The sequence below is a fragment of the Paenibacillus sp. FSL H8-0283 genome, from assembly GCF_045040675.1.
In the GTDB taxonomy this organism is placed as follows: Bacteria; Bacillota; Bacilli; order Paenibacillales; family Paenibacillaceae; genus Paenibacillus; species Paenibacillus amylolyticus.
This window is the reverse complement of the sequence record NZ_CP150295.1, coordinates 2,188,126-2,649,498: the sequence shown is the minus strand read 5'-3', so window position 1 is coordinate 2,649,498 and position 461,373 is coordinate 2,188,126. Positions and strand designations below refer to the sequence as shown.

The following is a 461,373-nucleotide window of genomic DNA, read 5'->3' as shown; positions in this document are numbered from 1 at the left end:
CTGGCCTGATCAGCATAGCTATCACTCGCTTTCTCTCGTAACTGCCGCAACTTTACCATATTATATGTTCTTCTTTCTATAATTCCAAATTCATCCACTGAACTACCTCTTATAAAAGTAAAATCCGGCCCTACGGCCGGATCGTTACTCTCGTGCCTACAGATACCTTGGAAGACAGATCCAGTACATCCGAGTTGTACATGCGTATACAACCGTGGGAGACAGATTTGCCAATAGACCAAGGCTCATTGGTTCCGTGTATGCCATAATGGGGAGCAGACAGCCCCATCCACAACACGCCAAATGGCCCACCTGGATTCGATTGTTTGTTAATAATAGTGAACTCCCCATTTGGAGTCTGCGTGAGCATCTTGCCGGTGGCCACAGGATAGCCCTTAATCACCTGATTGCCGTCCAGAAGATATAACATGTGGTCAGACAGATCTACAATAATCCTGTAATCTGGCATAATGACATCCCTCCTGACCTATCTTATGCAAGATACCGGATGATGCCCGCCTGATTTCAGGCTTCCTCCCACTCTTTCACACTACGGGAGTGCTTGGGTTTGCGACTATTGGCCGGTTTACTGGAAGCGGTACGCCTTCTGGATGCCACTTCTTCCTTGCGCTGCTGATATTGCAATTCCTTCTGCATTTTCAGATAATTATTCAATCTTTTTTCATCCAATGAACCATCCTGTATGGCTTCTTTCACTGCACATCCAGCTTCCCGTGTATGACTGCAATCCAGAAATCGGCACGTGGCGGCAAGTTCTTCAATTTCTCCAAACGCATGCGACAGCCCATCATTGCCCTCATCCCAGAGATTAAGCTCGCGCATTCCTGGAGTATCGATCAATACGGCTCCCTGTGGAAGTACAAACATCTCCCGGTGTGTTGTCGTATGTCTCCCACGGCTGTCTCCCTCGCGGACGGATTGTGTAAGCTGCACATCCTCACCCATCATCCAGTTCACCAGCGTAGACTTGCCACTGCCAGAAGATCCTGTGAGCGCAACAGTCAGCCCTGGCTGCAAATATCGTTCCAGTAAGGATTTACCTTGACCCTCCACTGCAGATATCGCAAGCACTTCAACGCCTGGAGCAATTCCCTCTACACTTCGGATCTGTTCTTCCACATTGTTGCACAGATCACTTTTGCTCAAGACAATGACTGGCCTTACGCCACCATTCCAAGCCATCAGCACGTATCTTTCGAGCCTTCTAAGGTTGAAATCATGATTAAGTGCTGCCACGATCAACAGTGTATCTACGTTTGCGGCGATTAATTGTTCCTTGGTCACTGGACCTGCCGCCTGTCTCGATACCCTGCTCCGACGTGGCACCAGATTGTGAATAATTGCTTCTTCACCTGCCTGACCTGTAATGGCCACCCAATCTCCAACCGCTGGTGCCAAGCTGGTCTCCAGACTATCATGACGCATTCGGCCCGAAATTCTTCCCCAGCATTCGCCCTCTTCTGTAATCAAACGTTGCAGATGTCCATGGTCTGCGATAATTCTGGCTGGCTTTTTCTCCTGCTCTTCCATCCCTGTCTCTTGCCACAGTTCCTGCCACTTTGCAGACCAGCCGTACTTCTCAATATGGTTATCTAAAATAAAAATTCCTCCCAAAATAAGTTGTTTACTTCGTTCAAGCCGAGTGAACAATCATCTCCGGTTCAGATCAAAACAAAAAACCACGAGTAGAAATACCCCCGTGGCAATAAGTAGTTAGCCGAATCAAAGATCATCCCTTCTTGTAGATCTACCGGATAGAATACTTAACCCTCCGATATAAACAATTCAGGAACACCCTTTTATCGGCAAACAAAAAAGCCACGGGTGCGTCACCCGTGGCTTCATCTGAGCATGCGATACTTCACGTTACAATGGATACTGCTATCCAGCTAACGCAAAATTACATGCTTTGATCCGTTCCGGAGACGCTGTTCATATTCAAATTAACGTATACTGCATTTAAATTTGTCATAAACAATCGCCTCCCTTGTAGAATTATCCATTATGTTACACACTGAGCTTAACAGTTGTCAAGCCCAAACTTTTTTTTACCACCAGCTACTCTATTTAACCTGATCCCAGCGTGTCCACATTTCCTTCGGATTCAATTCATAGATATCCTCTTCCCGATACATGAACTGATGCATGATAAATTCCCGCCGAATCGTGGCAAAGTCTTCATGGTATTGCTTTATAAATGTATTGATTTCTTTTTCTGTATACTTCCGACCAAATTCAAGCTGCTCGACCAGATGACCAAGTACAATCAGTTTTTTCTTGTATTGAGCCGGAATCTGACGCAGTCGTCCATCTTTGGAGAAAAAATTTCTCATGACCGACGCTTTCAATGTTTCGTTCACATCACTCATATCCGTAACCTCCTCTCGATCAAAGATAAAATCAACCGAAGCCTGTGCATTCTCGCGGATAAACGAAGGATTGAGTGTGAAATACACTGTATTTTTCTCCCGTCGTTCCTTAATCAGCGCCGCCTCTCTCAGCTTGGATGCATGATGTGTCACGGTTGGCTGTGACAGATTCAGCCGCTCGGCAAGTGCCTGTCCGTGCAGTTCACCCTGTGCCAACAACAGCAGCATGCGAAGCCGGGTCGGGTCAGCCAACGCTTTATGATAAGCCACAATTTTCTCCAGCTGCATCATCGTTCATCTCGCTTTCAATTAGATATATATCTAATTCGATATTAGTCTTTTCTCCTCTACACGTCAACTCCTTTGGTTTCAAGTAAGCTTGTCTAATTAAACTCCACGCTTGAACTGGCATTGGCTCGTTATTTACGGTAGGATTATATTGCTTGAAATAAGGAGGATTAAGAACATGGAAGATGTCATTATTATCGGCGGAGGCCCATGCGGTCTGTCTGCTGCCATTGAATGTGAGCGGCTGGGACTGTCCGCTGTGATCGTTGAGAAATACAATATCGTTCAATCTATTTATCTGTATCCAACCCATATGCAGTTTTTCAGCACAGCCCCGCTGCTTGAGATCGGAAACGTTCCGTTCAGCACACCTAATGATAAACCGTTTCGTTATGAAGCACTTGCCTATTATCGCAGGGTAGCCGAACATTTTGGTCTGCGTGTTCATAACTATGAGGAAGCCCGTGAAATTAAACGCAAGGATGATGGTACGTTTGAGGTACATACGCTCAACCGCCGCGGGGAAGCCATCATACATGTTGGACGCAATGTAGTTGTAGCTACCGGTTATTTTGACCATCCTAACTATTTGGGCATCCCTGGAGAAGATAAAGATAAGGTAACCCACTACTTCCGGGAAGCCCACCCTTATACCCGTACACGTGTCGCCATTATTGGCGGAAGCAACTCAGCCGTGGATGCGGCCATGGAACTGGTTCGGGTCGGAGCACATATTGATATGGTTTATCGCGGTAGTGGTCTGTCCCAGCATATTAAACCATGGGTACGCCCGCTATTCGAGAGCATGGTGACAAAAGGTCATATCACACTCCACCTGGAATCACGCGTGAATGAAATACTCGATGATTCGATTCGTCTGATACACACGGATGGTTCCACTCGGGAACTGGATAATGACTTCGTACTGGCAATGACCGGTTTCCGTCCAGATCGTCAACTACTCACGTCGGTAGGTGTGGAGATGTCTGATGATATGGATAAACCTCTATATGATGCACAAACGATGGAAAGCAGCGTACCTGGTGTATATGTGGGCGGAGTCATCGCTTCGGGGCGTAATGCCAATGAAGTCTTTATTGAATCCGGACGCTGGCATGGACGTTACATTGCGGAACATATCGTTAGCAAACAACGTGGACAGACTGAAGGGAAATGAAAACAATGGATATGACTTCCCTGCTGTTGCTCGTATTTGCGGCTCTCGGGATTATCAGCAGCAACACACCTGTGACCGTAGCGATGGTATTTCTGTTGTTGCTACGAGTCCTGAACCTGAATCAGGCATTTCCATGGCTTGAAAAATACGGACTTACACTGGGCATTATCATTCTGACCATTGGCGTGATGGCACCTCTTGCCAGTGGCAAGATGAGTCTGCAGACGATCGGTGAGTCTTTCCTGCACTGGAAGTCACTGCTCGCTATTGGCGTAGGATTACTGGTGGCATATCTCGGAGGACGTGGCGCTACGTTGATGGGTACACAGCCAACTGTCGTTGCCGGGCTGTTAATCGGAACGGTACTTGGGGTTGCCCTGTTCAAGGGTGTACCTGTGGGTCCATTGATTGCGGCGGGAATTTTATCATTGCTGCTGGGCAAATCCTGATTCAAGTTGTGAAGGTTGTGACCTGACATGCTATGCAGATTGGCTGTATTTCCCACCGTTGTGTGATATACTTCTATTCATGCAAATTATGTACACGAGTCTACAGCAGAATAATCCATATTGTGGTTATGCTGTTGCATAAACGTATAGATTCACTTTGCAACTATTAATGGCGCAGGAGGATTAAGGAACCATGTCACGTCAGTTTATTACAGAAGCCGTGATGGTGGCCATTTACGGTCAATTGCTAGCGCCGCCCGCGCCTGTTGAATATATTGTTCCTTATACCACCATCCTTGAGCTATATGAATTCCAGACCAGTCCTGATCCCATGATGGATAACCCGGCAGATGATCAGCATGTGAAATCCAAAATCAATGAAATGATTTCTTATTTCGAGGAACCGCTGAATAAGAAAAAAATAGAGCGTGCGTTACTTGTTCCATGGGCCAAAAGCCCCTCCATTTTATTTGGTGACCAAGTATCCATTGCCATTATCAATGCAATAGATACGGCACAGTACGGGGAGTATTTCGATCCCATTGAGACCGAACTGCTGCTGACATCTCAGCGCCTGAGTATCCCGATTCTCACCGATCAGGTTGAACTGATTGCACGCATAATTGAGTCTGAATCACCTGTACAGGTATTTGATATTGATGATTTTGATTTTGCGATGGATGATGAACCACTGGATCAGGTGTAATTCATGCTCTGAGCACCAGAATCGGATTTTTAAAAAAATGACCTTGGCATCCACTTTATCGTGCATGCCAAGGTCATTTTTTTGCGGTCAACACTTATTTTATTCTGCAATATCCCGCGCTAACAGGATTCGGCTAATCTGATTCAGAGGTGGTAACGACTCCAGCGCAAAAAACTTCAGACCTGCATCACTATTTACACGCGACTCCACAAGGTCATCCTGAATGATCACTGTCCGAAACAGGGCAATGACATAATACTCTTCATCTCCGCTTGAATGCAGATGCCGAAGGTCAGGCCCCGAATAGAGACCTTCCAGTGTCATGGTATCAGCAGTCCAACCTGTCTCTTCCCATAACTCCCGATGTGCAGCATCTTCAATAGCCTCACCCGGGCGCATCTCACCTGCTGGCAACCGCCAGTGACCATGTTCAGCATGCTGAATCAGCAGTAATTCACCTTGTTCGTTCTCAGCCCGCACCGCCGCTTTTACAACAATATGAGAGCGTTTTGCGATATACTGGGCCAAATCTCGTGGTGGCAGATTCACTGCTTATCCCCTCCTCCTACTCGGAAGCCGGTGGCGACCTGTAATCCATCTATTGCTTAGACTTCCGTGTAACGATATTCGATATCCTGACCTTCATCAACGATATCCACATGCAGTTGGTGCCCTTTCAGATACCAATAATCGTGATCTTCCATAAAGAATTGAATCCCCGAAACTTCGGTTTGATCCGCAGGATGTCTTGGTTTCTCTACAGCAATACCTAGCGAAAATCCAGGGTGAAGACCTCCGCCAGAGCTATAACGTGCAAAAAATCGAATGCTGTCTCCCTCGTTCAAATTCAGCTCTTCCTTGTACCAGCGAGCAGCTTGATCGGATACATGTATGGTACTCATTTGGTGTCAGCTCCTTCTGTATATATATGTTCCATCATATCTCGACAGGGACTTGAATACAAACCCGAGTGACGACATAAAGACAAAATAAGTTGTGAAAAATGTTTGACAGATTGTAAAAGCCGGTGTTAAGATGCAAACATACGAGGTCTACATTGTATTTATTTCCAAAAAAAGAAAGGGTGATTACGGTGTTTAACAAATATATGATAGGTCAATTCAGTACACAACTAAATACCGGAGCACACCCGAAATCATTATTCCGTTCATAAGTCGGCATGACAGGCGATCTTTCATTAGAACCTCTGTGATGTATACTCACAATCGAACTTATATATGGTGACGGCTCTGTTCTCTGAGCCATGCTGCCGTATGATTATATGAAGACATACCGCCTGCGTGCGGTATGTCTTTTTTTGTGGGTACATTTCGGCATTCATGAACGGAATTTGCATTTCTCGGACATCGAAAGGAAGGGATAACACTTGTTCTCTGTACTTAAAAACCTGGCCTGGTTCTTCCGGCTGGAACGCAAACGATACCTAACCGGTGTCATTTTGCTTATTCTGGTGGGCATTGCCGAACTGCTGCCTCCTCGTCTTCTTGGTAATGCCATCGACGAGATTGTGCGCGGTTCCATTACCGGCACCTCACTTACGCGTTATATTTTGCTTATTCTAGGAACGGTCATCATTATCTATCTGGTTACATACGTTTGGATGCACAAACTGTTTGGTGGTGCCAATCTGGTGGAGCGGCTGCTTCGTTCACGCTTTATGGACCACTTGTTACGGATGACTCCTCCCTTTTTTGAGAAAAACAGAACAGGAGATCTGATGGCTCGGGCCACCAATGATCTTCGTTCCATTGCCACTACAGCAGGCTTCGGCATGCTGACCTTAACAGACTCTACAGCCTTTCTGGCCACCGTATTGTTCGCCATGGGTTTCCTGGTTAGTTGGAAACTGACCTTGGCGGCAATCCTGCCATTACCTTTTATCGCCATTGCCATGATGATCTATGGTAAAGCTGTACATCAACGTTACACCCTGGCACAGGATGCATTCGGAGATATGAACGACCAGGTGCTGGAATCCATCGCCGGGATTCGTGTCGTGCGTGCTTATGTGCAGGAACGTCTGGACGAGAAACGGTTCGCCGACGTGACCGAAGATGTGTATCGTAAAAATCTGGCTGTTGCCAGAATGGATGCCCTATTTGAACCCACCATCCGCCTCTTCGTTGGACTCAGTTATGTGATTGCACTTGCCTACGGCATATATCTTGTATTTCATAATGAAATTACCCTGGGGGATCTCGTATCGTTTAACATGTACCTGGGGATGATGATCTGGCCCATGTTTGCCATCGGCGAATTAATTAACCTGATGCAACGTGGTAGCGCTTCGCTTGATCGGGTCAACGAGACTTTATCAGTAGAACCTGCCGTACAAGATGTGGAGCAACCTGCTCACGTTACGAATCCGGAAGAAATTGCGATGCAGGATGTTACATTCCGTTACCCAAGTTCCACTGTCGACAATCTCAGTCATATCAGCTTTTCGCTACGACGGGGTCAAACATTGGGTGTTGTGGGTCGTACGGGTAGCGGTAAGTCTACTTTGCTCAAACAACTGCTTCATGAATACCCTGCCGGTTCGGGCACATTAAGCATCTCGGGTCATCCGATTCAGGATATCGCCAAAGATGACTTGCACAGCTGGATTGGGTACGTACCACAGGAACAAGTTCTGTTCTCCAAATCAGTTCGTCAAAACATTCAATTTGGTCAACCTGGGGCCAGTGATGAAGTCATCATGGAAGCCATTCGTACCGCCGCTTTTGACGGGGATCTGGGGACTTTGTCCGATGGACTGGATACACTCGTTGGTGAAAAAGGAATCTCTCTGTCCGGTGGACAGAAACAGCGGGTATCGCTGGCACGTGCCTTTATTGCTAATCCTGATATTCTGATCCTCGATGATGCCTTATCTGCTGTCGATGCACGTACTGAAGCCAAAATCATTGAAAATATACGCAACAAACGCTCGGGCAAAACCACGCTGATCTCGACTCATCGCCTGTCTGCTATTGAACATGCTGACCGAATCATCGTACTGGAGCACGGGAAAATTACGGAAGAAGGCACTCACCAGGAATTGTTAGCCATGAACGGCTGGTACCGTGAACAGTATGAACGGCAACAGGTCGAGTCCAATCTGTCCACGTAGGAGGTCAATTCATTGAAGTCTAATACAGGCAAAAGGCTGCTTGATTACGCCTTGAAAGCCAAAGGAACATTTATCGCTGCATTAATTATGCTTACCATTGGTGTTGCGGCCGAGCTTGCCGGGCCGTTCATCGCCAAATCCATGATCGATAATCACTTGCTCGCGATTGAGCAGCCTTTCTATGAGACAACAGCTTCTGATGAAGCCGCAGTCTACAACGGTAAGAATTACAAACGCGAAGGCTTGTTCGAACCGGATGAAAACAAAGGTTCCGAAGTGCGGGTATTACAAGCCGGCAGAAGTTTTTATTTTGTAAACGAACCGGTAAGCGCACCTGACGGGGACCGCACATATACGGATGGAACCCTCACGGTTACACGCGCAGGTGAGGTAACAGGCCAATATGCGGCAACACCCCTGTCCGCTGGTGAACTGTTTGCTTTTTACAAACCGGAGATGCCCAGCATCTATCAATTAATTGTGTATTACATGATCTTCCTCGTGATCTCGGTCATTATGGAGTTTGGTAAAACTTTCTGGCTGCAATCCTCGGCCAACAAGGTCATTCAAAGACTGCGTAACGATGTGTATGCCCATATTCAGCGACTGCCGGTGCACTTTTTTGATAACCTGCCCGCAGGTAAAGTTGTATCTCGGGTCACAAACGATACAGAAGCCGTAAAAGATCTGTTCGTTGCTGTTCTTTCGAACTTTTTCTCAGGAATCATCACGATTACAGGTGTGTATGTTGCACTCTTCCTGCTTGATGTTCGCCTGGGTCTAATCTCATTATTCGTTGTGCCGATGCTCATTACATGGATTGTGCTCTATCGCAAATTCGCTACTCGCTACAACACGATCATTCGATCCCGACTGAGTGAGATCAATGCAATCATTAACGAGTCCATTCAGGGGATGTCCATTATCCGCGTATTCCGCCATCAGAAACAAACCAAACAGGAATTCGAAGATCTGAATGATGACTATATGAAACACCAGAACAAAATGCTGAACCTGAATGCCTTCACCTCACACAACCTGGTTAACGTATTACGGAATATCGCCTTTGCGGTTGTCCTGTGGTACTTCGGTTCCAGTGTGCTGGATGGCACAAGTATTATCTCATTAGGTGTTCTGTATGCCTTCGTTGATGTCCTGGGCCGCTTGTTCCAGCCGATTACCGGCATGGTGAATCAACTCGCCAACCTGGACTCCTCCCTCGTATCCGCTGGTCGCGTCTTTGAGCTGATGGATGAAAAGGGAGAAGCTGTAACCGATGGCTCCATGCCAAGATACAAGGGGAATGTTGTTTTCGACGATGTATCCTTTGCCTATAAAAAAGATTACGTGCTTCACAATATCTCATTCAAAGCATCCCAAGGTCAGACGGTCGCTCTGGTCGGTCATACCGGTTCGGGTAAAAGCTCAATTATCAACCTGCTATTCCGGTTCTATGACCCGCAAAAAGGCAAGATCACGATTGACGGTCAGAATGTCAAAGATCTGCCTAAACAGTGGATTCGCGAACATATGGGGATTGTATTGCAGGACCCGTATCTGTTCACAGGCACCATTGCTTCCAACGTCAGTCTCGGCGATGAGAAGATCTCCCGTGAACGAATTGAACAGGCGCTGCGTGATGTAGGCGCTGAACGTATCCTGGCTCATTTGCCTCAAGGCTTTGACGAACCCGTCATCGAAAAAGGAAGCACATTGTCTGCTGGACAGCGTCAGTTGATCTCCTTTGCTCGTGCACTGGCGTTTGATCCGGCCATCCTCATTTTGGATGAAGCGACAGCCAATATCGATACGGAAACAGAAGCTTTGATTCAGAACGCACTCGAAGTCCTCAAAAAAGGACGTACCACCTTCATCATTGCTCACCGTCTGTCCACTATTCGTTCGGCAGATCAGATTCTGGTTTTGCATCGCGGGCGTATCGTTGAGCAAGGTGCACATGATGAACTGATGGAGCTTAAAGGCCGCTATTATAAAATGTATCAGCTCCAGCAAGGTGCGCAAGCAGCAGCGAGTGCAACCAGCGAGAATCCGTCGGGTGAGATCATTCCAACCTCAACCTCCTTTGCCGGAGGCAATGCATAACAGAGTAAAACAGATAGCTCTTTAAGTAACCAATCAAAATGATGTACTCGAGGGCAAAACAAAAACCGATCTACACAGCTACCTCAGGGTTTGCGGTGTAGATCGGTTTTTTTGTATTTTCATCTGAAGGCATGTTCGGTTACTGTTTATTTCGGCCAGACAAAAAAAACAATCCGCGTGCAACCTCATGGCTGCTGCGGATTGTCTATCCATCCTTTGATCGTATATCCCATGTACATCACGGTCTCTCTTGCGAGAAAAGGAAACTTGCTGCGCCAGGTTCGATAAGCCGTTGTTCGTGTCGGAGAAGGTACGGCATCCATACCCAGTCCGAGAGCCAGCTTCATGGCCCGTTTCATATGTAATGGATCACTCACAATCGTATAGGTTTGATAACCGGCCTGTTCACCAATTGGAATTGAATTGATCAGATTCTCCTCGGTAATTCTGGATTTGGTCTCGATGCGAATGTCCGCAGGATCTACTCCATGTGCAATGGCATACTTCTGACCCACTTCAGCTTCCGTATGTTCTCCATCATCACCTGATCCACCTGTGAAAAGCAGATTACGAACGGTACCCTGACGGTATAACTCAATCCCGTGTTCAATACGTTCGCGAAATACAGGTGAAGGGTTATCCCCCGCCACGGCTGCGCCCAGAATGATTGCTGCATCCGATATCCTGGATGAATCCTCATCCGTATATGTAGATATACGGATTGCGGTAACCACAGTCCACAGGATTCCAACCAACACTACAGCCAGAACCGTCTTTAATATCCAGCGTTTCGTTATCCGTTTGCTTGTCATTCATCCTCTTCCAAAGCCCTTGCTTGCATACTCTCGGTATGCATCCGCTCCAGCGTTTGCAGAGCTGCTGCGGATTCGGCATCCAGACCAAGCTCTGCGATCCAGGCACCCGTATATTGCTGAAGACGGATCTCCAACTCCTGTGCACGGTCTTTGAAATCCTCCAATTCCTTAATCATGCGTGATCGTCCTTCCGGACTGAATGTCTCGTGAATTCGTTCCTTGAAATAATGATGTACGATACGGTTACGTTGCTGCCATAACTCATTCAATTGAAGAGTCTCTTCCTCGGAGAATGTAAAATGATGGCGCACTTCGTGAATGAGCTGCCCCAGTGAACTGCTCATCTTTCGTTCGTACAGATCTTCCAGATCCTCTTCAGACACGGCTTCGCCCTGAGACATTTTCATTAATAAAATCAGATTGACCAGCTGCTGTTCAAGCGCCTGCCCGTAGTACACTGCCAATCCGTAATAGGCAAACAATTCCCTGGAGTGTTCGCTGTCCAGCATGTCACCATTCTGGATATCTGTATTTTGCATATGCGAGCGCCCCCTTCAACCGTACAATGTTAACCATTCCATGTCCCTCTATCCTAACCAAACCAAGAGCAACATTCAAGTTATCGGGAAGCGCGTCTTCTAACTCCGCAGATCTCTTCTTCCGGACAGCCACACATGGATGATTAGTAACCCTAATGCATAGAGCACAGTCCACAGCATAACCGAAACAAAAGAGTCCATCTTTGATTCATCAAATAACATCATCTCACGAACCAGATAAAAAGCTGGCGGAAGAATGCGGCCAAGCCATTCTAACGATTCAGGCAAACGTTCACTTAAGGAACCTTGGATAAACGATAGTAATAATACAATAATGAGAGCAGGCATACTTCGACTAAGCAAGGGAATGTACGATTTTTGAAAAAATACACTGATGCCCAATCCCAGCAACGATAACCCCAGATGTCCTAACCAAGTCATCATCCACTCCTCACCTGTAGGTTGTTTCTCGAACATTCCCGCGAACACGGGATACAGCACAGTGATTACGGTGAGCATGAATTGCATTATCCAGGCACAGATGAGTTGACTTGTTACAACCTTACGCCTGCTTCCTGTATGAAGGACAAGTAATTGACACTGCTTAGCAGGTTCGGTATTCATCACCATTACTCCGAGCCAAGCAGCTGCCAGAAATAACAGCATAGCCGTAACACTGTAACTGTCCGCAATAGGGTTGGGTTTGTAGGAATAGATCAGCAGCATGGCGATGATATAAAAGATAACCGGTGCAAAATATTTCTGTGAGCGAATGTGATGCCTTAACAAATATCGGGTCAGATAGATCATTTGACTTCTCCCCCCGCATCATCCATGGAAGAGCTTAAGTCCACAGATTCTGTGACACCTTCACGACTCGCATGTACAGCTGGATGTTGTCCTTCCAGCAGACTTTCCATATGTAATTGACTCTCTTCCTGTTGTACAGACACAACCGAACCTCCGGATGCCAGGATCATTCTGAGGACATCATCTGTTGATTGTTGAACTACTTTCCAATCCCACAACCAAGCATTGGAAATCTCCGAGCTTGTATTACAAACTAAAGACAGTACTCCCGGTTGTTGTATATCGGATAGATCGTTAGCCAGATCCTCTCCAGCTTCCATCAGACTTTGAATACGTACAACGGGTTCGCCAGCTTGAAGTATATCTTCACGACTCCAGTAGCGGAGCACGCCGCCTTTTTTCAACACAATCACCTGGTCTGCCAAACGTTCAATAAGCAACGGTTCATGACAAGCTGTAACGATGGATGTCCCTTCATCCTTCCATTGCCCCAACAAGGATACAATGCCCTCTTGAGCTGGAATATCCAAGCCTGACAACGGTTCATCCAGCAACAAAAGTCCACCCGGTCCAGGTAACAGGGCCTGAATCAAATTCACTTTTTGCAGTGTGCCCTTCGATAATAAGGGTAACTTCTGATCGATCGCGGTATCCAGATATAAAAGTTCACTAAGTTCTCTAATCCGCTCACGCAGTACTTCGGGGCGAATGCCCCGAATCCGACCCATGTCCCACAAATACTCTCCAGAGGTAAAGGGCAAACGTGGCAGGCCATCTACTGCATACCCATCAGAACCCTTCATTGTGCGCTGGATCGATCCTGTATCGGGTAACAAAATACCTGCCAACATACGTAGCAACGTACTTTTGCCAGAACCGTTTCTGCCAATAAGTACAGCACATTCTCCCTGCTTCACTTCCAGATTAATTTCATCAAGTACTTGAGCATTACCTAATCGCTTGCTCACTCGTTGAAGCAACATACCTCGACCTAATGAGTCTCGTAAATCTTGATCGGCTTTTTTGAAAAGTCCACGTGTACTCCTTATCACCTGGGATCACATCCGCTCTGGAGCTTGCACACCTAGCAAATGTAAACTGTACGCGAGGCGTTCGGCAGTCCGTTTGGCCAATGCCACTCTGAAGGATCTTACATCAGATGACGCATCCGCAATGCGTTCGGCGTGATAGAAACGGTTGAATGCTTGAGCGACATCTATAGTATATTTGGCAATGACCGAAGGCTCATTCCGATGAATCGCTTTTTCCAAATACTCGGGATAATCACCAAGCAGTTTCAGCAATGCCCATGAGGTATCTCCGATAGGGGATAGAGTGGTTACTGTGTTATTCTCACCTTCCGCAAGGTTGGGTTTAGTCAAAGGGTTTTCATTTTCCACGCGGATCGCCTCTTCTGCCTTGGCAAGCACACTTTGAATCCGGGCATGGGTATACTGCACATAAGGTCCGGTCTCTCCTTCAAAACTCACCGCATCCTCCAAGGAGAAGTCCACATCGTTTAACCGACTATTACGCAGATCACCGAAGACAATGGCACCTACACCAACAGCCTCAGCCACCTTCTGAGGGTTCTCCAGATTCGGGTTTTTCTCCTGAATAATCTGCAAAGCACGAGCGACTGCCTCATCCAACACTTCCTGCAAAAAGACGACTTTACCGCGGCGGGTAGACATTTTCCGTCCCTCAAAACGCATTAATCCAAACGGGATATGTTCACACTTCGCAGACCATTCATGACCCATCCGGGATAGGACCGCAAATACCTGCCGGAAATGTAACTTCTGCTCGCCTCCGACCACGTATAACAACCGATCTGCCTTCATCACCTCATGACGATAGACTGCCGTAGCTAAATCCCGAGTAGGATAAATTGTTGTTCCATCTTTTTTGATAATCAGGCACGGGGGCATGTTCTCATCTTCCAGACGTACCACGAGTGCTCCATCACTCTCTTCAAGTAAACCTTTTTCCTTCAGTTCTTCAACCACTGCACCCATCTTGTCATTGTAAAAGCTTTCTCCCAGCGTATGGTCGAACTGTACATTCAGACGTTCATACATCCGGTTGAATTCCTTCATGCTCACTTCCACAAAGAACGCCCATAACCGCTGTGCTTCATCATCCCCTTGCTCCAGCTTGCGGAACCAGTCGCGTGCCTCAATCTCAAGTGAAGGATCGTTCTCCGCCTCATCGTGGAAGCGCACATACAGTTCCAGTGACGTACGGATCGGGTCTGCCTGCAACGCTTCATCATTGCCCCACCGTTTGTACGCTGCGATCTGCTTGCCAAACTGGGTTCCCCAGTCTCCCAAGTGATTTACACTTACGGAGGTATAACCCGCTTCGTTATACAGCCGATACAGTGCTGCACCGATTACAGTAGAACGCAAATGTCCAATTCCGAAGGGTTTTGCGATGTTAGGGGAAGACATATCAATTACAACACGTGAACCTTGACCAAGCTGAAGCTTACCAAATGCCGCATTCCCCAGTTCTTTCAGCAGATTCGGCGCGAGCTTCTCCCGATTGAAACGGATATTTACATACGGCCCGGCGGGAGTCGCTTCAATTCCAGATGCCTGCAATCCCGTTGCGAGCTCGGTCGCAATGACTGCCGGTGCTTTTTTTAATGACTTCGCTAATACAAAACAAGGGAATGCTGCATCACCCATCTCCGCCTGTGGTGGGACTTCCAGTAATCTCAGAACCTCTTCTTCATTCAAACCCGTTAAAGGGGTAATATCGGCCGCAGCCTGCTTCATCAACATGTCAAACACTCCTTATTCATTCATTATTGGCTGAAATTAAACACAAAAAAGCTCTCGTCTCTAAATAAGAGACGAGAGCTGAATTAACAGTTCCCGCGGTACCACTCTAGGTGAACAGGCTACTCCTAATATGCATCAACATGCATACCAGTAAAACTGTTCCGCTCCATGCGTATAACGGTCGCAAGCCGGGTTACCCTCAGACAGATATGGTCTATCCCGATCGGGATACGTACATCTTTTCGGATAACCATCTCACGGGTGCGGTTCACTCAGGTCATGTCATACCGGCTTCCACCTCTCCCGGCTCGCTGTCATGTATGGATCTGGCTACTCTCCCGATCATTGATATTCTTCGTTTCAATTCATTGCCATCATTATACATACCATGATCAGACTTGGCAACCTGCATTAAAAATCCCCTACTGAAAGGCAACACATAGGCACATCGTCTCAGATGCTTGTGTTCACTGCCTTCCCTTAGGGGACAACGGTCATTATCGGTTTGGTTATATATTCCAGTGAAATAATATTTACGCTACTGCTGCCATCAACCGGCAAGCTTCTGCACATCTGCGGCAAGCCTCTGCACATGCTTGGCAGTGATCATGGTGGTGTTTGCCACACTCAGCGGCGCAAGCTTCACAAGCTTTCACACACAATTCGCATATTTCAGCAATGAAATCACTTCCACGTGTCATCGCTTGTGCAGCAAAACTGCAGATCTCCGCACATTCCCGATTCAAACGAATGCAATCACGCAACATCGCCAGATCATATTCTTTCAGACTCGATATGTAACATACGTTGCATGCATTCATGCACTCCAGGCAAGCATCGATACATTGTTGATATTGTTGTTGTGTCATTTAAAGTTACCTCCCAGGCAAAGTTTGCTATGCATCTTAATACCCAGTTCGGAGGAATATTGAATCATCTAACCTACTTTATCGCTTCCAATTCCAGTAATTGGTCACGAATGACAGTTTGGTCAAAATGTTCACCTATAAACACAGCAACATTAGGGACCTCTCCCTGAGGTGTGATCTTCATGTAATCCGATTCACGGTAGGCATACTGGAACCAGAAACGGCTCGCCGTGTCACTAAACGATAAGATGCCTTTTGCTCGATACACGTCCCGTGGCAAAGCAGATACAAATTGTTCAAACGCCTCACTGTTCACCGGATGACTGAAATAATGTGTATACACCATAACATGTTCGTGTGAGGCATGAGGAGCAGAATGCTCGTGTCCGTGGTCATGACTATAGCTATGAGATGCGTCAGTATTCGTAGCATCGCCTTGGACTGTATGATCTGTATGCTCATGTCCATGATTGCAGCCATGTGTACCACAGGTTTCCGTATGCACATGATGCTCTTGGTGAGCCGGCTTGCCTGCTTCAGAAGCTGAATCACGTACATGCACGTCTGCCCCGCTGCGAAGCAGCAGATCCATCTCCACCTCACATTTCACTGTAGGAATTACAGGTGCGAAGCCATTCCATTTTGCCAAAAGCTGCTCCAGATCCTTCAGTTCCTGTGCACTCACCCGATCCGTTTTATTCAAGAGAAGCACAGACGCACAACGAATCTGCTCCTGCATTAGCTTGAAGGTCTGCCCCTTCTGCTCCTGATACAGACCAGATAGATGTGCTGCATCCACAACGGTAATGAGACTTTTCAGTTCCAATCGCATGTAAAGTGAAGTCTCTGTTACTGCATCCAGAATCTCCATTGGATTCGCCGCACCGGTTGCTTCAATGATGATCACATCAGGTGATTCCTCCTGAACGAGATCGGCAAGTTGCAATCCCAAGTCACCACGTACGGTACAACAGATGCATCCACCTAACATCTCTGTCATCGGAACGGTGGAATCCACAATCTGACCATCAAGATTGACTTCGCCTAACTCATTCATAACCACTGCGGGGCGCAAACCCTGCTGTTGCCAATGTTCAATCAACTGAACAAGCAGTGTTGTTTTGCCACTCCCCAAAAAACCTGACAGTATATATACAGGTATGGATTGTTCTTTTATAATCGTTTCATTCATGCGTATACACCTCTCTGATTGTCCTTCTTGTAACCTAGTCTATCTATATCTAGCGAGTGTACACCATCCCGCATTCGTTGTGCAATAACGTTCAACTCTTCCCCAGTACATTGCCTGATTCTAACGGATGGTCTATGCTATGAGGACATGTTGATTGAAGGAGGAAGTTTCATGACTAATTCAGTGGAACAACATCGCCAGGAAGCCCCTGACACGGTATCGTGCATGATTGTTACAGTGTCTGACACACGTACTAAAGACACCGATACCAGTGGCCAGCTCATGCACCAGCTTATGAATGAAGCGGGTTATCAGATTGTTGAATACATCATCACACCAGATGAAACGGAGAACATTCGAAGCATCCTGCAAGATGCAGCTGTTCGTGATGATATTGAAGCCGTGCTGCTGAGCGGCGGTACAGGGATTGCACCCCGAGATACAACTTATGAAGCAGTATCCTCACTACTCGACAAGGAACTCCCGGGCTTTGGTGAGATCTTCCGTTTTCTCAGTTACACTGAAGATATCGGTTCCGCTGCCATCCTGAGCAGAGCCGTCGCTGGAACGATTGGACGCACAGCCGTATTCTCCATGCCGGGTTCCAAAGGAGCTGTCAAATTGGCCATGGAAAAACTCATTCTGCCCGAGTTGCGGCATGTCATGCGTGAAATATATAAACCCGTCTGAAAGATCAGACGGGTTTTTCGGGTTTATTTTCAGCTGTACGGTAAGGATTGAAAGTTTTCTGTGCTCCCATCTTCTCTTACCTTAGTTGCCCCAACACATGTTGGAACACCTGCATAACATCCTGTTCATACTTGTCCTTTTCCCCACCGGAAGCTGTATAAACGAGTGAGACGTACCCTTTGCTACGAATCGTTGTCCGGCCAAGCGCATTCTCCAAGACAGCCTCATCACGATTCTCACTATACATTTGTTTCATGCTGGCCGCCCGGGTTGTCGCATCACTGAAAATATGGACTTTCACGATGTGTCTGCCACTTCCATTCAACAAATACATATAAGAGATCCCGCCATGGTCGTCATCGGCAGACATGTTATTCATAAGTTGAATGCCTTTTGCTTCAAAACTCTTACTGATCTCACTCACCAATTCACCGTTTAATCCGTGTCCTTGACTCTGTGCCCGCACATTTCCTTCATCTGTCGCTTCGCGGGTGTAGACCTTCCGCTCCTGTTCAATGGATGATGCCGAACAAGCCACCAGGGACCAGACACTCGTGATCAACACGCCACTTACAAGTACCGACTTCATTGTTCTTCCAACCAGACTTCGGCCTTTTCTACCAAACCACATGCCAATCCTTCCTTTCCAGCCACGTGTACTGTGACCCAATCAGGTAGAATTAGCATGTCTAAGGACTTAGAATCTTATGCGGATGGCAGATCTGATATTGTATTGACCACCGTACGACCTACTGCACCACCTTGGAGTATCGTCTCTAGCGTATGAGACAATTGATCTAGAGAAATCTCCCGGATTCCCAGTTCCAGCGCGCGCTCCGGTTTCCATTCTCCGCCGAGCAGTTTCCACAATCGTTCCCGACGTTCCATCGGACAATATACAGAGTCTATACCAATAAGCTGGATGCCACGCAAAATAAACGGAAGTACCGTGGATTCAAAAGCAGTGCCTCCAGTTAACCCGGATACCGCTACCGCACCTCCGTATTGAATCTGTTTTAATCGCTCCGCAAGAGCCGGTCCTCCTGTTGGATCAACAACTCCCGCCCATAGCTGTTTCCCCATCGCTCCTTTAGCTGGAGTATCAGCTTCTTCACGAGTAATGACCTCTGAGGCTCCCAAGTTTCTAAGCAATGGCTCCTCCTGCTCCTTCTTGCCTGTGCTGGCTGTTACTTCAAAGCCAAGCTTCGCCAGAATCGCTACTGCCATACTGCCAACACCACCCGTTGCACCCGTAACCAGAACCTTGCCCATCTCCGGTGTCACTCCAGCCTGTAACAGCGCATCTACCGAAAGTGCAGCCGTAAATCCTGCGGTTCCAATTGCCATGGCCTCTTTCTCACTGAGACCTGGTGGCAGAGGTACCAGCCATTCACTGCGCAGACGCGCATACTCGCTGTACCCTCCGTAATGGGATACGCCAGGTTCAAATCCTGTACTGATCACCCGATCTCCTGGTGCAAAACGTCCACTGACCGACTCTTCTACCGTTCCGGCCAGATCAATTCCCGGTACCATCGGGTACTCACGAACGACACCGCCTTTGTCAAGGGTAGCGAGTCCGTCTTTATAATTGACACTGGAATACTGCACCTGTACCGTTACATCTCCATTTGGCAGATCTTCCTTCTTCAATTGCTCTATAGCAGCTTTCACTCCGCCCTGTTCTTCTTTACGGACAACATATGCGTTAAAATGGTTTTTCATCTATAGCCACTCCTCTTTTGGATTTTATATATTTTTCCATTAAGCACATGAATTGTTCGCATTCAGGCTTAACGGCTCCGTTTACCTATGGAATCCTTCAAATATTGATGATCAAACTCTGTCTCTCCTGAGCGTCAACAGATAGATTAGTGGACCCACAATAGGGATGATGCCTGCCGCGGTCCAAGCTGCTGAACGTCGACTCACTTTAGTATCCCTGTATATCGCAATCATGGAAAGTAAGGTCAGCAGTACAAAATCAATCGTCATGATATGTACAAAGGCAGATTGATTGAATGCTTCCATATATACAGCCGGATGACCTTGCGTCACGGCATAGAATGTTGCCCCCAGCGTTAACAGCAGAAGGACGACATGCGTCAGTTTGTGGGCTGCTACCCGTCCAATTCCCGACTCCCGCTGATGACCAAAATGTAAGTTTGCGTAACCCGAAGCTCTATTTGCGGATGATGACCATGCATAATAGGGAAGCAGGGCAAAAGCACCCAGTCCAAAAGAAAGTATGACAAAAGGCCAAGCCGGTACACGGCCACCTCGTTCTTTCACAGATGTTCTTAACAGCATACAGACATAAACTGCCGGGAAAATACCTAACCACGAAAATACCGTAAGTAACCAAGGCTCTTTGCTTTGCAGGGTGATCAGTTCTTTGAATATCGGATCACTTCCAGGTGACTGCCCTGGTGCCAACAACACTGCATAGGCAATAAAAGCGATCCAGACCAGTCCTAATATCCATCTCATGTCTGCACCTCCTCTTACTTTCATCCCCTACAGCTGCGGGATTGAAACAATGCGATGCAGAATTTGGCGTCTCGTGCGCTTTCCCAAGAAATAATTACTGCTTTTCCCCTACAACCTCTTGAATTGGGCATGACTATTTCCAGTATAGCCTGCTACCTTGGCAGTCTGTCCATGAGATTTCTTACATCACTGGTCCACCTCATCGGGATCATATAAGAATAACGTCTATCAACTATCGACGTACTTTCACAGAAGACAGAACGCGTATAGCGGAAATTTTGCTTGCAATCATCGAATCGTTCAACTCCGCTAAGAACGTATACATTCTATAGGCAGCAAAAAGGCATAAGCCAGTATACCTCACTGGTTATGCCTCTCTGTAATTCTTATGTGTGAATTATTCCTCTGTGGATTTCACATGTTCCGCAATGAGCTTCTGCTTCATATTCCATGCCGCAGGGCTGATGTTCACACGGTAGATCTCCGGGTTGAGCTTCCGTTGGTATTCAGGCCAGAAGAGGTTCATCTGTTCCCGGTGATACGCACGAATCTCATCCAGATTAGGCAGTTCATACACTTTACGTCCATTCACAAAGATTGGCTCCAGCATATTGACTGCTTCGTAGCGGGTAACCGTCTTTTTCAGGTAAGGGTGTAGCGGGTTGAACAGCTTGAGCGGTCCGCCCTGTAGCGGCTGCTCTTCCTCTGGATAGCAGATATAATCTGCAATCGCTTTGCCATGTTTCGGATCAATGATCCGGAACACTTCCTTTTTACCTGGAGTGGACACCTTTTCAGGATTGGCAGATATTTTGATCGTAGGCAACATGGCACCGTCCACTTCACGCTCCACCAATTTGTACACTCCACCCAAAGATGGCTGGTCAGAAGCGGTAATCAACTGTGTACCAACACCCCATGTATCAATCCGTGCTCCTTGAGCCTTCAGGTTGAAAATCGTATTTTCATCCAAATCATTGGATGCTACAATTTTCACATAATCCAGCCCAGCCTCATCCAACATCTGACGTGCCTGAATCGACAAGTACGCTAGGTCACCACTGTCGAGACGAATCGCATTCATCTTTTTGCCTTGGCTCTCCAACTTCTTGGCTGTTTTGATGGCGTGAGGTACTCCACTGTTCAATGTGTCAAAGGTATCAACCAACAGTGTAACCTGATCAGGCAACACTTTGGCATACACGTCAAAGGCCTCCTGTTCGCTCATAAAGCTCTGTACCCAGGAATGGGCATGTGTACCTGCTGTTGGGATCCCAAAGCGCTCTCCGGCCAGCATATTAGACGTTGCATCGAAGCCTGCTACATACGAGGCACGTGCGCCCCAGATGGCAGCATCCGCTTCCTGCGCACGCCGTGTGCCGAATTCGAGCAACGTATCCTGTTGTGCTACCTGTTTGATCCGCGAAGCCTTGGTTGCAATCAACGTCTGATAATTCATGAAGTTAAGTATCGCCGTCTCCACCAATTGAGTCTCCATAATGGAGCCTTCTACCCGAATGAGCGGTTCGTCAGGGAAAACAATTGCACCCTCCTTCATGGAATGAATCGTCCCCTGAAATGAAAACTGGAGCAACTCTTCCAGAAAGACCGGATCGTAATTTTCCTCTTGTTTGGATAAAAATTTGATGTCGTCCATCGTAAACCGAAGCTGGCTGATATAGTTCACAATACGTTCCAATCCGGCAAATACCGCATATCCGTTACCAAAAGGAAGTTTACGGAAATAGGCTTCAAATACCGCCTTCCGCTTGTGAGTACCATTCACCCAATGGGCGTACATCATATTGATCTGATATTTATCCGTATGTAAAGCCAGGCTAGTTGTCTGCATTTGTCTCATCCTCTCTGACTTCCGCTCGTGCCCCCAGATTTCATCTGTGAACACGGGTTAACATATGGAGACTCATTCTTCATGATTCTGTTCATCCGTATTAAACAAACAAGTCTCCCGTAAAAAACTCTATACACCATTCACCACATTCATCCGGTTCCTAACATGGAGTCAACCAAACATGACTATGGAGTAAATTAAGCCAAGACTGTCTCGCTCGCCTTAACCACCGAAGCACCAAGGCTGGAACGAAAATGTCCAAGTGCCCACTCATGCCCTGCCGGATTGAAGCTGGCAACGGCATCTTCGTATACCGTAATATGAAAACCTTTATTGTAAGCGTCCACTGCGGTATGCAATATGCAAATATCCGTGCATACCCCAATCAGTGCAATATCCGTAATACCACGTGCACGCAGTCTGAGTTCCAGATCGGTCCCACAGAATGCACTATATCTCGTCTTATCCATCCACTGTATATCTGTTTTCCGTTCTTCCATCACTTGGGCAAGACGACCATATAACTGTCTTCCCTCCGTATTTCTGATGTTATGAGGTGGGAAAAGTACAGTCTCCGGGTGATACGGATCATTCTCTTCGTGCAGATCCACAGCCATGATTACCTCATGTTTGTTCTTACAATAGGCCTCGGTTACAGCTGCAATCGTCTCTTCGATCTCTACTGCTGGCTGACCTACAGGCAAAGAACCTGTCACAAAATCCTTCGTAAAATCAATGACAATCAGTGCTTTCATCGTCAACACTCCCTTAGCCCAGAAATGGTTGATCCTGATTCAATCAGATTGACACATCTACACCTTATTACGTGTAGATGGACAGGCGTGGTACGAGTTCTGTAAAACGATATAACTGCGCCGGACGCTGCGAGTACTGGTTGGAACTCACCAGGTTCCCCTCTTCATCTCTTACTTCTTCCACAATGCCTTTACGGCTGCGGGTTGACGTAATCTTGCGAATGAAGTTTGGTTCTTCAAAATCCGGTACAACACTTTGAATAACCTGATATAATTCACTTAATGTAAAATCACGTGGCAGGAACTGACGAGCAATCGTCGTTTCCAGCATCTGCTGTTGAATACGTCGATAAGCATCTTCAATGATTGTTCTGTGATCAAAGGCCAGTTCCAGTTCTTGTAGCGCCTCCTGAATCGTGAACAACCCAACATCCTCAGCATCATCTGCCGCTTGGCGTTGATCCAGCATCCATTCTTCTACAAGCGCGAAAAATGCGTGTGAGATAATCCAGCCCCTCGGGTCACGACCCGGCTGACTGTATACATTCAAGTATTCCAGATGTCCACCGTCTACACCTGTCTCTTCCATCAACTCACGCTTAGCTGCACCGTAGATGGATTCATTCTCCTGACAAAATCCACCGGGTAATGCCCATCTACCTGCAAAAGGCCAGCCTTTGCGCTTGATCAGCATCACTTTCAGTTCCCGAATGGGAAGTGTCTTCGTCACCGTCTTGCGCTCCCGCTTGGTTAAGGTGAACATAACGATATCCGCAGGAACACCATCGGGGGTACGATATTTTTGGGAACTATAAGCACGTGCTGCTTGTTCGTCGCTCTCTGCATTGAAGTGTTCGTAGTTTTCGCTCATGGGCACCACCGACTATTTTCATTTTGATAATTTCATTATGACATAATAATATCTTTTGTCAACCGCAGGATTCATGCATTACGTTCTCGGGCGTGCTATGCGGAATGTCGCCGTAGCCATACATCCCAACGTGCCCGATGCATCACGAACCTCCGATTGAGTCGTAACACTGCGTCCTGCTTGATGCAGTACCGTAGCTGTCACCGTTAATTCCCCTTGTTTCATGGGTGCAAGAAAATGTACGTTCAGATTTGTTGTCACACAGCCGTCTACTTCCATTGCTGCTGTTGCAACCATACCCATCGCCTGGTCCATCAGTGAAGTCAATACACCCCCATGAATAATCCCCATGGAGTTGGTATGATGTTCGCCTGCTGTCAACGCAATCTGTACTTCTTTTCCGTCTCCTTTAATATAACGACAGCCGAGAAATCCCCAGAATCGTCCGTCTCCGTCTTCCACCATTTTGTCCAAAATACTCATTATTCATTTCTCCTTTATTCACTGTACGTATCAAGCTCTCTTGATGTCATGTGCCTTTATCATTAAAAATCAGCCGCGCCACACAAAATAACCCCACAGCGTGGAGCTTTGCTTGGAATTATATTCCGAGTACTTGGCGATAGCCACTCCACATTAACGGTTATGTAATGTCAAAAAAGGCGCGGACAGCGTCCGCACCCTTCCGTCATTTAACCGCAACTGGTCGGAGGTGAATCCGTTCCAGCCTCCACGTTTACTTTTTCAGAAACCGTATCCCGGATTACAGAGATCACTAGTTGAAGCAAGTAGTTGATGTCGCTCTGGCTCTGCTGGAATTCCGTAACCAATGGAATACTGTCCAGTTCGCTTTGCAGATCTTCAATTTCCTGTTCAATTTTGCTGACCATCTCCACATTTTTGAAGCTTTCAAAAGCAACAATCTCTTTTTGTTTTTTCTTGATCGTTGCAATCAACTGCTGGATGCGCTCATGATCCCGAATTTTGGTTTCAGCCTGTTGAAACTGTCTAACTTCCTCACTCGTTCCGAGCATATCAGCCAATTCTTTGGCTTTTCCCATAATGTCGTCGCGTATGACCAGATTGCGCGTATCGTAGGTTGGCATTCCATAATGGTTGTACTGCACTTCTTCCTGCGCCACTGAAATCGCTCCATTCTATGAGATGATATAAGATGAAAACTCAATGTTGCATTAAGCTCAGTCGACTGCTGAGTGACCGCTGCGGTGTCGGATCGTTCTTTTGATCGCTGTTGTCTCCGAATTTTTTCGATTAAGATTGTTCAAGGTTAAAATTCGGAGACAAAGGCGAACGCTTCGCTTCTACAGAATCGATTCCGTCACCTTCGCTACGCTCGGCGTAACCCCGCTAAGTGCAAAAAATCATTCATCTTATGTGTGTGTGTGTATTACTGATTGGCAGCTACCGGCTCGGAGAGCAGGTTGCCCCTAATATAAAAAGTCATCGGATCGGTGATTTCCACTTGTACGAAAGTACCGATCAAATCTTTAGGTCCTTCAAAATGCACCAGCTTGTTGCTGCGTGTACGTCCTGCCAGAACTTCGGAATTCCGTTTGCTCTCGCCTTCAACGAGCACTTCAACGATTTTGCCGCGTTGCTCTTCATTGCTTCGGTGGCTGTATTCGTTGATCGTTTCGTTCAAGCGCTTCAAACGTTCCTTCTTCACTTCCATCGGTACGTTGTCTTCCATCACTGCAGCCGGTGTACCTTCACGCGGGGAATAAATAAAGGTATAGGCAAAATCATACCCTACTTCACGGACAAGGGAAAGTGTATCTTCAAACTGTTCTTCCGTTTCCCCCGGAAAACCAACAATAATATCCGTTGTTAACACAACATCCGGGATGGCCTTTTTAATTTTGTCAGCCAGCTTCAGATAGTGTTCCCGGTTATACTTGCGGCTCATACGTTTGAGTACTTCTGAACTGCCAGATTGCACCGGAAGATGAATGTGCTCCACCAGATTTCCGCCCTTGGCCAGCACTTCAATCAAGTGGTCATCAAAGTCACGTGGGTGACTGGTTGTAAAACGTACTCTTGGAATATCAATTTGGCGAATGGCATCCATCAAGTCACCAAAACTGTAGTTCAGGTCGGTGAAGTCCTTGCCGTACGCATTCACATTTTGACCAAGCAGCGTGATCTCCTTAAAGCCTTGTCGTGCCAAATCACGTACTTCGGCAATGACATCTTCCGGACGACGACTGCGTTCTTTGCCCCGCGTAAACGGAACGATGCAATATGTACAGAATTTGTCGCAGCCATACATAATGTTCACCCAGCCGCGCATACCCTCACGTTTCTTCGGCAGGTTCTCAATGATGTCGCCTTCCTTGGACCATACCTCAACAACCATTTCTTTGCTGAACAACGCTTCCTGGATTAGATGTGGCAGTCGATGCACGTTATGTGTACCAAAGATCATATCCACAAAGCCATGCTTCTGCATGATTCGGTTGACGACGCCTTCTTCTTGGGACATACAACCGCATACGCCAAGTAACAATCCCGGACGTTCGAGTTTTAGCGTTTTGAGGTGACCAAGCTCACCAAATACTTTATCTTCCGCATTTTCTCGTATGGCACACGTATTGAGCAGAATAATATCAGCTTCTTTGCGATTCTCTGTAGCCTGATATCCCATAGACTCAAGGAGTCCTTTGATGGTCTCCGAGTCATGCTCGTTCATCTGACATCCATACGTATATACAATATAGTGTTTACCTTTCCCTATGTTTTTCAGTTCATCGGGAACGGCATTTTCGTAAAGCACCTGGACGTCTTCCTTGCCCCGCTGTTTCTCCTGACGATGATTGGGTTCCGATTTGATGTTAATCTCACGGCCCCGGATTCTTATCTTTTTGCTGAATTCATCTTGCGAAATTACTTTGGCATCGGAAAAATCAAAATATTGGGAGTAATCCTTTTTTGAGTCTTTAGCCATTTCCTTCGGTCACTCCTTACAGCCTCTATTAATAAAAAATCGTTCATTCATCCCTGTTCCACATGAATATCTTGCTTGGAACATTAAAAGAGCATTACAGCAAATTATAGCATGAATTGGGCTGTAGTTCCACATCCAAAGCGCATCTCCCTTCGTCTAATCCGAAACATGCCATGCTCAGAAGAACACTCAGAAAACACAAAAACCTGAGCCTTGCCATCAGGGCTGGAATTAACCGGCCCCTGTTGGCTGTGCTCAGGTTTAACTGTTATTCAGACCGCCATAATTGGGGGCTGAGGCTATTACATGTAATTAATCGATGATTTCAGCAGTGTCGCCATTACGAGCGCCAGCAGCGTTAGCTTCATCTGTATCAATATGCATGTCCAGTGCAAAAGAATCGGATACTCGAGCCAGTACATTTTCCAGTACCAGACCACGATCTCCACCCAGACGAACTTTCAACATTTGTTTGTCCTCGATACCCCATTTAGCAGCATCAGAAGTATGGAAGTGAATGTGACGAGCAGCAACGATAACACCTTTATCAATCGTAACTTCGCCAGCAGGACCTTTAATTGTGATTCCTGGTGTACCTTCAATGCTTCCAGATTCACGTACAGGTGCTTTAACACCAATCGCAAATGAATCTGTCATGGAGATCTCCAGTTGCGTTTCAGGGCGAACAGGTCCAAGGATACGCACTTTATCAAACTGTCCTTTCGAACCAATTACCGCTACAGTTTCGTTAGCAGCGTATTGGCCAGGCTGGGACAGAGGTTTAAATTCAGTCAGTTCATAACCTTTGCCAAACAAAATTTCAACGTGCTCTTGGGATACATGAATGTGACGGGCAGATACGCCCACAGGTACTGTTTTACTCATTGTAAATTCACTCCTTGTTTATCTATGGCCTGTACTCAGGCTCTTAACAATCCAATGGTATTATACCCCTTTTTGGAGTGAAATGAAAACGAACTGGTGAAAATTCATGAAATACACTTATTTCACCATCATTCCCCTCCTTTATTTGGAAAGCAAGTTTCAATTCAACACATTCAAAACACACACCAGTTCACTATTTCATGGAATTCCCCTTCATCTGCATCTTCGGATTGCTCTCTGGCAAGTGTTCCCCCAGATAACTCATCGCATTCCCCCACAACCAGCCGCGCACTAAATGTTCATCATAATGCTTGAGCAGGATTTCCGTCAGTCTCGGATAATGTCCTGAATGTTCAAGTCTCTGAATATACGTTGAAATTCCATCAAAATCAGACCCCATCATCAGATGATGCTGCCCGCCGAGAGAACAAATCTCCTCAATATGAGGCAGCAGATCTTTTATACGTACCTCACCCTCCTGCTTTACAAACCAGGGTACAAACGTCAGTCCGATCCGCCCTTCCCGGGCAATGATAGCCTGAATCTGATCATCTTTCAGATTACGCACATGGGGACATACGCTGTAGCTGTTGGAGTGGGAGGCGATAAAAGGACGTTTACTCAAGTCAGCCAGTTCCCAGAAACCTTTCTCTGTCAGATGTGACACGTCGAGCAGCATTCCGATTTCATTACACTGGCGCACCAGTTCCTTCCCCTTCTCGGTCAGACCTGCTCCACGCTTCTCCATTACTCCGTCAGCCGCCCAATTGGCATAATTCCACGTTAGTCCAATAATTCGAACGCCCATCTGATAACATAACTCCAGATAGAACAGGTTGCCCTCCAGGCCATCCACACCCTCCAGTGTGATTAATCCCCACGGCCCCCCTGTTTGCCCCACCTGAGCCACCTGTTCACGCCATAACAACGTCTGTGTGCCGCCAGGCCGCTCCTGACTTCTCTCCACACGTCTACGATAAATCTCCAACTGCCCCATCACATGTTCAAACTTGCCTCTGCCAAGCACTTCGGGTAAATAGATGGCGAACGCCTGCAATTCTACATTCCCCTCTTTCAAACGTTGCAAGTTCACATCCAGTTGTGGAGCATCTTGGAATGAAAGAGCAGGCTGCATCAAAATTTTGCTCAGTGCATCACAGTGAAAATCAGCTACACGCCAATCAGACATGGACATCTTAAACCCTCCTCCATATGTTATTGTAAAAAAACGCAAAAAAACCTGTCTACATCGTAAACAGGTTCAATGCATACTGCATGTATTATCTGGGCTCCACAATCAGCTTAATGGCCGTTCGGTCCTCGCCGTCGATCACAATGTCTGTAAAAGCTGGAATACAAATCAGGTCAACTCCGCTTGGTGCTACAAATCCCCGGGCTATCGCTACCGCTTTAATGGCTTGGTTCAGTGCTCCCGCTCCAATTGCCTGCAGTTCAGCATTTCCACGTTCACGAAGAACCCCTGCAAGAGCGCCGGCTACAGAATTAGGATTGGACTTTGCTGAAACTTTTAATACATCCATGGTAAGTACCTCCCTGGGAATGTTGAAAGTTTGTTTCCACTTACTAGATGTTATTCGCGGGAGGCAAAAAAATTCCTTCTTTTTAGACGGGTTTCCCTGCAAATTGGGACAATACCCCTATTCCATGCGCCACTCGTCCTCCGTCAGACGAATTTTTTCGATGCGTGTTGCCGCACCTGTGGCTTCATCAATTTCAACAAAAACACCGTGGAAGTGCCATTTGCCATCATCTACAACAAAACGTACAGGTAGCTGGGTGTAGAACTTACGCAGCACGGCCTCACGCTCCATACCCAATATGCCGTCACGAGGTCCTACCATGCCCGCATCCGTCAAGTAAGCTGTTCCTCCAGGCAAAATCCGATCATCATTACTCTGTACATGCGTATGTGTACCTACAACAAGAGACGCACGTCCATCCAGATGCCATCCCATGGCAATCTTTTCTGACGTCGCTTCAGCATGCATATCGACCAAAATACATTTATGGTCTTGGCGCAGCTCATCTACAATTTCATCAGCTACACGGAATGGACAATCCAGAGCAGGCAGGAACGTTCTTCCTTGAAGATTGACAATCGCTAGCTCTTTCCCTTCGCCTTTGACAACCGTGTACCCTCGTCCTGGTGTGCCTGGTGGAAAGTTCGCTGGACGAATCATGCGGGGCTCATCATCTATAAAATCAAAAATATCCTTATTGTCCCAAGTATGATTACCAAGTGTAATACCATGTACACCCCAGTTGAAAAACTCATTTGCGATTGCACCGGTAATGCCACGACCTGCTGCCGCATTTTCACCATTCACAATCACTACATGTGGCTTATACTTCGATTTCAAGTACGGTAAATTTTCCTTTAATGCCTTACGTCCCACGTTACCTACAATGTCACCAATAAACAAAACTTTCATTGATTACTGCCTCCTCAATTCCTGCAAAGTCCTCTTACTTCAAATGTTGAACCTTTGCAGGACTCTATCTCATGCTCCATGATGTGTAGTTGCCTTTAACAGGCTATCAACAGGAAAAGTGGCCCACTACTGCGGCCACTTTTCCGTAATGCTCTATTTTGCGTATTCAACCGCACGGGTTTCCCGGATGACGGTGACTTTGATGTGACCCGGATAGTCGAGTTCATTCTCAATCATCTTCGTGATGTCACGGGCTAAGCGGAAAGCTTCAGCATCATCGATCTTCTCAGGCTGTACCATAACGCGAACTTCGCGTCCGGCCTGAATGGCGTACGATTTCTCGACACCTTCGAAGGATTCTGAGATTTCTTCCAGCTTCTCCAGTCGTTTGATATACGTTTCCAGCGTTTCGCGGCGTGCGCCTGGTCTTGCTGCGGAGAGCGCATCTGCTGCGCCAACCAACATGGCAATGACCGAAGTCGCTTCGCAATCTCCGTGATGGGACGCGATACTGTTGATTACAACCGGATGTTCTTTGTATTTCTTCGCCAGTTCCACGCCAATTTCGACGTGTGATCCTTCCACTTCGTGATCCAGCGCTTTACCGATGTCATGCAATAGACCTGCACGTCTTGCCAGAGTTACGTCTTCTCCCAGTTCGCCAGCCATCAGTCCAGCCAGATAAGCGACTTCCATGGAATGTTTCAAGACGTTCTGACCGTAACTTGTACGGAACTTCAACCGGCCCAAAATTTTGATCAGATCCGGATGCAGACCATGCACGCCCACTTCAAAGGTAGCTTGCTCACCGTATTCACGGATGCGCTCATCCACTTCTTTACGGGATTTCTCAACCATCTCTTCAATCCGTGCCGGGTGAATACGTCCATCAGCCACCAGTTTCTCCAGGGCAGTACGGGCGATTTCACGGCGAATCGGGTCAAAGCCCGACAGAATAACAGCTTCTGGCGTATCATCGATAATGAGGTCAATCCCTGTAAGGGTTTCAAGCGCACGGATGTTACGTCCTTCACGACCGATAATCCGGCCTTTCATTTCTTCATTTGGCAGGGTAACAACAGATACCGTTGTTTCCGCTACGTGGTCAGCCGCACAGCGTTGGATGGCGAGTGTAATAATCTCGCGGGACTTTTTGTCCGCTTCTTCCTTCGCTTGTTGTTCAATGTCCTTGATCATTTGAGCCGTCTCATGACGAACTTCCTGTTCTACGTTGGACAGTATGATACTGCGTGCGTCTTCCATGGTGAGGTTGGATATACGTTCCAACTCTGTCACCTGGTTTTTGTAAATCATTTCGATCTGCTGCTGAGTCTCATCAATTCGTTTCTCTTTGTTAGCCACTTGCTCTTCTTTACGTTCGAGTGATTCCAATTTTTTATCCAGCGACTCTTCTTTTTGCAACAATCGTCTTTCTTGTCGTTGAATTTCATTCCGACGTTCACGAGTGTCTTTTTCAGCTTCAGCGCGAATGCGATGGATTTCATCCTTCGCTTCCAGCACCGTTTCTTTCTTCAGTGCTTCTGCCTCTTTCTTCGCGTTCTCCACGATTTGTACGGCAGCTTGTTCCGCACTAGAGATTTTAGCCTCTGCAAGAGATTTGCGAATAAAATATCCTACTCCGAACCCAATGAATAGCGCGGCTGCAACGAGAGCGATCGTGATTGCAATTTCCATACTGTTCACCTCCTCGTTGGTTCCTCCAAGGCATTCCTTGGGTCAATTTGCAGTTTTCAAACCTTACATATGTTTGGGAATAACGAATACTCACGGCGATCCCCCGCCGATTTTCATTTCACATGTACATGTTTCCACGTACTATTCACTGTTTCCAGCGAACCCATAATTAAGAATGGTATAAATCTTAAGAAACCGAAACCGCTTTTTTGGAAGGAAAAAGGGTTGTCCATTTCTTACAGACTCATGTCCATTTTAGTATTTGACGAAAGAAATTGTCAAGAGAATGCAGTATAGAGACTCTAGTCTGCTAATCCCATAACAACGCTTCGTCATCTTCAGGGTCCCCAGCCTCATCTTCTTCAATTAAACAATTCACGACCCGGCGCACCATATCCATTGAAAAACCACGTCTCATTAGGAAGGGAAGCGTTTTATTTTTCTTCTCTTTGACGTCCCCTTTGACCTGATTCCATTTTTTGCGTCCGGCACTCAAGGCAGTCTCAAATTCCGCATCTGTACTGATCCCTTCTAGTGCCTCAACAATGAGATCATTGGCAATGCCCTTTTGACGCAGCTCTTGCCTTATCCACAGTTTTCCCTTCCGCTTGCCCTCCATACGCTGTCTTGTCCATTCCTTCGCAAATAGATCGTCATCCACCAGGTTCTCCCGCTCAAGCCGATCCAGCGCCTCTTCAATCAAAGGTGCAGCAAACTCCTTCTGACGAAGTTTCTGACTTAATTCATGGCGCGTACGTGGCTTATGCTCCAAAAAACGCAGAGACTGTGCATACGTCCGCTGTCGCTCATCAGCTAGAATGATATCTTCCAGATCCTTCTTCATAAACGTATTACCTTGAGTCATCCTGTATTTAATCATCACATCTTCAAGAACCGTAATGGAGTGGATGCCAAAAGTGATTCGATAACGAGCTTGCCTGCTCTTCGTTCGTTCTACACGTGTAATAATAAGTTCTTCGTTGTCCGGAAATTGGGATAGGCCATCCTGTTCTGCTTCTTCATATAAATCCTCGTCATGTTGATCCATTCTGGTCTCCCCTTTCATAACATTTTCATTCTGACTACGCCAAGCACATCTTCACATAACACAAAGAACACCAATAATACAAAAGACCGGGAACTCTGCCCGGCCTTTACTCCATAGTTAGCGTGCTAACAGCCCCTGTCCATTGGGACAGGGGCTGTTAGACAGCACGAGTACTCCCACTACAATCCATTATCCAGATTGATCCAAGCTCAATCAGATAAGTTTACGGAGTCCAGTGGGGAACACCCTCAGGGTCCTCCCTACAAGGGAGGTTTTGAGAGATTACTCGTTGATTTCAAACAATTCTTGTTCTTCTGCTGCTTCTTTTTGTTGCTCTTCACTCGTTGGCGCAGGAACTGCAGTAACCAAGTTACTGGCTACACGAATTTTTTGTTCAATGATGTCAGCAATATCTTTATGCTCTTTCATGAACTGCTTTGCGTTCTCACGACCTTGTCCTAAACGCTCGCCTTCGTAGGAGTACCAAGCACCACTTTTATTAACGATGTCCAGCTCTGTACCAATGTCAATGATACTGCCTTCTCTCGAAATACCCTCGCCATACATGATATCCACTTCCGCTTGTTTAAACGGAGGTGCCACTTTGTTTTTCACAACTTTAATACGAGTACGGTTACCAATCATGTCATTGCCTGATTTGATACTCTCAATACGACGCACATCCAGACGTACTGTGGAATAAAACTTCAGAGCACGACCACCAGGTGTTGTTTCCGGGTTACCAAACATAACGCCGACTTTCTCACGAAGCTGGTTAATGAAGATTGCGATTGTTTTGGATTTGCTGATTGCACCAGACAGTTTACGCAGCGCCTGAGACATCAAACGCGCTTGCAAACCAACGTGTGAATCGCCCATTTCGCCTTCAATCTCTGCTTTTGGAACCAATGCGGCTACAGAGTCAATAACGACGATATCTACTGCACCACTGCGTACAAGAGCTTCTGCAATTTCCAACCCTTGCTCACCCGTATCTGGCTGAGACAGAAGCAATTCATCAATATTAACACCAAGTTTGCTTGCGTACTGTGGGTCAAGAGCATGCTCGGCATCGATAAATGCAGCTTGTCCACCCGCTCTTTGTACTTCAGCGATAGCATGCAATGCTACGGTTGTTTTACCAGAGGATTCAGGTCCATATATTTCAACAATACGGCCTTTAGGCAAGCCGCCTGTTCCTAATGCAATATCCAAAGCCAAGGAACCACTGGGAATAATTTCCACATTCATATGAGTGGACTCACCCAGTTTCATGATGGATCCTTTACCAAATTGCTTCTCTATTTGACGGAGCGCCATATCAAGCGCGGCACGACGGTCTGACAATAAGCTCACACCCTTTACTGTTTATAAGATAATGATACCTTGTTTTAACACGTTTGCCAAGCTTTTTTTCGAACATACATTCGTTTTTTTTGTAAAGGCCGAGGCGCCTCTTCCTCAAGGAAACTTTCCATTAAACAGAAAAAAGAACCGTAAACAAGGCTGTAAAGCCTAATTCTACGGTTCTTCCGTCTTCCTTAATTATACTTGCTTGGAACTGTAAATGCAATCGAAGCTATTAACTAATCAATCCATCGCCACAAGTTTTTGCCATAAGCGATAGAGAATTGCTTTGGCTGAACGAATGCGAACAGTCTCGCGATTACCATTAATACGTAGCTCATGGATTTCCGTCTCTTTTCCACGTTCTGCAAGAGCGATGAAGACAAGTCCGGGTGGTTTGCGTTCCGAATATCCCGGTCCAGCTACACCGGTAACAGCCAAGCCAAAATCAGCATCGCCAATCATGCGGATCTGCTCAGCAAGCACTTTTGCAACCTCAGGACTTACCGCCCCAGGTGCATCTTCACCCTCCAGATAATCATGAGGCACATTCAGCAGCTTTTCTTTAATTTCATTGGAGTAACAAACAATACCACCTTTGAGCATTGATGCACTTCCGGGTACAGAGGTCAGACTCTGCATGACAAGCCCTCCTGTACAGCTCTCAGCAGCGCTGAGCGTCAGCCCCATGTCAGACATCATAGTTACAATCGTGTACTCTATAGGCACATCCTCGTTCGCGTAGAGATGTTCTGTCAAACGTTCCCGAATCTGAACCTCCATCGCATCCAGCTTCAGCTTCGCCTCTCCCTCACTCGCAGCCTTTGTGGAGACACGTACCGTAACTTCGCCTTCGCTCGCGTAAGGAGCAATCGTAGGGTCTGTCTGCGCGTCAATCAGATCCAGAAGTCGATCTTCAAGAGCAGATTCACCAATACCTGCGAATTTGAGCATTCGGGAATAGATCGGCATCTCTTCTGTGAGTACATGCTGGAACAGCCAAGGTTTGACTTCCTGTTCAAACATTGGAATCAACTCTTTAGGTGGTCCAGGCATCACAACATAATATTTGTCATTGTCAGAAATCGCATTTCCTGCCGCAAGGCCCGTTTCATTGGCCAGAGGTGTTCCGCCATCAATAACGATCGCCTGACGTCGGTTATTCTCTGTCATATCCACATTACGATCTCTGAAAAAGCTCTCAATTTTGTCCATTGCCATTCGATCTGTATGCAGTTTCCGGTTAAGAACAGCTGCGAGCGCATCCTTGGTCAGATCATCTTGGGTAGGTCCGATGCCACCGGAAAATAAAATAACGTCTGCACGGCTCTGCGCAATGCGAATAGCTTCACTAAGTCGGTTCAGGTTATCCCCAACCACCGTTTGGAAATATACATCGATCCCCATCGCAGCCAATTCACGGGATAGGTATCTGGCATTGGTATTGACGATTTGTCCAAGCAGTAGCTCTGTGCCAACTGCAATGATTTCTGCCTTCATTGAGCATCCTCCTGTACACGTGGTGAGTGATCAAAGGGCAATAGGATAATTTCCTATTGCCCCTGACCCAATGCTTCCTTCATGATTACCCATTTAAGAACAAACCATTATGCTTTTGTTAAATGAAGCAAATTTTTGTTTTTGATAAAGTAATCAACACCCGACCAGATGGTAATAAGCGCTGCTGCCCAAACCGCGATAATATCGACGTGAATACCCGTGTATGAAAACGGGAAATTGTTCAACAGCAACAGCACAATCGCCACAATCTGCACTACAGTCTTCAGCTTGCCCCAAGCACTGGCGGCAACAACCGAACCATCCAGCAATGCAATTTGACGCAAGCCGGTAACTGCAAATTCACGACTAATAATGACAACTGCAATCCAGGAATCCAGCTTGCCCATCTCCACAAGCGAGATCAAAACTGCAGTAACCAGCAACTTGTCTGCGAGTGGATCGAGCAGCTTCCCCAGATTGGTAACCATGTTATTTTTCCGCGCAAGGTATCCGTCAATTCCATCTGTGCTTGCGGCGATGATAAAAATAACAGCAGCAATCAGTTGATTATACGGAAGCGACAAGCTTCCAAGTTGCAACGGCTCTGGATAAAATGGAAAATCCACGAGCAGGAACACCATCAAAAAAGGGATTAAGCAAATTCGTGCAAGCGTAATCCGGTTGGGTAAATTCACAAGACGCCCTCCCTCATATCCTCCATTACTCCAAACAATCATCATAATCCCGTTATCATCATCCGGAACATGAAATGTACAGTTTCAATGTCAATCCATATTAACATGATCCCACTATGTAGAAACGCAAAAAATAAAGTCAACCGCTCAAAAGCAAAACGCTTTAAACGTTCCGGTGACTTCCAGAAGATGTACTGCTTTTCACAAAGTCAGCAAACGATGAGGACTGGACTTGATGCTTGACTGCCAGCAATGCACACTTAGTATAATATACGCCCAATACCGTGTCAAAAAACACTTTTGCTACAAAAAGGCCTTATTACTTGAAATTTGTATATTGCAAATCCAGAGGCAGGTTAGCACCATTTAGCAACTGCATGACAGCTTGCAAATCATTTTTACTCTTACCAGTTACCCGAAGTTGATCTCCCTGAATCTGACTCTTCACCTTCATCTTGGAATCCCGAATCAGGATATTGATTTTCTTGGCGATGTCCTGATCAATCCCCTGTTTAAAATTTAAACGCTGGCGGACTGTACCAGAAGACGCTGGCTCTACCTTTGCGTAATCAATGTTTTTCAATGGTAGACCACGCTTCGCCATTTTGGATTGAAGCACGTCAATGACAGCCTTGAGTTTGGTCTCATCATCAGATACGATCGTTAACGCATCCTTATCCAGTTTCAGGCTGCTCTTGCTGCCCTTGAAGTCATAACGAGCGCCAATTTCTTTCTCGGTTTGTGTAACGGCATTTGTCAGTTCTTGCAAGTCCATTTTGGACACGATATCAAATGAATTTTCTGAGCTCAAACCAGTCACCCTTTCAGTTAATCGTATGTTCTGTAACATTATAGAGGATACCTTAAGCAAAAGTCTAATTTCAAGCTGTTTTACACAAAGAAAAAAGCATTTTTGGCTTCCACTTCTAGTGGCTGCCAAAAATGCTCGCTGGTCCAGCTTCCAACCTAATAGCGGCTACGGTTGGGCTGTCTGAACATATCGAGCACACCCAAAAGTACATGTGCAAGTCCAAAACCCAATATTCCGTAACCCCAAGCACTTGGAGTCAGGTAATAACCCAGGAGGCTGACAATGATCCCTAAACCTGTTACGATCCAGCTGACTGTCACAGCCATCCACCTCACTTCACCAAAAGTTAACTGCAAGTTAAGACACGATTATTGTCTCCTGCAGTTGACCCGGTTATTCGCTACCCGTGGTACCTCCTGTACCGTCCGTTGATCCATTTTCGACACCTGTGGAAGTAGTACTACTACTGTCTTCACCAAGCTTCAAACGGATCCGATTGGTCGCCTTGCCATCCGTTACAACTTGCCCGCCAACTTCAATCGTGGTCGCTGCAGCGTAACCGGACTTAATATACATGCCTGTACTATCTAACTCAAAGGTATAGCTGTCACCTTCGGCTGTGTTACCATACTCCAACTTCTCTCCACTGGAGTTTTCGCCTTTATACACTTCCAGCCAGCTATGACCTGTTGCTTTGATCGTAACCGTTACAGGTTGCCCTGCACTACCGTTAACTTTAAAGTTCGTAATATTCCCTGATTTCCCATCTTCTGCAACAGTCACATTAGACGGTGAATTGTCAGTTGGTTTTTCCTCAGTTTCATCCGTCTGTCCGTCCGTTTGGCCATCAGTTTGGCCATCAGTTTGACCGTCCGTCTGTCCTTCAGTGTCTGTACCGCCACCATTACCCCCAGCGTCGCCCTCACCAGTACCGTCAGTACCTGAATCTGTCGCAGGCGGATTAGATGCCTGTCCGTTGTCGGCAGGTGGATCCGGTTTATCCTCAGGCTGTTGTTGACTGTCTGTAATTTTGACCTGATCAAGACCCGGATTATCTGATTCATCACCATTGTTATACACCACGTATACATACAACAGTACTACGATCAAAACAGGGAATGTCCACATCAACGCGACAGACATCCATCGATTACTACGCTCAACCGGACGGCTGGAACGCTTCTGAATAACCGGTTCCATCGTTGCTTCCGTCTCTTCTGCGGGTACGTCTTTTTTGTGTCCCTCCAGCAGCTCATCAGGGTTCAGTCCCACGGTCTCCGCATAGGTTTTGATGAAAGCACGCACATAGAAGCTACCCGGCAGCACTTTGTAGTCTCCTGCTTCTATGGCCTCCAGATACCTCTTGCGAATTTTTGTCATTTCCTGTACATCGTCAAGACTCATCCCTTTTTGCAGCCGGGCCTCCCTTAACTGCTGACCCAGTTCAGACATGCCATCTCCTCCTTATGTTTATCTCTTGAGTTGTTGCTAATCTATTTCATGATTCCGTACGGTTCCTTACAATTCGTCGGTGTAGCTAGCCGTAAACGTATCATAAATAATTTCTTCATTCGGATTGTTGCGAAGTTCAATAATAATATCAAAATCATTAAAATCATATTCGGATTCCTGCACAAAAATATCCGGATGTTCAATAACTTTGGTGCTAGGCATGGACATAATATCCTGCAACAAATTGTAATGCCGCTCACTGGAACGAATCGTGCTTACAATTCCGTCAATGATGAAGACATTGTTCGGGTTCAATTCGTCTTCGGACATTTGACTCCTTATCGTCTGACGAAGAAGTGTGGAGGAAACAAACGTCCATCGCTTCATTGCACATACGCTGCCCGCAATAATAGACTCCGTTTTGCCAACACGAGGCATTCCGCGCAAACCGATGACCTGATTGCCTTCCCTCTTAAATACTTCACCCAAAAAGTCCACAAGTAACCCAAGTTCATCTCGTGTAAAACGAAATGTCTTGCGATCATCCGAGTCACGGTCAATGTATCTGCCATGACGCACGGCCAGAATATCCACCAATTTAGGTTGCCGCAAAGCCGATACGGTGATGCTGTTTACTTTGCCAAGCATTTCACCGAGCAAACGGATTTTTTCATCATCATCCGATTCAAGCAGCATGCCTCGAGTTTTGCCTTCAACACCGTTAATGGTCAATATATTCACTTCAAGCATCCCCAGCATAGAGGCAATATCGCCTAACAAACCGGGTCTGTTCTTATGTATTTTATATTCCATATACCATTGTTTAGATTCCATTTCAACACCCCGTAATGCATTATTCCACATTATTCGACAGCAACAGAACGTGTCCACTGGACAACAATCTGAGACATCTTCTACAAATGGGTCACGTTAATGATATATAAAATGAAAATGAATTACAAGAACAGCTCTGTAATCCGTTTGTAATCATTAGAGAAAAGCCCCCTTGCGGGAGCTCTTCATCTGTAATCTTATGCGTTTTGTTTGGCCAATTTGACCATCAGGCACGCAATCGTACGACGCTCATCTGCATCGCCGACATCCCATAACTCTTTCAATGCCCGGTTGGAATGGTTCGCCGGATCGACTTTCTCATCAAGGAAGTCGCCGATTTCATACGCAAGTTTGTTGATGGTTTCTTCACTCATCCCCATCTTCTCTGCTTGCAGTACGCGGTCACCCAGGAACTTCTTCCATGTGTCAAAACTGGAGAGCACTGTTTTTTCTGTTGACATGATAAATCCTCCTTAGATGACGCATGAGATTTAAAATCAACAGTTGTAATATGTGCTTTCGAGGCATTTTATATACGAGCATTTTGAAAATAATCCGGAAGACGACTGCTTCTCAGCAACCTTTACCTGTTTCGTTCACAGCCAGTCAAGTTTTCTTGCTTTTTTTACGTTAACCAACCGCCATTTGGACTGATAATCTGCCCATTGATATAACCCGATTCAGGGAGGGCCAGAAAATAAACCAGTGATGAGATTTCATCAGGTTGAGCAAGTCTTCCTGCCGGAATTTCCTCTTCCAGCATCTTCAGTTCACTCTGATCCAGATGGTTCAGCATGGATGTCTGAACGGCGCCAGGAGCAACGGCATTTACGGTTACTCCGGAAGGTGCGAGTTCTTTCGCAAGCGCTTTGGTGAATGCATTCACCCCACCCTTGGTTGTGGAATACAGCACCTCACAAGAAGCACCAGACAGTCCCCAGATCGACGATACATTAATGATTCGGCCATACCTTTGGGAGATCATGTGAGGCATCATTTCCTGTGTACACATAAACGTGCCTTTCAGGTTAATCGCCATCACTTCATCCCAGATCTCCTCTGTAACATCAGCCAACATTCCGTAGTGTGAGATTCCTGCATTGTTCACAAGAATATCAGGCATGAGATTATGCGACTCGAGCTTCTCACGCATGCGCTCAATCTGATCCCGGCTGCGAAGATCCGCAGACACGGTCATGATTTTTCCACTGCCCTGTTCCATGCACCGTCTAGCGGCTTCATTCGCTGCTTCATGCGATTTCATATAGTGTATAACAACATTCATTCCCACTCTGGCGAAGCGTTCTGCGATAGCCGCTCCAATACCACCACTTGCACCAGTTACCAGTACAGTCATTTCCCCGATTGCCTTCAATTGTCCTGTTCCCCTCTCCATATCAAGGACTCACGACTAGCGATACAGCCAGTTGATCCCAGCGAATATGCTCTCTCAGTCTGAGATTTACATCTTCCAGTGTAATCGATTCATAGAGCGGCAGCATATTGAAAAAATCACCGCCACGGAATTGCTGACGTGTAAATTCATGCGCAATGTTCTCCGGAGAATTGAGCATACGCAAATATCCGCCTATTTTCTTTTTGCGTGCACGTTCAAAATCCGTGGATTCGAACCCTTTTTCTACAATGGCATCCACTTCTTCACGTATACGCGCGAGCAGTTGATCCGGGTCTTTTGTATCACCACCAATGGCTGAAAACGCATATTGCGGCGAACTGTTATACTCATGTCCAAAGCTGTCCGAGATCAGATCTTCATCGTAGAGCTTCTGAAATAATCGTGTGCTTGAGCCAAACAAAAGATCCATCATAAGCTGCGTTGTCATATCTCGCCGTAACAATTGTTCCCCGGTAAGTCCAACGTCCGTCTCCTTGAATCCAAACAGACATTTGGGCAGTGAAACAGCCAGTTTCGCTTCCCGTCTGGCTTCTCCTACCTGCTCGGGCTCCGATTCGAAGAAACGTTGAATGCTCCCCTGTGGCTTATAATCCTTCTGCTCCTGGTTCGATCGAACCATATCAATGACTTCTTGTGGATCTACACCACCCACCACAAACAAGAGCATATTACTCGGGTGATAGAAGGTGTTATAACACTCATATAACATCTCTTTGGTAATCGTACGGATGGATTCCACCGTTCCTGCAATATCGATATGCACCGGATGTTTCTGATACATGGCTTCGATCAATCCAAAATAAACACGCCAATCCGGATTATCAGCATACATGTCAATTTCCTGTCCAATAATGCCTTTTTCCTTTTCCACATTTTGATCCGTGAAGTAAGGATTTTGCACAAAGTTGACTAATGTTTGTATATTTTCATTCACATATTCAGTCGCTGAAAACAAATAAACCGTCTGATCAAAGCTCGTAAACGCATTAGCTGAGGCACCGTGAGACGCAAATGTTGCAAAAATATCGCCTGTTGGTTCTTCAAACATTTTATGCTCCAGGAAATGAGCAATCCCATCCGGGACCTTCACTGCTTCCTGCCCTTCAACCTGAAAATGATTATCCACCGATCCATACTTGGTTGCAAACGTAGCATACGTTTTCTGGAATCCCGGTTTAGGCAAAATATAGACATGCAGTCCGTTATCCATTACTTCGTAATATAGTGTCTCCTGCAAATGCTCATACCGAATGCTCTCCACCGATTATTCCTCCTTCTCGTCCCGCAAGAAATAAATCGTATCCAGACGGAATTGTTCTGCCGCCTCACGTACATCTTCCTTGCTAATATGTTCTACCTGAGCCAACAGTTCTTCAGCGGTTCTTTCTTTGCCAGACAACTGTCGATTGAAGTCATAAGCGATCATCTCAAAAGCAGAATCCTGCATTTCCTTAAGCAGGTTACGGATCATTGCTTTGGTCTGGGACATTTCCAGATCACTGATTGTACCGCTTTTCATTTCTTCCAGCTGCTGCTTGATGATAGTAACGGCCTTCTCATAATTAGGGATTTCAATCCCGGATTGAATCGTTGCAATGCCCTTATGTCCGTCATAACGCGAAGACGCGTAATACGCCAGGCTTTCTTTTTCACGAACATTGACAAACAGTTTGGAATGAGGATAACCACCGAGAATCCCGTTGTACATTAGTGCTGCGGCATACTGAGGATCTCCATAAGTGATAGATGTACGGAGTCCCATATTGAGTTTTCCCTGACTCACATTCAGTCGCTCAACAACGGTCTCCACTTCCTTATCTCCTCGAACCGCTGCCTGTGTCTTGTAATCAGAGGAGGACGTTCGATCTACATTGAAATGACGCTGAACAAGGTTCTCGACCTCCTCCAGTGTCGTATCCCCTACCACGTACAGATCCATACTCGCCTGCTGCAGCCACTCCTGATAAGACGCAGTCAGTGTGTCGGGCTCAATCCCAGGCAGATCCTTTCGCTCACCCAATGGATGAAGACGGTATGGCTCGTTCTTGCACATTTCCTCGATACTGCGTTCAGCAGCATAGCGCATTTTATCATTCACGATGGACTCCAGCTTTTTACGAACAGTCTCTCGCTCTGCTTGTACATAAGACGTCCTGAAATGTCCATTCTCCTGTGCAGGTCGGGTAAGAACCTCTCCAAGGAAGGCAAATGAACGATCGAGTAGCTGCTCATCGCCTCCAACAAAGGAATCATTAATGGTATCCATTCGGAACTGTACAATCTGGTAATCCCCGCGTTTATAGACGTCAAAACCAAAACCTGCTCCATACAGATGCTCCAGTTGCTCACGAAATTGCGTTGTTTCCGGATAGGACTCCGTGCCGCGTCGCAGAACAAAAGGTGTCAGCGCTACTTTGGTTACTATATCTTCCCGTAAGGGAACTCCTGCATATAACGATATAGCAAACGTTTTGAAACGTTTAGTCGGAAGCACATGTATACGAAATTCTCTCTTGCTACCTCGTTCGAATCCTGATGTATTCAAATGTCAAAACCCCTTTACGGCGTCATTTATCATGCAATCGTATTAAGCTAAACGTAACAACCATTTTAACCCATTCAAAAGGCAAGAAGCAACCGAAGTCACGCCTTCTGGTTGCTTCCAACATCATCACATACAAAAGATATGCTGTCCGATTGTTTTCACTTGTGGGCGGGTCCAGATCCATTTGGATGTTGCTGTCTTCGGGTTAAAATAATAGAGACATCCACCGGACGGATCCCATCCATTCAGGGCCTGCTCAACTGCCTTTTTGGCTTGTGCGTTTGGTTCCAGATAGATCTGCCCGTCCGCTACAGCCGTAAATGCACCTGGTTGAAAGATCACGCCAGAAGGCGTATTTGGAAAGCTTGGTGATTTCACGCGATTCATAATTACTGCTGCTACTGCGACTTGACCTTCAAACGGTTCACCCCGGGCTTCACCATATACAGCGTTAGCCATAATCTTGAGTTCATTCTCTGAGAGACCAAGGGCATTGGCAGATCCCATATTGTCTTGCTCTTTATCTGCCGTATTGTTGCTACCTCCACCTCCACCTGAGGATTCCTTGTGTAGCGGCGGCTCTGTTGGCGACCATTTGGTTGACGCATTGTACAATTTCAGTTTGGTTTCAGCTCCAACGACACCATCGGCTTTCATACCAAATTCGGATTGAAACCATTTGACGGATTTCAGCGTGCTGTTGCCAAAATTGCTATCGATTTTACCATTGTAAAATCCCAAATACTTGAGCCGGCCTTGAAGCTCATACACATCCTGACCGTAACTTCCATATTTCACAGCGTTGTTGCTGAAAGTAGGCAAGGCTTTCTCTTCAACTTGTGGTGTGCTTTGATTCGAACTTTCGGTTGCTGCATTCTCAGGAAGCAAATAGCGGATTCCCAATGCGGACATCAGCAAAATAGCAGTGAAAAGCCATATGTTCATTTTTCGCATCGACTGTGCTCTACCTTTCTCTTGTGGGATTAACAGAATCGCTAAGGTTATTATGACAAGCCTGCTTGCTTCCTATGCACCAAATCATCCGATCATTGGACATCATGGTAAAACTTCAGTCAAATTGTATGAAAAAAGCCCCCAACCATTAAGGTTGAGGGCTCGAATCGCCTGAATATTCATGTGCATTACAAGCTACGAGCTTATTTTGTTTTGTTGGTACTCTTCAAGCGAGACCAACACTTCCCGTGGTTTGCTACCCTCGTAAGGACCAATCACGCCCCGGGATTCCATGGAGTCAATCAAACGTGCGGCACGGGTGTATCCTACTCGCATTCGACGTTGTAGCAGAGAAACAGACGCTTGCTTGGCCTCCAGAATAATCTGTACTGCCTTTTCGTATAACTCGTCCTGTACTTCATCTTCAGCCTGGATAGAGTCGTCCACCTCAGGTACAAGGGACTCATCATACTGTGCTTCACCTTGACCACGTACATAATTCACAATATTTTCCACTTCTTCATCACTCATAAAAGCACCTTGTACACGAACCGGTTTCGATGCGCCCATTGGCATGAATAACATGTCTCCGCGACCCAACAGTTTCTCGGCCCCACCCATATCCAGAATGGTTCGAGAATCCACCTGTGAGGATACACCGAAGGCGATACGAGAAGGTATGTTGGCTTTGATTACGCCAGTAATAACATCCACAGAAGGCCGCTGTGTAGCAATAATCAGATGGATACCAGCTGCACGAGCCATCTGGGCAAGCCGAGCAATCGCATCTTCAACATCTCCGGCTGCAACCATCATGAGATCTGCAAGCTCATCCACAATGACAACAATATAAGGCAGAACAGCCGCAGGATTATCTTTCATCAGATTATTGTAACCTTCAACGTTACGAGTGCCTGATTTGGAGAACAGTTCATATCGTTTCTCCATCTCAACCACAATCTTTTTGAGAGCAAGTGACGCTCTCTTAGGATCAGTTACTACCGGTGCCAGCAAATGGGGAATCCCGTTATATACGTTCAACTCAACCATCTTGGGATCGACCATCAGGAACTTCACTTCATCTGGCTTGGCTTTGTACAATATGCTGGTAATAATTCCGTTAATACACACCGACTTACCTGAACCTGTAGCTCCCGCAACGAGCAAATGGGGCATACGAGCCAAGTTACCAATAATCGTCTGTCCCGAGATATCTCGGCCAAATGCAATGGTCACTTTGGATTCTGCATCCTGGAACGTTGCTGTCTCCATTACTTCACGCATCGTTACAACCGATACTTCACCATTAGGTACTTCGATACCAATAGCAGACTTTCCGGGGATCGGTGCTTCCATCCGAATATCTTTTGCCGCCAGAGCCAACGCGATATCATCAGTTAGGCTGACAATTCTGCTGACCTTGACGCCAATGTCAGGTTGAATTTCATATCTTGTAACGGCAGGACCCCGAACCACTTCAAGTACTTTGGCACGAACACCGAAGCTTTCCAGTGTGGCTTCCAGCTTACGTGCTGTTTGCATATAATCCTTCTGGTCACCCGCCTTGCCCCCATTGTTTGGCTTGGCAAGTAGACGGAATGATGGCAGCTTGTACGGCTTAGGAGGTGGCGGTGGTGGTTTCACCGGTTGTGTGTCCTGCCCTTCAGGAGTTGGAGTATCTGTTCCCTGCATTGCATCATTAGATACTTCTTCTCCACTCTGAATCTCTTCCACAACATTCATCCCGTTTGTACCCGCATCGGATGCAGACCACTCTGTCTCTACCAGTTCATCCGTTATTTTAATGGTATGCTCGCCCTGTTGTACTACGTTTGGATCGGCCAGATTATCCGGGAAAGGATAAGCATCGTCCAGATCATCTTCAATGCTTGCCTCTTCTGTTCTGACATGCTCAAAAAAGTCTCGAATGATCGGCGCTGAGTTAGGTTTAGCCTGAACAGGAACACGTGATGAAGCTGATTTGTTAGTTACGTCTTCGGTTGCATCCTGCCACGCCTCTAGATTGTGATCTTGTTCGGCGCGGTACACAATCTGTTCTGTTTCTGCGAAATCGACCTCATCCATTTCACGTCCTGATGTCGCCTGTTCCCGTTTAGCTCCCCATTTTCCGAAAAGTTGGAAGAATATGGGCGAGTTTCGTTTTGGCAGATGCTGTTCCTCTAATTCATCCTCATACTCGTCTTCGTCATCTTCAACAGGAACAGGTACCACTTTACGAGCATTCGCCTTTTTCCTGTCATCAGCAACTGAAGCAGAGCGCGCAGCAGTTCTGGACTCCAACTTCTTGTACATTGTACTTCCGGCATCCCAGACCTTGGTTCTGAATATTCGAATCAGATCTACATAAGAGAGATTCGTAATCAGCATAAAACTGATGATAAACATGACAATCATGATGAGTCTCGCCCCAAGACTGCCGAACAGCCACAGGAAAAGAGCAAATTGCCCAGCTCCGAGATAACCACCGCTGATGTCCTTGTTAAGCATGGAGTCCCTCTCGCCTGGCGTAGCAGGGGTTAGCAACTCGGTTTGCATATCATTATGTACCTGTGTAATCACAGCTCCAGGCTCAAGCGCACCTACCGGAATGAGCTTCTGGTGCATTGCAGAGACGGTGCTCATCAGGGTTAAAGCAAAGACCAGCAATACCAGTCCTGTTTTGCGTGTGGTCCAGCCACTCGGCCATTTCCGGTGAATCATCACCATGAGACCATAATAAATACCAACAAGTGGAATCGCAAAATAAAACTTACCAAGCATCAGTCCGAACATCTTGGAAAGCGAACGTCCAACGGTGGCTTCACCCGATAATGCTATGACAGCAAGGGTAATAAGCACAATCCCGTAAATTTCATATTTTAAAACGCCGCTAAAACCAGCGCCCTTTTTTTTCCTCTTTTTTCTTCTGGCCAAAATCAGGTCACCCCCAGAAGAATATTATACCATACAAATATATTCCGTACATATGTTCTTTTTCTGCTCAATTTGTCTGAATTCGTCGCGTTATGCTGATCCCAAGTTACCTGAAATCGGAATGGTCGAACCAGGCATATTAGCAGGATTGAGATAGGCTTCAAGTGGACAATCCAGCAAACGTACGATAACGGCTTCATTGTCATTAACAGGTCTCACCTGCATCAATAAACCATTCATCTTGATCTCCCTCGTATCTTCGCCCTCTTTCCACATTCCCGACCAGAGTTGTTCAGGAGGCATCACGGTATATAGTGTCATTGGGTATAACCTCCCGCCTGCAGGGTCTGTCTCTTGTCTCCTATGAGCTGATTTAACTGAGTAATAGCCTGTCCAATCCCGCCCACTGCATCCATTAATCCATGTTTCACTGCATCTGCGCTTCCTACAGCTGTACCAATATCCCGATTCAACTCACCAGTCTTAAACATTAGTTCTTTGAACATCTCTTCAGAGATATTCGAATGAGAAGTCACGAACCGAACAACTCGTTCCTGCATTTTCTCCATATACTCAAACGTTTGAGGTACACCAATGACAAGGCCGTTCATCCGAATTGGATGGATCGTCATCGTTGCACTTCCGGCAATCAGGGAATATGTTGAAGCTACAGCAATCGGTACTCCAATGCTATGCCCGCCTCCAATGACCACAGTCACCGTAGGTTTGCTCAGAGAAGCAATCATCTCTGCAATGGCTAGACCCGCCTCTACATCTCCACCTACCGTGTTCAAAATGATCAGAATACCTTCAATACGCTGATTCTGTTCTGCGGCCACCAGCTGTGGAATGATATGTTCATACTTTGTTGTTTTATTTTGTGGTGGCAAAATCAAATGCCCTTCGACCTGTCCAATAATGGTCATACAGAAGATGTTCGATTCACCTGCAGGCGACTGTGTCTGCCCAAATTGCTGAATAGTCTCTGTCACGGGAGAGATGGCCTTTTCCTCCTGAATCGGAATTTCCGGCGCTTCAACTTCCGGTTGATTGGACCTTGATGCCTGCTTGCCATTCATACGTTCATTCATTTCAATAATCCCCTTCTCCAGAAACATTTAATGTATTTCCTTAGTATGGGGATTTTTCCAACCTCCTTATACCCGCTAGCATCAAATTGCTTCACGTATTGACTTATTGCAGATCTTCCTGAAAACGCAAAAAAAGCCCCTTCTCTACGAGGAACCGTCCAATATTACTCGTAGAGAAGGGGCGACTGTGTGCCTGAATATATGTTTTTGTTTAGCTTATTTTAAACTTCCATAATGATTGGCAAAATCATCGGTCTACGACGAGTTTGCTCATACAGGAAGCGTCCCAGTGCATCTTTAACATTTGTTTTGAGTGAAGCCCACTCGTTAACGTTCTCACTCATCAATTTCTGCAATGTGCTGCTAACGATCCGGTTGGCCTCATCCAATAGTCCTTCCGATTCACGTACATACACAAATCCGCGAGAGATGATGTCAGGACCGGAAACAATTTTTCCATCCTGTTTGCTCAGTGTTACCACAACAACAAGGATACCATCTTGTGACAACAATTTGCGGTCACGAAGTACAATGTTACCCACATCGCCTACACCCAAGCCATCGATCAACACATTACCTGCAGTAACTTTACCTGCTCTACGTGCTACTCCACCTTGAATTTCAATCACTTCACCGATATCCGTGATGAAAATGTTCTCAGGTTCTACCCCTACAGATTCAGCAAGAACCGCGTGGCGACGCTGCATACGGAATTCACCGTGAATTGGCAAGAAGAATTTCGGTTTCATCAGGTTGAGCATCAGTTTCAGCTCTTCCTGGCTACCGTGACCAGATACGTGGACGCCACTGTTAGCACCGCTGTAATGCACGTTAGCGCCCAGACGGAACAGTTCATCAATCGTACGGCCTACATATTTTTCATTACCTGGAACCGGTGTTGCTGCGATAATGACGGTGTCACCTGGCAGGATGTCCACTTTACGGTGTGTGGAACGAGCCATACGTGTCAGTGCTGACATTGGCTCTCCTTGACTTCCTGTGCAGAGAATCACGACACGATCAGCTGCCATCTTGCCTACTTCTTCAGGCTCAATGATCATGCCATCCGGAATCTCAAGATAACCCAGTTCTGAAGCAATACCAACCACGTTCACCATGCTGCGTCCGATAACTGCAACTTTACGTCCAGTCACTTCTGCTGCATTGATCACCTGTTGGATACGGTGTACGTTGGAAGCAAATGTCGCCACAACAACACGTTGACTTGCTTTACGGAAGATATCTTCCAGCACGATACCCACATTTTTCTCCGATGGTGTGAATCCAGGTTTCTCAGCGTTTGTACTATCGGACAACAGCGCTAACACGCCATTTGTTCCGATCTGTGCCATACGCTGAAGATCTGCATATTGACCATTGACTGGAGTATGGTCGAATTTGAAGTCACCTGTGTGAACAACTGCACCTTCCGGTGTTTCGACACATACACCAACAGAATCCGGAATACTATGGTTAGTAGCGAAGAACGATGCTTTCAGAACAGATCCAAGTTGGATCTCGGAATCAGCATCAATCAGAATACGTTTTGTATCACCCAGCAAATTCGCTTCTTTCAACTTGTTTTCTACAAGTCCAAGCGTAAGTCTTGTTCCGTATACAGGAACATTCAGATGTTTGAGAACATATGGCAGACCACCAATGTGATCCTCATGTCCGTGAGTAAGGATGATTCCTCTTACTTTGTCACGGTTCTCAGTCAGGTAAGAAATGTCAGGGATGACAATATCAATACCAAGCATATCTTCTTCCGGGAATTTAAGACCAGCATCTACGACTACAATGTCGTTGGCGTATTGGATGACGTACATGTTTTTACCAATCTCGCCTACGCCGCCCAAAGCAAAAATCATCAGTTTATCGTTATTATTTTTCTTAGACAAATGAATCTAAACCTCCTATGGTAGTTGGACGTCGTACCTTATTATTTATTGTAAGTTAAGAAAAGTAGTCCATACATCACATACCCACCTATCGGGATGAATGCAAAAGAACACCTTTATTCACGATATTTGGAAGAAGTTCTTCGAAGTTATTCCCTTTGACCAACAAGTTGGAATTGAAATTCCCTCTTAGCCGTTCCTTCCTTTTTCACCGCAAAGCTACACCACGAAGCGATGTCGCTTTCAATTTCAAAAAAATACCGCACCCAGTCACTTGACATCATTATACATGATTAAAAACAAAAAAAACAAGTCACTCTCTCGTTAACCTGTAGGTTTCCCCTTAGCAGTGGAAAAGAAACCTTACATTACTCGTAAAAAAAAGAACCGCAGCCTCTACGAAGAGGAGCGGTTCTTTTGCTGATCTGAAGGATATTCCCATGATTAATAAAATAGTCCATATACAACCAAAATGATTACAAATTAAGCAAACCTTTGATATAAACCTGCTCCTCTTCCGTTGGCGGAATAAGGGGCAACCGTACGGAACCAACGTCTAGACCACGCAATGTCAGCGCATATTTCACCGCTACGGGGTTTGGTAGAGGCTGTGGACACTCAAACAGGCCTTTGAACACCGGGAACAACTGCTGATGAATCTGAGCAGCCTGAAGAGGTGCTCCGCCATAGAAGGCGTCAATCATTTTCTTCATTTCTGCCCCTACGACATGACTGGCCACACTGACAATTCCATGTGCTCCAACTGCAATCGCTGGTAAGCCTGAAGCATCATCCCCGGAATAAACTCTGAAATTTTCTGGAGCACTTGCTGCAATCAGCGTAACCTGCTCCATAGACGCACATTCCTTCGTAGCGACGATGTTAGGAATCTGTGCAAGACGAAGCGTTGTCTCTGCTGACAGGCTGGTTACTGTACGCCCAGGCACGTTGTAGAGCATAATTGGCAGCTTGGTGGAGCCTGCAATCGCTTCAAAATGTTTGAACAAACCTTCTTGGCTAGGTTTGTTGTAATACGGAACAACCAACAAAACGCCATCCACTCCGGCACGTTCAGCTTCCTGTGTCAAATGGATGGAATGTGCAGTGTTATTGCTTCCTGTTCCGGCTATAATTTTGCACCGACCGGCCGCATGTTTCACTGCAAATTCGAATAATTGAACTTTCTCAGTATCACTAAGTGTTGGAGACTCCCCTGTTGTTCCAGAAACCACAAGCGTCTCCGACTTTTGATCTACAATCAGATAGTCGATTAGACGTGCCGTTTCCTCCCAATGAATCTCTCCTTGTTCATTGAACGGAGTGACCATTGCTGTAATCAATCTTCCAAAGTCCAATTCGATTCCTCCTTCAAAACAGGTTTGGCTCCTCTAACTTCAGTTATTTACAAATGAAGTTCGAATGAGGCGTGAAGTGCCCTCAGGGCCTGAACCATATCTTCTTTTTTTACGAGTACCCAGATCGTTGTATTCGAATCTGCCGATTGCAGGATCTGAATGTCTGCCAGTGTCAAGGACTCCACGATTCGAGCCATGATTCCAGGTACACCATTAATGCCTCCGCCAATGACGGACACTTTGGCACAACCGGACAGACTTTGTGGCTTGAGACCTATCTCCTGCAATACCTGTATGGCTTTCTCGGAATCACTGTCAAATACCGTATAGACAACTCCCGAGGGGGTAACATTAATAAAATCAACGCTGATTGAATTCTCAGCCATGGTTTTGAACACTTTTAGTTGCAATCGATCTGCACCACCAGGCACATCCACCGTAATTTGCGTTACATTGCTCACGTAGGCGATGCCTGTTACATAACGGTCAACAATGCCTGTCTGCACATCCTGGAATCCTTCCGGATGCGTAACCAGCGTTCCTTCCGTGTCTGCAAAAGTAGATCTTACCCGCACTGGAATCTGGGATTGCATCGCAATCTCAACTGCTCGTGGATGGATTACCTTGGCCCCGTGGTGGGCCATGTTACAGATCTCTGCATAACTCACAACAGTCAGTGGACGTGCATCCTCAACAATTCGCGGATCAGCGGTGAGTATCCCGTTCACATCTGTGTATATATCCACCATTTCAGCACGTAATGCTGCACCGAGAGCTGTAGCAGACGTATCGCTTCCCCCACGACCCAGTGTCGTGAAGTCTCCGTTCTCTGTTTGCCCCTGGAATCCGGTTACAACAACGACACGGCCAAGCTGAAGCTGCTCCAACACACGAACAGGACGGACATCCAATATCCGGGCATTCCCGAAATTGTCGTCCGTCACAAAACCTGCTTGTGCACCGGTCAGCACTGTAGTTGGAATGCCTTCATGTTCGAGTAAACTGCTCAACGTTGTCGCCGATATGATTTCACCACAGCACAGCAGTAAATCCTTTTCGCGTGCGGATAGTGCGTTTCCGTTCTGTGCAGCCCAGTCCAGCAACGTATCGGTCGCATATGGCTCGCCGCGGCGCCCCATCGCAGACACAACGATGACCAGACTCAATCCTGCTTCAAGTTCACGTTTAACATGACGGAGCACATGCTCTCTCGCCTGAACAGTGGAGAGAGACGTGCCTCCGAATTTCTGTACCATGATACGCATCTTTATTCCTCCATTTGTGTACGCAAGAAGACTGGACACGGGTCAAATCAACAAATGGATCACTCTAGGGAGCGTTCTGATGCGATAATTTCAGCATTTTATACGGCATTCCATGCCGCTCCTTATTTTTTGTAATTGTCTGGGACAATTGCAAATCAAAGGTCGCGGTTGTTATCGAGGTCATGATGCATACATTCACAATAGACCTCTCCCGCTTGCTTAACCTGTACTGCCCGCAAGCAGGAATGCCTTATAGACAGGAACGTGGACATAGTAGCTGTTCAATCCAGCATATTGTCCCCCATGATTTTCTTTGTCTCTCGAACCCTTCTTCATTTCTCCAAGCGCATAAACGTTGTCACCGAATCATTGTTCCATCAAGCCTGTGAAGAACGCTCCACAATCATCGGCTGCAACTGTTTGCCCTCAAGAGCACTCCAGCAAGCCTCTGGAATCAATTCCATTTTGGCGACTAACGAGTTTGGTTTTTTCACTGGATCGTCCTGCCCAAATGGCACAAAATACAAGTATTTAGCCACGAGCAATTTGGCGATATTCGCAGCATTCAAGCCCAGACCGTCATTCGTGGAAATCGCGAGCACAAGTGGACGCTGATTGCGCATCTGCGCTTTGGCTGCCATTAGCACTGGACTGTCGGTCATCGCATTAGCCAGCTTGCTTGTTGTATTCCCTGTGCATGGAGCAATAACCAGCACATCAAGCAGCTTGGAAGGCCCTAATGGCTCCGCTTCAACAATTGTAGAAATGATATCATTACCTGTTATATCTTTCAACTGTTTTTGCCAATTTTGCGCCGTACCGAAGCGTGTATCCGTCGTCAGAACCGAATTCGAAATAATTGGAATGACGTTGGCACCTTCAGCTACGAAGCGGCTAATTACCGGCATAACCTCTTCAAACGTACAATGAGAACCCGTAATTGCATAACCTACCGTTTTTCCCTGCCAGTTCATGATTTAACCTCCCGTGCGTTCTGTTCTTCCAAAAGCAAACGGATCAACGCGTCGGCAATAATGCCGCCAGCCGTTTTGGGAGCAACAATGCCGGGGAGGCCTGGCGCAAGTAGCGCTTTAATACCGCGTTTGTCGGCATACCTGAAATCACAGCCGCCAGGAGCGGATGCGAGGTCGATAATGACAGCCTTTTGCGGCATTCTGGACAGGATTTGTGCTGTGATTATCATAGTCGGTATCGTATTAAAAAGCAAGTCAACTTCCCCGGTCTGAGCGGCCAAATCCGTTGTTATGAAAGGCTTCCAGCCCATTATTGTAGCGCGGGCAACATCCTCTTCCCGCCTGATTCCCACCCGTACATTTGCTCCAAGTCCCTGCAGTGTTTTGGCCATTGTGAATCCTGTTCGACCAATGCCAAGCACAATGCATTCCGAACCATGGATTGTGAAGTCCGTCTCCCGAATAGCTATGGCGATGGCTCCCTCAGCTGTTGGAATAGAGTTATAAAGTGCAATATCATCACGATCAAGTACTTCAACAAGTCGCAGCCCATTTTCAAGACAAAGTTCGCGCAAGAATGGCTTTGCCATACCCGTGAACACAATACAATGCTCTGGTAATGCTGCAATATGTTCCTTTTTCAGATAGATCGGTGTGTCACTAAATGAAGTACTTACTTTTCCCTGCTCATCGCAACCGACAACTGGCAGTACGAGTACATCTGCGGAAGCAAACACTTCATCCTCCAGTTCCTGGTGCTCGATCCCTGGAATGGAACGCTCTATTTTATCGAAACCCACCACACTTACCGTTGCATCCAGCTCAGCGCACTTTTGAATGACTTCAAGCTGCCGCGCATCTCCGCCCAGGACTACAATCCGGACTCCGGTCAGCATCGGGACGTCACTCCTTTCACCACATGTATGCCTTATCGTATGCAGGGGCCCACAGGGGGGTGAAAACAATAATTGCATTCCACCGTCCGTTTCTCAAATGTAAAAAAGAGCCGCCCCTGTCAGGGACGACTCTAAAGAATAGGTATATTTACGCTGCTTATTTCCCAGTATGACCGAATCCACCTTCACCACGTACCGTTTCCGAAAGTTCATTCACTTCCGTCAATTCAACCGCAGGCACGGTCTGGAAGACGATCTGTGCGATGCGCTCTCCCCGTACAATCGTGAACGGTTCCTGACCCAGATTAATCAACAGAACTTTAACTTCTCCGCGATAATCCGCATCAATGGTCCCCGGTGTATTGAGGCAGGTAATACCATGTTTGAAAGCCAGTCCGCTCCGAGGACGGATCTGTGCTTCCAATCCAGCTGGCATTGCCATCGCAAGTCCGGTAGGAATCAGCGTACGCTGACCCGGCTGCAATACAACGTCTTCCTGAAGTGCAGCTACTACATCAAAGCCGGATGCCAGCTCCGACATTTTTTGAGGCAGTTTAATATCTTCATTGCCCGGCAGTTTCTGTATTTGAACGTAATGCAACAAAATCATCCCTTCTCAATCCAGCGATCGTCTTATCTGAAGCGCCAACCATAGCAAGTGCAAAAGGTTCAGCAAACATCAGATCTAGTACCGCGTTAATATCGTCCATGGTAACTTGCTCAATTTTGGCAATCATCTCATCCAGTGTATGGTGTCTGCCCAGCATGAGCTCGTTTTTACCCAGACGATTCATGCGACTGCCTGTGCTTTCCAAGCTTAGAATCAAGCTGCCTTTCAGCTGTTCTTTTCCTTTACGAAGTTCATCTTCGGACAAGCCGTTAACAGCCAGGTCGCGTAGAACCTCTTTGGTCAGATCTAGCACTTCTTTGGTCTGTTTCGGTGCTGTACCTGCGTATATCGTGAAAAGTCCGCTGTCCGCATGAGAGCTATGATAGGAATACACGGAGTACGCAAGCCCCCGTTTCTCACGAATTTCCTGGAACAGCCTGGAGCTCATGCCTCCACCAATGGCGTTATTCAGAACAACCATAGCGAATTGCAACGGATCTCCGATTTTACAGCCCGGGAACGAAATACAGATATGATTCTGTTCCGTTTTCTTTTTGTGAAAGAGCTGTCCGCTTTGGAAGGCTGGCATCGTGACTGCTTCCGATACTCCATTTACATCAAAAGCACCAAAATGCTTCTCCATCAGATCGATTACACTGTCATCAATATTACCCGCGATACTAATGACCGTGTTCTCAATCGTGTAGTGCTCCTTCATATATGCACGCAGATGGCTGGAATCCATCGCTTTGAGACGTTCTTCCGTACCCAGGATTGGGTATGCGAGTGGATGCTCACCATAGGCGGCCAAGGCCATCAGATCATGAACCATATCATCAGGCGTATCTTCATACATCGAGATTTCTTCCAGAATGACGTTTTTCTCCTTGATCAATTCACCATCATCCATTTTGGAGCGGAAAAACATATCAGACAATACATCAACCGCAATCGGCAAATGTTCATCCAACACTTTAGCATAATAACACGTATATTCTTTGGAAGTGAATGCATTCACGTTACCGCCAATCGCATCGAACTGCTCCGCAATCGCCTTGGCATCATAACGATCTGTTCCCTTGAATAACATGTGTTCAATAAAATGTGATACTCCGTTACTTGCAGGTTGCTCATTGCGCGAACCTGTCTTGACCCATATTCCGAAAGACACAGAACGGCAGGTCGGTATCTGTTCCATGACAACTCTGAGGCCATTGCCCAGCTGAATTTTTTTCATGGTTGGCCCTCCTACATCTCTATAATTGCCTTGATCTCAACCTTAAAATTGAAATCGACATTTGGTTCCAACTGTTTGATATTAACAAAAAAACAACGTTCACTCAACCGCAGACGTATTTACACGTTCCGAAGACAGCGTCTCACTTACTGTTCCGAGCACCAAACCTTTGGCCCGTATGGATTGAATCATGCCCTTTAAAGCTCCCGAAGAAGCAGCTGTAGGGTGCATTAGAATTAACGTTCCAGCCTCGGTATTTTTAGCAATTTTGGCAACAACGGCATCCGGGCTTGGCTTACGCCAATCCACAGTATCTACTGTCCATAACACGGTGTGCAGTCCCATGGATGAAGCAATGTCAACGGTCTTCTGATTAAAGTCACCGGATGGCGGAGCAAACCAACGATTCTCTACGCCCAGTGTTTTATGGAGCAGATCCTGGGTTTTGCTAATTTCCAGCTTGGCCCGTTCTGCGCTCAATCGACTCATATTAGGGTGAGAATATGCATGGTTGGACATCTCATGCCCACGCTTCTGAATTTCTTTGGCCAGTTCAACATTTTTGCTTAACCAACTTCCATCCAGAAAAAAAGTAGCCTTCACTTTCTCGGCATCGAGCGTATCCAGCATCGGTTTGATGTATTCGTTCCCCCAGGCCACATTAATCATAAAAGAAACCATCGGTTTGTTTGCATTCCCCCGATAGATCGGATGTGCACCCAAATCCTTAAGCTGGATCTCCGGCTCAATCTGACGGTAGACATACGCTATTTTGGTATTCAACGTTCCACTCAGCGCCTTACGGTATGTCGCTTCCACATCAATCTCCATGCCATTATAACCAGGAATCGCTTTCCATACCCGATCCACTCTGGCATTTACCGGAGCAATTTTCGTTTCAGCCGCTTTATCCCGAATCGCAGACAACAGCGCATCTTCTCCAGTTGCCTCCTTAAACATGTCAAAAGCATTTTGCGTACCTGGCCCATCACGGATCTCCGTAATGTATGTACGTACACTGCCAACTTGTCCGATCAATATGACCGCAGTCACACCCGCCAGAACAGCCGCCAGCTTTTTGGATTGGTTTCCCACAGCTCCATCCTCCCGCCGTCTTTGTCCCCATCATATGAGGACAAGGGCAAAAATATGAATGCTAAGCCATGGTTTCATCCTTGCTTTACGTATTTAAACGTTAAAAAAAGAGCCAGAAATTCACATTCTGTCTCTTCATTCAATCTATCCATTTATAACCTGTCGCTTCGGTATCCTAGGATTGAGCCGGAGCTTCAGCAGTCAAAACTGCTTTACGGGACAAGTTGATTCGACCTTGTGGGTCAATTTCCGTTACTTTTACCGTAATGGAATCACCGATAGCTACAACATCTTCCACTTTGGCAACACGTTCAGTTGACAGTTGCGAGATGTGTACCAGACCTTCTTTGTTCGGAAGTACTTCAACAAATGCACCGAATTTTTCTACGCGTTTTACTTTGCCGACATAAATCTCGCCGACCAATACTTCGCGTACAATACCTTCGATAATCGCTTTGGCTTTATCATTCATCTCCTGGTTGGAAGAAGCGATAAAGACACGTCCATCCTGTTCAATATCAATTTTAACACCGGTTTCTTCGATGATTTTATTGATAATTTTACCACCTGCACCAATAACATCACGGATTTTGTCCGGATTGATATGCATCGTTGTAATTTTAGGCGCATATTGTGATAACTGCTCACGTGGAGTTTTCAAAATTTCGTTCATTTTGCCCAAAATGTGCATACGGCCTTCTTTGGCTTGCGCCAATGCATCAGACAAAATTTGACGATTAATACCAGCAATTTTGATGTCCATTTGGATTGCAGTTACACCTTCAGGTGTTCCAGCTACTTTAAAGTCCATGTCACCGAGGTGATCTTCCATACCTTGAATATCACTCAGAATGGATACATGATCTCCATCTTTGATCAGACCCATAGCTACACCCGCAACTGGAGCTTTGATTGGTACACCTGCATCCATCATAGCTAAAGTGCTGGCACAGATACTTGCCTGAGATGATGAACCGTTGGATTCCAGAACTTCAGATACCAAACGAATCGTGTATGGGAAATCCGTTTCGGAAGGAATCACTTTGGAAAGCGCACGCTCACCCAGAGCACCATGTCCGATTTCACGACGGCCTGGAGCACGTAATGGACGAGCTTCACCTACGCTGAATGGTGGGAAGTTATAGTGATGCATGAATCGTTTCGTTTCTTCAAGACTGATTCCGTCCAAAATCTGAACATCACCCAGTGCACCCAGTGTACAAACGCTAAGTGCTTGCGTTTGACCGCGCGTAAACAGTCCTGTACCATGTGCACGTGGCAACAGAGATGTATCACATTCAATTGGGCGAATTTCAGCAAGTCCACGTCCATCCGGACGAACTTTATCATGCGTGATCAGACGACGCACTTCTTCTTTGACGATATCGTGCAGAACTTCCTTCACGTCTTTGAACAATTCCGGACTTTCAATATATTTCTCTTCAAAGTGAGCAACGGTTTCGTCATTCACTACATCGATTGCATCTTGACGAGCATGTTTCTCGGCGATTTTAACCGCTTCGACCAGACGAGCGCTGGCGAATTCACGCACACTGCTGTTAACTTCAGCATTAACGGTACGCAACTTAACAGCCATTTTTTCTTTTCCAGCAACTTGCACAAGTTGTTCGATTACAGCAATAATATTTTGGATCTCATCATGTCCAAACATAATTGCTTCGAGCATCACTTCTTCCGGCACTTCGTTTGCTTCGGCCTCAACCATCATGATGGCATCTTTGGTTCCTGCAACGACCAGTTCAATATCACTGACTTCAAGCTGTGCAATCGTTGGGTTAATGATGAACTCGCCATCAATACGTCCAACTTTCACGCCACCAATCGGTCCGCTGAATGGAACATCCGAAATGCTCAATGCTGCTGATGTACCAATCATTGCAGCGATTTGCGGTTCGCAATCCTGATCCACACTCATAACGATATTCAGAACTTGTACATCATTCCGGAAGCCTTCCGGGAACAAAGGACGAATTGGACGGTCTGTCAGACGGCTTGAAAGAATGGCTTTCTCACTCGGTCTGCCTTCACGTTTAATAAATCCTCCCGGGATTTTACCTACGGCGTACAATCTTTCTTCATAGTTCACCGTTAATGGGAAAAAGTCCAGATCTTTCGGCTCACTTGATGCTGTCACGGTACACAATACCACGGTATCCCCGTATGTTACCTTAACGGCAGCATTAGCCTGCTTGGCCAAACGCCCGGTCTCAAGCGTAAGCTTTCTTCCACCAAGCTGCATTTCAACACGCTGTTCCATGAAACCCCTCCTTTTATTCGTTCCTAATTCAATGGATTCTGCATATTCACAGTATTTCCTGCTTGTCCTGCATTCATTAGCTATGTATGGAACTTTCAACATGCTAACCTGCACAACAAAAGCTCCTCACGGAGCCCCATCTACAAATATATGGCAACATGTTCATCTACAAAACAACCCGGCTGTAAGTTCCGCTTGTCCTTTTAGACAAAAGAATGACGGATAACAGCCAGGTTGATTTTGAAAACATGTACGATAATTAACGACGCAATCCGAGTTTTTCGATCAGTGCGCTGTAACGTTTAACATCTTTGTTTTTCACGTAAGCCAAAAGCTTACGACGTTGACCTACCATTTTCAAAAGTCCACGACGTGAGTGGTGGTCTTTCTTATGCGTACGCAAGTGGTTTGTCAAACTTGTGATGTTTTCCGTAAGGATAGCAACTTGCACCTCTGGAGATCCTGTATCGGACTCGTGAGTTTTGTGCTCGTCGATCAGTTGTTGTTTACGTTCTTGAGTCAATGCCATCCTGTTCACCTCCTTCAATATAATCGCCATTAGCCTCGTCACCGCCGGTGAGAGCAAGCAACCAAGCCAAGGTTAATGTTGCCTCAATCGACAACGTAGTACAGTATATCATAATTGCCTAGTTAAAGTAAATGTAAACATGCATTTAATCCTGAACCTTTAAGATAACAGGCGGCCGGCAGTTAATGCATCTTCACGAATCTGGCTAATCAATGCCTCAATGGAGTCAAACTTTCGTTCTGCACGAATATAGTGAACGAGCTCAACCTTTAGTTCCTGGTCATACAAGTGTCCATCAAAATCAAGCAGGTGCACTTCAAACGTAGGTTTCATCCCACTTTCGTGAAACGTAGGTTTCACACCGAGATTCATTACGCCATGCAGTTCCTGTTCGCCATACTGCACACGAACAGCGTAAACACCCTTCGACGGGGTAACGTAATGATCCGTGAGTTCAAGGTTGGCTGTAGGAAATCCAATCGTTCGTCCACGCTTCTCCCCGTGAATGACGGTTCCTCTGATGCTGTAAGGTCGGCCAAGCCACTGACTGGCCTCATCCATCTCCCCACGCTTCAACAGGCCACGAATGAGAGAACTGCTCACTTTTTCACCATTCAACAAGAAAGGAGGAACGGTTTCCACCATCATCTCTCCTTCTCCCAAAGTACGAAGAAGTTGTTCATCCCCTGCACCCTTGTGACCAAAACGGAAGTCAAAACCCACCACCGCTGTTCGTGTCTGAAGAGGAATCAACAAGTCGTGTACGAATTGTTGCGGCGTCAACCGTGAGAAATCTTCATTGAACTCCACCACATAGAGTACATCAACGCCCATTCCTGCCAAGATCTCTTCTTTATCTCTCAAGGGAGTTAAATAACCCTCGTAATCCCCTTTGCGCATAACTTCCTTCGGATGTGGATGAAAGGTCATGACCGCTGCCTGCATGCCCGTTTCCCGCGCAATGCGGACAGCTGATAAAATGACACTTGCATGTCCGAGATGCAGTCCGTCGAATTGACCAATCGCAAGCACTTGGGGCAGTGTGCTCAGCTCAGTCGAATGTAACGTCTGCGGATAGGTTAGCATTACGGTTTTCACAATCATTCACCTGCATTTCACTAGATAGGCCAAGCTAGAGCATCACCACAACTCCAAGCCCGAAACCTCTTTATTCCGGCAAAAAGACTTTAACTGCCCTCACCGTTGGTTTTAGTTCATCCCGCTCAAATATCCCCAGAAACGTACCATCCTGAGCATACAACCGCAGCAAACCAGGTTGCTCCACAGGCGGTTCCAGAAGACGCGCAGACAGTTTCTGACCTTGCAGTGCTCCTTTGGTCAGTTCTTCTCCAACCTTATGGGCCGGAATTGAAGCAATAGCCTCGTCAACAGGAATCAGCGCCTCCGCCAAAGTCCCGTCAGCCATAAGTTGTTCCACTTCTTCAATACGAAGACAACGATCTGCAGAGATACCTGCCGATATCGTACGCTCCAGTTGAACCATGGTTGATGGATATCCGAGTTGCCGGCCAATGTCTACACACAATGTCCGAATATAAGTACCTTTTGAACATAAGGCCCTGAAGGATATATCGGTGGTCTCACCCTGAGTCTCAATCCCTGTAAGTTCGAGCTCATAGATTGTAACCTCACGGCTCTTACGCTCTACCGTCTTACCTTCACGAGCAAGCTCATAAAGACGTTTGCCGTCTACCTTTACCGCAGAATACATGGGTGGTACCTGTGAGATCGTGCCCAGAAACTGCTCAAGCACCTGTTGAACCTGTTCCTGTGTTACTTCCACAGTCGTTTCAGCCCGCTCGATGACTTCCCCTGTCATATCCTCTGTGTCGGTAGACAGTCCCAGTCTGAGCGTAGCCAGATATTCCTTCGGAAGCTCCTGCATGTACTCTACCACACGTGTCGCCCGTCCAAGACAGAGCGGCAGAACGCCTGTAACTTGTGGGTCAAGTGTGCCCGTATGCCCAATGCGCTTCATTTTGAGAATTAGACGCATTTTGGCTACAACATCATGAGAAGTAAAACCCGCCGGTTTATATACCGGAAGTACACCTTCAAATAGCTTTACCATTGTGAATTCACCTGCTTCAGTACTTTTGCGATAATATCATCAAGTCTGCCTTCCAGACGACATCCGGCTGCGAGCACATGCCCGCCTCCGCCAAAGGTCTGTGCTAGTGCAGCAACATCAATTTTACCAGCTGAACGCAAAGAAACCTTGACTGCATTCTCGTTGATGACTTTGAAAAAGATACCAACTTCCACGCCCTGAATGTTGCGCGGATAGTTCACTACCCCTTCAAGATCTTCATTAGCTGCTCCACAAGCCACCATATCATCTGGTGTAATAACAACCCAGGCTATCTTTCCATCATCTGTCATCTGCAGGCTTGATAGTGCCTGATTCAAAATCCGAACTTGCGGAAGAGTCACCTGCTCCAACAAGGCCTGGGCGAGATAGGGTCCATTCACGCCATGCTCAAGCAGTCTGGAGGCCGTTTTCATTACATTTGGGCTGGTGTTGGCATAGCGGAATCCACCTGTATCGGTAAGCAATCCTGTATAAACTGCCGTCGCAACATCTTGATCCCATGTTACTTGGAACAGGTTAAGAAAATCGAACAAGATTTCAGCCGTAGCAGCAGCATCTGACTTAATGATGTTGACTGTACCATAACCGTCATTTGTAGGGTGATGATCAATATTCAAGATAACAGCATCATCTTCGAAATAATGACGTGTCAAACCTACTCTGGCAAAGTCTGCACAATCCACACAGATAACAGCTTTATATTTTCGCTGCGGTGGTTGTTCGGTCATGTTCACAATGTTACCTGCTTCCCACAAAAATTGCATGCGCCCGGGGATTTCACCTTCATTAATCATCGTGAATGTCTTACCCAGACATGACAGCAGCCAGCCCACCGTTACCGTCGAGCTGACTGCGTCACCGTCCGGCTGTACATGCGACACGACCAGGTAATCATCATGCTCCAGCAGAAATTGCTTTCCGGCCTGGAGCGCCTGTTCATAAGTGTGCATTGCCGTCTCCTCTATTCTGTTACTGGGATTCGTTCTTGTCGGAACCAATATCGCCAAGCAGCTTCTCAATTCGGCTGCCATAAGCGATGGATTCGTCAATCTTAAATATCAACTCGGGAACATGCCGGAACCGGATACGTTTGCCCAGCTCCGAACGCAAAAATCCATTTGCTTTTGCCAGAGCTTTCAGCGTGTTATCTTTTTGTTCCTGTTCACCGAAGACACTCAGATAAACTTTGGCTTGCGACAAGTCTCCTGTCACTTCGACTCCCGTTACCGTAATAAAGCCGATACGTGGATCTTTCAGTTCAGACTGGATGAGCAGACTTATTTCTTTCTTGATCTGCTCGCCCACTCTACCTGTACGAATCTTAGCCATTGTTGTTCACCTCATGCTTCCTTGCTTATCGTTGTACTGTCTCCATAATGAAAGCTTCGATAACGTCGCCTTCTTTGAGATCATTATATTTATCAAGTGTGATACCGCACTCGTAACCTTGTGCTACTTCTTTGGCATCATCTTTATAACGTTTCAGGGAATCCAGCTTACCTTCGTAAAGGACAATGCCATCACGAATCAGGCGTGCTTCCGCAGAACGCGTAATTTTACCCGAGGTAACCATACAACCAGCGATGGTACCCACTTTACTGATGGAGAACGTGCTCCGAACTTCAGCATGACCGATAACTTTTTCTTTGTAGATCGGATCAAGCATACCTTTCATCGCTTGTTCAATTTCTTCAATAACACTGTAGATCACACGATGCAGACGAATGTCTACTTGCTCTTGATCTGCAGTTGATTTCGCCTGGTTATCAGGACGAACGTTGAAACCGATCACGATAGCATTGGATGCTGCAGCTAAAATGATGTCGGATTCTGTGATTGCACCAGCGCCGCTATGAATGATTTTCACGCGTACACCTTCAACTTCGATCTTCGCAAGGGAACCTTTCAATGCTTCAACCGAACCTTGTACATCACCTTTGATGATTACGTTCAGATCTTTGATCTCGCCATCTTTGATGTGCTGGAACAGATCGTCCAACGTCACACGAGTATGCGTACCCAGATCGGATTCACGTTGCGTGATAGAACGTTTGTCAGCGATGGAACGCGCTTTGCGCTCATCTTCAAACACCATGAATGGATCTCCCGCACCTGGAACTTCAGTCAGACCTGTGATTTCTACAGGTGTTGAAGGTCCAGCTTCTTTCAATTTGCGACCTTTGTCATTGACCATCGCACGAACACGACCGAAGCAGTTACCTGCTACGAAAGCATCGCCGACTTTCAATGTACCGTGCTGTACGAGGATACGTGCAACTGGGCCACGTCCTTTATCCAGCTCGGCTTCAATCACTGTACCACGGGCACGTTTGTCCGGGTTCGCTTTGTATTCGTTCACTTCTGCAACGAGCAGAATCATTTCAAGCAGACCTTCCAGACCCATTCTTTGTTTCGCTGACACGTTAACAAAGATGGTATCTCCGCCCCACTCTTCAGGAACGAGTTCATAGCTGGTTAGTTCTTGTTTCACTTTATCTGGATCAGCGCCCGGCTTGTCAATTTTGTTGACAGCCACGATGATTGGTAGCCCGGCAGCTTTGGCATGGTTAATCGCCTCAATGGTCTGTGGCATAACACCGTCATCCGCAGCTACGACAATAATCGTCATATCCGTAACTTGTGCGCCACGTGCACGCATCGCTGTAAACGCTTCGTGACCCGGAGTATCCAGGAACGTGATCTTTTTGTTGTTAATTTCAACTTGATATGCACCGATATGTTGCGTGATTCCGCCGGCTTCGCCATCGGATACATTCGTGGAACGAATCGCATCCAGCAAAGTAGTTTTACCATGGTCAACGTGACCCATGATCGTAACTACTGGTGGACGAGCCTGCAAGTCAGCAGCATCATCATTCTCTTCCAGTGTTTCGAAACGGTCATCTTCAAGCACAATCTTCACTTCAACCTCAACACCGAATTCACCTGAAAGCAGAAGGATCGTTTCGATATCAAGCTCTTGGTTGATTGTTGCCATAACACCCATAGCGATGAGCTTTTTGATAACTTCAGAAGCATCCTTATGGAGCAACTTCGCTGTTTCACCAACGGTCATATCACCACGAACGATGATTTTCTTAGGTGTGTTATCAATTTTCTCACGTTGTTGGTACTGTTGTTGATTTCTGTTGCGGTTGTTCTTGCCACCACGGTTACCACGGAAGTTGCCGCCACGGTTGTCATCATAACGACGTCCACCGCCACCGCTGTTCGAACGGTTACCACTATTGTTGTTGCTACCAGTAGTACCACCTGGGCCGCTTCTACGTTGGCCTTGTCCTTGGCTCTGACCTTGACCACCGCTACGGTTGCCAGCAGTACCTGTATTACCACCGCTGTTAGGGCCTGAAGTTCTTACTTGACCGCCACCGCTGTTATTCGGACGTTGACCCGTTCCTTGCGGACGGGATGCAGTACTGCTTTGTCCACCTTGAGCTGGTCTTGGACGGTTAGTTGATTGTCCTCCTTGGCTTGAGCCTTGGGAAGAGTTCGTTCTGTTGCGGCTATCTTGGCCGCTGGGTCTTTGGGTGCCATTGTTATTGTTGGAATTTGGTCTATTGTTCATACCTACCTGCTTTTCCTGTTGTATTTTTGTTTGTACGGGACTACCGGATGGGTTACTGCTCTTCGGCGTGTTCACTCCGCCGGCCGGCTTGTTGCTGTCCACTGGTTTGTCACTGCGCACTGCCGAAGTAACAACTGGTTTTGCATCGTTGCCTTGTTTCGAAGCAGCAGTGGATTTTATATCTTTAAAAAATTGTTCCACCTTACCGACTGAACCATTCTCCATGACACTCATATGATTGTTTACGGGAATTTCCAGCTTTTTAAGAATGGTTATAATTTCTTTACTACTCATATTAAGGGACTTCGCATATTCATAAACTCGCAATTTATCCTTGTTTTCCTGTTTACTCAATATACTCCACCTCCGACATTATACCGACTTGCTTGGAGATCATTTTTGCAAACCCTCGATCCGTTACTGCAAGAACAACACGCGTGTCTTTACCGATACTTGAACCCAGACTATCCCGGTCAAATCCGATCAACAGAGGAACCTTATAAGTTCCGCATTTATCGCGAAATTTCTTTTGTGTATTGGCTGAGGCGTCACCCGCAACAATAACCATTTTAGCTTCGGAAGAACGGATCGCTTTAAGTACAATTTCTTCACCTGTTACAAGTTTACCTGCACGCATAGAGAGTCCCAAATAAGACAGCGTTTTAATATTAGTCATGTTCACGCTCCTGTGCTGCTTTGAATTCATCCTCAACCGCGATGAAGTCAGCTGCTAATTGCTCGTAAATTTCAGGTGAGACTTTGCCTTTTAACGCCCGATCCAAAGCCCGGTTTTTGAGTGCGAGCTTAAAACAGGACTCTTTGCCGCATAAATAGGCACCACGTCCGGATTTTTTGCCAGTCAAATCGATCAGCACTTCATCCTCTGGCGTTTTAACAATGCGAATCAGCTGCTTTTTGGGCATCATTTCTTGGCATGCCACACATTTGCGCAGCGGCACTTTTTTTGGTTTCATACGTCAGCGCCCCCCGTACTTTACTTTAGTCGACGGAGACGGAATCCTGATGCATTTCAGAAGAAGAATCTTTTTCTCTGCCGAATTCCTGTTCCGCCTGGCTCTCGCTCTTAATGTCGATTTTCCAGCCGGTTAATTTGGCTGCCAATCTGGCATTTTGGCCTTTGATACCAATTGCGAGGGACAGTTGATAGTCCGGAACGATAACCCGAGCCATCTTTTCTTCCTCAAATACATGAACTTCCAATACTTTGGAAGGACTCAGTGCATTAGCAACATATTCGTCTACCTGATCGGAGAAACGAACGATGTCGATTTTTTCACCGCGCAGCTCACCCACAATGGTCTGCACGCGCATTCCCCTAGGACCTACACAAGATCCAACTGGATCAACTTCCTCGTTGCGGGAGTGAACGGCAATCTTGGAGCGGAACCCTGCTTCGCGAGCGACGGAGCGAATTTCAACTACACCGTCAAAGATCTCAGGCACTTCCAGTTCAAAGAGACGTTTCAAGAGGCCCGGATGGGTACGGGACAAAATGATTTGCGGCCCTTTTGTCGTATTCTCGACCTTGGTGATATACGCCTTAATACGGTCACCATGAACAAACTTCTCGTTCGGCATCAATTCGGTCAGCGGTAAAGCCGCTTCGATTTTGCCCAGATCGATGTAGATATTGCGCAAATCCTGACGCTGCACCACTCCCGTAACGATATCTTCTTCCTTATCTACGAAAGCGTTGTAGATCAGGCCGCGTTCGGCTTCACGAATCCGCTGGGTCACTACCTGTTTGGCAGTTTGTGCCGCGATACGTCCGAAATCACGCGGCGTAACTTCAATCTCCGCAATATCTTCCAACTGGAAGTGTGGGTTGATTTCTCGTGCAGCAGGCAATGAAATTTCGGTACGTGAATCCAGGACTTCTTCCACGATCAATTTACGGGCATACACCCGAATAACTCCCGTATTACGGTTCATGTCAACACGCACATTCTGGGCCGTGTTGAAATTCCGCTTGTAGCTGGAAATTAGTGCAGCCTCGATCGCTTCAAACAGCACATCCTTGCTGATCCCTTTTTCCCGTTCCAATTCATTCATTGCTTCAATAAAATCCATACTCATGAATGTTGATCCCCCTTTCAAACATGGCATCTCATACGTAAAACGGCGAAAGGCTCTGAACTCATGAGCACCTTGCCGTTATCGTGAGATGTGTCTTTTTCATTAATAAAGTGAACAAGGCACTTAAAACAAAATAGCTAGGCGCGCACTGGCAACCTTATCATAAGAAATGGCATGCTGTTTTTTACCTGCTTCAATCACGAGTTCCTCGTCATCAAAGGAAAGCAGCTTGCCTTCAAATTCCTTCAATCCGTTCACCGGCTCGTAGGTTGTAACAAAAACATTTTTGCCTACAGCTTTGGTAACGTCCTCAGGTTTTTTCAGTGGACGCTCCGCACCGGGAGAAGACACTTCAAGGAAATAGATGGTTGGAATCGGATCGTTCTCATCCAGCTTGGCGCTCAGCTTTTCGCTGATCAAGACACAATCGTCGATGTCGATGCCACCCTCTTTGTCGACATACACCCGTAAAAACCAGTTGCTGCCTTCTTTGACGTATTCGATGTCAACCAGCTCGAAGCCTTGTTCGTTCAAGTAGGGTTGGATCATTTCTTCCACGGTAGATTTAATGTTCGTTGTGCTCAAAACCAATAACCTCCAACTTAGGTTACACCAGCAAAAAAGCACTGGCAGATTATTCAATACCCAAGATTCTTGTATACCAAAGACTAAAGAGTGGGTTTCCCCACTCTTTAGAAATTCGTACTATCTCGTTCACTTCAAAAATTATAACATAGTCTGGTAATAGTGACAAGTAAGCGATGCTTCAGGCAATTTACTTACTAATGAAGGAAAAATTACGTTCCCCCAACAATCGCTATGGTTAGATCCAAATTCAATCCTAGAAAAGGGAAAGCTGATTGCTCTCTGGCAAGCCACGGAAACATCCCATATTCGACAGGAGTTCAACAATGGTCTTACTTGCTTTCGACTTCTGCTGGAAGTCTTCCACCGACAGGAATTCACCATGATCTCTTGCCGCAGCGATATTGCGAGCAGCATTATCCCCGATTCCTGCCAAAGCTGAAAATGGAGGGATTAGTGTTTTTCCGTCAACGATGAACTTTGTCGCTTCCGAACGGTATAAGTCAATGGATTTCAGCGAGAATCCGCGTGCTGCCATTTCCAGACCCATTTCCAGAACAGGTAACATGTTTTTCTCTTTTGGAGGTGCCTGGAAACCTAATTGCTCAATTTCCGTAATTTTGCGATAGATCGCGTCATATCCCTGACACATCAGTTCGATATCAATCTCATCCGCCCGAACGGTAAAGTAAGTTGCGTAATATTCAATCGGATGATACAGCTTGAAGAACGCCGTACGTACTGCCGAAATAACATAAGCGGCCGCGTGAGCCTTCGGGAACATGTACTGGATTTTGAGACACGAATCAATGTACCATTGAGGCACTTTACAATTCTTCATCTCGTCAATCCATTCCTGTGGTAGGCCCCGTCCCTTACGAACACTCTCGGTAATCTTAAATGCCAGACTTGCGTCCATTCCCGTTTTATAGATCAGAAATAACATGATATCATCCCGACAACCAATTACCGTCTTAATGTTACACGTTCCGTTCTTAATCAGATCCTGAGCGTTTCCAAGCCATACCCCTGTACCATGGGACAATCCGGAAATCTGCAGTAAATCGGCAAAAGACGTCGGCTGGGATTCAACAAGCATCTGACGTACAAACTTCGTTCCCATCTCTGGCACGCCAAACGTCGCGACTGGCGACCTAATCTGTTCCGGTGTAACACCCAGAGCGTCGGTTGAGTTAAACATGCTCATGACTTTGGGATCATTCATCGGAATGGTCGTTGGATCGACCCCTGTCAAATCCTGTAACATCCGCATCATAGTTGGATCATCGTGCCCCAGAATATCAAGTTTCAGCAAGTTTTCTTCAAAAGCATGATAATCAAAGTGTGTGGTTTTCCACTCCGCATTAACGTCGTCAGCCGGAAACTGAACAGGTGTAACATCTTCGACCTCGATATAATCAGGTACTACGACAATACCGCCGGGATGCTGTCCAGTACTCCGTTTCACCCCAGTACAGCCAGAGGCCAAACGATTCAATTCAGCTCCACGCCATTTCTTCTGATGATGTTCCTCGTACTTCTTGGCAAAACCAAATGCTGTTTTCTCAGCCACCGTACCGATGGTCCCCGCACGGAAAACACTCTTCTCACTAAATAGTACTTTCGTATAGTTATGAGCATGAGGCTGATAATCACCAGAGAAGTTCAAGTCAATATCGGGAACTTTATCTCCCTTAAATCCAAGGAAGGTCTCAAACGGAATATCCTGGCCTTCTCCTTTAAGTGTGCCACCACAATCCGGACACTCTTTCTCTGGAAGGTCAAATCCACTCCGAACACTGCCGTCCAGGAACCACTCGCTGTGTTTGCATTCTGAATTCACACAAATATAATGAGCAGGTAGTGGATTAACCTCGGATATACCCAAAAATGTAGCAACAACAGAGGAGCCTACCGATCCCCGCGAACCTACGAGATAACCATCCTGATTCGATTTTTTAACCAAGCGTTCCGAGATCAGATAGTTGGCAGAAAAACCGTATTTAATAATTGGAATGAGCTCTTTTTCTAGTCGTGCCACGATTACTTCTGGTAATTCCTCGCCATAGATGGACTTTGCAGTGTCATAACAGGTATTACGGATTTCTTCGTCCGCACCTTCCAGAATCGGAGTAAACAGTTTGTCCGGGAATAACTTAATTTCCTCAAAACGATCAGATAACTCCACCGTATTTGTAACAACGACTTCGTAAGCTTTATCTTGGCCCAGGAACTGGAACTCTTCCAGCATTTCCTCTGTCGTTCTGAAATGTGCATCCGGTTTACGTTGATCTTTGAGTGGACTAAAACCTGTAATTCCGTGAATGGTGATATCCCTATATAACTTGTCACGCGGTTCCAAATAGTGCACGTTACCTGTGGCTATAACTGGTTTATTAAATTTTGCGCCTATATCAATGACTTTACGGATCGCTGTTTTGATTTCTTCGGGTGTAGCCACCAACCCTTTATCCACCAAATGCATATACATGGTAAGTGGTTGAATCTCCAGTATGTCATAAAACTCAGCGATCTCTTCCGCTTCTTCGAGCGATTTGTTAAGCACCGCTTCGAAAAACTCCCCTTTTTCACAGCCCGATATAATAACAAGGCCTTCACGCAAATTAATCAGTTTCGATTTGGGAATGCACGGTACCCGCTTGAAATGTTCCGTATGAGAGAGAGATACCAGCTTGTATAGATTTTTCTTACCGACATCATTCAATGCATAGATTCCACAATGGAAAGGTCTTGTATTCGACAAGTCGACACCTACATAATCGTTCAAGCGATCAAGCCTCGTTAAACCTTTCATCTGAGCAGCATCATTTAATAATCCGATCAGTATACCCGCGAGTGCAATCGTATCATCAATGGCACGGTGATGACTTTCAAGTCCAACCTTATATTTATCTGCCATCGTATTCAGACGGTGGTTCTTATTTTTTGGAAATAACAATCGCGCCAGTTCCAACGTGTCAAGGACAGGGTTAGGAAGCTCTGGCATTCCAATTTGCTTCAGGGAAGCCTGGATAAAGCCCATATCAAAACGTGCATTATGCGCAACAAGCACACCATCACCAGCAAACTGCACAAACTCACGAATGACAGGCTCCAGCTCAGGTGCGTCTTTTACCATGTCATCATTAATATTGGTCAACTGCTGAATGTTGTAGGGAATGCGTTCATGCGGATTCACAAATGTTGCAAACCGGTCGATTTCTTTACCATCTTGCATCTTCACTGCTGCAATCTCAATGATTTTGTTCTGTGTTACCGACAAACCTGTGGTCTCGATATCAAATACGATGTATGTTGCTGTTTGGAGATCCAATGGCTGAGGAGCCATTACAACGGCAACAGAGTCATTCACGACATTGGCCTCGAGGCCGTAGATCATTTTAATCCCGTTTTTCTTAGCAGCCTTGGAAGCCTCGGGATATACCTGCACCCCACCATGATCAGTGACTGCAATCGCCTTATGTCCCCACTCTGCTGCCATTTTCACGTATTTGTCGATTGAAGTTACAGCATCCATCGTACTCATCGTAGAGTGCAAATGGAACTCCACCCGCTTCTCTGGTGCATTATCTTTACGAGACGGGGGTGCTTTAACTTCAATCAGGTCCGATGGAATCATGGCCAGTTCAGGAATTTGCATAAACCGGTCATACTCTACACGACCACGCACTTTCACCCATTTACCGTTAGCCAGCAAACTAAGAATTTTAACGTCCTCTTTTGTTTTGGCAAACATCTTCATTTGCATGGAGTCCGTGAAGTCGGTCAGGTAGAAGGTAAACAACGTATTTCCGTTTCGCAGTTCTTTACGATCCAGACCAAAGACCGAACCTTGAAGCGTGACCTTTTTCTCTTCATCCTGGATTTCCTGCATGGGTACTGCAGGTTCCTTGATGTCATAACCCATTTGTAATCGCAGATCACCCTGCTCCTCATCCACCGGGATTTCTGTGTCCACTTCACTCATCATCTTCTCGATGACCTCAAGTTCTTCTACACGTTTTTGGGCTTGGAACTGTTCCATGGCCTCTTTATTGCTTCCCACTTCACCCACTTGCATCTTGATGCGAAGAGGTAGATGAAAGTATTTTTCATAGAATTTCGTAATAGCCTGATCAATCTGTTTCTTACGAGCCAATTCCATCGACGTTGCATCACTCATTGTCAGTTGTAGGAGATCCTCTTCACATTCAAAGGTTGTCCGGTTCATCCAACCATTTACAGATGGAATCTCACGGGTAACCCACTCCAGAAAGAGATTCCAATATTCACTGACGATATCACCATTTTGTACTTGGTCCGTGTATTTGAAGCCAAATGAAATTTTGGCGATATGATTCATTTTCTCTTGGATATGCAGGCAAAATGTGCGATAGATTGGAGCGGGTACCAACGTATCCTTTGCAATCAGAATATTCCAATCCCGATTACTTCGATTGGTCTCTACTTGTTCAATCCATCCATCCAAAAAATAGGGCTCTAACAGACCAGCCGGAAGCTCTGCCTGTTTCATCAACAACTCAAACCGTTTTCTTTTCTCCTCGAATCCGCTCATCGTGTTCCTCCTTGTACCCCCTTAAAGCATGAAAAGCCCCTGCATTCAAAAATGTCACCGATCCGAACTCGCACCGACTCATTTTATCCGACAGAAGCTCTCCATTCATTACTCTTACAGTCCGTACGTGCCATTATATACATTGAACAAAAAGATATTTACACTTACCACTCCGATAACAGAACAACCTTCCGATCGCTGTTACCCCCAGATTTTTTGATTCCCATTTACAAAGGGGAAAATCCGGGGATAAAGGCGCAGTGTATGCTTCCGATGTAGCTTTCTTTCAGAAAGCTTTTAGCTCCGCTTCTTCAGGTTATTTCTGTTCTCTACGTTCTCATGTAAATGTTTAGTTCAATGTATATAGTCAAGTGATCCTGACTTAGTATGCTCTTGCAAACACAACCGTGTGTTCTGCCTGTTCACCACAAGCCAGGCACGTATGCTTTTCTTCCGCAGGCTGGAACGGAATGTTCCGGCTTGTTGCACCTGTGACTTCTCTTACTTTATCTTCGCAAGTTTCCGAACCGCACCATCCGGCCAGTGTAAACCCGCGTTTATTTTCCATCAGTTCTTTCATCTCATCGAGTGTATCCACGGAGTAGAAGTTATCCGACATAAATGTGCGAGCACGCTCTAACATATCTACCTGGATCTGTGTCAGCATAGCCTGGATCTCTTCTACCAAGTTTGCTTGTTCTACCACTTTCTTCTCACCTGTGATCCGTGATACGAGTACACAAACGCCATTTTCCATATCACGTGGACCAATCTCCAGACGAATCGGAACACCGCGCATCTCGTATTCATTGAATTTCCAACCTGGGCGAACATCGCTGCGATCATCCATTTTCACACGGACTCCAGCTTTTTTCAACTCAGTGAACAACTCATCTGCACGCCCAACAACAGCATCACGTGTTTTAGGAGGTCCAATTGGAATCATGACCACTTGAGTAGGTGCGACTTTAGGAGGAAGTACGAGACCACGGTCATCTCCATGAACCATAATTAATGCACCGATCAAACGTGTGCTTACTCCCCATGAAGTAGTGTAAGCCAGCTCCAGCACATTATTCCGGCTAAGATACTGGATTTCAAATGCTTTTGCAAAGTTCGTCCCCATGTAGTGAGATGTACCTGCTTGTACTGCACGTCCATCCTTCATCATGGCTTCGATCGAGTAGGTATCCACCGCACCCGCAAACTTCTCGGACTTGGTTTTCTGACCCACAATTACAGGAATAGCCAAGTATTCCTCAACCACTTCACGATAAATCTCCAGCATTTTCATCGTTTCTTCACGTGCTTCTTCTTCCGTCTCATGCGCTGTATGACCTTCCTGCCACAGGAACTCACTTGTGCGAAGGAAAGGCAACGTTCTTTTTTCCCAACGAACTACGTTAGCCCACTGGTTGATCAGTACCGGAAGATCACGATAAGACTGAATCCACTTGGAATACATGTGACCAATAATCGTTTCGGATGTAGGACGGATTGCCAGACGTTCTTCCAGCTTCTCTCCGCCAGCTTCCGTTACCCATGGTAATTCAGGGTTAAAACCTTCCACGTGCTCTTTTTCCTTTTGAAAGAAGCTCTCAGGAATGAACATCGGGAAGTATGCGTTGCGATGACCCGTTTCCCGGAAACGACGATCCAACTCATCCTTAATATGTTCCCAGATTTCAAATCCGTCTGGTTTGAACACAATACAACCGCGTACGGGTGCATAGTCCATGAGATCAGCTTTTTTGATAACATCAATGTACCAGCGTGAGAAATCCTCACCCTGTGGTGTGATTTCAGTCACGAACTGTTTATCATTTTCCTTTGACATAAGACTCCAGCGTCCTCCCATAACGACTATCTCTGAATGTACAGAGCGTAGTCCAACCGTAATTATCCGTTAATTAAACGTAATATATCATTGTAAGTTACTGCCAGCATCAACACAAACAACATCGCAAATCCGACGAAATGCACCATGCCTTCGCGATTGGGATCAACAGGTCTGCCGCGCAGCGCTTCAATTCCCAAAAATACCAGACGACTGCCGTCCAGTGCAGGTATTGGTAGCAGGTTGAAAATCCCAAGGTAAAGACTCAAAATCGCTGCCCATCTCGTTAACTGTTCAATCCCTTGTTTAGCAATTTGTCCTGTCACTTCAAATGTGCGAACTGGACCACCGATATCATCCATGTTGAACTGATTGATCAGATGTTTAAATCCTTCAAATATTATTTTGGTTGTATCAACCATGGCCACGCCTGAGACTTTAAATGTCTCTACAAATCCAACAGATCGGGTTGGTAACGTAGGTACGATTCCCACTTTACCGCCCTCTTGTCCTTCTACAGCACGTGGAGTAATCGTTATATTAAACGTATCCGAACCCCGGCGCAGCGTCCATTCCATCGGCTTGTCTTTGGAATCGGCAATCATCGACACCATTTTTTGTGAATCCGTACCAATTGCAGTACCATTGATTGTTTCGATAATATCGCCCTTTTGCAGGTTTGCCTGATCGGCTGCCCCACCTTCAACCACTTCACCAATTACAAGATTTTTTGGATTTTCCACTGGAACTCCTGCCATCTGCGCATATACAGCAAACAGCACAAAGGCCAAGATAAAGTTCATGAGTGGGCCCGCAAAAATAGCCAATGCACGCTGTCCAACAGTTTTGCTGCCGAATTGACGATCTTTCGGTGCAATCTGCGTTTGTTTACCACGACTTACCAACATTGCTTGAGGATGAATACGATACTCCTGAATCTCTCCATCTACATCGAGTTGAAGCTTCAGCGCTCTCTCCATATCAATGGAGATGACTTCACCACGTATTACATTTTTACGGTTATCCAGCTGGTCCAGATAGATCATCTTCACCTGGTCATCCGCTGATCTTACCGCAATGGTCTGTCCTTCCTGGATCTCTACCAGTTCCGGATCTTCCCCTGCCATCCGTGCATATCCACCAAAAGGCAACAAACGCAATGTAAACTGGGTTTCGTTTCTTTTATATGAGAACAATTTGGGACCAAAACCGATCGCAAACTCCCGTACAAGAATACCGGCGCGTTTGGCAAAATAATAATGCCCCCATTCATGAACCGTCACGATGACAAAGAACATGAGCACCGTTAGAAATACCACTTGTATGGTTTCCAATCCCTATCCATCCTCCTTCACGGCACATACCGCAGTCTGTCCCTCTAGATTATCATTATTCTCTGATGCCGCACAAGAGAATCACTTCTTCCAATTTGTTATGAAAAAAGAGATTACAGACTCGCCGCAAGCTTACGGCTCTCCTGATCACAACGCGCGATCTCCTGCAGATCAGGCTCGTCCACATTGTGGTGTGCTTCCAGCACAGAAGCAATAATATCTTCTATTTTAAGGAATGAAATCTCTTTACGCAAGAAACGGGCTACAGCAACCTCGTTGGCTGCATTAAACGCCGTTGTTGCGGTTCCTCCCATTTTACCACACTCATACGCCATTCTTAAACACGGGAACCGTTCCATATCCATATCACGGAAATGTAATTTCCCAGCTTGAGCAAGAGACAGACGCTGTGCCGGTGATGGCAAGCGGTCAGGGTAAGTCAGTGCATATTGAATTGGAACTCGCATATCCGGATTCCCCAGTTGTGCGATGATGCTTGTGTCATCAAATTCCACATATGAATGAATAACACTCTCTGGGTGAAGCAATACATTAATCTGATCATATCGAAGACCAAATAACCAATGTGCTTCAATGACCTCAAGACCCTTGTTAACCATCGTTGCCGAGTCTATCGTGATTTTGGAGCCCATTGACCAATTCGGATGTTTAAGCGCATCCTCTATAGTCACGTTCTTCAACTGTTCACGGGTAAGATCACGGAATGATCCACCTGAAGCGGTGAGCGTGATGCCTGTCAGGCGTTCTCTGTTTTCACCATTTAAACATTGGAATATCGCAGAGTGCTCACTATCAACGGGCAGTAAAGAGACTCCTTTGGCAGCCGCTCTTGTCGTAACAATATGCCCCGCTGTAACCAATGTCTCCTTGTTAGCCAGTCCGATCTGTTTGCCTGCGTCTATGGCAGCCAGCGTTGACTCCAATCCAACACTGCCCACCACCGCTGTAACAACCGTATGCGCATCGGTTCCTGCCGCAACTTCTACGAGTCCTTCGTTGCCATAAAATAGTTGCGTTCCTGCTGGCAAATGTGGAGCTACCTTCTCCGCCAGTTCTTTGGACCCCACTGATACTTTCTTCGGCCGGTAACGTTTGGTTTGTTCGATCAGCAGGTCTGTATTGCCTCCGGCAGCCAGTCCCTCCACTTGAAAGAGTTCTGGATGCATGTCAACTACATCCAGTGTCTGGGTTCCAATGGAACCGGTTGACCCAAGAATCGCAATTTTTTTCATGCTGCACCTCATCTTTAATTATCCAATGCCTACGGCGAACAATGCTGTTATCTCAGACTCATGTTCTTCTTTAGTAGGGCAGTAGCATTAGTATATGTACGAATGGAAAAACAACAATCCAGCTGTCGCACCGATCAAGAATGCCTCCATGCCCTGGGAGAAGACTGCCTGAATCCTTGATATTATATACACGTTTGTATGCAGACTGGATCAAGTCACCCATCTGACCTACAACTGCACAGGCAATTCCGATCACAATCGCTCTCTGCCAGGAAAGCAAACCATCTGATACTAATGCAAAAATAACAGAAGTAACAATTGCAATTACGATGCCACCCAGTGCGCCCTCTATAGTCTTGTTTGGACTGATGGAAGGCCACAGTTTGTTTTTACCAATGAGTTTCCCTACAAAATAAGCTCCTGCATCACTGGCCCATATGGAGCCCAGCAACAGGAACGTCCAGAACAACCCATGATGCAGATGTCTGGATTCTGCAATGTAATAGAAACCGATCCCTATATACAACACGCCGAGGAAAAGCATGGCCACTGTATTCACGGGAACCTTATTTTTGGTGACAACCGAAGCTGTCATCAGTACAAGCATTACTATCCAGATGACCTGAAATAAGGATAGCGGTCTTGCCTCCCAAAACATTTCCCAAGGAAACACAATGGCAAACACACCAGCATATCCAATCAGGGCCACACCTGAAAAAGGCATCACCCCGGTCATTTTAACAAATTCATAATAACCGATGAGAGCCATAAGCAATACCAAACCATGGTACCAGGGTCCGCCCAGCATGCAAAAACCTAAAAACAACACACCTGCTATGATTCCTGTCGTTAGTCGCTGTTTCAACGGCTTCATCCTCCATCTATTTCAAACCGCCGTAACGCCTTGTTCTGCGCTGATATTCGGCTACTGCTTCAAGCAAATGCTTTTTGCCAAATTCGGGCCAGTATATATCCGTAAACCATAATTCACTATATGCAAGCTGCCAAAGCATAAAGTTGCTTAATCTCAACTCTCCGCTCGTCCGGATCAGCAGATCCGGATCAGGCATGTCAACCGTCAGCATATGTCTATCAATGAGTTCAGGTGTTATGTCCTCTGCCGATAGTTCCCCCGATTTCACCTGCAGAGCGATCTGTTTAACACAGTCCGTCATTTCACGACGACTTCCATAGTTCATTGCAAAGTTCAAAACGAGACCTGTATTATGTTCCGTAAGACGAATGGCTTCCCGCAAGGCATTAATGGTATGAGAAGGTAAATGTTCCTCTTGACCCATCATGCGAATGCGCACATTTTTTTCTATAAGTTCATCCAGCTCTATGGCTAGAAATTCTTGCGGAAGTCGCATCAGAAAATCCACTTCTTCTTTTGGACGCGTCCAGTTTTCTGTCGAAAAAGCGTACATCGTCAGATATTTGATGCCCAGTTCATCCGCCGCGATGGTCGCACGTTTGACCGCCTTCATGCCATTTTGGTGCCCGGCTATACGCGGGAGTCCCAAACGTTTGGCCCATCGTCCATTGCCGTCCATGATGATGGCGACGTGCTGCGGGATATTGTCCTCGGATATAGTCAGCGTTTCCTGCTTGTCAGCCCCATTCCACCACGACCGAACCCGTTTGATCATTCCTGTTCCTCCAAAATCCCTGAAGTTTCTTTATCTGAAGCTTGGAAAAAGAGACAAAACCCCACCGTATTGGAGGGGCTGCGCTTGTCTTACACTTCCATGATTTCTTTTTCTTTGGCAGCGAGTACCTTATCGACTTCAGCAATAAACTTGTCGGTCGATTTTTGGATATCATCTTGATGTCTCCGGGATTCATCCTCAGAAATATCTGACTTTTCCAGTTTCTTGATGTCATCATTCGCATCACGGCGAATGTTACGAATCGCTACTTTACCTTCTTCACCGAACCTCTTCGTCAGCTTAACAAGTTCCGCTCTACGTTCTTCCGTCAATGCCGGAATAGACAAACGGATCATGCTACCATCATTGGCTGGAGTAAGACCCAGATCCGATTTCATGATGGCACGCTCAATGTCACCCATGGAGGATTTGTCCCAAGGCTGAATCATCAGTGTACGGGAATCCGGAGTACTGATATTAGCGAGTTGATTCAATGGCGTCATTGCCCCATAATACTCTACCTGAATTCGGTCCAGAAGAGCTGGAGTTGCGCGGCCTGCACGCAAAGTAGCCAGATCACGACGCAATGCTTGAATTGCTTTTTCCATACGCTCTTCGGCATGTTGTTTAACCGCTTGTGGCATTAATCTACACTCCCTTTAACGATTGTTCCGATACGTTCGCCCAGAACAACACGTTTGATGTTACCTTGTTCCGTAATGGCAAATACGATCAACGGAATGTTGTTGTCCTTACAAAGCGAGGATGCCGTCGAATCCATTACACCAAGGTCTTTGTTAAGAATATCCATGTAAGTCAACTGATCAAATTTCACAGCTGTACTGTCCTTAAACGGATCTGCTGAGTATACACCATCAACTTTATTTTTGGCCATCAAGATAACTTCTGCTTCAATCTCCGCTGCGCGCAGTGCTGCTGTTGTATCCGTGGAAAAGAACGGGTTACCTGTACCTGCTGCAAAAATAACGACCCGGCCTTTCTCCAGATGGCGAATAGCTCTACGACGAATATAAGGCTCTGCAATCTGTTGCATTGCAATAGATGTCTGTACACGCGTAGGCACTTCAATCTGTTCCAAAGCATCTTGCAGTGCCAGCGAGTTCATTACTGTCGCCAGCATACCCATATAATCGGCAGTTGCACGATCGATGCCGTTTTCGCTACCGGCAATTCCACGCCAGATGTTTCCGCCGCCACATACAATAGCAACCTGTACACCAAGTGCAACAACCTCTTTTACCTGTTGGGCAATCGACGAGATCGTATCTGCATCAATACCGTAGCCGTTTTGACCGGAAAGAGACTCTCCGCTGACCTTTAAGACAACACGTTTAAATACTGGCTGTTCCAATTATTCACCCTCCACTTTGAATCGAACACGCTTGGTGTTCAACCAACAAAACTTCTCGCGCATGGCCTCCTGCTTAAAAAGAAAGGAACACAGTTGTGTTCCGCTCTTTTAGGAAAAACGTTTAACCGGTAAGTCACTGTTTTCCTGAGATATAAGGGAGTTTACGCTTCGAAGTTTCATCATTCTTATATCTTCGAAAATCAATTCTGCTCGCCGGTCTATAGAAACCGTCTTATTTGTTTACTTGGGACATTACTTCTTCTACAAAGTTGTCTACTTTTTTCTCAAGACCTTCACCCAGTTCGTAACGAACGAAACGACGGATGGAGATGTTTTCACCAATTTGGCTGATTTTTTCGTTCAGCAATTGGGAAATCGTTTTGTCTGGATCTTTAACGAAAGTTTGTTCCATCAGGCAGTACTCTTCGTAGTATTTACCGATACGGCCTTCAACCATTTTTTCAATGATTTTCTCTGGTTTGCCTTCGTTAAGAGCTTGAGCTTTCAGGATTTCTTTTTCTTTTTCCAGCTCATCTGTAGGAACTTCTTCGCGTTTAACGAATTTAGGATTAGCTGCAGCGATTTGCATAGCTACATCTTTAACGAAATCCTTAAATTGATCCGTTTTACCAACGAAGTCAGTTTCACAGTTAACTTCAACCAAGACACCAATGCGTCCACCAGCGTGGATGTAAGATTCTACAACGCCTTCAGTTGCTGCACGGCCTGCTTTGCTTGCTGCTGCAGAAAGACCTTTCTCACGCAACAATTCAGCCGCTTTTGTTACATCACCGTTTGCTTCTTCCAGTGCTTTTTTGCAATCGAGCATACCAGCGCCCGTTCTTTCGCGAAGTTCTTTTACTGCACTCGCATTAACTGCCATTATAAATTCCCTCCAACATTAAGTATTGTACGTTCACTCTAAAAAAAGGGCAGTGAGAGGTTATCCACCTGCCAACCACCCTTTTAATTTAGTTTATAACATATGTTCGAATCTATTAAGCGGAAGTTTCTTCGCCTTGGTTAGCTTCGATTACAGCATCAGCCATTTTACCTGTCAGCAATTTAACAGCGCGGATCGCGTCGTCATTACCTGGGATAACATAATCGATCTCATCCGGATCGCAGTTAGTATCAACGATACCTACAATTGGGATACCCAATTTGCGAGCTTCCGCAACAGCGATACGCTCTTTGCGTGGATCGATGATGAACAGGGCGCTTGGCAGGCCTTTCATATTTTTAATACCGCCCAAGAATTTCTCCAGACGATCTTTTTCTTTGCGAAGCAAGATTACTTCTTTTTTAGGCAATACAGCGAATGTACCGTCTTCTTCCCAAGCTTCCAACTGTTTCAAACGATCAATACGTTTTTGAATAGTTTGGAAGTTAGTCAGGGTACCGCCGAGCCAGCGTTGGTTAATGTAGAATTGACCAGCACGTTCAGCTTCTTCTTTAACGGAATCTTGAGCTTGTTTCTTAGTGCCCACGAAAAGAATTTTACCATTCTCTCCTGCGATTCCTTTAACGAAATTGTAAGCCTCTTCGACTTTTTTCACCGTTTTTTGCAAATCGATGATGTAAATTCCGTTTCTTTCAGTGAAGATATAACGATCCATTTTTGGGTTCCAACGACGAGTTTGGTGACCGAAGTGTACCCCAGCTTCGAGAAGCTGCTTCATGGAGATTACTGCCATCTTCACACACCTCCTAATATGGTTTTTATTGTGTCCTCCGCCGGCATCATTTTTCGCCAAGACTCTCCATAAGGAAAGCACCCTCAACAAAATTAGCACATGCGTGTGTTTTAACACCGTTATCTAATATAGCATAACTGACTGTCCGATGCAACAGTCTTTGAAGCTAAAATCTACTTTTCGTTTTTTGCTAGTATCGAATCATTTTAAACTTGATATGTAACTCAGGCGCTAATTATTATCAAGCTTTGAAAATGTACCGTTTAATACGCAAAAACCGTCCTGTCCGAGCATGCTCAGTTTGACGGTTCTTTCGTGATTTTTGCGATAATGGATTTGAAACTTTCGCCTTTTTCAAGCGCATAGGTACCCACCTGGATTTTGGTATTGATTCGCTCAGCCTTGCCAGCCTTTATGAATGCTTGAGCATCATCTACGATTCCCGCAGTTTTTAGGTTTGCTGCAACGATCGCCAGACTATTGCCTGAACGTACTTTGAATGATACTGTTGCGCCTTTCGGATTGCTCGGCGTTACAGGTTCTGTTGTTTTCGGCTCAGTTATCTCTTTCTGCCCTTCAACTTCACTTGTAGCAGGCTCTTGTGGCTTCTCAGGCTCGGTAGGTGTTTCCGTAGAGGTTGCTGTCTCTGGCGGTGTTGCTGTACTCCCCTGCAACTCACTGCTCTCCTGCTTTTTCTTTGCCACCCACTCTGCTTCTGTGTATAGTTCCTCTTCAGAACCGACCAACTTCATATCCAAGGTTTTCGCGGCCGTTTCAAGCTGTTCTTTGGTCATATTGGCAGTCTGCTCGGGGTCCAGATTACTATCCGACAATGCATTTTGTCCAACTGTGGCCAGTTGAAGCAAAACCGCACCAATAATCATGCCGCTCCCCAGACCAATCCATAAGGATCGCTTGTCCATGACTTAGCTTTCCTCCCGTTCTGCAAGTTGCAGTATTAACTGTACCTCACCACGCTGAATGCCTGTCTGCTTGGATATGGCATCCATCGACTTACCTTCAGCATGTAGATTAAAGAGTTCCGCATATCGATCTTTAATCGACTCACGCCCAGGCAAAGATTCGACTTCACTGGTCTGTAGGTCTGCTTCTAACGCCTGCTGGGCCGCCTCTGCTTGTACACTTTTCACGAGCGCTTGTGCTTGCAAACCTTCGGAAGATTGTACGGATACATTACCGGAGTGTGAAACAGGTGATGCGACAGGTTCATTCTTTTTGCTTTGTTCCAGCTGATCCAACCGCTGCTGTAATTCCTGAAGTTGCATTTGCATACGTTGATCGGCTGCTGTCGCTTCTCCCTTCATTTCAGCCACACGTTGAATAAGAGCATCATTATCATTTTCGATCTCGGTCATGTAGTGTTCAAGCGTAGATTCCATCTCCTGCACCAGTTGATGCCCAGGCTCTTGCGCCTTGTTTTTCCGAGGCATAATACAAGCGTAGGCGATGGCGCAGGCCCCTAATATGACAATAATGATCCATGGTGACAAATTGGGTTCTCTCCTTCTGATTCAACCATCGGTGCGCAAGACTGCATGTCCATAACAACCATTTATTATAAAGACAGATCTATGTGTTTTCCCTTGTAAGGGTGCTCTGCAGGTTTGACAGTTTCTAGAGCCTGAGCCGTCTCCTGTCCATCGGAACCACTCTGCTGATCCCCATCATGGTTATGACCATCACGCACCGAAGTCTGTGAAGTTTCGTCCATTGCTTCACTTCGTTGCCTTGCTTCATTTGCTTCTTTCGACGTTTGCTCTGCCAAAAGATTCTGATCCGTAATCGGTCGCTGCTGGGCTTCACTTTGATAACGTCCCGCTTCACTTGTTCGTGGTACCGCAATCTGCAACTCCACTGCTTTGAAACTCATACGCTCACCTCACGGTTTCGAATGGATTTCTTCCTGTGCCTGAATGCTGTACTTAAACGTATGGAACCATCGTAATATCACCATCGTGATAATAAAATGAAATTCGACTCACTGGATCTTTAATAAATTTCGTGTATCTGCCGATAACTATTTTAGAGCCTCCATAAATCATCTTCAGAATATCAACACGAGCATTACTTGTATCTTCAAGTGCCTTTTCAATTTCAAAGATACGCATTTTCGTTTCTTCACTTATACGAAGAGCAGATTTCTGCGTAGCATTCAGCTTGATTCGCATCGACATCTTATCTGGAGTTAGTTGTCCAGCGGCAGCTAATTGATCCAGCAATGTCAAAGCTTTCTTCGTTTTGTCCAAGGAATCCATCTGCTCTCTGACTTCCTTGCGCAAATCATTGAGTTCGTTACGCAGCTTTGGTAGCACACCAACTTCAATGGAAGTGACCGTGGACATGCTGTTGCCCACAACACGCGCTGAGACGTTCTGACCAGCCTGGATCGAGCCACCAACAATAAGACCCTTGGTTCCCGCACAGATGACACCGTGGCCAGCACGAATATTAGAATGCATAATACTTTGGGAAACCAGAACATCTTCACCGGCATCTACGTTGCCTTCTTGAATGAAAGTACATTTAACATTATGGCCTGCTTGTACCAGTCCTTTGTTATAACCAATAATACCACCGGTAATTTCGATTGAGCCGCCTGCTTCCAGTTCAGCTCCTTCGACACCTCCGACGACACGAATGTCCCCTGCTGCTTTTACTTTAAATCCGGTAAGTACATTGCCTCGTATGACAACTGTGCCTACAAAGTCGATATTACCGTTATTGTAGTCAACGTCACCATTGACTTCATAAACCGGAAACACATTCAGTTTGTTACCGTCCGTTTTGGTAACCAGCCCATCCAGTGCAGCATACATCGCAGAACCATCCGGGTTAATCACAACGTTTTTCCCAACTTTAAACCGAGCTTCTTTTCCCGGACGATAAGGAATTTCCTCACCCGTTACTGCCCTGCCTGGTATGCCATCGCTAGGAGCGATCCGCTCTGCAATGATCTGACCACTACGGACATTGTTTAATCGGGTCACTTCTTTGTAATCGACAGTTCCATCTTCCGATTCCAGTGGTCGTCGTTCATTCGTATCGTCCATTCCAACCAGGACCTTGATGAAGCCATCTGTTCCTTGAATGGGAGCGACACCTTCTGCAATCTTATATTTATCTTTCAAATAGGTTTCAGGGTTGTTCACAAAAAGTAATAGTGCCTCTCGCGATACACCTTGTTTGATGCCCTTGTTTGCCACAAATTGTTCAAGTTCATCGATCGTGCAGGCAAAGCCTTCTTCCTCTTTGGAAAATTCAAGGTAGGCTGTGCATTTGTCGTCCGATAAAACAATGTTTAAACATTGTTCCAAAGCAGTCCGCTGTGTCACCGCAATTCTTCCCCCTTTTAGACTTTCCACTCCCCAAACTCCAGTGATATTACTTCTCTCTATTAATCTTTACGCATCAACAAATCTTTCTGTTTGTCCAACGTGCCGCGTAATCGTAATATTGCCTTGGAATGTAACTGGGATATACGAGACGGAGAAAGAGACATAACCTCAGCAATTTCACTAAGAGAAAGATCTTCGTAATACAAGAGTGAAACAACCGTTCTCTCTTTTACCGTCAACTTGTCAAGCCCTTGCACCAAAGCTTCCTTCAAATAAAACTCATTCACTTTATAATCCGGATTTTTGGCTTTCTCATCCACCATCAAAGACAGACGAGTCTCAGACTCTTCCTCACGAATTGGGTCCTCCAACGAGCAAAGTGACATGACTGCCACTTCCTGAAGCATATGTTGAAAGTCTTTAGTGGATACGTCCAAGTACTCGCTCATTTCCTCATCACTAACAGACCTGAGGTAACTTTGTTCCAGCTGTTGGTAGGCGTCTTCAATTCGCTTGGCCTTCTCACGCACAGAACGCGGAACCCAATCACCTTGACGCAGACCGTCAAGAATGGCTCCGCGGACCCTCCATGATGCATAAGTTTCAAATTGCAGACCACGTTCATAGTCGAACTTCTCCAATGCATCAATTAACCCCATAACGCCATTGCTCTCCAAGTCATCCTTGGGAACATTTTTGGGTAAACCAACAGCCAGTCGACCGGATACATAATTTACAATATGAAGATACTTTTCAATCAACGTTTTCTTGGCTTCAAGATCTCCATGTTCTTTCCACTTTTCCCACAGATCTGAATGGTTCAAATGTGAAGCTTTACGCTCGTTCAATTACTTTCACCCTCCTTGTTTGTCTGTCAGGTGACGAACGGCCTGCGCCAATTCCTCCGGATCCTTGGTCCGGACAAGTTTAGGCGGATCCAAAGGGGCGAATCCCGTTGGAGCTTTCGTCTCAGATGGCGGAAGATCGTCCCCAGATGAAGCGTTCTGTCCACTCTTGAGCAAATCATTCAGCTCTTGTCCATCGTCTTCGATTTTAATGTCCACCTGTGAACCTCTTTGATCTCGAGCACTTGGTGAATCATAACCATACCCATTTCCCTCGATCTGAGGGTTCAGCAGCAATCCCAATCCCCAGCGTAAACCATATGCAAGGACAAACCAGGCTACGAATCCGATCAATCCGCGAATTAAACTGGTCGTCAGCACATTGCTGCTGTATGCTACAAAAAAAGTAAGAATAAACCCAACGATGCCTGCTCCAAGATTAATGCGGTAGTTTCCTATCATAGTCTTATAGTTCCTTTACACCCATTTGTACGCTTCGAATAGTCAAAAGTCCAGTTTCACAATCCATCTCAATCGTTCGTCCATAATTCCCACCCGTATCTTCTGCTAGAAGAGGGATATTGAGTTTTTGAAGCCACTCTCGACAAGAATCTGCATTCCTTGGTCCAATACGCATTGTATCTCCAGCGCCAGCAAAGGCAAACATCTGAGAGCCTCCGGCCATTTTAGACACAATACGTGAGCGAGAAGCGCCTAGTTTAATCATCTTTTCCAAAAGCTCAGGCAACGCCGTGTCCGCATATTTCGCAGTGTTCAGTTTCCCTTCACGGGCGATCTCTGAAGTAGGAAGCATGACATGCGCCATTCCAGCCAGCTTCAAATGTGGGTCATACATTGTTAATCCCACACACGAACCCAAGCCAGTCGTACGGATTACACCAGGAAGATGAGCGATGTTTAAATCCGCCATACCGACTTTAACGACGCTTTTGTCCTCAATCATAGCTCAGTGGCACCCCTAGCGATTCAAATATCTTTGCAAAGGATGGTGGATCCGGAATGAGGAAAAACTGACCCTCAACTTGATCTTCACCTTCAAAGAAAGATGTGTCAATCAACAATGCAGCGTCACCCATCTCGCCAAATTGCAGCAAGCCATAACTTAGAATGGCACCTGCCATGTCGATGGCAAGTCCAGGGACAGTTGGATACATAGACAACTTCGTGAAATCTGCCAGAGAAGAAAGATAGGATCCAGCCAAAATATTTCCAATCTCGGAAAGCGCTGATTGTTCCATATCTGTAAAATCAAGTCCTTCTTTCAGATCAAACCCGGCAAGTCTATTTAACAACATTTTAGCAGCCTCTGGTGTCATCATAAAGAAAAGATTTCCCGGTGCCTCGCCTTCTACACGAAGAAACACGGTAACCACGATGCGTTCATCTCCGCCCACTTTTTCGGCAACTTCTTCAAAAGGGAGCATTTGTACTGTAGGTACACCCATGTCAATCGGTCTGTTGAGGAGTTGAGACAACGCCGTTGCGGCGTTGCCTGCTCCAATGTTACCGACCTCTTTGAGCACATCCATCTGGAATACCTCAAATCGGTTGAACATCTCCACGGTACTAGCCCTCAACACTTTCCAGCTGTACAATCTCGCTTTTATTTAATACTTCGTTTAGGTTGAGCATGATCAACAAGCGTGAATCTTCCAATTTAGCAACACCTCGCAGGTATCTCGCTTTGACGCCGCCAACCACTTCTGGTGGGCTATCGATCGCACTGCTCTTGATATCAATAACATCATTGGCAGAATCTACGATAAAGCCAACTTGCATGTCGTCTACACCTACGATAACAATACGAGTCTGATCCGTGTATTCCGTTTCCGGAAGGGAGAAACGACCGCGTAGATCAATGACCGGAATTACAACACCGCGTAGATTAATAACTCCTTTTACAAAGGAAAGTGTCTTGGGAACACGGGTAATTGGCATCATGCGCTCAATCGTCTGAACCTTGTCTACCTCAATACCATACTCTTCGGAACCCAATTTAAAGACGATGACTTTCAACTCTTCTTCCATGTAAAAAACCTCCCTATTAAATGTAAGACTTAGCTCTATGCTTATTTAATAAATGCATTAGGATCAAGAATCAGGGCTACTTGCCCATCTCCGAGAATGGTTGCTCCAGAGATTCCTTCAATAGCAGGAAGATAGGTTCCCATTGATTTGAGAACAATCTCACTTTGTCCAATAAATTCTTCAACAGCTACGGCTGCAAGACGGTCGCCTTTGCGAATCACGACAATTTCTGTTTCTTGCTCATCAGCGTCATTGAAATCCGGTACAGAGAATACTTCGCTCAAAGACAAGTACGGAATAAGTGACTCACGGAACGTGATCATTTTATTGCCGTGAATATTACGAACTTGCTCACGCTGTACAATGGCCGTCTCTACAATGGAAGACAACGGAACAGCATATTTCTCAGAACCAAGTCGTACAAGCATTGCAGCAATAATGGATAGTGTCAACGGAAGCTGAACAGAGAAGTTCGTGCCTTTGCCTGGAGTTGAATGAATCGTTACATTACCGCCAAGCGAAGTGATCTTCGATTTTACTACATCCAAGCCAACACCCCGGCCAGAGATATCCGAGATAATATCAGCAGTACTAAAACCAGGTGCGAACAACAGCTGATTCACTTCATCATCACTCATTTTGGCACCTTGTTCTTCGGTTACAACACCACGTTTGATCGCGGTTTTCAAAAGCTTGTCGCGATAGATACCTTTACCATCATCTTCAATTTCGATAAATACGTGATTTCCACTGTGGAAGGCACGCAGGTTTACTGTACCCATCTCTGGTTTACCTGCAGCTACACGCTCTGCAATGGATTCCACACCATGGTCAACCGCGTTACGCAGTAAATGCACAAGCGGATCACCAATCTCATCAATTACCGTACGATCCAGTTCCGTCTCAGCACCTGTAATCACCAGATCGATTTTTTTATCAAGTGTCTTAGCCAGATCACGGATCATGCGCGGGAATCGATTAAATACGGTATCTACCGGAACCATTCGCAATTTCAGTACAATATTTTGCAAATCTGTGCTAACTCGACTTAAATGAGCTACTGTATCGGATAAATCATTGTTGCCTGTTTCACTGGCCAGTTGCTCCAGACGTGAACGGTCAATCAACAATTCACTGAACAGGTTCATCAATACGTCGAGACGTTCAATATCCACACGAATGGTACGTGAAGGTGCAGCAGCTTGCTTCGGTGCAGCTGTTTTAGCTGGTGCCGTTGTGGTTTCTTCTTTGGGTACAGAATTCTTATCCGGCGAAGCAACCTCAGCTACAGCTGTTGGTGCGGGTGGCGCTTCAACTGTAGCTGCTACCTGATTGGCCATCTGCTGAAGAGTCTCCTGATCCAGTTGAATGAGCTTTGCACTTTCAATTTCAGAGATACTCATGATGCCTTCTTCCAGTTCGTGCGCTTCTTTAGTTGTTATGTAATACAACGAGAAACTGCGCTCAAACTTCTCCTGCTCAATATCCTGAACGGATGGGTAAGCCTTAACGACTTCACCTGAACGTTCCAGCATATCAAAGACCATATAAGCCCGTACACCTTTTAACTGGCTATGCTCGCTAACAAGCACATCCACGTAGAACACACGATGACCTTCGGCGATCGACTGATCCAGCACTGAATATTGGAATTCATCCAGCTCCACAGCCGAAGAGATTGAAGCGTTAGCCGGCTTGTTTGTTTCTGTAGCAGGTCCATTTCCGTTTGTCATTTCACCATTTTCAATGGCTTGAAGTGAAGCTACGATCGACGATACATCTGCTTTACCTTGTCCACCTTCGGTAATATCCTGAACCATAGTTTCCAAAGCGTCCAGACTCTTGAACATGGTATCAAAAATGTAATCCTGCATTTTCAACTTCTCATTACGAACCAGATCCAACACATTTTCCATTTTATGTGTCAGTGATGCCAAATCTTCAAAGCCCATAGTTGCTGCCATACCCTTCAAGGTATGAGCAGAGCGGAATATAACCTGAACTATGCCCAGGTCTTCCGGATTGCCTTCAAGTTGAAGCATGTTTTCGTTAAGCGATTGCAGATGATCATTAGACTCATCAATAAACATGGATAAATATTGGTTCATGTCCATTGTGAGGCACCTCCTCCGTGAGTTACACTCCGTTATTTCACTGCTTGAACAAGTTTAGAAGCAATCTCCTGCAATGGCAGAAGATGACGAACGCATTGCAGCTCTACAGCAGAACGCGGCATACCATATACAACACATGTTTCTTCATTCTCGGCAAAGGTTGATGTAACTCCGGCTTCGTATAATCTCTTCATCATACGTGCTCCATCACTTCCCATTCCCGTTAGCAAAACAAGATGCCTTTGTAAAGATGTAAACGGCAGAAGTGACTCAAACATCGTATCCACTGAAGGTCTATGGCCATTCACTGGTTGATCTTCAGTCAACTTCACGATAAACTTCCCGTCTGCTGTTTTGTTAACTTTCACATGGAATCCGCCGGGTGCTATATAGGCGGTTCCTTTTTTCAGAACCATGCCCTCTTCAGCTTCAACCACATGCAGTGGACTGAATGTATTCAATCGTTGAGCCAGAGAACGTGTGAAATTGGGCGGCATATGCTGCACAATAATGACCGGTGCAGGCAAATCAGCAGGCAACTGCTCGAGCAATGTCTTGAGAGCCCTCGGTCCACCCGTAGAACAACCTATTGCCACAAGTTTGTTGAATGGTCCTTCCAGTCCCCCTCCACCTTTGGGAACAGGATTAGGCTTGATTACATCCTTGGCTTTTGCAGAGGCAGAAGTTGCCGCTATTTGATCAGCTGCCACTCTAGCTGCATTAGGTAGTCGAACTTCCTTTGGAGTCTGTACTGGATTAGCTGACCTCACTGCTTTTTCTGCCTTCGTACCCAAATTACGCTCAGCCTTTGGCAAAGGCTCTGGTTTATTCTCTACGCGACCTGGTTTTGAAGGTGACAATGGTTCAATTGGTTTCTTTGCTTTGGCCTGAAAGGCTTCAGTCCGCTCTCGAAGAGAGCGTTGGATCGTCTCGACAGGTTCGATCGTTTTTTTCACAGGCTCCGCTCGATCCCTAGCCGGCAGTTCTTTCTGCACTGGCTGAGTTGGGGGAGCAACTGCTCCTCGCAACATGTCTCTATTTTTCATGGATAACTCACGATCAGCTTTTCTTTTAATCTCATTCATCGCAGCTCGCATGCGCTCAACCAAGGCTTTACCAACTTGAGCAATATCCTGGTCATGTGAAATAGATGGTTTGCGAATGAAGTCAAATGCCCCAGCTTCAAGCGCCATAATGGTTTCTTTCATGCCTTGTTCATTGATACCAGAGAGCATAATCACAGGAACGAAAGATTCCTTCATAATTGATTTTAATGCATCCAACCCATTCATTTCGGGCATCTCAACGTCCATTGTAATAATATCGGGTTTCAATTCTAGTGATTTTTGAATCGCTTCTCTACCGTTTGATGCCGTTGCTGTAACCTTGAATTCTGGATCCGCTTGGATCAAATCCGTAACAATCTTACGCATAAAAGCGGAATCATCGACAACCAATACTTGATACGCCGCCATGTTGTGTCACCCCTGTTTCCTTTATTCAGAAATCATGTTGTCCGTTTAAGCCACTTATTCATAAATCCCCTGATTCCTGTCAAGGTTCCGGATCCCGGAGTTGCAGGTACAGCCAGATAACGAAGAGCAAGTTTCTCTATATCTTTAGAGGCTTTGGCATTGGGATAAGCCAGACTATAGGGCATTTGCCTTTTAACCGCCTTGACTACCTGAGCGTCTTCTGAAATATACCCAAGCAGCGGAATATCCGTCTGCAAAAACCGCCTCGCCACTCCAGCTATTTTTTCTGCCACCCGTTCCGCTTCTCGTTCGTCTTCCACCCGGTTAACGATCATCCGAAAGGGCGTAGCATTTTCCTGGCCGTGCATAACTTTGACTAAAGCATAAGCATCGGTTATTGAAGTCGGTTCAGGTGTAGTTATAATCAGGCATTCATCAGCAGCACCGATGAACTTCATATTCTCTCTGGAGAGTCCTGCCCCAGTGTCAAAGATGACATAATCCATTTCCTGGGCAATATCCTCGACTTGACTAGCGAAAAACTCCAGATCACGATCAGACAATGAGAACAACTCTTTCATGCCCGATCCTCCAGCAATGTAAGGCAAGCCACTGGCACCCAGTTGTATGATTTCCCTTATGGATTTTTGTCGGTACAACAGGTGGTAAAGATTATAGGAAGAAGACGTACCCATAAGAACATCAATATTAGCCATTCCAATATCGGCATCAAATACAAGTACCTTTTGCCCCAAAGCCTGCAATGCCAAGGCAAAGTTCAGTGTGAAATTGGATTTGCCAACACCTCCCTTACCACTGGCCACAGTAATGATTTTCGAGGATCGAATATCTCGCTCAATGCCTTCCATTTCCAATGGCGCGGAGACCATACTTCGAAGTGCAGCTGCCTGATCCTTCATTGTGACCATTCTCCCAGCAACTGTTTGGACAACGAATCTGCATCTGGTTTCAACAAATCGTCCGGAACATTTTGTCCATTTGCCACATATGCGAGCTTGAGTGGAAAACGGTGTAACAAGTTAAATAGCGGACCGCAGCTCCCAGTCTCATCCATTTTGGTGAAAATCACCTTATCCAGTCCATATTTACTGAAATGTTCAGTGATCTGCACCATATCAGCACTTTTGGAAGTCATACTCATGACCAGAAAGGTTTCGCTATTCTCTACAGGAGCAAGCAAACTTTGCAGTTCTGAAACAAGTAATTCATTTCTGTAGTTTCTACCCGCTGTATCCATAAAGATCAAATCACAATTCTCTAATCGAGAAATGGCACGTTGTGTATCCCCGGGCGATTGTACAACCTCAAGTGGAACATTCAGTATAGATGCATACGTTCTAAGCTGTTCTACCGCCGAGATCCGATACGTATCTGATGTAATGAATCCCACTTTACGCTGTTTTTTGAACATTTGTTCAGCAGCCAATTTTGCAATTGTCGTAGTTTTCCCTACACCGGTTGGTCCAGCTACATAGACGATTCGCGTGGTAGGAAGAATGCCTTCTTCAATACGTTGCTCCAAAAAGTGCATAACCTCAAGCTTCACTATTTGCTCTACACCCTGTTCTTTTAATCCATCCTCAGACCGTTTTGCTTGAATTGAATCAAACCAGGATTCCCACACTTCAGGCCAAACATCTTGTTCTGTCAAACGTTCTCGGATCGTATGCAGTTCCTCTGGCACAGGGTCTGCAGAAGTACCTTGCTTTGAAAGCCTGGTCACCATCTGTTTAAGATCCTGCAATTCAGTCATCAACTTATCCTGCTGCAGGTCTGAACCTGTTGGCTTCGGACCAGTTGTTGAACCCGAAAAATCCGCCCCTTGCGGTCGCGGTTTATGATCCGTGCTCGAAGAACCTGAGCCGCTGTCTATGTTTGAACCGATATTACGCGATTCAAACACAGACGGTGCAGCCGCAGATTGGTCCTGTACACTTTGATCAGCTGTATTCGTTGCCACCGACTCATCAGAAGCCGCAACAAACGAACGAGCTGTTTGCCGATAAGCCTCAGGTACAAATGCACGAGGTACAGGTGTGAATTGATTTTGTACTGGCTTTGTTGTTTGCTTGTTTTCTTCCTTATCCACTGCAGCTACAACTTCGATCCGTTTTTTGCGAAACATTCCCATCACACCGCCCACCTTAATCTCTTTGGTGGACAGAATAACGGCATCACTTCCCAGGTCTTTGCGAATTTGAAGCATAGCTTCGGGCATGGTCTCAACAACGTATTGTTTTACTCTCATAAGTTCACCACCCCGATACTTTGAATTTCAACATTCGGCTCCAACTCGCTGTAGGAAAGCACAGGAATGTCCTGCATAGTACGTTCAATAACCTGACGCAGATACATCCGAATGGTTGGAGAAGTTAATACAACAGGTTGTTGACCTGATTGAATCAAACGGTTCACTTGTTCACTGAGCTTCTGATATACACTTTGTGTAGATACGGGGTCTAGCGCAAGATAACTGCCTTGATCCGATTGTTGCACACTTTCAGCAATTTTCTTCTCAAGACCAGGTCCAACCGTAATCACTCGAAGTGTCTCACCTTTCTGTGAGAACTGCTGAGTAATCTGACGTGAGAGGGATTGTCTGACGTATTCAGTCAGCACATCAGGATCTTTCGTATACGTACCATAGTCAGCCAGTGTCTCGAAGATGGTCACCATATCTCGAATAGATATTTTCTCACGCAATAACTTGGCAAGCACTTTCTGTACATCACCAATGGAAAGTAGAGAAGGGATCAGTTCATCCACAAGGGCAGAGTAGTTCTCTCTGAGATTATCCACAAGTGCTTTTGTCTCTTGTCTTCCAAGTAACTCATGCGCATGTTTCTTAATCAGTTCCGTCAGATGTGTAGCCACAACGGAAGGCGGGTCAACAACCGTATATCCTGCAAGTTCGGCTCTGTCTTTGGTCACTTCATCTATCCATAGTGCTGGAAGCCCAAAAGCAGGCTCCGTCGTTTCAATACCTGTCACAGACTCCTCATCATAGCCAGGACTCATGGCAAGGTAATGATTCAACAACAGTTCTCCGCCACCTACCACATTACCCTTGATTTTGATAACATACTCATTGGGTCTGAGCTGGATATTATCTCGAATCCGTATAACCGGAACGACCAACCCCAGTTCAAGAGCACACTGCCTCCGAATCATAATGATCCGATCCAATAAGTCCCCACCCTGCTGATTATCAGCAAGCGGGATTAAACCATAACCAAATTCAAACTCAATAGGGTCCACCTGAAGCAGGTTAATTACACTTTCAGGACTTCTAACCTCTTCAATCTGCTGTTCTTCTTCCAACTGTTCTTCCGCTACTTGTTTCAAATTCAGATTATTCTGCATACGCCACGCGGCATATGCCAACACACCTGCCAACGGAAGCGTAGTAATAACATGAATTGGTGTGAAGAAACCGAGCATGGCAATAACGAAAGCTACGATATAAATTAGTATTGGATATGTAAACAGTTGCCCCGTAATATCATCTGCCAGGTTTCCTTCTGAAGACGCTCTGGTGACGATAAGTCCTGCTGCTGTGGAAATAAGCAGAGCAGGGATTTGGCTTACCAATCCATCTCCGATAGTCAGTACAGAGTACGTTGACATTGCATCTGCAAAAGCCATCCCATGCACAGTCATACCGATTATAAATCCACCAATGAGATTGATCAGGAGGATGATAATACTTGCAATTGCGTCACCTTTTACGAATTTACTTGCTCCATCCATCGCTCCATAGAAATCGGCTTCACGTTCAATTTTGGAACGACGCTCACGAGCTTGTTGCTCGTTGATCAGACCCGCATTCAGATCCGCATCAATACTCATTTGTTTACCAGGCATCGCATCAAGGGTGAATCGGGCAGCAACTTCAGCTACGCGCTCAGACCCCTTTGTAATAACGATAAACTGAACGACAACGAGGATCAAAAACACGATAAATCCAATTGCAATCTGTCCTCCAGCAATCCAGCTACCAAAGGTAGCAACTACAGCTCCAGCATCCCCTTCACCAAGAATTAGCTTGGTAGTCGAAATGTTCAGAGCCAGTCGGAATAGTGTAGTGATCAACAGCAAAGCTGGAAAAATAGAAAACTGCAACGCTTCTTTGCTGTTCATTGCAACAAGGAGTATCATCAGTGCAATTGAAATATTGACGACCAGCAACAAGTCCAACAGCCAGGTTGGGATCGGAAGAATCATCATCAACACAATGCCAATGATACCCGCAAGGACAGCTATATCTTTAATCTTCAATGAATGTACGGCCTCCGATCCCCTTTTATTTCGTTCTGCCCTTTAGTTTATATACATAAGCCAGCACTTCAGCTACCGCTTGAAACAAATCGGCCGGTATAGCGTCACCAATCTCGGCTCTCTGGAACAATGCCCGTGCCAGCGGCTTGTTTTCCATCGTAATAACACCGTTTTCTTTGGCTATTTCCTTAATACGCAAGGCGACATAATCCTGACCTTTGGCAATAATCTGTGGTGCCTCCATCTCGGAACCTTCATACTTTAGCGCAACCGCAAAGTGGGTCGGGTTCGTGATGATTACATCCGCATTTGGCACTTCCTGCATCATACGCTGCATAGCCATACGACGCTGGCGTTCCCGGATTTTACCTTTGATCAGCGGATCACCTTCCATTTTCTTGTACTCGTCTTTGATGTCTTGCTTGGACATACGAATCTTCTTCTCATGGTCATACTTCTGATACATGTAATCAAATATCGCAAGTATCATTAATGCCACTGCAATCTTGATACCAAGACTTAAAGTGATCGACGCAGCGAAATGTAAAATAGCATCCAATGAAAAATGAGAAAGTGAAGCAATATCTGACTGGTAGCCTTTAATTGTACTGTAAACGAGATAACCGATAAGCGACATTTTCAAAATGGATTTAGCAAATTCCACTAATGAGCGGAGAGAGAATATATTTTTGAAACCTTTAATCGGGTCCAGTTTCTCAAGTTTTGGCTTCAAACCTTCCCCTACAAGAAGAAAACCAACTTGCATGTAGTTAACGATTAAAGCAACCAGTAACGCACCCAGCAAAACGGGAGCGATCAATAACAAAACTTCAATGCCATAGCGCATCATAAGCGCCATCACATTCTCTCCGGTGATATCCATACTCAATCGATTGATGAAGATATCTGTAAACAGACGAACTATACGTTCTTTATAGAAATTGCTGAATACCATCATGATCAAAAACACGATTAGGAGAATGGATGCGCCAGATAGTTCAGCGCTTTTTACAACCTGTCCTTTTTTTCGTGTATCCTGTCTCTTTTTCGGGGTAGCTTTCTCCGTCTTCTCCCCTGAAAACAACTGGAGGTCGAGTTGAAGTTTCATCCGTGTCTTTTCCTCCGTTTCACTCAGCCGGGCCTTTGTCCAATGGTTCCAAGCAATTTTTCCATCGATCTGAATATCGCTTCGAACAATTGACTAAATACAAAGGAGAAACTGGGAACCAGCAAAAGCAAAATAGCAAGACCAACGAGTAACTTAAGCGGCAACCCAACTGCAAATACATTAAATTGAGGAGCAGTTTTGGCCAAAAAACCCAATCCAACATCCGTCAAAAACAACGCAACTACAATCGGAGCCGACATCTGAAAAGCCAGCATAAATGATTGACCTAAGGTCTGAATCAAAAATTCAGCAATACTTCCATCTGCCAACCGTAGGAAAAACACATTAGATAATGGTACCCACCGGTAACTGTAAACTATCGCATCCAGCAAATAATGGTGACCATTCATTGTCAGAAACAGAAGCATAGCAAATGCATACTTCAAGTTACCCGTAAGTGGAGCTGAAGCACCTGTCATTGGATCGTATACATTGGCCATACCAAAACCGATCTGTAGATCGATAAAGGTCCCCGCAGTCTGAACAGCCGTCATCAACAGATAAGCCACAAAACCTAAAAGCAGGCCAATTAGAATCTCTCTGATGATCAATAAGACATAACTCAGGTCTGTGGGTACGGTCTGGTCTATTCCGTAAATCAGATAGACAGATAATGTGACAAATGCAGAGATACCTATTTTAACTGAAGCCGGCACATTTCGAGCCGAAAAAACTGGCGCAGTTACAAAAAATGATGTGATTCGACAAAACATAAGCAGAGCGACAGGGAAACTTTGCAACAATGTCTCCATCTGCTAAAGCCTACCCTATGTATCTGTATAGATTATCGAGAATGTTAAACGTGAAATCGACCAAGATATTTAAGATCCAAGGTCCAAACAAAAGTACTGACAGAAGTACGGCAACAATCTTGGGCACAAAAGCTAATGTTTGTTCCTGAATTTGAGTTGTCGCTTGAAAAATACTGATTGCAAGTCCTACAACCAGAGCTAGTATAAGCATAGGTGCGCTGGCCAGCAATGACGTGTATACCGCTTTCCCGGCCAGACCGATAATAAATTCCGAAGTCATGACCGTCCTCCTTTAACTTTCCGGATCAAGTATTAAAACTCAGTAACAGTGACTTGACAACCAGATACCACCCGTCCACAAGGACAAAGAGCAGTATTTTGAAAGGTAATGAGATCATGACCGGCGGAAGCATCATCATCCCCATTGCCATGAGTGTACTCGCGACAACAATGTCTATAACCAGAAACGGAATAAAAATCATAAACCCCATTTGGAATGCTGTCTTCAACTCACTGATTACATATGCCGGCACCATAACAGTAATTGGGATATCCTGATAGGTCTTTGGTTGTTCAGTCTGATTGTACTTCATAAACAGCAGAAGATCTTTTTCTCTGGTGTGACTAAACATAAATTTCTTCATGGGATCCGCTGCTTTTTCAAGTGCCTCGGTTTGCGTAAGCTCTCCCTGGAGATAGGGCTGAAGCGCTACCTGATTTATGGAAGACAACGTCGGCGACATAATGAAAAGTGTCAGAAATAGCGCCAAACCGACCAGCACCTGATTGGGTGGCATTTGTTGTGTACCCAAAGATGTACGTATAAAACCGAGCACAATTACAATCCGGGTAAAACTGGTCATCAGTACAAGCATTGCTGGAGCAATACTAAGCACTGTAATTAACAGAATGATGGACAGTGAACTCGTGCTTGGTGTCCCTCCATCACCGTTTCCAATCTGAATATCAATATTCGGAATGGGTTCGGCAAAGGCAACCGTTACAGATGCCAGACTGATAAGTCCTAATAAACAACACGCTAACCAAATCTTTTTCTTCATGAATCCCTCGACCGATCTGTAGTATTGTCTTTATCCAGGAGCTTTTCCATCTTCTCTTTACGGTTAGGCATCTGCCGAAGTTTGGATTCAAACATTTCGTGAAAAGAAGTTGTGTCCTCTAGTTCCATTTCCCGCGGCGGTTCTTCTTTACGGAAACGTTTTGTGAGCTTGGCAATGAGAGGTGAGAGATTTCCTTGTTGTGCAGCAGCATCTCGTTCGAAGGAATCAATGATTCTTTGGGCCTCTTCCAAATCCGAAACCTTATCTATCAACTGGATGTCTTCACCTACACCAAGCAGATATACACACCCACCAATTTCCATAATTTGCAACGACTTGTTTTGCCCCAGTCCAACTCCGCCCAGGGTACGAATTGTGCCGTGCCGGAACATTTGCTGATTCCTTTTGTTTAGAAAACGGATCAGATAAACAATAAGGGCCAGGATGACGGCCAGGACAACAATCACCCATACAAGCTGTAAATAATAATTACTTCCCACGCCAGCTCCTCCTGGAATATCACCCTGAGCCATCATCATGTCTCTTAAACGCCCAGTGTCTTGCTGATCGCTTCGATAACCCGGTCAGATTGGAACGGTTTAACGATAAAGTCTTTAGCACCTGCTTGAATAGCGTCGATTACCATCGCTTGTTGACCCATCGCGGAGCACATAATTACTTTAGCGTTAGCATCAATCTTCTTGATTTCTTTCAAAGCTGCAATGCCGTCCATCTCAGGCATCGTAATATCCATTGTGATTAGATCCGGACGAAGCTCTTTAAATTTCTCAATTGCTTGTGAGCCATCCTGTGCCTCACCAACAACCTCATATCCATTTTTGGACAAAATGTCCCGGATCATCATTCTCATAAATGCAGCGTCGTCTACGACTAAAATTCGGTTTGCCATCTTGATTTAAGTCCTCCCTAAATTGTGCTTATTGTAATTTCTGAATTCGGTCCCATTGGCTAACGATATCTATAACACGAACACCAAAGTTTTCGTCAATAACGACAACTTCTCCCTTGGCGATCAGTTTGTTATTCACCAAAATATCGACAGGTTCCCCGGCTAACTTATCCAGTTCGACAATCGAACCCTGTGACAGTTCCAAAATATCTTTAATTTGCTTCTGGGTCCTTCCTAATTCTACGGTGACCTTAAGGGGAATGTCCATCAATAAATTCAAATTGTTTTCGTCTACCTGACCATACGCCCCATTTTGCAAATTGGCGAATTGAACTGGTTGTACGTTAACATTCCTATTTGGCATTCCACCGTAATGTTGAGGTGCACCATAAGGTTGCTGCGGTGGCATGCCATACGGCTGCTGTGGCGGCATTCCTTGAGGCATACCCATCGGGGCCTGTCCATATCCGTTATAGTCCTGAGCAGGCTGTTGTGGAGCCTGTGGAGCCTGTTGGTGCTGAACGGGCGGTTGCTCCGCAACCGGTGGTGGCGTTGCTGGTACAGCTGCTGGCGCAGGTTCAGGTGTTGATGCCACTGGTGCGCTGGCTGTTGACTCCTGAGCGCCTCCAATCAGCATATCTACCATGTTTTTGGCAAAATGTACTGGAAGCAACTGCATCAGATTGGAATCGATCAGATCCCCGATTAACAAACGAAATGAAACTTGGATAAGGGTCTCATCTGCTGGAAGATTACTTACACCCTCTCCACTCTCCAGATTGAGAATATCAATTCCCGGAGGGGAAATATTCACAAAACGATTAAAAATGGTGGACATTGAGGTTGCAGAGGAACCCATCATCTGGTTCATCGCTTCCTGTACTGCACTAATATGGATTTCATTCAGTTCTTCATCGACCGGATTTCCTTCGCCACCCAACATCAAATCAGCGATGACTTGAGCATCTCTCTTCTTGATAACAAGTGAGTTAATACCTTCGAATCCATCCACGTAATTCACATGAACGGCAACATGTGGCTTAGGAAAAGCTTCTTCAAACTGCGTTCGACTAATGATAGAAACTTTAGGTGTTGTAATATCTACTTTGAGGCCTAATAGCGTGGACAAGGCTGTTGCCGCGCTACCAAATGTAATGTTACCAATCTCCCCCAAGGCATCCTGCTCCAGCTCGGTCAAAAAATCATCAACCGTCTTTTCAGCGGGTTCCGAGCTGTTTATCGATTCCGATTGCCTGAGCAAAGCATCGATTTCTTCTTGGGATAAATAATCCTTACTCGTCAAATTCTTCAACTCCTTCGGTGACAATCTTGTCTATTTGCACAGCCACACGGTCTTTGATTGTCCCCGGACTGCCCATGTATTTCAGTTTGTCACCCACTTTAATGGAAAGTCCCTCATCAACTGGTTTGTTCAACGTAATGACATCGCCAACGGACAGACCCAGAAATTCTGCAATTGAAATTCTCGATTCTCCCAATTCCGCAACGATTGGTAACTTGGCTTTGTTCACACGCTCTTTTAGAGCATCATACTCCTCCGGAGCTCTCGTTTTCTTCTCCGAAACAAACCACTGATGAGTTGACAACCGTGACATAATAGGTTCAAGAACGACATGCGGTATACATAGATTGATCATGCCTGTCGTGTCACCAATTTTGGTACTGAGCGAGATCAGAGCAATGGTCTCATTGGGAGATACAATCTGCATAAATTGCGGATTGGTCTCGAGCGCTTCCATCCTTGGGGAAATATCCAACACGGTCTTCCATGCTTCTTGCAAACTTTCAAATGCTCGGCTGAATATCCGCTCCATGATGGTCGTCTCAATCTCCGTCATCGATGCGATCTTGGTTGGAGCAGTTCCGGTTCCACCAAGCAGGCGATCCAACATCGCATATCCCACGTTCGGATGGACTTCCATCACCATTCGTCCCTGTAGTGGCTCCGCTTCAAAAATGTTCAATATCGTCATCTTAGGAATAGAACGGATAAACTCATCATAAGGCAACTGTTCGACCTGAACGACATTGATTTGAACGAACGTCCGCAGTTGGGCTGAAAAATAAGTGGTGAGAAAGCGTGCAAAGTTTTCGTGAATACGAGTCAAGCTTCTGATATGGTCTTTGGAGAAACGCACTGCCCGCTTAAAATCGTATGATCTAATTTTCTTCTGAGTATCTTCCTTCTTCAATTCTTCTGCGTCCATCTCACCAGAAGAAAGGGCTGCTAATAGGGCATCAATCTCATTCTGTGATAATACATCCACCATGTTCTCACCCCCTTACAGGTCTACAGCGTGTTCTGTTCATTTACATTGGCGCTATAACAATGTCTGAAAAACTAGTGCTTTTCAATTTCGGCTCAGGCAATGCCTCATTAATCAGACCTGTCAGTTTCTCATTGAATTGTTTCATACCCTTGGCCGAACTCAGTTCCTCAGCCTTGGTGTCTGCAAGTGCCTGAATAATAATAGGCTTCACCGTAATGCTTTTAATTTTCTCAAAATCTTCTTTGGCTGTTTTATCAGATAAAATGAAAGAAAAACTAACCATAATAATACGATCCGGATCGGCCATATTCGTTTTAATCTGTGCAAGCTCTGAGGATACCTCTACAATTTCATCCGCAGTCATTTTTTTTTCTTCAGCAGCTGCCGCCGTATGTGTGTCGTTCTTATTCCCGGTCTGTCCTTGCATAAATACAAACACAACCACCACAATGAGTGTTATTGCCAGCAACATTGTTGCAAGCCAGGGCATCATTTTTTTCATCAGGATTCCTCCGTTTGCTGCACTTTAATAGTGGCTGCCTGAACCCCGATTTCACGGTTGTAATCTTTAATTTTGGAAATAACTTCATCGGCTTTCTCAAGCACAATCAATCTCTTTCCAGTCACCAGAGTAACATACGTGTCAGGCGTCTCTTCCACAATCTCAACCATCAGCGCATTTAACCACATGGGAGAACCATTTAACCGCGTAACCGAAATCATGCTAAGCCCCCTCGATCAGAGTGGGAGGAGCAAGCTCCTCCACATTTTAAAAATCACTAATCAGCTATTAACGTTTCAGGTTAACAACTTCCTGAAGTATTTCATCCGACGTTGTAATGATCCGGGAGTTGGCCTGGAATCCACGCTGAGCTACGATCATCTCAGTAAACTCTCCAGTCAGATCCACGTTAGACATCTCGAGCTGTCCAGCAACGATTGCTCCTGTTCCGTCCTCAGCACTGTTCGCTGTTAATGGTTCCAACGCCCCATCCGGATTCGCGTTTGCTGTCATACGATACAAGTTGCCCCCAATTTTCTCAAGACCTTCTGGATTGACAACTTTACCTATTCCAAGCTGTGGACCCGCTTCGATGGTTCCGTCTGCCATGGTTTGGTTGATTGTTCCATCCTGACCTATCGTGAAGGAAACAACATCATCCGGTATCGTAATATTTCCACCACCGTTATCCAGAACAAACAATCCATCCGAAGTCAAAAGGTTACGTGCAGCATCCACATGGAAATCTCCTGCACGAGTCAGGTAAGGTACTTCCTGATCTTCACTCAAACGTACCAAGAAGAATCCATCTCCATTAATCCGAAGATCTGTTGGATTATTCGTTGTCATTGGGCTACCTGCCAGATGCAACGTATCAATTGAACCTACCGTTACACCAAGACCGATTTGTTTCGCATTGACACCACCACTTGCATCGCCAGGGGCAGTTACCCCTGCCGTAGTTTGGCTCATAATATCTTTGAACATAACCCGACTGCCTTTGAAGCCAACCGTGTTTACGTTCGCAATATTGTTACCAATTACGTCGAGTTTTGTTTGGAAACCCCGCATCCCGGAAACGCCTGAGTACATTGATTTTATCATTTTTAAAAATCCTCCCAGTCTTCATTTGGTTACCGCATCAGTCGGTCAGCGGCATTCCGGCTCCCGAGAAGGGCCAGCCGGTTAAGAAATGATTACAGCACTATCAATCTGAGTGAACACATTATCCTTCATGCTCTCACTATCCATAGCTGTAACCACAGTACGATTTTTGACATTGACGATAAAAGCCATATCCTGCATTAAAATCAATGACTCTTTGGCTCCTTTGGCAGCAGCTTTGTCCAAAGCAGAACCAATCTGTTCCATTTGCTCAGTCTTGAGTTCAATACCACGCTGTTCCAATCGTTTGGCAGCATGATTGCTCAATTTCAGAAGATTATCTTCCAGCACTTTTGCAAAAGGTTTTTCGGGTATAGCCGAAGCTTCTCCCGTTTTGGGTCTTTGAAGCATATTCGGTGTAATCGGGCCTGCGTATAATTGTCCAACCGTTATGCGATCACTCATATCGTTTTCCCGCTATCTTCCGTATCACCCGTTTCAGCGGATGATTCAACTTCTTGGCTCTCGTTCGTTTCAGGGGCTACATCCTGAACGTTCTGTACCGGAGTTTGACTCTCTTCTGCCTTTTTTGGATAATTCACCTGAATGATCTCATCCAGCTTAATCTCGTCGTTGCCTACTTTTGCGTATTGAACGCTATCTCTTACAATGATGGAATCTACAATACCCTGACGAAGAGTTCCGTTATCATCTTTATTAGAAGAAAGCCAACTTACCTCCATGCCAATCATGCCGGATACAGCACCAAGGGACTGGTTCAATGTTTTAAGTTGCGTAGAAATATTGACCAGTTGTTCCACTGAGCTGAACTGTGCCATTTGAGCGATAAATTCCTTATCCTCCATCGGCTGCATCGGGTCTTGATTTTGTAGCTGGGTAATCAGGATTTTTAGAAACTGATCTTTACCCAATTCTTTTGTTGCAGCACTTGTGGTTGCTTTATTAGCTGCCGAATAGTTCGGCCAGGTATTATTCGTTGAAACAATTTCATTAGCCATATGCTCACCTCATTTCTGTTTAAGCCTCAGCACTAAACGTATCTCTCTGTAATTCATTTCCTTCGACTTGCTCGCTACGCCAGTTACGCAATTCTTCTTGAATCCCTGCTGTAGCTATAGCATCATCCGATTGTTCCTCACGCTCACGCGAACGGCGTTGTTGTTGAGAGTTACTTCCCGGCTGACGGCCTCCGTCCTGATACATCTGTGATCCGATTGAACTGTTCTGGGTAACCTCAAGTCGTTCCACTTGAATTCCCTGGGCTTGAAGTGAAGAACGCAGTTGCGTCATTTGTTGTTCAAGCATGTCTTTAGCCATCGTATGTTCAGTCATAAACCGTGCAACCAGCTGCCCGTTCTGCAAGGTAATTTGAACATCCAACTTACCTAGATGCTCAGGCCGAAGTGAGATGGTCGCCTCGGAAAATCCTTTTTGCTGGACAATATCCAGCTTGTTAACAACAAACTGTGTCATTTCCTTGGCAAACTGTGATGTTTGCATTACAGGTTCAGCCGGTTTTCCTGCTGTAGTACCTGATGAACGCAAGGACAGCTCTCCTGCAGTAATGATGGTTGAGTGTTCCACTTCTCCACCTGCATTTGAAGTAGATGTTGTCTCAACCTCAGCTTTCACTTGGGTTCCAGAATTCGCCACTGCCGCAACAAGAACTTGTGGTACGACCAAATCCTGTTTGGATGTTTGAAGCCTAGTACTTGGAGCGACCTGTGCAGTCTGATCCTTAACTGCAGTCAATGTATCCAGTATGGATTTCAGTTCAGTCCATCCTTTGTTACTAGTGGTATCCACTCCAGCCTCTTGAAGCTGACTCTGCAGAGATTGTAACAAATGTTTGAATTCAGGAGCGTTCTTCGCAACGTTACTCTCAGGATCATTCATTCCAGCTACTAATTGTGTAAGCATATCTTGCAGAACAAAACGTACTGCTGCAGGATGCTGCGACAGTTCAATTGCGGGTACTGTTTTTACACTTTCCGCTCCGTTCGAAGACTCGTCGGAACCTTCTGCATTAGTACCTGAAGGATCACTTAATTGTGTATACATCTGTTGAATCAGAGTTTGCAAACCTGCAAGTAGAGCTGGGTCATTTTCCAAAGCTTCGTCAAGTGAATCCAAGTCCGTGAACAACGAATTCAGTATATCTGTGATTGATGCCGCTTCTCCTTCTTCACTTGTAGCAAAGGAAAACAACAACGGATTGGCAGTTAAACTTCCAGTAGCGCTTGAACTGTCACCTTCTGTGTTTCCTCCAGATAGCGATTGTGCAAGAGTTTGGAGAAATTCACCGCTAGCACCTACAGCTGAACCTTTCGATTGTGCTCCGGTTGTCTGACCTGTCCCCGTTGCTTTTGCAGATGCTGTGGATGCCATTTGATATACAATCGACATTTATTTTCACCTCCTCTCGGTTATACAGAGTAATCAGTTCTACTTGTTACCCATTAATCTGTTCAAAATTTTTGCAGTTTCAACCGAATCCTCTGAAGACATGTTCTCAAGCAATTGAGAGCGTGTTGCATCATCTACTGAATTCAGGATGGTCAATGTTTTGTCAGGACTTAACTTGTATGTTTCCAATAATAGCTTGGCACCACTTGAAGCAGACATCGAAGCAAATGTTTGACTAAGCTGGTTTTTATCCAGGTTTTTGCTTGTGGTTGTGGATGCAGTTGAAGTTGCTGTGGTTTCTTTCTTCAATCTGGATTGCAGCGCATCCAGCGCCAGATCCCCGGACGGTTTGGCATCCTTCATCATCATGGTGACATCGGCTGCCGTTTTCGGGTCCATCTTTTCAAGCACCTTGGTCCGAGCAGATGACTGCATGGCATTCAACAACAATACCATTTCCTCATTCGTCATATTTTGCAAAATCGGTGCAGCTTTGCTTGGGCTCATGTCCGCATACATTTTAGCCAAATCTTTGATTTGTTTCTGATAATCAGATTCCGTTTCGGGCGTTGCTGCTGTAGCCGTTTCAGCCGCTTTTTCCGCATCATCCAACTTCTTCTGAAGGTCCGTGGCCTTCTTTGCTTCAGTTGTTGTCGCTTCCTGTGCTGCCTTGAGCTCTGTTTCTTTGGCAGTTACTTGGGATTTCAGCTTTTCGATTGTGGCTTCAGCACTTTCAACCTGCTGCTCACTCTTCTCCAGCTTCTCCTTCTCCGGATCCAGTACAGGATCAGGTACCCATTCCTTAACTACCGGTATCTTGTTGGCAAATTCAAACAAATTATTACGAATATCTACATTAAATAGCGTAAGTAGTACACCTAGCAATACCACGGTGAATACAATCGGGATAGAAATCATGAGAAACTTTTCCCAACCGCCTCCCGACTCTTTTTCCATGTCGCTATCATCTTTAACAGCCATCGTTTATTCCTCCTTCACGAGACAACTTCGCGTCCGGCTCACATCAATTCGCGCGTCCGGCTTTGGCAGCGAAGCGTACAGTAGCCATCTCGTCCAGATCGTTCTGTTCCCGGAGGAGCATCTCCTGCTGAAATTTGATTTTTGCCTTGTCTCTCGCTCCAAGCCATACTTTTTCATCAACCATCTTACCGTTCAGAAACGTCTGATTCCGTTGCACATTGACCTGAGCATGTTTAACATCACTGTTTTTGCGTGAAATGCACTCGTCAAGGTGATGTACATAACGCTGCATCTCCTGCAGACTGTTTACAGACGCTGTATTTTTCGTAGCAGATTGGATAATGCCGATCAGATTACTTCTATCATTAAGAAGTTGTATCAGATGTTCTTCCTCCGTCTGAAGTTTACCGATCGCTGTGGATAACATCCACTCTGCCTGTGTTTTTTCATTACTCTTCAGGTCAACAACTTTCTGGAAATGATATCGAAATTTCATCGTTTACCCATTCATCTCCTTGCAAATTCAAGAATCAAACGTTCCTGTACTTCACTTAAAGTGACTTTCTCGTCGACTTTCTGCTTGGTAAAGTTCCATATACTATCAATCTGGTCTATCGATTCATCTATGGCTGCATTTGATCCCCGCTGGTAAGCTCCAATATTGATCAAATCTTCCGATTCTTTGTACACAGCCATCAAACGTTTCATATTATTAACGGCTTCCAACTGCTCTTCTGGAGCAATATCCTTCATAACACGGCTTATGCTGGCTAACACATCAATCGCTGGAAAATGACCTTTATTTGCAATGGATCGATTTAACACAATGTGTCCATCCAGAATACCCCTTACCGCATCCGCGATCGGTTCATTCATGTCATCCCCATCGACCAGAACGGTGTAAAAGGCTGTAATCGAACCAGTAGGTCCTGTACCCGCCCGTTCAAGCAGTTTGGGCAAACTTGCAAAAACCGATGGCGTATATCCTCTCATTGCCGGAGGTTCGCCTACAGCCAGACCCACTTCCCTTTGTGCCATCGCATATCGGGTTACCGAATCCATCATGAGCATCACGTTCATTCCACGATCTCGGAAATACTCTGCAATAGTGGTCGCAATAACTGCTCCCTTAATCCGAATCAGGGCAGGCTGATCTGATGTTGCAACAATGACTACGGAACGTTCCAGTCCTTCCGGACCCAGATCCCGTTCAATAAAGTCGCGTACCTCACGTCCACGCTCACCCACAAGCGCGATGACATTGACATCTGCTGCTGTATTACGAGCAATCATGCCCATCAATGTACTCTTACCAACACCAGAACCGGCAAAAATACCTACACGCTGTCCCTTACCTACGGTCAACAATCCGTCGATAGCTCTTACACCAACACCCATCGTTTCAAGTACACGTGGACGATCCATTGGATTAACCGGTGTATTGGAGGTAGAGTACATCGGCATTCTGGATGGAAGGAGGGAACCGTCCAGCGGTTGTCCAAGTCCGTCCAATACTTTACCGAGCAATTCGGAGCCTACCTGAACGCCGAGTGGTTTACCCGTACCTACTACATCGCAGCCAGGACCGATGGATTGAAGTTCACCCAGTGGCATAAGCAGCACTTTGTTATCTCGAAACCCAACAACTTCGGCCTGAAGAGGCTTGGCCGATTTCCCAGGATAGATATAACATACGTCACCGATACTTGCATCTGGCCCTTCTGACTCCACCATAAGACCAATGACCTGAGTAACTTTGCCGTTAATACGAACAGGATCGAATTGGCGCAAATGTTCCATATATCGCTGTGAACTAAGAACCTTCATGTTGATTTTTTCGCTCCTCATCCTCAAGTGCTATGCGGACCAGTTCTTTTTTAATCTCAGCAAGCTGTGTATCAATTCTCGCATCTACACTTCCGAACGAAGAACGAATGACACATCCCTTATCTTTGACCGTTGAATCAGGCAAAATCTGCAATTCTGCCTGAGAGTCAATAGACAGAGACAATTCTTCACGAGCTGCCTGTACAAATGTAAACTGATCAGGTGCCACACAGAGTGTGATCAAACCCTGTTCCCGTTTACGTGACAAACTCTGACGAATCAGTTCCAATGTATGATCGGGTTCAATGGTAAGTTGCTTATCAATGACTTTCTCAGCGATCCCGCAAGCGAGCTCCACGAGGAACGGTTCGGCTTCCTGAATGATCTGATCTTTAGCTACATAAGCTTCCTTGAGCACTTCCTGGGCTTCAATCATCATCTTTTCGATTTGCACCTGGAGATCCAGTTCAGCTTGTACTTTGCCTTCTTCAAAACCCTGTTGGAAACCTTGTGAACGAAGCGCTTCAGTCAGATGTTCATCCTGTTGTCGTTGTTCCTGCCACCAGCTGTCGATCTGTTCACGGGCCTCTTGAAGCATGCGCTCTGCCTCTTCTGAAGCTTCACGTACTTGCTTTTCTGCAAACTCCTTGGCATCTTCCAGCATTTCTGCGGTAAGACGTTGTGTTTCTTCGTCCACGCGTGCTTGAAGTGTCTCAACTTCAGAACCTTCAGCACTCACACCATTTAATTCCGTTTCAGACTCCTCAGCACCACCATAATGATGATGATTTTCAAGTTTTTTACGGTCATCAACCGGTACATACTGGAAAGATTTAATCAAATTAGACAATGATATCATCTCCTCCACCGCGTGCGATAATGATCTCACCGGCTTCTTCCAATCTGCGTATCGTTCCTACGATACGTGTCTGAGCTTCCTCAACATCACGCAATCGCACAGGTCCCATGAATTCCATCTCTTCTTTGAATGTCTCGGACATCCGTTTCGACATATTCCGGAACACGGCATCCCGAACTTCTTCGCTTGCCACTTTGAGTGCCAGCTGCAAATCTGCGTTGTCGATATCCCGAATAATGCGCTGAATCGAACGATCATCCACATTGACGATATCTTCGAATACAAACATGCGTTTTTTGATTTCCTCTGCAAGCTCTGGATCCTGAATTTCAAGCGAGTCCAAAATGGTACGTTCTGTACCCCGATCGACTCCGTTCAGAATCTGAACGATCGATTCGATACCACCTGCATTGGTGTAATCCTGCGTTACGGTAGAGGATAACTTCTGTTCCAGAACCCGCTCCACTTGAGAGATAACTTCTGGCGAAGTACTATCCATAACAGCCACCCGGCGAGCGACATCTGCCTGTTTCTCTTGTGGCAAGGATGATAGAATCGCTGCCGCCTGTTCGAATTGCAGGTAAGACAGAACCAGGGCAATCGTTTGCGGGCTTTCATTCTGAATAAAGTTCAAAATTTGATTCGGATCTGCTTTGCGCGCAAAGTCAAATGGTCTGACTTGCAGCGTAGCTGTCAAACGATTAATGACTTCAAGTGCTTTTGATGAACCCAGAGCTTTTTCCAGGATTTCTCTGGCGTAATTGATACCGCCCTGAGAGATATATTCCTGCGCCAGACAGATCTGGTGAAACTCGGCCATGATCATATCCTTTTCAGAAGAATCAACTTTGCGAACGTTGGCAATCTCCAACGTAAGTTGCTCAATCTCCTCATCACGCAGATGTTTGAATATCTGAGCCGATACTTCCGGACCTAATGTAATCAACAATATTGCTGCTTTTTGTTTGCCAGTCAAACCTTGACTGCTTGCCTTTGCCAATGCGCTCACCTCTATTCGTCAGCCAGCCATGTACGCAGCAGATTGACGAATTCGTCTGGCTTTTTCTTGGCCAAACTCTCCAATTGTTTGCGCACCTGACTTTCGTTCGTTACACTGTCCAGCGTAATGGACGGGAACTCTGTTGCTATTGGAAGAGGAATCTCTTCTTCTTCGACTTCGTTTTGTTTGCGGCGACGGCGTACTAACAAAATAACTACCGCTACGATCAATGCCGCTATGAGTGCGCCTCCACCCCACATCATCGTTGAGGAAAGTTGGAAACCTGTATTGTCTGCAGAGGCAGTCTGGAAGCCTTGTGACATGACTGAAACTTTCTTTGTCAGATCGGCGTCACTTATTACAGTGCCTGAGTCTGCCAGTGAAGCACGAACAATGTTAACCAAAATGTTCTCAATTGCGTCCTGAACCGGTCCCTGTAATTCTGTTTCTCCATTCGGTGGTTCAACCGCAACGTTAATGGTTAAGTCTTTTACAGTATACGGACTGGAAATGATATCCTTGGCAATTCGATTAACATCGTAGTTTATAGTGCTTGATGATTCTTCGGAGGTAGAGTTACCGGTTGCATCAGATGATGGGTAACCCGGAACTTCCTCTTGTCCTGTGCCAGCAACACCACCTGTTGGATTGCTTGCGCCAGTGTAGCTCTTTTGAATCTCCTGCACACTGATCTCGATGCCTTTCATATTATCTACATCAACAGGTGTGACCAGATTTTCCTTACGTGTTTCTTTGTCAAAATTAAGCTTGGAGGCTACCAAAACATTAACTTTGTCTTCGCCTACAATCTGGGAAAGGAATTGCTTTACGTTATTACGGACATCGTTTTCAAACTTTTTCTGTAGTGCCATGTTCTCTTGAACTTCGGAAGACAACCCGCCACTGCCACCTCGGGCAGTTGGAATCAATTCTGCTTCATCTGTGTTTGTAATTGTGATGTTCTCAACAGGCAGATTAGGAATTGCAGTCTTAACCAAGTTAAAGTAGCCATCTACCGCTGCCTGATTTGGGTGATAACCCGGTTTGAATTGGAGAGCTACCGATGCTGATGCTTTGTCTTGTTCTTCCAAACCAGCAAAGATGTTATCTTTCGGCATATTAACCAGTACTTTAGCATCCTGTATCCCTTGCATCCGCTGAAGTAACTGTTCAACTTCTCCGTTTATAGCGTTGTTGTACTTTACATCAAACTCTTTATCCGTCATCCCGATGGGGGATGATGACTCCTCGAATGACTTATACCCTAATGAACCATTCTGAATAATCCCTTGAGATCCAACATTCACCTTTGCAATTGCAACACTTGTACTCGGTACGGATATGGTCTTGCCATCTGAACTTAATTTGTATGGAATGCTAGATGAATCGAGATAACTGATCACGCCCGCTGAATCACTTGCATTCAAATCTGTAAAAGCAACTTCATATTCCGTTTTGGACAATTGCATCGTGAGTACAACTGCAGCCAAAATCAGAAACAGGAAGGTAGATATAAATAATACTTTTTGCTTTTTGCTAAAACTATTCCAATACTGGGATGCCTTATCCCTGTACTGGGCGATTCTCTCATTCACTCTGTCACCCCATCCGAAACTTTGCTTAGTCTGTCCTTACTCAACCCTAGCCGTTTCATAGGTTGACGATCAGGAGCAGCATCGCAGCTGCTTTGTTGTAATGATCAGCGCTATTATCGAAGCGCAAGTAGGTTATTTTATAACTGCGTTCGCATAACTTCTTGGTATGCTTCGACCACTTTGTTTCGGACTTGAGTTGTGAGTTGTAGACTTAACAAGGCCTGTTCTGAAGCAATCATCACTTGATCCACATTCGCTTTGCCGACCAAAAATTGATTCGACATTTCATGCGATTGAGCCTCCTGTGCTGCAACGGACCCTAATGCATTCTGTAAGTATGTACCGAAGCTCTGAATGGTTTCGGCTGGTGTAGAAGGCTTACTTTCGGTTGCACTCTTCATCTGTAGCGGTTGTATCCCCTGTGTGCTAAACATGTTGTTCTGAATCATTAATGTCCCTCCCCTTCATCCCTGGTTTGTATTTTTCTTATTTTCATTTTTAAGCAGATTATCTTCCAATCTCCAAAGCTTTGGAGATCATCGCTTTGGTTGAATTCAGTGCTGTTACGTTTGCTTCATATGAACGCGAAGCAGAGATCATGTCGACCATTTCTTTCGCAATATCCACATTAGGCATAAATACATATCCTTCTGCGTTTGCATCCGGATGAGAAGGGTCATACACAGGCTTCAGAGGTGACTGATCCTCGCGAATCTCCGTTACTCTTACGCCATCTCCTGAACCGCTACCTCTCATCTGATTTTGCAGCATCGTACCAAATGACGTTTTATTCGGCTCAAGCACAACCATTTTACGTTTGTAAGGGACCGCCTCACCATTGGATACGCTCGCGCGCGTAGTCTCTGCGTTGGCAATGTTGGAAGATATTACGTCCATCCGCAACCGTTGGGCTGTCAGAGCTGAGCTACTGATACTAAAACTATTACTAATGTTCAATTTAGGTTATCTCCCTTCCACGCCAACACGCATGATTTTAATTTGTTCGTTCACTTGCTGAATATAAGCGTTATAACGTAACTGATTCTCCGCCAGAAGACTCATTTCTCTGTCTATATCGACATTGTTTTCGTTGTTATTCATGGAGGTTGACTGGTCCATATTAACTACTGGCGTGGGTACGGAAGAGGAAGGACCTATGACAAAATGCCTTGCATCAGTTAATTTACCCTTAAGAACAGGCATATCTCCATTCATTTGCCCTTGCAACATTTCTTCAAAAGAAACGTCCGAGCGCTTGAAATACGGAGTATCGGCGTTCGCGATGTTGTCAGCAATTGTTCGTTGTCTGATATTGGACGCATCGAGTGCACCTTGCAATCTTTTAAAGCTGATATCGTTTAAAAGATTCACAATCTCCCTCCTCTCTTTAGAAGTTATGGAAAAAGATTGTATCTTTTCCCTTGAAAATTCTTATGTTTTTTTCGACAAAAACATTCGTCTTTACACGGTTTTCTAGGACTTAAGTAGAATTAACTCTGATGTTGTCGTATAACATAAGTTTCTTCGAGTTTGGGATTTATTACAATAAGAAAAAAGCCCTATCTTTTCTGAAAGACGGGGCTTTTTGTGTATTTTCTGCAAATTATGAATTTTTTCGTAAATGTTCGGGCCCAAAACAAAAGTATGTTAATACTCTCCCTTATTGTTCTTTAACATTCTTAAAATAAAAAAAAAATTTCGAGTCTCAACATGAGCTTATAACGCCCGTAATTATGTATATTTCCGAATATTTCATAGTTGATAATGTTAGAATTTTTTGCCGTTACACTAAGGGTTTAAGGACAATATGATAGGTATACATACAAAGCTGTATATTAATCAATTGACAAATTATCTTTCAAGAATAAAGAAAACTCGTCTTGCCCACACAACACTTTCTTAACAATTAAGTGGGGTCTATATATTTTAATTTTAAGAAAACAATTAGTGACTTCAAACTTTTCAATAATTCATCATTTTGCGCATTTACGCAACATTTACCAATCTGTCGACTAAACCGATGACCAGACTTGGAATAAGGAAAATTCTTTTAATGGGAATCATTGGGTATGGAATGGAAGAATAACTACCACTCCGATAGGTTTTAACTCCGGATACATGCGGCACAAGTCCTAGGTTTTGTCGATCCGTATAACAACCACACATCTTTTATCGGTTGTAACATCAAAATCCTTTAGATAGAAACAAAAATAAACGATATGCGCCAAGTAAGAGGGCCTTTGTGATTCATTAAAGGATTGCTTCCCTTTGTCGATCACACAAATGTTCTCTACTCTCTTGCATACCGTTCATTTATAGCATCATTTTAACAACTGCATTGCTAGCCGCATGTTACAGGATATACTGGCTCAAATCACGATCAAGCGCAATATCATTTAATTTCTCCCGAACATACTCCGGAGTGATCACCATACGTTCCAGTGTAAGCTCAGGTGCCTCAAAGGATAAATCCTCCAAAAGCTTTTCAAGAATCGTATGCAATCGACGAGCACCTATATTTTCTGTATTTTGATTGACGGATTCAGCCAATTTGGCAATCTCGCGAATGGCCTCATCCGAGAACTCAATCTCAATATTCTCTGTCCGCAACAGATCAACATACTGCTTGGTCAGTGCATTTTGGGGTTCAGTCAGAATGGAAACAAACTCCTCCAGTGTTAGACTGCTTAGTTCCACACGAATTGGGAAGCGTCCCTGAAGCTCAGGAATCAAATCAGAGGGTTTGGCGACATGGAATGCGCCAGCTGCCATAAACAGAATATAATCCGTTTTGACAGGACCATATTTCGTCATTACTGTAGAGCCCTCTACGATAGGCAGTATGTCACGTTGCACACCTTCACGGGATACATCAGGACCACTACCGCGCCCTTGACTGGCGACCTTGTCAATTTCATCTATGAAAATGATACCTGTCTGCTCTGCTCGACGAATGGATTCTTGTGTAACATCATCCATATCGATCAATTTGCCTGCTTCTTCCTGGGTCAACACTTTGCGCGCTTCTTTGATGGCGAGCTTGCGCTTTTTCGTACGACGAGGTAAGAGGCTACCAAACATCTCCTGCATATTCATGCCCATCTGATCATTACCTTGTCCAGCAAACATGTCCATCATGTTAGGCGCAGTGTCTTCGACATCAATCTCAATGATGTCATCCTCCAACTTGCCGGACAACAGATCAAACTTGATCTTACGGCGGCGTTCGGCAACCCCAGTATCCGGTTCTGGCTCATCCTGTTCCTGAACGTTGTTGCCATTATTACCAAAGATCATCTCAAAGGGATTACGCTGACTCTTGGACTTGGACTGTGAAGGAGCCAAAATATGTACAATTCGCTCATTGGCAGCTTCTTCAGCTTTGTCCTTCACTTTTTCAGTCCGCTCCAACTTCACCATCCGCAGTGATGTCTCAATCAGATCACGCACCATCGATTCAACGTCACGGCCAACGTAACCTACTTCAGTGAACTTGGTAGCTTCCACTTTCACAAATGGCGCACCTACCAGTTTAGCAAGGCGACGGGCGATTTCCGTTTTACCCACACCGGTAGGTCCAATCATCAAGATATTTTTAGGCACAATGTCGTCCTGAGTGTGCTCAGGCAAAAGGCTACGCCGATAACGATTACGAAGAGCTACCGCTACCGATTTTTTAGCTTTCTTTTGACCTACAATATACTTGTCAAGCTCTGCAACAATCTGTCTAGGTGTTAACGCTTGAGTATTCATATTGCTTCCCTCCTACCAGTATGTTGAATTTATTTTTCCTAACAAGGACAAAGAATCCCCTAGACGTCCTGGAGCAGATTACAGAATCATGCTCCACTACGGGAGATTTCTTTGGCTTATAACTCTTCTACAATAATATTATTATTGGTATATACACATAGCTCCGAGGCAATCTGAAGTGATTCACGCGCAATATCTTTGGCTTCCAGATTTACTGCATGACGTTTCAACGCACGCGCAGCAGATAAGGCGAAGTTTCCACCTGATCCGATAGCAATAACGTCATCATCTGGTTCAATTATCTCCCCGCCGCCTGAAATGAGCAGCATACCTGATTTGTCCATCACAATCAACAGCGCCTCAAGCTTACGCAAGATCCGATCCTGACGCCAATCCTTGGCAAGCTCTACAGCAGCACGTTGCAAGTTACCATGGTGCTCCTCGAGCTTACCTTCGAATTTCTCAAACAGGGTGATCGCATCCGCCACAGAACCAGCAAAGCCAGCAACAACCTGTCCGCGGTACAAACGTCTTACCTTCTTGGCTGTATTCTTCATCACAACACTTTGGCCCATGGTCACCTGACCATCTCCTGCGATTGCAGCCTTACCATTATGACGAACAGCACAGATCGTTGTAGCATGAAATGACATATCCATGATATCAGCATCCTCCCACGAATAATTTATACGCGTTCCGGAACAGTTAGACCTTCTGCCGCAGCAAAACTAGTAATGCCATCCAGTGCACGCTGTGCAAGAGCTTCATTTTTTTCCTTTTTGTTACGAATCTTTGTTTCAAGCTTCGGCAACAAACCAAAGTTTGCGTTCATTGGTTGGAAGTGCTTGAAGTCAGCAGTTGTAATATACTGAGCCATACTGCCAAGTGTTGTTTCTACCGGCAATACCACCAGTTCCTGCCCAAGTGCTGCTTTGGCTGCGTTCATGCCGGCAATAAGCCCTGATGCAGCAGATTCCACATATCCTTCTACACCCGTCATCTGACCTGCAAAGAACAGGTTTGGACGCTCTTTAAACTGATACGTCGGAAGAAGCAGTTTAGGAGAGTTAATAAATGTATTACGGTGCATTACGCCATAACGAACGAACTCTGCATTTTCAAGTCCAGGAATAAGGGAAAAGACACGTTTCTGTTCTCCCCATTTCAGATGCGTCTGGAAACCCACCAAGTTATACAGGGTTCCAGCTGCATTGTCCTGTCTAAGCTGAACAACCGCATGTGGCAACTCTCCTGTATGAGGGTTAACCAGACCTACCGGTTTCATTGGACCAAACAGAGCCGTCTGTTTTCCGCGTTTCATCATCACTTCGATTGGCATACAACCTTCAAAGTAGATTTCTTTCTCGAACTCTTTCAATTGAGCGACTTCAGCAGTAATGAGAGCTTCATAGAAGACATCAAACTCTTCTTCTGTCATCGGACAGTTCAGATATGCCGCTTCACCCTTATCATAACGGGAAGCCAGATACACTTTATTCATATCAATTGAATCTTTTTCGATGATCGGTGCAGCTGCATCATAGAAGTAGAAATACTCTTCCCCCATTAGTGCCTTGATTTGCTCAGACAATGCAGGTGAGGTCAGCGGCCCCGTTGCAACAACAACGATGCCCTCTTCCGGCAGAGAAGTTAATTCCTCATTCACCACTTCGATAAGCGGATGCTGGTGCAACGTGGATGTAATCTCACCTGAAAATCCATCCCGGTCCACAGCAAGCGCCCCACCTGCGGGAACTGCATGTTTGTCTGCTGCTGACAATACGAGAGAATTGAGCATTCTCATTTCTTCTTTTAACACACCCACTGCATTGGTCAATCCATTCGCACGCAGCGAGTTGCTACATACCAGTTCTGCAAATTTATCCGTATGATGGGCTGGTGTTTTCACAACAGGTCTCATCTCGTATAATTTTACGCGTACGCCGCGACTTGCAATCTGCCAGGCCGCTTCTGTTCCTGCCAGCCCGGCACCAATAACGGTTACTTGTTGTTCATTCGTCAAAATCATTTACCCCCATAAAGCAATTTCATATTTCACTATAATTGATTCACATATATACTAATCTGCTGATTCGTCATCCGGTTCATCCACCGGCTCCTGATGATCACATGAAGTACACTGCAATCGTGCTCCCTTTTTGTTCCGCTTTTCAATCATTAGCGATCCGCAACTTGGACATGGTTTGGCTGAAGGTCTGTCCCATGAGACAAAATCACATTCAGGATATTTGTCACAACCGTAGAAAATACGTCCTTTTTTGCTACGACGCTCAACAACATGACCTTCCTTACACTTCGGACAAGTCACGCCGATATCCTTGATAATCGGTTTGGTATTCCGGCAATCAGGGAAGCCCGAGCACGCAAGAAACTTGCCAAAACGTCCGAGTTTATAAACCAGCGGTTTGCCACACTTCTCACAGATCTCATCCGACACTTCGTCTTCAATCTCGATTTCTTTCATTTCTTCTTCCGCAAACTCAAGGCGTTTCTCAAAAGATTCATAGAATTCTGCGAGTACTTTGACCCAATCCTCCGAACCTTCCTCCACATGGTCAAGATCACCTTCCATGTTTGCGGTGAACTCTACATTCAGAATTTCCGGGAAAAACTCTTCCATCTGTTCGATGACCAGTTCACCCAGCTCGGTCGGCATGAATTTCTTTTCCTCAATTGCAACATATCCGCGCTTCTGAATGGTCTCCAGTGTTGGCGCATATGTACTCGGACGCCCTATACCCAATTCCTCAAGCGTCTTAACCAACCTTGCCTCCGTATATCGGGGTGGCGGTTGTGTAAAATGCTGTTTTGGCTCAATCTCCTGCTTCTCAAGTACATCTCCACTTTTCAACGGGGGCAGCAGACGGTCTTCATCGGTTGTACCATCGTCGTTTCCTTCAACATATACCTTCATGAAACCTTGGAATCGTACCTTCGAACCTGCTGCACGGAAAATGGTGTCCCCCGCAGCAATATCTACAGAGAGTGTATCCAGGATAGCCGAAGACATCTGGCTCGCAACAAAACGTTCCCATACCAGTTTGTACAACCGGAACTGATCGCGACTCATGAATGACTTGATTGAGTCAGGGTCACGCAGAATTGAAGTTGGACGAATCGCTTCATGCGCATCCTGAGCATTAGCTGCTTTTTTGGAATAGTTTCGTGGAGTCTCAGGTGCAAATGGCTCACCATACTTACCAACGATATATTCTTTGGCTTCTTCTTGTGCAGATGCCGCAATTCGTGTGGAGTCCGTACGCATATACGTGATGAGACCTACTGTGCCTTCTTTTCCAAGGTCTACACCTTCATATAGTTGTTGGGCGACCGACATCGTCTTGGAAGCTCTGAAATTCAATTTACGTGCCGCTTCCTGTTGCAGAGAACTCGTCGTAAACGGGGCGGAGGGGTTACGGCTCCGTTCTTTCTCTTTAACTTCCTTGATCGTAAAGTCTGCACCTTCGATCTGTTTCAGGATCGCTTGCACTTCCGCTTCACTGCCCAGCTCTGTTTTGGCCCCGTTCAGTTTATGAAACTTGGCTTCAAACGGATTGCCGTCTGCTGTCAGTTTGGCGGTAATGCTCCAGTATTCTTCCGGCTCAAAATCATCAATTTCATTTTCACGATCTAAAATGATTTTAACAGCCACGGACTGAACCCGGCCTGCAGACAAACCTTTTTTCACTTTCTTCCATAATAACGGACTAATTTTATATCCAACGAGTCGATCCAGAATACGTCTTGCCTGCTGCGCGTTAACCAAATCCATATTGATTTTCCGCGGCGTTTTGAACGCATCTTTGACCGCCTGTTTTGTAATTTCATTAAATACTACCCGGCAATCTGCCGTATCATCCAGTTCAAGAGCATGGGCCAAATGCCATGCGATAGCCTCACCTTCGCGATCCGGGTCAGCTGCGAGATACACTTTTTTCACTTTCTTCCGTGCATCCTTCAGTTCTTTCAAAATTGAACCTTTGCCGCGGATCGTAATATATTTCGGATTAAAATCATTCTCTACCTCAACGCCGATCTGACTCTTTGGCAAATCGCGAATATGCCCCATCGAAGCTTTTACGATGAACTTGCTGCCTAAATATTTGCCTATCGTCTTCGCCTTTGAGGGCGACTCCACGATTACGAGTGCATCCGCCATAGGTTCATCCTCCTCTCAGTCATGAAACTGTCATGAAACTGTTTCTGTAAGCTTATGCATAGTTAATAACTTCTGCTAATTATATATTTCCACGCACTACGTAGGTTGTAGCTTCGTCATACCCTCGCGTATTTAGTGCCTGGTAATTGGCTAATCTGCTTTTTTATGATTAAAGATAACAGAACTGAATGCAAATGTCCAAAATCCCAACCAAGCAGCTCAACCAGTTGATCCAATGATTGTTCTCCCTGTTCCAACAGATAAATCACACGTTGTTCATCTGGAGAGAGCTTAACCTCAGCGAATATCCCTCGCCCGGAAGGCTCGGTTGTTTCGGTCGAACGTCCTCTATTGTAAGGAAGTTGTTCTGCATTTGGCAAGCCCAATCGATACTCTTCCAATACATCTGCTGCACAAGTGACCAATTTGGCCCCTTGACGGATAAGATTGTGTGCTCCCCGACTTTTCGGCGATGTAATAGGTCCAGGGACTGCAAATACATCCCTGCCTGCTTCAAGCGCAGCATCTGCTGTAATGAGTGAACCACTGCGAATGTCAGCCTCAACAACCAATGTTCCCAGTGTCAGACCGGCAATGATTCGATTCCGTTCCGGAAATAATCCCTGGCGCGCTCTCGTACCTGGTGGATATTCCGACAAAAGCAGCCCCGTCTCCGCGATTCGTTCAGCGAGGCTTGTATTTTCGGGTGGGTATATATTATCAATCCCTGTTCCGAATACTGCAATCGTTTTTCCTTTGGCACGTAGTACTGCCTCATGACATACGCTATCAATACCACGGGCAAGCCCGCTTACAATCGTCAGTCCTGCATTGCATAATTGCTCTGCCAGCTTTTCTCCAACTTTGCGCCCATACACGGTTGGCATACGAGTTCCCACCATGGCAATAGACGAATTGTGTAGCAAACTAACATCCCCTCGAGCATACATTACCCAGGGAGGCTGAACGGTTTCCTTCATTAATATGGGATAATTCTGATCCAGATAAGTAATAACCTCTATCCCCTGATTGTAAACGTGTTCTCTTTTACTCTCAATCCAGTCGATAGTAAATTGGCTAGCCAAACGTGCAGCCTGATCTTTCCGCAAGCCTGCTGCGACCCAGTCGCTTTCCCCATAATTCAATAGTTCGGGTAATTCATGTTGTCCCAGAATCAGTTTCGAGATTGTTTTCTTGCCAATGCCCTCCATCTCATGTAACCCAAACAAGATCCATCTTTCTTTCATACCATAAACCTCCCAAAGCGGGAAGAGATCTTCCCTCATATTGTGTGTTAAGTGACCACGGAATGCAAGCGTTTACGCAGATGAGAGACAATTCCTCCTCCTTTTCCCGTAAAAAAAAACGCAAAAAAGCAACCCTTCGCCCTGTTCAAGGACAAAAGGTTGCTTACCTTTTCCGTAACCATAATAGTCGGTCTACCAGAAATAAATCATTTCCGAGCCGTTTCTTCTATTATAACGAAAAAGAATTAATGTGTCGTGCACAAATTCAAAATACCGCGTTCCTCAAGTACACTCACCAAAGTCGAACCCATCTCAGCAGGAGTTGGTGCTACTTTGATTCCACATGATTCCAGCTTCGCAATTTTCTCTTTGGCTGTACCTTTACCGCCAGAGATAATAGCGCCAGCATGGCCCATCCGTTTGCCTGGAGGCGCTGTTACGCCACCGATAAAGCCAACAACCGGTTTGGTCATGTTTTCACGTACCCAATCTGCAGCATCCTCTTCAGCTGTACCACCAATCTCACCAATCATGATGACCGCATGAGTCTGTGGATCTTCATTGAACCGTTTGAGAATATCAATGAACTCGGAGCCTTTTACAGGGTCTCCCCCGATTCCTACAGCAGAAGATTGTCCAATGCCACGTGTCGTCAGTTGATGAACGGCTTCATAGGTAAGTGTTCCACTACGGGAAACAACGCCTACGTGCCCTGCCATATGGATATAACCAGGCATGATACCGATTTTACATTCTCCTGGTGTAATGACACCTGGACAGTTTGGTCCGATCAGGACAGTATCTTTACCTTCCATAAAGCGGTCAACCTTGATCATGTCAAGAACCGGAATACCTTCTGTAATACAGATTACGAGGTCCAGCTCAGCATCAACAGCTTCCATAATGGAATCTGCTGCAAATGCAGGAGGAACGTAAATGACGCTCGCTGTTGCGCCTGTAGCTTCCTTCGCTTCCTGCACAGTGTTGAACACCGGCAGACTAGCTACTGTGCCGTCTTCCAACGTGATATCCACATTAGTTCCGCCTTTACCCGGTGTAACTCCGCCTACCATCTGGGTTCCGTAGTCCAATGCGCCCTTCGTGTGGAACATTCCCGTTGAACCCGTAATGCCTTGCGTAATGACTTTTGTATTTTTATCGATCAAAATACTCACGTTGCTTCACATCCTTACGGTTATTTTTCAATTCCCGGACAGCTCCGGTACTAAGGAATGAGCTTATTTTACGAGGGCAACAATTTTCTGTGCACCATCGGCCATGGAATCAGCAGGAACGATATTCAGGCCAGATTCACCCAGAATACGTTTGCCAAGCTCCACGTTAGTTCCTTCAAGACGAACAACCAGCGGTTTGGTCAGGCCAAGCTGCTTCGCGGCTTCAACAACACCATTGGCGATAACATCACAGCGCATGATGCCACCGAAGATGTTAACAAAGATCCCAGCTACTTTGGCATCGGACAAGATGATCTTAAATGCTTCAGTCACCTTCTCCGTTGTCGCACCGCCCCCAACGTCAAGGAAGTTGGCCGGGTCTCCACCGTAGTATTTGATAATGTCCATCGTTGCCATCGCAAGTCCCGCACCATTGACCATACAGCCGATGTTGCCATCAAGTGCTATGTAGCTGAGGTCGTATTTGGAAGCTTCGATTTCTTTTTCATCCTCTTCATCCAGGTCACGCAGTTCCAAAATGTCTTTGTGTCGGAACAGGGCGTTGGAGTCAAAGTTCAATTTCGCATCTAGCGCGATAACGTTTCCATCTCCGGTAACAACGAGAGGATTGATCTCGGCAATAGAGCAATCTTTTTCGACAAATGCAGTGTACAGCGCGAGCATGAACTTAACAGCTTTGTTCACCAGTTCATTCGGAATCTTAATGCTGTAAGCCAGTTTACGGGCCTGGAACACTTGCAATCCAATGGCAGGGTCAATGATTTCTTTGAAAATTTTCTCAGGTGTAGCTTCAGCTACTTCTTCAATCTCAGTACCGCCTTCTTCGGAAGCCATCATAACTACACGGCCTGTGGCACGGTCCACAACAACACCCACATAATACTCTTTGCGGATATCGCATCCTTCTTCAATCAGAAGACGTTTCACTTCTTTACCTTCTGGTCCAGTCTGGTGTGTTACCAATACTTTGCCCAGAATTTCAGAAGCATAGGCACGAACTTCATCCGTACTCTTTGCCACTTTTACGCCGCCGGCTTTACCCCGGCCACCTGCGTGAATCTGTGCTTTGACAACAGTCACTGGACTGCCCAATGCCTCAGCGGCCGCGACCGCTTCATCGACTGTATAAGCAACCTTTCCGTTTGGAACGGTAACTCCATACTGTTTCAGTACTTCTTTTCCTTGATATTCATGGATATTCATTCTCGAATCCTCCTATCAACATGACTGCAACAAGGCGGGTTGGTAGACTAACAAAAGACAAATGTTGACTATTTTCACTCAAGCCCAATTCATTGTAACACGTTTTTAAAACGCTTTCCTTAAAAAACTAATGGTTAATAGACAGTATTTTGATATGAGTATGATCCCATATTGTGAATGCTTGGGTATATATGGAAAAAACCTCAGCTAAAAACTGAGGTTTCCTTGATGTAAAACTACATTTTATTTTTTGGCTGCGTTGGTGTTGGTTTCGTGAACTTTCTCCAGCAATCCTTTGAACTGACCCAGCAATGTTTCAAACTCTGTACTGTTCAAACACGCATCTCCCTGAATGGATTCAGGTATGGATAATGCCTTGTTCCGCAACTCACGACCCGAGTCGGTTAGTGTAATTAATACTTTTCGTTCGTCCTGAGCCGAGCGTTCGCGATTAATAAGTCCTGCTGACTGCAAACGTTTGAGAAGTGGTGTCAACGTTCCCGAATCGAGATAGAGAGCCTCCCCGATCTCCTTAACCGTACATTCTTCACGTTCCCATAAAACCATCAACACCAAATACTGGGAATACGTTACGCCAAGTACCTCCAGATAAGGCTGGTACATCTTCGTAATCTCACGTGAACAAGCATATATGGCAAAGCATAATTGGTTATCCAGCTTCAAACTGTCAGTCTGCATATGTCTTTCTCACCTGCCTATTGTGCAATCTATTCCTAATAAGACGGGAACTATAGATCTATACTATCACAAAATAGAAAAAAAACAGAATAATTGAGCACAAATGATTTTACTATTCAATTTAATTATGATAAATTAGATTGTGTAAAACATAAATATAATTAGATAATCAGCAGTTCATCCCCATGGTTTAACAACAATAATAGATAAGTCCGACGAACAGATTCACGCTTTCTCAGGTCAAATTTAATTACCATAATGAAAGTTTATACGACCATTTTCGCCAAAGCAATTTAATGATTTCCTTCCAGAAATAAAATTCAGGGATCAGGAAAGATGACTACAGCAATGATAATGACAGGTTGACTCCATGATTCCTTTTATATAAAATGCTTAATAGAAGCTGAGGAAGCACCTTAATTCGTAGACTGGCCCGTATTATGCGGAGTCAAGAATCGAGTGAGGTGTTTCTTTGTTATGTACGGAAAATTACACAGTGCGTGTTTGTACGGAATCGATGGTGTTCTGATCGAGGTGGAAACCGATTTATCCAATGGTCTACCACAGACATCCATCATCGGTTTACCGGATTCAGCCATTCGTGAGGCCGTTGAACGTGTTCGTGCAGCGATTAAAAACTGCGGATATCAGTATCCTTTACAGCGAATCACAATCAATCTGGCCCCCGCTGATCTGCGCAAGGAAGGATCTTCCTTTGATCTAGCCATTGCTATTGGTTTACTTATGACAAGCGGCCAGCTTGTACTTCCTCCCCAGGAACGGACACTATTGGTTGGCGAACTGGCGTTGGACGGTTCGATCAGGTCCGTGCCGGGCATTTTATCCATGGTGGATCTGGCCAAACGGCAAGGCTTTACGTCCGTGCTCCTACCTTTGGATAACGTGGAGGAAGCGTCACTGATTCGAGGTATCCAGGTTTTTGGCATTCGTCATTTACAGGATATTGCTCCGGAAAACCCAGATCAACCCTCTAATTCAGTGGGAATACCAAATAATTCGAATGCAGGACCAGTCGTGTTGAAAAATTATGCACACCTCGCTGCTCCTATAACTGATAAGACTCATAAGATGGCGGATAGGAAGACGAGACAAACACCATTATTTGCAGACGACTATAGTGATGTTCTAGGGCAGCATCATGTAAAACGCGCGCTTATGATTGCTGCAGCCGGCATGCATAATATACTGCTCGTTGGACCCCCAGGCACGGGCAAAACGATGTTAATCAAACGTCTACCCTCCATCCTTCCTCCTTTGTCAGAAGATGAAGCGTTGGAAGTCACCAAAGTATTAAGTGCCGCAGGCAAGTTGAAAGAAGCGCCTCAAGGCCTGATTGCAGACAGACCTTTTCGCTCTCCTCACCACACGATATCCACCTCTGGTCTGATTGGAGGCGGTGGTATCCCAAAACCGGGTGAAGTGAGCCTTGCCCACCGGGGCATATTGTTTCTGGATGAATTACCTGAATTCCAGCGCCAAGTGCTGGAGGTATTAAGGCAACCGTTAGAGGATCGCACAGTGACAATTAGTCGGGCACGGGCTGCTTTCACCTTTCCGGCCCAGTTTATGCTTGCATGTTCCATGAATCCCTGTCCCTGCGGATATTTGTCCGCTCATTCGGAGGAGCAACGCTGCATATGTAGTCCAGCCCGTGTTGCCGCGTACCGAGCCAAAATTTCAGGACCACTGCTGGACCGCATTGATCTTCAGGTTGAGGTTCCTCCACCAGGCGAGTGGCGCAAGTCTGCTGCTTCCCCTTCCTCTGAAGAAATGCAGGCAAAAGTGATCCACGCTCATCAAATTCAGGCTACACGTTATGCCAAAAGTTCAGTCCGTTGGAATAGCCAGCTTTCGGGCACGCTTTTGCGACGAACGATCCATCTCCCCCAAGAGGCAGAGCAACTGTTAGAGCAAACGCTGCAAACGTTAAACCTGAGCATGCGTGCACATGATCGGATTATCAAGATGGCACAGACAATTGCCGATCTGGACCATGAAGGTGAAATTGTGACAGCTCATGTGGCTGAAGCCATCCAGTATCGTCAATTGGATCTTAATTTATTTTGAAGCTATTTTAGAAGCATATGGAGGAAAGAACAGGCCTATTTACCCAAAGGCAGTGAAATGGGCATGAAACTGCAGACATCAGAGGAAAATCGAGAAGGATTCCTTATGCAGATTCTACAATGCGGATACTCCAACATGACAAAAAAACGTACAAGCCCTTCTCTTCTGTGAAGAAAGGTACTTGTACGTCGATTTCCCTGTAAACGTATGGGGATCGTATATAGCTAAGGTCTGCAACAATTTATTATTCAAAAAGAGTGAGTTTGTCCTTAGCTGGTGTGCGTTCTTTGGCAGAAGGAATAACATCAGGGTAACCCATATAAATCATGCCTACAATCTTCTCTCCCGCCTCTATTCCAAGCGGTTTGCGGAATTTGGGAGCGTATAAAAATGGCTTGGTCACCCAGAACGTTCCAATGTCTTCACTCCAGGCTGCAAGCATAAAGTTTTGAACCAATGCACTGACCGCAGCGAAGTCTTCGTCCCAGATATTCTGTCTTGGATCTTCTTCCAGCACGACAAGCATAACGGATGGAACTTGCATAATATTGGGTGAGAATTTGTTGTCTTCTCCCATTTCTGCGTCAATAGCCTCAGCCAGTTTCTTCCGTCCATTCCCGGTAAATAACAAAAATCTCCAAGGTTCACGCAGTTTATGGTTAGGAGCCCAGACTGCCGTATCCAGCAATTCTATAATCTGCTGTGTAGGAACAGCTTCTTTTTTGAATTTTTTCACCGTACGACGGTTTTGAATCGCATTTCTGACTTCATTTGTTGTTTTCGTAGCTTTACTCATCGGCCGTACCTCCTGTTTATAAAATCATTTGCAACCGCAATAGTGATTCGCGGCCTTGTACATTCAATATAATTTCTTTATGACATAATAAAATACCAGTTTACCTTCTTGATTATACACCCATCTGATCACGAGATTCAAAGGGGAGGCAAAGGTCAGTACCGTTAGGGTCATTCCAACAGAAAAGACGACTCTGAATCTTGATTCACCACGAGGGATCATAAAGTCAGAACCGTCTTTTATTCTCATGTTATTTATTCACATATCATATCAACGAGTAATCAATCGTCGTAACTCTCCCCTTCAAACGTGCCATTCCCTTCAAATGTGCCATTAATAAAATCCATTTTGTTGTACTTCTCCTGGTTACCTGCAACATCTGTACTATAGTACTCTACCACCTTGACATCAGGGGCATAAAACTTGACGGGTCCTTCATAGTTCTTCCATTCTCCCCCGTTGATTCGATATTGCGTTGTTTTTACGCCCGAACCTTTGACTTCGTCTGTTGCCTGAAGTCTGAATGTAAATCCTTTGATGTATATTTTCCCGTTCACAGTATCTGTAATAGGAACTAATCTGTACTTGGTTACTGGAGGTGTAATATCTGCATCCTTCTTAAGTACGATATTAAACGTATTATGATCTCCTTTTACAAGAGTAACGCTCAGGCTCATTTTTAGATATCCTGCTGCTTCTCCCGTTATCGTTCTAACCCCTGTTGGTACGCGCTTTATTAAATAGTTGCCTTGAGCATCTGTTGTTGCCGAACCTCCAGCATTAACTTTAGCCCCACTTACTGGATTGCCCGACTCATCTACAACTTTTCCTCGCACGTGTGCCGCCTCTGCCAAAACAACATCCATTCTCAAGGTTCCTCCCTCCCGGACACCCAAGCGATCCTGTTCATATAACATATAATCATCGGCATCTACCCATATTGCAATGTTCGGATTATAGGCGTAATCAATTCCTGTAACCGCATATCGACCTTGCTGATCAGTTTTCACTATACGATCAAAGACACTTGTTACTTTTATACGAGCATCTGGAACAGGTCTGCCTGCCTGATCTTTGACTGTTCCTACAATCGTGGATGGCTCATAAATATGAAAATCAAGCTGTATTTGCTCTCCCCCGGACAATCCGTAGGAGCTATAGTGTCTGTACGTCACATAACCCTCTGCTTCAACTACAAAAGTAATGTCCGTATTGTCTTCAACGGACTCTATAATACGATACCGTCCATTCCCATCCGTCTTCACACTTTTCTCTGACGTATCTCCACGATAATTAAGCAAATACTTGACAGTAGCGTCCTTGACAGGTAATCCCTGACGATCAATAACTTTACCTGATACACTTGCCTGTGTAGACGGATCGGTTGCATAAGAAACTCCGGAATACATGATTCCAAACAAAATGAAACATAAAGATAGTGTACTTAGTCGAATGATCCATTTGATACTTGTCTGCATCTTCTCACTACACCTCACCATTTATTTTATTGATCAAACATTCCTCTTTAACCTCTTAAATTAACTGACCATAAGTTCAAGCTTCCAGAATTCTCCGTCCCAAACATATTGCCAAATCCCCTGTCCACCGTTCATGGTCTCGCTGATATCCAGCACTTCCATCCGAGGGCACTCCCATACTTGTTTTACTGTGTTGTTCGAAGTATTCTGAAGCTCTTTCATACATCCCACCAACCTCTCTTTAAATTTCAACTTTCTTAGTTTATTACAAGTGATACATTTTGTATCTATAAATTTCTGAAATACAATGATTTTATTATCAATGCTCTATCCTCTGTTTAGTGATTTCATAGTTAAATCAAAAAAAGCCGCAGCTCCTGTATAAAGAGGAACTACGGCTTTAGTATATTAACTAATTTTAAAACTAAAACGAATGCAAAGATAAGACATAATTAAACTTGTACTTCGAAATCACTGACCAACTCACATTAAAAAGATACATTTCGTATCACATAATACAACAATAACTTCGATTGTAATTCTTAAAAAGCATTAACAATATGATTCACAGAGACAATTTCTCCTGCTTGATCAAGCATTACGGCAATTACATCAAAACGGATCTGAAGTTCCGTCTCTCCCGTCATTTGCAAATATACGGATGCGGTTGAACGCACCTGCTCCATTTTACGCATATCAACCGATTCCTGAGGTGTACCGTACTGAGCAGCTCCACTTCTGCTTCTTACTTCTACAAAGACAAGCAAGCCCTCGTAGGAAGCAATGATGTCAATCTCACCGCTACGGCAACGCCAGTTCTGTCTAATGATTCGATAATCGTGCTCTCGCAACCATTGACAGGCAGCCTCTTCACCTAATCGGCCTTTCTGCTGTCGTGTGAGCTTTAATCCTGGCTCCTGACCCAATCTACGTTCTACCATGGCTCATTTTCCTCACGTCCTGAGGCCATTCGATCTGCACGGTAGACGTACGTTAGCACCTCTGCGACCAGTTGATACAGTTCTGCCGGAATCTGTTCATCCAGATCCAACTTGGAGAGCACCTCCACAAGTGCTGCATCCTCCTGAACAGCCACGCCGTTTTCTCTGGCTTTATCCAGAATGGCTTCTGCCACTTTGCCGCGCCCCTTGGCTACAACAACAGGTGCTTCGCTCTCTCCAGGGACATACTTTAGGGCAACCGCCTTTTTGGAAAGCAGGTCCGGTTGTGACGACTCGTCTTTCATACCTTCAAGTCCACCCCTTTGTATCGTTCAGGACTATAGTCCGAGGCCCGCGTTTTTCGTTCCGCGCCCGGCTCCTGGCCCGCAGGCCACGGTTCCGCCTTGAAGGTCAGCAGTTGATAGCCCAGCTTGTCCAATGCATGATGGATTACCTCTCGTCCGCTCTCCAGGAGCGCTCCCATTCCTTCGCGATCATTTAATACACGCAGACTGACAATGTTATTAACCACATGGACATCTACCAGAGTAGGCCCAAGACTTTTCATGTCCAGATCAAACCATAGACGGCAGTTGGACGCATCCAGCTCTCCACGAGATCCACGACGTGATTGAATCTGAACAGACGCCGTTTCTTCCCCGTCCGGTCCAGTGATCGGAATAAACCAGTGCATCTGTGCAAATGTAGCACTGCGATCTGTTGTCAGCAATAACTGCTGACCTGTCAGATACTGCACCGCCTGTCCGGCGGCATCCTTAAGCGCCGCCGGTGCACCTTCGCTGCTGGCAAGTTGCAGCAGCAAGCCCTTCAGCGTGTCCGCATTTGCCGGACTCGCCGCATCCCCCACGCGCGGCTGCGCTGCCGCGCCGTGAACGGCCTGCTGCTCGTGCTCCGCACCGAGCAGCTTCAGCACGCGCCCCACCCACGGGTCCCCCTCGTGGGTGACAGGCGCGGGTAGTGCCGCAGCTCCCGCAGGTGCTGCGGCACTACCGCCAGCCGGCGGCGCATCAGCGCCGGCTGGCAACGGCTGCGGCACGCCTCCGGCAGCCGCAGCCGCCTGGCCGCCCTGCGATGCAGGGGCGGCCTGTGCTGCCGCACCAGGCTGTGCCGGTGCGGCAGTGGACGCGCTGCGCAGGGCGTCCAGCAGCGCCAGCAGCTTGGGCGCCAGCTGCGCTGCCGTAGGCGCTGCTGGCGCCGCCTGGCCTGCTGCGGACGGCGTCCCCGCAGCAGCAGGCGTTTCAGCGCGGCCGTCAGTCCGCCCGGCCGCGCCTGTTTCAGGCTGGCCTGCACTTGCACGGCCAGCCACAGATTCAGTAGCCGCCCCAGATGTACCCGGACGGCTCCCAGCTTGGCCCGCGTCAGCCCCGCGCGGGCCCTCTGCGGGTATTCCGGTTCCAGACGGAATACCTGCGCCCCCTTTGCCAGCCGTTTCAACGTTGCTGGCAACTGCCTTGGCCCCGGCTTCAGCATTCCCTGTGCCTCCGCCGGTCTGCACATTTCCTTTCACCGCAGTACCTGCATCCTCTGCCCCGCCATCCGTCATGGATATAGCTCCTGCCAACGCCCCGTGTCCTTGTTGCGTTGACAAAGCAGGTGTTCCGGTTCCAGTCACCTGACGACCATTGCCTGATGCAGCCAATCCTTCTTCCGTCTGTGATGCATTCGATACAACAGGTACACCAACCATGACTGCTGGTTTCAACGTAGCAGATTGTTCGCCAGGCAATAGTGGTTTACCTGTTGTTTGAGTCAGCATCGTTTCCAACTGGTCAGCCAACCCGCTTAACAACTGGTGCAGAGGGGGGCCAAACACCGTCTGGTGTAATCCTTTTACTGTTTCCGCCGTAACCGGAAGACCACGCTGAAAAGCAATTCCCGTCGCCTGCACCCATTCTTCCACAGGTACCTGTGCAGGTTTAGCAGTCATCATATTCTGGACCATAGCCACATTATCCTTCGTTAGCGGCAATCCGCTACGCTGCATGGCAAGTAACAGTTCCCGGTTCCCTTTTGTATCCGGCAGTCCTACATCCTTAAGCAGGTTGTTCAGCGAAGCTTGTGGCAGCTCAGCAAGTGTACCCGTCATAGGTTTCATTACCGTTATGCCATTTTCACCTGGAGGTTGCACTTGAAGCAACGTGGTCTCACCCGGACGGAGTGGAGTCTCCAACTTGGCGCGCACTTGCACACCTTGAATCTGCAGAACTGCTTCTCCCCCATCATCGGATACACTAACGACGGAGCCACGAACCACCTGACCTTCCTTTAATTCAAGCGGTTTGGCATTGCCGGGCTTACTGTCTCCCATTAACCCCTTTATCATGGAACCGATATTCAAATCTCTCCCCCTCCTTTCTTCAAACCTGTGTTAAAACAAAGATTGCTGCTCTCCAAGCAGGTTGCCCAGAAAACTGCGCCGATGCATCGGGGTTGCCCCCAATGCCATAATTTGCTCCCGATGAACTTTTGTTGCATATCCTTTATGTATCGACAAACCATATTCCGGATATAACGTATCCCATTCTTCCTTACACAGCCGATCTCGCGTTACCTTGGCAATAATAGATGCCGCTGCGATCGATTGACTATTAGCATCCCCTTTAATAATGGACAGTTGAGGTACATTCACATCCACCTTCTCGGCATCCACCAGCATATAATCAGGAGTTTCTCCCAATGCTTCAACCGCACGTTTCATCGCAAGTCTCGCAGCCTGTTTGATGTTAAGCCGATCAATTGTCTCTGCATCCGCATACCCGATACCTACCGCCAGCGCTTTTTCCATAATGATGTCATATAATGCATCACGTTTTTTCTCCGTTAATTTCTTGGAGTCATTCACGCCTTCCAGGATGAGATCCTTCGGTAAAATAACCGCCGCTGCCACAACATCCCCAAACAAACAGCCCCGTCCCACCTCATCAATACCAGCAATACGTTCAAATCCACTGTCCCAATACTCCCGCTCATAGAGCAACAGATCTCGAGGTTCACTGACTTCTTTTTTCTTCTTTGGTCCAATCGGAGTATCCAGTAGATTCAACCCGATCTCTTCATTATTTTCAACCATAACGCTCATCTCCTCTACCCACGCTTTTTCAGCATACGTATCACTTACAACTTTTTATAATATAGACGTAGATCCTCTGTCTTTTGTTCTGTACAACCTGTCTCTCTCAGTAAAACTTTTCCTTGAGATTTATAATATAAAGATAGTGATGTCTTCATTTATCGGTATTTGATGGTTTAAATTGAATATATCAGACCTCGTCTAATTTAAATTGCACCACCATTTATCATAGCACGATTTTGATGCACCTGATATATAGGTCAGCCAATTCCATAAAGCGTACTGTTCTTCAATCCTCTTCCATTTTATCGTTTTCGACGTATGTTCCAGCTCTACTTCCGCGTTTGTATACACAAAAAACGACCGCTCCCGGTAATCCGGTAACGGCCGCTTCTTTCGGCACTTGTATATATGAAATGAACAAATGAAGATAATGATCTTCATCGTGTAGAGTCCATTTTTTAATAAGGAGCTTCCATAGAGAAACGTCCCATTTTACCCGCTCGCAGTTCACGCAGAAATGCTCGTGATGCCTTTTCCAGATCAATACGTCCACCGCTTACAATGCAACCACGTATACGGCCGACTTGTTCCATAATTGCAATAACACTATCTGAATCATCTGCATCCTTGGAGAAATCCTGAAGTCCGTATCTCTCTTCCAAAGCGTCCCAGTAATAACGCATCAGGTAACTGATTCCAAAAAAGGCGATATCCTCTGCATTCAAAATTTCCTCTTTGATCGCACCAGTTACGGCAAGACGATAACCTACATTTTGATCTTCGAACTTAGGCCAAAGAATACCTGGAGTATCCAATAACTCCATTTCTTTGCCTACCTTGATCCACTGTTGCCCCTTCGTCACACCAGGACGATCTCCTGTTAACGCAATACTCCGTCCAGCCAGTCGGTTAATCAGTGTTGATTTACCTACATTGGGAATCCCTACGATCAATCCGCGAACCGCACGAGGATTAATCCCTTTAGCAATTTGACGGTCAATTTTTTCTTTAAGAAGAAGCTTGGCCTGCACGGGAATATCTTTAACATTGGTTCCCGTCGAAGCATCTACAGGAAAAGCGGTAATTCCTTCTTTTTTGAAATATTCAATCCATTCTTGCGTCACTTTTGCATCTGCCAAATCGGATTTGTTCAACAAAATCATCCGGGGTTTATCCAGCAATATTTCGTCGATCATTGGATTACGGCTGGAGACAGGCAGACGGGCATCCAATAGTTCGATGACCACGTCGATGAGCTTTAACTTATCCTGAATCTGGCGTCTGGCTCGAGTCATATGACCTGGAAACCATTGTATCGTCAACTTGTCTTCACCTCATTATTTACTTCAAATTCAGTGGTTGATCCACTTAATCTCACCGATCGGCCAGAAAATCACATCTGCACGACCAATAATATCTTTTAAAGAAACATAACCGATCATACGGCTGTCTGTACTATTCGGACGGTTATCTCCCATGACAAACACATGACCTGCCGGCACTTTGCCATCAGGGAACTGTTCATTCGGGAAATCCTTCACGTTATAGGTTCCACCATTTGCTTCAGCTGCATCAATGGCTCCTTGAATATACGTTTCATCAACCTTTTTACCGTTAACCATCACAGTATCGTCTTGAACCTCAACGGTATCACCTTCTACAGCAATAACACGTTTAATGAAATCTCGACCTTCGGATGGTACGTGGAAGACGATAACTTCACCGCGCTTCGGTTCTCTGATATCATATAAGATTTCGTTGACGATCACACGTTCACCCGTTTCAAAGTTCGGCTGCATGGACGGACCGTCCACAACAAACGGTTTGAAGAGCAACCACCGAATCAGAATGACGAGAACTAATGCAATAACAATGGCTTTAAGCCATTCAACAATTTCATTTTTGGCTTTTTTGGATCGACTGTCTTTCTCTTCGGCAGGATTGCCCCGGTCATGTTGAACTTCTTGTTCCATTCAAGATCTTCCTCTCTTCACAGTACATGTTTATAGCAGTACACACATCCAGCATTCTGTATCGTTCCAATAACTCAATGGATGGATACAAAACATTCACATCAGTTATGTAATCTTACACCAAGCATTACAGTACATTTAATCCACAATTCAAATGTTATCAATAACTGATTTTACAAGCCTCCCGGACTATTCCCCGCATGTGTTGCCATACCATTTTACTCGGAAGTGTACCTCCGGTTCAACTTTTCCCGGACAAAAACGAAAAGGGCTTGTCTCCAAGCCCTTCCCGGTATCCGTTATATTAACGAATTTCTTTAATTCTCGCTGCTTTACCGCGTAGTTCACGAAGATAATAAAGCTTCGCACGACGAACTTTACCACGGCGAGCCACTTCGATTCTATCGATTTTAGGGGAATGAAGCGGGAAAGCTCTTTCCACACCTACACCGTAAGAAATTTTACGAACTGTAAAAGTCTCACTGATTCCACCACCACGGCGTTTAATCACAACACCTTCGAACAATTGGATACGCTCGCGAGTTCCCTCGATTACCTTAACGTGCACTTTCAAAGTGTCACCAGGACGAAAACTCGGAAGATCCTTGCGAAGTTGTTCTTGTGTAATCGCTTGAACGATATTCATCTATGACTCCCTCCTTCCATACAGGCGTTCATACTTCTTCCAGAGATCACCTTGTCTCCTTCATCATCCATAGAGGACCGCCGTATTCCACATAACAGACTTATTGTATCACGCAGCATATCAAAACACAAGAGAAATTAAACAAATGCCTATTGTTCAATCTGCCACTCTGAAACTCATCCATCACATGTTAACTTCATTCTAAAATACATTCTCCCGTATGGAAAGTGAATCAACGCTCTCATCTGCAAGTCAACCTAATACAGGAAAAAATACTGTAACTTCCAGTGTAGTAATATCGTCTATGATATAACTTATTGACCACTTTAAAAGGAGAATCCCAAGACTTATGAAATATTGGAAAAAGATCACACTTGCCCTACTCGCCATGCTCACATGCTCCATTACACTATATTCATATGCCGTAACTCACCCAACGAATGCACTGTCACACAAAGCCTGCACATCCTGGGACATAGTCAAACGCAAAGCATTCGAGCTGTCACACACTGACTTCTCTAGCCAATCTGCGCTGGATCGTTCTAACTTTAGGATTGAACAAGGTACCGCTACAGAAGTTCCTGTGCTGATGTATCATTACATAGAGCCCAAACTGAATAATCACGAGACAGATAATAAATCCATCATTAATCTGGAGGATTTTGAGCAAAATATGAAATACCTGCATGATGAAGGCTACCGCTCGATTACATTGAATCAGCTTGAACAATATGTTAGCGGGAAGATTTCCCTGCCACAGAAGTCCATTGTGATTACCTTTGATGACGGATACCAGAACAATTATACTTTAGCTTACCCTGTGCTTCAGAAATATAATTTTCATGCCTCGCTGTTTGTCATAGGCAGTAAAATTCAGGATCAACCTTCGGTATTTGAGCCCGCCATCAACAGTTTCATCTCCAAGCCAGAGATGCAGGCAGCAACCGACGTATTTGAGTACAACAGCCATACCTATAACCTGCATCATAAGGGATTTATGCGCTGTGGGACCAGCGTACCTGTCGGTCTGGACACCAGTCTTCTGGATGATGATATCCAGCAAATGAAGGAAATCGGAATAGACACACCTTATTTGGCCTATCCTTTTGGTTATACCAGCACACAGATGATCTACAAGTTACAACAACATGGATATCGCATGGCCTTTACCGTAAAGTCTGGATTTGTGCATCCAGGAGATCATCCCATGAGGCTGCCTCGCTTGACGGTCACGACAGGTACTGATTTGGCGACGTTGCTTCAACCCAAATCCAATCCGCAGAACGAATTACCTGCATCGGAGAATGATCAGTAAAATCTAGATTTTAACTTCACCGCCCGGATACAGAGTCGAGCTATACAGCCTTTTGAGCTGAGGCTTGGCTCTTTTTGCATCGGTAAGTGATAATGTCATCGGAGAGCTGGAATAAATCACTGCTTCCTCTGCGTCATAGATGATGATCTGCTCTTTCCCCGTCTGAACCAGGTCTGCATGTACCGCATATCCCTCTTTCGGGAATTCAGTAACCGTTTTCATATCTCCATCTACCAAAGAAGGCAACACATCTCCCCCTCGGCGATACGCCAAAATATAATCGAGTCCACCCTCATCCCAGTTACACACAGGCTCTATAATGGTTAACCAGCCCCGAGTTGTGCGGTTTTCTTTCCAAATTTCTTTACCAGCGCTATCCAGCATGAACATTCCATCCTTACCATGCTCATCCCCCCGGACAATCCGGTCCAGACCTGCAATCTGTAAACCTTCCATTCCAGTACAAAAATGGCCTAACGCAATATGCTGTGATTCAATTGAATCTTCATAACGCCATTTCTCATTTCCGTAGCGGTCCATCATGACCGTAACACTGCCACCAATGACAACCTCGACTTGCCCATCACCGTCAACGTCGCCAAACCATATACAGTCAGCATGATCATCGAGATTCTGACAAGACCATAATAATGTCCCATCATGATCCAGCATGTCATATCCGGCCATCACTTCATCTTTCCCATCTCCATCGATATCGTATACCCATGGAAAATGTCCTGGATTCCCTTCATGCTTCCATAACAAATTAAAATCATGGTCGAGTGCCCACAACGTCTTATAGCGGTCTTTCAGTATAATGTCCATTCTATGCTGGTTACCCGTCAGGTTGGCGAGAATAATGCAGTCATGTGCTTCATCACCTGGCAGATCACGTGTTTCTTTGATCTCTCCGGTCCGGCCATCCAACACGAGAAATTGTTTGTCCATCACACACAATACTTCATTATTTCCATCTCCATCCCAATCTGCGACCTGAGCGGGATAGTCTGAACCCGGACCCCCTGCATCGGGATCAGGAGTTCCGACCTGCCATAGTAATGTTCCTTCCAGATCAAACGCAGTCAAACAACATACCTGATGCGGGACATACCGATCGTCTATACCCCCATCTGCCTGTACCAGCAACATTTCAAGTCTGCCATCCCCGTTTAGATCTCCTAAAAGCATTTTGCAGCGTTCTCCGGCTTGGCTAATATTTAGTCTGGCGATTTCATAAGGCTGAATGCTCATCATCTTCCTCCTCAGCTTATCGTTGTTATTCAAATCCAGCTGAGTTCACCATAAAGAAAACCCCTATTTTTTACAACCCTATTATGTGGTCATGCAAAAATGTTCAAAGTTGCAAAAAAGTGCCTACGTAATAAACGATTTAAACGAATGATTTTAAGCCCACTCTAAAAACTCAAGACGATTGCCAAAAGGATCATTTATATAAAAACGTCTTACACCTTCATCTACTCTTGCTTCGTCATCGACAATATGAATTTGGTTATGAATGAGATGATCACGTAACTGATCCAAATGTTGTACATGAAATGCCGGATGAGCTTTTGTGGCGGGAATAAAATCTTTTTGTACCCCAATATGCACTTGGTGTCTGCCACACTCGAACCATACACCACCCCGTTTTCTCAGAATTTCAGGTTTGGGAATCTCCGTCCAGCCCAGAACTTTATTGAAAAAATGACGTGCCTCCTCTTCACAGCCTTCTGGTGCTGCGAGCTGAATATGATCAAGACCAATAATATTGTAATTCATTCTTACACCGCCTTTGGTTTCATTTAGTGAAACTTAGTTTTAAAATATACCTCCATTTTATAGAATTACCCAATGAATATCCAGCTTTCTTTACAAAACACATAAGAAAAGCCAACCTTTGGTATCAAGGTTGGCTTTTTCAAACTCTATAAAAAGATATATTTACGTGTTTATACGATACATATACTTATTCTGTGCTATGTTTACGGTTTGAGCGTATCTTTTTCAACCAAATACGTTCTTTATCCGTCAGATCAGCCGTTTCCAACATCTCCGGTCTGCGCTCCAGCGTACGAAGCAACGACTGTTCTCTGCGCCATGCCTCAATGTTCAGATGATGTCCCGACAACAGCATATCCGGTACTTTCATGCCCCTAAACTCGGGTGGACGTGTGTAGTGTGGATATTCGAGGAGTCCAGTACTGAATGAATCCGTCACAGCACTTGTCTCATTGCCAAGCACACCGGGAATAAGGCGTACGATGCTGTCGATCGCAACCATAGCAGGCAATTCCCCACCAGTGAGCACGTAATCACCAATGGATAGTTCATCCGTCACGAGAAATTCGCGAATTCGCTCATCGTAACCTTCATAATGTCCACATATAAAAATCAGATGATCTTCCTGTACAAGTTCTTCTGCTTTTTTCTGTGTAAACGTCTCACCTTGCGGACACATTAAAATGATACGTGGAGCTTTCATGGTTGCCGCGGCTTCTCCGCGTTGCTCCAGTACATCTTCAACAGCAGCAAAGATCGGATCTGGTTTCAGCACCATGCCTCCACCCCCACCGTAAGGAGCATCATCGACCGTATTGTGCTTATTGGTCGCATAATTACGGAAGTTGGTTGCACCGAGGGACACCAGCCCCTTCGTTTGGGCTTTACCCAGAATGCTTGCTCCGAATACGCCATCAAACATCTCCGGGAATAGTGTTAATACATCCACTTTCATGTTACAGCAGCCCTTCCATCAGGTGAATCTTCACTTGCTGCTGTTCGATGTCCACATCAAGTACTACATCATCAATAACGGGAATCAGCACTTCTTTACCTGCTGGCGTTTTGACAACCCATACATCATTGGCACCCGGAGTCAAAATTTCAGAAATGGTTCCAAGCGTTTCACCCTCTTCGGTGATAACCGAACACCCAACGATTTGATGGAAGTAGTATTCACCTTCCTCCAGCTCAGCGAGGTTCTCTTTTAACACTTTGGCCATACCGCCTTTAAACTTCTCTACTTCATTAATATTGCCATACTCTTTCAGACGAAGAATATACATATTTTTATGCAAACGTGCAGATTCCACGTTAACCATGACGGGATGATTATCTGGTGTAAAGAAAAACAACTCTGCATTTTTCGCGAAACGCACTTCTGGGAAATCGGTTATAGGCATGATTCTCACCTCACCGCGAATTCCATGCGTATTAACGATTTTACCTACATTCATAAACTCTGCCATACGTTCCTCCTACGAAATTAAATCAAACTAAACAGCTACTTCGACTCTCGTACGGTCGTTCCGGCGACGGTTCGTTCTTTCGATCGCTGTTACCCCCTCATTTTTCGAACTTACTTTAAAAGACGAAAATGAGGTGATAAAGGCGAACGCTGACGCTTCTCCAGAATCGATCCCGTCCCCTGCACTGCTCCGAAGTCACTCATACCCAAAATATTTTAATTCAATATCTAATTCAACATATTAAGTTCAGCATGCACGAAAAGGGGCTAGGACATGCATCCTAACCCCCTTTCGTATATCTTTAAGATATGATATCAACGGTAACCCGTTTATCCATCTTAACTGCTGCTGATGTGACGACCGTACGAAGTGATTTCGCGATTCGTCCTTGTTTACCAATTACCTTCCCGACATCGTCAGGATGAACGGTTAACTCATAAACGACAAGCCGGTCTTTCTCAACCGTCCGAACCGTCACATCTTCCGGATGATCGACTAAAGCCTTAGCAATTATGCTTACTAATTCTTCCATAGATGACCCTCCGAATCAGCACTTTATTTAGATAATTTAGACTCGTGGAACTTCTTCATCACGCCCGCTTTGCTAAGCAAGTTGCGGACAGTGTCAGATGCTTGTGCACCGTTTTGAAGCCATGCCAATGCTTTATCTTCATCGATCTTAACAACAGCCGGTTGTTCAACCGGGTTGTAGTAACCGATCTCCTCGATAAAACGACCGTCACGTGGGGAACGGGAATCCGATACCACTACGCGGTAGAAAGGAGCTTTGTGAGCACCCATACGTTTCAGACGAATACGAACTGCCATTTGAAAATTCACCTCCTTCAATGAAATCTGTATATGATCCAGCTTCGCTTAAATCAACGGAAAGGAAACTTCATTCCTTTACCCATACCTTTAAGCTGCTTCATCGCTTTATTTTTACCGCCGCCTTTAGGTCCCATCATATCCGAGAACTGTTTCATCATGCGGCGCATCTCATCAAATTGCTTGATCAGACGATTTACTTCAGCCAGAGATGTTCCGCTTCCGGTAGCAATACGCTTCCGGCGGCTATGGTTGATCATGTCCGGGTTACGTTTCTCTTCGGTCGTCATTGAGTAAACGATCGCTTCGATCCGGCCCATCTGTTTATCATCAACCTTCAGATCCTTGGCTTGTTTCATCTTGCCCATGCCGGGGATCATATCCATGATCTGATCGATTGGTCCCAGCTTTTTCACTTGATCCATCTGCTCCAGGAAATCTTCAAACGTGAATTCTGCATTACGCATCTTCCGTTCCATTTCCTTGGCTTTATCGGTATCAATGTTTAATTGTGCTTTCTCAATCAGAGATAACATATCACCCATACCGAGGATCCGTGAAGCCATACGTTCCGGGTGGAACGGCTCCAAAGCGTCAAGTTTCTCTCCAAGAGAAGCAAACTTGATTGGACAACCCGTAACTGCTTTGACGGAAAGCGCAGCACCACCACGAGTATCTCCATCCAGCTTTGTCAGGACAACCCCGGTCAGATTAAGCTGCTGGTTAAAGTGTTCTGCTACGTTAACCGCATCCTGACCTGTCATGCTGTCTACGACAAGCAGTACTTCATCCGGATTCACTACGCTGTGAATCTGGCGAAGTTCTTCCATCAGTTCTTCATCAACATGCAGACGTCCAGCTGTATCGATAATAACATAGTCATTACCGTTATCCTTCGCATGTTGAAGACCTTGACGTGCGATCTCAACAGGGCTTGTCTGATCTCCCAGTGTGAATACCGGCGCTTTGATCTGCTCGCCAAGTACTTGCAACTGTTTGATCGCTGCGGGACGATAAATATCTCCTGCAACAAGCAATGGTCTGCTGTTTTGCTTTTGCAGCATTTTAGCCAGTTTACCCGATGTGGTTGTTTTACCAGCACCCTGCAAACCAACCATCATCAGCACCGTAGGCGGTTTGTTCGCTTTAGCCAGTTTCGCTTGGCTTCCACCCATCAAATCCGTTAGTTCCTTGTTAACGATGTCGATGATGACCATTCCTGGCGTGAAGCTCTCCATCACTTCTTTGCCAACAGCCTTCTCTTTCACCTTGGCGATGAATTCCTTGACCACTTTGAAGTTTACATCCGCTTCGAGCAATGCCAGACGTACCTCGCGCATAGCCTCGGCTACATCTTCATCAGACACCTTGCCTTTGCCGCGCAGCTTGCTGAACACATTCTGTAATCGGGTCGTTAATCCTTCAAATGCCATGATCCCACCTCCTTAAGCTTTAATACTGTTTTCAAGACCGATCCGTTCCGCTCAGCCAATATTTCATTCACTAAGCTGAGCAACGATATCGTGTATTTGTTTGTTGTTATCAATGGAGACGCCTGCGCGTTCCAATGCATTTTGCAAATCTTCAAGATTGCGATTACGCCGTTCATGCTTTTCCAGCAAGCCCAGCTTGCTTTCGTAATTTTCCAGCACTTGTTCGGCACGCTTGATATGCTCGTATACCGCCTGGCGGCTGATCTCAAACTCGGCTGCAATTTCACCAAGTGAGAAATCGTCATGAAAGTAATACTTTAGAAAAGTCTGCTGTTTCTCGGTAAGTAACAATTCATAAAAAGCAAACAGCAAGTTAATCCGGTTTGTCTTCTCAAGCCGATTTTCTTGACTCACATCGGGGCACTCCCTTCGTCAAGGAAAAACACTTTACACTCTTGCAACGTTCCTAATAATACCTAAAACAAATCAGGTTGTCAAGCAAAAATACTTGTCACAATAAAAACAGCTCTGATGATACGTTATTTCGATGTTTAACGGGTGCTTTATCCCCTTCTTCACTACAAGCAAATTCTATCTGTGTCCCTGCGACCCACCTCTATGTAGAAGAAAAAACGAATGCGTCTCAGTCCGTGGAGATGCATCCGTCTATGGTGTTCTAACGAAGTGGTGTCAGGTACAGCAGTACCATAAAGAAATGAAGAATACTGCCTGCTAACACAAAGAGATGCCAAATCGCATGGTGGTACGGAAATCCACGCCATACATAAAAGAGCGTACCAAGTGTATACATCAGGCCTCCAGCAACCAGCAACACAATGCCGCCTGTAGGAATGGCCGCCATAAGAGGTTGCCAGGCAATAACGATCAGCCAGCCCATCGCAATATAGAAAATCGTGGACATGAATAGAAACTTTTTCGTAAAAAATGCCTTAAAGATCACACCGAATAATGCGATACCCCAGATTATACCAAACAGGGTCCATCCAAGTGTACCGCGAACAGCAATAAACAAAAGCGGAGTGTACGATCCCGCAATAAATAAATAAATGGAAGAATGGTCGAAAATCTCAAATAAATCTTTCACTTTTCCATCTTTCCATGCATGCACGAGTGTAGAACTTGTATAGAGCAACAGCATGGTGATTCCGTAGATCGTGAAACTGACCACATGCCAAGCCGTGCCTTTCATACTTGAAAATACAATCAATATCACCAGTGCAGCTACACTGAGTGCAGCGCCGATTCCATGTGTCACCGCATTGGCGACTTCTTCACGGCGAGAATAGGTATACGTATTGGCCATTTTCAACCGTCCTTTCTAACCCTTTGACATTACCTGCTTTATTCCTCCATTATACACGTATTGCCAGTGACATTACACGTGACACTTATCACGTATATCACTGGCAATACGGTTAACATTATTAATTCATCCTATTATTAATGATTCTAGGAATTAGCTTCCTCTTCTTCAGCACTTTCCGCTGGCTGTTCCTGGATCAATCCGGCGAACAAAGCATGCACAAATTGCTCCGAATCAAACGGCTGCAGATCATCAATTTTTTCACCAAGTCCTACGAGCTTCACAGGCAAGTCCAGCTCCTGACGGATCGCAACAACGATCCCCCCTTTGGCTGTTCCATCCAGTTTCGTCAGTACGAGGCCTGTTACACCGCTTTTCTCACCGAAAAGTTTAGCCTGGTTTAAAGCATTTTGACCTGTTGTTGCATCCAGTACCATCAGTACTTCATGCGGAGCATCCGGAATTTCACGTTGAATGACACGATAGATCTTGTTAAGCTCGTCCATCAGGTTAGATTTGTTTTGCAGACGACCTGCTGTATCACAGAGCAGAACATCCGCACCCCGTTGTTTCGCTGCCTGTACCGCATCATACATAACCGCTGCTGGATCAGAACCAGATTGCTGTTTGATCACATCGACACCGGCACGTTGCCCCCATACTTCCAGCTGTTCAATGGCTCCGGCACGGAACGTATCTCCAGCTGCCATGATGACTTTTTTACCTTGTTGTTTAAATCGATGTGCCAGCTTGCCAATCGTTGTTGTTTTACCAACACCGTTAACACCAACGAACAAAATGACGGTAATGCCATCCGGGTTCATTTTCAATTCGTTATTCTGTTCACCGCGAAGAAGACCCGTCAGTTTCTCGGACAATACAGGCTGTAGCTCAGCCGCATCCTCAATTTTGCGTTTTTTCACCTCAACGCGCAGGTCTTCGATCAGATTCATGACTGTATTCACACCAACGTCTGCTCCGATCAAAATCTCTTCCAGTTCTTCATAGAACTCTTCATCGATTTTTTTGCGGCGGATTACGAGATCCGATACTTTTTCCACTAACCCTTTACGTGTCTTTTCCAATCCATCCTTAAACTGTTTGGTGACCGACTCCGTTTTGCTTGCAATGCTGTCTCTAAGCTTTTTAAAAAAACTCATAAAGCCCCTCCATCGTGTACATAATCTAAGCGGTTTTGCAAAAATGCTCAATCTGAATGATTTTCAATGATTACAATGAGTTCGTTTGTCTCTCAGGTTTGGATCAGATCAGGCAATTACTGCTTCCTCATCTTCCAGTTTAACCGAAACAAGCTTGGATACTCCGCCCTCTTCCATTGTAACACCGTACAGCACATCTGCCTCTTCCATCGTACCTTTACGATGGGTAACAACGATAAACTGTGTCTGTTCGGAGAATTCACGCAAGTACTGGGCAAAACGTACCACGTTAGCTTCGTCCAGTGCTGCCTCTACTTCATCCAACACGCAGAATGGTACCGGTTTGACATGCAGAATAGCAAATAATAAAGCCATCGCCGTCAAAGCCCGCTCCCCACCGGATAACAGTTGCAGGTTTTGCAGTTTCTTGCCTGGTGGCTGAGCCACGATATCTATTCCCGTTTCAAGCAAGCGCTCCGGGTCCATCAGAACAAGGTCAGCACGTCCCCCGCCAAACAGCTTGCTAAACACGGTACCGAACTCACGGCGGATGGCATCAAACGTGATCTTGAATCGCTTCGCCATCTCGTCTTCCATTTCCCGAATAACCTGATACAACGTTGTTTTAGCTTCAACCAGGTCATTCTTCTGTTCACTCAGGAACTCGTATCGCTCATTGACTCGCTGGAACTCCTCAATCGCTCCCAGGTTCACATCACCCAGGGCGGATATACTGCGCTTCAGCTTCTGTACCTCTGCCTGTGTATGCTCCACGTCTTCCGGCACAGGATAACGCTCTTTGGCCAGTTCATAGCCCAGTTCGTATTCATCCGTCAGTTTTCGCAGTATATTTTCCAGCTCAACATCCAGCCGGTTCACGGAAATTTCCGTCTGTCGCATCTGCTCTTCCACAGCTTTTAACTGCGTGCGCTGTTCCTTCGTTTCGCTCTCGGCAAGCTCAAGCTTTTTCGACAACTCACTTCGGGCAGCACGTTTGAAGTCCAGCTCCTGGGAAGCTTCCGCTTTTTTCAGCTTATACTGGTTCAGATCTTCAATCTGTTTAACACTCTCGGTCTGTGTTTTCTTGAGATCTGCTTCCATCGAAGCCAGCAACGTGCGATTCTGACGAAGATCTTTCACCAGAGACTCTACTTCCCGTTCCAGACGTCGCAATTGTTCTCCATTGGAGAATCGCTCCTGATCAAGCTTGCCTTCGCGCACTTTCAATTCGGTGAGTTGGCTCTGCAATTCTTCCTTCGCGGATTCATTGGCTTTCCGAGCAAACTCGGCTGCATGAATGGCACGATGAGTCGCTTTTTCTTCCTCTTCAAGCTGCTCCAGCTTCTTCACAGCGACGATCCGAGCCGTATCCAGCTCTTTGATCTCTTCGGTAAAGCCACTCTTCTCCTGCCCGGCAACGGCAACCTGTTCAAGCACATGGCGAAGCTCATGCTCTACCTGTTTCATTTCCATCGAAGCCTGCTGTTCTGCATTTCGGGTATCATCACCGGACTGACGAAGTTCATCCAGTTTGTCCTGACACTGTTCCAGTTGGACTTTTACATCATCCACACTGCGATGCAGTTTCACGATTTGATTTTCCGTATCCAAAATATCCTGGTCGAGCTGGTCCAGCTGCCGTTTCCGGCTGAGCAGACTCACATTTTTCTTGTGCTGGCTACCACCTGTCATGGAACCACCCGCATTGACCACGTCACCTTCAAGCGTCACAACCCGGAAACGATACTGACAGCGAGCCGCAATTTTATTGGCGACCTCCAACGTTTCGGCAATAATAACATTACCGAGCAAGCTGCCAATGATTGAAGCATATTTGGATTCGAATTGTACAAGATCAGCACCGATCCCCACAAAACCCTCCATACCTTCAATCATAGAACGTTCAGCCGCTCCAATGGCACGAGGACGAATGACATCCAGAGGCAGGAACGTTGCACGCCCCAACTGGCGTTGCTTCAGAAAAGCAATTGCCTGTCTGGAAACTGATTCATTTTCCATGACCACATGCTGCAAGGATGCTCCCATTGCTGTTTCTACCGCAAGTTCGATCTTCTCGGGAACTTTTACGAGTTCAGCCACAGCTCCATGAACACCGCTCAGCGTACCTTTACGTGAAGCCTTGAGAACCTCCTTGACACCCAGCATGAATCCGTCAAAATCATCCTGCATCTCTTTCATCGTATCGCGGCGGGAAACTTGAGCTTCACGCTTCTGTTCCCATTTACGGACCGTACCCCGACTTTCTTCAAGCAGCTTCTGCAGCGACTGGAGTCGTTCACTTTCCGTAATGTATCCACCACGTAGATCGCTGATTTCTTTGCCCAAACGAACAACTTTTTTCTCAATGTCCGTTTTGCGACTCTCCAGTGTCTCTTTCTGCTCTTCCCATTTGCCTGATTCTTCAGCCGCGCGATTCATTCTGCGCTCCAGCGTTTCTTTCTGCTGATCCACATAACGAATTTCATTGCGTGTCTGAGCCATCTGATTCATCAGTTCCAGCAAATTGCCTTTGAGGCTTTCCTCTTGCTGCTGACTAATGCCACCTGTGACACCGATGAGTTTGGCTTCTTCTTGAGACAACTGATTTCTCACATCATTCAGTTCATGCTCAAGCTTGCCAAACTTCTCACGCAGTGCAAGCAGCTCGGTTTCCCGTTCGCGATGTCTCTCTTCACTGGCGGCAAGCGTTACTTTGAGCTGCTCCTGATTTGTTTGCAGATGGTGCGAGCGCTCCTTGAGCAATTCTCCAAGCCCTTCACTTTTCTCTGTCGCTTCACTGAATTGCAATAAAGCGGCTTGCAGTTGCTCTGTCTCTGTTTCCAGGATACGCAGCGCATTCCGATCATTTTCCAGCTTGGCATCATGCGTAGAGACAATCGCCGCCAGTCCAACCTCTTCCTGTTTTAGCGATTGCAGGCGCTCATTTGCCTTACTCCAGGAAGCATGAATCTGTTCGATCTGGTACACATACATGGAAATTTCCTGCGATTTGAGCTGAGAACGAAGTTCCTTATAGTGGATCGCTTTCTCCGATTGTTCCTTTAGCGGGCCAATCTGATCTTCCAGTTCAGTCACCAGATCATGAATACGCAGCAAATTTTGCTCTGTCTCATCCAGTTTGCGCGTCGCATCCCGCTTGCGGGATTTATATTTAACGATACCTGAAGCTTCTTCAAAGATACCTCTGCGATCCTCTGAACGGGTACTCAGAATCTCTTCGATTCGCCCCTGTCCAATAATCGAGTAGGCCTCCTTACCGATGCCGGTATCCATAAACAACTCCGTGATATCCTTCAAACGACAAGATTGTTTGTTAATAAAATATTCACTATCTCCGCTGCGATGTACACGACGAGTCACCGTCACCTCACCAAAATCCAATGCAAGTGCGTGATCCTCGTTATCAAGTGTAAGCGACACCTCACCGAAATTAACGGCTTTCCGTGCGTCACTACCTGCAAAGATGATATCTTCCATTTTGCCACCACGCAGCGACTTAGCACTTTGTTCCCCCAGAACCCAGCGAATTCCGTCCGATATATTACTCTTTCCACTTCCGTTCGGACCTACAACAGCCGTAATGCCACGAACGAACTCCATCTCCGTTTTGTCGGCGAATGACTTGAATCCACCCAATTCAATCCGTTTTAAAAACATAGGGTTTCTCGTCACCTCCTCTTGCAAATTTCAAGTATTGCATTCCAGCGCCTAAATAAATTGAACCAAAATAAAGTTCACTTATTTAGTTAACGATCAGGCTAACTCCCCCTGAACCTCTTTACAAAAAAAAGAGCAAAAAGCAGTCCGGCCGATTACTTCCGCCGGGGCGGACCCGCGGGCTGCTCTTTGCTCTTCGTTTGTCTATGCGCTATCGGTTAAGCTCCGGCTTCCGGAAGCTTCAGTCGATCAAGTGCTGCAGATGCAGCCTGTTGTTCCGCTTCCTTTTTGGAACGTCCTGTACCTCTGCCAAGCCTTTCTTGACCCATATGGACCTCCGAGACAAACTCACGTTCATGGGCAGGTCCCCGTTCCTCAACGATACGGTATTCCAAAGCTCCCATATTGTGATGCTGAGTAAGTTCCTGCAGTTCCGTTTTGTAATCACTCATTTGCAGCTTGCTGCCCAATACGATTAATGGGAAGACATGCTGATCAAGAAATGTCCGAACAGGCGCAAGCCCCTGATCCAGATACAATGCACCAATGAAAGATTCAAACACATCTGCCAGCAGAGCCGGCCGTGTCCGTCCTCCAGTTAGTTCCTCACCTTTACCAAGAAGTACATACTGCCCAAAACCCAACGCTTCAGCAAATTTGACGAGGGAAGGCTCACAGACAATGGATGCCCGCAGCTTAGTTAATTCACCTTCCGGACGGTTAGGATACAAATGATACAAGTACTCCGATACAGTCAGTTCCAGCACGGCATCGCCCAGAAACTCCAGACGCTCGTTGTCCTGATGCTGACTGAACCGGTGTTCGTTTACATAAGAAGCATGGGTAAACGCTTGTTTTAAAAGCTGCCTGTTGTCAAATTTGATTTGAAGTTTATGTTGTAACTGCTTCAGATCTTCACTCAAACGAACTAGCCCCTTATGCTTCAAATTTTTTGAGAATAATGGTGGCATTGTGACCGCCGAATCCAAATGAATTGGACATGGCAATATTAACTTTGGTTTGACGTGGAACATTTGGTACATAATCCAGATCACATTCCGGGTCCTGATTTTCCAGGTTAATCGTTGGAGCCAGTGTCTGATGTGTCAGTGACAATCCGCAGATAACCGCTTCTACACCACCAGCAGCGCCAAGCATGTGGCCCGTCATGGATTTAGTGGAACTCACAGCGAGCTTGTACGCATGATCACCAAACGCCTTTTTGATCGCAAGCGTTTCGGATCTGTCGCCTACAGGCGTCGAAGTTCCGTGTGCATTAATGTAGTCCACTTCTTCAGGCTCAATGCCCGCATTACGAAGTGCCATCTTCATGCAACGTGCTGCTCCGTCCGGATCTGGTTCTGTCATGTGATGTGCATCGCCTGTCAGACCGTAACCGATCACTTCACCATAAATGCGTGCACCACGTTTTTGAGCATGTTCCAGGGATTCCAGAATCATAACACCAGCGCCTTCGCCCATAACAAAACCATCACGTTCTGTATCAAAAGGACGGCTTGACTTCGCAGGATCATCATTACGTGTAGACATTGCGCGCATCGCACAGAACCCTGCAAGACCCGTTGGTCTGATTGTTGCTTCCGCACCACCACAGATCATGGCATCTGCATCACCATTGGCAATCAGCTTGAAAGAATCTCCGATGGAGTGTGTACCTGTTGCACAAGCGGTAACAACGTTAATGTTAGGACCTTTGGCACCAAGAGAAATGGACATTTGGCCTGAAGCCATGTTGGAGATCATCATGGGAATAAAGAATGGGCTTACCCGTTTTGGACCTTTTTGCAACAATGCATTATGTTGGTCCTCCCACGTACCCAATCCACCAATACCTGATCCGATGGATACACCGAAACGCTCTGCATCAATATTCTCGTTAATTTTCAGACCACTGTCTTCAACGGCTTTGAAGCCGGCTGCCACAGCGAACTGTACAAAACGATCCATTTTGCGAGCATCCTTGCGATCCATATATTCTTCCGGGTTGAAATCCTTGATCTCGGCTGCAATCTGTGTCGTGTATTCACTAACATCAAACGCCTCAATCTGAGAAATTCCGGACTTTCCTGCCATTAAACTGCCCCAGAACGTTTCCAAATCTTTTCCGAGCGATGTCATTACGCCCATTCCGGTAATTACTACTCTTTGTTTCAAACCGAGTCACCTCTATATCGACTGCATTACGCAAGTATTTTGTGGGAATATCCGCAAACAGACATCTACTCAACCAAGATAGGCTTGCTTGAGTAGAGCTGCTTGCGGAATGAGAAAAACCAATGAATGATGAGAAGTCCCGCCTGTTCGAAAACATGTGCGGGACTAAAAATGACTTTAGGTATGAGATTGTATGTAGTTTACAACTTCACCTACGGTCGTGATTTTTTCTGCATCTTCATCAGAGATTTCCAAATCAAATTCATCTTCCAATTCCATGACCAATTCCACTACATCCAAAGAATCAGCACCCAAATCTTCTTTGAAAGATGCTTCAAGTGTAACTTCAGCTTCGTCTGCTCCCAAGCGGTCGACGACGATGCGTTTTACACGCTCCAATACATCGGACATCCGGTTCACCTCCTTCTTTGGTATTATACGAGAATCGCAGGCAAAATGCCATAGAAGACATATGCGGCTCCCGGCCGGGGAACCCGGCCTTTTTCCGGCATTTCGGATCGTCCAGCGCCTGTTCCCCGACTATTGTTCAAGTCCGGGAAGAATTACATGTACATGCCACCATCCACATGCAGCGTCTGCCCTGTCATATAAGATGAAGCCTGTGAAGCCAGGAACGTGACTACACCGGCGATTTCATCCGGCTGACCCAAACGGGACAACGGAATACCACTTAGCATACCGTCCACCAGCTCCTGGGACAACTCTTTTGTCATATCTGTCTCAATGAAACCTGGTGCAACACAGTTAACTGTGATTCCACGAGAAGCCAGTTCACGAGCAGATGCCTTTGTCAGGCCAATGACTCCTGCCTTGGCAGCAACATAGTTCGCTTGTCCAGCATTACCGAGCACACCTACAACCGAGGAGATATTGATAATTCTTCCCGACCGTTGTTTCATCATTGGACGTGTAACCGCCTTAAGGCAGTTAAACACACCTTTGAGATTGGTTTCAATAACCTGATCGAATTCTTCCTCTTTCATACGCATGATCAGATTATCACGGGTAATTCCGGCATTGTTCACCAGAATATCAACGTTGCCCCATGCTTCGAGTGTGGCTTTGACCATTTGTTCAGCTTCATCCATCAGGCCAACATTGGCTTGGAGTGTAATTGCCTTGACTCCTTTGGCACGAATCGCTTCCGCCACTTCCTCAGCTGCCGCTTGGCTACCCGCATAATTCACGGCTACGTTCGCTCCAGCTTCTGCAAGTGCCAGTGCAATACTGCGCCCAATGCCCCGGGATGCCCCGGTAACGAGTGCATTTTTACCTTCTAATGGTTTAGACATAATCATTCCTCCTTTCCCCAAATCTAATCCCTGCTAATCACTTCAACGCAATTGCCGTTGCTTCGAGCGTTTCAAGACTGTTCACATTGTACAGTTTTACGGTTTTATCTGTTTTTTTAATCAAACCGGTCAATACACTGCCAGATCCAATCTCGATGAACGTATCCACGCCTTGCTCAATAAGCCATGTCACACTGTCTTCCCATAATACAGGAGAATAGACCTGAGCTGTCAACAAATCCTGAACCTGTCCATCCTCTGCAGGTCTTGCAGTCACATTAGCGACTACAGGGATCGCTGCCGGTGAGAACGTAACGGTTTTCAGTTTCTCTGCCAGCTTCTCAGCTGCACCCTTCATCAATGAAGAGTGGAACGGACCGCTTACTTCCAATGCAATGGCGCGTTTACCTCCTGCTTCTTTCACTCGTTCCGCAACAGCAGCTACGCCTTCCTTCACACCAGAAATGACGATTTGTCCCGGACAATTAATGTTGGCAAGTTCAACCGCATGACCACTTTCAGATACGTCACGGCAAAGCACCCCCAGCGCTTCCCGATCCGCACCCAACACAGCAGCCATCGCTCCTTGTCCACCCGGTACTGCCTGTTCCATATACTGACCACGTGCCCGCACAGTGCTCACTGCGTCAGCAAACGAAAGAACGCCCGCTGCCACCAGTGCACTGTATTCTCCCAGACTGTGTCCAGCCGTATAGTCAGGCTGAATTCCTTTTTCTTTGAAAGCTTCCAGCAAGGCAATACTTGCTGTCAACAGAGCCGGTTGTGTATTTGATGTCTGTTTCAACTCGGTCTCCGGTCCTTCAAATACAAGGTTGCTCAGAGAGAAACCCAATGTTTCATCTGCTGTGCGAAAAATTTCGGTTGCCGCAGGCACGGACTCATACGCGTCCTTGGCCATGCCTACAGCCTGTGATCCCTGTCCGGGAAATACAAATGCTATTTTACCCATCTCATTCATCTCCCAGATGTCTATTTTACCAAATGAGTACCGATGCACCCCATGTCAAACCGCCACCGAATCCAACCATCAGAACGGTATCTCCGGCTTTCATGCGACCTTCCTCTGCTGCTTCTACCAGAGCCAGCGGGATGGAAGCAGCAGATGTGTTTGCATACTTATCCACGTTGACTACAACCTTTTCTTCAGGAAGTTCAAGGCGTTGCATCGCAGATTGGATAATCCGAATATTCGCTTGGTGAGGAACAAACAGATCCACATCCGTACGCTCCATACCAGCTTTGCGTAATACCTCAATGGTAGCCGTCCCCATGACACGTACCGCAAACTTAAACACTTCACGACCGTTCATGTTGATGTAATGTTTTTTATTTTCAACGGTCTCTGCAGTAGCAGGCAGACGGGAACCGCCGCCTTCCATCTGAAGAAGACTACCGCCAGCACCTTCGGCACCGAGATCGAACGCTTTGAATCCGCGACCTTCCGGAACTTCACCAACGACTACCGCCCCTGCTCCATCACCAAAGAGGACACAAGTGTTACGGTCTGTATAATCCGTAATACGAGACAAGCAGTCCGCACCAATGACAAGTGCATTGTTGTACATACCGCTTTGGATGAAGCTCGTAGCACTAGCCAAACCGTATACAAATCCGGAACAAGCAGCCGACAGATCAAATGCCGCGGCACCTTTTGCACCCAATTTGTCCTGCAAGATGCAGGCTGTCGATGGGAACGAAGAATCCGGTGTAATGGTTGCAACAATGATCAGATCAAGATCACTGCCTGTCATCCCTGCAGATTCAAGGGCTTTAATCGCCGCTTCGTATGCCAGATCAGAAGTTGCCTGATCGGGTGCAGCGATGTGACGCTCTTTGATTCCTGTACGACTGACGATCCACTCGTCATTGGTATCGACCATTTTCTCCAGATCGCTATTTGTCAAAATTTTCTCAGGCACATATTTCCCTGTACCAATAATCCCTACTGGGCGCAAATTATTCATATCGTCACTCACTTCCCGCTAATTTCCTTAGATATGCTCTCTACCAGGTGATTCTGCACTGCAATCCGAGCTTGGCGCACAGCATTTTTGATGGCATTGCCATCAGCAGATCCATGACTTTTCACAACTAGTCTGCTCAAACCGAGGAGTGGCGCTCCGCCATGCTCCGTATAATCCAGCTTTCGTTTCAACCCACGCAGCTCAGGCATTAGTACAGCTGCAGCCAGTTTACTTTTGAGAGAAGATGAAAATTGTTCCTTAAGCAAGGCGAAAATGGCACCTGCTGTGCCTTCCAGCGACTTCAGCAGGATATTCCCTGCAAAACCGTCACATACAAGCACATCACAAGCACCAGTCAGTACATCACGTGCCTCAACATTACCGACAAAACGAATTGGGAGTTGTTCCAGTAAAGGGTATGCATGTTTGGTCAACTCATTTCCTTTGCCTGGCTCTGTTCCTACATTGAGCAAGCCCACTCGTGGGGACTCAATGCCCTGTACTTTTTGCCGATACAAACTGCCCATCAAGCCATATTGTGCAAGGTGCTCCGGTTTGGCATCCATATTCGCTCCTAGATCCAGCGCAAGCACACCTACATCATCAATCGTTGGAATCATAGGCGCAAGCGCCGGACGTTCAATGCCTTCCATGCGACCTACAACAAGCAAACCCGCTGTCATGAGCGCTCCAGTATTGCCCGCCGAGATCATCGCGTCCGCTTCGCCCTCTTTCAGCATGCGGCCTGCGACCACCATGGAGGCATCCTTCTTGCGACGCACTGCTTTGACGGGTTCATCATCCGAACCAATAACTTCGGAAGCATGCCGGACCGTAAGATTGGCAGGTCTCACACCTGACTGACTCAAAAGAGGTTCCAGCTTGGCTTCATCGCCGATCAGGACGATCTGTGTATCCGCCCATTCCGTGGCTGCGGCAATCGCACCTTGTACCGTTGATGCAGGTGCATTGTCGCCTCCCATGGCATCAATGACGATTTTCATTCCAAATGACCTCCTTCTCCGCTGTCTTCTCCACCTGAATGGTAGATTACAAAGTTGCCTTGAAACACCATTTCTTCACCTACATAAGTGAATACTTCCACTTTGGCTTTGCCCTTTTGACCCGGGATCGATCTCACATAAGCCTTTGCAATACATTTCTCTCCCAAATGAACCGAACGGACAAAGCGAATGTCTGCTGATGCAGTCAACGCGATCTCGTCATTAATAATCGCTACAGCCAAGGAGTTGGCCTGTGCAAAGACATAGTGTCCGCGTGCAATCCCTGTTCTGGAAAACACGTGTTCTTCCTTAATCTCAAACAGGGAAATCCCGCTCTTATCCAGTTGCAGATCCACAATATCACCGATAATCTCATGCAAGGGCAACGAGCGTACCTGATCATACGAGAGCTCTGCCATCAGTTTCATCCGCTCCCGAAGTTCGGGTATTCCAAGTTCCAGCCTGTCAAGACGAATCGTCTGAATACTCACCTTCAATTGGCGTGTAAGTTCCTGATCCGTCACAAACGGGTTCTCTTCTATCATTCTGGTTAACTGCTGTTGCCTCTGTCTCTTCGGTACACGTTCGATGCCTGACACCCCCCGCTGTATCGTTTACGGAACCGTCCCGTCCGGCCAGTTCAACCATTCTTTCGTGTTGCTTCTATAGTTGCATCCCTGGTCACCAGGGTCGTTCTCAAACGGATTATGGTTCATCTATATGTAACGTCAAATCTTAGAACCTGGTACTAAACTATAGTATATCTCATCCCGTGTCAAAAAGAAAGACTGGCCTAACAAAAACAATTCACCCTTCTGGTGCAAGGATTTCATGCTTGTTAGCTCACTCTACCTACACTCTCTAATCCAAAAAAAGTAGCACCTCATCGAAATGAAGTGCTACTTAATGTCCAACTATTATTGAGAGATGATCTCTCTTGCTTTGTACGTTCCGCACACTTTGCACACGTGGTGACTAAGTTTAAGTTCGCCACATTGTTCACATTTCACCATGCCCGGTACAGCCAATTTAAAGTGAGTGCGACGTTTGTCGCGACGCGTCTTGGACGTTCTCCGTTGAGGTACTGCCATTATTCCCACCTCCTTATCAAAATCAACCTTTGCAGGTAGTCTTAAAATGTTCGATTTTCAATCATGCTCATTTAAAAAAATCCTTGAGCCCTGCAAGCCGCGGATCAATAACCTCGTTATCACAACCGCAGTCACCTTCGTTCAGCTCATGGCCACACTTGGGGCATAACCCTTTGCATGTATCGCTACATAGCGGTATAAACGGAAGATCCAGCAGAAAAGCTTCCTCGGCATAACCCTTCAGATCAACGCTATCTCCATCCACATAGAGCGTATCATCGTCTTCGTGTAATCCCTCTGGCTGTTTTCCCTGCTTGAATTGCTCATGAAAATCAATATGAAAATGTTCATTGATTGGCTTAAGACAACGGGAGCACAACATGTCCACTCCTACAGTCAGCTTGCCATGAACATCCACAACGTCACCTTCTCTGAATTCTGCAGATAAGTCCGCAGTCAGCGGGGTAACGGCTGTGATATCTTGTCGGTTAGAAACCAGTTCCTTGATCTCCCACTGTTCGTTAAACTTCAGGGGACCATCACTGGTAGCCACTTTGCGAAATGGCATTAACATTTCCATCACTCCAAACGAAACCAATTTCATAATTCGTATCAAACGTATCACGACAGTTATACAGGTCAAGCCTGCTTTTGTAAAGCAATAAATCCTGACTGTATGTATTCTGACGAATCTTCGTTAAAAGTATTATGAAATTGACTTAACAAACAAAAATCATTATACCGATTTTTCAAGACGTTTGTCAACACTTTTAACTTTACACCCTATTTTAAAACCAATGGCCCAGAACCGTTTACTCCATCTGGTCTATTATAGACTCACTTTAAGATAAACTACAAGTCGTCATTTTAATTGTAGTTCCTTGCAAATAGCGGTCACATTTCGTTAACGTTTAGTGTGATCTATGTCACACAGACCCGCTTGCTCCCTATCTATACTTGCTATAAACCGAAGCATGATCAGCTCCATGACCGATTTATTATCCAACTATTTCATATTATATCGGGAGGGAAAATGTATGTTAAGCGAGCACACCATTAGAGTCATTAAATCTACAGTACCTGTACTTGAAGTCCACGGCGAAGCGATCACACGCCATTTCTATGAAACGATGTTCACAGCTCATCCGGAACTACTGAATATTTTCAATCACGCAAATCAGAAACAGGGACGACAGCAAGCCGCCCTCGCCAATATGGTATACACCGCTGCCCTGCATATCGATAATCTGTCCTCCATCCTGCCTGCCGTCCGGCAAGTTGCACATAAACATCGCAGCCTGGGTATCGTTCCCGAGCAATATGTGATTGTTGGCACCTATCTGCTTCAAGCCATCAAAGATGTACTTGGAGACGCGGCAACGGATGAAATTATCACGGCGTGGGGCGAAGCCTATAATGTCATTGCAGACGCCTTTATCGGGATTGAACAGGATATGTATACGGAAGCGGAAAACCAAACGGGTGGCTGGGAAGGGTTCCGTACCTTCAAGGTTGCCAAGAAAGTGCAGGAAAGTGAAATCATCACGTCCTTTTACCTCGTTCCAGACGATGGCCAGCCCATTGCTAGTTATGAACCGGGACAATACATCAGTATCAAAATCAAACCAGAGGCACAGTCATTTACCCAGATTCGTCAGTATAGCCTTTCAGATACCCCGGGTAAACCCCACTATCGCATTTCCGTTAAGCGTGAGCGAGGTGTATTAGAGCGTCCTGACGGAGTTATCTCAACGTATCTCCACGATCACATTGAAGAAGGTAGTCTGGTGGAGCTATCCGCTCCTGCTGGGGACTTCACGCTGATTGCAGACGATAAGCGGCCTGTTGTTCTCCTGAGTGGTGGTGTTGGCTTAACGCCCATGATCAGTATGTTAAATACGCTGGTTAACTTGAATGAAAATCGCAACATTACATTTTTGCACGCAAGTCCCAATGGTCAATCGCACGCGTTCCGTGATTATGTGGACAGTCTGGCAAAACGTAATCAGGGCGTTAAAGCTTATTATTGTTATACTCAACCTGAGGATGCTGATCGTGAAAATGAGTATTTTCATAAGGAAGGTTATATAGATGCGATCTGGCTTCGTCAAGTGATCGATGAACTGGATTCCACGTATTATCTGTGTGGACCGGTTTCGTTCATGCGGGCAGTGTATACGGAACTTCAGGCGCTTGGTGTTGCCGCGGACAACATTCATTATGAATTTTTTGGGCCGAAAGCAAGTTTATCTCCCGCGTCGGAAAGTGTCTAAGCGTGCTGAGATTGTGAGATGTGATTAGCCTAACTTCTTCCTACATGTATAAGTGTATAGGTAAGTGTACTACTACGATGATTTATTAAGATGAAGAAGCCGTTCTCCGATTATCGAAAATCTGTAATATACAATAGATTTGCAGGCACAGTCTGACATCTGCTGATGTTGGATTTGTGCCTTTTTCTTGTCTGAATTGGTGCATGATTTGATCTAATACATGACATCCCCTATGATGGAATGGATGTTATACATACTCGGTTATCCAATCGAAAGGAGTACGTCTAATCATGAAAGCCGTAGGCGTTATTGTTGAATATAACCCCTTGCACAATGGGCATGTCTATCATTTGCAGGAAGCTCGGCGGCTAAGCGGCGCAGACGCCGTTGTTGCGGTCATGAGCGGCCCTTTTCTCCAGCGTGGCGAACCCGCCATCGTGGGTAAAAGGGCACGCACCGAGATGGCGCTACACGCAGGCGCGGATCTCGTGCTTGAACTGCCGGTTGCGTACGCGGTCCAACCGGCAGAGTGGTTTGCCTTCGGTGCGGTCTCGCTGCTGCACCGCACCGGCGTTGTGGACTCGCTCTGCTTTGGCAGCGAGTCCGGCGACCTGGACAGCCTGCAGCGCATTGCGCGCGTGCTGGCTGTGGAGCCCGCAGGGATGCGCGAGGACATCGCGCGCCGCCTGCGGGAAGGCGCCAGCTACCCCGCCGCGTACGCAGGCGCGGCGGCAGCGCTGGCGCCTGGCGGCGTCGATGCTCACGACGCCGCTGCACTGCTGGAGCAGCCCAACAATTCGCTTGGGCTGCACTACCTGATCGCGCTGCAACGACTTGGCAGCGCGATCCAGCCCTATACGGCGGCGCGTACCGGTGCCGCGTATCATGAGGCGACGCCCGGGCCGGGGGCGATCGCCAGTGCAACAGCCGTCCGCCGCCTTCTGATGGCGGACGGCCCCAACGCCGCCGCGCCATACGTGCCGGCGGCAACCCTTGCCATTCTGCATCGCGAATGGCAGGAAGGGCGCGCTCCCATACACTGGGAGCGCTTTGCACAGCCGCTGTTGCACCTCGCGGCCACCCGCCGTGCCTCCGAGCTGGAACGCATCGCCGAAGTCACGGAAGGCCTGGAACACCGGCTGAGCCGTACACTCACTCAGCTCCCGGAGCCTTCAGTCGAAACACTCCTGAATGCAATGAAGACCAAACGATACACACGCACCAAGCTCCAGCGTATGCTCGCCCACTTGCTCCTGAATCACACCAAAGCCGAGTGTTCACCAGAGCAATTGGCTGCCGGACCCGGATATCTCCGAGTCCTCGGATTTAAGGCTCAAGGGCAGAGCCTGCTTAAACAAATGAAGAAAACCGCGTCACTGCCTGTTGTGCTGAAACCATCGACGTTCACACACAATCAGCTGGAACTGGATATACAAGCTCAGGTTGCGTATGGGCTCGCTTGCGAGCACAGGGACACACGTAGGATGTTCAGTGACTACTATGAGTCGCCTGTGAGACTGTAATCCGCTTTTGACCATAAGGCTTCATCTCTATGGAGCTTTTTATTCCATCATCAAACAGATCATTGACATCCACTGTTCCACACTCAACTATACAATTAAAAAATCCCCTTGTTGCGCGCCTCTCAGGCACCTCGCAACAAGGGGATTTTCTTATTCACTTCTCTTATTCTCTTAATTCTCGTTCTCTTAAATCTTTTGGGTATCTCTACCCCTTTGGGTCTAGTGAGTCTGTTGATCTTCTCAAATCTCTTGATCACATTTCATTCCACTGTAATCAATTATTCCGATTTCATCCGTTCTTTATCCATCCGGTTCAACTCAAATCGATCTCTTCCCGCCCGATTATAACCTATGATTTCACGGACAAGGTTTTCAAATAAGCCAGCGCATCATCCACCGTGCTCACAGGCACAAGTTTCATTTTGGTGCCGATCTGTTCAGCCTTGGCTGCTGCTTCCTTATAGTTATCCTTCGGTACAAAGAAGATCTCCGCTTCTTTTCGATCAGCGGCTACAATCTTGTGTACTACACCACCAATGGCACCCACCACACCCTCCTTGGTAATGGTACCTGTACCCGCAATTCGATGCCCCTTGGTCAGATCTCCAGGTGTTAACTGGTTATAGATCTCCAACGTAAACATCAAACCGGCAGACGGACCACCAACCTGAGTGTCGGTAAAGGAGATCTGTTTGTCCGGCTCTTCAGCTTTCACCTTCTGAACCGTACCAATCATTACTCCAAGTCCCGGGCGGTTTTCACCTGTTTTATTGTCTTTTACCTGAATCAGTTTCACGTCCCGGCTAATGGTCTCTCCTCCACGTTCCAGTTGCATTTCAACCGTATCTCCGACCTTTTTATCTTTTAACTGGGCAGAAAGCACCGTATTATCCGGCGTAGCTGTTCCGTTCACTCCCAGAATGATATCTCCCGGAGCAATGTCTCCTTCCGGTTTTGGATCTTCGGACAGTCCAAATACAAAGATATGTTCAGGTACAATAGAGTAAGTCACACCAGCCTGCTCATATGCAGCCTCCATTGCGGAGGATTGTGAGTCACTCATGAACCACACCTGTTCGGCAGAGTATTCCGCTTCGCTTTTGCCGCGCAGTCGGTCTTCCTTTTTATCCACTTGAGCATTTTTATTGAACAGAGAGGTTCCTAGCAAAAACACATTGGCATATGTTGCCGACACAGTTGTCATCATGAACACACCGCGTTCTTCCTGGTCTCCACCCTTAACGGTTACCATTGGTTTTACTTCATCTGCACTGCCAGGCATATATATGATATACGGCGTTGGCATGTACACGGCAACATAGACGACCAGAGCCACCACGATCACAAAGATCGAAGCTCTGAATCCGCCAGATTTCCGAATCCGATTCATCGCATGAGCCTCCGTTCTTTGTATCTCTATATAAGCTGAACTCTACACTAATCAGCAATCGTAATTCCATCTTGTTTAATCATTTTTTTCAAGTCTAACACTCTGGTCCTTGTGCATACAATGGTACAGGCCGGATAGGCCGCTGTATACAATAGCCTGTCCGGTCAAGGCCGAACCGCCCTTCGGGCGTCATTCGGCCGTCCATAACGATTCAGATGCCGAATCGGCGTTATCTGATATGAGGTGAAACGATGACATTACAGAGCGAGGTTAGAGATTCTGGCCCGTTACGAACGATAATTCTAAGTACCGGCGCTTTAATGTTGGTCATTGCAGTAGTTGCTTCCCCCAAAGAAGCGTTTGATGCCTCTATTCAAGGTCTGGATATATGGTGGAAAATCATCTTCCCTGCCATGCTCCCGTTCCTCATGTTATCCCAAATGCTCACTGCGTTTGGCTTCACCCACGCGATCGGCGCCTTGCTCGGACCGTTAATGCAACGCTGGTTTAGACTCCCAGGCAACGCAGGTCTGGCAATTGCCGTTGGCATGTGCGGCGGATTCCCCGCAGGAGCAGATGCGGTATCCCGTTTATTTCAGGATAGACAAATTACCGCCAAGCAGGCGGTTGTCCTTGCGGCGGCATCTCATTTTGCCAATCCAATGATGATCATACTGGTCGTTGGTGCTGCTTTTCTCCACCAGCCAGCGGCCGGATATTTTCTACTCGTGGTCCACTGGATCAGCGGCTGGATTGCTGCCATTCTTGCCACACGTCTCCTGCCAGCACCGGGTAAACAGAAAGACAGGGTTGGCTCGACAGCCTTACAAGCAGATAAGAACTCTCTTGATTCTCAGCCTGCAAGTCCTGCAAGTTCCACAAGTCGCTCATCTGCCCCCCACCATGCTACGAACAAACGACGCAGTATATGGTCTGATATGATGATTGCAGCCAGAGAAGCCCATAGTCGTGATGGAAGAGGATTTGGCAAACTGTTAGGTGACACTGTATCCCAAGCTGTGCAGACCTTAATGATGACTGGGGGATACATGATCGGTTTTGCCGTATTTATCCGGTTGGTCTCCCTTTATCTAACTCCTGGGTCCTCTGCTGCGCTGTGGCCAGCCTTCTTCGAGCTTCACCTCGGCACCTATCATTTGAGCCAGACTTCATTAACACCCATGCTGCTCATGTCTCTACTTGCAGCCGTTCTGGGATGGGGTGGTTTATGCTCCCATCTGCAAGTCTCTGCTGTCTTGAAAACAACTGGTCCGGGCAGCAAATCGATGTTGTACTTTGCCGGAGTTCGTCTGACTCATGGATTAATCGCCTTTTTCATCAGTCTGTTCCTATGGATGCCGTTCAGCCGTTATAGCACAGAAGTCTGGACCACATTACAGACGAATGCAGAGCAAGACCTCTCGACACCATTTGGTTGGCTACTCATACATAGTCCAGGTAACACATACACGATCAACACCATTTGGAGCATCTTCCCTGCTGCATGCATGGGACTTGCGTTACTTCTTGCAGTCATGATTAGTCTATCAGGTCTTACCTTCTGGTTTAACCGCCGGTTTTCTCGCTGATTTTCTGACGGAGCGCAGCTTCCACTTCAGGTGAGACAAGATCTGTAACATCTCCATGATAATGAGCGATTTCTTTGACGATGCTGGAACTTAAATAGGAATACTTCGGATTTGTCATCATAAATATGGTTTCCGCATCCGGGTTCAACTTGCTATTGGTCGACGCCAATTGCAACTCGTATTCAAAATCAGTTACCGAGCGTATACCACGAACGATGACCTGAGCTTCCTTTTGCCGGACGTAATTGGCTGTCAGATCGCGGAAACTGTCCACTTCGACATTCGGTAGATGGCGGGTTACTTCCGTAATCAGTTCCTTGCGTTCCTCCACCGTAAACAGCGGATTTTTGCTCATATTGTTCAACACAGCCACAATGACGCGATCAAATTGCTTCGACGCTCTGGCGATAATATCCAGATGCCCCATCGTTACGGGATCAAAACTTCCAGGATATACGGCGATCCGTTCCTGTCGATGTATCATTTCAGTCATGAGGAGCCTCCTCTTCCGGTGTAATGGATTCTCCATCTTCAACTGCTTCTGGCGCATAATAATAGATGGATACTGCCGTCTCCCCATACAAAGCCTTGCGCGTTTGTTCAAACGGGCCGAATTGCTCAGGGTAATCATGTTTGGATTCATATTCAAGCACGATGGTTGCTTCGGGTTCCAGAAGTTCCAGTTCGTGCATGGTTAACATCAACTCGTGCCCGTTCTTCATGCGATATGGCGGGTCGAGAAACACCAGATCAAATGTTGTGCCTCGTTTGGCGAGTGCCTTCAATGCCCGACCTGCATCATTACGATATACGGCCGCCTGGTCTTCCAGCTTGGTCGCCTTCAGATTCATGCGGATAACTTCAATACTTTTCGATTCCAAATCAACAAAAACAGCCTTGTCCATGCCGCGGCTCAGCGCCTCAATACCGAGACCTCCACTGCCTGCAAACAGATCCAATGCTGTGCCGCCCTCAAAATAAGGACCAACCATGCTAAATAACGCTTCCTTCACCTTGTCGGTGGTCGGCCGCGTACCCGTGCCAGGAACAGCCTTCAGCGGCCTGCCTTTTGCACTCCCAGATACCACTCTCACTTGACGAGTCACCTTTTCTCTATGTAAGTTTATTGATACGACTATCGTACCACACTCGGGTTCAGTTTGAAAAATGTGCGGTCTTCATTTCCCTTGGAAAATTGTTGACGAATTGTTGACGCATATGTATAAAAAGGAAACAATCGGGCGATTCTATAATTATCGACATCACAAGTGTCGTAGACAACCGCGGAGAAGACTTACGTTTCCCCATAAGCTCTTCGTCCGGTTTCTCCTCTCCCATGAAAAAGAAGCTCTCGAAAGAGGGCTTCTTTTTGTTGTTTATGTTTTAATTTATTTTGCTAGTTATATTTTTCTTCAAATTCACTTATTTCTGCTTCTTCTTCAGTCTGCAACCATCCGATCTCCCTCAGCCACATGCCCATATCTGCAATAAACTCATTCACTTTTAAATGTTCAATCTTGTATTTCTGGATCTTTTCACTTAAAAAAGCATAAAACTCATGGCTTAAGACATACCGTTGTTTGCTTTTGCTTAGTGTCTTATAACGATCCTCGCTGACCACCAGATCAAAATAGATGACATTCTCCTTCTTCACATGCCTGACCGTGGACCTTCTCTCGTATTCCTCAGGAAGGCACCTGAAGACAAAGAATAGTTCAATATCAACTACTTGATATTTGCTTTCTGCTTGATCAAAAACAGACTGCAACTCATCCGAAAGATTGGCAACCTGCGTTACACCTGAAGTATCCGTTGATTTTCCGAAGATCATTATTGAAATCCTCCCGTTCATTTTCACCATTCATAATCATACAACTAGAAAAGGTTGATTAGTGATGTAACCTCCGTCAACCTTTCCTATGTTCATCCTTCTTGTGCCTTACCCCAACGTAGCAAGAGCTTACGAGTTCAGCTCTCTATGTTTCCGATTGGAAAGTCGCAAATTGATCAATGGAATGATAAGTAAAACAACCGGCAAAAGAAGATTCATCGAACCATTCTTAATCATCATGAAGGTAATAAACAACACGGCGAGCCAAGTCATAATCTCCATCATTTCATATTTGGTTAACGTCAGCTTGAATGCTTTTCTCGAAATGAAACGAATCAAGAAATATGCGATCAAGCTATAGAACAGGATCATTCCCAAGATAGCAACTAAGATTATGAGGTACATATCCACCATAAAAATCTCACCCGACCCTTATATCATTTCCTTTATTTTACCATATAAGAGATAAGGTGTCATTCCAAATTCCAAACCAGCGCTTCGTCAAGACTGGCAAATTACGCTTACTTCTCTTCAACAACAATCGTTGCATTATAGATCACAACACGTTTCCCATTGAGATCAAATAATACTTTATTCCCGTATTCCGTATCTTCCACGTCAATTTTGCCATCATAGGTCTGAATCAATTCACCATTATTGCTGTACACTTTAACAACCCTCTCCAGGCCACCCGAGTTATTGGACCTCATTGTTTTGAGTGCACGTTCACCTGAAGCGGTATTGAAATACCATATGAAACATCCAACTATGATGCCCAAGAAGACCAACACCGTCACCCATATACCTGTCTTTGCTTTTTTACTCATCTTGAACCCCCCTCTTATGTTTCCTGTCTCGTACATTACGAGGTTGGAGAGAGAACGGTTTCATACCAAGCCTCCCAAGCTGTTCGTTGACATAACAAAACAGAGGCCTCCGATAGCGAAGACCTCTGTTCTTTATAGAATACATTCTTTATTCTGTATGATCCTTTTACTTACAGTGCTCGAATGACAAATTCAAATGTCAGTTCGCCGTCTGAAGGGATCAGGTATTCCGGATGAACCGGAGCACCCCAGCTGTCATCACCGCCAACACCCATTTGTTTACCTGCTACAGTCACGACCGTATAGTGTACAGGAGGCAATTCGTACGCATGTTGTGCGTTCTCCAGCTCAAATGCCGTATATGGTGAAACATTCAGCTCAACCGGGGTTCCGGATGCTTCAATTTTGAAGCCACGTCCCGCGTTGTCTGTCAATTTGGCCCAACGTACGCCCGTACGGTTGCCTGATTCCTGTGGTACCAGATATGGAGCCATGGTATCAGCTACCTTGCTGCCGTGGATACCGAGACGTGCGCCAAATGCGCGGTCTGCATAGTTTTCTTCGGGTCCCATCGCCAGCCATTCCACGTTTTCGAAGTCAGGTGATGTTCTGAAGGACAATGCATGAATTGGCAAGTTTGGCAATCCAGCTGTACCTTTGTACGCATTATGCACACGCACGCTTCCATCTGCATGAACGGTATATACCACTTTCACTTGTACATCCTCCGAAATGTTGAGCTTGTACGTGAACTCGATCCGGTATTGATCCGGTTTCTGTTCCGCTTTCCACTCTACAGAACGTGGCATCAGACTCGCTGCATACCAGGCGCCCAGTTCGAAGCCCATCGCCATACCTTTGTCATTATCCGTCATTGCACGCCAGAAGAGTGGTGCAGGTGGCACAGCAATCGTCTCACGACCGGACAATTTCAGGGAAACCAGTGTCCCAAACTGTTTGGAGAACAGCGCATGTGTCTTGCCGGCACGAACACCAATGTTAACGTCACCTTCGATAACGTGTACATCACTTACAAGGTTCAAGTCGACTTCAACTGCATCATTGACCTGATCCTGGGTGAAAATAAACTGTCCAAATGCCACTTCTTCGCCTTTGTCAGCCCACAGTGTAGCTTCTTTTAACACAAATGCAGTGTTCACAGCATACTCGCCGCCCGCCAGAGCTTCTGCACCCAGCGGAAGTTTCACTACCGTCTCGCTTTGGGCATCCACGTTCACTTCCAATGTTCCACGCAGCACTTCATGTCCCTCGCGCTCCAGGCTGTATACCAGTTCCAGCGCAGATGTATCTGCGAACAGATTATCGTTCACAATTTTAACACCTTCACGATCCGGGAACAGCTTGATGTTCTGGTAAAGGAATTTAACCTCCTGCATTTTCGCAGTTACTGTACGGTCAGCATGGACGATCCCGTTACCACAGAACGAATAGTCTGATGGACGATCACCAAAATCTCCGCCATAAGCGAGGAATTCTTTGCCGTAACGATCTTTTTTATAAATGGATTGGTCGATGTAATCCCAGATGAATCCACCTTGATACATCGGATATTTGTCTTCCAACTCTGTATATTTGTGCATACCGCCAATAGAGTTACCCATGGCATGCATGTACTCACAGCTAATATAAGGTTTCGTCGGGTTTGCATTCAGGAATTCCTCGATGTCCGCCGGTTTGGCATACATGCGAGTCTCCATATCACTTGTTTCATCGAAACGGCGATCATGGAATACACCTTCGTAATGTACCAGACGTGTTGGATCAGCTGATTTGAAGTATTGGGATACTTTGTAGATGACTTCACCACCGTGTGATTCATTACCACAAGACCAGATCAGAATGGACGGATGGTTTTTGTCACGCTCCACCATGGATACAGCGCGGTCCATAACGATATCATGCCATTCCGGTTTGTCACCTGGAATAACCCATGAAGGCTCAACAGCACCAAGTTTCTGCCAAGATCCGTGTGTCTCCAGGTTCATCTCGTCAATAACATACAATCCATATTCATCACACAGCTCATACCACAGACTTTGGTTTGGATAGTGTGACGTACGTACAGCATTCATATTATTCTGTTTGATCGTACGAACATCCCACAGCATATCTTCCTTCGTAACTGCACGTCCACGACGCGGGTTGAACTCATGACGATTCACACCTTTGAATACGATACGTTTACCGTTGATGTGCATCACTTTATCGATCATTTCAAATGTACGGAAACCAACGGCTTGAGGAACAACCTCAACCAGTGTACCCGCAGCATCATATACACGAATATAGAGACGGTACAAGTATGGAATCTCTGCGCTCCACAGATTCACTGTACCAATATCTTCCCGAAGACTTACTTGTCCATCGTTAACTTTGGATTCAAACGTTTTAACGGTATTACCTTCACGATCACGAAGTTCAGCCTCTACACGTGCTCCAGCAACCGCTTTTCCTTCCAGTTTCAAATCTAGTTGCAGTGTACCGTTCGTATAGGACTTGTCCAGATCAGTGCGCACATGAACATCACGTACGTGTGCAGTAGGGACCGTATACAGATACACGTCTCTGAAAATGCCGGAGAAACGCCAGAAATCCTGATCTTCCAGCCAGCTGCCTGTGCTGCGTTGATACACCTCAACTGCGAGTTTGTTCTCTCCATCCTGAAGGAATGGCGTCAGGTCAAAATCAGATGGCGTGAAGCTGTCTTCCCCGTATCCTACAAATTGTCCATTAAGCCATACATAGAATGCAGACTCTACACCTTGGAAAGAAATATATACCGGATTCGACTCCCAACCTGTCGGCAGGTGGAATGTGCGAATGTAACTTCCAACCGGATTTTTATCCTGCGGCAATGCCGGCGGACGAATTTCGTTCAGTCCATCCCAAGGATATTGTGTATTTACATATTGAATCTGTCCGTATCCTTGTAGTTGGATATGCCCCGGAACTTCAATATCATCCCAGCCTTCACTGGAAAAATCGGATGTATAGAAAAACTCAGAACGGCTGTCTGGACGAATTGCATAGTTGAATTTCCACGTACCATTCAGATCATAACGCATGGACATCGCGCCTGAACCTACAGCCTCGTCCATTGTTTGGTAGTAACGGTGATCGGAATAGGCATGAAGACGGTTCACCTCAAATACACTTACGTCCCCCAACCAGTTGATATCTGCCTTTGTTGCTTTCATCGGCTCTCTCTCCCTTTAAAACGTTATAGTTTGACTTATTCAAGGTTTACGCTGGATTTCCTTTTGCTTTACATAAACAAAAAAGACAGAGGTACGCCATAACAGCGCCCTCTCTTCTTTCTTGCATCCGTCATTTGCACGGATTATGCTGTTTTCATTACTTCACGGAACCTACCATACCTGCAACAAAATGTTTCTGCATGATGAAGAAAACGATTGCTGTAGGCAGTGTTGCAATCACGATTGCTGTCATGATTACTCCGTAATCCGGAGAATAACCAGCACCCAGATTTGAGATCAACAGTGGAATCGTTTGTTGGTCAGGTGTTTGCAATACAATGAGTGGCCACAGATAGTTGTTCCAGCTACTCATGAATGTAATGATTGCTGCCGCTGCATATGTTGTTTTCATGGTTGGCATATAGATCTTCAAGAAGATGCCGAGTTCACTCAAACCATCAATACGTCCAGCTTCTAGCAAGTCTTTCGGGAACATTTTGGTGTTCTGACGGAAGAAAAAGATCAGGAACGCTGTTGCGATGGTTGGCAGGATCACTGCTGCCATCGTGTTGATTCCGATAACCGGTGCAACTCCCGAGATTGTTGCGAACATACGATACAGTGGTACCATAATCGCTGCAAACGGGATCATCATCGATAACAACAGGATATTAAACACAATGTCACGAGACTTCGTCCGATATACCTCGAAACCATAACCTGCCATGGAACCAATAAACAGTGCCAAGAGAGTGGAGACTACAGAGATAATCGCCGAGTTTCCGAGAGCCTGTACCAGATTTGTCGAATCAATCAGTTTGTTGAAGTTATCAATGAAAGCTGAACCCGGTAACAATCTGCCTTTCGTTACATCGACAGATGCATTCGTTGAACTGACCAGCATCCAGAAGAAAGGGAAAATGGATACAAAGGCGACGATGGATAGGAACACATACGTGAAAATCCGTTTTGCTTTAGCTTTAGCCATTTTTATTATCACCTGCCACTTTAAACTGGATGATGGACAATACAATAATCAAGATTACGATGGAATACGACACTGTTGCTGCATAACCGAAGTCCGGTGAATATTTGAACGAAAGGTTGTAGATGTATTGTGAAATCGACATGGTCGCATTACCTGGACCACCTTTGGTAATATTCATGATCTCATCGAAGATTTGCAATGTACCAATCGTTGATGTGATGGACGTGAAAAGGATAATCGGTTTAAGCAAAGGTACAGTGATTTTGAAGAATTGTGTAAAAGCATTCGCTCCGTCAATTCTTGCAGCTTCATAGATCGATTGATCGATGTTTTGCAGGGATGACAGATAGAAAATCATGTTATATCCGGTCCAACGCCAAGTAACGGCGATTATGATCGTAATTTTAGCCCAGAACGGGTCTGTGATCCATTGAATTGGATCGCCAATAATGTGCAAGCCCATCAGGAATTGATTCACCATTCCATCTGGTGCGAACAAATATTTGAATACAACAGAGTACGCTACCAATGAAGTTACACAAGGCAAGAAAATCGCTGTACGGAAGAAGCTCCGGAAACGTAGTGTGCTGTCATTCAGCAATACGGAAATAAACAAACCAAGAATAATCATTACAGGCACTTGAATAATCAAGTAGATAAAAGTATTCGATAATGCTGTACGGAACGTTGTATCAACTAACAATCTTTTGTAGTTAGAAAGGCCCGAAAATTCAAGATTGGCTCCTACACCAGACTTGAACGATAAGAGCAGCGCTTGAATCATCGGGTAGAAGTAAAATGCAACAATCCCGACAACAGCCAGCAAAACAAAAGCCCATCCAGTCAAATTATTTTTCTTTTGGAGACTGTCTCCTGTATTCATGGCTTTCACAGTATGGCTCCTCTCTCTCCATGGAACATGGGTAGAACCCACGGAGCCTCTCGCCATATCCGGTTCGACTTGCGCCGGACGTGGGAGACGGCTCCGATGTTTCCTAGGGTTCTATAAGTTACCTTGGGTATCTTAGTTTAATTGTGCTTCAGCTTGTTTTTGTGCATCAGCCAGAACGTCATCGATTGATTTACCGTTCAGGAATGCTTGCATTTCTACAACGAGAATATCTTCAATGGCATATGTGTTGATACCATAGTTTACGCTTGGAATTTCTTTCGTCCAATTTGCAAAGTCTGTGAAGATTTTTTGTCCGCCGAAGTACTCGTCTGCTTTGGCATACGCGTCACCATCAACTGCTGGTTTGTACGTACCAATTGCGCCGATGTTGTTCAACAGATCTTGATACAATTGTTTGTCAGAACCAAATGTTTTTGCTACAAAATCAGCTGCTTGATCTGCACCAGGAACGTTGTTCATAACATACCAAGAGCTACCACCCAAGTTGGATGCGTGAACAGAGTTTGATTGACCAGCCATTTTCGGTATTGGAGCTACAGCCCATTTACCGGATTGGGAAGCTTCTTGACGTACAGATGGTGAGAACCAGTTACCTGTAGGAATTGTTGCTACGCTACCGTTATTGGCGTTGGCAACGAATTGACTCCAGTCAGAGTGCAATTTAACAATGTTCGCATCCATCATTGCTTTGTAAGTAATAAACGCTTCTTTCAGAGCAGCATTATTAGCAATGTCAGGTGTTTTACCATCTTCTGCGGAATACCATTTACCTGCAGTTTGGATCATCATACGAATCAAACCAAGGTCATTCGGGTCAAGAGAAAGAAGCTCTTTACCTGTTTTAGCTTTTACGTCTTTACCAATTTGGATGTAGTCATCCCAAGTGATGTCTTGCAGGTCAGCTGCTTTGTAGCCAGCTTGCTCCAGCAGATCTGTTCTGTAGTACAAACCAGCAACGCCGGAGTCAAATGGTACTCCGTATTGTTTGCCATCAAACGCTGTTGGTCCGAGTTTGTAATCTGCAAAATCGGAAGCCGTGATACTGGAAGACAGATCTTTGAACGCATCAGGATATGCATTCAGGAAGCTTTGTGAACGATAGTCTTCAATCAGAACTACGTTTGGAAGACCACTGGCAGTTCCGGAGTTAAGACCTGTGTTCAGTTTCTGAATGATATCAGCTTGAGCGTATTCAATGATGTTAATTTTCACATCAGGATTTGCTTTTTGATATGCTTCTTTTGCTGTTTCCATTGCAGCTACGTTAAAAGCTTTGTCCCAAGCCCAGACCGTGATTTCGTTTGTTTTTTCGTCACCACCACTAGCGGATTTACCTCCGCCACCGGACGAACATGCGGACAACAGCAGTACTGTAACGAGCATCAATACCCACATTTTTTTCAAAACATTCAACTCCCCTTCGACCTCTTTGTGTGTAATTTGTTTGCGTTTTCTGAAAGCGGTTGCTTTCGATGTATTCATCTTATCATTCCCATATCTCCATTCGTTAGTAATAATTTTGTACGGATTTGTCATCTTATTGCCACAATGAAAACCTTTACAGAAACCGTTTGCATTAAATTTGGTTTTTTGTAATTTCTTTTGATTTTGTAATTTCTTGATCTTGAAATAGTACAAAAATGATTTCACCCGCTTTACCTCTGGCACGTAAAAATCCCCCGACTCTGTAGAAAACAGAAGCGAGGGATCTCGATTTTAAGTGTATTTAATCGAATCGGGGTTCGATTCAACTCGTGATTAAAGGCAGTGTAACAGTGACTCTCGTTCCTTCCCCAACCGTACTCATAATGGTGACCCCATAAGGTGAACCATATAATAACTCAATACGGTCATGGACATTGCGAATACCGATCCCACTGAATAGTTGACGATTGTTCTTTGGATTGGGCAACGTTTCTCCCATGACAAGTCCTTCAATTCCATCCCCGTTGTCCATAATCTCACAGATGAGTGATTCTCCCGCTCTGGAAACCATGACATGAATCGTACCCGTTTCTTTCTTGATGAATCCATGGAAAAATGCATTCTCGATAAACGGCTGGATCACCAGTTTGGGTACATGATAGTGTGTACAATCCGGAGCCACGTAGAAAGCTGCTTTAATCCGGCCACCATATCTGACGTGATTAATGAAGACATAATTTTTCAAATTCTCGATTTCTTGTTCCACTGTAACAGTCTGACTCACATCACTGATCGTATTTTGCAGCAATCCAATTAATGCATTAATCGTCTCCGCAGCCCTGTCTTTGTTGCCTTGTTGCACCAGAACTTTGACAGATGCAAGTGTATTGTACAAGAAGTGAGGATTAATCTGACTCTGTAATGCCGCAAGCTCTGCATTCCGTTGTTCATGCTGTGTCTGTACTAACTGATCCACATAATCATGCAGTTCATCAAGCATGTAATTGTAAGCATGACCAAGCTGCCTGCTCTCGTAGCTTCCGCTCACCGGAATATAGTTGTCCAGATCACTTTTTGTAATGTTGGACATCTGCTTCACAAGTCTGCGCAGTGACTTGGTAATCTGGCTGGTGATGAGAAACACGAGGATGAGTGCCCCCACAACGATAGCAGCACAGATCAGGGCAACCGTCTTCATGTCGATAAGTTGACCCATCGCCAGATCCTTATCCACTACATTGACAATATAAAACCGATAGAACGGTAAATACTCGGATAACACAACGCTATCCTGATCCATCACACGAGCATTAATACTTCTCGGAGAGTTGTTGTTCATATCCCGGGCATACGATAGCAAATCCAGCTGAGTTGTTCCGATCCAGTCTTCACGATTCGATGATACAATCTCACCTTTTTCATTCATAATGACCACATCATTGCCACGACTTGTAAAACTGCTGTAAAATTGCCGGAATATGTCTTCTCTCATCGTGACATAAAGCGTACCGTATATCCGGCTGCGTGTTCGGTCCGTCAACGCTTTCGTCGCAGAGATCATCTGCTGACTCCCAAGCGTTGCCTCGTTTTGGTAAACATCAAAGATAAGACGACTCGGCGTCTCAGCGGCTTCCATCGTAATTGGCTCCTGCTTCAATTCATCCACGGACAACTGAAGGTGAGCACGATTCGTGGAATAGCTCCGTCCATTAATCCCGATAATTGTTATCCCGACTTCGTAGGATTCTGTGATGGATTGAATTCGATCCATCGTTTCCCTCATATTATAGAAGGATTTGGCCATCGTGAGGGAATCGGCATCTCCTTCGGACAGGAATCCTCGGATCGATCCACTCTGCGTCACATTATTCGATACGGCAGCAATGGCCTCATTAAAGGATTCAAAATTTGTTTTGATCTGATTAAGCACCTTGGAGTTGGTGATACTGAACGTCTCAGTAAACAGATTGGTTGACATGTGAATGGTCGTCCATAAGATGAGTACAGAAACGAGGACAATACTGACCACCATAACCAGAAACAACTTGGGAAACAATCCGAGACGAGATAATTGGTTCATCCATTTCTTCATGATCTTATCCTTCTGACTTTATGCCCAGAATTTGCGCCGGTATCGGCTTGGTGATAATCCGGTGAATTTTTTGAATACTTTGCAAAAGTAACTATGATCGGAATAGCCTACCATACTGCTAATCTCAGAGATCGTTACATCATCGGATCGGAGCAATTCCTCGGCTTTTTCAATCCGAATTTTATTTAAGTATTCATTAAATCCTTCTTTTTTGTGAGATGAGAAATAACTGGATAAATACGATGGATTAAAATGAAAATGCTTGGCTACTTCAGCAAGCCCGAGCGGCTGATCAAAGTGCTCATGCATGTAATCCAGCAGCATCTTCATGTTGGGATCACTTCGTTTTCCACCCGCACCAACGGTACACTCCTGAACTTCCGTCATGAATTGGTCAAGCACAGTCATGACTTCGTCCAGACTCGAAGCGCCGTCCACATTTTTAAAATACGTATATTTGCTCTCTTCCAGCCCGGCAGACTGAACATCCATATCCGCGAGGGTAATAGTCACGTTGAAGATCAAGTTACCGAGAAATGATTTGATCTCAAACACGTCGGCAATATAATCCCGTCCAAGTGTTTTTGCATGATCCTGTAAATACTCCCTTGCCGCTTCGACCCGGTTACGCTTCACATGCTGCAAAAACATATTCACATTAAACTGGTAACCTGCGGGATGCATTGGAGGCAGTTCACCATACACCAGGATTGGTCGATTCTTATAATAGAAGCGATATTCAATCAGCTTAATCAGGCGTTCCCGGTAAACAACACCCATCTGTTCAAATGAAGTAAAGCTTTCACTAAGCACCCAACCAGGACTGTCTTCTCCTGTTGCATTTTCACTGGCCAACTGTCTGATCCGTTCAAGCATCCATTCATCTCTCGCAGGATCGACATTAAGAAGCATCACAGGTAATGTACCCTCTGCGGGAACCATTGCACATTCTACTTCAGGCAGATCACAGCGGAGCTTGGACTCAATCTGCTCCTGATCCATCTTCAGTGGATTCCCTCCAGCACCCACGGGTTTATACACAAGCAAGCGAAAGGATTCATACGGAAAGGTATCTCGAATGATCGGCATTTCGCTATCTTCATCCAGTGTAAATCCGGACAGCATCTTCTCCATCAGTTGCCCAAGTCTCCAGCCATCGTGCGACGGCTCGAACTGTAGCTCCGGAATTTTACCCGCTGTTCGTTGAAGGACCTGCAATAATTCATTTGTATCCAGCTTGGGTTTCAGTATATAATCGGCTGCCCCGTGCTGAAGCGTTGAACGTACATACTCGAATTCACTGAAGCTGCTAAGTACAATAACTTCAATCTGCGGATTACTGGCTTTTAGTGTACGGACAAACGTTTCCCCATCCATGACAGGCATGACAATGTCGGTGATCACAATATCCGGTTTTAACAGGTTCACCTGCTGTAATCCTTCTTCACCGTTGGAAGCTTCACCCACAATGATAAATCCTTCCGCTTCCCAGTTCATATGGTGCTTTATGCCCTGTCTTACCAGAAACTCATCGTCAACAATCAGCACCTTGCACAACCGGTTCATGATCGCGACCCCCTTGTCTAATCTTTCCTCTATATCTGTACAGGCTATACCAACTATTATATATCGGTTATAAACACTTTCCAGTGTTAGCGGTTACATTAATTCTAAATTAATTGTACATCTTTTTATATCCTAAAACGATCCTTTAAGCAATGGTAACTATCTATAGTTTACACTATATTTCGACAAAATAAGAAGCCCCGACTCGCCATTTGATCATCTGGCGAATCAGGACCCCTATTTCAATCCTTTATTTCGTTAAATCACTCACTTATGGTTCAATTCCCCATTGGAGACTTCCCGCGATATAACCAGTGACTTTGGACCAGTCCGTATAGGAAGTCTGACTACCTGCAAAAGAATAATCATCCGTTTGCGTATAGTTGGTCCAATTGTTCTTGGAGATGCGCGTATGGATTTCTGTGCTTTGTCCTGCATTCAGAGTTCCAGCGGAAGCTGTGAATCCAATCTCAAGCACGTGGTCAGCACCTGTCCGAACTGGATTGAGTGCACTGAACGTGCCTGTTACATTCGCACTGCCAGCAGTCGCCCAGTCAGCGAAGAAGTTCTGAGGCTGTTCACCGTTTATCGTGTAATAGTATCTGATTTTCACATCAGACAGATTCAAGGCTGTAGTATCTGTGTTTGTCAGTTTGAATTTGGGACTAATCGAGCTGCCCGTCGCTGAAGTGTTACTGTTAAACATCTCAATGCGTATGGTTCCAACAGGTGCAGCTGTCGTGTCTTTAATGAGCAGATTCAAGGTCGCAGGAGCGCCTGCGCTGAATTGAAAGGTTAGCGTCGCTGCGCCATTTGGCAGTGAAGCCAGGTAGTTTTTACTTAATACGACCTCATTGCCTGTCAACGTGTAATCTGTACCTGAAACCAGCGTTGCATTCCCGTTGCGAATGGATGCTAGTGTATTCCCGTTAAGTGTTAACGTGACTGGAATATTAACCTGATTCCCTGCTTTGCGATCAAATTCGGCTGTAACCGGTGTAATCGCAGAGTTGGTCACTGGTGTACCCCCGCCGTCTCCTCCGCCATTGTTACCTCCAACACGGTCAGCATACAAAATTCCGCGGCCATTTGTTCCGAGATATACTCTTCCATACAGACGCGGATCACCCGTAATTGTGGTTACACGAGCATACTGATGCTGATCATCATTGATACGAACCCAATTGGCGCCACCGTCATCGGAGCGGAAGAATCCACGTGTTCCATCGATCTGCGCAACCGTGTATAACGCAACAACGCTCTGCCCCGGGGCGGCTTTACCAAATCCGATACTGTCTGCTTCCTCTACATTGGCAAGCTTTGTGAATGTCGCTCCTGAATCCGTGGAATGCCATAATCCGTAAGGACCTTCTTCCTCACTACCACCTGCAAACCAGAGTTCACCTTCAACACCTGGAACGGCATCCAGATCGGCATTTCCTTCCATCGGAAGTCCGGTCGCAGATGTTGCCGTGAAAGTAGCACCACCATTCACACTCACATAGATTTTACCCGCTGCAAATCCATAAAATTTGTTTGGATTGACACGATCCGAAATCACTTTTGCCTGTGCAGGTATGCCCGTACTTGCCGTCCATGAATTGCCGTCAGTCGAATAATGTACGCCTTTATCTGATGTGCTCCATACGAGTCGGTTACCATTCGCAGAGATGGCTACGGTCCCCCCTCCGGTTGTGCCGGCAGGTTCTGCATTGGCCTTATACCACGTAGTGCCTCCGTCACTGGACAAACCAATGGATTTTGCATTTGGATCAGCAGCATAATCTGCTTTACCTACGCGAACCATCGTATTTGGACTTAACTCTGCAAAATCCAGACTTTCTGTGGAAGGATAGTTCGGGCTCGTAAATATGGTAGCTGGAGCCTGGTCCAGATTGTTATGACGGAATCCGGAGACATCTCCCAATCCGCTTATCAAATGTGCACCACTTGGCGGGCTGACCAGATCCAGCACGGCAATCTCCTCAACCCCCTTCGCCATCACTGAAATATTGATTTTTTCATCATCATCCCAGTCTGTCAGGTTCTTCGTTCCATAGATCGTAGCACCCGTTCCATACATCATGCGATCCGAATCAAACGGATCAATCTCCAGATCACCGATCATCCAGCCCAGTTTTGGGGTTGTTTCGGGTGGGGCAGGATTGGTGCCAAATGTGAGCCATGGCGCTGCCGAAATATCCTGTGTATAACGTAACTTCCGATTCGGATATCCTTCAAATTCCCATATGCGTGTCCAAGTCGCTCCGCCATCTGTACTGCGGAACAAGGTGGCATCCGGCCACCAGGAATTTAATGTCGCAACCATCAATGTACCGGGATTCTGTGCATCAACAGCCAATCCGCCATATCCAAAATAATTATCCGTGCTGCTGCTTGGAACAGGGCTGATGTTGGTCCAGACACCTGTCGACGTATTCAGTTTCCACACGTCACCTTTTGCCCCATCATAGGGTCCAACACCATCGCTGTACGTAATATAGAGGCTTCCGTCTGAATCAAACACACCATGATGCGGAATATAACCTGTAGGTTGACCAGCAACAGCTGACCAGGTCAGGCCGCCATTTGTGCTGCGATATACGCTTTGAGCTTTATCTGCAACACCCACATAGATTGTCTGGGTTGCTTGCCCTGCCGAACCTGTTGTTTTGTCAAATGTAATCCATGCCAGACCTACGATGTCACTGGTATATTCATTCGAAGGGTCTTGCACATAATTTCCCGGATTCGGGAAGCTTGTGACTTCGTTCCAGGTCACACCGTAATCGGTACTTTTCCATAGCCCATGACCACTTCGTGCACCGAAATACAGAATACTGTTATCATTTGGGTCCACGGTCAGGCGTTCTCCCATTGAACGTCCTGGCATGTTGCCGCCCACTTTGAACGGAAGTGTTGTGGTTTGCCATGTATCTCCCCGGTCCGTAGAGCGCAAGATGGAGCCATTATTTTGGTCCCACGAATTCGTATACGTCCCAACTGCCATATACACCCGATCGGGATCAACCGAGTCCGTAGCCAGTGCGTCCACACCATTCTTGTTCCAGTCATCCCAGCCGACAAAATCCGTTAAGGGTATCCACCTCTCGTCTGCCCCATTCCAGCGATAGGCTCCCCCGATATCTGTACGGGCATAGATCAGATCCTTTTCCGACTCGTTGAAAATAATGCCCGGTACAAACCCGCCTCCTGCACCCGTCACCACATTTTTCCACTCATAGGCTTCACTTGGTGCCGCCGCTGTTGTTCCAGCAAGTCCTCCCAGTGAGGCGGTTACTACAGCAACCGTCAAGCTCATCATTCGCAATTTCCCCATAAACGTTCTCATATCAACTTATCCTCCTCTTCTACTTCGTTACTGCATTTCGGTCTATCCCCGCTGTCTCATCGTGCTGATGATGGCGTGCCAGACGAATCAATGCATCCCTTGATACAAGAAGCCTCACCCCCTTCCAGTCATATTGTTAAGCGCTTACATAATTGTTCTTGATTCGCGGTTATCTGGATAATACTTTCAATAAATAACATTCGCTGGCAATCTCCAAACCCCTCTGTCGAAATTCCGATTTTTGTAAAATATTTTCAGTGTTTAAACTGGTTTATACAACAAAAAAAGATGCTGTTAGAACAGCACCTTTCGACATTTTATATAAGAGTAAAAAATGGAATCGTTTCTTTCCTGGCAAACCAGGCAGAGGTTCACTAAGGTTCACTACATAATTGGCACCTGTTTATTGCTGGCTACCATAAGCGTGAGTCTCCTGCCCTTTAACGCCCGGTCTGATGACAAAAAGTGAGCCCGCATCCGGTGTCTCTTTTAGACGTTCTTCCTTAATCCCTATACGTGCTGTTGTAATGTATAACTCTTCGAGATCCGGTCCACCAAAACAGCAGGATGTTACCTGATCTGCCGGCACCTCGATCTGTTGCAACAATTCTGATGTATGCGGGTTCCAACGAGTGACTCTTCCACCGCCCCAGTGTGCAACCCACAGCATGCCCTCACCATCAACCGTCATCCCATCCGGAAAACCGAATTCCTCCGGTATGTGAATGATACTTGTACGATTTTGTATCGTACCTGCCGTCAGATCAAAATCAAACCGGTCAATAGAACGTGTCGGGGTATCAATGTAATACATGGTCTGCCGATCCGGACTCCAGCCCAGACCGTTGGATGTAGACACACCTTGTACCATTGTGCGAACGGGTTGCCCTTGCTCCAAACAATACAATGATCCGGCTTTGCTCTCATTATTCATGCTCATCGTGCCTGCCCAGAAGCGGCCCTTCGCATCACATTTTCCATCATTAAAACGATTGGTATCCTTACCTTGTTCAGGGTCCTCAATGGCTTGCAGCTCACCCGTAAGCAAGTGATACGTATGGAATCCACTGCGTAAAGCAACCACAACTTCATCACCACGATAGGGAACAACAGCCCCGACATGTTCACCGACATCATAAGTCTGATCCTGCCCTGTAGCTGGATCATACACATGCACCTTGAAGCTTTCAATATCTACCCACAACAATCGATTGTTCTCCGCATCCCAGCTTGGACCTTCCCCCAGTAATGCCGGGGTTTGTACTGCTACAGTTACGTCGCTCATGCCCTCACGTCCTTATTCAGATTTGACGCCGCCTGACCATTCGAATCCGATGGCATCCAAGAATGCTTTGGACAATACCATATGGCCCGTTGCATCCGGATGTACCCGGTCATAAGTCAGCACAGACGTATAGAAATGATCCCAAAATGGAGCAAATGCAGCCTGTGTATCCACATACACCGCATCATACTCACTCGCTACCCTGCGTACCGCTTCTCCGTAGATATCCATCGTTGCCCGCATCGGGTCTTCCGGATTGGCCTCAAGATAATAAGGTGTCATCAGTACCAGACCTTTCAGGTTGGGACGAACCGAAGCCACCAGTTCACGCAATGTGGATTCGTATTCTTCAAGAAACACATGTGAGTCTGTTGACAATGGGTTGTCGAACTGACGCCATACATCATTAATGCCGATCATGATCGTCAGCCAGTCCGGTTTAAGGTCAAGCACATCACGATCCCAACGCTGTTTCAGATCACGAATCGTATTTCCACCATTACCCACATTCTGGACACGCAACATCAATTCCGGATAGATGGACCGCAAGAGGGCATAGACTTGCGCTACGTAACCATGGCCCAGACCTGAACTGCCTTCGCCTACAGGATGTTCCCGACCACAATCTGTAATCGAATCCCCGATAAACAGAAGCTTGTCATTTTTTTGCAATTTCATCGTTATTTTCTCCTTCGCTCCAAGGCGCTAATATAAGAATAATTGATTAATCAGACCGTTAAGTTGTTATCCAATCAGTGATTACCAGCCTTGATTCTTGAGCCATGTGAGACACAGATCTGACCATACCCGAACCGCGTGGTTGTCCTCAGCCAATCCAAGTCCATGTGACCCTTTCTCAAAAACGTGCAAGTCATAGGGGATGCCATGCGCACCCAATGCAAGTGCGTAACGCAAGCTATTCTCTACAGGCACTGCCTGGTCATCGCTGGTATGCCAGATGAACGCTTCAGGAGCATCCGCTCTTACCTGCTTCTCCGCACTGAAAGCCTTGATCTGCTCGGCAGAGGCGTCCGACCCAAGCAAATTCTCACGGGAACCGGCATGTCCATAGGACTCCATCGTAATGACCGGATAACAGAGAATAACTCGGTCCGGACGTGAACTCTGGCGTTCGATGAGGTCCTCATGATCCGGTTGTCCCTCGTCATACAGCGTTCCCAGTGTTGCTGTGAGATGTCCGCCTGCGGAGAAACCAAGTACTGCAATCTTGGCAGGGTTGATGCCATACTGCTCAGCATGAGCACGAACATAACGTATGGCACGCTGACCATCTGTTATCGGTGCAGGATGCTGGTGAGGCGCCACCCGATAATTCAGGACAAATGCACTTATACCTGCACGTTTCAACAATTCCGCTATTGGAGCACCTTCATGATCAGCCAAAAATCCATAGCCGCCCCCTGGACATACAATGACAGCGCTCTCGGAACCGGGCTGAATAAATGGAATCAAATGTGGCATCTCGTCTTCATGACCCTGGGCTGCATAAGGTGCAGCATGATCCCATAAGGGTATAGTTGTTGTCATCTTCAATCATCCTCTCCAAGTAGAACGGATACATGGGTCCGTTTAAACGTTTTCGAATCTCAGGAATCGATACCATCATAACGGTAATGACCCTAACGCATCAATACCTTCCTGGCATCACTTTTTGATCATTTGGGTACATGTTAGTACAAATTACGGAACTGTTCAGGAGTCACCCCCTCAATCCTGCGAAAAGTTGCTACAAAATGGCTAGCATCTCGAAACCCTACCCTAATCGCAGTCTCCCTAATCGTCAGGGCGGTATCCCCTGTCATGATTTCCTTGGCTTTGCGAATGCGCAGCAAAATGAAATAACTGTAGGCTGTCATGCCAAAGGACTGCTTGAACAAGGTGTTCAGATGTCTGGATGAGATCCCCGTGACGTCAGCCATATGTTCGAGACCAATCTCAGGATTCGCATAATGCTGTTCCATGAATGCAATGAGCGGAGCGAGTCTCTCCACGGCATGAGAGATCGAAGAGCGATTGCCGGTCATGCCATGTTTTTTGAGCAAAATCAGAAATCGATATATATCCGCTGACGCCTCGAGTCCCGACAAATCCTGATCACTTCTGATCGAATCCAGCACTTCCTGGCCGTAATCATTGAACGAACTGCTCTGCTCCCACTGATGCAATGCTGCTTCACCCAGACTAAGTGACTCCAAGATTGCCGGACACTGGGAACCGCCAAATGTAATATAGAATGTCTCCCACTCTCCTTGGGCGCGCACATATTCATGCGGTTCATTTGGCGGCAGCAAAATACCTGATGCTTCCCCCAGTACGACCGTGGACCCGGCAAACTTGAATTCTCCGGCTCCCTTTACTGTCTGAAGCCAATGGTAACAGGGATACCCCACAGGTCTGGACACCTTCTCCTGATTGCCGTTATAACCTAGGCTCTCAATATAAAGGGGCAACGGCTGATCACGTGACGTCATGAAATATCGTTGATGTCGGGGGGAGATAAACATGGGATGCCTCCTTGGGTATAAGTTGAAGTAAACTTCCGTATTCTTATATGAGTCATTACTTTTATTATATTTTAAAAGTCATATGTATCATATAGTATAGGATTATTCTTATACAAGAGGTGAACACATTGATTAGTAACAAACTGCCCAAAATGTTCTACGGGGGCGATTATAACCCGGAACAGTGGGATCACGAAACCCACCTTGAAGACCTGCGCATGTTCCAATTGGCAGGCATTGATATTGCCACAATCAACGTATTTTCATGGGCACTGATTCAGCCTGATGAAGTTACTTACCGTTTTGAAGAACTCGACCAACTAATTAATCGTTTATATGAAAATGGTGTCTATATATGCCTTGCAACAAGCACTGCTGCCCATCCGGCTTGGATGGCAAAGAAATATCCAGACGTGCTTCGTGTTGATGCCGATGGACGCAAACGCAAATTCGGTGGGCGCCATAATTCCTGTCCCAACAGCCCGACCTATCGCAAATACGCTGAGAAGATTGCAGATAAACTGGCCGAACGATACCAGGATCACCCCGCGGTTCTCGTATGGCACATCTCCAACGAATATGGCGGTGAGTGCTACTGTGACAACTGTGAGAAAGCGTTCCGCGTGTATCTGAAAGAACGCTATCAGACTCTGGAACAGGTCAACAAAGCATGGAACACGAATTTCTGGGGGCATACCTTCTACGATTGGGACGAGATTGTATTACCGAGTAACCTGAGCGAACATTGGGGTAACAACAATTCAACGTTCCAGGGAATCTCGCTGGACTACTCCCGCTTCAACTCCGACAGCATGCTGGATTGTTATCTGTTGGAATACGATGCAATCAAAAAACATATTCCGGACTCCGTCGTTACTACCAATCTGATGGGATTTTTCAAGCAATTGGACTATTTCAAATGGGCAAAATATTTGGATATCGTCTCCTGGGACAGTTATCCTGGTCTCGCCACTCCTGTCAGCTTCACGGCAATGGCTCATGACCTTATGCGCGGATTGAAGGATGGTCAACCGTTCATGCTGATGGAGCAAACACCAAGTCAGCAGAACTGGCAGCCATACAACTCTCTGAAACGTCCAGGTGTCATGCGTCTGTGGAGTTATCAATCTGTTGCGCACGGAGCCGATACCATCATGTTCTTCCAGCTTCGTCGCTCCATCGGTGCCTGTGAGAAGTATCACGGTGCAGTTATTGAGCATGCTGGGCATGAGAATACACGTGTATTCCGCGAAGTCGCTGAGCTGGGCAAGGAATTGCAGATCCTTGGAGATACCACGCTGGATGCATCTGTTGAATCCAAAGTAGCCATTGTGTTCGACTGGGATAACTGGTGGGCCATCGAAAAATCAAGCGGACCTACGGTTGCCCTGAACTATGTGGATCAGATCCATAAATACTACGCAGCCTTCTTCCGCCGCAACATACAAGTAGATATCATCAGTGTGGATACGGATATGAGCAAATACGACATTGTCCTTGCCCCTGTTCTTTACATGGTTAAACCAGGGTTTGCCGCCAAACTGGAGAAGTATGTTGAAGCAGGTGGAACATTCCTGACGACCTTCTTCAGCGGCATTGTCAACGAGAACGATCTCGTGACCACAGGTGGATATCCGGGAGAACTTCGTAAACTGCTCGGAATCTGGGTGGAAGAGATTGATGCTCTGCTACCTGAGCAAAAGAACCGCATTGTCCTCAAAGAAACCTACGGTGATCTTCAAGGAGAGTATGGCTGCGGCATGCTGTGTGACCTGCTGCACAGTGAAGGAGCCGAAGTCATCGCGGAGTATGGAGACGACTTTTATAAAGGCATGCCTGTTGTGACACGTAATACCTTTGGCCAAGGTGAAGCCTGGTACGTTGCATCCGATCCGGATGAGCGCTTCCTGGACGGTTTGCTGGGACAGCTCGCAGCAGCCAAGAAAGTAAAGTCTTTGCTTGAGACACCAGAAGGTGTTGAAGTAAGCGCACGAACCAAAGACGGCAAACCCTACCTGTTTGTCATGAACCATAACGCAACCACACAATCCTATGATCTGGGAACAGCTAAGGCACATGATCTGCTCACCAATCGTGAGCTTTCGGGAAGTGTTGATATTGAAGCCCGTGGAGTGCAACTGCTCGAAATGAAATAAGCGATTTCGCTTAATTGAAATCATTCGGAATAATATAATGTGATAGAAATTCCCGCGATACAAAGTGTCACATATTCATTCCTTTTATACTTGTTATTGTCTTCAGCGAGGATATTGGTATAGATTTCAGACCTTTATCGTCTTCTGTAAGCCAAAAGCTGCTACTTCCCGTATCCGTCTACACCGGATACGGGTTTTTGGCATGATCTGTGGTCTTTTTGATAGAAGGAAATATCAGTATGCAAAGCGAATTGGACGAGAAACACATTTTAACAACGCCTGCCGGAACATGCTTGTGAATCCTGATGCTGATCCATTATAAAATAATGAACAGTTGAAAAATTGGTGACACTCATGATGTCACTTATTCGTTGTTACAATTGAAATATAACTACGACATCAACTTCCGGCGGCGCAGATCGAAACGGAGTGGCTGACATGAACAGAACAAATCGGCTTGCTGCCATTGTAATGGCATTACAGCATGGTCACGAAACGGCACACTCATTAGGTGAGAAATTTGAGGTTTCCCGTCGCACGATTCTTCGGGATATTCAATCCCTCTCCGAGATGAATGTGCCCATTATTGCCATTTCCGGTCCGGGAGGCGGTTTCAGTCTTATGGAGGGTTACGTATTACCCCCATTACAGCTGGACCCGGTAGAAGCAGCGACGCTCTTATTCGCTCTTGAAGGTCTAAGTCGCTACGCCGACACACCCTTTCATGAGAAACGCTGGACCCTGATGAACAAAGTTAAGGCTATCATTCCGGATGATATTATGTCGCGAATTGATCCCATGCTCAAACAACTGCATCATCATATTCCAGACCGCAATTACATTCTTCCTCATCTGGACGCACTGCTGGCATGTATACCCGAACACGGGTGGCTTAGTGTGCTGTATCGCTCCGCATCACGTCAGCGTTGGTTGCATATCTGTCCCACACGGGTATATGCTTCCTCTGGCTTCTGGTACTGTGAAGCATATTCCCTCGAACATGTTGAACAACGTCTGTTCCGGGTTGACCGAATTATCGAAGTCAAAGCGATCGAACCACAGGATGCACAGATGCTTAATGAACAGGCAGAGCAACAGCAGAGTAAGCCGATCCCTCCAGAACAGCCGCCAATCCTGGTTAAGGTACAACTGAGTTATCGGGGAATGATTGAAGCTGAACAGGACGAGCATATTGGTGAAAAGATGACTGAAATTGCCCCGGATCTCTGGGAATTATCATTCCTTTGTCCACCAGGGGAATGGGGCTGGGCCGTACGATTCTTTTACCGATTAGGAGGTGAAGCCGAAGTGATTGAACCTCTCCAACTTCGCAGTGAGATTCGTCAGCATGCCGAGGAAGTGAGCCGGAGATACCTTGCTTCAACCAAGTCGTAGCTTGACTACACACAAAAAGGAGCCTACTGATATCATGACATATGAAGCCGTTATAACGTACGAAGAAGCAGTACAGCGTATCCAGTCTATAGGGCTGCTGCCTCTGGCACCACTATTTGCCGATTATCCTTCTCTGTCATCGCTAACCCCCAAAGAACATTGGCACAAGGATGATGAATTCGATCCTTGGTTATGGCGTTCACGCCTGGCTGAAGAGGGCATTGCTGCATATGGAAAATTTGTCAAAAAGAAAGCGCTTCTTGTCTCATCTGAATACTTCCCTTGGGTACACCGACTGCTTGCCGATTCCAGAACTATCAAGGAACAGTATGAAGCGGGTCTACTCTCCCGTGAAGCGTTCAAACTCCATGCGTTAGTTGCAGAACAAGAAGGCATCGATGGACGTGCCTTGCGATCACAAGCCGGTTTCGGGGCAAAAGAGGACAAAAAAACATTTGACCGTGGACTTCTGGACCTTCAGGGCTGTGCAGCCATTGTGATCAGTGGCACCAAAGAAAAAGAAGGGCTCGCAGAAGGCAAAGTCGCCTGGAACAGCTCCGCATACGAGACTGCTGGTCACTGGATGGAACGTCACGGCATTAAGCCATATGAAGGCAGCATAGAAGAGGCACGTGAACTATTGATTGTGCAACTACAACAACATGCTTCACCTGCAGCATTATCAAGCATCTCCAAAGCGCTTGGCATCCGTGGAATCTAAATAAAGCCAATCCCGGTTGTAGTGCAAATTTCAACCGGAATTGGCTGTGGTTCACCATATAATGTAACCCAGACGATCAACAGCCCCCATCGACAATGGATTTAGAGAATTACGCCATCCTTGAATATGGCAATCTCCCGGAATCCATGCTGCTCACTGAGTGTGTGTGACCGTCCTGAAGCAATGTCAATCAGCTGGCTGAACAGCTGCACTTTCACCTCATCCATCGTCTGCCCCTCCAACAGCTGGCCTGCGTTGAAGTCAATCCAGTGTTTTTTGCGATTCGCCAGATCGGATTGGGTCGCAATCTTGACGGTAGGTACCGGACCTCCGAAGGGAGTCCCCCGCCCTGTTGTGAAGAGCACAATATGTGCACCCGCCGCAGACAGTGCCGTTACAGATACCAGGTCATTACCCGGTGCTTCTACAATGTTCAGACCGGTTTGAGTTACACGTTTGCCATAACGTAGAACGTCGACTACGGAAGAACGTCCTCCCTTTTGCGTACATCCAAGTGACTTTTCCTCTAGCGTTGTGATGCCACCAGCCTTATTCCCAGGTGAAGGATTCTCATAGATGTTCTGGCCATGGTTCACAAAATATTGCTTGAAGCCGTTCACGAGGTCCACCAAATCGTGAAACACCTGCTCATTGGCAGCCCGGTTCATTAAGATCGTCTCCGCACCAAACATCTCCGGAACTTCCGTCAGAATAGCCGTACCCCCGGCAGCAACCAGCATATCAGCAACTGCACCGACCAGTGGATTGGCTGTAATGCCGGATAAACCATCGGAACCGCCACACTTCAACCCAATTTTGAGTTTACTGAGCGGAAGCGGCTGCCGTTGTTCATGTTCAACGATCTCCACAAGTTCTTCCATCAGTCGAAGCCCTTCCTCAAGCTCGTCATCCGTTTCCTGTGCTTTGAGAAACCGTACTTTACCGCGGTATTCCGGAGCAATACACTCACGGAATTCATCGACCTGATTGTTCTCACAGCCCAGACCGATGACGAGCACGCCTCCTGCATTCGGATGCTCCACCAAGGAGGCCAGCAACTGTTGTGTATACTTCAGATCATCACCAAGCTGTGAACACCCGAATGGATGCGGAAAGTGAAATACACCATCGACCCGGCTTCCAAACTGGGACTGCCCCATACGTGCCAAAGCTTCACAAACTTTATTAATACATCCAACCGTATTCACAATCCAGATCTCATTACGAATACCTGCGTCACCATTGGGGCGCAAATATCCATCAAATGAGCGCAGATGTTCCGGAGGCATGTCCGTCTGAACCTGCGCGCCCGGCTGATACTCATATTCAAGCAATCCGTGCAGACCTGTCTTCAGGTTGTGACTATGAATCCAGCTTCCCTGCTCAATCTGCTCTTGGGCAATCCCGATGGAGAAACCATACTTCATCACATCATCACCCGGTGCCAGGGTATGCACAGCAATCTTATGCCCTTTGGGCACGTCATCCAGCAAGGTAAAAGAAACACCGTCTGGCAGGGTAATGCATTCTCCTTTCGCATAATCCCGAAGCGCTATAATGACATCATCCTGTGGTTGAATGGCAATCCAGTCATTGATTGTACTTGTTGTGTTCATTTCCCTTCACCTTCCAACAATCCGATTTCACGAACAAGTGCTGCACGCAGCCCTTCTCTTGCATCCAGATTTTCGCCCCAGATCAAGGTATCCGACAACACAGCCGCTACCCGGTCATCCAGTTGGTTCTGATTCCTGTTAAGCGTGTCATAACCGTCCCAGTGTGCAGCCAAAGCAGCTAGGACATCCGGGTCATCCCGCAGCAGAATGTCCTCTCCATTCAGTCTTTGTGCCTTGTAACCTTCTGGCGTATTTACCGGACGATAGAGACACAATAATCCAGCAAACCCTTGAATTAAACGTTCTGGCCAACTTCCCTGATTTTGCTCGTAAGACAATAGTGTTGGCAGCACACGCACCTTGAATTTTCCGATCGTATTCAAAGCAATATCTTGCAATTTGTGATCAATATATGGGTTAAGGAACCGTTCGAACACTTCTTCTGCATACTGGTCCAGCTGATGATCGGGCATATCCAGAGCAGGTACGATCTCCTGATGCACAGCTTCCCTGATCCATGTGCCAAAATGTGGATCTTCCATCGTTTCTCTCACATGTTGCTTGCCTTGCAGAATGCCTAGAGATGACATTAAGGTATGCGCCCCATTCAAAATACGAACTTTGCGTACCTGAAAAGGCTTCAGATCTTTCACCCAATGTACATTGAGACCTGCCTGCTTGAGAGGAAGTTTTTTGTCCAATGATTCATCACCCTGAATGGCCCAGAAATGATATGGCTCTGCCGTATTAATCAACTGGTCCTCATACCCCCAGCGATTCGTCAGGGAATCGGCTTCCTCCTGGGTCGGCGCACCTGTTACGATTCGATCTACCAGATTGTTCAGGAAGTGATTATGGTTCTCGATCCATGAACGGAAGCCATCCGAATACCCATAATCCTTACTATGACGGAGGACACAACTGCGCAGCACATCACCATTGCCTTCAAGCAGCTCGCATGGCAGATGAATCAAACCTCTGGATGGATCACCATCAAATTTCAAATATCGCTGATGCAGGAAAACCGTTAATTTCCCCGGAAATGATTGGACGGGTTCACCCTCGATATAGTCCGCATACGTATATTTCAATCCTGATTCGGTTGTATTGGAAATAACGAACTCAAGTGAAGGCAGTTCCGCCAAGTTCAGAAAGGCATCCCATTCCTCATACGGATTGATACACTGTGAGAAAATGGAGATCAACTCTGTCCGCTCAACCGGCTTTCCTTGAGACAGCCCACGCGTAATCATCGTATATAATCCATCCTGATCACGAATCTGCTCCAGCTTGGCTTTGCCTCCCGGTCGTGGTTGGGTAACAGCTACACTTCCATGGAATTTGCCTTGTCTGGCACTCTCATGAAGCATCCAGTCTGCAAATCCCCGCAAGAAATTACCTTCTCCAATCTGCAAAACCTTCACGGGACGCTCCATAATCTCCTTGCACTTGCGCTGACCATCGCTCCCCAGTAAATTCAGCTTCAACCTTGGCCGTTTCGTGCTTGCCGACATGGACACTCACCTCATCGATTATTTGTACTGTCGGAATGCAGCTCGAAGGCTCTGCACCCTTTTATTGTAAACGCTTTAAATTCATTGTATCATCAATAAAAGGAAATTAAATTGCTTATATTGCGGTAAATATACTCTCTCATGACCAGGTATAACATCTCGTTGAAGACGATCGTCTGGAAAGGAGTCTTTATGGAACGTTCACCTGTTCGTACGACTATTCAAGCAGAATCCGGTATTCCGTTCCGCCTGGTGTACAGCGATACCAAATCCCCTCAGAACGAATTGCCAGATCACCTTCACGACTGGCATGAAATTATCTATGTATATCGGGGTCAGGGAAGCATCTTTATTGATACGGGACTTGAGAATATGCAAGAAGGAGATCTGTTCATTATACCGGGCAGCACGGTTCACCGAGCCTTGCCGGATGCAGGCAATCCTGTCACATCTTCCGCATTGTTCTTCAGCCCGGGCTTGCTGGCATCGACCGCTGGAGGCGCTGCTTCTTCCTTGCTAAGCCTGTTTGAACGTTGTCGTAAACAACGCGTGTATAAGAGGCATCTGAACACAGAGGAGCAATCACAGGTGGCCGCCCTCATTGATAATATTCAGACCGAATTCCAGCTCGGTCATCATCTAAGCGCACATGCGGCCCTGTTAAGGCTGCAACTGTTGCTCATTTTTCTGGAACGTCTGGAAGCTGCGGGACCTGCGAATCCGGGTAAATCCGCTCCAGGTCCCTCATGGCTCTCTTCTACGATCTCTCATATTGACGATAACCTTCGGAATGGCCTGTCCCTCCCTGAACTGGCGCAGCACGCCTCTGTATCCCCTGCCCATTTCAGTCGTGCCTTCAAACGATACACGGGAATGACTCTAACGGATTACGCATTAGCACGAAGGGTCATTATGGCGAAAGAGCATCTGGTGCAAGGTGATGAGACGATGGCAGCCGTTGCCGATGCTTGCGGGTTCGACAGCCTGCCCCACTTTTACCGTCAATTCAAAAAATTAACCGGTACAACACCCGCAGCATACCGCAGAACCATGAACAGTTCTCGTTAAAATAGAACCAGACTGGAACATAGGTGCCTGGGCCTAATCATATATATCCACATATTCTTCCATATGGAAGATGTGGTATGATAATCTGGATTATTACTTGTTGGAAACATTGCATTCCGTTGTCAGAGGAGCTTAGCATTCCATGTTAAACGAATTGAATCGCAGGAATATTGGTATCTTCGCCCATGTGGATGCGGGGAAAACAACCACCACCGAGCATATGTTATTTGAGAGTGGTGTCGTCCGCAGTCCGGGACGTGTAGATGACGGAACAACAGCCACAGACTCCCTGGACATTGAGAAAGAACGTGGCATATCCGTTCAGGCAGCCATGACCTCTCTGATCTGGAAGAACACCATCATTGACCTCATTGATACGCCTGGTCACATTGATTTTAGCTCCGAAGTAGAGCGAACGCTACGGGTAATGGATGGAGCTATTCTCATTCTGTCGGCAGTAGAAGGCATTCAGTCCCAGAGTGAAGCCATCTGGCATGCCCTTCGTTCACTTCGCATCCCAACCATCATTTATATTAATAAAATGGATCGGATTGGTGCGTCTGCCCCAGCGGTAATGGAGCAGATTTGTTCCACCCTGTCCCCTTTCGCATGCGAAATCCAAACGTATCAGTTCCACGAAGATTCATTTCATGGCATCGACTCGCTATGGAACCCGAATCAAGATTCTCTGTCAGATGGCACACCTTCCATTCCAGGTCTGGTCGAGATACTTGCCGAGCTGGACGAAAAGGTCATGGAAGCCTACATCCAGGAGACTCCGTTATCACAAAGGGATCTGAATGAAGCATTCCTGCGGTATGTGCATCAGGGTGAGATGTTCCCTGTGTGTTATGGGGCTTCCGGCAAAGGAATTGGCGTCACGGCATTGCTGGACACGGTCCTTACATTTCTGCCTCCACCTGCACAACCAGTGGACTCTCCCGTATCCGGCGTTGTGTTCAAAATTGAACGTGACCGTACGATGGGCCGCACGGCATACGTCCGTATGTATGGTGGCAGCTTACACAATCGGGATACCATCCATAATTCGACGCGGGAGCTTGAAGAGAAAGTGACGCAGATTCGCCGTATGGATGGACGGAAATGGGCGGATACCGGTGCCGTTCACGCGGGGCAGATTGCTGCGCTGTATGGACTGAGTGACACACATGTGGGTGACATTATCGGCAATCCTGAAGGTGTACCTCCTCTGCCACAGATGGCTGTGCCTTTGCTGACCGTACAAGTACATGGCAAGGACCCGGCACGTTACCCCGATCTTGTCGCAGCATTGCAAGAGTTGACGGATGAAGACCCCTTACTCGACCTGCAATGGTTGCCGGAGGAACGAGAACTGCATCTCAAGGTCATGGGAACCATTCAGCTTGAGATTTTATCCAGCCTGTTGCTGAGTCGTTTCGGATTGGATGTCGTGTTTGATCCGCCATCCGTCATCTATAAGGAGACACCACGTACAGCCGGAGAAGGTTACATCGCTTATACGATGCCTAAGCCCTGCTGGGCCATCCTTCGCTTCAAGATTGAACCTTTGCCTCGCGGAAGCGGTCTGATCTATGCCTCAACCGTAAGGACAGAAGATCTGCTGTTACGTTATCAGAATGAAGTTGAACGACGAATTCCGGAAGCCTTGTCTCAAGGTATGCTCGGTTGGGAAGTAACCGATCTGCGCATCACGCTGGTGGAAGGGGAACATCATGTCTGGCATACACATCCGCTGGATTTTGTTGTAGCCACACCTATGGGAATCATGGATGGATTGTCGAGAACAGGTACCACGTTGCTGGAACCCCTTCTTCAGTTCCGGCTGACGGTCCCGGAGGAATACGGCGGTAAGGCCCTTAGTGATCTGGTACATATGCGGGCAACCTTCGAAGCCCCCGTCATTGGTAGCGGACGTTGTATCATTGAAGGAGTTATGCCTCTTGCCACCTCAATGGATTATCCGGTGAAACTGCGTTCCGAGACAAGCGGCCGCGGAGTGCTTACGACTTCGTTTGCCGGATACCAAGATTGTCCTGCGGGTGTGAATCATACTTGCAAACGCAGAGGAGTTAACCCGCTGGATCAGTCGAAATATATTTTAAGTGTACGAAACGCGATTACATCATAAATGGAGTTGAACCTGTGCTTATTAAATTTCTTATCTTTGGCCTTTTATGGCGGATTGTAGGTAATCCGTTCATTGCCGTCCTCATTTTACTCGTTATACTGTATTTCCTGGATCGTCGTTACGTTGGGGTGTTCCCAAGCTTCACGAAACCTCTCAAACGTATGCGTAACATCTCACGGCTTCGGCAACAGCTTGCCATGAGTCCTAATGAAGTTTCTTCCAAGCTGGAACTGGCTCGCCTGTTAATTGAGCGCAAGCGTTACAGTGAGGCACATGCGTTATTGCTTGAACTGGAGCGCCCATACGAACAATCGGCTGAGTACTGGGAGGCACTGGGGACAACTGAGCTTCATTTGGGCAACATCGAAAAAGGCGAACGTCATATTTTGCAAGCCCTCGAGATCAACCCCAGAGTCAAGTACGGACGCCCGTACCTAACCCTTGCCGGAGCTTTCAAAGATACGCATGAAGACAAAGCGCTGGATTATGTGCATCAGTTTCAGGAGATTCATTCCTCTTCCAGTGAAGCTTATTATCTGCTCGGCTCGGTTCACCGTTCCCTTGGGCGCAATGCTGATGCAAAACAGGCATACGAGCAATCTTTGAACGTTTATCGTTCGTTACCCAAATACAAAAAACGTCAGGAGCGCCGCTGGGCTGTCCGCAGTTGGTTCCGCAAACGTGGATTGTAATGTCATCCGCTATACACCGTAATCTTCATATATCACTTTTCTAACCAATAAAAGTGCACTGATCTCTGCCCTCGTAAGAGCAGAACCAGTGCACTTTATTCTTAACAACGATATTAATACACCAATATCTCACACAGTCGTTCTTCATGAAGACGCATCCAGTCAATCCGCTGTTTGAGCTTCACAATCTGCTCCACAGCCACTTCCGGCTCATCTGTACCCTCGAACATCCGACTGATGAAATGCATGACCACATCCAGACTACGCAGCAAAATCAATCGAGGTATGGCCAGCAACTCTTCCGGTTTCAGGCTGACCTGTTCCCGAAATCCCCTGATCAGTCCCTCCTGTGCCTGCCACATCCAATCTTCACTCTTGTCCATGGTAAGGAGGTCAGACATCGGAACAGCCAGCTCCATTACCCGCAAATCCCATGTCGCAAATTCAAAATCCAAAATGGCACAGATTTCACCATCCTGCTGATCTACCAATACATTCGAGGCATTCAAGTCCCCATGAACCAATTGATGCGGCAGATGTTCCATTCCCCGCAGGGCTTCAAACAGATCTGGCAGCGCATCTCTCAGTTGCTTCAACTCATTTGCACATGAGGCCAATTGCTCCGGCGGCGATGTGCATAGCTGTAATAATCGTTCTGGTGAACAGAGCGGATACGCATCCTGAATTCGATAGTATGGTGGATACACAGGTTCAAGTGGTATATCCAGCGTAGCCATAACAGAAGACAGGGCCCCCGCCGCTTTACCGAGCCCTATCAAATGATCTGGTGTGTGCCAGATGGGATTGACGCCTTCCCTATAATGAAACAGAGTCACTATTTTGGTAAGACCAGTGAGGGTATCTTTTACAGGAAGGAATGTACCTCCCTCACCAGATAACCGCCTTACAGGTGAAGGTGTATCAAGCTTAAAGTTCGAACGTTGAAGGGCTGCCAGCACCTCGTGTTCAAAGGTGATTTTCATCGGATCATTATGTGTTTCATATTGTCTCATGACGTAATTAGTCCCGTCTACATGGAGCATGTAAGTAGAATTATTCATCCCACCCTTTCCACGCTCGCCTTTCCAGTCCGATGTGAAACCATATAAGGCCAACACTTCGGATATACGCTGCTGCTCTGAAGGATGGAGGGAACCGGAATCGATGTTTTGCACCAAAAATTAACCCCTTTATCTCACAAAATGGAACTGTCTTTTATTTATCTTAAAGGAAGTCCATCGCTTGGTCTAGTTCTGTTCCAAAGTGATCAAGAGAACGGGTAATATCCCGTCCGATTAAGCTGCTCCGCAATGACACGATACCCTCTTGCATTAGGATGTACTCTATCCCAGAACAACAGTTCACGTTCACGACCTTCGAACCTGTCATAGACCTGAGCACACGCATAGTTGCCTGATCCGGCTCCATTCAAAAACGAATTATATTGGCGCACCCAGTATGCAGCTTCCGTCGCTTGTGGATATGGGTTGTACAATCCGATGGATCGGACCATATACTCATGGTTGCCCTTTAACTGCCGAATGTGCCGCATGATCTGAGATACATTACTGCGGGTTTCTCCGAGCACCTGTGTCATTTTGCTGGCATTTGGAATGCCATTACTTGCTTTAAACGTACGAATCAGATCATTCCCGCCAATGGATATGGTAATGATATCCGCTTCACGGAGCGATTGCCGCACTCGGGGATGCGAAGAGATCATCTGCAACATTTCCCCCGACGTCAGTCCATTCACGCCCATATTTTCCATGGATACAAACGTACGAACATTCATTTCTGCCATTCGCCGATATAAAGGAACAAAGCCGGTGCCCAGCAACGCTCCTGTACCTACCGTTAATGAATCTCCTATAGCCACATATCGATATACCATCCCGTCGCCCCTCTCTGCTGTGATTTCTCTGAACAATAATGAACTGCTCTATATCTTATGATGAGTGGCAAGACAAGGCGCGGGATGGTGTCCTTAGGCATGCACCTTTCTTTTGCACAAGATTGTAGTTTTCTTTTAGAAGTAAAAAAAGAAAAAAACCCTGCCGCATAACGCGGCAGAGCCTGATTCATTGCAATGCATTACATGCCTATGGTCCGATCCGAATCAACGGAATCTGATTGTTCCTTGTTCGGGAACGGCCACCAGTTGGCCCGGCCAAACATCTTCACCATCACTGGGACGAAGAATGGCAGGAACAGCAGAGAGTACAAGATCAGTCCGCTAAGGACTACTGTGGCAATCTGCATCATCGAGAGAACACCGGATGGATACATCGCAGCAAATGTACCGCTCAGAATGACTGCGGCAGATAGAATAACGGTGCCCATGTTCTTCATCGCGTACAACATCGCATCCTGTACTTTCATACCTTTGTTCTCATTGAAACGGTCCATCAGGAAGATGCTATAATCCACACCAAGTGCAATCAGCATAACAAATCCGAAGAACGGAGTAACCCAGCTAATGCCTGCGAATCCGAGGATATTAACAAAGATCACTTCGGTTAACGCCATCGATGTGAAATAAGCCAGTAATAAGGAAACAATCAGATACAATGGCATAATGACCGAGCGAAGCAGTACGACCAGAATAATAAATGTGCCTGCCAGCATCAGCATTACAGTACGTGTATAGTCGTTATTCGAGATCTCCTGCAAATCTGCAAACGTGCTGGTAACGCCACCTATGGCGATATCTGCTTTTTCAAGTGTACTGCCTTGTACCGCGCGATGTACTGCCGCCTCAATGTCAGGAACACGATCAATGGCTTCTGTTCCGTATGGATTTTCGGCGAAAATAACATCAATCGTCATCGTTTTCCGATCTTCAGACAGATACGTATCAAATACCTGTGTGAAGTCTTTGCTGTTCAGTGCTTCATCAGGAACGTACCAACCTGCAAGATCGGAATCTGGTGAATTTTGCAATTGCGTCAGGTAGTCCTGCGCTGAATCCAGTCCACCGGATACCTGTTTAATACCATCGACACTTTGATTCAGTCCATCTGTCAGTTGTGTCAGCTGACCACTCAGATCCGAGAAGCCTTGTTGGATTTTCTCCTGACCACCCTGAAGCTGGCCAAGTCCATCCTGAATGGAAGGAATTTCACTAATCACTTTACCCTGACCATCCGCAGCCTGTTTGAGACCGGATTGCAACTGACCGATTCCCGTTACAATCTGGCCCAGGCCATCGGCAAGCGCCTTTTGTCCGGCTGCTGCGGAGGCAAACCCTTCATTGGCCTGATTAATTCCAGCAGCGGCTTCCCCAAGTTTGGTCTTAATCTGACCCAAACCTTGAGCAAGCTGCGCTGTGCCAGAACCTGTTTCTCCAATCGTACCTTTGATACGCTGGTAATCAGCATCTTGCTGCAATTCAGGATAACGCTCTTCAAGTGCTGTGAAGGATTCGGACAGACTGGTTAGAGCTGTTGAAACCCCGTTCAGCTGTTGTTCCAGTTCGCGGGTCCCATCCCCCAGTGCAGCGACCCCTGCTCCCGCCTGACGATAGGCTTCAAGCAACTGATTGTTTGCCTGCGCAAGTTGATCTGCACTCGTTTTGGCTTGCTGAAGTCCGGCTTTCAGATCCCCTGCACCTGCGGAACCATCTCGAATACCTTTTTCAATCTGCCCAAGTCCCTGACTGAGTTGCGTGATACCCGATTGCAACTGGGAGGTTCCTTTGGTAAGTTCACCTGCTCCATCAGCAGCTTCTTTTAACTGTGGTTCATTTTTACTTAGCTGACTGCTGGCTTCACTCAGGCCATCACGGATTTTGTCCAGACCCGTCTTGCCTTCACCCAGTCCATCCGATAATGTTCCCACTTGCTGTGTAACTTCAAAATCTTTAATCTCATCACCCGTAGGTCGTGTCATACTACGGACACCAGAGACTCCGGCTACTTTCTCTACTTCCCGGCTAATTTTCTCGGCAACGGCCATATACTTTGCATTATCCATCTCTTCATCGTTCTGGATGACGATCTGACCCGGCAGTGATTCACCCGGACCGAAGCTGTCAGAGATAATGTTAAATGCTTTTACGGAATCATATTTCTCGCCAATCTCATCGAGACTGTTGAACGACAGTTTGCCATCGTAGGTTGCCAGAAGAGGCACACAGACAGTTGCAACGATGAGCAGCGCAGCCCATGGACGTTTAAGTGAAAAGCGACCAGCTGCACCATAGATCTTGCTCTCGGCATGTTCAAGTGAACCCTTCGACGGCCAGAATAACTTCTTGCCTAACACCGCCATGAAGAATGGTACGATGGTCACTAAGGCAAGCATCATCACTGCAATACCTACAGCTACGGCAACCGCAGAACGGTACAACATAAACTGGGCAAAGCCAATCGCAATGAATCCAACCAGCACAGCTAGTGCTGAGAAGAGTACCGTTTTACCGGCAGTACGATAGGTAGCAATGATGGCATCCCACGTATTCTCATGATGAGCCAGTTCTTCCTTGAACCGACTTATCAACAGGATGCAGTAATCCGTACCAATCCCAAACATGACGGCGACCATAAAGATCTGTGTAAATGTGGATATCGGGAAGTCCATCCCATCCACCAGGAACGCAACAATCTGTTGCGATACAATGTAACTGATCCCCACCGTCAGTAGCGGGACAAACGGAGCTACAAACGAACGGAAGACCAGGAACAGAATGAGTAAAATAAAGACAACGGTAATATATTCCGATTTCTTAAGCCCCTCTTGGGAACTTTCAATGGTGTCCTCATCAATCAGACCTTTACCGGTTATGTAGTGCTCCACATTGACGGACTTCAATGCTTCATTCAGGTCTTCCCGCATTTCCTTGACCGTACGATCTCCCTGATCAATGGATAGCGATGTTAGAATCGTTTTTCCGTCAGCTGAGATCATCTTCTCGGACAGTTCAGGCTGAGAGAAAGGTTCCAGAATGGACAGAATACCGAGCTTCTCCTTGTCGGCCTCCAATTGCTTAACGGCCTTCTCTGCCTCTTGTTTCCCCGTGGTGCCCAGCCCATCGGGATTATAGAATACAAGGGCGATCTGGCTCCCCTGTTGTTCTCCTTTTTGTGCTGCAGCTTCATTCAGAATCGCTGCTGCCTGGGTGGAAGAGTACCCTTCCGGAACCGAAAACTGTCCCTTTTCCCGAATCAGTTCACTCATGTTAGGGGCGGTAAACATCAACACGGCAGCTACAACAACCCATAGCCCCATTAACCACCATCTTGCTTTTAGTATCGTTCTCATTCGTTCTCCCGTCCTCCTTCATGCGATAGCAAAGCTGCAAGCTTCTCAAAAGATTCAATGAAAATCCGGACTTCTTCCGGTTTAAAATGAACCAGATACGGCTCCAGAATCTGCTGTATTTCCTGTTCTGTTTCCCTGTATACCTGTCGTCCGGTATCCGTCAGTGTCAGATATACAACGCGGCGGTCACGTTCATCCCCGGCCCGATGGACCAGATCGCGATCCACCAGCTTGTTGACCAAAGCGGTAATGCTACTCTTACCTATACACAGAAGCTCTGCAAGATCAGAGGGCGTGCAGAAAGGTTTCTCTTCAATCAGACGAAGTGCGCAGAACTGATCGGTCGTTATGGTCTGCCCCACTTGTTCACGTATCCGCGTATCAAACCGCTTATTGACCATAAAGGAAGCATCCAAATAGCGGTTCACCAAACTTTTTGCATCCGGTGTACTCATTCTTCATTCTCCTTTCCCAAATCTATATAGTTCACTTAACGAACTATTCTTCTGTGAAACTATTCTATAATGAAACAATCTTACAAAGCAATACTTTTTTCCTGCTTTTTAGACGAAAACGACAAAAAAACAGGACGTCCGACTCAGCTCATTGCCAAATCCAACATCCTGTACTGATGATAATCCATATATTTCTTAAAGTAATAAAAGGTCTCTGTGCTACTCTTCGTCCGTATCTTCCTCTTTTTCAAGCACACAACGGAATCGCTCCACACCTGGGTATAATTCACCCAGACTATATACCACAAACCCCGTATTCCGATAAAACTCGACGGCTTCCAGCTCGGTCTCCGCAATCAGTCTATCAGGGTTGTATGTTGCCAACAGTTGTGAGATCATACCACGTCCATAATTTTTAAAGCGGTTTTCAGGCAAAACCGAGATATGATGAATGGTAACCTCACTTGTTCCTGTCTTCTCATATCCAATCAGACCGATCAATTGTCCCTCATCTTCGTAACCGCCCATTTGCAATTCGTCTTTCTCTACATATTGTTGCAACGCACGGTTCAAGTGATCCGGATCAGGAAAAACCGAGTAGGACAATAGCTCCTGTACTTCCGGCTCCTGTATGCGTGATTTCAGATTAATTAACACCTTGATTCCTCCTATACCTTGCTTGTTTCCGTTATCGTATTGTAGTCGTTAGCCTCTAAAAGTTCAAGTCGTGTGCCGATTCAGCTCCGATAACGATCTCCCTTCAGACCACACATTAAGAGTGCCGGGTCCATTGTCAGGTCCCGGCAGAGAATTTATTGCTTTTGTACAGCAAAACGAAGCAGTTCACAACGGAATTGTGTCGGTTCATCATACTTTTCCTCTTCAATCGTCTGTGTAACATGCTCCTGAAGCAGAATATTCCAGCCTTTGTAGGCATCCTCCAGTATAGCAATCGCCTCGGCTGTGGGCAGGTTCAGCTCAATTAATGGTTCAATCTCCTTGCCTGTATTGATTTCTTTTTCCTCCACATTGGTGCTCATCGTAATACAATGAATGCCCCCTGTACGAGTTCCGGCCTGTAACCGGTCTATCGCTTCCATGAAGGCTTGCTTATTTGAGACATGTTCCAGACAAGAACATGCAGCAATAAAATCAAAATAGTTTGGCTCCACAGCATAATGTTCAACATCTGCTCTCACTGCCTGTACGATATGATCAACCTGATATTCTTTCGCATACTTGCGAAGTCCGTCTATGGCCTCATCCAGCAAATCCACACCGATGACTTCACTTTTCGTTTTTGCAAGGTGCTGTGCAATTGGTATCGTATGCCTTCCCACTCCGCATCCCAGATCGAGGACACGCAATTCCTCCTTGTGAGCAAGTAGACGTTCCAGCATATCCATCACCATAGGCATGGGCCTCGACATCCAGGTACCAGAGGCGAATAATTCATTATTCTGATAGAAATTGGAATGATAACCTGCCTCTGCTTTTCGCGCAGCCTCAAATTGTTCGTTTCCCATCAAGATACCCCCATCGTTTAGAAAATGATTTGCATCTTCTACTTAATACCAAATTGTCACAAAAAAATCAATTAAAAGCAGGTGACAGATTTTTCTTCATAAAGGATTCCAGCGCCGCCTCATATCCGGTGCGATCGACTTGAAACGCTGTGCCATGACCGGCACGGGGGACGGTCAGCAATTCCTTTTTGGTTGGGCAGGCTTCATACAACCTGTACACCATTTCCGTTGGTACAAACGTATCAGCCTCTCCGTGGATGAATAACACGGGAATGTTAACTTTGGCAAGCTGCTTGAGAGCCGAAGCCTCTCTAAAGGAATACCCTGCTTTCCACCGGGAGATCAGACTTGTGACAGGTATAAACGGAAATGCAGGAAGCTTGTATAATTGCTTTAACTGGAACGTCAGTTCTTCTTCCACGGATGTATACGCACAATCAGATACAATCGCTTTAACCTGAATCGGCAGAACTTCACCACCTGTCATCAGTACGGTTGCTCCTCCCATGGATATGCCGTGCAATATGATTTCCCCTTGTGTACCCACTTTTTCAAGCACCCAGTTGGTCCACTGGACATAATCCTTCCGATCTAACCAACCAAAACCAATGATATCACCTTCACTCTGTCCATGACCTCGATCATCTGGCATGAGTACGTTATAACCGTGCTTTTCCGCATAAAACCGGGCAAATCCAGCCATTTCTCTGCCTCTACCCGAATAACCATGTGCCAGAATAACCGTCTGATCCGACCCTTTATTGGAACCGAGCCATGTGCCATACAGTTTTAATCCATCATGTGATTGAAGAGATATCTCTTCTGTAGGCTGAGCATCCAGCCACTTCAGGTCAGAAGCACTGCTAATGATTTCATTGTCCGGTTCAGGCATCAGATTTGGATTATCTACCAAAAACGTTTTTGCTGTACGGCGAATGGCCGTTTTGAAAAAATAAAGCCCTCCTGCCCACAGAAGAGCAAGAACGATCAGTACCAGTGCTGCAAGTACGTAGAATAACATGAACGAGCCCTACCCTCTTTCCTCATTAAGATAAATTCAATCTTTACTTACTCGTTGCAGTGCTGCACATGCTGCTTGATAGGCGGGTAACAAAGCATCCAGCAAAGGTTCTGCTTTCCATGATTGACCTTCCTTCGCGAATTGTTCTATCTTGGCAAACAAAGTTGATAAATAACGAATCCCTAGGCTCAAACTCCCTGATTTCAGATCATGGGCTACCTCGGTTGCAGCAACATGGTCACCGGACACAATATGCCTGCGCAGCACCTCAATCTTGCCAGGTGTATCGGTACGATACATGTCCAACAACATACCAAGGAGTGTACGATCGCCATCGGTGTTTAATTCCGCGATCTCATGTACGATGCTCATATTTAGTACCTCGGTCGGTTCGGAGGATTGCTGCCACTTCTCGATCATCTTACTCAGAATTTCCAGCGTGAAGGGTTTGCCAATAAAGTCATTCATCCCGGCTTCCATACACTTGTCTTTCTCTCCCTGCATGACATTACCTGTCATTGCAATGATTGGTGTGGTATGGCGCATTTCATCCATTTCTATCGAGCGGATTTTGCGTGTTGCCTCCAAACCGTCCATCACTGGCATCATATAATCCATGAGAATCAAACTGTATTTTTTGCTGAGAAAAGCAGCTATTGCCTCTTCCCCATTCACTACAGCGTCCACTTGGGTTATTCCCAGTTTCTTGAGCTGCAACATAACAAGCTGTCGGTTGATGACATTATCATCGGCCAGCAATACAGATACAGAAGGAGCTTCATCATCCATATCCTGCCCCTGTTGCTCTTGAGCGGAAGCAACAGACTGGTTAGCGGACTGGTTACCGTCTTTCTTACCAAGTGTAAGTTCGAACCAGAATGTTGATCCTTCACCCTCCTGACTGTCTACTCCAATCCGACCTTCCATCAGTGTAACGAGCGACCTGCAGATCGATAATCCAAGGCCCGTTCCTCCATACTCACTTGAGCGTCCTCGTTCAGTCTGCATGTAGGGTTGAAATAACTGGTTCTGATCTTCTTCCGAGATACCAATCCCCGTGTCTTCGACTTCAAATCGGATCATTTGTGTAACTTCATCATCTTCCACAAGGGTGACTCGTATCCGCACCGTACCTTCTGATGTGAATTTGTTCGCATTCTGAATTAGATTGATCAGTATCTGTGTAATCCTCGTTGGATCCCCTTCAAGAAGAGTAGAGATTCTGGGGTCACAGTCTATCGATAACTGATTTCCGTTCTTTCTGACTTGGGGTTCGAGCAAACGAACAATATAGTTTATCGTCTCTTGCAGATCCACTTCTCCCAGTTCAAGTCGCATCTGACCCGCCTCAAGTTTGGACAGATCCAGAAGATCCTGAATCAGCTTAAGCAGCAGTTTGGCAGCATCCTGTATAACGGAAACGGAATTCTCCTGTTCTTCAGACAATGGAGACAGCTTCAGCATCTCAGCCATCCCCAATATGCCATTTAATGGCGTACGAAAATCATGACTGATGCCTGCAATAAATGCGATTTTTGAATCACCTGCATCTACTGCTTGCTGACGTGCAGCTTCAAGACTGTTATTGTTCTTAGCAAGCAAACGCTGGAGTGTCACCAGTTCATTATTCATATCCGAGAATTCCGAGAGTGTCCGTTCCTCTTGCTCTTTACTCCGGATCATCTGATCCGATAACTGCTCAATCGTTCTGCGTAGCCTCTGTATCTCTCCGCTCTCATTAGACATCACATCATCCCTCTCTTAATCCCTAACCATATCAAGCTGATTACATGTAGCTGGCTGAGCCAGTAATTGTTCTGCAACCGCTACCGCTTCATCGGCTCCTGGAGCATAACCGTCAGCTCCTATCGTTTTCCACAACTCCTGATCAATATTGAAGGGATATCCCCCAACCATAATCTTCACATGTGCCGTTGCCGGATGATGACGGATCAGATGAATCAACTCTTTGGCCAGATGAAGGTGATACGTCATCGTAACCGATATCGCAACAACATCGCCCTGATGCCGCTCTATAGCCTCTATTACACTTCCATTGGGAACATTGGCTCCCAGATAGTGCGTATCCCAACCTTCCATCTCGAACACATCTGTGAGCATACGCAGCCCGATCTCATGTTGTTCACTGCCTACACAGGTAGCCACTAGTTTTTTATCCTGACCCGTATGATTCAACCAGAGGGAATACAGACGTGACATAAATGACTGGGTCGCTGCCGTACAAAAGTGTTCTTGCCCCACACTAATACGATGGCATTGCCACAATCGTCCAATTTCATATTGGGTGGGCTGAAAGATATATCGATAAATATCACGAATCGTCACCCCAGCTTCTAACTGAGCTTCAATGATCTCAAAGGCTTCTTTCCGTTTATTCTCTAGCAAACACTGTAAGTAAGATTGCGCAGCATCTCCATATGGCATGGATTCGTTGATGTAACCCGCCTGTGACTCCAAGTGTGTTGTTCTATATATTCCCATCTCCAGATACTCGAGCAGAAGTGACTTTGACGGATGGTCAAATTCTTCTTCCAATGTCTCTTTGATCAGATTGAGATTAATCGCCAGGTCTTCTGGTGATACCTTATAACCCTCAAGTAGAACTTTCAGCCAGGCAATATAATGAGTAAACAGACCTGGACTCTGTACGAGCGCACTTTCTGCCAAATAGTTCAAGCTATACTCCGAATCCTGTTTGGTTCGCATTTTTCCATTCTCGCCAAATCGCTCAAGTAAATCGGGCTGTCTGAGATACTGTTTCTCCGTTATTTTATCAGCTAAGTTCGCAGATTCCTGGAGCAAACGTTCTCCTGCTTCTTGATGACTAATAGATGCACCCCTCCTCATACCCGCATCCTACTCAATCTTCATTCGTGACTAATCCAGAATGAGATTGATGTTAGCTGACTTGCAATCGGGATAGGTTCTTCTACTTGATCCAATCCATCCATTCCGCTCTTAAATCGTTATGTTCCATTATACATGAACTTTCGATAATCATGTTTTACACACGATGAATGTATAGAACAATCTTCCTATATTATGGAGGGCCTTGCAAGTCAGTCAGCCAGTATATACCTGTACTTTTCGAGATCCACAAAAAAACTGACCTGCGTTATGAACGCAAGTCAGTTTTCCCTTCTGCCGCCAGTCCCAGCTTCTTCAACATCTTAATCGCAGCTACTTTCTCGGAAGGGTCAAGTCCTTCCAAAGCATCAATGATGACCTGATGGTGTTGTGGAAATATCTGTGTGAACAGTTCTCTTCCTTCCTCGGTTAACTCAGCGTAAATGACACGCCGATCTTCCTTGGATGGTCGACGAAACAGCAGATTTTTATTTTGCAACTTATCTACAACATACGTAATATTACCACTGGACATTAACACCTTTTCACCAATCTTTTGCAATGCCTGTGGTCCCTTATGATATAACAAATCAAGCACACCAAATTCTGTCGTATTCAGTCCGTGACTCTGGATGTCCCGATTGGAACGTGAGGTCACAGAATTGTAGGCCCGAACAAGAACCACGAATAATTGTAAAGACAGTTCCCGGTTGTCCTCCGTGTTCAGCATTTCAATAATCCTCCATCAGTTGTTTACATTTCGGCTCGTATGAGGGGCCAGCTTCTGCTCCCACTCCTCACGGAGCATCCCCATACGAATTGAATCATAATATTGCCCGCGAACGATACGACACTTCCGCATTCGACCCTCCACCTGTAATCCGGCTTTCACAGCCGCACGCATCATACGTTCATTACCAGACCAAGTAGTCAATCCAACCCGAACCAAAGGCATCTGTTCGAACAAATGACTTGACCACATGACAAGTGAGCGTGTGCCAACCCCGCGTCCCCACTGGACAGATCTGTATATTACAATCCCCATTTCCAGCCACATGGATAACTCATCTTCTATGTAATAGCTGATTGTACCCACAATTTGTCTGTCGGATTCAATAATACGGATTGATACGGGTTTGGAATCGCCTGGACCTACTTCCATACGTTTGAGCATACCTTGTTCAAAACTTTCATAACTTTCGTGTTTAAGTGGGTAATAAGGTGCATCCCATTGCTTCCATTCAGGTACATCATCACTGTAGATCAATTCATAGAGTTCTTTCAGATCCTGTTTCTCCACACACCTGAGTACAAGTTCCCCATCAACGATTGGCAGTTCTTTCATACGATGAAAAGCACCCTCTTCCATATTAAGAACGATGAAGCTCTTCGATACTTCCGTCCGCATTGGCAAGAATGACTGTACTAGCCATATCCACAAATAGTCCGTTATCAACAACACCTGGTAACATGTTCAATTGAACATTAAGGTCCGCAGCGTGATCAATCGCCTCCAAGTGGCAATCTGCTATCAGGTTTCCGTTGTCTGTCAGATAACGTTGCTGTCCATCCATCCGCCACTGTGGTTGACACCCCAATTGTTCGAGCGCCTGGAAGGTCCACTCAGAAGCAAATGGAACCACCTCAACTGGAAGCGGGAATTTACCCAACTTTTGCACGGCTTTGCTGCCATCCGCTACAATAATCAATTTGTCACTATTGGCAGCCACGATTTTCTCACGCAAAAGAGCCCCGCCCCCCCCTTTAATCAGGTTAAATTCGGGATCTACTTCATCAGCGCCATCAATGGTCAGATCCAGACGTCCAATCTGGTCAAATGGGACGATGGGAATCCCCCATTCACGGGCAAGCTTGTCCGAAGCCTCTGAAGTGGCAACCGCTTGAATGTTCAATCCATCACGTACCCGCTCACCGATCCGGCAGATGGCATAATAAGCTGTTGAACCTGTTCCCAATCCAACCTTCATTCCATCTTCAACATATTCTGCCGCACGCTCTGCTGCTATCTGTTTAAGATTCATCTATAAACCCCCGCTGCTCATAATTTGAGAAATGCATATGTAGTTATTATAGATAAAACCGCTTCCGATGTATATCCGTGCCTTCTGTTGCATCTTTGCCATCATATTTTTGTTTTGTTGAAGGATGTATTTTTACCCACCATGTTATAGAATACAGAATGAAGCTAAAAAATGGGAAATTTTAAAATAAACAGTTCTAAATACCTATAAACCATCTGATATGTCCATAAATACGTAAAATATTAAAAAAAATTTAACGATACTATTCAATTTAACGACATTTTATACGACATATTAATTATAGATGTGTTTTAATAATTAGACACCTATGGTTCATACGGTACATAAGTCTCTACGAAAGCGACTGATAAACCAAGACCATGGTCGCATAAATTTCCTTTGGAGGGGATCACGGAATGATCTAGTTCACTGTACCAATGCAACCCTAAAGTTTCTTAATTTAAAGAAGATCAGGAGTGGAATTTAGTGAAATCATTAAGTTGGAAAAGCATGTCGTTTTTCTCCAAAAATTTGTTACTCTCATTTACCAATATCGTTATCATCGGGGTAGCACTTATCGCAAGCAGTTACTATTTTCAAAAAACAGTTCTTGTTGAACAGTTGCATGGACAGGTGGAACAAATTACCAAAAAATGGGCTGAAGATATCAATCCTGCCGAGGTACAAGCTGCTATTACGGAAGGTAGCTATGATGGAGCAACACAAACGAAATTACGAGCGTATTTCGATGAGATGCAACAATATTATCCTAACATTGCACAAGCCTACATCTTCGGTGTTGAGCTCGGTGGCGATAACAAGAGATTAACTTCCCTTGTAGCGATGCCAACCAACCTAAGAGAGGCTTTTCAAAGTGAGAACGTAAATATTGGTGACATGTATGAGCAGCCGGTCGTTGTAGCCAATGCACTGAAAGAAATGCTTAATACGGATCGCCCAACATTCACAACATTTTATTCCGATGATTTCGGAACATGGACAACCATTGCATATCCAATCAAAGACAGCAACGGAAAGATTTTCTCATATTTTGCCGTTGATGCAGATGCATCAGCCGTACCCGCGGGACTAAACTCCTTGCTCAAAAACGGAATTATCATCCTTGTGGCCTTCTTGCTATTATTCCTGATTATCCAATACCTTGTAGTTAAAAACACTCTTTCCCCTATCCGTCACTTGATCAAAGGAATTGATGACGTAAGTCGGGGTAATTTGAATGTCAACATTCCGACAGGCAAAGACGATCTGGGGCTCGTTAACGAGAAGTTCAACACCATGGTTCGCAAAATCAACGATACTATCGTTAAAGTGCAAATCACATCACAAGAAGTAAATCAGTCTGCCAAAGAGCTATATGAAGTTTCCGAGCGCAACAGTGAGAATGCAGATTCTATCAATAATAATGTGACTCAAATCACTTCCAACATTCGTTCACAGGAACAGGCAACCCGGGATAGTGCACGTGCCATGTCCGAGATGGCTACCGTAATCCAGACGATTGCCAGCAGCTCGGCAAGTGTAGCGGATGAAGCCTATGAGATGGAACGTCGTTCGCAACAAGGTAACAGCGTTGTACGTCAGGTATCTGAACAGATGAATCTGATTACGGAATCGGTTAAGAATACCGCTTCTGCCATTGAGGTTCTGGAGAGTCGTTCACAGGAAATCGGCGATATTCTCAATATCATCTCGGGTATCTCCAGCCAGACCAACTTGCTTGCTCTTAATGCTTCCATTGAAGCAGCTCGTGTTGGTGAAGAAGGAAGAGGATTTGCAGTTGTTGCAGGTGAAGTACGCAAACTTGCCGAGCAGTCTGAACAAGCAACCAGCCAGGTTGGCGTATTGATCCAAGAGATTCAAGCTGGAATTAAACAAGCTGTACGTGCAATGGAACAAGGTACGTCAGAAGTAGATACAGGACTCAGCGTAGCCGATCAAACAGGACAATTGTTCGAAGATATTTTGGAAGCAGCGAAAAAAGTATCTAATCAGATTCAGGAAGTATCAAGCGCGACGGAAGAAATCTCTGCGAGTACGGAGGAAATGACCGCTACAGCAGACGACTTGTCTTCAAGCGTAAGCAAGACAGCAAACAGCAGTGAACAAATTTCCTCATCTGTTGATGAGCAAAAAGCATCTTTGATTACACTGGTAGACTCCTCCACACGCCTTAACAGCATGTCTGAGGAACTCCAAGAATTGATCTCTCATTTCAATGTAAGCAAACAATAATTCAAATCCACAAACATTCGGTTTGAACCAAGGAGGAATAACTGAAGTGATTGAAAACCAACCATCTTCTTCCCATTCCATGGAATCTAGTTTGCCAGTTCTGCAGATTCCACTGGATTTTGGGCGACGTCAACAATCATTCTCTTATCAGTCTGCTCAAATCACATTACATGCTTCTCTGAGCCCTGAACTTAAACAGAAGTATGGAGAACAGATGGTGTACCCGGTACTCCTCTCAGCTTATGCAGCCTTGTTATTCCGATTGTCAGCTGAACAGGAACTTGCCATAGGTATACTTTCCCCGGATCAGGCAGCTTCTTATCTTTCATTACAGATTCAGGGGAAATTGACCTTCAGCCAACTATGTCATCAGGTTTCAGAGCAGCTCAAGATTGAATACACGTTGCAAAACGGTGGATACCCTGAATCGTTTTTTATGCTGAATAGTGTACAGTTGCCTCAAGCTCCTCAAATATTAAATTGGAACGTTCGAGATGATCAGAACATGCTCATCCTCGATCTGTTCTATGATAGTTCACTATTGAAAGAGTCTACCGTGCTGAGATATGCAGAATATTATCAGACTCTTCTACTCGCCCTTGTGCGTGACGGTGAGAAAGCAATCGGTACGGTAGATATTCTTTCCGCCTCAGATCGATTGCTTTACCGTGAAATGAATGATACTTCTGTTCTCGAACCAGAAAATCAAACGGTTCATGGCTGGTTCGAAGCAACGGCAGCGGCATATCCGGATTCACCGGCGATAACATCGCCATCCAAAAGTTATACGTACAGGGAATTGAATGAACGAGCTAATCAGGTTGCACGTGTTCTGTTATCCAATGGATTGCAGAAAGGTGAATTCGTCAGTATCTTTATGGATCGAAGTCTGGAGACGATCATCTCCCTGCTTGGTATTCTGAAGGCAGGTGGCGCGTATGTTCCGATCGACCCTGAGCATCCACAAGAACGTAACAGTTATATCGTGGAAGATACGGCATCCTCCTTCGTGCTGACAACGGAGGCTTCTTATGCCCAAGCTTCCAGCTTGTTCTCCAGTATAGCTACGGTCCGTCAGATTCTCGCTGTGGATGGTCGTTTGGCCGGATTTGCAGCAAGTAACCCCAATCTGGATATTCAGCCCGATGATCTTGCGTATATTATCTACACGTCAGGGTCGACCGGTAAACCCAAAGGTGCACTGATTGCCCACCGGGGTGTAATCAATCTTGGCAGTGTGGTTCAGCGTGATTGTGACATTCAACCAGGTGATGTATTAACTCAGTTTGCTACATACAGCTTTGATGCATCCGTGTGGGATACCATTGGCGCCTTGTTCTATGGAGCAGAATTATATCTGTTGTCTGCGGAAGAACGTGTATCCGTTGAAGAATTCGCAAGTGCAATTGAACGGACAGGAACAACCATCATTACGATACTGCCTACGATTTTCTTCAATCAGCTTGCTTCCTACTTATCCGATGAAGGTTTCCACAAGCTGGCCAAAGTCAGAATCATTACTGTAGCCGGAGAAGCGTTATATGGTGAACAGGTTCGTGCCTTCCAGCGCAAATTCGGAAACCAGATTGATATTGTTAATGTGTACGGACCTACCGAATGTACAGTAGCCACAACTACTCACCGCATCAGTGAGCAGGTTCCCGAACATGTGGTGAACATCCCTATCGGTAAACCGATTCATAACTACAAAGTATACATTGTGAATGAAGAACAACAGCTCTGTCCGGCAGGTGTACCTGGTGAGGTATATATTGCTACCCCTGCATTGGCCAAAGGTTATCTGAATCAGCCAGAACGTACAGCGCAAGCATTCATTGAGAACCCGTTTGCGATAGGTGAGAAAATCTACAAGTCTGGCGATATTGCCAAATTGCTGGATACCGGGTTGCTGGAATATGTTGGTCGCAGTGACTCTCAGCTAAAAATTCGTGGTCACCGGATTGAGATCGGGGAGATTGAAGATCACTTTGCACGGCTTGATCAGATCCAGAACGTTGCCGTCATTCCGAAGAAAGAATCCGATGGACAAAATATGCTGGTTGGTTACTTTACATCGAAAGATGGCAGTACTCTTTCTGTTTCGGACATCAAGGCAGAACTGACGGAGAAACTTCCTTCTTATTTTGTACCAAAGTGGATCTGTCAGCTGGATGAAATGCCGATTGCACCAACTGGAAAAATCAATCGCAAAGCGATGGTATCCCTGCCTCATGTGGAACGACATGAAGATCGCCCTGACCGGGTCATGCCTGAGACGGAGACGGAATCCATTATCCTGGACGCATGGAAAGAAATCCTTCAGCACGATGACTTCGGTGTCGAAGACAGCTTCTTCAATATCGGTGGGGATTCACTCCGGGTTATTCATGTACTGGTTATTCTGAAACCACATTATCCGCAACTGAACATTGCCGACTTCTTTGCCGAGAAAACAGTCCGTGCTCTCGCTCGTCGTGTGGAAGTATTGTCTCTCAGTGCAGCAGTAGTTACGGATTCAGTGGTAACCGATGGCATGATTACACAATTATCCGAACATCCTGTGGAGCTAACGCCCCAGTTGGGGTACCCGCTCATTCGTGAACCTGAGCATGTGTTGCTGACTGGAGCAACAGGTTATCTAGGCTCTCATGTGTTGCAACAGTTAATTCTGAATTCCAGTACACGGATCTACACCCTTGTTCGTCGACCATCCAATGGAATAACTGCAATGGAACGTTTGACTAACGTGTTGGAAGGTTATTTCGGCAAACAACTGACTGACCAACTCTCCAGTCGCGTGGAGATTATTGAAGGGGATCTCGAACAACCTCATCTCGGCCTGTCAGCTGAACAAAGGGCTTATGTTCAGGATCGAATTGACCGTGTCATCCACTGCGCTGCAGACGTACGTCATTTCGGCGATGCCGATCAGTTCGCCAAAACAAACGTGGAAGGAACGGTCGCATTGCTAGACTTGATTCGCAGCAAACCAGGTGCTTCCTTCCACCATGTATCCACAATGGGTATTCCGGAAGATCTGGCACTCAGCGGACAATGGGAATCTTCCCTGCAATATGATCGGTTCCCGGCTGACTTGCATGTGGACAACCTGTATTCGGACAGCAAGCTTGAAGCCGAGAAACTGCTCATGATTGCCGCCGAGCAAGGTGTGCCTGTCAGCATCTATCGTGCAGGTAATCTCACTTGTCACTCCGAAACTGGACGCTTCCAGTCCAATATTGATAGCAACGCCTTCTATCGTATGATCAAAGCAATGTTATTGCTCGGCAAGGCTCCTGCGGCTGACTGGATGGTTGATTTTACACCGATAAACTATGCAAGTGAAGCTATCGTTCATCTGGCCTTACGTCAGGATACCGCCGGTCGTGTATTCCACATCTGTAATCCGGAGCCCATCCGTTATGATGAGCTGATCCGTTCTGTGAATCGGGCTGGTTACGAAGTCGAAACGCTACCTTTCGCCGATTACACACGTTGGTTGTTCGATGCGAGCATCAGCAAAGAGCCGGAAGCTCTTCAGTTGGCTATTGCACAGCTTGAAGGCGACGGTGCGAAGGATTCAGCATATGTCTATGCTTGCCCTGTGACAACGGCTTATGTGGAACCTGCTGGCATCTCATGTGCAAAAACAGATGATCGCTTCATCTCCGTCATGTTAGACTACGCCGTTCAGATTGGATATTTCCCGTCTGCAATCCGGCGCCATAACGGCACTTCTACAGCAATGGAGTAAGTTCTTTATTTTCAACACTTCGTACATTAGCAATAATCATAAATAACAAAAATGAAAACAAAGAAGCCACCTTCTCGTCAGTAAATGACGATGAAAGTGGCTTCTTTGTTTTTGGCTTCATTCCGGATCATTTTTTAGACCCATCGGATAATTGCAATGATGGCAAGATGAGCTGGATAGAAATAACGCCAGACCCAACGTGGCCCCTTCATACGGAATCCCGCTTGATAATACTGAGCAATAGCAATGCCGGCGGTTGCGAGCACACTATACATTTGAACTGAGCTGTTATGCAGCAGAAGATACAGTGCATTTAACAAGACATGTGCCACGACAAGTACAGGACCCTGGAAATAACGGAATAACAGAACCAATAACAACCCGTACATCCCGTAATCCATTTGGCTAATTTCCATGAACCACCCTGCTCCAATTACAATCGGAATCCCTAGTAGTTTGGGTGGCAATTTATCGATAACGAATAATACCAACAGGGCTGACCACAATGTCCACACCACGTTCAGAGAATAATGATTAAACGCAGCCATGAACGGCACCTGTGATATGATCGCAATCCAGAACAGACGCCATATGTATTTTTGTACGTCTCGTGTATGTTTATAACCGACATACACTGCAAAAGCATAGATTGGAAAAGCGATACGACCTATGATCCTCAACTCTATAATATGTGGAAAAAAGACAGCCCCTATATGATCAATTAACATCGTGATCATGGCAATCCACTGCATCATGTTGCGACTCCCCTCCCTTGTTGCCGACGACACGAGTGTGCCATTCATTCATATAGTCCATCTTTTGGAGCAAACTCTTATACATTAAGTTCATAATACATGAATTTGGTATCCTGTGCATATCCTTCGGATTCATATAAAGCTTGCGCTTGTTTGTTACTTAACTCAGTTGAGAGTGATATACGAAGAACTCCTCGCTCAGATGCCAATTGCTTGGCTGCTTGCAAGAGCTTCCTGGCAATGCCTTGCTGACGATAATCCGGATGCACATATAGATCATTAAGCACCCAGACAGGCCCCATCGATACCGAACTGAAACTGGGATATAGCTGAACGAATCCAGTACAAATAAAGCTATTCGAGAGTGATCTACCGTTATTTTCATCTGTCCCATGATCACTTTCCGCATCTGTTTCTGCTACCAAAATCACCGATTCATGGCCTTCCATTCGTTCTCTAATATACTGACGTGCTGCCTCAATGTCAGCATTTTGGTTGTAGAACATCCTGTACTCATTGAACAAACGTCCCACTTCGTTACTATCAAGAAGACCCGCTTGTCTGATTCGGTGCTGCATTTCACTCACTCCTCTGGGATGGAGAGCATCGTCTCCTCCTTTGTATTTCTTTCAATTGTAAAACAGTCCTTTCCTTTTCCCCATTCATCATCTGCATCAAAGTTTGTAGTATCCAGGAACTTTTCCCTAAAGATACCGAACATTCATCGTTCGGAGTATATTTCAGTCGAAGCGTTGCACACTATAGTATCACTAATAACGGACAGGAAACCGAACCATTCATTGATTTAGGAGGAAGGGATCTATGAAAGAAAGCATTCTGATACAGGTGCAATCACGTCTAGTCGGCGTGGCAGATATGATCTATCAGCCCCTTCAGATCGGGCCGCTCCATTGCACTTTGCTCTATATTCAATCCATAGTTGATACACAGATCATGCGTGAAGCTATTGTTAAGCCCATGCTAGAGGAGGCTGCACGGAACGAGGTCGGTCCCGATTTCATAACGCAAGTTGTGAGTGGAACCTTTTTTTCTCTCCAAAACCAGCACAGGGATTCAGCGGAAACGTTGGTAGATGATATCGTAACCGGTAATGCAGCACTCTATATCGAAGGCATGTCCGGCATGATCATTTTTTCAATTCAAAATTATCAGAAACGCTCCGTACCTGAATCAACAAATGAAGTCGTCGTTGTTGGCCCCCAGGAAGCGTTTATCGAAGATATTAATGTAAATATGTCTCTACTGCGACACAAAATCAAACATCCTGATTTTAAAATGATCAAATTCACCATCGGCAAATATACCAAAACTGAAGTTTTTGTCATTTATATTCAAGGATTATGCAAACCTGAGATTTTGGAAAACGTATTAATCAGTCTGGGTGAGATTGATATGGACAGCAGTCTGGGTGTCAGCTATCTATCAGAATTTCTGGAAGATCATCCGCTCTCTCCTTTTCCACAGTATCAATATACCGAAAGACCCGATACCGTTGCAGCTGCTCTTGTAGAAGGAAGGATCGGGGTCATGCAGGATGGAACGCCCTTCTCACTGCTTATTCCAGTCACATTTTTCTCTTTGATGCAGTCGTCCGAGGACTATTATCAGCGGTTCCATTCGGCTTCATTTATACGGATTATCCGTTTGCTGTTTGCCGTCATTGCTTTCCTGCTGCCCTCCGTATATGTAGCAGTCACTACATTTCATCCCGAGATCATTCCAACCAATCTGCTCATAACAATTGCCTCCGCGAGAGAGAACATTCCTTTTCCGGCATTAATTGAAGCCTTCATCATGGAGATTACCTTTGAAGGATTACGTGAAGCTGGAATACGTATTCCCAAGCCGCTTGGACAGACGGTTTCTATTATTGGCGGTATTGTCATTGGACAAGCCGCTGTACAGGCAGGTATTGTCTCTGCTCCATTGGTTATTGTGGTGTCCATTACAGGCATTGCAGCCTTTATTATTCCGCATTTCGAGTTAGGTCTGGCCTTCCGACTGCTCCGCTTTCCTGTTCTGTTGATGGGTGGAACACTAGGCTTATTCGGTGTAGTCATTTCTATCTACCTGTTGTATTGGTATATGGTCAGCATGCGTTCATTTGGTGTTCCGTACATGCAGCCTTTTGCCCCGCTCGTCCTGCGTGATTTCAAAGATACGTTTATTCGGGTACCTTGGTTCATGATGAAAAAACGAACCAAAGCCTATGCGACCGATAATGAAAGGAGGCAGGACACACCATGATATTTCGAAGGCCTCCCCTTCCACTTATGGTCGTCATTATTAGTTGTCTGTTATGTACCGGATGCTGGTCGAAAGTCGAGATTAATGAGCGCACTTTTATTACGGCCATGTACGTTGACAAAGCGGATACCCCTGGAGAGATCGAGGTCACCCTTAGCATGCCGCTACCCAATCGTCTCTCTCCTGAAGGTGGTGGTACAGGCAAAGATCCTTATGCAGCAGTTTCAGCAACGGCACCGACAATTGCAGATGCGATAGAGCGTATACAGACAGACCTGACACGTAAAATATCCTGGGGACATACGCGAATGATTGTCTTTGGCCAAGCTTACGCACGTGAGGGGATTGAAGACACGATGGAATGGATTGCACGGCAACCCCTTTTCCACCTGAGCAGCTACGTAATGGTTGCGAATGGCAAAGCCAAGGACGTTTCTGATCTAACTCCAGTATTCGAAGAAACCCCAAGTGACGTTCTGCGGGAGTTCTCCACAGAGGAAAATCTGCTAAAAACCCAGGTGTTAAGCGTATTTACATCGGATAAAATGAATCAGGGATTTGCCTCATCGATGTTAGGCAGCAAAAAAACCAACATGGTCAGTGAAGAGGGAGAATCCAAAAAGTGGGTCAGTCAAATCGGTGGAACGATCTTCAGACAGATGCGAATGGTTGGGACTCTCTCGGCCGATGAAGCACGTGCTGTTGCCTGGGCAGGACAAAACCTCGATTCAATGATCATTTCCGTTAAAACCAAAAAACAAAAAGCAAGCATGAAGTTATACCGTATGCACTCGGATATACATGTAAAGCTCCAGAATGGTGAACCACATTTTGTTATCAACCTGACAGGAAAAGCTGAGTTGAATTCGGTCATTCCTGTTCTGAAAGCTGAAGATATCGTTGGTATTAAGGACATTGAACAAGCAGCCAATGAAAAAGTGAGTGCTCATCTTACTCAGGCCATCCAAACCGCGAAACACCGAGGCTCCGACATACTCATGCTTGGATATCGGCTCGAATGGAGATATCCAAAGGTATGGAAGAAGCTGCGGCCTACATGGATCAATTATGTAAAGAATGATCTTCGGTTTTCTGTCAACACAAATATCAACATTCAATTTGTTGGCTCGGAGTCAAGCTTCTAGCTTGCAAGGGAATGCTTTTTAAGGAGGTTACATACGTGTTAGCCGTTTTAGTATTTGCGGGACTGTATTTACTGGATTGGTCATCTGTAAAAACAAGCAAAAAAGCAATCAGACGTGCCTATTTCATACTGCTCGGCCTATTTCTCGTATGGAACACACTCGCTGTAAGCTGGTCAGCATGGCCTAATCCCAATGATGCAATCCAGTTGGTCTTTGGCTGGGCTGATCACATGATTAAGAAAGGAGATTAACCATGAACCATCTGACTGCGGGGCAGGCTTACCGCTTCATGTTTGTTTACCTGTATTCCGAACCCATTGCCTTTCTTCTGCAACGTTTATTCAAAATGAGTGGTTATCAGGGATGGTTATCCACGATCGGCGGATTTTTAATCAGTCTGATTTTTCTGTTCTTTACATACCGTTTGGGTTCCATTAACCCTGACAAACCCTGGATTTCCTATGGAGAAGATATCGTGGGCAAGGTTGTGCATCGCTTTTATATCGGGTTAATTGTAATGTTATGTATCTACTTGTTGTCCATTGATGTGGAGAATTTCATTATCTTCCTGCAATCGATGTATCTGCCACAGACTCCGATATGGTTAACATCCACCCTGACTTTGCTGTGCATCTGCCTGACTGCGCGTTCAGGATTGGTTACCATTGTATTTATGTCGGAAGGTATTTTTGTGGTACAGCTTCTCACTTCCGGCTTACTTATTCCGGCGGTTGGGGGTGGGGGCAATCCTGGCATACTGCTTGCGATGGCAACCCATCATGATCTGGGTGAGATCATGATGGGTTCTTTGTCCACCATGCCATGGTTCTCCGAATGGATGTTTTTCCTCTTCCTCGCACCGGTCGTTGCTTTCAGGCGTCCTATGCTGAAAAGCATGTTATTTGCCGGCATCACCGTTGTTATATTCATCGTTGTATTCTGGATATTCATCTTGATGAATTTTGGTCCGTATGTTGCCGCCGGGCTTCGCTATCCTTTACTTGAGATGGTGCGCTTTGCGCGATACGGAGATTTTCTGGATAATCTGGACCCTGTTCTGATCGCAATTTGGTCAACAACGATGTTCTCTCGCAGCTCATTTTTGTTGTATGTCGCTTCCGTCTGTCTCTCCAAACTCAGCGGGATCAGGCAGCAAAAATCTGTTGTGTATCTAATTGGGGGAACGGCTGCCGCCATTGTGCTTCAATATGCCAGAGATGCCGCTTCTTACGAGTTGGCTATCCGCTCTTACGCTGTACCTTTGTACACGGTACTTATCGAATCCATGCCCATTCTGTACGTTCTGGTATACTGGCTCCGCAATGGTAAAAATAAAAAGGCGACCAAAGCATCCACTGCTCCGTCGCCGTAATTATTCAGTTCGATTCAGCATTCTGCTGTTCCTGACCAGGATCAGCATCGGGGAAAATGACGCCTTTCTTCAAAATCAGATTGGCGTATTGCGCTCGCTCACCAGTTGCAACAATCACATAGGCATTCGAAGCGCGTTTATAAAAATCAAATCGTTCTTCATGATCAAAAGCATCCGTGATGCCTTCATATTCTTCAATCAACCGGCGGTAGTCTTCCCATATGATCGGGATCACCTGATCCCCTTTCACAACCTGCATGACAGCAGCGGGACGCTCAGCATAGGTATCCAGTGGATATAATTGCAGGATGGCATCCAACAGTTCAACAACTCCCAGTGCATCACAACGTACTAGTCGCTTGGCATGACTGGCTGCGGGGAAATTGCCATCCGCCAGAACCAACTCGTCTCCATGACCCATTTCGGACATGATTTTGAGTAACTCTGGAGGTATTATTGCGGGTATATTCTTTAGCATACACAGCTCTCCTTGTTCATCTCCAACATCAGTTAGAGCAAATTGGTTTTCTCCATTCTTCAAGCACGCTAGACATGGATTATATAAAAGCGGTTTCATTACTATTCTAACAGTATTTTTGGATCATTGCACAGCGCACATGTAAGTTCGATATGAGAATATTTCATTTTGACAAAAATACTTGTTTGACATATAGTTGTTGTAACAACTAATTAATTGGGACATTTTATTATGGAAGCGAGGTCTAGCAATCACATGGACTATACACTGGAACAATCTGTTGGATTCATGCTGGGTTTCACACATCGTAAAGCTGTAGCTTTACTTGCGACAAGATTCAAACCTTATGATATTACGACAGAGCAATTTTCTGTTCTCTTTAATGTTGACCGCGGTGAAGGTGTGAATCAGAAGGAGCTCGCTGCACGAGTCTTCAAAGACCAACCCACCACTGCGCGGATTATTGATCTGCTTGAGAAAAAAGGCTGGGTAGAACGCCGGACCAGCGAACAGGATCGCAGAGCCTATCTGTTATATCTCACCACGGAAGGCAAAGCGTTAATTGATATCCTCGTTCCGATTGAAAGAGAAATGAATAAAGAACTTGCTGAAGGTATATCCGAAGACCAGATGGAAGCATTTAAACATACTCTTTCCCTCATTAACCGCAACTTGTAATGAATCACAACTCAGGGGGAATACATCATCATGAAAGAACAATCTACACAACAAGTTAGACTATGGACTACCGATTTTATACTGCTGATGCTGTGCAACTTCTTGTTGTTCTTGCAACTGCACATGATTGTCTCTCCGCTTCCGTCCTACGTTCAGGATCGATTTCACGCGAATGCGTTTGAAGTAAGTTTATTTACCTGTCTGTTTGCACTCAGCGCCATTGCAGCCCGTCTCTATTCCGCGAAAGCACTGGAGAAGGGTCTTCGTAACGCCATGATCTATATAGGCCTGTCCGTAGCCCTGCTGGCAACGCTCGGCTATTATTTTGCTGCAGGAATAGCTGTGCTCTTGTTGCTCAGAATGTTGTTTGGTATCGGGTTTGGTATGAGCAGTACCGCTTTTCCAACGATGGCCTCGGACATTGTGCCCGTGAAACGAATGGGTGAAGGTATGGGTTACTTTGGTCTATCGACTAGCCTGGCTATGTCTATGGGTCCAATCATTGGGGTCACTCTGCTCCAGGGTGCAGGTTTTGTAACCCTGATGTTATGTACTGCGGGTGTTCTCGCTGTGATCTATCCACTGAGTTATTCGCTGACACGCAAAAAAGCAGTCAGAACCGATAACAGTACAACCATCATGCCACAAGCCACAACAAGTGCTTCAGGGTCCAACCCAAAACAGAAGACACCTTTCAACCGCAAGCTGATTCTTCCCAGTGTGCTGAATTGCCTATTATCCATCACCTATGGTGGGCTTGTCGGATTCATCGTTTTGTATGGTAAGGAAGCCAATCTGGCCAATCCTGCGCTGTTCTTTTTGTTCAATGCACTCGCCGTGTTATTGGTTAGACCATTTGCAGGACGGATCTATGACAATAAAGGTCCAAAAGCACTGCTCATTCCAGGGGCAATATTCGTTGCTGTCGGCCTCATTCTGCTCTCGTATGCAACCTCCATGTCCCTCCTGTTCATTGCTGCCTTTATCTACGGAATCGGTTATGGTTCCATGCAGTCGTCTCTGCAGACCTGGATGATTCAAGTTGTATCTCCTACTCAACGGGGTATGGCTAATGGCATGTTTTTGAACTCGCTGGATCTGGGTATTGCGACCGGTGCCCTTCTTCTTGGCGCCATTGCGGCCATAACCAGTTATACCGATATGTATCGATATTCCGTGATGTTTATGATTCTGTTCTTGCTTATATATCTGATTCAGGGAAAACGAAGCGGCAGCTTCTCCATTGAACCTCATGCGCTGCTCGCTCATACGCATATTACTGCAACGGAATCACCTCAAGATCAATCCAAGAATTCAGAATCTGGAGCCGGCAACACCGAAACTAGCCAGTCGAATAAGAGCAAACACGAATGATTGCTTAAAGTCATTCTGCTCATAGAAACGAGAAACGCGTTTACACCGAGAAAGCAAATCTATCCGCTTTCTTAGGCGTAAACGCGTTTTTTATTGGAACAGCTCTGAATGTTAAACTTAAGACAGCATGGATATGAACGTAGCATTCAGCACCGTCTATCTAAAATGGACTTTTCTTGCGACCTATGGGAGCATACCCTCTACTCGTCTCAATCACATCATTAAATGTTTCATCCTGTTTCTGCTTGCTTCCTGAAGTAGGTTGATCTCCCTTATCCGGTTTAACTGCAAATAAGGTTAGCAATCCGCCCACTGCGCCAGACGCAGCGAGCACACCAAAAAGCAGGAAATGATGAGAACCGATCAGCAAAGAAACGACAGGCGGACCGAGAGATACCCCAATGAATCGCATGCTGCTGAACAGAGCCGTGATTGTGCCCCGCTGTTTTTTATCCACGCCTTCTGTAATCAATGCATCCAGACATGGTAACGTTGCACCTATTCCGGCACTTCCCAATGTGAAAAGACCTACTACAACATAGATATTATCGAATAAACCTATAACGCCAAGGGATACCGTCAGAAGCGCAAGTCCTGTGAAGCCAAGCCATTTCATTCGCGTTTTGTTCTTTCCAATCCACTTCCCTGCCAGGAAAGAAGAAAGACATAACGCTGCCAGCGGAATCGCAAGGACAAGTCCTTTAAGTACACCTTTCAGGGCAAATTCGCTCTCCAGCGTCTCGGATAGATAATATAACACACCAAAGATGACAAACATGCAAATACCGCCGATTGCAAACAACGCATACAACCAGCGTCCCTTTTCTTTTAATACGTCACGAATGGAAGCCACAAATTCCGTAAAGGTGGGAGGCTTTTCTTTTTTCCTAGGAGTCTTCACCAGGAAAATAACAAGAACCAGCGAAAGCACACAAAGGATGGGAATAGCCATGAATGGCGCATACCAGAACCAGACTGCCAGCGCTGCACCCAGAATCGGACTTATGACTTTACCAAACGTATTCGAGGTCTCAATGATACCCAGACTTTTGCTTACTTCATTCTCATCATTAAACATGTCCCCAACCAACGGGATAACAATAGGAAATGCGCCCGCAGCACCTATTCCCTGCAATAACCTGCCACCCAGAATGGTCCAGTAGGCTATGTTTCCGTTCAGCATCCATGCTGCCACACCAGCGACAGCACCTCCGACGGCTGCAATAACGAGGCTGGGAATGATAACTGCTTTTCTGCCAAAACGATCCGACAAGTACCCTGCAAGAGGAATAAGCAGGATGGCAACTACAGCGTAGACTGTAATGAGCATACTGACCTTAAATGCAGATACCTTCAACTCACGTTCAATCTGTGGCAGGATCGGTATAAGCATGGAATTACCCAAGGTCATAATTAAAGGGATGGAAGCAAGTGCGACGAGGTCCCACTTTTTATCGTTCATACCACAACCACCTTTACAGATTCTACACACAACAGCATTATTGTGCTTGTTTCGGAGGTTGATTATTCAGGACACGCTACAACTACAACAATCTAAAGTGCCGTAACGCTGCTCCACCTTTGAAGACAATATATAGCTCATTCACCTTATGCGGCGCCTCGAGCAAACACTGAACTGTTGTCCACTTGATATCTTTCCCATTCACACTGCCTCCAGGTCCAGAAACTTCACACACACCGAGCAGTTCGCCCTCCAGTTCTTCGGAACGAATCTCCAGTCTGCCCTCTTCCCCAAAAGCTGCCACTCTGGCTTCAAATCCTTGTACTTCTTGAACAGCATTATGGTTGAAAACGATCCAAGACGACTGCTCCTCTCGATATAAAGGTTCCTCCGGAGTGATTGCCCGAACTGCCGAACGTCCTTCCAGACATTCATCCAGTAGAACACCTGCACAAGCATCGTAATTCTCGGCAAAGGTAAGCAAGTGCAGCGGGCGATCAGGAATCGTCTCACCTTCAATTTTAATATCAGCCGACTGACGTATATCTGCGGAAGAACGCCCTGCCAGGATGGCCCAGGTCGCTGTCTCCAGGCAGTATCGATCTCGGGTAACATCCCATAGCGCAAGCTTCTGAACAGGAACCTCGAAACTTATCGTAACACGCGTCCCTGCTTTGACATGAACACGACGGAAAGCAAGCAGTTGCTTCTGAGCACGTTTCACTCGGGAGGTATATGAAGATCCATAGATCTGAACAACTTCATCACTGTCACGTTCACCCTTATTGTGTACCTCCACTTCAATCTTCAATTGATCTGTGGTGGTGGATTCCTCCGGAGCACTTCGACTTACACGAATCGCTTCGTATTCGAATTCGGAATACGTCAGGCCATGACCAAATGCATATTGAACTGGTCCTTCATGATACATATAAGTCATGCCATTCTGAATGATGTCATAATCCATCATGTCAGGAAGCTGTGATTCGTCTTCATACCATGTCATATTCAATCTGCCTGCCGGGGCATAATAACCTAACAGCACATCTGCAAGCGCGTTCCCCAATTCCTGACCTGCATGTGTCATATAAACGATTGCGCGGGCAATACCTTTCAACTCCTGCAAGGCAAATGGATAACTGCCCATAATGACAACCACTGTATTGGGATTGGCTTCACACACGGCTTTGACAAGCTCGACCTGACTCGGCGGAAGCAGCAGACTTGGGCGGTCAATTTCTTCTTTGCCGTTGATATATGGGCTGTTGCCAACAACAACGACAGATGCCTGACTGCCACGTGCAGCTTCTACGGCTTGTTGTATTCCGCGTTTCACAATATCAATATTGAATGCAGAAGGTCTCTGTGTATTACCTGGTGATTGAATTGCGTGTCCAGAGGCACTCACATTACCCTGAGTTGTACCTGTAGCTGTAGTTTTTTCTCCTTGTGGCCGGAGTGGTGATACAGCAGACTGTCCCTGATATTCGCTCAGTCCAACAGGGATACCGTTCCACGTCCGCAAGGTGTTACTTCCATCCGTTAGAGGATCTATACGAACAACTTCCTTCACAAACCAGCCACCAATCTCCGGTGCGTTTGCCTGATATATGCCTTGCTCGGTTAAACTAACGTATCGATTATTGTTTACACTTCTCAGCGTATGACTTCCCCAACCCCAATCCTGATGTTCAAATTCGGCGGCTGTGTATGCACTGCCCTCCGGTACAGCGACGAGTGTACCTTGCGCACCAAGAGTTACAACTTGTCCGTTTGTTGTCTTCAGCTGAATACGGTCATTCCCATCCACATAGGTCACGTCTGCTTCAGGTAGGCGATTGCGCAATCCATTTAGGACGGATACACGATAAGGCAATGTGCCACTGTACCAATCGGTATAGACAACATCCGCAAGTGGCCCAATCACACTGATTTTCTGCAACACTTCTGGCTGCAACGGAAGCAATCCATCATTTTGGAGCAAAACAATCGATTCGGCAGCGGCACGATAACTAAGTTTGGCATGTTCCGGTGCACATAATACCGACTCGGGAATACACGCATATGGATTGAGCCCGGACTGATCGAGTTGTCCAAGTCGCATTCGCACACCAAAGATGTTCCGGATCGCTCTGTCCAAATCAACTATTTCCAACAGATTCCGGTCAAGAGCCTCCTCCAGAGCAGATACAACAAGATCAACTTCATCTGTAAGACAATCCACTCCTGCCTTCAACGCACCTGCTGCTGATTCGGCATGACTGGTGTGATAACCATGATAGTTCACCGTCTGTGACAGGTCTCCACCATCACATACAATGAAACCTGGCATCGTCCACTCACCCTTAACCACATCATTCACATATGGACTTTCAATGGCAGGTGTACCATTGATAGAATTGTAAGCTGTCATCATGGACAAGGCTCCACCATCCACAAATGGTGTCTCAAATGCTTTCAAATAATATTCCCGCAGATTGCGCGGATCGATGCTGGATGAACAATTCAGCCGATCTTTCTCATTATTATTGGCAAAAAAGTGTTTCAATGTCGCGACCATTTTCAGATAAAAAGGATCATTTCCCTGCATACCTTTGACGAGAGCCGCTGACATTTCTCCCGTGAGGACCGGGTCCTCGCCATATCCCTCTTCCGTTCTGCCCCAGCGTGGGTCACGTTCCAGATCAACCGTTGGTGCCCACAAAGTTAACCCGTGAACTTCAGGATCACGGTGATGATATGCCCTCGCTTCATCGCCAATGACTGAACCAATCTCCCGCATAAGTCTCGTATTCCAGGTACTTGATAGACCGAGCGGTTGTGGAAATACCGTTGCCTCCCCTTTCCATGCAACCCCGTGAGCAGCTTCGCCCCCAACGTTGTAGGCTGGAATGCCCAGTCTTGGTACAGCTGCTTCGCGTGTAGGAATTAGTCTGATCTTCTCCTCCGTTGTCAATCGTGCAATCAGGTCATCCAACCTTTCCCCAAGTGAAAGTGACGCATCCCACATCGGGTATTGATGATACTCCTTCATCCTTCATTCCCCCTGCGAATTAGTTAAGTCCAAGTTGCTTCCATTGCTCCAGTAAATCCAGCGTGCGCTGGCGATACTTCTGACCATCTTCAGGTTGATTGACCTGATGTTCATGAACGTAGGCATTAAAATACGAAGACAGTATTCGATAGGCAAGCCTGCGTGCCTGTCCTTCAGCGGATGAGTCCAATGGACGATCATATCCTTCATGAAAAGCCGCTGATTCTGACGACAATATGGCTTCAAACTCCCTGTCGGCAAACATGGAACGATCTCCGTCAATGATGGCCGCAATGTTCAGCTCACCGTTTTCCTGATGAACAAGTACATTTGCTTCCCACAGGTCATTATGAACGAGTACCGGACGGGTCACTTGATCAAATAAGTCTTTATTTTTGATGAAAATAGCAGCGATATCTTCTCCCACACCTGACATATAATCGACTTGTGCCGCTTTAAGTGCCGTTTCTTCTGCAAAAGAGTGCAACACCTCGGACCATTGATCCGAGCCTCTAATCGTCCCATCACCCTGCGGCCAGCCAAACGAAGCACCCTCGACCTGATGCATGATGGCGGTATAGGCGCCAAGCTGATGGTACAATCGCTCTTTGTTTATATCTGAAATCGATGCGTGATCCAGCTGCTTACTCGGGATAAACTCCATAAACATGTACGTTCTTGGAATGATCGATCCGCTGTCATCACAAGCGATAATGTTGGGAGCAGGAATGCCTGCCTTACGGTAATATTCATACACAATCGGTTCAGCCGCCATCATCGTACGTTCAAACGAAAATAGGGGATCACTCGCAGAACCAGCCGCCATCTCTCCCCGCTCTGGAGCCAATCGTAAAATCACATCCGTATAGGATGTATGTTCAAGGTGAATCCGATAGGTTGTATTAAAAAGTCCACCTTGCAGGAGACCAAACTCCTTCACTTTGGTATCGCTTCCAAAATGAATTTCTACCAGTTGATGTAGCATCTCTGCTGATATCGTGCAATGCAAACCGGAATTCATTGTACTCATTTCATTCAATCTCCTATCATCGTAGACAAACAGACGGCACCTTTCGGCACCGTCCTTTTCTTTTACTATATCATGTTACAGTTGGATTGTAAGCGCGCTTGCGCCTGTTGCTGCTGTAACGACAACACCATTTGCACCAGACACTTGGGAACCACCTTCAACGCTGGATACACTTTCAATACCGCGAAGTACGATGTTCCAAGGTTTACCTGCACCTTCAGCACGAACATCCAGCACTGATCCCTTACGTGTAACGTTAACTGTCAGCTCCTGTTCAGCCGCTTGGTTCACAACGACCGCTTGAGCCGTTTGACCATCAACCAGTTCGAACAAGTGCAAGGACACATCATTTGCAAAGTCGTAATCCGGTTTACTATCCACAGCACCGACAGCGATCAGACTGTTTGGCTTAATCATCATTGGCAGTGTTTTGAAGTCATGGTTTTCACTGATCCAGCGTCCACCTTGTACTTTCGCTCCTGTCAGATAGTTCGTCCAAGTTCCTTCAGGCAGGTAATAACGCACATCACCCTCCTTATTGAAGATTGGAGCCACCAGAATCGAGTCACCAAACATATATTGCGTATCCAGGCTGTATGTTGTTGGGTCCTCTGGGAAGTCCAGCAGCATAGCGCGCATCATCGGAATACCTTTTACCGTTGACTCTACCGCAGAATTGTACAGGTACGGCATCAGGCTGATTTTGAGTTTGGTAAAGTCACGAACAACGTCCACGGATTCCTCGTCAAACAGCCAAGGCACACGATAGGAAGTGCTTCCGTGCAGGCGACTGTGTGAAGATAACAGTCCGAATTGTACCCAACGTTTGTATACGTCAGGGCTCGCTGTGCTTTCAAAACCACTGATATCATGGCTCCAGAATCCGAAACCGGAAAGTCCGAGCGAGAGGCCACCACGAAGTGATTCAGCCATGGATTCATACGTGGAAGAGCAGTCACCGCCCCAGTGAACCGGGAACTGTTGACCACCTGCTGTTGCAGAGCGTGCAAACAGGGCAGCTTCGTTTTTGCCAATCTTCTCTTCGAGCAATTCAAATACAGCTTTGTTATAGAGCTGTGTATAATAGTTGTGCATTTTAACCGGATCAGAACCATCGAAGTACACAACATCTGTCGGAATTCTTTCGCCGAAGTCGGTCTTGAAGGAATCTACACCTTGATCCAGCAGGACTTCCAGCTTACTCTTATACCAGTTCACAGCATCCGGATTCGTGAAGTCAACCAGAGCCATACCTGCTTGCCACATATCCCATTGCCATACGCTACCATCGGCTGTTTTGACCAGGTAACCGTTCTCCATACCTTCATCGAACAAGTAGGATTTTTCTGCAATATATGGATTGATCCAAGCACAGATTTTAAGGCCCTTTTCTTTCAGTCGTGCAAGCATGCCTTCCGGATCCGGGAACATCGCTTCATCCCATACAAAATCAGACCATTGGTATTCCTTCATCCAGAAGCAGTCAAAATGGAATACAGACAGCGGAAGATCACGTTCAGCCATGCCATCTACGAAATGGTTAACCGTTTCTTCATCATAATCCGTTGTGAATGATGTTGTCAGCCACAGACCAAAAGTCCATGCCGGTGGAAGCGCTGGTTTACCTGTTAATTTCGTATAATTATCAAGTACATCCTTTGGATTGTCACCGCCGATAATGAAGTACTCCAACGTCTCGCCTTCTACGCTGAACTGAACTTTAGATACATTCTCGGATGCAATCTCATATGATACGCGTTCAGGATGGTTTACAAATACGCCATATCCTTTATTGGACAGGTAGAACGGAATGTTTTTATAGGACTGCTCACTGCTTGTACCGCCGTCCTCATTCCAGGTATCGACGATTTGACCATTCTTAACAAACGGCGTGAAGCGCTCACCGAGTCCGTAAACGTATTCACCAATACCGAGATCAAGTTGCTCGCGGAAGTATGCTTCCTTACTTGGACCTGTAATATAACCAGCTGCTCTTTGACCGCTACCTGTAATGCGTTTTCCTCCATATAGGAAGCTAACGTCCCAACCGTTTGTTTTGTCGATTTGAACTTCCAGGTTGCCACTTTTCAAAACAGCACCTTGTTCATTTTTTGAGATCTCAACGTTGGCTTCTTGTGTGTTAAGCTCAAATACAGGCCCTTTTTTCACGCCGCCCTTATGGTGATTCAAGGTTACACGAATAACGTTAGGCATTGGTGAGCTGTACGTTGCTTTCAGCAATGTACCGTTCAACGTGTCGCCTTTGCTGCGAATATATTTAGTTGCCGCATATACGGTCACAGAATTATCTTTTTGCACAATATCACGAATGTCAGTCGGGTTTTGAATCTGGTACCCTTCACGAGTCATCCAGAATCCATCAGTAAATTTCATGTTTTCTTTCCCCCTTTGGTTATATTATAATAATATTGATATTAATAACGAATTTCTTCTCTTATTTTGACCAAATATATCACGATTTTGATAATAAACATCCGATTCTTGAACATCATCACCAATCTATGGAAACGATTACATTAATAATGATACAAAAGGAGAATCTGATATGGAACGTGAACGATTACGGGAAGACCGGATTCACGGCAATGCCATGTATCCCGTCAGTGTGTACCCGGATATTCAACAACTGAACGGGGATAGCATTCTCGATTGCCACTGGCATGATGAGATGGAGTTCACCATGGTGACCCAGGGTTGCGCCGTCTTTCAGATTGATATGAACACCATTGAGGTTCAAGCTGGAGAAGCCATTTTCATCAATCGAGGTGAGATTCATGCGGGGTATCTGAAGGGCGATGTGCCCTGCGTATTCTCTTCCATTGTATTTAATCCCGAACTGCTTGGCAGCCGTACCTTCGATACGGTCCAAGAGAAATTCATCGGTCCACTGGTACGCAAAACGGTGATTCCCCCCAGTCATATCAAGGCAGATGAGGATTGGGGACAAGAAATTCTGGATCTCCTGAAACGTATATTTGCAGACCATGCTACCCGAACCGAAACGTGTGAAATGTCAACAAAAGCGTACCTGTACCTCATATTTGCCCGAATGTTCGAACATATGAGACCTGCTCCGCTCAAAGGCACTGTAGCTACAGGCAGTCATGACAAGGTAGAGCGCCTGAAATCCGTGCTCAGTTATATTCACAAACGGTATCCTGAACCATTAAAGCTGAAAGAACTGGCCGATGAGGCCAATATGAGTGAAGGACACTTCTGTCGTTTCTTCAAACAAATGGTGCAGAAAACACCTGTTGATTACATTAACTATTACCGTGTTCAGCAGGCCTGCGCTCAGCTTGAGAATACAGATCACAAAATTGTTGATATCGCCATGGATGTGGGTTTCGAGCATCTAAGCTACTTCATCACTACATTTAAAAAGCATAAAGCCACTACACCTTCACAGTATCGCAAAATGTTCTATGAGAACGTAGGAATGGAGTCTGCCCTGGTTCAGGTGTAAAAGGGTGTAAAAGAAGAAGGTGCTCACAGCATTCAGCTGCAAACACCTTCTTTATCTTCTTTATCAACTTTCCAGCCAATGAATAAGATAACGCTCTGATCTGAGCCACACTGGCTTAGTTAGAACTCATCTCACTCGCTGCTATCAGCCTTACGCTTTTAAGCTTAACATTGGCCTCACTTTTTCAGTGTCTTCCATGAAGTGTACTCATGTACGGAGAAACCGTTAAAGGACGCATGTACTGAAGCCATTTTTTCGACCAATTTTAATTGTGTTTCCATATAAGCAGATCCCTCTTCATAAAAAGTAATGAAGTCACCTTCCTTGCTTTGCTTTGTTTCCACGGCGATTGAGATCGTCTTGCCAAGCAGAGCTGCTTCTGCAAGTTCATCCTTCGCTACACTATAGATTGCAGCAGCTGTATCGCGGTAAGCCATAATGGTGATGGAATCAAACTTGCGAATCATCCAACTGCTTACGGCCATCGTGGAACCCGGAATCTTGTAGTTATCAAGCCAGAAAGGCAGATCAGCCGCTACTGGCATCTTCATCCGTGATGCTCGCTCAACAATGTACTCCACATTGCCTTGCCACTGCGTAATCACACTGGCTTGATTGATTTTCCATTGCGGGTGCACATGTGGCTCAATATCCAGATGAATACCAGCAAACTTTTCATTGGACAACGCCTGCGCCTGATATGCCTCGATCCAGTCCAGGAAAGATGCAATCTGCTCCCGGCTTTCCGTCAATCCCCACGCTGATCTTCCATCCATGACGTCAACCGCAATGTTCTTGGCTCTGGCCTGACGGATAAAACTTTTATAATCAGGAATTTTTACATCCCGGTTCATCTGCAGATAGATCGTATTGATCTTATTCGCTGTAGCGTAATTTAACACCTCTTGAGGATTGCTTCGAATCTGGGTTGTGTCCCACACCCACGTCGCTCTTACCGGCACATCAAGGTTACCATGAATCGTTTCATAACTATCCACAGAACCAATGGCAACGGCTTTCGAAGAACAGGCTGTACTCGCACACAAGATCAAACAACTCAGTAATAAGATAAAACGGTAACCCCTTTTGCTTTTCATATTTGTACACTCCCTCTGAAGTTATCAGCTCTGACGTGCAAATCTGGATGAAATTGTGTCGTTTCATATTCATTTAATGGATACTTATTAGGTACGACGAATTCGGATTGCTTTTATATGCAATATCATCTTTAAGACTTACGACGAAAGAATCATATAACTATATTTCGGGAATTCGTAGTTCTGTATGTATAGTTCAAAAGTCACAATTATTTATTATTTTCAAATTCAATCCTTATTCCAGCATGACTTCAGTCATTATTGCCATATGTACACCAAGCTCCAGAAGACCTAGAAAGCGTTTTCTCTCAAAACACACCAAAAAACCGCCCTAAGGCGGCTTTATATTGGAACCCTATTTAATGATGTCTAGTCGACATTCCCGTTCATTCATTACCCGATGGAGCTACAGGTGTATTATCAACCACTTCATCGAAAAGAGACACCAGTTCAATACCTTCTGCCGAGATCCGCACAAGCCCCTTGTCGGACAAACGTAATTCTGGAATCACAACCAGCGCGAGCAACGAAAGCGTCATGAACGCATTATTCAACGTACATCCTGCGGACTGTAAAGCTTCACTGATTGCTGCCGATTGGGCTGCAACGACTTCGAATGGCTCGGTTGACATCAAACCTGCAATCCGTAGCGGGAATTCGGTTACACCTGCTGCCGTTACCACGGCGACCCCGCCCTGCATACGAATGACGCGATTACCGGCTTCGGCCATTAGCGCATCATCATTACCGATAATCAACAGGTTGTGACTATCATGAGCAACTGTCATCGCAATCGCTGCAGGTGATGTGAAGCCGATGCCTCCAACAAGCGCTACCGCTCGATTCCCGGTTTGTTTGTGACGCTCCAATACCGCAATTTTGCATACTTCCCCTGAAGTTGAAACCACAACCTTGCCGTTCTCTACGGTAACAGGCAAGTGTTTCTCCTTTGTATCCACATGGTTCTCTGTCACATGAATGATTTTGGCACCAATCGTCCCCTCTGCAATCGGTGCAGCCAACTCCAGATCTTCCGGCTGAATATTAGCTTCTAACTTCACCGTGTTCAGTGCTTCTGTCGGATACGTGAAGCTGTCCCAGACCGCCGTCATTTTCCCATTCTCGGCTACAACTTGCCCGGCAGCAATCGTCATGCCCACACGTACATCCGCCAACCGGCCGTCCAGCAGAATAATATCGGCTATATTGCCCGGAATAATCGCACCAATGTCGCGCGCAACACCAAAGCGCTCAGCCGTGTTAATGGTTGCCATCTGGAAAGCCGTAACCGGCTTCACCCCTTGGGAGATTGCGAGACGAACAACAAAATCCATATGTCCTTCTTTGAGCAGCGATTCAGAGCTTCGGTCATCGGTCACCAGCATCATCCGGCGTGTATCCAGACCAAGCTCAGTGCAGGCTTTGATCGTCTCAGCCACATCATGCCATGCCGAACCTTGACGCATCTTCGCGTACATTCCGAGTCGCAGACGTTCAACCACATCTTCCTTGGTCACACATTCATGATCCCCTGTAACACCACTCGCTGCGTAGGCTGGCAGACGCCAGTCATCTGCAGCCCAGGTGAAATGACCGTCTGCCACTTTACCTGCCCGGAGCGTTGCCTGTATCTCACCAATCATCGTCTCATCCCCATAGACCACTCCAGGGAAGTTCATCACTTCACCAAGACCAATCATGTCCGGACCCCAGGAAAGAGCCTCAGCTACCTCTTCAGGCCCGATATAAGCACCTGTTGTCTCCAATCCTGGATGCGCGGAAGGCACACAGGAAGCCACCTGCATATAAGCTGCCATCGGTGTGGTCCGTGCTTCATCTAGCATTAGTCTCAGACCTTTCAGACCAAGCACGTTGGAGATCTCATGTGGGTCAAAGAAACCTCCGGTCGTGCCTGAAGGCAATACCGCTCTCGCAAACTCGGTTACTTTCATCTGTGTACTTTCGATATGGCAGTGTCCATCCAACAGACCAGGAGCGATATACTTACCGTTTGCTTCAATGATCCGGGTATGTTCTCCGATGGTGTGGCTTACATCTTTACCGACATAAGCGATTCGAGCTCCCTGTACAACTATGGACATCTCAGGCAAAATCTCACCCGATATCACGTTTACCAGCGTACCTCCCCGAATGACCAAAGTCGCTGGCAAATCTCCCCGTGCTGTAGCGACCAGATCCGGTACACAATCGGCCATAAGTGGCCGTTCAAAAGATGATTTGTTCATTTTGTTGCCTCCTTTAATAAACGATCCAAAAAAAATATATTGTTACGATTATATGAGTCCGGACTTCATGTGTAAAGAAAAATCACATCGATTGTGCTTAAATACAAATTATGCAGACGTATTTATCCACGGGACCCAATCCTTACGAATTCAAGTTAGGTATTTTTATCAATACGATCACCTATATGGCTGTAACCTCATCACGTATAATTCCCTCGCTAAGCTAGCTTCTTCCCGATATATGTATCATATACAGAAAAACTCCCGTTCCATTGAACGGAAGCCTTCTTCATGCATATGAAGTGTTATGTCAGTCCACTTGCGCAGCAGACACCTTGCCAAGATCATACTTTTCTTCCGACTGGGCGGTAATGAACGGACTAAGTGTGCCCACGCAGTAAACGTGCAGCAGATGCATCGCTCGTGTGCAAGCCGTATAGAACAACTTGCGTTCATGCTCCTGAGCATACTGCTCCGCAGAGCCGTCATAGATCAGGACTGCATCGAATTCCACACCTTTGGCCAGATACGCTGGGATGACATGAACACCCTGCTCAAAAGCCAGCGTCGTTTTTTTGATTAACTTCGGTGCTGTGGGCAGCGCCTTACTCAATGCAGCATGTATGTCTCTGCTCTCTTCGGCGGTTTTGCAGATAACTGCAACCGATTCGTACCCTTCCTTAATCAAGTACTTGAGGTCTGTCGTGATGACATTCATATGACGCTCTGAATCAGAAGAAACGATCACTTTAGGTTTCTCACCGCTGCGGTTAAATGGAATAATCTCTCCCCCCCCAGGCACCATGCCACGTGTAAACTCCACGATCTCCCGGGTAGATCGATAACTTCTGGTCAGCTCAATGACCTCTGTATTGTCTGGACCGTACAGGTTAGTCAAGGGTCCTGTTCCACTAAGTACTGAAGAGTGGGCATAGATTGCCTGATTAAAGTCACCAAGTGCTGTTATTTTCGCCCGTGGGAACAATCTCTTCATAAATGCCAACTGAAACGCAGAATAATCCTGGGCTTCATCAATAATGACATGTCGAATATTCGAGTTAATATGGAATCCAAGCATAAGCTCACGCAAGTACAAGTATGGCGTAATATCTTCATATGCCAACTCCTGAAGCTTCAATCTGCGTAAAGTCATCTTACAGATTTCATCCCATTGAGCAGGCAGCGCTTCATCACCCAGTAATCGTTCCATCTGAGCCTGATCGTTAAATAGATGTGCATATAATTGTCTTATATCAACGAATCGTAAGGACTTAATCCATTTTCGCAACGGTTTGAGTCGGTCACTGACCACCATACGTGCCAGAATCCCTCTTTCCTGCTCGAAGTCATTAAACGTATGGGTCTTTCCTTTTTGCTTGCGCTTCAACCGTTGATACGCACGTTGCAGATCCTCCGGCTCCATCAGATCAAGCTGCTGATCAACCCAAGGCGCATCCAGTTCACCTTTACCAAAGGCAGACAGTTCTTTCAGCATCCAGTCCCGTAACATCTCCAGTCGACTCACCAGCTTAACGGATGACTCGAAACTGTAGAATTTCTCAGCCATAGCCTCTGACGTGACAATCGCTCGGCCCTGGAAGCGAACCGGCTTGAATTTCATGCCACCTGACAACATACTTTCCTTATAACGTGTAATCACCTTGAGGAACGTTTCGGACGACTTGAAGCGAATGCTGGACATGCGAACATCGTAATCGGGATCTTCCGTCCCCGTAAGTACATATTCAAGCTGAATAAACGGATCTTCCAGTTGATATTCACGACCCAAACGGCGCTCCAGATACTCCTGGAAGGTCGTTTGCAACATGTTTTCCTCCCCAAGCTCAGGCAGTACCGTGGAGACATAACTGTTGAACATTGGATTTGGTGAAAAAAGAACCATCTGATCCGCTTGCAGATGCTCGCGGTATTTATAGAGAAGATATGCCACACGCTGGAGCGCCGCGGATGTTTTGCCACTGCCGGCTGCGCCTTGCACAATGAGCATACGTGTCCGGTCATTACGGATAATCCGGTTCTGCTCCTTCTGAATGGTCGCTACAATACTCTTCATCTGTGCATCCGAAGTTCGACTGAGCACGGCCTGCAACAACTCATCACCAATCGTGACCCCTGTGTCAAACATAAACCGGATACGACCATCCCGAATGACAAACTGTCGCTTCATCTCTATATCACCGCTGATCTCCCCACTGGGTGTATGATACGTGATTGGACCCGGTGCTCCGTCATAATACAGGTTGGAGATTGGCGCACGCCAGTCGTAGACCAGAAAAGATTCTTCCTTCTCATCCAGCAACGATGCAATGCCGAGATAAATGCGTTCTGCATTTGGATATCCATCTTCCTTAAAATCAATGCGTCCAAAATACGGTGAATGATGCAGTCGTTTCATTTTATTCAACGCAGCCGCTGTATTGAGATGGCTGCGCTCCCGATCGGACAATACCTGTGACTGCTGCCGCATGCTGGTTGAAGTCTCCCCGACATCATCCGCTTCGCTAAAGTTCATCGTGACTTCGTCCCAGAAGTCTTTTCTCATGCCAACCACTTCGTCACGGAAGGAACCAACTTCATCTTCCAGCGTTGAGATCTTGCGTTCAATCTGATCGGTCACGGTGTTGACCCGTTGTTGTTCCACATTCCATTGCTGATCTGTACTCATATGTTAATAGCCCCTCTTTCCCCGGATTGTGTCCTCAAAATCCCATTTGACAAGCCCGAAATGGCAATGGTATAATTATTAGAAAGTAAACATTTTAATTATATGTTAATTAGTTCTAATTTTCTGAAAACCATTTTTTATTGTACCAGTGACAACGTCCCGATGCAAGCGGAGGCGTTTTTTGTTGTTTTCTTCTTCATTATTACCCAATCACCAGGTCCTCAACTGACTTAGCTACCCCTGCCTACTTTCGTAATTCTTCAATCGTCTCTTTCCAGCGTGTAATTGCTCCAAGTTCATCTTTTAATTGAAAGGTTATTCCTGAAGTGATCTCCGCATATGGCGCGTGATCCACACGTACCTGGAGCACTTGTGCTTCAAAACGATCTCTCGGATGGATAGCCCCCTTCATCTCAGGCAGCCGTTCTACTTCTATACGGATATGCAACAATCGATGTCCTTGAACCGCAATCAAGGTAGCCTTGCCTGTTTTGCTCATGTTCATACTGGTCTGTGTACCTTGCCATAGAGCCAGTCTAAGCTGATGCGGATTTATCGCAATCACTTCCCCCATACTAATCATCGCCTGATGCGGCCACTGATCCTCAGATACAGTTAGCAGTTGCATGGCTTCATGCTGTTTATGCTCCAGATTTGTCCCACTCAACCATTCCATTAGTTCAGCGTCCAATTCCTCTATAATCATGTCTCTATCCCTCAGTTCGTTAATATTCATTCATGCGCTTCAGCCGTATGTATGACAAAACAACCCGGACACGATTGTCCGGGCTATGTTGTAACTACATTGTATATGATCGCCAAGCAGGTGCGCAATTCGCACTTAGAGGTTGTTCAAAAAGTCTAATTTTGATTACGAATCATGCCTAACGGCATCATCAGCATCGAATATGAAATTCAGCCGAAATGTCCGTTGCTCACGTAGTTTTCCTACGCTCCGCTACTCCATTTCTATCTTCATTCCATCTTCTTGGTACTGAAAACCAGACTTTTTGAACTTGAATTTAAGGCCACTTAAGCCAATTCAAAATTTTGTCCTGTGATTCTTTGTCTTCACTGGCGCTATGCACATGTTCGGCAAGTCGATTCAGACGTTCCAACTGATATCCATAATCATAAATGGCAGCAGCCACGATGGACAATCGTAACATCCCTTCCTTGTCGATATCAAACTGGGTGATCGCCTGCTCCATGAAACGGTCATTATCCAATACAAACTGTGCGGCCTCTTCCCCATTAGGCTTCAGCTTATCCTCGAACTTGAGCAGTGCATGCTCATGGAATTTGATAACCAGTTCAAGATGTGAGTCAAAAAACTGGTCCATGGCCGTTGTCCGCGGTGCCTGGAAATAGTGGCGTTCCACCGAATCCAGCACCTCGTACCCTTTTTGCAAACTCAGCAGCATTTGTTTGTAGACCACCATCTGACGAGTTTCGCTGAATTTCGAACGTTTCATCTTTTTCTGTTCCTCTTCGAACAAGTTATACTTGTCGGACAAAGACTTAATGGAACCGCCCAGGTTACTTTTCTCCTCCCGGAATACAACTTCCTTGATCTCATCCGAGATCGAAGTTCGCAGAAGCAATGACATACCGCTGAATACACTATGGATCTGCTTCACGAACTGAACCTTCGGTTTCGGAGGAAATACCGTAATGTTGATGAGAAACGCCGATACAATACCAACCAATGTCAACAGAAAACGATTGAGTGCAAAATGCCAATCACCCGAGGCTTCCATAATGGATACAACCGTGACCAGTGTCAGGCCAACCGTCTCACCCATATTCAATTTAAGACAGATCATGATGACAAGTACAATAATTAATCCAACGGCGATTGGCTCATTGGACAACACCATGCCCCCCACCAGGGCGACAATAGCTCCCAGCGTGGTCGTTTGCAATTGATCCAAGAAGTATTTCCAGGAACGATAGATGGAAGGCTGCATGGCGAATATAGCCGCGATTGCGGCAGGCACGGGAGATTGCGGGTTCAAGAACAGGCTGCTTAGGTACAAGGCAAGCGTGACCGCGATCCCCGTCTTAAGTACACGCGCACCAAACGACATGGTGATGACCCCTCCTCTTTACCGAACCTGAAATTTTACATTTGATAATCATGTTCATTATTACCCCATATTTCTTTTTTTGCCTGAATTCATTCAGGAGAACGATTTATTGTACCATGTAAGGTCTTCCGTTGCCATGTCATAAGTCAGAGGTATTGTGAAATTGATTCCTTTATGTATGTTAATACACATTATTAACCCAAAAAGAAGCAAATCTTCAAAATGGATTTTCACCACTTCAAAGATTCGCCTCTGTTACTTATGATACCTCTGTGGAATGCTCATGCTTATTATGCCTGCCTATCGGTCCGTGCCCTCCCATTCCCTTTTGAACTGGTCCACAAACTGCACCATATAATCATGACGCTGTTCCGCCAGCTCCTTGCCATAGGAGGTATTCATCAGATCCTTGAGCTTGAACAACTTCTCGTAAAAGTGATTTATCGTTGTGCTGCGCCCATTGCGATATTCCTCACGGGTCATCTGCTCCCGTGGGGGAAGGGACGGATCGTACATCTCGCGCCCTCTGGCGCCTGAAAAGGCAAAGGTTCGCGCGATCCCAATCGCACCCAATGCATCCAGTCGATCCGCATCCTGTACAACCTGTGCTTCAAGCGAGCTGACTGCAGGACGCTGTCCTCCCGCATATGAGATGGTGCTAATAATACCCACAACCTTATTACGTATATCCGGGTCAAGAGGCTGGGTATCCAGCCAGTCATTCAGTTTGGCCATCCCGGCTTCCAAGCTCTCATTCAGCTTCTCATCCGGTACATCATGTAATAATGCAGCCAGTTCGCAGACAAATGGATCTGCACCCATACGGTGAGCGAGTTCAACCGCAAGTGCGGTTACCCGTTCAATGTGCGGCCAGTCATGACCATCACTATGCTTGGATGAGTCCCCTTGAACAAAGGATCGGGCGGCGCGCAGAACAGCCTCTCCTGCCGTTATTCCATCTATATTATGCATGTGCCCTAATTCTTGCAGATTCCCACTAGGTTGAAGAGGGTTCTCTGACATCTTACGATTCCCCGCCTTCACGGGCCTGTTCACGAGGAATACGTCGAGCTACACCCGTCTTAACAGCTGCTTCAATTACGCGACTGCGCATCGATTTGACTACTTTATCATTGAACACACTCGGAATAATGTAATAACGTGTACGCTCTTCGTCCGTAATGGCCGAAGCAATCGCTTGAGCGGCTGCCAGCTTCATTTCTTCATTAATTTCGGTGGCTCGGCAATCCAGAACTGCTCTGAAGATGCCCGGGAAACATAACACATTGTTAATCTGATTCGGATAATCGGATCGTCCTGTTGCCATTACAGCCACAATGTCTTCCACCAAGGCAGGCATAATCTCAGGTACCGGGTTTGCCATTGCAAACACGATTGGATCTTCTGCCATGGTCTGTACATCTTCGCGAGTTAACAGATTCCCGCGGGATAGGCCAATGAACACATCGGCTCCACGAATGACATCACGCAGCGAACCAGTCTCCAGTTCGGGATTAGTACGAGCTGCATAATCACTCCAGACTTCATTCTCATAGGTTTGTGTCCGTACAATTGCACCCTCACGATCGACACCTATAAGCCGGCTGGCTCCCGCGGACAATAATATATTGCTGCACGCTACACCTGCTGCACCGATGCCACAGACCACAATCTTCACATCTTCAATGGACTTGCCCACCAGTTTGAGCGCATTGATCAGACCAGCATATAACACAACCGCTGTGCCATGCTGGTCATCATGAAATACAGGAATGTCCAATTCCTCATTCAGACGACGCTCAATTTCGAAACAACGCGGTGACGAGATATCCTCCAGATTAATGCCGCCAAAACCAGGTGATATCGCTTTCACAGTACGTATGATTTCCTCGGTATCCTGTGTGTCCAGGCAGATTGGGAAAGCATCCACACCTGCAAACTGTTTGAATAACATCGCTTTACCTTCCATGACAGGCATCGCTGCACGAGGCCCAATATTACCAAGCCCAAGCACTGCACTGCCATCAGATACGACGGCCACTGTATTCCGTTTAATTGTCAATGAGAAGGCTTTGCCGGGTTCTTCTGAAATGGCTGAACATACACGAGCAACATCCGGAGTGTACACACGTGACAGATCTTCCCGGTTTTGAATCGGGGTCTTTGGTGTTACTTCGATCTTACCGCCCAGATGAAGCAGGAACGTCCGATCCGATACGTTAATAATGGACACACCTTTAAGCTGGCGCACCCCTTCTATAATTTTACTGTTATCTTGTGCATCCGTAACTGCGACCGTCAAGTCGCGCACGCTTACATCCTGATTGGTGGAAATCACGTCGATGGCAATGATGTCTCCCCCAGCTTCCGAGATGGCCGAAGCCACTTCGCCAAACTTGATATCCTTAGTTGTCATTTCCAGTCGAATAATAATGCTGTTACCATCCAAATTTCTTTGATTCATTTCCATTCCTCCCAGACTGAAAGTCTTGAGTTACATGTTACGTGTTTGTCTTCGCTACGCGGACACGTTTATCCTTTATCTTGTCCAGAAAAAGTGGTTCAACAGCCAAATGCATAAATAAAAAAAGATGCCCTGAACACCAATGCAGGCGTTCAGGGCACTCTCTTCTAATTACTAACTTCATTTATTTAGTAACATATAGAATCTACATTATTTCCGGGCAGCCGGTCTGCGCAGAACACAAATGTCATATGGCTTCAAGCTGAGACTTGCTTCCACAGCATCACCACTGAGCAGATCAGTATAGGACTGTCCATCTAGTTCAATCAGCTTCTCATCTGGCGTGTAGTTCTGTACAAACACATAATCTGCTGTACCATCTGTACGTGTATGTGCCGTTGTTCCGGCAGGCAGCTCGGTTTCAAGTCCACGCTCAATGTTCAGGTCAGCGATAAGCTTCGCATAGAAATCATCATAGAATGGTGCTTTCAGACGTGTCGCTACGTAATATGCTTTTCCTGAACCCAACTGGTTAACCGTCAATGCCGGACGTCCGGCATAAAAGTCAGAACGGTACGTAGCCAAGGACTTCGCGCCTTCGAGATGAATCAGATCACACAGTTCAATTGCATCATACGCTGTATTGAGCTGAAGCTCATTGCCCTTCTCAGGGATAATTCCGTTCAGATCACGATCATGCAGTCCGTCAATTTCCTCGGACCAGATGCCAAGTGTCTTACGCAGCGGGCCTGGGAATCCACCCAGGAAACACAGATCGTTTTCGTTAACAATACCAGACCAGTAAGTTGCTACAAACGTACCACCTTGTTCTACAAACTTCTCAATACGTTCCCCGACACCTTCACGTACCAGATAGAGCATTGGAGCAATCAGCAACTTATACTTGGACAGATCTGCATCCATATCAATAACGTCTACAGCGACTCCCTTTTTCCAAAACGCTTCGTAATGCTCTTCCACCGTCTGCTCATACTTCACACCGATATTACGCGGACCCTGAGAATCATTAACGGCCCAGCGGTTTTCCCAATCAAATATGATTGCAACTTCTGCCGGAACCGCTGTTCCTACAATAGCTTCCATGCCTTCAAGAGCCGTTCCTACGTCGGTGACATCTTGGAACACTCGAGTGTGTTCCGTTCCTACGTGGTCTACCACCGCACCATGAAGTTTCTCACTGGACCCACGGCTCTTTCTCCATTGGAAGTACTGAACACTATCGGAACCATGTGCCACAGCCTGGAGAGAAGAGAGCAGATGCATGCCAGGTTTTTTCAGCTTGCTTACATCTTGCCAATTCGTCGAACTTGGAGTACTCTCCATCAGCAAGAACGGCTGACCGCCTTTGATGGAACGAACGATATCATGCATCATGGCGATACGGGATGCCTGTTTCGCGTCGTCATCTGCATCATGCCAAGTCGGATAACTGTCCCAAGAGAGGAAATCCAGAATATCAGCGAACTTCCAATAGTTCAGACCGCCATAGAATTCCATCAGGTTCGTTGTGACTGGCAGATCAGGATTCTGAGCTTTTAATGGTTTCGTTTCATGCACTATAAAATCAGCTGTCTGATCCGTAACGAAACGGCGCCAGTCCAGATTCATCGCGTGTACCTGTGTCTCACCGTGTGGAGCCGGAGATTCCACTTGACTCCAGTCTGTAACCGTATGGCTCCAGAATGTCGTCCACCAGGAATGATTCAGTTCATCGAGTGTTTTATACTTCTTCTGAACCCAACCACGGAATGCTTCCTGACAATAATCACAATGACAATCTCCGCCGAACTCGTTTGAGATATGCCAGCCGATTACAGCCGGATGATCCGAATAACGTTCTGCCAGTTTTGTGTTAATCGCAGTAACCTTCTCACGGTATACCGGGGAAGTATAACAATGGTTGTGACGGAAACCATGCAGATTGCGGACACGCTTCTCGGATACACGGAGCACTTCCGGGTACTTCGCGGACATCCAAGCAGGTCTAGCACCACTTGGTGTAGCGAGGAATGCATAGATACCGTTTGCTGCAAAACGATCCAACACCTGATCCAGCCATTCAAACGTGTATACACCCTCTTCCGGCTCAAGGGATACCCACGAGAAGATACCAATGGACATCACGTTACACTTGGCAAGCTTCATCAAGCGAATATCTTCTTCCAGAACTTCAGGATAGCGGAGCCATTGCTCCGGGTTATAGTCTGCGCCATGCAACATGTGCGGGGCTTTGGAACTTACAGGTGGAAATTTGTATGTCATAAGGACAACTCCCTTGCTTTAATTACTGTTTTTTTAGTTTATATATGATAACGATAACGATAACAACGACTTCACAGACGATACGTATTACGCTAGATTACACGTATGTCACGACATCTGATTCTTCAACAGCAGCAAGTGCTGTAAACGATTCCAACTTGCGACCTTTAAAATCAAACATGGTGAGGTTGCCCCAGTTATTCGGATGACCGACGGACCATTCTTCTTTACTTGGTATCCAGGCAGGTTCCCAATAATAGAATCCGTGCCCCAAACCACCAGGAACTTCGCGAATAATCTGCAATAGATCCTTCAGGTATTTGGTCTGTCCCTCTACACTTGCAGGGTATCCTGGTAACAACATATCTTCCTGATTCAATATCCATTCAATGCCTTCCGGCTGCTCCAGCGTCCATGGATAAGCGGTTTCAACTACATTGATCGGTTTGCCATAACGCTCAGCCAGATCATGAAGATTGTCACGTAATGCGTCGAGTGTGCCATGCCACCAAGGGTAATACGAGAGACCAATGACATCAAACTCCACACCCAGTGCTTCAAAGCGATCGTAAAACTTGCGGCTCTCGGCGTTATCTCCCCCACGATCAATATGTATCATAATCTGAATATCCGCGTCAACGGATTTGACCGCAGCAATTCCGTACTTCACAAGGCCTGCAAAGCGCTCCCACTGTTCATCCGTATCATGCTCTTCTCCACCAACACGTCCCTCATTCCATAACATGCCTGGTGTAATCTCGTTGCCCACCTGCACCATGTCCGGAAGCGCATCGTGTTCCTTCAACGTTCTCAGAACGTCAGCCGTATACATGCATACCGCACGTTGAAGCTCTTCATAGGACAGATTCTCCCATGCTTTCGGCTTCCATTGATTGGCTGGATCAGCCCAGCGATCAGAATAATGGAAATCAAGCAAAAATTTCAAGCCCTGTTCCTTGATCCGTTTGGCTATCTCCACCGTCCGTTCCAGATTGCAGAATCCACCAACAGGATCATTCCAGATTCGAAGTCGTATCGCGTTAGCGTCATTAATCTTCAGGATGGACAGCAAGTCTTGTTCCTTGCCATCCACATCACTATAACTCCCGCCATGCTGTTCGATTTCATCCATAAAGGACACATCCATTCCCAGAATGAATGTCTTTTCCGTCAAGTTGCTCACTGTATCAACCTCCATTAATTTGGGGTACAGGCTCAGCCTTTAACTGAGCCCAACGTCATACCTTTGACAAAGAAACGTTGCAGGAAAGGATACACAATCAAGATTGGTGCACTTCCGATGAAGATCTGAGCTGCCCTTACCGTAGTTTGAGAGAGGGCTTCCATTTCTTTTGGATTCATGCTCATGCTACTCATATCACGTCCAATAATGACCGTTTGCATAAATGTAGCAAGTGGGTAATCCTTGGCGTTATTCATGTAGAGCAATCCATCAAACCAGGAATTCCAGTGGAACACCATACTGAACAATGCAATTGTTGCAATGGACGGCATCGAAATGGGAAGGAAGATCCTGAACAATGTTCTGAAATGGTTAGCTCCATCCATGAGCGCCGCTTCCTCCAGCTCTTTTGGAATACCGCGGAAGAAGTTCAGCATCAGAATGACAAGGAATGTGTTAACTGCTCCTGGGAGCACCAGTACCCAGAAGGAATCCATCAACCCGATCTTCTGGATAACCATGTAGAACGGCACCAGTCCCCCGTTGAAAATCATACTGAATACAAAAATCCAGGAGTAGATCGTTCTGCCTTTGAATTCACTATTCTCTTTGGACAACGGATACGCCGCCAGGAACGTAATCAGCAAGGTAATAGCTGTACCGATCACTGTACGTAGAAGTGAAATCCAGAGCGAGTTCAAGAAAATTGGATTGTTCATCGTTTTTTTGTAAGCCTCAAGTGAAAATCCTACGGGCCAGAGATTGACCAGATTGGCGTCGGCAGCTGCCTTTGTACTAAAGGATACAGCCAGTACATGAACCATCGGTATGATACACATAATGGCGATCAAAATCAGAAAGCAGGTATTGACTATATTAAACACGCGATAAGGCAATGATTTATGATACATCGTGGTCCCTTCTTTCTCTGTTCATTCGTTTAGAATATGCGATATCCAGCGTATTTTTTGGCTAAGCTGTACGATACAAGAATCAAGATCATACTAATAACCGATTTAAATAATCCGATCGCGGTTGCAAAGCCCATCTCACCATTCTGCATTGCGGAACGGTATACGAATGTATCAATGATGTCACCCGTTTGATATACGAGCGGGTTATACAAGTTGAATATCTGGTCAAATCCGGCATTCAGTACGTTACCAAGCGCCAGTGTCCCTACAACCATCAGCATCGGCACAAGCGAAGGGATTGTAATGTGCAGTGTCTGTTTCCAGCGTCCTGCTCCGTCAATTTCAGCTGCTTCGTACAATGCTGGATTAATTCCGGCAAGGGCAGCCAGAAAGACAATCATGTTATAGCCAAATTCTTTCCACACATCTGTCAGAATGACCGTAGATCGGAACCAACTGTTGTCTCCCAGGAAGAAATATGGCCCGAGTCCAAAGGTTCCCAGAACCCGGTTAACCAAGCCGCCTGTTGACAACAGATCTATCAAAATCCCGCCCAGAATGACCCAGGACAAGAAGTGAGGTAAATATACGAGTGTTTGAATTGTTCGCTGTATAGCCATCTTGCGAACCTCATTCAAAAGAATGGCAAAAACAAATGGAACAAATAAATTGAAAATCAGTTTAAGTACAGCAATAATCAATGTGTTCCAGATGACCTGTAAGCTGTCTTCACGTTCAAACAAATATCTAAAGTTGTCCAGTCCAACCCATTCAGAACCGCTAATCCCAAGCCATGGCTTGTAGTTCTGGAATGCCATAACGATCCCGCCCATAGGCACATAACTGAAGATGATCAGAAAGATAATGGCTGGCAACAGCATAACGTGGAATGGCCAAGTGCGTTTCAAAGTTCTCATGATTGCTCCCCCTGTATTTCTTCCTACTCAAGTACTCCCTGAGTGGCTTATAATGCGATTATATCAACCTTTTACGGGGTCCAAACAGCACATAAAAGCAATATAAATGGCACAAATTCAACCACTTTGCCTCAGCTTGAATAAACAAAAAAAAGCGCACAGACGAGTACCGTCTGTGCGCAGTTAAAAACTATTTTTTCACACCGTCATACCATTCGTTGACCTCTTGAGTGATCTGGTCACCGCCACCGGATTTCCACGTTTGTACAAAAGTATCAAACGCATCCGCTGGATTTTTGCCATAGATAATTTCGTTAAATGCTTGATTCTCGATTTTGTTCAGATAGTCCAGCTTCGATTTCATCGTCTGCGTTGTTGGACCTGTGAACATGTTTTTGAAGGAAATTTCTTCTTGGCTCAGCAATACTTTCGCAGCAGCAGGGGTTTCCTTACCATAGTTCACGGCAACATCTTTTTCGAGCTTGGTTTCAGGCTCTTTGCCATCTGCCAGATTCATCAGAGCTTTCATCTGAGCGTCCGGAATACGAGCGCCATCACGCACGAGCAAATAACGCACAACGTTTACATACCCGCCATCAATTTCTTCAATCGGCATTTGTTTACCATTACCATCCAATTGATAGTCATAGCCTGCAAATAGACCGTTATCATATTCACTTCCTGGTTGCGGATCTGCGTAATTATCATAAAGATAGTTTTGGTAAGTAAAGAATGCTTCCGGATTTTTCATATCTTTCTTGATCAATGTTACACCATTAACAAAATGTGTACCATGACGCATCGCTTTGCCTTCAGGGCCAGTTGGAATTTCAATCGGTTTCCAAACCGCACCTGGGACATTTTTTACCGTATCCTTCAGCGGCCATCCACTCATCCAGTATGGACCCGGGATAATGCCGGCTGTGCCTGCAACTGCTGGCTCTGCCGTTTTGTTTTCATCCCACAACGCTGCTTCCTGCGGGATATAACCTTTTGTGAGCCATTCGCTCAATTTGGTCAAACCTGGCTTCATACCTGGATTGATAGAACCATACTCCAGCTTGCCATCCGCAGCCAGATTCCATTGTTGAGGTAAGGTGCCATATGCACCAAAGATCCAGGATACATCTCCCATCCATGTATTCATGGATGTTTTGAAGCCAACGCTGAGCGGAGTGACTTTATCTGGAGCCAAGCCGTCAGGGTTATTATTCTTAAATGCTTCCATCACTGCTTCCAGTTCGTCGATGGTTTTTGGTGCCTTCATGTTCAGCTTGTCCAGCCAGTCCTGACGAATCCAGAGAAGGTAGTCATTGTTGTAGGCATAGTCCAGAACAGGGACACCCATTCTTTTGCCATCACGACTGTACGGGTTCCATACATTAGGGTCCTGCTCCATTGCTTTTTTCCATGTGTCGGAAGCGTATTTGTCGAACAGTGGTCCCACTTCCTGATACATACCGGAGTCAATTAAATCTTGAGCAACTAAATTATCCGGCTGCCCTATTGTCACAATATCCGGCATTTCTTGGCCGGAGGACATAGCGAGACGAAGCTTGGTCGCAAATGCACTGTTCGTATCTGTCACGGACCACAAGGATTTGATTTCAATTCCGAATTTGTCCTTGGCCCACTTGGTTGCCACGTTATTTTCCATGGATTCGCCATTTTTAAATTTCAGCTCAGGATCGATTCCCCATGCTGTAGTAATGGTAACTGCCGGATCATACTTTTCTTTGTATTCGTTTTGGGTTCCAGATGTACTTGGTGTTGCACTATCTCCGCCCCCACTGCCTCCTGAACATCCTGCAAGAACGACAGTTAGACTCAGCGTTGTAGCGAGAAGCGTCAAGAATCTCTTTTTCGTTGATTGCGCTCTCATGTTGTTCCCCCTTAAATCATTTTGGTTACCCTTTCATTATAGGCTGACCAGGCCTTTGAGCCTATGATACGAAATCAAGATTTCTGCACCTTTGCCAACCTATATTCTGGAATGTTGTTGAAATTATGCCTGATCCCGAAATTCATTTGGTGTCATACCATAATGTTTTTTGAACATTTTGCTGAAATATTGCGGATTTTGATAGCCAAGTTCACTCGTAATCTCGTATATTTTTTTGTTGCTATTCTTAAGCAGATATAGAGCACGTTCCATGCGCATACGAATCATGTAGTCCCCAAGACCTTCCCCAGTCTCTGCCTTGTAAATTTTCGATAGATATACGGGGTGTAAATATACCTTGTCCGCAATCATCTTCACTGACAGATCCTGTCCTGTATCTCTTGTCACCAGCTCCTGAACCTGCTTGATCACATGTCTGCGGCTCTGCACACCTTCCTGATCGGACAACTCTTCCTGAAGCTTCGCCAGCATCTCGGTAGCCCAACGCCGCAGCTTCTCGGGGGATTGAATCAACTGATGAGCAAGGAGCAGATCGAATCCCGCATGATCAATCTCATGCACCAGATGCCCCTGTTTATGGGCGATATACATAAATGCATTAGTTACCGACAGATACATCTCATACACATGTTCTCTGGACAATCGTACCTGTTCTGCCGCGTCAAAGACCGTGTTCAGCTTACGGGCTGCCGCTTCCCATTGCTTGGTCTCAAGCAATTGCGGAAGTACAGGCGGTTTGTACAGCTCTTCGATCGCCTGCGTTGCATCATTCTCCGGTCTTTTGCTGAGTGCCTGATCCATGTCCATATATATAATCTTGTGTTCTTCTGGTCCTGAAAGGACAAGCGAACCCAGACTTTTCCGATAAGCTGCTGTTAACTCATTAAAGGGAAATGACGGTGTAACTACCATGGACAGATCTCCCTGTAAATATCGAATGACATGCTCACGGAAAGTTTCAGCTGAGATTCTCAACGTCTCCAAGTCCATCTGCGGAGCTTCGATCTGATCTTGATTCTGCAAGAACATAACCAGACACTCATGGGGTCCCCGACCAAACCACACGTTAAATTGCTCTCCAAGTACTTCCTCTGCAATATTACCTACCGCAAAATCCATCAGATCCAGAGACTGCTGGTCCATCGATGAGAAGCGTCCTGTAAGGCGAATCAGCATCATTACAGCCGATTGTTCCGGATCGATATGAATCTCATATTGTTGCAGTTGTTCCCGAAGTGCCCGCGCCGTGATCTCACGCCCCAGCAACAGATCATGCATAAGATTTTCCCGTAAAATCTTATAGTCAGACTTCCGACTGTATAAAAGCCGGTGATATTTATCGAATTCATCCCACTCATCGCGAAGAGACGTGATAGCTGCTGACACCGATCCCATAAACTCATCATCGTTTACGGGCTTCAGGATATAATCCGTTGCCTGCAATTGAATGGCTTTTTTAGCATAATCAAAATCACTGTGACCCGTTAGTAAAATACAGCGGATATGAGACCAGCGCTTGCTTACCTCTGCAATGAGATCCAGTCCTGACATGCCAGGCATGCGAATATCGGTAACTACGATGTCTACTGCATTTTCCTCCATAATCTCCAACGCTTCCTTACCAGATGCGGCACGCAGCACGGTCGTTACTCCAAGCTCTCCCCAGGGGATCGTAAGTTCCAGACTTTCTGTTACGTATGTCTCATCATCTACCAGTAATATATCAATCAAGTGATTCACTCCCTATTTCGTTCATTCTGCAAATGGATTCCATCGTTCATCTTGCGCTACACATCCCAAGTGCTTATCCTTCATTCTCCAGAAGAAACTCCTGTTCGGCAGGCCATGACAGCGTAACGCGTAATCCACCAAGTTCCGATTCCGTTACATCCAGTCCTGCCTGCTCCCCATATCGAAGCTGGAGTCTCTGATTCACATTCCACAGGCCGCAGCCCATCTCCTGATCCATCGTTCCCCTGAGCTTATTCAGAAGCGCCTCACGTGCCTCCTGCGTCATGCCTTGCCCATCATCTTCAACCACAAGAACCATGACACTGCCCTGTTTTTCCCCGGATACTCTTATTTCTCCTGCCTCCGCGTCCGCTTCGATACCGTGAATCACCGCATTCTCCACTAGTGGTTGCACGATGAGTGGCGGTACCTCCTGTCTTAACATCTCATCAGACAGATCAATCTTGTAATGAATGCGGTCCATACGCATCCGTTGGATCTCCAGATAACAGCTGACAAATTCAATTTCTTCTGTCAACGGTACCACGTCCCGCTCCTGTCTTGTCGTATACCGATAATATCGCGATAGATTATGTGACATCGCTACAACAGCGTCCATACGCTTGAGTTTCGCCATACTTGTAATGAAGGAGAAACAATTATAGAAAAAGTGCGGGTTAATCTGCGATTGCAGCTGCTTCAACCGAGCTTCACGTACATGAATCTGTTCCAGGTAAACGTGTTCAAATAACTGCTGGATCTGCTCCACCATCAAGTTGAAACGTTCGGACAGGAAACTGAATTCATTGCGGCCCTTTGGCTTAATCCTCACGGAATAATCCTCCTGCTTCAACCGCTGGAACCCGCGAATGAGTTGTTTCACTGGTACCTGCACCTGAACATAGAACAAATACGCCACACCAAAACTCATTAACAACAAACAAATCATGGAAGAATAGAACAGCATATTGGATTGATGAATGGGCTTCAGAATATCTGATAGCGGCATATAGTCCACCAAATACCAGCCTGTTGTGCTGGATTTCACCGTGTTGATCATGTAAGGCTCGTTCCCGATCACCACTGTACGATTATCAACGTCCTGAAGTTTATGGATGGACAGTTCTTCTATCAACTGATTCGTTAATGAACGATCTGAAGTCCGGTTATAGATAACCCCCGATTCTTCACGGAAATAGAAGGGGTCATGCCTGCCATCGTCCTTGAATTTGTCCAGCATATCCCGAATGTTATCACTATCAAACTCCAGTTTAATAATCGTTTCCGCATTATTAGCCGGGTCTTTAATACCGTATGGAGATACCGTAATCCAGCTAAACATGAACCGATCATCTTCCCCATCCTGAATTTTGCGTACATCCCAGCCGGAAATGATATTTTCCCTTAGCGCTTCTTTATCGTAAGAACGTGCGTCCCTTTCGGAAACCACCCTGCCCAGCGAAGGAGAATACAGATATAATTTCGTGGCCCAATTGGATGAGCTTTCCTGAATACTCAGCTTATTCTGAATACGTTTGACCAGGTTGATCGCATCCAGATCAAAGTAGTTACTGTCCGCATAGATTCGCCGGAAGCTGCCAATATCAGGATCATGTATGAGCAGATTAGGCCATGAGGATAACAGTTCGATGTGTGTGTTCACTTGATTTTGGAAAAATTCAAGCTGGTTACTATTCGATCGATTCAACTCATCTCTGAGAACAGCTGTTGTTTTGTGATTGGAGTACCAGTACAAAAGCACTACAGGAATCAGCATAATCAAAATAAGAATGACCATTTTGGAAAACAGGTTTGTCCGATATGACATTTTTTCATCTCACCTTGTCTTAATTTGTCGTGACATTAATTGTAATGATGTAAGCGCTAAAGACAAACTATTTTTTTGAGACAAACCGATTCATTATCTAGCGTAAGCGTTACCAATTCAAGGTGAAAGGAGATAAAACCAATATTTCTGCACTAAATGCAACTTCCACGCACAAAAAGAGCCAGCGATTAGCCAGCTCTCTATCTAATTTCAGTATATATCTTTAATCGTTCTATTCAACTCAAACCTTATTCCACTTCTGTTTATGTAATTATTCTTTTTTTCTATAAAAATATCAACTATGGAATATCATAATCAAATACCGTATTCGCTCCATCCACGCCTACATCCAGCACAATATCCATAAGTTTCCCATTGACGAACAGAGGGGATTCCGCTTTCCCGTAAAACTCCAACTTACCTGTAAACGTTCCATGGCGTTCAATCTCAACATGTACGGGCCTTAATTGGACAGACTGCAAGGCTTCCAATAGTGGATCGTCCTTAAACTTATAACTGCGTGCGAGATCAGGCAATAACACGGCGGATACGGAATCTCTGCCGTAATTTTTGAGTGTCAGGTCACAGGTTGCTCGGGTCTCACCCGTTTTCAGCACGTTAAAGGTACAAGAACTTGCATTCTGTACATAGGATACCGCATTAATGCCTGAAGCTCCCCACTTGGCTACATACATGAATTTATCCGTCATGTACGAATAACTGAGAACGATAGCGATAACTACGATCCATAACCCTTTTGCAAGACCGGGAAATGATTTCCCAATCTCTTTGCGAGTAAGGTAGAATCCACACGCGAATATCCCCAATCCGAGGAAAAGTGTGATATGAACTCCACTCAAGTAAGATGTAGTATACGGTGATATACCTATTGCTGACAGCATGGTATCTCCAACAGAAAAACCAAGATGATGGTTAAATGTAAAGATGATAGCAAATAGCAATAAAGCCCCTGAGAACACAAGTCTGGTTCTCGACACACGAACACCCCCTAATCAACCACCTTATTATATCATATTTTTCCTATTTATGATTAACAATCCAAATCAAAAAAACAACAATAAAAAGAACGTCTTCGGTTGTTCACCGAAAACGTCCTCCATTTTCACCGCTGACAAGAGCTTGTAATAACACAGGTCTCTCTGTCATGGCTGACGATCATTTATTGCTTAGCCAAAAATGCATCGAGTTGTTCCTGTTTGGCTGCAATAATTTTATCAATTCCCGCTGCTTTCAATTTCTCCAGATATTTCGGAATCATCTCATTTGGATCAACTGCGCCCGATGTCATACCCGGCTTGAACTGTTTGTTCACGTTGTTGACCGCAGCAATTTCATTTTTGACAGATTGGCTGTTGAACGTAAAGCCCAGTGCTGGCGACTTCACACCTTTGGCGTTAAACTCTTTGAACTTCTCCCATTTCTGTGGATCTTCATTATCCCAGAGGAAGTTCAGGAATTGGTTACCCAGTTGCCATTGTGCACCTGGATTGTAGGTACGACTGTTGGCATCTACACCATCAGGGAGAGCAATGATATTATCCTGTCCGTCTTTTTTCACATAATGTGTACCTTCAATTCCGAAGTTTAACAAGTTGTTAATTTCCTTGTCGGAATGCAGCAGGTTAATGACCTGCATCGCTTTCTCCGGTTGCTCGGAAGAACGGGAGATTGCAAGCATCGCTCCAGACGCATCACCCGTCGTGATTGTTGGCTGTGTCATCTCAATCTGAGTCAGTGGGAAACCCACATACCCTTCTTCTTCTTTATCCTTGCCTGGCTTCATGCCATCCGTCCAGAGAAACGCTTTTCCAGCCTTCGCCTGGTCTTTCGGGAACACATTAGACGTAGCAGCATCACTGTTGATATATCCCGCTTGATACCACTTGCGAGCAAGTTCAGCCGCTTCTTTGAATTCTGGGGTCTCCACTTCATTCAGCACCGTTGTTCCGCCTGCTGTTTTGGAGATAACTCCAGGTACGGAAGCATCACCGAGATAATCCCAATCCAGATTCTCTAACAGCCCGTTACCATTGGTATTGGACATATAGAATGGTGTGATGGCTGGCTCGTTTTCCTTGATTGTTTTGAGAAGTGGCTCCAGATCAGCCCAAGTTTTTACAGCTGTCAGGTCCAGTTTATACTTGTCAGCCAGATCTTTACGTACCAACACACCACGTGTCGCAGCGAGTTCCTTATTCGTAGGAACGCCGTAATTCACGCCGTCCACCTGGGAACCTTCCAGAAAGGCAGGGTCCAGGTTTTTCTTAATATCCTGACCATGTGCATCAAGCAGATCATTCAAGGGCAAGAATGCGCCTTTAGCTACATTCACCGTGTAGTTCTGCCAAGCCGCTGTGAAGATAATGTCTGATTTTTCACCTGAGGAAATCATGAGATTCAGCTTGTTATCCCACTGTCCCCAGTCAATTGCATTGATCTTAAGCGTGGCTCCGATCTTTGGTTCCATCTTTTTGTTAATCTCGGCTTCCACCAGAGCGACATCCTTCTGTGGTGTCCCTGGGTAGAACAGTGTCACTTCATAGGGTTTGCCCCCACCTTCACTTGCTCCTCCGCCTTCTGCGCCAGGTGTTGTTGTTCCACCCTTGTCTGATGAGCAAGCAACCAGCACCAGGCTCAGCGCCATAACCGTTGCCATCATGCGTGACCATACCTTTAATGATCTAACCAATTGAACCCCTCCTGTCATGTGTTGAACCATACAACCGAATTCCCCAATTCACAATTAAACCGATAACTACTTCTGTATATGCCCTTTCAGTCCATCTTCATTTACCTTGCCCACTCCGCTAACCGGTTCAGAGTTATCCCTTCACAGCGCCAACCGTAAGACCTTTGATGAAATAACGCTGGAAGAACGGATATGCCAGTACAATTGGACCAATACCGACTACAGCCATCGCCATTTGCAGAGTTTTGTTAGGCAGATTCAGTAATCCACCCTGCGACGAAATCTGTGAAGAGACGTTGGAGTTGGTTGTTAAATATTGAATATCGAGCAGCGTCCGGTACATAAGGTACTGAAGGCTGATCGTCCGGTTATCTGATATAAAAATCATACTAAGGTACCAGTCATTCCAGTAATTCAATGTACTGAACAACGCGACGGTTGCCATTACGGGGAGAGAGAGCGGAAGCACGATACGTGCAAACGTTCTCAATTCTCCCGCACCATCAATCCGAGCCGATTCCAGAATAGACACCGGAATGGAGTTCGCGAAGAATGTACGCATGACCAGTACAAAGAATGGGGATAGCAGTAGCGGCATAATGAGTGCCAGTAGGGAGTTTTTCAGATCCAATACGTTGACATAGACCAGGTACCAAGGTACCAGCCCCCCATTGAACAACATTGTGAAGAAGATGAAAAAGGCGAACCAGCCCCGGTAAGGCAGATCTCTCCGTGAGAGCGGATACGCATACAATGCGGTCAGTGCAACACTTGTAATGGTACCTACAACGGTAACGATAAAGGATATACCATACGAGTGAATGATCTGATCCATATCTCTGAACAGAAACTCATAAGCCGTCAGGCTGAATTTCTCTGGAATAAGCTTATATCCATTGGCAATTACTGTTGTCTCGTCCGAAAATGAGATGGCGAAGACAAGCAGGATCGGCACGATACAGGCAATGGCATAGAATAGAAACATCGCATGAATAACGGATGCGGAACGCTTCGATACGGCTAGTGGATCACGTGATTTCACAGCTGACTTGCCTCCTCTCAAAATAATGCATTATCTTTATCTATTCGCCTTACGATGGTATTGGATACAAGAACCAGCACAAATCCAACGATTGCTTGGTATAGACCGGCTGCTGATGACATCCCGATATCTCCACCGATAAGGAACGTACGATATACGTAGGTATCCAGTACATTCGTTACAGGGAACAGCGCCCCCGATTCCAATGGAACCTGGTAGAACAGACTGAAGTCTGCATAGAATATACGGCCAATTTGCAATAAAGTCATAATGACGATTAATGGGATGAGAAACGGAATGGTAATGAAACGGATCTGATGCCATTTGGTTGCGCCATCGAGCACAGCTGCTTCATAATATTCTTCATCGATACCCACGACAGCTGCCAGATAAATGACGGCATAATATCCAATATTTTTCCATGTGTTCACCAGTGGCAAAATATACGGCCAATACTTCGGCTCTGAATACCAGTCGATCGGCTGACCGCCGAACATCTGCAGAACCGTTGAGTTCATGAAGCCTGAATCCTTGCCCAGGAAAGCCAGTACCAGATAACTGACCACAATCATGGACAAGAAATACGGTAATAACATAAGTGATTGATATAACTTGGACATTGCCTTGTTCTTCACTTCATTGAGCAGAATAGCAAGCCCGACACCTACTAAGAGATTTAGTGCAATAAACACCGTGTTATACGCGAGTGTATTTCGGGTAATTTCCCATGCATCACTGGTTGAGAACAAATATTTAAAATTGTCCCATCCACTCCATGGGCTACCCCAAATACCATCAGCATAGTTTACATTTTTGAATGCGATCAGAACGCCGAACATCGGCATATAGTTGTTCACCAGTAGAAACAGGACACCTGGCAAGAACATGAGATACAGCACCTTGAATTTGCCAAGATTGTGCCACACAGACTTGCGCTTTCGGACTGTTTCTCCCGGTATTTCCGATATCCGTACTCCCTTACCCGCCTGGGGTTGTGTCTTCATAACTTGTTCTCCCTCACTCCTCTTGAATTCTTCCTCAGGATGAAGCTCCGTTGCGGCTCCTGTGGTTCAAGTATACGGCGGGGCGAGTAAGACCTCTATCTGCTGTGGTGACCTGTTGACTTATCAAATTATGACTTTAGATCCAAAAAAAACAAAAGACGCAGCATGCTGCGCCCTGAACTATACGGTACGTGACTGTTTTCGAAACTCCTGTGGCGTTATACCCGTGCACTTTTTGAACATTTTGGTGAAATGCGAGTAATTGTAGTACCCCACCTTGCCAGCGATATCCGTCACTTTGACGGTGGACTGGGACAACAATGTCTTCGCTTTGGCTACTCTGCCCTGCAGAATAAACTCAGATAGGGACATCCCCTTCTCTTTCCGAAACAGACGTGATAGATAAGCGGGATTGAATCCGGCAAAAGCTGCAAGTTCCTCTCGCATAAGTTCTTCACCAATATGAGTTTCAATATAAACGCACAACTGATCCACAATGGTCATAGGGCTATGATCGTCCGGGTACAACACCGGGATAACACGATCAATCAGATCAGCCGTCCACTGCTTCAACTGCGGCAACGACCTTGTCACCATACTCTCCTCCGGCTCCCGTTCACCCGGATACAGACTGCGTATTGACACGTTTTTCTGATGAAGCAGCGGATAGACCACATGCAGCATGGCATGATAGTAGAGATGCAGCATTTCAGGAGATAAACCCTCTTGGGCAGCAAGCAACTCAAAAATCTCATCCACACGTTCTCGCAAATCCCCTACTTTACCTGTCTCAAAAAGAATAGATAATTCCGAAAACCATGGAATAGGCAAAAAGCGATCTTCCTGATCTCTTCCCCGCTCATCATAGACAAAAACTTCTTCAAGCTCCTTAATATTGCGCCGCTCCATATCCATCAGTTCATTTAACATGCCTTGCAGCTCAGTCACAGCAACCGGGGCACCAACATAACAGGACAACCGACAGTAGAAATACGTACCACATTCCTGAATATACCCCTGACAACGTTGTGCCACTTCGCTCGCACTCGGAATGATGCCATCTTGCTCATAAGCAAGCACAATATTTAATCCACTTTGATCCTGAAACACCTCACCGGGCTTGTCGTCAAGCAGCATCTCTTTGGCTGCATTACGAAGGGCATATTCTAATACCTCTTCGTCACGCAAATCAAAATCACGCACCCATTCCTCTACCGATATTACAATGGGTAACACACGAGCCTGCGGATCAATCTCGGCACCATACAGTTCTGCGAGCTCTTGCAACCGTTGTTCGGTTAACGTGATACGCTGAGAGATGGCATCTTTCCAAAAGCGTTCCGTCAGTAGCGGTTTATGGGTTTTCCAGCGTTTGTATACGGTCTCATAAACTTCGTTGGTACGGGTACGCTGCTCTCCATCCTTGATCTTCTCCACCGCCTGGGTGACTACCTTAATCAATTGATCCGCTGGAGCCGGCTTCAACACATAATCAAAGCTGTTTAGCTTAATGGCTGTCTGTGCATAATCGAATAAAGCATGCCCTGTCAGGAAAATGGTCAGTATGCGTGGATCATGTTTTAACACCCAACTTTGCAGGTCAAGCCCTGTTTCACCAGGCATCTCGATATCACAGATCATGATATCAATAGCATTAGCCTTTAAAATCTTTCTTGCCTCTTCGGCATCACCAGCACTGTATACCTGGTCAATGCCTGCTGCTTGCCAATCGACTCCTTCCACCATTGCTTGTAATGCATACACTTCATCATCCACGATCAACAGGTTCCGCATAGGCTCCCCCTTCTTCCTCTTCGGTCTGAGCGGGTAAATCAATGATGACTTTGGCGCCATGATCCACCTCATTGCCAAACTGCAAACTGGCTTGATCACCATACTTCACTAAAAGCCGATGGGCCACGTTCCATATACCGATATGCTGTCCACTCGGATCTTCAGCGTATTGTCCATGTTGCAGACGCCCCAACAATTCCTCTTCAAATCCAACACCATTGTCCACAATCATCAGTTGAAGCACCGTCCCATCGACCTGACCGGACGACTTCTCACCGAGGCGCGCCACGATCCGAATGACAAATGCTTGTGTCCGGCGCTGAAATCCATGAATAATGGCATTCTCCACAAAAGGCTGAATGGTTAATGGCGGAATCACATAATGTCCCAGATTCGGTTCGATATCCAGTTCAAAATCGAATCTGCTTGGAAACCTCAGCTTTTGAATTTCTAAGTAATGACGAATGTGCTCCAGCTCTTCATCCAGACGAATAACACGTTTGCCTGCACGCAGACTGAATCGAAAATAATCGGCCAGATGACCAGCCATCTGCTGCACCAACTCATGCTTTTGCAAGGAAGCCAGACTATGAATAATATTGAGTGAATTCAGGTAAAAGTGAGGATTGATCTGCATCTGCAGTTGTTTGAACTCTGCCTCCCGCGTCCGCAACTGTTCCTCATACACATCAATCTTCAGATGCCGGATCTCACTGGTCATTTGATTGAAACTTCGTGTCATAAATTCAAGCTCCGAAGAAGATGGCGGGTCCAGCTTCACATCGAGATCTCCACGGCTCACCCTTCTCATGCCTCGGATTAACGCATTCATCGGGCGGAATAACAGATGCCGCAAAAAGATCAGTGCAGTAACCAGAATTACTGCCGCGCCAATGGGAAGCAGACGAATGATCTGCTGGAAAAACGGGAGGTTACGCATCATGTCTTCCTCAGGAAGCAGCACGATATAATTCATCTCGGACATGGCCGAGGCAGTACCCAACATCAAATATTGACGTGCTTCTCCCTTGTTCACAACTTCAGAGATCACCTGATACGGATTCTTCAGGCCGGGAAGATGCGCTGCAGCCAGCTGAATCTGTGCAGTATTTAATGTGGAATCCGATAGTGCCCCACCGTCTGTTCCAACAATGACTGCGCCTCCCCGATCTCCGGATTCAGTGAATTGTTGTGTATGATTCAGTGCATTCATATCAACAAGTGCACCTGCATAGAACTGCTGGTTGATTCGCACCGTTTTCACCAGCGCATTCCACGTCCCGCCACGCACGATGCTCCATTCCGGCTTCTGGATATCCCCTTCCAATTGCTGCATCTGGACTGGCATACTCTCCTGCACAACCGACTTTTTGACATCATAATTGCCTGAAGTCGCGAGCAGCAAATCATCATTCACGGCATCATATAGAAAAAAAGAATCGATTAGATTATAAAAACCGATATCTGTCATGAATTTGTTCATAATCCGTTGCTTTGCAATGATATAATCGCCGCTGCCGTATTTCAGAAAAAACAGAGAGATAATATCCGGGTCCCGCTCGCCCAGACTATACAAATACCGATTCGTCTCCTGTAACACACGTTCATTCTGCTCCACACTCTTGGCGAGATGATTCATATTGGTGAGGGATACTTTGTCACGTACAACTTTCATGGCGTAGACATTGTTGTAATAAAGCAGCATGAATAATGGCAGCATGATCAATGTAAGACCCACTATAAATTTAAAACGAAGTGAACGGATCAAATTCATGGATTATGGATTCCCGCCCTTTTAGAGGTAGTTCAAAAAGTCCGCTGTACTGAAAACCAGACTTTTTGAACGCACACTTTATTTCAACATAGTTTTTCTATTTTCTTCCTTATGATGGCATGTTTATTGTAATCACCCCTGCTTGCCATTGTCTATGGGGTCCCGTGACCTTCACATATCAATTCTGGTGACTTCCATCCGCTCCAATTTCAAAAGTAACAAGCTTCATGTAGTAATAAATTCTCCAGTTGTAAAAAAAATCCTTCATTATTACTCAGAAGCTTCTCCCTAAAAATAAATGCTGCGGCAAGCCCCGGACTCCACGAACGCCCGATCTTGACATGCATACGATATATCACTCCTCGGGTTAGTCACCAGGATGTAGGGAGGCCTGTTCGATGAATATTCAACTCACTGCGTTACACTATGTCTATCTGGCATTTATCGTCTTGATTATTGCGGTAATGATCCGGCGCAGGGACACCACGATCATCTGTGTTGCGGGTATTATGACCATTGGACTTCTGGCAACCGAAACCTTAAGCGGGTCAGTTGCTGGGATCTTCAGCAGTTTTATCTATGCAACAAAAGAATTGCTGAGTACGATCTTTATCATCTCGATTATTGTGGCAATGAGCCGTGTTCTGATCAGAACAGGTATTAATGAGGTCATGGTAACACCCGTCACAAGGTTTATCCGTTCTCCTCAGGTCGCGTATTGGGGTATCGGATTGATCATGATGGTAGTATCACTATTTTTCTGGCCATCCCCAGCAGTAGCTTTGGTCGGTGCTGTACTGCTTCCAGTAGCCGTGCGTGTAGGCCTTCCTCCGATTGGAGCTGCTATTGCGATGAACCTGTTTGGACATGGGATTGCACTGTCGGGAGATTACATTATTCAGGGGGCTCCCAAACTTACAGCTGATGCGGCGGGTCTACCAGTCACTTCCGTCATGACGGCCAGCATTCCTTTGGTCATTGTCATGGGCACCGTATCTACACTTACAGCCTTCTGGATGCTGCGCAAAGAGATGAAATCAGGTTCACCTGTTCATTCCCCAAACGTTACATCAGGTACCGTGAGCACGGAACCTTCTTCTTCATCAGAGGCTGTGTCCACCTCCCTACCCACTGATCAGCCTGTTGAACGTCAAGCCATGTCACTCCGTTTGCAAAAAGCATTCGCTCTGCTTATCCCTCTGTTATTCGCAGTTGATGTGATTCTGATGTTTGTATTGAAATTGCAAGGCGGCGACGCAACAGCTCTGATTGGCGGAACCGCTGTGGTTATACTGATCGCCGTTACCCTTGCCGCACACCGATATGCGGGACCAGAGGAAACGACCAATTATTTAATAGAAGGATTTCAGTTTGGTTTCAAGGTGTTTGGACCGGTTATTCCCATAGCCGCATTTTTTTATCTGGGAGATGCTGCGATTACGGAGTTGTTCATCAACCCTCTTCCTGAAGGTTCACACGGGATTGTGAATGATCTAGGGGTCGCACTTGCTGGACTGGTACCATTAAATGATACGGTGGGCGCCATTACAATGACGGTAACCGGAGCAGTGACCGGAATGGATGGTTCGGGGTTCTCGGGGATATCCCTGGTTGGCTCGATTGCGTCCATGTTTGCAGGTTCGGCAGATTCCGCACCTGTGCTGACAGCATTAGGTCAGGTTGCAGCCATATGGGTAGGTGGTGGAACCTTGATTCCATGGGCATTGATTCCTGCTGCTGCAATCTGCGGAGTCAATCCTTTTGAACTGGCAAGACGCAACCTGAAGCCTGTACTGCTGGGACTCACGGTAACAACAATTGTAGCCATCTTTCTGATCTGACCAAAGGTTATTTACACTGACACTACGATGACAGAAGCACCTTCCAATCGCTGTTATTCCCAGATTTTTTTGATCCCCTTTCTCAAGGGGAAATCCGGTAATAAAGGCGACCGCTTCGCTTTTTCAGGTTTTTTCTGTCCTCTCCGTTATCGTGTAAATGATTAGTTCATCTCAAATAGACATTTTAAAAAGACGTGCGCGAACGCGCCCAGTTCCAGAGATCTTCACGTTTCATCTCTGCCAGATGCAGCATGTCCACATATGGATCTCCCTGTAGTCCAAGTACAGAAGCAAATGCAGGCTCCGTCTTCCACCCTGCCTGTTTCAATCTGCGGATCTCACGGTGTCCCGCGTCTCCCCACAGTTGCAACAATCTCCACTCTACGATCATATGTAAGTATGCATTCTGCCTGTAAACTGGCACGGATTGGGCAAAAATCTCCACAGGCCAATGTCCCACTTGCAAATTACAAGTCACATAAGGACGTTGGTCTGGAAGATCCCCACCACGTACACATTCATACTCAGCAACGGCTCCAATTCGATTGTGTATCTCGGCTTCAAACAAGTCCAGATCCTCTGCATAACACAGCAGATCCAAATCACTGCCCGGAATATCAATATCAATTGGTACCGTTCCTGCTGGATAGGGGTGATAGTCAGCTAATATATCGAGCAATCCACTGCTCTGTAACATATGATATGCGTCCTGCTGACGTGCATTACCTGAAGCCAGATGTGCCATTACTTCTGCGGTAGTACTCATCTCCCCGCCTTGGACCACAGTTAGTTCGAGCCTCCTGTAATGACCTGTTTCACACGTCCTACTTGACCACTCGTCAGTCGTACTTTGATTCCGTGTGGATGCGTAGGTGATTTGGTTAACAGATCCTTCACAATGCCACGTGTCAGCTTACCTGTAGCTTGATCCTGCTTCAGCACAATGTCCACTTCCAGACCTGGCTTAATATTTACGCGTTGTTGTCCATTCATTATGTTCACTCTCCTCTATGTCGTAATTCATATCTTGTATACTAGCTAACCCTTAAATACAAAGCTCCATCTATTGTAGACGTTTTGGTTTCAAAACAAAAGGGACACGGCAATAACCTCCTACGCCTGATTCCATGGTTGATATGAAGACCAAGATAAAGAAACCGCAGGTCTCTTCAACTGAGACCTACGGTTTCTAATTGGATTACCATGTTCAGGGCTGCACATGCTTCAACGAAGAAGAAGGTGAAGTCCCATCCTTCGCGGCTTCGCGTGCCTTTACAGCAAGTAGCTCAGACACCGTAACGAATTGGTACCCCTGCTGCTGCAGTTTCGGCAGAATCGTTTTGAGTGCTGCTACCGTATGCGACTTGCCTTCCACCTTATCGTGAAAAAGTACAATATCCCCATTACGTGCGTTCTTCAACACTTTGTTAACGATAGCCGATACACCTGGAGAAGCCCAGTCCCGTGTATCCTGATGCCAAGACCAGAGTACAATGGTATACCCTTTTTGTTTGGCAGCCTGGATGACCATGTCATTGTAATAGCCGCCCGGTGGTCTGAACAACAGGGGACGCTCCGCGCCAGCTTTAATGATGGAACTTTCCGCTTCGTTCATATCCTTCATGTACTTGTCCGCACTAGTTGATCGAACTGCATACGTGTGCGCATACGTATGGTTGGCGATTTCATGCCCTTCGAGCTGTTCCTGCTTAATCAGTTTAGGAAATTTATCTGCCCATTTGCCAAGTACAAAAAAAGTTCCTTTAGCATGATACTGCTGTAACAAAGCCAGGATCTGCGGAGTCTGAATCGGATCTGGTCCATCATCAAAGGTAAGGGCGATGAGTTTATCCTGTGTGGGAACTTCCCACACAATCTCTCCTCGTTCCTCATAATACTGACGGTTCTTCTGTACAGGCTTTGCATAGGCAGAACTGCTACCCAGCAAAATAATTAGCGTGAACATTCCGATGACTCGGGCTGCCTTCAGGTTCATATGGTGTCCTCACTTTGTCTTCATACGTAAACTCCCTGTTAGCATTTCCCGATTCACCCGAACTCATTAACGAAAGATCTGATCCACGACTGCAATTTCCTCAGCAGTTAATTCCACATTTAATGTTTGCAGATTGTTAATGACCTGCTCAGGTCGCTTGGCACCCGGAATCAATGCATCAATAGAAGGCTGAGTTAGGTACCAGGCCAGAACCAGATGCGCAACCTCAACATCTTTGGATTGTGCTATGCTGCGCAGTTGCTCAACTTTATCGAGATTTTCAATGAAAGCTTCACCTGTAAACAGCGGGTTCTTTGCCCGTCCATCCTGAAAGGTTGTATCACGATTATATTTCCCGCCCAGCAGTCCCGCTGCCAGAGGGAAGTAAGGAACAAAAGAAATGTTATGCTCAGCCGTATACGGCAACAGCTCTTTCTCCGCATCTCTTTTGAACAGATTATATTCAGATTGCAGTACATCTACATGCCCGTCCTTGTTGGCTTCACGCAACTGATCAATGGAGAAATTAGATACGCCAATGGCACGAATTTTGCCAGCGTCTTTTAATTGTTTTAACGTATCTACCGCTTCATCCTTAGGCGTATGTTCATCCGGAAAGTGGATGTAGAACAGATCAATGTAATCGGTTTGCAGACGTTTCAACGCCTCATCCACGGCTGTTTTCAGAAAAGCAGATGAGTTATCTATGACAATCTTGCCATCCACAAATTTATGAGCTGCCTTGGTTGCAATGATGGTATTCTGCCGCTGACCAGTTTCCTTCAGTACTTCACCAATCAGTCGTTCGGAATGCTCCGGTCCATAGATGTATGCCGTATCCAGAAAGTTAATACCTTGTTTCAAAGCTGTACGAACCACTTCCTTACCCGTCTCATCCTTCAGCATGTCCGGATAGATATTATGTCCGCCTACTGCATTCGCACCCAGTCCAATGGGATTCACGATCAGATCCGTCTTGCCCAATCGAATTTGTTGTTCTGCCATGTCTCATCTCTCCTTCACTGATCGATATAAGTACATTTCTGTAATGATGCGTCTTTCTTGTCCCATATTATATCAAACCATTTAGCATATTTAAAATATCGGATTTATCGGATTAGGTGTTTTTCAGCGCAGTTGCTTCCACGTCGTTAATAAACCGGCGCAGTTTCGCAGCCACATCACGGGTGATTTCGCCGTTTTCATACAGTTGTTGCACTGTATTGCGCTGTTCCTGAATCGCCACCATCTGCAACTCCAATTTCTCCTGATTAAACGGATCTTCCGTTTTACCCTGGTTCCAGGTGCGCAATTTGGCAATTACACGCTCATACTTGGCAATGACCGACAGTGCGACGACTCGATTCCCATCATTCATATGGGCACGAATAGCCTTAATTGCCGCTTCAGAGGTGCGCAACTTTACCTGACGGAACAGTTCTGCATTTTCAAGCATAAATGGTTGATTCGGCTTCTGGGACCGGTTCGTGAACAGATGTCCTAACACACGACCGATCTCGCTGATCGAGGTCATGAACTGAGTGTTTGCACGATTCGCCAGCATCATTTCCTTGCGATCCAGCCAGCTGTCACATTTGAAGGCCGCATCAGAAGCAATTGCATTTTCGTCTAACATTACTTCAACTTCTTTACGCTCCGCCCGGGTGGCAATCAGGTTAATCGCCGTTTCTTGTTTCTGAATATCTTTGCGTTTATCGGCGGTAAGCTGACCTGCGGCCTGTCTGATGTACTTGGACAAGTCGGAGACAACCGCGAGTGCCGCAGCTTTGTTCTCATCGTTCATTTCGGATTTGACAGCTCGTATTGCCGCATTCAGCATAATGTCATGTGCTTTTCGTTCTGACTTCTGCGGTGTTTCTTCTGTAGATTTCCCATCGTCCTTGGCCAGAACTGGAAGAAACACGCTCGCCGCAATCAGGGAGAAGAGGATAACTCCTGCCGCGAGGAAAATAATCAGATCCCGTTCAGGGAAAGGTGATCCATCCTGAAGCACATAAGGAATGGAGAACGCACCCGCCAATGTTACAGCCCCACGCACTCCAGAGAGGGAAATGATCGTAATATCCTTGAATCTGGGCCTGCCAATAGAGGATTTGGTACGCAGCAATTCATTCCCTTGCCAGAACAGATAGATCCAGAGAAAACGCAGAACCAGCAGTAGCACCGAGATCAAGCCCACATATCCCAACACCTGCAGATTATTAAACGAAACATTTTCAAAGATGGTACTCAACACATCCGGTACCTGTACACCCAATATAACAAACACCAGACCATTTAGTATAAATAAAATGACTGACCATGTGCTCGCAGATACCACCTGCATTTTCAACTGAACCGATTCAGCGCGGTCACGCTCTATGGCGTGGATAATACCGCCTGCCACTACCGCAAGAATACCTGATACCCCAATTTCTTCACTTACCAGATAGATGATAAATGGCGTCAGGATTTGCAGCAGCATGTGAATGGTCACATCTTCCATGCCCAATCTACGGATCCATACCCCTAGCCTGATTAACAGAAAAGATAACAATGCCCCGACAAGAAGTCCGCCAATCGCAATCAGAATAAAACTGAAGGTTGCATTCGCCAGGGAAAATACACCTGTAACTGTGGCTGCAATTGCGAATTTGAAGGCCACGAGGCCAGATGCATCATTCATTAATGCTTCACCTTCAAGAAGCCTATGTATGCCTTTAGGCAGATGTACCCGGCCCGCCATGGCGCCAACGGCCACAGCATCTGTCGGGGACAGTATGGCTGCAAGAGCAAAAGCAGCAGGTAACGGAATCGAAGGAATCAGCCAGTGAATGGCATATCCCGCCACGACTACTGTCACGAATACAAGCCCTAATGCAAGTAGAAGTATCGGTGCACGCAGATTCCATAATTCATTCCTTGGTGTTCGCTTACCATCGTTGTATAACAAAGGTGCGATGAACAGTACAAAGAACAATTCCGGATTCAACGGCAGGTGAACACCTGCGGGAAGCAAAGCTATAGCTACACCAAGCACGATTTGAATGAGCGGAATGGGAATAAAGGGTACAAACCGGTTTAAAATATTGGATAAACCAATCAGTACCAGTAACACAAGTACGGCAATAAATATTTCCATGATGACAATCCCTTTCCGCTATAGAAGTGGTGAAACCTTTGTTGTATAGGTTTATTTTAACATAATCCAGACTTTATTATAAAAATGTTGTCATATTCATATACCCAATCAACTCGCCTCAGACTAGTCTGAATGAAAGATTTCTGATGGATTCTGTATATAAGATGTTACAATATGCTCAGGACAATACCCGTTTGGAAAGGAACTTGCATCTATGGCATTTGGAATTAAACGACAAGAGCTTGCTGCGTGGAAGGAACAAGTGGCTCGGGGTGAAATTGCGTACCTCACTCATTTCTGGATTGACAACCGATTCCCCGGTATCACCAGTGTCACCAAAGTTGGCTGTGCAGATCTGGAACGTCTCGAACGTTGGTGCAACGATCATGGGTTGGACCCGCGATACATTCATCGGCGGCAACCCTTTCCCCACTTTGACCTGATGGGCAGCAAACAAAAAGAAATTTTGATCCAAGAAGGCATGACAGATCATGTGGTTCGCTTTCATTTGTAAACCAACTCAAAAACGCCAGTCTTCAAGGTTCATCCCCCCGCAATTAGGGACGAACTCATGAGGACTGACGTCTTAAAGGAATCAAGTCATATTATGGACTACCGGTGGATCTGCTCAAACGACTTCATGTTCTCCAGCAGTTTCAGTTCAATTTTCTTCAGCATGCCAAACATCTGCTGTTGCTCCTCTTCGGAAAGTGCTTGCAACAATTCCCACGTCATTCGGCCGCGATTCGCATTAAGTGTCTTGGCAAGCTGCGCGCCTTCATCCGTTAAGGACAGCCACACAATTCTCCGGTCTTCTTCACTGCGCACCCGCTGGATCAACCCTTCCGTCTCCAGTTGATTCAGTACAATGGTGGTTGCGCCGGAAGACAAACTGAGTTGTCTAGCCACATCAACCGCCATGCAGCGTTTTTCACGTAAAATCATGCCCAATATATGACTTTTTGTCGGATTCAGTTTACAGTTGGTTTCGGTCTTCTGTTGCTGATCCAATACTTTATTTTTATATCTGAAGAAGGCCTCCAACAATTGATCTACGTTTGCCAATTGAGAGTTTCGCTCCGTATCCGGGCTCATAAACGTTCCTCCGCCTTTCATCATAACCTACCTTATATTGTAACATATTTACACTATGATGTTTGTGAAAAATGCGCTTGTATCCGACACCTTATCGTTGACTGCAAGACTCTTGTTTTATTTTGGGTTTCGCCTATTGCATTATGGCAACGGGTTTGTTTATAATAACCTATATCTTTAAAGTTACTTTTAGTTACTTAATGATTTTAATAAATCTGTTGTTATAAAGTAAATAAAGCGTCACCATTATAATGCAAGGGACTTATGCACATGAATCAGAATACACAATCACAACTCAAAACGGATGTTTGCATCGTGGGCGCTGGACCTGGCGGTGCTTTGCTTTCTTATTTACTGAATCAAAAAGGAATCTCCACGATGCTCATTGAGCGGCAGCCCCACCTGCACAAGTCGTTTCGCGGGGAGTTGCTTAATGTGGACGGCGAAGCCATTTTAAATAAACATGGCCTCTATTCCCTCATTCAGCAACGCGGAGCGCTGCTCTTGGAACAGATTCAGTATTGGGAAAATGGGCAGATTATTCATACGGTATCACCAGGCAATGGAGAATCTCATGTTGGTATTCATGTACCCCAAGATCATCTCCTGGAAGCCATCGTGTCGCATGCTCAGCAGCACAATTCAAACGAACAAGTACTATTCAATACGATTATGACCGGTTTGTTACGAGACAAGAACGGCCAGGTCGTGGGTATTAACATTCGGCAGAAGGGTGTTCCTGCCTCCATTGAAGCATCTGTAATTGTTGGTGCTGATGGCAGATACTCTGCTGTACGCAAACATTCCGGTATGACCCCGGAGATTCGTAAGCATGGGTATGATCTGCTCTGGGCACGCATTCCGGCACCCGTAGGTTGGGAACCCGCTGTTCGAATGGCCAGCATGGATGGTCAACAGCTCGCACTGTTCTCACAGTTCGGCGGTTATGTTCAGATTGGATGGAACATTCCCGAAGGAGCTTACTCCAAGCTGCGAGAGCAGCCGATTGCTCCTTTTGTAGATAAACTTGTATCTGCTTTTCCTTGCCTGTCTGATTCAGTAGCTGCCAACATTCAGAGCTGGAGTGATTTTGTTCTGTTATCTGTTGAAAGCAGCTATTGCCAGTCGTGGGCACAGGACAATGTTGTACTCATCGGTGATGCCGCTCATACCATGACACCAACCGGTGCGTTTGGACTTAATGCCGCGCTCGAAGATGCGGATGTGCTCTCCGAATTACTTGTCCAAATGGCTGCAGATCAATTCAGTTCCACTGCACAACTTCAGGAACTTCAGACGATTCGCGGTGCAAAGGTACAGCAGCAACTGGCACGACAAGTGGAGATGGAATCCTCTTTCCAACAGCGGTATGAATCCTTTCTCTAAACCCAGTTAATACAGATAAAATGCCTATATGCCCAAACAGCCGATCACTTCCTCATAGAGAAGAATCGGCTGTTTGGTTTGTTGGTTTATCTTTTTTATGTAATTCCGTATCCTTCTTCATTTTCGTTTGCGTGGAGCAAACGTGTCTTCTCTGGGTGCTCCTTCTTGTACAGTATCAACGTCCTTCGGATAGGATGAGATGTTATCTTTTTCATATACTGCTTTCTCCAGATTGCTTAAGCGGCGCAATACTTGTTTGCTTTTACGAACGATATATACGATACCAATAATCAGCAGGATCAACATCAGAATGAATATAACCATCTCCGGGTAAAAGACAAATGACATGAATCCACCTCCTTTGAAAACGATTTCTCTATATCATTCTAACCTTAATGATTCAAGATGTGAACCCGATTGGAAGTTTCGCTTGTGGAATAAGGACTAAATTACCTGACACAACGACATGAACTCACCCTGCTGCAAAAGTAAAAAAGGTGGCATCCCTGATCAGGATTACCACCTTGAACCTCGAATAAGATTCGAAGTCTGTGATTATTATTTTATCCTTCTCTGCCGTTCATGGCACTAACTCGAAGTTCTGTCAGTGGCAGAGACGTTTGCTCTGGGTGAAGTAGTCTCACTGTTCGGCTCTCACCGGGGAGCAGATCGAAATAATTGTCACTGAATCGGACACGCCCAAGGGGAAGCTCCAACTTCACCAATCGTGCAATCCCACCACTGGCCGTAACCGTAACAGACTGCTCCTCCTCGTTCACATGTACGCTCAATTGCGACTCTGGTAACGTCACATCCTTAGGATCGCGCAAGAAGTAACGATTACTCGGTGCCGCAAATCCTTCGGATATCAACTCAACCATTACTTCCTCCGCGCGTCTACCCTGTAACACCTCTACTTCAGTTAATTCAACAATACACCGTGAGGATTGGGATGTTACTTCAACAGCATGTGAGCTGGAGTAGATCTTCTCTCCATCCAATGCATAGACATTGAGTCGAAGCTCCCCTTTCAAGACGTCACGTGTATCGTTCACAACCCACAACGCAAGCGGCTCACCCGGCTCATGCTCCAGTGACAACAGGACAGGATGAAAGAATATTTTCCCATAATAAAAGGATGCCTTCGGCAGCAGTTCATAATCAATCATGGACCAGCTTGTTCCTGGCCAACTATCGTTCAATTGCCATACAAGCGCTCCGCTGTTGCGGTGATTGATGCGCCGGAAATGTTCAATTCCATATCGTAGCCCTTCTGCTTGAGTAAGCATGGAGTAGTTCATATACTCTTCTATATCTTGCGGAATCCCTGTGTAACCCTCCATCAACAAAATACCTTTCTGGTGGTTGGTATCTTTGTTACGATAGGCCATCTCCGGACTGCCCCAGTAAAACTGACCTGCGGGCATATTTTTCTCCAGTGTGTAACGATTGGCCGAGGCGTGCATACCAAATTCACTACTGAACAATGCATGGTCGTTTTTGTAATTTTTGAACGTTACACCTTCAATACTGTAGTCCAGCAGTGGTGGCTCTCCATGCTTCCTTGGATAGACCGAACCATGCCATACCTGCCAGTTGTGGCGATCCCCCACATCCGGGTCATTCGCATCCTGACCGTTACTGTCCCCGAACGGCGAAGAAGGCCAGTACGGACGAGACAGATCCAATCGCTCCAGCACTTCAGGGATCAGCTCATGATAGATAAGTTCACCGTAGAACGGGCTGGTAATATCTCCACTTGCAGACTTCATATCATAGAGCCAGTCAATCTCGTTATTACCACACCAGAGGGCAAGCGAGGCACGGTTACGCAGGCGCAGGACATTGTTTTCTACCTCTTGCCGTACATTATCCATGAAATCACGATTGAAATCCGGGAATAATGCGTTTGCAAATGCAAAATCCTGCCACACCAACACTCCTTGCCGATCACACTCATCGTAGAAGACATCCTTCTCATATATACCACCAGCCCAGACACGCAACATGTTCATATGCCCTTCCACCGACAGCTCGACAAGCTCACGATATCGAGAGTTCGGGATGGCGCCAATCAGATGATCAGCCGGAATCCAGTTGGCACCCTTGGCATATACTTTGACTCCGTTCAGAATAAAAGTAAATGCATCTTCACCCCGTTCATTGTGAAGAGCCAGCTCAATCGTTCGTAACCCATAAGGCTCGCTATAACGATCCACCTCAACGCCATCGGCGAATAATGTAACCTCCAGCGTATACAGATACGGCTCACCCAGATCATGAGTCCACCATAACTGAGGTGACGTAACGTTTAATGTGGTATCTGCTATACCACCCTCTACGGGTAGTTCAGTGACACCTGCCACCTCGTGTCCACTGCGATCCAACAGACGAACATTACAGGTCACAACCACAGCCTGCTCACGTTTCTGTCTGCTACGGTAAGACAAGACCGACTTCACATCCGCCGTGACATGTAAGACTGCCAACTCTGAACTGACTGATTCCGTACGAGCATACACATTTTCCAGCTTGGCGATTGTTCGTTTTTCCAGCCTTACTGTACCCCAGATCCCCACCGTAACCATGCGTGGACCCCAGTCCCAGCCAAAGTTCATCGCTGCTTTGCGCAACCATGGCCGTTCCTTCGTATACGAGGACCAGTCAAAGGTTTCTTTGTCCCGGTGATGCAGGTGAAGCGGATCAAACTTGACAGCAATCGCATTCCAACCGCTACGTACCAGAGATGTTACATCAAATGCATGTGACATAAGCATATTGGCCGTTTTCCCGACTTCATGGCCGTTGACATATATCGTTGCAAACGTATCCAATCCTTCGAACACTAATTCAAAGTGCTCCTCCGTCTCTGCATCTCTTACCAGATTGAAGGTTGTGCGGTACCACCATTCCTTTTGTTCAATCCAGCGACTTTTGGCATCATTATGTCCGTAATAGGGCGGATCAATGATACTGCGCTCAACCAATGCAGCATGTACATCGCCAGGCACTTCAGCCCCGATCCAGAAACGGTCATCCAGTGCAGCAGCTGCCACATCCATTGCCCGCTTCTCTCCAACTTCAAAATGCTGTATCTTCCATTGTCCCGATAAATCCTGACTTGAACTATAGGTCTTCATCAGTATGCCCTCACTCTCCAATAACCCTGAGTAATACCATATCGAAAACGTTTGCAGAAAGGCAAGACATGTTTCCTAATCTGCTCATTTCTAACTTCCCGAAGGCTTGAACGACAAAGCCTCTTCGCGATATTCACTCGGGGTCTTGCCGGTATGTTTTTTGAACAGTCTGCTAAAATATTTCACGTCCTCGTAGCCGCTGATTGCAGCGACTTCACTGACCTTCGCTGGAGACACCGCGAGCATATCCATCGCTCTTCGTATACGCATATCGGTGACAAAATCTACGAAGGTCACACCCATTTCTTTTTTAAACAGTTCACTGAGGTGACCCGGATGCAAATGAACATGTCCAGCTACCTGCTGCAGATTAATATCCTGTGCCAATGATGATTCAATATAACCGATAGCCTTCTGCACATGGGCAGCCTGTCCCTGACCCATTCGGCTATGATAGACATGCATCAGACCATACAGATGATGGAACAGCATATCCCCGAGCTCCGCAGCTTCGGCATCCGGTTCCGGCAACCAGGGCTCGAGCCTTGCGGGTTCTTCACGGCCTGTGGCTCGCATTGTGCGAGTCAGCCAGCGATGACCTGCAATGACAGCCGAGTGCAAACAAGCATTGAACGATTCTGGTGTGACCTCCGGTTCTGTAATCAGATTAGCCACAAGTTCCCGCGTCCATGTCGTTAACGTGACTGAATCATTATCCAGCAATATTGTACCAAGTCTGGTCTCCTCTTCGTGCGTAAGTACAGTTTTACCACCTTGGCGATCCTGAACGTGCTCATAATGCCATACTTTATAATCCATCAAACCCCGATATCGGAAGGCAACTGAAGCAGTTCTATAGCTTTCGTGCAGATCTGCATATCCACGCATAGGCAGACCTACCGCTGCGCGGAGGGTGCACTTCAGTAATTGCTCCACCCGACGTAGTGCACTCTCCAGCCTGAACGTAGTTTCATGTTCCACAGGCGGCCATGAAACTACACAGATAATTTGCTGTTTCTCTACATGAGCAATGGCACCAGGTAACATATCCTCCAGGGTATTCTGCACCGCAAATCGTAATAGCGCATCCGAGGATTGATCCCAACCCTCTGCTCGAAGAATAATGACTTGTCTGAGAATCTGTTCATCATCAAGGCCAACAACCCCTGCCTCTTTTCCAGCATCAGATCGCAAGAATGAAGGAAAATGGCCCGAAGCGGTGTCACCATCAATGATCCATCCAGCAAATAACCGCTCTCGATTCTCCCGCATAAGCTGGCCCTCTCTGGACTTCTCTGCCCAACGTTCCGTGATTCGCTGTTTGGCCTGTAATACGGTTTTGATGATCTCTTCCGGTTTGCTTGTTTTGAGCAGATAATCTGTAACGCCTTGGCGAATGGCCTGTTGGGCATAAGAAAAGTCATCGTATCCAGACAAAATAATGACCTCCAGCTCAGGTAACAATCGTAGTCCCTCTTCTGCCAGTTCCAGCCCCGATCTGCCTGTCATCCGAATATCCGTCATCAGGATATTCGGACGTTCCTCAGCCATGCGTGTTAACGCCTCCTCTGCCGAGGCAGCAGGTTGAAGAAGCTCAATTCCGAGTTCATGCCACGCGATAACGCTGGCAAGCCCTGTACGGATAATGACTTCGTCATCAACAATTAATAGTCTCATGGCGAACCCTCCAAGATTGGAATGGAAAACGAAATCCGGGTACCTCCCCCAACCCTGCTGTCTACTTCAAGCTGTGCATCCGCTCCATAATGGAGCAGCAGTCTCTCATTTACATTGCAGAGCCCATAACCGCCTTGGTTTAGCTGTTTTTCCGGCTGTTTTCCCTTCCATTCCCTAATACTTATCCTTAATTGTTCCAGTCTGTCCGGCTCCATGCCAACACCATCATCCAGCACCAGCACATTCATCTGTTCATTATCCGGGTCCTTACGAATCATTATGGTGATGGTACCCACGCCTGCTTTGGGCTGAATGCCATGAATCATGGCGTTCTCAACAAGCGGTTGTAGCAATAACTTCAGCATCATTCGCTTCTCAAGCGCTGGATCTACGATATAATGCAACACAAATTGATCAGGGAAACGAATCGACTGCACACGCACATAATGGCGAATATGAGCAATCTCCTGTTCCACAGGGCAGTAATCCTGACCATTATTCAAGCTGATACGCAGAAAATCACTCAGGCCCTCAACCATATCCGCAATTCTCTTCTCTTCAGACATTAAGGCAATCCAGTGAATGGAAGAGAGCGTGTTATATAGGAAGTGCGGATTAATCTGCGCCTGAAGCACCCGAAGATCCGCTTCTTTTTTGCGAGCTTCACCTCGAATAACCTCTTCCTTTAATAACTGAATATGTGCACCGAGCAGATTGTAACTCTCCCCAAGCCTGCCAATCTCGTCATCACTTTCAGATCGAAACAGAGGAAGCGGGCGTTCCGGATCAATTCGGGACAGATGCCGGGTAAGCACACGAAGCGGCCTCGTCACACGCCGCACCGTAAACCAGACCAAGCCAGCACTGATCACAGCAGACATGGCAACGGCGCAGCCGGTTAGAATAAGAATGTACCGATTCTCGGACTTGTACTGGTCGTATGGGACTGTTCCAACCAACGTCCACCCCGTCAATTCTTCCGGATAATAGAGCAACGTCCGTTTATCGTCACCACTGCCATACGTGGTGGTTCCGTTACCGCCATCCTGAATTAACGTCGAAATCCCTGGTTCGACACCTTCCAGCTTAAGTCCAAGCCGAGATTTGTCCATCGAAGACAGAATCTCTCCAGAACTGCCGATGAGCTCCAGTCTGCCTTGCCCTCTGCCTAATCCCAGAGCCGCCCATCCCTTGGATATGGCCTTCTCATCCAGACTAATGGCTAACCAGCCGATGGGTCGATAATCATGGATACTACGGATTGGCCGAACCAATGTGATCACATTTTGAATACCCGCGTAATTCTGCACCGGGTATACCCCCGTCCATTTTTTCACTGCTTCACCGCTCGGCACTGGTGGATAAGATAAGCTTGAATTATTGGATTCATACCAGGTAGCCGTAGACAATGTGGCATCGAATCGGCTTGGATATATGGCGATGTTCGCAATATATTTCTTGGAAGCAGCCAGATTGGTCATCCTGCCCAGGATATCCACCCGGTCCAGCTCATGATCTTCATTGTGGCTAAGATACTGCTGGATGTCCCGTTCTCCAATCAGAAAAATCGATAGGTTCTCGGCATCTTGTAACATATAACGAAGATTCGCTTCCACCTGTTTCAGCGTATCCATGCCGGACAGCTTTGTTTTTTGCTCTGTAATGCGGGAAGAGATCAGAAAGGCGAACAGACCCAACGCCAGCAATGGCACAATCATTGAAGCCGTCACGACGACCGATAGCTTCCTTTGTAACGAAGATGTGAGCCAGCGTGCCAAACGTTTCTCCTCCTCTGGATGCGCTTTCGCTTATCCTTTGACAGCTCCTGCTGTCATGCCTTTCATAACTTGTTCCTGGAATATGAGATACAAGATAATGGTTGGAATGACCGATAGTGTCATGGCAGCAAGCGTTAATCCGTAATCGGTTTGATACCCATCCGCAAAGTTCGCAATGGACAGCGGTAACGTTTTCAATCCGGTTTTGTTGATGAATACAAGCGCAAATGAAAAGTCATTCCACGCATGCAGGAAACTCAGGATCGTAACCGTTGACAACGCAGGTACAGACATGGGTAACATGATCCGGGTAAACAGCCCCCAAAGTCCTGTTCCATCAATGAAAGCTGCCTCTTCAATATCACGTGGAACACTTGTCAGATAAGCCGTAAGCACAAAAATGGCCGTAGGCAATGCAAAAGCCGTATAAGGTAATATTAAGGCCCAGTACGTATTTAGCAAGGACATCTGTTTCATTAGAATAAATAAGGGGACAAGCGTACTATGGATCGGAATGAGCATACCAACAACAAAGAAGGTCATGATTAACCCTTTCCAGCGAAACTGGAAACGAGCCAGGATGAATGAAGCCAGCGCTGCAATAAACAGCGTCAGAATAAGTGACCCCACCGATACGATTAGTGAATTGCCAAAAGCGGTCCCTAGCCTGGAGCTTTCCCATGCATTGCTGAAATTGGCAACATTCCAGTTTTCCGGAAGACCAAAGGGCCTGCTATAGAAATCTTCATTTGTTTTGAATGCACTAATCACGAGCCAGTAGAAAGGATACAATGTTAAAATACCATAGACCGTTAGCAGCGTCCAAACAATTCCGCTACGTAGACGGCGAATCGGATGGCCCGAGCTGCTTCGAGGTGATGGCATGGATACAGGTGTCACGCGCATGATAACTCCTCCTCTCTATTGATTCTCTTTTCGTTTGCGACTAGTTAGCCACTGGCTTGTTCCGATCAGCAGCAGGGAGATCAGTACGATGGTTGTGGAGATCGCACTACCAAAACCATATCGGTATGTTGTAAAGGTTGAATTGTACATATACGTTGCAAGCAGTTCCGTCGCATGTGCCGGACCACCCTTGGTCATGATGTAGACCAGATCGAATGATTTCAGACTACCCGAAATACATAGAATGATCGCTACCTGAACCGTACCCCAGATTATGGGCAAAGAGACCGATACCAGTTTCCGAATTCCTGAAGCACCGTCTATTTTGGCAGCATCATGAATCTCGCCGGGAATATTCTGCAACGCCGAGATGAAGATAATCAGATACAACCCGACAAAGCTCCAGAGCAGCGGCGGTACCAATGAGAAAATGGCAATCTTGTCATCGGAAAGCCATTGCAGCTTCCAACTTTCCAGCCCCAGTGCGTCCAGCAGAAAGTTCAATATCCCGATCTGCGGATGATAGATATACTGCCAGATCATACCGATAACGACAGTGGATAACACCATCGGCAGAAATACGGCTGAGCGCAGAAACCGCTGTAACGGATTACTTTTGTGTAAGATGACCGCCAACATCAGCGCTAATGGAATTTGTCCAAATACCGATGCCAACACAAAAATAACGTTATTTTTCAGTGCTCGCCAGAACACAGGATCATGCCAGATCTCAATGTAATTATCCACACCAATATATTTGGATGCGCCAATGCCGGACCAGTTGAAGAAACCGTAGTATGCCGACCACACGACCGGTACAAATACAAACAATGCATAAATGATGACTGCCGGGGCCAGCCCCAGCATAATAAAACGCCGACTGCGCAGTGCGTTCATCTGTTCACTTCCCTTCCATAAATGCCTTTACCAACTTGTAACTGACTGTCCCATTCATACTTAAAACCCCTCCCCTGCCGGGAAGGGGTTTTAACGAATGGTTACTGACTAACTGCATTGGCTTGAGCCGCCTGAATTTTGGCTGCAATGTCTTCGGCCTTGCCGCCCATAAGCAACTCTTGCAATGCATTATTAATAACCTCAACCGTTGCCGATCCCAGCTTGGAATCGTATACTGGCGTGATCTTCACTTCCTGCATCAGATCATATAATTCTACGAACAATGGATGTGCTTTGGTTTTGTCCAGATCAATCTTGTAACTCACCAATGTGCTGCTATCCAATGTGGCCTTCTGACCATCAGGTCCTGCCAGCGCATAGAACAGCTCCATCGCTGCCTCTTTTTGTGCACCGCTCAGCTTTTTACTTACACCCAACCCGGTTCCTACTACACCGGATGTTGTTCTTGGTTCACCCTGACCTCCGTCCACTGGAGGAAGAATCGTAATATGTGTGTTGTTCAACACCTCTTCAGGTGCATTGTTCACCAGATTTGCCAAGGCCCATCCGCCGTTCATGACCATCGCTGCCTTACCTTGGAAATAAAGCTGCATCATCTGTGTCTCATCGATACTGTTGAATCCATCTTGGAATGCTTTGGTGTTGCCAAGCTCCTGCATCTTGTTCAAGGCTTCAATAAATTGTGGATCGGTAAAGCTTGCACCCTCTTGTGCTGCCGCTTTCAAGAACCAGTCTGTGCCGGTAATTCGATCAGCCAGTGTACTGAATATCGTTGATTGAGCTACCCAGTTGGCTTTGTTGCCAAGTGCCATGGGAATGACTTTATTTTGATTAAAAGTAGCAATCGCTTGTTCCAGTTCCGCCCAGGTCTCAGGCACTTTTACGTTGTACTGTTTGAAAAGAGCTTCATTGTAATAAATGAAGGAACTTGGCGCCAGATTCATCGGCACGGAGTAGATATTCCCGTCTACGGTGTATCCGTCCAGTGCATTCGGGATAAAGTTATCTTTCCACTCCGGCTTTGCGTCCAGCTCTGCATTAATGGGCTGTAACAGATCCCCTTTGACAAATTCCTTCGTCATGGCATCCGGCCACATCACGAACAGGTCTGGCATCTCGTTGGCAGCGGCCACCGTACGAAGCCGGGTTTTGAGACCATCTGTTGGCAGGCCTTCATCCACAACTTCAATATCTGGATGCGCCGCGCGGAAATCTTCAATTATTTTGCGCATCGCAACCGCCTTTGCATCCTGTCCGGTCCAGTTGTGCCAGAGTGTGACGGTTACTTTGTCATTGCCGCTGCCTCCTTCTGAAGTGTCCCCGCCAGCACAGCCAGCCAGAATAATGGAGAACAATGTTATTGCCAGGAAACCCGAAAGCCATTTTTTCAACATCTCTATAATCCCCCTCGGCGATTTGAATACACTTATTGTAAATGTTAACGCTATCATACCGTAAGGTGACGATCCACGGATGCAGGGGTGAAAAATATCGGTTCCCATGTTTGGAATTTACTTTGCTGACTTATTTGTTCATAACATATAAAAAGAGCCCTCACAATGAGAGCTCTTTCTTGTTGCAGCCGTCGGTAGCTTCACCCCAGGCTATATATAATGAATAAGTGCTAAATCGTATTAAATATGGATTGCGTATTATTGGATACTGTTCTTCACCAGTTCTGCAAAAGCTTCGGACCCTTGCGTAGTGAGATGTACGCCATCTTTTTCAAAATATTCGTCATGTCCCTCACTTGCACTGTTCCAGTCAATCAACGAGACATTACTGTATTTGGATGCTGCCTCATTCAACGCCCTGTTTACCGTTCGTTCCCATGGACGAGGTACGCGCACAGTAACCAGATATACCCGATCCTCATCCTTCAGATAATCAAGCACAGCATTCAAGTTTTTGGAGTTAAAGGAACCATTCGTCCCGAGCTCCAGCACCACTTTGCTGCCCATTTGGTTGTTTTGCTTCAGACCTTCCAATACATCGCCTGCCTGCCACATCTGACGACCGACATGTCCGTCCACATACACTCCCGATATACTTTGCTCCAGATACGGTTTTGCATCCAAAATCACCGAATCTCCAATGACGGTATAATGAACCTTGCCATCCTGAACAGGAGGAGCCGTTTCTTCATTGTCCTGAGATGAATCAGGTGCATCATCCGTATGATCCGTATTATCGGATTGATTCGATCCGGCGTCATCCGGTGTATCATTCTCGTTCGTCACGGAGTCATCAGCCGGCTTATCTTCAGACTGACCGTCCTTGCCAGCATTCACTGAATTGTCTTGGTCGTCAGGTTTTGAGTCTGGAGCAGGCTCTCCTGTTGGCTTCTCATTTTTCCCCGGATCATCTTTCGTTCCTGCTTCCGGTTTATGGGTATGAGCATCGTTCTTTTGGCCAGAGCCTGACGTTCCTGTAATAGCTGGCAACACATCCTGTCCCTGTTCCTCCGCTACGGAATTCTCTCCATTCAATGTGTTGGACATCGATACCGAATGGTAATCGGAGTTCGCTGCATGGGAGACCATTATCTGAGATACCGTATAGGACAACAGCAGAATCGTCATCAACAGACCTGCCCGCTTCCACCATACGTTACGTATACCGATTGATGAACGCCCTCTTCCCCATAATCGGGACCAAGAATCACGGAATCCATTGTACCGAATCGGATTTTCAATATATTTAAGGGACAATGAGGCCAGTACAACCGTTACAGCAACCTGTAAAATGATGCGTACAGGATGTGCTCCTCCCGTATCCACCGCGGGATTGGTTAAAATAATGACAGGATAATGCCACAGATATAATCCGTAGGATCGCTCTCCGATCCAGCGTAATGGCTTCGCGCCAATGATACGTGCCAGGAAAGACGATGGGTGAGCCAACACCGCTACCAGCAACGTTGTTGCGATAGCCTGAAGCACCATGCCCCCTTGATACAGAAACGGATCGTATTCACTGCTGTTCAGCATCATGTAGATTAACAAAGCGAGCGCAGCAAGTCCCGACACATCGAGCACAAGCCGGTTCATGCCAGACAGAGAGTTCGATAGCTTGCGACTAGGCCACACCACGGCAAGAGCAGCACCAGCAAGCAGTGCAAATGCCCGCGTGTCTGTTCCATAATATACACGGCTCGGGTCCAAATCCGGATTATACATGATGGCCATTGCGCCAGCAGATAATTCAGCTGCGACGACAATGAAAACGACCAGCCATCCCTTTCTTTTGAACACTACGATTGCTGCGATCAGTAGAAGAGGCCATATAAGATAAAATTGCTCTTCCACAGCCAGTGACCAGAAATGTCCAAACGGTGATGGAGGGCCAAAACTTTCGAAATAGGAAACGTTGTGAAAGATATACCACCAATTGCTTATGTATAATACACCCGAAACGATATCACCACGAAGTGCAGCAAGCCGGGATGGATCTGTACAAGCCAACCAGATCATCACCACAGCTGTCATAGTCAGCATGCCTGGAAGCAAACGCCTTACCCGTCTTACCCAGAAATCACCGAGTGAAATGCGTCCATGTTCCTGCCACTGTGACACGAGAATATCTGTAATTAAATATCCCGAGAGAACAAAAAATATACCTACACCGAGCAGTCCGCCCGGAATAAAATCCAAATTCAGATGATACGCAATTACCGCAAGTACAGCGATGGCTCGCAAGCCGTCAAGTCCGTTCATATGTCTCTTACGATTTAACGATTGTGACATGCATGCCCCTCCTTGTTACTGTGAGTCAACAACATCGGTGTTGGGGGCATAAAGGAACTCCTGATCGTTCTGGTTGTCATTAACATACGTATTGCACCTTCCATCTTTCATTTACAACATAAGAAAAGCTTCTGTTAGAAGCACGATCCGATGATGCGACATTCTGTGTGAATTCTATAATCTTAAAGAAGACGAGTTGCCTGTCCATTAAGTTTAATTATTAAAATATTCTTTATATTCATTCGTGAGTTCACGTTTAGCATTATACGCCCGTATTAAGCCTTATACTTTACAGGAATAGTTACAAACGATTAAACCGATGTAACCTTTCCTGCCAGCTCATATAGCTGTAAAATCATACTCTAATTTTGTCGTTAAATATAGTACTTTTCATCGAGTGGCTAAAATTACCTGTCCCGCTTGCGCAAACCAGCATACCCACGCACACATCGATTGAAACAATTGAATTCATAACAAAAGGCTGCCGACTTGCTCAGCAGCCAATATCCATTATAAACCTATGTCAGACCGGATTGAAAGTTTTGCTCATAATTGCTTCTTCTTGCCTAGGACCCTAGAGGTGGAACGGGTGAATCTTTTCTTCTGTCCTCGCATCCATGATCCGGTATGCTGAACGCCCTGTGTACATTGGGATTTGCAACTTCTCCAGATCAACCATTCCATTCTCCAGAAAGTACTTCTGATCCTGATATCGCTGCAACACTTCGCCTGCAATCCATTCATGGTCACCATATGTCGTAATCTCCATAACCTTGCATTCATAAGCAAAATAAGCATCTGTCAAAATGGGTACACTTACCTTGATTCCTTCCTCATACGGAATGCCGAATCTTGTGAATTTATCCGTATCTCTCCCACTGAACGTTCCTGCAGCTTGAATCCACTCCGATCGATGACCTGGCAGGAAATGAACACCGAATACGCCACTCTTCTCAATGAGTTCATAGGAGTATGTTTCCTTACGAAGGGAGATGCCGTATACGCCTGGTGATGATCCGATGTATGTATGCCATCCGGACGCCATCACATTCTGGACTCCCTCATGACGTGAAGTCACCACCGCTACCATTCCAGGATAAGAATAAAATTTAGGTTCTTCTATCGGCTGACGCATCTAATCCCCTCTCTTCTTCGTTATAAAGACAATTTTAATTATAAAGGAAAGAAACAGGTTGAAAAAGCGTTTTGCAGACGATTTCGCTATAAGCGACATATTCACTATCATGGTATACTGAAATGGTCAATTTCTAAAAATACGATACTGGGAATGTGATAGGATATGGTCAAATCAGTCAAATATACCTCCTAAATAAATCCATTATTCAAATTTAGGAGGTTATAACTTATGTTTAATTTAATCGTGTTAGATCAGTGGGATCGAAAGCCATACTTTGACCACTACTTGAATCAGGTCAGATGTACCTACAGCATAACTGCTAATCTGGATATCACTCTATTGATCAACGAACTGAAGCTTAAAGGATTGAAGTTCTATCCCGCTCTTATTCACATGATCTCTACGGTTGTCAATGCACACAGGGAATTTCGAACTTGTTTTGACGCCGAGGGCAGATTGGGCTACTGGGACGAAATGTCTCCGAGTTATACAATTTTTCATGAGGACAACAAAAGTTTCTCAACGATCTGGACAGCATTCCATGAAGATTTTGAGACGTTCCACATTCGTTATCTGGAAGATATGAAGAATTACAAAGATCACAAACAATTTGTTGCCAAACCCAATGAACCGCCAAATACTTTTCCCGTTTCCAGTATTCCTTGGGTGAACTTTACGGGATTTAATCTGAATATTTACAATGAGGGAACCTACTTGTTGCCTATTTTCACGATGGGGAAATATGTTCAACAGAACGATAAAGTATATCTTCCCTTATCCGTTCAGTTACATCACGCCGTGTGCGACGGCTACCATGCTGGTGTTGTATTTAATGAATTGAAATCACTTGCAGATCGATGCCAAGATTGGTGTTAGTTAGCTAAATGACAAAAAGGCATTCCTGACTTCGTAATGGAGTCAGGAGTGCCTTTCTTTTTCTCTTTTTTTCAAAAGATATTTAATTGCATTTACTGTACCCACAGTTGCTGCATGTTTTGCAACCTTCCACATTCATCAGGGATGCCGAGCCGCATGAAGGACATAAATCTCTCGATTCGATAAAGGTTTTCTGATCCTCTACTTTTGGATACGTGCTCTCCACTTGATTCTGTTTTTGTAATGCTCCAGGTTCGTTCTCCTGCACATCGCTCTGTACATGACTTTCCAATGCTTTGGCGACTGCATCAGCAATCGATTCCACCCGGTTGGCCCCGAAGCCAATCGCTCCCGAACCACCGATTCCCTTGAGATGTTTGATCAACAGTTCAACCTTGTGCCCATGATCTCCGTATCGAAGGAACAGAGAGCATACTCGACCGAGTGCCTCAGCCATGGCAAACACGTCCGATCCCGCTTTGCCCACGTTCAGGAAGATCTCACCCGGCGTTCCCTCCAGATCATTGATCGTAATGTAAGCCATCCCGAATGGCGTATTGATTTTGTATGTCGCACCGCGCAGTACTTGAGGACGGCTTCTGTATTGTTTATCCAGCACTGTAGAAGAGGACGGGGCTTGATCGGAAGAATGCGTTCTAACACCAACCTGGCTATTCGAAGTTCCATCACTTGCCTGTACTTCAGCATTATTCGGGTTTTCTATAGCAGATACGACTGTCTTCTCTTCAGCTTCCGCCGTGTTCTGATCTTCACCTTGAGTCTCTTCCTTCTTCGACGTGGACAACACCTGCACATCCCTGCTGCCATCACGGTATATCGTTACTCCTTTGCAGCCAAGGTCGAAGGCCAGTTCGTACAGCTCAGCCGTATCCTCCACTGTAAAATCAGCCGGACAGTTGGCCGTCTTCGAGATCGAACTATCCACCCATTGCTGAATCGTTGCCTGCACCCGTATGTGATTCTCAGCCGACAAATCCATCGCCGTCACATAATAGTCTGGTAAAGCTTCACCAGGATGTTCATCCAGCCAATCTTGTGCGATCGGTACGAACTGTTCATCATAACCTAGACGGCTTTGACGGAAATACTTGAAGGCGAAATACGGCTCAATACCTGTTGATGTGCCCACCATCGTACCTGTACTTCCCGTTGGCGCTTGTGTGATCAGTGTGACATTTCGAATGCCCTGTTTACGGATGGCCTCTCCCACTTCAGGGTACGTCGCAACCATGTTTTTCATGAATCCACTCTGTAAATACGGTTCAGCTTCGAAAGCTGGAAAAGCTCCCTTCTCTGTTGCAATCTCTGCCGATGCCAGATAGGCCTCCTTCGCCATGAATCCATACAGTTTATCCAGAAAAACAAGAGATTCAGGACTGCCGTATCGAATACGCAGCTTAATCATCAGCTCTGCCAGTCCCATTGTGCCAAGCCCAACCCGGCGTTCACGCTGCTGATTCAGTCTATTTTCCTCAAAATGATATGGTGTTGCATCGATGACATTATCCAAAAATCTAGCCGAGATACGAGTGGTTTCCGCCAGTTCATCCCATGCCACATCATGATTTGTTTCATCGTAGAATTTGGACAGATTGATCGCAGACAGATTACATACACCCCAGGCAGGCAGACCCTGTTCCGCGCAAGGATTAGTACAGATGATCGGATTGAAGTACCAGCTGTTGGACATCTGGTTGTAGTACTCCATGAATACCACACCGGGCTCTGCCGATTTCCAGGCTGATTCAATAATGGTATGCCAGATTTTGCGAGCCTTCAGTGTACGATAGTGCACCACCGAATGACCTGCGGCTTTCCATTGCTGCATATCCCCGTTCCACTCGATGTCGTAGTCCGGATCGTTCGTATCGGGGAAAACCAAGTCCCAATCTCCGTCCTGCTTGACAGCCTCCATAAATGCGTTGCTCACACATACAGACAGATTGGCATTGGTCACCTGCCCCATCGTTTGTTTCACAGTAATAAAATCAAGCACATCCGGATGCCAGTCATTCATCATCAGCATGAGCGCACCCCGGCGGCTTCCGCCCTGTTCAATCAGTCCAGTCGTATAACTGAACAATCCGCCCCACGATACGGAACCGCTGGATGATCCGTTGACACCTTTCACCACCGCTCGGCGAGGACGCAAAGAGGACAAATTAATGCCTACGCCTCCCCCACGTGCCATAATCTCCGTCATCTCGGTCAAGGTTCTCATGATGCCACCCCGACTGTCTTGCGGAGATGGAATGACATAACAATTGAAGAGTGTCAACTCATCGCTTGCCCCCGCACCCGCAGCAATTCGGCCTCCGGGTACTAACTTCCAATCTTCCAACACAGAGCGGAACTTGGACTCCCACGTTGCCCGCTTATCGGCTGTGGATTCGACAGAAGCCATCGCTTTGGCAAGACGGTCCCACATCTCTTCCGGTGTTTTTTCTATGTTGAGTGTCAATTTCTCCACACTTGTCTCGATCATCTCTCCGCTTCGAGTTCTTACCTGTACAAGCTGACCCTGGCGTTCTATGATTTCGCCCACTTCCTTGGTTGGGAACTTCGGATCATCCTTCGTTAATACCAATACCACATCTCCGACCTTGGCATGATTCGAATCAGCGTCCTTCCAGGCGTATCGGTCCAGAAATATTTTTTCGCTAAGTCCTTCTAATTGGTACGATCGTTGGTTCGATTTCATCGCTACGTTCAACCTCCCCGGTATAAAGCTCCATTTTAACTATAAGAATAAATTATGACCAAACACCACATATAGTGATATAAAAACAGTATATTACACCATATATTGATTTTCCATGCGACTTTTATCACAGGCCTTATTTTATAGACCCCCCTGCTCGGACAAACTTCTTCACACACCCTCATACGCATGAATACGACATCAGTGAATTTTTTGGGACACAAAAAATCTGGGGATAACAGCGATTGGAAGGTTGTTCTGTCATCGTAGTGTTCGTGCAAATAAAATGTAGTTCAACTTATATAGTTATGAACTGACTCTCATTCGTCCATACTATTACCTACGAATAAAACGTCATCACGTATGGCAGGGGAGGAAACACCATGAACCGGAAAAACCCGCACCACATGAATCAACCTGTAGCCGAGCTGCCCGTTCCGTTGGAATTTGATCGGACCTGGATTAATCAATTGGAATCACGACTGGATAAAGGAGGTCCTTGGGGGGATTACCGACTCTTTCAACTCGGCATTCAAGCCGAAGAGACCAACCTTATTCCCAATTTTGACGAGATCCAATGTCTCAAGCATCTACAAGGCCTTACCCCACTCCCTCACCAGATGGACACTGCACGCAGAGTATTATTTGAAATGTCAGGCCGGGCCATTCTCGCCGATGAGGTGGGTCTGGGCAAAACCATTGAAGCCGGTCTCATTCTGAAAGAATATATGGTTCGGGGTCTCGTATCCAAGGTACTCATTCTCGTGCCAGCCTCTCTTGTGTTGCAATGGGTACGGGAGTTGAATTCAAAATTTGGCATCCCTGCTATTGCCCAGAAAAAGGCCTATTCCTGGCAGAATGAAGTGGTTGTTGCTTCCATGGATACAGCCAAACGTGACCCGCATAAAGATATGCTGCTGGATACCGACTACGACATGATTATTATTGACGAGGCTCATAAACTCAAAAACAAGAAAACAACCAACTATCAATTCATGCTGAAATTGCGCAAAAAGTATTGTCTGCTGCTCACAGCTACACCTGTGCAGAACGATATGAGTGAATTGTTCAATCTGATCAACCTACTGAAGCCCGGTCAACTAGGTCGTCAGGGTGACTTTGCGGCCAACTTTGTTGTAGACAAACGGGTTCCGAAAAATCAGGAACAGCTTAAGAACGAGTTATCCAAAGTCATGATTCGTAACCGCCGCGGCGAAGGCCCTGTTCAATTTACCAAACGGAACGTCTCCAACGTGAATCTGCAACTATCGCCCGAAGAACAAGCGCTTTATGATGGCGTGACTTCCTTTGTTAAAGACCAGTACCAGGAAGCTGGCGGCAACCTGAGCAGCATGCTCTCCCTGGTTACATTGCAGCGTGAAGTGTGCAGCAGTCGGGATGCTGTATTCGTGACGCTGGTTAATCTGTCGAAGAAACTTCCGCTGGACTCTCCCCTTCGGGACAAGATTTGGGAACTCGTTGCCCATATTAAAGCGATCAAGGAGAATACCAAAGCGGAGAAAACGATGGAACTGGTTCGGAACATGAATGAAAAAGTAATTATCTTCACTGAATACCGGGCCACGCAGGAGTATCTGCTAAACTATTTCCGCAACAATGGGCTTACGGCTGTACCCTATCGGGGTGGCATGAATCGAGGCAAAAAAGACTGGATGATGGATCTCTTCCGCGGGCGTGTGCAGGCCATGATTGCAACCGAAGCAGGTGGTGAGGGCATCAATCTGCAATTTTGCCATCATATGATCAACTTTGATTTGCCTTGGAACCCTATGCGGGTTGAGCAGCGGATCGGTCGGGTACACCGGCTGGGACAGCAGAATGACGTGAACATTTTCAATTTATCTACGACGGGAACCATAGAGGAACATATTCTGAATCTGCTGCATGAGAAGATCAATATGTTTGAGATGGTGATCGGCGGGCTGGATGTCATTCTGGAACGGCTGGAGAAAAAGGAGTCTATTGAGAAAAGTTTGTACAAAATCATGCTGGAATCACAAACTGATGAAGATATTCGCCGTAAAATGGATTCACTTGGACAATCGCTGAACTCTATTCAACGTGAGGTTTCAGATGAAGGGCCTGCCGTATCCGGGTTGTTAGATCTTCGCAAAGGAGGTAGCTAACTCATGACCATGACTCCCCATGAAGTGCAGGCTTATGTTCTCACCTATCTGGAAGCACTGGATTGTCAGATTATGGAGCGTTCCCCTGCCCATGTTACAGTCAAACTCTCGCCTGAGGCGGACAAAGCGTTGACCAATCGCCCCTATTATTGGGGGTTCGTGGAACGAACCGGAGCACCCGCTGAGACAATGTCCTTTACATTTATATTTGATCCTGACAGTTATCAGCAGGCCATTGAAGCAGCAGAAGCCACAGTTGCGCAAGCATCACCTCCTGCTGTTCCTAACCCTGATGGAACGAATGGCGTAACCAACGGTAGTCCTCAAGGCGATCCACCAAAAGAAACTATTCTAGGCCGTTACTTCGGAATTACGCCATCGCTGCCACAGCTGGGGCCAGGACGAATATTGCGTGAAGAAGTGGTGTACGGCAGTCGCAGACTGCAGCAGATTTTCGGCGCTGCCCGTGAAGGCGGTGCCTTCGTGAACCTGTTCGAACAGGCGGCCAAACGGCAATTGCGGGCTACAGCGCCAGCCGTATATGAGCCTTGGCTTGGTGTCTGTTTCAAGGTGGAATTCGCCTGTGATTTGAAACGGGAGGAACTGCATTTTCTCGGCATCTCCCTTCGCTCAGGTGAAATTATAGAGAAATTCGGCACGAAGCTGAATCGACGTGACCTCAGTCCGAGGCTCGCGGAGAACATGCATGTGCAGACAGCTAAAGTTTCGTTATCCGATGCAGGGGCTGCTTTGGAATCTCATTTGACGAACCACTTGCAGAAACTCGATTACAGCTGGGCAGAGAAAGCTCAAGAGCGACTTGATCTGGAGCTGGACGTGTTGGACACCTACTATGAGGCGGTACTTCGGGAAGATACCCCTGAGGTAGAATCACCAGGTAACATAACCTCAGACACAGAGAATGTCACTTCTGACCGCACGCCACCTGTACCACTGATAAAAGTTGTGGATATAACTAACGCTAAACCCATTGGAGCAGATGTAGAACTGGCGGCAGAGGCCGCAGTACCGATCGACTCCGAGACAGATGCCGAAGAAGAGAAAGCAAAACAGGCGGTAATCGATCGTGAGGCTATGAAACTGCAGTATGAGACACGCCGGACCGAGATGATCTGGCAATATGAACCTAAAGTGAAAGTGACTGCCATTAGTAGCGGCATGTTTCACTTAAGATAGACGAAGACACTACTTTTCCTGCAAATGCTGGCAAAAGTAGTGTTTATTTATGATCAGCTACCCGACAGGTTGCAGCAACCTTTGCATAGCCTGTCCCCTAGAATGAAACTAGGACCCGCTCAGGTAACGGATAAATGAAAAAGTAGGTGTAAATTTGAAACGATTCTTTCATACGTGTTGGAACAACGCTCGGAAAACAACCTGTATAACCTTAGGCTTGCTCAGTTGGCTTGCCCTATTCTCTTTTTGGTCGATAGCCAATGCAGAGGAACTAAAAATGTCTTCGCTATCCCCCGCATCATCAACAGAGTATAGCCCCAAACATCATGCCATTCAGAATGAAAAGCTAGCTCCCGCTGCTGTGCAACAGTTTGCAGAGCAACAAGCTGTTACACTTGGTACAGCTAACGGCGAAGTGCATTGGAAGAACGCCGACCTGGACTTCTACCCTCTGGGGCCGGGTTTACATAGCTGGCTTGTACAAGCTGAGTTTGAAGGCAAACCTATCGGATATATGATTATTACGGCCACAGAGCAGGGTCAGTTGATGCTTAGTGAATATGGTCATGGAGAACAGTCACCATACAACAATGAACTTCTTGGACAAGCCTTGGATCGACAACATGTGAACCTTAAGGCATTACTTGCTGGCGGAGGAGAGCTTCATCTTGGTTATGCTCTTCCTCTACTGGCTTATTGGAAAGTGGAGCAACCTAATCATCCTGCACTTTATATTGATGCTACGAACGGAGATGTACTACCGTCAGAGTTCCTGAAGCTGCTGGAGGCTGATTCCAAACATGCCTCTGCCAGCATAACTGATTTATCCACAACGCTACCTTTATCAGTCGATCCACTTCATCTCCGCCCCGTCTTCAATCCGGCTGACAATCTGTTGTGGATTACCTCCAAACCTGTTGCTGCCGACCGGGCACAGGATGTGATACAACACGGGGAGAATCAAGAGATTGTTTTCTCAGCGGGTGATCGTAATGCCGTATACGGTGGTCCTCTACCCGTTAGCGGTTATCAGCTATGGCATGCAGATCAGGAAGCAGAGTCCATTCTATATGTATCGCTAGGTGGAAAATCATCCATTCAACGCTTTGTCCCTTTAAGCACATTGCAGCAAGATGGCCATTTTTACCTCGTAAATCCTTGATCATCAGCAAATTCTTAACATACAGTCAGATAACCTGTAAAAACAACAAACATCCACAACAAATAAGACGCCTTCCCATTTTATTAAGGGATTGCGTCTTTTGGTTTACCATTAGTGAAATAGGTAAGGGATAGTCACCCTTTTCCCGAAGAACTTCGTTTATGAGACTGTGTATCGAATTCTTTTTCCTTTTTCCCCACCCACAGGGATACAGCGAAAGGGATCATACCAAACCACTTCATCGCCCACGGCTCTTTCCTTTTGGTGCGACCTTTCCGCTCATCCTTCGGCGTATCGATATAATGTACTACACGTTGCGTAATGTATTTTACCAACTCATCACTTTTGGCCATAACCTCTGCCTCCTTCGCTCCTGCACTTTCACGGAGCTTACGATAGTTCTATTGTGTGCAGGATGTGCAATGGTTAAACATTTTTTTATTGAAAGGAGTATGAAAACCCTCAAAATGCACAGTCTAATGCCAAAGGTATCCATACAGTCTTTAATCTGCATCCGGTACCTATTTCATGAAGGAGTGTGTATTCCCATGTATAAGCTACTGACCGCTTCGGTGGCCTTGCTCATTAGCTTCCATTGTCTTCCCATCCTGCCCCACCATGTCGCGCATGGAAAAGCAGCCCCGTCCCAGAACAGTCCATCCATGCTGCCAGTGACCGATGGAGATGCTTATCGCTCAAGTCATCATGCCTTTGCAGCACCCGTTATCCTGCTCGACGTAGGCCATGGGGGTATTGACGGTGGTACGTCAGCCCAAGGTGTGCTGGAAAAAGATATCAACCTGGCCATTAGCCAAAAGGTCTATCTCCTGCTTCGCAGCAAAGGTTATGCCGTTATCATCAATCGACTTGGTGATTATGCACTTAGTGATGAGAACCGCTGGCTGAACAGCCGCTCCCGTCATACCAGAGATCTTGCCCAACGTAAAAGCCTTAGCGAAGAAGTAAGTACAGATATCGTGGTCAGCATTCATGCGAACTGGAGTCCCCGATCGACAGCACACGGCCCGGTGGTACTGCACCAGAAAGAAGGCAGGAGTTATTTGCTGGCCCAATCCATTCAGGACGCCATGAACGAGTTATACGAAACGGAGCACGGGGTCGTATGGGGCAAGCCCTTTTATATATTGAATTACGTGAAGCAACCTGCCGTCATCGTCGAAACCGGATTTTTGAGCAATGCGGCAGATCGAACCAGAATGAGTGACCCCACTGAGCAAAAACGAATCGCCCAGTCCATTGCCAATGGCATTATTTATTATCTGTCGGTAGTGTAGGAGCAGAATGCCATTGCCACACATCTCGAACCAGATCACCGATCCCTACAAATTGAACCTGATTTTGCAGACGGGAGACAGATTCACGAATTACTGCGGATGTGTTCATCCCCGAATGGCCGACATGACCAATGACAACACAGATATCCTTATCGATCGCACGCTGAGCAGCCAGATCCAGTTGCTTGCGAATGTGTTGCTTGGAGTTTTGATCATCCAGGAAAATGTCATTACCTACAGGTGGCATATTTTTGGATACGGCCAGTTCCCCCACCACAGAGCGAAAGTTCGTACGGCTGTCTACAAAGAAGAGGCCCCGCTCCTTGCATACATCGAGCACAATGGACATGATGCGTTTGTCCGAAGTAATTTTGGAACCCATATGATTGTTCATGCCAATGGCGTGTGGCACATCATCAATCGCTTTCTCCACACGTTCCCGTACTTCTTCATCTGTTAGATTGGATGTGATTGCACCCGGGCCCAGCCATTCAGGTCGTCCTTTCTTGGGTTCCATGGGCATGTGCACAATCACATCCATTCCCTTTTCATGTGCAGCCATCGCATCTTTCTTCGTTGTTGGCAAAAAAGGCATGACCGCTACCGTTAGTTTAACTGGCATCGCCAGGATCTCTGCCGTACCCTTCATGTCATTACCAACATCATCGATGATAATCGCTAACCGTTTGTGATTCGATGTGGACTCTGAAGCTGCCGCTGTAGGCCCTCCTGCCGATATGCCTGCGTAAAACACAATCAATAATGCCATGATACCTGCAATGAATCGATAATTCTTTCTCTGTACCTTCATCATGATACCCTCCCTGTAACTTCTGTGATCTCATTGTTTGATAATGAAGGGAGGATTATGTAAGCCAAAGCCTTCCTTAATGATCATATCCCCGCCATTGAAGACCTCTATCTCAAGTGAAGATCTCCATCATTCCAGTTTTCTCCTTAGCATTCAGACAATAACTGTCATTGAACAGTTGGAAAATAGAGATTAATTAGAAAAAATACTGTAATTTGTCAGGTTTTCAGTTTAGGAATTATTTAGTAGAATCAACAAATGAAAGAGGTTCTATGCTTCATTTCTATCCTATGATTTATGGAAGGAGGTTTTGAAAGGGTTTACATAAAATAAATGCCAGACAATCCGCTATTCTTGTTTGTTATTCCTGGTTGCGGTTTCTCTATGTAACTTACTATTATCGAGGAGGATGAAAGTAGTGAAATTCAAACTAAAAAAGACGATTAATGTTCTTTTGGCCTGTTTAACAGCCCTGCCTTTGATGTTAACCCCGACAAATGTGTCAGCAGCCAGCGATGCCAACATTAATTTGTCCTCGGAAAAACAGCTGATCAAGGGCTTTGGGGGCATTAACCTTCCTGCCTGGATTGGTGATCTGACTCCCGCTCAACGTGAAACTGCTTTTGGTAATGACCAGAATCAATTAGGCTTCTCCATTCTAAGGATCTACGTTGATCCAGATTCCAATAACTGGTATCGTGAAGTTGCCACAGCCAAACGAGCTATCGAAAAGGGTGCTATTGTATTTGCATCCCCATGGAATCCTCCAAGCAGCATGGTTGAAACGTTCAACCGCAATGGGGACACAAATGCCAAACGTCTGAAATACGACAAATATACCGCATATGCGCAACATCTGAACGACTTTGTAACCTACATGAAAAATAACGGCGTAGATCTGTATGCCATTTCTGTACAAAACGAACCGGATTATGCTCATGACTGGACTTGGTGGACTCCACAAGAGATCCTTCGATTCATGAAAGAAAATGCCGGGTCCATCCAAGGTACCAAAGTCATGGCGCCTGAATCCTTCCAGTACTTAAAGAACATATCCGACCCAATCCTGAATGATCCGCAGGCACTTGCCAACATGGACATTCTGGGAGCACATACGTATGGAACCCAGATTTCAAATTTTGCCTACCCTCTCTTTAAGCAAAAAGGAGCCGGTAAAGAACTGTGGATGACTGAAGTGTATGTTCCAAACAGTGACAACAACTCAGCAGACCGCTGGCCTGAAGCATTAGACGTTTCCTATCACATGCACAATGCCATGGTAGAAGGTGATTTCCAGGCCTACGTGTGGTGGTACATCCGCAGACAGTATGGTCCGATGAAAGAGGACGGTACCATAAGCAAACGCGGGTATAATATGGCTCATTTCTCTAAATTCGTGCGTCCAGGCTACCTGCGAGTCGATGCAACGAAAAATCCGGATACAAACACATTTGTCTCAGCCTATAAAGGTGATAACAAAGTCGTCGTCGTGGCAATTAACCGTGGAACTTCAGCCACAAGCCAAAAATTCGTTCTGCAAAATGGTAATGCCTCTACTGTGTCCTCATGGATTACGGACAGCAGTCGAAATCTGGCAAGCGGAACCTCGCTTAACGTATCCAATGGAGCCTTCACGGCACAGCTCCCGCCTCAGAGCGTAACAACGTTTGTTGCCAACGTTACTGGCGGAAATAGCGGCGGGAATACAGGCAGTGGCACTACGTATGAAGCCGAGACCGGAACGTCACTTACGGAAGCTACCATTGAAACAATCTACACCGGTTACACTGGGTCCGGGTATGTTAACTTCAATGCGATGACTGGTTCGGCCATTCAATGGAACGGCATTAATAACACGACAACAGGTACCAAAAACGTAAAGTTTCGTTATGCGCTGGAAAGCGGCACTCGGAACCTCGACATTTTTGTGAACGGAACCAAAGTCATTAGCAACGAGCCCTTTCCGGCTACGGGAAGCTGGTCCACTTGGGTTGAAAAAACAATACAGGTTCCCATGAACACGGGGACCAATACATTGAAAGTAGTTACCACCGGATCGGAAGGACCGAATATTGACAGCGTTAATGTTACCGCAGCACAATAAACGTTCCGTATGGCTGATGGAAGACATTTGCTGTACGTGCAGCTAAGCACTAACCTCTTGAATACTCATCACTAAAGTTAGTGTTATATCAAAAAATGCAAAAAAAGACTCCTTAAGCGTTAGCTTAAGGAGTCTTTTTATTAGATGCGGTCGAGAGGACTCGAACCTCCACGGGGGTTAGCCCACACGGACCTGAACCGTGCGCGTCTGCCAATTCCGCCACGACCGCATATTGTATCTCCGTCATCAATATCGGCGACAAGAAATAATATATCATGCGTAATCTATCATGTCAACACTGAAAGTAATAACAATAAAGCCCGAATCAGACGTCCATGTCGATTCGGGCTTTACCTTTAACTGCTGTTAATAGTTTGGTTCATTAAAACGGAAGCATACTACAAATTACAGCTTGGAAGGCCAGTTGCCATACCATGCATAACCGCCTCTTCTTTCTTTATCAATATCACTTAATTTGTATTTAACTACCCCGTCACGACCAATAAAGATTGGTTTATCCGTTCCGATCTCATAGAAGCGTGCCCAAATTGGTGCAGCTTTGGAATCAGCGATAATTTTACTATCTCCATTAGCTCTTTCATACTTGTAACCCGTAATTTTCACTTTGTTAAACCAAGCCTCCGCTCCTTTAATGGATGCGGTAATTTTAGCGTTAGCAGGTCTGGTTTTCAGAAATTTAACAATCGTTACACTCTCTCCAGCTGTCAGTGATGGCACTTCGTAGATTCTTGCGCTCGCTGGTTTAAGAGAGCTGGAATCATGTTGTTGTCCCCATGCTGTCAGCTTACCACCTGAAACGACCTGTGTATTCAGAATCGCCTCCACACCTTTGGCAACTGAATTTTTACTGCGGTTAGCAAGTGTGCTGTCGATAAATGAGAAATCACCTTTTCGTGCTGCTACTTCATCCAGCATGATCATTACATTAATCATGGCATCATCATTGTAAGTGATGTGCTTGTGGTATCCGGAGCTTTGGTAAACTTGTGGCCACCCGCCGTTTGAATACTGCATGTTGATCAAAAAGTTAATTCCTTTGATTGCAGCTGTGGAGTAACGCGGATCATTCGTCTTTTTAAATTCCTTCGCCAATCTTCTAATTTCTGAGTATGTAGCCTTGTTGTCTATCGTGGACTTTGCCCACTCTCCACTTGTCTGTTTATAATCTTTTCTCCAACCTCCATCCGGCAGCTGGTTCTTCAAAATATCAGAAATACTCGCTGTAGTACCCGACGCATCTGCAGCAGATACCGTCCCTACAGGGAGAACTGCCATTCCAACTACTGAGAACACCATCGTACATGCCAGGACAAAAGTAATTATTTTCTTCGCTTTCAAATGTAACACTCTCCTATGTTCGTTTTTATAAATCTTCCACTTCTACTTTACGTATGATATACGCCCCAAACCTCCTTTATTTGTATTTATCGCATAATAAAATCAATTTTAATCCAATATGTGGATTGGATAATCAGATAATATGCAAAAAATCGATTTTTGTCAATATATGCAACTTAATGAATATAATCTCTCTAATTCTACATAACGGGATAGTTCTTTTAACTCATGACAAACCTATTTATTTATCCAAATTCGTCTTAAACGAACCAATAATGACGTTTTTGTCATGAATGATACCCAAACTTGATCCCTTCTTTCATATAAAAACCTTAATTCCGCTAACATTGAGGTATTACGAAGGGTTTTAAATGGGTTTGACAATTACGCATTTATGCAATATAGTTTCAAATAGTTACAAAAACTTAATTATTCATTGCCGAGTTTCATGTTTGAAAACGGGGGAACCAATTTGGGTGAATTATTCTTATACATAGGAAATATAGGGAACCTTCTACCGAACCCTTAGCTAACTCCGTAGGCATCGAAGGGAGAACATTGATTTTGAAAAAACTGATTATCTCCATTTTTGGAGCAGCTGTATTATTTACATCCGGGGCAACAAGCACAGAGGCAAGCAGTATCAACTCCGTAGTGAACAACATGACAGGTATTCCTTACAAATGGGGTGGCACTACTGTAGCCGGCTTCGACTGTTCTGGTTTTATGAGATATCTTTTCAACAAATACAGCATTGAATTACCACGTACTTCGCAGCAGCAAGCCAAAGCAGGTACTCCCGTATCCAAGAGCAATGTTCGGACAGGTGATCTGGTGTTCTTTAATACAACAGGCAAAGGCATTTCACATACAGGTGTATATATCGGCGGCGGACAATTCGCTCATGCCTCCAGCAGTAAAGGTGTAAGCATCACGAAGTTATCGAATCCATACTTCAATGATCGTTATGTAACAGCACGTCGGGTAACTGGACAGTTTATGTATGATAAAATGTTAGGTAAAATGTGATTCACATACAAAAAGGCATCGGTTATTAACCGGATGCCTTTTTTGCACTTAAAAATGTATGTTGCATTGCTTACTAATGCAGCGCCTTCTGCACTCGCATCGCACCCTGAGACAGGGCATGTCCTCCACCAACAGCTCCAGCCACGGCTACGGTCTCCATAATCTCCTGATCTGTTGCGCCCTTAGCACGGGCTTCTTCTACATGGTAGAAGGTACATACCTCATTGTTGGCGAATAATCCAATGCCAAGCGCAATTAGCTGTTTTGTCTTCGCATCAATCACACCAGGTTGGAAACATTCTCCGGTAAACTCATGATACGACTTCACCACACCTGGCAGTACATCGCTTAATGCTCCAATCTGATCCTTGTAGGCATGAACTTTATCATTCATCAATGTCATGGCTTGTAGCACACCCTCTCGGCTATAGTTACAGATCTTCCTCACTGTACCTATCTTCTCTCCCGAGTGAGCCAATTATGCCAAGAAATCATGGTAATTCCAAACATTTAACGCTCATGGCCACTGCCATAATTATAAGCTGTTACTCACTAAGTGGACTCTGGCGCGGCTCGCTGAACAGCTGATAGCTGTAACCTCGGTCCAGCTTAACGACACGTCGATTCTGACGACGGATAAGTACCTGCTCGCCATCCCAGGCAACCACAATCCCCTTCACGTCGTTCGATTCCAGCTCGTCCCGTACGACTCTAACTTTCTCACCTGACAGACGCAGGGCGTCCAATTCTGTATCACTAATCATCTTCATGGCTCCTATATTTCAAATTTATTTACAAAAAGAGACCTAAATGAAAAGTCATTTAGGTCTCACGTGACTGTATTGGACTGTCATGTCATTCGAAATTATGTCCCGACTGAAAGTTACCGCTGCGCGTGCTCTTTGCTGTCGTTCTTCTCGAACCAAAAATCAAGCACTTTGGCGGACATCACACGTTCTTCAAGGTACTCCACTTGATGCGGTGTAAATTGTTCTTTCCAAGAGAAGGACAACTCTTCGCACAAGCCTACAATCGTCAGTAATTCTGACCAGGCAACATAGCGTTTGTACCAGAAAAATTGAGGATGTTCAATCATATAGGGATAAAGGTCATCGAATTCCGTATGTTTACAATCCAGGGCACGTTCAAAATGAACTTTCGATTCCGCCAGCTTATCATTAAAAAATTGTTCTGTTGCCGGTTGGTTCCCCATGGTGTTGCCTCCTCTCCCTAACATAACCCCATTATAAATGAAATCGGCGGTCATGCAAAGGCATAGTTCAAAAAATAGGCCCTATTCCTTTAAAATGTCACATTTCGTTATCGTCAAATTGTACTGTTCCATCGTTCAGGGAACGAATGCGTACCAAGGCTTCCACCGGAATACCCTGTTCACGAATCGTGCGTGCCCCTGCCTGGAAACTTTTCTCGACCACAACGCCGAATCCGACGAGTTCCGCACCGGAACGCTCGATAATTTTGATGACGCCACGAGCGGCATCTCCATTGGCAATAATATCATCAATGAACAAAATGCGGTCATTCTCATGAATGAACTCGCGAGATACCATAATGTCAGTTACAATTCCTTTGGTAAAGGACGGTACACGTTCACAGTAAGCATCAGGATCAGCCAGAAGTGTTTTTTTGCGACGGGCGAATACAAGTGGCACCCCCAGTTCATAGGCTGCGGCAAACGCAACCGGAATCCCTGAGGATTCTACCGTGATTACCCGAGTTACTCCACTTTCACGAAAACGGGCAGCGAACTCACGTCCCATCTCCATCGTTAATGCAGGATCAATCTGGTGGTTCAACAGACCATCCAGCTTTAATACTTGATCCGAGATAACCACACCTTCTTGTAAAATTCGTTGTTTCAATAATTCCATGATTTGACCTCCCAAGCCTATCCTATGAGGTAAAAGTATCATATATCTATCTATAAGTTCAAGCGAAATTGCCTTGACGCTGTCCTTGGGACGCATTTCAAGCCAAAGCTCATTATCGATTGTCATGACTTTCGTGGGTCAAGCATACCTTGTACCATGGTACCCGCATGTCCAAACTATACAGGGGCCTGAGAGGGGAAACACATGAAACAGGCATTTCGGGTGCTGCAGATCGCATTTACATACATTGGAACGGTTGTTGGAGCCGGCTTCGCTACAGGGCAGGAAATTTTGCAGTTTTTTACCCAGTATGGCAAATGGGCCACCATCACCATAGGCTTATCCACCATGCTCTTTGTCTGGTTAGGTACCAAAATGATGCTGATCGCTCACGATACCGGGTCCCGCTCTTATGAGGATCTGAACAAACATTTATTCGGCCATAAGGCGGGCAAATGGATCACCTGGGTGACCCTTCTCATTCTCATTGGCGTGAACAGTGTCATGCTTGCCGGAGCAGGCTCCGTTTTTGTCGAGCATCTGGGTTTGCATTATCAGACAGGTCTGATCGTCACACTTGTAGGGACATATCTGCTTCTCGGTCGGGGCATTCAAGCCATCCTACAAATGAATAGCATCGTTGTGCCCATGATGCTCCTGTTATCTCTGCTCATGATCACCAGTACGATCCATCATCCAGGTGCTTCCCGATTCATCACACTGACGACAGACTCAAACCCTATTCAAGTGTGGCTGTCTCCACTATTGTATACTTCATTCAATCTGGTGTTGGCTCAAGCTGTTCTTGTGCCTGTAGGTAACCAGATTCGTAGTCGGAATGTGCTGAAGTGGGGTGGAGTATTGGGTGGAATTGGCGTTGGTTTCATGCTGATGGCAGCTCATTTTGCCATGTCAGCTCAGATGCCCGGCATCATCCAATTCGAAATCCCGATGGGCAGCATTGCCTTTCAACTTGGATGGGCAGTGCAATCTGTATATGTATCCCTTATTTTCATGGAAATATTCACTACCTTTGTAGCCGATATCTATGGAATGACCTTGCAACTGAGACAACATATACGTGTCCACCCCCGTTTCATTACATTAACCATTATGCTATTGTGTTACTCACTCAGCCAGTTTGGATTCAGTTCCCTGCTGTCCATCCTTTACCCCATCTTTGGAACTATGGCATTAATCTGGGCTGCCAAATTGGTACTGAACCGATGGGGCACCTTTCGTAAACGCAACAATATATAAATCTCACGGTCCATGTATTTCATGAATATGAGCATCCGTTTGCCTTCTAACCACAATTCACCGCGGGTACTCTTTCCTTAAACATGACAAAAGGCCGCTGTTTATCACAGCGGCTCGCACTTTTTGCTCTACGTTTTAGGCTTGGCTAGGAAACTGTAGATATATCTTTTTCAGCTCATTGACTGATCTGCCGAGCGAGTAATGTGTCTTGGCTTTTTCACACGCTGAACGGGCAAGTTCATAACGATAAGCCGGGTCCAGCATCACCTTTTCAAGCGCTTCAGCCAATGCAGAAGGATCTTCTGCCGGTACAAGCAACCCATTGCTACCGTTCTCGATCTGTTCCGGTATACCACCTACATCCGTACCCACAAGGGCAAGACAACTCAGAGCCGCTTCAGCAAAGACGGAACCAAATGCTTCTGCCCGTGAAGGAAGTACAAAAATATCAAAGAATGGCATGAATTCCTCAGGGTGCAGTGTGTAACCATAGAAAATGGTCTCATTATAGATCCCCAGTCGCTGCGCCAATTCTTCCAGGTCAGGACGAATCGGTCCATCTCCAATAATATGTAACACATAATCATGACCTCGACCCTTCAGTTCCGCACAAGCTTTGAAAAGAATATCCAACCCTTTTGCCGGAACAAGTCGACATACCGTGACCAGCTGTGGTATCGCATTATCATGAGGGATCGGCTTAAAGCGCTTCTCATCAAATCCATTGGGAATCACACCGATGACATCAGGTTCCTTCACGTAGGGAGCCAGATAACGGCGGAACGAATCCGACACCGTCAAAAGGCGCTCTGCCTGGTGTTCCAGCTCACCATATATCGCAAGCAGGAATCGATGCTCCGGTCCATCCGTTTCAATGCGTCCATTAAGGATTAATTCTCGTTCATAACTGGAGTGAATCGTCTGAATGAGGGGTGTATCCGGGAAAACTGTTTTCATCGCAAGTCCTGTAATTGGGTGGTGGGCATGGATCAGATCATAGGGCTTCTGAATACGCAGTTTGGTCCACCAAAGATAATCACGATATGTTTGAATATATTTTTGGACAACAGGACTATCCTGATATTCAGTCCAGTCAAACGTTTCGAACTGAACATCCTCTCTGCCCTTATTGCGAATTCGCTTTGGCAACGAGAACAGATCCATTTCCCACCTCGGGGTTGTAAATCTCTCTTGCATATACGGAATCATAGAGGATACACCTCCGGGCTGCTCCGGAGGAAAGAAAAGCGCCTGCAGCAATTTCACCGTTAGTTTCCCCCTTTCTAACTTACGTACTGCTCTACTATCCATTATGACATAGGGAAGCCGGAACATCTATATTACGATAACTCGTATATACAACATATTCATGAAACGTTCCCCTCAGAAGCAAAAGCTTTAATTCAGCAGTCCATCGCTTGCGGTTGTCGTCAACATATTCATAGGATAGTCAAAATTCTCAGCTCAGTGGCTCCACGGGCTTCTCATATGTACTGTAACCATCGGTCACTCCCAAAAAAGTATACCCGTTCCGCGCGTAAAAGGCGTTCAACGTAGCATTACTCGCTCCGCAATCTAACCGAAGATTATGTTTGCCTTCAAAATGTATGCCGCTGCTGGACCATTGCAAAATGGACCGTCCTAAACCGCTCTGAGCATATTTTCTTCGAATCGCTAGCCGATGCAGATAAATTGCGCCATCCTCGGCATGAGCTTTTGAACCCCAAAGATGAATATCCCAAGGACTTGGCTGAACCAAAAGGATGACCATCCCCGCTACGTCCGCCCCTTTTTTGAATACAAACACATCCCCACGGCGAATCGCCCCTGCCGTATCATGTGAATCTTCACCTTTAAGCAAAGCGTTCCATTGGGAAGAACCTTGGCTCTGTAACCATTCGGCTGTCTCCACCAGCAGCGACATCACATCCTCCGTATCTTCCGGCTTCGCCTGAACCGCTTGAAAACCATCGTTAATATATTCGCTACTGATCCTGAATGAGTGCATCATTGTTCTCCTCCGCTTCCTGATCTCTTTTAAACTAATGGTACTATACCGGGAAATGGATTTTTCGTCAAAACGAGAACAAAAAAAGGTAAAAGGCGGTTGCCCTTTACCCATCTATTCTGGCTTCATCAATAATCTGATTTCGATACAACATCGTCAGGTGCAAGGTGTCAAACTCCATTTCCTTGTCCAACTCCTGCATCAACACTTCGACCAGGCTTTTTCGCTGAATGCTGGTACCAGGAACCTCGTAATCAATGTATCCCGTCAGATCGGAATGAGAAGTGTCTATAGTTGCTGTTCCCACAGGCAATCCACCTCGTTCCTGAAGAAACAGCTCATATACCCGGAACTCCCGATCCTTACGCTTTAGCATGACATAACATGTTTCTTCAGCAGCTTCAAGCTCATCCAGATCCGATTCATCGGTATCCTCAAATTCCTCGGAGAAATCGCGATGTACCCACTCTAACGTTTCGAGTTCATTGCCCTGATGCCACATGCGGATCGTAATCGTATCGATGATATCTTCATCCAGCTCTCTGACCAGTAACTCTGCCGCAGCTTCCAATTGATTCTCTTCCGGCTCGTCATACCAGTGTATTTCACCTTGTACATCAGCGCCATATTGTTTTAAGGAAGCTTCTGCAAGTTCCTGCCCTTCGACATCATTGAATATATACGTCGATATGCTGCGTCCTGCGCTTACCATTTCCATCTCCAGAACCTGATCCCGATCTTCATATGTAAACGATTCGGCTTGTGAAACAGGGATTACCTTACTTCCACTGCTGTCTATATCGTCATAGCTGCCTTCGTCATGATTCATCTCTTCAGACGGCCACACTGTCTCTGACTCAGGCATATGCAGAACCGTATGTAATGAGCCACAACTAACCAGCACTTCATAATACGCAGCTTCCAACGCATCTGCAAGAGATCGGACATAGGCATGCACTTTTTCCACGATACGTTGCTCTGTATCATCTGGCAGAGACTCCTGCTCGATCTGAAGACTACCAGATAAACGATCTCCTTCTCTGTACACAAGGAAAAGTGATCCTGCATATTGACCATTGACCATCACGTCCTGTACTTCTCCACCTGATGTCCGCAGGTCTGCAACCAATTCCACATCATATTTCATCACGTATCCTCCTCCATTCCTAACGTTATTCTCTTAGGATGCCCCGAGGACGGTAGATTATGAGGAAAGCGTGCATTTTAAGTATAGGATGTAGGGTTAGACGGATAACACATATTTTTGGATTGCATGTGCCACACCCTGCTCGTTATTGGAAAGTGTAACCTCGTCCGCAGCAGCTTTCACCTCGTCCGGTGAGTTATCCATGGCAATGCCTTTTCCCGCAAAAGTCAGCATCGTAATATCATTGAAGTAGTTACCAATCGCCATAATCTCCGAAGGCATGATTCCTTTCGATTCGGCAAGCCTTTTCAGCGCAGCGCCTTTGGACGCTTCGGGATGCATCAGATCAATAAAAAAGTCACCACTCCGTGTCATATAATACGGCAGATTCCAAGTAGACCATTCCTGAAGTACTGCATCCATCTGTTCAATCGGACCAAATGCAGTGAACTTCGCCAGCGGTTCTGTCATGTCAACCCACTTGGGTAACTTCAGTGGCTCGGCCATAAAGTTGTAATACATCTCACGCACCTGCAACCCCAAACCTTCCGGTTGATCCACATACAGACCAAATGCCGTATTGATGTCAAAATGTACTCCATTGGTTCGACAGTAGGATATGATCGGCTCCAGTCCTTGTCCATCTAATGCAAAATGATGAACTACCTCACGGGTATCGACTTGTGCGGTAACGGCGCCGTTATGCGTAATCACATATCCATCCAGTCCCATCTGCTCCATAAAAGGAATCGTGTTGGCAGGACCTCTACCTGAACACAGGACAATCTCTGCTCCCTGACGGGAAGCTTGGATCAAGGTCTCCTGAGTCCATTCGGTAAGTTCATGATGATCATTCAGCAGTGTTCCATCTACATCAAGTGCAATTAATTTATAAGTCATCTGGCTTCATCCTCATCTGTTAGTAGTCGCACCCACCCAAACCCTCCCTTCCGAGGGAGGGCCCCAGAGGGCTCTGCCCTCTGGACTCCCGTCTTGCTCACCGGTGTTAGGTCGGGTCTTGCTATGTCACGGTTGTCGTAGGAACGCTTGTTGCCGGGCACACCGCTGGTCAGCGGCGGTCCCGCCCAAGCTTAACCGGGACCATAACGGGCAGGGCTTCGCTCCCTGCCCGGCTCCCTGCTTCACTTCGTGAAGATCGGGAGCTTTTTCGCCTGCGGCGGTTAGTATCGGGGCTCCGCTTCCCCCCACAACTCCCTGCTTCACTTCGTGAAGGTCGGGAGCTTTCTCGCCTTCGGCGTTTAGTATCTGGGCTTCGCTTCCCTCCTCAACTCCCTGCTTCACTTCGTGAAGATCGGGAGCTTTTTCCGCCTTCGGCGTTTAGTATCGGGGCTTCGCTTCCCTCCACGACTCCCTGCTCCGCTTCGCAAAGGACGGGAGCTTTTACTTCCGCAGAAGGCTCAACTCATCTGCGGTTAGTTCACGATAGCTTCCGATCGCAAGATCGGAAGCTAGTTCCAGCTCACCCATGGCTACGCGTTTCAGATAGACCACACGCTTGCCTACCGCCTGAAACATACGTTTCACTTGGTGAAACTTCCCTTCGTGAATAATAAGCGAGATCGACGAGACCGTGCCTTCTTCCGTTTCTTCCTGACCGAGTATAGTCAGTTCAGCCGGCAGCGTCTTGTACCCGTCATCCAATTGAATGCCCGCATTGAAACGTTGCACATCCGCTTCATCCACGTTTCCAAGCACACGGGCTTCATAGGTTTTGGGCACATGCTTGCGTGGAGATAACAGATCATGGGCAAGTGGACCGTCATTCGTAAGAATGAGCAGTCCCTCCGTATCCTTATCCAGTCGTCCCACAGGAAAAGGATTGAACTCCCGATCCTCTTTGCGCAGCAGATCCAGTACCGTCTTATCTCTGTTATCCTCGGTAGCAGACACAACACCCGGAGGTTTATGCAGCATCAGATAGATCATCTCCCGATACACAATCCGCTCCCCATCAGCTTCAATGACGTTGACCTCGGGATTCACCTGTACACCACTATCTTTCACCGCTTTGCCGTCCACATGGATTCTGCCTTGTTTCACCATCTTTTTGAGTTCACTTCGTGTTCCCACACCCATATGGCTTAATATTTTGTCCAGACGCAACGTTTTTTTGCCTTTTCCACTCATACCGATGTCCACCTCCACCCTGCCGGATATTCATTCTTCAGTACACCATCCAGCCATTTTCCCCAGCCAGCGGCATAACCATCTACACATACAAGAACATACCCTTTGGCAAACGTATCCGCCTTGAGCACCACTCGTTCTTCTTCAATATTTAACGTTTCACCCTTGAGGTATCTCACGGCTTCGCCATCAGCGGATGACAGATTTACGCTTCTCCGTGCTTCAGATGCATTCAGAGCACAGGCAAGCGGGTGGGACGGAACAAATCGCCCATTCTTGATCGTTCCCATAAACCAGCCTGGACGAATGACTTTCAGTCCCTCCAATCGAGCTGCACCAACCGATGATTGATACACCCGATCTCCATAACATACCGTCTCTCCAGTTAACTCAATCTCCAATTGTTCTTTCATAAACTGACTGTAGATCGCAACCGGATCAATACTTGCCGAATCAGCTCCGCGTCCATGACCCCGTTCCGATTTACGACCACCGTGATCTTTACCTTTTTTGCCCTGTTTTCCCGAATTCTTGCCGCCGCCAGCCTGTCTGTCATGGGACTCTCGGGATTCGATTCGCAATAAACGTTCCTTTTTACGATCAGCCTTGGTCATAGCAATTGAAGAAGCAGCAATAGAGTGATCCTTGTTCCCCTCTGCTTCAATCCTGGACACATCCACGACCTGTCCATACTCCATTGCTCCTTCTTTAACTACTCCAGGTTGATCTGTTTCTAATTCTTGCCCTGCACAATGCTGCAACACAGCGACATAATGTCCCTCTCCTTCCAAAAGGTGAGGCCACAATCTTGCGGTGCCACGCGTTTGATTCAGTACAGCTTCCGTCTCTTCTGCCTTCTCTGGCATCATCTGACGTACCCATTCCGGACGTCCTGGAGCAAACCCTGTCTCTTCAGGAATGTCCATTACTACGAAATCACGGTTTACATTCAGGAACTCCGCAATCATCGCTTCATTTTCCTCCGGCGCAAAGGTACATGTCGAATATACGATGGTTCCTCCCGGGGCCAGTAACCGTGCCGCAGTCTCCAAGATATCCCGCTGCATGAGCACACATTTTTCCACCGAATGATGTTCCCACGATTTCACCATGTCTTCATCCTTGCGGAACATGCCTTCACCTGAACAGGGCGCATCTATTAATACTTTGTCAAAATAATGAGGAAATGCATTTGCAATCCGCTCTGGCGACTCATTCAAAACAATGGCGTTACGCACCCCGTACAATTCCACGTTCTTGGCTAGCGCTTTTGTGCGTTCAGCATGGATATCGTTCGTCATAAGTACACCCTTGCCTTGCAGCTTTGCAGCAATCTGTGTTGTTTTTCCTCCCGGAGCAGCACATAGATCTAGCACGCGATCTCCAGGCTCCACCTGCAATAATTCAACTGGAGCCATTGCACTTGGTTCCTGTATATAATACAAGCCTGCATGATAATAAGGGTGCAGCCCCGGTTTAACACCATGAGGTACATAGAATCCTGTCTCACACCACGGAATAGGTCTTAGATCAAACGGAGCAATCTCATCGAATTGTTCCATCGATATTTTCAGCGTATTCACTCTCAGTCCCGCATGAGGAGACTGTTCATACGATTTCATAAATTGTTCAAACTCATCACCCAGCAAACTTTTCATTCGCTCAGCAAATATCAAAGGTAACTTTACACCCATATTCCCACTCATCCTGTCTTGGTAAGATTGCAATATCGTTTTATTTTATCATATCCAAGCTTTGCTTTCCTATCATATCGTATCTATTCCACTACAGCGTGTAATGTAGTATAATGGCAAGTAGATTGATTCCTGAGCAAAAATTCGGGTGTTTATGCATATTATCCCAACCTTTATTTTTGCCCAAACTATATTTCGATATGATCGATGGGGGATGTCCAATGAAATCCAAGAAGAAAAAGAAAAGTGCTGCGATCCTTATTTTCCTGGGTATTTTAATCATTATGATTGCAGCACTGGTTGTCGTAGACCAGCAATCCAAGAAACAGATGGATTCAGTGGAAAATGCTTATGGCATCGCTGCTTCCAAGCTTAATCCAGCTACACGGGAGCTACTTAGTGATCCCAACTATCAACAAATTATTGTACCCACTGATCTCAAAGCCAAAATCGATAACAAAGACAGCTTTTTCGTTTATTTCTTTGCTTCCGATTGCTCGCACTGCCGTGCCACAACACCTCAGTTGATGCCACTGGTTGACAGTGAAGGTATTGAGCTTCCACAGTTCAATCTGCGTGAATTCGAAGCAGGATGGACCGATTACAATATCGAGTTCACGCCTACACTCGTCTATTATGAGGCTGGTGTCGAGAAAGACCGTATGGTTGGCGGACTGCAAGAGAATGGTAGTGACCAGGGCTACACGCTGGATGATTACAAACAATTTTTCCAAAAATATAAAGGCAGTGCCGCTCCTTCGGCAAGCTAACTGATAGATCCGTTTCCACAAGTATCTACAATCAGGCACTTGTATCACCAGACACTGTTCTGTTGAAGGACAGGCTCCGCCACCTGCAATCATCTGAATATGACGCAACATTCAAAAACACCCCGATCGTTCCCTTTACAGGAATCGTCGGGGTGTTTCATATACATGGAACTTCATATCCATGGGATGCTCATTTGAATGTTAACGTGATTACGGTTCAACTTTTACTCTGATCCATCGCCTTCATCTTCTCTTCGTATATTCGCCCTCTGGTAGGACTCCGGCGCTGCGGAATATTAGGTTTTAGCTCAAGCGATCTTCTAGATATCTCTTGTTCTAAGACCTCATCAACAATTCGTATGGACAAATCCCTGTAAGTTACAGACTGAACATCTGATTGGGACAGTTGCTTCACGATTTCCTGTACATCCCGTACCAAAGCCCCTAGGTCAATGCCCAGAATCGTAGCAGGATAAGGTTCCAGAAGATCAAGTGAGCTCTGTAACATCATCGTTCCTCCGCGGAGATTGCCATTCCTGAAGTGGTATAAACCAACTGCAATTTGCAACAACCCTTTATAGAGAGAATCCCGGTTACGTTCCAGCCACAATTCTTCCAACACCTCATGGCACTCGAAATAATCCTGATCCCGATTGAAGTAGATTAAGTAGTCAACGTACAGTGGCTCATAGATGCTCATCCGGGTTTTCGCCCTTTCTGGCGTTGTTCAGAAGTTTCTTCACGTCATCCAGCAAGTCTTTGAGCCCTTCCATATCATGCCGTTCCCAGTAATCGTTAAATCGCTTCTGTGCTTCAATTGCTTCACTGACAAGGTGGTAGAAGTATAATTGATGAATGATATTCAATGTTCTTGACACGATATTGGAATCATCCTCAAATGCCTTCTGCGCCTCCAAAATCTGTAGACGAATAGCAGACATCTCGTTGTCCAGTATAAACGCGGCCTCAGCCGTTTTTTTCAGCCTGGTTCTCATCTCATCAGGTAACCCTTCGCGAAACTTGTAACTCAGCGAATGTTCAATGGTAGCCCAGAAATTCATGGCAAGTGTCCGGATCTGTATCTCGGCCAAAACTTTCTTTTGTCCCAGAGCCGTCTGAACGGGATACTCAATAATCATATGGAAGCTTCGGTAGCCGCTCTCTTTGAAATTCGTAATGTAATCTTTCTCAATGAGTACCGTGAGATCCTTACGGCCTCGAATATACTCGGCAACCCGACGGATATCATCCACGAACTGGCACATAATGCGGATACCTGCAATATCCTCAATGCCTGTTTCCACGTCATCAAGCGACACATTCAGTCGTCTGGATTTCTCCAGAATACTGGATATTTTTTTGACACGACCGGTAACGAATTCAATCGGGGCATACTCTTCCCGTTTCTTCAGTTCCGCTCGCATTGTCTTAAACTTGACTTTCAATTCCTCTACCGCTTGTTCATAAGGAAGTAAAAATGTACCCCAGTCTCTACCGTCCATGCTTATGCCTCCTGTCTCTATAGCGTCCCCTGTTCTATTCCATTATACATGATGTTTGGTGGGGGGAAGAGTCCCGAACCATTTTACGCTCTTCCCATGCTTCTATATTTTCATTCCGGGGATTCACATTCCTTCTTAACGATGCTCCGCACCAACCGCTTCAGAGATATGACGATAACCGTCCTTGCGCAGCAACTCACGCAGTCCGGCATGAATGCGCCGATTCACCTCAGGTCCTTCATAGATCAATGCTGTATATATTTCGACCAAGCTTGCTCCGGCTTTAATTTTCTCGTAAGCATCCTCACTTGTGAAAATGCCACCTGAACCGATAATCGGAAGTTTGCCTTCGGTCTGGCGATAGATCTGGCGAATAATCTCCGTCGAACGATCACGTAGAGGTTTACCGCTCAGACCGCCTGTTTCCTTCGCATGTTGGTGGGAAAGTCCTGTACGACTGATGGTTGTGTTCGTTGCAATAATACCAGCAACACCGCTGTCTGCAATTGTGCGAACCATATATTCAAGTTCCTGATCATTCACATCCGGTGCAATCTTCACCAGAACGGATTTGGTCGCTCCGCCCGCTCGTGCATGTTGCACGTTCATCTCGTTCATAACCGCAGCGAGCAGTTCCTTCAATTCATTCCCATGTTGCAGATTACGCAAATCCGGTGTATTTGGTGAACTGATATTAACCACGAATAGATCAGCATAATTGTATAGTGCCTGAATGCACTTCGAATAGTCCAGGTGAGCTTCCTCATTAGAAGTTGCCTTATTTTTGCCGATGTTAACAGCCACTGGAATACGCCGATCCTGTAGACGTGCCAATTCACCTGCCATGGCTTCCGCACCAAGATTGTTGAAGCCCATTCGGTTCACCAACGCCTCATCTGGAGGCAAACGGAACAGCCGTGGTTGATCGTTACCAGGTTGTGCAAGTGGTGTCACGGTTCCCACTTCCATGAATCCAAATCCGATGGAAGAAAAGCCCGTTACGGCCTGCCCGTTTTTGTCCAGACCCGCAGCCAGACCAACAGGTGTAGGGAAATGACACCCAAACATGTCAACAGCCAGATCAGACGTTTCACGAACGCCGTACATCACACGCAGTCCGGAAGGAACCGGACGGATGCTACCCACGCCACTAAGGCCGCCAATAATCAGATGATGGGCCTGTTCAGGGTCCATTTTGAACAACAAAGGTTTAGCAAGACTTCTGTATAACAAATCACTCACTCCGTTCTGGTCCGGTACGCCAAAAAGCCGTTGTCCGTCTTTTCATATGTAAAAAAACACTCTACTCACAAGTTTATCTGTTTCTTATTAAAAAGGAAAGTAGTTTGCGCATAGACAGCACAAATCGAATAATACAAAATGCTCACAAGAAATCCACCCGCCCACTGGAAATGACGAGTTGAATTCTTTACAATGAGAACATGGTTACTCTACACCAGTTCTATTCCAAATAAGGAGGAATAACTCATGGCTCCCAAACGTAAACCACCTGCATTACAGCAAAAGAAAGAAGAAGTGAATCGCAAAGCCATTGCATGGACAGCAGCCAGTGTAGGCGGCTTGATCATCATCATTGGTGCTCTTATCATTATTGCCAACATGTAGATGATTCAGGCTGAATCCATCTGATTCTACATATCAAACAGATCAATTCAGCCAGTGATACGTTTTGTTCGGATTATTTTGCTTTGGAACAAGTGTATGCTGATAACGCTGCTTTGCTTCTGGAACAAGCGTCAGATCTGGCAGTACATCTTCTCCAATGCGTATCGGAGTGCCTTGCGGAGCAAGAGCGAATAACTCTTCTACATCTCCTGTGCGCATTCTCACACATCCAAGGGACTCATCCAGTCCGATACTGTCTGGCTCGTTGGTCCCGTGGATGGCATAATTCGTATTCGAGAGTTGCATACCTCTGCTTCCAAACTCCCCGTTCGAGCGTCCATTCGGATTGACCACTTTATCTGTAATGACAAATGACCCCTCCGGTGTTCGATCACCGCCAAGTCCCACATCATACATACGAACAATGGTATCCCCACTGATTAATGCAAGTTTATGTTTATCCTTATCAATGACAATCTCCAGCGGTTCCTGCAAAAAAGGCTGACCTCCCAGCGTATCTGCAAAAGCGGCATTGTTGCCTTGAGACAAATTCGAAGATGTTGAACCATTCTCTTTACCACTCGAATCGTTCTTTCCTTCCTGTACCTTTCCTTGATGCAAAGCTAGCAGCTTCGGAAACATCTCGGTCATCCCTGACGCAGTCTCTCCCAGAATATTGTTCGGAAATGGCTGAGCCATTTGCGTTACACTCTTGGGCCAAGCGTCATTTTTTTTGCGATAGGCAACGATTGCACTTGATAATGATGCAGCTGCTTCCTGCTTGGCGGTCCACGCCAAGGCCATCTTTTTGATTTTCGGTGTAATTTCAGGAGGTTCACAGTTACATTGCTTGGCATCATAACTCTGTGCAGTTAATTTCCCGCTTGTATTGGTTTGTACTATGTATTTCACAGGCATATTTCGCTTCCATAAAGACCAGTCATCCGAGGTTTGCATACCCAGTACAGCAGAGGTCTCTACTTTTGGGCCAGACCCGGACCAGGCAGCTGCGAGCGCAGCCTCGCCATGATTACCTCCACCAAATGCCGCAGCAGTGAACACATTGCTTGGCGCAATGGATGCAGTTCCAACCTGTTTATCCGCTTCTACAGGCGCTTCGATGTCATCTGTGGATTCCAGTGTTGCTGACAGTGCGTCGGCCGCTTCCCGACTGAAACCCGGAGCGTCCGCAGGTGGCAGACCTGCCAGCACAAGCAGCATGAGCAACGTGAGCCACATTTTGCGTCTACGTTGTTTTTTCTCTTTTTGCTCAGACATCTCCACCAGTTTCTCCTGATAGTCTACCCAGATGTCCGCAGGAGCTTTACTGCGTTCAAATGCCTCATAAACCTCGCCCGCTTGCTGAAAACAATAGTTGGCTTTGGCCTCCTGTCCTTCGCCCAAATACTCCTTTCCGAGCAAGTACCAAGCCATTTTATTGTCGGGATGTTTCTTAACATATGTTCTTAGATGAGTATTTTGCATCCGATCCTCCACTATTTCGCCTTTTTCCGTATATCATTATATATCGGCATAACCAGGCGTTGAATCCATAGGACTTGAGTACCCGGTGGAAAAAAGGGGGTTCGACAATGTTCGTCCTTGATCCATAGTCAGATAATCACAGTTAAATGAATGCAAAAAAAGCACCTTCCCTTGTCGTTACGACAAAAGAAAGTGCTCTATGTTCATGTGAGAGATACTTAGCCTTCTTTATTGAAAGGCTCGTCCGCTACTTTGATTGAATCTGTAGGGCAGCCATCGCATGCATCCTGCATATCGTCAAACAAGTCGTCTGGAATAGCTTTGACACCATGGTTAGCATCGCCGTCAAAGATAACTTCAGCCAAACCTTCATCATCATAATCGTAGATGTCTGGAGCCGTTGCTCCACAAGCGCCACATGCGATGCATGTGTCTTTTTCAACCCAAGTATATTTACTCATTTACATTCTCTCCTCCTAAAATTCAAAACGTACAGTGTTTTTATCTAGAAACATATTAATACAAAGTAAGGATAATTACAAACATTTTGCAACCACAAGTCTCTATTATCCCTTATTTAATCAAGACTTTGCAAGTTATCTTTTTGCAGGGAAGTACCGCGCACTTTATGATTACGAAGCAGCACGGAAGGATCGTCTCCAAGCATGCCCGCGGTCACAACAGCATTCTCACCAAATTTATCACGTAACTGATCCATAATCCGAATCAGATTGTCCTTCTTGGGCTTCTGCTCATATTCGAACAAGTCCATCTGTACAGCGGATTCCTCTCTTGGAATCAGGTTTTGAAGTGTCACACCCAGCATGCGTACAGGTTTGCCACTACCCCAATGCTTCTCAAATAGTTTACAGGCCTCACGGTAAATGACCGTTGCATCCTCCGTAGGAACTTCCATTAGACGTGATCGGGTGATTGTCTTCATATCCGGTGTCCGGATTGTAATCTGAATACCCTGACTGAACATTTCGTGCTTGCGCAACCTTCTGGCTACCTGGTCACTTATATTGAGGAACACCCGATGAATCTCATTCATATCCGATACATCCGCCGGTAAAGTGGTTGTATGCCCAATGGATTTATTGGCCTCACGTTCCGCGTGAACTGCGGAATGGTTAATGCCATTCGCGGAATTTTTGAGCCATGCTCCATTAACTCCAAATAGTTCGGTCAACATGTTCTCATCCGACTTGGCCAATTGACCAATCGTTTCAATGCCCAGTTTTTTCAACTTTTCGGCCGTTTTTTTGCCAATGCCAAACATCTCGTTGCATGGTCTGTGCCAAAGAATCCGGGGTACATCCCTCATGCGTAAAATGGAGATACCGTTCGGTTTTTTCAGATCCGAAGCCATTTTCGCCAGTAATTTGTTGGGCGCAATGCCTATGGAACATGGCAGCCCCAATTCATCCTTGATTCTCCGCTGAATGCTCTCCGCAATCTCCATTGGATTCCCGAATTGCCTTGAACCTGTAATATCAAGATAACATTCATCAATGGATGTCGCCTCAAGTTGAGGCGTATAACTATACGCAATCTGCATGAAGGCTCTTGAATATTGACGATATAAATGAAAATCAGGACGTATCACAATGAGATCAGGGCACTTTTTCATGGCTTGGTGCACAACCATACCTGTTGAGATGCCTCGATTACGAGCGGCATATGAGCAGGTTACAATTACACCCTTTCGCAGTTCACTGCTGCCCGCGACGGCCGTTGCTTTTCCTCTATATAAATCTGGTTCCTCGGCTTCATGTACAGAGCAGTAGAAAGCATTCATATCGACATGCAGAATTACCCGTCCGGCTGCAGGGTAATATTGATCCACATTTGCTGGAGGATTGCCGCCTGAAGACATCATGAACCCCCGCCCTTTCTTGCACACTAATTAATGAAACGAATTTCTTTCTTCTATAGTATATCAAACCCGTTATGTTAATTCAGTCATGAGCATTTATTTTCTGCGAGATCTGATCAGAGACCGAATAATTAACCAGCCTACACTCACAAAAAGTATCAAAGTGATCAGAGCAATAATCGTATTTTCCCATACAAAAGTCAAAATTAACCCTCCTTTTCTTCCATATATTCCAATTAAAACTCAATAATAGATTATAACATACATCCGGTTTATGATTAACATCCTTCTTTTTTCTCTAAAATACGTTAATTGTTACATGAAACTGCGATTTCTATGTAGCATTTGGCTATAATGGTGCTATAATAATTAATTATACAAATTGACGACTTTAGGACAAATCAGCGCATTGAGTTTAACACAGTGTAGCGTTGCCGAATCGAAGGATTCGTCCACTAACGTACTTAACAGCTTTTCCTAACTTAAAATCCAAACTTTTAAAAGAGCGCTTTATCTCAAAGGAGGATCTTCATGTCAAAGGCCATTTCCATCTTCGATACGACTTTACGTGACGGCACACAAGGGGAGGGTGTCAGCTTATCGGCAGACGACAAACTCAAAATTGCCAAGAAGCTTGATGACCTGGGTGTCCATTATATTGAAGGCGGAATTCCCGGCAGCAATACCAAGGACATTGAGTTTTTCAAAAGAGTCAAGGAATTAAACCTGAACGCAAAGGTTGTTGCTTTTGGCAGTACCCGCCGAAAAGGCAGTGTTGCTAGTGAAGACGCCAACCTGAAGCGCATGATCGAATCTGGTGCTCAGGCTGCAACCTTGGTCGGTAAATCATGGGACTTCCATGTGCATACCGCTTTGCAGACTACTTTGGAAGAAAATTTGTCCATGATCTATGATTCCATCGCCTATCTGAAACAGAATGGAATGGAAGTGATCTTTGATGCAGAACACTTCTTTGACGGATTCAAACATAACCCGGAGTATGCTCAAGCGGTCTTGACCAAGGCCCACGAAGCTGGAGCGGACTGGCTCGTTATGTGTGATACCAACGGCGGGACGATGCCAAACGAGGTGCACGAGATCGTATCCACATTGCATAGAAGCCTGCCTCATGCACATCTCGGGATCCATACACATAATGATTGTGAACTGGCTGTGGCCAACACACTCAGCGCTGTACAAGCCGGAGCCCGTCAAGTGCAAGGAACGATGAACGGTTATGGAGAGCGTTGCGGTAACGCCAATCTCGCATCCATTATCCCGAACCTGCAACTGAAACTTGGCTATGAATGTGTTACTGATGATTCCATGAGACAACTTACAAACGTGGCTCGTTATGTTAGCGAGATTGCCAATGTGAATATGCCGATTAATCAGCCTTATGTCGGCAATGCTGCTTTTGCTCATAAAGGTGGAATTCACGTCTCTGCCATCCTGCGGGATTCACGTACCTATGAACACATCGTGCCTGAACTGGTTGGTAACAAACAACGTGTGCTGGTCTCTGAACTTGCCGGACAAAGTAACATTGTATCCAAAGCACAGGAACTGGGGCTTGAGTTCGATCCAAGCAGTGCCAATTCACGTCAGATTATTGAGAAGATCAAAGACCTGGAACATCAGGGTTACCAGTTCGAAGGTGCAGATGCTTCGCTTGAATTGTTAATTCGTGAAGCGAACGGTGACATGAAAGAATTGTTCACGTTTGAATCATTCAAAATGCTTGTGGAGAAAACGGCGGGTAAATCCGTTGTTTCTGAAGCTTTTGTCAAAGTGAATATCGCTGGAACAAGCGCTTATACCGCTGCTGAGGGCAATGGTCCGGTTAACGCACTCGATAACGCCCTTCGGAAAGCGCTGGTGCAATATTTCCCTTCACTTGCCAACATGCATCTGTCGGACTACAAAGTGCGTGTTCTGGATGAGAAGGATGCCACAGCTGCTAAAGTTCGCGTATTGATCGAATCCAAAAATACGGAGAACACATGGAACACTGTTGGTGTATCCGAGAACGTGATTGAAGCAAGTTGGGAAGCGCTTGTTCACAGTTTCCGCTATGCTTTGCTTCAAGAAAAATTACAGGATGAGCCGGGCACACTCCCTATTCCTGCTCATGGGATAAGCAACCACTAATAACGCTTATTTCCCGGAAAATATAAAGAAGCCTCTGTACCCATGATTCATGGATGCAAAGGCTTCTTTGTTTACATGAAAATTAATTCGCAATTAACTTTTTAATCTTACGTTCCAACTCTTTCTCAGGCAATATGCCCAGAACAATCTCCTGTATAACTCCTCTGGAGTCAATCAGAACATTCGTTGGAAAAGCCACCCCATTGTATTGAGCATACACAGTCCCCTTCTCATCCAAGGGAATAGGGAATGTCAGCTGGTACTCATCTACAAAAGCTTTGGCATCTTTGAGTTTATCGTATGACGTTACATTAACCCCATACATGTCAAGCTTATCCTTGTATTTCGCAGCCATTCTGTTCAGCTCTGGTGCTTCCTGCTTACACGGCTCACACCAGGATGCCCAGAAACTGACGAACGTGGCCTTATCTTTGGCACCGCCCACACTGTACGTCTCTCCATCCATTGCTGTCAGAGAAAAAGCAGGTGCCAGAAGACCCGCACGTGGTCCCGTCTCAGTAGGCATCGGTTCTTCCTGCTTAAAGACGGCTGCAATGCCGTCACCCGCATTCTGGGCCAGTGCAATACCAACCAGCAAGACAGCACCAAGGAGTATGTATATGTTTCGTTTCATAACCCGCCACCCTTTTATATAATTAGCACATTGAAACTGAAACCGTAATTTCTGCACATGCTAAGTGTTTATCACGCTCTATCATAGTTCACCAGAACATGATTCCCAAATGTTCTCTTTATTATTGTACCCTTTTCCTTTAAAATTTTACAATCCGCATCACAGAAAATAAAATGAAAAAGGACTCCTGCCGTAGCAGGAGCCAAAGAGAGAGGGGTGAATACAAATGGCAGCACTTCACGGGCAGCAAAACGCCTTCTACATCCCTTCTTCCGTAGAACAAGAGATGTCAAAGCACATGTTCCTTTCGCTACCACAAGAAGCCTGCGGGGTTATGCTGGGTGAAACCACAGCGGGCGGTATACGAATCAGTCGGTTTCAGCCCATTCGTAACGTAGCACCTGACCCGCTGCACCATTTTACTCTGGACGATGCCGAATGGATTCGGTGCGTATTCTCCGAGCCCAAGCTCATCGGTATCTTCCATTCTCATCCCCAGACCAGGCCTGTTCCTTCCTTAGAGGACTTGCAAGCTCTTCCGGCCTTCGCCGGTTTGCTTCAGATGTACCTCATCGGCTCACCCGACCTTACAAGCGGGTCGCGATCTCATATGCATCTGAACGGTTATCTGATTGAATCTTCGAAGGAATCGCAGGATCCGGCACAACACGTTGTGCCTTCATACAATCTGCTTCCCGTTCCGTTATGCGTGACTTAGCTGGGTATACAGATCACCCAAGGTCTCCACATTTTTACGAGTCATGTCCTCCAAGTAGCAGGACCATAACTGTGCAGTCATTTTTGAATCTTCCAGTGCATGGTGACGTCCATAGATCGGAATCCCTCTGGATTCCAGCAATTCATCCAGACCATACCCCGGCCTGCTTGGTTCAAGCCAGCGGGCCAACATCATCGTATCGATTAAACGATGCGTCAGCCTTACCTTTGAAGTCCGCCACAGAGCTGCATTCAGAAAGGCTCGGTCATGCGCACTTGCGTGTGCAATCAGAACATTTCCACCTACAAAAGACATGAAATCATGCAACCCTTCCAGCAAAGTTGGTGCGTCCAACGTCATCTCCTGTGTAATACCTGTAAGTTCAGTAATATGTTCCGGAACCGCAGTCTTGGACTGCACCACCGTGTAGAACTGCTCCCCTTCCAGTACCACACCACCATGTATACGGACCGCACCAAATGAGATAATCTCATCCCCATGCTGGGGCGAAAATCCCGTCGTTTCCAGATCAAATACAACTGCGTCCAACTCATTTAGAGGTGTATGCAGAACCTCAGGTCTGCGCTGTTCTCTCATCATAGAGCGGATAAACGCCATGTGTTGCGCCGTAGGGGCTCCCATAATGGAAGCGATGGCGGAAGGAACCCCTCCCTGACGCAGCGAATTCCAGAATCCTGTATTGCCCCTTGCCGGCTCTCTCATGGACGTCTCCTTTCTGCAAAACGCAACTGTCTTTGCAAAGCACGATGCACTCGTCGTACCAACCCGAGCGTATCCCTGAGCTCATAATGAATTTGCTTTTGTTTCATCTGTTTCTCATCCAGGAACCCACTGCTATGTTGCAAATCCCCTTGGATGACAACCGGTGTACTTCGGCGAAATTTCAAAGCGGCAAAGAAGGCCCGCTGGCATGCATCCAGTAATGTAAATGGAACAGCTTCAAGTGAAGTCAGTCTCTCCATTCTTTTTAACGTAGATGACTCCTTGATTCCATGTTGCAAAGCCAAATAACGAGCACTGTTCACCAGCGGAATGTACAAACCATACTTGACATCAAATCCGCCTGCATGTTCACCAAATCGTTCTGTGACCACACGTCCAAGTACATTTAATGTAGCTTTATGTTTAACCGTATTGCGAAGAACCGCATCCGAAAGTTCAGGAATCAGTCTGAACTGTTCATAAAAACTCGTGATCCATTCCTCCGCCAGACTTTGCTCACCTGCAACAAAACGCATGTCTGAAGCAATAATCAGATTACGAACGGGCTCCCAATTCAGATCCGAGCTCCAATCTGCTAATTGTTGTTTCCATGACGCCAGCGTTTTTCTCCAGAGTGGCTCAGAGCACATGACTTTACCTTCGCACTTGGCGTAACCAAGCTCTTCTAACACATCCGTCATTCGCTGTCCGAGCTGAGCAAAATATTCCTCTTTACCTTCATGCGGAGTATCGCTAATGATCATACCATTATCCTGATCACTCCATAACGTTGCTTCTTCCCTGCCGGAACTGCCAAATACGATAAAGGCATAGGGGACGGGAGGTTGGCCGAAGCCTTCCTCAACCATCCCCTGAATGCATAACTCTACTGCTTTCCGTGCAATCCGGTCATGCAGTTCATTTACCGTTTGGTACCACTCGATCGGCGACAAGGAAGCGGACAACAATCCCTGGAGCTCGTTCTGTAATATCACACGTGCCTGGCGCAGTTCTTGAGAAGACACCGCACCATCGATTCCCTGATAAGACCAGGAATAGTTTGTATACGAGATGGGTTCCATCATGTCCAGCCTCCTTGAAGCATGATTCAGCATCATTCACCTCAGGAGCTGAACGTACCACCATTGGATTTAGAATCTACATTTTTCATTTGTTCAGGGTATCCGTAAGTACCGTGCTCACTGATATCCAGACCCATTGTTTCTTCTTCTTCAGTAACACGGATGCCCATGATCGCTTTCATACCGCCCAGAATAATGAAGGACATTACCAGTACGAAGGCAAAAGCACCTACCAGACCGAGAAGCTGTACGCCCAATTGGTGGAATCCACCGCCATAGAACAGACCCGCTTGACCTACACCCGCATGCTCAGCAAGTTCTGGTGTAGCGAACAAACCTGTGGAGATTGCTCCCCACATACCAGCAACACCGTGTACGGAGAAAGCGTAGATTGGATCGTCAATTCCTTTACGATCGAAGTACTGTGCTGTGAAGAATGTGATAACACCAGCCAAAGCACCGATAACCAAAGCTGCCCAAGGTTCTACAAAGGCACAAGCACCTGTAATTGCAACGAGTGCCGCAAGCACACCGTTCAACATGCTAGGAATATCGGACTTGCCAAGAACTGCCCAAGAAATCAACAGTGCAGCAACACCACCAGCTGCAGCAGCTACGTTAGTAGTTAATGCAACATAACCAAAGAATCCGTCATCCAAGGCCGTTAACGTACTACCTGGGTTGAAACCGAACCAACCGATCCAGAGGATAATAACCCCGAGTACGGAATACACTTGGTTGTGACCTGGAATGATGTTAGGTTTGCCGTCTTTGTTGTATTTACCAATACGTGGTTTCAACAAGATGGTCGCTACCAATGCTGCAGTCGCACCAGTCAAGTGAACAACCGTCGATCCTGCAAAGTCTTGCATACCCAGCTCAGCCAACCAGCCGCCGCCCCATACCCAGTGAGCAACAACCGGATACATGATAATGGTATAAAGTGTACCGAATACAATATATACGCTCATTTTTGCACGTTCAGCCATACCACCGCAGGCAATGGCCAGAGATACCGCCGCAAAAGCGAGGTGGAAAACGAATTTAACAGTCAGTGGAACATCGGAGAAAGCCAGTGATTCGAAGGAAGCAGCCATCTTGTCACCGCTCAGGAAAAATCCTGTTGTTCCAAAGAAGCTGTTACCATTACCGAAACCAAGACCGAAACCCAAAGCCCAGAAGGCAATAACTGAAATTCCCAATGTCAGGATGGTCTTACCCGCAATGTGTCCTGCATTCTTCATTCGTGTTGAACCCGCTTCAAGTAAAGCAAATCCCCCTTGCATCAAGAACACGAGTACAACAGCCAGAAACGTAAAGGCTGAGTTCAAACCACTTTGAAGTTCAATGTTAGTCGGACCCTCCGCAGCCGCAAATGCGCTAACCGGAAAAGCGAACAAAGTAAGCATTACTAACATGGAAACCAACCATTTCTTTCTCATATACCCCACTCCCTCTTATGTTAAGTTTCTTCACATAACGTGAAACTCTTAATGTCATTATAAGCAGAAGAGAGGAAAGTTGACAAGAGTATTTTCATCAAAACTGAAAATTATTTCTGGGAATAAAGTCTTACGTCTTTTTCTTGCACTTAAGTACATAATCACATTCTATGAGTACATAGATATAGAAATGCAGTGTGCTGATTACCAAAGCATAACGTTTGACTGTACGGTTAAAGATCATGTATCATACTTATTAGTAAGAAAAATTGGGCGTAGTCTAGAAATTCACAAGTGGAAACTACAATTCCCTACATTTGAACTTGCAAGCGAGGTGAATATCATTGGGGATATGAAACTTTTTCGGATTGGCGAACTTGCCAAGACCGCTGGTGTTAGTGAACGGACGATTGATTATTACACAAAGCTTGGACTAATCGCTCCCGAAGAACGTACACAAAAAAATTATCGTCTCTATAGTAATGAAACTTTAACGAGGCTTGAACGTATTGTACAGATGAAACAAGAGAAGTATAGTCTCGACGAGATTAAACAATCTCTTGAGAAGTGGCGTCTGGTTAGTACAGAAGAACAAGTTGCCAGCAAATTGACAACATTGGAACTTCACGTACAACAACTTGAGCGAGAGGTTAACGAACTCAAACCGCTACTTGGAGAGATGAAACCTGTACAAGCACGTAAAATGATGGCAGGACTCCTCACCAAAAGTGCCGGTACAATGGAGGCACTAAAAATCTTGCTTGAGAACACCATGATGTAGCTTATTCTTAGAAAGCGGAGGAATGAATATGAGTTTTAATAACGGTATGTTCGTATTGATCATTATCGCCTTTTTGCTCTCTTTATGGGCGCAATTTCGCGTTAAAGGTACGTTTAGACGTTGGTCGGAGGTACCGAACCAGAACGGAATGACTGGTTACGATGCCGCTCGCCAGATGCTTGATGCTAACGGCCTGCATGATGTTCCAATTGAACCTGTACGTGGTACACTCTCTGATCACTATGATCCGATCAATCGGGTTGTACGTTTATCAGAACCAGTATATTACGAAAACTCAATCTCAGCTGTTTCGGTAGCGTGTCACGAAGTTGGCCACGCCATTCAGCATAAAGAAAGTTATCCGATGCTGGCACTGCGTCACCGGATCTTCCCAATTGTGAACTTTGCATCCGGATTAGCTCCATTCCTGTTAATTGCAGGATTCATCTTCAATGCCATGAACCTTGTAGGTATCGGTATCATCTTCTTCTCCGTAACTGTAGCATTCCAACTCATCACTTTACCGGTTGAGTTCAATGCAAGTAATCGCGCTAGAGAGATTATGGTATCCGAAGGGTACATCCGTAATGAAGAAGAAAAAGGTGTTGCAAAAGTTCTGAATGCCGCAGCCTTGACTTACGTTGCTGCAGCGTTGATTTCACTGCTTGAGTTGATTCGTTACATCGGAATCTTCAACAGCCGCGATTAATTGGATACTTAATACAACAAAAACAAAAAACAATACCCCACCGTTAATCGGATGGGGTATTGTTTTGTTGTAAACCGAAATAATCAAGCAAGAATGAACGAAAGGACTGAGCAACCAGCGGCAGTTTATCATGAGCACGATGAATTAACCCGATAGTTCGCGTTACTTTTGGATGGGAGATAGCCACATGTGCCGGTTGCAACGGATTCGTCTGGAATAACGCCATCTCAGGCAGCAGACTGACCCCCATGCCCGCAGCGACCAATCCGCGGATGGTGTCGGTCTCTTCCCCTTCAAAAGCGATCTTGGGTGTAAAACCAGCTTCCAGACAGGCATGCCACACAATAGGACGAAGAGAATAACCTTTGCTAAACAATACAAATTTATCATCCTTGAGCTGTTCAAGCGCAATTGTCTCTTCACCAGCTAACGGGTGATTAGGAGGAAGGATCGCATGTAATTCTTCCGTGAGTACAATATCGCCATCTACTTGATCATGCTTCTCTGGAAAAGGAGAAATGAATGCCAAGTCTACCTCTCCGGATAACACATCACGAATCAGCGTAGGGAACATCCCCTGCTTGAATCTGAATTTCACGTTGGGGTAGCGCTGACGGAAAGCAGCCACCACGGAAGGAATGAGATGAATTCCCAGGCTATGCGGAAACCCAATTCGAATCTCTCCATGCTCCGGGTCCAGAAACTCATGAACTTCCCCAACTGCCTTGTCCAAATCTTTTAATATACCTTCAATTCGTTTGCAAAAAAGCTGCCCCACTGCAGTCAACTGCAGGTTTCGTCCCTTTTGCATAAAAAGGTCCACGCCCAGTTCTTCTTCCAGCTGATGAATCTGACGACTCACCGCCGACTGTGCCACATGCAACTCTTCAGCAGCCTGTGTTACATGTTCCTTCTGTGCCACTTTCAAAAAGTAATGCAACTGTCTTAATTCCACTCGCCTGATCGCTCCAATCTGTTATACCCTACTTATCCTTGACTGTATTCCATCTTGAGAACGTTCTGACTACCGCTTTAAGCTGCGGGGTTTCCACAATCTGATCAACAGTCCGTAAATAAAGAATCCACCCAACAATCCGCCAAGGTGAGCCATCCAGTTGATGCCTGACATGGCGAAGGAGAATATGATCCCGAACAAAAGCAATGTGTACATCGTTTTGCGCGAAGCCTCGTCCATCATCGTTCGCTGGAACAGCGCTACATACAGGAATGCACCATAGACGGCATAGATCGCTCCTGAAGCACCTACCGAGATGGTAATACTCCCAACCGAGTTGTACCACGCAACAGCAAGAATATTACCCAATACACCACCACCCAGGTACAATACACCATACCTTACCGACCCGAGCAAACGCTCCATCGGTGGAGCAAATACAATTAACGCAAAGCTGTTAAACAATAAATGACCGAAGCCCGCATGCAGGAACATGGATGTAATGTAACGCCACCATTCATGCGCGAACAGTTCATGATTCGTAAGTGCCCCAAATTTCAGCAACACCATATTGTTCGTTGATCCACCGTTCACCGTTAACACAATAAACATGACTACATTGGCAATTAAAAAAAGCGACGTCAAAGGGAAATACTTCAAATAACCTTTCCAGTTCTCATAGCGAATAAATATCATAAATTTCTTCTTTCACTCCACCCTGTTCAGATCGGACTCACATCTCTGATCCATCGTAATGGTACATGCCCGAATTGGACAATGCCTTTCATAAAAGATTATAATGGATTTTGGCACGGATCACCAATTTATAAGGAGGAACATTATTATGACACAAGAACGTACAGGCGCAGCCACATTTAAAGGCAACCCTATTACATTGATCGGACCCGAACTGAAAGTGGGCGATCAAGCACCTGATTTTACACTGAGCAAGAACCTGGTTGAGGATGCTTCCCTGAAAGACTTCGCAGGCAAAATCAAATTAATCAGCGTTGTTCCTTCCCTGGATACTGGCGTATGCGATGCGCAAACTCGTCGTTTCAACGTGGAAGCTGGAGAACTCGGAGACAATGTTGTTGTCTTGACAGTCAGTGTTGACCTTCCGTTTGCTCAGGCTCGTTGGTGTGGAGCAGCTGGTGTTGACCGCGTAGTTACATTGTCAGACTACAAAACACGTTCTTTCGGTGAAGACTACGGCGTTCTGATCAAAGAATTCCAACTCGACATGCGCTCCATTTTTGTTTTGGATGCCGAAGACCGGATTACATATGTGGAGTATTTGCCTGAAATGACAGACTCCCCTAACTTCGAACAAGCGATTGCTGCTGTAAAAGCTTTGCTGTAGAAGTTATCATACGTTCAGAACAAAAGCGAGGAAGGTTAACCTTCACTCGCTTTTTGTTATTTATCATCTATTTCAATCATTTGCTTTATACTTGCTTAGCTTTTTATCCAGTACAGAGAATAAGTTCATAATCGTGCGATAATTGGAACCCAAGTCTCCAAGTGAACCACGTGAAGCTGAATACATATCCACCGCACTGCGAACAGGACTTACTGAGATAATGGAAACTGTAATATCCATCGTCCGTCCAAAGGTAGTCCGCTTCTCCAGAATAACTTCTCCAACAGAAGGCACTTCATGCAGCACTTTATAACCCGGAATCTTTTTGAGTGTCGAAGAGACCTCTTCCCAGGCTCTGTCTTTGGATAAGTTATAATACCGTGTTTTTAATTTGGGATCCTTGGCTCGATCGCTGGTCCCCTCCATGCTGCGGATGATACCGACGAGCGTTCTCTTTAAGGTCAAGACCCTTCCTCCTTTGATTGTAACCGTTCCATTTATGTATCTTAGTGTAACATTGTTCAAGTAGTAACAAAAGGGCAAGCATCATATTTATCATAAAACCAATCAAAAACATTCATCACAACTTAAAAACACCCTGAAATTCCTTTTGTAGAGGAAAAGTCAGGGTGCTGTACATGAAGATTTAGGAACCCGCCTATGCCGTCCGGCTACATTGTCTTATGAACCTGCTTGGCAGGTGGGTGACCGCAAAAATGCTTTTTGAAGTCCCCATGTCGTATAGACAGGGCTTTTCAGCAACATTCTGTGTTGATCTCCCGAAGACATCATCATTGGTTCAAAACAACGAATAACCGAAACGTACATCGCAGGATGTACAATTATTATATCCCTAACTGTGTAAAAAGTAAATGGCGATTCATCATGTTTTATTTTTGCAATGTAATGTTTTTGTCGTCTGATGGCTCAGGTGTTTCACCATTCTCTGCTGATTGTTCAGCCAGTGCAGCAGCTTCCTCTTCTTCCTTCTTGAGTTGCATCTTCTCCATCTGCTCCTGCATCTTATTGAAGGTTGCGTAGAAGTTAAAGAAAGCAAACCAGGCAATGATGCTGATAATGAAGAAAACAAACAAGACCGGATAACGGAAACCGATGTAGAACAGCAATCCACTTCCCAGCAATGTGGAAAATACACGGAATGGTCTGATCAGCGTAAGCAATACCGCGTTTTTGATAATGAGTCCGATGGACATATGATAATGTACAACCATCGAGAAAAAGTTAAAGAGTGATACAAATAACAAGAGAAGCAGTACTAACATGATGATTCCCACGAGCTGCATATTGCGGAACTGCGTCATGTACACTGTATAATCCAGATACATAATCGCGAATAGCAGTGTGTAAAAAATACCCCCAATTAAACTTTGCTTGTAGTTTTCCTTGTAACCTACAAAGAAAGTACGGAAGATCGGTACATCCGTATCGCCCATATTCCATTTACGAACAACCGTAAACAGCGCCGAAGTCGCCGGGAACAGTGTAAGCGGTGCCACAATAGCTATAGCCCAGTTCATTTGCAATGATTCGTTTGCCAGGTTCTGCTGCATCACGAGCAGTTTCATAATCAAGAAAAACAAGAACGGAGACGAACAAATAGCCCACAACAGATTGGTTGCGGCCAGTCTCGTAATCCACTCTGTAAGCCGGTAGATCCCACCCATAGCTCCTTTAAATTCCAAACATTTCTCCTCCTCTGCAGCCTTGCGAATTACCTGAAGTCTAATATTAATATACCTTATTATAGATAGGAAAAGCCAGTACTTCCCGAAAAGAGATCGTCATTATCCTTAGCTAGCGCTTCTGGCCGCTTCTGGCAGTGAAATAAAATGATGCAGTCACTTTGAAAATAAAAAAAATGGAGCAGTTGCCCGCTCCATTTTTCAGATCATACGTTTATATTACTCGAAAGAAGAATCTTTCGCTGGACGACGTCCTTCGTTACTGCTTGGACGCGGTTTGCGGTCACGGTTGTAACCACCTTCTCTGCTTCCACCGCCAGTGCTGCTGCCGCTGTTACGATCACGGTTGTAACCGCCACGTCCGCTGCCACTGCTGTTGCGATCGCGGTTGTAACCACCACCACTGCCGCCGCTACCACTTGTGCGGTTACCGCTGTAACCCGATGGTTTACGTCCGCCAGAGCGAACATCAGGTTTACGACGTTTTGCACGGATTGGATCTTCAGGAGTCAGATCAACTTGAGCATCTTTCTTGTCACCTGTCAGGAGCTTCAGTGCAGCCGACAACAGTTGAACAGAATCATATTGCTCAAGCATTTGAATCGCAATACCTTTGTATTCGTTCAGTTCGCCTGATTGTACGATTTCCAGCAAGCGCTCTGCCGTCAAACGTTGTTTACCTTCAACCGCTTCTGCCATTGTTGGCAGTGGTTTACGTGGAATACGGTGACGTGTTACACGCTCGATGAAGTGCAAGTGATCAATCTCACGCGGTGTAACGAAGGACCAAGCAGCACCCTCTTTACCCGCACGACCTGTACGACCGATACGGTGAACATAGCTCTCCGGATCTTGCGGAAGGTCAAAGTTAACAACGTGAGTTACGCCAGATACGTCGAGACCACGTGCAGCCACGTCTGTTGCAACGAGTACGTCAATGCTGCCGTCACGGAACTTACGCATTACCGCATCACGTTGATTCTGGGACAAGTCACCATGAAGACCGTCTGCAGAATATCCACGTTTTTGCAAAGCTTCAGCCAATTCGTCAACACGACGTTTTGTACGTCCGAATACGATCGCCAGTTCAGGAGATTCCATATCCAACAAACGGCTCAATGCTTCGAATTTTTGACGCTCAGGTACTTCGATATAGGATTGGTCAATCAATGGTGCACTAACATGTTTCGGAATCACAGAAATGTGTTCAGGATTGTTCAAGAATTGTTGTGCCAATTTTTGAATGTTAGGAGGCATTGTTGCTGAGAACAGCATAGTTTGGCGCTCGTCTGGAACTTGTTTCAGGATGGATTGGATATCCTCCATGAAACCCATGTCGAGCATTTCATCTGCTTCATCCAGTACAACAGTTTGTACATCATCTAGTTTGATTGTTTTGCGGTTGATGTGGTCAAGGAGACGTCCAGGTGTACCAATGATGATCTGTGGTTTTCTTTTCAGTGCACGGATTTGACGCACGATATCTTGTCCGCCGTAGATTGGCAGGGAGCGCAGACCTTTGAAGCGAGTGAGTTTTTCGATCTCTTCAGCAACTTGAATTGCAAGTTCACGTGTAGGTGCCATAATAAGGGCGCGGATTTTCTCGTCACTTTTTGAGATTTTGCTGATCAACGGAATACCGAATGCAGCTGTTTTACCCGTACCTGTTTGAGCTTGACCAATCAAGTCTCTGCCTTCGAGTGCCAAAGGAATCGCTTTGGATTGGATCGGTGTTGCTTCTTCAAACCCGAGCTCAGTGATGGCTTGCAGCACCAGTGGTTCAAGATTGAAATCTGTAAAGTTTAAATTTGTCAAAATTATTCATGCTCCTTTTATATGGTGGACATGGTGGACAATCCACTTTGTTGTCTGTATTCTTAAGTAGCGTTAATATTTATAGGGTATCCCAACGGGACGAATTATTTTCACTAACGAATATAATTCCATGAATGGGTCCCCAACATAAGACTAAAACTACATACATGTGTTTGAAACATTTCAAAATTTTATTGCTCCATTTAGGAAAAGTTTCCTACTCAAGAATATCCACAAATTATTATATCACAAAACAATTCAAGATTACCAGCAATCTGGTTTTAAATATAAATGAGGTGATTAAATTGCCCAAAATAATTTGGCACTCTTTAGTGATCATTTTGGGTGCTGCAGCTATTGCCTGCGGCTTCAACTGGTTTTTGGTCCCCCATCAGCTTTTAAGCGGCGGGGTGTCCGGTATTTCAATGCTTCTGGGTTATTTTACAACGTTGAATCTTAGTATAATGTATTTTGTTCTTAACATTCCCCTGCTCATTGCAGGTTGGTTTATTCTTGGACGACGCTTCATTACATTAAGTATTCTTTCGGTAGCAGCCACTTCCTGGTTCATTGCGCTTCTGCCTGTTTTTGCTGTGGCTACAGATCCTTTACTTAGTTCTGTATTTGGCGGTGTGCTTATTGGAATGGGTACTGGCGTTTCCTTCCGAGTCGGCGGCTCCACAGGAGGACTCGACATTGTTGGGTCCATTTTCACGCGTAAACGAGACTTTCCGATTGGTACAGTGATGGCCGGTATGAACGGTACGATCATTATGCTTGCAGGTTACCTGAGTGACAATTGGAATACAGCCTTGGCCTCGATGGTATCCATCTACATTACAGGCAAAGTGCTTGATCTGATCCATATCAGTCACGTCAAAGTAACACTGTACATTATTACAAACGAAACCGAAGCCATGTTAAAAAAATTACTTGTTCGGCCTCGTGGAGTTACCAAAATTAAGACTCAGGGAGCATACACGGATATTGAGAAGGACATGCTCATGACCGTCACCACCCGCTACGAGTTGGTTGAAATTAAACGTATTATCAAGGATACAGATCCAAACGCTTTTGTTAACATTGTGGAAACGGTTGGTGTTATGGGTTCATTTCGCAGAAGTTGAGACACCTGTACGGTTAACAATTCACAACATTGTGGTATAATAACGGTGTACGGCTCCTAAATATGTTGTATAGCAGGTTCAACCCTTCAATTTCACAGGCCATATGCTTTCCCGAATCGCGCCGAATGACTTACCATTTTGGAATTCGAGTAGGAAAGGGTGATTATTGTGGATATGGAAACGGTAAAACTGTTTGAGATTGTCAACAGATGGTGCCCGGAAATGCTCCCTTTCTTGAAACCGAATGAACTCGACTCACTGATTGTCCTCCGGGATGGGCTGGGCATCCTGGAACAGGGAGACGCAATGGAAATCATTCAGTACAGTATTTGTGAGCATCAAAATGAGATTTACATTCAATAATTTTTTTCAGATTGATCACGCCGCTTCTTGCAGGGGATTTCCTCAGCAGGAAGCGGTTTTCATTTTTTCCATGTGTTTCATTACTTGATTAATATGGTTAAAAGCCCAGAGGCTTTAATGTATAATTCATACATGGAATGCACACATAAGGGAGTGGAAATGAATGAACATGTTTTGGGCTTTAATGGCTATGGCCTTTGGAAGCTTTGGTGGTGCCCCCGCAGTGGCGGACCAGGGAACCCCTCAATTCCAATCGTTAACCAACAGTTTTAACACCGCAATTATCCAATCTCAAAAAGATCAGGTTGTTATTGATGCCGATAACCCACCTGCCAAAATTGATCCTCAACCTGATGCACCTGTGGTCAAAGGTATTTATGTAACGGCCTACAGCGCAGGCGGCGCACGTATGAAAGAATTGTTGGAACTGACAGACAGTACAGAACTGAATGCCATGGTCATTGATATCAAAGACGATCTCGGATACATAACTTATCCCACAGAAAACAAAGCGCTTCAGAAAATGGGTAAATCCCAACCTTTTATTCGGGATATCGATGCCTTGATGAAACGATTGCAAAAACATGAGGTCTACCCGATTGCACGTGTCGTTGTATTCAAAGATACGATTCTTGCCAAGAAAAATCCGGAGCTCTCCTTTCGAAACAAGGATGGATCTGTATGGGCAAATGGCAAAGGCGACAGCTTTGTGAATCCGTATAGCAAGGAAGTATGGGACTACAACATTGAGATTGCAAAGGAAGCAGCCAAGCTTGGATTTAAAGAGATTCAATTTGACTACGTTCGTTTCCCGGAAGGTTTCGAAACTCGAGCCGATGTACTGAAATATACCAAATCTGACAAGTCACGAGTGGATGTTGTGGCTGAATTCGTGCAATATGCACGCAAGGAGTTGGCCCCGCTAGGGGTCCGTGTCTCGGTTGATATTTTTGGTTATGCCGCTTCTGTACCTGCGGCTGAAGGCATTGGACAGGATTTTGTTAAGATATCCGAAAACGTGGACGTCATCTCACCGATGGTATACCCGAGTCACTATTCTACTGGCTGGTATGGGGTCAAGGACCCTGACAAAGATCCTTACACAACCATCAAGGGTTCAATGGAAGATACACACAAGAAACTAGACCCTACCAAAGAACTCAAACCCGTCATTCGTCCGTGGATTCAGGACTTCACAGCAAGCTGGCTGGGCAGTGGGCATTATGTCAAGTATGGCAAGAAACAAGTGGAAGACCAGATTAGAGCAATGAAAGACATGGATGTACATGAATATCTGCTCTGGAATGCGTCCAACCGTTATACATCAGGTGTACAATATAAGTAATCCGCACTCTTTCATACTTCTCATTTCATCCAACCTCGTTCTGCTTGAAGCGGAGCGAGGTTTTTTGGTGTTCATTTTTCTCTCCCCCCCTACTCTGGTTCTGTCCCTATTCAAATTGAACAAAATCCACTACAATAAATAGCTGTCCAGATATGACACTTGGATGACATCTCTTTAGAATAGCGAGGCACTGCCAGTGAACATGAACACAACAAGTTTTTCCCAAAAAGTGAAGAAATTCCTGATTATATTTTTGCCCATCTTCACCACTCAAATCGCCCTCTCTGCCATGTCGTTCTTCGACACCAATATGTCAGGCAAGTTTTCTCCGGCCGACCTTGCAGGCGTCGCAATCGGCACAAGTCTTTGGATGCCAGTTCAAACTGGACTAAGCGGGATTCTGATCGGTATTACACCTGTCGTTTCCCATCTGCTGGGTTCCAAACGTAATGATCAGATCGGGTATAACGTCATCCAGGCATTGTATCTTGGAATTGCTGTCAGTCTCGTCGTTATCGGAGCCGGGGCGTTGTTACTTGGCCCTATACTGAACGGAATGCCTCTGGAGCCCCGGGTTGCCCAAGTTGCCTTCTATTTTTTGTGTGCACTTGCTTTTGGCATTATCCCGCTCTTTGGATATACAGTGCTGCGCAGCTTCATGGATGCACTTGGCCAGACACGGACTACGATGTTCATTACGTTGGTTTCCCTGCCCGTTAACATCTTTCTAAATTATCTGCTGATATTCGGTCGCTGGGGCTTTCCACAATTGGGCGGTGTTGGTGCTGGTGTTGCTACAGCATGTACATACTGGCTGATCTTTCTTATTAGTCTCTTTTTTGTCCATCGGGTCGAACCTTTCGCCCAGTATGGCATTTACCGTCAATGGACCCGTGTCTCATTCTCCAAATGGAAAGAGTTACTCAAGATTGGAGTGCCCATCGGATTTGCGACTTTTTTCGAAACGTCCATCTTCGCTGCTGTGACTTTAATGATGAGCCGTTTCGATACCACAACAATTGCTGCACACCAGGCGGCGCTGAATTTCGCTTCTACGCTCTACATGCTGCCTGTGAGCATATGTATGGCTCTTACGATCCTTGTGGGCTTTGAGGCAGGTGCGGGGCGTCTGAGAGATGCCAGACAATACAGTCTGCTTGGAATTGGTGGAGCCATCGGGCTCTCACTGCTGACAGCGATCGTGTTGATTGTGTTCGGCGAACAGATTGCAGGCGTGTATTCAAACGATCGAGAGGTCATTGCACTTACGCAGCATTTCCTCATCTACGCCATTTTCTTTCAGATCTCGGATGCGATTGCTACACCGACCCAAGGAGCATTACGTGGCTACAAAGATGTTAATCCGGCATTGATCATTACGTTTGTAGCGTATTGGATCATTGGCTTGCCTGTAGGTTATCTAACTGCTACGTATACTTCACTCGGTGCCTTCGGATACTGGATCGGCCTCATTGCCGGCCTTGCTGTAGGAGCAACAGCGCTTCTCTGGAGACTCTTCCTAGTACAAAAACAAGCCGCACTCCGCAAGGGGTAACATTGATATACTCACTCCGTGAAACAACAAAAAGAGCACAATCCACGTTAAAGCGGGATTGTGCTCTTTGCGTATGAATCGAATTATTGGGACAAACGTTGTGCAAGCTCGTAAGTCACCATATCGAAATCTTTTTTTGTGTTAACCACTTTATCAATATCCGTCAGGGTAAGTTCACCCTTGATAATGCCACAACCTTTGTCTGTCTCGCCTGCAATCAGACTGCGAACAGCGAAGTCGCCAAGACGGCTTGCCAGGTTACGGTCGAAAGGTGTTGGCGTACCCCCACGCTGAATGTGACCTAGAACGGTTACACGTGGCTCATACGTTGGGCAACGTTCCATCAGTTCTTTTGCTACATCCTCACCTTTGCCTACGCCTTCTGCAACGATGATAATACTGTGACGTTTGCCATGTGCAAAGTTAGCTTTCATCCGATCTGCTACTTCGTCCATATCAAATGGAACTTCTGGGACAAGAATCGTTTCAGCACCCGAAGCAAGTCCGGCATGCAGAGCGATATCCCCACAGTGACGACCCATAACTTCAACGATGGAAGAACGTTCGTGTGAAGACATCGTATCACGTAATTTGTTTACTGCATCAACTACTATGCTTACAGCTGTATCAAATCCGATGGTATAGTCGGTGAATGAAACATCGTTATCAATCGTTCCTGGCAGACCCATGGTGTTAATGCCCAGCTTGCTCAGTTTGTTTGCTCCGTTGTAGGAACCATCCCCACCGATAACAACCAGACCGTCAATGCCACGCGCACGCAGAATGTCCGCACCTTTTTGCTGACCTTCAGCGGTATAGAACTCCTTGCAACGTGCCGATTGAAGAACCGTTCCCCCACGTTGGATGATATCCCCTACACTCCGCAAATCCATTGGGAAAATGTCATTATTCAAAAGACCCTGGTATCCACGTTGAACTCCAAATACTTCGAGACCGTGAAACAGTCCGCTGCGAACAACCGCACGAACAGCCGCGTTCATCCCCTGTGAATCACCACCGCTCGTTAATACTGCGATTTTCTTTACTGCTGTCATGATGTTTCTTCCTCCTCTAGTTTCACTTCAGGCTCCGCAATATCACACCTGACTTACATATTTTTCCGTATCCAGCGACTGAAAATGAAGAAAAATATTCTTGTGATCGGACTATTTTTCAGCAGACGTTTGGATACAACGCGAACTTCCTGTTGTTCGCTGACTTTGGGATCAGACAGGTAAATGGCAATCAGTCCTTCGATGATCATCCGGTGAAAGGAGCTTCCCGGAATCTTCTGTACATCGCTGCGTGCCATCTCCACAATAAAAGCAATTCGGTCCAGCATTGTCTCCACATTCTCATAATAGTTGCAGAAGTTGAGATCTCCCCCGATGCGGTCCTCATCCTGATCAATTAAATAATCGAGCATAATGTGCAATGCGCATACATGTGGGAAATAGGCCGTGTGGATCGAGGCCGCTTGCTCTTCAGTCAACTGATCGTCACTCGCAGCCAGAAACAGCATGAAAACGCCCAGTGTAGAGCCAGTTGCAGCAGCAAATTCGTTCCAACGAAACTGAGGTGTGCGATGACGATGCTCCGACCACCATTCGAGCAGTGCCGTTTCTCTCAGTTCCGGCTTGATATGCTTATATACCTGCAGGTCCGTGTATAGGCCTGCCAGATCCTGAATTTGGGGCTTGGCGGACGTATAGCCTGGTAACTGACGGGTCAGTTCCTGACATGTTGTCACCAGATTCCGCAGATATCCGCCGTCATCCTGCTCCTCACGGAGGGCATAATAATTGACGGGAATTGCTTCGGGATCTACCGCATCAAGCATGGATTGATGGAGTAGACGAAAGTCATCCGGGTCCATCGACGTGCTGCGGTCGCACAGATTGTCCAAATAATCACTAATAGTTTGATATGAAACGATCAGCGGAATCAGAATGTGCCTGTTGGGCAAATCAGCCAATGCGTAGACGGTTCCGCCTTCACAGTGAAACTGTTTATCCTTCAGACTGGCAAGTGCCTGTGTACGCAACTCCTCATTCGGAATCGCCTCAGCTTGAGCACGCCATCCATTCAGTGCCTTCCGTGTTTCCGGAATGGTGTATTTGTACACCCCTCTCATCAATGCCAGCGGTCCACGCGGATATTGATGACGTTTTCGATTTGATTGGCTCAAAATAAATGTGCCTCCACTTGGTTGAATACGTATTAGAGCGATTTTTAACCATTCCTATTATAATATGATCCCCTTAATTGTACAAATGATCTGCCGCATATTCCGCATAAAAAATCGCATCCGCGCCCAAAGCTTTGTGATATACTAGGCATATTTCATCCATCAAAGGAGTCGTTGACATGTCGTCAAGTGAATCACTTTCGTGGAGACGGTTATTTTCTTTTTTTGTGCCACTTGGCATTTCCGCCTCTCTCGTCACCATTTCTCACGTCATCATAAACAGCACATTAGCACGTTCCGCTCATCCCGAGACGGTTATTGCCAGCTATGCAATCGCCGGTAGCTTGTTAACCCTCACGGAACGCCCCTCCACCCTGCTGCGGCAAACCTGTTCCGCACTGGTTCGCGATCGCCTTTCCTTTCAGGCCCTCACGTTTGTGACCAAAATATTTCTTGCCTGTGTGCTTCTCATTGGGTTTCTTATCGTATACTCTCCCGTTGGTACCGGGGTGTTCAAATACTTGTTTGGTGTAAGTCCGGATCTGCTGAACAAAGTCATCGACGTATATGAAATTCTCATGTATGTAAGTATCTTTTCAGTGATCCGCAACATCTATCAGGGGATCATCATTACGAATAACCGCACCAAGTGGTTAACCATCGGGATGGTATTCCGTTTAGCCGGAATGTACGGCCTATCCCTCTATTTCATATACACAGACAGCATTGACAGTGGACGTGTAGGCGCTATCATTTTTGCTACTGGCATGATGATTGAAGCGCTCGTCAGCTTTCTCGAGGGAAACAGCATCAAGCGCAAGATGCCAGCCAAGCTTGAGGATCATCCCGTCGAGAGCAAGGGAGACGTATTTCGCTTTTATAAGCCGCTGCTGTTATCCAGCTTTGTAGCGCTGTTCATAGGACCGGTTATTAACATCGTACTTGGCAAAACGACCGGGATCGCACTAGCCATTTCATCCTTTGCCATAGCAAGCAGTCTGATGCAGTTGATGCTAAGCTTCTTTACATACATCCATCAGATCGTGCTGAATTTCTACCTTGTGGACGCCAAACTGGTACGAAAATTCGCACTTGTCACCGGATTTATTCCGTTTGCGATGATGGTGTCGATTGCCTATACCCCCTTGGGACCATGGGTACTCGAAAATGTCATGAGCGTTCAGGGCGAACTTTTGCAACAAAGTCTGTGGACACTGCGTGCGTTCGTCTTATTTCCGCTGATCTTCCCTTTTCTGGATTTCAGCAATGGCCTCATTCTGCTTCGCGGTCAGACAAAAACGATGTTTCGTTCGCAAACGGCGAATGCAATCTGCACGGTAATTGTGCTGCTTATACTGGTTAGTATTTTTCCTGCGTGGAACGGCATGATTGGCGCTGTAGCCCAATCCCTTGGCCTGCTCGCCGAACTTATCATTGTCTGGCTTGTCATCCGGCGCACGAAACAAGAACCTACGATGTCCGTGCCGAAAGCCCATAAATCAACATCCCTGAAAGGGTAATAAAATCATTGAATGTTATCAGGATTGGAGTCTCTCATCATGAAATTAAGTCACAACGCCCGCCCGGATCAGAACTGGCTGCGGGCTCTCATGTTCACCATCTTTGGTTCCACCGTTCTGGTGGTATCCTACTTCCAGCTTTACTTCAGTCATCTGGGCTTCAGTCGAGCTGAGATTGGATATCTCTACGGAATTGGCCCCCTCATCTCTGTGTTCTCCAATATGTTCTGGAGCATGGCCAGCGACCGCTACCAAACGGTACGCAAAGTGATGATCATTCTGCTTGGTGGTCAATTGATCACAGGGATCATGCTCGCCAATGCAACAACTTTCGGTCAGGTATTTGTACTCGTGACCCTGTTTTACTTTTTCTATTATCCGGTCTATCCACTCTCCGATACGATGGCTATTACAACGGCCAGCAAGTACGGCCGAAATTTCACTTCCATTCGAGTCTTCGGATCGATCGGTTATGCCTTCTTTGCATTAAGTATCGGGTATTTCCTTGGATCTTTTGGTCCAGCATGGACGATTTGGGTCTGCGTTGGTCTTGCTGCAACTACACTATTGATCAGTTTTCAATTGAAGGATCAACCTTCGGGAAGCAGTAGCAAAATGGATCTATCGGGGTTATGGGCTATTTTGAAACGCAGAGATGTGCTCACCTTTTTTGGCTGTGTATTTTTGCTTGCCATGGGACATCGCATGAACGAAGCATTCCTTACCATCACGCTAAAAGATCTGGGTGCCAGCGAGGGGCTGATCGGCTGGTCTTTGCTGATCTCTTCCGTAAGTGAAATCCCCATATTTCTATTGCTCAGCAAGTATGGAAACCGTTATAAAGAACTGCCGCTAATTGCTTTTGCTGCACTGATGTATACGGTTCGTTTGCTTCTCATGTCTGTCTCCGATACACCTGCAGCTGTTGTTGCGATTCAGACGATGCACAGTGTTACCTTTGGTATTTTCTACGTTACGGCGGTCCGCTACATCATTCGCCTAGTTCCGGACGGCTACAGAGCTACAGGTATGGCTTTGTTCACCATTGTCTGGTCCAGTGCTTCGGGACTTCTTAGTGGAACGTTGGGCGGACTGCTGCTGGAACATGCAGGCAGACAAACCTTCTATCTCACCGCTATGGCTTTCTCCCTGGCTGCACTAATCGGTTTCGGATTGAAGTTATGGTCCAGCATGACCAATCGTGTCTCGTGAACACACAGGGAAACTTACATCGTATTCAACCGTTATATACACTAAAAATTTTAGAATCAAAAAAAGCACAGCCTCCCATGGGGGACTGTGCTTAGGTTCTTAATATTCAGCTATAAATTTATAATATATAAGAAGTCCGTTAGCCGGATAAATTCTTACAGTTTGTTTACGTTAGCTGCTTGAGGACCACGGTTTCCATCAGTGATTTCGAATTCTACCGCTTGACCTTCTTCCAATGTTTTGAAGCCATCTCCTTGGATTGCGGAGAAATGTACGAATACGTCCTCGCCGCCTTCAACTGAAATAAAGCCATAGCCTTTTTCTGCGTTAAACCATTTAACTGTACCTTTCAAATGAAAAACCTCCTAAAAATATCGCCATCTATGGCGAATACCCTTATTATACTGTATGGGCTTCCATTTTGCAATTTATCTTTCCATAAATGTCGAAAAAATTTGCTTTGAATCGTAGGGTACGGTATCATTTTACCAAAACCGTTAGTTTGGAGACTACCTATGATAAAAAAACATGAAATATACAAAACAGACAAGTGGAATATGATGACCGTAGAAGTTCAAGGCAAATATCTCGTACTACGAGAAATTTCGGAAGAGTGGGGCGAAGAATGCCATACATTCCTTAGCCGTCCTGCATTAATGCACTGGGCTGAACGCCGTTTTCCAAAAGCAGATTTTGAGAACCGTGAGGATGAATGGCGTCAATTGATGGCTGCCTTCAAAGGGGTCTAACCCATGCAGCTTGACTCAAGCAATGTCGTCATCTTTATTATCCTTGCCTTCTCCCTTGGTATTGTGCTTATTCTGGGACGCAATTCCATCCCGGATCGATTAAGACGGGGAATGGCGCTTATTGCTACCCTGCTCATTTGTTTCGCCTTTTTCCTGATCGTTTATTTTCTGTATAACATGGGAGCCTAATCACGGGGACCCAGATGCTCAAATATTTCAACGTGCCTAAGGTCATACTATACGAGATTATTCGTATCGTAAGGAGGAAGGCCGTTGAAATACCAGAAATCGCTATCTGTTATCCTGGTACTTAGTCTGATTCCTTCGTCTCTCTCCGCACAGGCAAGCGAGACGAAGGCAGCTTCGTCCATACATTCATCAGATCATCAAAGGAGGATTTCCATGAGTCAATTATTGAAACGTTCCGAGGTGCCGGCTGAACATAGCTGGAAACTGGAAGATTTATTTGCCGATCAGAAAGCCTGGGATCAAGAATATGAAGAAGTATCGTCTTTGACCAAGAAGGCCTCCGAATTCCAAGGCAAACTGAATCAACCTGATGTACTCAAATCTTGCTTCGAATTCGAAGATGAGATCAGCCTCAAAATAGAACGCCTCTTTGTGTACGCACGTATGCATCAAGATGAAGACACAGCGAATCCTACATATCAAAACCTGTCCCAAAAAGCCCAGAAATTAGGCGTACGAGTTGGTGAAGCACTTTCTTTTGTCACACCAGAGATTCTTTCCCTGCCGGATGATCAGTTGGACGCATTTATTGCGAACGAAAAACTTTCTGCTTACACATTTACGCTGGAAGAGATGAAACGCGAAAAAGCCCACGTTCTTAGCCAAGCAGAAGAGGCTTTGCTTGCACAGGTAGGCAACCTTTCACAAGCACCACAGACAATTTTCAGCATGCTGAATAACGCCGATCTCAAGTTCCCAAAAATCAAGGATGAACATGGTAACGAAGTTGAGCTGACACACGGCAGCTACATTCAGTTCCTGGAGAACCCTAACCGTGAAGTTCGCGAACGTGCCTTCAAAGCGGTATACGAAACCTATGCCAAACAGAAGAACACAATTGCGGCTGCCCTGAATGCAAATGTAACCAAAAATATGTTCTATGCTAATGTTCGGAAGTACCCTTCCGTGATGGAAATGTCCCTATATGGAGATAACATCCCAACGGATGTGTATACCAATCTGGTAGACACTATTCATGAGAGCCTTCCGTTATTGCATCGTTATATGGACTTACGCAAAAAGTTGCTGGGTGTGGATCAATTGCACATGTACGATCTGTTCGCTCCACTCGTAGACGAATACAAAATGGATATTACCTATGAGGAAGCGAAACAAACGGTTAAAGACGGTCTGAAACCACTCGGCAAGGACTATGCTAACGCATTGCAGAATGGATATGATAACCGCTGGATCGATATATATGAGAATGAAAATAAACGTTCAGGCGCATATGCCTGGGGCGCTTACGGCACTCACCCGTATGTCTTGTTGAATCACAAAGATAACCTAAACAGTATGTTCACACTCGCACATGAAATGGGTCACGCTCTGCATTCACATTACTCGGATACAACACTTCCGTATCGTGATGCACAGTACACCATCTTCTTGGCTGAGGTTGCATCCACAACCAACGAAGCGTTGCTGATGGATTATCTGCTTAACAAATCAACAGATCCAAAGGAAAAATTGTATCTGTTGACGTATTATGCCGACCAATTCCGTACAACGGTATTCCGTCAGACCATGTTTGCTGAATTCGAGAAAATCATTCATGAACGTGCGGAACAAGGTGACGCATTAACACCACAATTGTTATCCGAGATCTATTATGATCTGAACGTTAAATATCACGGAGAAGGCATGGCTGTTGACAAAGAAATTGAAATGGAATGGGCTCGTATTCCCCACTTCTATAACAGCTTCTACGTTTACAAATATGCTACAGGCTTCTCCGCAGCAACAAGCTTTTCCAAGCAAATCCTGGAAGAAGGCCAACCGGCTGTTGACCGATATCTTGGCTTCCTGAAGAGCGGTGGCAGTGATTACTCCATCAACATTCTGAAAAAAGCAGGTGTGGATATGTCTACACCACAGCCAATTCGTGAAGCTATGAGTGTCTTCAAGGAACTGATTGAACAGATGGAGCAACTAACCAAATAAGGTTGTCTTTCCATGTGACCTGCATCCCTTGCCCGTTCGGGCAGGGGATTTTATCATCATTGCAAGATGCAACATACCCGAATATGGGTAATGCATATCTAGTTCTCAATTGTTCAACAAGGAGGCAACACCATGAAAATGCAATGGGCACTCATAGCAGGTCTTGTTTTTGCACTGCTCACGGGAATCTTTGCGGTTATTAATGTGGATTCCGTACAAGTCAACCTGTTATTTAACACGGTACAAATCCCGCTGATCTTGCTGATTCTCGGCTGTACCCTGATCGGTGGAATTATTGTAGGGTCATATGGCATCTATCGCCAATACAGACTGCAACGTGAGAATAAACAATTGAAATTGCGTGTATCTGAATTGGAAAGCTCCGCGACAAGCAAATCTACGTTGGACTCTTTCAAATCGATGGATTCGCTTGACTCAAATGAATCCGACAGCCTATTGGAGAATGATTCGATCCAGAGTCAGCGCAAAGGAAACCCTACGGGAACACTGTAACCAATCAGAGACAGCCTGCTGGCGAGTCAGGAATGGTAGTATCACATTCTCTCCCCCAGACAGGCTGTATTTTGTTTCACACCACACCCATGATCCGAGGAGGAAATTACACAATGAGTTTTACAATTGATGAATCATACGTTCTGTCTTTCCTGAAAAAATTGCTGGATACACCAAGCCCAAGTGGTTACACACATCATATTATCGAGATGATCCGGAAGGAAGCAGCCGCACTGGGCATCGCCTGTGAGCTGAATAACAAGGGCGGTGCGGTGCTTACATTGCCCGGACAGGACTCTTCCAAGACAATCGCTTTAAGCGCTCACGTGGATACGCTAGGGGCCATGGTACGCTCGGTTACATCCTATGGCACATTGAAGCTTACTTCTGTCGGTGGATTTTCCATGCAAAGTATCGAAAACGAATATTGCAGCATCCATACTCGGGATGGAAGAACATACACGGGCACCATTCTCTCCCTTCATCCGTCTGTCCACGTCTATCCGGATGCACGTACCTTTGAACGGTCCGAGAGCCATATGGAAGTTCGAATCGATGAGGTCGTCTCCTCCAAGGAAGATGTGTTGAAACTCGGGATCTCTGTCGGCGACTTTATCTCCTTTGATGCTCGCGCAGTCATCACGCCGAGTGGTTATATCAAATCACGTCATCTGGACGACAAAGCCAGCGTGGCTGCCCTCTTTGGCATCCTTGAGTCTGCACATCGTGAAGGCTGGAAACCATTACATAACGTCTCTCTGCTTATCTCGAACTATGAAGAAGTTGGACATGGCGCATCGTATATCCCTGCGGAAATCAGTGAAATGATCGCTGTAGACATGGGAGCTATGGGTGATGACCTGAGCTGTAAAGAAACCGACGTTTCTATATGTGCCAAAGATTCTTCTGGCCCGTATGACTACGATATGACCAGTCGTCTCATTGAACTGGCCAAACAAGATGGGATGAATTACGTCGTCGACATTTATCCCCACTATGGCTCAGATGGCAGTGCAGCATTACGCGGAGGAAACAATATCCGTGCAGCACTGATCGGTCCTGGAGTTCATGCATCTCATTCCATGGAGCGTACACATAAGGATGCTGTCCTGAATACGGCACGATTGCTCGCAGCCTACATTACAACCAAGTAAAACAGAATCATTTTTCTACGAAATCATTATGGTGACATTCATATGTCTTGTCTAATCAAAAAGGCCCCTTCCAAGCACACTGAATTGTTGTGCTTGGAAGGGGCCTTTGTTGTCATATCTCTTAATCTGCCTGTTCCACATATGCATGATATTTACTATCCAATATTTCTAACTCTGCCTTATGGTCACGCATTTCATTTCTTAGCACTTGCATGGTCTTCCTAACCGCGCTTAGTCCATCCTTCACCTGACGTTCGGCTTTGCGAATTTTGTCCTGAACCATCCAGTCCACGAAGAGGTTATCGAAGAAATAGTCTGCGAATGAAAGCAGACCTCCCAGATGCAGATCCGCGTGTACAGCCATCTCTACATCCTCCAGTTCCTTCTGAAAACGTCGTAGACGCTTACCTGCATCCATGATGGCGACCTGAGCGTCATCCATTCTTCCTCGCTTGATATGCGTGGAGATGACTCCACCGCCCATCATGTCATATATCCCCCAATTACCTGCCGAAGACAAAGCCTTCTCGGCACGTTCAAGAGCAAAGAGCAGATATTCTCCCTCCCGGAAAGCTTCATCCAGTTCCTGTAGCTCGCTCGCCAGATGTTCCCGATTCTCAGCCATCTGTTGCAATTCCGCATCCTGGTCCAGCAGACGACCTTCCTTCTTCCCCCACAGCGCGTTGTAATCGCTCTGCCAGTACTGATACTGCCGCCCGCCCTCCAACTCCTGCTCCACATGAATTCGTTGCTCCTGTACGTCTTGTAACATGCGACAAGCGGTGTCGTATGCAGCCTTGCTCTCCATGAGTTCCAGTTCTTCCTTCTCCAGCCGTTCTGTCTTCTTGCCAATCAATTGATAGAAAAATGCTGACAATGTCATACTGTTCAGTCGATCAACGTCCTTCTGCTCCTTCTGGAGATGCTCCAGACGACTTTTTACCTTTGCTTCCCATTCGCTTTCCTCCGTTTGAAGCTTCTCCAGACGTTTGGTCCATTTCTCGTAAATTCTCCCCTTTTCCTTGAGCACTGCCAATTGTTCATTAATTTCCTTATACATAAGTGTGGTGTTCTCTCCCTTCTATGGAATTCTTTACTTATAAAACGTTATGAACATACAGAACGTTTCACTTTAATGCGCAAATTTGCAGACAAAAAACGCCCTCTCCTCCTATGCAACATAATGTCACGAAGGAAAAAAGGGCGATGTTTAGTTATAAATTAAGACTTGCTCTGTTCAATCTGCTCTGCAAGTTCATTCAGAACGGTCCAGCGTTCCATCAATTCATCCAGATGACGCTCAGCCTCAACCTGCTCCGCCATCAACTCCTGCAGACGGGCAGAATCACTAAATGACTCTTCCATCTCTTTGTTAATCCGGACAAGATTGGCTTCAGCCTTCTCAATATTTTCATCAATCTGGTCGTATTCACGTTGCTCCTTAAAGCTGAATTTCAACTTCGGTTTAGCCGCTGACACAGCAGGCGTCGTTTTCTCCGATGACTGCTTCACCTTTGCCGCTCCTGTATCACTCTCTTGATTAGCTCCAGGCGCATTTTTCAGCATCCATTCCGCATACTCACTGTAGTCGCCGACGTGCACACGTACAGCACCGTTGCCCTCAAAAGACAAAACTTTATCCACAGTACGATCAAGGAAATAGCGATCATGGGATACGACAAAGACAACACCGGGAAAATCATCCAGGTAGTCTTCCAGTACAGCGAGTGTCTGGATGTCCAGATCATTCGTCGGCTCATCCAGCAGCAATACATTCGGCGCAGCCATCAGCACACGCAGCAGATACAGGCGACGCTTCTCTCCACCAGACAGACGCGAGATTGGCGTCCACTGGGATGCCGGGGTAAACAGGAACCGCTCCAGCATCTGGGATGCTGTAATCAGAGAGCCATCAGCTGTTTTCACATTCTCGGCCACTTCTTTAATATACTCAATCACACGAAGAGATTCGTCCATCTCCTGATGTTCCTGTGTGAAATAACCCAGATTGACCGTAGGACCAACGTCAACCACACCTGCATCGGGTTCCAGCTTGCCAGATATCATCTGAAGCAACGTGGACTTACCACTACCGTTCGGTCCGACAATCCCTACCCGATCTCCAGGTACGGCAATATAACTCAGATCTTCGATCAGCGTGCGGCCACCCACGGATTTGGAAAGATGCTCGATCTCCAGAATCTTTTTCCCCAAACGAGTGGAGCCAACCGATACTTCCAATGAACCCGAGCGCTGGACTCCTTGCTGGTCTTTAAGTTGTTCGAAGCGATCAATTCTCGCTTTTTGTTTCGTCGTCCGTGCCTTGGCACCACGACGAATCCATGCAAGCTCCGTCCGAAGCAAGTTCTTACGCTTCTGTTCCGAAGAAGCTTCCCGTTCTTCGCGCTCCGCCTTAAGTTCCAGGAAACGTGTATAGTTCGCTTCGTATCGGAACAAACGTCCATGATCCAATTCCAGCATGACATTCGCCACACGATCCAGGAAATACCGATCATGCGTAATCATAAGCAGTGCGCCGCGGCGCTTCTGCAAGTACTGCTCCAACCAAACGACCGAATCGTTATCAATATGGTTCGTCGGCTCATCCAGAATGAGCAGTTCGCAAGGATGAATCAGTGCAGCAGCAAGTGCTACCCTTTTGCGTTGTCCACCAGACAATGTGCCCATCAGTGCATCGAATTGACGAATACCCAATTTGGACAAAATGCTCTTCGCTTCACTCTCCATCTGCCAGAGCTGAAGCTGCTCCATTTGCTGATTCAAACGTAATAATCGCTCTTGCAACGCTGGATCGGACGAATTCAGTTCCAATAATTCCATCGTTTCCGTATATTCACGCACGGTTTTCATTTCCATGCTGTCACCTTCAAATACTTGTTGCAGTACCGTATTATCCGGATTGAAGTCCGGATTTTGCGCCAGGAACTGAATACGTACGTCATTACCGATCGAGATCTGTCCCGCGTCTGCAGGTTCCATACCCGATATCACACGCAAAAACGTGGATTTACCGGTTCCATTTACCCCAACGACACCAATCTTGTCCTGATCAGCCATACCAAATGAAGCATCCTTGAACAATATTTTTTCGCCATAACTTTTTGCAATTTGCTCTACCGTCATTATGTTCATTGCTCGTACCCACTTCTCTGTGAATTAAAATTCAATATTACGTACATCCGCGCACTTACTTTAAACTTGTAAAAAAGAACGGCATCCGTCCAGAAACAAAGCTGCTGCAAAAGCAATTCGTTTGTTCAGATGTTCCTCATTAAACTCCGGATTCAACATGATATCCATCTTCAGCCGGTCCAGAATTCCGATATATGCTTCAGCGAGCAATACAGGCTCAGGTACACTTGCACTCTCCAGTACCTCACACACCATACTCATGTATTGATTCATGAATGCCTTCATGAATTTCATCAGATCCGGATCATTATTGGGTGCCATAAAAAAGAGCTTGGTATGATTGCGACGCTCATAATAATACGTAAGGTGCGTCTTGGCTATTGCTCCAAGTTTATCACCTGTGTTCTCATGCGAGTTCAAAGCATATTCAAGACGACTGATAAAACTGTTACAATCCCGCTTGGATACTGCGATAAATAATTGTTCCTTGCTTTTGAAATATAAATAAATGGTGCCTTTTGCGATGCCGGCTTCGTCTGCAATATCAGACATTTTGGTCTCATAAAAACCTTTCGAGCCAAAAATACCATAGGCCGCATCCAAAATAGCCTCCGATTTGTCTCCCTGTACAGTGCTCAAAATGTACTCCCCCCTACAACGCCAAAATGTTACCTAAACCAATCGCCACACATCCGCCGATCACCGAGCTAAGCACGTTCACCAGGTCGTTACTCATCCATGCCCAGCCACGAGCCCGAACCGTTGGATGCCCGCAATGTTCATGTACCTCAACTTCACGGCCACACACAGTACAACGATACATCATCTGCACCGTTGCGCCCAGATAGGAATCGGCAAAAGCACCTGCCAACCCGCCTGCAAGACCGACAAAAGTCCAACTAAACAGACTAAGCCCTTCTATCCCGGCGATCCAGGAAAACAAGAATGCTCCCGCACCAATCAGAGCCCCGCCTACGGCTGCAGCCACGGTGCCAAGAAGTGAAACACCTCCTGAAGCACCTGGCGTAAGTACCTTCCACGTGAGAACAGAGCGCGGCGGCTTTCGACTGAGACTCCCAATTTCGGTTGCCCATGTATCCGATGTAACGGTAGCCATTACACCAATGAAAGCATATACCCATGCCGGATGTGGAAATATCCAGTATCCCAGACATAGGAACATGCCCATTCCACCATTAGCCATCACTTGTCCGGCATCCCGATTTCCTGACTTGGCATAGGATTTCTCCAGCTCCTGCTTCCGATCTTTACGAAACCTGGAGAGCAACGTTGAAGTAATGAAAAACAACAATAACGTGCCAAACCAGAACAGGTTACCCGCTCCGTAATATATCGTTCCCATCATGATGGCTGCCAGGCAGCCAGACAAGGTTAGCGACTTTTTCGCATAGGCAGCACCTGCCACCATAGAAGCGCATACGGCGCCAATAATCCAATCCATAATGTCTCCTGCATGCAGCGTATGTACAGCCCGCATGACGTTTATTGTATTTTTGAAATTCAATTATACCACGGTTTGATCTCAATGCCGAAACTCCTTACGCCAGCACACAAAAAACCTGTTTCGGCCTCGTGTAGAAGTGCCAAAACAGGTTATTGATCAAACGTTAAAACAAGATACCTTCCCTCTTCAAGTAACGTCTGTAATTCAATGTTCCTATATCCTAATTTAGACCCGCTTCGCTCCGCCAATGACCCCATATCGGTAGAGTACTTTGCGACCAAACCAGTTGAACAAACGATCCGTCAGAAATCCCATAAAACCCAGGGAAATCAGTCCGACAAAGATCCAATCTGTTCGGAAAAAGAGTCTGGAATTCCAGATTAAGTAACCCACCCCCTCATTCGAGGCAATCATCTCAGCACCGATTATGGCCATATACGAGGTTCCCATCGCCAGTCGCACACCTGTAAAGATATACGGGGTTGTCGCCGGAACAATCACATGCAGCAGAATCTGCCGTTCATTGGCTCCCATACTGCGGGCCGACCGGATTTTATCTTCTTCAACGGAGAGCACACCTGTCAGTGTATTCAATACAACAATGAAGAAAGTTGCGTACATAATGAGCGCGATCTTGGATTGCTCACCAATTCCGAACCACACCAGAAATAAGGTAATAAAGGCGATCGGCGGGATAAAACGTATAAAGTTAAGGAACGGTTCCGCGAACAGCCGGATGAGATGAACTTTACCAATAATCAGCCCTACCGGAATAGCAATGATGCTTCCGAGTACCCAGCCTGCCAGTACACGAGTGAAGCTGATTCCGATATACTCCATTAGCGTACCGTCAGCAATCAGTTCGCGTGCTCCCAGGATCGTGTGCCACGGACCAGGGATTACGTCAGGCCCATAGATGAGGGCACCAAGCTGCCAGATTAAGATGACCGTTACCCATAGAAGCGGGATAGACACCCGTTTTTTCTCCAACCATTTCATCTTACATATCACCTCAGTTATTCTTCAAAGTGGCCTTGAATTCGGTCATACAGGGTGTTGAACTCAGACGAGGCGATGTTCCTCGGGTAAGGTAAGTTGTTGTGGTAAATATCCGTTATATTCGAAGATGGACCTACAGACATAATGCCTATGCGCTCACCAAGCAATAACGCCTCCTGAATATCGTGTGTGACAAAGATAACGGTTTTATGGGTTTCTTTCCAGATATTCACCAGTTCTTTCTGCATGGTTCGTCTCGTCATGGCGTCCAGCGCACCGAATGGCTCATCCATCAGCAAGATCGCCGAGTCATTCGCAAGTACCCGGGCCAATTGAACCCGCTGCTTCATGCCACCCGAGAGTTCTTTCGGAAATTTCCCCTCATGAGCACTCAGTCCAACAAGCTGGATGTAACGATCAGAGATCTCACGTCGTTGTGTCTTAGGCACCTTGGACATTCGAAGTCCGAATTCAACATTTTCCCTCACAGTTAGCCATGGAAAGAGAGAAGAATCCGCCTGCTGGAATACCATTGCCCGATCCCTGCCCGGTCTGTCGATCTCCTTGTTATCCACCTTGAGCTGTCCGCCCGACTTGGAGATAAAACCCGCAATCATATTCAGTAACGTTGACTTGCCACACCCACTGGGACCAAGCAGGACAAAGAACTCTCCTCCCTTGATAACCAGATCGACATCCTTAATGATATAATGCACATCCCCATTGGTCGGGGCATGATACGTTTTCCGAAGCTGTTCAATATGAATGGTATGCTGAGTTGCAGGTAAGGACATAACGGACACCTCCCATTTGAATATAAATTATTTACTATATGTCACTTTATCCGGCAGAGCCTGCTGGAGAGAAGTCAGATCGAGTTTGGAGTCGAGATCAAAATCCTGTTCGATGATTCCAGTGTCCACCATATATTGCTTCTGACCTGCCAAACTATCATAAGCAGCCTGCGTAAATCCAACTTCCCATGGATTGATCGGAAGGTCTTTCAACGTGGCATCTTTAGGCTGTTTGGTCTCTTGATACATCAGATCCGCAACTTCTTCAGGATGCGCTTGAGCATACGTGGATGCTTCATCCAGCGCCGCAAGGAAGTCACTGATCTTTTCAGGGTTTGCCTGGATGAATTCATTACTCGATACCAGTCCCATACCAAGGCGTATAGGGGTCTGAGACATATCCGTCAGCTGATGCACTCCTTCGAGTGCATCGAATTTATCGGTTAACGCGGAACCTATAACCCAAGCGGCATCAAGATCTCCCTGTTTCAGTGCGATGTAGGCTTCATCAAAAGCCCCCTGACCAATTTGCGTCACATCACTCAGCGCCACCCCCTGATCTTTCAAATATTCATCCCATAGATACGGAATAAATGTGCCTCGAATGAAACTCACTTTCTTGCCCTTCAAATCCGCTCCACTCTGAATATCCTCCCTTGCATACAGCTTCCAGGCGGCTGCCGCTTCATCCGTAGTCTGGCCTGCAGAAGCGATGACTGAATATTCCCCTTTAGACAAAGCATTTAATACAGGGAAGTCTGCCCCGTACGCAATATCTACCTGTTTGATAAATAGTGCATTTACACCTTCAGCCGGCGAGCCAAACGTAATACTCTCTGCATCAATGCCCCTGTTTTCAAAAAAACCTTTGGCAATGGCTACCCTGAACGTTGGGTTCGTACTTGTATCTGCAATTCGAATTTTTACATTATCGGTATTCTTGCCGGTAGCGTCTTTTGCTCCAGATCCTGCTGCGTTTGAACTGCATCCGGATAATAGGAGTGCCGTAGCCAGAAATAATATCAATATGCCGGTTACTATGGATGGTTTTCTCACAATATACACCCCATTCGATCTAGTCATGATTCTTGACGCTTAACCGCCTGACTTGCCTTCATCCGACGTTGCCACACAGGCTGCACCCTCCACAAATGGAAGAGTTGTCTCTACGCTCACGATGGATGCAGAACCTTTGGGTGCTGCTCCCGGGACCCTGTAGGTGGAGACATCAATGGCTTCGATGGCAACTTCCTGCGGTTTCTCCAACTGTGGAACCCACTGATAAGGAACTCGATATGAGCGATAGACCATATTGGTATTCCGCCCATCTGTGTACGGGGAGACATACTCCCAGACCAGCTCATGCTCCGCTGTCACTTCGAACAATCTGCCATTGGAACCCTCGGTTATTAGGGTGTTGCCGTTAGGTAAACGCTGGGCGGAACTGATGTATGGGCTATAAAATTTATAAGAATCCGTCGGAACTGAGAAACCTGCTTCTGCCGATGTATACTGCCAGACAATCTCCAGGGTGACCGGGTTAATCTCCAGTACACGGGAGTGATCCCGAATCGCATGTTTCAATCCAAATGGAGAAGCCGGATTGGGAAGGCCGTAACCTGCCCAGCCGCCATTGTCGAATACGAGCAAATTGCCTTCTCCTGGTAGACCTTGGGGAATGATATGTGCATGATGCTGTCCGATAATTGTGCCAATGTGTTTCGCTTCAGTTGAAGTATAGTCTGGTCCTAGTCTCCACACGATCTTTCCACTCTGTCTGTCTGTAATGGCAATAATGTTGGCCTCTCTGGCATCCCAGATAATATTGTCGGGGTGGAACCGTTCGTCTCCGTCTTCATAGAAGCGGTTGGGTCCGACATAAGAAGCAGAATTAATATGTAACCAGTCACCGACTCCACCGCCAAGATGACCGAAAGAGCGTGTATTCGGATCACGGAACAGGACATTTCGAGCAGCTTCATCAAAACCTAATTCTTCAAAATGTTCGTTAGGCAGCCACTCCCAGAGTACCTTCCCTTCCCAATCCACTTCGATAATGGCATCATCAAGCAATGGCTTATCTGAAATTTGCGGGTTACTCACATTTTTGTGTGCCAGAATAAGGGTTTTACCATTCTTCGTCTTTGGCGCAAGGCCAGGTGCATAATAACCTACCGGATTCCCCTCACGCTGATAATCATGATGCTGGCGGGCATACCATAGTGGCTCATACCCCGGATCTTCGATGTGTTCGTAGCTATTGTATTTCCATACAATGTTGCCGTCCCAATCCACTTGGACCAGATCGACATTATCCTGAATACCGAACTTCGGATCTCTCCGACCCGTGCTGCCCAGCACGTAGCCGCCAGGTAATATTTTGGCCGGAAAACCTAACAATCCTTTCCACAGGTGAACCTCCTTGCCATTCATATCGATCAATACTACGCCTTCTTCACCTGCCTGATAAACGGTATAACCGCCCCAAGCCTTATCCGGATTGTATAACGTCGCTCCAGTTGGATATATTGTTGAGTGTCCCATTGATCATCTCTCCCTAGAATGTTTGTGGTATATCAAATGTCGTTACATTGACCCAACCTCAATAACTGAGATAGTTCCTCTTCCCGGCATTGTCCCGCTGCTTCTGCTCAAGGTCACTTGTGGAGGACCGATTATGTTCTTGTATCCCGTTGCTCTCCGCCAATTCCAGCACCGTGTCCGAGAATCCCTCCAGATTCGCTACTACCCGCTCGTAGAATTGACTTTGTTGCTCCAGTTCCTCACTCGTAAAACCCTCAAACAGAAGCGTGATACATCGGGCACCGATGTTGCTGTTTCTCGCATACATCTCCCGCCCGCTGGATGTGATGTCCAGTAAAACCGTCCGGCGATCGTCTTCCTTTCGTCTGCGGATGGTGAGTCCCTTTTTTTCCAACTTATCGGTTAGAGCAGTAATGGCACCGGATGTAAAGTCCAACTGTTCTGCCAGATCTCCAAGCCGCTGTTCTCCCTCACGAATGATTTTGTGCAGGATAAGCATGCCTGGCAGGCTGATACCTTCTACAGAGATGCGATCCCGCTCTTTGACAAATCGTCTGACCATTTTGCGAAATAACCAATCCGTCCGCTCCAACGCTTCCCAGTCTCTATCACTCATTTCATAACCTCCTTGATCGTTTGAAGCTTCAATAAAGATACGAAAAAAGGCCCCCGAGGACATTCCTTAGAGGAGTAGTCCCGGGAGCCTTTGGTGGTCCAATCAGCTCAATGCAGTTTTCAATTCAAATTAGTTCACTGTTCATTTAATGAGTATTAAAATAATTGAGATTATCATATAACCAACTAACCCAACCTGTCAAGTGAGAATTAAAATATAGATCTACTTTTACAGTCATTACCCGCCGGTTTGAAATTACTTATCCTGTTTTAAGTTTCACTTCAGGTTTCCCGTTTACACTATTCTCAGATCGAAACATCTATAACTACATCAACGACAAGCTACGATTCAGTTCGTACTCAACTACAGAAATGAGGATTATCCATATGAATATGAAAAGAGTCATTATTATAGGCACAATGATTGTCACTATGTCCTTCGCTGGAACAGCCTGGGGCCAGTCTGCCATCTCTCCCATACCTACTGCTAAATGGTCCATCGTTGACTTGGACACTCGTGAGGGAAGCAGTGATGAGCTGCTCGACGCTCTGAATCAGGTTTCAGAAGCGGATCTGTATCAGGAACTGTACAGCAGCAAATCACTGAGGACAATTACGGAAGAAAATAACGGGAATTTGGATGAGGTCATTGCTATACAAGTAAGACTGCTCAGAGAGCAGTTGGATGAACGGCTCGCAAATGGAAGTATCAGCTCGGAGCAACATGCTGCACAACAAGCTGAACTGGAAGAGTTGGTCACACAGAGCGCAAATACAGCATACAGCTTGGCGTAAATTAGTAGCGTATCCGTACGATGAAGGTATAAACATATATCCACGATAGCACGACAAAAAGGAGCGTATACACGCCCCTTTCTTGTAACCTATTCATTTCAAGCAGGTATGATGTGTAATCCTTATTGCACTGCCCCAATCGTGCAGGCACCCAAGGATTCGCCGTCCCATGCCAGTTCGAGCACATCTCCTGCTTGTGTTGGTCCAACACCTTCCGGTGTTCCTGTAAAAATGACATCGCCCGGCCCCAAGCCGTAATGATGACCTACATAATCCACAATATCCTGTAAACTAAAGATCATGTTACGAATATTACCACGCTGGACTTCCTCACCATTTTTGGTCAATGTAAAGTCTTTCTCCAGTAATGCTGCCGCACCCGGGAATGCCTGAAATGCAGTAACCGGAGCGGAATTTTTGAACCCTTTGGCCGCTGTCCACGGGTGGCCTTTTTTCTTAATCACGGTCTGTACGTCACGTAACGTAAAATCAATACCAAATGCATACGCATCCACCAGCTCATCTACCGCCATACCTGGCTCATAACTCCGGCCGATTTGCACGACCAATTCAGCTTCATAGTGAACTTCACCCTTGGTAGCAGGCAATCCAAGGGTTTCACCATTCAAGGGCACGACTGCATGGGAAGGTTTCATAAAGATCATTGGTTCATCCGGAACCGCGTTACCCAATTCTTCCGCATGAAGTTTATAATTGCGTCCTACACAGTATACATTGCGAATGTTAGTCAACATGGGTATATTACCACCTTTATCGGATTCATTAGTGCATATAGTAAAGTTAAGGTCTGAAAAATCGGCTGCTCGTCTCCTGAAATGCCAGCTCCCATACGTCAGGACGGTTCGTACATAACATGAGTTCTGGATCAACTGCCGCCAGTTTCTTCATAATGGTCTTGTCATCCACTGTCCAAGCCATCACCCGAATACCTGCACTCCGCATCTCGTTCATTAAGGATTTGTCTACATTGGTGTATCCAATCGATAGGAATGTACAATTCATCTGCCGCAACGCGGTTAACAGATCACCTGGTCGTGCATCGATAATTAGCCCCGTCTGGATCTCCGGTGCAAGTTTCTTCACTTCGATCAGAGCGGCTGGTTCAAATGAGGTGATCACAACATCATTTTGCATATGTCTTTTTCTCACTTCATGTATAACAGCCGCAGGCAGACCCGGGTACATGTCTCCCTGCGTTTTCAGTTCAATGTTCAAACGTACTCTGCCGCACGAGCGATCTAACAATTCACTTAGCGCCGGAATCCGTTCGCCTTTGTAAGACTTGTTTTTCCATGCTCCGGCATCCAGACGTTGCAGATCAGCCCAATCAGTTTCCCGAACCAGACCCTTGCCATTCGTCGTGCGATCCACTGTAAAATCATGAATGACCACTGGTACACCATCACGCGACAACTGCACATCCAGCTCCATCCACTGAACTTCAGGCCGCTCCATGGCCATCAGGAATGCAGCCATCGTATTCTCTGGTGCAATAGAAGAAAATCCACGGTGTGCTACACAAAGGTTGTTCATTCGATTCCCTCCTCAAAAAGGTTTTTAATTAGGCGAAGCGACTCCATTCCCATCATATCGAATACCCGGGGAGAGCTTTGCCATCTGTTCCAACAGCAGTTTGTTCGCCTCATCAATCATTGGAATGGCCTGACCTAGCCCGGCCTCATAAGGGATAACTTTCATGCTACAAGCTGCATCTTGACTACAGCGAGCCTGAAATACCGCCGTTTTCCAAGTCTCTTCGGTTGTTGATCTGGAGAAAATGAAATTTCCCGTACTGTATGCAATCCACTTCCCCTTATAGTACTCCAACCCTTGCAACACATGAGGATGACCACCTATGACCAGATCAGCGCCAGCATCTACAAACTCATGAGCCAATCTGGTCTGGTCACTATTCGGAGTACTTACACGTTCTTCTCCCCAATGTGCAACCACGATCACCAGATCAGCCTTCTTACGGGCCTCCTGGATCGCTTTGACTGCTCCTGTGGAATCATAGGCTTCAGCCACGCCAGCCCGATTGCCTTCCGCCTTCCAACTCGTTTCCGGTACAACTCGGGAGAACCCAAGCAATGCAATCTTCATGCCTTTGCGTTCCAGATATGCTGGTGCATAGGCCTCATCCCTGTTCATACCTGCCCCGGTGTGAGCTATGCCATATTCCTTGAGATAAGTTAACGTATCCACCAAGCCCTCTACGCCCTGATCCAAAATATGATTGTTAGCCAAATTGACAGCATCAAAACCCGCAGAGGCCATTGCCGCCAATGCTTTGGGCGAAGATTTGTACACATAGGTTTTGTCAGCTGCACTGGTACCACCATGAGTTATTGGTGTCTCCAGGTTACCGATGGTAAGATCATCATCCTTGAATAACCTGCCGAGTTTGGCAAAGGGATAATCATAACCGTTTTTATCCAGCAGTTCAGCAACTTTGCCCGAAAATTGAATATCACCAACAAAGTTAATTGTGACATCCTTCGCTGAATTGGAAGGTTTCGACGTCCCTGATTCCTGATCCACACCTGCATTTCCCTTGGTACCGGACGGTGTCGAATCTGCCGTAGGTTTTTTCGTTCCGGATTCTGTTTTCTCACTATTGGTATTGCTTGAAGTGTCAGGTGTCGCTACTCCAGATGTCTTATCTGCATCCGCTGTTGTCTCTTCATCCGTAGCTTTGGGCTCTTCTTCCGAAGTCTCATCGGATTCCGAGTCTGGAGAACTTACTTGATCCCCGCCTTTGGCATCATCTCCAATGGAAGGCTGATCCTGATCGACGATTTCTTGTTTCACTGGCTGGTCTGCCTGTTGCTGACGTGTATTAATAACATAAAAAATGCCTATCAGACCAATTGCCATGATCAATACAAGATTAACTGTCCAGATGATTCTATCGCGGGTGCGCTTTCTTTTTTTTCTCTCTACACTTCGATCTGATCTTGGGGGATACATAAGCAACTCCTCTTCTTCACAGCCATACATACCATTATATCAGGCATATTCTGGATTTCCATCATTCCTTGGAACTGTATCGATTGAAAGGGTATGAACTCAGTTAGCTTCCAGATCTTCACATAAAAAAAGCCATCTCTCCAGTAGATAATTCTACGTTTGAGACAGCTCTCTTGCTGTACTTAATCTGCTGCAAGCTCTTGTGTAGCCTGAACAGACATTTCCTTCGCTTGTCTGATGCAATCAGGCAAGCCTACGCCCTCATAACCTGCACCTGCAATGTACACACCCGGTAATTTGCTGCCAAGCTCCTCACGGAGGGCGGCAATATGTTGGAGGTGTCCCACCGGATACTGTGGCATGGATTTACGTAGCCTAGTAATCTCGGAGAAGATCGGCACTGCTTCAATACCCATCGTCTCTCTCAGATCCTTGAGAACCAGATTCGTCAGCGCTTCATCCGGAAGCTCTACGTTCTGTTCGTCACCGGAGCGACCAACATAACAGCGGAGCAGTACTTTATCATCCGGGCTGGTATGCAGCCATTTCGTCGATGTCCACGTACAAGCCGTAATATTCCGGCCCTCTTTCCGCGGAACGAGGAAACCCGACCCGTCGAATACATGCTCCACCTCTTTTTTCTCAAAAGCGAGCACTACATTGGCTACAGACACATAGTTAATCGCATCCAGTGCCGCTGTGTCCACGTGAGGCTTCAACAGCTCCGACGCAACATATGTTGGCACAGTAACCACTACATCATCGGCTTCAAGCATTTCGCCATTCCCCAGTTCAACACGATATCTGGTCTCCGCTTCGTCAAGACGTTGCAACGACTTCACTGCGGTGTTCAGACGCTGATCCACATCCTGCAGTTCATGTACGAGGGCGTGAACAAGGCTCTGCAACCCCTGGCGAAAGTTCAGAAAGGCACTTCGTTTTGTTCCGGTATGCGTCTCAGCCGGTTTGCGCCCCGTCATCATGCCCCGGATCAAGCTGCCGTAATCGCGCTCTACTTCTCCGAACTGCGGGAAGGTAGCCTGGAGGCTCAATCGCCGCATATCACCTGCATAGATTCCCGCGAGCAGTGGTTCCGTCAAGTTCTCCAGCACTTCTGCTCCAAGACGGCGTTCAATCATATAACCGAGCGATTCATCCTCTGTTGTACGACGCGGCGGGATGACAAAATCCATCAACGCCCGCAGTTTGCCTGCCGGAGAGACCAGTCCACTTCTCAAGAATGGTCTTAGTTCTGTCGGGATACCGAGCACAAGTCCTGCTGGCATAGGATGAAGCTTGCCACGCTGCATGATATACGTTTTCTTCGACTCCGGATTCTGACTGACCAATTCATGATCAATCTCCAATTCTTTGGCAAGATCAATCATTGCTGTTTTGCGAGCCAGGAAAGAATCGGGCCCTTTTTCAATCACAAATCCATCCCGGTGCAGTGTCTCAATCATGCCTCCCATGGACGAGCTTTTCTCGACCAAAGTAATCACAGGTTCAACTCCTGCTTCCCGGTAATGCTTGCGGATATAAAATGCCGCGCTGAGGCCGGTAAGGCCACCGCCGACAACAACAACACGGCGTTTCTTATCATCCATTACTCATCCGACCCTTGCTGCCATTGGCTTATAATAACGTCGCTTAACGTCTCCATGTATAGAGGATCGCTATTGAGAGAATCAATACGCATCAGGCGCATGTCGATCTCTTTGGCAATCGATTTGGCCTCAATATCAAGATCATAGAGCACTTCGAGATGATCCGAGACAAACCCGATTGGTGCCACAAGCACATCCTCTACCTGTTCACGAGAAAGCTCCTGTAACGTATCCAGAATATCCGGTCCAAGCCAAGGCTCAGCTGTTCGTCCGGCACTCTGCCACGTAAATTGCCAATTGGTTATGCCTACACGTGATGCAATCACTTCCGAAGTCTCCAGCAATTGTTGCGGGTATGGATCACCCATCTCCACAATACGCGCCGGCAGACTGTGCGCACTAAACAACACCTTCACATCTCCGCGTTTTGCTCCAGCTTCTTCGAACGCATCCAACTTGGCACTGACACGTGTGGACAACGCCTGAATTAACTTCGGATGCAGATGATAACTCTCAATAAAGGACATATGAACGCCCAGCTCTTCTGCTTTTTCACGCGCACGTTTGATATAACTGCCTACACTCATCGTGGAAAAATGAGGAGCCAGTACAATACCAATCGCTGTCTGAATTCCATCCTTCGCCATCTGCTCCACGCCATCCTCAATAAACGGATAGGCATGCTTCAGTCCTTGATAACAACGGAATTCCACATCAGTGCCACGCTCATCGCGGTTTAATGTCTCTTGAAGGGCCTTGACCTGATTGTCTGTGTTCTCCCGAAGTGGGAAAACACCGCCAACAATGGCTTCATAACGATCCGTCAGTTCTTTCAATTGCTCTGGTTCAGGCGGACGTCCTCTGCGGATATGTGTGTAATACGCTTCAACACTCTCCATATTTTCCGGTGTGCCATACGACATCACCAGTACACCTACAGTATTAGTCATTGGTTACCGTCACCCCACTCTTCATTGCTTCGGCAGAATATTCATGAATATACGCCGTTAGTTCTCTGAGCTTCTCTAGCGATGCTTCAGGAAATAATCCGTGTCCGAGGTTGAAAATATAACCCGGCTCCTTGATTCCTTCGTCAATAATCACTTTGGCTTGCTCTTTAATCAGTTCCATCGGGGCAGTCAGCAAATATGGGTCCAGGTTACCCTGTACTGCAAATTTGCCGCCAAGACGTTGACGCCCTTCCGAAATGGATACTCTCCAGTCCAGTCCAATCACATCGGCTTGCAAATTATGCAGGGCTGGCAACAACTCACCGGATGCAACACCAGGGAAATAAATCTTCGGTACATTCAAATCCGATAATTCGGTAAAGATACGGGTAATCGTAGGCAACACATATGTTCTGAAGTCTTTGGGAGAAAGTGCTCCAACCCAGCTGTCAAACAACTGGAATGCCTTACCGCCATTCGCAATATGCGCACGGACATATGTAATAACCATATCACCAAGCTTCTGCATCAACTTGTGCCAAACCTCAGGCTCGCTGTACATCATCGTTTTGGTGCGGATATAACCTTTCGAAGGTCGTCCTTCAATCAGATAACTCGCAATCGTGAATGGTGCGCCCGCAAACGTAATAAGAGGCACATCAAGCTCCTTATCCAGAATTCGAATGGTTTCCAGAATATGTGACAGATCTCCTTCTACGTCGATGGGACGCAGCCGATCCACATCTGCAGCGGACCGAATAGGATTATCGATAACTGGACCAATATTTTTTACAATGTCAAAATCAATGCCCAGAGAGGCAACCGGATTCATAATATCGGAATACAAAATAGCCGCATCTACACCAAGTTTGCGTACCGGCATGAGTGTAACTTCAGCCGCCAGCTCGGGTTGTTTGCAGATTTCTAGCAAGGAGTACTTTTCTTTAATTTTGCGATATTCAGGATCGTAACGTCCAGCTTGACGCATGTACCATACCGGGACACGGTCTACCTGTTGTTTAAAACTTGCCCGAATCAGTCGATCATTATAGCTCATGTAAGAAGCCTCCAATAGTTTTTGGACTCATAATTACCATTATGCCCTTTTTAAACAGCCGTAACAACCACATGCAGATGCGTTCTACGTGACAATACTATGACATTCCTTACACCCATCCCTCATATGCCAATTATGTTATAATGAAAGAATGGTGTTTTTTTGAGAATTACAGAAATATCTTTGAAAGGAAGTGAAAGCACTTTGAAAACGTGGAAAGTAAACCTCATTGTGCTTTGGTTCGGACAATTTTTGGTCAATTCGGGCATGACCATGATTACCCCATTTTTGTCTCTTTATCTCGCAAGAGATCTGGGTGTTGTTGGCGAACATGAAATTGGCATTTGGGCGGGCTTTATTTTTGCAGCCAATTTCCTCACCTCATTTTTGTTCCAACCGCTCTGGGGCAAGTTATCGGACAAGTATGGCCGTAAAGTTATGCTGCTGCGGTCGGGATTCGGGATGGCCATCGTAATTGCCCTTATGGGTCTGGCACAGAATCCTTGGCAGCTTCTCTTATTGCGTTTGCTTAATGGTACCATCTCCGGTTTCAATCCTGCAGCTGTTGCGTTGATATCGGGTACCACACCGAAAGACCGCATGGGTTTTGCCATGGGAATCAGTCAGTCCGGGCAGGTTGCCGGCACCATCCTGGGTCCACTCATTGGTGGCTTGTTAGCGGATGCGGTAGGCTTCCGCCCCATTTTCTACATTACAGGTGGACTGATCTTTGTTGCTTCCATGCTCGCCATGTTCCTGGTGAGAGAGAAGTTCGACCGTCAAGAAGCAGCCAAACTGCCGGCACAATCCGTATTGTCCGGTCTGAAGGAATTGAACAAGTCACCTCAACTGCCTGCACTGTTCGCTGTAACGTTTCTGTTGCAGTTTGCAATGATCAGCCCCATGTCACTCTTGCCGCTGTATGTGCAAAAATTGCATGCTTCGGATGTAAATGTGGCCTTCTGGGCAGGACTTGTCGGTGCAGTTACGGGACTATCCAATATGGCCATGTCTCCGATTCTCGGGAAGCTGAGTGACCGGATTGGTCCTCACAAGGTGCTGACGTTCTCTCTCATAGGAACAGGACTCATGCTTATTCCGCAGGCATTTGTTCAGACCGTGTGGCAGCTCATTATAGTTCGTTTCATGATGGGTGTGTTCATGGGTGGCCTGCTTCCAAGCGTTAATGCCCTGATACGTTCCTATACATCCGATAGCATGATCAGCCGTGCATTCAGTTTTAATACGAGTACTCTGGCGCTGGGCAACATGCTTGGAGCGATCATTGGAGGTTTTATGGCAGGATTCATCGGGATCGAAGGTCTGTTTATCGTCTCTGGTGGACTGTTACTACTCAATATGGTTTGGGTCCGATTCAAATTGTATAACAAACCTGCTTCTATTCGGGAATCCTGATTCCCTATCCATTTCTTAAATAGTCCATCTTAATTTTTCATTTGAAAAAGCCGCTTCCAGCGCCTAATTGGCCTGAGAGCGGCTTTTGTCATTCATGCGCCATTCATCATTTATTTATTTATTTATTAGATTGAATTCTATCGGATAATGTTTCACACCAAATACAAAAGCACTTTGTATCGGTTGCAGAGCCGTTCCAGACACAAGTTGAATGTTTCCCATGTGCTGAAGCAATGTATGAAGAACTACCCTTGCCTCCAATCGAGCGAGTGGTGCACCCAAACAAAAATGAATGCCAAAACCAAAACCCATATGCCTGTTCGGCTTGCGATCAGAGATGAAATCTTCCGGGTTTTCAAATTGGGCACTGTCCCGATTGGCTGCTCCAACCCAGGAAATCACCTGCTCTCCAGCTTGAATCGTCTGACCCTTCAACTCTACAGTTTCCTTGGCGACCCGCCCAATCGCGACAATTGGCGGATAATATCTCAGCGTCTCTTCAATCGCAGAAGTAATCCGTTCAGGCTGTTCGCGCAACTCCTGTTGTAGCTCGGGTTGTTCAGACAGAATACGAACCGCATTGGTAATCAGGTTGGTTGTTGTTTCATTACCGGCAGCAAGTAATAGAATACAGAAGCCTACCACTTCATCTGAAGTCAATTGCTGACCATCAATCTCCGCAGCAAGCAGTAATGAGATCAGATCATCCTTTGGCTGCAACCGACGTTCTTCCATAATGCCAGTGAAATAGATATGCAACTCCTGCATATTTCTTTTTTTCTCCTCCAATAACTCCTGGAAGGCCTGCTCACTATCATCACGCGCGCCTTTCACCAATACATCAGACCAGTCTTTGAACTTTTGACGATCCGCTGCAGGGACTCCGATCAATTCCGCAATGACAATGACGGGCAATGGTGTTGCAAGGTCATCAATAAGTTCCATATGTCCTTCTGACAGGTGTGGAGCAATTAACTCATCTGTGATTTCCTGAATACGCGGAGCCAATGCTTCAATTGCCTTGGGTGTAAACGCCTGGTTCACCAGATCACGCAGCTGTTTGTGTTTGGGAGGGTCTGTCGTCAACATGCTCGTATTGGCACGATCACGTGCAGAAGAGAATAGTTTCGGATTTTTCAGAACATACTTCACATCTTCATAACCAAAAACATCCCAACATTCTCGATGCTCATCATAGCGGACTGGAGTGTTATCACGAAGTTCTGCATACACCTTGAAGGGAGATAACCTCTCTTCCAAAGTCTCCAGTTCCCGAATCGGAATGTAATTTGCATACTTTCTCGGTGCCTGTTTCATCGTTTCTCCTCCAATCAATATTATATATTTATTTACATATGGTGATCACCCCTATTATAAACATAACTCTATTACGAAACCACTCTTTAGACCGTAATTGATCCCCATTACCTAATATGCGTTACTATCATCCTCTCATTCTGTTACCTACTTCTGATATAAGTCCCAATTCGACATTCTTTTATTAAAATGCTTCATTTTATCAGGACAAAAGACTCATTATGTAATATTAACTAACATTAAAAGGGCTTATTTTCCTTCAAAAATACTAAAACCGCTTCTTTTCTATCTCTAACCAAAATGAATAATCTTTCATAATTCCTTATAAACAATCATTTTACTCTTATTATCTATTAATGTAACCGATTACTCTACCATTATCTATATTTGTCATATTACTTAACATGAAATACAATCAATTTGAAATGGTATACATATTCTTCTTAACAAACTTAACATCACACTTACTTGAAGGAGAGTGCTATTCATGAGTAAAACATCCAATCTTCGTCCCTGGGCCGTATGGAGTACCGCAGCTTTAACAGCATTGACCATCTCGTTGTCCCCCCTTGGAACCTACGCCGCGCACGCAGCTACGGTAGAGGTGAAAGGCACAACAGGTGCTGTTCAGACAGCAACTACTACTCCGGCTCGCAATACTTCCATTCCTGCAATACCAGACTCTTCCAAACAATCTGCACTTCCTAATGTATTGGTGATTGGAACTGGCGGAACGATTGCCGGTCAATCCGAGGATGCCACCAGCTTCCAGAATTACAAGGCAGGTACACTTCCCATTGGAGAGATGGTAGACGCCTTACCGGATAAACAGAAGATTGCCGATGTTAGCACGCTCCAATTCGGAAACTCAGGTTCAGGTTCCTATAGCATGACCGACCTCTATGACTTGTCGCAGACGGTAGACAAAGCTCTGGCAACGTATGACAGTGTTGTCGTTACCACGGGTACAGATACAATGGAAGAAATCGCTTATTTCCTCGATATGACTGTTCAGAGTGACAAACCTGTCGTGATCACAGGCTCCATGCGTCCATGGACCGTCATCGGTTCTGACGCTCAAGCCAATCTGTACAACGCCATCAAACTTGCAGGCAGTGGTCGTACCACTTCATTTGGCACAGTACTCATGTTGAATGATACAATCCAGCTTGCTCGTGGTGTAACCAAGACAAATGATTATCGGACAGATACGTTTGAAACGCCGATGCTCGGCGCTGTAGGATATATTGATGAAGAAAATATCCGAATCTACCGTGCTCCTGCACGTGCCTTGAAACCTGAAGGCACAGCAAAGCCCGTATTTGATCTAAGTAAAATCACAAAGGCAGATCTGGCCAAAGTAGAAATTGCGATCTCGTATCAAGAAGCTGGCGGCGGAGCCATTGAAGGATTCGTGAGCAGCGGTGCCAAAGGAATTGTGACTTCCGGTACCGGAGCTGGCGGTATCTCCAGAGCTATGGGACAAGCTCGTACCAAAGCCATTGAAGAAGGTGTCATCTTTGTGACCACCACTCGGACGGGTTCAGGAAGTGTGTACGGTGGCGGCAAAGGTATCATTGCAGGCGACAACCTGAGTCCACAACAAGCTCGTGTATTATTGATGCTGGGCTTGTCCTTCAGTGATGATTTTGACACCATCAAAAAATGGTTTGAAACGTACGGAACACCTGAAGTATAAATCGAACTACTACAACATCTGTAAATATAAAGAAAGAGACGATACTCCCTGTGATTCAAGGTGTGTCGTCTCTTCTTTTTGTTTTCAGAAAACTCCGTACAGAATCACGATCCCCTCACAAACACAAAAGCGTGAGATCGTGCTCCATCGGAGTTTTATCTTTAGGAAATTTTCCCTTTCACTTCACCCAGGCAAGTACCAGCCCATCGTAATCCGGCAACATGGTCGTCACCAGGCGCGGGTCACTTGCCATCTGTTCATTGAAACGACGAACAGCAAGCACGGCCGGGCCCTGCTTGTCCGGATTCAGTGTACGACCACGCAGGAAACAGTTATCACCAACAATAACAGCACCTGGCCGGGCCAGCTTAATGGCATAATCGAGATATACCGGATAATTCTCCTTATCTGCGTCAATAAAGAAGAAATCAAATGTGCGACCTTCCTGCTCCAATTGCTCCAGGCTGTCTGCCGCCGGGCCAATGCGGTACTCCACCTTTTCGCCAAAACCGCCTTCTTCCAGATGACCACGCGCCATTGCCGCATATTCCTCTTTCAGTTCCAGCGAAGTCAGGGTCCCATTCTCACGCAAACCGCGCACAATGCAGATCCCACTGTAACCGCCCAACACGCCGATTTCGAGGGCAGCTTCTGCTTTGGATGTCTTGGCGAGAAACGTGAGCAATCGTCCATACGCAGCCGCAACGGAAACTTCCGGCATACCGTTCGAACGGATGGCCTCTTTCACTTTCAGCAAAAGATCATCCTCTTGAAATAATTGATTTACATATTCATCAGGGGTCAGATTCACCACTAAAATCCTCCTTGGACACTTGGACTGCTTTCCATATGGATGCCAATGTTCTATAATAAATGTTTGTTATCAACACAGGCGGTTGACTGGTGCATCACCTCGAAAGAGGAATGCATACGTTCACCGCATTTCTCATTGTAAGTTTTTTCACGGAAAGCGGCAAGGCCGCACCGTTACTATACAGCAGAGAGAAGGATATCCTTCTCCAGCTTGAAATGGAGTTGAAATGAATCACATGGCTCAATTGCAATTGATTGCAACCTCGGCGATGGGACTCGAGGCTGTTGTTGCCCGGGAACTGAAGCAACTGGGGTATGAAGATGTTACGATCGACAACGGCCGGGTTTTCTTTACAGGAGATTATATTGATATATGCCGGTGTAATCTGTGGCTGAGAAGTTCGGATCGCGTATTGGTGAAAATGGGTGAATTCCCTGCCACGACTTTCGACGAATTGTTTGAAGGCACCAAAGCACTGCCTTGGGAAGAGTGGATTCCAGCCGACGGCGAATTCCCTGTAGAGGGTCGTTCTCAAAAATCCCAGTTAAGCAGTGTGCCTGCATCACAAGGGATCGTGAAAAAAGCAATCGTAGAGAAACTGAAGCTGACTTATGACACAGAGTGGTTCCCAGAGGATGGGTCTCGTTATGTGATTGAGGTCATTCTGCTGAACGATCGCGCCCTGCTTACTTTAGATACGACGGGACCAGGTCTGCATAAACGGGGTTATCGTAAACTCGTCACCGAAGCGCCACTCAAAGAAACACTTGCTGCAGCTCTTATTCAGCTCAGCCGCTGGAATGTATCTCGTCCATTCTATGATCCATGCTGTGGATCAGGCACAATGCTGATCGAAGCCGCTATGATCGGCTGGAACATTGCACCGGGACTTCGTCGGACCTTCAACTCCGAGGACTGGGCTGTTATTCCTGAAGAATTATGGGAACAGGCGCGCGAAGAAGCATTTGATGCTGTACGCGACGATGTCCCGTTACAGATTTCAGGTAGCGATATTGATCCGGAAGCAATTGAAGTGGCTATGGCAGCGATCAAAAGTGCTGGGTTCGCCAAAGATATTGAAGTCAGCGTCCTGCCCGCTCATCGCGCAAGACCGCAGGGTGAATATGGTGTCATCATTACCAATCCCCCATATGGTGAACGTTTGAGTGAAGAAAAAGAAGTTCAGAAGTTGCTCCGCTCATTAGGGCGCAGTTACCTCGACATGCCAACATGGTCCTTTTTTGCAATCACGTCGACCAAAGCTTTCGAAGAGTATTTCGGTCATAAGGCAGACAAACGTCGCAAGTTGTTCAACGGACGAATTGAAACCCAGTACTATCAGTATTTGGGCCCACTGCCCCCACGAAATAAAACACCACAATCTTCATAATTGTAACGAATCTAAAGTGCTCCTGCCATCCATGGCCGGGGCGCTTTTTTTGTGCCCTTTTCTGGTCATAAGAATTCACCGACTTCGGTCTTCGGCTGGACAAGATTCAATTCTCCCTGAGGCATAGTTGAAAACACATGAGGCCACGCTATAATGGATGGAGCCCTATTTTACACTCCGATTACAAAACAACAAAAGCAAGGGGGACATACATATGGTTGTCACTCGGCCTACGCGCAGTGCCATGCCACGCGGGCTTCTAAATCATCCATTAACGTTATATCTTATTTTTCTTGTGCTCATGCTGCTCAAACTCATGTGGCTCCATCACAATCTTCACGCTTATAACATTACGATGGGACTGCTGGATAAAGTCATTGCTATTGGATCTTTACTACTCTTGTCCTTCTGGACCTGGTTGCTGCCACGTAGAGGCATGATCTTGTCTCTCGCCGTACTTAACCTGCTGCTTACCGCACTAATCTACGCCGATATGGTGTATTATCGCTATTTCCAGGATTTCTTGACCATCCCGGTATTGTTGCAGGCGAGACAAGTTGACGCATTGGGTGACAGCATCGCTACACTGATCTACACAAGTGATCTCTGGTTCTTTGCCGACTGGCTTGTCGTCATTCCGTTCGCAGCTATCGTACTGTTCAGCAGACGTTACCGTTCGAAGCACTCCAGTACGTCTGTTACTGGTTACGGGAGTTATTCGTATAACGATGGCAAGGCACGGTTGCGCCGCCGTCTCACGGCTGGCAGCATCACCCTTGTGCTGGGACTCGGCCTCGCGGTTGGCCCGATTTATTTCTACAGCAAAACATGGGCCAAAGGCCTGTTCGATAACAACTGGTGGAATGTATCCATGTATAATGTGACCGGACTGCTCGCTTTTCACGGTTATGATCTGTACAACTTCGCCAAAGACCATATCGGCTCCGGGCCGCAGGCTGATCCCGCTGATGTTGAGCAAGCAAAAGCGTTCTTTGCTGAAAGGCAAGGAACTGCCCCGCAGAATGATGCCTTGTTTGGCAAATATAAAGACAGCAATGTCATCATTGTTCAGGGTGAGGCTTTTATGAACTTCATGATTGGCCAGAGCATTGGCGGTCAGGAGATCACACCGCATTTTAATGAACTGATGAAGGAAAGTCAGTATTATAGTCACTTTTACCACCAGACCGGTCAGGGCAGAACGTCAGATGCCGATTTTGGCGCAAATATTTCCCTGCATCCACTTCCGGTTGGATCAGCGTTTGTACGTTATGCAGACCATACGTATGACTCCCTTCCTTCCATCCTGAAGGATAACGGTTACAGCACCAACGTATTTCACGCTTATGAGAGTGGCTTCTGGAATCGGTATACAATGTATCAGAACATGAAGTACGACAAGTTTTATAGTAAAAATGATTTTGCACAGGATGACCCGCTTGGCTGGTCCCTGTCTGATGAATCCTTTTTCCGGCAATCCGTTGAGAAAATGAGTAGTGAGGTGACCGAACCATTTTATTCCTTCCTAATCACTCTTACCAGTCACCATCCGTATGCCTTGCCAAAAGAGAAGCAGCAACTGGATGTAGGCGAGTTCCAGGGAACCATGTTTGGTAACTATCTGCAGTCCGTTCATTACGTGGATTCGGCACTGGGTAAGATGGTCGAGGATCTGAAAAATCGGGGCTTATGGGAAAATACCATCTTTATGTTCTACGGGGATCACGACAACTCGATTAAGGAACAATCACAATACGAACAGTTCCTGGGACGTTCACTGAACGAACTGGATATGGCACAGATCATGAACGAGGTCCCCCTGCTCGTGCATTTACCGGACGGAGCAGCTGCCGGAACCATCAACGAACCTTCGGGACAACTGGACATCACGCCTTCCGTACTGCATTTGCTAGGCTTATCCGACCAGTCCTATTATCACATGGGTAACGACGTATATGACGGGTCTGGGCGTACGGTTGTGCTGCGTAATGGCACATTCTCGGATGGTTCTGTATTCTATATTCCATCGGATGATTATATCTATGAGAGCGGTGCTTGTTATGACCTGTCCACACGCGACAAAACGGACATCAATGCTTGCCGCCCCAGTCATGATGAAGCAACCAAACGATTGCATGTCTCGGACACGGTCATTACTTATGATTTGATTCAGCGCTTTCGAGAGGAAGACAGTGGAGCAGCAACATCGCAATGAACAATACCGTAATGACAAGCTAAACAAAAACACGAAATGAATTAAATTGGATTTGAAAAGGGGAACTTGCATTACATGACATCACACACTGAACCACTCAATATTGAACAGCAATTGTTCAATGCAGCCGCAAAATTTGTGAAGCAACGTTATCCTCAGGGATGGGGCGGCGCGGGTGCCGTCTATACCGAAGCTGGATCGCTGCTGATTAGTGTAGCTCCAGAGGTCATCAACGATGCGACGCATCTATGTATGGAAACAGGAGCTTATCTGGAAGCCCACAAATTGAACGAACGTGTCACCCACTCCCTCTGTATCGCTCGTGATGACGAGCATTCAGAATTCAAGGTCCTTACACCTTGCGGTGTATGCCAGGAACGATTATTTTACTGGGGCGAAGAAGTCAAAGCTGCCGTATACGATCCTTCTGGTAAACTGGCCTTCAAGAGACTGGATGAGATTCAACCTTACCATTGGTCCAAGGCATATCGGGATAAAAAGTAATCTCCTTGCGAATTATAGAAAGTGGCTTTATAATTGTAACCATATTAGTTTCAACTAAAAGGATGATGGAGGTTTTAATAAAATGAATATTGAGATATGGTCTGATTTTCTGTGCCCTTTCTGTTATATCGGCAAACGCCGCCTGGAGAATGTACTGGAACAGTTCCCACACCGTGATGAAGTGAAGCTGCAATTCAAAAGCTTCGAGCTTGATCCAAACGCTGCATTGAACCCAGGCAAAACCAATTCGGAATATTTGGCTGCCAAATATAATATGAGCGCGGAACAAGCCAAAGGTATGAATGCCCAGATGAATGCCAATGCTCGTACGGCAGGACTGGAATACAATATCGATGCCATGATCCCTACAAACTCCTTCTCAGCTCACCGCTTGACACACTGGGCAGATACACAAGGCAAAGCGCTTGAACTGAGTGAACGAATCTTCCAAGCTGTGTTTATTGAAGGTAAACACTCCGGCGACACTGAAGTGTTGGCTCAGTTAGCAGAAGAAGTCGGCTTGGATCGAGATGCAGCTACGGCAGTGCTGTCCAGTGATCAATTCACCGACAATGTCCGTGCTGACCAAGCAGAAGGCGAGCAACTTGGTATCCGCGGTGTACCGTTCTTTGTATTCGACCGCAAGTTCGCCGTATCGGGTGCTCAACCTGACGAGGTGTTCCTGGATGCCATTCAAAAAGCATGGGACGAGCGTTCCCCATTCACCATGGTTGAATCCAACACAACAGAAACAGACGGCAGTGGCATCTGCACAGATGACGGATGCGAAGTCCCGAAAAAAAATTAAGCCAATTCAAACACAAAAAGCAGCCGGATCAGGGATATTTCCCGATCCGGCTGCTTTTTTTTATATACTACACACCATTCTAGCTCATTGTATATTTTTGTGTTTGATGGACAGTTACTGTGGAGGGGACGGAATCGATTCTGAAGAAGCGAAGCGTGCGCCTTTGTATCCAAATTTTATCCTCTGAAAAGAGGAATTAAAAAAATTTGGAGACAACAGCGATCAAAAGAACGATTACGTAACCGGAACAACCACCAGTAGTTCATCAAACAATTATATTCAATTAGCGTCTACCCACTTAATCCCAAAACAGTTGATCCGGATGTGGACCCGTCCGCTTATCGGAATCCAGTGCATCAATCTGTCTCAACTCATCCGGTGTCAATTCAAAGTCAAAGATGTCCGCATTCTCACGAATACGCTCTGGGGTAACCGACTTCGGAATCGTCACAATCTGATTCTGAATGTCCCAGCGCAGAATGATCTGTGCTGGCGTTTTCCCATATTTCTGGGCCAGCGCTTTGAGGGTAGACTCTTGGTTCAGCTTACCTTTCATAATAGGACTCCATGCCTCCAGTTGAATTCCCTGCGCCCCGCAGAAATCCTGCAGTTCCTGCTGGATCAGACCCGGATGCAGCTCTACCTGATTAACCGCAGGCACCGTTCCGCCCTCATCTATAATATCTTGCAAATGGTGAACTTGAAAGTTACTCACACCAATCGCACGGATGCTTCCTTCGCTATATAGACGTTCGAATGCTCTCCACGTCTCCTTGTACTGGTCTCTGCCAGGCCAGTGAATTAAATAAAGATCAATCACATTCAGTCCAAGTGCCTTCTGACTGGCTTCAAATGCTCTCAACGTTGAATCAAATCCCTGATCCTCGTTCCAGAGCTTTGTCGTCACAAACAGTTCGTTACGGGCAACACCACTGCTTGCAATAGCTTGTCCCACTTCTTCTTCATTGCCATAGATGGACGCGGTATCAATACTGCGATATCCAACCTCCAAAGCGGTCTCAACCGCCTGTTGTACTTCCTTACCTTTTGCTTTATATGTTCCAAATCCTAGCCATGGCATCGTTACTCCGTTGTTCAGAATCGTACAATCTGTAATATGTTTTGTCATTCTGTACCTCCCGTATGGAATTTTGCCTGCTCTTGTTCTATTAACCTTCTCACAGAATTTTAAGCGACCATTCGACATACTGTCGGAGTAAACCCATGGACCCAGAGTCTTTGCAAAAGATATGAAAAACCCGCAAAGCATTGCTGCCCTGCGGGTTCTGATGTGACAGGAACGTTATAAATCCCCTTGACCGTGCTGACTCTGGATTGAATTCAATCTTCTCTTCTCCTCGATGAACATTTCCTCTGCCAACTCAACACCTTGCCCTCCGAGTGAAAGCTCTGCTTGTCGCATCGCCTGCTCCGTGTGTGCCAGACGTCGTTCCGCCTGTACAATGGTCTGTGCCGTCGGATGAGACATGGCCTGAGATACAGCATAATGAAGCTTGTTCACCGCATTTTGCGCCTGAGATACAGTGGTATCGGCTTGCAAACTGGAATCATAACGCTTCGGCATGAGTATTCCTCCTTGGGATTATCAGGTTCCTGTTACCCCTTTAGGATGGATAACACAAGCTTTCTTATTCTTCTTTTGTGTTTTTATCGTAACTTTAGTTGATTTGGCTACGTTTATTAGATAATCATGCCAAATCAGGAGGAATTCATTTGAAGAAAATAATATTGACACTCTGCATGTTGCCCTTGCTCATTTGGGTACAAGGCTGCGCTCCTGCAACATACGAGATAGAAGGATATACAGCGTCATCCATGAACCCAGACATCCCGGTTCCAACCAATTCAAAGCTCATTGAAAACATAGCTTATTCCGATGATCCCAATCTTAAAAAAGGGGCTAAGTATGAACTGAAACATATTGGGGGTGAACAAGGACTTTACCCGCCAATGGATTATTTTCAGAAGTTAGCGGATACAGGTTGGGTCGAATTGGAGGAAGAACGACTGGGGCATGTACATTTTCTGAAAAAGGATAATACGGTCATTGCTATTGAAATTCGAGAAGATACCTTCCAAATTACTGAAATGATAGAGGATGCCGCATTTTGAAGCAGCCACTCACTATTATCCAAACGCAAAAAAGGAGAGGCACATAGCCCCTCCTTGCGGATGTTTGAACTTTTCGTTCACTCACCTTGTTATATCCTACTACTTCACAAACTTTGCGACTTTGGCGAGCACTTCTTCTTCTGTCGGCGCACTGATATACCGACCATTAATAAAGACAAATGCACGTTTCGCGCAAGGACCGCAATAGGATTTGCACCCAATCTTGATCTCCGTGTCTGGAGCCATTTTCTGCAACTTGGGCACAATCGATTTCAGTCGGACATGATTACACTTTTCGCATACGCGGATATCGTTAGCCATGAGTTCCCCTTCTTCGCGCCCTTAGTGGTCGCCGTGATTACCCTGGGACGGATTCGTAATAACAAATCCCTCTTCCGGGAAGTAGAGGTAGTCAATTTTAACACCGTTTAACAAAGGCTGATCATTCGCGAGAATGACATCAATCTCTTTATCGGTAGATACAACTGTATCATTTTCTTTTGGTGTGTCGATATCCAGGCCGTAGTGAGCATGGTCACCATGTGCATGGGTGATGACAACGCGCAGTTTTTTTCCTTCGTTCTCCGGCTTGTCCAATTCAAGCTTCAATACTTTAGCAGCATTACGCGTAATTTTGCAGTTCATTCTCTTCATCTCCTATATTGTAATTGCAGATTTCAACAATTTCAGCATTCTTAAACTACAGCATCTATTGTAAAGAAAGTTACCGCTCTTCGCAATAACATTGATGCGAATTCAATGTCAATATGATCCATTGGGCCGCAAATTAAGAAGGTGCCCCCTCCTGAAGCACAGGATATTTACGTTCTGCCCGGCTTACAAACCAGTTCATCAGAATCAAAGTGACCCCGATATCATCGATGGGCATAAACGGCATTACGTCAGGAAGTACCCAGTACAACAGCGCTGGAATAATAAACAACAGCTTTTCTCCCAAAGGAATCTGCGGAGCCCGGAGCAGCCGGGGGAGCCTTTTGAAAACTTGTGTCCATCGTTTGAACGACAGTAGTCTTCTCCACTTCATTTGAATCCCTCCGTATAATTATATATGTCGCCGAAAAGGCACATCCATCATTACCCGTTCGAAAACCATTCAGAACGAATGACGTAACATGCCATTATAAAAAATAATAAAAACGGAACGTCGCTCATAGCGTCCGTTCCTGTTATACGAATGATCTACTGTTAAGTTTCACACCATCATAATTCAGGGTCTTGCCTCATTGTCCATTGGATAACAGTTCAGCCAGCAACATTCCCACTTCTATACAAATATCATCAAACTGTTCTACGGGAAGCGGATTAACACCCAATCCAACTTCTACCGTGAAGCCCGGTCTACCGAAATCTTGAATAAACCAGTCCTTGTATCCGGCATCACTGCCACCGAGCTTCACCGCCTTGTAGCCGGAAGCTTTGGCGAGTCTACGCGACAGCGGTCCACTCTCCCTGGGTTCCAGGTCACGGTAGTTCCAATAGATCTCCTGTCCCTGACTATGCAGGGATACAACCGCATCAAATGTATGTTGCTGCGTCCACTGCGCAAGCGCCTGTGCCTCCGGTTCTGTCAATGGCGCTGTCCCCGCATAATCCCTGGGGCCCGGTGAGGTTATACCTCTTCTCGCTGCCTCTTCATCCCAATGGGCTGGAAATTGATCATTCAGATCCACCCCTCTGATGTTGGCCTTCCAATGGGTGAAATGTGATCTGTCGGCATTCCAGGCCAACAACTGCTGTGCATGTGGATGCTGATTGACCACACCTTCCTGAACCAGTTCGACCCCGTCCGGATTAACCATCGGCACGGCCCAGAGTGTCGTCTCTTGCATCCAGCGTTCTGTCTGGTATTGATGCCATGCCCTATGCGCACCATACGCCTCGGCATACTCTTCAATAAACTTCATCAGAACTGCTGTTGTCAACCACTCATTCGCATGAACGGAAGCGTTAACATGGATATGTCTCGCCCCTTGCCCAATACGCAAATAAGGCAGCGACTTGCCCATGACACTTGTTCCGATTGAACCCGTTTCAATAAACGGGTATTGATTCTCCAGCTTGTCTATATCCCTGATTAATTCTCGATAACCATACTCTCCCTGAATCTTTACAATAGTTTTTCCATTCGAAGCCGGAATATGAATACAGCGACCAACCCAGTCGGTTATATTGGTAATTTCAGGATTGGCCTGGCGCAACAACTCTTCGTCCAGACCAAATCTCCCTGCAATCTCCCCTACACTTTCTCCAGGCGGTACAGCGTATCTGCGATCTGTCCCGGGGACAATACGCAGCATCTGACCTGCCAGCAAGTATGGCTGGGAAGCCACTTCCGGGTTTAGTGCAGCAAGTAACTCTTTGGTCATATGGTGTGCTGACGCAATTCGCGGCAATGTATCTCCCCGCTGAACGATAATCCACTGCAGATCCATGTTGTTCTCCTTTCCACAGGAAAAGACAGGTCTCCTGTCCAGTTCTGACCAATTTCGTGTCTGTAACATATGTATGCAGGTCAGGTTGTCCGTCATGTGACAAGAATCATGTTTATCTCCGGTTAATGCATAATGACGACAAAAAATCCCGGAACTTCACAGTTCCGGGATAGTCCACAACCAAATTACATTAATTAAAAGTCTTATTCATGCATAATTTGAGTATAACTATGATAATTGCGTAACTTGCCAGACAACAGGGGTCTTGGAGATCTGCTCCCCCAACCATCGACGGGTGATATTCTGGAACATTCTCGGGTCACCCGTGCAGAAAAATTGATGCACCGGAGTCTCATCCCCACTGGCCAGCTTTCGTTTATCATATAAAATCGTACTGATTTCACGTGCCGTTTCATCTGCTGAACTGATTAACTTCACTTCCTGTCCCATAACTTCCTGAATCGTGTCCATGAGAAAGGGATAATGCGTACAACCCAGAATAAGACAATCAATTGGCTGTTGTTTGATCTCGCCCAATGATTGTTCCACCGTATGTGTCGTGTGCTCGGAACGAAATTCACCTTGTTCCACCAACGGCACCAGCGCCGGACAAGCCTGACTGACCACATCAATATAGGGGGACAACTGCTTGAGTGCCGATGTATAAGCCCCACTACCTATGGTACCTGTGGTACCAATCACACCAATACGTCCTGTACGTGTCGCTGTGATTGCGGCCCGCGCACCTGGATGTATAACACCAATGACAGGCATATTCACCTTGCCACGGATATACTCCAACGCGGCTGCTGTTGCTGTGTTACAGGCGATAACGATAACCTTCGGATCGAATTGGATCAAGAAATCAACGATTTGTTCCGTAAATTGTTTTACTTGTTCGGACGAACGGGGTCCGTACGGTGTCCGGGCAGTATCCCCAAAATAAATGATCTTTTCCCGCGGGAGCTGACGCATCACTTCCTTGGCGACGGTCAATCCCCCCACACCGGAGTCTAATATAGCGATTGCTTGCTGCACGAACACACCGCTTCCTTCTTCATTGAATTGGTTCTCAAAACGATTGTTTCTCAGAGCTTTCTTCCTACCGTATGAACATTCCGGCAAAAAGGTACCTACATCTTACCCGATTTCATCGCAGGGTTCAAATTAAATCCACGCGCTACGTCATCTATGTGTGGACACGCAACAAAGCAGGCTCTCCTCTAATTTAGAGGAAAGCCTGCTTATCAAGCTTTGCTTAGTTGTCGTCCTTGGACTCATCCGCAGGAAGCTTCGCTACGATGTCAATTCCGGGTTCATCCACTGTTTTATCGATATCATTATCCACAATGGCTGCCGATATGCGAATTTCTTTCCCTTCAGCGCAATTGCGCCAGGATTGAATATCCTGAATCACGACATCTGCGGTCTCTTTAACTTTGGATACGATCTGTGAACTTTGTTCTCCCACGATACCAGCCAGTTCCTGACCTTTCTCCGATACCTGACGAGCACCTTCTGTAATATCCTGACGAAGTTCACGGCCCGATTTTGGTGCCAGCAATAATGCCGTTACTGAACCAACCACGGAGCCAATAAGAGCTCCCCACAACAAACTTTTGTTAGAATCCTTCACGTCACATCTCTCCCTTTACTATTGTTTAAGTACCGGACTAGAAGCAACGGTCTGTCGCTCAGCCATCCGGGCGAATGCCTACTCTGTTGATGCATTATAAGCAGCACAGGCTTGACTTGACACTCCAGATGTTAAAAATAATCTGAACGCCCTTTTTGAATGGATGCAAATGACTTGGCTTAAACTCAGTTCTGACGAGCCGGCTCGAGATCAGCCGCGGCATGCTCATCCCCCGGGTCCAAATCAATGACATATCGTCCAGGTGCAATCAATGCCGCCTGATGTTCACAACGCCAGCGACGTCCACCTGAAGAACCCAGCGTCTGTCCATCTTGCAGAACATCCCCCTGATCAAATATGTAATACGCTGCACCCAGTAAGGTCTGAGCCACCGTATCGGGATCAAGACCGACGAAGTGACACTGGACATCAGGTACACCCAGCGCAGATAATCCCACGGTATCCATGACCAACCCGCGCTGTTCCTCTGTACCTCCGGCTTGATACATTCGAACATTCATGGCTGCATACAGATGTTCCTCACGTTCCTGAGCTTGCGTATATGCTTCCGGTTCAACCAGCTTATCACTGCCATACCAATACAGCGCGTCACAGGTCACACTCTCCATGATTGCCAGTACAGTCTTCTGAAACAGCTCCAGGCGCTGTTTACGAGGCATGGCAGCCGTGAACATATCATGTATCCGAATGGAGTAACGCGCAGCTTCCACAGCTTGTCCTGCATCCGGCCAATGCCATGCTTGTTGCAGAGCACCGCCAAAGCGAGCACGATCTGCGATTTCATTCACAGGAAGCATACAAGTCTGAGCAGGGATATCCCCTTCCTGGAAGGATACCTTGTGGTCCAGATGATAGAAGACAAGCATCTCATGCTTTTGCCCTCCGCTCTCTTGTTTCACATCCAGTCGGACTTGTCCTGTATGACGGATCATAGCTTCCTGCAAACGCAGGCGATCCACCTCTGGACGTTCCCGGAACAAAAGTTCAACCATATACACCGGATGGAATCCGGAAGGTGTTTCATTTGTTTCGTTACTTTCAGTATTTACTTCATTGAATTCTTTTGATTCATTTGTCATGCGATTTCCCTCATTCCTTACGCTGTCCCTCGGCTTGTGCCGTATTGAAAGGACCAAGTTCTTTTTCCACGTAGGCGCTAACCTGAGTAGTAAAATGTTCAAGTATACTCGGCAACTCTACGCTAAGTGGATGGAGCTCAGACCGCTCCCAAGTGTAATAATCCTGCACCAGTGGCTTGCGTAACGTGACAAGCTGACGCAATATCTCATAGGTCGGATTATCAAAAACCTTTTCTTCATAATTAATCTGAATAATATCATCATAGCTGCTTGCATCTCTCATGATGAAGCCGTCGATCAGATAACTTCCCACATCGGTAACAATCTCGATCGCCAGGTGAAGACAACGTTCCTGTACCATACCCAGCATGAGACTGCCATCCCAAGCTTCTGCTGCCCCGCGAAGCCCTTCAGCTACTTCCGGTACAGTAGCAAGCCGGCGGGCAATCTGTTCTCTGTTCACATAATACATTCGTTCACTTCCCGTTCAGTGAGTTATCGGTTCCGTTTCCCTCTTCGCTTAAGCCAGAATATCATCACAGGACATGCGATTAGAAACACAACAAAAATATATAGAAATTCCATAACGTCTCTTAAATCGCTCATGCAGAGTCCCCTTTATCTCAACGTAGTTTGAATGATAGATCAGATTTCGTAGTCCACTGCAATTGACTGTTCTCTGACTTCGTTCATGTACTTGATAACTTCCTGATGAAGCGGGTGTACCTGATACGCCTGGAGATCCTCCAGTGATGCAAACTCTGCTGTGAGTGAAATGTCGAACGATCTCTCCGAGCGAAGCACATCAATCCCGATTTCAAGTGAAACCAGGACATCAATTTTACCTTCCAGATTGCGAAGCACCTGAGCTGCAGCTTCAATACTTTCTGCTGAGCGATCTTTCATTTTGAACAGGACAATATGTTTTATCATCTGGGCAAACACCTCGTTTAATATAATAGTAGAAATGAATGAATTTTCATGTATCCAAAATATATCATAACGTTCTCTATTACGAAAGGATACTTGGAAACGTTCTCTTGATTAAGAAAAACTAATCCGAACCGTTTCCTTTCGATTCGGATTTCTTTTGCGATCCATCCTCCGTCTGTTTCGCGGAGTCATCCTGCAAAGTTTGTCCTGTTTCAGCCTGCTGTTTGATGTCGTCCGGGGTTTGCTGCGGTTTGGACCATTCACGATTCGTCAGATACTCCTGATCCTCCTGTTTCTTCAACACTGCAATGGCCTGTCTGAGCTTTGCAGGCAATGGAAGACCGATTTTGGCATAATTCTCTGTAATCGAAATGAGTTCATTCACCAGATAGAAATAAATAGCTCCGCCTTTGATAAAATCGGTTCCCATGATCAGATCAATTCGATGAGCAAGCAAAACAACCGTCAGCATGAGCCCTTTGCGAGCAATCCCCCAGAATCCAATATTGCTATTCAAGCCGGTACCTGTTCTTACCGCCGCTGCCAAACCTGTTATATAATCCACAGCCATCGCGACCGCGAGCAGGCTCAGCAATTGATCCCATCCGCCAAAAGCAAACGTAACAAATGCTCCCGAGATGACAGCAAAGGTATTCACAGATAGATGCACGTTCCTCACCTCTCCTTTACACTTGAGTATCATACAATATATGTAAAAGTAAGAGATTTGACAGGTCACATGTCATGCTGAACATGCGGATTTATCATTTCAGATTTGTGCACATCCTCTTCGCAACAGGGGAATGAAAATCACATGCTTTTGGGGAATTCAGGGAAATAAACCGCATCATATCAACAAAAAACAGATAAAAGTTCTTTAGACCTAGTAATAAGTAATTGGAACTATATTATTTTTATTCCTGTACATTTTCTTCCCTCATTTTTAGTGAAACATTGTAATCTAGGAATATACTAGGATGTGAATTGCGCATGGTCTAGTTCGTAGTTCCCTCTTTATCGTGAATTGACGCATTGACGCATTTGTAACCGGTAATCCCGGCACTTGAAAGTACCCCGTTGTTTATTGTAGTATTTGGTTAAAAAAAATCGGAGGAAATATGCCTAATCAACCAGAACAACATTCCATCCAGGCGTGGTCTCTGATCAACCGTAAATACTTGGGAAAAGGCGTCCGTGTTAAACGATTCCGAAAACCGACACGCTGTCAAATCCGCAATCGTGTTCTTCTTGCCGTGCTGATGGCCAATGATATCAAGTTGTCCCAGCTTGCTGAAGACCTCTCCATCTCTTCACGCAGTGTCAGTGCGTGGGTATATGAAGGACGGATACCCGGCAGTACCAATTTGGACAAGACTTGCCAATTACTCGGCTACCCGCGTCATATTCTCTTCAATGAAGAAGTTGTGCGTAATAGCCCTGTCATATGTCAACCCGAGTCATCTCGCTTCATGAAGCGTACGGTGACCCGTTCTCCGGTTAGTAACCGTATTTTGACAGGCTTGTGTATGGTCCATGATCTGTCGGTGACAGATGTCAGCCACTGGATCGGGGTTCATCCCGGCACTTTCCGCAAATGGCTGCATCAGGGAACACTGCCTTCTGCTGCATTTCAGGAACAAGCGGAGCAATTTTTCCGTATCCCGAAAACTATTTTGTTCGCAGATGTCATCTTGAAAGATCGTCGCAACAACTAAATAAGCGAACAGCCAAAGGCTCTGATCTCCCCATAGGGAGGCCAGAGCCTTTTTTAAAATAAAATGCATGCCTTCTCTCTCGGACTTGAAGCACTGTTCTGGCTATTCCATCAGAAATGTCAGATAACCTACCCTTTTTCGTCTTTTGCTCCCAAGGAGAGCCATCACAGCCCGCTACAAGTGAAGTTAATGCATTTCATCATGATCATTCTCTCTAAAAGGTCATCCTAATCTCGTGTTTAACACTTCATTAATATATCTCAATCCGGTATATCGAGGACGAAGCGTATGCGCTGTGTTGAATGCATGTTCCACCATCTCCGGGGTTACACCGAGTTGCTCAGTAGTCACAGGGCCACCTACTTGTTCCAACCATGCGATGAGCTGAGAAGCCTCCGGCAATTGATCATATATCCCAAACACCGGTTCACCCGATGTCTGTGCAAGTTCTTTATATTTCACCGTAAGCAATGCACAAGCTACGCCAACTTTGGCACCATGCAGAACCGTCCTTTCTCCCGCTTGCATCAGATCCATCTCCAAAATATGGGACAGATGATGCTCACCTCCGGATGCCGAACGGGAATGGTCAATGATCAGCATGGAGATACCGGAAACAATTAAGGCGTCCATTAATACAGCTACTCCCTCTGCTCGCCCCTCCGCAATCGCTTGTACATGATCTATGCAGGTATTCAGCGCTTCTTCTGTCATCCGATAAGCAACCGGACAGAACGGTTCCCCGCCCAGATCACGAGAAACAATCCAATCTGCAAGGGAAGTATATTTGCCAAGCATATCTCCGAATCCGGCAGCCGTCATCACTTGGGGAGCTTGCTCCAGGATATTCATATCGGCAAAAATGGCTTCAGGCGGAACAGCCTGAAATGTCTGTTTGATTCCGCTTACAATTAAGGGTGCACCAGCAGAGGTAAAGCCATCTACTGAAGCCGCTGTCGGTATCGACAGAAAGGGCTTATTCATTTTGGAACAAACAAATCTCACCAGATCATGAATGGTACCTGAACCCACCGCAATTACAGCCTGACTTTCGAGTCTCACACCCAACATAACCTGCACAATAGCTGCTTCATCCGCAATGATATCCCCCGTGCGATTCTCCGGTAGAGCGATCTCATCCACATGCATTCCCGCTTCGCGAATACTACTCAGCACATCAGATCCGGCGGCCCGAAACGTATGTCGATCATAAACAACCGTCACTTGACGATATCCTTGCTCAGACAAATAACCCGGTAACCTCTGAATGGCCCCAGCTTCCAGATGTATCAGCATATCCACCACTCGGTGTTGATGACCGCAAGCACACTGTTGTGCTTCCTCATTCCATGCTGCAATTCGTTCGTTCATATTCATTCGCTCTTACCCTCCCATATGAGATATCATGCATAATTAACGGGTTAAAACCACAAGATAAAAAAGGAAATAAAATGTGATGATTTTCCTGATCACACTTTACTGCCTGTACCCAATATTTGCAAATCCATATCTCACATTTCCAAGTAGGTGAAGCAATGAAATTAACGAAAGAATTAGGAATTTCGCTCGGATTTCTCGCTGGAACCACTTTTGGCAGCGGTATCGCTTTTTTGTTTCGTCTCCAGTCGGTTGAAGTGGTTGCCAGTGTAACGCTATTTGGTATTGCAGGAGCCATTGCCGGGATCATCACGGCAGTCATTCTGCGCCAGCGGCAACATTAGCATTAGCATGCTGGTAGCAAAATGTAGGCTTCACACGAATGATCCACAAAACAAAAAAAGGTTCGTGAATTGCCCTAGAGCAACTCACGAACCTTTTTTTGTTAGATGCGGTCGAGAGGACTCGAACCTCCACGGGGGTTAGCCCACACGGACCTGAACCGTGCGCGTCTGCCAATTCCGCCACGACCGCATAATATGTATCTCCTCATCCATCGATGAAAAGCGTTCCGGTGAAACAATTCCTTGTTTTACCGTAATTCAGAGTATACATGCTCCAAAATAAAAATGCAACTTCTTTTTTTATTCATTCACGAAAAGGACATATGTCCTTTTTTCTCAACTTCAAACACCCTATCGTAGCATTAAACAACAAATATACCATCCATAAGAATGCAAAAATGAAGGAGAGATCCACCTTGAAAACAACCCATCTGTGCTTTATCGGTGCCGGGTTTCATGCATCCACGAATATTTACCCTTCTGTTGTTGAAGCCGGAGCGCAGATCCAGGCCATTGCCACACGCAGTATGGAACGCTCTGAAGCAACTCTGCTGCGATTTGGCAGCAACGGACAAGCGTATGACAATGCTCAGCTTATGTTGCAGCAGGAACTCTGTGACGGAGTCGTTGTGGTCGCCCAGCCTGTTGATCAGACCGCTCTTGTTCTCGAATGCATTCGGGCTGGCAAGAATGTATACGTGGATAAGCCGCTCGGATGGAACGCAGCGGAAGCCGCCACTGTAGCAGAAGCTGCCGAGCAGGCTGGCGTCGTTGTCATGGTCGGTTTTATGAAACGTTATGCCCCCATATACATGAAGCTGAAGGAGCTAATTGATAGTGGTTCGCTAGGTAAGGTACGTTCATTCCAGATGAAATTTGCTGTAGACAGTACCCCATTTTGCAAGGATGAGGAACAGTTCATGAAGCTCGCTGCCATTCATATGGTCGATCTGATGCGTTACTTATTCGGAGAAGCAATACGAGTTACAGGCACAACCGTGAAGGACGGGGAACACATTAATCAAAGTATTTCCCTTGTATTTGAGAATAGCGTAGTAGGTAGCGCTTATTTTACCGGCATGAGTGCTTGGTCACGGGAAAGTGAAAGTGTACTCGTCACCTTTGACAACGGATTTGCGTCAGCTGAAGAGATCAACACACTTACTGTTCATCAATCCCGAAGCTCGACCAGCCTTCCTTGGAAATCTCTCGAGGAGCAAGATACTGTATTTACACCTTCCGGATCTCCCATGTCCGGAGCTTATCGGGACCTTTATCTACGCGGGTTTGTTGGTGAAATGGCGCACTTCATCGCGTGTTGCCAGAATCAGACTGTCCCACATTCCAGCGCCAGGGATAATATTGCAACGATGGCTCTATGTGACTCCATTCTATCGTCACTGAAGTAGCGTATATACGCTCATCATCATATTTTATACATCCAGCGAAGAGCCTGAAACCCGGGCTCTTTTTTTATCTTATAGACATCAACACATCTGCCTTCGACTATAATTAGGGTTTATAATCTGCATCATAAGTGATATGCTCTTTCATGAACTATACGTACGTTATGTAATATAACCACCCAAATAGATACTATAGAAAATCACCGTAAAGTGGAGGTGTACTTATAATGAAAAAGGACGCGACCAAGCTATGTCCCGCGCCATACGGCTGTTCCGTGGAAGTTACCCTCAGTGTGATCGGAGGCAAATGGAAAGGTGCCATTTTGTATCATTTATTCTCTGGTCCTTTGAGATTTAACGAGATCCGAAAATTGTTTCCTGACATTACCCAGCGTATGCTCACCCTGCAACTTCGAGAGTTGGAAGGTAGCGGAATTGTTCATCGTGAAATATACCCCCAGATCCCACCTAAAGTGGAGTATTCCCTCACACCATTCGGTGAAACGTTAAGGCCGATTATCTTCAGCATGCGAGATTGGGGAGAAACGTATACAAATGAGGTTCTGGCCAGATCCTCACAAGAGGTATAGTACACAAAAGAAGCTGTCCCTGGTTTTTAGGGAACAGCTTCTTTGCTCACTTATTTAATAACCGATTGGATCGTAACCGTACGGTTACGTCCCTCTTCCTTCGCTTGATACAGTGCATTATCCGCCAAGTGAAACAGTTCTGTGGATGTTGTGGAGTGCTTCGGATATTCAGCAATTCCAGCCGAGATGGTCACGGAACGATCTATAGGCAATACGCTTTCTTCGACCGTTATTCGGATACGTTCAGCAATCTCAAAAGCGACGTTAGACTCGGAATTTCTTAACAAGACTACAAATTCCTCTCCACCAAACCTGGCGCAGACATCTTCTGGTCGAACAGACAATTGAATGATATTGGCAATGTGTTTTAATACTTCATCCCCAGCATGATGCCCGAATGTATCATTAATGGACTTGAAGCGGTCGATATCCAGAACAATAATGGAGAATGGCGCCTCATCCTGAATCCATTCCTGAATGACTTCTTCGAAGGTTCTGCGATTGTTCATGCCTGTTAAAACATCGGTTCTGGCATCATAGACAAGCTGGTTTGTCTGTTTCCTAAAGTTCGCCAATGCGCCAACAACTGCTCTTGTTAGAAGGTCTGCCTCTCTATTCCAGTGAGGTTTCATCACAGGCAGATCCACTTGTCCCTTATCGACCTGATTCACCAAATCAGCCAGCATAGCAAAAGGACTGGCCAGCTTGCGTGCCACCCGAACCACAATAAGGGTCAGGATCAGGAAAGGCACTGAGGTGTACAGCAACAACATACGGATATGATGATTCAACTGATCGTACACCGTTTGGGTTGGAGACACGATTACGACGCCCCAATCTGTTGATGGAACTTTGTAATAACCTGCAAGCGAATCCACACCTGCCAGGTTTTTGTATTGTTCTTTACCGTGCTTGTTTACTAGCAGCTTTTGCACCACTTCATTTTTACTGACATTTTCACCAATTCGGTTGGTGTTTGGGTGAAATAACAAAGTGCCCTTCTTATCCACAATAAAAAAGTAGGACCCATTACTTGTCTTGAGCTGACTGCCAAAAGACAGACTCAATATATTATTTTCCTGCAAAAAGATATTTCCACCAATCGTTCCTTGGTACTCCCCTGCCGAATCAAAGATCGGTTCACTGACAAATACAATTCTGCGTTTGGTTCTGGGTGTCTGGTACGCTTCGGAGATATACGAAGCCCTCAATTTAACCGCTTCTTTTGCTGCATTGGAACTAACATGGTGACCTACACTAGCCTGTGAGTACGGTGAGGTAGACCTGATTACTCCCGCTTTATCTACCAAAGAAACGGAATTGAAAAAATTACTGCTATTGCGAACCAAATCCAATGTGGAATTCAACTCTTTTGTATTGGAGTGATCCATATCCGGGAAATATGTGGCTGCATATTTCAAGCTCTCCTGCATGGAATAAAAAAGCGAATCCAGCGTTTGGCTCATTTGCACAGCGCTTGCATAGTTTAGGGACAGGGTGTTATCAATGAGTGACTGTTTCTGAGATGTATAAGATGAGATGACCATGAGGGTCAATGTCATTAAAACTGAAATAGTGACCAACCCGCCGAGTAAAGCCGTGAGGCTGATCTTCTTGATGTTTTTTATTTTTCTTCGTAATCTTCTAGATCTCTTGATCTGTGCAATCATCGTTTACTTCCCCCGGATTTTCATGAAAAAGCATATTCCTTCTATCTTATACGAAAGTTGTTAAGATCAAATAAAGAGACTGAGAAATCTTAACAATTACATCGTAAGATTGACGATTTAATGACATTTTACTTTCCCTGGAAGAATCACTGTTCAGGATCGCCCTAATCGACAATGATATATCCTTCTTCTGGCTCTTGTTCAACAAACCCTGCCATCTGACGAACCTGAAATTCGATCGGGTGATGACTACCCATTAAAATGCGATTTTGAACTTCATCCGCTGTTTCTGTAGGTAATGCGAATGCACGTGTATAGGCAAACTCTGCCTGAAGTGTCGTATAGATCGCATTGACAAGCCGATCATTGCCCGCACGCCCGAACACATTAAGGATCACAGCTCCGTCCGAGTCCAGCTTGTCCTTGACCATGGCAAAAAAATCACTGGATATAAACTGCTCGGGTGTACCCGTTGCCGTAAAGGCATCAATAATAATATAATCATATGTCGCAGCAGGTTCCTGACCTAATATTTCACGACCATCCCCAATGAGCACAGGGCTTCCCTCATATCCAAAAAAGGTCCGGCTCAACTCCACGACCTCTGCGTCAAGCTCAGCCACTTTTACCTGACGATCAGACAAGTAGGTTGGCAATGTGCCAATACCATGTCCCACCACAAATACGGTATCAAACTCAGGATCATTCCGTTCCATTAGATGCACCATCGCTCTCGGATACTCCAACACCATCCGGTTAGGCTCATCCAGATCCATGGCTCCCTGCACAGCTGCGTTGGAGAATTCTAATACACGAAACTGGCCCTTCTCTCCATAAAGCTTTTTGGTATCATATACCGTCAGCTCATGCTGTTCACTTTTATTCCGATACAGAACTCTCACTAACCGTTCTCCCTTCAATCTATTGCACACATTCGACATATACCTTCATTCTATTACACGGGATGACAACATACCACCCTATACTTTAAAGATCATAGTACAACAAAAAACCGTTCCGACTCATTCGGAAACGGCCTTTTGATGAACCATTTAACACTTCTAAGACCCTATGGCCTCATGCAGAGCCTGGACATATGCTACACCCAGATTAGAGAGAGAAGTGCTCTTGTGGCTTATCCACCCTACATTAATGGATTCCTCACATTCCAGCGGTACAGGAATGATCTCGTCTCCGTTCAGATCAGCGCTAAGTACACCTGTAGAGATCGTATAACCATTCAGACCAATCAACAGGTTAAACAATGTTGCGCGGTCATTGACCTGTATGCTTTTGGGGTGAGATAACGTACTTAGGATCTCTTCGGAAAAGTGAAAGGAATTGTACTCTCCCTGATCAAATGACAAGTACGGATAATCTTGCAGTTGCTCGATTGCAACCGACTCTTGTTTCGCCAGCGGGTTCTTCACACTGATAAAGATATGGGGCTTGGCTGTAAACAAACTCGTGAAAACCAATCCCGCATCTTTTAACAATTTGTTAATCACCTTGGCATTGAACTCATTCAAATACAGAATGCCAATTTCACTACGCAGGCTTTTCACGTCCTGAATAATCTCGTAGGTCTTTGTCTCCCGAAGCGCCAACTCGTATTCATCCTGACCATACTGCTGTACCAGACGAACAAAGGCATTCACTGCAAACGCATAATGCTGCGTCGATACAGAGAAGTGCTGCGGGGATGGCTTGGCGTTCAGATAACGATTCTCCAGCAATTCAGCTTGTTCTACCACCTGACGTGCATAACTCAGAAACTCAACGCCTTCTTTAGACAGAGATATTCCCTTATTGGTACGTTCAAAAATAGTAATTCGCAACTCCTGCTCCAGATCCCGAATGGCATTCGAAAGGCTGGGTTGCGAGATAAACAACCTTTTGGCTGCTTCATTCATGGAACCGCGCGTGGCAACTTCGATCACATATTTTAGTTGTTGTAATGTCACTGCACTATTCCTCTTTTCGTATCAATTGAATCTATTATATACCAAAAGAGGATCCGAACTTAAGCCATGCTTGCTGTCGGTCTAACTACAATCTCATTTACGTCCACCTCTGCCGGCTGGCTAATGGCATACAAGATACTTTGCGCAATTGCCGAGGCGGGAATCGATATGCGCCGATACTCTTTCATGAGATCACGTGCTTCTTCATCAGAAATCGTATCCGCGAGTTCCGATTCCGTCACGCCCGGTGATACAAGGGTTACACGGATATCTCCGCCTACTTCCTGTCGCAACCCCTCCGAAATGGCGCGGACCGCGTATTTGGTTGCACAATACACCGCTGCCGTTGGTGACACAGCATAGGCTCCAATAGAGGCGATATTAATAAACTGGCCGAAACCCTGCTTTTTCATGACGGGCAGTCCAGCCGCAATGCCATGCAGAACACCACGAATGTTAACATCTATCATGCGATTCCACTCATCTACTTTTAACGATTCAAGGGGAGATAGCGGCATAACTCCAGCGTTATTTAAAATAACATCGATACGTCCATAGCGAGTTTGAGCGTGGTCAACGATGGTTTGCATCTCTTCCAATCTGGTAACATCCAGTGAATGATACTCCACCGATCCGCCCTCCAAACGAATGGCGGAGGCCAATGCCTCCAAACGTTCCTTACGTCTAGCTCCAATAACTACATGTGCTCCATGCTGTGCAAGCAATCGAGCTGTTGACTCACCAATTCCACTACTCGCACCGGTAATGACAACAACTTTCCCTTTTACATTGGACATATTAAATCGCTCCTTATTTGGTTGTTATTGTACATTTTCTCGATACAAAACCATGCCTGCATGGTACAAAACGCCGTCCCTGAAGTCTCCATCCGCTGTAAATCCCGTATCATCCACGTATTCTATATGTTTCCCACATACGGGTGTTTTGGTTCTTGTTGGTCGCCCATTGAACTGAGCTCCATTGTCTCTCACTCCTCTCTGCTTCAAAAAGATTCCATTGCTTATCTCCATTATGTAGAGGATCAGTCGTTGTACGATAGAAAAATCCCGCAATATTCTTGCCTATTCCTCCAGAGCATTTTAAAATAATAGTAATCGTGGTTTACAAGGGGGGCTGCAATTCATGCTTATCAAAACAAATGAAACGGATACGAGCATCACGGAGCAGCAGCAACAATTGGCTCAACTTATTGAGCATTTCACCCCAAGTGACGGGATACATCCAACAGCAATTCCATCCCTTGCCTTAATCCGTGCCTCCGAGATCTCACAACCCATATATTCCGTTTATCAGCCTTCCCTCTGCATTGTCGCCCAAGGTTCCAAATTAGTTATACTCGGCCGCGAGAGCTACACCTACGACCTGTCACAATATTTGGTAGCTTCCGTAAACTTGCCTATTTCAGGGCAGGTTATAAAGGCTACAACCGAACATCCCTATCTATGTATTCGACTGGATTTTGATTCAGGGCAGATTTTCGATCTGATTCAGGATACGCCTTCTGCACAACCCAAACCTGACCATACAACACAAAGAGGATTGTTTGTTAGCTCAACCAAACCTTCCCTTCTTGAAGCCGTGATCCGATTGGTTCGGCTGCTGGATACACCTGAAGACATTCCTGTCCTTGCCCCTCTGTTTATCCGCGAAATTCTATATCGTATTATCCAGGATGAACATGGACATTCCATCAAGCAGTTTGCTATTCAGGACAGTCATGCACAACACATCGCCGAGGTGATCGAAGTCATCCAATCTGATTACGCTAAGCCACTTCGGATTGAACAACTTGCTGCCATGATCAACATGAGTTCTTCCTCATTACATCATCATTTCAAAGCGATTACTGCCATGAGCCCTTTGCAATTCCAGAAACAAATTCGATTGCATGAAGCCCGGCGAATGCTGCTAGCAGGTTCAACCGATGCCGCCGACGCTGCGTTCCAGGTTGGCTATGAAAGTCCGTCTCAATTCAGCCGGGAGTATGCACGCATGTATGGTCTCCCTCCCAAAAGCGATATCAAACGACTTCGTCTTACACTCGATATTAAAAACTAGAAACAACAAAAAGACCCGCGTCATCATGACGTGGGTTTTCGGATTCATATAGGCAGCAGTGCCATCAAGAGAATAGGTTCTGTTTTTCAAAAACAGACATCTGGTTCTCCCCGGTAATAGGACATTCATCAGGATACATACTTCGTTTCTCCAACTTCTCGTCGATAAAATCAACCACCTGCTGTAGCGAAGCAATCTGTGCTTCAACTTTCTTCCGGTGATTCACCAGCATCTCCCATTCATCCGGGAAATCTGAGAGATCGGAATCCATGGACATTTGTAAATAAGGCTTCATTTCCTCCAGAGACATTCCTGTTTTTTTCAGGCAAGTGATCAACTTCATCGTATGGATATCCTCCGAGCGATATACCCGATGGCGATTGGCCTTGCGTTCCGCTCGGGGAAGCAGCCCAATCTTCTCATAATAACGAATTGTATCTTCTGATAATCCGGCCTGTTCTGACGTTTCTTTAATGGAGAACACTTCATTCTCACTCATCATATGGGCCTCCTCCACATTCATTTCTCTCCATATTACAACTTGGAGCTGACTCCAAGTCAAGCATGATCCATTCCATCCCAACACCCCTTGACTTGGAGTCGACTCCAAGTTATAGAATGAGCGCAGCATACAGATTCGTTCTGTAATCCCATTCTTCTGGAGGTATATATGAATATACAAAATCAACTTCGCACAGCTCTCATCACAGGGTCAACGTCAGGAATTGGTCTTGAACTGACACGCCAGTTACTGGCTGAAGGATGGCAGGTAATCGGTCTCAACCGCTCTGCTTTCCCATCCGAGGATAACGATATTCAGAACGCCTTACGTACAGGCCAGCTCCGTTGGGTTCAGGCTAATCTGACCAACTACGACAGTTTGAGAACTGCACTGGATCAGATTAAATCCGATACCGATTCAATTGATGTCTTGTTTAACAATGCCGGAGGCAGCGCTGCCGAACTTCGTTTCTCTGATCAGGGGCATGAACTACACTTTGAACTTCAGACGGTAGTCCCTTACATCATCTACATGGAATTAGTTGAGCTATTGCTCAAAGGACAGATGAAAACAGTTATTAATACTTCCACCACCTCGTTCAATATGGTCAGACAATTTGATATGAACATTCTGGAACGTCCAGCCGAATTCAAAAAGCTGTTTGGTCCTTATGCCACCTCGAAGCTCGGCTTATCCCTATGGACACGCGAGGTTGCCAAGTCTGCCAATGCGGATGGCATGCAATTACTAAGCGTAGATCCCGGTGGAAATAATACGCTAAGGGGCAACAAAACATCCGGCCTGCCCTTCTATATCAAACCTATCATGAAATGGTTCTTTCCTCATCCAAGCCATGGCGCTTCGCTGCTCTACAATGCGGCCTTATCCCCAACCAGACACGAATCCGGTGCATTCCTGGTTAAAAATAAAGCGGCAGTGCTTCGTTTCACAGAGCAAGGCCCTGCTGTTTTAAAGCGGGTAAACGAGATCTACGAGCAGCGTTTTCGTACAATGTAGTCTGGAATAAAGACGTGACCACATGCGGTCACGTCTTTTTTTGTCGTTTGTCCCTCATATTATCCAGGCCCTGATTCATAGGTGTAAACATAACGATACAATGTCGCGCGTGACATGTTATTGAATCTGGAGGGATCACTCAATGACCAAAGGACAGCAACCTAACGAAAAACCATTTATTATCCCGCAACCCATTCGCAGTGATGGCGCTGGTGGACCTGATCTGGGACCCAGAGACGTCATGAGAGATATACAAAACCCCGATATGCTGGTACCTCCGGCAACCGATAACGGGTTATTGCCCAATCTGAGAATGTCCTTTTCCGATACACATATGCAATTGAACCATGGGGGTTGGTCACGTGAAATCACCGTACGGGATCTCCCTATTGCCACTACACTGGCCGGTGTGAACATGAGCCTGACACCGGGAGGTGTAAGGGAATTGCACTGGCATCAACAATCCGAGTGGGCCTATATGATCTGGGGAACGGCAAGAATTACTTCGGTAGATCAGAATGGACGTAATTTTATTGCGGATGTCGGGCCTGGCGATCTTTGGTTTTTCCCCAAGGGTCTACCCCATTCCATTCAGGGACTGGAGGATGGTTGTGAATTTCTGCTTGTGTTTGATGACGGGTCCTTCTCCGATCTGAATACGTTATCGATATCTGATTGGTTTGCCCATACCCCACCAGAGGTATTGTCTGTCAATTTCGGCGTGCCCGAATCCGCTTTTCAGTCAATACCGAAGGAACAGGTCTACATTTTCCAAGATACCGTCCCGGGTTCCATCGAGAGCCAAGAAGTTCAGTCGCCATATGGTACCGTTCCTCTCACATTCAAACACCGATTGCTGGCCCAGGAACCACTCATTACCCCCGGCGGAAGCGTCCGGATTGTCGACTCCACCAACTTCCCCATCTCAACTACCGTTGCAGCCGCACTCGTTGAGATCCGACCTGGCGCCATGCGTGAACTGCACTGGCATCCCAATGCAGATGAATGGCAATACTATCTGACAGGACAAGGGAGAATGACTGTCTTTGGAGGCAATGGCATTGCTCGCACATTTGACTATCGGGCTGGAGATGTCGGATATGTTCCTGTCGCAATGGGACACTATATACAAAATACCGGCACAGACACTTTATGGTTTTTGGAGATATTCCGAAGTGATCGATTCGAGGATGTATCGCTGAATCAGTGGATGGCGTTAACCCCGCGGGATCTGGTCCGTGACAATCTGAATGCGCCGCCTGAGTTGCTCGATGCCTTGCGTAAAGTAAAATGGCCTGTCGTTTAATTTAGTATGTATATCTATCATTTAAGCTGAAATGGGGTAATTGTCAGAGAATCCCACTATATAAGGAGGAATATGAAAGATGAGAGCCGTTACGTATCAGGGAATCAAGGACATTCAAGTCAAAGAAGTTGAAGATCCCAAACTGCAACAGAAGGATGACATTATCGTTCGTATTACTTCCACAGCTATATGTGGATCCGATTTGCATATTTATCAGGGAGCCTTGCCTGCTGCCAAAGATTATGTTATCGGTCATGAACCGATGGGCATTGTAGAAGAAGTAGGTCCAGAAGTGACACGTGTGAAGAAGGGGGACCGTGTGGTCCTGCCTTTTAACATCGCTTGTGGTGAATGCTTCTATTGCAATCATGACATGGAGAGCCAGTGCGATAATTCCAATGGCAATCCGGATATTCATACAGGTGGATATTTTGGATTCACCGAACGTTACGGAAACCACCCCGGAGGTCAGGCAGAATTATTGCGTGTTCCCTACGGGAACTTCACTCCGTTTGTGATTCCTGAATCCTGTGAACTGGAAGATGAAGCTTTATTATTCCTGTCCGATGTTCTTCCAACCGCATATTGGAGCGTGGAGAATGCCGGAGTTAAACCGGGAGATACGGTCACTGTACTCGGTAGTGGACCCATTGGGCTGATGACGCAGAAGTTCGCCTGGATGAAAGGTGCCAAACGTGTTATTGCTGTGGATCGCCTGCCCTATCGACTGGAGAAAGCCAAACGTTTGAACGATGCAGAGATCTTTAATTTCGAAGATTACGATGATATGGGTGAGCACATTCGTGAGATTACACAAGGCGGAACCGACGTTGTTATCGACTGTGTAGGTATGGATGGTAAAAAAACCACGCTGGAGGAGATCGGACAGAAGCTGAAACTTCATGGCGGTTCACTGAGTGCGATCGAAATCGGCATGAAAGCGATCCGCAAATTCGGTACACTCCAACTTACGGGTGTATATGGCTCTTCCTACAACATGTTTCCGTTAGGTAATTTGTTTGAACGCAATATCAATCTTAAAATGGGACAAGCTCCTGTTATACATTACATGCCTGAATTGTTCCGCAAAATCACTGCTGGTGAATTTGATCCAACGGAGATCATCTCCCATCGGATTTCACTGGAGAATGCAAGCGATGCATACCGCATTTTCAACGATCATGAAGACGAATGTACCAAAGTTATACTAAAACCCTGAACCGTCGCTTTGATTATAAATATGCAAAATAAAACAAGCAGAACTACCTGTTCAAGGTACTCTGCTTGTTTTATTTTATCGACATTCATCCTGTTACCGTTGCATAAACTGCTCAGCCAGCTAAATGGTCTGTACCTAATCAGACATGAGTCGGTTTAGTCGCTTGGATATACACACTTTCTCCTTGGAAGCTGTCGAGCTTCCCGTTCGTTGTCACTTCAAAATTGAAAAATTTTCTGATGATGGACGGTGCACTCAACATACTTGCTTCAAGTTCCCCTCTCTCCCGTTCCGGCAGTGCCGCACGGTTACACCACTCTTCAAACTTAAAGCGCTTCTGGAAGGAAACCATCGTTTCCATTCGGAAGCCCGCATACTCCAGCATATGAATCCATTCCGTCTTGCGCCATGCTCGAACATGGCTTGCATCCCGGCACTTCTCCACTTCATTGTAAAACTGGTCATTCTCATCACGTTCAGGTGCCACGTTGTCAATGAATAACAACCTTCCACCAGGCTTCATAACTCGTAATGCCTCATGAACAAACGAAGAAACATCCGGAAAATGGTGAGCAGCGATTCGGCAGGTTACAAGGTCATAGATATCATCATCGAATGGCAGCTTCTCTGCATCCCCGGCAACAAAATCTACATTACGGTGTCCATTGCCCTGGATAAATGCTTCAGCTACCTGAAGCATTTCTTCCGTTAGATCGAGGGCTGTCACCCGCTGAACAAGTGGAGCCAATGCATTAGCGACATGCCCTCCTCCAGTGGCGATATCCAGCACGTTCATATCCGGAGTGGCTTGAGATGAAGCCACGAGCAACGCGAGATCCTCACCTTTGGCATGCCCCGAACTCGTCACATATTTACCTGCATTTTTCGCAAACTGCTTCTGCACCTGACTTTTGATTACATCAGACATTCCAATTCCTCCTGCATAAGTTTCATTAGACGAAACATAGTTTCAAAATATAATTATATTTATTTTACCATAGATGAATGTAAAAGCTAAATAAGCATTTTACACAAATCCGGAGGCAACTTTCCACTACCTAACCAAAAAGCTGAAATAAAAAACATCCCCCAAGTGAATTTCACCCAGGAGATGTTTCTTATATTTATTACTTCACAAGCGTTGGTGACTTCTTCCACAGTCCCAGAATCAGACCGGAGATCACAGAACCAATCGCAACAGCGAGCAGGAACAATAATGCGTGGTTCGCCAGTGCTGCAACAAAGATCCCGCCGTGCGGAGCTGGTACATTAATGCTCCACAGTTGTGTCAATCCGCCAGCAACAGCGGAACCCAGAATACAAGAAGTCAATACACGTAATGGATCAGCCGCAGCAAATGGAATTGCACCTTCTGTAATGAAAGAGAATCCAAGTACATAGTTAGTCAGGCCTGATTTACGTTCTTGCTCTGTAAATTTGGATTTGAAGAATGTTGTTGCAAGTGCAATCGCCAGAGGAGGCACCATACCGCCTGCCATTACCGCTGCCATCCATGCACCGTCTGTGTTACCACTGGATGTGAATACACCAATGGCGAACGTGTAAGCTGCTTTGTTGAACGGTCCACCCATATCGATGGACATCATACCGCCAAGCAGCAAGCCCAACAATACCGCATTACCTGTACCCAGATTACCCAGTGCATCTACAAGCCAGGTGTTCAGGGAACCAAAGATTGGATCAAAGACATAGAAACTGATGGCACCCACGATCAGTAAACCAAATACCGGATACAGCAAGATTGGTTTCAAGCCATCAATCGCTTTTGGCAATCCTTTGAACAACTTACGGAGACCAATAACTACATAACCCGCCAGGAAACCGGCAGCCAAACCACCAAGGAAACCGGCATTTGAGTTAACCGCCATCAATCCACCGACCATACCAGGCATCAGGGCTGGGCGATCACCAATGCTCATCGCGATAAATCCGGCAAGTACCGGAATCAGGAAGTGGAACGCACCTGTTCCGCCACCGATCGTTTGAAGCAGTTGCACAATCGGATTCTCAGGGCTAGCAAGCTGTTCGAACAAGAAGGAGATTGCTAGCAGTATACCGCCACCTACAACGAATGGTAGCATATGCGAGATACCATTCATCAGATCTTTATAGATTTTGCTACCTACACTAATCTTGCCAGTGCTTGCACCCTCTTCCTTGGCATTTCCGCCTTGGCTGCGATAGATCGGTGCATCACCGTTAACGGCCTTGCGAATCAGCTCTTCGGATTTACGGATTCCATCACTCACCGGTCTTTGTAATACCGGTTTGCCATCGAAACGTGCCATCTCCACATTTTTGTCTGCGGCAACGATAACCCCTTTAGCACGAGCGATCTCATCAGCAGTGAGAACATTCTGCGCTCCTTCAGAGCCGTTTGTCTCTACGCGAATATTAATGCCCATTTCCTGAGCTTTCTTTTTAAGTGCATCTTCAGCCATAAACGTATGAGCTATACCGGTTGGACAAGCAGTAACCGCAACAACAAAATCTTCCGAATTGGCGTTACCTACAATCACACCAGAAGTATTCTGTTGCTGATCAGTAGTAGAAGTGGATGCGGCATTTGCTGCTTTTTCAGCTTTAGCTTTTTCTTTGGCTGCTTCCTTCTCAGCTGCTTCAGCCTGTTTGGCATCAAACAATGCACTAACTTCGGCTGGTGTATCTGTACTCATCAATTGTGAGATGAAATCGCTATCAATCAACAACCTGGAAAGAGCTGCAAGCGTACGCAGATGGGTATTACCTGCGCCTTCTGGAGCCGCAATCATGAAGAACACATGAGCTGGCTGATCATCCAACGCTTCAAAATCAAGTCCTTTTCTACTCTTGGCAAATACAACTGTTGGTTCGTTCACCGCTGTTGTTTTGGCATGTGGCATTGCAATTCCGCCACCGATACCTGTGCTGGATTCAGCTTCTCTTTTATAGATCATTTCCTTGAACAGGACCGGATCATTGATTCGTCCGCTTCGGTTCAGGCTTGCAATTAGTTCATCAATAGCCTCATCTTTGGTTGTGGCTTGCAGGTCCATGATCATCGTTTCTTGGATCATCAAGTCTGTTATTCTCATCTTGGTACACTCCCTTAAGTTCAGTCGGCCTGCATAGGCAGGCCTCACTACATTACAATTACAATAAAGACCTTCTATAAGACCGTTAGACTAGATTGTCGTAATGGTCACTTGATTACGCAATTCATCAATCAATTCACGTGTTGCCAGATCATCCGAGAACGCAGTTGCGCTTCCAGATGCAACCCCTGTGCGGAAAGCTTCCAGCAAATTTCCGCTCTGTACATAGGTACCTACGAATCCGCCAATCATGGAGTCACCGGCACCAACCGAGTTTTTCACAGTACCTTTTGGCACATTCGCATGATGAACTTCCGCTTTGGTAATGAATAATGCACCCTCGCCTGCCATGGAGATCAACACATGTTTGGCACCGGCTTCCAGCAACTTACGCCCGTATAACACCAGTTCCTCGCGAGTATTAATCGTTACACCGAACAGTTCGGCCAGTTCATGATGATTTGGCTTCACCAGCAACGGTGCATGTTCAAGAGCTTCCATTAACGCAGGGCCAGTTGTATCAATCACAAATTCGGCACCCGTTTGCTTGCACACTTTAATGAGACGATCATAAAAATCCGTTCCGAGTGAAGGAGGTACACTTCCGGAGAGAATGACAATATCTCCTTTTTGCAATGAGGACAATTTGTGAAGCAACTGCTCCGCCTCTTCGGCACTTATTGCAGGTCCAAGACCATTAATCTCTGTCTCTTCTCCATGCTTCAGCTTGATGTTAATGCGAGTATCGTCTGCAATCGTAACAAAGTCTGTCCGAATGTTATCTTCTTGCAACTTTTCATTAATGAAACGTCCCGTGAATCCACCAAGGAAACCAATAGCCGTGTTATCTGCTCCAAGTTGATTCAGTATGCGAGAGACATTAATGCCTTTGCCGCCAGGGAGCTTCAAATCCCGATTCATTCGATTCAATCCGCCAAGCTTCAGCTCATCCACTTCCACGATGTAATCAATGGACGGGTTAAGTGTTATCGTATATATCATCGTTATCCCTCAATTATTTTAGTTTTCTGGGCGATTCCAGGCCGCCAATGTTCTGGCATCTGCTCGGTAATCAAATCGGCCTCCTCCAAATCAAACAATTTGGCAAAAGTAATTTCCCCTATTTTGCTGGAATCAGCCAGCACATAAGATTTTCCCGACAATTGATGTGCACGCCTTTTAATCAAGGCTTCCTCCGGATCCGGTGTTGTATACCCCATTTCGGGATCAACTCCGTTGCTTCCAAGAAAACATTTATCAAAACGGAAATTATCCATGTTCTGTAATGCGATACTGCCAATGACTGCTTTTGTATGAATTTTCATCATACCTCCGAGCAAATAACTGCGAATACGCTTGCTTACCAAAGCCTCAACATGTGAAAGTCCATTGGTAACAACCGTTACGTCTTTAGCTTCAATAAAAGGAATCATGGCTAACGTTGTCGTTCCTGCATCCAGATAAATGCATTCGCCATTTTCGATCTCCTGTGCAGCCAAACGGGCAATTGTCGTTTTTTGTTGAATGTTTTTGAACGTTTTTTCTTCCATGCCCGGTTCCAGCGTTTTTTCATTCACCAGTGCGGCACCGCCGTGGATGCGTTTGAGCATCTGACGACTCTCCAGATCGATCAAGTCACGCCTAATCGTTGATTCAGAAGCACCCAACACATCAACAAGCTCTTGCAATTTCACAATTCCCTGTAAATGTAAGCGCTCTATAATTGCAGCATATCGTTCTTCAGTCAGCATCTTCATTCCTCCAACTGCTTCTATAGTATCATAATTCACTCAAAAAACAACCACTTTCATTCAAAATAATTTAAAAACATTCAAAAACCCGCATCTTTCGACTTATTTTCTTGTCCAATTGTCCCTTTCCCTTACTTCATGTTCTTAAAGTTGGAATTCCGTGCCCTTCAAATCTTCATTAAAAATCCTGCAGCCTCCAGCGCTGGATGCGCGGCGTTGCAGGATTTTGCTGTTCATGGGAACTGCATGACGTTTATGACTCTACAACCATAGCATCCGGTTTGGGTTTAAGCCATTTGCCATCTTCATTAATAAAAGCACCCTTGAAGCGGCCCATCTCCAATTGTTCAATTAACCTCTCCTCGTCCATGACCAGAATCTCAGCGAGCTGCCCCGAAGTGTAATAGTGAGCGGGATTGTAATCGAGCAGCACAGGAACAGACGTATCATATAGTTCTTTGATCAGATTCTCAAAGGAATGCCGACCCAGGTTCTCCATATCTCTATAAAACTGCAAATGTTGGGACACCATATTACGGAAAGATTTATTCTCCAGATGCATCCACAACGTATTGCAGGCCCGAACACTCATATGATTTTGTTCCACATCGTAAAATTGAACTTCTTCAATCTTCATGTATTTCTCTTGAAATGCTACGATCTTAATCAAAGGTACATTTCGTTTACGCGACGCTTTCTTCAAATGGGCTCTAAATTGTTCATAGTTCATTTCATTCATCTATTATCCCTGCCTTTAACATGTTCCAACCGACATTTTACAACAAATTAAAGGCAAGTGTAACCTTCATCATATGAAAAACGAAAAAACGTGCAGCATCAGATGCCACACGTTCACAATATTATAGAGTGCGATTACTCAGCGAGGGCACCACTTTTCACCCACGTAGCCGTAAATTCCTGTTCTTCATACGCATAGAATTGTTGCAAAATAATCTCCCGATCATCGAGGAACAATTGATCCGCTATGGCAGAGACCAGTTTCGGCACCGCGCTCTTGGTCCCCGATATTGCCGATGCCGACAGACCACAGCTGGCAAGTGCAGAGTAGTTGAATACAAACAGTCCGTGCAACGGTTTCTCACCCTGTTCACTCCTGCTTGTCATTGCAAACCCGGAACTCAGGTATGGATGTGCGTCCAGCAACGCATTGCGAAGCTCTGGCGGAGCCTGGTAACAATCCTCCCAACGTGCGATGTATGGCTCCACAAGCTTCAGTTCAGGACGGAGTGCCGGATCACTGAGAAGACCTGTGCTAATAATTAGAAAATCAAACTCATATGCACCCTGTGCGGTATGCACAATCGCGCCTTGGTCTGTTGCTTCTACACTCAGCCAAGGCGAATTCAAATGTAGTTCGAATCCTGGCCAGGCTGCCGCACGATTAAACGTATCATTGGTTGGGGGTTGATTGAATTTGAAGAAATGAGAGATCACTTCATATTTATCAGCAACCGGAAGAGCGTGGTACCGCTCAATCATACCAGATTGTTCCATCTGACGAATGGGATTAACACTAGGCAGCTGTTCCCGCCGGACAAATACATGAGCTTCTGCCACACCTGTGGCAAGTGCATAGCTCGCATTATCGAATGCAGAAGCGCCGCCGCCAAGTACAGCAACCCTTTTACCTTTTAACCGATCAAAATCAATTGCTTCCGACGTATGTGCATACCGATCCCGAGGTAATCTATCCGCAATCATGGATGGCACATGCCACTCTCCACCACCTTGTATTCCCGTAGCAAACACTACTTTGCGAGCAAGTATAACATCCATCTGAGATCCAGCCTTGTTCACATGAAGTCGATGTATTCCGTTCTCCATAGGCTCAACCAGCGTCAATTCTACCTCATTAAGCACAGGCAGATTCAGCACTTTCCGATACCAGCGTAAATAATTCATCCAGTCTCCACGCGGGATTTTATCTACCTCTTCCCAACCTTCGGGCCCTACCTGTGCTTCCCACCATGAGCGAAAGGTTAACGAGGGGATACCCAGATCGATGGAAGTCAGATGCTTGGGTGTGCGCAAAGTAACCATACGTGCATAAGTCTCCCAAGGTCCTTCAAGCCCCGATGCATTCTCGTCAATGACCACAATATTGGAGATCCGTTCACGAAGAAGTCCAAATGCCGCTCCTAATCCACTCTGGCCTCCACCCACAATGACGACATCATAGACATGACCATCCGCATGTTCTCTTGGACGTACCCAGTTCGCGCCACCAAATGACAAATAAGCCAGATCATTCTTCACACGTTCATTCAATGCTTCCAGGCTCATGATTCATCAACCCTTTCGAGATACATATATGAACTAATCTTTCTTTGATTATTTGATGTAAGTTTGTTGTCAGTTATATTGAGAGTAATTGTGCTTTTTCTTTGTGTTTCTGAAATATATTAGCGTTATTATATGAGTTATCGGGGATTTTTTGAAGTTCGCGGTAGATTTATTGTCATCAATACTAAAAATATCTAACATGCTTGTTAATTCCTACGAAACTCTATCTGGATTATTAATGCAGTTCCTGCTGAGCGGATGATTGCAGAAAATAAAAAAAGACAGACCAAGATGTAACCTTGGTCTGTCTTTTTAAAGGAATGCTATTGGCCGGCTTGTTCACGGCGCTGCAATTTTTCATTGGTTAATTTCTCAGGGGTCACATCATGACCCAGTGGGTCCACAACGGATACTGCCAGCATGGTTGTCAGCACCTGACCTCGAATAGCCTGCAAATATTGTTTTCTAAGCTCTTGCTGCTCGCTTTGTTCTGCTTTTGTCAAGCCGACGCTGCTGCGTTGTTTTCGACTTAATTCGTTAATGCGTCCCAAAATAGGAATCATGCAATCCACCTCACTTGTTAGTCCAAATTTCGAAAGATACTTCGAATATCTTCAAACTAACTTATTACAACTTTACGAATTTGTCCATAGGCGCAATCCGTTGAGAAGTGTTTAGGTGATCTCATGCACAGACCACACAATTCCATTTGTAGCACCACTGCCCAGGTTCAATGTAATCGTCAACCCATTTGCAGCATAGAACAGTCCAATCACATCTCCCGCATTTAATGCCACTTCTACCGCCAAAGTCACCGAACCACTTCCCAGCACTGCCCGCAGTGTAAGTAACGTAATCGCGACATTTAGGACGGGCAACAAACCACTGACAAGTGTCGTTACCGTAGGTGATGTTCTCTGTACAAGAAAGGCTGGGTTAACCCCAGCACCCAGAGATAGGGCAATCGCTGCAGTCGTTGCATAATTGATCGTGGCCACAATAGAGTATCTTCCGGTTACCGGGACGGTATAGTTTCCTGTTGTTGCATTGAAGTTGGCATTACCGTAATAAGGAGCCGTGGTCGTCCAGTTGGTTAACTGAGTGCTGGTTGCTGTCGAAAGTGTAGCCAGGAATGCCGAGAACCCTTGTGTTGCAAAATTGGGGCCGGTTGGGCCCGTGGCTCCTGTCTGCCCCGTTGCCCCAGTCGCACCGGTAGTTCCTGTTATGCCTGTTGCTCCAGTGGCACCCGTAGCTCCGGTTGCACTCGTTACACCGGTTACCCCCGTAATTCCATTAGCCCCAGTTGGTCCAGTCGGGCCGGTTGCTCCTGTGATGCCTGTAACCCCAGTTGCACCTGTAGTTCCTGTTGTCCCAGTTACACCAGTTAGTCCTGTAGCTCCCGTTATTCCTGTTTCTCCAGTTGTTCCGGTCGCGCCAGTTATACCTGTAACTCCTGTTGAACCAGTACTTCCGGTGGCACCTGTTACACCCGTTGTACCTGTAGTTCCTGTAGCACCGGTCACACCCGCAATACCCGTAATTCCTGTTGTGCCTGTGGCTCCTGATACACCTGTGAGCCCTGTAGCCCCAGCTGCTCCGGTCACGCCAGTAATACCCGTGGTTCCTGTTGTTCCCGTACTTCCTGTTGTTCCCGTCGCGCCGGTCGTGCCTGTAACGCCTGTTACACCCGTCTCTCCTGTAATACCCGTGGTTCCTGTTGCTCCAGTCACACCTGTGATCCCAGTGGCTCCAGTCGTACCTGTTGTACCTGTCGTTCCAGTTTGGCCAGTTGTGCCAGTGGCTCCTGTAACACCTGTAAATCCAGTTACCCCAGTAATTCCAGTAGCACCAGTCGCACCTGTAATCCCGGTTAGACCCGTCTCACCTGTCGGTCCTGTGACCCCTGTTGGACCTGTAGCACCAGTAATTCCTGTGGCTCCTGTGCTCCCAGTTAGACCCGTCTCTCCAGTGACGCCTGTTGCTCCGGTCGCACCAATTGTGCCCGTAACACCAGTTAAGCCAGTCGTGCCGGTTGGCCCTGTTTCACCAGTAATACCCGTTGGACCGGTTGCCCCTGTAGCACCAGTCGTACCTGTGACTCCGGTTATGCCAGTCGCACCAGTGGCTCCGGTTGGTCCTGTTGTACCCGTAACACCAGTTACGCCAGTTGTGCCAGTTATGCCAGTGGCACCAGTCACGCCGGTTACACCAGTAACTCCCGTAGTTCCCGTTGCTCCAGTAGCCCCGGTGGGTCCCGTCACACCTGTCGGGCCGGTAACGCCTGTTACACCCGTCTCTCCTGTAATACCCGTGGTTCCTGTGGCACCAGTTGCTCCCGTCGTTCCAGTAAATCCTGTATTACCTGTAGCCCCAGTAAGTCCAGTTACTCCTGTTGTGCCGGTACTTCCGGTGGTGCCCGTTGCACCTGTAGTTCCTGTTGTCCCAGTACTTCCGGTGGCTCCTGTTACACCCGTTGTACCTGTAGTTCCTAAAGCACCGGTCACACCTGTGATACCCGTAACTCCTGTTGTGCCTGTGGCTCCTGATACACCTGTGAGCCCTGTAGCCCCAGTTTCTCCGGTCGCGCCAGTAATACCCGTGGTTCCTGTTGTTCCAGTCGCGCCGGTCGGTCCCGTTACACCGGTCGTACCTGTAACGCCTGTTACACCCGTCTCTCCTGTAATACCCGTGGTTCCTGTTGCTCCAGTCACACCTGTGATCCCAGTGGGTCCCGTCACACCAGTCGTACCTGTGACCCCTGTTAGACCCGTCTCTCCTGTGGCACCAGTTGCTCCCGTCGTTCCAGTAAATCCTGTATTACCTGTAACCCCAGTAAGTCCAGTTACTCCCGTCTCACCAGTTTGGCCAGTTGTGCCGGTGGCGCCGGTAATTCCAGTAGCACCAGTCGCACCTGTAATCCCGGTTAGACCCGTCTCCCCAGTTAATCCAGTAAGTCCAGTTACTCCCGTAACTCCGGTTGATCCTGTCACACCAGTTTGGCCAGTAATTCCAGTAGCACCAGTCGGCCCGGATACGCCAGTTATTCCTGTGGAACCCGTACTCCCCGTTGCTCCTGTAACTCCAGTCGTACCTGTGACTCCGGTTATGCCAGTCACACCAGTGGCTCCGGTTGGTCCGGTTGGTCCTGTTGGTCCTGTCGTGCCCGTGGCTCCAGTTAATCCCGTAACACCAGCTGGACCAGTAATTCCTGTTAGACCTGTTTCCCCTGTGATACCAGTTGTGCCTGCTACACCAGTAGCTCCCGTAGTACCCGTACTTCCCGTTGGTCCTGTGAACCCTGTTTCTCCAGTTGATCCCGTCACACCAGTCGTACCTGTCACCCCTGTTGGACCTGTAGCTCCAGTCGTACCTATTGGTCCTGTTTCACCAGTATTCCCTGTTAGTCCTGTAGTGCCTGTCGGACCAGTTATACCAGTAACTCCAGTCGTACCTGTGCTCCCAGTTAGACCCGTCTCTCCAGTGACGCCTGTTGCTCCTGTCACACCAATTGTACCCGTAACGCCAGTTAAGCCAGTCGTGCCAGTTGGCCCTGTTTCACCGGTGACCCCGGTTATGCCAGTAGCTCCGGTATTACCAGTTGAACCAGTAGCCCCGGTGAGTCCTGTCGTGCCAGTTACACCAGCAATTCCTGTTATGCCACTAACTCCGGTTGCACCTGTAACACCAGTTGTTCCCGTCGTACCCGTACTTCCAGTTATACCTGTTAGTCCTGTCTCTCCTGTTGGGCCATTCAAACCGGTAGATCCCGTTACACCTGTAGCCCCGGTGACACCAGTGACTCCTGTTAGCCCAGTTGCACCAGTTGTTCCGGTTGCGCCGGTTACTCCCGTGGCACCTGTACTTCCTGTTTCTCCAGTCAAACCCGTAGGACCTGTAATACCAGTTGCACCCGTTGTGCCTGTTGGTCCTGTTTCACCAGTTTGGCCAGTCGAACCGGTAGGGCCCGTCACACCAGTCGGACCTGTGACCCCTGTTGAACCTGTATCTCCAGTAGTTCCGATTGAGCCGGTTGCTCCTGTCTCTCCAGTGACGCCAGTTGCTCCCGTCGTTCCAGTAATTCCCGTTATTCCTGTGAACCCTGTTTCTCCAGTAACACCTGTCGTTCCGGTGTTTCCTGTAGCCCCCGTAGTTCCGGTAGCTCCGGTAATTCCTGTGGCTCCTGTGCTCCCAGTTAGACCCGTCTCTCCAGTGACGCCTGTTGCTCCGGTCGCACCAATTGTACCCGTAACGCCAGTTAAGCCAGTCGTGCCGGTTGGTCCTATTTCACCAGTTGGGCCAATCGAACCGGTAGGGCCCGTTACACCTGTGTTTCCTGTTAGACCGGTCTCCCCAGTAACACCAGTGGCCCCGGTCACTCCCGTCAGTCCTGTGAACCCTGTTTCTCCAGTAACACCTGTCGTTCCGGTTACGCCAGTCACTCCCGAGATACCTGTAATTCCGGTTGCTCCTGTCGCCCCAGTCGATCCCGTCGGTCCCGTCGCGCCTGTGAATCCTGTTAGACCCGTTTCCCCAGTGACACCAGTCAGTCCGGTAACTCCGGTCACGCCTGTGATACCCGTGGTTCCAGTAATGCCAGTTAGTCCAGTTGTACCTGTAATTCCAGTTTCTCCAGTTGCACCGTTCAGTCCCGTCACACCAGTTGGACCTGTGACCCCGGTTAACCCCGTCTCTCCTGTAAGGCCAGTCGATCCGGTAGGGCCTGTTACACCTGTGGCCCCAGTTATACCCGTTTCCCCGGTGACACCAGTGACTCCTGTTAGACCCGTCTCTCCAGTGACACCTGTTGCTCCGGTTACTCCCGTAATACCAGTTGTTCCCGTTATGCCACTAGTGCCAGTAGTTCCGGTCACACCAGTAAGTCCCGTTACGCCAGTTAAACCAGTCGTGCCGGTTGGTCCCGTTACACCTGTGTTCCCTGTTAGACCAGTCTCCCCAGTAACGCCCGTGGTTCCGGTCGCTCCCGTAATTCCTGTAGCTCCGGTACCTCCTGTGACGCCCGTGGTTCCGGTAATGCCAGTTAGTCCAGCCGCACCTGTAATTCCCGTTTCTCCAGTTGCACCGGTCGATCCCGTCACACCAGTCGTACCTGTGACCCCTGTTGAACCTGTATCTCCAGGAGTTCCGATTGAGCCGGTTGCTCCAGTAGGGCCTGTAACTCCAGTGATTCCTGTTTCACCTGTTGGACCCGTAAATCCGGTGACACCCGTTGGTCCTGTATTTCCCGTCAGACCTGTAGCTCCTGTCTCTCCAGTGACGCCTGTTGCTCCGGTCACACCAATTGTACCCGTAACGCCAGTTAAGCCAGTTGTGCCGGTTGGCCCTGTTTCGCCGGTGACCCCGGTTATGCCAGTAGCTCCGGTATTACCAGTTGAACCAGTAGCCCCGGTGAGTCCTGTCGCGCCAGTTACACCAGCAATTCCTGTTGTGCCACTAACTCCGGTTGCACCTGTAACACCAGTTGTTCCCGTCGCACCCGTACTTCCAGTTATACCTGTTAGTCCTGTCTCTCCTGTTGGGCCAGTCGAACCGGTTGAGCCCGTTACACCTGTAGCCCCAGTTAGACCCGTTTCCCCGGTGACACCTGTGACTCCTGTTAGCCCCGTCTCTCCAGTTGCACCAGTTGTTCCGGTTGCGCCGGTTACTCCAATGGAACCTGTACTTCCTGTTTCTCCAGTCGCACCTGTTGGGCCAGTTACACCAGCTGTACCCGTGATTCCTGTGATACCAGTCGCACCCGTAGGACCTGTAATACCAGTTGCACCTGTACCTCCTGTTAGACCCGTCTCTCCAATGACACCAGTGGGCCCGGTCGCTCCAGTCGCCCCAGTCGGTCCTATCACACCTGTCGTGCCGGTGTTCCCAGTTAAACCCGTCTCTCCAGTGGCGCCAGTTGCTCCGGTAACGCCAGTTATTCCTGTGGTACCGGTAGTTCCCGTTACTCCTGTATCCCCGGTGGGTCCTGACACACCAGTCGTACCTGTGACTCCGGTTGTGCCAGTGGCACCAGTTGCTCCGATCGCACCTGTACTGCCTTGAAATCCAGTAATACCTGTTGCACCTGTTATTCCAGTCGTTCCTGTTGTGCCCGCAATTCCAGTAACGCCAGTTACTCCGGTTGTACCTGTTGGTCCTGTTTCACCAGTGACACCACTTATACCAGTGGCCCCAGTGAGTCCTGTCACACCAGTCGTGCCGGTCGCACCTGTACTGCCCGTAAATCCAGTAATCCCTGAAGCACCAGTATTTCCAGTAACGCCAGTGATGCCTGTCGTGCCTGTTTCGCCGGTTGCTCCCGTCACACCTGTTAATCCAGTTGCCCCCGTAGTGCCTGTTGTTCCAGAAGTACCAGTGCTTCCTGTAACTCCAGTCTCACCCGTAATACCTGTTAGACCCGTCTCTCCAGTGACGCCAGTCGCTCCGGTCGCACCAGTACTTCCTGTAGTTCCGGTTACACCAGTAACTCCCGTAGACCCGATCCCCCCAGTGGGGCCTGTCGTACCAGTAAGTCCCGTTTCCCCAGTGGCACCAGTTGCGCCGATCGCACCTGTTATCCCTGTCATGCCGGTTATGCCAGTATTTCCAGTTGGACCCGTACTTCCCGTTGCTCCTATCGCCCCAGTAAATCCTGTAGCGCCTGTAACTCCGGTGATACCTGTCTCACCGGTTGGGCCGGTCGCGCCCGTAGTACCTGTCGTTCCAGTTACGCCACTGACTCCTGTGATACCTGTGGTACCTGTGGTTCCAGTAATACCAGTTGTTCCTGTTGCTCCGGACGGGCCTGTGATTCCAATTTCGCCAGTACTTCCCGTTAATCCAGTCGCACCCGTAATACCTATTAGACCCGTCGCTCCGGTTGGGCCAATCGAACCTGTAACTCCCGTGAATCCTGTTTCACCAGTAGATCCTGTTAGTCCCATCACACCAATTCCAGTTGGACCTGTAAAGCCGGTTATACCGGTATTTCCTGTAGCACCGGTCACGCCTGTAACACCAATTCCGGTAATTCCAGTTGCGCCGGTTGTTCCTGTGACTCCAGTTGATCCAGTGCCAGTTGCACCTGTAGCTCCTGTACTTCCTGTAGAACCAGTTGCTCCCGCCTCACCCGTTTGACCGGTCAGACCTGTAACTCCCCTAGTTCCAGTCACACCTGTGGTGCCCATCAGTCCGGTAGCTCCTGTTGCACCTGTGACTCCAGTTATTCCGGTACTTCCCGTGGTTCCGGTTACTCCGGTCCGTCCTGTTAAAATGGTTGCTCCCCATATGCCGGGATACCCAGGGTCTCCAGTTAACCCAGTAGCACCTGTTGCTCCAGTGAATCCTCTCATTCCCTGATAACCCCGTGGGCCGCGAAGGAAAGGAATCCTGTGACTTTTCTTTTTTTTGCATTTACGTCTGCTTTTCTTACAAGACTTACTCTTCTTCTTTGGGATAGAGTGCTTTTTTGATTTTTTTGCTTTCCGTTTACCTGTACTGATTGAGGAAATTTTGCGTTTCCTTTTGGATATACCGCTCACAAGAGAATCCCCCCTCCTTGTACACCACGTCAAATCCCCGCATTTTACAATAGTACACTCTATGCCCTGGACTAGCTTTGTGCGCCCCCCTATTCAATATACCTATGAAACCTTCACAGTTAGTGATCAATCAATTACTTTTCTCCAAAAAATATATTCCCCTCTACTCCCCCTGCAACTCCAACTCCTTAATCGTCAACGCAATTCCTTCCTCAAAAGATGTTGCCACAACCGGGCCAATCCGTTCCTCATACTTCTGTCTACTCAGAATCAGGGGTTCCTCAGTCAGATATAACATTTCTACAATTTCTTTCATAACGGGTACACCTAGTCCAATCAAAGACAATCCCACTCTTCCTAACGCCATCACAGGTTTACTTCTTCCTGCAGCCTTCTGTGCCAATCGCACGATGTCATGACCCGAGATGATCCCCGATCCAGGAATGTTCCAGTTCTGTCCATACGTCATCTCTCTGCTTGCCAGCTCCACCACCATGACCGCAGCATCCGGCAAATAAATATACTCTCTCGGCACGTTCATATTCCCGATAAAAAAAGCCATCTTTCCTTTTGCTATCGCTTCAAGGGTTGAACCCAGATAGGAAGCTTGATTAGCCGATGGGCCATAATAATCTGGCAAACGAACGATCATCACCTGAGCTCTGCTCCAACTTGTGCTGAATAACATCTGTTCATAGGCAAGTCGTATCTTGCCTTTACGGGTATGTGGCTGTTTCGGATGTTCTTCGGTTACCTCGTTCATTTGTCTTCTGCCATAGGGGTAAATTCCGTCTATTACCACCACTTTCAGAACCAAGTGTTCTGCCGCTACCATTACGGATTCGCCTAGCGGAATCAGCTTGCTCTCCATCTCGTTATACGGGACGTTCGCACAATGAAACAGGACATCCGCTTCCTGGGAAGCAACGATAATATCATCCGACCGAAATGCATCTCCCACTGCGATTTGCAGGTGATCTGGAGATCCCAACTTTACCGCAAGTTGCTCCAGTTTTTGACGTGAGCGCCCAAATGCGATCGTAGAAATCCCTCGTCTAATCAATTCCTCCGTAATCGCTGCACCTGTTCCACCTGTGGCTCCAATCACAAAAGCTTTTTTCATCATATATCATCCTCTTTCATCCATTATATTTAGTGATTGATCAATAACTAGAATATAAAAAGGGACTTTACCTCCCTCTCTATCGTTCCTTCAACTCTGGCATATCCAGTGCATTAGATACATTACACAACATCCCGATTGCCAGAAAAATCATGGTTCTTTTTAGCGGTTCAGCAATTCCTGCAACGGTGAAAGCTTCCAGTACCATGGCTCTTACATCACTAATACCTTTTTGCATAGCCTGACGAATGACTTCCTCCCGGATCGTTTGCGCCTGCATCTGAAGCAAGATCTCGCTCTTGTGCGATTCCAGAATTTTATCATAGGCTTCAATGAGATCATTCTCTAACTGATCTGGTGTCGCCATCTCCACCACAATTCGAAACGAATCAATCACCCGTGTCCATGAGACCTCAATTGCAGTTAATAATAAAGCTTCTTTTGTTTTGAAAAAACGAAATATATACGGCTGTGAGATCTGTGCCCGTTCAGCCACCTGGGCTGTAGTCGCACGATAATAGCCAATTTCCGCGAAGACGTCAATTGCTGCAGAGATAATATCATTTCGCCGGTTAACCGACGCTGCTTTATCCTTTGCCATGATAATCCGCCCTCCAATAGTTAGTGATTAATTGATCAATAACTTGAAGTATAACGAATACTATACCTCGATGCAAAGGTATCGTGACCTTGTACAAAGCCAACAAACCCGCAGACGCTGGCTCAAGCCGCTGCAGGTTGTGTAACTTGTAGATCATAGATTCTATCCACTGGAAACCGAAGAGAACATGGTTTGTCTGAAACAGATTCGTACCATGCGGTACAAGAGTGTCTGTTCACTGCTGAAGAAGTTTACGCAATCGGGATTCCGAATCCAGCTTCGGACAACTGTCACAATACCCATGTGTATGACTTCCGTCTCCAACCAGATAAGCCAAACAACAATATCGGCGTAGCAGGAACGGAGGTCCCTGCCACCCGGAATGTTCGAAGCGCTGCAGCTCATTGGCAAATGTACATGCATTATCGTTTTGCCGATCCAGCCAGAGGCTTTGATCTTCTTGAATCTTTGCAAGCCGTTCATCTGTCTTCCAAATGCTCTGATCATTGATCATACGTGCATACAATTGTTGCACATTATGGGCAACCAGAGACCACATGACCTTATCGCTCGCTCTTGTAGCGACGGCTACCGCTCGCAGGACAGGTTCCAGATGTAGCAGCACTCTTTTCTTGAGCAAGCCACTCTCTGACCTGCGCTGAACAGGATCTTCACCCTCCAGAGAGGTTCTCTCCAGCAGAGTCTCATATCGCATGCCACCTGCACCATTCAATTCAAACCGCACATCATCGTCTGCAACGCTAAGTATAGTATCGTATAGACTGAATGCTGAAATTACGGACATCACGAATACGGAGTAACGTTTGGCAAAAAGTGTACCGACGGCCGCACTTCCTCTTCCGCCCAATTGAAGCCCTTGCTGCATAGCCTGTTCACGCAATATCAAGTTTCGTTTCTCTTCATTCAGCAGATCCTTCACACGGAAAGGATACTTGGAATCATCGCAGTCCACTTGGATCGTCGTCACAAAAAATTGCTGTAACACTTCCGACATCTCTGAATAATCATGTCTTGGATAATGTCTCATCTATTGAATCATCTCTTCAACTTCGTTGATAATCTCGCTTCGCCCAATCGCTCCCCAGCCCTTAAACAACCAGAACGAGTCTGTCGTATAGACCTGATCTGCACCGACAGCCGGCACTGCCTTCCAGAGTGAGCTTGCGTTGATGTTGTTTACATACTCATCGGCATTCGGGTCAATCTCCAGAACTACGAAATCAGCATCCACATCTGCAATTTTCTCCATGGACAGGTCCTCACGTTGTTCGGCAGGTGTCACAGTCGTTGGTACAAATCCAAGATCATGATACAAAAGTGTGTTGGTTGGATGTCCTTTTGCCGCGTAAATTTGTAAGGTCTTCTCTCTTACACGCAGATAAGCCAACTTTTTTTGATCCAGTTGTTCGATCTTCGCTTTTAATTGCTTCGCCTGCTGCTCTACCTCGGCTATCTTTTCTTTTGCCAGATCCACTTTGTTGTACATCCCGGCAATGGTCAACAGATCCTGTGTCCAATATGTTGTATCATCAACAAAATCCAGCCATTCAGTACCAAGTACAATCGTCGGAGCGATTTTCTCCAACTGATCATACGTACTCTCCGCAGTTCGACTCTCAATAACGATGACATCCGGATCAATCTGAAGGATAGCCTCCAGGTTAGGACTGTCTGCAGACCCTACCGTTGGAATGCCGGCAAGCTGATCTGCAAAGTAAGGCAAATAATCTCCTCCGTAACGAACTTCTACATTAACGCCTGCTGGTTTCTCACCAATCGTCAACATGTGATCGATGTAAGCAGCAGATAATACCACCATACGCTCTATTTTTTGCGGTACAACCGTTGTTCCTTTAAGATGCTCAATCGTTTGCGTACCACTCTCTTCCACAGGTGTATCCTGTTGCGGAGGCGTTGCTTCTGTTACTTCTGATGCCTTGCTACATGCCGTCAGAACGAGCACAAGCAGGGCCAACAGTATCATCGTTGTTGCTCTCTGTCTTACCATTTGTAGTAAATCCCCTCTACTATTTAATAATAATAATCATTATCACTATAGTAGGGAAAAGCATACAGGCTTACCATGGATTATTCCACTCTCTTCTCTTGCACAATATCACCGTAAGGTAACCCCAAGTTGCTCTGCCACATATCGCATGGCCCACATGCGTCCGGTGGGACCCAGCGTTTTGAAAAAAATATCTCCTGCATTATATACATGTCCTTCTTGAACAGCCTTTAATGCCAACCATTCACTGGATTGCTGTAATTGCCTCAGTTGAGCACGTGCCTCTTCTGTGGGATCGACCATTACAAACACATGATCCGCGTCGTATAACTGCAAATCGCAAACTTTACTCTCTACAGCCCACTGTTGTTCCGGAAAATCACGAGGCAAATAAAATCCCAGATCATCATACAACAGGGCCCCTGTCTGGTTGTTCAATCCATACATTCGGTAGAAATGAGAAGTCACCCGGATGAACATGACACTCTGTTTCCCCCACCTCGATTGAATGCGCCCTCGAAGAACCCGGCTCAGTTCAGCATGTTGTTCTATCCACTGTACGGCCTGTTCGGTGCGGCCCATAATGTCCGCCATATACAGAAGCCTCTCCCCAAAATGGTTGGTGTGCTCCAGCATGGTGGTAGGCGCGATACGATGCAGGGAGTCATTTGGCTCCAAACGATCACTTGTAATGATCAGGTCCGGTTGGACTCGCCTCAAATCATCATAGTTCTGATTGAAGCTATCCAGAATAAGTCCCTGATGACTGTGTGCTTGAAGCGCAGGTATGGCAACATGTCGAGCCACCCTCTGACCATAGGATAAAGCCGATACTGGCCTCAAACCAAGCGTTATCACATAATCGTCCAACCCGTAATACAAGGTGGCAATGCGATTCACTTTATTTTTCATATACAACGTTGGGGCGATTCCTTCGTTTTTCTTGAAAACTCTGCTGAAATAGTGCTCGTCCTTATAACCCACTTGCTCTGCAATATCCTTGATTTTATCTGAAGAAAATAACAGCTGCTTGGCCTTTGCCATACGTAGTTTCAATATATATTCAATCGGAGTCATGTTTAATTGCCGTTTGAATGTTCTTATAAAATGATTCACACTAAGCCCTGCCACGCGGGCCATCTGATCAATTCGAATGTCTTCCATATACTGATGCGTCATATAATCAAGTGCCAAATCCATCCCCGCTACAGGGGGTGTTGCTTCATTCACATGCATCATTAACTGAATCAACAACTGATGCAAAAGATGTTTCCTGCGCGTCTTTTCCAGACTCGTAAACGAGTGTTTTCCACTCATCAGGGTATCCATCATCTCCTGAATATCACGTGTATTGGAAGGAACATTAAGCTTGCCCGTCACAGGGAGATCAAATGCCTCGGTATGCCAAGCATTCCGACGCCGGGTAAGTGTAACACAGGAAAATAAAATGATCTGATATCGGACAGGTGCTTCCATATCCGTCTGAAACTCCACATGCATTCCTGGCTTCAACAAAAACCACTCGTCTTGAGATACCGTATGTACAATGTTATCCATAGACAAAGATCCTTTGCCCGCGATGACCCTGCAAATGGCGAACCTTTTCCAGATCCGACGCTGAACAGCCCCCGGATTGCTAGAGTAATGGCAGACGTGGACAGCAGAGAAATGTAGTTGCTCCAGTTGTTTGATCCAATCATTTTCCTTCATGCTCACGTCCCCTCCCTGTTCTGATCCGATTCTATGTGAACTGATTACACTCTATTTTTCAGCTCCCAATAGTAAATTCTTTATACTATCCAACTGCAACTCCAGTGAATAGGGATCTTCCATGACGAACTCATCCTCTGTACCATCCAAGGAACCATAGGTGTAGACTTGTCCTTTCTGCACAGCAGGCAGACGTTTCCAAACCTCGCTGTTCAGGATCTCTTTGGCGTCCTCACTACCCGAACCATATAAGAAGATATGATCTCCCATATACTCAGGCAGTACTTCAAGGGAGATCGTCTCGAATCCATCCTTCATTTCGAGTGCTTGCTGAGTTGGAGGCAGTTTCAGCATCTCATAGATCGTGGAACTACCATAGTTCCCGCCTTCTGCACCAAGTACATACAACGCTTTGTACCCTATTTGTATGATGGATACGGTCTCGCCTTCTTTAATTACACCATCAATCTGCTTCTTAGTCTCTTCGATATTCTCTTCATATGTCGTGATCCATTGCTCTGCTTCCTTCTCTTTTCCAAAAACACCAGCAATCCGGCGCAGCTTTTCCAATGGGCCAGAAGTTTTATCACCTTCCCAATAAGGTAAAAAGACGGTCGTTGCAATTTTTTCGTAATCCTCAATATTTTTATCAATGGAACCGATGATGAGATCCGGCTCAAGTGACACTAACTTCTCCAGATTCATTGGGAACTCTCCTCCCAAATCCTCAATACCCGCTATAACATCAGTAGCAATGCCAGACTTTTCAATCCATCCTTCGTTCAGCATAAATGTTCTTACACCAACCGGTACTATGCCCAGTTTCAGCAGGTACCCCATATATTGATCTGAAGCAACACGCTGCGGATTGGCCGGGATTACCACATCTCCCCTCATTGTAGAGACGGTCCGCGTCTCCGGCTGTGCGGTCGATTTCCCTGCCTCCGTTGCCTGGTTACCCGATTGTGTAGTAGTCGCATTGGTCTCTGTTTGCGTACCACTTGCAGACGGCGCTGGACTGGAACAGGCCGTGAGCAATAGCGTGAGACACAACATCATGCTTAGTGCTGTCATTTTGAATTTTCCTTGCATTATTAATTCCCCTCCAACACTCTTTTGATATTGATAATCAATATCATTATATAGATGGGAATGTAACGAATGAAGGGCATTTTCTTGCATTACACTGGGCAAATCTTGCTTGTTGTTCAATACCAATGGGTGTTTCGACTTGTTTAACCGTTGGCTTACTCCTTTTTTGTAGCGAATTGGAGAAAGCCCTTTTATTTTTTTGAAGCTACGGCTCAGTGAATGTGCATCCGGATAGCCGATCTGTTCTGCAATCTGTTGCAGCGTTGCACTGGTATGCACCAGAAGATGTGCGGCCCTCTCCATTCGAATCTGTCCAAGATACTGGATGGGACTGATGTTTAACTTTTGTTTGAACAGCCTCGACAAGTGCCCCACACTGCATTCCATTGCTTCTGCCATTACGTCAAGAGCTATGGGCTCATGGAGATGAGCATTCATATATTCAATAGCCTGTGTGACCGTATCCGGTTTATGTGGCTGAATGGATTGTTCGTGTAAGTCTGTCAATAAAAGATATACCCATTGATGAAATAAGGTTTTGGCATGTAACTTTGCAAGCTTGGTAGACTGCTCCCACTCCTGTTTCAATTCCTCCATACACTGATACATGTGTAGCGGACGGGTTGGTACAAGTGCATATTGGTCCTGAAACGGACGTTCATGGTCCATCAGATACTGAATTTCCATCCCACAGGGCAAGGCTGGGATGGCTTTGTACAAAATCATATAATACGCCACGCCCGAATCCGTCTCCATATTTAAATACGCCTGCTTGCCTCCATGAATGATGTGGAATCCCTCCACGATGTATCTGTGTTGATCCATTCGTATCCGTGCACTTCCGTCGGTGATATATAGATAGGTACTTGCTGGTAGTTGATAATTCTTCAACTTCTCCCCAGGATGCAAAGCGTTTTGGCGTACATCCAGTATTTTGACAAAAACATGATTCCACAACCTGATGTGATCATTCAAATTCATATCCGCTGTACTTTCCCTCCCGCCATATTACATCGACATACCTTCTTGCTACTCTTTATGAAGAGCCTGTAATTTTCGCTCAGTATGTATATTTCATTTCATTATAAATCAATTGATAACAATTCTCAATAACATGCACAATCAATATTAACTTACCCATTTGGACAACATATATGGACTGCAATGTATACGTAGCGGGATAATAACGCTAGAATCAGCAACATTTTCTAACCTGTTGCAAAATCATAAAAGGCATGATATATTAATTGAGCCATCAATGATTGACGCATCAAATATTGATACATCAATGATTCGAGAGCATCCAAATAATCATTAGGCAATGGCATTGTATACTGCAACATTAATCATTGGTTAACATACGCCGTTGTTCATGATTCAGATTCACCCGGGAGGTCTAGTCATGACACGTATTGTTTCCAAAGAAGAACAAATCATCAATCTGTTGAACGTGTTGGGTAACAAACTCAGTCCCAAGTTCGAACGCTGTACAGGTATCAGTTCCTCTCGCTTTGAAATTCTGCATGAGCTGGATCAGGTCGATGAGATTAACCAATCCATGCTGCAGAAAATCATTAACATTGATAGTGCTGCGATTACACGCCACTTGAAACAGCTTGAGGCGGACCTGATGGTTACAAGACGTAAGAATCCCGATGATAATCGGGTAACTTTTGTTCGTTTGACGGACCACGGTCGGAAGCAGATTGAAGGCTACAAAGCTGAGAAGACCAATTTTATCAACCAGATTTTACAGGATTTCAGTGAAGACGAAGTTCAATCACTCGCCGATTTCCTGGAACGTATGCAGAACAATTTCTAAACCCATATATAGAGGAGAGATCCATGCATGAGTACAATTCAAAGCAAATTCCAAAAAACCAATGATTTTAATGAAATTACCTACGGTCGCCGTTCTGTTAAACTTTACGATCCTGAAGTGAAAATCAGCCGTGAAGAAATGACTGAAATTCTGTCAGAAGCTTCCCGTGCACCATCTTCAATCAATATGCAACCATGGCGTTTTCTGGTTGTGGACACAGCAGAAGGCAAAGAAAAGCTTGCTCCTCTTGCCAAGTTCAATCAAAATCAAGTGCTGACTTCCTCCGCAGTTATTGGTGTATTTATCGATATGAACAATGCTGAATATTTGGAAGAGATTTTTGGTAAAGCTGTAGAGCATGGTTATATGCCAGAAGAAGTTAAGAATGCCCAAATCAATGTGGTTAAACCTTATTATGAGAACATTCCTGCTTCCGCTCTTCGTGACGTAAACTTGATTGACGCAGGTCTTGCTTCCATGCAATTGATGCTCGCTGCACGTGCCCATGGTTATGATACCAATCCAATTGGTGGTTACGAAAAAGATCAAATTGCTGAAACATTCGGCATGGATAAAGAGCGTTATCAACCAGTTATGTTGATCTCGATCGGTAAATCGGCTAAAGAAGGTCACCCATCCTACCGTCTGCCTGTAGAAACAATCACTACTTGGGCATAATATCAGGGACGGTTTCCCCTTTCTTAACACATTCCAAACAAACACAATATGGAGGTTATACATTATGATTATCATTCACGCTCATCTGCAAGTTAAACCGGACCAAGAGCAAACATTCCTCGTAGCTGCGAAAGAACTGATTGCTGCAACACGTCAAGAAGAAGGTAACATCAGCTACGATTTGGCAAAAAGCACAGAACGCGAACAACAATACACGATGATCGAGCTGTGGAAAGATGAAGCTGCTACAGCTTCCCACAACACAAGCGCGCATTTCCAAGCTTTTGTTCAACAAGCAGCAGCATTCATGGCCGCTCCAATGAACGTTGAAGTATTTGCTGGAGAACAAGTTAAAGCTTAATAGCGCTTTAACTGCCATGCGTATTTAACATGTGAAGAAGCCGCTCTTGGTCATATGACCGAGGGCGGCTTTTTAGTTTTCTTTTGAAAATAAGTTCACTTCAACAAAAAACACGCCAATTAAGGCGTGTTTTCTTCACTCATTGAAGAGGTATTAGACAAGTGAACATGGACTACACGATCCGAGCAGGAGTGATGCTTTGCGGATTGTTGAACACATTTTTTGGATCATACTTGGCTTTGACTCTCCGCAGTCTGGCATAATTGGCTCCATAGTACACTGGACCGGAATTCTTGATCCCTTGGTCTGGAACGTTGATATAGGAACCCACAATGTATGGTTGCAATTTCTTGCGAGTATTACGAGCGAGTGCGATATTTTTGGCGGCATGGGATGGTTTGAGCCACGTACTGGTCCATTCCACGTAAAACTTCTCTTTACGCCAGAAGAACGCGGTTGATCTAGGCGCTTTGCGACTTACCGCTCCGCCCCAGTTGAGGAAATAGAACCCGCCTGGTCCCTCTTCCAAGTTCTCCAAAAATGATCGCATCGATTTAATCGCTTTGTCGGGGAATGGTTTTCGTCCAAAACCGGACGAGAACTGGTTGCTATACCGTTGAGTCTCGGTCGGATCAGGTTGTAATAAGAACTTCACAACTTCTGTGTAAGGTAACAAACGAACAATGGAACTTGTCGGTGTGCCAACACTCGTAATGGGCTGCAATAGACGGAGAGCCTCTGTTTTTGACCCTAGGAACAGCCCCTCCATGACAACATTGCCACCCTTTTTCGGTCCGATGGATAATTCGCTACCCAATCTTGTATCCACAGAGGGAGCCCACCTCTGCCATACTTTGAGCACCTTTTCGAATTGAGCCCATGGCCAGGTAATCTTAAATACAGTTGCTTTCGCTGGAGCACGGCGCACTTTGAATTTGTAGCGGGTGTATACTCCGAAGTTACCACCGCCCCCTCCCCGCGAGGCCCAAAAGAGATCCGAATTACGATTTTTATTAGCCCGAATCACTTTTCCTTTGGCGTCCACCATCTCTACCTCAAGCAGGTTATCACTGATGAGACCGATCGTACGCTGGAGAGGCCCAATTCCCCCACCTAATGTAATTCCACCGATCCCTACAGTAGGGCTGTCACCAAAAGGAGCTATGAAACCTTGCTTGGCAAGGGTATTTGCAATTCTTCCCACTCGGTTTCCTGTTCCAACAACAACCGTTCCATTTTTTTTATCAAGCTTGATGGAATTCAGATCACTCACATCAATCACGATACCGCCATTCACCTGTGAAAGATTCACTTCAAGCGCATGTCTGCCGCTCCGCGGCCTGATCGGTACATTGTTTTCACGAGCCCATCGGATAGCATTGGATACATCCTTCGTCCGTTGGGCAAATACAAACACTTTGGGAAATTTGTCCGTATGCGGGTCCCAGTTCTTGCGCGCCGCTTCATATCCCGGATCTCCTTTATAAATAACCCGTCCGGTAAGCTTTGTTGATGATTTCACACGTCCCACTCCCTGCTGAATAATTGTCCTACAGCCTCTGCTACATCAAGCACTTTATACTGTATGACGGACATTCGCGGAGGGAATGGGCTGGTGCCCTTAATTTCTAGGTTCATGTTTCAGAGGAATCAATTCTGATTAACTTACGCGCTTCCTGTTCTTTTTCACCATACCAGACGAGCACGTCAGCAAACAAATCCATGATGCGAACAAAGTTCTGCTTATCCGCTTCTGAAATCTGATCTGCATACTTGAAAATCTCATCAAAGCAAAGTTCCCTTACAAATTCGGTATACTTCGCATATACCTCGCGACCTTTCTCAGAAGGTTTGACGTATATGTCTTTGCGGTTGCCGCTTAAATGAAATTTTTCGAGCAGACCTTTTTCCGTCAGATTCTTCACGTTCTTGGAAAATGTACTGCGGCTTACGCCCAGGCGTGCTGCCATTTCCGACATCTTCTCTTCCTTGTCCTCGGCTTCCAGAATGTATTCCAGCGTCTGAATCTGTGAAGCCGAGAACATCATGTCTGTACCATAACTTCGCTGCAGATTATACGTGTTTGAGTACGCATTACCGTATTTGATAATTTTCTCAATCAGTTCCCGATGGTCGCCCATCCAATCTAATTTCATGCGTAATCCCTTTCATATTCAGATTCTCTCTTACTCTACTGAAATCAGATTCGTTTTTCAATCCATGTAATTGCTTCTTCAATCACATCATCACGAGTCGGTTCATTAAATATCTCATGCATCAGATGAGCATAAATTTTAAGTGTTTTATCCGTTGAAGCGATATCTCCGTAAAAGTCACGGGAATCCTTTTCGCTGACCAGTCCATCATTTGCTCCATGCAGAACAAGTACGGGATCTGTAAATTGCTTGGCGTTCTCCTTCAGCCATGTTATGCCATTTCCAAGACTATTAAATAAATCTACAGAGATCTGTTTTTCAACCAGTGGGTCCTTGGCGTAAGCGGATACAACTGCGGGATCACTACATACGCCACTGCCCAGCTCATTCGGGAAATACGTGCCTGTAGGAAGTTCCATCGGCAGTTCTCCGGCAACTTTTGTATTGTAACGAGTGAGCGCTCCGGATAGTACGATGCCCTTGACCTTGCCTGAATATTTCGTTCCAAAGGACGAGGTTGCAAAACCGCCCATACTATGTCCGATGACAAACAGCGGAAGATCGCCGCTCTCTTGCAATGCCGCCTCGACAATGACATGAACATCTTCAATAAGATGATCAAACTTTTTATAGAACGTACGCTGTCCCTCAGATCTGGCATGACCACGATGGTCGAAGCGATACACGCTAAACCCGCGCTGATTCAGCTTCTCTGTCAAATAATCGTAGCGCCCTGCATGCTCAGCTAGTCCGTGAACAATAACTACAGCGGCTTTTGCATCACTAACTAAATTTTTACTAGAATATAGGCGAGTACCGTCAAAAGATTCGATTGTTGTTTCAATTATACTCATAATATTTCCCATCCCTCTCGTTACGCTCAAGCACCAAACAATTAAAATTCTTTAGCACAGGGCGTTATTCGTATACTTAAGAATGAAGTCCTTATAATTATATTTGATAAGAACAATATAGTTTCTTATAGAAACAATATTATCACCGTCGACATCCCTTGTCTATATTAAATTAAAGCGCTTACACGAAGACTGTGTCATACCTTTGGCATCATTCCTGATCTGCTGTATCGAGTCGATTTACAGCTTCATGCACGCACGCGGACTAAGCTACGCATTCGCTACCTGAACAATCCATAACGAAAAAAACGCCATAATATATTTCGTAATGACGTCTTTTTCGTTATGGTACCTAGGGGATCGAACCCCTGACCTTATCGCTGCCAGCGGATCGATCCTCTTCTGATCGTTAACAGAAATGAGGAGAAAAGCCATCTGTGTCATCGGGCAATAATTTTATGCTCTACCACCCTGTAAACAATGGCTTCGGACTCACATGCGTAGGAAAGAGAGGCAATACCTCCTCTGCCAACTCCTGAATCACCTCAGCAGGAGGCCGACTCGAAAAATGAATGCCTAGTGCAGCATGATTAACGCCGACTGTTCGCCATTCCTCCAAAAGCTGAATCAAACCTGCCCGACCTGTACGTAATATGTACCCACCTCGAAGCGGTGTTCGAGGATAATTGACATCTTCCACCAGATCAATCCATTCGTTGGTCATATGCGGCTTAAACATGCCATTAGGTATTTTTTCACGCCAGGCACTAATCTTATGGCCAAGCATCTGAGGACCAGATTCGTTTGCCGTTGCTTCGGGATACGTGAGCCAGCCGTCACTGTTCTTCGCAATCCAATCTAAAGACTGCCTGCTTGAGCCTGTCACAACGAGCGGAATACCACCAGTTGCTGGTTTCGGGAGCAATTCAAGCCCTTTCAATTGACCAAGAGAAGATTGAATTGCGCCAGTTCTATCCTGTATAAGCTCACGAAAAAACTCCACCGTCTCCCGGAATCGTACATCACGATGCTCTCCATCTATCCCATACGCCGGAAACTCAGCAGGACGATCACCTGATGCAATGCCTAGTACAAGTCGTCCGCCCGAAAGTACATCAATGGATGCGGCTGCCTTGGCTAAATCAATCGGATGGCGAAGCGTGAAGATCGCACTTCCTGTTACTAGGGAAACGTTTTGGGTTCTTGCAGCAAGGTAGGCCAGATAAACAAATGGATCGAATACCTGCCCGGCATCTCCAAATCCAGGATCAAATAGAGGGACATCTCGCACCCACACGGCTGCAAAATTTCGTTGATCAATGCTTTCCACGAGGTCAGCTTGACCTTTTAGAACATCCATGTGACCTTTATAAAATTTTAGTGGTAAAAACAGCCCTATTGTTAATTGGTCTGGGGCAAACATACGGCGGAAACCAGGGTGTTGATTGAAGTTTTCTACCGTTTGTATTGACGGATTTTCTATTTGTTCCATAACATCTATAGGTTTGCTCATTTCTTCTCCTCCTAAAACAATAGTAATCCAGTGCACTGATATCTTTTCAATTCGACCGGAACTGATATAATTGTAACCATCGATTGACCCCATAAGTAGTGACAACTCTCAACAAAATAACAGGGTCAGTTCTGGCAACGAGGAGGATTAGCATGATTGATTTGACATTATTGTTGAACAGAGAGTCTGGAGAACCGTTATACGCTCAGCTTTATCACTATATTAAAAATGAGATTTTGAACGGAAAGTTACCAGCCGATAGTCGTCTTCCCTCTATTCGTTCACTATCCAGTCACCTCCACATTAGCCGTAATACAGTCGATATGGCCTATCAACAGTTATTAGCCGAAGGTTATGTCCAGAGCAGACCTAGAAGTGGCTTATACATAATGGATTTGAAGCTGGAAGCATTGCCCTTGTCCCATGTAGTGAGTAAGGATTGGTTGGAAAACAGTATTCAGGATAGCCCAGAGATTCGATACAATTTTCGTTATGGTGACGTAGATGCCGAGCATTTTCCATTTGCCACTTGGCGCAAGTTATCCAATCAGAGCTTGCTCCAGAACCAAATGAAGTTGTTCTCTTATGGCGATCCTCTTGGAGAACCGGGACTTCGATCTGAAATTGCAATTTACCTGCACAGCTCTAGGGGAGTAAATTGTTCACCTGATCAAATTATAATTGGAGCTGGTGTTCAATACCTGCTCGGTGTGTTATCTGGATTAATAGGTAACGTTAGTCATGGTATCGCGATGGAAGACCCGGGATATGACGGGGTTCGGACGGTTTTTCAACATAAAGGTCTAAACATTCATCCTATTCCGCTGGAAGCAGATGGTCTTCATATCCATAAGTTATACAAAAGCAATTCCCGCATCGTCTACATTACACCGTCACATCAGTTCCCCTATGGAATGGTCATGCCGCTCGCCAAGAGAATGCAATTACTGAAATGGGCAACAGACCAGAATGGGATCATTATTGAGGACGATTATGATAGTGAGTTCAGATATGTCGGCAAACCGATACCTTCCCTGCAAAGCCTGGATACTCAACAGCGAACCGTTTACCTGGGGACATTTTCAAAGTGCCTTCTTCCTTCATTACGAATTGCATATATGGTTCTACCACAGACCATGTTAGAGCTACACCGTAAACAAGACTACCGATTATATGATCAAACGGTCTCTCATTTTCAGCAGAACACCTTAGAGCTGTTTATGAGTAATGGACATTGGGAAGCCCACATTCGCAAGATGAGGAAGGTATATCGACAGAAGCAATTCACACTTATTTCAATGATTCAGAAGATGATGGGTGCTCAAGTTACCATCATTGGTGAGGATGCAGGACTTCATATTTTGTTGCGTGTACATAACGGAATGGATGAACACAAGCTGATTGCTACTGCTGAGAAGGAAGGTGTTCAGGTCTACCCGGTATCCCCCTTTTGGGCGCAACCAGCTCAAGCGGAGCAATCCATGGTTCAGATTGGTTTTGGTGGATTGAGTATTGAGGATATTACAGAAGGTGTATATGCCCTTCACCGGGCTTGGTTTGGGGTCTGAGAACATTCGTATTACCACGACCACAAAACCAAACCATTTCCACATCGAAAAAACCCGCAAAACACTCGAAAATCCTTGTGTTAAGCGGGTTCTTTACATATGGAACCTGGAGTGATATATATTTCTTAGGTTACATTCTAATCATTCATCTCATCAACAGCAGTCTTACCAGCGATTCGTCCAAAAGTAAATATATCCGTCAAGGCATTACCACCTAAACGGTTGCCTGCATGTATACCTCCTGCAACTTCCCCAGCGGCATACAGATGTGCAATCGGCTGACCGTTTTCATCCAATACGCGAGTTTGGGTGTCGATCTTGATACCACCCATTGTATGGTGAACTGCCGGTTTTCTAGGTGTGGCATAGAATGGAGACTTCTCGACTTTTAAACTAAACGTATCCTTATGGAACTCCGGATCAAAGCCCGCATCCACATATGAGTTATACTTATCAATCGTATTTCTAAGAACTTCAGGTTCCATATTGATTTTCACTGCCAGTTCTTCTATGGTATCGGCTCTAAACAAGGTACCTTCTTCGACTTGACGGTCTATCTTTTCCTGGCTTGTGTTCGCTGCCGTTTTCTTGATCTCGTCATCCGCAATCAGGTAAAATAAACTTCCCTGCTCGATAGCAGCTTTCGTTAAGACATCTCGTCCAGAGAATTCATTAACAAATCGTTCTCCCTTTTTGTTAACAATGACAAAGTTTTCAGGCGGTACTTGCAGTCCACTGAAGAGTTCGCCCGTATCCGGATCGGCTACAGGCATCATTTGAGTGAAGCCCATGCCTGTCAGCGCTGCTCCTGCACTTTTACCTAGCGATATTCCATCACCAGTCATCGCATAGGAATTTGTTGTTTTGATATCATCGTCAATATGGCTCCAGTATGTGTTGTATTCCTTGAGCATCTGTGTATTTGCACCAAAACCGCCGCTGGCAAGCACAACGGCTTTGGCATGAATGGTTATTTTCTGACCATTGACACCTGTTGCGATAACACCTGTTATTTTTCCATCTTCGATGATCAGTTGTTTGACCGGGCTATCTGTAATAATTTTTCCTGAATGCTCTTCTACATATTTGCTAAGCGCAATGATAAAGGCAGAGCCATAACTTTTGACAGGTTTATGGCCACGACGCCAAAGGGCACCCACTGGAGCAAATACGATACTCTTATCATACTCAACCCCGATATCCTCAAGCCACGTTACACTTTCCAAGGCACGGTCTGTAAGTACTTTGACCAAATCGTATTGTCCATAGATCATGCTCCCATTCAGGTCTGTACGTTTGCCCCCAAAATACGTTTGCATTCTGTGAAGAAGTGGGGAGTCGAATAAATAAGCCTTTTCTGTGCCGAACTTATCCTGATATGCAGTAAACTCTTCTTTGAGTGCATGGAAATCATCTACATATTCTGGATGGATCAAGCTCTCATCGGTACTTAATAAATTCTCAATCGTCTGTCTTTCCCCTGGATTCTCAGTGAACTGTTGTTGCCATACAGGATCTGCAGCATTGACAGGACCACCTGAGCGGATCGTATTCCCCCCAACAGCAGGATATTTCTCAAGTACAATCGCACTTGCTCCTTGTTGTAAAGCTGTAGCAGCAGCACTGAGTCCTGCGCCACCTCCACCTACAACGACCACATCGCAAGTGTATTCTTCGTCATCTTTCATCTGGCTGCTAGCAGGTTTTGGACGTCTTTTCAGGATGTCAGGATTCACTCCGGCAAGCTTAACCGCTTTGGCTACACCATTGATGACAGCATTACTGGTTTCAGAAGCACCTGAGAGAGCATCTACATTCAGCGTCTGTCCCTCAATGATTTTATTCGGAATTCTTACAAAAACAACATCGGCGATGCCTTCGGTTTCACCCTTCGAATCGATATCGATGCTTTCAATTCTATTTTCACTAAAGGATACCTTCATCGGCAGATTGCCACTGTGACCTATAGCATTGATCTCATACACACCGGGATTATAAGTGAATTCTTCTTCTTCGTTCAGCTGATTTGAAATTTTGGCAAACCGAAGGAACCGCAGGAAACATGTTTCCAGGAAATCGATCGTTCCTTCATTGTTCAGGTTGCCTGATTCGTCAAATGCTTTATGTGCGCTGCCAAGCAAAAATTCATACCCTGGCATCACGTTAGCTTCGACACCTGGTGCATCCAGAATTTGACGAAGATGCAGCTGTGCACGCGAGGAACCTTGTGTTCCCTGTGACGCACCTATGATCATCACGGGTTTTCCAGCCAGCGGATGGATTTCAAAGCTCAACCATTCCAGCAGGCTTTTAAGGGATGAAGGGATGGAATGGTTATATTCTGGAGTCGCAATAATGACACCATCACTTGCGATAATTTTTTCATTAAACAATTGTAGAATTGCACTGTTTGTTTGGTTATCGGACTGATTAAACATCGGAACATCTGTAACATCGAGGATTTCAATGGCTGCTCTGGACTCAAAATGCTTTTGTATGAATTGAAGCAGCTTGCGATTATACGATTTCTTTGCATTTGTGCCAACGATTGCTATGATTTTCATTGTGATTAGCCCCCTACTCTTGCCAGGAAAATTTTTTCGTTTTTTTCTTCAACGTCCTTTTGGATAACAGTTCCGTAGTGATCTCCGTAAACAAAATAAACTCATTGAAGATTTCGTCAAGCTCGGCCACTTTTTGAGCGTCAATAAGATTGCCGCTGTTATCAAATGCACTCTGGGATTTTCCCAAAAGAAACTCGCTACTAGGCATCATTCTTGCACCAAGCTCAGGCGAATCCAGTATTTGTCTAAGATGGGCTTGTGCCCTGGAAGAACCGAGTGCACCATGTGAAGCACCCACAATCAGAACAGGCTTGTCTTTCAAGGTTTGAGTGGTATAACTGATCCATTCCAGCGCACTTTTCAGAACGGCAGGGATTGCATGGTCATACTCAGGAGTAGCGATAATGACACCTTTCGCTTTAGAAATTTGATCTAATAAGTCTTGTACCTTCACAGGAATATCAACTTCAGCATCCTCTAATTCATCTTTTTCAATAAAGGCAGGCAAATCCTTAATTTCAAACAAGTCAATCTTGGCTTCACTAGCAAAATGCTTTTGCATAAATTGAAGCAGCATGCGGTTAGTTGACACATCCGAATTTGTGCCCACGATAGCTAAATAGTTCATCGTAATCCCCTCTCTGTCATTCGAGATGATGTTCGTAACTGTCAGGCTCAATCTTTCGGCCTAACTCTAACATATCAAAGCTCAAATGATCTAATAGTTATTCATTGCAGTTTGATAACTAATTTGTTATAATCACCTCAAATTCAAAGTTTGTTACTTTTTTCACAAGGGGTGAGGAACATGTCTAAGTTAGAATCTCAAGATATCTTGTGTTACATTGACAGCCTATTAAAATACAGCAACTATAGCAGGGCCGCACAATCCCTTTACATATCTCAGCCCTACCTCACAAAGGTTATCAAAAAAATCGAAATTGAGTTGGGCTGTGAGCTAATCACTCGCAACAAACTTCCGTACCGATTAACCGAGCAGGGGAAAATATATTATCAATACTTAACTTCACTCGAAAATAGCTACGCCAAGCTTATTAGGGAAATCTCATATGTATCGGATATTGGCAATAAGGTGATACGGATCGGCATTCTTCCGAGCCTCGGTGTGTACTTAACGCCCCTTTTTTTACCAGATTTTCTCGAGCTTCATCCTGCTTATAAAATTAATCTTGTCGAGGATTTACCTGAAAAAAATGAGAAACGTCTCCAAAATAATGAGCTGGACTTCTGGATCGGGCAAAATTCAAGCAGTATCTCCCCTAACTTGAACTCCTTTAACTGGGGCAGGCACAGTTACCAGGCCATCATTCCGCGTTGCTGCGAATTATATCAAGAGAATGTTGCAGTCATCCCGGAGGGCACGATTGAGATCAGCACCATTTTGAATCAAAAGCTTATTCTAACGTCCAAGGGTTCGGCAATCCGAAAACAGATTGATCAATTGCTCAGTGTCTACAAGGTACAGCCTAATATCGTTATGGAAAGTAATGAAATCTACACTGTACTCAAGCTTGCAAAGCATAATTTAGGTTTGACCTTTGTGCCTGAAAGCATCCATATCAAGGAGTGCCCTTCGGAATACAACATCTATCCAATCCCTCTAGAGAAGATGAGTCTGGATTATTTTATAGCCCATCATGGAGCAAAAAAGCTGAATAGTGTGGATCATGACCTCATCCATACTTTTCTCAATCACGGACAACAATGTGCAATATAGGAGGCTATCATGAAATTTTTTACGAGAACGATACCGCTTATGGGAACTAACATATCCCTCTATATCAAGGGGACAGATGCTGAAGAGCTTGCCGAGCAAGCCGTGAATATGCTTGTCCATTATGAACAAGTGTTTAGTGCCAACAGTGAGCAATCGCAGCTTGCCATGCTAAAAAAAGAAGCCGCATCACATCCGCTTAGAGTAGACAAGGAACTGTATGATCTTATTAAGATAGGCAAAGAACACAGCCTGAATAAAGATTCATTTTTAAATATAGCGATAGGGCCTTTGATCAAATTGTGGAGAATTGGTTTTCGCGAGGCACATGTGCCGGAGGATACCGAGATTAAAGCAGTGCTGGAGCTCTTGAATCCGGAGCATATACAGCTTGACGATGAGCTGCAAACGGTTCATTTATTCAAAAAAGGCATGGAAATCGACCTTGGAGCGATCGCTAAAGGTTATTTTGCTGATCAAGTTATGTCATTTTTCAAGAAAAACGGAGCTACATCAGCTATGGTCGATATGGGCGGCAATGTTCTGGTTCATGGCGATTCTCCCACCGGGTCCAGTCACTGGAAAGTTGGAATTCAAAATCCCTTTTTACCTAGAGGAAATGCAGCAGCACTCGTTAGTATACGCGAGCAATCCGTTGTTACATCAGGAATATACGAGAGAGTTTTAGAGAAGAAAGGGGGTCAGTACCATCATATATTTAACAGCGGAACAGGCTATCCAATCGAAAGTAATATCGCTTCTTTAACGATTATTGCGGATCGATCGCTCGACTGCGATATATATACTACAGAATTATTTGGGTTAGATGCGGTCTCCATTATTCATAAAGTTAATAATATGAAGGATATCGAAGCTGCCGTAATCACGACGGATGGAAAACTGGCCTATACCGATAATCTTAGGGGCAGAATTGAGCCCGTATTAAGGTAAAGTTAACAGCTAATTCTTTAGGCCAGGATCTAACGGCTTTTCCTGCTCACTGATTAAACAGATAATAAAGTGGACGGAACAAGTTCTTCCGCCCAACTTTATGATCTGAGTGAATCAATAGCAACTGCCTTATAATTAACGTGTCTACATCAAACCCAACACATTATAGATCATCACTGCTGCTTCTGCACGGCTGGCATTCTTCTTCGGTGCAAACTCATCGTTACCTACACCGTTTATTATGCCTGCTCCCTGTATTGCCTCTACCGCTTGCTTCGCATAACTTGCGATGTTTGCTTCATCCTTGAAGGCTGTAGCTTCACCACTTGCTAACGCCAGTTGCTTAATTTGGACAGCCTTGTATACCATAACCGCCATATCTTCTCGCGTAATGTTCTCATGAACTCCGAATCGTCCATTTGGCTTCCCGTTCACAATCCCTAGCTTCTGCGCGGTTGCGATATTTCCATGGTACCATTTTCCTTGCTTCACATCACTAAAACTTGTCGTTGCGCTCTCATCCGATAACTCAAACAACTTCATCAGCATGGTGATGAATTCTGCTCTTGTCACTTGACCATTCGGATTAAATTCGCCGTTGCCTACACCCTTCACAATGCCTCTTGCTCCCAATGCTGAGATCGCATCCTTCGCCCAATCTTGGGTCACATCCTTAAAGCTCGTTGCAACATACGCTACCGTATACTTGCTTAGATACGTTGGCTTGAACTCTACTTTTCCTGTCGCTGCATTGTATTTACCATTCGTCACCACTCTTAGCTCTCCGTTGTCCTTCACATCGTATACAACGACGTTGTTTGGATTTTCGTTAGCCTTTAGTGTGTATGGCAATTCAATCACGAGATCATCTCTGCCATCAAACTCTGTAAGTTTCTTACCATCAATCGTTAGCTCAATATCGTATACGACCTCACCGTTCAGCTGAGCTTGTGCGCCAGCTGGCAGTTGATTAGCTGCGATTTTCTTAATCGACAATCCTAACGTTTTCCCTGCACTTGTTCCTGTTCCAAGCAGTTCGGTTGCCACGGTTACGACTGCAGAGCCTGTGTTGATCTCGATGAGATCTACCATAGAAGCTCCACTTGTTAAGCGCGGATCTACTGCTAGCTCAATCGTTAGCTCGTTCAAGCTTGCATCAGCTTCAACTTGCATGTGTAACTTACCGCCTGTCGTTTGATCAAGCGCACGCTTCATTGTATCCGCACTTAACTTCACTTCAGAAGTACCGCTCTCATTTACAACTGGTTTAATATTTATTTGGCCGTTGTCCATGACCACTGGCTCACTTCCACCTGGAGCTGTTGGTACTGTAGGTGCAGGAATGTTACCGTCACCGCCACCATTTCCATTACCACTGCTTGGTGCAGCCGGTTCAACCAATGGTGTTACCGTTACCGTAGCGCTTGATGATAAACCACCATCCACTGTAGTTACTGTAATCCTTGCTGTTCCTGGTGCCACCGCTGTTACTTGACCTGTCGCACTTACAGTCGCTACAGCTGTATCGCTAGAGCTCCATGTTACTGCTTTTTTCGTTGCATTAGCTGGTGTTACCGTAGCTGTCAATTGCCCTGATTGACCTTCTACGATTGACAACGTCGTTTTGTCCAAACTAATTCCGCTAACGGGTACGTTCTTCCCATTGAGTGCATCATACTCACTTTGTGTAATTGGAATTACCGTTCCGTGACGCGGACTAGCTGGTAAGTTGTAGTTAGAAGATAATGTCCAGACACCTGATGCAAGATTTGTTGTCTCGAATGGAACATAACCTCTTCCACCAAACTCATCTACGAATAAATACCATTTTTCATCGGTATTCGATTTGAAGATCGTTGGACCCTCAACCCATTTGATGTTACCAACGCCTTGATTAATCATCTTGAAGGTTGGATCTAAGATCGAGTCACCCACCTCTTGGAAGATCATCTTACCAAATGGTGCAGAAGCTCCGTTGTTTTGCTCATCTTTCGTAAAGCGATACACTTTTCCTTCATGCTCAATCATCGTTGTGTCAATGATTGAATATCCATAATCCAAATATACTTGCGGTTCAGTAAACGTATAGAAATCTCTTGTCTTGCTATACATCATTTTTTGATAAGCATCGCCTGTATGGGATGCATCATCAAACATTCTTGATGCCCAAAATACGATATATTCACCTGTTGTCTTATCGTACATAATTTCTGGTGCCCATGTATTACCCGCTTCTTCCGGTGCAACCTCTACCATGCGTTGATCTGTCCAATTGACTAGATCATTCGATTCCCACACCATAATGGAACGACTGCCCCATGTCTGTGCTCTACCCCAGTTACCATTGCCGTTAATTTTCAGATCGGTAGCGATCATGTAGAACTTATCACCTTCAGGCGAACGAATAATGAACGGATCACGTACACCCTTCTCCCCTAAGGTAGAGATCAATACAGGTTTACCATTATTCAATTCTCGCCAGTTCAACGGATCATTGCCGTTACTTAGTGCAAAGTAAACTTGCTCACCTGTTGCAGTACCTTCTCCAGTGAAATATGTGAAAAAGTATCCCGCATAATTTTCATCAGCAGGCAGTTCCTTCACCTTCGCAATGAATTCCTTCGTAGTGGATGCTGAATTCAACTTAATCGTGGCTGTAAGCTTCACATCTACATTTCCACTACCGTTTACCGGACGTTTTACTTCTCCAGTAACTGAAACGACGTTTGGTTGTGCAGAAGCCCAAGTAATCGTTGTTCCATATAGACCAGATGTTGGTAATGCCAGATGACCTCTTACATCATTAATGTTATGAACGACTAGCGCTGCTTTTGCTTCATCTACAGAAGTGACATCGTTTGGCAATGCCTTAACCGTCAACTGAAAAGTTTTGTTAACTGTCTCTGTACCATCTGTAAATACTGCTGTTAACGTTACAACTTGATCACCTGTTGCGTTAGCTGGTCTGGTTACGGCACCTGTAGTTGAGATGACATTCCCCTTATCTGAAGTCCAGCTTATTGTTGTGCCATAAACACCTGATGTTGGCAATGTTACATTGCTTATAATCGCATCTTTTGATGCATTAGAAGCAAGAAGATCATGAATCGTTAATTTCTCTGTCGCAGCTGATACAAGCATGCCCTCCATCAAAGCAATCTTCTGATCTGAATGAGCCTTAAGTGATGTAATATCTGCCGCAGTCATAGCACCATCATAGATTTGGAAGTCTGCAATCAACCCGCCGAAGTATGGATCAGCTGTATAGAATGACTTACCGATGGTTCCACTACTGCCTGAAGTATTTTTTATTTGTTCTAGTGTCATTCCATTCGTCGAGCCTGATGCAACAGCAACACCATCGATATAAAGCGTTAGTGTACCATCCGTGCCTGAAACAACAGTCGTAATTACTTTCCATTCATTATTCTTTAAGCCTGTGGTAGAAGTTGAAGACTCATTATTCCAAGCATTCGTCGCGATACCTAGGCGAGCTAGACCGTTAGCGTTATAACGTGGTGTGAAATACGTATAGTGGGTATTATTGTTTGGTCTTCCTAATGCATATAACCACTCGGCAGCGTTTTTACCGCTCCAGTTCACAATGGATGAAACGGTCATATCCGTTAATCCATCGAGAACTCCTTGTGGCAGTTCTACATAAGAGTTCGTTGTGCCACCAGTAAAGCTTAGTACACCAGCATCTTGTGTACGAATCCATTCTGCTTTAGACGGATTCATCCATTTTCCATTGAAGTTTCCTGTTTGGTCAATAACCGTTGCACCATCAATATCATCCATATTGTAGTGAAGAATGAGCTCTGCCCCAGATGGCTGCTCTACTGGAGGAGTAACGTCTTCATCAGCTAATGTTGCAATCTCATCAACGGATAATGCACGATTATAAATACGGAAATCATCCAATTTACCATCAAATAAACTATGAGAGCTGTTTCTCGATTTACCAATATAATTCATCGTTGTTTCCAGTAACATTCTCGGCTCAACGTTAAATGTCGAGCTACGTTTAACCTCTTGACCATTCACATACAATACGGCATCAAATTCATCCATTGTAATTGCAACATGTTGCCAAGTCTTCGTTGGAAATAACCCGGAATTTCTCACCGCATATTTATATTCTGATCCTAGTCGCGTGCTGTCATTGCTAAATTTCTCTGTAAAAGGTGTTACCACAGCAAACTCTAGACTACCTGTATCACCTTGTGTACTCAAGTACATGGTGTTGCGGTTAACCTGTCTGCCTGTTTCGGAAGCAAAATCAAATATTCTTTGATTTGCTTGATTTCTGTCCATTTGAACCCATGTAGAGAACGTAGCCTTCTCAAGATTCAAGGATTGAATCAAGTTATCTGGCAGCTTCACATATCCTGTTGATCCATTAAGCTCTAGTGCACCACCCGTTTTACCAATGCGATCCTCTTCATTAATCGTTGCTCCACCTACTAGTGTTGCGTGATGACCGTTGCCAGAAATGTCATTCACCGTTGTACCATTCACTGTATTTGCATCGAATGAGTAATGTACAACCGGGTCTGTTGATGGTGCCGGACCTTTCCATGCATACTTCTCTTGCAAAGCATCATACTCTGCACGTGAGATTGGAATTACCGTCCCGTGTCGTGGTCCTGGCGGCAGTGCATATTGATCACTACTTAATACATTGTTCATATATTGCGTGCTACTATCCAGATCTGTTGTATATCGAACATGATATGGCCATGAATCAAGGAACAGATACCATTTGTCTTTATTATTATCTTTAAAAATCGTTTGCCCTTCGTTGTTTCCATTATTTCCGATCAAGCCAAGTTTATTATCACGTGTACCTGGAACAGCGTCGTATTGAAGGCCGTTTGCTGCAATACCGTCCTTGTCATAATAAAAAGTTGGTGCTTTCTCCACATACACTTTAGTATTCACTTCTGATTTGGTGAATCGGTACAACATATCATTATGCTCAATAAACGTTGTATCAATTGTTGGAAGTGACTCATCAATCATGACCTTTGGCTCAGAGAAGTTGTAGAAGTCTCTTGTTGTTGCGTAGTACATCACATTGTACTGACCTGCCGGTCTTCCGTTATAATCACCATATGTCTCTGTGTTTTTCATCGATGATGCCCAAAATACGATATACTCTCCAGTTACTGGATCATAGATCGCTTCTGGTGCCCACGTATTTCCTCCAGTCTTAGGAGCAACCTCGATCATACGCTGCTCGCTCCAATGAACGAGATCCTCCGACTCCCAAATCATCATGTAATGACTACCCGTAATTTGAGCTTGGTCGAAATTTGTACTTTCGCCCATTTTCAAATCGGTTGCCAGCATATAGAATTTATCCCCTTCTGGAGACCGTATAACGAATGGATCCCGAAGTCCTTTTTCACCCATATCAGATTGAAGGATCGACCTACCATTATTCAGCCCTTTCCAGAACAATGGATCTTCTGCTGTAGCGAAGGATATCTCTTCACCACCCTCATATTCACCTGTAAAGTACGCAAAGAAGTAAGCATCATGCTGTACTGGCGCAATTGCTTGTTTAATCGTAACGTTAAACGTAAGCTCTTTAGAAGCTGCACCATTCGTAATTGTAGCTATTAGCGTAACGGGCGTATCCGTAGCTTGACGGCTTACCCAGCCTAGCTGTGTAGCGTTACCAGCCGCTTCAGCCGTTCCTTTAATAACTGCCGGTCTGCTAGATACCCATGTAATTGTGGAGCCTTGTTCACCTGTAGCAACAAGACGTAAGTTACCTTTAATGTTGTCAGCATTGTAGATCTCTATTTGTTCAGCGTCCAGATCAACCTTCTGCTGATCATCGAATTGCTTCAAGATCGTAACAGGGAATACAGCTGTAGTTGATACGCCTTGATACGTTAAAGTAGCCGTAAGCTCTGCCTGAACATTACCTGCTTGAACAGCTGGACGTTGTACCGTGCCATGGTTAGAAATGACAGTAGGATGACTAGAACTCCAAGTAATGCTCACGCCGTTTTTACCGCTTGTTGGTAATGTAACGTTTCTTGTTATCTTATCGGTACTCTTATCGCCTTCACCTAAGTAACGACTGATTTCAAGTTGATTCGCGGCATCATCAACAGTGAGCTGACGTATTTTGGAGATGTGAGTTGCTCCTTCTTGTTGATATAACTCGCCTACTTCTTGCTCTGTCAACGCGCGATCATATACTTGAAAATCAGCAACGCTACCTTGAAGATATGGATCGTTTGAGAAGATTGATTTACCGATAAAGCCAGAGAAAGTAGCATCCGGATTAATAATTTCTGACAGCTTTAGTCCCTTTGCATTACCCGCAGCAACCTTAACTCCATCCACGAATAACGTTATCGTATTTCTAGCTTCGGACAAGGACACCGTTACATGCTTCCACTGCCCACCGATAAGGTTTGAGTTTGCGCTACCTGTAACTAATGCTTCGTTCGGCCAGCCATTTTTAGAGATACCTGTAGCAATCATATTACCTGATCCACTACCGTGACGTGGTGTTACGAAGAAATATTTGTTCGTTTCTGGTGTTAATACAGTACCCAAACCGAAGATCCAGCGATTCGTCCCATCATTCGTCCAGTTCACGATTGAAGATACTGTAATCTCATTCAGACCGTTTAGTAGATCTAGTCCATTTGAGCCCTTAGGAATCTCAACATGCCCACTATTAGATGTAGAGCTTCCACCATTGAAGGAAACAAAGCCAACCTCACTGTTTGAAATGAATTGTCCATTGTTTGGATTTCTAAATATTCCGTCAAATGTAACTGCCTTATTGGCAACATCCTTCAGTACGAGTTGACCGTCTACTTCTTCAGTTGTCTTCATGTTGTAATGAAGAATAAGATCATCTTTTAGCGATTTTCCCTTAACGGTAACGGCTGATGTAGCTGTAAACTCTCCATCTTCAGTCTGTACCGTAATTGTGGCTGTACCTTCACTAACAGCTGTAACTTTACCCGTTGAATTGACAATCGCTACACTGGCGTCACTAGATGTCCAGATAACTCTTTTATTCGTTGCATTTGAAGGTGAAATAGTAGCCACTAATGTCTCGCTGTCCCCCACTGATAAAATAAATGTAGGTTCATTAAGCGAAACATTCTTAACGGCAATCTGCTCAATAGAGTAATCCTTAGGTAGTAAGGTAACCATGAACTCCTTCGTTGCCTGGCTTCCACCCAAAGAAATGGTTGCAGTTAACGTGACTTGTTGTTCCATTTCTCGTAAGAACACTTCCCCAGTTGGACTGATCGCACTCTCATCACTAGAAGCCCATGAGATCATTGCGCCATTCTTATCTTGAGTAGGCAGTTCAAGAGATTCTGTAACTGCCGATATGTCTCCTAACGTTAACTCTATTTTGCCTTGTTGTACTTGCTTTTCATTAAACGATTGTTCATATACTACAGCGATATCTTCATTATTTAGTGCCTCTCCGTAAATTCTTAAATCTTGAAAGCTGCCTGCAAAAGTAGCATCCCCTAAATAATTGGAGCGCCCGATGTAAGCATGCAAATCCGTACCAAAACTTGCTGTTGTTTTCTCTTTGGCGGTCGTGCCTATACTTACACCGTTAATGTAACCTGTAATAGAGCTTTCTGTAATAACCGTTGTATAGTGAACCCATTGACCTTCGTATGGTGACGTAGAAGTGCCTGATACTCCTACCTCAGTCGTCCAAGGCTGGTCAACATTATTGTTATTCGTAAATACTGACTTAAAATCACCACTTGGATTCGATGGATTAAACATCCAGTAATTCGTTGGCAAGTTATTGCCAGCTGCTGGAGTACCGTAGAATAACGCTGAGTAGTTCCCACTTCCAGTGTTACTCTTGATCCATACAGATATCGTTGTATTTTCTTGATTATCAAACAAACCCGTAGGAAGCTGAACGTAGTTTGTATTACTATCTGTTCCCCCAGGTAAAGTGAGACCATCCTTGTACGTAATGTTTCCTACCGCCGTTCCATGCTTTTCATTACCTGATATATCCTGTACATCCTCAAGCAATGGATAATGCGCCAACATCGTTGGTGTTATTGTGTCCGCTGAAGCTTGATTGCTAAATGGCAGAATAAGACTAAAACAGCTACTAAAGGTCAAAAGAAAAGCTAACATTATGATTGATATTCGCTTCCGCATAGCATTCTCCCCTTCGATTAATTTTCAGAAGCATACAACCCATATCTCTCACCTTTAAAACCAGACCACCTCGCTCAAGGAAATAGAGATACGTTTTAAAAAAAAAGAATGCGCTTACATTTCTTCTCATATTACGTCTTCAACACTTCCAATTCAATGTACTATCTTGTTCATAAGGTGGATTTTTTTATTGCAATTCACGCAAACTTCAACACTATCCCTGTACTTCGAAGTAATCGTTTTCATTCTAAATATACTCTATGTTTAAATTAAAGGATTGAACGCCTGATATACATAATATATATAGTTGGGCGCTTGTCATATGGACAACGTGTCCGAAAACGATGCGGTAAGCCGTGGGCGCACCGGATCGAAAAATAAGGAGGATTTTCATTTATGCCAAAACGATTTAGCAGAATGCTCGCGTTCCTCTGTTGCTTGGTAATGGTGGCGTCGCTATCGCCTACCAGCTATGCCGCCGCCACTGACAACATCGAGAACGCAGAAGCGAATGAAACACCCACCGCCATTTTTGGAACTCCCGAACTCGGGTCAAACGACCCACTCTGGGGCCAGACCATGGAGCATCACATCAACAAAAGCACTGTGCCCGCCGATCCCAGACCCCATGCCACGGGCACAGCCAAAATCCTTTGGGACCATGACTACCTGTATTCCCGAGTAGTTGTGAATGACAGTAATCTATATCAGGGAGCTGGCGGAGATCACCAGTACGACAGCCTGGAGTTTTATGTCGGCACCGGAACCGGAGGCTCAAACCAATGGCGCGTCAGCGCGACGGGTGTGTTCTCAGGGCAGGCCGCTCCGGGCAGAGCTGCATGGACCCAGATCACGGAAACAGGATATATCGTGGAGATGAGAATACCCAAAAGAACCTTGACCTTGGAGGAGGGAAAGCTTACCTTTGAGGTTTATATTAATAACTCAACGGGAAAGGGCGGTGACCGCTATGAAGTCGTTTCCTCTTTTGGAGTTCCAGACGCAGCTTATACCAGCGCTGATTCATTTACAGACAGCCTGCAGCTCATCTCAGCCAATGAAGTGGACACCAGATTATCAATTACCGCCACTGCCGGACCGGGCGGCTCAATAATGTCGAACCCACCCGGCGATGTGCTGAGAGTAGATCGGGGCTCTAACAAAGAAATTACGTTTACTCCCGATTCCGGCAAAATGGTGGATACTGTAACGGTAGACGGCGAGACCGTGACTCTATCTGCTGGCACTTATACCTTTTCGAATATTGAGACTAACCATACCATTCATGTAACATTCAAGAACGATCCGGACGCGGGGATACTTCCCTTTATCGTATGGAATGACAACTTCGCCAGTGGCGAGTACACAACGGCTGTGATCATTGACTTAGGCGAGGGGAAGGCAGCGTTAGGCTCCGAGCTTAATCCGGGCTTGTTTACCATGTCAGCTAGGAACACAACCCTGAACGGCGAAGCGGTGACCTTTGAAGGACCACGCAAAATCACAAGGGTATACGCTAATGACGAGCCAAAGGTACGCGGCTATGTGGGGCAGGTCAGCAATTCACCGGATTATCAGGACGGATTGGCAAGTGGCCGTTACATCGTAGTTGAGTCTGAGTTTTATTCAGCGAGCGGCGGCAATACAACGCTGGATGGCAGCAGTAACTCGACAAAGCAGGTTTACAACATCGTCCCAAACGGAGAGATCGTACTGACAGAAGGGAGTCCACTTCTCAACGTGGTTTTTGAACAGGAAAAAGTTGTAAATCCTATCCTTGACAAGTTTACAACATTCACGGACAATTCGGTCAATCGCTCGCTCTACCTTCACAAGGGTGAAGACGGTAAAGTGGTCAAAGGATTGCCGCTGTATGTTTATACCCACGGCATGTCACGCGGCGGCACAAACGCTGCGACAGACCAAAAAGCGGCCATGAAATCCGCCAACGGCTCAGTCGCTCTAATGAAAAAGATGGAGGAAAATCCTGACAAGTACGCCAGTCATGTACTGAATATTTCCTATAATGGCGTATCTGTTCCCTCAACAGAGAATGTTAAGAATGTCATAGACGCCCTGATTGCCAGCGGCGAAGTAGACCCTAACCGTGTTTACGCGGCTGGCTTCTCATGGGGCGGCCAGTATACAAACAACTTAGTTAACAGCCATCCTGGCTTCTTCGCCGCCGCTGCACCTATGGCCCCGGTAAGCGGTTCACCGAACGCTAATGCTAATGACGCTCACAACACCTTGGCCTATTGGATGTTTTTAAATACTCATAATGTTGGAGGCTACCAGACTAACCTCAATAATTTCATAAATAACAATATGCCGAAAATGATCAACGCGAGGGCTTCGCGCTTTGAGAGTAATGAGGTCCTTACGTGGCCCTACAATCAATTTGATCAGCCGAATCTGAGGCCGAATCCGGCCAACACACCTGTTCTGGCTGATTACATAGCGCACGAAGTTGAAGCGGCGGTTCTTTACAACCAGATAACTATGGGGGATTGGAGCATAGCTCCCACGGCGCAGTCCTCTAACTTGCCGGCTTGGAACAATGACTACACAGACGTCTTTGATTGGATGTTCGCGCAGAGAAAACCGGTCGTGCCAGGTGCTCCGAGCGGCTTCAAGGCGACAGCCGGTGACGGACAGGTCACATTGAACTGGACCGCCCCTGCTGACGACGGTGGCAGTGCGATCTTGGGCTACAAGGTATGGTATGGCAACGGGACGCCGATCACACTGGATGCGACGGAGACCAAATATACCTTCAAGAACCTGACAAACGGCCAAGGCTACAACTTCACCATCATCGCGGTAAATGCAAAGGGCGACGGCGCGGAGATCAGTGCGACGACGACGCCGATGAAGACGACGACTCCCACTGTGCCTGATTCTGGTGGCAATACGGGCAACACCGGAAATACCGGCAACATCGGTAATACGGGCAACACTGACAATACGGGCACCGGGACAGACGCTGGAACGTCGAAGTCGAACTACACAGTGAATACACCGAAGGATAAACCCGCGGTCACAGACAAAAACGGCAACACCACCCTCCCCGGCGGTGGCGAGATTGCGACCAAAGGCGGGACCAAGATTAAGGTACCCGAAGGCACAACGATAGACTCAAACGGTAAGGTAACCATTCCGGCAGACAAGAGCGCCGAAGTGACACTACCCGGCGGCAACAGCACAGTGATCATTTCGGGAGGCTCGACGATCGCGAGCGACGGTACGGTTACAGTAGGCGGCAAAGACGCGCATGTGAACCTGCCAAACGGCAACCGTGTGGATATCCACGGCGGATCGAAGATACGAAGCGGCGGAGCGGTTGTGGTAGGACCGAGCGGCGCAAAAGTTAGCTTAGACAACGGCATGTCGCTGAACATCCGTGAGGGTACGGAGCTGGCGGTCGATGACGCCACCCCACTGGGCTTCCTCGTGATATCGGGCAATCCTTTCAGGGATGCCAACATGGACGACTGGTTCTACAACTATATGAATTTCGCCTACACATACGATCTTTTCAACGGCACGACGTCCACGACGTTCTCACCCGGCACCGCAATGACGCGTGCAATGTTCGTGCAGGTACTGGCCAATCTTGAGAACGTAAACCTCTCCAGCTACACGAGTTCCCGCTTTAACGACGTGACGGACGGACAATGGTACACCGCGGCAGCCGAGTGGGCAGCCGAAAAAAGCATAGTTAACGGTACAAATGCAGACCTGTTTGACCCCAATTCACCAATGACGCGCGAGCAGATGCTGGTGATACTGTACAACTACATGAAGTACAAAGGCTATGAGATACCTGAAAACCACTCTAAGTCCTTCACGGACGAGAGTGAGATCAGCTCCTGGGCGTTGGAGGCCGTTCAGGCACTGCGGGCCATCGGCATTGTAGCAGGCAAGCCGGACAACTTTTTTGCTCCCAAAGCCACCGCCACCCGCGCCGAAGTAGCCACGATCTTTGTAAGGTTCATCGAATATCTGGCTAACTGAAAGCGTATACAGAAAAATAAAGCCCCTTCCGGCTGAACAATATCCAGCCGGAAGGGGCTCCTTGTTTTCAAACTGTAATTTTTTTGACAACTCCACAGTCAGGACTTTAAACCCTCTATTTTTGCATCTAGAATATTCGTCCCCAAGTCCAAAAAATTCTAATTAATTAATGCATGTTCTGATTTATTTCACACACAAAAAAACGCCATCACAATAATGTGATGGCATTCTTGATTATGGAGCCTAGGGGGATCGAACCCCTGACCTCATCGCTGCCAGCGATGCGCTCTCCCAGCTGAGCTAAGGCCCCAGGATATGAAATAGATAACTTGTCCAGCACTGCTACGTTCCACAGGCGACTCCTATATCATATAAAATCCAGCTTTCGCTGTCAATCACTTTTTCAAGATCCAAAGTGATTGGAGAAGAACAACCGATTTCTCTGGTACACACGGACTGGAACTCCAGACTGCTCTTCTCCCTTTACCAACTTCACTAATCCTCCAGATCGTCTTTGGACAACAGGGATTTCAGTTCTTTCATGAACATATTGATATCTTTGAACTGGCGGTATACCGACGCAAAACGGACATACGCCACTTCATCGACTGGAAACAACTGTTCCATCAACAGCTCACCAATCTGGCGACTCTCAACTTCAGCATCGGCTGTATTACGCAGAGATTTCTCCACTTCAGATACCATCATCTCCAGGGTCTCTACGGAGACTGGACGTTTCTCACAGGCACGAATAAGCCCGCGGAGAATTTTGTCCCGGCTGAACTCTTCACGACTGCCATCTTTCTTAATGACGATCAGTGGAGTCTCCTCAATCATCTCAAACGTTGTAAATCTTCGGGCACACTGCTCACACTCACGGCGACGACGAATGGATTTTGCTTCGTTGGCCGGACGCGAATCAAGCACTTTGGTACCCATATAACCGCAATAAGGACACTTCAAAACAGATCACTTCCCACGTTTTACTTTTTACCACATATTCCCTGTACTGATTTTGTAATGAAAAACGCATTGCCGACACATAATACTTTTACCAACCCGCGAGGAGGTGAACAGCAATGGCACAAAGCAATGGTAACTCCAACAACTTGGTGGTAACTAAAGCTTCCGCAGCACTCGAGCAAATGAAATATGAAGTTGCTCAAGAACTCGGAATCAGCATCCCACAAGACGGATACCAAGGTAACATGACTTCTTACGAGAACGGTTCGATCGGTGGATACATCACGAAGCGTCTGGTAACAATTGCAGAACAGCAATTGGCAGGTCAATACCAATAATATCTGCATCGTAATACGCTACACAGAGGAGCATGGAGCGGCCGGTGAATAACCGGCCTGCTCTGTGCTTCTACTTATATACTTAGAACGTATTATAGATCTTTACATACTGATTATAATAGTAAATGACTCTTTGTACATAGTGACGCGTCTCACCAAACGGAATATCTTTCACCGTATCAAACGATCCATCCCATACACCATCTCTAAGCCAACTGTTCACTTTGCCTGGCCCCGCATTATAGGCAGCGATCATAACTGCTTCATTGCCATCGAATTGATCAGACAGATTCCGCAGATACCATGTGCCTAATTGAATATTTCGTTCTGGCTCGTGCTTTAATTCCTCCAGCGAAGTGTCGGGAATTTTGGCTTGTTCCAGTATCCAGTTCGCCGTGTCCGGCATCAGTTGCATGAGCCCAATGGCACCTCGTTTGGATTCCTTGCTTGTCTTGAAATTGGTCTCCACCTTGATAATGGAAGCAATTAGAAACGGATCAACCTCATAGCTCTGAGATTGGGCACGGATCTCTTCCTTATAATGTATGGGATAGAACCATGCCATCCAGTTTGTATTCAGAAATAACACCAGTACAAAGGAAACAAACATCAACAGCAATACACGTTTCTTACGCGATATTCTCATAACAAACCCTTACGCTGTAGATACGAGTCAATTTGCTGTTCCGTCTCAGGCCATAAGCCGCTGTTATCGATGACAATGTCAGCCAGCTGTTTTTTCCGCTCAATATCCATCTGTACATCCATTCGAGCCTCAGCCTGTGCTGCAGTCATTCCATCCCGACTCATCAAGCGATCTCGTTGCACCGATCTCGGGACATATACAACCATGACTTCCTCGAAACCGTCCTCCAGACCTGATTCGTAGAGCAAAGGAATATCAGATACCACAAGTTTATCCGGATGTTGCAACGCGTATGCAGCAGCCCGTTCGCGCATCTCTCTTCGGATCGCCGGATGTGTGATAGCCTCCAATGCCTTTCGTTCCTCTGGTTGTTGAAAAACAATACTCCCAAGCTTTTTCCGATCCAGTGTTCCATCTTCGTTCAGTATGGCTTGTCCAAACCGCTTAACAGCGGCGGCCAACACGGGATGCCCGGGCATCATAACTTCCCGGGCAATAACGTCTGCATCGATGAGCAACGCTCCCTTACTGGCGAGATAGGCGGAAACACTGCTTTTGCCTGTCGCGATCCCGCCGGTTAAGCCTATATTCATCGTTTCACCTCATAACAACTTCATTATTCCCATAATCATTAACATTAGCGCTGGCAATACAGACAGTCTTCGCATCCAGCGCAGAGCTGAGAATCGTAGGCCAACCTTCATGCCGAGTGACAGAAACGCCCCACTAAACAGTGCAATAATGAGTGCTGTCCATAGTGTAGGGAATCCCAGAAGTGCCGCTCCCAAACCTGCTCCAAACGCATCCAGAGACAGGGCAATACCCAGCCACATCGCTTCTTGAGCAGATATACTCCCCGAGTTATCCATATCCGCCTTGGAGGGACTGCGAAGGATCTGAATGACAACGCCCAGCTTGCGCAGCTCCAGTGTAAATACCATTCGTTCCAGTGATCCATTTGAAGCCGACTGCTCCAGATCCAGTGCGAGCACCTGATTCCTGCCCTTTGAATCCGACAGTCTCTCTTGTGCTTCTCCCACTCCAGTTACCTTTGCTTCTGTTCCCTCACCCATTCCAGTGTCTGTTTCCAGCTGTTCTTTGCCTTGCTTTCGAATTAGTTGCAACAGTGACCATGCACCAATACCTATCAATATAACGGCTCCCACGATCGAAGCGATATCCGGTGACACCACATGGGACAACAACACACCTACTTGCATCGACAAGGCAATAACCAATCCTGAACAGATCGAAATAACAGCGATAGATAACAGGGGAATCTTAGTCCTCCGTAACCCATATGTAATCCCGACTCCAAAACCATCTAAACTAAGCGCCAAAGCAAGCGCCAGCAATGAAATAAAATGATGCAGCACCCCGGACTCCTCCTCTGTGCGGTACTCGTGCCAACTGAAGATGCCAGTATGGGTATACGCCCGCTTAATTCTGCCATATCAGTATATGGAGGGAGGAATCCAAGGGTGCTATGATTTCATCATTTCGTTCATTCAGTTCATGTTACAGCAGCTGACAGTTCGGACAAAAATGCGTGCCACGGCCACCAACCACCGTTTTTTCAATTAACGTACCACAAGTTGTACAAGGTTCTGATTTGCGTCCATAGATTTTCAGTTGATGCTGGAACATCCCCATCTCACCCTGTCCATTCACATAGGACTTGATGGATGATCCACCTGCATTCACTGCATCTTGCAACGTAGCCACAATCGCTTCATGGAGCACCGTTAACTGAGCTTCGGTCAGTGTCTTGGCGATGGTCTCGGGATGGATACCTGCGCGAAATAGAGCCTCGTCCACATAAATATTCCCGATACCAACCACATATGCCTGATTTAAAAGTACAGCCTTGATTTTGGTTGTACGCTTGCCAACCGCCTCGCGGAATGCAGTTACCGTAAAGGCTGGATCAAGCGGCTCCAGTCCCAGCTTCAGCAGAGGTTTGGACACCAGTTCCTCACCTGCATTGAACAGATGCATCGTACCAAATTGACGCACATCCTTATAACGCAATTCCGTACCATCATTAAAATGGAAGATCACATGTGTATGTTTCTCCACATCTTCATGCTGCTCGTACACACCGTATCTTCCTTCCATCCGCAGATGGGAGACAAGCACCAGCCCGTCCAGCAAAATACGCAAAAACTTGCCGCGGCGCTCCACCCCAATGACGGTATGTCCCGCGAGTTCCATTGCAAATGCATCTATGTCGTCCGGCCGCTGAATAATCCGCGGCAAGCTAACGGTAACATGATCAATCGTTTTGCCCACAATAAGTTGATTCAATGTTCTTCTGACTGTTTCGACTTCCGGTAATTCCGGCATGATGTTCTCACCTCCCCTATATTATAACGGAAGATGCCGCTCAGCGGGACCCTTTTCTTATATCTCAAACATGAAAGGGCCTTTTGTAAAATACCGGAAAAACCGCGTAGCACTTGATTTATTTCGCTTCGTACCAGTTATCACCAAAGCTGACTTCTGCTTTCAGCGGAACCGACAGTTCCAATGCTTTTTCCATGACAGAAGGCACTAATTCCTTCATCAATTCCAATTCATCGGCAGGCACTTCGAATACAAGTTCATCGTGCACCTGAAGCAACATACGGCTCTTCAACTTGCGTTCCCGTAGCGCTTCATCCATCTGTACCATGGCCAGCTTGATGATATCTGCCGCTGTTCCCTGAATCGGTGTATTCATCGCCGTACGCTCTGCGAAGGAACGCAGATTGAAGTTACTGGCATTAATCTCTGGCAGGTAGCGACGACGTTCCAACAGCGTTTTGACGTAACCATCCTGACGAGCTTCCTTCACAATGTCATCCATGTATCGGCGGACACCCTGGAACACTTCAAAATACTGATCAATAAACTGCGCGGCCTCTTTACGTGTAATGTGCAGGTTCTGTGATAAGCCATAATCACTTATGCCATACACGATACCAAAGTTAACTGCCTTGGCGGAACGACGCATATCCCCATCCACATCCTCAGGCTTCACGCCAAATACATCCGAAGCGGTCTTTGTATGAATATCCATATCATTGACAAATGCTTCCTTCAAGCGCTCATCGTCCGAAATATGTGCCAGTACACGCAGTTCAATCTGGGAATAGTCCGCTGCCAAAATGGACCATCCGGGCTCGGAAGGAACAAATACCTTCCGGATTTTGCGACCTTCCTCCATCCGAATCGGAATGTTCTGCAAGTTCGGGAATTGACTGCTAAGTCGTCCAGTAGCGGCGATGGTCTGACGATAATACGTATGCACCTTGCCATCCCGATTGGATATCTCTTTGAGCAATCCTTCCACATAAGTGGATTGTAGCTTGGCAAGCTGACGATATTGTAGAATATGCTTGACCACATCATTATAAGGAGCCAATTTCTCCAATACTTCCGCATCTGTGGAATAACCCGTTTTTGTTTTCTTCACCACTGGCAAGCCCAGTCTATCAAATAAAATCTCACCCAGTTGCTTTGGTGAATTCAGATTAAATTCCGTTCCTGACAGCTTGTAAATCTCAGCCATCAACCTGCTGATCTGTTCTTCAAACTCACTGCCTAAAGCCTGTAGATCGGCTGTATTGGCCTTGATGCCCCGTTTCTCCATGTCTGCCAATATACGTGACAACGGCATCTCCAGTTCATGGAACAGTGAATTCATCTCATCCGTTTCCAACACCTGCTCCTGAAGTGGAATAATGGCTGCTACTGCAGCAGCCTTCCGACATAGGAAATCGCCCAAGATCTCCACTTCCGGCACCTTGTACTTGGCCCCTTTGCCCATAACCGTGTCATCCTCCACAAGTGACGGCAAACCATACTTGGTCGTGAGTCCACTAATCGTCTGGTTGGATTCCGTTGGATCAAGCAAATACGCAGCTAGTTGTACATCAAATGACGCACCAGCGAATTCAATACCATGCGCATGAAGAGCCAGGTCTACACGATGAAGATCATAACCGCGCTTCGGCTGGTCTGAATTACCAAGCCACGCCCGCACTGGAGCCGCAGCTTCGGAATGAAGCAATTCGGGAGATATGAACGTATATGTTCCAGCGGAACCTACAGCAAGTCCAATCAATTTCGCTTGGTGCGGGTTATCCCCATGTGTCTCCACGTGGAGGACATCAATGGAATCGAGGGAACTGAACAGCTCACTGATGTTGTCCTCTGTTGCAATGGAGGATTCAACTTCGGCAGCAGGGACCGCTTCCTGTTCAGAACCGATGCTGCCACTGAACGACAGGCGTTCGAGCAAGGATTTGAATTCCAGCTTGGCCAATGCAGGGCCCGCATTTTCTTCTTTTAATCCAGCGAATTGCATATCCTCCCACGTCTGCTCCAGCGGAACTTCCCGGTGAATCGTCGCGAGTTGTTTGCTCATCCGGGCATCTTCGGCATGGGCCTCGATCTTTTCTTTCATCTTGCCTTTCAGTTCACTTGTGCCGTTCAGCACATCCTCTACCGATCCGAACTGGTGCAGCAGCTTCAACGCTGTTTTCTCTCCAACCCCGGGAATACCTGGAATGTTATCGGACGCATCGCCCATCAGACCCTTGAGATCAATGATTTGCAGCGGCGACAGACCATAACGCTCCTTAATCTGAGCAGGATCATACAGCTCAATATCGGTTACCCCTTTACGCGTCAGCCCGATATGTACATGTTCGGAAGCAAGCTGCAGCATATCTTTGTCACCCGATACAACGAGCACCTGTCTACCCGCTTCATCTGCGCGTTTGGTTAACGTTCCGATGATGTCATCCGCTTCAAATCCAGCTAGCTCAAACTGAGCAATGCCAAGTCCTTTCAGCAGTTCTTTGAGCAAAGGGAATTGCTCTGACAACTCTGGTGGTGTTTTCTCCCGTCCACCCTTGTATTCCTGATACCCTTCGTGGCGGAACGTGATTTTGCCTGCATCAAATGCAACCATGACATGTGTAGGCTTATGCTCTTCAAGCAATCTCAGCAGCATCGTAGTGAAGCCATATACCGCATTGGTATGCAGACCTTTCGAGTTGGTCAGAGGCGGCATTGCAAAAAACGCCCTGTAAATAATGCTATTTCCATCTATGAGAATAAACTTGTCCATTCCAGCACCTCGCGTATTATATGGTCAACCTCTTCAAATTACATCTACTCTCATGATACCATACCCACCTGTCACATCAAAAAGAATAGCCTCTTTCACTTCACATTTAATCGCAAAAAAGAACCTTCTCCACAGACAGCTGTACACAGCCTACCTGAGAGAAAGTCCTTTTCCATTCATATGATTGCATTACTTAATCAGTACTGATTCCCCAATTCCAAAGCAATGCTCTTCTATTGATTCAGATCCGGACGTTTACCTGTCACCAGGTATACCGTGCTCTCACCAATGTTGGTTGCATGATCGCCAATTCGTTCAATGTAACGTCCAACCATCATCAGCAGCATAGCCTGAGAAGCCTGATTAGGATGCTCTGACATTAACGTGTAGAGATCACTGATCATGTGGCTGTACAGTTGATCGACCTGATCGTCTGTCTGAGCCATTTTGTAGGCCAGGTCTGTGTTTTCTTTCAGGAAAGATTCGATGGATTCATCAATCATGGATTTCACGATTTCTGCCATTTGCGGGATATCCACCAGAGGTTTAATCAGCTTCTGTCCATCCATCCGGAGTGTCACCTTCGCCACGTCGAGCGCAAGATCTCCCATACGCTCCAGATCACTGGAGATTTTGAATGCCACGATAATACGTCTGAGATCCTTCGCCACCGGCTGTTGTGTGATGATCAGTTTGGAGCCAAGTTCCATAATTTTGTCTTCAAGGGCATTCAGATTCGCATCATTCTTGATGATGACCTGAGCTTTCTCCGCGTTCATCGTTTGTAAACTCTCAATAGCACCATCCAATGCTGCTCCTACATGTTCACCCATTTGTTTGAGCAAGGTACGCAGCTCTTCAAGCTCCTGATCAAATTCTTTTCTGCGAATCATAGATTTCATGTCCTCCTTATCCATCATCTCCGGGTATGCCGGGATCATTCCAATTCAGCTCGCTTAACCGAACCTTCCAGATATATAATCCTCGGTTCGGGAATCTTGCGGTGTGGAGAATAACGTCTCCGTATCAGCTGCCTCCACCACTTCACCATTCAGGAAAAATACCGTGCGTCCAGATACCCGTGCCGCTTGGTGCATATTGTGGGTAACCATAACGATCGTGTACTTGTGATGCAATTCCTTCACCAGTTCCTCAATCTTCAATGTGGAGATCGGGTCGAGTGCAGACGTTGCTTCATCCATCAGCAGAACGTCAGGCTGTACAGCCAGCGCCCGTGCAATACAGAGACGCTGTTGTTGTCCACCAGACAAACTAAGTGCCGACTTTTTCAATACATCCTTCACTTCATCCCACAATGCAGCATGGACAAGACTTTGTTCCACCAACTGATCCAGTTCAGCCTTTTGGGTTACCCCGTGCAAGCGAGGTCCATAAGCCACGTTATCGTATATGGATTTTGGAAAAGGGTTCGGTTGTTGGAACACCATGCCAACTCGTTTGCGCAGTGTCTCCACTTCAATCTCATTACTGTAGATATCGGAGCCGTTCAGCATAACCTGTCCTTCCACACGAACACCCGGAATCATGTCATTCATCCGGTTTAACGTGCGAAGCAATGTCGATTTACCACAACCTGACGGCCCGATGAACGCAGTAACGGTTTTTTCCGGCAGATCCATCGATATATTTTTAAGCGCGTGATGCGTATCATAATATAAATTAAGATTTTCAATGTGAATGAGGTCCTTCATGGATGTTCACTTCTCCTTCGCTGCAGGGACACGGAAACTCCCTTTACGTTGAGACCGATACTGATAATCTTTCATCGCTGCTCGGCCATCTTTAATATCCTACCCTTTCATTGTAAAAACAGTATCACTTTCATGTTAACGGAATGTAAAAAAGACATCCTTAACCTTCATGATCTGCTTGATGGATCAATCTGATTGCTGATGCCTGCTTTATTGACTACCTTATAGTTTACTCTCCATTCGAAACCATCTCATCCAGCTTCGTACGAATGTGCTCTGCAACTTCTCCAGCTTTCCCGCCTTCCATGGCGATCTCCTCTGCTATACGAGACAAATCTCTCACCGCACTGTTCAGTTGTCGGAACGTTGCTCCCCCTGCGGTGACATGCACCGAACTGTCGTCAATCTCCGCTCCGCTTGCCTTAACCAGTTCAACAGTCTGAAGGGTCAATCCACCAATATTCTCTAGCAATGAAGACATGTTCCCCGCAACCTCACGGGTCTGTTTTGCGAGCGCTCGAATCTCGCCTGCAACAATCTGAAAACCTCGTCCATATTCACCGGCATGAGCTGCTTCAATGGAAGCATTCAGGGCGAGGAGACCACTTTGATCTGCCAGGGAGCGAATGGATTGTGCCATGCCTGAGCCTGTTTTGATCGAATTCAGCATGTGATCCGCATGTTGACCTTGACTTTCCATATGCTGATGTACCCGGTTATAGGAAGCATCAACGTGCTTCAAACTCTCTTCGCCCTGCTTGGACAATGCCATGATCTCACGGGCCTCATGAACGGTCTGATTCGCTGCATTCACCAGCTTGGTGACCGCATTGTTGATTCTGGATATCTCCTGTCTGCTCTCGGTTACTGTACGTATGCGCTCTTCCGTAACAGCCTGTTGTAATCTGCGAGATAGCGACATTACGTCCCGCATCGTCAACACACCAAGCAGTCTGCCTTGGTCCGTAACCAACAGACAATCGTAGAAATGCTGTTCATTCCGTCCAAGTGCGATATCAATAATCGTTGCGGCTTCCATATGAATATCTGCAATAACCGGAGATGTATTCACTACTTGTATGACCGGCTTACGGTAGAATAGATCTGCGGCAAAACGGCCATTTAACATCCGATATAACGTCTCTCTCATTAACAATCCAGTGGGTTTCATCTGCTCATCACACAATACGATACATGGGTGTTCCTGATCCTGATTCATCATCGTGGCTGCTTCTCCACAGGTGGTATGGACTCCGGCGACAGGTACCTGACGATAATAGTCATGCAAATGGATCACAGATTCTTCAGCAACTAGTGCTACTTCAGTTTGCTCCATTATGGGTGTAGTTAATTCTTCATTATGTAAAACAACATGAGGCTGGTCAGGTTTCACTTCGAGCAACATGGGCATAAATGCGCAATCTCCTTTACGTAATACCTCCGTCTTGAGGTGGGTTATGTAGGTACAAAGTATCACTCAGATAAGTCCATGCTACTCCCTCTACGTAAAGAAAAATCTTCCTTTATGTTAAATGAACGTAAAATAAAACTCCCCGATCATTGCTAACTTGAATGATGGGGAGTTTTTCTTTTTACAACCAATTTATAACCTACACCGCGAATCGAATCAATGTGAACCGATTCCGGGTCCAGCTCCAGCTTTTTACGTAATGAGCTGACGTGTACATCCACGGTTCGTTGACCTCCGATATAATCGAAGCCCCACACAGCGTTCATCAGATCATCCCTTGTCAGTACCACACCCGGCTTTTTGGCCAAATATAGCAGTACTTCGAACTCTTTTGGACGCAGACTGATGGATTGTCCACCCAGTGTCACTTCATATTTCAAAGGATAGATCTCCAGTTCGCCCAGAATAATTCGTGAGCCATCTTTGTCCTCAAGCTGTGGTAAATCTTCACCATTGGAATAACGTCTTAATACCGCATCCACTCGGGCTAATAACTCAGATACACCAAACGGTTTGGTAATATAATCATCGGCACCCGATTTCAGTCCCTGTACAACCTCGGCTTCACCGTTCTTGGCCGTCAGAATGATAACCGGTGTACTAACACCCTGTATTCTTAACTTGCTCAGAATGTCCAGACCATTCATGCCCGGAAGCATCAAATCCAGCAAAATGAGATCAAATTCCTGGGACAAGGCCCGATCATATCCTGCAGATCCGTGATCCTCTGCCGTAACGTCATAACCTTCCTGTGTCAGGTTATACGTGAGTAATCTTGATAATGTAGGTTCATCTTCAATAACTAGTAAACGCTGTGCCATGATACCCCTTCTCTCTTCATAGGTTGTCTGTTGCCACAACACTTTTTCTATCATAGCACTAATTTGTTAACGCGGTGTAAAACAATACACACTTTTTACATTTTGATACTAGACGCCTACATCTCTTCGTCTTGAATGAATGGAAGGATCACACGGAACGTTGTCCCCATGCCCAGTTCACTCTCTACAGACAATTTGCCATGATGCAATTCCACCAGATGTTTAACGATGGAAAGTCCAAGGCCTGTGCCCCCTGAATTACGAGATCTGCCTTTATCAACACGATAGAACCGCTCGAAGATTCGCGGCAAATCTTTTTTCGGTATGCCAATTCCTGTATCTGACACCGCAAAGACAACTTCATCATCATTATCCATCGTCACCTGTAACTTCACTCGTCCACCATCGGGGGTATAGTTGATGCCGTTGGATAACAGATTGATGAAAATCTGCTTCATCTTGTCCTCATCCGCTTCAATGTACAGTTCCTCCGGAACATGCATTTCCAGACGAATTTGCTTTTTCTCCGCCACCTTGGACAAGGTGCCCAGCACCATTTCGAAGAAAGAGTGTACATGCACAGGTGAGCATTGCAACGGTGCGCGTTTCGATTCAATTTTGGATAACTCCAGAATATCCCCGATTAATCGGTTAAGTCGATCTCCTTCATCATAGATGATTTTCAGGAATGATCGCTCTGTCTCCTTATCCTGTACCCCGCCGCTGAGCAACGTTTCGGCAAACCCTTTGACCGCAGCGACTGGTGTCTTGAGCTCATGAGAGACATTTGCAACAAACTCACTGCGCATGGACTCCAATCGGCGAATCGCCGTCACGTCCTGCAACAGGAACAACATGCCTCGATATCCACCATCATCTTCGGACATCGGTACTCCATCAATACGGATCAGTTTTTCCTCCGGGTTGAACACACTTACTTCTTCATGCATCCGTTCTTTCAGTGCAACACTCTCTTCAATGGTACGTGTTAATTCGTAGTGTCTTTTCAATTCAGTATAAGGCTTACCCGTAACCTTTCCTGCCTGAATACCAAGCATACGCTCCGCTTCCCGATTGACCAGTGCAATGGATTGCCCTGCGTCGATCATGACAATACCTCCGGTCATGTTCGCGAGGACACTCTGTAACAACGCTTCATTGTCACGGATCGTCTTCAGCTGGGACTGCAAGCTGTCTGCCATTCCGTTTATGGCAAGCCCCAGCTGTCCGATCTCATCTCTACGCGTTACATCAACTCTGGCATCGTATTCCAGCTTGGTGATCCGATGGGCCACTTTTGTAATATGCTCAATCGGGGAGGTTAATCCACGTGCAACCCGATAACTGACAAACGCGACAATTAAGAACAATAGCCCAAGTGCAGCAAACATAATCATCCAACCACGCTGAAGCCCTTGATCCACAGCCTGTAGACTCATGGATAGACGAATGTAGCCATCAAATTTGCCGCTAGGTATTTCAATCATATCACTTTGATCCGAATTCACAGGTAGTGCTACATACAGCATGTCTTGTCCCAATGTCTCACTGTAACGTATGGATTGCCCGTATCCATCTCCGACGGCACCCTTAATCTCCTCACGGTTCAAGTGATTATCCATGGATGCCGGATCACTCTCGGAATCTCCAATGACCATGCCGTCTTTATTGATGAAGGTTACCCGGGAATCCGTCAGACGATCCAGTTCCAGCGCCCGATCTGAATAATACTTTCGTGTGGCTTCCGAGGTTGGATCACTTGCATCATGGAATGGAAAAGTTGCTTTGAGCAAATTAATCTCGCGCACCATGGTTTGCTCCAATGCGGCTATATGCGTAGTCTTAAACACTCTGCCCATCGTATATCCAGCCACAATGACGGATACGCCGATCAGCACCATCATAATGATGGCAAGGCGAATTCGGAACGGTCTCATCTATCTCTTCCTTTATGATCAGATTAATATCTTATGAATTGCTCTACATTGAATCCAGTTCAATTCGGTCCCCACGGGTACCCGGATTGGAAATCACAAGAAACTCCACTTCTTCGTCGCTCCGATTCATCATCTGATGCGGCATTCCGGGTACAATCTCTATTCCTTCATGGGTTTCCAGCACAAACGTCTCTCCATTAAGTTCCATACACGCTTCACCGCTGAGGATGAAAAAAAACTGACGGCTTACCGAATGATAATGTCGTATTTCAGCCGTTCCTGCGGGCATTCGTTCATGAATAATGCTCAGTGTTTCATTTTGAACGAGATGCCAACCATCGCACTGTGCACCCCATATATAATGTGTTGCATTCTGTTTGCTCATTTTCATATGACTTGTCCCTCCGAGTATAATTGCTCGATCTATCATATCACAGATTAGGGGACCCCCAATCTTTTCAGTCAGTACTTTGCAATACGCTATCAACTGCAGTGAGACAAGGCTAATAATAAAATATCATAGTTGTATCAACAGAGATGCCGACTTTTGTAAACAGGTGCTAACCGCATCTTTGACATACATATTCACCTGATATAAAAAAGACGCACCGCTCAGCCATGCTGAAAGCGATACGCCTCTCTATATAATCAATCCTATCCTGAATCTAAACGTTCTTAACGTATTATCCGTTCACCACTTCGCCACCATTCACATGCATCACCTGTCCGCTCACATACGAAGAGTCGTCCGAAGCAAGGTATACGTAAGCGGGAGCCAGTTCATCCGGTTGTCCTGGCCGCTTCATTGGCTGCGTTGCGCCGAACTCACTTACTTTTTTCTCATCAAATGTGGATGGAATGAGTGGTGTCCAGATCGGCCCTGGTGCAACGGCATTAACACGAATTCCCTTCTCAATCACATTCATCGATAGCGAACGAGTGAACGAAGTGATTGCTCCTTTGGTAGATGAATAGTCAAGCAGGGTTGGGCTTCCGCGATAAGCTGTGATAGAGGTTGTATTAATAATTGTACTGCCCTTCTTCAGATGTGGCAGGGCTGCTTGCGTCACATAGAACATGCCAAAAATATTGGTACGGAATGTACGCTCCAACTGTTCTGGCGTAATATCCTCCAGATTCTGCTGTGGATGCTGTTCTGCTGCGTTATTCACGACAATGTCCAGTTTGCCCAGTTCATCTACTGTCTGCTGAACCGATTTCTTCGCAAAGGCATCATCACCAATGTCACCTGCAATCAAGATGCACTTGCGTCCTTCTTGTTCGACCTGACGTTTCGTTTCCTTGGCATCTTCGTGCTCGCTCAGGTATACAATGGCTACATCCGCGCCTTCCTTGGCATACGTAACAGCAACAGCACGTCCAATTCCGCTGTCACCCCCTGTAATAAGGGCCACCTTACCCGTCAGTTTACCTGCTGCCTTGTATTCAGGCTTCTCAAATTCCGGTCTGGGATGCATCTCTGATTCAATACCGGGGCGTTGATCCTGATGCTGTGCTGGCATTGTTTTTTGATTTTGTTGTGTGTTGGTTGACATCTAACATTCTCCTCTCAAAATGTGAACATGTTTGGATTACAGAAGACATGGACCCTAACTGTATACTTCCTTGTCTTTCGTTCTCTGAAAAAGTCTCATTCTGTAGGATGGCATGAACAGTTCAGATTATTCTTCTGCGATGAACAGCAACTTAAGCCTCAGCGTGCTGTCTCTAATCGTTATTTACCACCCTCTATAGATATCAAACAACCAATTTGCTTCAATGCCTGTTTGGCCAAAATTCGAAATTCATTCGAAATTAGACTGTTTCATGATACAAAGTGTATTCCTATGCTGCTTGGGCTGATGTACAATGTACAGTATACTGATGTGCTTTAACTCTCATCTTTATTGGTTTAATCATTCTAACCTAACATGGAGACCTGACAATGGAATCGCATATTAATTCATATATAACACTCGTCGCTACTTCAGCCGTGCTGAATGTCTTTTTGTGTTTATATACCTATTTCAGAAGATCCGAGATTCCCAGTTCCAAAATATTCATTCTCTACACAGCAGCACTCTCCATATATACTTTTGGTTATGCGATTGAGCTAGCCAGCAACACGCTGGAACAGATGATGTTTTGGACCACCGTGGAGTATATAGGTATGCCCTTCTCCGCATCTCTTGGCCTCATGTTGATGATAAAGTACACAGGAAAAACGTTATCCAAAAAGGTAACTGCCTCGCTGTTTGTAATCCCTTCCATTACACTAGGTATGGTTGCAACCAATGACTTTCATCATCTATTTTATAAAAAAGTATGGCTGAGAGAAGATAGTCCCGTTCCTCTGATGGATATCGCAGTGGGTCAATGGTATGTTGTACACGGTGCATTTACCTTCTCCTGTCTGTTATGTGCCTGCCTCATTCTGATTGGACAATGGAGACACACCAAGAAGATGTACCGTCGTCAATTACTTACTCTCATTACTTCACAGATTATTCCTATGGTCGCAGCTTTTCTGTATTTGCTTGGTTTGACCCCCGGCGGGATGGACCCCGTCCCCGTGCTCATGTGTATCACATCTGCCATGTATATCTGGGCGATTCTATCCTCACGTCTACTGACCATCGTACCCATCGCCAAAGACAGTATTTTCGAGAGTATGCGTGAAGGTGTTATTGTACTGGATAGTTTCAATCGACTGGTCGATTACAACAGATCTCTGCGTGACATGTTGCCAGAGCTTAATACAACCATGATTGGCCAACCCTTGGATGATATCTGGCTTAATCTTGCTGAAAAGACGTTTCCCGTTGAATACGGAAGAGAAGGATTGCAAACCGATCTGTACTGGCAGTTAAATGGAGAGACCGTCTGTTATCAGGTCAGGACATCTTACGTGTATAACAAGGATGCACAGACTGTCGGCAGTCTAATTATGTTAATCGATATAACGGAACAACGCTTTTTACAAGAACAGCTGAAACAACTGGCTTATTTCGATGGTTTGACCAAAATATATAACCGCACTCAATTTTTGCATAGAGGACGGGAGATTTTGAGTAAAGCTCAGCTTAACCCGCAACCTGTTTCATTTATTTTATTTGATATTGATTACTTTAAACGCATCAACGATACGTACGGGCATGATGTTGGCGATCAGGCCATCATTCATGTGGTCTCTGTTTGTAATCGATATTTAAGCCCTGAGATGTTGTTTGCCCGTTATGGAGGAGAAGAGTTTGTCATCGCTCTTCCGAATACCTCTCTTCAAGAAGCCGAGGAACTTGCCGAACAACTGAGAGTTGCCTTGTTGAATGACCCCCTGGATGTTAAGGGAGTGCCTATTACGCTGACCTCAAGCTTTGGTATTGCCCAGTACAATGGAGGGTCAGATTCGCTGGAGTCCTTGTTACGCGACGCTGATACTGCCTTGTACGAATCCAAGCGCAATGGTCGAAATGCAGTGCGGGCGTATACTGTGAGTACAACCTAACCAATGTAGATCGCGTCTGATGGAATATGCATGCTGTTATGTGTATGGTAGTGATTCCCTCTAGTTTCAGTTCAAATAAACCGCGGACTACTGATTTTATCTTGATAATAACAAAAAATAGACAGCCAATGAGGCTGTCTATTTTTTGTTTGTTCCAACGAAACACCATCTTACATCTCATCCCGCTTGTCCTAAGTACGTCTGCAAACGCTTAACCAACGACTAACAATACATCTTCATAAGGTGGATTAACCGTCCGCAACGCATTTAGATCACCTGATTATTCACCATCAGGTACACCATGATTAGCAAGAATACAGCCAGAAGTGTACTGAACATACGGATCTTGCTTTGCTCAGGACCCACATCACGTTTGTTTTTCACACCTTCTGCAGCGAGTCGCAGCGGTTTACCCATAATTCCTCCAATAGCCGCAATAGCCAAGAGCAGAACAACAACGACAGCCATCCAGACATGAGAATACTCACCTTTGGTCATCAGGTAACCACCAGTAAGAAGTTGGATTACAAGTCCATACTGCGCGACTTTGTTCAAAGAACGAAGTGATGCAAAGGCTCCCTCTTGTGCTGCGGCATTCAAAGTACGGATTTTACCGACCACAAATGGCAGAATCAAATAGAATCCCATCGCCAGTGCTCCAACAATATGGAGCAAATACATAATCATTGTCAAAATTTTCATCCTCCTCAACATTTTCGGTGTGCTATACATCACATCCCATTATACTGGGGAACTTATCCAAAGAAAAGAAAACCTCCGGGTTTACCGGAGGTTTTCTTTTAGCTTCTGTTCAAAAAGTTTTCAAACTTACAGGTTTACTACCGAAATGACGTTGCGAACCGAATCAGCCGATTTATCCAATCCTGCTTTTTCTTCCGCTGTCAGGTCAAGTTCGAATATTTTCTCAATGCCATTACCACCCAAAATGGTTGGTACACCGAGGAACAGATTATTATAGCCATATTCACCTTCAAGATAAGCGATCACTGGAATGATACGTTTCTTGTCCTTCAAAATCGCTTCGGTCATCTGAACAAGCGAAGCTGCTGGTGCATAATAGGCACTGCCGTTACCCAGCAAATTCACAATCTCGCCTCCGCCAACACGTGTGCGTTGAACAATGGACTCAATGCGGTCTGCCGGAATCAACGTATCGATCGGAATACCACCTACACTCGAATAACGAACGAGTGGCACCATGTCGTCTCCGTGGCCGCCAAGAACGAATCCACGAACATCTTCAACAGATACGTTCAACTCTTGCGCAATGAAGGTACAATAACGTGCTGTATCCAGAACACCTGACTGACCGATAACACGGTTTTTAGGAAAACCAAGGGTCTGATAAGCTGCATAAGTCATCGCATCCACCGGGTTGCTTAGAATAATGACGATGGAATCAGGGCAATATTTTTTCACATTTTCACAAACGGACTTCACGATACCCGCATTCGTATTGACCAGATCGTCGCGGCTCATACCCGGTTTACGGGCGATGCCAGCGGTGATGATTACAATCTCAGAACCTGCAGTATCTTCGTAGTTGGAAGTACCGACGATATGACTGTCAAATCCTTGAACAGGACTTGCTTCCATCATATCGAGTGCTTTCCCCTTCGTCGGGTTCTCCAGTTGAGGAATATCAACCAGCACAACATCCCCGAGTTCTTTTTGGGCAAGCATTAATGCGGTCGTAGCACCGGTAAAACCGGCGCCGACTACTGTGATTTTTTTGCGCTGAATAGTCAAGATTCACATCTCCCCTTACAGGTTTTTAATGATTTGATCCGCGAATTCAGAACATTTCACTTCAGTAGCGCCGTCCATCAGACGTGCAAAGTCATACGTTACTGTTTTATTGTTAATGGATGTTTCCATACCTTTGTAGATCAGGTTAGCTGCTTCTTGCCATCCCAAGTGCTCAAGCAACATTACTCCGGACAGAATAACGGAACCAGGGTTCACGACATCTTTGTCCGCGTATTTAGGTGCAGTACCGTGAGTTGCTTCGAAGATAGCATGTCCTGTTACGTAGTTGATGTTCGCTCCAGGAGCGATACCAATTCCGCCAACTTGCGCTGCAAGTGCATCGGACAGATAGTCACCGTTCAGGTTCAATGTTGCGATAACATCAAATTCGCCTGGACGAGTCAATACTTGTTGCAGAGCGATATCGGCAATCGCATCTTTTACGATGATTTTACCAGCATCTTCAGCAGCTTTTTGTGCTGCATTCGCTGCATCTGTACCTTCGTTTTCTTTGATGATGTCGTATTGTGCCCATGTGAATACTTTGTCAGCGAACTCTTCTTCAGCCACTTCATATCCCCAGTTTTTGAAGGCACCTTCTGTGAATTTCATGATATTACCTTTGTGTACCAGTGTAACCGTCTTACGGTTATGGTCAATTGCATACTGCACTGCTGCACGTACCAGACGTTTCGAACCTTCGGAAGAAACTGGTTTGATACCAATACCGG

General features: G+C 46.1%; 406 protein-coding genes, 3 tRNA genes, 1 other RNA gene, 1 pseudogene and 1 riboswitch (2 of these 412 cut by a window edge). Of the genes and pseudogenes, 81 read left to right on the top strand and 330 right to left on the bottom strand.

Annotated features, from left to right (window positions below):
• The 4 genes from MHI52_RS12060 to MHI52_RS12045 all read right to left on the bottom strand — a co-directional run.
• Positions 1-16, bottom strand: the start of a protein-coding gene (locus tag MHI52_RS12060) for a GNAT family N-acetyltransferase (RefSeq protein ID WP_036670432.1). It extends 524 nt beyond the left edge of the window; 16 of the gene's 540 nt are visible here — the first part of the coding sequence; the start codon lies at positions 14-16; the stop codon falls past the left edge of the window.
• 114 nt (positions 17-130) lie between these two features.
• Complete coding sequence (locus MHI52_RS12055) at positions 131-469, bottom strand: L,D-transpeptidase (RefSeq protein WP_076318547.1); 339 nt, start codon at positions 467-469, stop codon at positions 131-133.
• A 56-nt stretch (positions 470-525) separates the two neighbouring features.
• Positions 526-1,635 (bottom strand): ribosome small subunit-dependent GTPase A, encoded by a 1,110-nt coding sequence (rsgA, locus tag MHI52_RS12050; RefSeq protein ID WP_051449744.1) that lies wholly within the window; start codon positions 1,633-1,635, stop codon positions 526-528.
• A 449-nt stretch (positions 1,636-2,084) separates the two neighbouring features.
• Positions 2,085-2,678 (bottom strand): metalloregulator ArsR/SmtB family transcription factor, encoded by a 594-nt coding sequence (locus MHI52_RS12045; protein WP_127544002.1) that lies wholly within the window; start codon positions 2,676-2,678, stop codon positions 2,085-2,087.
• Between the two features lie 178 nt (positions 2,679-2,856).
• Between MHI52_RS12045 and MHI52_RS12040 the strand changes: the two genes are divergently transcribed.
• From MHI52_RS12040 to MHI52_RS12030, 3 genes are all read left to right on the top strand, one after another.
• Positions 2,857-3,855 (top strand): YpdA family putative bacillithiol disulfide reductase, encoded by a 999-nt coding sequence (locus MHI52_RS12040; protein WP_127543706.1) that lies wholly within the window; start codon positions 2,857-2,859, stop codon positions 3,853-3,855.
• 5 nt (positions 3,856-3,860) lie between these two features.
• Positions 3,861-4,304: a DUF441 domain-containing protein gene (locus MHI52_RS12035; protein WP_036609212.1), complete on the top strand. Its 444-nt coding sequence runs from the start codon at positions 3,861-3,863 to the stop codon at positions 4,302-4,304.
• Positions 4,305-4,497: 193 nt separating this feature from the next.
• Positions 4,498-5,010: a hypothetical protein gene (locus MHI52_RS12030; protein WP_036609214.1), complete on the top strand. Its 513-nt coding sequence runs from the start codon at positions 4,498-4,500 to the stop codon at positions 5,008-5,010.
• 99 nt (positions 5,011-5,109) lie between these two features.
• On the opposite strand, the gene MHI52_RS12025 is transcribed toward MHI52_RS12030, so the two are convergent.
• Together MHI52_RS12025 and MHI52_RS12020 are read right to left on the bottom strand one after the other, a co-directional pair.
• On the bottom strand, positions 5,110-5,559 hold the full coding sequence (locus MHI52_RS12025; protein ID WP_127543708.1) for an NUDIX domain-containing protein: 450 nt from the start codon (positions 5,557-5,559) through the stop codon (positions 5,110-5,112).
• A gap of 56 nt (positions 5,560-5,615) precedes the next feature.
• On the bottom strand, positions 5,616-5,912 hold the full coding sequence (locus tag MHI52_RS12020) for a HesB/YadR/YfhF family protein (protein WP_036609218.1): 297 nt from the start codon (positions 5,910-5,912) through the stop codon (positions 5,616-5,618).
• Positions 5,913-6,397: 485 nt separating this feature from the next.
• Between MHI52_RS12020 and MHI52_RS12015 the strand changes: the two genes are divergently transcribed.
• Positions 6,398-8,143, top strand: a complete 1,746-nt coding sequence (locus MHI52_RS12015) for an ABC transporter ATP-binding protein (RefSeq protein WP_036609220.1) — start codon at positions 6,398-6,400, stop codon at positions 8,141-8,143.
• Positions 8,144-8,155: 12 nt separating this feature from the next.
• Positions 8,156-10,246, top strand: coding sequence for an ABC transporter ATP-binding protein (locus MHI52_RS12010; protein ID WP_127543710.1), 2,091 nt, complete (start codon positions 8,156-8,158; stop codon positions 10,244-10,246).
• A gap of 185 nt (positions 10,247-10,431) precedes the next feature.
• Here MHI52_RS12010 and MHI52_RS12005 read toward each other — a convergent pair whose 3' ends face one another.
• From MHI52_RS12005 to argS, 5 genes are all read right to left on the bottom strand, one after another.
• Positions 10,432-11,058: a YdcF family protein gene (locus MHI52_RS12005; protein ID WP_218034842.1), complete on the bottom strand. Its 627-nt coding sequence runs from the start codon at positions 11,056-11,058 to the stop codon at positions 10,432-10,434.
• The gene (locus MHI52_RS12000; protein WP_127543712.1) at positions 11,055-11,600 is read right to left on the bottom strand and encodes a hypothetical protein; all 546 of its coding nucleotides are present in this window, start codon (positions 11,598-11,600) and stop codon (positions 11,055-11,057) included. Before MHI52_RS12000 ends, MHI52_RS12005 begins: the two co-directional genes overlap by 4 nt.
• 99 nt (positions 11,601-11,699) lie before the next feature.
• Positions 11,700-12,410: a hypothetical protein gene (locus MHI52_RS11995; RefSeq protein ID WP_127543714.1), complete on the bottom strand. Its 711-nt coding sequence runs from the start codon at positions 12,408-12,410 to the stop codon at positions 11,700-11,702.
• The gene (locus MHI52_RS11990) at positions 12,407-13,378 is read right to left on the bottom strand and encodes an ATP-binding cassette domain-containing protein (protein ID WP_164783095.1); all 972 of its coding nucleotides are present in this window, start codon (positions 13,376-13,378) and stop codon (positions 12,407-12,409) included. Before MHI52_RS11990 ends, MHI52_RS11995 begins: the two co-directional genes overlap by 4 nt.
• A 90-nt stretch (positions 13,379-13,468) precedes the next feature.
• Positions 13,469-15,199, bottom strand: a complete 1,731-nt coding sequence (gene argS / locus MHI52_RS11985; protein ID WP_127543718.1) for an arginine--tRNA ligase — start codon at positions 15,197-15,199, stop codon at positions 13,469-13,471.
• Between the two features lie 140 nt (positions 15,200-15,339).
• Here argS and MHI52_RS11980 point away from each other — a divergent pair, with 140 nt between their 5' ends.
• A complete protein-coding gene (locus tag MHI52_RS11980) occupies positions 15,340-15,591 on the top strand; it encodes a hypothetical protein (protein WP_164783096.1) in 252 nt (83 codons plus the stop codon).
• Positions 15,592-15,732: 141 nt separating this feature from the next.
• Here MHI52_RS11980 and MHI52_RS11975 read toward each other — a convergent pair whose 3' ends face one another.
• Both MHI52_RS11975 and MHI52_RS11970 read right to left on the bottom strand, forming a co-directional pair.
• Complete coding sequence (locus MHI52_RS11975) at positions 15,733-16,068, bottom strand: four-helix bundle copper-binding protein (protein WP_036609230.1); 336 nt, start codon at positions 16,066-16,068, stop codon at positions 15,733-15,735.
• 73 nt (positions 16,069-16,141) lie between these two features.
• On the bottom strand, positions 16,142-17,260 hold the full coding sequence (locus MHI52_RS11970; RefSeq protein ID WP_036670424.1) for a GTP-binding protein: 1,119 nt from the start codon (positions 17,258-17,260) through the stop codon (positions 16,142-16,144).
• A gap of 171 nt (positions 17,261-17,431) precedes the next feature.
• On the opposite strand from MHI52_RS11970, the gene MHI52_RS11965 reads away from it, so the two are divergent.
• Positions 17,432-17,950, top strand: coding sequence for a molybdenum cofactor biosynthesis protein B (locus tag MHI52_RS11965; protein WP_127543720.1), 519 nt, complete (start codon positions 17,432-17,434; stop codon positions 17,948-17,950).
• Between the two features lie 76 nt (positions 17,951-18,026).
• Here MHI52_RS11965 and MHI52_RS11960 read toward each other — a convergent pair whose 3' ends face one another.
• The 104 genes from MHI52_RS11960 to MHI52_RS11445 form a co-directional block, all read right to left on the bottom strand.
• Entirely contained in the window at positions 18,027-18,581 is a 555-nt protein-coding gene (locus MHI52_RS11960; protein WP_127543722.1) for a hypothetical protein, read from the bottom strand.
• Between the two features lie 74 nt (positions 18,582-18,655).
• On the bottom strand, positions 18,656-19,675 hold the full coding sequence (locus tag MHI52_RS11955) for an oxidoreductase (protein WP_127543724.1): 1,020 nt from the start codon (positions 19,673-19,675) through the stop codon (positions 18,656-18,658).
• Between the two features lie 111 nt (positions 19,676-19,786).
• On the bottom strand, positions 19,787-20,440 hold the full coding sequence (locus tag MHI52_RS11950) for a hypothetical protein (protein WP_127543726.1): 654 nt from the start codon (positions 20,438-20,440) through the stop codon (positions 19,787-19,789).
• 397 nt (positions 20,441-20,837) lie between these two features.
• Entirely contained in the window at positions 20,838-22,292 is a 1,455-nt protein-coding gene (locus MHI52_RS11945; protein ID WP_036609243.1) for a nicotinate phosphoribosyltransferase, read from the bottom strand.
• A 197-nt stretch (positions 22,293-22,489) separates the two neighbouring features.
• Positions 22,490-23,047: a cysteine hydrolase family protein gene (locus MHI52_RS11940; protein ID WP_036609245.1), complete on the bottom strand. Its 558-nt coding sequence runs from the start codon at positions 23,045-23,047 to the stop codon at positions 22,490-22,492.
• Between the two features lie 67 nt (positions 23,048-23,114).
• On the bottom strand, positions 23,115-23,918 hold the full coding sequence (locus tag MHI52_RS11935; protein WP_036609248.1) for an NUDIX domain-containing protein: 804 nt from the start codon (positions 23,916-23,918) through the stop codon (positions 23,115-23,117).
• 78 nt (positions 23,919-23,996) lie between these two features.
• The gene (locus MHI52_RS11930) at positions 23,997-24,401 is read right to left on the bottom strand and encodes a PaaI family thioesterase (RefSeq protein WP_036609249.1); all 405 of its coding nucleotides are present in this window, start codon (positions 24,399-24,401) and stop codon (positions 23,997-23,999) included.
• A 209-nt stretch (positions 24,402-24,610) separates the two neighbouring features.
• Complete coding sequence (locus tag MHI52_RS11925; RefSeq protein WP_197997748.1) at positions 24,611-25,024, bottom strand: RicAFT regulatory complex protein RicA family protein; 414 nt, start codon at positions 25,022-25,024, stop codon at positions 24,611-24,613.
• Positions 25,025-25,326: 302 nt separating this feature from the next.
• The gene (miaB, locus tag MHI52_RS11920; RefSeq protein WP_036609253.1) at positions 25,327-26,883 is read right to left on the bottom strand and encodes a tRNA (N6-isopentenyl adenosine(37)-C2)-methylthiotransferase MiaB; all 1,557 of its coding nucleotides are present in this window, start codon (positions 26,881-26,883) and stop codon (positions 25,327-25,329) included.
• Positions 26,884-27,195: 312 nt separating this feature from the next.
• The gene (gene pduL, locus MHI52_RS11915; protein ID WP_017689107.1) at positions 27,196-27,768 is read right to left on the bottom strand and encodes a phosphate propanoyltransferase; all 573 of its coding nucleotides are present in this window, start codon (positions 27,766-27,768) and stop codon (positions 27,196-27,198) included.
• Between the two features lie 193 nt (positions 27,769-27,961).
• The gene (locus tag MHI52_RS11910; protein WP_405159062.1) at positions 27,962-28,963 is read right to left on the bottom strand and encodes a dipeptidase; all 1,002 of its coding nucleotides are present in this window, start codon (positions 28,961-28,963) and stop codon (positions 27,962-27,964) included.
• An 85-nt stretch (positions 28,964-29,048) separates the two neighbouring features.
• Positions 29,049-29,309, bottom strand: a complete 261-nt coding sequence (locus tag MHI52_RS11905) for a stage V sporulation protein S (RefSeq protein ID WP_007430104.1) — start codon at positions 29,307-29,309, stop codon at positions 29,049-29,051.
• A gap of 117 nt (positions 29,310-29,426) precedes the next feature.
• Complete coding sequence (locus MHI52_RS11900) at positions 29,427-30,221, bottom strand: TIGR00282 family metallophosphoesterase (RefSeq protein WP_036609256.1); 795 nt, start codon at positions 30,219-30,221, stop codon at positions 29,427-29,429.
• A 153-nt stretch (positions 30,222-30,374) separates the two neighbouring features.
• Positions 30,375-31,916, bottom strand: a complete 1,542-nt coding sequence (rny, locus tag MHI52_RS11895) for a ribonuclease Y (RefSeq protein WP_036670418.1) — start codon at positions 31,914-31,916, stop codon at positions 30,375-30,377.
• A gap of 310 nt (positions 31,917-32,226) precedes the next feature.
• Positions 32,227-32,964 (bottom strand): regulatory protein RecX, encoded by a 738-nt coding sequence (locus MHI52_RS11890; protein WP_074094594.1) that lies wholly within the window; start codon positions 32,962-32,964, stop codon positions 32,227-32,229.
• 282 nt (positions 32,965-33,246) lie between these two features.
• Positions 33,247-34,311, bottom strand: a complete 1,065-nt coding sequence (recA, locus tag MHI52_RS11885) for a recombinase RecA (RefSeq protein ID WP_036609261.1) — start codon at positions 34,309-34,311, stop codon at positions 33,247-33,249.
• Between the two features lie 243 nt (positions 34,312-34,554).
• Complete coding sequence (locus MHI52_RS11880) at positions 34,555-35,811, bottom strand: competence/damage-inducible protein A (RefSeq protein WP_036670416.1); 1,257 nt, start codon at positions 35,809-35,811, stop codon at positions 34,555-34,557.
• A gap of 107 nt (positions 35,812-35,918) precedes the next feature.
• Positions 35,919-36,506 carry a CDP-diacylglycerol--glycerol-3-phosphate 3-phosphatidyltransferase gene (pgsA, locus tag MHI52_RS11875; protein ID WP_127543730.1) on the bottom strand — a complete coding sequence of 196 codons (588 nt, stop codon included), beginning with the start codon at positions 36,504-36,506 and terminating at the stop codon, positions 35,919-35,921.
• Positions 36,507-36,825: 319 nt separating this feature from the next.
• On the bottom strand, positions 36,826-37,317 hold the full coding sequence (locus tag MHI52_RS11870) for a YajQ family cyclic di-GMP-binding protein (RefSeq protein ID WP_047842512.1): 492 nt from the start codon (positions 37,315-37,317) through the stop codon (positions 36,826-36,828).
• A 155-nt stretch (positions 37,318-37,472) separates the two neighbouring features.
• Complete coding sequence (locus tag MHI52_RS11865; RefSeq protein WP_167350848.1) at positions 37,473-37,637, bottom strand: hypothetical protein; 165 nt, start codon at positions 37,635-37,637, stop codon at positions 37,473-37,475.
• Positions 37,638-37,710: 73 nt separating this feature from the next.
• Positions 37,711-38,769 carry a helix-turn-helix domain-containing protein gene (locus MHI52_RS11860; protein WP_405159061.1) on the bottom strand — a complete coding sequence of 353 codons (1,059 nt, stop codon included), beginning with the start codon at positions 38,767-38,769 and terminating at the stop codon, positions 37,711-37,713.
• A 66-nt stretch (positions 38,770-38,835) separates the two neighbouring features.
• Entirely contained in the window at positions 38,836-39,603 is a 768-nt protein-coding gene (locus MHI52_RS11855; protein ID WP_047842510.1) for a DUF3388 domain-containing protein, read from the bottom strand.
• A gap of 197 nt (positions 39,604-39,800) precedes the next feature.
• The gene (locus MHI52_RS11850) at positions 39,801-40,064 is read right to left on the bottom strand and encodes a DUF3243 domain-containing protein (protein ID WP_017689119.1); all 264 of its coding nucleotides are present in this window, start codon (positions 40,062-40,064) and stop codon (positions 39,801-39,803) included.
• Positions 40,065-40,228: 164 nt separating this feature from the next.
• Positions 40,229-40,999 (bottom strand): elongation factor P 5-aminopentanone reductase, encoded by a 771-nt coding sequence (ymfI, locus tag MHI52_RS11845; RefSeq protein WP_405159060.1) that lies wholly within the window; start codon positions 40,997-40,999, stop codon positions 40,229-40,231.
• A gap of 1 nt (position 41,000) precedes the next feature.
• Complete coding sequence (gene yfmH, locus MHI52_RS11840; RefSeq protein WP_405159059.1) at positions 41,001-42,281, bottom strand: EF-P 5-aminopentanol modification-associated protein YfmH; 1,281 nt, start codon at positions 42,279-42,281, stop codon at positions 41,001-41,003.
• Positions 42,282-42,284: 3 nt separating this feature from the next.
• Positions 42,285-43,565, bottom strand: a complete 1,281-nt coding sequence (yfmF, locus tag MHI52_RS11835; RefSeq protein ID WP_405159058.1) for an EF-P 5-aminopentanol modification-associated protein YfmF — start codon at positions 43,563-43,565, stop codon at positions 42,285-42,287.
• Positions 43,566-43,691: 126 nt separating this feature from the next.
• Positions 43,692-44,519, bottom strand: coding sequence for a spore cortex-lytic enzyme (gene sleB, locus MHI52_RS11830; RefSeq protein ID WP_405159057.1), 828 nt, complete (start codon positions 44,517-44,519; stop codon positions 43,692-43,694).
• Between the two features lie 195 nt (positions 44,520-44,714).
• Positions 44,715-47,453, bottom strand: coding sequence for a DNA translocase FtsK (locus MHI52_RS11825; RefSeq protein ID WP_405159056.1), 2,739 nt, complete (start codon positions 47,451-47,453; stop codon positions 44,715-44,717).
• A 90-nt stretch (positions 47,454-47,543) separates the two neighbouring features.
• The gene (locus tag MHI52_RS11820) at positions 47,544-47,774 is read right to left on the bottom strand and encodes a YlzJ-like family protein (protein WP_017689125.1); all 231 of its coding nucleotides are present in this window, start codon (positions 47,772-47,774) and stop codon (positions 47,544-47,546) included.
• Positions 47,771-48,544 carry a ClpP family protease gene (locus MHI52_RS11815; protein ID WP_405159055.1) on the bottom strand — a complete coding sequence of 258 codons (774 nt, stop codon included), beginning with the start codon at positions 48,542-48,544 and terminating at the stop codon, positions 47,771-47,773. The genes MHI52_RS11820 and MHI52_RS11815 overlap by 4 nt, the downstream gene beginning before the upstream one ends.
• A 221-nt stretch (positions 48,545-48,765) precedes the next feature.
• Entirely contained in the window at positions 48,766-50,445 is a 1,680-nt protein-coding gene (locus MHI52_RS11810) for a ribonuclease J (RefSeq protein ID WP_405159054.1), read from the bottom strand.
• Positions 50,446-50,921: 476 nt separating this feature from the next.
• Complete coding sequence (dapA, locus tag MHI52_RS11805) at positions 50,922-51,800, bottom strand: 4-hydroxy-tetrahydrodipicolinate synthase (protein WP_405159053.1); 879 nt, start codon at positions 51,798-51,800, stop codon at positions 50,922-50,924.
• A 47-nt stretch (positions 51,801-51,847) separates the two neighbouring features.
• A complete protein-coding gene (gene dapG / locus MHI52_RS11800; protein WP_017689129.1) occupies positions 51,848-53,065 on the bottom strand; it encodes an aspartate kinase in 1,218 nt (405 codons plus the stop codon).
• A 377-nt stretch (positions 53,066-53,442) separates the two neighbouring features.
• A complete protein-coding gene (locus MHI52_RS11795) occupies positions 53,443-54,039 on the bottom strand; it encodes a dipicolinate synthase subunit B (protein ID WP_062833836.1) in 597 nt (198 codons plus the stop codon).
• Positions 54,036-54,935, bottom strand: coding sequence for a dipicolinate synthase subunit DpsA (gene dpsA / locus MHI52_RS11790; protein ID WP_405159052.1), 900 nt, complete (start codon positions 54,933-54,935; stop codon positions 54,036-54,038). The genes MHI52_RS11795 and dpsA overlap by 4 nt, the downstream gene beginning before the upstream one ends.
• A gap of 157 nt (positions 54,936-55,092) precedes the next feature.
• A complete protein-coding gene (gene dut / locus MHI52_RS11785; RefSeq protein WP_017689132.1) occupies positions 55,093-55,539 on the bottom strand; it encodes a dUTP diphosphatase in 447 nt (148 codons plus the stop codon).
• Entirely contained in the window at positions 55,499-56,782 is a 1,284-nt protein-coding gene (locus tag MHI52_RS11780; RefSeq protein WP_036670399.1) for a pitrilysin family protein, read from the bottom strand. Before MHI52_RS11780 ends, dut begins: the two co-directional genes overlap by 41 nt.
• A 99-nt stretch (positions 56,783-56,881) precedes the next feature.
• Positions 56,882-57,877: a polysaccharide deacetylase family protein gene (locus tag MHI52_RS11775; RefSeq protein ID WP_127543747.1), complete on the bottom strand. Its 996-nt coding sequence runs from the start codon at positions 57,875-57,877 to the stop codon at positions 56,882-56,884.
• A 175-nt stretch (positions 57,878-58,052) separates the two neighbouring features.
• On the bottom strand, positions 58,053-60,155 hold the full coding sequence (pnp, locus tag MHI52_RS11770; protein WP_036670397.1) for a polyribonucleotide nucleotidyltransferase: 2,103 nt from the start codon (positions 60,153-60,155) through the stop codon (positions 58,053-58,055).
• A gap of 259 nt (positions 60,156-60,414) precedes the next feature.
• On the bottom strand, positions 60,415-60,684 hold the full coding sequence (gene rpsO / locus MHI52_RS11765; RefSeq protein ID WP_036609297.1) for a 30S ribosomal protein S15: 270 nt from the start codon (positions 60,682-60,684) through the stop codon (positions 60,415-60,417).
• 159 nt (positions 60,685-60,843) lie between these two features.
• Positions 60,844-61,782, bottom strand: a complete 939-nt coding sequence (locus tag MHI52_RS11760) for a bifunctional riboflavin kinase/FAD synthetase (RefSeq protein ID WP_390925166.1) — start codon at positions 61,780-61,782, stop codon at positions 60,844-60,846.
• Positions 61,783-61,852: 70 nt separating this feature from the next.
• Entirely contained in the window at positions 61,853-62,776 is a 924-nt protein-coding gene (gene truB, locus MHI52_RS11755) for a tRNA pseudouridine(55) synthase TruB (RefSeq protein ID WP_405159051.1), read from the bottom strand.
• Positions 62,770-63,747, bottom strand: coding sequence for a bifunctional oligoribonuclease/PAP phosphatase NrnA (locus tag MHI52_RS11750; RefSeq protein ID WP_405159050.1), 978 nt, complete (start codon positions 63,745-63,747; stop codon positions 62,770-62,772). The genes truB and MHI52_RS11750 overlap by 7 nt, the downstream gene beginning before the upstream one ends.
• A 19-nt stretch (positions 63,748-63,766) precedes the next feature.
• Positions 63,767-64,126, bottom strand: coding sequence for a 30S ribosome-binding factor RbfA (gene rbfA / locus MHI52_RS11745; protein WP_017689140.1), 360 nt, complete (start codon positions 64,124-64,126; stop codon positions 63,767-63,769).
• A 25-nt stretch (positions 64,127-64,151) separates the two neighbouring features.
• Positions 64,152-66,737 (bottom strand): translation initiation factor IF-2, encoded by a 2,586-nt coding sequence (infB, locus tag MHI52_RS11740; protein WP_405159049.1) that lies wholly within the window; start codon positions 66,735-66,737, stop codon positions 64,152-64,154.
• The gene (locus tag MHI52_RS11735) at positions 66,730-67,059 is read right to left on the bottom strand and encodes a ribosomal L7Ae/L30e/S12e/Gadd45 family protein (protein WP_017689142.1); all 330 of its coding nucleotides are present in this window, start codon (positions 67,057-67,059) and stop codon (positions 66,730-66,732) included. Before MHI52_RS11735 ends, infB begins: the two co-directional genes overlap by 8 nt.
• On the bottom strand, positions 67,052-67,357 hold the full coding sequence (rnpM, locus tag MHI52_RS11730) for an RNase P modulator RnpM (protein ID WP_017689143.1): 306 nt from the start codon (positions 67,355-67,357) through the stop codon (positions 67,052-67,054). The genes MHI52_RS11735 and rnpM overlap by 8 nt, the downstream gene beginning before the upstream one ends.
• A gap of 25 nt (positions 67,358-67,382) precedes the next feature.
• Positions 67,383-68,480: a transcription termination factor NusA gene (gene nusA, locus MHI52_RS11725; protein ID WP_047842500.1), complete on the bottom strand. Its 1,098-nt coding sequence runs from the start codon at positions 68,478-68,480 to the stop codon at positions 67,383-67,385.
• Positions 68,481-68,603: 123 nt separating this feature from the next.
• The gene (gene rimP / locus MHI52_RS11720) at positions 68,604-69,065 is read right to left on the bottom strand and encodes a ribosome maturation factor RimP (protein WP_047842499.1); all 462 of its coding nucleotides are present in this window, start codon (positions 69,063-69,065) and stop codon (positions 68,604-68,606) included.
• Positions 69,066-69,321: 256 nt separating this feature from the next.
• Entirely contained in the window at positions 69,322-73,641 is a 4,320-nt protein-coding gene (locus tag MHI52_RS11715; protein ID WP_339286437.1) for a PolC-type DNA polymerase III, read from the bottom strand.
• A gap of 382 nt (positions 73,642-74,023) precedes the next feature.
• The gene (gene proS, locus MHI52_RS11710; protein WP_074094579.1) at positions 74,024-75,478 is read right to left on the bottom strand and encodes a proline--tRNA ligase; all 1,455 of its coding nucleotides are present in this window, start codon (positions 75,476-75,478) and stop codon (positions 74,024-74,026) included.
• A 62-nt stretch (positions 75,479-75,540) separates the two neighbouring features.
• Positions 75,541-76,812, bottom strand: a complete 1,272-nt coding sequence (rseP, locus tag MHI52_RS11705) for an RIP metalloprotease RseP (RefSeq protein ID WP_315371350.1) — start codon at positions 76,810-76,812, stop codon at positions 75,541-75,543.
• Between the two features lie 113 nt (positions 76,813-76,925).
• On the bottom strand, positions 76,926-78,065 hold the full coding sequence (locus MHI52_RS11700; RefSeq protein WP_340982836.1) for a 1-deoxy-D-xylulose-5-phosphate reductoisomerase: 1,140 nt from the start codon (positions 78,063-78,065) through the stop codon (positions 76,926-76,928).
• A gap of 70 nt (positions 78,066-78,135) precedes the next feature.
• A complete protein-coding gene (locus MHI52_RS11695; protein WP_036670385.1) occupies positions 78,136-78,930 on the bottom strand; it encodes a phosphatidate cytidylyltransferase in 795 nt (264 codons plus the stop codon).
• 16 nt (positions 78,931-78,946) lie between these two features.
• The gene (locus MHI52_RS11690; protein ID WP_017689151.1) at positions 78,947-79,714 is read right to left on the bottom strand and encodes an isoprenyl transferase; all 768 of its coding nucleotides are present in this window, start codon (positions 79,712-79,714) and stop codon (positions 78,947-78,949) included.
• An 89-nt stretch (positions 79,715-79,803) separates the two neighbouring features.
• Complete coding sequence (gene frr / locus MHI52_RS11685) at positions 79,804-80,358, bottom strand: ribosome recycling factor (protein WP_405159048.1); 555 nt, start codon at positions 80,356-80,358, stop codon at positions 79,804-79,806.
• Entirely contained in the window at positions 80,358-81,086 is a 729-nt protein-coding gene (gene pyrH / locus MHI52_RS11680; protein ID WP_017689153.1) for a UMP kinase, read from the bottom strand. Before pyrH ends, frr begins: the two co-directional genes overlap by 1 nt.
• Before the next feature lie 232 nt (positions 81,087-81,318).
• Positions 81,319-81,969, bottom strand: a complete 651-nt coding sequence (tsf, locus tag MHI52_RS11675) for a translation elongation factor Ts (RefSeq protein WP_017689154.1) — start codon at positions 81,967-81,969, stop codon at positions 81,319-81,321.
• A 115-nt stretch (positions 81,970-82,084) separates the two neighbouring features.
• A complete protein-coding gene (rpsB, locus tag MHI52_RS11670) occupies positions 82,085-82,783 on the bottom strand; it encodes a 30S ribosomal protein S2 (RefSeq protein ID WP_017689155.1) in 699 nt (232 codons plus the stop codon).
• A 296-nt stretch (positions 82,784-83,079) separates the two neighbouring features.
• Positions 83,080-83,706, bottom strand: a complete 627-nt coding sequence (locus tag MHI52_RS11665) for an endolytic transglycosylase MltG (protein ID WP_036609328.1) — start codon at positions 83,704-83,706, stop codon at positions 83,080-83,082.
• A 3-nt stretch (positions 83,707-83,709) separates the two neighbouring features.
• Positions 83,710-84,294, bottom strand: a complete 585-nt coding sequence (locus MHI52_RS11660; protein ID WP_405159047.1) for a hypothetical protein — start codon at positions 84,292-84,294, stop codon at positions 83,710-83,712.
• Positions 84,295-84,359: 65 nt separating this feature from the next.
• Positions 84,360-84,674, bottom strand: coding sequence for a hypothetical protein (locus MHI52_RS11655; RefSeq protein WP_405159046.1), 315 nt, complete (start codon positions 84,672-84,674; stop codon positions 84,360-84,362).
• Between the two features lie 52 nt (positions 84,675-84,726).
• On the bottom strand, positions 84,727-86,136 hold the full coding sequence (locus tag MHI52_RS11650; protein WP_076249810.1) for a DUF342 domain-containing protein: 1,410 nt from the start codon (positions 86,134-86,136) through the stop codon (positions 84,727-84,729).
• 62 nt (positions 86,137-86,198) lie between these two features.
• Positions 86,199-86,987 (bottom strand): FliA/WhiG family RNA polymerase sigma factor, encoded by a 789-nt coding sequence (locus MHI52_RS11645; RefSeq protein WP_017689160.1) that lies wholly within the window; start codon positions 86,985-86,987, stop codon positions 86,199-86,201.
• Between the two features lie 6 nt (positions 86,988-86,993).
• Entirely contained in the window at positions 86,994-87,446 is a 453-nt protein-coding gene (locus MHI52_RS11640; RefSeq protein WP_405159045.1) for a hypothetical protein, read from the bottom strand.
• Between the two features lie 4 nt (positions 87,447-87,450).
• Positions 87,451-87,948 carry a chemotaxis protein CheD gene (locus tag MHI52_RS11635; protein WP_091031874.1) on the bottom strand — a complete coding sequence of 166 codons (498 nt, stop codon included), beginning with the start codon at positions 87,946-87,948 and terminating at the stop codon, positions 87,451-87,453.
• On the bottom strand, positions 87,941-88,561 hold the full coding sequence (locus MHI52_RS11630; protein ID WP_100529443.1) for a chemotaxis protein CheC: 621 nt from the start codon (positions 88,559-88,561) through the stop codon (positions 87,941-87,943). Before MHI52_RS11630 ends, MHI52_RS11635 begins: the two co-directional genes overlap by 8 nt.
• Positions 88,562-88,571: 10 nt before the next feature.
• Positions 88,572-89,033, bottom strand: a complete 462-nt coding sequence (locus MHI52_RS11625; RefSeq protein WP_036609340.1) for a chemotaxis protein CheW — start codon at positions 89,031-89,033, stop codon at positions 88,572-88,574.
• A gap of 41 nt (positions 89,034-89,074) precedes the next feature.
• On the bottom strand, positions 89,075-91,147 hold the full coding sequence (locus tag MHI52_RS11620) for a chemotaxis protein CheA (protein ID WP_036609342.1): 2,073 nt from the start codon (positions 91,145-91,147) through the stop codon (positions 89,075-89,077).
• A gap of 32 nt (positions 91,148-91,179) precedes the next feature.
• Positions 91,180-92,622 (bottom strand): chemotaxis-specific protein-glutamate methyltransferase CheB, encoded by a 1,443-nt coding sequence (gene cheB, locus MHI52_RS11615; protein ID WP_047842490.1) that lies wholly within the window; start codon positions 92,620-92,622, stop codon positions 91,180-91,182.
• A 32-nt stretch (positions 92,623-92,654) separates the two neighbouring features.
• A complete protein-coding gene (locus MHI52_RS11610) occupies positions 92,655-93,542 on the bottom strand; it encodes a MinD/ParA family protein (protein ID WP_127543761.1) in 888 nt (295 codons plus the stop codon).
• Complete coding sequence (gene flhF / locus MHI52_RS11605; protein WP_047842488.1) at positions 93,539-94,891, bottom strand: flagellar biosynthesis protein FlhF; 1,353 nt, start codon at positions 94,889-94,891, stop codon at positions 93,539-93,541. Before flhF ends, MHI52_RS11610 begins: the two co-directional genes overlap by 4 nt.
• Complete coding sequence (gene flhA / locus MHI52_RS11600; RefSeq protein WP_036670372.1) at positions 94,888-96,921, bottom strand: flagellar biosynthesis protein FlhA; 2,034 nt, start codon at positions 96,919-96,921, stop codon at positions 94,888-94,890. The genes flhF and flhA overlap by 4 nt, the downstream gene beginning before the upstream one ends.
• Positions 96,922-96,946: 25 nt before the next feature.
• On the bottom strand, positions 96,947-98,029 hold the full coding sequence (gene flhB, locus MHI52_RS11595) for a flagellar biosynthesis protein FlhB (RefSeq protein WP_174806417.1): 1,083 nt from the start codon (positions 98,027-98,029) through the stop codon (positions 96,947-96,949).
• 23 nt (positions 98,030-98,052) lie between these two features.
• Positions 98,053-98,841, bottom strand: coding sequence for a flagellar biosynthetic protein FliR (fliR, locus tag MHI52_RS11590; RefSeq protein WP_036609353.1), 789 nt, complete (start codon positions 98,839-98,841; stop codon positions 98,053-98,055).
• A gap of 10 nt (positions 98,842-98,851) precedes the next feature.
• The gene (fliQ, locus tag MHI52_RS11585) at positions 98,852-99,121 is read right to left on the bottom strand and encodes a flagellar biosynthesis protein FliQ (RefSeq protein WP_017689172.1); all 270 of its coding nucleotides are present in this window, start codon (positions 99,119-99,121) and stop codon (positions 98,852-98,854) included.
• A 25-nt stretch (positions 99,122-99,146) separates the two neighbouring features.
• Positions 99,147-99,902 (bottom strand): flagellar type III secretion system pore protein FliP, encoded by a 756-nt coding sequence (gene fliP, locus MHI52_RS11580; protein WP_036609355.1) that lies wholly within the window; start codon positions 99,900-99,902, stop codon positions 99,147-99,149.
• Positions 99,899-100,435, bottom strand: a complete 537-nt coding sequence (locus tag MHI52_RS11575) for a flagellar biosynthetic protein FliO (protein WP_100529395.1) — start codon at positions 100,433-100,435, stop codon at positions 99,899-99,901. Before MHI52_RS11575 ends, fliP begins: the two co-directional genes overlap by 4 nt.
• Before the next feature lie 11 nt (positions 100,436-100,446).
• Complete coding sequence (locus MHI52_RS11570; protein ID WP_017689175.1) at positions 100,447-100,812, bottom strand: response regulator; 366 nt, start codon at positions 100,810-100,812, stop codon at positions 100,447-100,449.
• Positions 100,813-100,840: 28 nt separating this feature from the next.
• Entirely contained in the window at positions 100,841-102,115 is a 1,275-nt protein-coding gene (gene fliY, locus MHI52_RS11565; protein WP_150367668.1) for a flagellar motor switch phosphatase FliY, read from the bottom strand.
• Positions 102,105-103,103 (bottom strand): flagellar motor switch protein FliM, encoded by a 999-nt coding sequence (fliM, locus tag MHI52_RS11560; protein ID WP_339188217.1) that lies wholly within the window; start codon positions 103,101-103,103, stop codon positions 102,105-102,107. The genes fliY and fliM overlap by 11 nt, the downstream gene beginning before the upstream one ends.
• Positions 103,104-103,143: 40 nt before the next feature.
• Complete coding sequence (locus MHI52_RS11555) at positions 103,144-103,605, bottom strand: flagellar basal body-associated FliL family protein (RefSeq protein WP_339188219.1); 462 nt, start codon at positions 103,603-103,605, stop codon at positions 103,144-103,146.
• On the bottom strand, positions 103,605-103,826 hold the full coding sequence (locus MHI52_RS11550) for a flagellar FlbD family protein (RefSeq protein WP_169478481.1): 222 nt from the start codon (positions 103,824-103,826) through the stop codon (positions 103,605-103,607). Before MHI52_RS11550 ends, MHI52_RS11555 begins: the two co-directional genes overlap by 1 nt.
• Positions 103,827-103,893: 67 nt before the next feature.
• A complete protein-coding gene (gene flgG / locus MHI52_RS11545) occupies positions 103,894-104,709 on the bottom strand; it encodes a flagellar basal body rod protein FlgG (protein WP_339188222.1) in 816 nt (271 codons plus the stop codon).
• Positions 104,710-104,790: 81 nt separating this feature from the next.
• Positions 104,791-105,174 carry a TIGR02530 family flagellar biosynthesis protein gene (locus tag MHI52_RS11540; protein ID WP_047842481.1) on the bottom strand — a complete coding sequence of 128 codons (384 nt, stop codon included), beginning with the start codon at positions 105,172-105,174 and terminating at the stop codon, positions 104,791-104,793.
• Positions 105,171-105,728: a flagellar hook capping FlgD N-terminal domain-containing protein gene (locus tag MHI52_RS11535; RefSeq protein WP_339188225.1), complete on the bottom strand. Its 558-nt coding sequence runs from the start codon at positions 105,726-105,728 to the stop codon at positions 105,171-105,173. The genes MHI52_RS11540 and MHI52_RS11535 overlap by 4 nt, the downstream gene beginning before the upstream one ends.
• A gap of 19 nt (positions 105,729-105,747) precedes the next feature.
• Positions 105,748-107,136: a flagellar hook-length control protein FliK gene (locus MHI52_RS11530; RefSeq protein ID WP_340982838.1), complete on the bottom strand. Its 1,389-nt coding sequence runs from the start codon at positions 107,134-107,136 to the stop codon at positions 105,748-105,750.
• 39 nt (positions 107,137-107,175) lie between these two features.
• Positions 107,176-108,117: a MotE family protein gene (locus tag MHI52_RS11525; protein ID WP_036609363.1), complete on the bottom strand. Its 942-nt coding sequence runs from the start codon at positions 108,115-108,117 to the stop codon at positions 107,176-107,178.
• A 43-nt stretch (positions 108,118-108,160) separates the two neighbouring features.
• Positions 108,161-108,613: a flagellar export protein FliJ gene (gene fliJ, locus MHI52_RS11520; RefSeq protein ID WP_340982839.1), complete on the bottom strand. Its 453-nt coding sequence runs from the start codon at positions 108,611-108,613 to the stop codon at positions 108,161-108,163.
• Positions 108,614-108,624: 11 nt separating this feature from the next.
• Positions 108,625-109,944, bottom strand: coding sequence for a flagellar protein export ATPase FliI (gene fliI / locus MHI52_RS11515; protein ID WP_036609365.1), 1,320 nt, complete (start codon positions 109,942-109,944; stop codon positions 108,625-108,627).
• Positions 109,931-110,794: a FliH/SctL family protein gene (locus MHI52_RS11510; RefSeq protein ID WP_076249819.1), complete on the bottom strand. Its 864-nt coding sequence runs from the start codon at positions 110,792-110,794 to the stop codon at positions 109,931-109,933. Before MHI52_RS11510 ends, fliI begins: the two co-directional genes overlap by 14 nt.
• On the bottom strand, positions 110,787-111,803 hold the full coding sequence (gene fliG, locus MHI52_RS11505) for a flagellar motor switch protein FliG (RefSeq protein ID WP_036609368.1): 1,017 nt from the start codon (positions 111,801-111,803) through the stop codon (positions 110,787-110,789). The genes MHI52_RS11510 and fliG overlap by 8 nt, the downstream gene beginning before the upstream one ends.
• Positions 111,804-111,814: 11 nt before the next feature.
• Complete coding sequence (gene fliF / locus MHI52_RS11500) at positions 111,815-113,398, bottom strand: flagellar basal-body MS-ring/collar protein FliF (RefSeq protein ID WP_340982840.1); 1,584 nt, start codon at positions 113,396-113,398, stop codon at positions 111,815-111,817.
• Between the two features lie 137 nt (positions 113,399-113,535).
• Positions 113,536-113,847, bottom strand: a complete 312-nt coding sequence (gene fliE / locus MHI52_RS11495; RefSeq protein ID WP_017689190.1) for a flagellar hook-basal body complex protein FliE — start codon at positions 113,845-113,847, stop codon at positions 113,536-113,538.
• A 58-nt stretch (positions 113,848-113,905) separates the two neighbouring features.
• Positions 113,906-114,355, bottom strand: coding sequence for a flagellar basal body rod protein FlgC (gene flgC, locus MHI52_RS11490; protein ID WP_017689191.1), 450 nt, complete (start codon positions 114,353-114,355; stop codon positions 113,906-113,908).
• 6 nt (positions 114,356-114,361) lie between these two features.
• Positions 114,362-114,769: a flagellar basal body rod protein FlgB gene (gene flgB / locus MHI52_RS11485; protein WP_036609373.1), complete on the bottom strand. Its 408-nt coding sequence runs from the start codon at positions 114,767-114,769 to the stop codon at positions 114,362-114,364.
• Positions 114,770-115,750: 981 nt separating this feature from the next.
• Positions 115,751-117,151 carry an ATP-dependent protease ATPase subunit HslU gene (hslU, locus tag MHI52_RS11480; RefSeq protein WP_036609375.1) on the bottom strand — a complete coding sequence of 467 codons (1,401 nt, stop codon included), beginning with the start codon at positions 117,149-117,151 and terminating at the stop codon, positions 115,751-115,753.
• A gap of 116 nt (positions 117,152-117,267) precedes the next feature.
• Positions 117,268-117,810: an ATP-dependent protease subunit HslV gene (gene hslV / locus MHI52_RS11475; protein WP_017689194.1), complete on the bottom strand. Its 543-nt coding sequence runs from the start codon at positions 117,808-117,810 to the stop codon at positions 117,268-117,270.
• A 26-nt stretch (positions 117,811-117,836) separates the two neighbouring features.
• Complete coding sequence (gene trmFO / locus MHI52_RS11470; RefSeq protein WP_405159044.1) at positions 117,837-119,180, bottom strand: FADH(2)-oxidizing methylenetetrahydrofolate--tRNA-(uracil(54)-C(5))-methyltransferase TrmFO; 1,344 nt, start codon at positions 119,178-119,180, stop codon at positions 117,837-117,839.
• 51 nt (positions 119,181-119,231) lie between these two features.
• Positions 119,232-121,331, bottom strand: a complete 2,100-nt coding sequence (gene topA / locus MHI52_RS11465) for a type I DNA topoisomerase (protein WP_047842473.1) — start codon at positions 121,329-121,331, stop codon at positions 119,232-119,234.
• 116 nt (positions 121,332-121,447) lie between these two features.
• Positions 121,448-122,578, bottom strand: coding sequence for a DNA-processing protein DprA (dprA, locus tag MHI52_RS11460; RefSeq protein WP_076318521.1), 1,131 nt, complete (start codon positions 122,576-122,578; stop codon positions 121,448-121,450).
• Between the two features lie 245 nt (positions 122,579-122,823).
• Positions 122,824-123,753 carry a succinate--CoA ligase subunit alpha gene (gene sucD / locus MHI52_RS11455; protein WP_074094556.1) on the bottom strand — a complete coding sequence of 310 codons (930 nt, stop codon included), beginning with the start codon at positions 123,751-123,753 and terminating at the stop codon, positions 122,824-122,826.
• A gap of 63 nt (positions 123,754-123,816) precedes the next feature.
• Positions 123,817-124,977 (bottom strand): ADP-forming succinate--CoA ligase subunit beta, encoded by a 1,161-nt coding sequence (sucC, locus tag MHI52_RS11450; protein WP_036609384.1) that lies wholly within the window; start codon positions 124,975-124,977, stop codon positions 123,817-123,819.
• A gap of 243 nt (positions 124,978-125,220) precedes the next feature.
• Positions 125,221-125,676, bottom strand: a complete 456-nt coding sequence (locus MHI52_RS11445) for a MarR family winged helix-turn-helix transcriptional regulator (protein ID WP_036609387.1) — start codon at positions 125,674-125,676, stop codon at positions 125,221-125,223.
• A gap of 477 nt (positions 125,677-126,153) precedes the next feature.
• On the opposite strand from MHI52_RS11445, the gene MHI52_RS11440 reads away from it, so the two are divergent.
• Positions 126,154-127,764, top strand: a complete 1,611-nt coding sequence (locus MHI52_RS11440) for a YifB family Mg chelatase-like AAA ATPase (RefSeq protein ID WP_340982843.1) — start codon at positions 126,154-126,156, stop codon at positions 127,762-127,764.
• Positions 127,765-128,008: 244 nt separating this feature from the next.
• Here the strand turns inward: MHI52_RS11440 and MHI52_RS11435 are convergent, their stop codons facing one another.
• The 10 genes from MHI52_RS11435 to rplS all read right to left on the bottom strand — a co-directional run bounded on the left by MHI52_RS11435 (position 128,009) and on the right by rplS (position 136,692).
• The gene (locus MHI52_RS11435; RefSeq protein ID WP_036609391.1) at positions 128,009-128,560 is read right to left on the bottom strand and encodes a nitroreductase; all 552 of its coding nucleotides are present in this window, start codon (positions 128,558-128,560) and stop codon (positions 128,009-128,011) included.
• Between the two features lie 281 nt (positions 128,561-128,841).
• Complete coding sequence (locus MHI52_RS11430) at positions 128,842-130,038, bottom strand: carboxypeptidase-like regulatory domain-containing protein (protein WP_405159043.1); 1,197 nt, start codon at positions 130,036-130,038, stop codon at positions 128,842-128,844.
• A 60-nt stretch (positions 130,039-130,098) separates the two neighbouring features.
• A complete protein-coding gene (locus MHI52_RS11425; RefSeq protein WP_139331839.1) occupies positions 130,099-130,260 on the bottom strand; it encodes a paeninodin family lasso peptide in 162 nt (53 codons plus the stop codon).
• A gap of 320 nt (positions 130,261-130,580) precedes the next feature.
• Positions 130,581-130,979 carry a YraN family protein gene (locus tag MHI52_RS11420; RefSeq protein ID WP_340982846.1) on the bottom strand — a complete coding sequence of 133 codons (399 nt, stop codon included), beginning with the start codon at positions 130,977-130,979 and terminating at the stop codon, positions 130,581-130,583.
• Positions 130,973-131,284 carry an EscU/YscU/HrcU family type III secretion system export apparatus switch protein gene (locus MHI52_RS11415; RefSeq protein WP_340903692.1) on the bottom strand — a complete coding sequence of 104 codons (312 nt, stop codon included), beginning with the start codon at positions 131,282-131,284 and terminating at the stop codon, positions 130,973-130,975. The genes MHI52_RS11420 and MHI52_RS11415 overlap by 7 nt, the downstream gene beginning before the upstream one ends.
• Positions 131,281-133,308, bottom strand: coding sequence for a DNA ligase (locus MHI52_RS11410; protein WP_405159042.1), 2,028 nt, complete (start codon positions 133,306-133,308; stop codon positions 131,281-131,283). The genes MHI52_RS11415 and MHI52_RS11410 overlap by 4 nt, the downstream gene beginning before the upstream one ends.
• A 60-nt stretch (positions 133,309-133,368) precedes the next feature.
• The gene (locus MHI52_RS11405; protein WP_083669772.1) at positions 133,369-134,070 is read right to left on the bottom strand and encodes a ribonuclease HII; all 702 of its coding nucleotides are present in this window, start codon (positions 134,068-134,070) and stop codon (positions 133,369-133,371) included.
• Positions 134,071-134,531: 461 nt separating this feature from the next.
• Positions 134,532-135,395, bottom strand: a complete 864-nt coding sequence (ylqF, locus tag MHI52_RS11400) for a ribosome biogenesis GTPase YlqF (protein WP_047842466.1) — start codon at positions 135,393-135,395, stop codon at positions 134,532-134,534.
• A gap of 30 nt (positions 135,396-135,425) precedes the next feature.
• Positions 135,426-136,046, bottom strand: coding sequence for a signal peptidase I (gene lepB / locus MHI52_RS11395; protein WP_036609449.1), 621 nt, complete (start codon positions 136,044-136,046; stop codon positions 135,426-135,428).
• Positions 136,047-136,350: 304 nt separating this feature from the next.
• Positions 136,351-136,692, bottom strand: a complete 342-nt coding sequence (gene rplS, locus MHI52_RS11390) for a 50S ribosomal protein L19 (RefSeq protein WP_017689212.1) — start codon at positions 136,690-136,692, stop codon at positions 136,351-136,353.
• 349 nt (positions 136,693-137,041) lie between these two features.
• Here rplS and MHI52_RS11385 point away from each other — a divergent pair, with 349 nt between their 5' ends.
• Positions 137,042-138,007 carry a polysaccharide deacetylase family protein gene (locus MHI52_RS11385; protein ID WP_340982848.1) on the top strand — a complete coding sequence of 322 codons (966 nt, stop codon included), beginning with the start codon at positions 137,042-137,044 and terminating at the stop codon, positions 138,005-138,007.
• A 3-nt stretch (positions 138,008-138,010) separates the two neighbouring features.
• On the opposite strand, the gene MHI52_RS11380 is transcribed toward MHI52_RS11385, so the two are convergent.
• The 21 genes from MHI52_RS11380 to MHI52_RS11280 all read right to left on the bottom strand — a co-directional run bounded on the left by MHI52_RS11380 (position 138,011) and on the right by MHI52_RS11280 (position 157,820).
• Positions 138,011-139,258, bottom strand: coding sequence for a hypothetical protein (locus tag MHI52_RS11380; RefSeq protein WP_282322194.1), 1,248 nt, complete (start codon positions 139,256-139,258; stop codon positions 138,011-138,013).
• 153 nt (positions 139,259-139,411) lie between these two features.
• Positions 139,412-139,786 carry a VOC family protein gene (locus tag MHI52_RS11375; RefSeq protein WP_340982849.1) on the bottom strand — a complete coding sequence of 125 codons (375 nt, stop codon included), beginning with the start codon at positions 139,784-139,786 and terminating at the stop codon, positions 139,412-139,414.
• A gap of 187 nt (positions 139,787-139,973) precedes the next feature.
• On the bottom strand, positions 139,974-140,741 hold the full coding sequence (gene trmD / locus MHI52_RS11370) for a tRNA (guanosine(37)-N1)-methyltransferase TrmD (protein ID WP_036670343.1): 768 nt from the start codon (positions 140,739-140,741) through the stop codon (positions 139,974-139,976).
• A 1-nt stretch (position 140,742) separates the two neighbouring features.
• Positions 140,743-141,255: a ribosome maturation factor RimM gene (rimM, locus tag MHI52_RS11365; protein WP_036609454.1), complete on the bottom strand. Its 513-nt coding sequence runs from the start codon at positions 141,253-141,255 to the stop codon at positions 140,743-140,745.
• A 301-nt stretch (positions 141,256-141,556) separates the two neighbouring features.
• A complete protein-coding gene (locus MHI52_RS11360) occupies positions 141,557-141,787 on the bottom strand; it encodes a KH domain-containing protein (protein WP_017689218.1) in 231 nt (76 codons plus the stop codon).
• Between the two features lie 23 nt (positions 141,788-141,810).
• Complete coding sequence (rpsP, locus tag MHI52_RS11355; RefSeq protein WP_017689219.1) at positions 141,811-142,083, bottom strand: 30S ribosomal protein S16; 273 nt, start codon at positions 142,081-142,083, stop codon at positions 141,811-141,813.
• Positions 142,084-142,136: 53 nt separating this feature from the next.
• Positions 142,137-143,516, bottom strand: a complete 1,380-nt coding sequence (ffh, locus tag MHI52_RS11350; protein WP_017689220.1) for a signal recognition particle protein — start codon at positions 143,514-143,516, stop codon at positions 142,137-142,139.
• A 63-nt stretch (positions 143,517-143,579) separates the two neighbouring features.
• The gene (gene ylxM / locus MHI52_RS11345; protein WP_017689221.1) at positions 143,580-143,930 is read right to left on the bottom strand and encodes a YlxM family DNA-binding protein; all 351 of its coding nucleotides are present in this window, start codon (positions 143,928-143,930) and stop codon (positions 143,580-143,582) included.
• 262 nt (positions 143,931-144,192) lie between these two features.
• Positions 144,193-144,840, bottom strand: a complete 648-nt coding sequence (locus MHI52_RS11340) for a hemolysin III family protein (protein ID WP_017689222.1) — start codon at positions 144,838-144,840, stop codon at positions 144,193-144,195.
• A 146-nt stretch (positions 144,841-144,986) separates the two neighbouring features.
• Positions 144,987-146,000, bottom strand: a complete 1,014-nt coding sequence (ftsY, locus tag MHI52_RS11335; RefSeq protein WP_036609455.1) for a signal recognition particle-docking protein FtsY — start codon at positions 145,998-146,000, stop codon at positions 144,987-144,989.
• A 108-nt stretch (positions 146,001-146,108) separates the two neighbouring features.
• A complete protein-coding gene (gene smc, locus MHI52_RS11330) occupies positions 146,109-149,678 on the bottom strand; it encodes a chromosome segregation protein SMC (protein ID WP_076318515.1) in 3,570 nt (1,189 codons plus the stop codon).
• Positions 149,679-149,896: 218 nt separating this feature from the next.
• Positions 149,897-150,601: a ribonuclease III gene (gene rnc, locus MHI52_RS11325; protein ID WP_036670338.1), complete on the bottom strand. Its 705-nt coding sequence runs from the start codon at positions 150,599-150,601 to the stop codon at positions 149,897-149,899.
• Positions 150,602-150,614: 13 nt separating this feature from the next.
• Positions 150,615-151,853: a beta-ketoacyl-ACP synthase II gene (gene fabF / locus MHI52_RS11320; protein WP_036609459.1), complete on the bottom strand. Its 1,239-nt coding sequence runs from the start codon at positions 151,851-151,853 to the stop codon at positions 150,615-150,617.
• Between the two features lie 177 nt (positions 151,854-152,030).
• Entirely contained in the window at positions 152,031-152,264 is a 234-nt protein-coding gene (acpP, locus tag MHI52_RS11315) for an acyl carrier protein (protein ID WP_024630176.1), read from the bottom strand.
• A 152-nt stretch (positions 152,265-152,416) separates the two neighbouring features.
• Complete coding sequence (fabG, locus tag MHI52_RS11310; RefSeq protein WP_017689228.1) at positions 152,417-153,166, bottom strand: 3-oxoacyl-[acyl-carrier-protein] reductase; 750 nt, start codon at positions 153,164-153,166, stop codon at positions 152,417-152,419.
• Between the two features lie 37 nt (positions 153,167-153,203).
• Entirely contained in the window at positions 153,204-154,136 is a 933-nt protein-coding gene (gene fabD, locus MHI52_RS11305) for an ACP S-malonyltransferase (RefSeq protein WP_127543799.1), read from the bottom strand.
• A gap of 25 nt (positions 154,137-154,161) precedes the next feature.
• The gene (locus MHI52_RS11300; RefSeq protein WP_076249977.1) at positions 154,162-155,151 is read right to left on the bottom strand and encodes a beta-ketoacyl-ACP synthase III; all 990 of its coding nucleotides are present in this window, start codon (positions 155,149-155,151) and stop codon (positions 154,162-154,164) included.
• A gap of 8 nt (positions 155,152-155,159) precedes the next feature.
• Positions 155,160-156,155 carry a phosphate acyltransferase PlsX gene (gene plsX, locus MHI52_RS11295; protein ID WP_076249834.1) on the bottom strand — a complete coding sequence of 332 codons (996 nt, stop codon included), beginning with the start codon at positions 156,153-156,155 and terminating at the stop codon, positions 155,160-155,162.
• Positions 156,152-156,700, bottom strand: coding sequence for a transcription factor FapR (gene fapR / locus MHI52_RS11290; RefSeq protein ID WP_047842457.1), 549 nt, complete (start codon positions 156,698-156,700; stop codon positions 156,152-156,154). The genes plsX and fapR overlap by 4 nt, the downstream gene beginning before the upstream one ends.
• Positions 156,701-157,072: 372 nt before the next feature.
• Positions 157,073-157,246: a 50S ribosomal protein L32 gene (rpmF, locus tag MHI52_RS11285; RefSeq protein ID WP_017689233.1), complete on the bottom strand. Its 174-nt coding sequence runs from the start codon at positions 157,244-157,246 to the stop codon at positions 157,073-157,075.
• A 67-nt stretch (positions 157,247-157,313) separates the two neighbouring features.
• A complete protein-coding gene (locus tag MHI52_RS11280; protein ID WP_036609465.1) occupies positions 157,314-157,820 on the bottom strand; it encodes a DUF177 domain-containing protein in 507 nt (168 codons plus the stop codon).
• 463 nt (positions 157,821-158,283) lie between these two features.
• Here MHI52_RS11280 and hmpA point away from each other — a divergent pair, with 463 nt between their 5' ends.
• Positions 158,284-159,519, top strand: coding sequence for an NO-inducible flavohemoprotein (gene hmpA, locus MHI52_RS11275; RefSeq protein ID WP_405159041.1), 1,236 nt, complete (start codon positions 158,284-158,286; stop codon positions 159,517-159,519).
• 290 nt (positions 159,520-159,809) lie between these two features.
• Positions 159,810-161,042 (top strand): nucleotidyltransferase, encoded by a 1,233-nt coding sequence (locus MHI52_RS11270; RefSeq protein ID WP_405159040.1) that lies wholly within the window; start codon positions 159,810-159,812, stop codon positions 161,040-161,042.
• 349 nt (positions 161,043-161,391) lie between these two features.
• Here the strand turns inward: MHI52_RS11270 and MHI52_RS11265 are convergent, their stop codons facing one another.
• Complete coding sequence (locus MHI52_RS11265; RefSeq protein ID WP_405159039.1) at positions 161,392-162,432, bottom strand: SepM family pheromone-processing serine protease; 1,041 nt, start codon at positions 162,430-162,432, stop codon at positions 161,392-161,394.
• A 251-nt stretch (positions 162,433-162,683) separates the two neighbouring features.
• Here MHI52_RS11265 and MHI52_RS11260 point away from each other — a divergent pair, with 251 nt between their 5' ends.
• On the top strand, positions 162,684-164,021 hold the full coding sequence (locus tag MHI52_RS11260; protein ID WP_339286420.1) for a nucleoside recognition domain-containing protein: 1,338 nt from the start codon (positions 162,684-162,686) through the stop codon (positions 164,019-164,021).
• Here MHI52_RS11260 and coaD read toward each other — a convergent pair.
• The 16 genes from coaD to MHI52_RS11180 all read right to left on the bottom strand — a co-directional run bounded on the left by coaD (position 163,999) and on the right by MHI52_RS11180 (position 184,043).
• On the bottom strand, positions 163,999-164,505 hold the full coding sequence (gene coaD, locus MHI52_RS11255) for a pantetheine-phosphate adenylyltransferase (RefSeq protein ID WP_085981453.1): 507 nt from the start codon (positions 164,503-164,505) through the stop codon (positions 163,999-164,001). The two genes, MHI52_RS11260 and coaD, sit on opposite strands and share 23 nt — an antisense overlap.
• Before the next feature lies 1 nt (position 164,506).
• Positions 164,507-165,115: a 16S rRNA (guanine(966)-N(2))-methyltransferase RsmD gene (gene rsmD, locus MHI52_RS11250; protein WP_036609474.1), complete on the bottom strand. Its 609-nt coding sequence runs from the start codon at positions 165,113-165,115 to the stop codon at positions 164,507-164,509.
• A 302-nt stretch (positions 165,116-165,417) separates the two neighbouring features.
• Positions 165,418-165,852, bottom strand: coding sequence for a hypothetical protein (locus MHI52_RS11245; RefSeq protein ID WP_405159038.1), 435 nt, complete (start codon positions 165,850-165,852; stop codon positions 165,418-165,420).
• Between the two features lie 129 nt (positions 165,853-165,981).
• On the bottom strand, positions 165,982-166,191 hold the full coding sequence (locus tag MHI52_RS11240; RefSeq protein WP_405159037.1) for a hypothetical protein: 210 nt from the start codon (positions 166,189-166,191) through the stop codon (positions 165,982-165,984).
• A gap of 182 nt (positions 166,192-166,373) precedes the next feature.
• A complete protein-coding gene (locus MHI52_RS11235) occupies positions 166,374-166,679 on the bottom strand; it encodes a hypothetical protein (RefSeq protein ID WP_017689244.1) in 306 nt (101 codons plus the stop codon).
• 170 nt (positions 166,680-166,849) lie between these two features.
• Positions 166,850-169,897: a glycoside hydrolase family 2 TIM barrel-domain containing protein gene (locus MHI52_RS11230; RefSeq protein WP_405159036.1), complete on the bottom strand. Its 3,048-nt coding sequence runs from the start codon at positions 169,895-169,897 to the stop codon at positions 166,850-166,852.
• Between the two features lie 157 nt (positions 169,898-170,054).
• A complete protein-coding gene (locus MHI52_RS11225) occupies positions 170,055-170,885 on the bottom strand; it encodes a carbohydrate ABC transporter permease (protein WP_036609483.1) in 831 nt (276 codons plus the stop codon).
• A complete protein-coding gene (locus MHI52_RS11220; RefSeq protein WP_036610887.1) occupies positions 170,878-171,768 on the bottom strand; it encodes a carbohydrate ABC transporter permease in 891 nt (296 codons plus the stop codon). The genes MHI52_RS11225 and MHI52_RS11220 overlap by 8 nt, the downstream gene beginning before the upstream one ends.
• 141 nt (positions 171,769-171,909) lie before the next feature.
• Positions 171,910-173,193 carry an extracellular solute-binding protein gene (locus MHI52_RS11215; protein WP_255319667.1) on the bottom strand — a complete coding sequence of 428 codons (1,284 nt, stop codon included), beginning with the start codon at positions 173,191-173,193 and terminating at the stop codon, positions 171,910-171,912.
• Between the two features lie 352 nt (positions 173,194-173,545).
• Positions 173,546-175,315, bottom strand: a complete 1,770-nt coding sequence (locus MHI52_RS11210) for a sensor histidine kinase (RefSeq protein ID WP_405159035.1) — start codon at positions 175,313-175,315, stop codon at positions 173,546-173,548.
• An 18-nt stretch (positions 175,316-175,333) separates the two neighbouring features.
• On the bottom strand, positions 175,334-176,881 hold the full coding sequence (locus MHI52_RS11205; RefSeq protein ID WP_405159034.1) for a response regulator: 1,548 nt from the start codon (positions 176,879-176,881) through the stop codon (positions 175,334-175,336).
• 271 nt (positions 176,882-177,152) lie between these two features.
• Positions 177,153-180,233, bottom strand: a complete 3,081-nt coding sequence (locus MHI52_RS11200; RefSeq protein WP_405159033.1) for a X2-like carbohydrate binding domain-containing protein — start codon at positions 180,231-180,233, stop codon at positions 177,153-177,155.
• Positions 180,234-180,636: 403 nt separating this feature from the next.
• Positions 180,637-181,518: an SMP-30/gluconolactonase/LRE family protein gene (locus MHI52_RS11195; protein ID WP_405159032.1), complete on the bottom strand. Its 882-nt coding sequence runs from the start codon at positions 181,516-181,518 to the stop codon at positions 180,637-180,639.
• 12 nt (positions 181,519-181,530) lie between these two features.
• On the bottom strand, positions 181,531-182,196 hold the full coding sequence (locus MHI52_RS11190) for an SGNH/GDSL hydrolase family protein (RefSeq protein ID WP_047842445.1): 666 nt from the start codon (positions 182,194-182,196) through the stop codon (positions 181,531-181,533).
• An 81-nt stretch (positions 182,197-182,277) separates the two neighbouring features.
• Positions 182,278-183,066: an alpha/beta hydrolase gene (locus MHI52_RS11185; protein ID WP_405159031.1), complete on the bottom strand. Its 789-nt coding sequence runs from the start codon at positions 183,064-183,066 to the stop codon at positions 182,278-182,280.
• Positions 183,067-183,209: 143 nt separating this feature from the next.
• Entirely contained in the window at positions 183,210-184,043 is an 834-nt protein-coding gene (locus tag MHI52_RS11180) for an AraC family transcriptional regulator (RefSeq protein ID WP_340982862.1), read from the bottom strand.
• 128 nt (positions 184,044-184,171) lie between these two features.
• On the opposite strand from MHI52_RS11180, the gene MHI52_RS11175 reads away from it, so the two are divergent.
• The 3 genes from MHI52_RS11175 (at position 184,172) to MHI52_RS11165 (ending at position 188,315) form a co-directional block, all read left to right on the top strand.
• The gene (locus MHI52_RS11175; protein ID WP_405159030.1) at positions 184,172-186,199 is read left to right on the top strand and encodes a beta-galactosidase; all 2,028 of its coding nucleotides are present in this window, start codon (positions 184,172-184,174) and stop codon (positions 186,197-186,199) included.
• A gap of 438 nt (positions 186,200-186,637) precedes the next feature.
• Positions 186,638-187,594, top strand: coding sequence for a helix-turn-helix transcriptional regulator (locus MHI52_RS11170; RefSeq protein WP_405159029.1), 957 nt, complete (start codon positions 186,638-186,640; stop codon positions 187,592-187,594).
• A 34-nt stretch (positions 187,595-187,628) separates the two neighbouring features.
• Entirely contained in the window at positions 187,629-188,315 is a 687-nt protein-coding gene (locus tag MHI52_RS11165; protein WP_036670284.1) for a hypothetical protein, read from the top strand.
• 101 nt (positions 188,316-188,416) lie between these two features.
• On the opposite strand, the gene MHI52_RS11160 is transcribed toward MHI52_RS11165, so the two are convergent.
• Entirely contained in the window at positions 188,417-189,931 is a 1,515-nt protein-coding gene (locus MHI52_RS11160) for an altronate dehydratase family protein (RefSeq protein WP_338708415.1), read from the bottom strand.
• Positions 189,928-191,445 (bottom strand): tagaturonate reductase, encoded by a 1,518-nt coding sequence (locus MHI52_RS11155; protein WP_076326843.1) that lies wholly within the window; start codon positions 191,443-191,445, stop codon positions 189,928-189,930. The genes MHI52_RS11160 and MHI52_RS11155 overlap by 4 nt, the downstream gene beginning before the upstream one ends.
• Positions 191,446-191,586: 141 nt before the next feature.
• Between MHI52_RS11155 and MHI52_RS11150 the strand changes: the two genes are divergently transcribed.
• The 3 genes from MHI52_RS11150 to MHI52_RS11140 all read left to right on the top strand — a co-directional run bounded on the left by MHI52_RS11150 (position 191,587) and on the right by MHI52_RS11140 (position 195,336).
• The gene (locus tag MHI52_RS11150) at positions 191,587-192,513 is read left to right on the top strand and encodes an AraC family transcriptional regulator (protein ID WP_253507411.1); all 927 of its coding nucleotides are present in this window, start codon (positions 191,587-191,589) and stop codon (positions 192,511-192,513) included.
• Positions 192,514-192,655: 142 nt separating this feature from the next.
• Complete coding sequence (locus MHI52_RS11145) at positions 192,656-194,644, top strand: translation factor GTPase family protein (RefSeq protein WP_253507408.1); 1,989 nt, start codon at positions 192,656-192,658, stop codon at positions 194,642-194,644.
• A gap of 14 nt (positions 194,645-194,658) precedes the next feature.
• A complete protein-coding gene (locus tag MHI52_RS11140) occupies positions 194,659-195,336 on the top strand; it encodes a tetratricopeptide repeat protein (protein WP_253507405.1) in 678 nt (225 codons plus the stop codon).
• A gap of 113 nt (positions 195,337-195,449) precedes the next feature.
• Here the strand turns inward: MHI52_RS11140 and MHI52_RS11135 are convergent, their stop codons facing one another.
• The 12 genes from MHI52_RS11135 to rpiA form a co-directional block, all read right to left on the bottom strand.
• Positions 195,450-196,511 (bottom strand): phosphotransferase, encoded by a 1,062-nt coding sequence (locus tag MHI52_RS11135; RefSeq protein WP_253507403.1) that lies wholly within the window; start codon positions 196,509-196,511, stop codon positions 195,450-195,452.
• Positions 196,512-196,603: 92 nt separating this feature from the next.
• The gene (locus MHI52_RS11130; protein ID WP_017689264.1) at positions 196,604-197,230 is read right to left on the bottom strand and encodes a GDSL-type esterase/lipase family protein; all 627 of its coding nucleotides are present in this window, start codon (positions 197,228-197,230) and stop codon (positions 196,604-196,606) included.
• A gap of 200 nt (positions 197,231-197,430) precedes the next feature.
• The gene (locus MHI52_RS11125) at positions 197,431-200,598 is read right to left on the bottom strand and encodes an MMPL family transporter (protein ID WP_253507401.1); all 3,168 of its coding nucleotides are present in this window, start codon (positions 200,596-200,598) and stop codon (positions 197,431-197,433) included.
• Positions 200,595-201,053, bottom strand: a complete 459-nt coding sequence (locus MHI52_RS11120) for a MarR family winged helix-turn-helix transcriptional regulator (protein WP_036609512.1) — start codon at positions 201,051-201,053, stop codon at positions 200,595-200,597. The genes MHI52_RS11125 and MHI52_RS11120 overlap by 4 nt, the downstream gene beginning before the upstream one ends.
• 219 nt (positions 201,054-201,272) lie before the next feature.
• Positions 201,273-201,710, bottom strand: a complete 438-nt coding sequence (locus tag MHI52_RS11115) for a GNAT family N-acetyltransferase (protein ID WP_036609514.1) — start codon at positions 201,708-201,710, stop codon at positions 201,273-201,275.
• A 155-nt stretch (positions 201,711-201,865) separates the two neighbouring features.
• On the bottom strand, positions 201,866-202,579 hold the full coding sequence (locus MHI52_RS11110; protein ID WP_315373246.1) for a class I SAM-dependent methyltransferase: 714 nt from the start codon (positions 202,577-202,579) through the stop codon (positions 201,866-201,868).
• A 67-nt stretch (positions 202,580-202,646) separates the two neighbouring features.
• A complete protein-coding gene (locus MHI52_RS11105; protein ID WP_315373245.1) occupies positions 202,647-203,600 on the bottom strand; it encodes an alpha/beta hydrolase in 954 nt (317 codons plus the stop codon).
• A 36-nt stretch (positions 203,601-203,636) separates the two neighbouring features.
• Entirely contained in the window at positions 203,637-205,346 is a 1,710-nt protein-coding gene (locus MHI52_RS11100) for an ATP-binding protein (RefSeq protein WP_405159028.1), read from the bottom strand.
• Positions 205,347-205,361: 15 nt separating this feature from the next.
• Positions 205,362-206,468 (bottom strand): B12-binding domain-containing protein, encoded by a 1,107-nt coding sequence (locus MHI52_RS11095; protein WP_405159027.1) that lies wholly within the window; start codon positions 206,466-206,468, stop codon positions 205,362-205,364.
• Between the two features lie 268 nt (positions 206,469-206,736).
• On the bottom strand, positions 206,737-207,198 hold the full coding sequence (locus MHI52_RS11090; protein WP_036670259.1) for a MarR family winged helix-turn-helix transcriptional regulator: 462 nt from the start codon (positions 207,196-207,198) through the stop codon (positions 206,737-206,739).
• A gap of 15 nt (positions 207,199-207,213) precedes the next feature.
• The gene (locus tag MHI52_RS11085; RefSeq protein ID WP_405159026.1) at positions 207,214-207,876 is read right to left on the bottom strand and encodes a GNAT family N-acetyltransferase; all 663 of its coding nucleotides are present in this window, start codon (positions 207,874-207,876) and stop codon (positions 207,214-207,216) included.
• Positions 207,839-208,510 (bottom strand): ribose-5-phosphate isomerase RpiA, encoded by a 672-nt coding sequence (gene rpiA / locus MHI52_RS11080; protein WP_017689275.1) that lies wholly within the window; start codon positions 208,508-208,510, stop codon positions 207,839-207,841. The genes MHI52_RS11085 and rpiA overlap by 38 nt, the downstream gene beginning before the upstream one ends.
• Positions 208,511-209,020: 510 nt before the next feature.
• Between rpiA and MHI52_RS11075 the strand changes: the two genes are divergently transcribed.
• Together MHI52_RS11075 and MHI52_RS11070 are read left to right on the top strand one after the other, a co-directional pair.
• Positions 209,021-210,763 carry a methyl-accepting chemotaxis protein gene (locus tag MHI52_RS11075; RefSeq protein ID WP_405159382.1) on the top strand — a complete coding sequence of 581 codons (1,743 nt, stop codon included), beginning with the start codon at positions 209,021-209,023 and terminating at the stop codon, positions 210,761-210,763.
• Between the two features lie 79 nt (positions 210,764-210,842).
• Positions 210,843-214,517, top strand: coding sequence for an amino acid adenylation domain-containing protein (locus MHI52_RS11070; protein ID WP_405159381.1), 3,675 nt, complete (start codon positions 210,843-210,845; stop codon positions 214,515-214,517).
• Between the two features lie 134 nt (positions 214,518-214,651).
• Here MHI52_RS11070 and MHI52_RS11065 read toward each other — a convergent pair whose 3' ends face one another.
• Both MHI52_RS11065 and MHI52_RS11060 read right to left on the bottom strand, forming a co-directional pair.
• Positions 214,652-215,272, bottom strand: coding sequence for a TraX family protein (locus tag MHI52_RS11065; protein WP_405159025.1), 621 nt, complete (start codon positions 215,270-215,272; stop codon positions 214,652-214,654).
• Positions 215,273-215,349: 77 nt separating this feature from the next.
• On the bottom strand, positions 215,350-215,850 hold the full coding sequence (locus MHI52_RS11060; protein WP_405159380.1) for a GNAT family N-acetyltransferase: 501 nt from the start codon (positions 215,848-215,850) through the stop codon (positions 215,350-215,352).
• A 244-nt stretch (positions 215,851-216,094) separates the two neighbouring features.
• On the opposite strand from MHI52_RS11060, the gene MHI52_RS11055 reads away from it, so the two are divergent.
• The 4 genes from MHI52_RS11055 to MHI52_RS11040 are packed head-to-tail and all read left to right on the top strand — an operon-like array spanning position 216,095 to position 220,057.
• Positions 216,095-217,540, top strand: a complete 1,446-nt coding sequence (locus MHI52_RS11055) for a spore germination protein (RefSeq protein WP_405159024.1) — start codon at positions 216,095-216,097, stop codon at positions 217,538-217,540.
• Positions 217,537-218,685, top strand: a complete 1,149-nt coding sequence (locus tag MHI52_RS11050) for a Ger(x)C family spore germination protein (protein WP_405159023.1) — start codon at positions 217,537-217,539, stop codon at positions 218,683-218,685. The genes MHI52_RS11055 and MHI52_RS11050 overlap by 4 nt, the downstream gene beginning before the upstream one ends.
• Before the next feature lie 35 nt (positions 218,686-218,720).
• A complete protein-coding gene (locus MHI52_RS11045; protein WP_405159022.1) occupies positions 218,721-218,936 on the top strand; it encodes a hypothetical protein in 216 nt (71 codons plus the stop codon).
• A gap of 2 nt (positions 218,937-218,938) precedes the next feature.
• Positions 218,939-220,057: a GerAB/ArcD/ProY family transporter gene (locus MHI52_RS11040; RefSeq protein WP_405159021.1), complete on the top strand. Its 1,119-nt coding sequence runs from the start codon at positions 218,939-218,941 to the stop codon at positions 220,055-220,057.
• Positions 220,058-220,061: 4 nt separating this feature from the next.
• Here MHI52_RS11040 and MHI52_RS11035 read toward each other — a convergent pair whose 3' ends face one another.
• Complete coding sequence (locus MHI52_RS11035; protein ID WP_036609525.1) at positions 220,062-220,535, bottom strand: RbsD/FucU family protein; 474 nt, start codon at positions 220,533-220,535, stop codon at positions 220,062-220,064.
• Between the two features lie 231 nt (positions 220,536-220,766).
• Between MHI52_RS11035 and MHI52_RS11030 the strand changes: the two genes are divergently transcribed.
• Together MHI52_RS11030 and MHI52_RS11025 are read left to right on the top strand one after the other, a co-directional pair.
• Positions 220,767-221,213 (top strand): MarR family winged helix-turn-helix transcriptional regulator, encoded by a 447-nt coding sequence (locus MHI52_RS11030; RefSeq protein WP_235200756.1) that lies wholly within the window; start codon positions 220,767-220,769, stop codon positions 221,211-221,213.
• Positions 221,214-221,243: 30 nt separating this feature from the next.
• On the top strand, positions 221,244-222,587 hold the full coding sequence (locus MHI52_RS11025) for an MFS transporter (RefSeq protein WP_405159020.1): 1,344 nt from the start codon (positions 221,244-221,246) through the stop codon (positions 222,585-222,587).
• A gap of 160 nt (positions 222,588-222,747) precedes the next feature.
• On the opposite strand, the gene MHI52_RS11020 is transcribed toward MHI52_RS11025, so the two are convergent.
• The 4 genes from MHI52_RS11020 to yicI all read right to left on the bottom strand — a co-directional run bounded on the left by MHI52_RS11020 (position 222,748) and on the right by yicI (position 230,507).
• Positions 222,748-224,049, bottom strand: coding sequence for an MFS transporter (locus MHI52_RS11020; protein ID WP_047842428.1), 1,302 nt, complete (start codon positions 224,047-224,049; stop codon positions 222,748-222,750).
• Positions 224,050-224,131: 82 nt separating this feature from the next.
• Positions 224,132-227,083: a glycoside hydrolase family 3 C-terminal domain-containing protein gene (locus MHI52_RS11015; RefSeq protein WP_405159019.1), complete on the bottom strand. Its 2,952-nt coding sequence runs from the start codon at positions 227,081-227,083 to the stop codon at positions 224,132-224,134.
• A 19-nt stretch (positions 227,084-227,102) separates the two neighbouring features.
• A complete protein-coding gene (locus tag MHI52_RS11010) occupies positions 227,103-228,113 on the bottom strand; it encodes a phosphotransferase family protein (RefSeq protein ID WP_405159018.1) in 1,011 nt (336 codons plus the stop codon).
• 75 nt (positions 228,114-228,188) lie between these two features.
• Positions 228,189-230,507, bottom strand: coding sequence for an alpha-xylosidase (yicI, locus tag MHI52_RS11005; RefSeq protein WP_405159017.1), 2,319 nt, complete (start codon positions 230,505-230,507; stop codon positions 228,189-228,191).
• A 172-nt stretch (positions 230,508-230,679) separates the two neighbouring features.
• On the opposite strand from yicI, the gene MHI52_RS11000 reads away from it, so the two are divergent.
• Complete coding sequence (locus tag MHI52_RS11000) at positions 230,680-231,600, top strand: helix-turn-helix domain-containing protein (protein ID WP_405159016.1); 921 nt, start codon at positions 230,680-230,682, stop codon at positions 231,598-231,600.
• Positions 231,601-231,776: 176 nt separating this feature from the next.
• On the opposite strand, the gene MHI52_RS10995 is transcribed toward MHI52_RS11000, so the two are convergent.
• The 20 genes from MHI52_RS10995 to MHI52_RS10900 form a co-directional block, all read right to left on the bottom strand.
• The gene (locus MHI52_RS10995; protein ID WP_405159015.1) at positions 231,777-232,697 is read right to left on the bottom strand and encodes a hypothetical protein; all 921 of its coding nucleotides are present in this window, start codon (positions 232,695-232,697) and stop codon (positions 231,777-231,779) included.
• 386 nt (positions 232,698-233,083) lie between these two features.
• A complete protein-coding gene (locus MHI52_RS10990; protein ID WP_405159014.1) occupies positions 233,084-234,943 on the bottom strand; it encodes an adenine deaminase in 1,860 nt (619 codons plus the stop codon).
• 310 nt (positions 234,944-235,253) lie between these two features.
• Positions 235,254-237,629: an RNA polymerase recycling motor HelD gene (helD, locus tag MHI52_RS10985; RefSeq protein ID WP_405159013.1), complete on the bottom strand. Its 2,376-nt coding sequence runs from the start codon at positions 237,627-237,629 to the stop codon at positions 235,254-235,256.
• A 244-nt stretch (positions 237,630-237,873) separates the two neighbouring features.
• Positions 237,874-238,335 (bottom strand): pyridoxamine 5'-phosphate oxidase family protein, encoded by a 462-nt coding sequence (locus tag MHI52_RS10980; RefSeq protein WP_405159012.1) that lies wholly within the window; start codon positions 238,333-238,335, stop codon positions 237,874-237,876.
• A gap of 316 nt (positions 238,336-238,651) precedes the next feature.
• Positions 238,652-239,719 carry an aromatic acid exporter family protein gene (locus MHI52_RS10975; protein WP_017689291.1) on the bottom strand — a complete coding sequence of 356 codons (1,068 nt, stop codon included), beginning with the start codon at positions 239,717-239,719 and terminating at the stop codon, positions 238,652-238,654.
• Positions 239,720-240,019: 300 nt separating this feature from the next.
• Complete coding sequence (locus MHI52_RS10970; RefSeq protein ID WP_405159011.1) at positions 240,020-240,742, bottom strand: HD domain-containing protein; 723 nt, start codon at positions 240,740-240,742, stop codon at positions 240,020-240,022.
• A gap of 1 nt (position 240,743) precedes the next feature.
• Positions 240,744-242,183, bottom strand: coding sequence for an NAD-dependent malic enzyme (locus tag MHI52_RS10965; RefSeq protein ID WP_339300573.1), 1,440 nt, complete (start codon positions 242,181-242,183; stop codon positions 240,744-240,746).
• 210 nt (positions 242,184-242,393) lie between these two features.
• Entirely contained in the window at positions 242,394-244,466 is a 2,073-nt protein-coding gene (locus MHI52_RS10960; RefSeq protein WP_405159010.1) for a beta-galactosidase, read from the bottom strand.
• A gap of 97 nt (positions 244,467-244,563) precedes the next feature.
• Complete coding sequence (locus MHI52_RS10955; protein ID WP_405159009.1) at positions 244,564-245,649, bottom strand: arabinogalactan endo-beta-1,4-galactanase; 1,086 nt, start codon at positions 245,647-245,649, stop codon at positions 244,564-244,566.
• A gap of 32 nt (positions 245,650-245,681) precedes the next feature.
• Positions 245,682-246,560 carry a carbohydrate ABC transporter permease gene (locus MHI52_RS10950; protein WP_017689296.1) on the bottom strand — a complete coding sequence of 293 codons (879 nt, stop codon included), beginning with the start codon at positions 246,558-246,560 and terminating at the stop codon, positions 245,682-245,684.
• Between the two features lie 29 nt (positions 246,561-246,589).
• Positions 246,590-247,480 carry a sugar ABC transporter permease gene (locus MHI52_RS10945; protein WP_076326911.1) on the bottom strand — a complete coding sequence of 297 codons (891 nt, stop codon included), beginning with the start codon at positions 247,478-247,480 and terminating at the stop codon, positions 246,590-246,592.
• 190 nt (positions 247,481-247,670) lie between these two features.
• Entirely contained in the window at positions 247,671-249,362 is a 1,692-nt protein-coding gene (locus MHI52_RS10940; RefSeq protein ID WP_405159008.1) for a sugar ABC transporter, read from the bottom strand.
• A 123-nt stretch (positions 249,363-249,485) separates the two neighbouring features.
• On the bottom strand, positions 249,486-251,114 hold the full coding sequence (locus tag MHI52_RS10935) for a response regulator (protein ID WP_127543874.1): 1,629 nt from the start codon (positions 251,112-251,114) through the stop codon (positions 249,486-249,488).
• A gap of 73 nt (positions 251,115-251,187) precedes the next feature.
• Positions 251,188-252,942, bottom strand: a complete 1,755-nt coding sequence (locus MHI52_RS10930) for a sensor histidine kinase (RefSeq protein WP_405159007.1) — start codon at positions 252,940-252,942, stop codon at positions 251,188-251,190.
• Positions 252,943-253,241: 299 nt separating this feature from the next.
• Positions 253,242-253,940 carry a hypothetical protein gene (locus tag MHI52_RS10925; protein WP_036609558.1) on the bottom strand — a complete coding sequence of 233 codons (699 nt, stop codon included), beginning with the start codon at positions 253,938-253,940 and terminating at the stop codon, positions 253,242-253,244.
• A gap of 182 nt (positions 253,941-254,122) precedes the next feature.
• Positions 254,123-255,652, bottom strand: coding sequence for an ABC transporter substrate-binding protein (locus MHI52_RS10920; protein WP_340982889.1), 1,530 nt, complete (start codon positions 255,650-255,652; stop codon positions 254,123-254,125).
• Between the two features lie 133 nt (positions 255,653-255,785).
• Positions 255,786-256,694 carry a carbohydrate ABC transporter permease gene (locus MHI52_RS10915; protein ID WP_017689303.1) on the bottom strand — a complete coding sequence of 303 codons (909 nt, stop codon included), beginning with the start codon at positions 256,692-256,694 and terminating at the stop codon, positions 255,786-255,788.
• 17 nt (positions 256,695-256,711) lie between these two features.
• Complete coding sequence (locus MHI52_RS10910; RefSeq protein ID WP_211081719.1) at positions 256,712-257,698, bottom strand: sugar ABC transporter permease; 987 nt, start codon at positions 257,696-257,698, stop codon at positions 256,712-256,714.
• A 180-nt stretch (positions 257,699-257,878) separates the two neighbouring features.
• The gene (locus MHI52_RS10905; protein WP_405159006.1) at positions 257,879-259,492 is read right to left on the bottom strand and encodes a helix-turn-helix domain-containing protein; all 1,614 of its coding nucleotides are present in this window, start codon (positions 259,490-259,492) and stop codon (positions 257,879-257,881) included.
• The gene (locus MHI52_RS10900) at positions 259,467-261,266 is read right to left on the bottom strand and encodes a sensor histidine kinase (protein ID WP_340982891.1); all 1,800 of its coding nucleotides are present in this window, start codon (positions 261,264-261,266) and stop codon (positions 259,467-259,469) included. The genes MHI52_RS10905 and MHI52_RS10900 overlap by 26 nt, the downstream gene beginning before the upstream one ends.
• A gap of 398 nt (positions 261,267-261,664) precedes the next feature.
• Here MHI52_RS10900 and MHI52_RS10895 point away from each other — a divergent pair, with 398 nt between their 5' ends.
• Positions 261,665-263,107 carry a hypothetical protein gene (locus MHI52_RS10895; RefSeq protein ID WP_405159005.1) on the top strand — a complete coding sequence of 481 codons (1,443 nt, stop codon included), beginning with the start codon at positions 261,665-261,667 and terminating at the stop codon, positions 263,105-263,107.
• A gap of 184 nt (positions 263,108-263,291) precedes the next feature.
• On the opposite strand, the gene MHI52_RS10890 is transcribed toward MHI52_RS10895, so the two are convergent.
• The 5 genes from MHI52_RS10890 to MHI52_RS10870 form a co-directional block, all read right to left on the bottom strand.
• Positions 263,292-263,873 carry a DUF4269 domain-containing protein gene (locus MHI52_RS10890; RefSeq protein WP_405159004.1) on the bottom strand — a complete coding sequence of 194 codons (582 nt, stop codon included), beginning with the start codon at positions 263,871-263,873 and terminating at the stop codon, positions 263,292-263,294.
• Positions 263,874-263,893: 20 nt separating this feature from the next.
• Positions 263,894-264,100: a YwbE family protein gene (locus tag MHI52_RS10885; RefSeq protein ID WP_026081155.1), complete on the bottom strand. Its 207-nt coding sequence runs from the start codon at positions 264,098-264,100 to the stop codon at positions 263,894-263,896.
• A 214-nt stretch (positions 264,101-264,314) separates the two neighbouring features.
• Entirely contained in the window at positions 264,315-265,103 is a 789-nt protein-coding gene (locus tag MHI52_RS10880) for a polysaccharide deacetylase family protein (protein WP_405159003.1), read from the bottom strand.
• A gap of 66 nt (positions 265,104-265,169) precedes the next feature.
• A complete protein-coding gene (locus MHI52_RS10875; RefSeq protein WP_405159002.1) occupies positions 265,170-266,108 on the bottom strand; it encodes an aldo/keto reductase in 939 nt (312 codons plus the stop codon).
• Between the two features lie 112 nt (positions 266,109-266,220).
• Complete coding sequence (locus MHI52_RS10870; protein WP_036609574.1) at positions 266,221-268,245, bottom strand: Na+/H+ antiporter; 2,025 nt, start codon at positions 268,243-268,245, stop codon at positions 266,221-266,223.
• A 214-nt stretch (positions 268,246-268,459) separates the two neighbouring features.
• Here MHI52_RS10870 and MHI52_RS10865 point away from each other — a divergent pair, with 214 nt between their 5' ends.
• Complete coding sequence (locus MHI52_RS10865) at positions 268,460-268,759, top strand: hypothetical protein (protein WP_047842412.1); 300 nt, start codon at positions 268,460-268,462, stop codon at positions 268,757-268,759.
• Between the two features lie 98 nt (positions 268,760-268,857).
• Here the strand turns inward: MHI52_RS10865 and MHI52_RS10860 are convergent, their stop codons facing one another.
• On the bottom strand, positions 268,858-269,340 hold the full coding sequence (locus MHI52_RS10860) for a MarR family winged helix-turn-helix transcriptional regulator (RefSeq protein WP_036609579.1): 483 nt from the start codon (positions 269,338-269,340) through the stop codon (positions 268,858-268,860).
• A gap of 270 nt (positions 269,341-269,610) precedes the next feature.
• Here MHI52_RS10860 and MHI52_RS10855 point away from each other — a divergent pair, with 270 nt between their 5' ends.
• Complete coding sequence (locus tag MHI52_RS10855) at positions 269,611-270,726, top strand: FAD-dependent monooxygenase (protein ID WP_076249875.1); 1,116 nt, start codon at positions 269,611-269,613, stop codon at positions 270,724-270,726.
• Between the two features lie 117 nt (positions 270,727-270,843).
• On the opposite strand, the gene MHI52_RS10850 is transcribed toward MHI52_RS10855, so the two are convergent.
• From MHI52_RS10850 to MHI52_RS10810, 9 genes are all read right to left on the bottom strand, one after another.
• On the bottom strand, positions 270,844-271,074 hold the full coding sequence (locus tag MHI52_RS10850; protein ID WP_076208990.1) for a hypothetical protein: 231 nt from the start codon (positions 271,072-271,074) through the stop codon (positions 270,844-270,846).
• A 215-nt stretch (positions 271,075-271,289) separates the two neighbouring features.
• Positions 271,290-273,866 (bottom strand): glycosyl hydrolase 2 galactose-binding domain-containing protein, encoded by a 2,577-nt coding sequence (locus MHI52_RS10845; protein WP_405159001.1) that lies wholly within the window; start codon positions 273,864-273,866, stop codon positions 271,290-271,292.
• A gap of 90 nt (positions 273,867-273,956) precedes the next feature.
• Positions 273,957-275,543 (bottom strand): helix-turn-helix domain-containing protein, encoded by a 1,587-nt coding sequence (locus MHI52_RS10840; RefSeq protein WP_405159000.1) that lies wholly within the window; start codon positions 275,541-275,543, stop codon positions 273,957-273,959.
• Complete coding sequence (locus MHI52_RS10835) at positions 275,540-277,321, bottom strand: sensor histidine kinase (protein WP_405158999.1); 1,782 nt, start codon at positions 277,319-277,321, stop codon at positions 275,540-275,542. Before MHI52_RS10835 ends, MHI52_RS10840 begins: the two co-directional genes overlap by 4 nt.
• A gap of 30 nt (positions 277,322-277,351) precedes the next feature.
• Positions 277,352-278,206 (bottom strand): carbohydrate ABC transporter permease, encoded by an 855-nt coding sequence (locus MHI52_RS10830; RefSeq protein WP_405159379.1) that lies wholly within the window; start codon positions 278,204-278,206, stop codon positions 277,352-277,354.
• A gap of 36 nt (positions 278,207-278,242) precedes the next feature.
• Positions 278,243-279,124 (bottom strand): carbohydrate ABC transporter permease, encoded by an 882-nt coding sequence (locus tag MHI52_RS10825; protein ID WP_076318446.1) that lies wholly within the window; start codon positions 279,122-279,124, stop codon positions 278,243-278,245.
• A 101-nt stretch (positions 279,125-279,225) separates the two neighbouring features.
• Complete coding sequence (locus MHI52_RS10820) at positions 279,226-280,539, bottom strand: extracellular solute-binding protein (RefSeq protein WP_036609593.1); 1,314 nt, start codon at positions 280,537-280,539, stop codon at positions 279,226-279,228.
• Between the two features lie 258 nt (positions 280,540-280,797).
• A complete protein-coding gene (locus tag MHI52_RS10815) occupies positions 280,798-282,891 on the bottom strand; it encodes an acyltransferase family protein (protein ID WP_405158998.1) in 2,094 nt (697 codons plus the stop codon).
• 574 nt (positions 282,892-283,465) lie between these two features.
• Positions 283,466-284,026: a flavin reductase family protein gene (locus MHI52_RS10810; protein WP_405158997.1), complete on the bottom strand. Its 561-nt coding sequence runs from the start codon at positions 284,024-284,026 to the stop codon at positions 283,466-283,468.
• 231 nt (positions 284,027-284,257) lie between these two features.
• Here MHI52_RS10810 and catA point away from each other — a divergent pair, with 231 nt between their 5' ends.
• A complete protein-coding gene (gene catA, locus MHI52_RS10805) occupies positions 284,258-284,905 on the top strand; it encodes a type A chloramphenicol O-acetyltransferase (protein WP_405158996.1) in 648 nt (215 codons plus the stop codon).
• An 82-nt stretch (positions 284,906-284,987) separates the two neighbouring features.
• On the opposite strand, the gene MHI52_RS10800 is transcribed toward catA, so the two are convergent.
• Complete coding sequence (locus tag MHI52_RS10800) at positions 284,988-287,627, bottom strand: adenosylcobalamin-dependent ribonucleoside-diphosphate reductase (RefSeq protein WP_405158995.1); 2,640 nt, start codon at positions 287,625-287,627, stop codon at positions 284,988-284,990.
• 383 nt (positions 287,628-288,010) lie between these two features.
• Between MHI52_RS10800 and MHI52_RS10795 the strand changes: the two genes are divergently transcribed.
• The 3 genes from MHI52_RS10795 (at position 288,011) to MHI52_RS10785 (ending at position 292,133) form a co-directional block, all read left to right on the top strand.
• Entirely contained in the window at positions 288,011-289,774 is a 1,764-nt protein-coding gene (locus tag MHI52_RS10795) for an SNF2-related protein (RefSeq protein WP_340982902.1), read from the top strand.
• Positions 289,775-289,777: 3 nt separating this feature from the next.
• Positions 289,778-290,971 carry a YqhG family protein gene (locus tag MHI52_RS10790; RefSeq protein WP_340982903.1) on the top strand — a complete coding sequence of 398 codons (1,194 nt, stop codon included), beginning with the start codon at positions 289,778-289,780 and terminating at the stop codon, positions 290,969-290,971.
• 277 nt (positions 290,972-291,248) lie between these two features.
• Positions 291,249-292,133: a hypothetical protein gene (locus MHI52_RS10785; RefSeq protein WP_340982904.1), complete on the top strand. Its 885-nt coding sequence runs from the start codon at positions 291,249-291,251 to the stop codon at positions 292,131-292,133.
• Positions 292,134-292,267: 134 nt separating this feature from the next.
• On the opposite strand, the gene MHI52_RS10780 is transcribed toward MHI52_RS10785, so the two are convergent.
• Positions 292,268-292,486, bottom strand: coding sequence for a YqzE family protein (locus MHI52_RS10780; protein WP_036609606.1), 219 nt, complete (start codon positions 292,484-292,486; stop codon positions 292,268-292,270).
• Between the two features lie 195 nt (positions 292,487-292,681).
• On the opposite strand from MHI52_RS10780, the gene MHI52_RS10775 reads away from it, so the two are divergent.
• Positions 292,682-293,428: an N-acetylmuramoyl-L-alanine amidase gene (locus MHI52_RS10775; RefSeq protein ID WP_405158994.1), complete on the top strand. Its 747-nt coding sequence runs from the start codon at positions 292,682-292,684 to the stop codon at positions 293,426-293,428.
• Here MHI52_RS10775 and MHI52_RS10770 read toward each other — a convergent pair.
• Positions 293,403-294,242 (bottom strand): divergent polysaccharide deacetylase family protein, encoded by an 840-nt coding sequence (locus MHI52_RS10770; protein WP_405158993.1) that lies wholly within the window; start codon positions 294,240-294,242, stop codon positions 293,403-293,405. The two genes, MHI52_RS10775 and MHI52_RS10770, sit on opposite strands and share 26 nt — an antisense overlap.
• Before the next feature lie 406 nt (positions 294,243-294,648).
• Between MHI52_RS10770 and MHI52_RS10765 the strand changes: the two genes are divergently transcribed.
• Positions 294,649-296,343 (top strand): carbohydrate-binding protein, encoded by a 1,695-nt coding sequence (locus MHI52_RS10765; RefSeq protein ID WP_405158992.1) that lies wholly within the window; start codon positions 294,649-294,651, stop codon positions 296,341-296,343.
• Positions 296,344-296,488: 145 nt separating this feature from the next.
• On the opposite strand, the gene MHI52_RS10760 is transcribed toward MHI52_RS10765, so the two are convergent.
• Both MHI52_RS10760 and pelA read right to left on the bottom strand, forming a co-directional pair.
• Positions 296,489-296,572, bottom strand: a tRNA-Leu gene (locus MHI52_RS10760).
• A gap of 176 nt (positions 296,573-296,748) precedes the next feature.
• On the bottom strand, positions 296,749-297,711 hold the full coding sequence (gene pelA / locus MHI52_RS10755) for a pectate lyase (RefSeq protein ID WP_036670167.1): 963 nt from the start codon (positions 297,709-297,711) through the stop codon (positions 296,749-296,751).
• Between the two features lie 418 nt (positions 297,712-298,129).
• Positions 298,130-298,261, top strand: a riboswitch (cyclic di-AMP (ydaO/yuaA leader).
• 5 nt (positions 298,262-298,266) lie between these two features.
• On the opposite strand from pelA, the gene MHI52_RS10750 reads away from it, so the two are divergent.
• Entirely contained in the window at positions 298,267-298,731 is a 465-nt protein-coding gene (locus tag MHI52_RS10750) for a C40 family peptidase (RefSeq protein WP_036609611.1), read from the top strand.
• Between the two features lie 73 nt (positions 298,732-298,804).
• On the opposite strand, the gene MHI52_RS10745 is transcribed toward MHI52_RS10750, so the two are convergent.
• The 4 genes from MHI52_RS10745 to MHI52_RS10730 all read right to left on the bottom strand — a co-directional run bounded on the left by MHI52_RS10745 (position 298,805) and on the right by MHI52_RS10730 (position 300,623).
• Complete coding sequence (locus MHI52_RS10745) at positions 298,805-299,134, bottom strand: carboxymuconolactone decarboxylase family protein (RefSeq protein ID WP_017689352.1); 330 nt, start codon at positions 299,132-299,134, stop codon at positions 298,805-298,807.
• 142 nt (positions 299,135-299,276) lie between these two features.
• Positions 299,277-299,495: a hypothetical protein gene (locus MHI52_RS10740; RefSeq protein WP_036609613.1), complete on the bottom strand. Its 219-nt coding sequence runs from the start codon at positions 299,493-299,495 to the stop codon at positions 299,277-299,279.
• Positions 299,496-299,614: 119 nt separating this feature from the next.
• Positions 299,615-299,944 carry a hypothetical protein gene (locus tag MHI52_RS10735; RefSeq protein ID WP_036609615.1) on the bottom strand — a complete coding sequence of 110 codons (330 nt, stop codon included), beginning with the start codon at positions 299,942-299,944 and terminating at the stop codon, positions 299,615-299,617.
• Positions 299,945-300,041: 97 nt separating this feature from the next.
• Positions 300,042-300,623, bottom strand: a complete 582-nt coding sequence (locus tag MHI52_RS10730) for a xanthine phosphoribosyltransferase (RefSeq protein WP_036609617.1) — start codon at positions 300,621-300,623, stop codon at positions 300,042-300,044.
• A 204-nt stretch (positions 300,624-300,827) separates the two neighbouring features.
• Here MHI52_RS10730 and MHI52_RS10725 point away from each other — a divergent pair, with 204 nt between their 5' ends.
• A complete protein-coding gene (locus tag MHI52_RS10725) occupies positions 300,828-301,883 on the top strand; it encodes a membrane protein (RefSeq protein WP_036609619.1) in 1,056 nt (351 codons plus the stop codon).
• A 135-nt stretch (positions 301,884-302,018) separates the two neighbouring features.
• Here the strand turns inward: MHI52_RS10725 and MHI52_RS10720 are convergent, their stop codons facing one another.
• The 6 genes from MHI52_RS10720 to MHI52_RS10695 all read right to left on the bottom strand — a co-directional run bounded on the left by MHI52_RS10720 (position 302,019) and on the right by MHI52_RS10695 (position 308,880).
• Entirely contained in the window at positions 302,019-303,149 is a 1,131-nt protein-coding gene (locus MHI52_RS10720) for a glycosyltransferase family 4 protein (RefSeq protein ID WP_405158991.1), read from the bottom strand.
• A gap of 193 nt (positions 303,150-303,342) precedes the next feature.
• Entirely contained in the window at positions 303,343-303,891 is a 549-nt protein-coding gene (locus tag MHI52_RS10715) for a GNAT family N-acetyltransferase (RefSeq protein ID WP_076318433.1), read from the bottom strand.
• Between the two features lie 106 nt (positions 303,892-303,997).
• Positions 303,998-305,038 (bottom strand): hypothetical protein, encoded by a 1,041-nt coding sequence (locus MHI52_RS10710; protein ID WP_405158990.1) that lies wholly within the window; start codon positions 305,036-305,038, stop codon positions 303,998-304,000.
• A 96-nt stretch (positions 305,039-305,134) separates the two neighbouring features.
• Entirely contained in the window at positions 305,135-305,938 is an 804-nt protein-coding gene (locus tag MHI52_RS10705) for a Cof-type HAD-IIB family hydrolase (RefSeq protein WP_036670159.1), read from the bottom strand.
• Between the two features lie 501 nt (positions 305,939-306,439).
• Positions 306,440-307,186, bottom strand: a complete 747-nt coding sequence (locus MHI52_RS10700) for a pseudouridine synthase (RefSeq protein WP_405158989.1) — start codon at positions 307,184-307,186, stop codon at positions 306,440-306,442.
• Positions 307,183-308,880, bottom strand: a complete 1,698-nt coding sequence (locus tag MHI52_RS10695; RefSeq protein WP_405158988.1) for an RsmB/NOP family class I SAM-dependent RNA methyltransferase — start codon at positions 308,878-308,880, stop codon at positions 307,183-307,185. The genes MHI52_RS10700 and MHI52_RS10695 overlap by 4 nt, the downstream gene beginning before the upstream one ends.
• Before the next feature lie 221 nt (positions 308,881-309,101).
• On the opposite strand from MHI52_RS10695, the gene MHI52_RS10690 reads away from it, so the two are divergent.
• The gene (locus tag MHI52_RS10690) at positions 309,102-309,650 is read left to right on the top strand and encodes a thioredoxin family protein (RefSeq protein ID WP_047842389.1); all 549 of its coding nucleotides are present in this window, start codon (positions 309,102-309,104) and stop codon (positions 309,648-309,650) included.
• 217 nt (positions 309,651-309,867) lie between these two features.
• Here the strand turns inward: MHI52_RS10690 and MHI52_RS10685 are convergent, their stop codons facing one another.
• The 3 genes from MHI52_RS10685 to MHI52_RS10675 form a co-directional block, all read right to left on the bottom strand.
• Positions 309,868-310,350 (bottom strand): DUF309 domain-containing protein, encoded by a 483-nt coding sequence (locus MHI52_RS10685; protein WP_074094460.1) that lies wholly within the window; start codon positions 310,348-310,350, stop codon positions 309,868-309,870.
• Positions 310,337-311,152, bottom strand: a complete 816-nt coding sequence (locus tag MHI52_RS10680) for a GTP pyrophosphokinase family protein (protein ID WP_036609636.1) — start codon at positions 311,150-311,152, stop codon at positions 310,337-310,339. The genes MHI52_RS10685 and MHI52_RS10680 overlap by 14 nt, the downstream gene beginning before the upstream one ends.
• A gap of 135 nt (positions 311,153-311,287) precedes the next feature.
• The gene (locus tag MHI52_RS10675) at positions 311,288-312,385 is read right to left on the bottom strand and encodes a quinone-dependent dihydroorotate dehydrogenase (protein ID WP_076318428.1); all 1,098 of its coding nucleotides are present in this window, start codon (positions 312,383-312,385) and stop codon (positions 311,288-311,290) included.
• A 255-nt stretch (positions 312,386-312,640) separates the two neighbouring features.
• Here MHI52_RS10675 and MHI52_RS10670 point away from each other — a divergent pair, with 255 nt between their 5' ends.
• Positions 312,641-312,778 carry a hypothetical protein gene (locus MHI52_RS10670; protein WP_017689367.1) on the top strand — a complete coding sequence of 46 codons (138 nt, stop codon included), beginning with the start codon at positions 312,641-312,643 and terminating at the stop codon, positions 312,776-312,778.
• A gap of 42 nt (positions 312,779-312,820) precedes the next feature.
• Here MHI52_RS10670 and MHI52_RS10665 read toward each other — a convergent pair whose 3' ends face one another.
• The 3 genes from MHI52_RS10665 to MHI52_RS10655 form a co-directional block, all read right to left on the bottom strand.
• The gene (locus MHI52_RS10665) at positions 312,821-314,263 is read right to left on the bottom strand and encodes a L,D-transpeptidase family protein (protein ID WP_405158987.1); all 1,443 of its coding nucleotides are present in this window, start codon (positions 314,261-314,263) and stop codon (positions 312,821-312,823) included.
• A gap of 218 nt (positions 314,264-314,481) precedes the next feature.
• Positions 314,482-314,724 carry a ferredoxin gene (locus MHI52_RS10660; RefSeq protein ID WP_017689369.1) on the bottom strand — a complete coding sequence of 81 codons (243 nt, stop codon included), beginning with the start codon at positions 314,722-314,724 and terminating at the stop codon, positions 314,482-314,484.
• Between the two features lie 116 nt (positions 314,725-314,840).
• Entirely contained in the window at positions 314,841-316,142 is a 1,302-nt protein-coding gene (locus MHI52_RS10655) for a DNA polymerase IV (RefSeq protein ID WP_076249898.1), read from the bottom strand.
• Positions 316,143-316,673: 531 nt separating this feature from the next.
• Here MHI52_RS10655 and cimA point away from each other — a divergent pair.
• A complete protein-coding gene (gene cimA / locus MHI52_RS10650; protein ID WP_047842385.1) occupies positions 316,674-318,293 on the top strand; it encodes a citramalate synthase in 1,620 nt (539 codons plus the stop codon).
• Positions 318,294-318,375: 82 nt separating this feature from the next.
• Here the strand turns inward: cimA and MHI52_RS10645 are convergent, their stop codons facing one another.
• Positions 318,376-318,927 (bottom strand): TlpA disulfide reductase family protein, encoded by a 552-nt coding sequence (locus MHI52_RS10645; RefSeq protein WP_076318425.1) that lies wholly within the window; start codon positions 318,925-318,927, stop codon positions 318,376-318,378.
• Between the two features lie 226 nt (positions 318,928-319,153).
• Here MHI52_RS10645 and MHI52_RS10640 point away from each other — a divergent pair, with 226 nt between their 5' ends.
• The gene (locus MHI52_RS10640; protein ID WP_405158986.1) at positions 319,154-319,645 is read left to right on the top strand and encodes a M67 family metallopeptidase; all 492 of its coding nucleotides are present in this window, start codon (positions 319,154-319,156) and stop codon (positions 319,643-319,645) included.
• On the opposite strand, the gene MHI52_RS10635 is transcribed toward MHI52_RS10640, so the two are convergent.
• Genes MHI52_RS10635 through MHI52_RS10625 form a run of 3 tightly spaced genes read right to left on the bottom strand, consistent with a single transcriptional unit; the run spans position 319,631 to position 322,892 of the window.
• Entirely contained in the window at positions 319,631-320,368 is a 738-nt protein-coding gene (locus tag MHI52_RS10635) for an exonuclease domain-containing protein (protein ID WP_017689374.1), read from the bottom strand. The two genes, MHI52_RS10640 and MHI52_RS10635, sit on opposite strands and share 15 nt — an antisense overlap.
• A complete protein-coding gene (locus MHI52_RS10630; RefSeq protein ID WP_405159378.1) occupies positions 320,365-321,450 on the bottom strand; it encodes a DUF294 nucleotidyltransferase-like domain-containing protein in 1,086 nt (361 codons plus the stop codon). Before MHI52_RS10630 ends, MHI52_RS10635 begins: the two co-directional genes overlap by 4 nt.
• A gap of 41 nt (positions 321,451-321,491) precedes the next feature.
• Complete coding sequence (locus MHI52_RS10625) at positions 321,492-322,892, bottom strand: ammonium transporter (protein ID WP_076326943.1); 1,401 nt, start codon at positions 322,890-322,892, stop codon at positions 321,492-321,494.
• Between the two features lie 352 nt (positions 322,893-323,244).
• On the opposite strand from MHI52_RS10625, the gene MHI52_RS10620 reads away from it, so the two are divergent.
• Together MHI52_RS10620 and MHI52_RS10615 are read left to right on the top strand one after the other, a co-directional pair.
• The gene (locus MHI52_RS10620) at positions 323,245-323,673 is read left to right on the top strand and encodes a MerR family transcriptional regulator (RefSeq protein WP_017689377.1); all 429 of its coding nucleotides are present in this window, start codon (positions 323,245-323,247) and stop codon (positions 323,671-323,673) included.
• A gap of 28 nt (positions 323,674-323,701) precedes the next feature.
• A complete protein-coding gene (locus MHI52_RS10615) occupies positions 323,702-324,382 on the top strand; it encodes a zinc metallopeptidase (RefSeq protein ID WP_036609646.1) in 681 nt (226 codons plus the stop codon).
• Between the two features lie 43 nt (positions 324,383-324,425).
• On the opposite strand, the gene MHI52_RS10610 is transcribed toward MHI52_RS10615, so the two are convergent.
• Entirely contained in the window at positions 324,426-325,337 is a 912-nt protein-coding gene (locus MHI52_RS10610) for a LysR family transcriptional regulator (protein WP_036609648.1), read from the bottom strand.
• A 69-nt stretch (positions 325,338-325,406) separates the two neighbouring features.
• On the bottom strand, positions 325,407-326,033 hold the full coding sequence (locus MHI52_RS10605; protein ID WP_036670140.1) for a rhomboid family intramembrane serine protease: 627 nt from the start codon (positions 326,031-326,033) through the stop codon (positions 325,407-325,409).
• 148 nt (positions 326,034-326,181) lie between these two features.
• Here MHI52_RS10605 and tpx point away from each other — a divergent pair, with 148 nt between their 5' ends.
• Positions 326,182-326,700 (top strand): thiol peroxidase, encoded by a 519-nt coding sequence (gene tpx / locus MHI52_RS10600; RefSeq protein ID WP_036609653.1) that lies wholly within the window; start codon positions 326,182-326,184, stop codon positions 326,698-326,700.
• Positions 326,701-326,772: 72 nt separating this feature from the next.
• On the opposite strand, the gene MHI52_RS10595 is transcribed toward tpx, so the two are convergent.
• From MHI52_RS10595 to MHI52_RS10580, 4 genes are all read right to left on the bottom strand, one after another.
• Complete coding sequence (locus MHI52_RS10595; protein ID WP_017689382.1) at positions 326,773-327,165, bottom strand: DUF1499 domain-containing protein; 393 nt, start codon at positions 327,163-327,165, stop codon at positions 326,773-326,775.
• Between the two features lie 182 nt (positions 327,166-327,347).
• Positions 327,348-327,539, bottom strand: a non-coding RNA gene (ssrS, locus tag MHI52_RS10590) — 6S RNA.
• Between the two features lie 51 nt (positions 327,540-327,590).
• Positions 327,591-328,403 (bottom strand): YesL family protein, encoded by an 813-nt coding sequence (locus MHI52_RS10585; RefSeq protein ID WP_036609655.1) that lies wholly within the window; start codon positions 328,401-328,403, stop codon positions 327,591-327,593.
• A 219-nt stretch (positions 328,404-328,622) separates the two neighbouring features.
• Positions 328,623-330,218 (bottom strand): DEAD/DEAH box helicase, encoded by a 1,596-nt coding sequence (locus MHI52_RS10580; RefSeq protein ID WP_047842381.1) that lies wholly within the window; start codon positions 330,216-330,218, stop codon positions 328,623-328,625.
• Between the two features lie 305 nt (positions 330,219-330,523).
• Between MHI52_RS10580 and MHI52_RS10575 the strand changes: the two genes are divergently transcribed.
• The 4 genes from MHI52_RS10575 to MHI52_RS10560 all read left to right on the top strand — a co-directional run bounded on the left by MHI52_RS10575 (position 330,524) and on the right by MHI52_RS10560 (position 334,608).
• The gene (locus MHI52_RS10575; protein ID WP_036609659.1) at positions 330,524-331,345 is read left to right on the top strand and encodes a YitT family protein; all 822 of its coding nucleotides are present in this window, start codon (positions 330,524-330,526) and stop codon (positions 331,343-331,345) included.
• Positions 331,346-331,519: 174 nt separating this feature from the next.
• A complete protein-coding gene (locus tag MHI52_RS10570) occupies positions 331,520-331,708 on the top strand; it encodes a hypothetical protein (protein WP_029880762.1) in 189 nt (62 codons plus the stop codon).
• A 163-nt stretch (positions 331,709-331,871) separates the two neighbouring features.
• Positions 331,872-333,053, top strand: coding sequence for a putative glycoside hydrolase (locus tag MHI52_RS10565; protein WP_036609661.1), 1,182 nt, complete (start codon positions 331,872-331,874; stop codon positions 333,051-333,053).
• Positions 333,054-333,255: 202 nt separating this feature from the next.
• Positions 333,256-334,608 carry an MATE family efflux transporter gene (locus MHI52_RS10560; RefSeq protein ID WP_405158985.1) on the top strand — a complete coding sequence of 451 codons (1,353 nt, stop codon included), beginning with the start codon at positions 333,256-333,258 and terminating at the stop codon, positions 334,606-334,608.
• An 83-nt stretch (positions 334,609-334,691) separates the two neighbouring features.
• Here the strand turns inward: MHI52_RS10560 and pfkA are convergent, their stop codons facing one another.
• Complete coding sequence (gene pfkA, locus MHI52_RS10555; RefSeq protein ID WP_036609663.1) at positions 334,692-335,663, bottom strand: 6-phosphofructokinase; 972 nt, start codon at positions 335,661-335,663, stop codon at positions 334,692-334,694.
• 53 nt (positions 335,664-335,716) lie between these two features.
• Entirely contained in the window at positions 335,717-336,796 is a 1,080-nt protein-coding gene (locus MHI52_RS10550) for a tetraprenyl-beta-curcumene synthase family protein (RefSeq protein ID WP_017689390.1), read from the bottom strand.
• A 179-nt stretch (positions 336,797-336,975) separates the two neighbouring features.
• On the opposite strand from MHI52_RS10550, the gene MHI52_RS10545 reads away from it, so the two are divergent.
• Both MHI52_RS10545 and MHI52_RS10540 read left to right on the top strand, forming a co-directional pair.
• Positions 336,976-338,316, top strand: a complete 1,341-nt coding sequence (locus MHI52_RS10545; protein WP_405158984.1) for a multi antimicrobial extrusion protein MatE — start codon at positions 336,976-336,978, stop codon at positions 338,314-338,316.
• Positions 338,317-338,355: 39 nt separating this feature from the next.
• Positions 338,356-339,528, top strand: a complete 1,173-nt coding sequence (locus MHI52_RS10540; RefSeq protein WP_036670134.1) for an MFS transporter — start codon at positions 338,356-338,358, stop codon at positions 339,526-339,528.
• Positions 339,529-339,683: 155 nt separating this feature from the next.
• Here the strand turns inward: MHI52_RS10540 and MHI52_RS10535 are convergent, their stop codons facing one another.
• Positions 339,684-339,881 (bottom strand): cold shock domain-containing protein, encoded by a 198-nt coding sequence (locus tag MHI52_RS10535; protein ID WP_017689394.1) that lies wholly within the window; start codon positions 339,879-339,881, stop codon positions 339,684-339,686.
• 162 nt (positions 339,882-340,043) lie between these two features.
• Between MHI52_RS10535 and MHI52_RS10530 the strand changes: the two genes are divergently transcribed.
• From MHI52_RS10530 to MHI52_RS10510, 5 genes are all read left to right on the top strand, one after another.
• Positions 340,044-340,277 carry a hypothetical protein gene (locus tag MHI52_RS10530; protein WP_017689395.1) on the top strand — a complete coding sequence of 78 codons (234 nt, stop codon included), beginning with the start codon at positions 340,044-340,046 and terminating at the stop codon, positions 340,275-340,277.
• Between the two features lie 3 nt (positions 340,278-340,280).
• The gene (locus MHI52_RS10525; RefSeq protein WP_036609669.1) at positions 340,281-340,466 is read left to right on the top strand and encodes a hypothetical protein; all 186 of its coding nucleotides are present in this window, start codon (positions 340,281-340,283) and stop codon (positions 340,464-340,466) included.
• Positions 340,467-340,679: 213 nt separating this feature from the next.
• The gene (pepF, locus tag MHI52_RS10520) at positions 340,680-342,470 is read left to right on the top strand and encodes an oligoendopeptidase F (RefSeq protein ID WP_405158983.1); all 1,791 of its coding nucleotides are present in this window, start codon (positions 340,680-340,682) and stop codon (positions 342,468-342,470) included.
• A 132-nt stretch (positions 342,471-342,602) separates the two neighbouring features.
• Positions 342,603-342,983 (top strand): lipopolysaccharide assembly LapA domain-containing protein, encoded by a 381-nt coding sequence (locus MHI52_RS10515; protein ID WP_047842377.1) that lies wholly within the window; start codon positions 342,603-342,605, stop codon positions 342,981-342,983.
• A gap of 113 nt (positions 342,984-343,096) precedes the next feature.
• The gene (locus MHI52_RS10510; protein WP_340389987.1) at positions 343,097-344,137 is read left to right on the top strand and encodes a M42 family metallopeptidase; all 1,041 of its coding nucleotides are present in this window, start codon (positions 343,097-343,099) and stop codon (positions 344,135-344,137) included.
• A gap of 121 nt (positions 344,138-344,258) precedes the next feature.
• On the opposite strand, the gene MHI52_RS10505 is transcribed toward MHI52_RS10510, so the two are convergent.
• From MHI52_RS10505 to MHI52_RS10465, 9 genes are all read right to left on the bottom strand, one after another.
• A complete protein-coding gene (locus MHI52_RS10505) occupies positions 344,259-345,197 on the bottom strand; it encodes a hypothetical protein (RefSeq protein WP_340982921.1) in 939 nt (312 codons plus the stop codon).
• Positions 345,198-345,358: 161 nt separating this feature from the next.
• Positions 345,359-347,290: an ABC-F family ATP-binding cassette domain-containing protein gene (locus tag MHI52_RS10500; protein WP_036670126.1), complete on the bottom strand. Its 1,932-nt coding sequence runs from the start codon at positions 347,288-347,290 to the stop codon at positions 345,359-345,361.
• A gap of 60 nt (positions 347,291-347,350) precedes the next feature.
• Complete coding sequence (locus MHI52_RS10495) at positions 347,351-347,929, bottom strand: TetR/AcrR family transcriptional regulator (protein WP_017689402.1); 579 nt, start codon at positions 347,927-347,929, stop codon at positions 347,351-347,353.
• A 13-nt stretch (positions 347,930-347,942) separates the two neighbouring features.
• Positions 347,943-348,752: a DUF92 domain-containing protein gene (locus MHI52_RS10490; protein ID WP_036609682.1), complete on the bottom strand. Its 810-nt coding sequence runs from the start codon at positions 348,750-348,752 to the stop codon at positions 347,943-347,945.
• A 228-nt stretch (positions 348,753-348,980) separates the two neighbouring features.
• Positions 348,981-349,754 (bottom strand): ABC transporter permease, encoded by a 774-nt coding sequence (locus MHI52_RS10485; protein ID WP_282322009.1) that lies wholly within the window; start codon positions 349,752-349,754, stop codon positions 348,981-348,983.
• A gap of 17 nt (positions 349,755-349,771) precedes the next feature.
• The gene (locus MHI52_RS10480; RefSeq protein WP_340016530.1) at positions 349,772-350,548 is read right to left on the bottom strand and encodes an ABC transporter ATP-binding protein; all 777 of its coding nucleotides are present in this window, start codon (positions 350,546-350,548) and stop codon (positions 349,772-349,774) included.
• A gap of 27 nt (positions 350,549-350,575) precedes the next feature.
• Positions 350,576-351,631 carry an ABC transporter substrate-binding protein gene (locus tag MHI52_RS10475; RefSeq protein WP_405158982.1) on the bottom strand — a complete coding sequence of 352 codons (1,056 nt, stop codon included), beginning with the start codon at positions 351,629-351,631 and terminating at the stop codon, positions 350,576-350,578.
• 12 nt (positions 351,632-351,643) lie between these two features.
• Positions 351,644-353,092 carry an aryl-sulfate sulfotransferase gene (locus MHI52_RS10470; RefSeq protein ID WP_405158981.1) on the bottom strand — a complete coding sequence of 483 codons (1,449 nt, stop codon included), beginning with the start codon at positions 353,090-353,092 and terminating at the stop codon, positions 351,644-351,646.
• 58 nt (positions 353,093-353,150) lie between these two features.
• A complete protein-coding gene (locus MHI52_RS10465; RefSeq protein ID WP_036670114.1) occupies positions 353,151-353,708 on the bottom strand; it encodes a MarR family winged helix-turn-helix transcriptional regulator in 558 nt (185 codons plus the stop codon).
• Positions 353,709-354,094: 386 nt separating this feature from the next.
• Here MHI52_RS10465 and MHI52_RS10460 point away from each other — a divergent pair, with 386 nt between their 5' ends.
• Positions 354,095-354,502, top strand: a complete 408-nt coding sequence (locus tag MHI52_RS10460; RefSeq protein ID WP_405158980.1) for a hypothetical protein — start codon at positions 354,095-354,097, stop codon at positions 354,500-354,502.
• Positions 354,503-354,624: 122 nt separating this feature from the next.
• On the opposite strand, the gene MHI52_RS10455 is transcribed toward MHI52_RS10460, so the two are convergent.
• The 6 genes from MHI52_RS10455 to hemE form a co-directional block, all read right to left on the bottom strand.
• A complete protein-coding gene (locus MHI52_RS10455) occupies positions 354,625-355,257 on the bottom strand; it encodes a fumarylacetoacetate hydrolase family protein (RefSeq protein ID WP_076249914.1) in 633 nt (210 codons plus the stop codon).
• A 46-nt stretch (positions 355,258-355,303) separates the two neighbouring features.
• Positions 355,304-356,056 (bottom strand): glycerophosphodiester phosphodiesterase family protein, encoded by a 753-nt coding sequence (locus MHI52_RS10450; RefSeq protein ID WP_047842367.1) that lies wholly within the window; start codon positions 356,054-356,056, stop codon positions 355,304-355,306.
• A 24-nt stretch (positions 356,057-356,080) separates the two neighbouring features.
• Positions 356,081-357,400, bottom strand: a complete 1,320-nt coding sequence (locus MHI52_RS10445) for a CapA family protein (protein WP_405158979.1) — start codon at positions 357,398-357,400, stop codon at positions 356,081-356,083.
• Between the two features lie 275 nt (positions 357,401-357,675).
• Positions 357,676-359,100: a protoporphyrinogen oxidase gene (gene hemY / locus MHI52_RS10440; RefSeq protein WP_340982927.1), complete on the bottom strand. Its 1,425-nt coding sequence runs from the start codon at positions 359,098-359,100 to the stop codon at positions 357,676-357,678.
• The gene (gene hemH / locus MHI52_RS10435) at positions 359,100-360,050 is read right to left on the bottom strand and encodes a ferrochelatase (RefSeq protein ID WP_036609705.1); all 951 of its coding nucleotides are present in this window, start codon (positions 360,048-360,050) and stop codon (positions 359,100-359,102) included. The genes hemY and hemH overlap by 1 nt, the downstream gene beginning before the upstream one ends.
• Complete coding sequence (gene hemE / locus MHI52_RS10430; protein WP_036609707.1) at positions 360,043-361,107, bottom strand: uroporphyrinogen decarboxylase; 1,065 nt, start codon at positions 361,105-361,107, stop codon at positions 360,043-360,045. Before hemE ends, hemH begins: the two co-directional genes overlap by 8 nt.
• Before the next feature lie 204 nt (positions 361,108-361,311).
• Here hemE and MHI52_RS10425 point away from each other — a divergent pair, with 204 nt between their 5' ends.
• The gene (locus tag MHI52_RS10425) at positions 361,312-362,523 is read left to right on the top strand and encodes an MFS transporter (RefSeq protein ID WP_211081777.1); all 1,212 of its coding nucleotides are present in this window, start codon (positions 361,312-361,314) and stop codon (positions 362,521-362,523) included.
• A 114-nt stretch (positions 362,524-362,637) separates the two neighbouring features.
• On the opposite strand, the gene MHI52_RS10420 is transcribed toward MHI52_RS10425, so the two are convergent.
• Positions 362,638-363,840: a cytochrome P450 gene (locus tag MHI52_RS10420; protein WP_340903486.1), complete on the bottom strand. Its 1,203-nt coding sequence runs from the start codon at positions 363,838-363,840 to the stop codon at positions 362,638-362,640.
• Between the two features lie 487 nt (positions 363,841-364,327).
• Between MHI52_RS10420 and MHI52_RS10415 the strand changes: the two genes are divergently transcribed.
• A complete protein-coding gene (locus tag MHI52_RS10415; RefSeq protein WP_340903484.1) occupies positions 364,328-365,539 on the top strand; it encodes an asparaginase in 1,212 nt (403 codons plus the stop codon).
• 178 nt (positions 365,540-365,717) lie between these two features.
• On the opposite strand, the gene MHI52_RS10410 is transcribed toward MHI52_RS10415, so the two are convergent.
• Positions 365,718-366,350 (bottom strand): O-methyltransferase, encoded by a 633-nt coding sequence (locus tag MHI52_RS10410; RefSeq protein WP_340903482.1) that lies wholly within the window; start codon positions 366,348-366,350, stop codon positions 365,718-365,720.
• A 238-nt stretch (positions 366,351-366,588) separates the two neighbouring features.
• On the opposite strand from MHI52_RS10410, the gene MHI52_RS10405 reads away from it, so the two are divergent.
• From MHI52_RS10405 to MHI52_RS10390, 4 genes are all read left to right on the top strand, one after another.
• Positions 366,589-367,743 (top strand): class I SAM-dependent RNA methyltransferase, encoded by a 1,155-nt coding sequence (locus MHI52_RS10405; RefSeq protein ID WP_036609715.1) that lies wholly within the window; start codon positions 366,589-366,591, stop codon positions 367,741-367,743.
• 214 nt (positions 367,744-367,957) lie between these two features.
• A complete protein-coding gene (locus tag MHI52_RS10400) occupies positions 367,958-369,958 on the top strand; it encodes an LTA synthase family protein (protein ID WP_340903481.1) in 2,001 nt (666 codons plus the stop codon).
• 75 nt (positions 369,959-370,033) lie between these two features.
• Positions 370,034-370,462, top strand: a complete 429-nt coding sequence (locus tag MHI52_RS10395; RefSeq protein WP_340903479.1) for a cytidine deaminase — start codon at positions 370,034-370,036, stop codon at positions 370,460-370,462.
• Between the two features lie 82 nt (positions 370,463-370,544).
• A complete protein-coding gene (locus MHI52_RS10390; protein ID WP_340903477.1) occupies positions 370,545-371,270 on the top strand; it encodes a DsbA family oxidoreductase in 726 nt (241 codons plus the stop codon).
• A 298-nt stretch (positions 371,271-371,568) separates the two neighbouring features.
• Here MHI52_RS10390 and MHI52_RS10385 read toward each other — a convergent pair whose 3' ends face one another.
• Together MHI52_RS10385 and MHI52_RS10380 are read right to left on the bottom strand one after the other, a co-directional pair.
• Positions 371,569-372,399 (bottom strand): aldo/keto reductase, encoded by an 831-nt coding sequence (locus tag MHI52_RS10385; RefSeq protein ID WP_036670089.1) that lies wholly within the window; start codon positions 372,397-372,399, stop codon positions 371,569-371,571.
• A gap of 174 nt (positions 372,400-372,573) precedes the next feature.
• Positions 372,574-372,855: a hypothetical protein gene (locus MHI52_RS10380; RefSeq protein ID WP_036609724.1), complete on the bottom strand. Its 282-nt coding sequence runs from the start codon at positions 372,853-372,855 to the stop codon at positions 372,574-372,576.
• A gap of 149 nt (positions 372,856-373,004) precedes the next feature.
• Between MHI52_RS10380 and MHI52_RS10375 the strand changes: the two genes are divergently transcribed.
• Entirely contained in the window at positions 373,005-373,403 is a 399-nt protein-coding gene (locus tag MHI52_RS10375; RefSeq protein ID WP_340903475.1) for a hypothetical protein, read from the top strand.
• Between the two features lie 99 nt (positions 373,404-373,502).
• Here MHI52_RS10375 and MHI52_RS10370 read toward each other — a convergent pair whose 3' ends face one another.
• The 10 genes and pseudogenes from MHI52_RS10370 to MHI52_RS10325 form a co-directional block, all read right to left on the bottom strand.
• Positions 373,503-373,724 carry a DUF1450 domain-containing protein gene (locus MHI52_RS10370; RefSeq protein WP_017689421.1) on the bottom strand — a complete coding sequence of 74 codons (222 nt, stop codon included), beginning with the start codon at positions 373,722-373,724 and terminating at the stop codon, positions 373,503-373,505.
• Between the two features lie 21 nt (positions 373,725-373,745).
• A complete protein-coding gene (locus MHI52_RS10365; protein ID WP_036609727.1) occupies positions 373,746-374,048 on the bottom strand; it encodes a heme biosynthesis protein HemY in 303 nt (100 codons plus the stop codon).
• Positions 374,049-374,190: 142 nt separating this feature from the next.
• Positions 374,191-374,448, bottom strand: a complete 258-nt coding sequence (locus tag MHI52_RS10360) for a hypothetical protein (protein ID WP_017689423.1) — start codon at positions 374,446-374,448, stop codon at positions 374,191-374,193.
• A 196-nt stretch (positions 374,449-374,644) separates the two neighbouring features.
• Positions 374,645-375,856: a M14 family zinc carboxypeptidase gene (locus MHI52_RS10355; protein ID WP_405158978.1), complete on the bottom strand. Its 1,212-nt coding sequence runs from the start codon at positions 375,854-375,856 to the stop codon at positions 374,645-374,647.
• 228 nt (positions 375,857-376,084) lie between these two features.
• Positions 376,085-376,894: a glutamate racemase gene (racE, locus tag MHI52_RS10350; protein ID WP_076249991.1), complete on the bottom strand. Its 810-nt coding sequence runs from the start codon at positions 376,892-376,894 to the stop codon at positions 376,085-376,087.
• 220 nt (positions 376,895-377,114) lie between these two features.
• Positions 377,115-377,492 (bottom strand): YtxH domain-containing protein, encoded by a 378-nt coding sequence (locus MHI52_RS10345; protein WP_017689426.1) that lies wholly within the window; start codon positions 377,490-377,492, stop codon positions 377,115-377,117.
• A gap of 185 nt (positions 377,493-377,677) precedes the next feature.
• A complete protein-coding gene (locus MHI52_RS10340; RefSeq protein WP_076249925.1) occupies positions 377,678-378,592 on the bottom strand; it encodes a DUF4261 domain-containing protein in 915 nt (304 codons plus the stop codon).
• Positions 378,593-378,602: 10 nt separating this feature from the next.
• Positions 378,603-379,064, bottom strand: coding sequence for a HepT-like ribonuclease domain-containing protein (locus MHI52_RS10335; protein ID WP_340903474.1), 462 nt, complete (start codon positions 379,062-379,064; stop codon positions 378,603-378,605).
• Positions 379,065-379,237: 173 nt separating this feature from the next.
• Positions 379,238-379,525, bottom strand: coding sequence for a Dabb family protein (locus tag MHI52_RS10330; RefSeq protein WP_017689429.1), 288 nt, complete (start codon positions 379,523-379,525; stop codon positions 379,238-379,240).
• A 286-nt stretch (positions 379,526-379,811) separates the two neighbouring features.
• A pseudogene (locus MHI52_RS10325) lies at positions 379,812-380,195 on the bottom strand (holin family protein); the annotation flags it as partial.
• A 448-nt stretch (positions 380,196-380,643) separates the two neighbouring features.
• Here MHI52_RS10325 and MHI52_RS10320 point away from each other — a divergent pair.
• Complete coding sequence (locus MHI52_RS10320) at positions 380,644-381,240, top strand: helix-turn-helix transcriptional regulator (protein ID WP_017689431.1); 597 nt, start codon at positions 380,644-380,646, stop codon at positions 381,238-381,240.
• Between the two features lie 222 nt (positions 381,241-381,462).
• On the opposite strand, the gene MHI52_RS10315 is transcribed toward MHI52_RS10320, so the two are convergent.
• On the bottom strand, positions 381,463-382,617 hold the full coding sequence (locus tag MHI52_RS10315) for a sn-glycerol-1-phosphate dehydrogenase (RefSeq protein WP_405158977.1): 1,155 nt from the start codon (positions 382,615-382,617) through the stop codon (positions 381,463-381,465).
• Between the two features lie 158 nt (positions 382,618-382,775).
• Here MHI52_RS10315 and MHI52_RS10310 point away from each other — a divergent pair, with 158 nt between their 5' ends.
• On the top strand, positions 382,776-382,961 hold the full coding sequence (locus tag MHI52_RS10310; protein ID WP_036609735.1) for a hypothetical protein: 186 nt from the start codon (positions 382,776-382,778) through the stop codon (positions 382,959-382,961).
• A gap of 106 nt (positions 382,962-383,067) precedes the next feature.
• On the opposite strand, the gene MHI52_RS10305 is transcribed toward MHI52_RS10310, so the two are convergent.
• Positions 383,068-383,151 (bottom strand) — tRNA-Leu (locus tag MHI52_RS10305).
• A gap of 226 nt (positions 383,152-383,377) precedes the next feature.
• Between MHI52_RS10305 and MHI52_RS10300 the strand changes: the two genes are divergently transcribed.
• A complete protein-coding gene (locus tag MHI52_RS10300) occupies positions 383,378-384,370 on the top strand; it encodes a Gfo/Idh/MocA family protein (protein ID WP_405158976.1) in 993 nt (330 codons plus the stop codon).
• A gap of 224 nt (positions 384,371-384,594) precedes the next feature.
• Positions 384,595-384,957, top strand: a complete 363-nt coding sequence (locus tag MHI52_RS10295) for a helix-turn-helix domain-containing protein (RefSeq protein ID WP_017689435.1) — start codon at positions 384,595-384,597, stop codon at positions 384,955-384,957.
• Positions 384,958-385,007: 50 nt separating this feature from the next.
• On the opposite strand, the gene MHI52_RS10290 is transcribed toward MHI52_RS10295, so the two are convergent.
• The 5 genes from MHI52_RS10290 to MHI52_RS10270 all read right to left on the bottom strand — a co-directional run bounded on the left by MHI52_RS10290 (position 385,008) and on the right by MHI52_RS10270 (position 389,622).
• Positions 385,008-386,519 (bottom strand): diguanylate cyclase, encoded by a 1,512-nt coding sequence (locus MHI52_RS10290; RefSeq protein WP_405158975.1) that lies wholly within the window; start codon positions 386,517-386,519, stop codon positions 385,008-385,010.
• A gap of 272 nt (positions 386,520-386,791) precedes the next feature.
• Positions 386,792-387,529 (bottom strand): spermidine synthase, encoded by a 738-nt coding sequence (locus tag MHI52_RS10285; protein ID WP_405158974.1) that lies wholly within the window; start codon positions 387,527-387,529, stop codon positions 386,792-386,794.
• 159 nt (positions 387,530-387,688) lie between these two features.
• Positions 387,689-388,591 carry a LysR family transcriptional regulator gene (locus MHI52_RS10280; protein WP_017689438.1) on the bottom strand — a complete coding sequence of 301 codons (903 nt, stop codon included), beginning with the start codon at positions 388,589-388,591 and terminating at the stop codon, positions 387,689-387,691.
• Between the two features lie 59 nt (positions 388,592-388,650).
• The gene (locus tag MHI52_RS10275; RefSeq protein ID WP_405158973.1) at positions 388,651-389,388 is read right to left on the bottom strand and encodes an SDR family oxidoreductase; all 738 of its coding nucleotides are present in this window, start codon (positions 389,386-389,388) and stop codon (positions 388,651-388,653) included.
• A gap of 24 nt (positions 389,389-389,412) precedes the next feature.
• Positions 389,413-389,622, bottom strand: a complete 210-nt coding sequence (locus MHI52_RS10270; RefSeq protein ID WP_082219187.1) for an Atu4866 domain-containing protein — start codon at positions 389,620-389,622, stop codon at positions 389,413-389,415.
• A gap of 112 nt (positions 389,623-389,734) precedes the next feature.
• On the opposite strand from MHI52_RS10270, the gene MHI52_RS10265 reads away from it, so the two are divergent.
• On the top strand, positions 389,735-390,670 hold the full coding sequence (locus MHI52_RS10265; protein ID WP_340903465.1) for an AraC family transcriptional regulator: 936 nt from the start codon (positions 389,735-389,737) through the stop codon (positions 390,668-390,670).
• A 64-nt stretch (positions 390,671-390,734) separates the two neighbouring features.
• Here the strand turns inward: MHI52_RS10265 and MHI52_RS10260 are convergent, their stop codons facing one another.
• Entirely contained in the window at positions 390,735-391,172 is a 438-nt protein-coding gene (locus MHI52_RS10260; RefSeq protein ID WP_405158972.1) for a MerR family transcriptional regulator, read from the bottom strand.
• A 168-nt stretch (positions 391,173-391,340) separates the two neighbouring features.
• Here MHI52_RS10260 and MHI52_RS10255 point away from each other — a divergent pair, with 168 nt between their 5' ends.
• From MHI52_RS10255 to MHI52_RS10245, 3 genes are all read left to right on the top strand, one after another.
• A complete protein-coding gene (locus MHI52_RS10255) occupies positions 391,341-392,189 on the top strand; it encodes an SDR family NAD(P)-dependent oxidoreductase (protein WP_405158971.1) in 849 nt (282 codons plus the stop codon).
• 142 nt (positions 392,190-392,331) lie between these two features.
• Positions 392,332-393,495 (top strand): oxalate decarboxylase family bicupin, encoded by a 1,164-nt coding sequence (locus MHI52_RS10250; protein ID WP_405158970.1) that lies wholly within the window; start codon positions 392,332-392,334, stop codon positions 393,493-393,495.
• 79 nt (positions 393,496-393,574) lie between these two features.
• On the top strand, positions 393,575-394,714 hold the full coding sequence (locus tag MHI52_RS10245; RefSeq protein ID WP_405158969.1) for a zinc-dependent alcohol dehydrogenase: 1,140 nt from the start codon (positions 393,575-393,577) through the stop codon (positions 394,712-394,714).
• A 139-nt stretch (positions 394,715-394,853) separates the two neighbouring features.
• Here the strand turns inward: MHI52_RS10245 and MHI52_RS10240 are convergent, their stop codons facing one another.
• The 14 genes from MHI52_RS10240 to MHI52_RS10175 all read right to left on the bottom strand — a co-directional run bounded on the left by MHI52_RS10240 (position 394,854) and on the right by MHI52_RS10175 (position 416,911).
• Positions 394,854-395,642 (bottom strand): class I SAM-dependent methyltransferase, encoded by a 789-nt coding sequence (locus tag MHI52_RS10240; RefSeq protein ID WP_405158968.1) that lies wholly within the window; start codon positions 395,640-395,642, stop codon positions 394,854-394,856.
• Between the two features lie 199 nt (positions 395,643-395,841).
• Positions 395,842-397,809: a fructose-specific PTS transporter subunit EIIC gene (locus MHI52_RS10235; RefSeq protein ID WP_405158967.1), complete on the bottom strand. Its 1,968-nt coding sequence runs from the start codon at positions 397,807-397,809 to the stop codon at positions 395,842-395,844.
• A 90-nt stretch (positions 397,810-397,899) separates the two neighbouring features.
• Positions 397,900-398,811 (bottom strand): 1-phosphofructokinase, encoded by a 912-nt coding sequence (gene pfkB, locus MHI52_RS10230; protein WP_405158966.1) that lies wholly within the window; start codon positions 398,809-398,811, stop codon positions 397,900-397,902.
• Between the two features lie 2 nt (positions 398,812-398,813).
• The gene (locus MHI52_RS10225) at positions 398,814-399,560 is read right to left on the bottom strand and encodes a DeoR/GlpR family DNA-binding transcription regulator (RefSeq protein WP_017689448.1); all 747 of its coding nucleotides are present in this window, start codon (positions 399,558-399,560) and stop codon (positions 398,814-398,816) included.
• Positions 399,561-399,813: 253 nt separating this feature from the next.
• Positions 399,814-400,299: a hypothetical protein gene (locus tag MHI52_RS10220; RefSeq protein WP_036609765.1), complete on the bottom strand. Its 486-nt coding sequence runs from the start codon at positions 400,297-400,299 to the stop codon at positions 399,814-399,816.
• A 134-nt stretch (positions 400,300-400,433) separates the two neighbouring features.
• Positions 400,434-401,864, bottom strand: coding sequence for an NAD(P)-binding domain-containing protein (locus tag MHI52_RS10215; protein ID WP_405158965.1), 1,431 nt, complete (start codon positions 401,862-401,864; stop codon positions 400,434-400,436).
• Positions 401,865-402,187: 323 nt separating this feature from the next.
• On the bottom strand, positions 402,188-402,427 hold the full coding sequence (locus tag MHI52_RS10210) for a DUF896 domain-containing protein (protein WP_017689452.1): 240 nt from the start codon (positions 402,425-402,427) through the stop codon (positions 402,188-402,190).
• A 111-nt stretch (positions 402,428-402,538) separates the two neighbouring features.
• Positions 402,539-409,210, bottom strand: a complete 6,672-nt coding sequence (locus MHI52_RS10205) for a hypothetical protein (RefSeq protein WP_405158964.1) — start codon at positions 409,208-409,210, stop codon at positions 402,539-402,541.
• Positions 409,211-409,562: 352 nt separating this feature from the next.
• The gene (locus MHI52_RS10200) at positions 409,563-410,522 is read right to left on the bottom strand and encodes an NAD-dependent epimerase/dehydratase family protein (RefSeq protein ID WP_405159377.1); all 960 of its coding nucleotides are present in this window, start codon (positions 410,520-410,522) and stop codon (positions 409,563-409,565) included.
• A gap of 79 nt (positions 410,523-410,601) precedes the next feature.
• The gene (locus MHI52_RS10195; RefSeq protein WP_036670036.1) at positions 410,602-411,123 is read right to left on the bottom strand and encodes a TetR/AcrR family transcriptional regulator; all 522 of its coding nucleotides are present in this window, start codon (positions 411,121-411,123) and stop codon (positions 410,602-410,604) included.
• Positions 411,124-411,358: 235 nt separating this feature from the next.
• Complete coding sequence (locus MHI52_RS10190; RefSeq protein ID WP_036609771.1) at positions 411,359-412,171, bottom strand: (2Fe-2S)-binding protein; 813 nt, start codon at positions 412,169-412,171, stop codon at positions 411,359-411,361.
• The gene (locus tag MHI52_RS10185) at positions 412,172-413,152 is read right to left on the bottom strand and encodes an ABC transporter substrate-binding protein (RefSeq protein ID WP_036609773.1); all 981 of its coding nucleotides are present in this window, start codon (positions 413,150-413,152) and stop codon (positions 412,172-412,174) included. It abuts the gene before it with no gap.
• Between the two features lie 108 nt (positions 413,153-413,260).
• Positions 413,261-414,862, bottom strand: coding sequence for a helix-turn-helix domain-containing protein (locus MHI52_RS10180; RefSeq protein WP_405158963.1), 1,602 nt, complete (start codon positions 414,860-414,862; stop codon positions 413,261-413,263).
• Positions 414,863-414,913: 51 nt separating this feature from the next.
• Positions 414,914-416,911, bottom strand: coding sequence for an ABC transporter substrate-binding protein (locus MHI52_RS10175; protein WP_405158962.1), 1,998 nt, complete (start codon positions 416,909-416,911; stop codon positions 414,914-414,916).
• A 445-nt stretch (positions 416,912-417,356) separates the two neighbouring features.
• Here MHI52_RS10175 and MHI52_RS10170 point away from each other — a divergent pair, with 445 nt between their 5' ends.
• From MHI52_RS10170 to MHI52_RS10160, 3 genes are all read left to right on the top strand, one after another.
• Positions 417,357-417,776, top strand: coding sequence for a MarR family winged helix-turn-helix transcriptional regulator (locus MHI52_RS10170; protein ID WP_036609779.1), 420 nt, complete (start codon positions 417,357-417,359; stop codon positions 417,774-417,776).
• Positions 417,777-417,803: 27 nt separating this feature from the next.
• Positions 417,804-418,454 carry a nitroreductase family protein gene (locus tag MHI52_RS10165; protein ID WP_405158961.1) on the top strand — a complete coding sequence of 217 codons (651 nt, stop codon included), beginning with the start codon at positions 417,804-417,806 and terminating at the stop codon, positions 418,452-418,454.
• 64 nt (positions 418,455-418,518) lie between these two features.
• A complete protein-coding gene (locus tag MHI52_RS10160; RefSeq protein WP_405158960.1) occupies positions 418,519-418,815 on the top strand; it encodes a putative quinol monooxygenase in 297 nt (98 codons plus the stop codon).
• Positions 418,816-418,987: 172 nt separating this feature from the next.
• On the opposite strand, the gene MHI52_RS10155 is transcribed toward MHI52_RS10160, so the two are convergent.
• From MHI52_RS10155 to MHI52_RS10140, 4 genes are all read right to left on the bottom strand, one after another.
• On the bottom strand, positions 418,988-420,337 hold the full coding sequence (locus MHI52_RS10155; protein WP_076252273.1) for an FAD-binding oxidoreductase: 1,350 nt from the start codon (positions 420,335-420,337) through the stop codon (positions 418,988-418,990).
• Between the two features lie 112 nt (positions 420,338-420,449).
• Entirely contained in the window at positions 420,450-420,971 is a 522-nt protein-coding gene (locus tag MHI52_RS10150; protein WP_282322040.1) for a MarR family winged helix-turn-helix transcriptional regulator, read from the bottom strand.
• 44 nt (positions 420,972-421,015) lie between these two features.
• The gene (locus MHI52_RS10145) at positions 421,016-421,825 is read right to left on the bottom strand and encodes an alpha/beta hydrolase (RefSeq protein WP_282322041.1); all 810 of its coding nucleotides are present in this window, start codon (positions 421,823-421,825) and stop codon (positions 421,016-421,018) included.
• 463 nt (positions 421,826-422,288) lie between these two features.
• Positions 422,289-423,338: an LLM class oxidoreductase gene (locus tag MHI52_RS10140; RefSeq protein ID WP_282322043.1), complete on the bottom strand. Its 1,050-nt coding sequence runs from the start codon at positions 423,336-423,338 to the stop codon at positions 422,289-422,291.
• Positions 423,339-423,490: 152 nt separating this feature from the next.
• Here MHI52_RS10140 and MHI52_RS10135 point away from each other — a divergent pair, with 152 nt between their 5' ends.
• Complete coding sequence (locus MHI52_RS10135) at positions 423,491-424,906, top strand: PLP-dependent aminotransferase family protein (RefSeq protein ID WP_282322044.1); 1,416 nt, start codon at positions 423,491-423,493, stop codon at positions 424,904-424,906.
• A gap of 137 nt (positions 424,907-425,043) precedes the next feature.
• Here the strand turns inward: MHI52_RS10135 and MHI52_RS10130 are convergent, their stop codons facing one another.
• Positions 425,044-427,470, bottom strand: coding sequence for a flavocytochrome c (locus MHI52_RS10130; RefSeq protein WP_405158959.1), 2,427 nt, complete (start codon positions 427,468-427,470; stop codon positions 425,044-425,046).
• Positions 427,471-427,483: 13 nt separating this feature from the next.
• Positions 427,484-428,098, bottom strand: a complete 615-nt coding sequence (locus MHI52_RS10125) for an NADPH-dependent FMN reductase (RefSeq protein WP_405158958.1) — start codon at positions 428,096-428,098, stop codon at positions 427,484-427,486.
• Positions 428,099-428,278: 180 nt separating this feature from the next.
• Between MHI52_RS10125 and MHI52_RS10120 the strand changes: the two genes are divergently transcribed.
• Entirely contained in the window at positions 428,279-429,208 is a 930-nt protein-coding gene (locus MHI52_RS10120) for a LysR family transcriptional regulator (RefSeq protein ID WP_101313357.1), read from the top strand.
• Between the two features lie 9 nt (positions 429,209-429,217).
• Positions 429,218-430,156 carry an FAD:protein FMN transferase gene (locus tag MHI52_RS10115; protein WP_405158957.1) on the top strand — a complete coding sequence of 313 codons (939 nt, stop codon included), beginning with the start codon at positions 429,218-429,220 and terminating at the stop codon, positions 430,154-430,156.
• Between the two features lie 144 nt (positions 430,157-430,300).
• Here the strand turns inward: MHI52_RS10115 and MHI52_RS10110 are convergent, their stop codons facing one another.
• Entirely contained in the window at positions 430,301-438,319 is an 8,019-nt protein-coding gene (locus MHI52_RS10110) for an immunoglobulin-like domain-containing protein (protein ID WP_405158956.1), read from the bottom strand.
• 420 nt (positions 438,320-438,739) lie between these two features.
• Between MHI52_RS10110 and MHI52_RS10105 the strand changes: the two genes are divergently transcribed.
• Entirely contained in the window at positions 438,740-442,360 is a 3,621-nt protein-coding gene (locus tag MHI52_RS10105; RefSeq protein ID WP_405158955.1) for an S-layer homology domain-containing protein, read from the top strand.
• A 237-nt stretch (positions 442,361-442,597) separates the two neighbouring features.
• Here the strand turns inward: MHI52_RS10105 and MHI52_RS10100 are convergent.
• Positions 442,598-442,670: transfer RNA gene (locus MHI52_RS10100), tRNA-Ala, on the bottom strand.
• Positions 442,671-442,855: 185 nt separating this feature from the next.
• A complete protein-coding gene (gene nrdR / locus MHI52_RS10095; RefSeq protein ID WP_036609807.1) occupies positions 442,856-443,323 on the bottom strand; it encodes a transcriptional regulator NrdR in 468 nt (155 codons plus the stop codon).
• A gap of 116 nt (positions 443,324-443,439) precedes the next feature.
• On the opposite strand from nrdR, the gene MHI52_RS10090 reads away from it, so the two are divergent.
• Positions 443,440-443,661, top strand: a complete 222-nt coding sequence (locus tag MHI52_RS10090; protein ID WP_017689472.1) for an alpha/beta-type small acid-soluble spore protein — start codon at positions 443,440-443,442, stop codon at positions 443,659-443,661.
• Positions 443,662-443,743: 82 nt separating this feature from the next.
• On the opposite strand, the gene MHI52_RS10085 is transcribed toward MHI52_RS10090, so the two are convergent.
• From MHI52_RS10085 to MHI52_RS10030, 12 genes are all read right to left on the bottom strand, one after another.
• A complete protein-coding gene (locus MHI52_RS10085; protein ID WP_405158954.1) occupies positions 443,744-444,307 on the bottom strand; it encodes a lytic transglycosylase domain-containing protein in 564 nt (187 codons plus the stop codon).
• Entirely contained in the window at positions 444,304-444,900 is a 597-nt protein-coding gene (coaE, locus tag MHI52_RS10080; protein ID WP_405158953.1) for a dephospho-CoA kinase, read from the bottom strand. The genes MHI52_RS10085 and coaE overlap by 4 nt, the downstream gene beginning before the upstream one ends.
• Positions 444,901-444,909: 9 nt before the next feature.
• Positions 444,910-445,683 carry a manganese efflux pump gene (locus MHI52_RS10075; RefSeq protein WP_370511433.1) on the bottom strand — a complete coding sequence of 258 codons (774 nt, stop codon included), beginning with the start codon at positions 445,681-445,683 and terminating at the stop codon, positions 444,910-444,912.
• Positions 445,684-445,825: 142 nt separating this feature from the next.
• On the bottom strand, positions 445,826-446,653 hold the full coding sequence (gene mutM, locus MHI52_RS10070; protein ID WP_036669994.1) for a DNA-formamidopyrimidine glycosylase: 828 nt from the start codon (positions 446,651-446,653) through the stop codon (positions 445,826-445,828).
• Positions 446,654-446,771: 118 nt separating this feature from the next.
• On the bottom strand, positions 446,772-449,426 hold the full coding sequence (polA, locus tag MHI52_RS10065; protein WP_405158952.1) for a DNA polymerase I: 2,655 nt from the start codon (positions 449,424-449,426) through the stop codon (positions 446,772-446,774).
• 233 nt (positions 449,427-449,659) lie between these two features.
• Positions 449,660-450,319 (bottom strand): phosphate signaling complex protein PhoU, encoded by a 660-nt coding sequence (phoU, locus tag MHI52_RS10060; protein WP_036609819.1) that lies wholly within the window; start codon positions 450,317-450,319, stop codon positions 449,660-449,662.
• 63 nt (positions 450,320-450,382) lie between these two features.
• Positions 450,383-451,138 carry a phosphate ABC transporter ATP-binding protein PstB gene (pstB, locus tag MHI52_RS10055; protein WP_036609821.1) on the bottom strand — a complete coding sequence of 252 codons (756 nt, stop codon included), beginning with the start codon at positions 451,136-451,138 and terminating at the stop codon, positions 450,383-450,385.
• 229 nt (positions 451,139-451,367) lie between these two features.
• Positions 451,368-452,549: a methyl-accepting chemotaxis protein gene (locus MHI52_RS10050; RefSeq protein ID WP_405158951.1), complete on the bottom strand. Its 1,182-nt coding sequence runs from the start codon at positions 452,547-452,549 to the stop codon at positions 451,368-451,370.
• 152 nt (positions 452,550-452,701) lie between these two features.
• Positions 452,702-453,430 carry a response regulator transcription factor gene (locus MHI52_RS10045; RefSeq protein WP_036609823.1) on the bottom strand — a complete coding sequence of 243 codons (729 nt, stop codon included), beginning with the start codon at positions 453,428-453,430 and terminating at the stop codon, positions 452,702-452,704.
• Between the two features lie 116 nt (positions 453,431-453,546).
• Positions 453,547-455,367, bottom strand: coding sequence for a two-component system histidine kinase PnpS (gene pnpS, locus MHI52_RS10040; RefSeq protein ID WP_036669981.1), 1,821 nt, complete (start codon positions 455,365-455,367; stop codon positions 453,547-453,549).
• Positions 455,368-455,410: 43 nt separating this feature from the next.
• Positions 455,411-455,758, bottom strand: coding sequence for a cupin domain-containing protein (locus MHI52_RS10035; RefSeq protein WP_405158950.1), 348 nt, complete (start codon positions 455,756-455,758; stop codon positions 455,411-455,413).
• 292 nt (positions 455,759-456,050) lie between these two features.
• Complete coding sequence (locus tag MHI52_RS10030) at positions 456,051-456,923, bottom strand: SDR family oxidoreductase (RefSeq protein WP_047842322.1); 873 nt, start codon at positions 456,921-456,923, stop codon at positions 456,051-456,053.
• 389 nt (positions 456,924-457,312) lie between these two features.
• On the opposite strand from MHI52_RS10030, the gene MHI52_RS10025 reads away from it, so the two are divergent.
• The gene (locus tag MHI52_RS10025; protein ID WP_127544299.1) at positions 457,313-458,872 is read left to right on the top strand and encodes a histidine kinase N-terminal 7TM domain-containing protein; all 1,560 of its coding nucleotides are present in this window, start codon (positions 457,313-457,315) and stop codon (positions 458,870-458,872) included.
• Positions 458,873-459,139: 267 nt separating this feature from the next.
• Here the strand turns inward: MHI52_RS10025 and MHI52_RS10020 are convergent, their stop codons facing one another.
• The 3 genes from MHI52_RS10020 to icd form a co-directional block, all read right to left on the bottom strand.
• Complete coding sequence (locus MHI52_RS10020) at positions 459,140-459,565, bottom strand: hypothetical protein (protein WP_017689485.1); 426 nt, start codon at positions 459,563-459,565, stop codon at positions 459,140-459,142.
• 135 nt (positions 459,566-459,700) lie between these two features.
• Positions 459,701-460,642 carry a malate dehydrogenase gene (gene mdh / locus MHI52_RS10015; RefSeq protein ID WP_127544301.1) on the bottom strand — a complete coding sequence of 314 codons (942 nt, stop codon included), beginning with the start codon at positions 460,640-460,642 and terminating at the stop codon, positions 459,701-459,703.
• Positions 460,643-460,657: 15 nt separating this feature from the next.
• A protein-coding gene (gene icd, locus MHI52_RS10010; protein ID WP_036609828.1) for an NADP-dependent isocitrate dehydrogenase crosses the window boundary here: on the bottom strand, positions 460,658-461,373 show its 3' portion. The gene runs 577 nt beyond the window's last position; the window shows 716 of its 1,293 coding nt (coding positions 578-1,293); its start codon lies off the right edge, out of view — the gene reads right to left on this strand; it ends in the stop codon at positions 460,658-460,660.

Coding starts and splice junctions, on each gene's coding strand:
- MHI52_RS12055 (WP_076318547.1), bottom strand. CDS start 469: ATGCCAGATTACAGGATTATTGTAGATCTGTCTGACCACATGTTATAT.
- MHI52_RS12045 (WP_127544002.1), bottom strand. CDS start 2,678: ATGCAGCTGGAGAAAATTGTGGCTTATCATAAAGCGTTGGCTGACCCG.
- MHI52_RS12040 (WP_127543706.1), top strand. CDS start 2,857: ATGGAAGATGTCATTATTATCGGCGGAGGCCCATGCGGTCTGTCTGCT.
- MHI52_RS12035 (WP_036609212.1), top strand. CDS start 3,861: ATGGATATGACTTCCCTGCTGTTGCTCGTATTTGCGGCTCTCGGGATT.
- MHI52_RS12030 (WP_036609214.1), top strand. CDS start 4,498: ATGTCACGTCAGTTTATTACAGAAGCCGTGATGGTGGCCATTTACGGT.
- MHI52_RS12020 (WP_036609218.1), bottom strand. CDS start 5,912: ATGAGTACCATACATGTATCCGATCAAGCTGCTCGCTGGTACAAGGAA.
- MHI52_RS12005 (WP_218034842.1), bottom strand. CDS start 11,058: ATGACAAGCAAACGGATAACGAAACGCTGGATATTAAAGACGGTTCTG.
- MHI52_RS12000 (WP_127543712.1), bottom strand. CDS start 11,600: ATGCAAAATACAGATATCCAGAATGGTGACATGCTGGACAGCGAACAC.
- MHI52_RS11995 (WP_127543714.1), bottom strand. CDS start 12,410: ATGATCTATCTGACCCGATATTTGTTAAGGCATCACATTCGCTCACAG.
- argS (WP_127543718.1), bottom strand. CDS start 15,199: ATGTTGATGAAGCAGGCTGCGGCCGATATTACCCCTTTAACGGGTTTG.
- MHI52_RS11980 (WP_164783096.1), top strand. CDS start 15,340: ATGCATACCAGTAAAACTGTTCCGCTCCATGCGTATAACGGTCGCAAG.
- MHI52_RS11975 (WP_036609230.1), bottom strand. CDS start 16,068: ATGACACAACAACAATATCAACAATGTATCGATGCTTGCCTGGAGTGC.
- MHI52_RS11970 (WP_036670424.1), bottom strand. CDS start 17,260: ATGAATGAAACGATTATAAAAGAACAATCCATACCTGTATATATACTG.
- MHI52_RS11965 (WP_127543720.1), top strand. CDS start 17,432: ATGACTAATTCAGTGGAACAACATCGCCAGGAAGCCCCTGACACGGTA.
- MHI52_RS11960 (WP_127543722.1), bottom strand. CDS start 18,581: ATGTGGTTTGGTAGAAAAGGCCGAAGTCTGGTTGGAAGAACAATGAAG.
- MHI52_RS11955 (WP_127543724.1), bottom strand. CDS start 19,675: ATGAAAAACCATTTTAACGCATATGTTGTCCGTAAAGAAGAACAGGGC.
- MHI52_RS11950 (WP_127543726.1), bottom strand. CDS start 20,440: ATGAGATGGATATTAGGACTGGTCTGGATCGCTTTTATTGCCTATGCA.
- MHI52_RS11945 (WP_036609243.1), bottom strand. CDS start 22,292: ATGCAGACAACTAGCCTGGCTTTACATACGGATAAATATCAGATCAAT.
- MHI52_RS11940 (WP_036609245.1), bottom strand. CDS start 23,047: ATGAAAGCACTGATTGTCATTGATTTTACGAAGGATTTTGTGACAGGT.
- MHI52_RS11935 (WP_036609248.1), bottom strand. CDS start 23,918: ATGAGCGAAAACTACGAACACTTCAATGCAGAGAGCGACGAACAAGCA.
- MHI52_RS11930 (WP_036609249.1), bottom strand. CDS start 24,401: ATGAGTATTTTGGACAAAATGGTGGAAGACGGAGACGGACGATTCTGG.
- MHI52_RS11925 (WP_197997748.1), bottom strand. CDS start 25,024: ATGCCAACCTACGATACGCGCAATCTGGTCATACGCGACGACATTATG.
- miaB (WP_036609253.1), bottom strand. CDS start 26,883: ATGGCTAAAGACTCAAAAAAGGATTACTCCCAATATTTTGATTTTTCC.
- pduL (WP_017689107.1), bottom strand. CDS start 27,768: ATGAGTAAAACAGTACCTGTGGGCGTATCTGCCCGTCACATTCATGTA.
- MHI52_RS11910 (WP_405159062.1), bottom strand. CDS start 28,963: ATGTCCATGTCTGATTGGCGTGTAGCTGATTTTCACTGTGATGCACTG.
- MHI52_RS11905 (WP_007430104.1), bottom strand. CDS start 29,309: ATGGATGTATTAAAAGTTTCAGCAAAGTCCAATCCTAATTCTGTAGCC.
- MHI52_RS11900 (WP_036609256.1), bottom strand. CDS start 30,221: ATGAAAGTTTTGTTTATTGGTGACATTGTAGGTAACGTGGGACGTAAG.
- rny (WP_036670418.1), bottom strand. CDS start 31,916: ATGGAAATTGCAATCACGATCGCTCTCGTTGCAGCCGCGCTATTCATT.
- MHI52_RS11890 (WP_074094594.1), bottom strand. CDS start 32,964: ATGGATCAACATGACGAGGATTTATATGAAGAAGCAGAACAGGATGGC.
- MHI52_RS11880 (WP_036670416.1), bottom strand. CDS start 35,811: ATGAAGGCAGAAATCATTGCAGTTGGCACAGAGCTACTGCTTGGACAA.
- MHI52_RS11860 (WP_405159061.1), bottom strand. CDS start 38,769: ATGTCTGAACTGGGTCAGCAGTTAAGGGAGGCCCGGCTGCAAAAAGGG.
- MHI52_RS11855 (WP_047842510.1), bottom strand. CDS start 39,603: ATGGAATCTAAACAATGGTATATGGAATATAAAATACATAAGAACAGA.
- MHI52_RS11850 (WP_017689119.1), bottom strand. CDS start 40,064: ATGTCAACAGAAAAAACAGTGCTCTCCAGTTTTGACACATGGAAGAAG.
- ymfI (WP_405159060.1), bottom strand. CDS start 40,999: ATGGAGAGGGGAACAGGACAATTGAAGGCAATCGGGGAAATGACTGTA.
- sleB (WP_405159057.1), bottom strand. CDS start 44,519: ATGCGAAAAATGAACATATGGCTTTTCACTGCTATTTTGCTGATGTCC.
- MHI52_RS11820 (WP_017689125.1), bottom strand. CDS start 47,774: ATGACACTATATACCGTGATGCCTCCTGAACAACTCTGGTCGGGAATG.
- MHI52_RS11815 (WP_405159055.1), bottom strand. CDS start 48,544: ATGAATGAACGTATGAATGGCAAGCAGGCATCAAGGTCCAATCAACCG.
- dapG (WP_017689129.1), bottom strand. CDS start 53,065: ATGCGTATCATGGTACAGAAATTCGGAGGCACGTCTCTCTCCACTGTT.
- MHI52_RS11795 (WP_062833836.1), bottom strand. CDS start 54,039: ATGAACTGGCAGGGAAAAACGGTAGGTTATGCAATTACGGGTTCTCAT.
- dpsA (WP_405159052.1), bottom strand. CDS start 54,935: ATGCTGACCGGAGTCCGGATTGTAGTCCTGGGCGGAGATGCGCGGCAG.
- MHI52_RS11780 (WP_036670399.1), bottom strand. CDS start 56,782: ATGAAAAAAATTCAGCTGGGCAATGGCCTCAGAGTTGTCATGGAACAG.
- pnp (WP_036670397.1), bottom strand. CDS start 60,155: ATGGAACAGCGTGTTGAAATGCAGCTTGGTGGAAGAAAGCTTACGCTT.
- rpsO (WP_036609297.1), bottom strand. CDS start 60,684: ATGGCATTGACTCAAGAACGTAAACAACAACTGATCGACGAGCACAAA.
- truB (WP_405159051.1), bottom strand. CDS start 62,776: ATGGTAAAGCTATTTGAAGGTGTACTTCCGGTATATAAACCGGCGGGT.
- MHI52_RS11750 (WP_405159050.1), bottom strand. CDS start 63,747: ATGCACACTTATGAACAGGCGCTCCAGGCCGGAAAGCAATTTCTGCTG.
- rbfA (WP_017689140.1), bottom strand. CDS start 64,126: ATGGCTAAGATTCGTACAGGTAGAGTGGGCGAGCAGATCAAGAAAGAA.
- MHI52_RS11735 (WP_017689142.1), bottom strand. CDS start 67,059: ATGACTAATATTAAAACGCTGTCTTATTTGGGACTCTCTATGCGTGCA.
- rnpM (WP_017689143.1), bottom strand. CDS start 67,357: ATGAAACCAAAAAAAGTGCCGCTGCGCAAATGTGTGGCATGCCAAGAA.
- nusA (WP_047842500.1), bottom strand. CDS start 68,480: ATGAGTATGGATTTTATTGAAGCAATGAATGAATTGGAACGGGAAAAA.
- MHI52_RS11715 (WP_339286437.1), bottom strand. CDS start 73,641: ATGAGCGGATTCGAGGAGAAAAGAAAACGGTTTGAGTTGTTGATGAAA.
- proS (WP_074094579.1), bottom strand. CDS start 75,478: ATGTCAAAGGAAAATGATAAACAGTTCGTGACTGAAATCACACCACAG.
- MHI52_RS11700 (WP_340982836.1), bottom strand. CDS start 78,065: ATGAAAAAAATTGCGATTCTTGGGTCAACCGGTTCCATTGGAACCCAG.
- MHI52_RS11690 (WP_017689151.1), bottom strand. CDS start 79,714: ATGATCAAACGGGTTCGGTCGTGGTGGAATGGGGCTGACAAGCAGGAA.
- frr (WP_405159048.1), bottom strand. CDS start 80,358: ATGCCACAAGCGGTTAAACAACATGCCGAAGAGCGTATGGAAAAAGCA.
- tsf (WP_017689154.1), bottom strand. CDS start 81,969: ATGGCAGTTAATGCGAGTGCAGTAAAAGAACTTCGCGAAAGAACGGGC.
- rpsB (WP_017689155.1), bottom strand. CDS start 82,783: ATGGCAGTAATCTCCATGAAGCAGCTTCTCGAAGCTGGGGTACACTTC.
- MHI52_RS11665 (WP_036609328.1), bottom strand. CDS start 83,706: ATGGACAAGCGATCCTTATGGATTGGTCTGGGGAGCGGCATGATTATT.
- MHI52_RS11655 (WP_405159046.1), bottom strand. CDS start 84,674: ATGAGTTTCAAAGCAGTGGAGTTGCAGATTGCGGTACCACGAACAAGT.
- MHI52_RS11640 (WP_405159045.1), bottom strand. CDS start 87,446: ATGATAGGAAACTACCGCATTAATCTTGGAGCAGGCATCGTTGGGTTT.
- MHI52_RS11635 (WP_091031874.1), bottom strand. CDS start 87,948: ATGATTGAGGACAAAAGCGTCGTTAAAGTCGGTATGGCGGATTTAAAC.
- MHI52_RS11630 (WP_100529443.1), bottom strand. CDS start 88,561: ATGTTCAACCGATTTGAGGTATTCCAGATGGATGTGCTCAAAGAGGTC.
- MHI52_RS11625 (WP_036609340.1), bottom strand. CDS start 89,033: ATGGAAGAAGAGTTGAAAGTCATCGTCTTTAAATTGGGTTCCGAAGAG.
- MHI52_RS11620 (WP_036609342.1), bottom strand. CDS start 91,147: ATGGACATGAACCAATATTTATCCATGTTTATTGATGAGTCTAATGAT.
- cheB (WP_047842490.1), bottom strand. CDS start 92,622: ATGGCGGCGTATCAAGTATTGGTTGTCGATGATTCCGCTTTTATGCGT.
- MHI52_RS11610 (WP_127543761.1), bottom strand. CDS start 93,542: ATGAAGGATCAGGCAGCTGCACTTCGAAGTATGGTCTCCGCGCCATTG.
- flhF (WP_047842488.1), bottom strand. CDS start 94,891: ATGAGAGTAAAACAATACGTTGTTGAGACCATGCCCGAAGCTATGCTT.
- flhB (WP_174806417.1), bottom strand. CDS start 98,029: ATGAAACTTCAACTCGACCTCCAGTTGTTTTCAGGGGAGAAGACGGAG.
- fliR (WP_036609353.1), bottom strand. CDS start 98,841: ATGGAGACATTGTTGCAAAGTTTCCCTGTCGCTCTGCTTATGTTTTGT.
- fliQ (WP_017689172.1), bottom strand. CDS start 99,121: ATGACTTCGGAATTTATTATCGGTCTGGCCGGGAAAGCGGTATACACG.
- fliP (WP_036609355.1), bottom strand. CDS start 99,902: ATGAAGAAAAAGATTTGGTTAGCGTGTTGTTTATTAGGACTTATCAGT.
- MHI52_RS11575 (WP_100529395.1), bottom strand. CDS start 100,435: ATGGCTCAGGGTGATATTCCAGGAGGAGCTGGCGTGGGAAGTAATTAT.
- MHI52_RS11570 (WP_017689175.1), bottom strand. CDS start 100,812: ATGGCAAACCGAATTTTAGTCGTAGACGACGCTGCATTTATGAGAATG.
- fliM (WP_339188217.1), bottom strand. CDS start 103,103: ATGGTGGATGTATTATCACAGAATGAGATTGATGCCCTATTAGCAGCC.
- MHI52_RS11555 (WP_339188219.1), bottom strand. CDS start 103,605: ATGAAAAAAATGATGCCCTGGCTTGCAACAATGTTGCTGGCAATAACA.
- MHI52_RS11550 (WP_169478481.1), bottom strand. CDS start 103,826: ATGATTTCGGTTACGCGGTTAAATGGTTCTCCCATGTGGTTAAATGCG.
- flgG (WP_339188222.1), bottom strand. CDS start 104,709: ATGATAAAATCAATGTACTCAGGCGTTTCCGGGATGCGGGGTTTCCAA.
- MHI52_RS11540 (WP_047842481.1), bottom strand. CDS start 105,174: ATGAGTGATCGCATAACGGTTGGACAATTATACGCAGGCCCGATTACA.
- MHI52_RS11535 (WP_339188225.1), bottom strand. CDS start 105,728: ATGGCTAATGAAATTGTTTCAACGAATAATACCTGGCCGAACTATTCG.
- MHI52_RS11530 (WP_340982838.1), bottom strand. CDS start 107,136: ATGTCGATTGTATATCAAATGGCATCCACAGCATCTGCAAAAGCAACG.
- MHI52_RS11525 (WP_036609363.1), bottom strand. CDS start 108,117: ATGGCTGTTAAAGATGATAGCGACATGGAAAAAGAGTCGGGAGGCGGT.
- fliJ (WP_340982839.1), bottom strand. CDS start 108,613: ATGAAATTTCGATATCATTTCCAGAAAGTTGTTGACCTGAAGAGTAAT.
- fliI (WP_036609365.1), bottom strand. CDS start 109,944: ATGAAGGTTCTTAGTTCACAGCGATATATGGAACATTTGCGCCAATTC.
- fliE (WP_017689190.1), bottom strand. CDS start 113,847: ATGATTCAGAACAACATGTTTAGCACACAGGGGATACAACCGCTACAG.
- hslU (WP_036609375.1), bottom strand. CDS start 117,151: ATGAATACTCAAGCGTTAACACCTAGACAGATTGTTGCAGAGCTTGAC.
- hslV (WP_017689194.1), bottom strand. CDS start 117,810: ATGGATATGTCATTTCATGCTACAACGATCTGTGCTGTTCGTCATAAT.
- trmFO (WP_405159044.1), bottom strand. CDS start 119,180: ATGATTTTGACGAATGAACAACAAGTAACCGTTATTGGTGCCGGGCTG.
- topA (WP_047842473.1), bottom strand. CDS start 121,331: ATGGCGGATGCACTCGTAATCGTGGAGTCGCCCTCAAAGGCGAAGACG.
- dprA (WP_076318521.1), bottom strand. CDS start 122,578: ATGAAAGAAAGATGGATCTTGTTTGGGTTACATGAGATGGAGGGCATT.
- sucC (WP_036609384.1), bottom strand. CDS start 124,977: ATGAATATCCATGAATATCAAGGAAAAGAAGTACTGAAACAGTATGGA.
- MHI52_RS11445 (WP_036609387.1), bottom strand. CDS start 125,676: ATGCAGACTGACAGTTTGAAGCTGGATAACCAATTATGCTTTGCCATA.
- MHI52_RS11440 (WP_340982843.1), top strand. CDS start 126,154: ATGTACGGAAAATTACACAGTGCGTGTTTGTACGGAATCGATGGTGTT.
- MHI52_RS11435 (WP_036609391.1), bottom strand. CDS start 128,560: ATGAGTAAAGCTACGAAAACAACAAATGAAGTCAGAAATGCGATTCAA.
- MHI52_RS11430 (WP_405159043.1), bottom strand. CDS start 130,038: ATGCAGACAAGTATCAAATGGATCATTCGACTAAGTACACTATCTTTA.
- MHI52_RS11425 (WP_139331839.1), bottom strand. CDS start 130,260: ATGAAAGAGCTTCAGAATACTTCGAACAACACAGTAAAACAAGTATGG.
- MHI52_RS11420 (WP_340982846.1), bottom strand. CDS start 130,979: ATGGTAGAACGTAGATTGGGTCAGGAGCCAGGATTAAAGCTCACACGA.
- MHI52_RS11415 (WP_340903692.1), bottom strand. CDS start 131,284: ATGAAAGACGAGTCGTCACAACCGGACCTGCTTTCCAAAAAGGCGGTT.
- MHI52_RS11410 (WP_405159042.1), bottom strand. CDS start 133,308: ATGGGAGACAGTAAGCCCGGCAATGCCAAACCGCTTGAATTAAAGGAA.
- MHI52_RS11405 (WP_083669772.1), bottom strand. CDS start 134,070: ATGGTTGAAAATAATGAAGAGATCGGGTTGAATCTACTGGATACTCCG.
- lepB (WP_036609449.1), bottom strand. CDS start 136,046: ATGGAACAAGAAGTTCAACATGACCGGGGCAATCCTGCCGAAGAGAAA.
- rplS (WP_017689212.1), bottom strand. CDS start 136,692: ATGAATATCGTTCAAGCGATTACACAAGAACAACTTCGCAAGGATCTT.
- MHI52_RS11385 (WP_340982848.1), top strand. CDS start 137,042: ATGAAATATTGGAAAAAGATCACACTTGCCCTACTCGCCATGCTCACA.
- MHI52_RS11380 (WP_282322194.1), bottom strand. CDS start 139,258: ATGAGCATTCAGCCTTATGAAATCGCCAGACTAAATATTAGCCAAGCC.
- MHI52_RS11375 (WP_340982849.1), bottom strand. CDS start 139,786: ATGAATTACAATATTATTGGTCTTGATCATATTCAGCTCGCAGCACCA.
- trmD (WP_036670343.1), bottom strand. CDS start 140,741: ATGAAAGTGGATGTATTAACACTATTCCCGGAGATGTTTGATGGCGTA.
- rimM (WP_036609454.1), bottom strand. CDS start 141,255: ATGGCAGAGTTTATGAATGTAGGTAAAATCGTTAATACGCATGGAATT.
- MHI52_RS11360 (WP_017689218.1), bottom strand. CDS start 141,787: ATGGAAGAATTAGTAAGCATAATTGCTAAGGCTTTAGTCGATCATCCG.
- rpsP (WP_017689219.1), bottom strand. CDS start 142,083: ATGGCAGTTCGTATTCGTCTGAAACGTATGGGTGCTCACAAAGCTCCT.
- ffh (WP_017689220.1), bottom strand. CDS start 143,516: ATGGCATTTGAAGGATTAACGACCCGATTACAGAATGTGTTCAGCAAG.
- MHI52_RS11340 (WP_017689222.1), bottom strand. CDS start 144,840: ATGGCCAATACGTATACCTATTCTCGCCGTGAAGAAGTCGCCAATGCG.
- ftsY (WP_036609455.1), bottom strand. CDS start 146,000: ATGAGTTTTTTTAAAAAGCTTAGAGACAGCATTGCAAGCAAAACGGAG.
- smc (WP_076318515.1), bottom strand. CDS start 149,678: ATGTTTTTAAAACGGATTGAATTGGGTGGATTCAAGTCATTCGCCGAC.
- acpP (WP_024630176.1), bottom strand. CDS start 152,264: ATGTCCGATGTATTGGAGCGTGTAAAACGCATCGTCGTCGACCGCTTG.
- fabG (WP_017689228.1), bottom strand. CDS start 153,166: ATGTCTAAACCATTAGAAGGTAAAAATGCACTCGTTACCGGGGCATCC.
- fabD (WP_127543799.1), bottom strand. CDS start 154,136: ATGGGTAAAATAGCATTTGTATTTCCCGGACAGGGATCACAGGCTGTA.
- MHI52_RS11300 (WP_076249977.1), bottom strand. CDS start 155,151: ATGAATAATTTGCGCCCAGTAGGGATTATTGGTACAGGGAAATATGTG.
- plsX (WP_076249834.1), bottom strand. CDS start 156,155: ATGAAAATCGTCATTGATGCCATGGGAGGCGACAATGCACCTGCATCA.
- fapR (WP_047842457.1), bottom strand. CDS start 156,700: ATGATAGAAGAGAACCCGTTTGTGACGGATCAGGAACTTACACGCCAA.
- rpmF (WP_017689233.1), bottom strand. CDS start 157,246: ATGGCAGTACCTCAACGGAGAACGTCCAAGACGCGTCGCGACAAACGT.
- MHI52_RS11280 (WP_036609465.1), bottom strand. CDS start 157,820: ATGTTAATGCCATTTCGCAAAGTGGCTACCAGTGATGGTCCCCTGAAG.
- hmpA (WP_405159041.1), top strand. CDS start 158,284: ATGTTAAGCGAGCACACCATTAGAGTCATTAAATCTACAGTACCTGTA.
- MHI52_RS11270 (WP_405159040.1), top strand. CDS start 159,810: ATGAAAGCCGTAGGCGTTATTGTTGAATATAACCCCTTGCACAATGGG.
- MHI52_RS11265 (WP_405159039.1), bottom strand. CDS start 162,432: ATGAATCGGATTCGGAAATCTGGCGGATTCAGAGCTTCGATCTTTGTG.
- MHI52_RS11260 (WP_339286420.1), top strand. CDS start 162,684: ATGACATTACAGAGCGAGGTTAGAGATTCTGGCCCGTTACGAACGATA.
- coaD (WP_085981453.1), bottom strand. CDS start 164,505: ATGATACATCGACAGGAACGGATCGCCGTATATCCTGGAAGTTTTGAT.
- MHI52_RS11245 (WP_405159038.1), bottom strand. CDS start 165,852: ATGATCTTCGGAAAATCAACGGATACTTCAGGTGTAACGCAGGTTGCC.
- MHI52_RS11235 (WP_017689244.1), bottom strand. CDS start 166,679: ATGAGTAAAAAAGCAAAGACAGGTATATGGGTGACGGTGTTGGTCTTC.
- MHI52_RS11230 (WP_405159036.1), bottom strand. CDS start 169,897: ATGAAAGCAACAAAGGCAGATATCAACTGGTTGGGGGACGTAAGTGTA.
- MHI52_RS11225 (WP_036609483.1), bottom strand. CDS start 170,885: ATGGCTAAAGCTAAAGCAAAACGGATTTTCACGTATGTGTTCCTATCC.
- MHI52_RS11220 (WP_036610887.1), bottom strand. CDS start 171,768: ATGAATACAGGAGACAGTCTCCAAAAGAAAAATAATTTGACTGGATGG.
- MHI52_RS11215 (WP_255319667.1), bottom strand. CDS start 173,193: ATGTGGGTATTGATGCTCGTTACAGTACTGCTGTTGTCCGCATGTTCG.
- MHI52_RS11210 (WP_405159035.1), bottom strand. CDS start 175,315: ATGAAGAAATGGATGAACCAATTATCTCGTCTCGGATTGTTTCCCAAG.
- MHI52_RS11205 (WP_405159034.1), bottom strand. CDS start 176,881: ATGAACCGGTTGTGCAAGGTGCTGATTGTTGACGATGAGTTTCTGGTA.
- MHI52_RS11200 (WP_405159033.1), bottom strand. CDS start 180,233: ATGAGAACGTTTATGGGGAAATTGCGAATGATGAGCTTGACGGTTGCT.
- MHI52_RS11195 (WP_405159032.1), bottom strand. CDS start 181,518: ATGAGCGACGTAACTGTAGCAGTACAAACCCCGGCATTACTGGGGGAA.
- MHI52_RS11190 (WP_047842445.1), bottom strand. CDS start 182,196: ATGAAATTGCAAAAAAATGACAAGCTTCTGTTTATCGGGGATTCGATT.
- MHI52_RS11185 (WP_405159031.1), bottom strand. CDS start 183,066: ATGACAACAACTATACCCTTATGGGATCATGCTGCACCTTATGCAGCC.
- MHI52_RS11180 (WP_340982862.1), bottom strand. CDS start 184,043: ATGTTTATCTCCCCCCGACATCAACGATATTTCATGACGTCACGTGAT.
- MHI52_RS11170 (WP_405159029.1), top strand. CDS start 186,638: ATGAACAGAACAAATCGGCTTGCTGCCATTGTAATGGCATTACAGCAT.
- MHI52_RS11165 (WP_036670284.1), top strand. CDS start 187,629: ATGACATATGAAGCCGTTATAACGTACGAAGAAGCAGTACAGCGTATC.
- MHI52_RS11160 (WP_338708415.1), bottom strand. CDS start 189,931: ATGAACACAACAAGTACAATCAATGACTGGATTGCCATTCAACCACAG.
- MHI52_RS11155 (WP_076326843.1), bottom strand. CDS start 191,445: ATGTCGGCAAGCACGAAACGGCCAAGGTTGAAGCTGAATTTACTGGGG.
- MHI52_RS11150 (WP_253507411.1), top strand. CDS start 191,587: ATGACCAGGTATAACATCTCGTTGAAGACGATCGTCTGGAAAGGAGTC.
- MHI52_RS11145 (WP_253507408.1), top strand. CDS start 192,656: ATGTTAAACGAATTGAATCGCAGGAATATTGGTATCTTCGCCCATGTG.
- MHI52_RS11130 (WP_017689264.1), bottom strand. CDS start 197,230: ATGGTATATCGATATGTGGCTATAGGAGATTCATTAACGGTAGGTACA.
- MHI52_RS11125 (WP_253507401.1), bottom strand. CDS start 200,598: ATGAGAACGATACTAAAAGCAAGATGGTGGTTAATGGGGCTATGGGTT.
- MHI52_RS11120 (WP_036609512.1), bottom strand. CDS start 201,053: ATGAGTACACCGGATGCAAAAAGTTTGGTGAACCGCTATTTGGATGCT.
- MHI52_RS11110 (WP_315373246.1), bottom strand. CDS start 202,579: ATGGGAAACGAACAATTTGAGGCTGCGCGAAAAGCAGAGGCAGGTTAT.
- MHI52_RS11105 (WP_315373245.1), bottom strand. CDS start 203,600: ATGTTATTCTACGTACTTGCAGCACTGGTACTGATCGTTCTTGCTCTT.
- MHI52_RS11100 (WP_405159028.1), bottom strand. CDS start 205,346: ATGTCTAATGAGAGCGGAGAGATACAGAGGCTACGCAGAACGATTGAG.
- MHI52_RS11095 (WP_405159027.1), bottom strand. CDS start 206,468: ATGAGGAGGGGTGCATCTATTAGTCATCAAGAAGCAGGAGAACGTTTG.
- MHI52_RS11090 (WP_036670259.1), bottom strand. CDS start 207,198: ATGCTGAACACGGAGGACAACCGGGAACTGTCTTTACAATTATTCGTG.
- MHI52_RS11085 (WP_405159026.1), bottom strand. CDS start 207,876: ATGCGGACGGAAGTATCGAAGAGCTTCATCGTTCTTAATATGGAAGAG.
- rpiA (WP_017689275.1), bottom strand. CDS start 208,510: ATGAATCTTAAACAGATAGCAGCAGAGCGTGCGGCAGAATATGTTGAA.
- MHI52_RS11075 (WP_405159382.1), top strand. CDS start 209,021: ATGTCGTTTTTCTCCAAAAATTTGTTACTCTCATTTACCAATATCGTT.
- MHI52_RS11070 (WP_405159381.1), top strand. CDS start 210,843: ATGGAATCTAGTTTGCCAGTTCTGCAGATTCCACTGGATTTTGGGCGA.
- MHI52_RS11065 (WP_405159025.1), bottom strand. CDS start 215,272: ATGATGCAGTGGATTGCCATGATCACGATGTTAATTGATCATATAGGG.
- MHI52_RS11060 (WP_405159380.1), bottom strand. CDS start 215,850: ATGCAGCACCGAATCAGACAAGCGGGTCTTCTTGATAGTAACGAAGTG.
- MHI52_RS11055 (WP_405159024.1), top strand. CDS start 216,095: ATGAAAGAAAGCATTCTGATACAGGTGCAATCACGTCTAGTCGGCGTG.
- MHI52_RS11050 (WP_405159023.1), top strand. CDS start 217,537: ATGATATTTCGAAGGCCTCCCCTTCCACTTATGGTCGTCATTATTAGT.
- MHI52_RS11040 (WP_405159021.1), top strand. CDS start 218,939: ATGAACCATCTGACTGCGGGGCAGGCTTACCGCTTCATGTTTGTTTAC.
- MHI52_RS11035 (WP_036609525.1), bottom strand. CDS start 220,535: ATGCTAAAGAATATACCCGCAATAATACCTCCAGAGTTACTCAAAATC.
- MHI52_RS11030 (WP_235200756.1), top strand. CDS start 220,767: ATGGAAGCGAGGTCTAGCAATCACATGGACTATACACTGGAACAATCT.
- MHI52_RS11025 (WP_405159020.1), top strand. CDS start 221,244: ATGAAAGAACAATCTACACAACAAGTTAGACTATGGACTACCGATTTT.
- MHI52_RS11020 (WP_047842428.1), bottom strand. CDS start 224,049: ATGAACGATAAAAAGTGGGACCTCGTCGCACTTGCTTCCATCCCTTTA.
- MHI52_RS11015 (WP_405159019.1), bottom strand. CDS start 227,083: ATGAAGGAGTATCATCAATACCCGATGTGGGATGCGTCACTTTCACTT.
- MHI52_RS11010 (WP_405159018.1), bottom strand. CDS start 228,113: ATGAGTACAATGAATTCCGGTTTGCATTGCACGATATCAGCAGAGATG.
- yicI (WP_405159017.1), bottom strand. CDS start 230,507: ATGAAATTTACTGATGGATTCTGGATGACTCGTGAAGGGTACCAGATT.
- MHI52_RS11000 (WP_405159016.1), top strand. CDS start 230,680: ATGGAACGTGAACGATTACGGGAAGACCGGATTCACGGCAATGCCATG.
- MHI52_RS10995 (WP_405159015.1), bottom strand. CDS start 232,697: ATGAAAAGCAAAAGGGGTTACCGTTTTATCTTATTACTGAGTTGTTTG.
- MHI52_RS10990 (WP_405159014.1), bottom strand. CDS start 234,943: ATGAACAAATCATCTTTTGAACGGCCACTTATGGCCGATTGTGTACCG.
- helD (WP_405159013.1), bottom strand. CDS start 237,629: ATGAGTACAGATCAGCAATGGAATGTGGAACAACAACGGGTCAACACC.
- MHI52_RS10980 (WP_405159012.1), bottom strand. CDS start 238,335: ATGATTATAGAGGAATTGGACGCTGAACTAATGGAATGGTTGAGTGGG.
- MHI52_RS10975 (WP_017689291.1), bottom strand. CDS start 239,719: ATGTCGTTTGGTGCGCGTGTACTTAAGACGGGGATCGCGGTCACGCTT.
- MHI52_RS10970 (WP_405159011.1), bottom strand. CDS start 240,742: ATGTCAGAGAACCCTCTTCAACCTAGTGGGAATCTGCAAGAATTAGGG.
- MHI52_RS10965 (WP_339300573.1), bottom strand. CDS start 242,183: ATGAATCAAAGAAATTTGGATGGTAACAGCATTATTATTCGACTGGAA.
- MHI52_RS10960 (WP_405159010.1), bottom strand. CDS start 244,466: ATGACATACAAATTTCCACCTGTAAGTTCCAAAGCCCCGCACATGTTG.
- MHI52_RS10950 (WP_017689296.1), bottom strand. CDS start 246,560: ATGTATCATAAATCATTGCCTTATCGCGTGTTTAATATAGTCAATACC.
- MHI52_RS10945 (WP_076326911.1), bottom strand. CDS start 247,480: ATGAGAACTTTGAAACGCACTTGGCCATTCCACGTTATGCTGTTGCCA.
- MHI52_RS10940 (WP_405159008.1), bottom strand. CDS start 249,362: ATGAGAGCGCAATCAACGAAAAAGAGATTCTTGACGCTTCTCGCTACA.
- MHI52_RS10930 (WP_405159007.1), bottom strand. CDS start 252,942: ATGTCATATCGGACAAACCTGTTTTCCAAAATGGTCATTCTTATTTTG.
- MHI52_RS10910 (WP_211081719.1), bottom strand. CDS start 257,698: ATGAAGACACAACCCCAGGCGGGTAAGGGAGTACGGATATCGGAAATA.
- MHI52_RS10905 (WP_405159006.1), bottom strand. CDS start 259,492: ATGCGGAACCTGTTGATCGTGGATGATGAAGTGTATGCATTACAAGCA.
- MHI52_RS10900 (WP_340982891.1), bottom strand. CDS start 261,266: ATGAATTTGATCCGTTCACTTCGTTTTAAATTTATAGTGGGTCTTACA.
- MHI52_RS10895 (WP_405159005.1), top strand. CDS start 261,665: ATGAATATTCAACTCACTGCGTTACACTATGTCTATCTGGCATTTATC.
- MHI52_RS10890 (WP_405159004.1), bottom strand. CDS start 263,873: ATGAGTACTACCGCAGAAGTAATGGCACATCTGGCTTCAGGTAATGCA.
- MHI52_RS10885 (WP_026081155.1), bottom strand. CDS start 264,100: ATGAATGGACAACAACGCGTAAATATTAAGCCAGGTCTGGAAGTGGAC.
- MHI52_RS10880 (WP_405159003.1), bottom strand. CDS start 265,103: ATGAACCTGAAGGCAGCCCGAGTCATCGGAATGTTCACGCTAATTATT.
- MHI52_RS10875 (WP_405159002.1), bottom strand. CDS start 266,108: ATGGCAGAACAACAAATTCGATTGGGCAAGACGGATCTGATCGTGAAT.
- MHI52_RS10870 (WP_036609574.1), bottom strand. CDS start 268,245: ATGGAAATATTTATTGCCGTACTTGTGTTACTGGTACTGATTGGTTTA.
- MHI52_RS10865 (WP_047842412.1), top strand. CDS start 268,460: ATGGCATTTGGAATTAAACGACAAGAGCTTGCTGCGTGGAAGGAACAA.
- MHI52_RS10860 (WP_036609579.1), bottom strand. CDS start 269,340: ATGAGCCCGGATACGGAGCGAAACTCTCAATTGGCAAACGTAGATCAA.
- MHI52_RS10855 (WP_076249875.1), top strand. CDS start 269,611: ATGAATCAGAATACACAATCACAACTCAAAACGGATGTTTGCATCGTG.
- MHI52_RS10850 (WP_076208990.1), bottom strand. CDS start 271,074: ATGTCATTTGTCTTTTACCCGGAGATGGTTATATTCATTCTGATGTTG.
- MHI52_RS10845 (WP_405159001.1), bottom strand. CDS start 273,866: ATGAAGACCTATAGTTCAAGTCAGGATTTATCGGGACAATGGAAGATA.
- MHI52_RS10840 (WP_405159000.1), bottom strand. CDS start 275,543: ATGAGACTATTAATTGTTGATGACGAAGTCATTATCCGTACAGGGCTT.
- MHI52_RS10830 (WP_405159379.1), bottom strand. CDS start 278,206: ATGCCATCACCTCGAAGCAGCTCGGGCCATCCGATTCGCCGTCTACGT.
- MHI52_RS10825 (WP_076318446.1), bottom strand. CDS start 279,124: ATGAACGCACTGCGCAGTCGGCGTTTTATTATGCTGGGGCTGGCCCCG.
- MHI52_RS10820 (WP_036609593.1), bottom strand. CDS start 280,539: ATGTTGAAAAAATGGCTTTCGGGTTTCCTGGCAATAACATTGTTCTCC.
- MHI52_RS10815 (WP_405158998.1), bottom strand. CDS start 282,891: ATGTCACAATCGTTAAATCGTAAGAGACATATGAACGGACTTGACGGC.
- MHI52_RS10810 (WP_405158997.1), bottom strand. CDS start 284,026: ATGCGTCAGCCGATAGAAGAACCTAAATTTTATTCTTATCCTGGAATG.
- catA (WP_405158996.1), top strand. CDS start 284,258: ATGTTTAATTTAATCGTGTTAGATCAGTGGGATCGAAAGCCATACTTT.
- MHI52_RS10800 (WP_405158995.1), bottom strand. CDS start 287,627: ATGAAATCGAACCAACGATCGTACCAATTAGAAGGACTTAGCGAAAAA.
- MHI52_RS10795 (WP_340982902.1), top strand. CDS start 288,011: ATGAACCGGAAAAACCCGCACCACATGAATCAACCTGTAGCCGAGCTG.
- MHI52_RS10790 (WP_340982903.1), top strand. CDS start 289,778: ATGACCATGACTCCCCATGAAGTGCAGGCTTATGTTCTCACCTATCTG.
- MHI52_RS10785 (WP_340982904.1), top strand. CDS start 291,249: ATGTCTTCGCTATCCCCCGCATCATCAACAGAGTATAGCCCCAAACAT.
- MHI52_RS10780 (WP_036609606.1), bottom strand. CDS start 292,486: ATGGCCAAAAGTGATGAGTTGGTAAAATACATTACGCAACGTGTAGTA.
- MHI52_RS10775 (WP_405158994.1), top strand. CDS start 292,682: ATGTATAAGCTACTGACCGCTTCGGTGGCCTTGCTCATTAGCTTCCAT.
- MHI52_RS10770 (WP_405158993.1), bottom strand. CDS start 294,242: ATGATGAAGGTACAGAGAAAGAATTATCGATTCATTGCAGGTATCATG.
- MHI52_RS10765 (WP_405158992.1), top strand. CDS start 294,649: ATGAAAGTAGTGAAATTCAAACTAAAAAAGACGATTAATGTTCTTTTG.
- MHI52_RS10745 (WP_017689352.1), bottom strand. CDS start 299,134: ATGACATTGATGAATGATAAAGTTCATGCCTACAAGGATCAGATTGGA.
- MHI52_RS10740 (WP_036609613.1), bottom strand. CDS start 299,495: ATGATTAGTGATACAGAATTGGACGCCCTGCGTCTGTCAGGTGAGAAA.
- MHI52_RS10735 (WP_036609615.1), bottom strand. CDS start 299,944: ATGGGGAACCAACCGGCAACAGAACAATTTTTTAATGATAAGCTGGCG.
- MHI52_RS10730 (WP_036609617.1), bottom strand. CDS start 300,623: ATGGAATTATTGAAACAACGAATTTTACAAGAAGGTGTGGTTATCTCG.
- MHI52_RS10725 (WP_036609619.1), top strand. CDS start 300,828: ATGAAACAGGCATTTCGGGTGCTGCAGATCGCATTTACATACATTGGA.
- MHI52_RS10715 (WP_076318433.1), bottom strand. CDS start 303,891: ATGCACTCATTCAGGATCAGTAGCGAATATATTAACGATGGTTTTCAA.
- MHI52_RS10710 (WP_405158990.1), bottom strand. CDS start 305,038: ATGAAATATGATGTGGAATTGGTTGCAGACCTGCGGACATCAGGTGGA.
- MHI52_RS10705 (WP_036670159.1), bottom strand. CDS start 305,938: ATGACTTATAAATTAATTGCACTTGATGTAGATGGAACACTGCTGAAT.
- MHI52_RS10700 (WP_405158989.1), bottom strand. CDS start 307,186: ATGAGTGGAAAAGGCAAAAAAACGTTGCGTCTGGACAAAATATTAAGC.
- MHI52_RS10695 (WP_405158988.1), bottom strand. CDS start 308,880: ATGGGTGTAAAGTTACCTTTGATATTTGCTGAGCGAATGAAAAGTTTG.
- MHI52_RS10690 (WP_047842389.1), top strand. CDS start 309,102: ATGAAATCCAAGAAGAAAAAGAAAAGTGCTGCGATCCTTATTTTCCTG.
- MHI52_RS10685 (WP_074094460.1), bottom strand. CDS start 310,350: ATGAGCATCTATGAGCCACTGTACGTTGACTACTTAATCTACTTCAAT.
- MHI52_RS10680 (WP_036609636.1), bottom strand. CDS start 311,152: ATGGACGGTAGAGACTGGGGTACATTTTTACTTCCTTATGAACAAGCG.
- MHI52_RS10670 (WP_017689367.1), top strand. CDS start 312,641: ATGGCTCCCAAACGTAAACCACCTGCATTACAGCAAAAGAAAGAAGAA.
- MHI52_RS10665 (WP_405158987.1), bottom strand. CDS start 314,263: ATGCAAAATACTCATCTAAGAACATATGTTAAGAAACATCCCGACAAT.
- MHI52_RS10660 (WP_017689369.1), bottom strand. CDS start 314,724: ATGAGTAAATATACTTGGGTTGAAAAAGACACATGCATCGCATGTGGC.
- MHI52_RS10655 (WP_076249898.1), bottom strand. CDS start 316,142: ATGTCTTCAGGCGGCAATCCTCCAGCAAATGTGGATCAATATTACCCT.
- cimA (WP_047842385.1), top strand. CDS start 316,674: ATGTCAAAGGCCATTTCCATCTTCGATACGACTTTACGTGACGGCACA.
- MHI52_RS10645 (WP_076318425.1), bottom strand. CDS start 318,927: ATGAAACGAAACATATACATACTCCTTGGTGCTGTCTTGCTGGTTGGT.
- MHI52_RS10640 (WP_405158986.1), top strand. CDS start 319,154: ATGGCAGCACTTCACGGGCAGCAAAACGCCTTCTACATCCCTTCTTCC.
- MHI52_RS10635 (WP_017689374.1), bottom strand. CDS start 320,368: ATGAGAGAGCCGGCAAGGGGCAATACAGGATTCTGGAATTCGCTGCGT.
- MHI52_RS10630 (WP_405159378.1), bottom strand. CDS start 321,450: ATGGAACCCATCTCGTATACAAACTATTCCTGGTCTTATCAGGGAATC.
- MHI52_RS10625 (WP_076326943.1), bottom strand. CDS start 322,892: ATGAGAAAGAAATGGTTGGTTTCCATGTTAGTAATGCTTACTTTGTTC.
- MHI52_RS10620 (WP_017689377.1), top strand. CDS start 323,245: ATGAAACTTTTTCGGATTGGCGAACTTGCCAAGACCGCTGGTGTTAGT.
- MHI52_RS10615 (WP_036609646.1), top strand. CDS start 323,702: ATGAGTTTTAATAACGGTATGTTCGTATTGATCATTATCGCCTTTTTG.
- MHI52_RS10605 (WP_036670140.1), bottom strand. CDS start 326,033: ATGATATTTATTCGCTATGAGAACTGGAAAGGTTATTTGAAGTATTTC.
- tpx (WP_036609653.1), top strand. CDS start 326,182: ATGACACAAGAACGTACAGGCGCAGCCACATTTAAAGGCAACCCTATT.
- MHI52_RS10570 (WP_029880762.1), top strand. CDS start 331,520: ATGGAAACGGTAAAACTGTTTGAGATTGTCAACAGATGGTGCCCGGAA.
- MHI52_RS10565 (WP_036609661.1), top strand. CDS start 331,872: ATGAACATGTTTTGGGCTTTAATGGCTATGGCCTTTGGAAGCTTTGGT.
- MHI52_RS10560 (WP_405158985.1), top strand. CDS start 333,256: ATGAACACAACAAGTTTTTCCCAAAAAGTGAAGAAATTCCTGATTATA.
- pfkA (WP_036609663.1), bottom strand. CDS start 335,663: ATGACAGCAGTAAAGAAAATCGCAGTATTAACGAGCGGTGGTGATTCA.
- MHI52_RS10545 (WP_405158984.1), top strand. CDS start 336,976: ATGTCGTCAAGTGAATCACTTTCGTGGAGACGGTTATTTTCTTTTTTT.
- MHI52_RS10540 (WP_036670134.1), top strand. CDS start 338,356: ATGAAATTAAGTCACAACGCCCGCCCGGATCAGAACTGGCTGCGGGCT.
- MHI52_RS10530 (WP_017689395.1), top strand. CDS start 340,044: ATGATAAAAAAACATGAAATATACAAAACAGACAAGTGGAATATGATG.
- MHI52_RS10525 (WP_036609669.1), top strand. CDS start 340,281: ATGCAGCTTGACTCAAGCAATGTCGTCATCTTTATTATCCTTGCCTTC.
- pepF (WP_405158983.1), top strand. CDS start 340,680: ATGAGTCAATTATTGAAACGTTCCGAGGTGCCGGCTGAACATAGCTGG.
- MHI52_RS10515 (WP_047842377.1), top strand. CDS start 342,603: ATGAAAATGCAATGGGCACTCATAGCAGGTCTTGTTTTTGCACTGCTC.
- MHI52_RS10510 (WP_340389987.1), top strand. CDS start 343,097: ATGAGTTTTACAATTGATGAATCATACGTTCTGTCTTTCCTGAAAAAA.
- MHI52_RS10505 (WP_340982921.1), bottom strand. CDS start 345,197: ATGTATAAGGAAATTAATGAACAATTGGCAGTGCTCAAGGAAAAGGGG.
- MHI52_RS10500 (WP_036670126.1), bottom strand. CDS start 347,290: ATGAACATAATGACGGTAGAGCAAATTGCAAAAAGTTATGGCGAAAAA.
- MHI52_RS10490 (WP_036609682.1), bottom strand. CDS start 348,752: ATGGATTGGATTATTGGCGCCGTATGCGCTTCTATGGTGGCAGGTGCT.
- MHI52_RS10485 (WP_282322009.1), bottom strand. CDS start 349,754: ATGAAATGGTTGGAGAAAAAACGGGTGTCTATCCCGCTTCTATGGGTA.
- MHI52_RS10480 (WP_340016530.1), bottom strand. CDS start 350,548: ATGTCCTTACCTGCAACTCAGCATACCATTCATATTGAACAGCTTCGG.
- MHI52_RS10475 (WP_405158982.1), bottom strand. CDS start 351,631: ATGACTAGATCGAATGGGGTGTATATTGTGAGAAAACCATCCATAGTA.
- MHI52_RS10470 (WP_405158981.1), bottom strand. CDS start 353,092: ATGGGACACTCAACAATATATCCAACTGGAGCGACGTTATACAATCCG.
- MHI52_RS10465 (WP_036670114.1), bottom strand. CDS start 353,708: ATGAGTGATAGAGACTGGGAAGCGTTGGAGCGGACGGATTGGTTATTT.
- MHI52_RS10460 (WP_405158980.1), top strand. CDS start 354,095: ATGAATATGAAAAGAGTCATTATTATAGGCACAATGATTGTCACTATG.
- MHI52_RS10455 (WP_076249914.1), bottom strand. CDS start 355,257: ATGTTGACTAACATTCGCAATGTATACTGTGTAGGACGCAATTATAAA.
- MHI52_RS10450 (WP_047842367.1), bottom strand. CDS start 356,056: ATGAACAACCTTTGTGTAGCACACCGTGGATTTTCTTCTATTGCACCA.
- MHI52_RS10445 (WP_405158979.1), bottom strand. CDS start 357,400: ATGGCAATTGGTCTGATAGGCATTTTTTATGTTATTAATACACGTCAG.
- hemY (WP_340982927.1), bottom strand. CDS start 359,100: ATGGATGATAAGAAACGCCGTGTTGTTGTTGTCGGCGGTGGCCTTACC.
- hemH (WP_036609705.1), bottom strand. CDS start 360,050: ATGACTAATACTGTAGGTGTACTGGTGATGTCGTATGGCACACCGGAA.
- hemE (WP_036609707.1), bottom strand. CDS start 361,107: ATGAGCTATAATGATCGACTGATTCGGGCAAGTTTTAAACAACAGGTA.
- MHI52_RS10420 (WP_340903486.1), bottom strand. CDS start 363,840: ATGAAACAGGCACCGAGAAAGTATGCAAATTACATTCCGATTCGGGAA.
- MHI52_RS10415 (WP_340903484.1), top strand. CDS start 364,328: ATGAGTAAAACATCCAATCTTCGTCCCTGGGCCGTATGGAGTACCGCA.
- MHI52_RS10405 (WP_036609715.1), top strand. CDS start 366,589: ATGGCTCAATTGCAATTGATTGCAACCTCGGCGATGGGACTCGAGGCT.
- MHI52_RS10400 (WP_340903481.1), top strand. CDS start 367,958: ATGGTTGTCACTCGGCCTACGCGCAGTGCCATGCCACGCGGGCTTCTA.
- MHI52_RS10395 (WP_340903479.1), top strand. CDS start 370,034: ATGACATCACACACTGAACCACTCAATATTGAACAGCAATTGTTCAAT.
- MHI52_RS10390 (WP_340903477.1), top strand. CDS start 370,545: ATGAATATTGAGATATGGTCTGATTTTCTGTGCCCTTTCTGTTATATC.
- MHI52_RS10385 (WP_036670089.1), bottom strand. CDS start 372,399: ATGACAAAACATATTACAGATTGTACGATTCTGAACAACGGAGTAACG.
- MHI52_RS10380 (WP_036609724.1), bottom strand. CDS start 372,855: ATGCCGAAGCGTTATGATTCCAGTTTGCAAGCCGATACCACTGTATCT.
- MHI52_RS10370 (WP_017689421.1), bottom strand. CDS start 373,724: ATGGCTAACGATATCCGCGTATGCGAAAAGTGTAATCATGTCCGACTG.
- MHI52_RS10365 (WP_036609727.1), bottom strand. CDS start 374,048: ATGAACTGCAAAATTACGCGTAATGCTGCTAAAGTATTGAAGCTTGAA.
- MHI52_RS10360 (WP_017689423.1), bottom strand. CDS start 374,448: ATGAAGTGGAGAAGACTACTGTCGTTCAAACGATGGACACAAGTTTTC.
- MHI52_RS10355 (WP_405158978.1), bottom strand. CDS start 375,856: ATGGATCTGCAGTGGATTATCGTTCAGCGGGGAGATACATTGCCGCGA.
- MHI52_RS10340 (WP_076249925.1), bottom strand. CDS start 378,592: ATGACAAATGAATCAAAAGAATTCAATGAAGTAAATACTGAAAGTAAC.
- MHI52_RS10335 (WP_340903474.1), bottom strand. CDS start 379,064: ATGTATTATGTGAACAGAGAACAGATTGCCCGCCGGCTTGCTACTGTA.
- MHI52_RS10330 (WP_017689429.1), bottom strand. CDS start 379,525: ATGATAAAACATATTGTCCTGTTCAAAATGAAAGATCGCTCAGCAGAA.
- MHI52_RS10320 (WP_017689431.1), top strand. CDS start 380,644: ATGCCTAATCAACCAGAACAACATTCCATCCAGGCGTGGTCTCTGATC.
- MHI52_RS10315 (WP_405158977.1), bottom strand. CDS start 382,617: ATGAATATGAACGAACGAATTGCAGCATGGAATGAGGAAGCACAACAG.
- MHI52_RS10310 (WP_036609735.1), top strand. CDS start 382,776: ATGAAATTAACGAAAGAATTAGGAATTTCGCTCGGATTTCTCGCTGGA.
- MHI52_RS10295 (WP_017689435.1), top strand. CDS start 384,595: ATGAAAAAGGACGCGACCAAGCTATGTCCCGCGCCATACGGCTGTTCC.
- MHI52_RS10290 (WP_405158975.1), bottom strand. CDS start 386,519: ATGACATTGACCCTCATGGTCATCTCATCTTATACATCTCAGAAACAG.
- MHI52_RS10275 (WP_405158973.1), bottom strand. CDS start 389,388: ATGTCCAATGTAAAAGGGAAAGTTGTTGTCATTACCGGTGCGAGTAGT.
- MHI52_RS10270 (WP_082219187.1), bottom strand. CDS start 389,622: ATGGAGATAAGCAATGGAATCTTTTTGAAGCAGAGAGGAGTGAGAGAC.
- MHI52_RS10265 (WP_340903465.1), top strand. CDS start 389,735: ATGCTTATCAAAACAAATGAAACGGATACGAGCATCACGGAGCAGCAG.
- MHI52_RS10260 (WP_405158972.1), bottom strand. CDS start 391,172: ATGATGAGTGAGAATGAAGTGTTCTCCATTAAAGAAACGTCAGAACAG.
- MHI52_RS10255 (WP_405158971.1), top strand. CDS start 391,341: ATGAATATACAAAATCAACTTCGCACAGCTCTCATCACAGGGTCAACG.
- MHI52_RS10250 (WP_405158970.1), top strand. CDS start 392,332: ATGACCAAAGGACAGCAACCTAACGAAAAACCATTTATTATCCCGCAA.
- MHI52_RS10245 (WP_405158969.1), top strand. CDS start 393,575: ATGAGAGCCGTTACGTATCAGGGAATCAAGGACATTCAAGTCAAAGAA.
- MHI52_RS10240 (WP_405158968.1), bottom strand. CDS start 395,642: ATGTCTGATGTAATCAAAAGTCAGGTGCAGAAGCAGTTTGCGAAAAAT.
- MHI52_RS10235 (WP_405158967.1), bottom strand. CDS start 397,809: ATGAGAATAACAGACTTGATGATCCAAGAAACGATGATCATGGACCTG.
- pfkB (WP_405158966.1), bottom strand. CDS start 398,811: ATGATATATACGATAACACTTAACCCGTCCATTGATTACATCGTGGAA.
- MHI52_RS10225 (WP_017689448.1), bottom strand. CDS start 399,560: ATGCTGACTGAAGAACGATATGCTGCAATTATAGAGCGCTTACATTTA.
- MHI52_RS10220 (WP_036609765.1), bottom strand. CDS start 400,299: ATGAATGAAATGAACTATGAACAATTTAGAGCCCATTTGAAGAAAGCG.
- MHI52_RS10215 (WP_405158965.1), bottom strand. CDS start 401,864: ATGAGCCTGGAAGCATTGAATGAACGTGTGAAGAATGATCTGGCTTAT.
- MHI52_RS10210 (WP_017689452.1), bottom strand. CDS start 402,427: ATGATTCCTATTTTGGGACGCATTAACGAATTAAGTCGAAAACAACGC.
- MHI52_RS10205 (WP_405158964.1), bottom strand. CDS start 409,210: ATGAGAGGATTCACTGGAGCAACAGGTGCTACTGGGTTAACTGGAGAC.
- MHI52_RS10200 (WP_405159377.1), bottom strand. CDS start 410,522: ATGAAAAAAGCTTTTGTGATTGGAGCCACAGGTGGAACAGGTGCAGCG.
- MHI52_RS10195 (WP_036670036.1), bottom strand. CDS start 411,123: ATGGCAAAGGATAAAGCAGCGTCGGTTAACCGGCGAAATGATATTATC.
- MHI52_RS10190 (WP_036609771.1), bottom strand. CDS start 412,171: ATGAGACATTATCCAAGACATGATTATTCAGAGATGTCGGAAGTGTTA.
- MHI52_RS10185 (WP_036609773.1), bottom strand. CDS start 413,152: ATGGTAAGACAGAGAGCAACAACGATGATACTGTTGGCCCTGCTTGTG.
- MHI52_RS10180 (WP_405158963.1), bottom strand. CDS start 414,862: ATGAAGGAAAATGATTGGATCAAACAACTGGAGCAACTACATTTCTCT.
- MHI52_RS10170 (WP_036609779.1), top strand. CDS start 417,357: ATGACACGTATTGTTTCCAAAGAAGAACAAATCATCAATCTGTTGAAC.
- MHI52_RS10165 (WP_405158961.1), top strand. CDS start 417,804: ATGAGTACAATTCAAAGCAAATTCCAAAAAACCAATGATTTTAATGAA.
- MHI52_RS10160 (WP_405158960.1), top strand. CDS start 418,519: ATGATTATCATTCACGCTCATCTGCAAGTTAAACCGGACCAAGAGCAA.
- MHI52_RS10150 (WP_282322040.1), bottom strand. CDS start 420,971: ATGAAATTAGATTGGATGGGCGACCATCGGGAACTGATTGAGAAAATT.
- MHI52_RS10145 (WP_282322041.1), bottom strand. CDS start 421,825: ATGAGTATAATTGAAACAACAATCGAATCTTTTGACGGTACTCGCCTA.
- MHI52_RS10140 (WP_282322043.1), bottom strand. CDS start 423,338: ATGAGCAAACCTATAGATGTTATGGAACAAATAGAAAATCCGTCAATA.
- MHI52_RS10135 (WP_282322044.1), top strand. CDS start 423,491: ATGATTGATTTGACATTATTGTTGAACAGAGAGTCTGGAGAACCGTTA.
- MHI52_RS10130 (WP_405158959.1), bottom strand. CDS start 427,470: ATGAAAATCATAGCAATCGTTGGCACAAATGCAAAGAAATCGTATAAT.
- MHI52_RS10125 (WP_405158958.1), bottom strand. CDS start 428,098: ATGAACTATTTAGCTATCGTGGGCACAAATTCGGATGTGTCAACTAAC.
- MHI52_RS10120 (WP_101313357.1), top strand. CDS start 428,279: ATGTCTAAGTTAGAATCTCAAGATATCTTGTGTTACATTGACAGCCTA.
- MHI52_RS10115 (WP_405158957.1), top strand. CDS start 429,218: ATGAAATTTTTTACGAGAACGATACCGCTTATGGGAACTAACATATCC.
- MHI52_RS10110 (WP_405158956.1), bottom strand. CDS start 438,319: ATGTTAGCTTTTCTTTTGACCTTTAGTAGCTGTTTTAGTCTTATTCTG.
- MHI52_RS10105 (WP_405158955.1), top strand. CDS start 438,740: ATGCCAAAACGATTTAGCAGAATGCTCGCGTTCCTCTGTTGCTTGGTA.
- MHI52_RS10090 (WP_017689472.1), top strand. CDS start 443,440: ATGGCACAAAGCAATGGTAACTCCAACAACTTGGTGGTAACTAAAGCT.
- MHI52_RS10085 (WP_405158954.1), bottom strand. CDS start 444,307: ATGAGAATATCGCGTAAGAAACGTGTATTGCTGTTGATGTTTGTTTCC.
- coaE (WP_405158953.1), bottom strand. CDS start 444,900: ATGAATATAGGCTTAACCGGCGGGATCGCGACAGGCAAAAGCAGTGTT.
- mutM (WP_036669994.1), bottom strand. CDS start 446,653: ATGCCGGAATTACCGGAAGTCGAAACAGTCAGAAGAACATTGAATCAA.
- polA (WP_405158952.1), bottom strand. CDS start 449,426: ATGGACAAGTTTATTCTCATAGATGGAAATAGCATTATTTACAGGGCG.
- phoU (WP_036609819.1), bottom strand. CDS start 450,319: ATGATTCGCAGAAAAGAATTTGATCAGGAGCTTGAAGAGCTGCGTACC.
- pstB (WP_036609821.1), bottom strand. CDS start 451,138: ATGAAGGACCTCATTCACATTGAAAATCTTAATTTATATTATGATACG.
- MHI52_RS10050 (WP_405158951.1), bottom strand. CDS start 452,549: ATGCCCATGTTGCTCGAAGTGAAACCTGACCAGCCTCATGTTGTTTTA.
- MHI52_RS10045 (WP_036609823.1), bottom strand. CDS start 453,430: ATGGCACAGCGTTTACTAGTTATTGAAGATGAACCTACATTATCAAGA.
- pnpS (WP_036669981.1), bottom strand. CDS start 455,367: ATGAGACCGTTCCGAATTCGCCTTGCCATCATTATGATGGTGCTGATC.
- MHI52_RS10035 (WP_405158950.1), bottom strand. CDS start 455,758: ATGAAAATGAGCAAACAGAATGCAACACATTATATATGGGGTGCACAG.
- MHI52_RS10030 (WP_047842322.1), bottom strand. CDS start 456,923: ATGTCAACCAACACACAACAAAATCAAAAAACAATGCCAGCACAGCAT.
- MHI52_RS10025 (WP_127544299.1), top strand. CDS start 457,313: ATGGAATCGCATATTAATTCATATATAACACTCGTCGCTACTTCAGCC.